Annotated in this window: 382 protein-coding genes, 1 tRNA gene and 2 riboswitches (2 of these 385 cut by a window edge); of the genes, 174 read left to right on the top strand and 209 right to left on the bottom strand. The window is 51.4% G+C overall.

What is annotated here, in order from left to right; genetic code table 11:
- Positions 1-233, top strand: partial view of a LacI family DNA-binding transcriptional regulator gene (locus EHT87_RS25665; RefSeq protein WP_124909590.1) — the final stretch only. It extends 796 nt beyond the left edge of the window; 233 of the gene's 1,029 nt are visible here — the last part of the coding sequence; its start codon lies off the left edge, out of view; it ends in the stop codon at positions 231-233.
- 24 nt (positions 234-257) lie between these two features.
- Here the strand turns inward: EHT87_RS25665 and EHT87_RS25660 are convergent, their stop codons facing one another.
- A complete protein-coding gene (locus EHT87_RS25660; RefSeq protein ID WP_124909588.1) occupies positions 258-2,063 on the bottom strand; it encodes an SGNH/GDSL hydrolase family protein in 1,806 nt (601 codons plus the stop codon).
- Between the two features lie 481 nt (positions 2,064-2,544).
- On the opposite strand from EHT87_RS25660, the gene EHT87_RS25655 reads away from it, so the two are divergent.
- Positions 2,545-2,868, top strand: coding sequence for a hypothetical protein (locus EHT87_RS25655; RefSeq protein WP_124909586.1), 324 nt, complete (start codon positions 2,545-2,547; stop codon positions 2,866-2,868).
- A 100-nt stretch (positions 2,869-2,968) separates the two neighbouring features.
- The gene (locus EHT87_RS25650; RefSeq protein ID WP_124909584.1) at positions 2,969-3,499 is read left to right on the top strand and encodes a hypothetical protein; all 531 of its coding nucleotides are present in this window, start codon (positions 2,969-2,971) and stop codon (positions 3,497-3,499) included.
- A gap of 168 nt (positions 3,500-3,667) precedes the next feature.
- Here the strand turns inward: EHT87_RS25650 and EHT87_RS25645 are convergent, their stop codons facing one another.
- Positions 3,668-3,976, bottom strand: a complete 309-nt coding sequence (locus EHT87_RS25645; protein ID WP_124909582.1) for a hypothetical protein — start codon at positions 3,974-3,976, stop codon at positions 3,668-3,670.
- 226 nt (positions 3,977-4,202) lie between these two features.
- Between EHT87_RS25645 and EHT87_RS25640 the strand changes: the two genes are divergently transcribed.
- Positions 4,203-4,613 (top strand): hypothetical protein, encoded by a 411-nt coding sequence (locus EHT87_RS25640; protein ID WP_124909580.1) that lies wholly within the window; start codon positions 4,203-4,205, stop codon positions 4,611-4,613.
- 89 nt (positions 4,614-4,702) lie between these two features.
- Here EHT87_RS25640 and EHT87_RS25635 read toward each other — a convergent pair whose 3' ends face one another.
- From EHT87_RS25635 to yidD, 3 genes are all read right to left on the bottom strand, one after another.
- Positions 4,703-5,089 (bottom strand): DUF4174 domain-containing protein, encoded by a 387-nt coding sequence (locus EHT87_RS25635; RefSeq protein ID WP_229321348.1) that lies wholly within the window; start codon positions 5,087-5,089, stop codon positions 4,703-4,705.
- A gap of 114 nt (positions 5,090-5,203) precedes the next feature.
- Complete coding sequence (locus tag EHT87_RS25630; protein WP_124909576.1) at positions 5,204-5,581, bottom strand: co-chaperone GroES; 378 nt, start codon at positions 5,579-5,581, stop codon at positions 5,204-5,206.
- A gap of 128 nt (positions 5,582-5,709) precedes the next feature.
- A complete protein-coding gene (gene yidD, locus EHT87_RS25625) occupies positions 5,710-5,919 on the bottom strand; it encodes a membrane protein insertion efficiency factor YidD (RefSeq protein ID WP_221622075.1) in 210 nt (69 codons plus the stop codon).
- 141 nt (positions 5,920-6,060) lie between these two features.
- On the opposite strand from yidD, the gene lgt reads away from it, so the two are divergent.
- On the top strand, positions 6,061-6,894 hold the full coding sequence (lgt, locus tag EHT87_RS25620) for a prolipoprotein diacylglyceryl transferase (RefSeq protein ID WP_124909572.1): 834 nt from the start codon (positions 6,061-6,063) through the stop codon (positions 6,892-6,894).
- A gap of 147 nt (positions 6,895-7,041) precedes the next feature.
- Complete coding sequence (locus EHT87_RS25615; RefSeq protein ID WP_124909570.1) at positions 7,042-7,674, top strand: transposase; 633 nt, start codon at positions 7,042-7,044, stop codon at positions 7,672-7,674.
- Between the two features lie 10 nt (positions 7,675-7,684).
- Here the strand turns inward: EHT87_RS25615 and EHT87_RS25610 are convergent, their stop codons facing one another.
- Together EHT87_RS25610 and EHT87_RS25605 are read right to left on the bottom strand one after the other, a co-directional pair.
- Positions 7,685-8,635, bottom strand: a complete 951-nt coding sequence (locus tag EHT87_RS25610; protein WP_124909568.1) for a carbohydrate kinase family protein — start codon at positions 8,633-8,635, stop codon at positions 7,685-7,687.
- 4 nt (positions 8,636-8,639) lie between these two features.
- Positions 8,640-9,992, bottom strand: coding sequence for an MFS transporter (locus EHT87_RS25605; protein ID WP_124909566.1), 1,353 nt, complete (start codon positions 9,990-9,992; stop codon positions 8,640-8,642).
- Between the two features lie 164 nt (positions 9,993-10,156).
- Between EHT87_RS25605 and EHT87_RS25600 the strand changes: the two genes are divergently transcribed.
- The 7 genes from EHT87_RS25600 to EHT87_RS25570 all read left to right on the top strand — a co-directional run bounded on the left by EHT87_RS25600 (position 10,157) and on the right by EHT87_RS25570 (position 20,334).
- Positions 10,157-11,563, top strand: coding sequence for a BamA/TamA family outer membrane protein (locus EHT87_RS25600; protein WP_124909564.1), 1,407 nt, complete (start codon positions 10,157-10,159; stop codon positions 11,561-11,563).
- Positions 11,564-11,726: 163 nt separating this feature from the next.
- On the top strand, positions 11,727-12,095 hold the full coding sequence (locus tag EHT87_RS25595) for a DUF8478 family putative metalloprotein (RefSeq protein WP_124909562.1): 369 nt from the start codon (positions 11,727-11,729) through the stop codon (positions 12,093-12,095).
- Positions 12,096-12,201: 106 nt separating this feature from the next.
- Positions 12,202-14,670, top strand: a complete 2,469-nt coding sequence (locus EHT87_RS25590) for a TonB-dependent receptor (protein WP_124909560.1) — start codon at positions 12,202-12,204, stop codon at positions 14,668-14,670.
- Positions 14,671-15,123: 453 nt separating this feature from the next.
- Positions 15,124-16,950 carry an ABC transporter ATP-binding protein gene (locus tag EHT87_RS25585; RefSeq protein WP_124909558.1) on the top strand — a complete coding sequence of 609 codons (1,827 nt, stop codon included), beginning with the start codon at positions 15,124-15,126 and terminating at the stop codon, positions 16,948-16,950.
- Between the two features lie 104 nt (positions 16,951-17,054).
- Positions 17,055-18,806: a fatty acyl-AMP ligase gene (locus tag EHT87_RS25580; RefSeq protein ID WP_124909556.1), complete on the top strand. Its 1,752-nt coding sequence runs from the start codon at positions 17,055-17,057 to the stop codon at positions 18,804-18,806.
- A gap of 8 nt (positions 18,807-18,814) precedes the next feature.
- Positions 18,815-19,090 carry an acyl carrier protein gene (locus EHT87_RS25575; protein WP_124909554.1) on the top strand — a complete coding sequence of 92 codons (276 nt, stop codon included), beginning with the start codon at positions 18,815-18,817 and terminating at the stop codon, positions 19,088-19,090.
- Positions 19,087-20,334, top strand: coding sequence for a cytochrome P450 (locus EHT87_RS25570; protein ID WP_185716346.1), 1,248 nt, complete (start codon positions 19,087-19,089; stop codon positions 20,332-20,334). The genes EHT87_RS25575 and EHT87_RS25570 overlap by 4 nt, the downstream gene beginning before the upstream one ends.
- Positions 20,335-20,381: 47 nt before the next feature.
- On the opposite strand, the gene EHT87_RS25565 is transcribed toward EHT87_RS25570, so the two are convergent.
- The 3 genes from EHT87_RS25565 to EHT87_RS25555 form a co-directional block, all read right to left on the bottom strand.
- The gene (locus tag EHT87_RS25565) at positions 20,382-22,916 is read right to left on the bottom strand and encodes a YfhO family protein (RefSeq protein WP_124909550.1); all 2,535 of its coding nucleotides are present in this window, start codon (positions 22,914-22,916) and stop codon (positions 20,382-20,384) included.
- Between the two features lie 88 nt (positions 22,917-23,004).
- The gene (locus tag EHT87_RS25560; RefSeq protein WP_124909548.1) at positions 23,005-23,913 is read right to left on the bottom strand and encodes an LEA/WHy family protein; all 909 of its coding nucleotides are present in this window, start codon (positions 23,911-23,913) and stop codon (positions 23,005-23,007) included.
- Between the two features lie 183 nt (positions 23,914-24,096).
- Positions 24,097-24,459 (bottom strand): hypothetical protein, encoded by a 363-nt coding sequence (locus EHT87_RS25555; protein WP_124909546.1) that lies wholly within the window; start codon positions 24,457-24,459, stop codon positions 24,097-24,099.
- A gap of 321 nt (positions 24,460-24,780) precedes the next feature.
- Between EHT87_RS25555 and EHT87_RS25550 the strand changes: the two genes are divergently transcribed.
- A complete protein-coding gene (locus EHT87_RS25550) occupies positions 24,781-25,203 on the top strand; it encodes an EamA family transporter (RefSeq protein ID WP_124909544.1) in 423 nt (140 codons plus the stop codon).
- A 16-nt stretch (positions 25,204-25,219) separates the two neighbouring features.
- On the opposite strand, the gene egtD is transcribed toward EHT87_RS25550, so the two are convergent.
- The 5 genes from egtD to EHT87_RS25525 all read right to left on the bottom strand — a co-directional run bounded on the left by egtD (position 25,220) and on the right by EHT87_RS25525 (position 32,353).
- On the bottom strand, positions 25,220-26,218 hold the full coding sequence (gene egtD, locus EHT87_RS25545) for an L-histidine N(alpha)-methyltransferase (protein WP_229321346.1): 999 nt from the start codon (positions 26,216-26,218) through the stop codon (positions 25,220-25,222).
- Positions 26,219-26,244: 26 nt separating this feature from the next.
- Complete coding sequence (gene egtB / locus EHT87_RS25540; RefSeq protein WP_124909540.1) at positions 26,245-27,447, bottom strand: ergothioneine biosynthesis protein EgtB; 1,203 nt, start codon at positions 27,445-27,447, stop codon at positions 26,245-26,247.
- Positions 27,448-27,452: 5 nt separating this feature from the next.
- Positions 27,453-28,850, bottom strand: coding sequence for a mercuric reductase (locus tag EHT87_RS25535; RefSeq protein WP_124909538.1), 1,398 nt, complete (start codon positions 28,848-28,850; stop codon positions 27,453-27,455).
- A gap of 250 nt (positions 28,851-29,100) precedes the next feature.
- Positions 29,101-31,665: an FdhF/YdeP family oxidoreductase gene (locus tag EHT87_RS25530; protein ID WP_124909536.1), complete on the bottom strand. Its 2,565-nt coding sequence runs from the start codon at positions 31,663-31,665 to the stop codon at positions 29,101-29,103.
- Positions 31,666-31,846: 181 nt separating this feature from the next.
- Positions 31,847-32,353: a GNAT family N-acetyltransferase gene (locus EHT87_RS25525; RefSeq protein WP_124909534.1), complete on the bottom strand. Its 507-nt coding sequence runs from the start codon at positions 32,351-32,353 to the stop codon at positions 31,847-31,849.
- A 198-nt stretch (positions 32,354-32,551) separates the two neighbouring features.
- Here EHT87_RS25525 and EHT87_RS25520 point away from each other — a divergent pair, with 198 nt between their 5' ends.
- Positions 32,552-33,604, top strand: a complete 1,053-nt coding sequence (locus EHT87_RS25520) for a sialidase family protein (protein ID WP_124909532.1) — start codon at positions 32,552-32,554, stop codon at positions 33,602-33,604.
- 28 nt (positions 33,605-33,632) lie between these two features.
- Here EHT87_RS25520 and EHT87_RS25515 read toward each other — a convergent pair whose 3' ends face one another.
- Both EHT87_RS25515 and EHT87_RS25510 read right to left on the bottom strand, forming a co-directional pair.
- Positions 33,633-34,115, bottom strand: coding sequence for a hypothetical protein (locus EHT87_RS25515; protein WP_124909530.1), 483 nt, complete (start codon positions 34,113-34,115; stop codon positions 33,633-33,635).
- Between the two features lie 12 nt (positions 34,116-34,127).
- A complete protein-coding gene (locus EHT87_RS25510) occupies positions 34,128-34,580 on the bottom strand; it encodes a hypothetical protein (RefSeq protein WP_124909528.1) in 453 nt (150 codons plus the stop codon).
- Between the two features lie 306 nt (positions 34,581-34,886).
- Between EHT87_RS25510 and ileS the strand changes: the two genes are divergently transcribed.
- Entirely contained in the window at positions 34,887-38,324 is a 3,438-nt protein-coding gene (gene ileS, locus EHT87_RS25505) for an isoleucine--tRNA ligase (protein WP_124909526.1), read from the top strand.
- Positions 38,325-38,394: 70 nt separating this feature from the next.
- Here ileS and EHT87_RS25500 read toward each other — a convergent pair whose 3' ends face one another.
- The 5 genes from EHT87_RS25500 to argS all read right to left on the bottom strand — a co-directional run bounded on the left by EHT87_RS25500 (position 38,395) and on the right by argS (position 45,812).
- Positions 38,395-41,529, bottom strand: a complete 3,135-nt coding sequence (locus tag EHT87_RS25500) for a glycoside hydrolase family 9 protein (RefSeq protein ID WP_124909524.1) — start codon at positions 41,527-41,529, stop codon at positions 38,395-38,397.
- Between the two features lie 184 nt (positions 41,530-41,713).
- Complete coding sequence (locus EHT87_RS25495) at positions 41,714-42,406, bottom strand: aspartate/glutamate racemase family protein (RefSeq protein ID WP_124909522.1); 693 nt, start codon at positions 42,404-42,406, stop codon at positions 41,714-41,716.
- An 18-nt stretch (positions 42,407-42,424) separates the two neighbouring features.
- Positions 42,425-43,321, bottom strand: coding sequence for a 1,4-dihydroxy-2-naphthoate polyprenyltransferase (locus EHT87_RS25490; protein WP_124909520.1), 897 nt, complete (start codon positions 43,319-43,321; stop codon positions 42,425-42,427).
- A gap of 78 nt (positions 43,322-43,399) precedes the next feature.
- Positions 43,400-44,017, bottom strand: a complete 618-nt coding sequence (locus tag EHT87_RS25485; protein WP_124909518.1) for a glutathione peroxidase — start codon at positions 44,015-44,017, stop codon at positions 43,400-43,402.
- Between the two features lie 16 nt (positions 44,018-44,033).
- Entirely contained in the window at positions 44,034-45,812 is a 1,779-nt protein-coding gene (gene argS, locus EHT87_RS25480) for an arginine--tRNA ligase (RefSeq protein ID WP_124909516.1), read from the bottom strand.
- Positions 45,813-46,337: 525 nt separating this feature from the next.
- Here argS and EHT87_RS25475 point away from each other — a divergent pair.
- Positions 46,338-47,906: a hypothetical protein gene (locus EHT87_RS25475; RefSeq protein ID WP_229321343.1), complete on the top strand. Its 1,569-nt coding sequence runs from the start codon at positions 46,338-46,340 to the stop codon at positions 47,904-47,906.
- On the opposite strand, the gene EHT87_RS25470 is transcribed toward EHT87_RS25475, so the two are convergent.
- Both EHT87_RS25470 and EHT87_RS25465 read right to left on the bottom strand, forming a co-directional pair.
- The gene (locus tag EHT87_RS25470) at positions 47,875-48,102 is read right to left on the bottom strand and encodes a DUF2905 domain-containing protein (RefSeq protein WP_124909512.1); all 228 of its coding nucleotides are present in this window, start codon (positions 48,100-48,102) and stop codon (positions 47,875-47,877) included. The two genes, EHT87_RS25475 and EHT87_RS25470, sit on opposite strands and share 32 nt — an antisense overlap.
- Before the next feature lie 176 nt (positions 48,103-48,278).
- Complete coding sequence (locus tag EHT87_RS25465) at positions 48,279-49,736, bottom strand: glycoside hydrolase family 140 protein (RefSeq protein ID WP_221622074.1); 1,458 nt, start codon at positions 49,734-49,736, stop codon at positions 48,279-48,281.
- Positions 49,737-49,849: 113 nt separating this feature from the next.
- Here EHT87_RS25465 and EHT87_RS25460 point away from each other — a divergent pair, with 113 nt between their 5' ends.
- The 4 genes from EHT87_RS25460 to EHT87_RS25445 all read left to right on the top strand — a co-directional run bounded on the left by EHT87_RS25460 (position 49,850) and on the right by EHT87_RS25445 (position 53,343).
- A complete protein-coding gene (locus EHT87_RS25460) occupies positions 49,850-50,368 on the top strand; it encodes an L-threonylcarbamoyladenylate synthase (protein WP_124909510.1) in 519 nt (172 codons plus the stop codon).
- Between the two features lie 56 nt (positions 50,369-50,424).
- On the top strand, positions 50,425-51,957 hold the full coding sequence (locus tag EHT87_RS25455; protein WP_124909508.1) for a CCA tRNA nucleotidyltransferase: 1,533 nt from the start codon (positions 50,425-50,427) through the stop codon (positions 51,955-51,957).
- Between the two features lie 39 nt (positions 51,958-51,996).
- Entirely contained in the window at positions 51,997-52,200 is a 204-nt protein-coding gene (locus EHT87_RS25450) for a hypothetical protein (RefSeq protein WP_124909506.1), read from the top strand.
- A 309-nt stretch (positions 52,201-52,509) separates the two neighbouring features.
- A complete protein-coding gene (locus tag EHT87_RS25445; protein WP_124909504.1) occupies positions 52,510-53,343 on the top strand; it encodes a YciE/YciF ferroxidase family protein in 834 nt (277 codons plus the stop codon).
- A gap of 72 nt (positions 53,344-53,415) precedes the next feature.
- On the opposite strand, the gene EHT87_RS25440 is transcribed toward EHT87_RS25445, so the two are convergent.
- Together EHT87_RS25440 and pyrF are read right to left on the bottom strand one after the other, a co-directional pair.
- Positions 53,416-54,693 carry a DUF2851 family protein gene (locus EHT87_RS25440; RefSeq protein ID WP_124909502.1) on the bottom strand — a complete coding sequence of 426 codons (1,278 nt, stop codon included), beginning with the start codon at positions 54,691-54,693 and terminating at the stop codon, positions 53,416-53,418.
- 198 nt (positions 54,694-54,891) lie between these two features.
- A complete protein-coding gene (gene pyrF / locus EHT87_RS25435) occupies positions 54,892-55,704 on the bottom strand; it encodes an orotidine-5'-phosphate decarboxylase (RefSeq protein WP_124909500.1) in 813 nt (270 codons plus the stop codon).
- A gap of 137 nt (positions 55,705-55,841) precedes the next feature.
- Here pyrF and rfbC point away from each other — a divergent pair, with 137 nt between their 5' ends.
- Complete coding sequence (rfbC, locus tag EHT87_RS25430; protein WP_124909498.1) at positions 55,842-56,387, top strand: dTDP-4-dehydrorhamnose 3,5-epimerase; 546 nt, start codon at positions 55,842-55,844, stop codon at positions 56,385-56,387.
- Positions 56,388-56,579: 192 nt separating this feature from the next.
- Complete coding sequence (locus EHT87_RS25425; protein ID WP_124909496.1) at positions 56,580-57,350, top strand: tyrosine-protein phosphatase; 771 nt, start codon at positions 56,580-56,582, stop codon at positions 57,348-57,350.
- A 15-nt stretch (positions 57,351-57,365) separates the two neighbouring features.
- On the opposite strand, the gene EHT87_RS25420 is transcribed toward EHT87_RS25425, so the two are convergent.
- A complete protein-coding gene (locus EHT87_RS25420) occupies positions 57,366-58,058 on the bottom strand; it encodes a type 1 glutamine amidotransferase domain-containing protein (RefSeq protein ID WP_124909494.1) in 693 nt (230 codons plus the stop codon).
- 184 nt (positions 58,059-58,242) lie between these two features.
- Here EHT87_RS25420 and EHT87_RS25415 point away from each other — a divergent pair, with 184 nt between their 5' ends.
- Entirely contained in the window at positions 58,243-58,644 is a 402-nt protein-coding gene (locus EHT87_RS25415; RefSeq protein ID WP_124909492.1) for a hypothetical protein, read from the top strand.
- A 14-nt stretch (positions 58,645-58,658) separates the two neighbouring features.
- Here the strand turns inward: EHT87_RS25415 and EHT87_RS25410 are convergent, their stop codons facing one another.
- The 10 genes from EHT87_RS25410 to EHT87_RS25365 form a co-directional block, all read right to left on the bottom strand.
- Positions 58,659-59,084 carry a hypothetical protein gene (locus EHT87_RS25410; RefSeq protein ID WP_124909490.1) on the bottom strand — a complete coding sequence of 142 codons (426 nt, stop codon included), beginning with the start codon at positions 59,082-59,084 and terminating at the stop codon, positions 58,659-58,661.
- Positions 59,085-59,312: 228 nt separating this feature from the next.
- A complete protein-coding gene (locus EHT87_RS25405; protein WP_124909489.1) occupies positions 59,313-60,341 on the bottom strand; it encodes a DUF6807 domain-containing protein in 1,029 nt (342 codons plus the stop codon).
- 110 nt (positions 60,342-60,451) lie between these two features.
- The gene (locus EHT87_RS25400; RefSeq protein WP_124909487.1) at positions 60,452-61,801 is read right to left on the bottom strand and encodes a Gfo/Idh/MocA family protein; all 1,350 of its coding nucleotides are present in this window, start codon (positions 61,799-61,801) and stop codon (positions 60,452-60,454) included.
- Positions 61,802-61,980: 179 nt separating this feature from the next.
- The gene (locus EHT87_RS25395; protein ID WP_124909486.1) at positions 61,981-62,724 is read right to left on the bottom strand and encodes a 3-keto-disaccharide hydrolase; all 744 of its coding nucleotides are present in this window, start codon (positions 62,722-62,724) and stop codon (positions 61,981-61,983) included.
- Between the two features lie 103 nt (positions 62,725-62,827).
- Positions 62,828-63,757, bottom strand: a complete 930-nt coding sequence (locus tag EHT87_RS25390; RefSeq protein ID WP_124909485.1) for a sugar phosphate isomerase/epimerase family protein — start codon at positions 63,755-63,757, stop codon at positions 62,828-62,830.
- 170 nt (positions 63,758-63,927) lie between these two features.
- Entirely contained in the window at positions 63,928-65,637 is a 1,710-nt protein-coding gene (locus EHT87_RS25385) for a RagB/SusD family nutrient uptake outer membrane protein (RefSeq protein WP_124909484.1), read from the bottom strand.
- Positions 65,638-65,726: 89 nt separating this feature from the next.
- Positions 65,727-68,966 carry a SusC/RagA family TonB-linked outer membrane protein gene (locus tag EHT87_RS25380; protein ID WP_229321341.1) on the bottom strand — a complete coding sequence of 1,080 codons (3,240 nt, stop codon included), beginning with the start codon at positions 68,964-68,966 and terminating at the stop codon, positions 65,727-65,729.
- Between the two features lie 62 nt (positions 68,967-69,028).
- Positions 69,029-69,865: a FecR family protein gene (locus EHT87_RS25375; protein ID WP_124909483.1), complete on the bottom strand. Its 837-nt coding sequence runs from the start codon at positions 69,863-69,865 to the stop codon at positions 69,029-69,031.
- A 236-nt stretch (positions 69,866-70,101) separates the two neighbouring features.
- Complete coding sequence (locus EHT87_RS25370) at positions 70,102-70,959, bottom strand: CAP domain-containing protein (protein WP_124909481.1); 858 nt, start codon at positions 70,957-70,959, stop codon at positions 70,102-70,104.
- A gap of 123 nt (positions 70,960-71,082) precedes the next feature.
- On the bottom strand, positions 71,083-72,519 hold the full coding sequence (locus tag EHT87_RS25365; RefSeq protein WP_124909479.1) for a T9SS type A sorting domain-containing protein: 1,437 nt from the start codon (positions 72,517-72,519) through the stop codon (positions 71,083-71,085).
- A 217-nt stretch (positions 72,520-72,736) separates the two neighbouring features.
- On the opposite strand from EHT87_RS25365, the gene EHT87_RS25360 reads away from it, so the two are divergent.
- Together EHT87_RS25360 and EHT87_RS25355 are read left to right on the top strand one after the other, a co-directional pair.
- On the top strand, positions 72,737-74,431 hold the full coding sequence (locus tag EHT87_RS25360; RefSeq protein ID WP_124909478.1) for an AMP-binding protein: 1,695 nt from the start codon (positions 72,737-72,739) through the stop codon (positions 74,429-74,431).
- A 75-nt stretch (positions 74,432-74,506) separates the two neighbouring features.
- Complete coding sequence (locus tag EHT87_RS25355; RefSeq protein ID WP_124909476.1) at positions 74,507-75,235, top strand: carbon-nitrogen hydrolase family protein; 729 nt, start codon at positions 74,507-74,509, stop codon at positions 75,233-75,235.
- Positions 75,236-75,288: 53 nt separating this feature from the next.
- On the opposite strand, the gene EHT87_RS25350 is transcribed toward EHT87_RS25355, so the two are convergent.
- Complete coding sequence (locus tag EHT87_RS25350; protein WP_229321339.1) at positions 75,289-76,278, bottom strand: App1 family protein phosphatidate phosphatase; 990 nt, start codon at positions 76,276-76,278, stop codon at positions 75,289-75,291.
- Positions 76,279-76,507: 229 nt separating this feature from the next.
- Between EHT87_RS25350 and EHT87_RS25345 the strand changes: the two genes are divergently transcribed.
- From EHT87_RS25345 to EHT87_RS25335, 3 genes are all read left to right on the top strand, one after another.
- The gene (locus EHT87_RS25345; RefSeq protein WP_124909474.1) at positions 76,508-77,392 is read left to right on the top strand and encodes a diacylglycerol/lipid kinase family protein; all 885 of its coding nucleotides are present in this window, start codon (positions 76,508-76,510) and stop codon (positions 77,390-77,392) included.
- A 70-nt stretch (positions 77,393-77,462) separates the two neighbouring features.
- Positions 77,463-78,497 (top strand): hypothetical protein, encoded by a 1,035-nt coding sequence (locus tag EHT87_RS25340; RefSeq protein WP_124909472.1) that lies wholly within the window; start codon positions 77,463-77,465, stop codon positions 78,495-78,497.
- Between the two features lie 101 nt (positions 78,498-78,598).
- Positions 78,599-78,961, top strand: a complete 363-nt coding sequence (locus EHT87_RS25335) for a hypothetical protein (protein ID WP_124909470.1) — start codon at positions 78,599-78,601, stop codon at positions 78,959-78,961.
- 111 nt (positions 78,962-79,072) lie between these two features.
- On the opposite strand, the gene EHT87_RS25330 is transcribed toward EHT87_RS25335, so the two are convergent.
- The 10 genes from EHT87_RS25330 to EHT87_RS25285 all read right to left on the bottom strand — a co-directional run bounded on the left by EHT87_RS25330 (position 79,073) and on the right by EHT87_RS25285 (position 87,467).
- Positions 79,073-79,522 carry a hypothetical protein gene (locus EHT87_RS25330; protein ID WP_124909469.1) on the bottom strand — a complete coding sequence of 150 codons (450 nt, stop codon included), beginning with the start codon at positions 79,520-79,522 and terminating at the stop codon, positions 79,073-79,075.
- A gap of 60 nt (positions 79,523-79,582) precedes the next feature.
- Complete coding sequence (locus EHT87_RS25325; RefSeq protein ID WP_124909468.1) at positions 79,583-80,251, bottom strand: SGNH/GDSL hydrolase family protein; 669 nt, start codon at positions 80,249-80,251, stop codon at positions 79,583-79,585.
- Between the two features lie 40 nt (positions 80,252-80,291).
- Entirely contained in the window at positions 80,292-81,401 is a 1,110-nt protein-coding gene (locus tag EHT87_RS25320) for a D-TA family PLP-dependent enzyme (RefSeq protein ID WP_124909467.1), read from the bottom strand.
- Positions 81,402-81,524: 123 nt separating this feature from the next.
- The gene (locus EHT87_RS25315) at positions 81,525-81,989 is read right to left on the bottom strand and encodes a RidA family protein (RefSeq protein ID WP_124909712.1); all 465 of its coding nucleotides are present in this window, start codon (positions 81,987-81,989) and stop codon (positions 81,525-81,527) included.
- Between the two features lie 118 nt (positions 81,990-82,107).
- Positions 82,108-83,427, bottom strand: coding sequence for a gluconate:H+ symporter (locus EHT87_RS25310; protein ID WP_124909465.1), 1,320 nt, complete (start codon positions 83,425-83,427; stop codon positions 82,108-82,110).
- A 100-nt stretch (positions 83,428-83,527) separates the two neighbouring features.
- Positions 83,528-84,790 carry an McrC family protein gene (locus tag EHT87_RS25305; protein ID WP_124909463.1) on the bottom strand — a complete coding sequence of 421 codons (1,263 nt, stop codon included), beginning with the start codon at positions 84,788-84,790 and terminating at the stop codon, positions 83,528-83,530.
- 54 nt (positions 84,791-84,844) lie between these two features.
- Positions 84,845-85,723 carry an META domain-containing protein gene (locus EHT87_RS25300; RefSeq protein WP_124909461.1) on the bottom strand — a complete coding sequence of 293 codons (879 nt, stop codon included), beginning with the start codon at positions 85,721-85,723 and terminating at the stop codon, positions 84,845-84,847.
- A gap of 55 nt (positions 85,724-85,778) precedes the next feature.
- Entirely contained in the window at positions 85,779-86,861 is a 1,083-nt protein-coding gene (locus tag EHT87_RS25295; protein WP_124909460.1) for a Gfo/Idh/MocA family protein, read from the bottom strand.
- A 1-nt stretch (position 86,862) separates the two neighbouring features.
- Positions 86,863-87,228, bottom strand: a complete 366-nt coding sequence (locus EHT87_RS25290) for a DUF5615 family PIN-like protein (protein ID WP_124909458.1) — start codon at positions 87,226-87,228, stop codon at positions 86,863-86,865.
- Complete coding sequence (locus tag EHT87_RS25285) at positions 87,228-87,467, bottom strand: DUF433 domain-containing protein (RefSeq protein ID WP_124909457.1); 240 nt, start codon at positions 87,465-87,467, stop codon at positions 87,228-87,230. The genes EHT87_RS25290 and EHT87_RS25285 overlap by 1 nt, the downstream gene beginning before the upstream one ends.
- Before the next feature lie 96 nt (positions 87,468-87,563).
- Here EHT87_RS25285 and EHT87_RS25280 point away from each other — a divergent pair, with 96 nt between their 5' ends.
- Together EHT87_RS25280 and EHT87_RS25275 are read left to right on the top strand one after the other, a co-directional pair.
- On the top strand, positions 87,564-87,986 hold the full coding sequence (locus EHT87_RS25280) for a hypothetical protein (protein ID WP_124909455.1): 423 nt from the start codon (positions 87,564-87,566) through the stop codon (positions 87,984-87,986).
- A 17-nt stretch (positions 87,987-88,003) separates the two neighbouring features.
- Positions 88,004-88,420 (top strand): hypothetical protein, encoded by a 417-nt coding sequence (locus EHT87_RS25275; RefSeq protein ID WP_124909453.1) that lies wholly within the window; start codon positions 88,004-88,006, stop codon positions 88,418-88,420.
- Between the two features lie 82 nt (positions 88,421-88,502).
- On the opposite strand, the gene EHT87_RS25270 is transcribed toward EHT87_RS25275, so the two are convergent.
- Positions 88,503-89,534 carry a galactitol-1-phosphate 5-dehydrogenase gene (locus tag EHT87_RS25270; RefSeq protein ID WP_124909452.1) on the bottom strand — a complete coding sequence of 344 codons (1,032 nt, stop codon included), beginning with the start codon at positions 89,532-89,534 and terminating at the stop codon, positions 88,503-88,505.
- Between the two features lie 84 nt (positions 89,535-89,618).
- Positions 89,619-91,205, bottom strand: coding sequence for an McrB family protein (locus tag EHT87_RS25265; RefSeq protein WP_124909451.1), 1,587 nt, complete (start codon positions 91,203-91,205; stop codon positions 89,619-89,621).
- A gap of 93 nt (positions 91,206-91,298) precedes the next feature.
- Here EHT87_RS25265 and EHT87_RS25260 point away from each other — a divergent pair, with 93 nt between their 5' ends.
- Positions 91,299-92,183 carry a hypothetical protein gene (locus tag EHT87_RS25260; RefSeq protein ID WP_124909449.1) on the top strand — a complete coding sequence of 295 codons (885 nt, stop codon included), beginning with the start codon at positions 91,299-91,301 and terminating at the stop codon, positions 92,181-92,183.
- Positions 92,184-92,206: 23 nt separating this feature from the next.
- Here EHT87_RS25260 and EHT87_RS25255 read toward each other — a convergent pair whose 3' ends face one another.
- Positions 92,207-95,221, bottom strand: a complete 3,015-nt coding sequence (locus EHT87_RS25255) for an FAD-binding and (Fe-S)-binding domain-containing protein (protein ID WP_124909448.1) — start codon at positions 95,219-95,221, stop codon at positions 92,207-92,209.
- Between the two features lie 168 nt (positions 95,222-95,389).
- On the opposite strand from EHT87_RS25255, the gene EHT87_RS25250 reads away from it, so the two are divergent.
- On the top strand, positions 95,390-95,572 hold the full coding sequence (locus EHT87_RS25250; protein WP_124909446.1) for a hypothetical protein: 183 nt from the start codon (positions 95,390-95,392) through the stop codon (positions 95,570-95,572).
- A gap of 8 nt (positions 95,573-95,580) precedes the next feature.
- Here the strand turns inward: EHT87_RS25250 and EHT87_RS25245 are convergent, their stop codons facing one another.
- Together EHT87_RS25245 and EHT87_RS25240 are read right to left on the bottom strand one after the other, a co-directional pair.
- Positions 95,581-96,078 (bottom strand): DUF1648 domain-containing protein, encoded by a 498-nt coding sequence (locus tag EHT87_RS25245; RefSeq protein ID WP_124909444.1) that lies wholly within the window; start codon positions 96,076-96,078, stop codon positions 95,581-95,583.
- 12 nt (positions 96,079-96,090) lie between these two features.
- On the bottom strand, positions 96,091-97,473 hold the full coding sequence (locus EHT87_RS25240; protein ID WP_124909443.1) for an MATE family efflux transporter: 1,383 nt from the start codon (positions 97,471-97,473) through the stop codon (positions 96,091-96,093).
- Between the two features lie 53 nt (positions 97,474-97,526).
- Between EHT87_RS25240 and EHT87_RS25235 the strand changes: the two genes are divergently transcribed.
- The 11 genes from EHT87_RS25235 (at position 97,527) to EHT87_RS25185 (ending at position 110,651) form a co-directional block, all read left to right on the top strand.
- On the top strand, positions 97,527-98,369 hold the full coding sequence (locus EHT87_RS25235; RefSeq protein ID WP_124909442.1) for a DUF4290 domain-containing protein: 843 nt from the start codon (positions 97,527-97,529) through the stop codon (positions 98,367-98,369).
- Between the two features lie 132 nt (positions 98,370-98,501).
- Positions 98,502-99,809, top strand: a complete 1,308-nt coding sequence (gene murA / locus EHT87_RS25230) for a UDP-N-acetylglucosamine 1-carboxyvinyltransferase (protein ID WP_124909441.1) — start codon at positions 98,502-98,504, stop codon at positions 99,807-99,809.
- 263 nt (positions 99,810-100,072) lie between these two features.
- On the top strand, positions 100,073-100,264 hold the full coding sequence (locus EHT87_RS25225; RefSeq protein ID WP_124909440.1) for a hypothetical protein: 192 nt from the start codon (positions 100,073-100,075) through the stop codon (positions 100,262-100,264).
- A gap of 619 nt (positions 100,265-100,883) precedes the next feature.
- Positions 100,884-101,516 (top strand): ribonuclease H1 domain-containing protein, encoded by a 633-nt coding sequence (locus EHT87_RS25220; RefSeq protein ID WP_124909439.1) that lies wholly within the window; start codon positions 100,884-100,886, stop codon positions 101,514-101,516.
- 91 nt (positions 101,517-101,607) lie between these two features.
- Positions 101,608-102,306, top strand: coding sequence for a tRNA1(Val) (adenine(37)-N6)-methyltransferase (locus EHT87_RS25215; protein ID WP_124909438.1), 699 nt, complete (start codon positions 101,608-101,610; stop codon positions 102,304-102,306).
- A gap of 106 nt (positions 102,307-102,412) precedes the next feature.
- A complete protein-coding gene (locus tag EHT87_RS25210; RefSeq protein ID WP_124909437.1) occupies positions 102,413-103,387 on the top strand; it encodes a glycosyltransferase family 2 protein in 975 nt (324 codons plus the stop codon).
- An 85-nt stretch (positions 103,388-103,472) separates the two neighbouring features.
- The gene (locus tag EHT87_RS25205) at positions 103,473-104,093 is read left to right on the top strand and encodes an inorganic pyrophosphatase (protein ID WP_124909436.1); all 621 of its coding nucleotides are present in this window, start codon (positions 103,473-103,475) and stop codon (positions 104,091-104,093) included.
- A 223-nt stretch (positions 104,094-104,316) separates the two neighbouring features.
- Positions 104,317-106,080, top strand: coding sequence for a signal peptide peptidase SppA (sppA, locus tag EHT87_RS25200; protein WP_124909435.1), 1,764 nt, complete (start codon positions 104,317-104,319; stop codon positions 106,078-106,080).
- 135 nt (positions 106,081-106,215) lie between these two features.
- The gene (locus EHT87_RS25195) at positions 106,216-107,403 is read left to right on the top strand and encodes a helix-turn-helix transcriptional regulator (protein ID WP_124909434.1); all 1,188 of its coding nucleotides are present in this window, start codon (positions 106,216-106,218) and stop codon (positions 107,401-107,403) included.
- A gap of 74 nt (positions 107,404-107,477) precedes the next feature.
- A complete protein-coding gene (locus EHT87_RS25190; protein WP_124909433.1) occupies positions 107,478-108,671 on the top strand; it encodes an acyltransferase family protein in 1,194 nt (397 codons plus the stop codon).
- A 27-nt stretch (positions 108,672-108,698) separates the two neighbouring features.
- Positions 108,699-110,651 (top strand): pyrroloquinoline quinone-dependent dehydrogenase, encoded by a 1,953-nt coding sequence (locus EHT87_RS25185; RefSeq protein WP_124909432.1) that lies wholly within the window; start codon positions 108,699-108,701, stop codon positions 110,649-110,651.
- Positions 110,652-110,872: 221 nt separating this feature from the next.
- Here EHT87_RS25185 and EHT87_RS25180 read toward each other — a convergent pair whose 3' ends face one another.
- From EHT87_RS25180 to metE, 3 genes are all read right to left on the bottom strand, one after another.
- On the bottom strand, positions 110,873-111,259 hold the full coding sequence (locus EHT87_RS25180) for an acyl-CoA thioesterase (RefSeq protein WP_124909431.1): 387 nt from the start codon (positions 111,257-111,259) through the stop codon (positions 110,873-110,875).
- Between the two features lie 25 nt (positions 111,260-111,284).
- Positions 111,285-111,530: a cysteine-rich CWC family protein gene (locus tag EHT87_RS25175; RefSeq protein ID WP_124909430.1), complete on the bottom strand. Its 246-nt coding sequence runs from the start codon at positions 111,528-111,530 to the stop codon at positions 111,285-111,287.
- A 168-nt stretch (positions 111,531-111,698) separates the two neighbouring features.
- Positions 111,699-114,026, bottom strand: a complete 2,328-nt coding sequence (gene metE / locus EHT87_RS25170; protein WP_124909429.1) for a 5-methyltetrahydropteroyltriglutamate--homocysteine S-methyltransferase — start codon at positions 114,024-114,026, stop codon at positions 111,699-111,701.
- 160 nt (positions 114,027-114,186) lie between these two features.
- Positions 114,187-114,389, bottom strand: a riboswitch (cobalamin riboswitch).
- Between the two features lie 147 nt (positions 114,390-114,536).
- On the opposite strand from metE, the gene EHT87_RS25165 reads away from it, so the two are divergent.
- Positions 114,537-114,986, top strand: coding sequence for a hypothetical protein (locus EHT87_RS25165; RefSeq protein WP_124909428.1), 450 nt, complete (start codon positions 114,537-114,539; stop codon positions 114,984-114,986).
- A 1-nt stretch (position 114,987) separates the two neighbouring features.
- Here EHT87_RS25165 and EHT87_RS25160 read toward each other — a convergent pair whose 3' ends face one another.
- Positions 114,988-115,623: a hypothetical protein gene (locus EHT87_RS25160; RefSeq protein ID WP_124909427.1), complete on the bottom strand. Its 636-nt coding sequence runs from the start codon at positions 115,621-115,623 to the stop codon at positions 114,988-114,990.
- A gap of 457 nt (positions 115,624-116,080) precedes the next feature.
- On the opposite strand from EHT87_RS25160, the gene EHT87_RS25155 reads away from it, so the two are divergent.
- The 3 genes from EHT87_RS25155 (at position 116,081) to bioB (ending at position 119,826) form a co-directional block, all read left to right on the top strand.
- Entirely contained in the window at positions 116,081-117,397 is a 1,317-nt protein-coding gene (locus EHT87_RS25155) for a hypothetical protein (protein ID WP_124909426.1), read from the top strand.
- Positions 117,398-117,427: 30 nt separating this feature from the next.
- On the top strand, positions 117,428-118,708 hold the full coding sequence (locus EHT87_RS25150; protein ID WP_124909425.1) for a hypothetical protein: 1,281 nt from the start codon (positions 117,428-117,430) through the stop codon (positions 118,706-118,708).
- 116 nt (positions 118,709-118,824) lie between these two features.
- Positions 118,825-119,826: a biotin synthase BioB gene (bioB, locus tag EHT87_RS25145; RefSeq protein ID WP_124909424.1), complete on the top strand. Its 1,002-nt coding sequence runs from the start codon at positions 118,825-118,827 to the stop codon at positions 119,824-119,826.
- Positions 119,827-119,939: 113 nt separating this feature from the next.
- On the opposite strand, the gene EHT87_RS25140 is transcribed toward bioB, so the two are convergent.
- The 6 genes from EHT87_RS25140 to EHT87_RS25115 all read right to left on the bottom strand — a co-directional run bounded on the left by EHT87_RS25140 (position 119,940) and on the right by EHT87_RS25115 (position 128,282).
- Entirely contained in the window at positions 119,940-121,196 is a 1,257-nt protein-coding gene (locus EHT87_RS25140; RefSeq protein ID WP_124909423.1) for a glycosyltransferase family 4 protein, read from the bottom strand.
- A gap of 59 nt (positions 121,197-121,255) precedes the next feature.
- Complete coding sequence (locus EHT87_RS25135) at positions 121,256-121,753, bottom strand: metallophosphoesterase family protein (protein WP_124909422.1); 498 nt, start codon at positions 121,751-121,753, stop codon at positions 121,256-121,258.
- Positions 121,754-121,856: 103 nt separating this feature from the next.
- On the bottom strand, positions 121,857-123,314 hold the full coding sequence (locus EHT87_RS25130; protein ID WP_124909421.1) for a TolC family protein: 1,458 nt from the start codon (positions 123,312-123,314) through the stop codon (positions 121,857-121,859).
- The gene (locus EHT87_RS25125) at positions 123,292-126,474 is read right to left on the bottom strand and encodes an efflux RND transporter permease subunit (protein ID WP_124909420.1); all 3,183 of its coding nucleotides are present in this window, start codon (positions 126,472-126,474) and stop codon (positions 123,292-123,294) included. The genes EHT87_RS25130 and EHT87_RS25125 overlap by 23 nt, the downstream gene beginning before the upstream one ends.
- 112 nt (positions 126,475-126,586) lie before the next feature.
- Positions 126,587-127,741, bottom strand: a complete 1,155-nt coding sequence (locus tag EHT87_RS25120) for an efflux RND transporter periplasmic adaptor subunit (protein WP_124909419.1) — start codon at positions 127,739-127,741, stop codon at positions 126,587-126,589.
- Positions 127,742-127,886: 145 nt separating this feature from the next.
- Positions 127,887-128,282 carry a hypothetical protein gene (locus EHT87_RS25115; RefSeq protein WP_124909418.1) on the bottom strand — a complete coding sequence of 132 codons (396 nt, stop codon included), beginning with the start codon at positions 128,280-128,282 and terminating at the stop codon, positions 127,887-127,889.
- A 378-nt stretch (positions 128,283-128,660) separates the two neighbouring features.
- Here EHT87_RS25115 and EHT87_RS25110 point away from each other — a divergent pair, with 378 nt between their 5' ends.
- Complete coding sequence (locus EHT87_RS25110) at positions 128,661-129,224, top strand: DUF1697 domain-containing protein (protein ID WP_124909417.1); 564 nt, start codon at positions 128,661-128,663, stop codon at positions 129,222-129,224.
- A gap of 118 nt (positions 129,225-129,342) precedes the next feature.
- Positions 129,343-129,915, top strand: coding sequence for a dihydrofolate reductase family protein (locus EHT87_RS25105; RefSeq protein ID WP_124909416.1), 573 nt, complete (start codon positions 129,343-129,345; stop codon positions 129,913-129,915).
- Between the two features lie 111 nt (positions 129,916-130,026).
- Here the strand turns inward: EHT87_RS25105 and EHT87_RS25100 are convergent, their stop codons facing one another.
- The gene (locus tag EHT87_RS25100) at positions 130,027-131,700 is read right to left on the bottom strand and encodes a fatty acid--CoA ligase (RefSeq protein ID WP_124909415.1); all 1,674 of its coding nucleotides are present in this window, start codon (positions 131,698-131,700) and stop codon (positions 130,027-130,029) included.
- Between the two features lie 105 nt (positions 131,701-131,805).
- Positions 131,806-133,047 carry a NupC/NupG family nucleoside CNT transporter gene (locus tag EHT87_RS25095; RefSeq protein WP_124909414.1) on the bottom strand — a complete coding sequence of 414 codons (1,242 nt, stop codon included), beginning with the start codon at positions 133,045-133,047 and terminating at the stop codon, positions 131,806-131,808.
- Positions 133,048-133,330: 283 nt separating this feature from the next.
- Here EHT87_RS25095 and EHT87_RS25090 point away from each other — a divergent pair, with 283 nt between their 5' ends.
- Positions 133,331-134,929 (top strand): hypothetical protein, encoded by a 1,599-nt coding sequence (locus tag EHT87_RS25090; protein WP_185716345.1) that lies wholly within the window; start codon positions 133,331-133,333, stop codon positions 134,927-134,929.
- Positions 134,930-134,961: 32 nt separating this feature from the next.
- On the opposite strand, the gene ppk1 is transcribed toward EHT87_RS25090, so the two are convergent.
- Both ppk1 and gyrB read right to left on the bottom strand, forming a co-directional pair.
- On the bottom strand, positions 134,962-137,157 hold the full coding sequence (ppk1, locus tag EHT87_RS25085; protein ID WP_229321333.1) for a polyphosphate kinase 1: 2,196 nt from the start codon (positions 137,155-137,157) through the stop codon (positions 134,962-134,964).
- 288 nt (positions 137,158-137,445) lie between these two features.
- A complete protein-coding gene (gene gyrB / locus EHT87_RS25080) occupies positions 137,446-139,446 on the bottom strand; it encodes a DNA topoisomerase (ATP-hydrolyzing) subunit B (RefSeq protein WP_124909411.1) in 2,001 nt (666 codons plus the stop codon).
- 363 nt (positions 139,447-139,809) lie between these two features.
- On the opposite strand from gyrB, the gene EHT87_RS25075 reads away from it, so the two are divergent.
- Positions 139,810-140,430 carry a hypothetical protein gene (locus EHT87_RS25075; protein WP_124909410.1) on the top strand — a complete coding sequence of 207 codons (621 nt, stop codon included), beginning with the start codon at positions 139,810-139,812 and terminating at the stop codon, positions 140,428-140,430.
- Positions 140,431-140,531: 101 nt separating this feature from the next.
- On the opposite strand, the gene EHT87_RS25070 is transcribed toward EHT87_RS25075, so the two are convergent.
- The 7 genes from EHT87_RS25070 to EHT87_RS25040 form a co-directional block, all read right to left on the bottom strand.
- Positions 140,532-141,314 (bottom strand): M23 family metallopeptidase, encoded by a 783-nt coding sequence (locus tag EHT87_RS25070; RefSeq protein ID WP_124909711.1) that lies wholly within the window; start codon positions 141,312-141,314, stop codon positions 140,532-140,534.
- A gap of 86 nt (positions 141,315-141,400) precedes the next feature.
- Entirely contained in the window at positions 141,401-142,162 is a 762-nt protein-coding gene (gene porG, locus EHT87_RS25065) for a type IX secretion system protein PorG (protein WP_124909409.1), read from the bottom strand.
- Positions 142,144-143,133, bottom strand: a complete 990-nt coding sequence (locus EHT87_RS25060; protein ID WP_124909408.1) for a DUF6089 family protein — start codon at positions 143,131-143,133, stop codon at positions 142,144-142,146. Before EHT87_RS25060 ends, porG begins: the two co-directional genes overlap by 19 nt.
- A gap of 188 nt (positions 143,134-143,321) precedes the next feature.
- Positions 143,322-144,206, bottom strand: coding sequence for an NAD kinase (locus tag EHT87_RS25055; RefSeq protein ID WP_124909407.1), 885 nt, complete (start codon positions 144,204-144,206; stop codon positions 143,322-143,324).
- A 92-nt stretch (positions 144,207-144,298) separates the two neighbouring features.
- Positions 144,299-144,967 (bottom strand): CBS domain-containing protein, encoded by a 669-nt coding sequence (locus EHT87_RS25050; RefSeq protein WP_124909406.1) that lies wholly within the window; start codon positions 144,965-144,967, stop codon positions 144,299-144,301.
- Positions 144,968-145,119: 152 nt separating this feature from the next.
- A complete protein-coding gene (locus tag EHT87_RS25045) occupies positions 145,120-145,917 on the bottom strand; it encodes an alpha/beta fold hydrolase (protein ID WP_124909405.1) in 798 nt (265 codons plus the stop codon).
- Between the two features lie 52 nt (positions 145,918-145,969).
- Positions 145,970-146,545 (bottom strand): anthranilate synthase component II, encoded by a 576-nt coding sequence (locus EHT87_RS25040; RefSeq protein ID WP_124909404.1) that lies wholly within the window; start codon positions 146,543-146,545, stop codon positions 145,970-145,972.
- A gap of 80 nt (positions 146,546-146,625) precedes the next feature.
- Between EHT87_RS25040 and EHT87_RS25035 the strand changes: the two genes are divergently transcribed.
- The 4 genes from EHT87_RS25035 (at position 146,626) to EHT87_RS25020 (ending at position 150,535) form a co-directional block, all read left to right on the top strand.
- The gene (locus EHT87_RS25035) at positions 146,626-147,903 is read left to right on the top strand and encodes an NAD(P)/FAD-dependent oxidoreductase (protein WP_124909403.1); all 1,278 of its coding nucleotides are present in this window, start codon (positions 146,626-146,628) and stop codon (positions 147,901-147,903) included.
- A 45-nt stretch (positions 147,904-147,948) separates the two neighbouring features.
- Positions 147,949-148,743, top strand: coding sequence for a hypothetical protein (locus tag EHT87_RS25030; RefSeq protein ID WP_124909402.1), 795 nt, complete (start codon positions 147,949-147,951; stop codon positions 148,741-148,743).
- Between the two features lie 40 nt (positions 148,744-148,783).
- Entirely contained in the window at positions 148,784-149,755 is a 972-nt protein-coding gene (locus EHT87_RS25025) for an esterase-like activity of phytase family protein (protein ID WP_124909401.1), read from the top strand.
- A 231-nt stretch (positions 149,756-149,986) separates the two neighbouring features.
- Positions 149,987-150,535, top strand: coding sequence for a C40 family peptidase (locus tag EHT87_RS25020; protein ID WP_124909400.1), 549 nt, complete (start codon positions 149,987-149,989; stop codon positions 150,533-150,535).
- Here the strand turns inward: EHT87_RS25020 and argB are convergent.
- The 9 genes from argB to EHT87_RS24975 all read right to left on the bottom strand — a co-directional run bounded on the left by argB (position 150,526) and on the right by EHT87_RS24975 (position 158,899).
- Positions 150,526-151,323 carry an acetylglutamate kinase gene (argB, locus tag EHT87_RS25015; protein WP_124909399.1) on the bottom strand — a complete coding sequence of 266 codons (798 nt, stop codon included), beginning with the start codon at positions 151,321-151,323 and terminating at the stop codon, positions 150,526-150,528. The two genes, EHT87_RS25020 and argB, sit on opposite strands and share 10 nt — an antisense overlap.
- A complete protein-coding gene (locus tag EHT87_RS25010) occupies positions 151,320-152,267 on the bottom strand; it encodes an N-acetylornithine carbamoyltransferase (RefSeq protein ID WP_124909398.1) in 948 nt (315 codons plus the stop codon). Before EHT87_RS25010 ends, argB begins: the two co-directional genes overlap by 4 nt.
- A 27-nt stretch (positions 152,268-152,294) precedes the next feature.
- Entirely contained in the window at positions 152,295-153,422 is a 1,128-nt protein-coding gene (locus tag EHT87_RS25005) for an aspartate aminotransferase family protein (RefSeq protein WP_124909397.1), read from the bottom strand.
- Between the two features lie 221 nt (positions 153,423-153,643).
- Positions 153,644-154,372: an alpha/beta fold hydrolase gene (locus EHT87_RS25000; RefSeq protein ID WP_124909396.1), complete on the bottom strand. Its 729-nt coding sequence runs from the start codon at positions 154,370-154,372 to the stop codon at positions 153,644-153,646.
- 152 nt (positions 154,373-154,524) lie between these two features.
- Entirely contained in the window at positions 154,525-155,169 is a 645-nt protein-coding gene (locus tag EHT87_RS24995) for a hypothetical protein (RefSeq protein WP_124909395.1), read from the bottom strand.
- Positions 155,170-155,392: 223 nt separating this feature from the next.
- Positions 155,393-156,007, bottom strand: a complete 615-nt coding sequence (locus EHT87_RS24990) for a hypothetical protein (protein WP_124909394.1) — start codon at positions 156,005-156,007, stop codon at positions 155,393-155,395.
- A gap of 136 nt (positions 156,008-156,143) precedes the next feature.
- Positions 156,144-157,379 carry an ATP-dependent Clp protease ATP-binding subunit ClpX gene (clpX, locus tag EHT87_RS24985; RefSeq protein WP_124909393.1) on the bottom strand — a complete coding sequence of 412 codons (1,236 nt, stop codon included), beginning with the start codon at positions 157,377-157,379 and terminating at the stop codon, positions 156,144-156,146.
- 275 nt (positions 157,380-157,654) lie between these two features.
- Positions 157,655-158,119 carry a heme-binding domain-containing protein gene (locus tag EHT87_RS24980; protein WP_124909392.1) on the bottom strand — a complete coding sequence of 155 codons (465 nt, stop codon included), beginning with the start codon at positions 158,117-158,119 and terminating at the stop codon, positions 157,655-157,657.
- 105 nt (positions 158,120-158,224) lie between these two features.
- Positions 158,225-158,899 (bottom strand): ClpP family protease, encoded by a 675-nt coding sequence (locus EHT87_RS24975; protein WP_124909391.1) that lies wholly within the window; start codon positions 158,897-158,899, stop codon positions 158,225-158,227.
- A 229-nt stretch (positions 158,900-159,128) separates the two neighbouring features.
- Between EHT87_RS24975 and EHT87_RS24970 the strand changes: the two genes are divergently transcribed.
- Positions 159,129-159,527, top strand: a complete 399-nt coding sequence (locus EHT87_RS24970) for a helix-turn-helix domain-containing protein (RefSeq protein WP_124909390.1) — start codon at positions 159,129-159,131, stop codon at positions 159,525-159,527.
- A 64-nt stretch (positions 159,528-159,591) separates the two neighbouring features.
- Here the strand turns inward: EHT87_RS24970 and tig are convergent, their stop codons facing one another.
- Together tig and EHT87_RS24960 are read right to left on the bottom strand one after the other, a co-directional pair.
- Positions 159,592-160,950, bottom strand: coding sequence for a trigger factor (gene tig, locus EHT87_RS24965; protein WP_124909389.1), 1,359 nt, complete (start codon positions 160,948-160,950; stop codon positions 159,592-159,594).
- Between the two features lie 100 nt (positions 160,951-161,050).
- Positions 161,051-161,132: transfer RNA gene (locus tag EHT87_RS24960), tRNA-Leu, on the bottom strand.
- 267 nt (positions 161,133-161,399) lie between these two features.
- Here EHT87_RS24960 and EHT87_RS24955 point away from each other — a divergent pair.
- The 4 genes from EHT87_RS24955 (at position 161,400) to EHT87_RS24940 (ending at position 167,028) form a co-directional block, all read left to right on the top strand.
- Positions 161,400-163,646, top strand: coding sequence for a RelA/SpoT family protein (locus tag EHT87_RS24955; protein WP_124909388.1), 2,247 nt, complete (start codon positions 161,400-161,402; stop codon positions 163,644-163,646).
- A 130-nt stretch (positions 163,647-163,776) separates the two neighbouring features.
- A complete protein-coding gene (locus tag EHT87_RS24950; RefSeq protein WP_124909387.1) occupies positions 163,777-164,295 on the top strand; it encodes a Fur family transcriptional regulator in 519 nt (172 codons plus the stop codon).
- A 92-nt stretch (positions 164,296-164,387) separates the two neighbouring features.
- A complete protein-coding gene (locus EHT87_RS24945; RefSeq protein ID WP_124909386.1) occupies positions 164,388-165,671 on the top strand; it encodes an adenylosuccinate synthase in 1,284 nt (427 codons plus the stop codon).
- A gap of 109 nt (positions 165,672-165,780) precedes the next feature.
- The gene (locus tag EHT87_RS24940; RefSeq protein WP_124909385.1) at positions 165,781-167,028 is read left to right on the top strand and encodes a sulfite oxidase; all 1,248 of its coding nucleotides are present in this window, start codon (positions 165,781-165,783) and stop codon (positions 167,026-167,028) included.
- Here the strand turns inward: EHT87_RS24940 and EHT87_RS24935 are convergent, their stop codons facing one another.
- The 5 genes from EHT87_RS24935 to EHT87_RS24915 all read right to left on the bottom strand — a co-directional run bounded on the left by EHT87_RS24935 (position 167,029) and on the right by EHT87_RS24915 (position 176,168).
- The gene (locus EHT87_RS24935) at positions 167,029-169,014 is read right to left on the bottom strand and encodes a KUP/HAK/KT family potassium transporter (protein ID WP_124909384.1); all 1,986 of its coding nucleotides are present in this window, start codon (positions 169,012-169,014) and stop codon (positions 167,029-167,031) included. It abuts the gene before it with no gap.
- A 39-nt stretch (positions 169,015-169,053) separates the two neighbouring features.
- Positions 169,054-170,334 carry a rod shape-determining protein RodA gene (gene rodA / locus EHT87_RS24930; RefSeq protein ID WP_262707760.1) on the bottom strand — a complete coding sequence of 427 codons (1,281 nt, stop codon included), beginning with the start codon at positions 170,332-170,334 and terminating at the stop codon, positions 169,054-169,056.
- Between the two features lie 33 nt (positions 170,335-170,367).
- Positions 170,368-172,344, bottom strand: a complete 1,977-nt coding sequence (gene mrdA, locus EHT87_RS24925) for a penicillin-binding protein 2 (RefSeq protein ID WP_124909382.1) — start codon at positions 172,342-172,344, stop codon at positions 170,368-170,370.
- Between the two features lie 195 nt (positions 172,345-172,539).
- A complete protein-coding gene (locus EHT87_RS24920; RefSeq protein WP_124909381.1) occupies positions 172,540-173,577 on the bottom strand; it encodes an SMP-30/gluconolactonase/LRE family protein in 1,038 nt (345 codons plus the stop codon).
- Positions 173,578-173,699: 122 nt separating this feature from the next.
- Positions 173,700-176,168 carry a TonB-dependent receptor plug domain-containing protein gene (locus tag EHT87_RS24915; RefSeq protein WP_124909380.1) on the bottom strand — a complete coding sequence of 823 codons (2,469 nt, stop codon included), beginning with the start codon at positions 176,166-176,168 and terminating at the stop codon, positions 173,700-173,702.
- A gap of 83 nt (positions 176,169-176,251) precedes the next feature.
- Here EHT87_RS24915 and EHT87_RS24910 point away from each other — a divergent pair, with 83 nt between their 5' ends.
- Positions 176,252-176,902: a Rossmann-fold NAD(P)-binding domain-containing protein gene (locus tag EHT87_RS24910; RefSeq protein WP_124909379.1), complete on the top strand. Its 651-nt coding sequence runs from the start codon at positions 176,252-176,254 to the stop codon at positions 176,900-176,902.
- A gap of 3 nt (positions 176,903-176,905) precedes the next feature.
- Entirely contained in the window at positions 176,906-178,837 is a 1,932-nt protein-coding gene (locus EHT87_RS24905) for a D-apionate lactonase family protein (RefSeq protein ID WP_124909378.1), read from the top strand.
- Between the two features lie 28 nt (positions 178,838-178,865).
- Here EHT87_RS24905 and EHT87_RS24900 read toward each other — a convergent pair whose 3' ends face one another.
- Positions 178,866-180,101: a DUF6786 family protein gene (locus EHT87_RS24900; protein ID WP_124909377.1), complete on the bottom strand. Its 1,236-nt coding sequence runs from the start codon at positions 180,099-180,101 to the stop codon at positions 178,866-178,868.
- A gap of 87 nt (positions 180,102-180,188) precedes the next feature.
- Here EHT87_RS24900 and EHT87_RS24895 point away from each other — a divergent pair, with 87 nt between their 5' ends.
- On the top strand, positions 180,189-180,629 hold the full coding sequence (locus EHT87_RS24895) for a GNAT family N-acetyltransferase (RefSeq protein WP_124909376.1): 441 nt from the start codon (positions 180,189-180,191) through the stop codon (positions 180,627-180,629).
- A 3-nt stretch (positions 180,630-180,632) separates the two neighbouring features.
- Here the strand turns inward: EHT87_RS24895 and EHT87_RS24890 are convergent, their stop codons facing one another.
- The 7 genes from EHT87_RS24890 to EHT87_RS24860 form a co-directional block, all read right to left on the bottom strand.
- On the bottom strand, positions 180,633-181,691 hold the full coding sequence (locus EHT87_RS24890; protein WP_124909375.1) for a CHC2 zinc finger domain-containing protein: 1,059 nt from the start codon (positions 181,689-181,691) through the stop codon (positions 180,633-180,635).
- A gap of 167 nt (positions 181,692-181,858) precedes the next feature.
- Complete coding sequence (gene atpH / locus EHT87_RS24885) at positions 181,859-182,395, bottom strand: ATP synthase F1 subunit delta (protein ID WP_124909374.1); 537 nt, start codon at positions 182,393-182,395, stop codon at positions 181,859-181,861.
- 85 nt (positions 182,396-182,480) lie between these two features.
- Positions 182,481-182,975, bottom strand: coding sequence for a F0F1 ATP synthase subunit B (gene atpF / locus EHT87_RS24880; protein ID WP_124909373.1), 495 nt, complete (start codon positions 182,973-182,975; stop codon positions 182,481-182,483).
- 155 nt (positions 182,976-183,130) lie between these two features.
- Positions 183,131-183,388, bottom strand: coding sequence for an ATP synthase F0 subunit C (gene atpE / locus EHT87_RS24875; RefSeq protein ID WP_114404108.1), 258 nt, complete (start codon positions 183,386-183,388; stop codon positions 183,131-183,133).
- Positions 183,389-183,449: 61 nt separating this feature from the next.
- Entirely contained in the window at positions 183,450-184,544 is a 1,095-nt protein-coding gene (gene atpB / locus EHT87_RS24870) for a F0F1 ATP synthase subunit A (protein ID WP_124909372.1), read from the bottom strand.
- 19 nt (positions 184,545-184,563) lie between these two features.
- Positions 184,564-184,926, bottom strand: coding sequence for a hypothetical protein (locus EHT87_RS24865; RefSeq protein WP_124909371.1), 363 nt, complete (start codon positions 184,924-184,926; stop codon positions 184,564-184,566).
- Position 184,927: 1 nt separating this feature from the next.
- On the bottom strand, positions 184,928-185,182 hold the full coding sequence (locus EHT87_RS24860) for an AtpZ/AtpI family protein (protein WP_124909370.1): 255 nt from the start codon (positions 185,180-185,182) through the stop codon (positions 184,928-184,930).
- Between the two features lie 246 nt (positions 185,183-185,428).
- Between EHT87_RS24860 and porW the strand changes: the two genes are divergently transcribed.
- The 4 genes from porW (at position 185,429) to uvrC (ending at position 192,989) form a co-directional block, all read left to right on the top strand.
- A complete protein-coding gene (porW, locus tag EHT87_RS24855) occupies positions 185,429-187,552 on the top strand; it encodes a type IX secretion system periplasmic lipoprotein PorW/SprE (RefSeq protein ID WP_229321331.1) in 2,124 nt (707 codons plus the stop codon).
- Positions 187,553-187,628: 76 nt separating this feature from the next.
- Positions 187,629-189,980 (top strand): penicillin-binding protein 1A, encoded by a 2,352-nt coding sequence (locus EHT87_RS24850; protein WP_124909368.1) that lies wholly within the window; start codon positions 187,629-187,631, stop codon positions 189,978-189,980.
- Complete coding sequence (locus EHT87_RS24845) at positions 189,980-191,107, top strand: glycerate kinase (protein WP_124909367.1); 1,128 nt, start codon at positions 189,980-189,982, stop codon at positions 191,105-191,107. The genes EHT87_RS24850 and EHT87_RS24845 overlap by 1 nt, the downstream gene beginning before the upstream one ends.
- A 70-nt stretch (positions 191,108-191,177) precedes the next feature.
- A complete protein-coding gene (gene uvrC, locus EHT87_RS24840; protein ID WP_124909366.1) occupies positions 191,178-192,989 on the top strand; it encodes an excinuclease ABC subunit UvrC in 1,812 nt (603 codons plus the stop codon).
- 85 nt (positions 192,990-193,074) lie between these two features.
- Here uvrC and porN read toward each other — a convergent pair whose 3' ends face one another.
- From porN to sucD, 8 genes are all read right to left on the bottom strand, one after another.
- On the bottom strand, positions 193,075-194,130 hold the full coding sequence (gene porN / locus EHT87_RS24835; RefSeq protein WP_124909365.1) for a type IX secretion system ring subunit PorN/GldN: 1,056 nt from the start codon (positions 194,128-194,130) through the stop codon (positions 193,075-193,077).
- 62 nt (positions 194,131-194,192) lie between these two features.
- Complete coding sequence (porM, locus tag EHT87_RS24830; protein WP_124909364.1) at positions 194,193-195,788, bottom strand: type IX secretion system motor protein PorM/GldM; 1,596 nt, start codon at positions 195,786-195,788, stop codon at positions 194,193-194,195.
- A gap of 119 nt (positions 195,789-195,907) precedes the next feature.
- Positions 195,908-196,738, bottom strand: a complete 831-nt coding sequence (gene porL / locus EHT87_RS24825; protein WP_124909363.1) for a type IX secretion system motor protein PorL/GldL — start codon at positions 196,736-196,738, stop codon at positions 195,908-195,910.
- 88 nt (positions 196,739-196,826) lie between these two features.
- Complete coding sequence (porK, locus tag EHT87_RS24820; RefSeq protein WP_374756041.1) at positions 196,827-197,876, bottom strand: T9SS ring complex lipoprotein PorK/GldK; 1,050 nt, start codon at positions 197,874-197,876, stop codon at positions 196,827-196,829.
- Positions 197,877-198,182: 306 nt separating this feature from the next.
- Positions 198,183-199,151 carry a PorP/SprF family type IX secretion system membrane protein gene (locus EHT87_RS24815; protein ID WP_124909361.1) on the bottom strand — a complete coding sequence of 323 codons (969 nt, stop codon included), beginning with the start codon at positions 199,149-199,151 and terminating at the stop codon, positions 198,183-198,185.
- A gap of 246 nt (positions 199,152-199,397) precedes the next feature.
- Entirely contained in the window at positions 199,398-200,183 is a 786-nt protein-coding gene (locus EHT87_RS24810) for a uroporphyrinogen-III synthase (protein WP_124909360.1), read from the bottom strand.
- A 39-nt stretch (positions 200,184-200,222) separates the two neighbouring features.
- The gene (locus EHT87_RS24805; protein WP_124909359.1) at positions 200,223-201,383 is read right to left on the bottom strand and encodes a DUF4271 domain-containing protein; all 1,161 of its coding nucleotides are present in this window, start codon (positions 201,381-201,383) and stop codon (positions 200,223-200,225) included.
- Between the two features lie 106 nt (positions 201,384-201,489).
- Positions 201,490-202,368, bottom strand: coding sequence for a succinate--CoA ligase subunit alpha (sucD, locus tag EHT87_RS24800; RefSeq protein WP_124909358.1), 879 nt, complete (start codon positions 202,366-202,368; stop codon positions 201,490-201,492).
- Positions 202,369-202,547: 179 nt separating this feature from the next.
- On the opposite strand from sucD, the gene EHT87_RS24795 reads away from it, so the two are divergent.
- Together EHT87_RS24795 and EHT87_RS24790 are read left to right on the top strand one after the other, a co-directional pair.
- Positions 202,548-203,159 carry a DUF6962 family protein gene (locus EHT87_RS24795; RefSeq protein ID WP_124909357.1) on the top strand — a complete coding sequence of 204 codons (612 nt, stop codon included), beginning with the start codon at positions 202,548-202,550 and terminating at the stop codon, positions 203,157-203,159.
- A gap of 60 nt (positions 203,160-203,219) precedes the next feature.
- Entirely contained in the window at positions 203,220-205,055 is a 1,836-nt protein-coding gene (locus tag EHT87_RS24790; protein WP_124909356.1) for a DNA polymerase III subunit gamma/tau, read from the top strand.
- Between the two features lie 60 nt (positions 205,056-205,115).
- Here the strand turns inward: EHT87_RS24790 and EHT87_RS24785 are convergent, their stop codons facing one another.
- Both EHT87_RS24785 and EHT87_RS24780 read right to left on the bottom strand, forming a co-directional pair.
- Positions 205,116-206,111 (bottom strand): phosphotriesterase family protein, encoded by a 996-nt coding sequence (locus EHT87_RS24785; protein WP_124909355.1) that lies wholly within the window; start codon positions 206,109-206,111, stop codon positions 205,116-205,118.
- 15 nt (positions 206,112-206,126) lie between these two features.
- Positions 206,127-207,236, bottom strand: a complete 1,110-nt coding sequence (locus EHT87_RS24780) for a tetratricopeptide repeat protein (protein ID WP_124909354.1) — start codon at positions 207,234-207,236, stop codon at positions 206,127-206,129.
- Positions 207,237-207,349: 113 nt separating this feature from the next.
- On the opposite strand from EHT87_RS24780, the gene EHT87_RS24775 reads away from it, so the two are divergent.
- The 6 genes from EHT87_RS24775 (at position 207,350) to EHT87_RS24750 (ending at position 214,924) form a co-directional block, all read left to right on the top strand.
- The gene (locus EHT87_RS24775; RefSeq protein ID WP_124909353.1) at positions 207,350-208,585 is read left to right on the top strand and encodes a M16 family metallopeptidase; all 1,236 of its coding nucleotides are present in this window, start codon (positions 207,350-207,352) and stop codon (positions 208,583-208,585) included.
- A 10-nt stretch (positions 208,586-208,595) separates the two neighbouring features.
- The gene (gene ispF / locus EHT87_RS24770) at positions 208,596-209,072 is read left to right on the top strand and encodes a 2-C-methyl-D-erythritol 2,4-cyclodiphosphate synthase (RefSeq protein WP_124909352.1); all 477 of its coding nucleotides are present in this window, start codon (positions 208,596-208,598) and stop codon (positions 209,070-209,072) included.
- A gap of 47 nt (positions 209,073-209,119) precedes the next feature.
- Positions 209,120-210,271: an amidohydrolase family protein gene (locus EHT87_RS24765; protein WP_124909351.1), complete on the top strand. Its 1,152-nt coding sequence runs from the start codon at positions 209,120-209,122 to the stop codon at positions 210,269-210,271.
- A gap of 6 nt (positions 210,272-210,277) precedes the next feature.
- Positions 210,278-211,375 carry a mandelate racemase/muconate lactonizing enzyme family protein gene (locus EHT87_RS24760; RefSeq protein ID WP_124909350.1) on the top strand — a complete coding sequence of 366 codons (1,098 nt, stop codon included), beginning with the start codon at positions 210,278-210,280 and terminating at the stop codon, positions 211,373-211,375.
- Between the two features lie 1,443 nt (positions 211,376-212,818).
- Complete coding sequence (locus EHT87_RS24755) at positions 212,819-213,568, top strand: ABC transporter ATP-binding protein (protein ID WP_124909349.1); 750 nt, start codon at positions 212,819-212,821, stop codon at positions 213,566-213,568.
- Between the two features lie 12 nt (positions 213,569-213,580).
- On the top strand, positions 213,581-214,924 hold the full coding sequence (locus EHT87_RS24750) for a hypothetical protein (protein WP_124909348.1): 1,344 nt from the start codon (positions 213,581-213,583) through the stop codon (positions 214,922-214,924).
- A 92-nt stretch (positions 214,925-215,016) separates the two neighbouring features.
- Here the strand turns inward: EHT87_RS24750 and EHT87_RS24745 are convergent, their stop codons facing one another.
- Entirely contained in the window at positions 215,017-216,798 is a 1,782-nt protein-coding gene (locus EHT87_RS24745) for an ABC transporter ATP-binding protein (protein ID WP_124909347.1), read from the bottom strand.
- Positions 216,799-217,065: 267 nt separating this feature from the next.
- On the opposite strand from EHT87_RS24745, the gene nusB reads away from it, so the two are divergent.
- The 7 genes from nusB (at position 217,066) to EHT87_RS24710 (ending at position 222,721) form a co-directional block, all read left to right on the top strand.
- Positions 217,066-218,235 (top strand): transcription antitermination factor NusB, encoded by a 1,170-nt coding sequence (gene nusB, locus EHT87_RS24740; RefSeq protein WP_229321327.1) that lies wholly within the window; start codon positions 217,066-217,068, stop codon positions 218,233-218,235.
- Between the two features lie 58 nt (positions 218,236-218,293).
- On the top strand, positions 218,294-218,596 hold the full coding sequence (locus EHT87_RS24735) for a YtxH domain-containing protein (protein WP_124909346.1): 303 nt from the start codon (positions 218,294-218,296) through the stop codon (positions 218,594-218,596).
- 60 nt (positions 218,597-218,656) lie between these two features.
- The gene (locus tag EHT87_RS24730) at positions 218,657-219,097 is read left to right on the top strand and encodes a DUF1573 domain-containing protein (RefSeq protein ID WP_124909345.1); all 441 of its coding nucleotides are present in this window, start codon (positions 218,657-218,659) and stop codon (positions 219,095-219,097) included.
- 67 nt (positions 219,098-219,164) lie between these two features.
- On the top strand, positions 219,165-219,482 hold the full coding sequence (yajC, locus tag EHT87_RS24725) for a preprotein translocase subunit YajC (protein ID WP_124909344.1): 318 nt from the start codon (positions 219,165-219,167) through the stop codon (positions 219,480-219,482).
- 68 nt (positions 219,483-219,550) lie between these two features.
- Positions 219,551-220,336 carry a YbbR-like domain-containing protein gene (locus tag EHT87_RS24720; protein ID WP_124909343.1) on the top strand — a complete coding sequence of 262 codons (786 nt, stop codon included), beginning with the start codon at positions 219,551-219,553 and terminating at the stop codon, positions 220,334-220,336.
- A complete protein-coding gene (coaE, locus tag EHT87_RS24715) occupies positions 220,333-220,953 on the top strand; it encodes a dephospho-CoA kinase (RefSeq protein ID WP_124909342.1) in 621 nt (206 codons plus the stop codon). Before EHT87_RS24720 ends, coaE begins: the two co-directional genes overlap by 4 nt.
- A 115-nt stretch (positions 220,954-221,068) precedes the next feature.
- Positions 221,069-222,721: an amidase gene (locus EHT87_RS24710; RefSeq protein WP_124909341.1), complete on the top strand. Its 1,653-nt coding sequence runs from the start codon at positions 221,069-221,071 to the stop codon at positions 222,719-222,721.
- Positions 222,722-222,768: 47 nt separating this feature from the next.
- Here the strand turns inward: EHT87_RS24710 and EHT87_RS24705 are convergent, their stop codons facing one another.
- From EHT87_RS24705 to EHT87_RS24680, 6 genes are all read right to left on the bottom strand, one after another.
- Positions 222,769-224,364: an arylsulfatase gene (locus EHT87_RS24705; RefSeq protein WP_124909340.1), complete on the bottom strand. Its 1,596-nt coding sequence runs from the start codon at positions 224,362-224,364 to the stop codon at positions 222,769-222,771.
- Between the two features lie 63 nt (positions 224,365-224,427).
- Complete coding sequence (locus EHT87_RS24700; RefSeq protein WP_124909339.1) at positions 224,428-225,909, bottom strand: sulfatase; 1,482 nt, start codon at positions 225,907-225,909, stop codon at positions 224,428-224,430.
- Between the two features lie 75 nt (positions 225,910-225,984).
- On the bottom strand, positions 225,985-227,628 hold the full coding sequence (locus EHT87_RS24695) for a RagB/SusD family nutrient uptake outer membrane protein (protein ID WP_124909338.1): 1,644 nt from the start codon (positions 227,626-227,628) through the stop codon (positions 225,985-225,987).
- Between the two features lie 16 nt (positions 227,629-227,644).
- The gene (locus EHT87_RS24690) at positions 227,645-230,992 is read right to left on the bottom strand and encodes a TonB-dependent receptor (protein WP_124909337.1); all 3,348 of its coding nucleotides are present in this window, start codon (positions 230,990-230,992) and stop codon (positions 227,645-227,647) included.
- Between the two features lie 170 nt (positions 230,993-231,162).
- Positions 231,163-232,230 (bottom strand): FecR family protein, encoded by a 1,068-nt coding sequence (locus EHT87_RS24685; protein WP_124909336.1) that lies wholly within the window; start codon positions 232,228-232,230, stop codon positions 231,163-231,165.
- Positions 232,231-232,301: 71 nt separating this feature from the next.
- Positions 232,302-232,904, bottom strand: a complete 603-nt coding sequence (locus tag EHT87_RS24680; RefSeq protein ID WP_124909335.1) for an RNA polymerase sigma factor — start codon at positions 232,902-232,904, stop codon at positions 232,302-232,304.
- 243 nt (positions 232,905-233,147) lie between these two features.
- Here EHT87_RS24680 and EHT87_RS24675 point away from each other — a divergent pair, with 243 nt between their 5' ends.
- On the top strand, positions 233,148-235,379 hold the full coding sequence (locus tag EHT87_RS24675; RefSeq protein WP_124909334.1) for a S9 family peptidase: 2,232 nt from the start codon (positions 233,148-233,150) through the stop codon (positions 235,377-235,379).
- A 70-nt stretch (positions 235,380-235,449) separates the two neighbouring features.
- On the opposite strand, the gene EHT87_RS24670 is transcribed toward EHT87_RS24675, so the two are convergent.
- Positions 235,450-236,196 (bottom strand): LytR/AlgR family response regulator transcription factor, encoded by a 747-nt coding sequence (locus tag EHT87_RS24670; RefSeq protein WP_124909333.1) that lies wholly within the window; start codon positions 236,194-236,196, stop codon positions 235,450-235,452.
- 27 nt (positions 236,197-236,223) lie between these two features.
- Positions 236,224-237,420 (bottom strand): sensor histidine kinase, encoded by a 1,197-nt coding sequence (locus tag EHT87_RS24665; protein ID WP_124909332.1) that lies wholly within the window; start codon positions 237,418-237,420, stop codon positions 236,224-236,226.
- A gap of 241 nt (positions 237,421-237,661) precedes the next feature.
- Between EHT87_RS24665 and EHT87_RS24660 the strand changes: the two genes are divergently transcribed.
- Together EHT87_RS24660 and EHT87_RS24655 are read left to right on the top strand one after the other, a co-directional pair.
- Complete coding sequence (locus EHT87_RS24660) at positions 237,662-238,048, top strand: hypothetical protein (protein WP_124909331.1); 387 nt, start codon at positions 237,662-237,664, stop codon at positions 238,046-238,048.
- A 230-nt stretch (positions 238,049-238,278) separates the two neighbouring features.
- Positions 238,279-239,595, top strand: coding sequence for an NCS2 family permease (locus tag EHT87_RS24655; protein WP_124909330.1), 1,317 nt, complete (start codon positions 238,279-238,281; stop codon positions 239,593-239,595).
- Positions 239,596-239,598: 3 nt separating this feature from the next.
- Here the strand turns inward: EHT87_RS24655 and EHT87_RS24650 are convergent, their stop codons facing one another.
- Positions 239,599-240,042, bottom strand: a complete 444-nt coding sequence (locus EHT87_RS24650; protein WP_124909329.1) for a RidA family protein — start codon at positions 240,040-240,042, stop codon at positions 239,599-239,601.
- Positions 240,043-240,070: 28 nt separating this feature from the next.
- On the opposite strand from EHT87_RS24650, the gene EHT87_RS24645 reads away from it, so the two are divergent.
- On the top strand, positions 240,071-240,928 hold the full coding sequence (locus tag EHT87_RS24645) for a 5'-methylthioadenosine/adenosylhomocysteine nucleosidase (protein WP_124909328.1): 858 nt from the start codon (positions 240,071-240,073) through the stop codon (positions 240,926-240,928).
- An 884-nt stretch (positions 240,929-241,812) separates the two neighbouring features.
- Here EHT87_RS24645 and tnpA read toward each other — a convergent pair.
- Positions 241,813-242,292, bottom strand: coding sequence for an IS200/IS605 family transposase (tnpA, locus tag EHT87_RS24640; RefSeq protein ID WP_124909327.1), 480 nt, complete (start codon positions 242,290-242,292; stop codon positions 241,813-241,815).
- 150 nt (positions 242,293-242,442) lie between these two features.
- Here tnpA and EHT87_RS24635 point away from each other — a divergent pair, with 150 nt between their 5' ends.
- From EHT87_RS24635 to EHT87_RS24615, 5 genes are all read left to right on the top strand, one after another.
- On the top strand, positions 242,443-243,996 hold the full coding sequence (locus EHT87_RS24635) for a hypothetical protein (RefSeq protein WP_124909326.1): 1,554 nt from the start codon (positions 242,443-242,445) through the stop codon (positions 243,994-243,996).
- A gap of 29 nt (positions 243,997-244,025) precedes the next feature.
- Positions 244,026-244,709: a response regulator transcription factor gene (locus EHT87_RS24630; protein ID WP_124909325.1), complete on the top strand. Its 684-nt coding sequence runs from the start codon at positions 244,026-244,028 to the stop codon at positions 244,707-244,709.
- Between the two features lie 3 nt (positions 244,710-244,712).
- Positions 244,713-246,083: a HAMP domain-containing sensor histidine kinase gene (locus tag EHT87_RS24625; RefSeq protein ID WP_124909324.1), complete on the top strand. Its 1,371-nt coding sequence runs from the start codon at positions 244,713-244,715 to the stop codon at positions 246,081-246,083.
- A gap of 112 nt (positions 246,084-246,195) precedes the next feature.
- Positions 246,196-246,456, top strand: coding sequence for a hypothetical protein (locus EHT87_RS24620; RefSeq protein WP_124909323.1), 261 nt, complete (start codon positions 246,196-246,198; stop codon positions 246,454-246,456).
- A 22-nt stretch (positions 246,457-246,478) separates the two neighbouring features.
- On the top strand, positions 246,479-248,107 hold the full coding sequence (locus tag EHT87_RS24615; protein WP_124909322.1) for a SulP family inorganic anion transporter: 1,629 nt from the start codon (positions 246,479-246,481) through the stop codon (positions 248,105-248,107).
- Positions 248,108-248,190: 83 nt separating this feature from the next.
- Here EHT87_RS24615 and EHT87_RS24610 read toward each other — a convergent pair whose 3' ends face one another.
- Together EHT87_RS24610 and EHT87_RS24605 are read right to left on the bottom strand one after the other, a co-directional pair.
- Positions 248,191-248,547 carry a porin family protein gene (locus EHT87_RS24610; RefSeq protein ID WP_124909321.1) on the bottom strand — a complete coding sequence of 119 codons (357 nt, stop codon included), beginning with the start codon at positions 248,545-248,547 and terminating at the stop codon, positions 248,191-248,193.
- Entirely contained in the window at positions 248,508-248,831 is a 324-nt protein-coding gene (locus tag EHT87_RS24605; protein ID WP_124909320.1) for a hypothetical protein, read from the bottom strand. Before EHT87_RS24605 ends, EHT87_RS24610 begins: the two co-directional genes overlap by 40 nt.
- Positions 248,832-248,962: 131 nt before the next feature.
- Between EHT87_RS24605 and EHT87_RS24600 the strand changes: the two genes are divergently transcribed.
- Positions 248,963-250,024, top strand: coding sequence for a DNA topoisomerase IB (locus EHT87_RS24600; protein WP_124909319.1), 1,062 nt, complete (start codon positions 248,963-248,965; stop codon positions 250,022-250,024).
- 47 nt (positions 250,025-250,071) lie between these two features.
- Here the strand turns inward: EHT87_RS24600 and EHT87_RS24595 are convergent, their stop codons facing one another.
- From EHT87_RS24595 to EHT87_RS24585, 3 genes are all read right to left on the bottom strand, one after another.
- Positions 250,072-250,767, bottom strand: a complete 696-nt coding sequence (locus tag EHT87_RS24595) for a DUF421 domain-containing protein (protein WP_124909318.1) — start codon at positions 250,765-250,767, stop codon at positions 250,072-250,074.
- A gap of 20 nt (positions 250,768-250,787) precedes the next feature.
- Positions 250,788-250,985 (bottom strand): DUF2188 domain-containing protein, encoded by a 198-nt coding sequence (locus EHT87_RS24590; RefSeq protein ID WP_124909317.1) that lies wholly within the window; start codon positions 250,983-250,985, stop codon positions 250,788-250,790.
- Positions 250,986-251,052: 67 nt separating this feature from the next.
- Positions 251,053-252,426, bottom strand: a complete 1,374-nt coding sequence (locus EHT87_RS24585) for a TolC family protein (protein ID WP_124909316.1) — start codon at positions 252,424-252,426, stop codon at positions 251,053-251,055.
- Between the two features lie 142 nt (positions 252,427-252,568).
- Between EHT87_RS24585 and EHT87_RS24580 the strand changes: the two genes are divergently transcribed.
- Positions 252,569-254,206, top strand: a complete 1,638-nt coding sequence (locus tag EHT87_RS24580; protein WP_124909315.1) for an amidohydrolase — start codon at positions 252,569-252,571, stop codon at positions 254,204-254,206.
- Positions 254,207-254,260: 54 nt separating this feature from the next.
- Positions 254,261-255,091, top strand: a complete 831-nt coding sequence (locus EHT87_RS24575) for an ion transporter (protein ID WP_124909314.1) — start codon at positions 254,261-254,263, stop codon at positions 255,089-255,091.
- Between the two features lie 17 nt (positions 255,092-255,108).
- Here the strand turns inward: EHT87_RS24575 and EHT87_RS24570 are convergent, their stop codons facing one another.
- Together EHT87_RS24570 and EHT87_RS24565 are read right to left on the bottom strand one after the other, a co-directional pair.
- On the bottom strand, positions 255,109-255,891 hold the full coding sequence (locus EHT87_RS24570) for a M48 family metallopeptidase (RefSeq protein ID WP_124909313.1): 783 nt from the start codon (positions 255,889-255,891) through the stop codon (positions 255,109-255,111).
- Positions 255,892-256,025: 134 nt separating this feature from the next.
- Positions 256,026-257,210, bottom strand: a complete 1,185-nt coding sequence (locus tag EHT87_RS24565; protein WP_124909312.1) for an acyltransferase family protein — start codon at positions 257,208-257,210, stop codon at positions 256,026-256,028.
- Between the two features lie 628 nt (positions 257,211-257,838).
- Here EHT87_RS24565 and EHT87_RS24560 point away from each other — a divergent pair.
- Complete coding sequence (locus tag EHT87_RS24560; protein WP_124909311.1) at positions 257,839-260,529, top strand: CotH kinase family protein; 2,691 nt, start codon at positions 257,839-257,841, stop codon at positions 260,527-260,529.
- 93 nt (positions 260,530-260,622) lie between these two features.
- Here EHT87_RS24560 and EHT87_RS24555 read toward each other — a convergent pair whose 3' ends face one another.
- From EHT87_RS24555 to EHT87_RS24520, 8 genes are all read right to left on the bottom strand, one after another.
- Positions 260,623-261,519, bottom strand: a complete 897-nt coding sequence (locus tag EHT87_RS24555) for an SAM hydrolase/SAM-dependent halogenase family protein (protein WP_124909310.1) — start codon at positions 261,517-261,519, stop codon at positions 260,623-260,625.
- A 150-nt stretch (positions 261,520-261,669) separates the two neighbouring features.
- Positions 261,670-263,244 (bottom strand): FG-GAP repeat domain-containing protein, encoded by a 1,575-nt coding sequence (locus EHT87_RS24550; protein ID WP_124909309.1) that lies wholly within the window; start codon positions 263,242-263,244, stop codon positions 261,670-261,672.
- A 186-nt stretch (positions 263,245-263,430) separates the two neighbouring features.
- On the bottom strand, positions 263,431-264,729 hold the full coding sequence (locus tag EHT87_RS24545) for an acetylxylan esterase (protein WP_124909308.1): 1,299 nt from the start codon (positions 264,727-264,729) through the stop codon (positions 263,431-263,433).
- Positions 264,730-264,939: 210 nt separating this feature from the next.
- Positions 264,940-266,604, bottom strand: a complete 1,665-nt coding sequence (locus tag EHT87_RS24540; protein ID WP_124909307.1) for a beta-N-acetylhexosaminidase — start codon at positions 266,602-266,604, stop codon at positions 264,940-264,942.
- 16 nt (positions 266,605-266,620) lie between these two features.
- Positions 266,621-267,760 carry an ROK family protein gene (locus EHT87_RS24535; RefSeq protein ID WP_229321325.1) on the bottom strand — a complete coding sequence of 380 codons (1,140 nt, stop codon included), beginning with the start codon at positions 267,758-267,760 and terminating at the stop codon, positions 266,621-266,623.
- A 294-nt stretch (positions 267,761-268,054) separates the two neighbouring features.
- Positions 268,055-269,092, bottom strand: a complete 1,038-nt coding sequence (locus tag EHT87_RS24530; RefSeq protein ID WP_124909305.1) for a homoserine O-acetyltransferase family protein — start codon at positions 269,090-269,092, stop codon at positions 268,055-268,057.
- 104 nt (positions 269,093-269,196) lie between these two features.
- Entirely contained in the window at positions 269,197-270,501 is a 1,305-nt protein-coding gene (locus EHT87_RS24525; RefSeq protein WP_124909304.1) for an O-acetylhomoserine aminocarboxypropyltransferase/cysteine synthase family protein, read from the bottom strand.
- Between the two features lie 225 nt (positions 270,502-270,726).
- A riboswitch (SAM riboswitch) is annotated at positions 270,727-270,843 on the bottom strand.
- A gap of 270 nt (positions 270,844-271,113) precedes the next feature.
- The gene (locus tag EHT87_RS24520; RefSeq protein WP_124909303.1) at positions 271,114-272,592 is read right to left on the bottom strand and encodes a Gfo/Idh/MocA family protein; all 1,479 of its coding nucleotides are present in this window, start codon (positions 272,590-272,592) and stop codon (positions 271,114-271,116) included.
- 377 nt (positions 272,593-272,969) lie between these two features.
- Here EHT87_RS24520 and EHT87_RS24515 point away from each other — a divergent pair, with 377 nt between their 5' ends.
- Entirely contained in the window at positions 272,970-273,296 is a 327-nt protein-coding gene (locus EHT87_RS24515; RefSeq protein WP_114404177.1) for a DciA family protein, read from the top strand.
- Here EHT87_RS24515 and EHT87_RS24510 read toward each other — a convergent pair.
- The 3 genes from EHT87_RS24510 to EHT87_RS24500 are packed head-to-tail and all read right to left on the bottom strand — an operon-like array spanning position 273,239 to position 276,176.
- A complete protein-coding gene (locus EHT87_RS24510) occupies positions 273,239-274,426 on the bottom strand; it encodes a glycosyltransferase family 87 protein (protein WP_124909302.1) in 1,188 nt (395 codons plus the stop codon). The genes EHT87_RS24515 and EHT87_RS24510 overlap by 58 nt on opposite strands.
- The gene (locus EHT87_RS24505) at positions 274,423-275,220 is read right to left on the bottom strand and encodes a polysaccharide deacetylase family protein (protein ID WP_124909301.1); all 798 of its coding nucleotides are present in this window, start codon (positions 275,218-275,220) and stop codon (positions 274,423-274,425) included. Before EHT87_RS24505 ends, EHT87_RS24510 begins: the two co-directional genes overlap by 4 nt.
- A complete protein-coding gene (locus EHT87_RS24500) occupies positions 275,208-276,176 on the bottom strand; it encodes a glycosyltransferase family 2 protein (protein WP_124909300.1) in 969 nt (322 codons plus the stop codon). The genes EHT87_RS24505 and EHT87_RS24500 overlap by 13 nt, the downstream gene beginning before the upstream one ends.
- A gap of 315 nt (positions 276,177-276,491) precedes the next feature.
- Here EHT87_RS24500 and EHT87_RS24495 point away from each other — a divergent pair, with 315 nt between their 5' ends.
- Positions 276,492-277,397 carry a S66 peptidase family protein gene (locus EHT87_RS24495; RefSeq protein WP_124909299.1) on the top strand — a complete coding sequence of 302 codons (906 nt, stop codon included), beginning with the start codon at positions 276,492-276,494 and terminating at the stop codon, positions 277,395-277,397.
- A 68-nt stretch (positions 277,398-277,465) separates the two neighbouring features.
- Here the strand turns inward: EHT87_RS24495 and EHT87_RS24490 are convergent, their stop codons facing one another.
- Positions 277,466-278,797 (bottom strand): amidohydrolase, encoded by a 1,332-nt coding sequence (locus EHT87_RS24490; protein WP_124909298.1) that lies wholly within the window; start codon positions 278,795-278,797, stop codon positions 277,466-277,468.
- 492 nt (positions 278,798-279,289) lie between these two features.
- Between EHT87_RS24490 and EHT87_RS24485 the strand changes: the two genes are divergently transcribed.
- Genes EHT87_RS24485 through EHT87_RS24475 form a run of 3 tightly spaced genes read left to right on the top strand, consistent with a single transcriptional unit; the run spans position 279,290 to position 284,476 of the window.
- On the top strand, positions 279,290-282,409 hold the full coding sequence (locus tag EHT87_RS24485; RefSeq protein ID WP_124909297.1) for a SusC/RagA family TonB-linked outer membrane protein: 3,120 nt from the start codon (positions 279,290-279,292) through the stop codon (positions 282,407-282,409).
- A gap of 23 nt (positions 282,410-282,432) precedes the next feature.
- Positions 282,433-283,944, top strand: a complete 1,512-nt coding sequence (locus tag EHT87_RS24480; protein ID WP_124909296.1) for a SusD/RagB family nutrient-binding outer membrane lipoprotein — start codon at positions 282,433-282,435, stop codon at positions 283,942-283,944.
- 28 nt (positions 283,945-283,972) lie between these two features.
- On the top strand, positions 283,973-284,476 hold the full coding sequence (locus EHT87_RS24475) for a hypothetical protein (protein ID WP_185716344.1): 504 nt from the start codon (positions 283,973-283,975) through the stop codon (positions 284,474-284,476).
- A 91-nt stretch (positions 284,477-284,567) separates the two neighbouring features.
- On the opposite strand, the gene EHT87_RS24470 is transcribed toward EHT87_RS24475, so the two are convergent.
- The 5 genes from EHT87_RS24470 to EHT87_RS24450 all read right to left on the bottom strand — a co-directional run bounded on the left by EHT87_RS24470 (position 284,568) and on the right by EHT87_RS24450 (position 289,649).
- Positions 284,568-285,491 carry an SMP-30/gluconolactonase/LRE family protein gene (locus EHT87_RS24470; RefSeq protein WP_124909295.1) on the bottom strand — a complete coding sequence of 308 codons (924 nt, stop codon included), beginning with the start codon at positions 285,489-285,491 and terminating at the stop codon, positions 284,568-284,570.
- A 47-nt stretch (positions 285,492-285,538) separates the two neighbouring features.
- The gene (locus EHT87_RS24465; protein WP_124909294.1) at positions 285,539-286,258 is read right to left on the bottom strand and encodes an SDR family NAD(P)-dependent oxidoreductase; all 720 of its coding nucleotides are present in this window, start codon (positions 286,256-286,258) and stop codon (positions 285,539-285,541) included.
- A gap of 175 nt (positions 286,259-286,433) precedes the next feature.
- Positions 286,434-286,877: a MarR family winged helix-turn-helix transcriptional regulator gene (locus EHT87_RS24460; RefSeq protein WP_124909293.1), complete on the bottom strand. Its 444-nt coding sequence runs from the start codon at positions 286,875-286,877 to the stop codon at positions 286,434-286,436.
- A 361-nt stretch (positions 286,878-287,238) separates the two neighbouring features.
- Positions 287,239-288,168, bottom strand: coding sequence for a citrulline utilization hydrolase CtlX (gene ctlX / locus EHT87_RS24455; protein WP_124909292.1), 930 nt, complete (start codon positions 288,166-288,168; stop codon positions 287,239-287,241).
- A gap of 17 nt (positions 288,169-288,185) precedes the next feature.
- On the bottom strand, positions 288,186-289,649 hold the full coding sequence (locus tag EHT87_RS24450) for an arginine deiminase family protein (protein ID WP_124909291.1): 1,464 nt from the start codon (positions 289,647-289,649) through the stop codon (positions 288,186-288,188).
- A gap of 188 nt (positions 289,650-289,837) precedes the next feature.
- Here EHT87_RS24450 and sufC point away from each other — a divergent pair, with 188 nt between their 5' ends.
- The 9 genes from sufC (at position 289,838) to EHT87_RS24405 (ending at position 296,870) form a co-directional block, all read left to right on the top strand.
- On the top strand, positions 289,838-290,593 hold the full coding sequence (gene sufC, locus EHT87_RS24445) for a Fe-S cluster assembly ATPase SufC (RefSeq protein ID WP_124909290.1): 756 nt from the start codon (positions 289,838-289,840) through the stop codon (positions 290,591-290,593).
- A 96-nt stretch (positions 290,594-290,689) separates the two neighbouring features.
- Positions 290,690-292,012 (top strand): Fe-S cluster assembly protein SufD, encoded by a 1,323-nt coding sequence (gene sufD, locus EHT87_RS24440; RefSeq protein WP_124909289.1) that lies wholly within the window; start codon positions 290,690-290,692, stop codon positions 292,010-292,012.
- 90 nt (positions 292,013-292,102) lie between these two features.
- Positions 292,103-293,341 carry a cysteine desulfurase gene (locus tag EHT87_RS24435; protein ID WP_124909288.1) on the top strand — a complete coding sequence of 413 codons (1,239 nt, stop codon included), beginning with the start codon at positions 292,103-292,105 and terminating at the stop codon, positions 293,339-293,341.
- A gap of 18 nt (positions 293,342-293,359) precedes the next feature.
- The gene (locus tag EHT87_RS24430) at positions 293,360-293,560 is read left to right on the top strand and encodes a hypothetical protein (protein WP_124909287.1); all 201 of its coding nucleotides are present in this window, start codon (positions 293,360-293,362) and stop codon (positions 293,558-293,560) included.
- Positions 293,557-293,772: a type II toxin-antitoxin system RelE/ParE family toxin gene (locus tag EHT87_RS24425; RefSeq protein ID WP_229321321.1), complete on the top strand. Its 216-nt coding sequence runs from the start codon at positions 293,557-293,559 to the stop codon at positions 293,770-293,772. Before EHT87_RS24430 ends, EHT87_RS24425 begins: the two co-directional genes overlap by 4 nt.
- A gap of 71 nt (positions 293,773-293,843) precedes the next feature.
- Positions 293,844-294,293 carry a SufE family protein gene (locus EHT87_RS24420; RefSeq protein WP_124909286.1) on the top strand — a complete coding sequence of 150 codons (450 nt, stop codon included), beginning with the start codon at positions 293,844-293,846 and terminating at the stop codon, positions 294,291-294,293.
- Between the two features lie 11 nt (positions 294,294-294,304).
- A complete protein-coding gene (locus EHT87_RS24415; RefSeq protein WP_124909285.1) occupies positions 294,305-294,616 on the top strand; it encodes an SUF system Fe-S cluster assembly protein in 312 nt (103 codons plus the stop codon).
- 144 nt (positions 294,617-294,760) lie between these two features.
- Positions 294,761-295,186, top strand: coding sequence for a BrxA/BrxB family bacilliredoxin (locus EHT87_RS24410; RefSeq protein WP_124909284.1), 426 nt, complete (start codon positions 294,761-294,763; stop codon positions 295,184-295,186).
- Between the two features lie 154 nt (positions 295,187-295,340).
- Positions 295,341-296,870, top strand: a complete 1,530-nt coding sequence (locus EHT87_RS24405; protein WP_124909283.1) for a capsule assembly Wzi family protein — start codon at positions 295,341-295,343, stop codon at positions 296,868-296,870.
- 1 nt (position 296,871) lies between these two features.
- Here EHT87_RS24405 and EHT87_RS24400 read toward each other — a convergent pair whose 3' ends face one another.
- On the bottom strand, positions 296,872-298,020 hold the full coding sequence (locus EHT87_RS24400; RefSeq protein ID WP_229321319.1) for a dipeptidase: 1,149 nt from the start codon (positions 298,018-298,020) through the stop codon (positions 296,872-296,874).
- Between the two features lie 194 nt (positions 298,021-298,214).
- Here EHT87_RS24400 and EHT87_RS24395 point away from each other — a divergent pair, with 194 nt between their 5' ends.
- Positions 298,215-298,967, top strand: coding sequence for an SDR family NAD(P)-dependent oxidoreductase (locus tag EHT87_RS24395; protein WP_124909281.1), 753 nt, complete (start codon positions 298,215-298,217; stop codon positions 298,965-298,967).
- 138 nt (positions 298,968-299,105) lie between these two features.
- On the opposite strand, the gene EHT87_RS24390 is transcribed toward EHT87_RS24395, so the two are convergent.
- The 4 genes from EHT87_RS24390 to EHT87_RS24375 all read right to left on the bottom strand — a co-directional run bounded on the left by EHT87_RS24390 (position 299,106) and on the right by EHT87_RS24375 (position 301,538).
- Entirely contained in the window at positions 299,106-299,597 is a 492-nt protein-coding gene (locus EHT87_RS24390; RefSeq protein ID WP_124909280.1) for a PaaI family thioesterase, read from the bottom strand.
- A gap of 116 nt (positions 299,598-299,713) precedes the next feature.
- Complete coding sequence (locus EHT87_RS24385) at positions 299,714-300,160, bottom strand: DinB family protein (protein WP_124909279.1); 447 nt, start codon at positions 300,158-300,160, stop codon at positions 299,714-299,716.
- Positions 300,161-300,169: 9 nt separating this feature from the next.
- Entirely contained in the window at positions 300,170-300,598 is a 429-nt protein-coding gene (locus tag EHT87_RS24380) for a MarR family winged helix-turn-helix transcriptional regulator (protein WP_229321318.1), read from the bottom strand.
- A complete protein-coding gene (locus EHT87_RS24375) occupies positions 300,591-301,538 on the bottom strand; it encodes a Ppx/GppA phosphatase family protein (protein WP_124909278.1) in 948 nt (315 codons plus the stop codon). The genes EHT87_RS24380 and EHT87_RS24375 overlap by 8 nt, the downstream gene beginning before the upstream one ends.
- 263 nt (positions 301,539-301,801) lie before the next feature.
- Here EHT87_RS24375 and rpsU point away from each other — a divergent pair, with 263 nt between their 5' ends.
- From rpsU to EHT87_RS24360, 3 genes are all read left to right on the top strand, one after another.
- The gene (rpsU, locus tag EHT87_RS24370) at positions 301,802-301,999 is read left to right on the top strand and encodes a 30S ribosomal protein S21 (protein ID WP_114404259.1); all 198 of its coding nucleotides are present in this window, start codon (positions 301,802-301,804) and stop codon (positions 301,997-301,999) included.
- A gap of 102 nt (positions 302,000-302,101) precedes the next feature.
- On the top strand, positions 302,102-302,989 hold the full coding sequence (locus tag EHT87_RS24365) for a tyrosine-type recombinase/integrase (RefSeq protein ID WP_124909277.1): 888 nt from the start codon (positions 302,102-302,104) through the stop codon (positions 302,987-302,989).
- Positions 302,990-303,025: 36 nt separating this feature from the next.
- Positions 303,026-303,763 (top strand): EboA domain-containing protein, encoded by a 738-nt coding sequence (locus EHT87_RS24360; RefSeq protein WP_185716343.1) that lies wholly within the window; start codon positions 303,026-303,028, stop codon positions 303,761-303,763.
- Positions 303,764-303,811: 48 nt separating this feature from the next.
- Here EHT87_RS24360 and EHT87_RS24355 read toward each other — a convergent pair whose 3' ends face one another.
- Both EHT87_RS24355 and EHT87_RS24350 read right to left on the bottom strand, forming a co-directional pair.
- Complete coding sequence (locus EHT87_RS24355) at positions 303,812-304,483, bottom strand: hypothetical protein (RefSeq protein WP_124909276.1); 672 nt, start codon at positions 304,481-304,483, stop codon at positions 303,812-303,814.
- An 81-nt stretch (positions 304,484-304,564) separates the two neighbouring features.
- Complete coding sequence (locus EHT87_RS24350; protein ID WP_124909275.1) at positions 304,565-305,218, bottom strand: DUF4136 domain-containing protein; 654 nt, start codon at positions 305,216-305,218, stop codon at positions 304,565-304,567.
- A gap of 211 nt (positions 305,219-305,429) precedes the next feature.
- On the opposite strand from EHT87_RS24350, the gene EHT87_RS24345 reads away from it, so the two are divergent.
- From EHT87_RS24345 to hpf, 8 genes are all read left to right on the top strand, one after another.
- Complete coding sequence (locus EHT87_RS24345) at positions 305,430-306,362, top strand: TatD family hydrolase (RefSeq protein WP_124909274.1); 933 nt, start codon at positions 305,430-305,432, stop codon at positions 306,360-306,362.
- Positions 306,363-306,446: 84 nt separating this feature from the next.
- Complete coding sequence (gene eboC, locus EHT87_RS24340; protein ID WP_124909273.1) at positions 306,447-307,322, top strand: UbiA-like protein EboC; 876 nt, start codon at positions 306,447-306,449, stop codon at positions 307,320-307,322.
- Between the two features lie 96 nt (positions 307,323-307,418).
- Positions 307,419-308,567 carry a 3-dehydroquinate synthase gene (locus EHT87_RS24335; protein ID WP_124909272.1) on the top strand — a complete coding sequence of 383 codons (1,149 nt, stop codon included), beginning with the start codon at positions 307,419-307,421 and terminating at the stop codon, positions 308,565-308,567.
- Positions 308,564-309,799, top strand: coding sequence for a metabolite traffic protein EboE (eboE, locus tag EHT87_RS24330; protein WP_124909271.1), 1,236 nt, complete (start codon positions 308,564-308,566; stop codon positions 309,797-309,799). The genes EHT87_RS24335 and eboE overlap by 4 nt, the downstream gene beginning before the upstream one ends.
- 80 nt (positions 309,800-309,879) lie before the next feature.
- A complete protein-coding gene (locus EHT87_RS24325; RefSeq protein WP_124909270.1) occupies positions 309,880-311,274 on the top strand; it encodes an alkaline phosphatase family protein in 1,395 nt (464 codons plus the stop codon).
- Positions 311,275-311,513: 239 nt separating this feature from the next.
- Positions 311,514-312,368, top strand: coding sequence for an SDR family oxidoreductase (locus EHT87_RS24320; RefSeq protein WP_124909269.1), 855 nt, complete (start codon positions 311,514-311,516; stop codon positions 312,366-312,368).
- Between the two features lie 18 nt (positions 312,369-312,386).
- Complete coding sequence (locus tag EHT87_RS24315; protein ID WP_124909268.1) at positions 312,387-313,247, top strand: SDR family oxidoreductase; 861 nt, start codon at positions 312,387-312,389, stop codon at positions 313,245-313,247.
- Positions 313,248-313,511: 264 nt separating this feature from the next.
- Positions 313,512-313,886, top strand: a complete 375-nt coding sequence (hpf, locus tag EHT87_RS24310; RefSeq protein WP_124909267.1) for a ribosome hibernation-promoting factor, HPF/YfiA family — start codon at positions 313,512-313,514, stop codon at positions 313,884-313,886.
- A gap of 74 nt (positions 313,887-313,960) precedes the next feature.
- On the opposite strand, the gene metK is transcribed toward hpf, so the two are convergent.
- The 16 genes from metK to EHT87_RS24230 form a co-directional block, all read right to left on the bottom strand.
- Complete coding sequence (gene metK / locus EHT87_RS24305; RefSeq protein ID WP_124909266.1) at positions 313,961-315,214, bottom strand: methionine adenosyltransferase; 1,254 nt, start codon at positions 315,212-315,214, stop codon at positions 313,961-313,963.
- Positions 315,215-315,271: 57 nt separating this feature from the next.
- On the bottom strand, positions 315,272-316,945 hold the full coding sequence (locus EHT87_RS24300; protein WP_124909265.1) for a hypothetical protein: 1,674 nt from the start codon (positions 316,943-316,945) through the stop codon (positions 315,272-315,274).
- Positions 316,942-319,212, bottom strand: a complete 2,271-nt coding sequence (locus EHT87_RS24295; RefSeq protein WP_124909264.1) for a hypothetical protein — start codon at positions 319,210-319,212, stop codon at positions 316,942-316,944. Before EHT87_RS24295 ends, EHT87_RS24300 begins: the two co-directional genes overlap by 4 nt.
- The gene (locus EHT87_RS24290) at positions 319,209-320,402 is read right to left on the bottom strand and encodes a BatA domain-containing protein (RefSeq protein ID WP_124909263.1); all 1,194 of its coding nucleotides are present in this window, start codon (positions 320,400-320,402) and stop codon (positions 319,209-319,211) included. Before EHT87_RS24290 ends, EHT87_RS24295 begins: the two co-directional genes overlap by 4 nt.
- Positions 320,402-321,262, bottom strand: coding sequence for a DUF58 domain-containing protein (locus EHT87_RS24285; RefSeq protein ID WP_124909262.1), 861 nt, complete (start codon positions 321,260-321,262; stop codon positions 320,402-320,404). The genes EHT87_RS24290 and EHT87_RS24285 overlap by 1 nt, the downstream gene beginning before the upstream one ends.
- 111 nt (positions 321,263-321,373) lie before the next feature.
- The gene (locus EHT87_RS24280) at positions 321,374-322,348 is read right to left on the bottom strand and encodes an AAA family ATPase (protein WP_124909261.1); all 975 of its coding nucleotides are present in this window, start codon (positions 322,346-322,348) and stop codon (positions 321,374-321,376) included.
- A gap of 3 nt (positions 322,349-322,351) precedes the next feature.
- Positions 322,352-322,969 carry a DUF4159 domain-containing protein gene (locus EHT87_RS24275; RefSeq protein ID WP_124909260.1) on the bottom strand — a complete coding sequence of 206 codons (618 nt, stop codon included), beginning with the start codon at positions 322,967-322,969 and terminating at the stop codon, positions 322,352-322,354.
- Between the two features lie 38 nt (positions 322,970-323,007).
- Positions 323,008-323,427 carry a type II toxin-antitoxin system VapC family toxin gene (locus EHT87_RS24270; protein ID WP_124909259.1) on the bottom strand — a complete coding sequence of 140 codons (420 nt, stop codon included), beginning with the start codon at positions 323,425-323,427 and terminating at the stop codon, positions 323,008-323,010.
- A complete protein-coding gene (locus EHT87_RS24265) occupies positions 323,414-323,620 on the bottom strand; it encodes a hypothetical protein (protein ID WP_124909258.1) in 207 nt (68 codons plus the stop codon). Before EHT87_RS24265 ends, EHT87_RS24270 begins: the two co-directional genes overlap by 14 nt.
- A 200-nt stretch (positions 323,621-323,820) precedes the next feature.
- A complete protein-coding gene (locus tag EHT87_RS24260) occupies positions 323,821-325,155 on the bottom strand; it encodes a TldD/PmbA family protein (protein ID WP_124909257.1) in 1,335 nt (444 codons plus the stop codon).
- A 113-nt stretch (positions 325,156-325,268) separates the two neighbouring features.
- Positions 325,269-326,909, bottom strand: coding sequence for a TldD/PmbA family protein (locus tag EHT87_RS24255; protein ID WP_124909256.1), 1,641 nt, complete (start codon positions 326,907-326,909; stop codon positions 325,269-325,271).
- 261 nt (positions 326,910-327,170) lie between these two features.
- Positions 327,171-328,520, bottom strand: coding sequence for a TldD/PmbA family protein (locus tag EHT87_RS24250; RefSeq protein ID WP_124909255.1), 1,350 nt, complete (start codon positions 328,518-328,520; stop codon positions 327,171-327,173).
- Between the two features lie 106 nt (positions 328,521-328,626).
- Complete coding sequence (locus tag EHT87_RS24245; protein ID WP_124909254.1) at positions 328,627-330,270, bottom strand: TldD/PmbA family protein; 1,644 nt, start codon at positions 330,268-330,270, stop codon at positions 328,627-328,629.
- Between the two features lie 325 nt (positions 330,271-330,595).
- Positions 330,596-331,864, bottom strand: a complete 1,269-nt coding sequence (locus EHT87_RS24240) for an SGNH/GDSL hydrolase family protein (protein ID WP_185716342.1) — start codon at positions 331,862-331,864, stop codon at positions 330,596-330,598.
- A gap of 52 nt (positions 331,865-331,916) precedes the next feature.
- A complete protein-coding gene (locus EHT87_RS24235; RefSeq protein WP_124909252.1) occupies positions 331,917-334,022 on the bottom strand; it encodes a right-handed parallel beta-helix repeat-containing protein in 2,106 nt (701 codons plus the stop codon).
- Between the two features lie 126 nt (positions 334,023-334,148).
- A complete protein-coding gene (locus EHT87_RS24230; RefSeq protein WP_229321316.1) occupies positions 334,149-335,450 on the bottom strand; it encodes an alpha/beta hydrolase family protein in 1,302 nt (433 codons plus the stop codon).
- Between the two features lie 223 nt (positions 335,451-335,673).
- Between EHT87_RS24230 and EHT87_RS24225 the strand changes: the two genes are divergently transcribed.
- Positions 335,674-337,017 (top strand): hypothetical protein, encoded by a 1,344-nt coding sequence (locus EHT87_RS24225; protein WP_124909251.1) that lies wholly within the window; start codon positions 335,674-335,676, stop codon positions 337,015-337,017.
- Between the two features lie 86 nt (positions 337,018-337,103).
- On the opposite strand, the gene EHT87_RS24220 is transcribed toward EHT87_RS24225, so the two are convergent.
- Complete coding sequence (locus EHT87_RS24220; protein ID WP_124909250.1) at positions 337,104-338,348, bottom strand: PepSY-associated TM helix domain-containing protein; 1,245 nt, start codon at positions 338,346-338,348, stop codon at positions 337,104-337,106.
- 69 nt (positions 338,349-338,417) lie between these two features.
- Positions 338,418-340,781: a TonB-dependent receptor gene (locus EHT87_RS24215; protein ID WP_124909249.1), complete on the bottom strand. Its 2,364-nt coding sequence runs from the start codon at positions 340,779-340,781 to the stop codon at positions 338,418-338,420.
- Between the two features lie 280 nt (positions 340,782-341,061).
- Here EHT87_RS24215 and EHT87_RS24210 point away from each other — a divergent pair, with 280 nt between their 5' ends.
- Both EHT87_RS24210 and EHT87_RS24205 read left to right on the top strand, forming a co-directional pair.
- Complete coding sequence (locus tag EHT87_RS24210) at positions 341,062-342,948, top strand: LamG-like jellyroll fold domain-containing protein (protein ID WP_124909248.1); 1,887 nt, start codon at positions 341,062-341,064, stop codon at positions 342,946-342,948.
- A 127-nt stretch (positions 342,949-343,075) separates the two neighbouring features.
- Positions 343,076-344,422, top strand: a complete 1,347-nt coding sequence (locus EHT87_RS24205) for a bile acid:sodium symporter family protein (protein ID WP_185716340.1) — start codon at positions 343,076-343,078, stop codon at positions 344,420-344,422.
- 263 nt (positions 344,423-344,685) lie between these two features.
- On the opposite strand, the gene EHT87_RS24200 is transcribed toward EHT87_RS24205, so the two are convergent.
- Positions 344,686-345,282, bottom strand: coding sequence for an RNA polymerase sigma-70 factor (locus EHT87_RS24200; RefSeq protein ID WP_124909246.1), 597 nt, complete (start codon positions 345,280-345,282; stop codon positions 344,686-344,688).
- 149 nt (positions 345,283-345,431) lie between these two features.
- Between EHT87_RS24200 and EHT87_RS24195 the strand changes: the two genes are divergently transcribed.
- The 6 genes from EHT87_RS24195 to EHT87_RS24170 all read left to right on the top strand — a co-directional run bounded on the left by EHT87_RS24195 (position 345,432) and on the right by EHT87_RS24170 (position 356,937).
- Entirely contained in the window at positions 345,432-346,448 is a 1,017-nt protein-coding gene (locus EHT87_RS24195) for a FecR domain-containing protein (protein WP_185716339.1), read from the top strand.
- Between the two features lie 199 nt (positions 346,449-346,647).
- Complete coding sequence (locus EHT87_RS24190; RefSeq protein WP_185716338.1) at positions 346,648-350,058, top strand: TonB-dependent receptor; 3,411 nt, start codon at positions 346,648-346,650, stop codon at positions 350,056-350,058.
- A gap of 20 nt (positions 350,059-350,078) precedes the next feature.
- Positions 350,079-351,587 carry a RagB/SusD family nutrient uptake outer membrane protein gene (locus tag EHT87_RS24185; RefSeq protein WP_124909244.1) on the top strand — a complete coding sequence of 503 codons (1,509 nt, stop codon included), beginning with the start codon at positions 350,079-350,081 and terminating at the stop codon, positions 351,585-351,587.
- Between the two features lie 34 nt (positions 351,588-351,621).
- The gene (locus tag EHT87_RS24180) at positions 351,622-353,214 is read left to right on the top strand and encodes a 3-keto-alpha-glucoside-1,2-lyase-like domain-containing protein (protein WP_124909243.1); all 1,593 of its coding nucleotides are present in this window, start codon (positions 351,622-351,624) and stop codon (positions 353,212-353,214) included.
- A gap of 207 nt (positions 353,215-353,421) precedes the next feature.
- Entirely contained in the window at positions 353,422-356,433 is a 3,012-nt protein-coding gene (locus EHT87_RS24175) for a PVC-type heme-binding CxxCH protein (RefSeq protein WP_124909242.1), read from the top strand.
- 66 nt (positions 356,434-356,499) lie between these two features.
- Entirely contained in the window at positions 356,500-356,937 is a 438-nt protein-coding gene (locus tag EHT87_RS24170) for an energy transducer TonB (protein ID WP_124909241.1), read from the top strand.
- A 65-nt stretch (positions 356,938-357,002) separates the two neighbouring features.
- Here EHT87_RS24170 and EHT87_RS24165 read toward each other — a convergent pair whose 3' ends face one another.
- The 9 genes from EHT87_RS24165 to EHT87_RS24125 form a co-directional block, all read right to left on the bottom strand.
- Positions 357,003-357,374, bottom strand: coding sequence for a hypothetical protein (locus EHT87_RS24165; protein ID WP_124909240.1), 372 nt, complete (start codon positions 357,372-357,374; stop codon positions 357,003-357,005).
- A 26-nt stretch (positions 357,375-357,400) separates the two neighbouring features.
- Complete coding sequence (locus EHT87_RS24160; RefSeq protein ID WP_124909239.1) at positions 357,401-358,645, bottom strand: sensor histidine kinase; 1,245 nt, start codon at positions 358,643-358,645, stop codon at positions 357,401-357,403.
- Between the two features lie 105 nt (positions 358,646-358,750).
- On the bottom strand, positions 358,751-360,043 hold the full coding sequence (locus tag EHT87_RS24155) for an MFS transporter (protein ID WP_124909238.1): 1,293 nt from the start codon (positions 360,041-360,043) through the stop codon (positions 358,751-358,753).
- 125 nt (positions 360,044-360,168) lie between these two features.
- Positions 360,169-360,954 carry an SDR family NAD(P)-dependent oxidoreductase gene (locus EHT87_RS24150; protein ID WP_124909237.1) on the bottom strand — a complete coding sequence of 262 codons (786 nt, stop codon included), beginning with the start codon at positions 360,952-360,954 and terminating at the stop codon, positions 360,169-360,171.
- Between the two features lie 178 nt (positions 360,955-361,132).
- On the bottom strand, positions 361,133-362,191 hold the full coding sequence (locus EHT87_RS24145) for a sugar phosphate isomerase/epimerase family protein (RefSeq protein ID WP_124909236.1): 1,059 nt from the start codon (positions 362,189-362,191) through the stop codon (positions 361,133-361,135).
- Between the two features lie 51 nt (positions 362,192-362,242).
- On the bottom strand, positions 362,243-364,777 hold the full coding sequence (locus tag EHT87_RS24140; protein ID WP_124909235.1) for a DUF7133 domain-containing protein: 2,535 nt from the start codon (positions 364,775-364,777) through the stop codon (positions 362,243-362,245).
- Positions 364,778-365,008: 231 nt separating this feature from the next.
- Entirely contained in the window at positions 365,009-366,169 is a 1,161-nt protein-coding gene (locus tag EHT87_RS24135; protein WP_124909234.1) for a lycopene cyclase family protein, read from the bottom strand.
- Between the two features lie 109 nt (positions 366,170-366,278).
- Positions 366,279-367,157, bottom strand: a complete 879-nt coding sequence (lipA, locus tag EHT87_RS24130) for a lipoyl synthase (RefSeq protein ID WP_124909233.1) — start codon at positions 367,155-367,157, stop codon at positions 366,279-366,281.
- Between the two features lie 161 nt (positions 367,158-367,318).
- Positions 367,319-368,062, bottom strand: a complete 744-nt coding sequence (locus EHT87_RS24125; protein ID WP_310587571.1) for a hypothetical protein — start codon at positions 368,060-368,062, stop codon at positions 367,319-367,321.
- A gap of 188 nt (positions 368,063-368,250) precedes the next feature.
- Between EHT87_RS24125 and EHT87_RS24120 the strand changes: the two genes are divergently transcribed.
- On the top strand, positions 368,251-368,685 hold the full coding sequence (locus tag EHT87_RS24120) for an OsmC family protein (protein WP_124909231.1): 435 nt from the start codon (positions 368,251-368,253) through the stop codon (positions 368,683-368,685).
- A 9-nt stretch (positions 368,686-368,694) separates the two neighbouring features.
- Here EHT87_RS24120 and EHT87_RS24115 read toward each other — a convergent pair whose 3' ends face one another.
- Positions 368,695-369,387, bottom strand: coding sequence for a LytR/AlgR family response regulator transcription factor (locus EHT87_RS24115; protein WP_124909230.1), 693 nt, complete (start codon positions 369,385-369,387; stop codon positions 368,695-368,697).
- Here EHT87_RS24115 and EHT87_RS31885 point away from each other — a divergent pair.
- Positions 369,328-369,825, top strand: a complete 498-nt coding sequence (locus EHT87_RS31885) for an SdpI family protein (RefSeq protein WP_124909229.1) — start codon at positions 369,328-369,330, stop codon at positions 369,823-369,825. The genes EHT87_RS24115 and EHT87_RS31885 overlap by 60 nt on opposite strands.
- A 44-nt stretch (positions 369,826-369,869) precedes the next feature.
- On the opposite strand, the gene EHT87_RS24105 is transcribed toward EHT87_RS31885, so the two are convergent.
- A complete protein-coding gene (locus tag EHT87_RS24105; RefSeq protein WP_124909228.1) occupies positions 369,870-371,405 on the bottom strand; it encodes a sensor histidine kinase in 1,536 nt (511 codons plus the stop codon).
- A 261-nt stretch (positions 371,406-371,666) separates the two neighbouring features.
- On the bottom strand, positions 371,667-372,983 hold the full coding sequence (locus tag EHT87_RS24100; protein WP_124909227.1) for an aminotransferase class V-fold PLP-dependent enzyme: 1,317 nt from the start codon (positions 372,981-372,983) through the stop codon (positions 371,667-371,669).
- Positions 372,984-373,288: 305 nt separating this feature from the next.
- Here EHT87_RS24100 and EHT87_RS24095 point away from each other — a divergent pair, with 305 nt between their 5' ends.
- Positions 373,289-373,636: a hypothetical protein gene (locus EHT87_RS24095; RefSeq protein ID WP_124909226.1), complete on the top strand. Its 348-nt coding sequence runs from the start codon at positions 373,289-373,291 to the stop codon at positions 373,634-373,636.
- Between the two features lie 263 nt (positions 373,637-373,899).
- The gene (locus EHT87_RS24090; protein WP_124909225.1) at positions 373,900-374,487 is read left to right on the top strand and encodes a c-type cytochrome; all 588 of its coding nucleotides are present in this window, start codon (positions 373,900-373,902) and stop codon (positions 374,485-374,487) included.
- Between the two features lie 179 nt (positions 374,488-374,666).
- On the opposite strand, the gene EHT87_RS24085 is transcribed toward EHT87_RS24090, so the two are convergent.
- A complete protein-coding gene (locus EHT87_RS24085; protein WP_124909224.1) occupies positions 374,667-376,748 on the bottom strand; it encodes a carboxy terminal-processing peptidase in 2,082 nt (693 codons plus the stop codon).
- Positions 376,749-376,897: 149 nt separating this feature from the next.
- Positions 376,898-377,635 (bottom strand): BamJ family beta-barrel-assembly machinery protein, encoded by a 738-nt coding sequence (gene bamJ / locus EHT87_RS24080; protein WP_124909223.1) that lies wholly within the window; start codon positions 377,633-377,635, stop codon positions 376,898-376,900.
- A 452-nt stretch (positions 377,636-378,087) separates the two neighbouring features.
- Between bamJ and atpA the strand changes: the two genes are divergently transcribed.
- The 6 genes from atpA (at position 378,088) to EHT87_RS24050 (ending at position 383,289) form a co-directional block, all read left to right on the top strand.
- The gene (gene atpA, locus EHT87_RS24075; RefSeq protein ID WP_124909222.1) at positions 378,088-379,665 is read left to right on the top strand and encodes a F0F1 ATP synthase subunit alpha; all 1,578 of its coding nucleotides are present in this window, start codon (positions 378,088-378,090) and stop codon (positions 379,663-379,665) included.
- A gap of 137 nt (positions 379,666-379,802) precedes the next feature.
- Positions 379,803-380,690: an ATP synthase F1 subunit gamma gene (gene atpG / locus EHT87_RS24070; protein WP_124909221.1), complete on the top strand. Its 888-nt coding sequence runs from the start codon at positions 379,803-379,805 to the stop codon at positions 380,688-380,690.
- 76 nt (positions 380,691-380,766) lie between these two features.
- Positions 380,767-381,459, top strand: a complete 693-nt coding sequence (locus tag EHT87_RS24065; RefSeq protein ID WP_124909220.1) for a hypothetical protein — start codon at positions 380,767-380,769, stop codon at positions 381,457-381,459.
- Positions 381,460-381,486: 27 nt separating this feature from the next.
- A complete protein-coding gene (locus EHT87_RS24060; RefSeq protein ID WP_124909219.1) occupies positions 381,487-381,723 on the top strand; it encodes a zinc ribbon domain-containing protein in 237 nt (78 codons plus the stop codon).
- 160 nt (positions 381,724-381,883) lie between these two features.
- Complete coding sequence (locus tag EHT87_RS24055; RefSeq protein WP_124909218.1) at positions 381,884-382,429, top strand: YceI family protein; 546 nt, start codon at positions 381,884-381,886, stop codon at positions 382,427-382,429.
- Between the two features lie 284 nt (positions 382,430-382,713).
- On the top strand, positions 382,714-383,289 hold the full coding sequence (locus tag EHT87_RS24050; RefSeq protein ID WP_124909217.1) for a DUF4136 domain-containing protein: 576 nt from the start codon (positions 382,714-382,716) through the stop codon (positions 383,287-383,289).
- Between the two features lie 85 nt (positions 383,290-383,374).
- On the opposite strand, the gene EHT87_RS24045 is transcribed toward EHT87_RS24050, so the two are convergent.
- The 3 genes from EHT87_RS24045 to EHT87_RS24035 all read right to left on the bottom strand — a co-directional run bounded on the left by EHT87_RS24045 (position 383,375) and on the right by EHT87_RS24035 (position 387,199).
- On the bottom strand, positions 383,375-384,712 hold the full coding sequence (locus tag EHT87_RS24045) for a M23 family metallopeptidase (protein ID WP_124909216.1): 1,338 nt from the start codon (positions 384,710-384,712) through the stop codon (positions 383,375-383,377).
- A gap of 102 nt (positions 384,713-384,814) precedes the next feature.
- Positions 384,815-385,597, bottom strand: a complete 783-nt coding sequence (locus tag EHT87_RS24040) for a LytR/AlgR family response regulator transcription factor (protein ID WP_124909215.1) — start codon at positions 385,595-385,597, stop codon at positions 384,815-384,817.
- A gap of 138 nt (positions 385,598-385,735) precedes the next feature.
- A complete protein-coding gene (locus EHT87_RS24035; RefSeq protein WP_124909214.1) occupies positions 385,736-387,199 on the bottom strand; it encodes an APC family permease in 1,464 nt (487 codons plus the stop codon).
- A 244-nt stretch (positions 387,200-387,443) separates the two neighbouring features.
- Between EHT87_RS24035 and EHT87_RS24030 the strand changes: the two genes are divergently transcribed.
- Complete coding sequence (locus EHT87_RS24030) at positions 387,444-388,418, top strand: c-type cytochrome (RefSeq protein ID WP_124909213.1); 975 nt, start codon at positions 387,444-387,446, stop codon at positions 388,416-388,418.
- Between the two features lie 8 nt (positions 388,419-388,426).
- On the opposite strand, the gene EHT87_RS24025 is transcribed toward EHT87_RS24030, so the two are convergent.
- The gene (locus EHT87_RS24025; RefSeq protein WP_124909212.1) at positions 388,427-390,781 is read right to left on the bottom strand and encodes a beta-N-acetylhexosaminidase; all 2,355 of its coding nucleotides are present in this window, start codon (positions 390,779-390,781) and stop codon (positions 388,427-388,429) included.
- Between the two features lie 580 nt (positions 390,782-391,361).
- On the opposite strand from EHT87_RS24025, the gene EHT87_RS24020 reads away from it, so the two are divergent.
- From EHT87_RS24020 to EHT87_RS24005, 4 genes are read left to right on the top strand one after another with little or no spacing between them, the layout of a single operon-like run.
- Positions 391,362-394,391, top strand: coding sequence for a SusC/RagA family TonB-linked outer membrane protein (locus EHT87_RS24020; RefSeq protein WP_124909211.1), 3,030 nt, complete (start codon positions 391,362-391,364; stop codon positions 394,389-394,391).
- A gap of 55 nt (positions 394,392-394,446) precedes the next feature.
- Entirely contained in the window at positions 394,447-395,829 is a 1,383-nt protein-coding gene (locus tag EHT87_RS24015; protein ID WP_124909210.1) for a RagB/SusD family nutrient uptake outer membrane protein, read from the top strand.
- 22 nt (positions 395,830-395,851) lie between these two features.
- On the top strand, positions 395,852-397,480 hold the full coding sequence (locus EHT87_RS24010) for an alpha/beta hydrolase-fold protein (RefSeq protein WP_124909209.1): 1,629 nt from the start codon (positions 395,852-395,854) through the stop codon (positions 397,478-397,480).
- A 17-nt stretch (positions 397,481-397,497) separates the two neighbouring features.
- Positions 397,498-399,396 (top strand): CocE/NonD family hydrolase, encoded by a 1,899-nt coding sequence (locus tag EHT87_RS24005; RefSeq protein ID WP_124909208.1) that lies wholly within the window; start codon positions 397,498-397,500, stop codon positions 399,394-399,396.
- A 106-nt stretch (positions 399,397-399,502) separates the two neighbouring features.
- Here the strand turns inward: EHT87_RS24005 and EHT87_RS24000 are convergent, their stop codons facing one another.
- Positions 399,503-401,398, bottom strand: a complete 1,896-nt coding sequence (locus tag EHT87_RS24000; protein ID WP_124909207.1) for a YgiQ family radical SAM protein — start codon at positions 401,396-401,398, stop codon at positions 399,503-399,505.
- A 332-nt stretch (positions 401,399-401,730) separates the two neighbouring features.
- Between EHT87_RS24000 and EHT87_RS31535 the strand changes: the two genes are divergently transcribed.
- From EHT87_RS31535 to EHT87_RS23985, 4 genes are all read left to right on the top strand, one after another.
- A complete protein-coding gene (locus EHT87_RS31535) occupies positions 401,731-401,895 on the top strand; it encodes a hypothetical protein (protein ID WP_221622073.1) in 165 nt (54 codons plus the stop codon).
- 13 nt (positions 401,896-401,908) lie between these two features.
- Positions 401,909-402,664: a leucine-rich repeat domain-containing protein gene (locus EHT87_RS23995; protein ID WP_124909206.1), complete on the top strand. Its 756-nt coding sequence runs from the start codon at positions 401,909-401,911 to the stop codon at positions 402,662-402,664.
- A gap of 508 nt (positions 402,665-403,172) precedes the next feature.
- Positions 403,173-403,796, top strand: coding sequence for a DUF421 domain-containing protein (locus EHT87_RS23990; protein ID WP_229321314.1), 624 nt, complete (start codon positions 403,173-403,175; stop codon positions 403,794-403,796).
- A 72-nt stretch (positions 403,797-403,868) separates the two neighbouring features.
- Complete coding sequence (locus EHT87_RS23985; RefSeq protein WP_124909205.1) at positions 403,869-405,389, top strand: GH3 family acyl-acid amido synthetase; 1,521 nt, start codon at positions 403,869-403,871, stop codon at positions 405,387-405,389.
- Here EHT87_RS23985 and EHT87_RS23980 read toward each other — a convergent pair.
- Positions 405,384-406,019 (bottom strand): hypothetical protein, encoded by a 636-nt coding sequence (locus EHT87_RS23980; protein ID WP_124909204.1) that lies wholly within the window; start codon positions 406,017-406,019, stop codon positions 405,384-405,386. The two genes, EHT87_RS23985 and EHT87_RS23980, sit on opposite strands and share 6 nt — an antisense overlap.
- Positions 406,020-406,199: 180 nt before the next feature.
- Here EHT87_RS23980 and EHT87_RS23975 point away from each other — a divergent pair, with 180 nt between their 5' ends.
- Together EHT87_RS23975 and EHT87_RS23970 are read left to right on the top strand one after the other, a co-directional pair.
- Positions 406,200-408,098, top strand: a complete 1,899-nt coding sequence (locus EHT87_RS23975; protein ID WP_124909203.1) for an AAA domain-containing protein — start codon at positions 406,200-406,202, stop codon at positions 408,096-408,098.
- Positions 408,099-408,121: 23 nt separating this feature from the next.
- Positions 408,122-408,682, top strand: a complete 561-nt coding sequence (locus tag EHT87_RS23970) for a GNAT family N-acetyltransferase (protein ID WP_124909202.1) — start codon at positions 408,122-408,124, stop codon at positions 408,680-408,682.
- A gap of 9 nt (positions 408,683-408,691) precedes the next feature.
- Here EHT87_RS23970 and EHT87_RS23965 read toward each other — a convergent pair whose 3' ends face one another.
- Positions 408,692-409,219, bottom strand: a complete 528-nt coding sequence (locus EHT87_RS23965) for a hypothetical protein (RefSeq protein ID WP_124909201.1) — start codon at positions 409,217-409,219, stop codon at positions 408,692-408,694.
- Positions 409,220-409,260: 41 nt separating this feature from the next.
- Positions 409,261-410,220 (bottom strand): MBL fold metallo-hydrolase, encoded by a 960-nt coding sequence (locus tag EHT87_RS23960; RefSeq protein ID WP_124909200.1) that lies wholly within the window; start codon positions 410,218-410,220, stop codon positions 409,261-409,263.
- A 228-nt stretch (positions 410,221-410,448) separates the two neighbouring features.
- Here EHT87_RS23960 and EHT87_RS23955 point away from each other — a divergent pair, with 228 nt between their 5' ends.
- Entirely contained in the window at positions 410,449-411,507 is a 1,059-nt protein-coding gene (locus EHT87_RS23955) for a 3-hydroxyacyl-CoA dehydrogenase family protein (protein WP_124909199.1), read from the top strand.
- Here the strand turns inward: EHT87_RS23955 and EHT87_RS23950 are convergent.
- The 3 genes from EHT87_RS23950 to EHT87_RS23940 form a co-directional block, all read right to left on the bottom strand.
- Positions 411,481-411,804, bottom strand: coding sequence for a hypothetical protein (locus EHT87_RS23950; protein WP_124909198.1), 324 nt, complete (start codon positions 411,802-411,804; stop codon positions 411,481-411,483). The genes EHT87_RS23955 and EHT87_RS23950 overlap by 27 nt on opposite strands.
- Before the next feature lie 100 nt (positions 411,805-411,904).
- Positions 411,905-412,840 carry a DUF4249 domain-containing protein gene (locus EHT87_RS23945; protein ID WP_124909197.1) on the bottom strand — a complete coding sequence of 312 codons (936 nt, stop codon included), beginning with the start codon at positions 412,838-412,840 and terminating at the stop codon, positions 411,905-411,907.
- A gap of 146 nt (positions 412,841-412,986) precedes the next feature.
- Complete coding sequence (locus EHT87_RS23940) at positions 412,987-415,320, bottom strand: TonB-dependent receptor (RefSeq protein ID WP_229321311.1); 2,334 nt, start codon at positions 415,318-415,320, stop codon at positions 412,987-412,989.
- An 818-nt stretch (positions 415,321-416,138) separates the two neighbouring features.
- Here EHT87_RS23940 and EHT87_RS23935 point away from each other — a divergent pair.
- The 3 genes from EHT87_RS23935 (at position 416,139) to EHT87_RS23925 (ending at position 419,600) form a co-directional block, all read left to right on the top strand.
- Positions 416,139-416,786, top strand: a complete 648-nt coding sequence (locus EHT87_RS23935; RefSeq protein ID WP_229321309.1) for a sugar transferase — start codon at positions 416,139-416,141, stop codon at positions 416,784-416,786.
- 122 nt (positions 416,787-416,908) lie between these two features.
- A complete protein-coding gene (locus tag EHT87_RS23930; protein WP_185716336.1) occupies positions 416,909-417,265 on the top strand; it encodes a LytR/AlgR family response regulator transcription factor in 357 nt (118 codons plus the stop codon).
- Between the two features lie 379 nt (positions 417,266-417,644).
- On the top strand, positions 417,645-419,600 hold the full coding sequence (locus tag EHT87_RS23925; protein ID WP_124909194.1) for an alginate lyase family protein: 1,956 nt from the start codon (positions 417,645-417,647) through the stop codon (positions 419,598-419,600).
- A gap of 663 nt (positions 419,601-420,263) precedes the next feature.
- Here EHT87_RS23925 and EHT87_RS23915 read toward each other — a convergent pair.
- Together EHT87_RS23915 and EHT87_RS23910 are read right to left on the bottom strand one after the other, a co-directional pair.
- A complete protein-coding gene (locus EHT87_RS23915) occupies positions 420,264-424,754 on the bottom strand; it encodes a putative Ig domain-containing protein (RefSeq protein WP_185716335.1) in 4,491 nt (1,496 codons plus the stop codon).
- An 831-nt stretch (positions 424,755-425,585) separates the two neighbouring features.
- Entirely contained in the window at positions 425,586-426,065 is a 480-nt protein-coding gene (locus EHT87_RS23910) for a group II truncated hemoglobin (protein ID WP_124909191.1), read from the bottom strand.
- Positions 426,066-426,319: 254 nt separating this feature from the next.
- On the opposite strand from EHT87_RS23910, the gene EHT87_RS23905 reads away from it, so the two are divergent.
- The gene (locus tag EHT87_RS23905) at positions 426,320-427,111 is read left to right on the top strand and encodes a slipin family protein (protein ID WP_124909190.1); all 792 of its coding nucleotides are present in this window, start codon (positions 426,320-426,322) and stop codon (positions 427,109-427,111) included.
- 53 nt (positions 427,112-427,164) lie between these two features.
- Here EHT87_RS23905 and EHT87_RS23900 read toward each other — a convergent pair whose 3' ends face one another.
- The gene (locus tag EHT87_RS23900; RefSeq protein WP_124909189.1) at positions 427,165-428,361 is read right to left on the bottom strand and encodes an acetate/propionate family kinase; all 1,197 of its coding nucleotides are present in this window, start codon (positions 428,359-428,361) and stop codon (positions 427,165-427,167) included.
- Between the two features lie 18 nt (positions 428,362-428,379).
- On the bottom strand, positions 428,380-430,476 hold the full coding sequence (gene pta / locus EHT87_RS23895) for a phosphate acetyltransferase (protein ID WP_124909188.1): 2,097 nt from the start codon (positions 430,474-430,476) through the stop codon (positions 428,380-428,382).
- Positions 430,477-430,897: 421 nt separating this feature from the next.
- On the opposite strand from pta, the gene EHT87_RS23890 reads away from it, so the two are divergent.
- Complete coding sequence (locus EHT87_RS23890) at positions 430,898-431,929, top strand: DUF2490 domain-containing protein (RefSeq protein ID WP_229321307.1); 1,032 nt, start codon at positions 430,898-430,900, stop codon at positions 431,927-431,929.
- Between the two features lie 122 nt (positions 431,930-432,051).
- Positions 432,052-432,837: an exodeoxyribonuclease III gene (gene xth, locus EHT87_RS23885; RefSeq protein WP_124909187.1), complete on the top strand. Its 786-nt coding sequence runs from the start codon at positions 432,052-432,054 to the stop codon at positions 432,835-432,837.
- Here xth and EHT87_RS23880 read toward each other — a convergent pair.
- A complete protein-coding gene (locus EHT87_RS23880; protein WP_229321305.1) occupies positions 432,810-433,337 on the bottom strand; it encodes a hypothetical protein in 528 nt (175 codons plus the stop codon). The genes xth and EHT87_RS23880 overlap by 28 nt on opposite strands.
- Positions 433,338-433,728: 391 nt before the next feature.
- Complete coding sequence (locus EHT87_RS23875) at positions 433,729-434,133, bottom strand: T9SS type A sorting domain-containing protein (protein ID WP_124909186.1); 405 nt, start codon at positions 434,131-434,133, stop codon at positions 433,729-433,731.
- A gap of 268 nt (positions 434,134-434,401) precedes the next feature.
- On the opposite strand from EHT87_RS23875, the gene EHT87_RS23870 reads away from it, so the two are divergent.
- Entirely contained in the window at positions 434,402-434,890 is a 489-nt protein-coding gene (locus tag EHT87_RS23870) for a DUF5675 family protein (protein ID WP_124909185.1), read from the top strand.
- Between the two features lie 479 nt (positions 434,891-435,369).
- Entirely contained in the window at positions 435,370-435,600 is a 231-nt protein-coding gene (locus EHT87_RS23865; RefSeq protein ID WP_124909184.1) for a hypothetical protein, read from the top strand.
- Between the two features lie 76 nt (positions 435,601-435,676).
- On the opposite strand, the gene EHT87_RS23860 is transcribed toward EHT87_RS23865, so the two are convergent.
- The 3 genes from EHT87_RS23860 to EHT87_RS23850 all read right to left on the bottom strand — a co-directional run bounded on the left by EHT87_RS23860 (position 435,677) and on the right by EHT87_RS23850 (position 440,181).
- Positions 435,677-438,073 carry an ABC transporter permease gene (locus EHT87_RS23860; protein WP_124909183.1) on the bottom strand — a complete coding sequence of 799 codons (2,397 nt, stop codon included), beginning with the start codon at positions 438,071-438,073 and terminating at the stop codon, positions 435,677-435,679.
- A 221-nt stretch (positions 438,074-438,294) separates the two neighbouring features.
- Positions 438,295-439,017, bottom strand: a complete 723-nt coding sequence (locus EHT87_RS23855) for a LytR/AlgR family response regulator transcription factor (RefSeq protein WP_124909182.1) — start codon at positions 439,015-439,017, stop codon at positions 438,295-438,297.
- A gap of 6 nt (positions 439,018-439,023) precedes the next feature.
- Positions 439,024-440,181: a sensor histidine kinase gene (locus tag EHT87_RS23850; RefSeq protein ID WP_124909181.1), complete on the bottom strand. Its 1,158-nt coding sequence runs from the start codon at positions 440,179-440,181 to the stop codon at positions 439,024-439,026.
- Positions 440,182-440,434: 253 nt separating this feature from the next.
- Between EHT87_RS23850 and EHT87_RS23845 the strand changes: the two genes are divergently transcribed.
- The gene (locus EHT87_RS23845; RefSeq protein ID WP_124909180.1) at positions 440,435-441,016 is read left to right on the top strand and encodes a hypothetical protein; all 582 of its coding nucleotides are present in this window, start codon (positions 440,435-440,437) and stop codon (positions 441,014-441,016) included.
- A 125-nt stretch (positions 441,017-441,141) separates the two neighbouring features.
- Here EHT87_RS23845 and EHT87_RS23840 read toward each other — a convergent pair whose 3' ends face one another.
- Both EHT87_RS23840 and pyrR read right to left on the bottom strand, forming a co-directional pair.
- Positions 441,142-441,513, bottom strand: coding sequence for a DUF1304 domain-containing protein (locus tag EHT87_RS23840; protein ID WP_124909697.1), 372 nt, complete (start codon positions 441,511-441,513; stop codon positions 441,142-441,144).
- Between the two features lie 44 nt (positions 441,514-441,557).
- The gene (gene pyrR, locus EHT87_RS23835; protein ID WP_124909179.1) at positions 441,558-442,097 is read right to left on the bottom strand and encodes a bifunctional pyr operon transcriptional regulator/uracil phosphoribosyltransferase PyrR; all 540 of its coding nucleotides are present in this window, start codon (positions 442,095-442,097) and stop codon (positions 441,558-441,560) included.
- A gap of 117 nt (positions 442,098-442,214) precedes the next feature.
- On the opposite strand from pyrR, the gene pth reads away from it, so the two are divergent.
- Positions 442,215-442,778: an aminoacyl-tRNA hydrolase gene (gene pth / locus EHT87_RS23830; protein WP_124909178.1), complete on the top strand. Its 564-nt coding sequence runs from the start codon at positions 442,215-442,217 to the stop codon at positions 442,776-442,778.
- A gap of 545 nt (positions 442,779-443,323) precedes the next feature.
- On the opposite strand, the gene metG is transcribed toward pth, so the two are convergent.
- The gene (gene metG, locus EHT87_RS23825) at positions 443,324-445,420 is read right to left on the bottom strand and encodes a methionine--tRNA ligase (protein WP_124909177.1); all 2,097 of its coding nucleotides are present in this window, start codon (positions 445,418-445,420) and stop codon (positions 443,324-443,326) included.
- A gap of 173 nt (positions 445,421-445,593) precedes the next feature.
- Between metG and EHT87_RS23820 the strand changes: the two genes are divergently transcribed.
- The 5 genes from EHT87_RS23820 to EHT87_RS23800 all read left to right on the top strand — a co-directional run bounded on the left by EHT87_RS23820 (position 445,594) and on the right by EHT87_RS23800 (position 450,666).
- Complete coding sequence (locus EHT87_RS23820) at positions 445,594-446,640, top strand: AAA family ATPase (RefSeq protein WP_124909176.1); 1,047 nt, start codon at positions 445,594-445,596, stop codon at positions 446,638-446,640.
- A gap of 91 nt (positions 446,641-446,731) precedes the next feature.
- Positions 446,732-447,118, top strand: a complete 387-nt coding sequence (locus EHT87_RS23815; protein ID WP_229321302.1) for a hypothetical protein — start codon at positions 446,732-446,734, stop codon at positions 447,116-447,118.
- Positions 447,099-448,142, top strand: coding sequence for an SDR family NAD(P)-dependent oxidoreductase (locus tag EHT87_RS23810; RefSeq protein WP_124909174.1), 1,044 nt, complete (start codon positions 447,099-447,101; stop codon positions 448,140-448,142). Before EHT87_RS23815 ends, EHT87_RS23810 begins: the two co-directional genes overlap by 20 nt.
- A 182-nt stretch (positions 448,143-448,324) precedes the next feature.
- Positions 448,325-449,728, top strand: a complete 1,404-nt coding sequence (locus tag EHT87_RS23805) for a tetratricopeptide repeat protein (RefSeq protein ID WP_124909173.1) — start codon at positions 448,325-448,327, stop codon at positions 449,726-449,728.
- A gap of 104 nt (positions 449,729-449,832) precedes the next feature.
- Positions 449,833-450,666, top strand: coding sequence for a hypothetical protein (locus EHT87_RS23800; protein ID WP_124909172.1), 834 nt, complete (start codon positions 449,833-449,835; stop codon positions 450,664-450,666).
- An 8-nt stretch (positions 450,667-450,674) separates the two neighbouring features.
- Here the strand turns inward: EHT87_RS23800 and EHT87_RS23795 are convergent, their stop codons facing one another.
- Complete coding sequence (locus tag EHT87_RS23795; RefSeq protein ID WP_124909171.1) at positions 450,675-451,541, bottom strand: mechanosensitive ion channel family protein; 867 nt, start codon at positions 451,539-451,541, stop codon at positions 450,675-450,677.
- Between the two features lie 63 nt (positions 451,542-451,604).
- Positions 451,605-452,603 (bottom strand): glycosyltransferase family 9 protein, encoded by a 999-nt coding sequence (locus tag EHT87_RS23790; protein ID WP_124909170.1) that lies wholly within the window; start codon positions 452,601-452,603, stop codon positions 451,605-451,607.
- A 308-nt stretch (positions 452,604-452,911) separates the two neighbouring features.
- Between EHT87_RS23790 and EHT87_RS23785 the strand changes: the two genes are divergently transcribed.
- Genes EHT87_RS23785 through EHT87_RS23775 form a run of 3 tightly spaced genes read left to right on the top strand, consistent with a single transcriptional unit; the run spans position 452,912 to position 456,318 of the window.
- Complete coding sequence (locus tag EHT87_RS23785) at positions 452,912-453,238, top strand: PadR family transcriptional regulator (protein ID WP_124909169.1); 327 nt, start codon at positions 452,912-452,914, stop codon at positions 453,236-453,238.
- Positions 453,238-455,955, top strand: a complete 2,718-nt coding sequence (locus tag EHT87_RS23780) for an ABC transporter permease (protein ID WP_221622072.1) — start codon at positions 453,238-453,240, stop codon at positions 455,953-455,955. Before EHT87_RS23785 ends, EHT87_RS23780 begins: the two co-directional genes overlap by 1 nt.
- Before the next feature lie 15 nt (positions 455,956-455,970).
- On the top strand, positions 455,971-456,318 hold the full coding sequence (locus EHT87_RS23775; RefSeq protein ID WP_124909168.1) for a hypothetical protein: 348 nt from the start codon (positions 455,971-455,973) through the stop codon (positions 456,316-456,318).
- A gap of 32 nt (positions 456,319-456,350) precedes the next feature.
- Here the strand turns inward: EHT87_RS23775 and EHT87_RS23770 are convergent, their stop codons facing one another.
- Positions 456,351-456,971, bottom strand: coding sequence for a hypothetical protein (locus tag EHT87_RS23770; RefSeq protein ID WP_124909167.1), 621 nt, complete (start codon positions 456,969-456,971; stop codon positions 456,351-456,353).
- A gap of 133 nt (positions 456,972-457,104) precedes the next feature.
- Here EHT87_RS23770 and EHT87_RS23765 point away from each other — a divergent pair, with 133 nt between their 5' ends.
- The 3 genes from EHT87_RS23765 to EHT87_RS23755 form a co-directional block, all read left to right on the top strand.
- Complete coding sequence (locus tag EHT87_RS23765) at positions 457,105-458,352, top strand: M16 family metallopeptidase (protein ID WP_124909166.1); 1,248 nt, start codon at positions 457,105-457,107, stop codon at positions 458,350-458,352.
- Positions 458,353-458,515: 163 nt separating this feature from the next.
- On the top strand, positions 458,516-459,181 hold the full coding sequence (locus EHT87_RS23760; protein WP_124909165.1) for an O-methyltransferase: 666 nt from the start codon (positions 458,516-458,518) through the stop codon (positions 459,179-459,181).
- A gap of 6 nt (positions 459,182-459,187) precedes the next feature.
- On the top strand, positions 459,188-461,373 hold the 5' portion of the coding sequence (locus EHT87_RS23755) for a LysM peptidoglycan-binding domain-containing protein (RefSeq protein WP_124909164.1). 103 nt of this gene lie beyond the right edge of the window; the window shows 2,186 of its 2,289 coding nt (coding positions 1-2,186); its start codon is at positions 459,188-459,190; its stop codon lies beyond the right edge, outside the window.

Genomic DNA, 461,373 nt, shown 5'->3' with positions numbered 1-461,373 from the left:
TGGTTGTCAACCAGGATATTTCGTTTGTCAGTTTTGCCAATTTGCCGCTCAATACCTACCTGGAACACCCGCCACTGGCTTCCGTTGAGCAGCATCCCTACAAAATCGGATTTATGGCGGCCGAAATTCTCCTCAACGTCATCAATGGAAAAATCGCTCCGGAGAACCTGCAAAAAGTAACCCTCGAACCGGAATTAGTGGTTCGGGATACGGATGCGCCTGAAGCAGGCTGACACAATCGTCTGATCGCCCAGGAATTACCGGCTGGCTTTTTTTGCTTTCAAAACCGGTTCCGGTGTTTTCAGAAAAGGCTGGAGTTTGGCGGCAAACTGTCGGTAACCTTCCGCATTGGGGTGTAATCCGTCGCCAAACAGCGTTTCGTCGATGGTACCATCCGGTTTCAGGAAAACCGTACCGGGTTGGGCAAAGCGAATATTGGCTTCTCCGGCCATCTGCGCCAGATCTTCGTTGAGCGTCGCCAGTCGTTTTTCTTCGTTCCGGCGCGGCAGGATGCCAATCAGCACAATCTCGGCAGTGGGTTGGCGGACTTTGATAGCCTGAATCAGAAACTTCAGTCCGGCGGTAATTTCCTCATTTGAATTGAGTTGCAGGTTATTGGTACCAATCATGAGCAAAACCTGAGCGGCCGAATAGCCATCGAGTTCACCGTGATAAACCCGCCACAGCACGTTTTCGATGCGGTCCCACCCGTAGCCCATATTCTGAACCCCCAGCGGCTCCATGACGGCCTTCCAGGAATCGGCACCAGCCGCGCGCGGTGCGACGGGCTCACCACCCCAGTAGTGCGTAATGGAATTGCCCATGTAAACGATTCGGGGCGGATTGGTTTTCAGCCGGGCCAGGATTTCGTGGTGGCGGGTTTGCCAGTCGTAAATCCGGGAATCGCGGGTTTGGGTACGTGGTTTTGTCGTTGAAAATGGTCCCAACGGTTCCTTCAAAATAGCGCGCAAACTCTGCTCATACGCTTCGGCATACTGCTGCATGCCCAAATCCGACGGGTGCGTCCCGTCCACCATCGCATCCTGATCCAGGTTGATTTGTGATTTCGGCAACAGATACAATTGATCAATTCCCTCCCCTTTCAACTGCGTGAATGCCCTGCGCATCACCTCATTGACGCCCGCGTAATAATTTCGCCGTACCGGACTGATGCCGCCATCGGTGTAGCCGGCGTGTTCCACGAGCAAAATCGGGGTGGTGGGTTGTTTCTGCCGGAGGTTTTTTACCGCTTCCAGAATGAGCCTGTTCACATCTTCCAGGGTTCGGTCGCCGTTGGCAATCAGGTTCGGCAGGCAATCCAGCACGTAAATTTTGGCATCGATTTGGGCCACCCGGTCCACCACTTCTTTTTCCAGCCGACCGTTGCCCGAGAAAGCCAGATTGATCAGCGGCCGGTCCATTTTCCGCCCCACGATGGAGGTCCAGGCCATACCGGCCCGCGACGCACAGGCACCCTGGGCGATGGAAGTTCCATAAACCACAATGGGTTTATCGTTCCGGACGGGCAAAGGGGTGAGCGTTACCCCTTTCGGAACGCCAATTTCGAGCCACTTCACGGTATTATAAAGCGGCAGGTACAGGCGAAACTCCCGTCCTCGCTCCGCAGCTTCCATGTTGGCAAACTGATACTGAATCGTGTCGCCAAACGTATATTTTCCGTTGCACCACAGCCAGTCGCCGTCGCTGGTTCCGGCATACAGATCGACGCCACTAACGCCCGTTGCGGACATGTGCGGCATGCTCTGTCTACCGCTGACGACGTACCGAACCGTTACTTTGTCGGTGCTGGCCCGGAAACGAATCATCAAACCGGTGGCGTTGCGCGACAAGTCCCAGACGGCTTTCCGGACGCTTTTTTCGGCTTCCGCGGGCAACCGGTCGTATGGATTCTGTAAATCTTTGCCCCGCCAGCCCTGACCTTCAATCACCGGAAATTCGGCTTCGGCGGGGTTCCACCACACCAGTTCGGTCGGTGTCTGGGCAAAACCCGTACGCCAGTTCAGAGAAATAAACAGACAAACGAAAAGAAGCGATTTTTTCATAAAGGGTTAGGGTCTTCGCAAAAGAGACACGGAAGGGTGAATTCCTCCAAAAATACGCAGGAAGTTTACAAAGTAAACACCCTGACCCAAGTTGACTCAACCTCCGCGTCGATATTTTACCGCTAAACGATCGGAGCACGGTGTTGACGAAAAAAGCTGAAGCTATCTACTTAGGCAAGGCTAAATTACTGAGTAGATCCAACACAACAGACACCTGCGGTTAGTGGGAACGTTAAGCCCGCAAAAAGGTCGAAAAACACCGAAAAAACAAAACCCGGCTTAATTAGCCGGGTTGTAACATTTTTCTCTGTCCTATTACACTACTTGAGTGTAATTACCTTCTTGGTAACCAGCAAAATATGAGCCAATGTTACTTTTATCTATAAAAAAGTAACAAAGTCGCATCAGAAAACTTTCACGGGCTTACTGTAGGGGTGCTTGTTGGCTATTTTACCGGTTTCGATAGGGCCGTTTCCGGAAAATGTTTTATCAGCAGGCCGATCATCGTGAGGGCATCTTGACGGATTACCGGGTTCAACCGGTTTTTGCGTTGATTTCGTCTTCTGTTGTCGGCAATTACGAATTCATGCAGCGTATGAAGCAGGCTTTGGGGAGATTCGAGGAGAACCATTTGATTATAGATCGAACTAACCAGGGTTACTTGACCCTATCAAAAAACAGGCCGGGCTGGTATGACCGGAAAAATAGTGAGAATTCGGCCCAAATCGATCCTTTCGACAGCTGGGGCTGTTTTAGTGAACCGGCATTGCATGACGATTGGTTGTCCGCTGCAAAAACGACCTGACTTTTCTCTAACTTTTTGCTGCCGGATTCAGGGTTTACCCAACAAATTGAACCTTCACGGTTTATATGCATCTAATTAAGATCTCAATGTGATTAGCTCCATGATTTTAATTCTAAACGGAACCCACGAAGGCACTAACTGGACGAACTTTATGCTCTCCGTTATTGACTATACCTCCGCTTTCGATCGGGTAGCCAGCTATGTCGCGAATGGTTTGGTACTGGAAAATGCTACGCTTATCGAAGGCGGAAATAGAATGGAACTGCCCATCGAAGCCTTCGACGGGCAATCGTTTAGCGGCCAGTTTGACAAAATCCAGCAACAGTGGGAAGCGATTTTTGATGATCGCCCGCTACCGCTGGCTACATTGGATAAACAGAGATTTGTAAACTGGAACCGCCGACTTATTGATTATTACGATCAACAAATCAACCACACCATTAAAAGCATATTGCGTCTGAGTAAAAAGCTGAAACGAATCTCTTCTCCGCCAGCGTCTGCGGCCAAGCAGGAAATGGCAAAACAGTATTCACAGCTTTTGAAGCGCCGGTATATCCGAATTGCTTCCCTGGAGGCATCCCGGCAAAACGCGATTGCGTATCTGAAAGAGATTGAGTCGAACACCACTTAATACCCACTTAGCAACGTCACCGGCAACCAGCAAGACCGGGGCCGGTTGCCGGGCAAAACCGGTTGACCAGCGTGCCGATAAAGAATCATTTTCCGATTACACCAAACCAATCTGAACGTTTCATTAAACAGCACCCTTCCGGAGACCAGGAACCGTTCAGATAACCAGTCAGTGCAGAAAATGGATGGCTACCATCACCAGGTGAATCAGGAGGTTAACGGCGAAAAGCCGCATGCAGAACCGCACAGACAACAGTCCAAGATTGGAAACCAATACCGCAAAGAAGCTAACCACGGCAATACCGGCGAAGATGTCACTGTACCCAAAATCGAAATATTGAAAAATCAGCAGTGACACCGGCGTGATGATGCAGCTTTGAATGATCAGCATGGCCACCATGACCGTAAATCGGTAATCGCCGGTTTCAAGCAGACTAATGCTGTTATTATAACGCGTGCGCCAATTTAAATCCAGCATTGGAGCATCGGTTGATTTTGCGGGAAAAGCGAGTTTCGTGTTCATCATTTTAAGAATTAATTGATGACACAAAGGTCGCTGCTGGAATGCGCCGGATGGATGAGCTTTGTTAGCTTGCCGGATGATCTGTACTTCACCAGATTTTGACGATCCTCAGGGCAAAAACTGACAAACGTCATGGCAAAGATCCCACCGAAGCAGCAGCTTTACAGGAAATTTGGAAACGATGGAAACCCTGAAGAATTCAATTGCCGATCAATACCAACTCGAAAACTGTCATGCTGAAAATAAGCGGTGGAGCGTCACCCTGACGGGCTATGAACAGGAAATTGATCAGCTAATGGTTTTGCTGGATGATGTGCTGGAACAATATAACCACCAGAACCTGCGCCAGCGGGCCATCGATTACCACCAGAACCTGAACCGGTTGAAGGTCTGGTTCAACCGCCTGCGTTCCGACCTGATTTGCAACCGGTCGACCTGCGACTCCGTCCATCAGCTTCCGTGCGGAGAGCCCCGGTTTGGGCTTTATGCTACGATTCCGGCCCAATTTGCGGGTTTGTCCGACGAATTTGCCCGAATCAAGGCGGGTTGCTACCAGTTTCTGTCGGTGGTCGTTCAGTTGAATTTATTTTGATCCCTTTGCCAAACCGAAGCCTAAGGGCTTGATTTACCGTTCTTTCAATCCGGTAGCGGGTCCATTACGTCCCCGCTACCGGATGCTTTTTAGTGTTTTTTGGCCTCAGCCTGCCGCATGGGCATGGAATCGATGATCCGGAACAGTTCTTTGGGCTCGACCGGTTTCCTGAATGTGTGTTTCACACCGCCATCCTTACCGATGAGCCAGCCGTGAAAACCATCCGAGGGCATCAATTTAAACGGGTCCTGCATCAGAAACTGGCGGTCCGGTTCCGGCAGGGTCGATGCGACCAGCACGATTACATCCAGATCACGTTCGGCGAGTTGTTTTTCTTCGGTATGCAGCGCGTCCTGTTGCTCCAGTAAAAAATGCTGCACATCATCGCGGCCATACAGGACCAGAACGCGCCGGTGGTCGCGCTTCTCTTCGAGCACGGCCTTCAGTGATTTCGTTATATTGGCGATACTTTCCATTCTTCCAAACAGGGTTAAACTGACCAGTATACCCATCAACCATCCCGTGTGCATAGTGTTTTTAAAAAGAAGTGTAAGGTCCCGCCATTGGGCGAACTCACTCTAAACCGCTTTTTAATCGAATAGGTTTTCCGACCGTTCCAGCAGCAGGATAGCCGACTGGGGAACAATGCAGTATTTCTCGCCTTCGTACTCCAGTTCAATCGCGTTTCGCTGGAGGTAGATCGCCAGGTCGCCTTCCTGAGCCTGCAGGGGCATGTATTTCACTTTCTCTTCGGTTTCTTTCCAGGGTTCGTCTTCCGCAGACACCGGAATCGGATAGCCCGGTCCTACTTTAATAACGTAACCGCTCTGAACCTGTTCTTTTTCCGTTACCGTGGGGGGTAAATACAACCCACTGTTGGTGCGTTCACTCGGATTTTTGGGTTTCACCAGTACCCGATCGCCCACAACGATCAATCGTCTTAGTCGATTATCTGCCGTTATTTCCATTTTTTTAAATCTAGAATCGTTTTTGCCCCCGCAAGAGCCGCCAGGCATACCGATCAACAATCAGGCTATCCCAGATTCTTTGATGCGGATACGACAAAATGTCAGCCCATTGCCTGCTTGCCCTCCCATTAGGGAACCGGATCGTAGCCGCTGCCGCCCCAGGGATGGCAGCGCGCAAGGCGTTTCAGACCCAGTTGTCCGCCTTTCAAAGCGCCGTATTTCTGAACCGCTTCAATCATGTACTGGGAGCAGGTTGGAGTGTATCGGCACGCATTGGGCAGGTAGGGCGAGAGCGCGCCCTGGTACAATCGCACGAAACCAATCAATACGGTTTTCATAGTGGGTGACAAATCCTTCATTAAATCTTTTCTATCTTTGCTTTCAATCCGACCCGGGCTCTTTCAACCGCCAGTCGGGCCAAACCATTCAAACCCTGTGCCGCCGATGCGGGTCTATTCTTTAACTCTTCACTAAATCGAATGCTCTCATACATCATCTGGGACGTCAATCCCGAATTATTTTCTATCGGTTCTTTCTCCGTTCGCTGGTATGGTCTTATGTTCGCCCTCGGTTTTTTATTGGGCCAGCAAATCATGCTTTACATCTTCAAACGCGAAGGCAAGCCCATCAGCGACATCGACGCTCTGACCCTTTACATGGTGATTGCCACCGTGTTGGGAGCCCGAATCGGCCATTTCCTCTTCTACGAACCCGAAGTTCTGTTCAAAAATCCGCTGGAAGTCATTCTTCCTCCTTACCGCGGACTGGCCAGCCACGGCGCCACCGTCGGTATTCTGACCGGTTTGTGGTTGTATTCCCGCCGGAAATCCAGCCTGGCTACCAATCAGACCTTTCTCTGGGTCACCGACCGCATTGTTATCGCCGTAGCCCTGGGCGGCTGTTTCATCCGGCTGGGCAATCTGATGAACTCCGAGATTGTCGGTCGGCCAACCGATGTTCCCTGGGGATTCGTATTTGTTAACAACACCGAGTACCTACAGATTCCCCGCCACCCGGCGCAATTGTACGAAGCCATTTCGTGCTTCTTTATCTGTCTCTTTCTTTTCTGGTTCTGGAACCGCTACAAGCAGAATACGCCCCGCGGCAGTTTGCTCGGCATCTTCCTGATCGGCGTATTCGGACTGCGGTTTTTGTATGAATTTCTGAAGGAAGATCAGGTCGAATTTGAAAAAACGCTGGCCTTGAATATGGGTCAGATTCTGAGTATTCCAGCCGTTCTGGCCGGTATTTACCTGTTGGTCGTCAGTTTTCGAAACCGCCCGGTCCCCATCGATTCCCGGAAAAATCGATAAAAAGCAGCGTTTCAACGGTTATTTGTTACCGATGACTCAAAAATAGGTATCTAACCGGAAAAATACTCCTTACCTTGTTTTGTTTCGCCCCCAATCGCGCAACGGTTGGGGGCGATTTTTTACCAAACTTAACCATCAAACCTACGAATGAAACTGATCAGATCAGTACCCGTTTTCCTGCTGGCGGCTACGCTGTTGATGAGCTGCGGTGGCAAGAAAGAAGAAGAAAAAGCCGAATCGTCGGACGATGACGGCACCTCGATTTCGGCCAGCGAAAGTGTCGACGCCCTGAAAAAAATGGCCGATCAGGCGGAAGAAATGTCAAAAAAAGGCCCGGTCGAAACCGTTGATTTCCGCAAATTGAAAGAACTGCTTCCCGCCGATGCCGATGGTCTGGCCCGCAAGGAAGCCAGTGGCGAAAAAAACGGCATGGCAGGTTTTAACATCTCAACCGCGAAAGGCGATTACCGCAACGACGACGGAAGCCAATCCATCGAAGTCGACATTGTCGATGCGGGCGGAACCGGCGCGTTGATGGGCCTGGCCGCCTGGTCGATCATCGAAGTGGACAAAGAAACCGAAAACGGCTACGAAAAAACCACAAAACTCGGCGATTATAAAGCCTACGAAAAGTACGATAACAGCAGCAAAAACGGTGAAGTGGCGGTTCTGATCAATAACCGCTTCATTGTTACGGCCAAAGGGAACGGCGTTGAAATGAGCAAAATCAAGGCAACGCTCGATGACATCGAGCTGAGTAAGCTGGCCGATTTGAAATAGTAGCTGCGGACTAAACCGGGTCGCCCGCCGGTCCGTAGGTGCGTGACAACCCGCCGGGCAGGGGCCCCTGGCGGGTTAATTTTTTTTCAGCCAAAGCCGCTCCTGAACGGGCGCAGGTTGCCGGGTCGTGGCCGTCGAGCCAGGCCGTCAGAAATCCCGCCCAATAGGCATCTCCCGCACCAGTCGCATCGATCACCTCAATTTTACGACCCGGAATCCGGACGTTCTGCCGCCCCTTTTGGAAGGACACAAAGCTTCCTTCGGCCCCCAGCGTCAGGCAAACCAGGGGCGCACCCATGGCATGAAAATGAGTCGCAATTTCCTCCGGTTCCTGCCGCATACCGAATAACCGGGCCGCATCGTCGTCGCTGAGTTTCACAAAGGCACTGGCCGAACAATACTGTTCCAAAACCCGCTGGGCCATCTCCCGGTCGGGCCAGATCGTGGGTGCATAGTTGGCGTCGATGCTCACCTGGCAACCGGCTTCGTGCGCCCGGTGGGCCGCAGCCACGATGGAATCCTGCGCGGGCTGGCGGCTGAGGGCAAAGCAGGTGGTGTGAAAAATGGCCGAGTTTTTTAGCAAGTCGTCCGGTACATGTTCCGGTTTGATCCAGCAATCGGCTTCGCGGTAGGCAATGAAATCGGGTGTTCCTTTGGTTCGGGAAACCATGACCAGGCTTGTGGGGGCGGTTGGGTCAGACGCAACAAATTGCGTTTCTACGCCCGCTTCGGCCAGGCGGTCGGTTAGGTAAACGCCCAGATTGTCGTTGCCCACGCAGGCCACCAGCGCGGCCCGGTTGCCCAGCCGGGCCATGTTGGCCGCCAGATTCGCCGGACTTCCGCCCTGATACCGGTGAAAATCACGCGTCTGCCGCAGGTCGTCGGCCAGGTCGTGACCGATTAAATCAACCAGCAATTCGCCAACGGCCAGCAGGTCGTACGTACGGTTTCGGGAATTCATAGGATCAATGGCCTCCGGCACCGATGGGAAACGCGACTTCTTCCGCCTTCGGCGACTCTTTCACCAGAAAACAGGCCCCGGCCGCCAGAATCAGACACACACCGCAGAGCGCCAGCGCGTTACGGGGGTCGTTATTCAATACGGTTTCATACAGAAAACCGATCGTCATGTTATTGATAATCTGCGGAACAACGATAAAGCCGTTGAACAAGCCCATGTAAACGCCCATTCGTTCTTTGGGAACCGAGGTGGACAGCATAACGTACGGCATCGACATGATGGAACCCCAGGCCAGTCCGACCAGCGTCATACCCGCCAGAAAAACGTATTTGTCGTGAGAAAACAACATGGAAAGGAAGCCCAGCCCGCCGATGGTCAGAAAAACCGCGTGCGTACTCCGGCGTCCCAGCCGGGCGGCAATCGGCGGCAGCAGGAACGAGATTCCGAAACAACCCACATTGAACAGCGCAAAACATAAGTTACTCCATTCCAGCCCTTTGGCAAATCCGACGGGATTGGTCGTGGCATCGGGGGCATTGAAGGCATGGCGGGCGATGGCCAGCGACAGGTATTGCCACATCAGCGGCAAACCGTACCACGTAAAAAACTTCACCCACCAGAGTTGCTTCATCGTGGCCGGCATATGGCGAAAGGCGTCGATTACGTCGGCAAAGGCGTGGAGAACGCCCGGTTTTTCTTTTTTCAACCGTTCAAACTCCTCCATGTTTTCGGGCGGATATTCGGTAGTCGTGTACATGGTCCAGAAAACCGACGCCAGAATGGCAACACCGCCGATGTAAAAGGAGTATTTGACAAAATCCGGGATGTGGTTGGTTCCGGAAGCCGCCACTGCAATGCCAAAAACCGGTAAAATGAACGGCATGAGATTGGCGAGCGTCTGACCAAAACCGACGAAGAAACTCTGGACGGCAAAACCGAGATTTCGCTGCTGCATATTTAATTTGTCACCGATGAAGGCCCGAAACGGTTCCATCGTGATGTTTAGACCGGCATCGAGCAGCCACATCAGGCTGGCGGCCATCCAGAGCGCCGACGAGTTGGGCATCATGATCAACGCGAAGCTGGTGACCAGGGCTCCTACCAGAAAATACGGTTTTCGGCGGCCCCAGCGTTTAGACCATGTCTTGTCGCTCAGGGCACCGATGATGGGTTGCACCAGTAAGCCGGTTACGGGACCAGCGAGCCAGAGAATGGGAATGGCGGATTCGTCGGCGTTGAGGTAGCGAAAAATCGGGCTCATGTTGGCCTGTTGCAACCCAAAGCCGTATTGAATGCCCAGAAATCCAAAACTCATGTTCCAGATTTGCCAGAAACGCAGTTGGGGTTTGTCTTTCATGACAAAAACGAAGTGGAAGAACGTTAGTTAGGTTAGCAATACAAGTCCTGTAATGACTCCATTCTGACAATAATAATGATTTTGTTGCAAGATTCTAAGATTGTTTTTACCTATTTTTTCATTACGGTACTTTTGAAGATACCTTCGTCAAGAGCGTTTATTTGATGCTACTATCCTTGCTTTTCTGGTCGTTGTCTTTTGCGGATTCAACGGCAAAATGGCCCGCCGTCGCCGATACCCTGCAGCCCGATTACTGGGTAGTCCGGTCGGTCGTACTCAGCGGAAACCACCGAACGCGGGACCGCATCATCCTGCGCGAACTGGAAGTAAAAGCCGGTGACACCGTTCAACGGCAGCAATTGACCGAAAAACTGGCCTGGGATCAGCGAAAAATCACCAACACCAACCTGTTTGTAACCGTCGATGTGCTGGCTAAAGAAGTGGGTCCGCATCAAATCGACATCCAGGTCAATCTGAAAGAGCGCTGGTACGTTTTCGTGATTCCGATTTTCGATCTGGCCGACCGAAATTTCAACGAGTGGTGGTATGAGCGGGGCCGCAGCTTCCGGCGAACGATTTACGGAGCGCGGTTGAGCTACAAAAACGTGACCGGCAATGCCGACAAAATCAACGCCATTTTCGAGTTTGGTTTCACGCGACGAACGCAGGTTTTATACACGCTGCCGTATATTGACAGGGCCCAGAAAACCGGCATCAGCGTGGGGGCCTCTTACCAGACCAACAAGGAAGTCGCCTACCGCTCGGCGCTCGACAAACTGGTTTATTTCCGGAGCGAAGACCTGATGCGCGACCGGTTTTATACCAACGTCATTCTGACCCGCCGGAATCAGTTCTACAATTTCCACCGGCTGGAACTCCGCTACGTGCGCAATTCGATTGCCGACACCATTGCCCGGCTCAATCCCGATTATTTCCTGAACGGCCAAACCCACCAGCGGTATTTTCTGCTGAGTTATCAATTTACACACGACCGCCGGGATGCCGTTGCTTACCCGCTGCGGGGTCATTATTTCAACCTGGCCGCCAACCAATATGGGGTGTTTGCCTCCGACAATGTGCGGCTTTTTGACGTATCGGCCAGCTACACCCGCTACTGGGCGCTTGGTGCCCGGTTCTACGCCAGCAACAGTGGCCGAGGGAAGCTTTCCTGGCCCGACCGACAACCGTACAGTAACCTCCGTGGTCTGGGTTACCTGACGGATTTCGTTCGTGGCTATGAACTCTATGTTATTGACGGTCAGCGGTATGGCTTATTACGAAATACGCTAAAGTACCAATTATTGAACGTCCGCAAACAACTCAGCTGGGTACCGATGAAGCAATTTAATACCGTGCCCGTGGCGGTATACCTCAGCTTGTTCGGCGATATGGGTTATGTCAACAGCACGCTCGCCCAGGAATACAACAGCCGTCTGGCCAACTCGTGGCTGTATGGCGGAGGAGTCGCACTGGACGTGGCTACCTTTTATAACATCGTCGGACGGGTCAGTTACTCGATTAACCGGCAGGGGCAGACCGGGATTTTTTTCAACTTCACCATCGATTTATAAGAATTCCTACCGATATTACTCTCCGGATGATTGGATAGATCCATACGCTCTGGTTGGATGACCCTTGTCAACCGACCCGTAACATCCAAACCGCATTCAGTAGCTTAATCGTTAAAATTGCGCTATGTTTGCAACCTTATTGCGTAAGCAACCTTGATACCTGATGCGTTCAATCACGAAACGACGACGAACAGCCCGCTTTCTGCTAGTGCTGTGGGGCCTGATCTGCCTCAGCAACATCGTGTTTCGCCATACCCACCGGCTGGCCGACGGTCGCATCATTAGCCACGCGCACCCCTACGCCGGTTTCTGGGCCAAATGCCCGTTTCCAAATCACCAGCACACCCGGGCCGAACTTGCCTGGCTGGATTGCATCGGCAACGCTCCCTTCGACACGCCTGCGCCGGAGGTTGTATGTCCATTACCCACCGTCTGGCTGGCTCCTACGCTGAGCTACAGCTACATCGAAACCGCGGGCGGGCAACGTTTCTTCGTCCATTTCCTGCGCGGACCGCCCACCGGGGCCGTCTAACTCTTCCCGTCTCCTTTTTTAGTATTCGGGCACAACGCTGTGCATCGACAGGCCAGATTACGCTGGGCTGCGTCGCTGTGTTTGCCCAGTCACAAGTCTTTCTTCTATGAAACTCTATACTTTTTTGCTGGCAGCTTTGCTGGCTACGTTTTCGTTTGCCCAGGCTCAAACCAGTTCGGTGGGTGGTTTTATCCATTCGGGCGCCAAACCCGTTGCGTATGCGACGGTGGTTCTGGCCAAATCCCGTTACGGTATTCAGGCGGATAGCGCAGGCCGTTTTACCCTCACAAACCTGCCCGTTGGCCGCTACCAGTTGCAGGTATCATCCGTTGGTTATCAGCGCAGTACGCGGACCGTCGAGCTCCGTGACGGACAGTCGCTCGATCTCGATGTGGAGTTGCAACCGCTCAACAATACCCTGAGTGAGGTGGTCGTTACGGGGGTTTCCCGCGCCACGGAATTGCGCAAGAGTCCGATTGCCATCAGCGTTATGAGTAAAAAAGAGATGGATATCAACGTCAACAACAACATTGTTGATGCCATCGTCAAAGGCGTTCCGGGCTTGAGCGCGGTAACCACCGGCCCCAACGTTTCCAAACCGTTTATTCGGGGACTCGGGTATAACCGGGTGCTGACGTTATTCAATGGCGTCCGGCAGGAAGGGCAGCAGTGGGGTGATGAACACGGGATTGAAATCGACCAGTACGGGATTGAGCGGGCCGAAGTGGTGAAAGGACCGGCCAGCCTGATCTACGGTTCGGATGCTGTGGCGGGGGTCATTAATTTTATTCCCTACATTCCCAAAGGGCCGGAAGGCAAACTGAAGGGCGACATCATCAGCGAATACCACACCAATAACGGCATGACTGGTTTGTCCGGTGGACTTGCCTACAACAAAAATGGCTGGAAAGGGGCCTTTCGCGTGTCCAACAAAACCGCAACCGCCTACAAGAACAAGATCGACGGCCGGGTGTACGGCACCGCGTTCAAGGAACTGAACCTGTCGGCCATGACGGGAACCGAAAAAAGCTGGGGTTCGTCGTATCTCTACGCCACGCTGTACAATAATTTACAGGAAATTCCGGATGGTAGCCGGGATTCGCTGACGCGCCGGTTCACGCGCCAGGTGCTGGAAAATGCTGATGATAATCTGAAAACCCGCCCCATCATTCCGGAAGATGATTTGCGGACGTACCGCATCAATCCGCTCCATCAGCGGATTCAGCATTACCGGTTATTCACCCGCAATCACTTCGTGTTCGGGAAGAGCGATCTGACCGCCATGGTTGGCTTTCAACAGAGCATTCGGCGGGAATATAACCACCCCACCGTACCGAAACAGCCGGGTCTGTATGTGCAGCTAAACACGTATAATTACGACATCAAGTACAATTTTCCGGACTGGAAGGGCCTCGAAGCCACGGTGGGTGTGAATGGGATGTACCAGACCAACAAAAACCTCGACGGAACCGATTATCCGATTCCCGACTACCGGTTGCTCGACATCGGCTCGTTCCTGTTCTTGAAAAAATCCATTGGCAAGCTGGACGTCAGCGGGGGCATTCGCTACGATACGCGGTCGTGGAACTGGGCCGATCAGTACGTACAGCATAACCCCGCTACGCGGTTCGATCAGCTCGTGAGGACGCCCACGAACGCCACGGCAACGCTGCAGTTTCCGGCCTACAAACGGTCCTTCAACGGTGTGTCGGGAAGCGTGGGAGCCACTTATAACCTCTCCGAACGGCTCCTGCTCAAAGCCAACCTATCGCGGGGCTACCGGGCGCCCAACATCACCGAAATTGGTTCGAACGGGCTCGATCCGGGTGCGCACATCGTTTACCTGGGAAACCGGGAATTCAAACCGGAATTCAGTCTGCAAACCGACATTGGCTTCATTGGTTACCTCAACGATCTGGATATCAGCGTCGAACTGTTCAATAACACCATCGACAATTATATTTACCAGGCTCGTCTGTACGATGACGCGGGCAAACCGGTGGTGATTGTACCGGGAAACTTCACCTACAAATACCAACAATCCAAGGCGCAGCTCTACGGTGCCGAGTTTACGGTGAATTTACACCCCCGGACCCTCAAATGGCTGGCTTTCAACAACAGCCTGGCGTTTATCCGCGGCCTCAACCGGAACGATAAACTGATTGCCCAGATGGGTGATGCCGCGCGCTACCTGCCCTTTATTCCACCCCTGCACGGGCGTTCCGAAATCCGGGCTTCATTCAACGAAGGCGTGGGTACAGTAACGGGGATATACGCCCGGCTTGAACTGGATTATTACGGGGCGCAGAACAAATTTTATGGCGTCGACAACACCGAAACCCCAACTCCCGGCTATGCACTGGTCAACATCGGGTGCGGAGCCACGATCAACAACCGGCGGGAGAAGCCCCTGTTTCAGCTGTTTTTCCAGCTCGATAATCTGTTTGATACCGCTTACCAGTCGAACCTGAACCGTCTGAAGTACTTCGAGTATTACACGGCCTCACCAACCGGTCATTTTGGCATCTTCAACATGGGCCGCAACGGAAGTATGAAGGTCATTATTCCGTTTTAAATCGTTCGGTAGGGGCTGGCGTGCTGACCAGCCCCTACCGGGCGACCTGACCACTTTTTATTTTTCGGTTCCTGATCGCAGGTAGACATTGAAACCCGTTGTTTTCGGAAGCCGGCCCCATACGAGCGCCGGTTAAGGCTGAAGTATTTTTTGTAAATAATCGAAGAAAATCCGGTTGCGGAAAAATTGAAATACGTATTTTTGGCACATAAATTGGAGCAATTTCCCCAGTGACTCCAAACGTATGAAAACCACCGAAAAACCCCATTCTTCTGGATAACCCTGGGAAACAAAACCTGACTGCCGACCGTACCGAATTGTCCTTCAAAGTCCGTCTGCTTCGTCCAGTTGCCAATCCGTGCCGATAGCGATTGCCAACGATAAGTCCACCAGCCGGGAACCACCGTATACACGTTAATAAGCACCTTCATTCAAGTATAACAATTGCCTTCCATGCAAAATCCCTACCTGGCTTTGCTCCGCACAGCCTGGCATTATGCCCGTCACGAAAAACGACGGTTCGTCTTGGTTTATGTCCTGTTTATTCTGGCCAACGTCATTGCCGCCCTGCATCCGCTCCTGTTTGGCTGGTTTATCGGGGCCATTCAGCAAAAAGATGCGACAGTTCCGACCATCGTATTCTGGTACGCGACCGGTTATCTGGGACTCAAACTGGGCGAATGGTGCTTTCACGGCCCCGCGCGCGTCATGGAGCGCGAACTGGCTTTTTCGCTCAGCCGTAACTTCCTGATGGAACTATACCACCAGACGCTCAATTTACCCGTTAGCTGGCACAAGGATCACCACAGCGGTTCCACCATCAACCGGATTCGGAAGGCCAACGATGCGCTGAAGAATTTCTTTCAGAGCGGTTTTGTCTACCTCCATACGATTTCAAAATGTTTGTTTTCGTTTGGTGCGATGCTCTATTTCTCGCCGGTTTTCGGCACAATCGGGATTTTGATGGGTGCCCTGACGATCTGGATTATTCTGAGATTCGACAAGCCGTTTATCAAAGCCATCGACGAATCCAACGAACGCGAACACGAGGTTTCTTCGACGCTTTTCGACAGCCTTTCCAACATCATTACCGTGATTACGCTGCGGCTCGAAAAACAGATGGAAACCAGTTTGCTGGGTAAAATCCTGGCTATTCTGCCTCCGTTCCGGCGTCATGTGCGCATCAACGAATGGAAGTGGTTTGTGGCCACCATGATGATCACCCTGATTTACGGCGTCATCACGGTGGGGTATGTCTACCAGCATTACGTACCGGGCCAGGTGTTTCTGATTGGCGGTCTGGTGACCTTACTGGGCTATATCAACCAGTTTAACAGCGTGTTTACTGACGTAGCGTTTCAATATACCGATATTGTTCAGCACAACACCGACGTGCAAACCGCCCGCAGTATTGGCCAGGCCTATGCGCAGCAACATCGCCCGGAAGCCAGCGAAACGCTGCCCGAAAACTGGCAAACCATTGCGATCGATCACCTCAATTTTAAACACGCGAATGACTTTGCCGATCCGAAAAAACCGGAAAGGTTCGCCAAATCGGGCCTGCACGACCTGAGCATTCGAATCAGTCGCGGACAACGCATCGCGCTCATTGGCGAAAGCGGCAGTGGGAAAAGCACCTTGCTGACGCTGCTACGGGGCCTTTATACGCCCGAGGCCGGTTTAGACCTGTGGGTTGACGGACAACGCTATACCGATTTGAGCCTGATTGCCGATTCGGTGACGCTGATGCCCCAGGAACCCGAAATTTTCGAGAACACTATTGCCTACAACATTACGCTGGGTTTGCCTTTCGACGAAGCGGACGTTCTGAAAGCCTGCGCCATGGCGCGGTTTACGGATGTGGTCAGTCAGCTGCCGCAGGGTCTGGAAACCAACATTCAGGAAAAAGGTGTCAATCTGTCGGGCGGGCAGAAACAGCGGCTGGCCCTGGCCCGGGGCGTTTTAGCCGCCCAAAGCAGTGACATCATTTTGCTCGACGAGCCCACCAGCAGCATCGATTCGAAAACCGAGTTTGAAATTTACCACGGCATGCTCGCCGGTTTTCAGGACAAGGCGGTTATTTCAACTATGCACCGGCTTCATCTGCTGACGATGTTCGACCACATTTACATCCTGCGCGACGGCAAGGTGATCGATGAAGGAACGTTTGTTGAATTACGGCAGAACAGCCCGGTTTTCCAGGAAATGTGGCACCACCAGAAAGCACAGAAAGTGAACGAACCCGAAATTGATCCGGCGGTCATACCCGCCGTGGTTTAATCCGGAATTATCGTACCTTAAATAAATATCATTGGGATTGTCGGGTAAAGTTTATTATTATGTAATCCAATTACAAACAGAAACTTTACCCGACCCTTCTGAATATGATTGGTACGTTCAATACCATCGTTGAAGCCGTTCGTTTTCGTGCCACGCAGACCCCCGACGACACCGCATTCGTTTATTTAACAGACGGCGAAGACAACGAAAATGTATTGACCTACCAGCAATTGCATGCCCGCGCCAGTTCCATCGCGAACCGCCTTGCTCCTGTTCCGAAACCCGCATCCGACCCCGAACTTTTGTTGCTGGTCTACCCGCAGGGACTCGAATTTATTGAAGCTTTCCTGGGCTGTTTATACAGCGGTACCGTGGCCGTTCCAATTGCCGTTCCCGGCAAAAACCGGGGAGCGCATAAAATTGACTACCTGATTCAGGATGCGGGCCTAAAAACCGGACTTACCACGGCCAAAACTTTCGAATTACTCCAGAAAACCTTCAGCCATGACGCGTGGTTTCAATCGCTAACCTGGCTTGTCACCGACACCATTCCCACGGCGGAACCCCGCGATTTTCCGCTGCCCCGTCCCGACGATCTGGCTCTTTTACAATACACCTCCGGCTCCACCAGCCAGCCCAAGGGCGTTATGGTGACGCACGCCAACATTCTGGCAAACTCGGCCTTTATCAGACACGCGTTTCAAAACGACTCCTCCAGTGTTTCGGTTTGCTGGCTGCCTTCGTTCCACGATATGGGCCTGATCGACGGTATTATCCAGCCCCTATACTGCGGTTTCAAAGCGGTATTACTCAATCCGGTACACGTCGTTCAACGGCCCCTGCGCTGGTTGAGAGCCTTTAGCAAGTATGGCGGCACCTACGGTGGAGCCCCCAATTTTATCTTTGATTTTTGCGTCGACCGGTCGACGCCCGACGAACGAGCCGGACTGGATTTAAGCCGGGTCAAACACATTTACAACGCAGCCGAACCCATTCGGGCGTCCACGATGCACCGGTTTGCGGAAGCCTTTGAAGTCAGCGGTTTTAGCCCGAAAAGTTTGTTTACCTGCTTTGGCCTGGCCGAATCGACGCTGGCCGTAACCATGTGCCGGGTCGATCGCCAGCCCGGTCTGGTTACGGTCGATGCCGAAGCACTCACCGGCGGCCAGCTAATCAACCGGCCTGCCGGAACGCCGGGCACCCGCGAGCTGGTCAGTTCCGGCTGGCCCATGACCGACAGTGTTCTTCGGATTGTTGATCCGGAAACCGGTCAGGAGTGCCCGGAAGGCGAAATTGGCGAAATCTGGACCCGGGGACCCAGCGTTACAAAAGGCTACTGGAACCAGCCGAACCTGACCGCCGAATGGTTTTCGGGATACACCAACACGGGCGAAGGACCTTTCCTGCGAACGGGCGATGCCGGTTTTTTTCGCGAAGACAAAGGCCTTTTTGTAACGGGTCGGCTGAAGGATCTGATCATCATCCGGGGAGCCAACCACTATCCGCAGGACATTGAACTGACCGTTGAACAAAGCCATGAAGCCCTGGCACGCAACGCCGGAGCGGCTTTTTCTGTCTACACGGAAGCAGGAGAACAACTGGTGGTTATTCACGAACTGAAACGGGTTGCTTTGCCAACCGCGCCCGTTCAGGATATTGCCTACGCGATTCTGCGGGAAATCAGCCTTCGCCACGCCCTGGCACCGGTTGCGGTGGTGTTGCTGCGTCCCAACGGAGTATTCAAAACCACCAGCGGCAAGGTTCAGCGATCGGCCTGTCAGCGGGCTTTTCTCGAAAACAGTCTGGCCGAACACTACCGCTGGGATTCTTTGCACATGAACGAGAAACAACCATAAAACAGAAAATGCCCCTCAACCCAATCACTGCAACGGCCATTCAGAGCTGGCTTACTCAACGCATTGCCACTGAACTTAAAATTTCTCCGGAGCGAATTGACGTCCACCAACCTTTTGCTTCGCTGCGACTCGATTCCGTTTTTGTCGTAACGCTGGCCGTCGATCTGGAAGAATGGCTTGGCACGGCCATCGACCCGTCGATTTTTTGGGAAATGCCCGACATTGCCAGCCTTTCCGACTGGTTAGTCGATGCGTATCTACCCTCCCAAACCCCATCCCGATGAATGCACCCGCCACCCAAGGCACCCTCATGGGCAAAGGTCTTTCGACACTCTGGGCCCCCTTTTCGCCCGCCAACCGGCTCAATCCGTACCCGATGTATCAGGCCCTGCGCGAACTGGACCCGGTGCATCAGCTCAAAACCGGCGACTGGGTTGTCAGCCGCTACGCCGATGTCTGTACGGTGTTGATGGACAAGCGGTTTGACGTCATCGACATGCCGTCTTATTTCCGCTATAAAACGCTGGAAATCAACGATACCGTTGTGGATTTATACGCAACCTATCAGGCATCGTACAACTGGCTGCTGTACCTGCGACGCCCGATGCACGGCCGCACGCGGGAAATGGTGATGAAGATCTGGCCCACGCTGAACTTTGCCGACTGCGTCCGGACGGTTTTGGCGGAACTCGCCGGTCAAATGGCCCAAAAAGCTGCCATCGACCTCATCGACGACTTTGCCAAACCGCTGCCCGTCATGGTCATTTCGCGGCTGATGGGATTTCCCGAAACGCACCTGGAAGAGCTGAAATACTGGGGAGAACGACTGGCAACGGTTTTTGAACCGATGTTGTCGCGGAACGAAATGGTGGAAATCAACCAGGCCGCAGCCGCTTTTCTGGCCTTCGTGGACGATTGCATTACGGCCCACGAGCAAAAACCGGCCGATACGATGATCGGGAAATTGATGGCGCAACGGACGGTAGACGGCGAGTCCATCGACCGCGCGGATTTGATTTCGCTGATTGCCAATCTGTTCGTAGCGGGCGAAGAAACCACGCGCAACCTGATCGGCAACGGTTTTGCGGCTTTGACGGCTTTTCCGGAGCAATACGAACGGCTCCGGCAACAACCGGAGCTTCTGAAACCGGCCGTCGAGGAAATGCTGCGGTATGACAGTCCCGTTCAGATTACCTCGCGCATGGCGCTGGAAGATGCGGAAGTGTCGGGCCAGTTAATTCGCGCCGGGGAGCAGATTTACGTCTGTTTAGGCTCGGCCGACCGCGACGAACGACAGTTCGATTCGCCGGACCAGTTGGATATTACCCGCCTGAAAAACAAGCACCTGGCGTTTGGCTACGGGTCTCATTTTTGCCTGGGTGCCAGTCTGGCCCGGATGCAGGGCATGATGGCGTTTCAACTCCTGCTCGATCAGTTTCCCACCCTGCGGGCCGACCTTCCGAACGCGGTTCAGCGCAAGAATCTGCTCCTGCGGGGATTTGGAACACTGCCGACGGTTCGGGTGTGATCCAAACCGTTTTTTTGGCGCAACGTATTGGTACGTGATTGCGTATTTTAAACGGTTTTCTTCCGGTTTTCGATAAAAACCGCCGTCCCGATAAACGCGACGATCAGTAGTGAACAGATCAGATCGACCACTTTTCCAACGCGGATGGAAACCGGATCGAATGTAAAGACAATGGTGTGTTTTCCCGCCGGAACGCGCATCGCCCGCAGCACGTAATCGGCGCGAAGATGCGGCACTTCCTTGCCGTCGATGGTCGCTTTCCACTCATTGCGAACGTTGTAATAGATTTCGGAGAAAACCGCCAGTTGTTCGCTTCTGGCGTTGCTTTCGTAGGTCAGTTCATTGGGTTTGTAACTGGTCAGCCGAATGGTGTTGGCCGCTGAATCCGGCTGGATGTTCAACCCGTTCAGTTGTTCGGCAAACCGCTGATCGACAACGGCGGTTTGCGCCGTATTCAGACTATCAAGGGCTTGCATTTCGGCGTTGGCATTCGGAACCAGCCGGTAGTTGTTCACAAACCAAGCATTTCCCAACGCACCCGGATTCGGTTGGGCCACCGGCGGACCCGGCGCCTGCTGGGGGTTCGCCGACTGCGGTTGCACGAGGAAATACCTTGTATTCAGCATGTTGATCACGTTGTTGTAATTCGGCGAACCGGGTGTTTGCCGCAGATTCCGATACAACTGAAACTCTGCCAACTCCTGATACCGGCGCATTTTAGCCGCGTGATAGCCCCCTAGCGACTTGTGAAAATAGGATGCCTTGGCGTCGCTCATGAAGCTGGTGGTCAAATCGAGCACGCGGAAATCGAGCGCTTTGTCGGCCAGAATCTGTTCGTCGGCGGCTGTCGGCGTAATGGTTTCCTGAATCGCCTGTTTGCTCACAAAGTCATCGTTATTGAAATACCGCTTATCGACATTGAAGAGGTCAAAAATTACCAGCGCCAGCAAAACCGGGTAGAAAATAACCGGTTTGATGCGGTTCCGAACGAATAGCCAGATCAATCCACCCACCAGAAAAATCAGGATAGCCGACCGGAATGCATCCGACCGGAACATGCTGATGCGGTCATCGACCATCGCTGAAAGGACCTGCTCAGCGAGGTTTTTATTTTGCAGCCCCTGTTCCAGCTGGCCCAAAAACATCTCATCGTTACCGCCCCGGAAACTTTGAAATACGGTTGGCACAAGCGCCATCAGCAAGCACAAACCGGCCGTCGCACCCAGACTGATCAGTAGAGGCCGGTTCAGCTGGGTTGCCGTCCATTTCTGGTCACTGATCTGTTTGAGGGCCAAAATTCCGAGCATCACCAGCGGCAGTTGCGCCAGTGTGAGTGTCATCGTAACGGCCCGAAACTTGTTGAAACCGGGAAAATAATCGAAAAACAGGTAATTGACGGCCGGGAAGTTTTTGCCCCACGCCCAGGCAATGTACAGAAAGGCGATACCGAGCGCCCACCATTTCAGACGTCCGGGAACGATGAGCAGACCAAGCACGAACAGGAAAATAACGATGGCACCCGCATAAGCCGGACCGCTCTGGCTATACAGATTGCCGTGATAGAGGGGCAATTGCTGCACAAACTGTTGAGCCATCGCCGGATCGACACCAATACCGGTCATCTTTTTGTACGTTTCCGAATCCGTCGTGAGCGAACTTACGGTGGGTCCACCGGCATAATTTGGGATGAGTAACGTGAAGGTTTCACCAATCCCGTAGCTGTATTGAAACGCATAGTCTTTATCCAAACCGCCCGCCGGATTGGGGGCCGTTGCCGCCGGAGCACCGGTTTCGGATTTCGGCGTTATGGTTAATTCGGATTTTCCACGGGTCGTAACCGTCACATAATCAGCGGCATTCCAGAGACGGGTGGTGTGCGTTCCGACGGCCAGCAGGGCGGCTACGGCCAGTGACGATAACGCCAGCAGAAGCTGACGAACACGGCCTTCCCGGATGGCTACGACGCTCTCGATCAGCACGTAAATCACGATACCGAAGGCCAGATAATAGGTAATCTGAACGTGGTTGGCATACAGTTCAAGACCCAGAAATAAAGCCGTTAGGGCGGCTCCGGCAAGGTAACGCCCCCGCAACGCCATGATGACGCCCCCCAGAATAGCCGGAGCATAGGCCAGGGCCAGTATTTTTGAAACGTGACCCGCTTCGAGACTCAACAAGTCATAAGACGCAAAACTATAGGCAATGGCACCCACGGCCGACAGCCAGACGTTAGCGCCCAACGCCAGCATCAGCACAAAAGCACCGACCATCATCAGCCAGATGTAATTGGCCGGGTCGGGAAGTAGTAAGTTGATGTATTGCCCCAGTTTGTGGGTCAGGCTGGTTGGGTAGTCACCGGAAATCATATAGGCGGGCATTCCGCCGAACATGCTGTTGGTCCACCAGGCCCATTCGCCGGTTTGCTTGTGGTAGTCGACCACCTCGCGGCCAGCCGCAACCGACTGGATTATATCGTGTTGGTTCAATCGTTTGCCCTTCAGAACGGGCGAGCAATACAGGACGGCCAATACCGCAAACCCAATGACGGCTATTAAATGAGGAAGAAAGCGTTTGAAATTCATACAATCGTTATGGATGCGAAGCTCAGGGCAGCTATTGAAATAACGAGTAAAGAAACGCTTTTTTCTAACACGGCGAAAACTACGCCCGTCACTTTTTCAGATCTTTGAGGTCAGCGAGTGTGCCTTTGATCCGGTTGACGATCTGGCTATCATCCAGCGCGCTGTTGCCGTCTTTGCTGATCATCTTGCTCCGGAATTCTATCAGATACTTGGTGTGTTTCTTGTCGAACAGAGCTTTTAAGGCCACATTATCGAATTTTCCGGGCTTGAGTGTTACCGGAAAAACCACCGGAGTAACCGATTGCTCTTTAATCAGAATGGGTTCCGGCTGGTCCCCTTCGGCCACTACATCGTCGTCGATGCTGACGGTGTAGTGCGTATCTTTAAAGTTAAACGGTATTTTGTTGCGGTTTCCGATGTCTACTTTCACGGCCAGTTCGGTCCGCTTCAAACCGATTTTGCCAAAATCAATGTCGGTAATCTTGACGGTTGGCAGGTAAAGGGTCGGCAGCTTCCTGTCGGTTTTTATCGAAAACGTCCGTTGCCCCAAAACCGGCACATCCAGATCAAACGTCGACCGAATGGAGTAAACCGTGCTATCGACATTTTGCTTATCCAGTTGCTTCAGGACGTAGTTCAGCCGTTTGTACAACAGTTTAGCGGGCAGCGTCACCATCGTGCTGTCACCGGCTTCCAGTTCGACGGTTTTGCGATAGCTGTCTTTCATCACCATCGCCGTGTCGATATAGAGCTCGTAATCAACTCGTTTTGCTTTAAAACCGACCGGCAAGGGATTGTCGATCAACAACTTCATATTCATGGTAACGTGGTCGTCGTCGATGTCGGTAATCAGAAACGAAGCCAGTTCCAGCCGCGGGGTCAATGCCGTACCGTGGGGTTCATCAGCCGCCCGTTTCTGCTGACGCTGGTACCAGATAAACGCGCCAGCAAAACCCAGCAACAGCAGGCCAAGCGCAATAAGCCATCCTTTTTTCATAACGTTGAGTAACAGTTGGGTACTAAACGCTCCCGGTGTGGGAGTGTTCAACTACAAGTCACTATTTTAGGGTATCCGGAAACGCCCCTTAGTTGTCCGGAGTACCCGGTTTGGATAGAAAAATCAAAAAAAAAGCCCTGACAGTTGCCAGGGCTCAGGACTCAAAACCGGGTGTTCGTATCCTCAGCTCGCCAGAAAATTAACGGCCTGTTTCAGGGTTCGCTCGTTGTGGTTTTCCGGATCGGTGTAAGACCGCTCGCCCACTTCAATCGTCAACTCCTTGCCAGTGAGTTGTTTAGTATCGAGTTCTTTTCCTTCCTGAGCTTTCACGCCCACCATTTCGAACAAACGGATAATGGCCGGCATGCCCGCCGAAGATTGATAAAATCGGTGCGATACGTAGCCCTCTTCATTCTCGAAGCGGACCGCAAAAAAAGGAATGCCCTTGTACTCACTCACGCCTTCCTCAATGTCAGTAATGGTAACCGTGTGCTGACCGTCGGCCAATACGGCTTTGTCCTGTCCTTTCTCTACCGCGATTTTCATACGTGAAGTTCTATATTTTATCTATATTATAAAACCGCTCAGTTCCGGATTTGTTTGCCAATCGATTCAAAAATAACACGAAAAATTTCAGTTCAGGGCCAAATGATCCAGTATCCAGCTGTCTGGTTGTATTTTAAGTATATCATAGCCAGGAATGTAACGCCTTTCCTTCGGAGGTCAATCGTCTCAATCCGGGGTGAAACCGACCGGTTTTCCTGCAGAGGCAACACGCTTTAGAATGATCGGAATCCTTTCAATCGGTTTTTAAATCATTTTAACCGCTTTGGCGCTTATTAACCTGTACTTTTCTCATTCAATCTAATGTGGGTTCTCTTTTCATTGCTGGCCGCCCTGTCATCCGCGGTGGTGGTCACTCTCTCCAAAGCGGGGATTAAACAGGTGGACTCCAGTTTGGCCTTTGCCATTCAGTCGGTTTGTATCCTGCTGGTTTCCTGGGGTGTCGTGATTGGCCAGGGTAATCTCCCGGAGGTTAGCCGCATCGACCGCCGGGTATGGATTTATCTGGTTCTGGCCGGTATTATCACCTGCATATCGTCGCTGCTTTCATTCCGGGCGTTAAAATTAGGAGATGCCGCCCGGACGTCACCGCTGGACAAGGTTTCGCTCGTATTCACCATTATTCTGGCCGTTATTTTTCTAAAGGAAAAAATAAACGTGCAGGTCATTGCCGGGGCACTTCTGATGGCCATCGGAGCGGTTCTGATTGCCCTGGCGCGGGAATGAAGCAAACACCACCCGTTTATTTCCTGAAAATCACATCGGCGAAATAGTGTTTGCAATCGGTCAGCCAGTGGCTGAGTTTAAATCCGGCTTGCTGGGCCAACTGCTCGATACCGGCTCTCGTAAATTTGCGGGAAATCTCGGTGTGAATGATTTCGCCGTAGTCAAAATGCACCCGCTGGTTCAGGTTGCCGATCAAAACCGTCTGCTCTTTCTGACTAACGATGTAGCTTCGAGCTTCACCGGTTTCGGGGTTATACGTCTCGTAGTGGTCGAAAGCCGACAGGTCAAAATTGGCCTCCAGCTCGCGATTGATGCGCCGGAGCAAGTTCAGATTGAAGGCTTTTGTCAGTCCCTGGCGGTCGTTATAGGCCGCATGAATGACGGCCGGATGTTTCTGCAAATCGAAGCCCGTCAGCACCAGATCCCCCGGTTGCAGCGACTGGCTGATCTTCCCAAAAAAGTCGGCCGCTTCGGCCGGGGAAAAATTACCGATGTTCGACCCCAGAAAAAGCACCACCAGCCGAGGGCGGTCCTGCCGGGTTGGCGAGCGGTTCGACAGCCGTTCAATGGCATTGAAATAATCGTCGTGCTGGGGTTGAATCTCCATCTGGGGCCATTTTTTCCGAATATCGTCGGCCAGTTTATCCACGGCGGCCCGGGAAATATCCACCGGTGCGTACGTAAAATTTGCCTTTTCTGACCAGAAATGACCCAACAATACTTTCGTCTTCAGTCCGTCGCCAGCTCCTAATTCAATCAACTCAAAAGGCCGGTCACCGGCCGAAAACACCCGGAGTAACTCGTCTTTATGGGTTTCCAGAATTTCATATTCCGAGCGCGTCAGATAATATTCGGGCAAATGCATGATTTCTTCAAACAGGCGACTGCCTTCATCGTCGTAAAAGAAACGCGATGATAGCCGTTTGGGCGTTTTTGCCAGACCATGCTTAACTTCAGTAGCCAGTTCACTCAGGATTTCCGGAAAGTGAGCCGAAACCGCGTTTGATTTCTCCATTTGATCGGGTCGATTCGGTTCGGTAGTCAGCTGACTGCCAACCGGATTCCGGTATATTGCCATCGTTTGTCGGGTTGAAAAAAATTCCGGTAAGTCGGTCGGCTGTGTCCTTCGGGCGTGGCCACGGAAGCACCCCGCAAAACCATCTGACCGCTCATAAATTTACCATTGTATTCCCCCACGGCTCCCTCGGCGGTGGTAAAACCGGGGTAGGGCAGATACGCCGAACCCGTCCATTCCCAACGCAGCCCCCACGCCAGGTGATGACCGCCCGCGTCGACGGCTGCGGCTTCCCATTCGGCTTCGGTGGGCAACCGCAGACCACGCCAGCGGGCGTAGGCATCAGCCTCGTAATAACTGACGTGGCAAACCGGCAAATCGGGATCGACCGGTTGAAGACCGGCAAAGGTATAGGCGTGCCACTGTCCGTCTAGCCGATGCCAATACAGCGGAGCTTCGATCTGATTGGCTTTAACCCAGGCCCAGCCATCCGATAACCAGTGCTGAAACTGTTGGTAACCACCGGCGTCAATAAATTCCAGGTAGTCCGCATTCGTTACCAGCTGTCCGCTGAGAGTGGCTCCGTTCAGATACACCTTGTGGGCCCCCAGTTCATTGTCGAAACAGAAACCGCCGGATTCGGTTTGATGACCAATCGTATAGACGCCTTCCGGTAGCTTCACCGGTAAAGTAGGCTGATCCATCCGGTGTTCGTTCACCGGCATTTCGATTTCAGGAAACAGAGGATTGTGCCCCAACATGTATTTTATGTCCGTAATCAACAATTCCTGATGCTGCTGTTCATGATTGAGACCCAATTCGATCAAGTTTCGGAGTTCCGGTGTCAGTTCCTGCGTGCTTAGAAACCGGGTCATCGCTTCGTCGACGTAAGCCCGATACCGGTATACCTCAGCCACCGTGGGGCGGCTCAGGTTGCCGCGCTGCGTACGCAACACCCGCCGGCCTACCGATTCATAATAGCTGTTAAAGACAAAACTAAAGTCGTCGTGAAAAATGCGGTATTGGGGCTGGTGGGGTACCAGCACGAAGGTTTCCCAAAACCAGGTGGTATGTCCTAAATGCCACTTGGGCGGGCTGATATCGGCTGCGGGCTGCACGACATAATCCTCGGTTTCCAGCGAAGCGCAAATCTGCCCCGTCCAGCTTCTCACCCGTTGATAAGCATCTGGAAGTGTATCGGTTACGGCTAAAACCGTGTGTTGTATCATTGTTTTCAGGTAATCTTGGTCAATAAATTATTGAGCGATTCCGCCAGCGTCGGGTGGGCGAAAATGGCGTCCCGAATCCGCTGAAACGGTAGTTGGCCCATCATGGCTATCTGCACAACGGTCATGATTTCACCACCTTCTGCGCCTAAAATGGCCGCGCCGAGAAGCTGGTCGGTTTGTGCATCGATTACCACTTTCATCAGCCCCCGGGTCTGGCCCATCTGCTGGGCGCGGGCCACCGAAGTCATGGGCAATGTGGCTATCTTAATGTTTTTTCCCTGCCGCCGGGCTTCCTGTTCGCTCAACCCGATGCGGCCCAGTTGCGGGTCGGTAAAAACGGTATAAGGAACCAGCCGGCCAGCCAGGCTTGCCTGACCATTTTCCAGCAGATTCTGCCTGACAATCCGGTAATCATCGTACGAAATATGCGTAAACTCCGGTCCGCCCTTGCAATCGCCGAGCGCATAAATACCGGGTTGGCTGGTTTCCAGACGATCATTGACTGTAATGTGTCCTTTTTCATCGGTTTCCACCCCGGTCGCGGTCAGATTGAGGGCTTCGGTATTGGGCACCCGACCAACGGCCACCAGCAAATGAGTTCCGGTTAGCCGGGTTGCTTTCAAACCGGTCGACAGTTGTAATTCAATCGTTCCGTCGCGGGCCTGACTCACCTGGTGCACCTCTGTATTTACGTAAACTTCAATGCCTTCATCGGTCAAAATTTTGGTCATTTCGTCCGCCACATCGCTGTCTTCCCGACTCAGAAGCTGATCGCCCTGCTCGATGATCGTGACGTTGCTGCCGAAACGCCGGAACATCTGGCCGAATTCCAGACTGATGTAACCGCCACCGAGAATCATCAGGTGCGCCGGAACATCCTCCAATTCCATGATCGACGTCGAGGTCAGCCACGGAACCCGGTCCAGCCCCGCCAGATCCGGCTGGCGAGGCCTACTTCCCGAATTGATAAAAATGGAATTTGCCGTCAAAGTCCGTTTTTGGCCGTCAGGCAGCGAAACTTCTACCTGCCTGGTGCCGATGAAACGGGCTTCGCCAAAAATAAGAGTCAGATTTTCCGTCTGCGCGAGGTTGTCTTCAATGTTCTCCCGCGAGGTTTCGACCATCTTATTTTTGCGTTCCATCACCTTTTTGAGGTCAACCCGTACCGCGCCGGTTTCGATACCAAACTCCGACGAACGGCGGGCCAGGTAGGCCACCTGGGCGGAAGCAATCAAGGTTTTGGTCGGTGTGCAGCCCACGTTGACACAAGTGCCGCCCACAAATTTTCGTTCAATAACGGCGGTTTTCCACCCTTTTCCGGCTAAGGCTGAAGCCAACGGATTACCGGCTTGTCCTACACCAATCAGGATGGCGTCGAAATGCTCAGACGTAGTTGAATCCATACAAAAAGTTAAGTGGCCTGGAAAAAGACCCGTTTGGAGTAGACCGGTTTTTTACGTCCCGTTCCCGGGAGGACAAATACCGTGAATACATAACAAGCCGGATATAGCCGATTGTTTTACCTTTTGTTGAAACCGGTTGTTTCTAAAAAAACAGCTAACTTATCGACGGTGTGGCAAAGAAGTAACTCGGCCTGCCGGGGCGGGCGCAGGGCGGTATTTCTGCCAATTTCATTCCTGCCTTCCCGCTCGACTACAGTTGCACCGCTTCCTTTTTCTCCGTCAGGGCAACCGCCTGGGTACTTCCTTCCGGTAGCAGTTCGGCCAGCGGGTCGACCGTCACCACCACGAATTTCGAGGTTGGCGTGTTGCTGATGTCGGCGACGCTGGTGAGGGGAACCAACGGATTGACTTCCGGGTAATAAGCCGCCGTGTTTCCCTTCGGAATGGTGTAGGGAATCGCGACAAACCGCTCCAACCTCCGTTGCTGCCCCTCAAAATGGCTGGTGATGGTTACGAGTTGCCGCTCCCGGATACCGCGGTCCTGCATATCCTGCGGATTCATGAAGATAACCCTGCGTTCGCCATAAACACCCCGGTAGCGGTCGTTGTAATCGTAGATGGTCGTGTTGAACTGATCATGGCTGCGGATGGACATCAGCACCAGTTGATCGGGTTCGATGGCGTGTTGTACCAGCTCCGTTGCGGTAAAATTAGCTTTGCCGTTTTCTGTGGTAAAATTCCGTTCACGCGGGCCATTGGGCAGGTAAAAACCACCCGGCTGGCGAATCTTTTCGTTGAATTTATCGAAACCCGGAATCACCCGGGCAATGGCATCCCGAATCCGGTCGTAGTTTTCTGTGTATCCTACCCAGTCAACCTTCGTGCGGTCGCCCAGTGTCGACAGCGCAAGGCCCGAAATGATGGCTACTTCGCTCAGCATTTCTCCTTCCAGCGGTTTTAATACGCCCTTATTCTGACTGACCACGCCCATCGAGTTTTCGCAGGAAGTAAACTGGTGCCCCGACCGTTGCCAGTCGATGTCGACGTGCGTCAGACACGGCAAGATCAGCGATGTCTGGCCGGTAACGAGGTGCCCCCGGTTGAGTTTGGTACTGACAAATACTGTAAGACGCTGTTTACGAAGCCCCTGAGCCACCAGTTCCGTATCGGGCGAAGCCGACAGAAAATTACCGCCCAAACTCATAAATACACCGGTTTTGCCCTCATACATGGCTTTAATCGCTTCCACGGTATCATAGCCATGCTCGCGGGGCGGCTCAAAACCGTATTCCTGCGCCAGCGCATCCAAAAACTCCTTGTGGGGCCGTTCCCAAATGCCCATCGTCCGGTCGCCCTGCACATTCGAGTGGCCGCGCACCGGGCACGTGCCGGCACCCGGCTTGCCAATGGCTCCTTTCATCAGGTGCAGGTTTACAATCTCCTGAATGCTCATCACGCCATTTTTCTGCTGCGTAAGTCCCATCGCCCAGCACGTGATGATCTTCTGTTTGGGCGCAATCAGATTGGCCGCTTCCAGCAGTTGTTCGCGCGACAGGCCGCTCATCTGCTCGATCGCTTCCCAACTGGTCGCGCGGAGGGTAGCCAGGAATTGATCGTAGTCGGCGGTGTAGGTCTTGATGAATTCGTGGTCGATAACCTGACCGGGATTCAGTTCCTCCGCGCGGAGCAAATGCTTCATAATGCCACGGAGCACCGCCATATCGCCGTTGATTCGAACCTGGAGATGGAGGTCGGCAATGGGCGTGCCGCGGCCAAGCAGGGTTCCCACCGCTTTGATCGGGTTCATGAAATCCTGCGGATTTTTGAAGTGACTCAGGCCCGCTTCGTGCAACGGATTGACGGCAATGATTTTGGCACCGTTGCGCTTGGCAATTTGCAACGCCGTGAGCATCCGCGGGTGGTTGGTGCCCGGATTCTGCCCCATAATCAGGATGACTTCCGCTTCGTGAATATCATTTAGCGTCACCGACCCCTTCCCTAAGCCCAGAGTGGGGCTGAGGGCCGAACCGCTGCTTTCGTGGCACATATTCGAACAGTCGGGCAGGTTATTGGTGCCCAACTGCCGGACAAAAAGCTGATACAGAAAAGCCGGTTCATTGGGCACTTTACCCGATGTGTAAAAAATGGCTTCGTTGGGGGATTTCAGCGCGTTGAGTTCATCGGCGACCAACTGAAAAGCGTCCGGCCAGGCAATCGGCGTATAGTGGGTCGCTCCCGGACGCAGCACCATCGGGTGCGTCAACCGGCCGGCGTTGTTCAGATCACGGTCGGTCATGTGCGACAGGTCGACCAAACTATGCGCAGCGAAAAACGACGGATCAGCCCGCCGGGAGTCGGCATCGGACGCCGTTGCTTTCGCCCCGTTTTCGCAGAATTCCGCCACCGACCGGTGGTCGTCCGGATCGGGCCAGGCGCAGGACGAACAATCAAAACCGTCTTTCTGGTTGAGCTTCAGCAACGCGTGCGTACCCCGACCGACGCCCGCTTCGCCCCACGAAAACGCCATGGATTTCAGTACGGCCTGCACCCCGGCCGCTACCGTTGCCGGAGCGCCAAGTTTGAGTCCGGTAAAGGCGTCGGGCGGTTGGGCCAAAACCGGGTTTTCATACTTGGCATTTGCCGTATCGGGAGCCGGAAAAGCGCGTTTGTCGGCATCCGGTTTGCCCTCAGGGTCGTAGTGGTCGTTCGTCATTTCGGTTCCCTGATCGGGACGTTCACCGCTTTTGGGTGTAGTATGAGTAGCCTGTTCAGCCGGGTTACTGGGTTTAGGCTCATTGTTCGGGGACTTTTCCATGCTAAAAAGCGACCATCAGGCCGAAGAAAAGGGCAGAGACGCAGTCGTTGAAAACCGCCGAAGCGATCCGCCGACGGGCAGTTCTGCCGGGTAAACTTAATCGATATAGCTGTAACAAAATAATGGGAACAGAGGCTGGTCAACCCGGCATCTTTTTTAGTAGCGCACGCCCAAAACCGGCTTAAAACCGCAGCACGTAATACTGGCAGGTAAAGGTTTGCCCAAACTCAGCAATATTTTTCTGATAGGTGGGCTGGAATCCGTACCGTTCGTAAAACCGCAGGAGCGACGGCCGGGTAGCGTCCGTCTCCAGCTGGATTTCACGAATACCCCGCCGAAGACATTCGAACTGACAGAAATCAAGCAGGGGCTGAAACAGATTTTGACCCGCAAACGCCCTTCGAATGGCGAGTTTGTGAATAAAGCCCGCCGTGTGATCGGGAACATCCGCAAAGTAAAGCGGGTCTTTCCATTGCAGGGTGAATGTGGCAGCCGGCACGTTCTCTCCGTCACCCCGGTCGACATACATCACGTAACTCGTGTCGCGGGTATACGCATTGAACAGGTTATCAGCCGTAAGGGTATCTACTTTCCACATCATATGGCCCTGATCGACAAGCCATTGTCCCACTTCGCGGAGGATGTTCAAGAAGGTATCGGGTTGGTCGTTACGAAATGTATACGTCATGAATTTAGTCGGTATCGATTGCACGGACAGGGCTGGCCGACAAAAATGCGAGCGCCTGGTGTGTTTCTGGCTGTAACCAATACTACGGTTTTATGGCCTTTATGTCAAGTTTGTCCCTTTCCCGGCGATCAATTCTAGGAGAAACCCATACCTTTGAGTCCGTATTCCTACCCGTTATCCTTTCATTTCCATTCTTCGATGAAAAAATCTTTTAAAATTCTCCTGTTCAGTCTGCTGCCCGGTTTTTTAATGGCTCAAACGACTGATGGCATTGTGAAATCCGAGTTTATTTACGAACAGGCTCCGTTTCCGTCCTGCCATGCCTCCACGCTGGCCGAAACACCGGACGGAATTGTGGCCGCCTGGTTTGGTGGAACCCGCGAACGGCATCCCGACGTTGGCATCTGGTTCAGCCGCCGGACGGCTTCGGGCTGGACGGCCCCCGTTGAACTGGCCAATGGGATTCAGGCTGAAGGGGCGCGTCAGCCGACCTGGAATCCCGTGTTGTTTCAGATGCCTAAAGGCCCGTTGCTTCTTTTTTATAAAGTAGGCCCGAGCCCTTCCACCTGGTGGGGCATGCAGATGAGCTCAGCCGACGGCGGCAAGACCTGGTCGAAGCCCACACGGCTTCCCGACGGTATAGTTGGCCCGATCAAAAACAAACCGGTTTTGCTGGCATCCGGCAAATTACTTTGCCCGTCGAGCAGCGAAGACAACGGCTGGCGGCTCCACATGGAAAGCAGTATGGACGGTGGGAAAACGTGGCAGAAAACCCCGGCGCTCAACGACGGCAAAGAGTTCAGGGCCATTCAGCCCAGCGTGTTGTTTCATCCCAAGGGGCGGTTGCAGTTGCTTTGCCGGAGCAAAAACGGCCGCATTCTGGAAGCCTGGTCGGACGATGGCGGTACGCAATGGACGGCTCTGAAAGCAACGGAATTGCCCAATCCAAACTCCGGGACGGATGCGGTTACGCTCCGCGATGGCCGGCAGTTGCTGGTTTATAACCACACCCCAAAAGGGCGCTCACCGCTCAATGTTGCCTTGTCGCCCGATGGTGAACACTGGCAGGCGGCTGCGGTACTCGAAAATGAACCTGGTGGCGAATTTTCGTATCCGGCCGTGATCCAGTCCCGCGACGGGCTGGTTCATATCACCTACACGCACCACCGGAAGAAGATCAGATACGTGGTAATTGATCCGGCCAAACTGAAATTGGCCGCTATAAAAGAAGGGCAATGGCCAAACCCGTAGCGGGTTTGGCCGGAACTGAAGAATGGTATCAGCGCGGTGTCTGCTGCTGAATCACCGTCTTGAGCCGCTCGATTTCCTGCTGCTGGCTATCGGCTTTGAAGTAATAATACAACCCGGCGATCAGGAAAATTTTCGATAAAATAAAGACCACCAAAAAAGCGACACGCCAGTATTTATGAACCCGGATGAACGAATCGCTTACTTCAACCTCAACGTAATCTGATTGATTGGTTTTTGGCTCCGGTTCTTTTTTATCGTTATTTTCCTGTTCCCGTTTTTTGATTTCCTGACCCGGAATCCGGGCCTGGATCAATTCCCAGGTGCCGGGTGGTGGCGGAACTGAATTTTCTAAACAATACGTTTCAATGACCCCTTCAAGCTGGTTCAAAGCCGAAGAAACTTCCGGATACAGCGCTTTCATCTGCTGAACTTCCTGCTGCTCCTCCTCGGAAGCTAACCCCAACAGATAAGCCTCTAAAATTCCGCTGTTTATGTACTTATGAATTTCCAATTTTCTGCGAAATTACGATCTGCGAAACACCTCCATAAACTCCCGAACGGCTTTTACCAATTCCGGTTTGGCAATACCGGATTGTTCAGAAATTACTTCCAGTGAATAGCCCTGACGAAATGACAAATCAAAAATAAACTCTGGTGAACAACTGCCGGAAAACGAAATTGGTTCGGCCTGCGCGGCATCCTTCTCTCCGATCTTCTGCCTGTATTCCAGCGCTTTTACGCGGGCCAATCGAATGAGTATGAGGGCCGGATTACCGGATTGTTTCGAAAAAGTGGCCAATTGGGGCGATGTAAATACATCCAGAAGTGCTTCCTGAGCAAGATGAGCCTGCGGTAGTATCTGTAAAATAATTCCATACACCATGGCACTAAATCGGTCATACAAGGCCCGTTGATCAGCAGAAGCACTGCGGTTTGCCGGGCTTGCATTTCCGGCCGATCGTTCCAATTCATTCATGCCCTACCCTGTTAGTCAAAACCTTTCATTCCGCATCAGATTCCGGTATTTTATTGTTACCAATTTTCCAATACAATAGACGACTCGTCTCAGGTTTCCGGTTAATGAGTAACAAAGTTAATGCCAATAGTTTCGTAAAAATATAGAAATAATACAATCTGCCGGCCTCAACCCGGCCGGGAAGTGCGATTTGAACACCGGTTGTCTGAACAAAAATGAGTCTGAAGCAGCGCCCTTTCCCGCACAGCCGTGCGTTCCGCCCAATTTTCCGTATCTTTGCGGTCGATTCCAAATCCATGTAATATCGTGAGTTACAAAGAATATAAGAACCTGAATTACGCGCAGGTTGGCGATGATATTTTAGCATTCTGGAAAGCCAATCGCGTTTTTGAGCAGTCCATCGAGACGCGCGAAGGGAAGCCTACGTTTACGTTTTACGAAGGCCCGCCGTCGGCCAATGGCAAACCGGGGATTCACCACGTCATGGCCCGGGCCATCAAGGATATTTTTTGCCGCTATAAAACCCTGCAGGGCTTTCAGGTCAAGCGCAAAGGCGGTTGGGATACGCACGGTTTGCCCATCGAGTTGCAGGTGGAAAAAGAACTGGGCATTACTAAAGACCACATTGGCAAACCCGAATCGGAAGGCGGTATCAGCATCGAGGATTACAACCAGAAATGCCGGGAAGCCGTCATGAAATTTACGGATCTCTGGAACGACCTGACCGAAAAAATGGGCTACTGGGTCGATCTCGACAACCCGTATGTAACCTACCAGAGTGAATATATCGAATCGGTCTGGCAGTTGCTGAAACGGCTGTATGACAAGAACTTGCTGTATAAAGGCTATACGATCCAGCCCTATTCGCCGAAAGCCGGAACCGGTCTGTCGTCGCATGAACTGAACATGCCCGGCACGTATAAAGACGTGAAAGACACCACGATTGTGGCGATGTTCAAGACCAAACCGTCGGATCAAACCTTACAGGTCTTTGGAGACCTGCAAGGTTCACAACCTTACATCCTGGCCTGGACAACCACGCCCTGGACGCTGCCCGCCAACTCGGCGCTGACCGTCGGGAAAGACATCGACTATGTGCTGGTGAAAACGTTCAATCCGTATACCTACGAGCCGGTCAGCGTGGTGCTGGCCAAAGCCCTCGTTGGTCGCTGGTTCAATGAAAAAGGAAAAGAGGGCGACTTTGAGGGATTTACGGCTTCGGACAAAAAACTGGTTCCCTGGACGATTCTGAACGAGTTTAAAGGCTCGGAACTGGCCGGTATTGAATACGAGCAACTGCTGCCCTACGTTCAGCCCGAAGCGCCCGCTTTCCGCGTTATTCTGGGCGATTTCGTCACGACCGAAGACGGTACGGGCGTCGTCCATACCTCACCGACGTTCGGGGCCGATGACTTCCGGGTTGCCCAGCAAAACGGCATTCCGCCCATCATGGTGAAGGACGAAAACGGCAAGGACGTGCCGATTGTGGATAAACAGGGCCGTTTTGTGAAAGAAATCGGCGAGTTTGGCGGTCGGTATGTGAAAGAGCAATATTATTCCGACGAAGAGCAGGAAGCGCCGGAGTTCAAACCGACGGACGTGCTGATTGCCATCAAGTTAAAGAGCGAAGGAAAGGCGTTTCACGTTGAAAAATACGAACACCCCTATCCGCACTGCTGGCGGACCGACAAACCGGTGTTGTATTACCCGCTCGACAGCTGGTTTATCAAAACGACGGCCGTCAAGGACAAACTGGTTGCGTTGAACAAAACCATCAACTGGAATCCGGAAAGCACCGGAACCGGGCGGTTTGGTAACTGGCTCGAAAATCTGGTGGACTGGAACCTGAGCCGCAGCCGGTTTTGGGGAACACCCCTGCCGATCTGGCGCAATGAAACCGGCCGCCGTGGAAACGGTGACGAAATTTGCATCGGTTCGGTTGCCGAGTTGAAAGCCGGTGTTGAAAAAGCCGTAGCCTCAGGCCAGTTGTCAGACGAACAAAAAGCGAAAAACGAAGCGTATCTGGAGAAACTGGCGTCGGGTGAGTATGACCTGCACCGGCCTTATGTCGATGAGCTTTACCTGGTTTCCGAATCAGGTAAAGTGTTGCAACGCGAGTCGGATTTGATCGACGTTTGGTTCGATTCCGGCGCGATGCCGTATGCGCAGTGGCATTATCCGTTCGAAAATAAAGACGTTTTCGAAAAAGCGTATCCCGCCGATTTTATTTCCGAAGGCGTCGATCAGACGCGTGGCTGGTTCTTTACGCTCCACGCCATTTCCGGGATGCTCGGCACGCTGGACGAAAAAGCCGACTCGTCGGTCGCGTTTAAAAACGTGGTTTCGACCGGTTTGGTGCTGGACAAAAACGGCAACAAAATGTCGAAGCGGCTCGGCAATGCCGTCGATCCGTTCACAACGCTGGCCACTTACGGAGCCGATGCCACGCGCTGGTACATGATCACCAACGCCGAACCCTGGGACAACCTGAAATTCAACATCGACGGGATTGCCGAGGTGCAGCGCCGGTTTTTCGGAACGCTCTACAATACGTACTCGTTCTTTGCCCTGTATGCCAACCTCGACCAGTTCGATTTCGACGGTGCACGGACGATTCCCGTTGACCAGCGCCCGGAACTGGACCGCTGGATTCTGTCGAAATTGCAGTCGCTGGTGCTGGAAGTGGAGCAGCAGTTTGAGAATTATAACCCGACGAAAGCAGGTAGGGCGGTTCAGGATTTTGTGAACGACCAGCTTTCAAACTGGTACGTGCGGCTTTCGCGCCGGCGTTTCTGGAATGCGCCTAAAACGGCGGATGGGGCGTTGAGCCCGGATACGCGGGCGGCTTACGAAACGCTGCACGAATGTCTGACGACGGTTTCCAAACTGATGTCGCCGATTGCGCCGTTCTTTGCCGACTGGCTGTATCGCAACCTGATCAAAGAAACCGAGTTGTCGGTTCACCTGACAGAGTTCCCAAAAGTAGATAACGCATTGATCGACAGCGACCTGGAAACGTCCATGCAACTGGGGCAGGATATTTGTTCACTGGTTCACTCGCTGCGGAAAGGGCATAAAATCAAGGTGCGTCAGCCGCTGACGAAGGTGCTGATTCCGGTATTGAACGAAACGACCCGGCGGCAAATCGAGCACGTTTCACCAATTATTCAGTCGGAGGTGAACGTAAAAGCCGTGGATTTTATCGACGATGCATCCGGTATTCTGAAGAAGAAAATCAAGCCGAATTTCAAAACGCTGGGGCCTAAATTTGGTCCGATGATGAAAGACGTGGCCACGACGATCAACACCATGACCGAAGAGGACATCCGCCGACTGGAAGCCGCCGGAAGCATGCAACTGGGCATTGGTGAGATTACGATGGCCGACGTTGAAATCCGGACGGAGGACGTTCCGGGCTGGATTGTAGCGAGTCAAAACGGATTAACGGTTGCGCTGGACGTGACGGTTACGCCCGCATTGCGTCAGGAAGGCATCGCCCGCGACTTCATCAACCGCATCCAGAACCTGCGGAAAGACCAGAATTTCGACGTAACCGATAAGATCCGGATCGAGCTGGAGAACAACCCGACCGACGTCCTGACCAGTGCCATCGAGACGCACAAAGAGTACATCTGCCAGGAGGTCCAGGCGCTGTCGCTGGAGCTGGTCAACGATCTGAACGGCAATGCTACGGAGATCGAAATGGATGAGTTTTTGCTGCGCGTCAAAGTGGCCGTCGCCTAACGTACCCACGGAGTTTAGTCCGTCAGATCTTCACTTATCAGGATCTGACGGACTAAACTCCGTGGGTACATCATTTTACCAGTATTTTTCGAACAAATTGCTGGTGTTCGCCCTTGACCTGAAGAAAATACGAACCCGTTGGTAGTTTCGGCAGTAAAAGCCGTTTTTCATTGCCGTTCAACTGGAAAACCTGCTCCTGAAGACTTCGGCCCTGCTGATCACTCAGTTTGGTTTGGACGGCTTCATTCATTCCAAATCCCACAAACCGCAGCGTTACTTCCGGTTTACTGGTTTCGATCGGATTGGGAAATAGCAGGACGTCGGACTCCATGCCATTTTCCACAAAAACGCCCTCCCGGGCCGTTGCCGAACTGGTCAGGTAAATTTTGTCCAGGTAGCACAGCGGTCGGGCGCTTCCGGTCGCTTCCTGAAAATAAATATCAGACAACGAGGTTGGGCTATTGAACGTTGAAAGCGGAATCGTTACCTGCTGCCATTGATTCGTGGTTGGGGTTACGGTAGAATACGGCCCTCCCCCATTCAGGATAATCCGGATTTGCTGCCCGGTATTCGTTCCGCCGTGAACCCAGAATTTCAGATGCGTCAATCCCGCCAGACTCACCGGCGTATTGGCGTGCAGATACAAACCGGCCCAACCCGCATCGTATTTCACCGACAGCGATTTTGTGCCACTCTGCACCGGTGCCGTGTTTCCGAAGTTTCGCGTAGTGCTCCACGACCAATCGGCCCAATTGCTGTTCAACGCATCTTCATAAATCAGATAGGTGGTTACTGCTGAGCCCGTTACCGTGACCGACGTTACTGCGGTTTTCGTGCAGGCATTAAGTCCGACGGTCAGCGTGTACGAGCCGGTAGCCGCCGTCGTTACGTTGGCAATTGAAGGATTTTGCGTGTTGGCGGTAAAATTAGTGGGACCGCGCCAGGAATAGGTTGCGCCCGTTCCGGCATTGGTAGCCCTCAGACTCAGGGTTTGTCCCGCTAAAACCGGGCTGTTGCTCCCCGCCACCGCCGTCGGTGTGGCATTGACCGTGACAGATGCCGTCGCGGTTTGCGAGGTTCCACCAGCGGGCGTAACCGTCAGGGTGTACGAGCCGGTGGCGGTGGTACTGACGTTGGCAATTGTCGGATTTTGCAGGGTCGATGTAAAGCTGTTGGGCCCACGCCAGGAATAGGTCGCCCCCGTTCCGCCGTTTGAAGCCAGCAAGTTCAGCGTTTGTCCGGCACAAACCGGGCTGTTGCTCGAAGCCGTAACCGCCGGAGGTGGTGTTGTGCCGCCATTCCCGGAAAAATAGGCCACCACGAAGGTGTAAGCCGCCTGATAATAAATGGCGGGTTCCGTTACTTCCCACGACGCATCGGGCCAGACGGTATTCCAGTCGCGGTAGGCTTTCATCGGAGGCTCGCCTTTCGGGGGCGTCGCCGTCCCGGAATAATACTGATTAGCGCCACCGGCCACAAAACCCGGTGCCGGACCAAATTGAGAGTTGGCACCGTCGTATTTTGCGGAGCCATCCCGATACCAACTGTGGTAAATTTCCATCACGCTGTTTTCGGCCCCCAGGTTCGCCCCTTTCACGCCCATGTTGCTTAAATACACCCACGACAGCGGATTCCGACCGTGCATGTAATGCAAATACTCTTCGGCGATTTCTTTATACAGCGCGGTTTTGGCCGAATTGACGCCCAACTCCGCCGATAAAATCGCCAACTGCGCCCACTTCATTTTCTGCTGATTCGAACCCCACGAATAATGCCCGCTCCACATGAACCCCAGATACGGATCATTTTTGCTGTTGTGATACGGTTCGATGATCGAATCCATCAGGTTCAGAAACCGGGTTTTTAATTCCGCCACAATCGTGGCCGTGGCATTGGGCGTCTGGCAATAAACGAAGTACGCCCGGTTCAGATCCCAGCACAACGAAGCATCCAGATTCCCGCTGGAGAACGGATGAAAACCGTTTTCGCTGGTGGCACTGACGTTTTTATAGTTGCTTTCAAAATAGGTTTTGTACTTGGCCGTGCCGGTTGTCCGGAACAGTTCGGCAGCCGCGTAAATCCGCAGACGCCGGTCCGCGTTGGCATTGGACCCGGCATCGGCAGCCGCCAGGGCCGCCCCGTCGGTTCCGGATGCCGGACTCATCGACGCGTTAGCTTCCAGAAACGTCCAGGCTTTTTCGGAAGCCGTTCGCAGCGTGGTGGCATAGCCGGGATTGACGGTTTGGTAGGTCCGGGCGGCATGGGCGGTCAAAGCCGCAAACGTCGCCGTAGCCCAGGTGGTTACGTTGGTATAATAGCGGGGTTGCGTATCGGTGGCGGGGTTATCGGTCCCATTTTCATAGCTGGTTACGGCCACGCGATTGTTGACTCCGCCGTTGCTTTGCTGCATTTTCAGCATCCAGTCCAGCTCCCACTTCAGCTCGTCGAGCACATCCGGAATGCCGTTGCCCGACTCGGGAATGCTCGTGTTGTCCGGAAAAGCCGCCGGACGGAGTTCATAAGCCACCAGCAAATCCCAGAGCGTTCCGGCCAGAAAAGGGATGTATTTATTGTAATCGCCCGCGTCATACCAGCCGCCGGTCACGTTCCGGGCCGTTCCGGTTTGGGCCGATGCGGTGTAGAGCAGTGCAGTGGCATCCTGCCCGTGGGCCACGGGATGGTTCCAGTTGCCGCCGTGGGTGGCCGAAATAGCCGTGCCACTGCGCTGGTAATAAAAGGTTTTCACCGACGTCTTCAAGACCGGCGAATAGACCTCATCTTTGATGTCAAAATCGTATGACCGAACATTTTTTGTGGGATCAACAATATAATACGTTCCCGGTGTTGTCAGGGCCGAAAAATCACCGTGCCAGATTTTGTCGCCGGAGTCACCGTGGGTACTGCCACCATTCCAAACCACCACATTCCCCGTAAAAACGACGCTGTTGTCGGCTGTTCTCCGTACCTGAAATTGCGTTCCCGGCGTGTAGCTGACGCTTCCGTTTTGTCCGGTAATAGGATCAGAAAAAACAGCGATCTTTTTAGAGTTGACTCGCCAACCAAATTGATCAACAATAATTTGTTTGTTGATCGTTTGGGCTTTAAGCAGGTGAAAATTAGCTGAATAGCCTACAAAAAAGATGAAAATAAAGAACCAGCGAAGCAGGGCGGCTGGTTTTGGCGGAGTAGTAAACCAGTTTGTCATCCATGTATTGTAGTAAAAGATGGAGGATTAATACTATACAATAATAGTATTAATGTCTGACAAATACCAGCATACCGGATGATATAGGTAAAAATTAGATGGTGAATGACTTCTGCACGTTCCGCTCTCCTCTTAATTCGCCATTCACCATCTCTTTAAGAAACCGCAAGCAGAGTGTATTGTTTTAAATAAGACTAAATTCGACAGCTGCCATCGCGTGTAATGTCGTCGTATCGAACAGCGGTACGTCCGTGTGTACCGCCTGAACCAGCATCGGAATTTCGGTGCAGCCTAAAATAACGCCTTCCGCGCCTTGTCCGGCCAGCTTCTCGATGATGGAGATAAACCGGTTTCGGGTACTTTCGCGGAAAATGCCTTTGCTGAATTCGTCGTAGATCTTCTGATGAACGTACGTCTGGTCTTCTGCATCGGGCAAAATTACGTCGATACCGAATCGATCCTTGAGTCGACCGCGAAAGAATTGACGCTCCATCGTAAAGCGGGTGCCCAGCAAACCCACGGTCCGAAAATCGGCTTTCTGAATGGCTTCGGCGGTTACGTCGGCAATGTGAATCAGCGGTACCGGCAAGCGTTCGGTCACGCCCCCGGCCACTTCGTGCTGGGTGTTGCAGGCAATGACGACGCAATCGGCTCCGGCGCGGACGAGGCCCTGGGCCATGTCGTCGACGGCGGTTTCGATGGCCTGCCAGTCGTCGGCTTTTTGCCATTGGCTAAACTCCTCGAAATTAGCACTCGACAACACGAGCTTCGCCGAGTAATGGCCACCCAATCGTCTACCAATCTCCTGATTGATAAGACGGTAGTAGACCGCCGAGCTTTCCCACGACATGCCGCCAATGATTCCGATGGTTTTCATTTTTCAGACCGATTACGGTTATTGGCCCACCAGTGCTACGCCCCAGAGCACAACGAACAACAGAGTCGACAGGGCCAGTTGACCCAGACGGGGATTCAATTCACCCGGTTTTTGGTGATTGGCTACCGCCCGCCCGTTCAAAACAAACAGCGGGAAAGCCAGCAGATACAACCAGCTAAACCAGTTGTGTCCAACAGCCAGCGTGTAGACAACCGCAAAAAGCATTCCGCCCACCAGCAGGAGCCAGTGGTACCGGATCGCCCGCTCCCGCCCTAACCGAACGGGAATGGAATATTTACCGGTTTTGGCATCGGTCTCGATGTCCCGGATGTTGTTGATATTCAGCACGCCCGTCGCCAGTAAACCAACGCTGGTAGCCGGTAAAAGAAGAATGGGATCGAATGATAAAGTGTGCAGAAAGTAAGTTCCCAGAACGCCCACCCAGCCGAAGAAGAGCAACACGGCAATGTCGCCAAAACCGCTGTAGCCGTAGGGCCGTTTGCCGTTGGTGTAGGCAATGGCGGCACCGATGCACAGAAAACCCAGGCCCAGAAAAATCCAGAAAACCTCCGTCGGTGCCTTTTTCAGCGACTCGATCAGCAGCCAGATTCCGGAAATCAACGCCAGTAGGGAAGTGACGATAATGCCCCGCAACATGGATTCTTTGGTAATCAGACCGGTGGCTACAGCCCGGCGGGGACCCACGCGCTCGGCGGTATCCTTGCCCGAAACCGCATCGCCGTAATCGTTGGCGAAATTGGAGAGAATTTGCAGGAAAATAGTGGTAAGGGATGCCAGAACGCAGATGGTCCAGCTAAACCGGCCCGCAGATGAGGCCAGAAAACTTCCCAGAATGATACTGGCCAGTGCCAGCGGTAAGGTGCGCGGCCGGGCAGCCGCAAGCCAACTTTTCATGATAATGATGAACGATGAATGATGAATGACAAAGCCCTTCTTATGGGCAATTCATCATTCATCATTCATCATTATTTATTAGATGCCAACGGCCGACTTGAATTCCGGATCGGTTGGGAGAACTTTGGAAGCGAAGAAGTGCGTCAGTTCGCCTTTTTCGTTGATGACGTACTTACAGAAATTCCAGGTAGGAACTTTATCGTTCCAGCCGTTCAAGGACTTGTCAGACAGCCACTTGTAAAGCGGTGATTGATTTTCGCCCAGAACTTCGGTTTTTTCAAACATCGGGAACGATACGCCATAATTCTTTTTGCAGAACTCGGCAATTTCGGAGTTGGTACCGGGATCCTGGCTTTTGAAGTTGTTGGATGGAAAACCCAGAACAACCACCTTGTCGCCGTGTTCTTTGTAGAAGGCTTCCCATTTCTCAAACTGCGGGGTAAAACCGCATTTGGAAGCCGTGTTCAGGATCACCACCTTTTTGCCCCGGTATTGCTTGAGCGGTACGGTTTTTCCTTCAATCGAATTGACCGTGAAATCGTACAATGATTTGGAAGGGGCAGCAGCCGACGCGGGCCGTACAGCCACTTCGCTTTTGTCGCTAATCAGAAAATTGAAAATTGTTTTTACGGACACAAAGCTGGATAAGGTTACAGCCAGGACACCAACAGACACCAGAAGAAGTAGCTTTTTCATTTGAGTTGGGAAAGGTTTACATTTTTGTAGGCACTTCAATTCCTAATAACTCCATTGTTTTACAGATAGTTTCGACAACGGCTTTCGAGAGGGCCACCCGAAATTTGAGTTTGTCCGCATCCGGTTCCGACAGGATCGATAGCTCACCATAAAACTGGTTGTAGGCCTTGGCTAATTCGAAGGCATACTGCGCCAGATAGGACGGAGCATAATCGGTACCGGCTTCGGCGATCCGCTGAACAAACTGCGTCAGCAAATATACCAATTGTTGCTCACTATCAGCCAGTTCAACCGGAATTAATGGATCTTTCAGATTAATTCCCAATTGCTCCGCTTTCCGCAAAACCGAGCAGATCCGGGCGTGGGTATACTGAATAAAAGGTCCGGTATGACCCTGAAAATCAATCGATTCTTCCGGGTTGAACGTCATCCTTTTTTTCGGATCGACTTTCAATAAATAATACTTCAGGGCGCCCATCGCCAGCATGTGGTACAATTTGGCGGCTTCCTCGCTTTCAAAATCGTCGATTTTCCCCAGCTCTCGGGTGCGGTTTCGGGCGGTTTCGATCATCTCTTCGATCAGATCATCGGCATCGACCACGGTTCCTTCCCGCGATTTCATTTTGCCACTCGGCAGATCGACCATCCCGTAGGAAAGGTGGAACAGACCGTCGGCATACGGCCGGCCCAACCGACGCAAAATCGCAAACAATACCGCAAAATGATAATCCTGCTCGTTGCCCACCACCCAGATACCGCGCTGAATCGGAAAATCCTGGAATTTCAGGTCGGTCGTGCCCAGATCCTGCGTTATATACACCGACGTGCCATCCGACCGCAACACCAGTTTCTGGTCGAGTCCTTCGTCGGCCAAGTCGATCCAGACGGAGCCGTCGCTTTTCCGGTAGAAAACGTTTTTCTGCAAACCGTCCTCAATCACGTCTTTCCCCAGCAGATACGTCTCCGATTCGTAATACGTTTTATCGAAGCTAACGCCAATTTCGTAGTAGGTTTCGGCAAAACCGGTATACACCCAGGCGTTCATCTGTTTCCAGAGCGCCACGATTTCGGGATCGCCCTGCTCCCACTGGCGCAACATTTCCTGCACTTTCAGCAGCAGGGGTGTTTTTTTCTCGGCTTCCTCGCGCGGCATTCCTTCCTCGACCAGCTCCTCAATTTGCTGCTTGTGGGCTTTGTCGAACCAGACGTAGTATTTGCCGATCAGGTGGTCGCCTTTCATTCCCGTCGATTCGGGCGTTTCGCCATTGCCGAACTCCTGATAGGCCAGCATCGACTTGCAGATGTGAATGCCCCGGTCGTTGACCAGACAGGCTTTCACGACCTCATACCCGTTGGCTTTCAGAATCCGGCTGACCGAATCGCCCAGAAAGTTGTTCCGCAGGTGACCCAGGTGCAGCGGTTTGTTGGTGTTGGGCGACGAAAATTCGACCATCACCGACTCGTTGCGGGCTGGCAACCGGCCCCAATCCGGGTCAGCAAGAATACCGCTTAGTTCATCGATCCAGACCGCATCCGAAATGCTGAGGTTCAGAAAGCCCTGAACGACGTTGAATTTGCTGACGATCTTGGTATTTTCTTTCAGGTACGACCCGATGGCCTGACCAATTTCGACCGGCGATTTTCGGGTCGTTTTGGTCAGCGGAAAGGTCACGAAGGTGTACAAGCCTTCGAATTCTTTTTTGGTAGGCTGTATTAAAACGGTTTCAACGGGTATACTGAACAGCGAACTGATCGCTTCGGCAATGGCTAGTTTGAGTTGTGCTTGAATGTCCATTCGACAAGGTAAGATTCAAAGCACAAAACTACGCCAAAAATTAGTTTCCATCCGTGTTGACGGGAAGGAACTGCATTAAAAACCGCTCATTCGGCCGGGGCCGTTCATCTGCCAGGCCGAATGGAGCGCGAGAAGCAATTTTAGCAATCGCTGCGTTCAAAATAGAGACCATCCGGAATCGATAATCATTTTGTAACACTGCCCCTTCTGTGTAGGTATCCGAGTTGATTCTTCTCCTTAAGTTTCGGGTACGCCGGAGGGCCAAGAGGTAATCGAACAGCTTTTTTTTCGCCGAAACCATAATCGGAGGGTTTGAACAGAAATTTCCCAGATTTGACGCACAAGCGGGCCGCAAGTCACTTTATTCTATTTAATAGCGATGAAGTACCATTTTCGTTTACATAAAAACCGAGTGGATGATTTGAGAAAATAGGCGGAATAGTTACCTTTAATCAGTATTTAATCAAAATGCGGATGATCAATCGTCTCACGATAGGGCTGTGGAGTTGGATGCTGGTACTATGTATGCCTGCACTTGCCCAATTTGAGCCTTCTGTCCGACTTGAATTGCCCATTAGTCAGAATTCAGAAGAATTTTTCGATGTAACAACGCTTGGTACGAAAGGGGTGCTGATCAACATCCGGCATGGCGATTATTATTCGTCTGCGCCGACCAAGTTTTCATTCAAGCGGTACGATACGGACCTCAAACTGCTGTGGGCAACCGATCATAAAATCGATCCCTTCTATGAGCCGGTTCGTTCCTGCCGGACGGAGCATTATCTCTACTGGCTGATGAAGGAAACCGCCAACGAGAAAATTGCGATCCTGCGGGTGAATCTGGACGACGGGTCAATGGAAACGTTTCGGGGGGGGCTGGTGACGCCGATGGATATTTTCCATTTCAAGGTGCTCGACAACATCGCTTACCTCGGGGGCTATTACCGCTCCCGCCCGGTGGTGGTTTCGTTCTCCTTCTTTGATCTGACTTCCAAGGTTTTACCGGGTCTGTATAGCAACCACATTCAGCTGAACGACATCGAAGTAGACGAGCAAAGACGGCTGGTTCATGTCATGACCGACGCAACGCACCAGCGCAACTGCGAGTTTACAGTCCGCACCTACTCGTATGAAGGAAAATTAATTCGGACGGTGAACCTCGACGGCAAGGAACACAGCCTCATTTCGGGCAAATTGCTTCCGCTCAACGACGAAGAATCCCTGCTGGTCGGCAACTACTCCAACGACTGTACGCCCTATTCGCAGGGCGTTTACATCACCCGGATTCGAAATTCGGCCGCCACTACGGGAGCGTCGGCTACCGGTGAAAATATGACGATCACCGCCCCGGAAGATACCCGCTACATCGACTTTTCGGAGCTTCGGAATTTTTTCAATTACATGAAGCCCAAGCGCCAGCAGAAAATGATCGAACGGCTGGCCCGGCGCAAAGACCAGGGCAAAGACACCAAGTTTCGCTACCGGCTTCTGGTGCACGACCTGGTGCCGACCGAGGAGGGACTTATGCTGATTGCGGAGGTCTATTACCCCCAATACCGGGGCAGCGCCTATCCTTATATGGGTTCCGGCCGATCGTTTGACCGGTATCAGGAAGGCTATCGGTATACGCACGCGTTTCTGTGCGGATTTGATAAAAAAGGGAAATTACTATGGGATAATTCGCTGCCGATTCCCGATCTGAGCAGCTATGACCTGCATCAGATGGTGCAGGTGTCGCGGCACGGCAACACGACCGTTCTGGCCTATCCACACGATGGCGAAATCAATGCGGAAGTCATTCAGGGTGCCAAGGTAGTGCGCGAACAGGAGAAATATTCACTCAAGAAACTGGGCGACAACGAAAAAGTGGTTTACTCCGAAAACGACCAGCTGGAGGCCTGGTATGACGGCCATTTTCTCGCCTGCGGATTTCAGAAAATTTCGACCGATCGCTCGCTGGCTCCTCCCCGCGAAGTTTTTTACATCAATAAAGTTACCCGCAGCCTGAAAGATCTGGATGCGCGCCCGTCGGACCGGTCGGCCAATCAGGACGAAACCGACACTACCCGAAAAACTTCCGGATCAAAACAATGATCAGGTTCAGCAGGACGCTGATGATTAGGCAGGTGACGATCGGGAAGTAAAAACCGCCGTTTTTGCCTTCAATGCGGATGTCGCCCGGCAATCGGCCGAGCCAGCTTAGCTTGTCGCCAAAGAAATAAACGACGACTCCGACCAGGACAATCACGGCCCCAATCCCGATTATGTATTTTCCAATACCAGCGTTCATAAACGTTGTTTTAGGAACACGGATTGGGCGGATTGAAACGGATCAAAACTGATTTTATCTGTGCAAATCCGTTCAATCCGCCCAATCCGTGTTCCCCTCTAAAATCTCCTCATTCATAACGTGCGGACCAACGAGCCTCGGGCAAAATGGACTGGTTTTTATTCAGCGGCCCTTCTCTATTTCTTCAGTCCGAAACCCGCGAAGGGCGCTTTCGCGTCATCCAGCACCAGCACCCAATCCGTCGTTGGCCCCGTAATGGTCGGCTTGAATTCCTGCGGACCGGTATTGGGGAATTCACCAATTTTCTGGCTTTTTCCGTCGCGTGGATTATACCAGTACGCCAGCACTTTCGGTGCTGCGGTCAGGCGGGCCAGATCAATTTTCAGCGGACTACCGTTGGGCGTATAGGCAAACAGAAAGTTATCATCTTCCGAAATGGCGGCCACCTGATGATTGCCGTCGTCGGGATTGGTATTCTGAATCAACCGCTCGTCGGGCATCAACCGCGTCCAGGGGTGCGACTCATACAACCGGCGCATAATTCCCATCTGAAACGCTCCGGCATGATCGAGGGCTCGTTTCCAGTGCGTGCGGGCCGCCGAGATTGGCGGGTTTCGGTCATTATCGAAGAATTGCCAGAGGTTATGATTGCCGTACGTATGTCCGCAACCACCGGATAAAATCGCCCACCAGGCCGCCTGCCGCACGTCAAAATCATCAAAATAGCCTTGTTCCGGTTTCCAGTTAACCGGATGGTCTTCGTAGCGCGGTTCGCCATCCAGCGTCGGTTTGGGAGGAAACATGGCGTAGTTCTGCCGTTGCATGACGTAATTCTTCTTGTTTTTTGTACCATGCCCCGACTGGAACATATTAATATTTAACCACTTATCACTATGAAAAAATCCCGCCGAATTGCTGTCGCCCTGCGGGTGATAGGTCATTAATTTGGTGCCGCCGTCGCCTTTCTTGATGCCTTCGGCCATCGCCCGAACCAGCGCCAGCCGTTGTTCACCTTCCGGGTTGCGGTCACCGCCCAAAATCCAGATAATCGGTTTGCCGCGGTACCGTTTCCCGATAAATTCACCATAGGTCCGGGCGTTGGCGGTATTGAAAATTTCGGGGCCTTTCCCCCATTTTTTGTTGAATTTATCACCCCAGGTCGGCAACAGCCCAACCACCAGCCCCAGTTCAGCCGCCCGGTTGATCACCCAGTCGACATGCTGGAAATACGCTTCATTCGGCTTGCCGGGATCGTTGTTGACCAGCGGCAATTGTCCATATTGATTGGGCTGGGTCAACCCGTCCAGTTCGGCCAGCACCACAGCCTGAATGACGGTAAATCCTTTGGCGGCCCGGTTTTTCAGGTAGAAATCGGCTTCTTCTTTCGTCAGACGGTGAAACAATTCCCAGGCGGTATCGCCCAGCCAGAAAAACGGCTTGCCATCCCCCCGCATGATGTAGCGCTTGTCGGGAATGATGTAAAGTTTAGAAAGCGCCGTGGCTTCTTTGGACACCACAGCGGTTTTTTGGGCATATCCGCAGGCGGACAGCATCAGGTACGCAATTGCAAAAGCAAAACTCTTCCTCACCCGGTTTCCCGAGCCTGCACGGAATGGATCTGTAACTACATTCATTTTAAGGGATAGACTACCGTAAAAACCGACATTTGAATGAAATCTAAGACGGTTTACTTATAATTCAAATACCTTTCCAAAAACTTGCCGTACTTTTGCGGCTTGTTACGACTATGACACCAACTCCGCGCGATATTGTTGCCGAGCTCCGGCAGGGAAGACTCATCAGGCTAGCCGACGAAACCGGGGTTTCACTGGCGTGCGATCCGGGCCATGCGGAAGCCGTCGAGCATTTGCTGGACGTCCGCAAAGACCTGGTTCCGGCCCCGTTACCCACCATTCTCATCACCGACAGTGGTCAGTTAAATCTTTATGTCCGGCCCGTTCCTGATGTGGCCTGGGATCTGATCGACTTCGCCGAGACACCACTGACGGTTTTGCTATCCAACGGCGTTAACTTGCCCGAAGCCTTTCGGGCCCAGGTTCCCGTGCGAAAAACGCTCAGCGAGCCGGTGCGAAAACTGATTGGTGCGTTTGGGCGCGGACTGCTTACGTTGCCCTTTGAAGATGCTGAATGGCCGGTTGGTTTGGCAAAACCACCCGTTTCCTGGGGAGAACTGCCCGCTAAAATCCAGCTTCCGCGCATTATGGAGTTAGGTCCAAAAGGAGAAGTGGCCTTTTTACGAAAATAATGAACCCTGTTGCGACCGTCGACCAGCCGCGGCCCGATTCATTATGCATGTGTTCTATGAACTTTACGGAAACCTTACATACCAATCCGATTTTTGAAGTAATTGCCCGGCAGGCAACTACGCTCGACGTTCGCGCGTACGTCATCGGCGGTTTTGTGCGGGATTTGATTTTGAAGCGACCGTCGAAAGACATCGATATTGTTTGCATTGGCAGTGGCATTGACCTGGCCGAAGCGGTGGGCCGGGAATTGAAAGTGCCGGTTATTGTTTTCAAGAATTTTGGCACGGCCATGCTGCCCGCCCAGGCCGATCAGCCGACCGAAACCGAAGCAACGGAAACCGTTTCCGGGAGTCGTTCGCTGGGCTGGGAAGTGGAATTTGTGGGCGCCCGCAAGGAGTCGTACCGGTCTGATTCCCGAAAACCGGTGGTTGAAAACGGTACGCTCGAAGACGACCAGAATCGCCGGGATTTTACCATCAACGCGATGGGAATCAGCCTGAACGAACGTGACTTCGGCCAGCTACTCGATCCGTTTGGCGGTTTGAACGATTTGCGCCGGAAAGTTATCAAAACCCCGCTGGAGCCCGCCATTACCTTTTCGGATGATCCGCTCCGCATGATGCGCGCCATCCGGTTTGCGTCGCAGCTGGGCTTCGACATCGAGCCGGACACGTTTGACGCCATTATCGCGATGAAAGACCGGCTCTCGATTGTGTCGCGGGAACGGATTACCGATGAGCTGAACAAAATCATTCTTTCGCCTAAACCATCGTACGGGTTCAAACTGCTGTATCACGCCGGTTTGCTCGAGCTGATTTTCCCGGAATTGCTGGCGTTGAAAGGCGTCGAAACCATCGAAGGAAAGGGCCACAAAGACAATTTTTACCACACCCTGCAAGTGCTGGACAACGTGGCCGAGCGTTCCGACGACCTGTGGCTGCGGTGGGCGGCTTTGTTGCACGACATTGCCAAACCCGCCACCAAACGCTTTGACCCCAAAGTGGGCTGGACTTTTCACGGCCACGAAGATCTGGGAGCCAAGCTGGTGCCGGGGATTTTTCGCCAGATGAAACTGCCGCTGAACGAAAAGATGCGGTTTGTCAAAAAGCTCGTTCGTCTGCACCTGCGACCCATCGCGCTCGTGAAGGAACAGATCACCGACTCGGCGCTCCGTCGCCTGCTGATTGAAGCCGGCGACGATCTGGAAGCCTTGATGAATCTTTGCCGCGCCGACATTACGTCGAAAAATTACGACCGTGTGAAGCGCCACATTGCTAATTTCGACAAAGTAGAACGGAAACTGCGTGAGCTTGACGAACGGGATAAACTGCGTAACTTTCAGCCGGTTATCACGGGCGAACTGATTATGGAAACCTTCGGCCTGAAACCGTCGAAAGAAGTCGGGCAGATCAAGATTGCCATTCGCGAGGCTATTCTGGAGGGAACCGTTGTCAATACGCTTGAAAACGCCGTTCCGTTTATGATCGAGGAAGGGCGGAAAATGGGCCTGGAACCGGTTACGGATCTGACCATTCGCTATGAAAACGCACCGGAAGTTCGCAAAGAGTCTTCTCCGGAAAACACGTAACTGACGAAAGTCTCAACTTGGTATTTCATTTAAATTCGTATGGATAAGAATAATTTCCGGCGCTTTTTTGGCGCAACGCTGACCATCCTGGGCATCATTGTCGTTTTGTTTGCCTGCGTGGCTTTCCTGTCGGACGCCAAACCGGTATTGGGTATGAGCATCACCAAATGGGAATCGCTGGCCCCTTTTGTAGTTGGTCTGGTATTTTTAGGTTCGGGAGTGAGTTTGATCAATAATTCGTAGCAGCTCGTCCGCTTCGCTCTTGAATCAGGGCTCAAAACCGCTAAAACAAGAGAAAATTGCGGTTTAATCCGTGGGCTGACTAAAACCGAGCGCGTGGATCCTGCCAGCATTGACTACGGTTTTTGACCTTATAAATACTACTTTTTATCTCCAATCCTGCTTCCACGAGGAACCGCATCCCCGAAGCGGGGCATTCCGTCTACAACCGGCCCACACCAATCAACTAATAGTCAAAGGTTTATATACTGGTATAACATTTGAACAAGAGGCAGTACAACTCAATGTTTAACCTGTTAATCTTTTACTAGTATGGCATCGTTCACCGATCAGTTAGCAAAATTTTTTGGCACCCAGGACACCGATACGTCACTGCGTGAATTATTCATCAGCGAATTAAAAGGCATGTACTATGCCGAAAAACAAATTGCCGACGCGCTGCCGAACATGGCCGAAGCAGCCACTACGGATGTAGTACGGAACGGTTTTGAACAACACCTTTCTGAAACGCAGAATCAAATCCGCCGACTCGAACAGATTTTCCAACATCTGGGCGTGGAAGCTGACGAAAAAACCTGTAATGCCGTTGATGGCCTAGTCGATGATGGCGACATGGTGATAGCCCAAACGGATTCCGGTACTTTGACCCGCGACGCCGGTCTGATCATTGCCGGACAAAAAGTTGAACACCACGAAATTGCGGCCTACGGCTCCTTGCATTCACTGGCCCGGTTGTTGGGCTATCACGAAGCCGCGCAACTCATTGAGGAGAGCTTGCAGGAAGAAAAAAATACGGACAAGAAACTGACCGAAATTGCGGAGTCGTTTATCAACGAACGCGCCAAAATGGAGTCGGACAACACGGATGATACCGATCGCGACAGCGTTCGGAGTCAGGTGAGAGATACCGTCAACGAAGGCGATTATGGCCGGACCAGCGGTTCTTTCCAGAGCGGAAGCAGCTATTCGGGCGTAGTAGGCTCGGGCACGGAGGAAGATGCCGCAGCTTTGCAAAACGATGAAACCCTGCGTTCTTCCCGCAATTGGGCGTCTGACGACGAAAACCGCTCCGATTCGGGCACGGGTACCAACGATTACCGTCGGGCCGGGCAGGATCCACTAACGGGCGGTCCCAGCGGATTTTAATCACTGAAAAGTACTGCATTCACAACAAAGCGGGGCACCTCGAATCTTCGGGCGTGCCCCGTTTTTGTACACCTATTTCAATAAGCTAATCCCAATCTGGCACGAGAGACACTTCTTGAGCTGACAATAATTTTTGTATACTTCAATGGAGGCCTGGGAGTCGAACGCCGTGCGGATTGGAATGCCCAGCTGTTCCCAGATCCGGGTAACGCGGTTATTTTCGGCCGGCACTTGTTCCAGCAACCGGATGGCCCGTTCCCGGTAGTCCGGCTGGTCTTTGTAATGAGAATAGGCCGTCAGCAGCGGTACGATCGCATTGATGAGCAGATTTTCGGCGGCTGTATGGCCCAGCGTCGCCAGCACTTTATCCGATGTTTTACCAAACCGGTAATGCGTCTGCCAGTAGCTTCCCGGCGTCACCTTCAGGTGCCGGAGCAAGACGGCGCTGTCGTCGGTTTGAATCAGCGCCGAAAACAAACTGTTTTTGAACGTTAGAAGCCGGGCGAATTGTGCCAGCCGAAGCGTGGGAAAATTGGCCGGGCGGAGTTTGGACCACTTCCAGGAGTAGGACGGCATTTTTTTGGTCAGTAACTGGTATTTGGTCGCCAGAAACCGGTATTCGCGTTGCAATTCGGCTTCGTATTCATCCGGTTTTTCGCTCCCCAGCAGCCCGGCCGTTCCAAACAGAATGGCTTCCATTTGCAACAGGTTATCCCGGTGTTTCTGCAAGATTTTTAACGGCACCTGACGGCTCAATTGCCCGAAAGGCTCCGTGTTTACCTGAAAACCAAAAGCCGCAGCCAGTAACTGGTAGGTGGTTTCTTCCCAATCCAGATCCGTGCTATGAAACAACGCCATCACCCCGGCCGCTTTTCGCTCCAGCCGTTGCAGCAGGGCCATATCGAACATCGCCGTCCGGCGTACAGGCTCTACATTGGTGACCTGCCCGGCACACGGTATGTCGCCTGACTCAGCCAACAGGGTCTGATACCGTTGCAGCAACGCCCGATCCGTCCGTTCGCTCAGGCACAAAGTCGGTATGGCCGAACCGTCTGACCGCTTTAACGCAATGGACTCTTTTTCCCAAACAATATGCAGAATCACATTGTCGTAAGCCCGGTCGTACTGGTGGCGGTGAAGCAGCCAGTCGGCGGCCCGAATGTGTGCTTCAACGGTTCCGACCCACTCAACGTCGCCAATGAATAAACGGGCGTGCGTAAAATCCGGCCCCGCATCGGGATTTCGATAGCCCGGATGAATCACCCGAAGGCTCTCCCCCTCTATCGTCCGCAGATCGGTGTTCCGGAAATATTGAAACTGCCAGAGGAAATAGATAAACTCTTCCGACATAAAGAGTTAAGAATTAAGAGTTAAGAATTAAAAACAGGTACAGGGCTGCACGGCTGTTTAGCATTGGAAGTTGAAAAAGGCAAAAAGTCACACTTTCCACCAAAATTCTTCCCGGAAAGGCCCCCCGTCACCTGTTTTAACTCTTTCACGCTTACATCTTAACTCATCACTCTGACCTTTAAATTCCTAACTCATCCTTCACAAATAGCCAGCCATTTCCCGTTGTAACGTCCGTGCTTCGTCGGCGGCCCGCAGCGCAAAGTCCGTACCGCCGGAAGCGTAAAGGATGCTCCGGGAGGCATTGACCAGCAGACCACACTGCCTGTTTAGACCAAAGCGTGACACGTCGGCCAGGCTACCACCCTGCGCACCGACGCCGGGAACGAGCAAAAAATGATCGGGAATGAGCGTTCGGATGTGCGCCAGTTCGTCGGCACGCGTAGCGCCGACGACGTACATCATCCGGTCGGCTCCGGCCCAGGTTTGCGACGTACGAATTACTTTTTCGTAAAGTTTTTCTCCCTGAACGGGTAGTTGCTGGAAGTCGGCACTGCCGGCATTGGAGGTCAGGGCCAGCAGAATGACCCATTTATTTGCAAATTCGAGGAAAGGCTCAACGGAATCCTGCCCCATGTAGGGCGCAACGGTTACGGCATCGAAATCCAGCCCCGACGAAGCCGGATCGAAAAACGTGCGGGCGTATAAACCGGACGTGTTACCAATATCACCCCGTTTGGCGTCGGCAATGGTAAAACAGTTTTTGGGAATATACTCCAGCGTACGCTGCAGGCTTTCCCATCCGCGGGGCCCCTGTGCTTCGTAGAACGCAATGTTGGGTTTGTAGGCCACCGCATAGTCGGCCGTCGCTTCGATAATTTGTCGGTTAAAGGCGGCAACCGGGTCCGGTTCACGCTGGAGATGCGCCGGTATGCGTCGGCTGTCGGTATCCAGCCCAACACACAAATAAGACTTTTTGGTTAAAATAGCATTATACAACTCCTGGGCCGTCATAGATTGGTCGAATACGGAAGTTAATAGTTGGGATTCTGCAAAAAGGTGAGGCTCAAAATTACTGGAAGTAGAGAGAGTTTCCTAAATTTGTCCACTGATGCCGGACAAACCGGTTATTTAGGCTCAATTAGTATTTCATGCAAGTCATCAAAACGTCGATTGAAGGGTTGATCGAACTACGCCCTCAGACATTTAAAGACTCCCGTGGTAGTTTTCTGGAGACGTATAATCAACCGGTTTTTAACGCATTGGGATTGCCCGCTCAGTTTGTGCAGGATAACCAATCCTTTTCAACGAAGGGCGTTTTGCGGGGTTTGCATTTTCAGAAGGAACCGTTTGCGCAGGGGAAGTTAGTTCGGGTCATTACAGGCAAGGTGATGGATATTGCCGTGGATCTGCGCGAAGACTCGCCAACCTTCGGGAAATACGAAGCCTTTATCCTCGATTCGGAAATTAGTAACATGGCTTACATCCCGGAGGGCTTCGCCCACGGTTTTGTAGCACTGGAAGATAGCATTTTTAGTTACAAATGCACCAATGTCTACAACAAAGCCTGCGAGTCGGGTATCATCTGGAATGATCCTGATCTGAATATCGACTGGGGTATCAGCAATCCGATCGTGTCTGATAAAGACCAGCAATTAGCCAGTTTTCGTGATTTATATCCGCAATCGGTAACTTAAAGTATACTTATCATCCCGTAATTATAGAACCGCTGCCAGGAGCGGTTTTTTTGTATCCGTTTAATAAACCAGCACTACCCATAAAGTTAGTTTTGGCACGATTCATGTCATTTAAAGATGGAGATTGAGGACGCCGTGCCAAACTTTTACAGCGTAGCCGGCCCTCTTACCATACTCGTAATCCATTCCACAATGGCGTTCGGTTTTCTGACTCGTGCCCGTACAAGAACTCCCCAGCCAGAATCGTCGGCTGTAAACACCGGACTCTGTGTCGATGTTCACGCCCAATTGTTACCGGGTAATCAGGACGGAACCGATTCGGTGGAACACAGCATCAGTCTGCTTCGCGAGCTTGCGGCACTGGGCTTTCGGAAGGTAATTACAACCCTTCACATCATGGATGGGTTTTATCAAAACACCACCGACAGCATCTTTGCAGCGGCCTCTTTGCTCAAGTACGAATTGCAAAAATTGAAGATTAACATTGAAGTAGAAGTGGCAGCCGAGTATTTTGTCGATATCAATTTGCTGCGAATTCTGTATTCCAAATCGGAATTGTTAACATTCGGCCAGGGCACCACCCAACGGTATATGCTTTTTGATACCAGCCTGGTCAAACGTCCCTATGAGCTGGACAAGGTCATCACGGCACTTCAGCAGCGTAACTTGGTACCGGTAATGGCGCACCCCGAGCAGTATATTTACCTCCAGAAAAATCCGGAATCACTTCGGGAGCTTCATTATCAAGGCGTTAAGTTCCAGCTAAATCTCCTTTCCCTATCGGGTCAGCCATCGCGCGAGGCCCGTAGCCTGGCGGAATGGATGATCGACCAACGGCTTGTTTCCTTCGTCGGAACCGACATTTACCACGAAACTCAGCTACCAGCCATCAAGCAGGCCCGTAAACTTCCTTATTATCAAAAGGTAATTGAAAGCGGCTTGTTAAATAATACGTTGCTATAAACGCCTTATTCGCGTTCATTTCTCAAACATTTCTTCCATTACCTTCTTGCCAACTTTGCGCGCAGACAGCGGATTCTGACCGGTTACCAACCGTTCGTCAACTTCAATGAAAGGCAAAAATGGAATTAAACTTTTCCGATAAAGCGCTTTTTTTTTCCGAAGCTCGTCTTCGAGCAGAAACGGTATTTCATCGGTTAGCCGTAACAGCTTTTCCTCGATTGTGGCGAAACCCGTAATCTGGCGGTTTTCAATTAGCAAACTTCCATCCGACAACCGCACGTTCAGTAAGGCACTAACACCGTGGCAAACGGCCGCCACCATTCCTCCGCTTTCGTAAATCTGCCGGGTGATCTGCTGAAGCCGCTCATTATTCGGAAAATCCCACAGGGTGCCATGGCCGCCCGTAAAGTAAATCAGCTGGTAAGTAGCCGGGACAATATCGTCCGGCTTGAGTGAATTCTCCAGCTTCGTTCTAAACGCCGGATTGTTGTACCATTTCTCGTTGGTATTATCCTTCCGCTGCAGACTGCGCTCGTCAATCGGTACATTTCCTCCGTTTGGACTGACCACATCGAACGGTATTTCTTTGTCTGATAATTCATCATAAAAATGCGTGATCTCACTTAACCACAGCCCCGTTTTCTCCGGTTTGGTTTTGAAAGCGGTATGATTGGTACAAACGATGAGCGCCCGAATGGAAGGATTCATAACCAAGTGCATGAAGTCGATTAGTTGACAAATATCCACAAAATCGCCGAAAAGAAATCCAGCGATTTTCTGTAAAATACCACCAACTAAAATTCTTTACAAATCACCAATCACCGCTATATTATTTGGATTATTTTACTATTTTTGGATCAACCGTACCGTAAACTTGCAAATTACCTATACTATGAAAACCGTATCCTACGAGTCGATCAAGGCTGATCAGGCTTGGATTACTGTGACCCAACATCTGCAACGTCGAAATCAACTCCTTGCCGACGGTATTGCTTATCTGCAAAAACACCCCACCGACCACGCTATGGCAAATCGGTTAGCCGTCATTCAATACCACTTAAGGGCAACAGTCCGGCGATTGATGGACGAAACCGCGGCCACTCGCTCGCCGACTCAAATGAAGCAACTCATCAAACGGCAATGGCTGATGATTCATCAATTGAATTTTCTGCTTCGGCAAATCGACGATGAAGTACGCAAAATGGGCATCACCAGCCCGGTTTTCCGTTCGTGGGTAAACCGGAAACAAAATCAATTTTCGTACAAGGCCCCGTCAGGCCTGTACCTGAATTAGTGCCCCGGCGATGATCAGACAGGGAAGCAATGAATCCGTCCGGACCTGACCTGTTGCAACCCTTTTTTCAATTTTTCAAGGTCCTCGACCGACCAGTCCAGCCGTTTGTTGGCTGACATACGACGCAGGTTCAACTGGCTAAACTGTTCCAGCAGCCGCCGTTTGGCAGACGGCATCAGTAACACCTGGCTCATAAACGGCACTAACTGCCTTTCCAAACGGATGCACGAACTGTCGGACAGGCCGAAATACCCTGCCAGCAACCGAACTTCACTAACCCGCCAAAGGCCCGGTTTTTGACGGCGCAAACGAAGCGTATTTTCGGCCAATTGCAGAGTTTTGCTCAGGTTCCGGTTGTCGACGTCGCTATCTTTCATACGCCACATCAGGGCCTGGTACGTATTCAAATAAGAGTCGAGCAGTTGTTGCAATGCTTCCATGTTTCAGATTTTTAATGTGATTGGGTTAACACGGAAGTAATGACAAAAAAAAAGCCATCTGAACGTTCAGATGGCATGAAGTGCTTTTCAGCACTTATTAGCTGTATCTATGAATCAAAGAGTAACCGTTTCCATGGACGCAAAAATCAGTTGTATTCTAATAAGGACTCTTTGGTCACAAAAGGATTTTCGCAGGCAAATACTATGCCTTGTTATCCCAATGATGGATTAATTCGCAAATTGATTTACTTTCTGGCTAAGGGCATCGTCGGAAACGGAGCCGGATGTAATCAGAACTTCATACCGAAACGTAACCGACTTGCCCGCAGGCAGCACATAATTCATCGGTTTATCTTTCCCTTCGCTCATAATACTGGGAGCCAGCGGATTAGCTGCGTATAAACCATATCCGCGCGAGTGCCAGTAGGTTGGATATCCGACATTTTTGGGGTTATCCAGAATCGCTACGGAAACGTTTTCTCCATTGATCACGCCCGTCAGGTTCATCCATTTGGCTCGGGTTCCCCACACTTTTTCACCTTCTACGCCCTCACTGCTTTTGTATTTTCCGGTTACGCCGGTATTATCCATTTGCGACACTTTGGTAGCTACCCCGCTGGCGTCGGTAAATACTTCCGGTTTGTTGGACGGATGTTCGAGCTGCCGGGCCAGGCGGATGGCCACCATGCCTTCCTTGTTATCCTTGAATGTAACGTCTTTATCGACGGCTTTCAGCGTTGTGGTGCGGTCGATGACGCGCTCTTTAGCCGTTCCCCGGAAAACAAACGTAGTTGTTTCCTGCAACATCGGTTTGCCATCTTTGTCGAGCCAGTCGGCCGTAACCACCAGTTCGCCCTGATCCTTGCCACTTTTCAACGACTTGATTCCGGTATGAACGATGGTGCCGAACGGTCCGCCGTGGCCCTTGACGTCGTTGGAATTGTTCCAGAAATCGTGGCCATTCACATCGCCGTAATTGAGCCACATGCCCACGTGGTGCGGGTGATCGACGCGCTCACCGGGTCGTGGCTCCATGGGCCAGCCCCGGGTAATGAAATTTCCACCGGCCGTCCGGATCGGGTACAGCACCGGCTTTTTCAGTACATCCGGGCCGGGATAGATATAAGAGGTAAACGGTTTACCGTCGATGGTGACATCAACGCGTTTCTTTGCTTCGTTATTGGTGAGTTGAACCGCTTGCTTCTGGGCCATTGCAACGGAAGCCAGCAGGCAAAAGGAAAGGATCAGTTTTTTCATGTTCAGGTAGCTATTTATAGGAACGCGGATTGAACAGATCAAGCGGATTAAAACAGATAAATCCGTTAAAACCCGTTACATCCGTCCAATCCGCGTTCCTATCTTATCAATTAGACTTTTACCACTTTGCCACTCGCCAGCACTTCCTGTTTGGTGTTGTCGTAGGTTACCCGTTCGCCGGTTTGGTAGGCGATGGTCGACATGATGCTGGCCACCGAGTGGTTGTAGCCGGCTCTGGCGGGAGCATTCGGTTCTTTCCGGCTGCGGACACATTCCATCCAGTTGCGCATGTGCCGGGAGGTCATCGGATCAGCACCGGTATTGGCCGATGTTGTCATTTTTTCACCCGTTGTTGCCAGCGTCTGTTCCGTGAGCAGATTGGCCTTCATGCCCATTTCCTGCGCGTATTTTGCTTCAAGACCACCTTCGGGACTAATTTTATTGGTATCCAGGTTGATCATACCGCCGTTGGAATAATACAACTCTTTGGTACCGCCCGCTTCGTTGGTCATGCGCGAACTATACATTACCTGGAAGCCTTTCGTCTTGTCATTGTCCGGACCGTAATCGAAAACCGCCGTAAACGTATCCGGGTTGATGCGGCCATCTTTCCAAACGTAAATACCGCCATTGGCCACCACACTGCGCGGATGGTCATAGCCACTGAACCAGTGTACGGTATCGATCTGGTGCGACATCCATTGGCCCGGAATACCGGATGAATAGGGATAGAACAGACGGAATTCCAAGTACTTACGCGGGTCCCAGGCCACTTCCGGGCGATTCATCAAATACCGTTTCCAGTCGGTATCTTCTTTCCGGATTTCAGCAACGAGTTTCGGACGGCGCCACCGCCCCGGCTGGTTGACATTCCAGGTCATTTCGACCATCGTAATATCCCCGAATTTACCGGATTTAATGTACTCATTGGCAGCCCAGTAGTTGGGTGTGCTCCGGCGTTGTGAGCCAACCTGCACAATCTTTTTGCTTCTTTCCACGGCTTTCAGGGCCTTGCGGGCATCTTCCAGCGATTCGGCAAACGGTTTTTCCACGTACACATCGCGTCCGGCGTCAACCGCTTCGGCACAATGCAAAGCGTGCTGAAAATCGGCGGTGCTGATAATCACGGCGTCAACGTCCTTGCGGTCGTAGAGTTCGTCATTGTTGCGGCATTTAATAAAGTTGTCTCCGCCGATAAAGCCTTTCTGTTTCAAAAAAGCTTCCGCTTCATCCCGCCGACGGCTCCAGATATCGGATACGGCCACAAACTCAAAATTGAGTTCTTTGGAATGGGAGGCAAAACTGGGGGCGAGAGCACCCCGAAACCGGTCCGAGAACCCAACAATTCCAACCCGAACGCGATCGGCGGAGCCGAGGATGCGGGCATAACTGGCGGCTGAGAAGCTCATTCCGAGCCCCGCCAAAGCAGATTTCTTTATAAAGTCGCGACGATTTTCCATGCGGCTGGTCGTTTAAATGTTAACTACAATACGTCTGAATGCTTCCAAAAGACTATGAATGAAAGACTTATTTAGTAAAAGTCTACTGATATCGGTATTCGGTTTACGGTTTTCGGTGGCTACCGCGTTTTTACAGTATGCGTCAGCCACCGAAAACTGTAAACCGAATACCGTAAACCCTACAAGGTTTTAATTTTCATGTTCCGGAAAGAAACCTTGTCGCCGTGATCCTGCAACAGAATGTGGCCTTTGGGTGCTTCGCCGAAACGACCGTGGGCATTATACGAAGCGGCTTTGTACTTGCTCTGAGCCACCAGGTTCCGGAAATCTTCGCTTCCCCGCTCGTATTCAAGCACTTTCTTGCCGTTCAGCCAGTGTTCAACGTGACTGCCTTTCGAAACCACCCGGCCGGTATTCCACTCGCCAATCGGATTGACTTTCTTGTCTTTGGCCGGAATCAGATCATAGAGTGAACCAACCGTCCGGTTTCCATTGCGACCCAGTTTGGCATCCGGATGTTTGTCATCGTCCAGCACCTGAAATTCCAGCCCGTAAGCCGATCCGGACGGTTTGGGATTTTCCTCAACTACAAAGTATTTCAATCCGCTGTTGGCGCCTTCGGTCAGTTTGAAGTCGAACATCAGGTCGAAGTCCTTGTATTCGCCTTCGGTCACAATGTCGCCATAATGCGTCGATTCCGACCCGTCGGTTTTCGAAATGGTCAGCAAACCGTCTTCGATCAGCCAGCCTTTCTCCGGAAACTTGTCCTTGTAAGCTCCCCGCCAGCCTTTGGTGGTTTTGCCGTCGAAAAGCAATTGCCAGCCTTCTTTTTTCTCCTTGGCCGTCAACGTATTGGGTGCCTGCGGTTTCTCAGCGGCAATCAAGCCCATGAATAGTACTGCCGAAATAAATAATGCTTTCATAATTTTCTTCTCCGCTAAACTCTGATTTTCTCTGGTCAACCCTGTGTAACAGTTAAATAATTATTACACAGGGTTGACCAGAGAAAATCAGAGTTTATCAGGGTTAAAGTGGGAAATTGAGTGTTTTGGTGATGTACTCTTTGTTGATTTGAGCGCACTGCAAAGGGGTTTTGTTCGGGTCCGGAACACCGTCGAGTTCGACCACACCCCAGCCTTTGAACTTGATTTTATCCAAAGCCGCAAATACCGCCGGAACATCCACATTGCCCTGCCCGAGTTCAACGAATTTATACGCTTTTGGATCGTCCGGTTTTTCGGGCAGTGGGCTTTTGGTGTCTTTCAGGTGAAGCGTATGCAACACGTCCTTGTATTGCACCACGGCTTTGGCCGGGTCGCCCCCGCCCTGCTTGTAATGCGCAATATCCAGCAGCAGTTTGACGTATTTCGGATTCATTTCATGAACCAGAATATCCACCTCTTCGGGCGTTTCGCCCCATTGTTTCATGTGGTTGTGATACGTCGCCTGAACGCCCATATCGGCGGTTTGCCTGCCGATTTCGTTCATCACGCTCGCCAGTTTCTTCAATTCTTCGGTGGTGGGTACCTCGCCGTTTTTCCGCAGGCTGTTGGTCATCTGAAACGCCGAACCGCCCAGTGCTTTTACGAAACTGGCGTGGGCCACGTGCATATCCACGGTACTTTGAAATTTTGCGGGATCGATTTCCACATTGCCGCTCGAGAACATCGCCAGTTTCAGTTTATGCTTATCGAGCATGGCTTTCAATTCGGACGGTTTTGCCTTGTACGGGCCGAAGGTATTCGCCCGAAGCTGAATGCCTTTATAACCAAGCGATGAAATATCCTCTATGGCCTTAACGGTTTGAGCATCAGCATTACCCCAGGTGATTCCGGAGTAGCCGATCATGAGTCCCGATTTTTTAGCGGTGTCGGCCAGCAGATCGGTTTTGGTGGCCAGAACGAGTGCCGATAAACCGGCGGAAGCAAGGAACTGGCGTCTATTAATAGCCTGCATAGTTGGTAAGTATGGTCCGCAACCACGGTTTTGGCTGCGTTTTTTGGGAAAAGAATTCTATAGCAAGGAAGGAATTTCGGCGTGTAATCTACTCAATGGGGCCAGAAACAAGTGGCCCAGAACCGGAATTCCGGTTCTGGGCCACAGATTCATTTGACGTAACGTATTTCTTAATACCCCGGATTCTGCGCAAAGCCCGGACTTCCGTCGGCTCCTTTTTCCGTCCGGTCGATTTGGGTTTGGGGAATCGGCCGCAGGTTATGAATCTCTTTCACGTTCGGGGCAGCCTGGGGGTTGTATTTCTTCACCCGATCAACCAGATTTCCCCAGCGTTTCAAATCCATCCAGCGCGTTTGCTCACCCAGAAGTTCGCGTCCACGCTCTTCCATGACCATATCCATGGTCATTTCGGCCGGCGTGATTTCCATAGCGGCTTCTTTTCCCGGCCAGGCGGCACGACGACGCACGGCGTTGATGGCGGCTGTCGCTTCGGCCGTTTTACCCAATTTCAACTGGGCTTCGGCCAATATCAGATACGTTTCCGCCAGTCGGAAGGCTAAATAATCACGGCTACCGGGTTCATAGGTCCGGTCCGGACGCAGGGGATCGAAGAATTTCTGCAATGTCGGAAAAAGAGCCTCATTGTAGGCGCTGGGCACCAGCACCTGGTACGGTTTAGCAGCCCGCTGCGCCAACGTCCATTCAACGCCCGGAATGTAAATGGCCGTGTCGCCGGCTTTAAACGTGACGGTCTTTTTGGAGTTGTCGAAGGCGGTATTATAGGTGCCGGGAGAGTTGCTCAGCCAGGTATCCCGGAACGTCTTTTTGTACCGGGAATCATTGACGCGGTCTTTAAAAACAGTTTCCAAGCAGTAAGCCGTGGGGCGAAGCCGCTTGAAAGGCCGGCCATAAAAGATATCGCGGACCATACCCGCCTGCACATCATACTGCATGCCGAAGAACAGGTGGAGGTTGTTACCACCGGTATTCCCACCAGAATTGGCAACCGGAGGGCTCGAAGCATTGGTCAGCGGATCAGACGTATACTGCACCGCAAAGATGACCTCATCGCTAATTTCACCGGCTCCCTGGGCAAATACGCTCGCAAAATCAGGCAACAGTTTAAAGCCATAATTGGCAATCACGTTCTGGGCATACGTTGCGGCTTTGGCATAATCATCAGCGGCTTTGGCCGACGAGGTCGCTTTGGTCAGATAGACCCGGGCCAACAGGTGTTCGGCAGCGGCTTTGGTTGCGCGGCCGTAGTCTGCCGACCGGATTTTGTTGTCCAAATCCGGCACGGCCGATTCGAGATCGGCCAGAATAGCCTTGTAGATGTCAGCTTCCGTGGCCCGGCTGGTTTTTTTGGTGGGAGTCAGCGTTTCCGTCAACCGCAAATCGACACCGCCCCATTGTTGAACCAGAATAAAGTAATAGTGTGCCCGCAGAAATTTCACTTCGGCCACCCGTAACTTTTTCACCGCATCCGTAACCGTAGCCGCCGGCGCACGCTCGATGACCGAATTACAGGTATTGATACCGCGATACAACTCTTCCCAAACGTTTTGCAGAAAATCCACAAAGCTATTCAGCTGGGTATCGTAGAAATGAAAGCCCTTGTAACCGCCATCGGCCCCCGTCGCATACAAGTCCGTGCCGAACTCCGTCATAGTCAGGCCCTGTTGTGTCGCATAGAAGCTTCGCAAGGGCGCATAGGATGCTTTGACGGCATCCTCAAATCCTTTTGGGGTATTCACGTAATCGTTCCCGATACTGGAGATTACTTTTTCATCCAGAACGTCCTTACACGCCTGTCCGCTGAGCAAGAGCGCTGCAAGGCCCAGGACACGGAATGATGCTGTTGAAAATATAGATTTCATGTTTTAAAATCGAAAGAGTGTTAAAAACTCAAAGAGCAAATGGCATCGCCGTTTCGGTTTTATGGCTAAAAGAGCGATGATTTACCGGATTAAAATTTCACGTTTAAACCAAAGGTCATGATCCGGGTCGCGGGCACCACATCATTGTTGATCGTGCCATCGGCCGTTTCAGGATCGACACCGTTGTATTTCGAGCGGTATTTCGAAAAGATGAACGGCTGCTGAATACTGGTAAACAGACGCAGCGACTGCAGACCCAGTTTCTGGGCAATACCGGACGTAAACGTGTATCCGAAATTGATGTTACGAACTTTCACAAACGTGCCATCGAAGTAAAAGAGCGACGAATTATACACCGGAAATTCCTGGTTCGACTTGGGTTGCGGGAATTCATTTGTGGGATTATTCGGCGTCCAGTAGTCTACTTTGATCTGCTGGTAACGACCGGCCAACTGGTTGTTATCCCGGTGGAAACCGCTCAGGATGGTCTGACCAAACCGGCCATAGACGAAGAACGATAAATCGAACCCTTTGTAATTGAATCGGTTGGTAATCCCGGCACTGAAATTGGGAATATCCGACCCCAGAAAAACCCGGTCATCCGACGTGGTTTTACCGTCGTTGTTGGTATCCTGAACTTTGATCTGGCCAACGGAGCTTTGGTACGATTTAGCCAGATCGGCTTCGCTGGTCTGCCAGATTCCCGCCTTCTTGTAATCATAGAAAGCCGTTAAGGGTTTGCCAATAAACCACTTGTTCCCGATGTCATCGATGGCACCGTTGTAAAGCGAAATAATGGCTTCATTATTTTTGGTAAAGGCAAAGTCCGTCGTCCACTTAAACCCACCTTTTGAATTAACGTTTACCGTCGACAGACTGATTTCGATCCCGCGGTTCCGGGTTTCGCCGACGTTCCGCGTCACCGCGTTGAAGCCGATGGAAGTTGGCAACTGATCAGACAGCAGCAGGTCGGTGGTATTGGTCTGATAGAGTTCGATCGAACCGGACACGCGGCCTCTCCAAAGGCTAAAATCTAACCCAAGGTTTGATGAGGTCGACGTTTCCCACTTCAAATCAGGATTTCCGATCGTGCTGGGGCGATAACCAAACGCACCGGTATTTCCGAAGGCATACACCGTGCGGCCCAGCAATCCCTGGGTCTGATACGGCACCACGCCCTGATTCCCGACCGACCCGTGGCTTACGCGTATTTTTAACTGATCGAGCCACGAAACGTTTTTCAGAAATTCTTCATTGCTGATGTTCCAGGCCAAAGCCAGACCCGGGAAGTTACCGTACTTCGTGTTTTTACCAAAACGGCTTGATCCATCCCGCCGAAGGGTAGCGGTTACCAGGTACTTATCCTTGTAGTCGTAGTTAATCCGACCCATAAACGAGTTGATCGTCCACTGGATCAAATTGCTGCCTACCCCCAACACCAAACTCGCATTACCCACATTGTTATATTGCTGGGTTTCGGCCGGAACACCCTGTACGGAAAGGTTACTGTACTCAAAATTATCCCGCTGAATGGATTGCAGAGCCGTTATGCCTAAATTATGGTCGCCGAACGTCTTGTTATACGTCACGATATTTTCCAGCGTGTAGTTAAACCCAACCTGGTTGTTGGTCGACGCCGTTGGGTCGCCACCTTTCCGGTCGTTGGTCAGCGAACCCACGAAACGTCCTGCGCGGGAAACGGAGAAATCCGGCCCGAAATTAATCCGGTATTTCAACCCGTCGATGATGTTGGCTTCGGCATAGACACTGTTGAAGATGCGGTATTTCTTGATTTCGTCCACCTGCGCACCCGGTACGATTTCTGCCAGCGGGTTGGTCAATAAAGCATCGTTGGTGGGTGCAAAAATGAGCTTGCCGTTGTCGTCATACGGTCTGCCGAGCGGATTTTGCTGGAGCGTAAACCGGTAGGGATTGATATTGGCCCCGTTTCGAACGCTGTACATCATATAGGCCGAAAGACCCACTTTGATAACCTTGTTGATTTGATGGTCGATGTTGGCCCGCAGTGAATACCGCGAATAATCCTGACCGGGAACAATGCCTTTATCCCGAAAAATGCCCGCTGAAATATAGAACTGCGTTTTTTCGTTACCGCCCTGAATGCCCAGCGAATGGTTTTGCTGAATGCCCTGCCGGAGAATCATCGACTGGTAATCGGTGTTCCGGTTGGCGGCAATCCCCGCAGCAACGGCCGGATCGCCCCCCAAAACCGCTACTTTTGAATCGGCAAAGGCATCGCCAACACCGGTCGGCACCGGCTTGCCATTCGCGTCATTGTAGAGATTGGTGGCCCGATACGCTTCCCGAACGTATTCCGTAAACTCGGGACCGGTGAATAAGTGAACTTTGTCCAGTGGATCGGTAACCCCAGCGTACGCATCGTAACTGATCGTTGTTTTTCCGTTGGCATTGCCTCGCTTGGTCGTTACCAGAACCACCCCGTTTGCACCTCTGGCACCATAAATGGCGGTTGCGGTGGCGTCTTTCAGAATTTCTACCGAACCCACATCATTCGGGTTTAAATCTTCGTATCCCCCGGAAGCAAAATCGAATGGACGAGTTCCCAAAAGTTCGTTCCGATCGCCGGTAAGGGGAATCCCATCGACCACATACAGGGGATTGTTTCCGGCATTAAACGAACGACGGCCGCGAATCCGGACCGTTGGTGTCGCACCCGGTCGGCTACCCGACTGCGCCACATCCACCCCCGCTACCCGGCCCTGCATCGCCTGGCTAATGTTGGTAATCGGCATTTCGGTAATTTGCTTGGCCGAAACCGACGAAATAGCGCCCGTCAACTGGCTTTTTTTCTGCGTACCATACCCCACGACAACCACTTCGTTCAGCGTCCGGTCGTCTGTTTTGAGCCGAATCTCAATGGTTGAGCGGGTTCCGGCGGTTACTTCCTGCGTAATAAACCCCACGGATGAGAAAACCAAGACAGCATTGTTGTCCGGAATCGCGAGTTTGTAATTGCCTTCGGCATCGCTGGTGGTTCCGCGCGTCGATCCTTTCACGGCGATGTTAACGCCCGGCAGTGCGCTGTTGTCTTCCGAACTCAAAACCCGGCCTGTCACCGTCCGTTCCTGCACGGCAGGGTCTTTTTTTTCAACCGCCTTCAGGGAATGCAGCGCCACCCCTTTGGGGTTTGCAACAGGCGTTTCGGTTGGTGGTCGATGCGACCCAATGGCGGCCTGAACCGGCAGACTCCCAGCCAGCAGACCCGCCAACCCACAAGCACCCAGACGAGCCACCAGCGTGGCGCGATTTGGTTTGGGAAAGTGGAATGAGGTAATTGTGTACTTCATAAAAATAGAGATTGGTTGATTTTAAACTATAAAAAGAGATTGAAATGCGGCAGTCAGGGAACTTAGGTAAAATAAATAAGCGGCAATTGCGGTAAATCGGTGTAGGCAGGGATGAATGACGTTTTATTTTGCACCGTGATCCGCGCCGGTATTTCAACAGATTCTCCGGGTTTCATCTCGATAATCTGCGGATCGTCGTTCAGCATCAGTTTTATTTTTCCGGCCGACAGCCCAACCCGCGTTCCTTCCTTTCGTTGCGATACGTTGAACCGGGTACCCTGAACCTCCACCGTGAGTGTGGTGGTATGAACCCGAAATTTACTGTCTTCGCCGGAGCCGGGGCGCTGGGCTACCGTAAAAGACGCTTCGCCTTCGAGCCACACCGCCCGGGGCACTTCTTCTGACCACACCCGGGCAAAACGGATCTGGCTGTTGCCAATCAGCTTCACCAGCGTTCCATCCGGCAGCTTTACGGTTTTGGCCACTCCGATCGGGGTTCGCACCGTTTCCATCGCGTGCGACCATTGCATCCAGAGCACCCAGCCGATAAATACCACGATACCGGCCGCGGCACTCACCCAGCGAAATATATACCAGTTTGTTACCCAACTTTGGACTTCGGGCTGCAACGGTTGCAACTCAGGCATTTCCTGAATCGACGACCGGATTCGCCCCCACAACGACATCACCTCCTCTCCTTCCATCGGCCGGGATGCCGGATTTGAAGCCATACGAACCAGTTCGCGGGCTAAATCGACTACTTGAGTTTTGTAAGGATGGTGGGCCAGCCAACCCTCCCAATACGCCGAAACCTCAGCATCATCAGGATGTTGAACCCACCGAATGAACAGTTCGTCAGCGGCTAACTCCTCGGCAGTATAGGCGGAGAAGTGTTTCATTTAGTATTTTTTGTAGATAAAGTTTACTAAGTCATAAAAGGAGGACTCCATAAACGTTCTACTTGTCCCGTTTATAAATTTGACGACAAGACTTTTTTACATCCTCGTTTTTAGACGAAAAAACCGTTTTATCCACCAAAATGGCTAAATAGGCGTATTTTCAGGAAACTACTTAAGTAATCTTCCGGAAGTTCTCAGAAGAAATTGACCAGTGAAGGAATTCGTTTTGCAGGAAATTACGGAATGGAATACCGGCAATCGGCCGCCGGATCAACGAGGTTCATGACCACCACATGCCCGACCCGCTGGTAACCCGGCATTTTGGCGCAGGGGCCGTAATCAGCCCGGGTGGCCAGGCCAACGCCCAGAAACCCTTCGCTTTCGGCCGGGCCGCGATTGTTGTGAAACCCGGAGCCGCCAGACGCATCCTTGTCCTGAATCAGCAACGTTTCGCGATGCCCCCAGGCCACGGACGCATCCTGATAAAGCCAGGAAAACAGGGCCTGTTCCACTATAAAAGGCGGTAGTTGCAGCACCGGTTTATCACTGCTGTAGTAGCAAAACATATAAATATTTTCGGCCCGGGACATAAATTCGTAGCATTTGCTCCCGAATACTGCCTGGGCCGTGATGCGGTCGAGGGCCGTGCGACCATCGTGGCTGGTGTGTCCAAAAAAATGATGGGCCGTCATGTCAGCAGCGTGAGCCTGGGCAACCTCGTTGAGGTGGGTTTCCAGGGCTTCGAGTGGCAGACCAGCGGCTTTGCCCCCTCCATAATTGACGCCAGCCCGGGCGGTTCGTTCCTGATTGGTGAGCAACAAGGCCCGCTCGGCGGGGGCAAGTTGGTTGTAGTTTTCCGGTAATGACAATACCCCGAGGCTATTGGCCGGAAGTTTCATCTGCTTTTCCTCCTGCCGACGCGCAAAATTAAAGGAGTTGACAACCTGGGCCGCTGTTTCAAAAACCGGGAACCCATTGGGGGCGCTGGTGTAAGCCGGATCTTTTGGCAGTTTGACATCGGCCTTCAGATTTTTCGGTGACTGGCCGAATACGAAGTAAGGAGTGAGCAGAAGCAAACTGAGGAATAGTCGCATCACAGCGGTGTTAGTGGCAAAACCGGGCGTTCTGCATAATTACTAATAAAACCGCAAAGAGCAACCATTCCTGCCACAGCCGAAATCAATTCCGTTATCCTTTGCGGTTTCGAGTCCGGTAATTTAATGCCCGATTAGCAGGCGCAGTACGTTCTGCACCCGGCCGTTGCCTTCCTGAACTTTCACCCAATACAGGCCCGGTGGTAGTGGTTGACCCGGTACGACGTCCATGGATGCGGTATTGGCACTGGTTCGAACGGATAGTTCCATTCCTGCGGTGTTGAGGAGTTTGACGGTTAGGTGATCGCTACCGGAAGCTACCAGCGTAAACCGCCCGTCGGCACTCGGATTCGGAAACAGATAGCGGTCCCGATTGGCGGATTCAATCTGAACGGCCACGATTTTCGAAAGCTCCGTTCGGCCGTTGACGTCGCTTTGTTGCAGGCGGTAATAATACGTTTCGCCCGGTGTCACCTCGTCGTCTGCCCAGCCGTAGGCCCTGGTTTCCGAAACAGTCCCATTTCCCTTTACAAACCCAATTTTTTCAAACGCTTGGGCATCCCGGCTTTTCAAAATGTCGAATCCCAGATTGTTATCTTCCCAGGTTGTCGACCAGCCCAGCACCGCCTTGCCTTCGCGGGAAACCCCGGAGAAATAAAGCAGATGCACCGGAAGCGCATCCGTAGCAGCAAACGTGCAGCCGGCATTCGCTGTCGGATCAGCAATGTTCATCACAACCACATGCCCGGCAAAACTGCCGGAACAGGACGCGGAATAAGCGCCAACCGGCGTCGACGCAATCCCGATGCCCAAAAACCCCTCACTCGAAGCGCTTCCGTGATCGTTGACATAGCCCCGCAGCGTATTCGGTGGGGGAGCCACATAAATATCATTATTCTGAATCAGCATGGCTTTTCGGTGTCCCCAACCGGTTGCCGAATCCCGGTAGAGCCAGTTGAATATAGCCTGTTCGACCAGAAAGGTCGGCGTCGTTGCGCTGCTGCTGCACGCAACATAAATATTTTCGGCATATCCCATACCGGTTTGACAACCAGCCGGATACGTGGCATTGACCCGATCAAACGAGGTCGATCCACCTGCTCCGGTATGGGAAAAAGTGTTGCTGGCCACCAGAAATGCCGCGTGGTTCTGAGCCGTTGTCACTAGAGCACTTTCAACCGCTTCCATGGGTAAACCCAAAACCGCCGTCGTTCCCGGATACGTAACCCCACTCCGGGCAATCCGCTCCTGATTGATCAGAAACAACGCCCGGTCGTTGGGCGAAAAGGTGGCATAATTCGCGGGCAAGGACAAATTACCCAAACTATTCGCCGGCAGGCCCAATTGCGTTTCCTCGGCCCTTCGTGCGGCATTGAAAGCGGCAACAATCTGGGAAGTACTCGAGAAAAAAGCGGAAGGAGCGAAATCAGTTTGTGCTGGTGCGATTAACGCAATATTAGATGTCAGATTGGTGGGAGATTGGGCATAGGTACTCGAAAAAACAGTCAGGAAAGCCAGCAATGCGCCGTAACGAAGCCGAACAAGTACAGTTTTAGTCATGGATAGGCGCGGTTTTGGGCAAAGCCCGGCAATTAAGTACGATTTCTACTTGAGACTGTTTTCAAGCAACTAAGTAACAGGAAGTTGCCAAAAAACTTCATTTTGAAACCTAAGGATCAGATTTCGGGGGTTACTAACTAATTATTTCCATTTTATCTACGATTAATTCAAAATAAATGCTATTTTACACTTTTAATATCCAGCCAATCTTTTTGCTATGAACACGTTACGCTCTGATTTCCAGAAAGGGCAGACGCTGCTTGACTATTTTTATTATTGGGAGAAACAACAACCCAATAAAGTCTATCTGCGCCAGCCCCAAGGTGGCCGCTACCGTGATTTTACGTGGTGCGAAGTCGGCCGGCAGGCCCGCACGCTGGCAACATATCTGAATTCGCTGGGTTTACCCGCGAAAAGCAACATTGGTCTCGTATCTAAAAATTGCGCACACTGGGTTATTGCCGATCTGGCCATTTTGCTAAGCGGCCACGTGTCGGTGCCTTTTTATCCAACCCTGACGGCCAGCCAGTTACAGCAGGTGCTCGACCACAGCCAGTGCCAGGCGTTGTTCGTCGGCAAACTGGACAAATGGCAGGAAATGAAATCCGGTGTTCCGAAAACCGTACCGTGCATCGACTTCCCGCCCCAACAACCGGTGCTGGGTTTGCCCGACGCGACCCATGCCCAATGGGAGGATATTCTGGCCCGCTATGAGCCCATGACGGATAATCCGCAGCCCCATTCCGAAGATTTATTTACCATTGTTTATACCTCCGGCACAACGGGCAACCCCAAGGGCGTGATGATGCCCTACAAAGCCATGATCAGTGCCATCGACTCGACCAAACCGCTGATGTGTGTCGATGTACCCGATCCGCGTTTTTTTTCGTATCTGCCGCTTTGCCACGTTGCCGAACGCAATCTGGTGGAAGCCCTCAGCCTGATCACGGGCGGCACGGTTTACTTTGTTGAATCGATGGCCACCTTTGCCAAAAATCTGGCGGCTGCCCGTCCGACGCATTTTCTGGGCGTTCCCCGCATCTGGCTGAAATTCCAGCAAACCATTCTGGCCAGAATGCCGCAGCGAAAACTCGACCAGTTGCTGAAAATTCCGCTGCTTTCCGGTATTGTCAAGCGCGAACTCCGGATGGCGCTCGGCCTGAATGATGCGCGGCTGATTCTGACCGGAGCGGCTCCCACCCCGGTGCCCCTCATCCGGTGGTTCCGGCAACTGGGTATCAACATCCAGGAAGCCTACGGGATGACCGAGAACCTGGGCGTTGTGTCGGTGATGCCCGCCAACACCATTAAAGACGGCACCGTCGGGATGTTGTATAGCGGTATTCAGGTGAAATTCGATGCGGTTACGGGTGAGCTTATGACCCGTTCCGACTGGACGATGCGCGGTTATTTTCGGGAACCCGAGATGACCGCAGCGGCTCTGGATTCGGAAGGATGGCTCCATACCGGCGACGTCGGCACGCTGGACGACGAGGGATTTTTAACCATTACGGGCCGGATGAAAGAAATCTATAAAACCACCAAAGGGGAATTTGTGGCACCGGCGCAGATTGAAAGCGGTTTTTCGGAGAATAATTTTGTGGATCAAATCTGCGTGGCCGTCCACCAGTTACCGCAGCCGATTGCCCTCATCATGTTGTCAGAAACCGGACTTAAAGCGGATAAAGTCGAGGTTTCGCAAAGCCTGGAAGAGACCCTTAATTCACTGAATCCCAACCTGCACACCTACCAGCGGGTAAAGAAAGCCGTAATCGTGAAAGATCCCTGGACGGTGGACAATGATATGATGACGCCATCGTTGAAAATAAAGCGAAAAATCATTGAGTCGCGGTACGAATCCCACCTCCAACCCTGGCTGGAACGGGAGGAAACGGTGATCTGGGAAGGGTGAACGGATTCCACTGCTCCCGGCCGCACCGGCTGGCCCGGTGGATACAACCGCGACGGATCACTTAACAACCCCGGCATGAAACTTTGTGTAGCCCAGGTCAGACCCATCAAAGGAGACATCGAGCAAACGATCACCAACCACCAGCGACTGATCGATCTGGCCGTTTCGAACGGGGCCGAAATCGTCATTTTTCCGGAACTCTCCCTTACCGGATACGAGCCGGAACTGGCCAGTGAACTAGCGACAACGCCGGATGACCGCCGGTTTGACATTTTCCAGCAGATCAGCGATACCCGCCAAATCACGATTGGGGTTGGCGTACCGATCAAAGGGGAAGCTGGGATCTGGATCAGCCTGGTTTTGTTTCAGCCTCAGCAGGCGAGACACCTGTATTCAAAAAAGTATTTACACGCGGATGAAGAACCGTTTTTTGTCAGCGGAAAAAGTACCGTCACGGCACTAGGTCCTGAAGCCCGCATTGCCCTGGCCATTTGCTACGAATTATCCGTTCCTGAACATTCCGAAAATGCGTTTAAAAATGGCGCAAAAGTCTATATTACCAGCGTAGCGAAGTCAGCCAGTGGCATGGAAAAAGCCGGCGAAACGCTGTCCGCTATCGCCCGAAATTATGCAATGACGGTTTTGATTGCCAACTCCGTTGGTTTCTGCGATACTTTTGAAAGTGCGGGAAAAACCGCCATTTGGAATAACCAAGGCCAGTTGGTGGGCCAACTGGATGATACGGAAGAAGGAATCGTGCTTATCGATACGGACACCCAGGAAGTAATTGAACGAACCCTATAAGCTGAATTTCCACTTTGTATGGACAGGTGAGGCCACCCCTCGCAACCGATATTTCAACCTAAACGCTGGTCCTCCACATTCTCCACAAGCCCAATCTGCTGCGAGTGTTGAATCGCGTCGGAGCTGTGTCTGAAGTAACAGCACGGAACACCGGTGGCCACAATCTGGTCGACAAACTCCTGTGTCCGGACCGCATTTTGCGGGTTCACCCGGCGCAAATACACACACCGGATCTGGTGCGGAAAGTGGGTAACCAAGGAGGTATAAATATTCGGATCTTCCTGAGTATCATCCCCAAGCAACACGAATTTCATGTCCGGAAAGGCTTCCAGGATCCGGACAATCCGGGTAAATTTGGTCACGTGTTTATTCTGTCCGGTTTTCAAAATCTCGCCAAAGCCTTTCAACTGGCTCAATAAATAAATGCCGTCGGGCATGTTGTTTTTTTCGCAAAACGTCAGGATGTAATCGTACAGATTCCATTCGCTGCTGGAAACATAGAAGAACGGATTCAGGGCGTTTGCGTTGGTTCCGGCGCGGGCCAGGAGTTGATAATGGGCGACAACATTTTCAAACGGATCCCGGCTGTGGGCATTTTCGGTCAGCAGCACGTGCAGTCGTTTGCGGAGGTTGGACGAATGCGAAATCAAAAACGTATCGTCGATGTCGGAGACGATGCCAATCGGCGTCGAATGCGGCCAGTACACTTCGCCCTGCCCCGTTGCAATCGGTTCTTCCGATTCGGGACCCGTCCGGATCAGATCGACTTTTACGGGATGCCAGCCGGGTGGAAAGGGTTCATCGGGCGTCCACTCCAGGCGAAAAAAACCGTCTTTTTCGGTGACAAACCGCACATCCTCCTCAATACCGCTTACCTTGACGGTTACGCCGGAAACGGGCTTCATCATAAAAAGCCGCAGCAACGCAAAGCTATTGATCCAGAAATTCTGCCGGTATTTTTGCCGCGGCATGGGGCTCCGGCGCAACACGTGACCAAACACAACGACTTTCTGCTGATGGACATAGCCCCGGTAAACTTTCACAGTGGACCCCTCAGTAAGCCGCAGCCAGGTTAAGATTTTATGTTTTATACCGCCACTTGCCTTCATTCTTGGTTACGTATAAATAGTTGATGGTTTACGGTAGTGTATATTCATCATTTGTCATTCAAAATTCCTCTTTCCACAGTGACTGTTGGCGTTGGAAACGAACGAATGGATGTCGATTAGCGAGTATCTAAACCTGTAAACCTATTCTCACTGATTCAGGAACATGTCGGAAGCTAAAAAGTTAAAATTTCTATTCGCCATCAACCCGATTTCTGGCGGACAGGATAAATCGGAGTGGGAAACGGGTATTCAGGCTTTTTTTGAGAAACAGCCGCATTCCGTCGAGTTGTTCCTGTTGGATGGTAAAACCGATGAACAGAAGCTGCCCAAACGCATCGAATCGTATAAGCCCGACCGGGTGGTAGCGGTGGGTGGCGACGGCACCATCAAATTCGTTGCCGAACACGCCATGAACGCCAAAATACCGCTGGGCATTCTCCCCGCCGGCTCGGCAAACGGAATGGCTAAAGAGCTCAATATACCGCCAACGCTGGAGGCCAGTCTGGAAGTGGTGGTCAACGGGGTTGAAAAAGCAATCGACCTGATCTGCATCAATGGCACCGAACACTGCCTGCACCTGAGCGACATCGGTATGAACGCCCAGCTAGTGAAATATTTTGACGAAGGCGGCACCCGCGGCAAACTCGGCTACGCGCGCGGGGTGTTGCGGGTACTGATGCGGAGACGGCTGCTGCGCCTGGCCATCAACACGGGTGATGAGGTGGTGCACCGGGCGGCTTTCATGGTGGTGCTGGCAAACGCCCGCATGTACGGAACGGGCGCCATCATCAACCCCGACGGCAACGTGGCCGACGGAAAATTCGAGGTCGTCGTGATCCGCAAGCTTTCTTTTCGGGCCATTTTTGGCATGTTTATCCACTTCCGGCCGTTCGATCCGAAGCACATCGAAATTTTTCCAGCCACGTCGGTGCACATTGTCACCAAGCGGAAAGCTTATTTTCAGATCGACGGCGAATACCGGGGAAAAATCCGGGAGATCACCGCGGAGATCTGGCCGGGAAAATTGCAAGTGGTTTTACCGGCTTAGGAACTGTTAAAAAATCCTAACAAGCCTGCAATCCCTTTCAAATCAGTTAAAAGAATACCTCTTTTGCTGAATGAGAAAAGTTCTGTTTCCGTTCTGTGCGTTTTTTTTGTGCCTGGTGTCGTACGCCCAAACCACCCGTCTGGAAGATATCTGCCAGGTTTTCCACCTGCCGGATGGTAAAGACACAACGACGTTCATCGTCTTCGGTTCGAAGGAGGATCTGAAAATCAAAAAGCCGCTTTTTCTGTTCCGTCAGGGTTCACAACCGACGCCGTTTATTCAGTTGGATGGCGGCAAGTATTACGTTACGGCTCCTTTTCATTTTCGGGATTATAAAGATGAATATCATTTTGTCATTATTCAAAAGCCGGGCGTTCGTTTGGTGGCAGATACGGTGTTTTTGAATGACTATTATAAAGCACTCCGCCAACCGGAGCCATCCGAAAAGTTTGTTAGCCAGAAGTACTTGGAAAACAATTATTTAGACAAATACACAACACAATGCAATCAGGTCATCAACTACCTGATTGAACAACCGTGGATCGACCGGCGAAAGGTGGTTTTTTGCGGGGGTTCTGAAGGCTTTTCGGTAGGCGCGAATCTGGTTGCCAATCATAACCGTTCGGTGACGCACACGATTCTTTTCTCCGGTCGCACCGGCCGCCGTTTTGAGGTTGAAATCTGGCAAGTCCGAAAACAGGTTGAACGGGGCGAGATAACACCTGAACAGGGTCAGCAGGAAATTGATAAATTGTATCTGATTTGGGAAGATATCTGCAAAAATCCGACATCAACCGATCACCGGTTTGGGGATACCTACCGGGCCTGGTTTTCCTTTTCAAAGGGCAATCTCACCAACCTGCTAAAAATCACCACGCCCCTTTACATCGCTTACGGAACCGCCGATGAGGAAATGGCCCGCGACCTGGATGATTTGCCGCTTGAGTTCATTGCCAATGGCAAGAAGAATCTGACTTTGAAACCGTATTATAACCACGATCACCAGTTTTTCGAAATTAAGAAAGATCAATCCGGTGCTGTCACTGACCGAGTCTACCGGGGCGATGAAGTTGCCCGCGACTGGATGGAATGGTTGCGTAAATGACACCAGTTATTACCTGATTCCCGCCAGTTGTTAAATCCGGGTAGCGCGCCCTCCTTCTTCGTCTTACTTTTGAGCCATCGTTTAACGCAACACACACACCAATGGCTAATGTAAAGACAGTGCTCGATGAATGGGCGGTCAAAGATCTCGAAGATGGTTCATCGCTGAAAATTGCCGTCGTCGGCTGCACGGAATTGGGCAACGAATCGCGGCCCGGTATTCAGGTTATTTACATGGGCCAGATCATCAACTACGAGCCCTTGTTTGTTGAACGGCTGGCCTATCAGGCTCACAAAGCGGGCGTCGATGAATATTTGCTGGAAAGCTACTCCTGGATGGTCCACGAAGATCAATACATAAAAAATTCACTGGTGCTGGGTTTTCCGCTCAAAGCCCGCGTTGAAGTCAAAACCCGGTCGTCGAAACCGGTCATTAAAGAATACGACCTGCCGTTTGAAGTGTAGAAACAATCCATTGAAACCGTACCCACACCATTTTAAAAAACAAACCCGGTTGATCAGCGTCTGCCGATCGACCGGGTCTTTTGTTACCATTCGAATCGTAGCGCCACTTTATTATTTTGCGCCCACGATCAGTTCGTGCCTTTCCTCGGCGGTTTGCTGAGTAAACGGTTTTTTCCGAAAGGTCACCTGACTCATGGCATCTTTTTCATACACCGCCAGGCAAGCCTGCTCATACTTTTTGTCAAAATTCGGCTTCTTCGGCGAAAGCTCCGTTGGGGCTGGCTGGCCCTCGGGAAAGAAATAAACCCGGGTGGTGCCGTATTTGGTATACAGCATAAAATCACCGTATTTCCGCATGTCTTCCCAACTCGTATCGGTTACCGCTACGGCATAAATCCGCACAATCGGGCCGGTATTGTTCTCGTTCCGGTACATCGCCACTTCCCGATACGCTCCCTTCAAGTCTTTAATACCGGGTTCGGAACCGGCATCATAAACCATGTAGCCGACGAGGAAAATCACCACTCCCAGCAGGATGTATTTCGTTCGCTTGTTTAGCATTGGAAGTATAAACCGGCTATCGTTATAAACCCGTCCGGTTTCGAAGACCGGACGGATTCGTTATTTCGCACTCACCATGAGCTTGTACATTTCGTCGGCCACCAACTGGTTTCCGACATCGTTCAGGTGAACCCGGTCGGTGGTCAGAATGCCTTTTTCGGCATTGTTGGGATTGTTTTTCAGGTTATACTCCAGAAAAGCTTTCCGCAAATCGCAGAGCGGCAGGTTATGCCGGGTCGCCAGATCGCGAATCAGCTTGGAATACTGTTGCAGATCACCGTCCTGGTCGTTGGAAAAATCGGTTTTTTCGCCAATCACGGCGGGTGTACAAAGGATCACCTTGCTACCGGCGGCCTGCAGTTTTTTGATTACCGCATCGTAAAACTTCACAAACTTATCCGGATCGGTGCCGGTGCCGTAGGTCCGCTTGTGCCAGACATCGTTGACGCCCACATACACAAACGTGATGTTCGGCTGTTTGGCCAGCACATCGTCTTCCATCCGCAGAAACAGGTCATAAATTTTGTTGCCACCGATTCCGGCACCGACCAGTTCGTACTCATTCGCCAGATTCTGTTTCTTGAGCATGTCGCCGATGCGGGTAATGTAACCGCCGGGCTGAACGCCAGCCTGCGTGATGGAATCACCAAAAAAGACGACACGAACCGGTTTGGAGGGAGTCAGGGCCAGCCACATAAAGGTGAGCAGGAGAATGGGAAACGTACGCATGGGAGATTAATTTCGGTTTAGGACATTCATTTTTAGGCACTTAATACGTAATCCGGCGCTTGCGGGCTTCAATGGCCCAGCGCCCGCTTGCTTCGCCATTCAGAATAATCTGGGCTTCGTCGTGGAGCGCAACGGTGGGGCAAATGTGATACGGAACCCCGTACAACACGTCACCAATCTGGACGTCATCCCAATTCTGCACCCGCAAAACCAGGTGTTCCTCGCTCTGGCCGACCACTTCATAGTCCGTCAGATTCAGGAATTTAACCCGTTTGGCCAACGGATTTTCGGCGGCAACGGCTTTGTGGCCCAGATCGGTCGTCACCATACCGGGGGCGGGTTTCGACACCACGCGGGTCAGCAACAACGCGGCCCACTCGAAGTGCTGTTCGGTTAACAGATCGCCGTAGCCCCAATCCCACAGCAGGCAGGTTCCGGGACTACACCAGACGTTTGGCCGGTGGGCGTGGTTGGAAAACGTCGGCGTTCCGCCCACAATAATCAGCGGTCGCGGCTCCCCTTCCTGCTCCAGTTTGTCGGCTAACTCTTCCAGTGGTTTCAGCGCGGCATCGGCGTTAATCTGGCGAAGGGCCACATCAGCATCGCGCAGATGACCGTCGTAGGCATGAAATCCGCGCAGGTCAAACCGCTCGTCGGCTTTCAATTGCCGGTATAAAGCTTCCAGTTCATCATTGACGACGTGGCCGGTTCGATCCATCCCCAGATTGACGTCGATGTAGATGACCGGTTTGTGAATCGTCTTGACAAACTCTTGCGCCAGTTCTTCCGCCGACGCCAGATTGTCTACCAGCGACGCCCATTCGACCCAGTTGTAGGCGTGGACCAGTTCGCAATACCGGCGCAGTTTGGGGCCGGTCAGCTGGTAGGAAATCAGGACGTGTCGCGCCCCGGTGTCGGCCAGCATTTCGGCTTCGGCAATGGTAGCGCATTTGAACTTGGTAATGCCCGCTTCGACCTGCATTTTGGCGACCTCCGCCATTTTGTGCGTTTTGACGTGCGGAACCAGCTTATCGGCATCACCATCCACCATATCCAGCATCGTCCTAATGTTGTGGGCAATGCGCTCGGGATAAATTAAAAGCGCCGGTGAATCGATTACTTGTACGTTTTGAACCAGGTATTCTTCCATGAAAATAGTTCTAACGCTGACCGGGCCGTCGATACGGTCGAAGGCCCGGTCAGCGTTTTTCGGGGATTTAACTGTATCAGTTTTCCGGTTTTGAATTAACGCAGTAAAACCGCGGTCCGGGTTTTAGTCGGCCAATTCAAACATCACTTCAATTTCTACCGGAATATTTTCCGGCAGAGTGCCCATGCCGACGGCGGAACGAACGCCCACGCCATTGTCTTCACCCCAGATCGCGACAAACAATTCGCTGCACCCATTGATCACGAACGGATGCCGCTCAAAGTCGGCGGTGGCATTGACCATGCCCAGCGTTTTGATGACGCGTTTGATTTTGTTCAACGTGCCGAACTTGGCTTTCAGGGTCGCCAGAATCGTAAGGCCAACTTGCTGAGCCGCCAGTTTTCCTTCGTCGATGTTCATGTCGGCGCCAATCCGGCCGATGATGCGGCTGCCATCGTTTTTAACCGGTCCGTGGCCGGACACATACACAAAGCGATCCACGATCAAACACGGTTTGTACACGCCCATCGGTTTCGGGGCAGGTGGCAGGGTCAGGCCCAGTTGGGCAAATTTTTCGTCAGGCGTCATAAGCGTCGTTTCGGGGATTTCGTCGGGCTGCGGCCCAACCGTTACTTTTTTATCGGGTTCAAACCCCAAATTCAGGTACATGTGTGAGGTGTATTCCATAGCGAATCGAAAACGAATTTTAAACCACCAAATTTAACGCTAAAACACCCAACAGACCCACAATGGAGACAATTGTTTCCATCACCGTCCAGGTTTGCAGCGTTTCTTTGATGCTCAAGTTAAAATATTCTTTGAATAACCAGAAACCGCCATCGTTCAGGTGCGACATCATCAGGCTGCCGGAGCCAATGGCCAGCACCATCAATTCGGGTTTCACATTGGTCTGATTTTGAATCAACGGCAAGATAATCCCGACGGTCGTCAAACCGGCCACGGTGGCCGAACCCACGCAAACCCGGATAACGGCAGCAATGGCCCAACCCAGCAACAAGGGAGAAATATCGACGCCCTGGAGCAAAAAACCGATGTACTTGCTCGTTCCGCTATCAATAAAGATCTGCTTCAACGCCCCGGCTCCGGCAATTACCAGCAATACCGGCGATGCGGCTTTGATGGCTTCTTCAAGGTCTTTCATGACGACTTTCATCGTTTGCCCCCGCTGAATGCCCAGCGCATAAACCGCCACCAATACCGAAAGTAACATGCCGATATACGGCTCGGCCAGCAGCGTAACCGCCTGATGGGCAAACGAACCCGCTGGCAAAACCGACTTCAGCGGCCCGGTCATCGTGAGCAGCAAAACCGGCAAAAGCGCCACGAAAAAGCTGATGCCTGCACCCGGCAGTTCATGTTCGGGAATCACCCGGACTTTGAAAAGCTGAGGGTCGGGTTTGGGTTGATACTTCGTCAGGGTTCGGCCAAAAATAGGTCCCGCGATGATGATGGCGGGGATCGAGACCAAGATGCCGTACACGAGCGTCCGCCCAATGTTGGCCCCCAACTGCCCGGCAATGGCCGCCGGCGACGGGTGCGGGGGCAGATAACCGTGGGCCACCGACAAAGCCGCCAGCATCGGAACGGCCACCGTCATCATCGGCAAACCCGACGACGCAGCAATCGTAATAATTAATGGAAAAACGATGATGAAACCGGCGTTATAAAACAGCGGAATACCGATAATGAAACCGGCCAGCGCCAGCCCCCAGCGGAGGTTTTTGACGCCAAACACCTTGATTAAAACGTTGGTAATGCGCATGGCCGCTCCGCTTTCAGCCACCAGCCGACCCAGCATGGCCCCAAAACCCACAATCAGAACCAGCTCGCCCAGCGTTCCGCCAATGCCGGTCTGAATGGATTTGCCGACAGCCGCAACGTCCATTCCCGACGCCAGCCCGATGGCGAGCGACACCAGAACAAACGAAATGAAGGTGTCGATCTTGACAAATGCGATCAAAAATACCAGGGCCAGAATGCCCAGAAAGGTGAGTAGAAGTGGCATTTAAGAGGATTGAGGGTTTAGTCGGGCGTAAGTTAAGTAAGATAATGATGAATGGTAAATGATGAACGATGAATTCTTTCACCGACCCGTTCACCGTTCCTCATTCATGATTCATCAGTATCCTTAAAACTGCCTCCCGCAACGGCAAATGGACGTCGAAGGGAACAACGCGCAGGTGCATCGTTTCGTCGTATCCAAAGAGGTCGAGCGGTTTTTGAAACTGTTCCGTAGCCGGATAAATCAGCAAAAGTTCGGAGGCACCGTATTTCTTTCCGTAGGCGTATAACTGGTATAAATCGGCCTGGTCGATGCCGTAATTTCCGGCGGTATTGGCGGCATCGATTCGTTTCCACTTGGTATCCAGAACCGTCGTCTTGCCATTTTGACGCAGAATCAGATCCGGGCGCAGTTTAAATTTCCGCAAACCGCTGTGGTTGTCGATCAGGTGCTGCGACGATTCCTGAATCACCACTTCACCATCCGTCACATACCGTTTAAAACCGGCAGCTACGTAGTCTTCAAACACCCGTTCCATCGGAAACAGCAAGGTCAGCGTCAGATGCCGCCCCGGCGACAAGCCATAGGCCCGGCCACTCAACAGGGCCCGGGCCCACCGCAAAGCCGGTTGATACGGTTCAAAAAGTCGGTTACTGGCAGTAACGGCCCGCCAATCGTCCTGAATCCGTTCGGAAGGCGGAATGTCTTCCATGGCGAACACCAGTTGCCGGATGCGGCTTTGATTGGCGACGGTTCGGGCACGGGTCTGCACAAACTGGAGGGCCGATTTCAACAAACGATTGGCCGGTAAATTTGCCGTATGGGTATCAAACGTGGCGACCATACGCTCGGCGTGAAGACTGTTTTGCCGGACCTGGGCAACCAGTTCCAGCTTTCCTTTCAAATACCGCTGATTAGCCGTTTGGGACACATACGACCGCTGCAAGCCCCTGGTGATCAGGGGTGTAACTTCATCCAGAAACAGGGCGATAAAAACTTCCCACAAGGGCAGACGATTCGTTCCCAGTCGCACGGACCTGGAGGATCGGAACGGGCTGTTGCGCAGGTGAAGCAGCATTCTGAGCAGTGCCGTGCGGGCCTGATCGGCCTCTGCGGCTTTGGGCAGGATTTCAAGCTGCGTTCCGTCCCGGGTTTCGAGCAGCCCGACATAATTCTTTACCCGGATGCATTCCCGGCCTTTTTGCAGGAAAAACGTCATGACCGCATCGTCCTCGTTTTCAGTCACGAAGTTTTTGAGCGCATCGAAGGTGCCATCCGGAAGATACAGTTCCGTCAGCGAATTGGGGAAATCCGGAAAATCCCGGGTGCGCCGGATGAGACCGTATTCGGCAATGGAATGCGTCATTGTGAACGGGATATACAGATCAGAACGGCAGCATTACGCATCCTGCATCAACGTCTATTGCCCGGGTTGGCCGACCGCACCGGTTTCTTTTTTAACCGTTTTCCGAAACGTCATGACGTACTTTCCGTCGGCCAGCAGCGTCAGCCGGTTGTTACTGATCCGGTAAAGCGTAACGCTTTGCAGGGCTGACAGAAAACCGCTTTCGAAGTTGTAAGGACACGCCCGGCGCGTGGTGGCAACGGTTTCAAACCGCACGTTATCGCCTTCGGCCTGCACCTGTCCCTGTAGGGTATTGCAACCCGTAAACCCCTGCAACTTTCTCTCTTTCAGGTTAATATTGAGCGACGGTATCTGCCGGTTGACAAACTGTTCGGCGTGGAGCCGCTGACCGCGGTAGGTTTCCAGCACCCACTGGCTGTTGAGCCGCCCCACGCCGTTGAGAAATGTCCCGCACCCGCTATACCGCTGGCCGTTGGTTTCAATCGTTACCCCGTACGCATACGCCTGGCCGCTCCGGTTGTCGCGGCACACCACCGGGCTGATGATCACTTTCAGGCGACCATCGCGCTGACTGGCCGTTCCCGCACGACCGGAAGGCCGGCGGCTCGATCCGGTGGGTTCCGCCATCAATTGGGCGTCGAACAGAATACCGTTCCCGCGCGGATCCCGCTGCGATTTAGGTACGGCTGCGGTGAGCAGGGGGCCGTTCGGGGTCTGAAAACGAATGGCTTTGGTAAAATCGATGTCCAGCGTCCAGGCCGGAGATGAACTGTGCGCCGTAAAATCGATGCCCAGCTTACGTTTGGTACCAAAATCCGATGCCGTTATGTCGCCCATTTCCGGCGATTGGGTGTTTCCGACAGGCGTTTTCCGGCAGCCGTCGGCCAGAACAAAAATTCCGATGAGGTAAAGAAGTTGAGTAAGTTTCTTCATAAGCCGATGAGTTACTTTCAAAACGTAGACACGCCGGAATTTGTTGAAACCAATTTCAGGAACCCAATCGTACGGGCTGTCGGGTGCGTGTCGACTCGTAGATTGCCTCAAACAGAGCAACCACTTTTCGACCTTCTTCGCCCGTCACCAGCGGCCGGCGTCCTTCGCGAATCGCCTGCCCAAAATCCGCCAGTTGCCGCGAAAAATAATGGCTGGACGAATCGACGCTATTGAAAACCGCGTCATCCTCCACTTTCCAGATGGGCTGCTGATCGGCTTCACCCGGTACCGACCACACATCGTTGTAGGGGGCGTCCTGAATGGACGTCATGCCGGCAATGAACATGGATCCGCCGTCGGTCTGGACGCCAATCGACGCGCCATTCTGTCCGTGAATGTGCACTTTTCCGTATAAACCCGGTTTTTGCGAATTGCTGACGATCACATTGCCGATACCGCCGTTTTTAAATCGGACAATAGCTACGGCCGTGTCGTCTACCTCGATTTCGGGGTGATTCAGGTTGGCCCAGACGCCGTACACTTCTTCCATTTCGCCCATGTACCAGAGCAGTAAATCCAGCTGGTGTGGTGCCTGGTTGACCAGAACGCCCCCGCCTTCGTGCTCCCACGAACCGCGCCACGGATCGCTGCGGTAATACTCTTCACTGCGCCACCCGAATAACTGGGCCATGCCGAGCACCGGTTTTCCAATTTTGCCGTCATCGATCGCCTGGCGCATTCGCAGGCAGGGTTCGTAAAACCGGCGCTGACTCACCACGGCGAGTTGCCGGTTGGCCTTGCGGGCCGCTTCGATCATGGCATCACAATCGGCCAGCGACGACGCCAGCGGTTTTTCGACCAGCACATTCGCCCCGGCTTCCAAAGCCGCCACGGTCACGACGCGGTGGGCGGGGTGCGGGGTGCAGACGATGCAGATGTCCACATTCTCGCGGTCGACCATGTCATAGATGTCGGAATAGGCTGTGATGCCATATTGATTGGCAAACTCGTCGGTTTTGGTGTGATTCCGGCCGTAGATGGCAACCAGCTTGGTGTCAGGTGTTTCTAAAGCAGCCCGGGCGTGGTTATGGGCCACTTTGCCCGGGCCAATGAGGGCGATGTTGAGGATTCGGGGCATATTAATAACTAATCATTTCTTTTAAATTGATTTCAATCATATCGGATCCGGCTTCAAAAAAAGATGCAATAAGCGGTAAAACACTATCCAACCAGTCTACTAAATCCCGATTACGAATATTGCCAACTGACAAATGAAGAATTTTCGGTGGTGACCCTTTCAAAAAATAATACTCTGAAAAATCACTGTCTTTTGTAATAATGATGCGATTTTGCGCGACAGCTAGTTGACTAATCTCTTCATCTCCCAATAAATAACCTTCAAAAAACGAGGTTGTATAGATAGCGTCAAATCCTTTACGAGACAGGAAAGAGGCCAGAACCGGAGGAAGTTGGGTATCTACAATAAATTTAAGATCACTTGCCATCAGGCGGCAGTAGGAAATACCGTAATTGATCCCGCATTTGCCATACGCGACGCATACAGCAAACACGCCTGAATATCAGCTTTTTCGATATAAGCATAATCTTGAAGAATTTCTTCCTCCGTCATGCCTGAGGCCAATAATTCCAGCATTTGAGCGACAGTAAACCGCATGTTACGAATCGTCGGTTTTCCCCGGCTGACCATCGGATTAATGGTAATCCTTTTCAATAAGTCTTCCATCCCAAATTAAGTTTGTCAATGTTCAACACGAAATGCTTATCAGGACTCCAACGATTGTCCTAAAAAATGGCTCCTACTTACAAATGTAGAAAAGTCATGAAACTACTGATTCTATTTATTCTGATTTTAACCCTTTCGATTTCCTGTGACCGATCAAAACAGGTCGCATCACCTTCCGATTTGCTCTACCGGAAATGGGAGTTGATCGAGACAAAAAGCGGGACCGAAAATTGGAAACCGGTATCGTACGCGTGGCAAATCGAGTTTCGCAGCGATGGCGGTATCGTATACCACAATACCACACCGCCCTGCTGCTCGCCGGTCCGGGTTGAACGCCAGAAACAGCGATTGAAAGTTACCGAACTCTACGGCGGTCCCGGTTGTGAGTACGTCGATTGCGCACCCCCGTCGGAATTGAGGCTGGTTGCGTTAACGGCTGACGAATTAATTGTGGAAAGTGTTTTTGGCCCCTCCTATCCGGCGGGTCAGTATCTTATGAAGTACAAACCGGCCCAATAATTCTTCTTTTTCACACGATGAAAACCGCTTCCTACCTTGTGCTTACCGTGTTTGTTGCCCTGGCGTGTGACCATGCAGATCGTGGCATTTCGCCTTCTGATCAACTTTCCAAACGCTGGAAATCCGTCGAAATCGGTAAAGATGGCAAGGACTGGCGGGAAATTACGACCCCGGAGATTATTGAATTTCGGACCGATGGCACGGTTTTGTACGAAAACCGGGCGCATTTATGCTGCTCGCCAACCAGAATAAGCCGGCAGCAGAGCGTTCTAAACGTGCTGACCACCGGAGATAGCGACCCATATTGTGCGACGGTAAACTGCATCGGGGTTTCTGAACTGCGTATTTTATCGCTCCGCAAAACGGATCTGGTCGTCGATTATCGAATGGGAAATAATTCGATGTATTCGATTCATTACGTGGCAGCCCACTAGTTTGCGGTATTCAGCTTACGGTTTTCGCCGGACCGTCGATACGGTGGCTGATGTCTGCCGTAAACTGAATACCGCCAATCGATCAGGGCTTTAAAACCACTTTTATCAGCCCTTTTTCTTTCTCATACAACCGCTGAAACCAGTTGGCGCCTTCCGTCAGGGGAACCTCCGCGCTCAGGATGGCTTCGACGTTGATTTTGCCGGATGAAATTAAATCCAGGGCCGCTTCGTATTCCCCGTTGATCGAGCAGGAACCCTGAAGCCGCAACTGCCGGGTAACAATGGCCTGCAACGAAACATCGACCGATTTCGAAAGATTGCCTACCAGCGTTACCGTTGCGCCTTTTCGGACACAGTCTATGGCGGTTTTGACGGAGGGTCCAATACCGACGACTTCAAACGAAACATCCGCTCCACGCCCGTGCGTCAGCGCCTGAACCTCCGCCGTAATGTCCTGCGTACCCGCATTGAGGGCAACCGTTGCGCCGAGTTTGAGGGCCAGAGCCAGCCGGTCGTCGTCCAGATCGACGGCGATGATGGAACCGCAACCAGCTAGTTTGAGCGCCTGAATGACGAACAAACCGATCATGCCCGCCCCCACGACAACAGCCGTATCGTTGATCTGAATGGGGGTCAGACTCAGCGCGTGCAACGCCACCGCTACCGGTTCAACCAAAGCCGCCTGCGTAAAACTGACGTTATCGGGAATCTGGTAAAGAATGTGCTGTGGCACCACGATAAACTCGGCAAAGGCACCCTGACGCCGGAAATCCGGGGTCGAAACACCCAGCACTTCACGACCGTCGCTGAGGTTATACATGCCCCGGCGACTGAACCAATCGTCTAAGGCATAGACTGTTGAATCGAAGGTAACCCGGTCGCCAATGTGCCAATTTTTGACATTTTCGCCGGTTTCCACCACAATGCCCGAAGCTTCGTGGCCCATGACGATCGGCGGAATCCGTCGCCCGCTGCTGCCGTCCATCCCGTGGACGTCGCTGCCGCAAATACCAACGGCTTGTACCTTTACCAACACATCGGACGGGCCGGGTTGTGGGCGGGGCAGGTCTTGTAGTTCAAAATGTTTGTACTCAGTTAGGACGAGAGCTTTCATGTGATTTGACGTACCCACGGACTTTAGTCGGTGAAATTTTAAGCCAGAATGACCCGATTTCGAGGACTTTATTCTGTGGGTACTTTACTGTTTATGATATATGGCACTAAATGCTTCTTTTGGTACCTGCTCATACGTTCGCCGGAGCAGATACGGATTGATTTCAAACGTGACAACCTCCGTCAGATCATCCGGTTCTTCGCCAAAGAGATCTTTGGTCAGGGCGGGGCGGTACTGTTTTTTTACCCAAATCAATTTCTGTTCGGGCGATTTGCCCCAGGCCGGATTATCGCCCAGAACAAACTGGATTTTCCGCCAGTCGTTGTAAAAATATTCCTGCAATAAAGGAATGATGCGGTCACAGAAGGCATCACAAAGTTCTTCGTGCGACTGAATGTTCATCAGATAGGCATGCCCAATCAGGTGATCGCGGTCGTAAAGATATTCAATTCGCTCGTTTAGTGCTCGCAATACTTCGCTCAACTCAACCCCATCGACCGGAGCCAGCAGGCCGGGATTGGGCAGCATCTCACGAAAATAAAACCGGCGACGTAACGCAATGTCTAATAAAGCGATGGAACGGTCGGCGGTATTCATGGTGCCCACGATGTAGAGATTGGCCGGAACCCCAAACCGTTCCTGAGAGTAAGGCAGAGTTAACCACAACTCATTGGGCGCACCCAGCCGTTTATCCGGCTCGATCAGGGTGATTAATTCACCAAAAACCTTGGAAATATTCGCGCGGTTGATTTCGTCAATAACCAGCAAATGGGCATTGGCCCGGGCGATTCGCTGCTGGCGACTTTCGGCCACATCGTTCAGGCAGTCGGCCATGGAGGCATAACCGGCTTTTTGGAGAGCCGCCAGACACGCCTTGTAAAAAATACCTTTGGCCACTTTGTAACTGATCTGCCCGCCCAGGGTTTCGGGTCGAATCCCTTCCATGAACTCTTCGTAGCCAAACGAGGGGTGAAACGTAACCCATTCGTTTTCAAAGGTTTTACTCAATTGATTTGCTTCGAACGACTTGCCGGTTCCGGGCGGACCGTAGAGGATGAAATTTGGCGGAATAGCGGGTCGTACAGGCTCGGTTTTTTCATACGTTTCCGGCTCCTCCTCCACCCGATCCCAGTCATCGGCAGCCCGATCGGAGCGGAAAATGGCCGTCATAATTTCTCCACGGATGGCTTCATCGTCGGCAGCCTGGTAAATAACCGGGTTGTGAGTGGCGGTATGCGGCCCCCGTTTGGTGGTCACCAGCAATTCCATCAGGCAATCTTCCCAGCAACTCCGCAACACGGGATGGTTCAGTAAATGATCCGACGATTGTCCGATAATGATGGAGATATAATCGGATTTCTCAGACAAGGGTACGGCGTCCACCACGGCGATGGATTCGATCCGCTCGCGGCATCCTTTCTTAACCGTGAGCCAGAATTCAATCTCGCCCTGCCGCGGTCGGTACAGCCGCAATGCCAGGAAAAAGTTAATGAAGGCCGACAGGCCTTTCCGATCACGGTCGACGACAAACGCCAGACGGGCATCGCCGTTTGGCAGATTGACCATGTCGATCAATTCCTTGAGCAACCCGAAATATTTACGGGTTGCTTCCGGCTGGTCGATGGTCCTTAATTTTTCAATTAACTGGTATCGCTGCTGGGTTTGGGTCATAAGGTTGTTTGGCATCCCGCCTATCGAATCTACTACATTTTGGCAAATAGTTCGTAATTTGGCAGTTCAGTTCTTGTTTTGGGTGTCTTACATATGAAAAAATGGTTTGGCTGCGGATGGATAGCCCTAATGCTGGTAGCTTGTACGCTCAATGACCCCACTCCTCTCGATCAGGTTTGTTTGATAACCGAAACGGTGCGGTATCAACTGCAAGATGCTGCTCAACAGGAAATTAGCCGACAATCATTCCGCTACGAAAATGGTCGTTTAGCGGCTTATAGTGACAAAACCCCCGATCGTTCCATCTCCTTTTCTTTTAAATATGTGGGCGGCAAGGTTGCTTCTGCATACACTTCAGATGAGGCCACCGTGCTCAGTTTCAATTACGACGAGTTCGAACGAATCAAAAGCGCTTCCTACATCGTCAACAACAAAGAGCAATCCGTGTTTTCACTTTTTTACGATTCCAACAGTCGTACGGTTCGTTTGGTGCGCCTGGTCGAAACGCGGGTTCTGCTACCAACCAACTCATTCATTGCCAGCCGTACGTTTCAGTTTTCGTATCGGGAAATTGCCGATAATACCGAAGATCTGGTTTCTCAAACCGTTCAGAATGGGTATAAAGATGGTTCGCGAACCGAAGAAGAGCTTGTATTCGAACAAAATTCTCAAAACCATTCTCCTTTCTACGATGCCTCCGGGCAGGCCATTGTTCTGGCTTTGCTGGCACTGACAAATCATACCGAATCAAATGCGGCCAGCTACCTGCAACGCTATGACACCCGGTCGTTTACCCGTCAGGTAACGGCTCCCAACGGCTCCGTCGTACTGAGTGAATCCAGCCAGTTTAGCACTAGTTTTGACGGCAGTTACAACCCGAGTCAGTCCACCCAGTTTTCCCACCTGTCAGTTCCCGCCGACACCTTTCCCGCCGACCGTCGTTATCAGCAAACGTACACCTACAATTGCATTGAGTAACGCCCGACGACTGGTTCCGGGGATTAGTTCAGGGCATCAAACAGAATTTCCGCCGGATGTTGGGCGATACGACCCGTGCCATCTTTGATCTGGTGTCGGCAACTCGTACCGGGAGCGGCAATTAGAACCTCCACCGGTTGCTGCCGAACCGTCGGAAACAACACCAGCTCGCCAACCTGCATCGACACCTCATAATGTTCTTTTTCGTACCCGAACGAACCCGCCATGCCGCAGCAACCCGACGGAATCAGCTGCACTTCGTAATTTTCGGGTAACGACAGCATCTTTTTCGTAGGCACCTGCGAAGCCAGCGCTTTCTGATGACAATGGCCGTGAAGTTTGATCAGTCGTTTTTCGGATGTAAAGGCGGTTTTGGAAATCCGCCCGTTATCGATTTCCTGCGCAATGAACTCATCGACCAGCAGGGCATTCTTGGCCAGTTGCTGTGCTGCGGCTTTCAATTCTTGCGGTACCAGATCGATATATTCGTCCCGAAAGCCTAAAATGGCGGAAGGTTCGATGCCAATCAACGGGGTTTCAGCCGTAATCAAATCCTTCAGACGCGTAACGTTCTCACGGGCAATCTTCTGCGCATCCCGCACCAGGCCTTTCGACAGATACGTTCGTCCACTTTCCAGGTGATCGGGAATCACCACGTCATAACCCAGCCGTTCGAGCAGTTGTACGGCTTTTATCCCAACTGCAACGTCATTGTAATTCGTGAATTCATCGCAGAAAAGGTACACTTTCCGCGTAGCAGAACCCGCTGAATAAGAGGCAGAAGAGACCTTGTCATCAGCCTTTTGCTTTCGCCCCTTGGCCCACGCCCGCAACGTCGTCTTTCCCAACTCCGGCATGGTTCGATCCGGGTGAAAACCGGCCATCCGGTTGGCCATCCGGCGGAGCACAGGCGTGTCATAAATGGCGTTATAAGCCCAGGGGGCCAGACTTGCCAGCGACATCAGCTTGGTAAAGTTACCGATCATTTGCGAGCGCAAAGGCGTTCCATTGGCGTCGTAATAATGCTGTAAAAACTCCGCTTTCATCCGGCTGATATCGACACTCGACGGACATTCGGACTTGCAGCCTTTGCAGGATAAGCACAAATCCATTACTTCCTTGATTTCTTCGTGGTCGAAATGATTGGGCTTGTCGGACTCAGTCAGAAACTGGCGGAGAATATTGGCCCGCGCCCGGGTGGTGTCGCGCTCGCGCCGGGTTGCCATGTAACTGGGACACATGGTTCCGCCGGTCACGGCGGTTTTGCGGCAATCGCCCGAACCGCTACATTTCTCGGCCAGATTCAGAATACCGTCTTCCGCCGAAAAATCAAAAATCGTGTCGATCGGCCTGTTTTTCTGATCCGGTTGATACCGCAGAAACTCGTTCATCGGCGGTGTATCGACAATCTTCCCCGGATTAAAAATACGCTGTGGATCCCACGCCCGTTTGATGGCCTGAACGAGCTGGAAATTAGCGTCACCAATCATGAACGGAATAAATTCGCCCCGCAGCCGCCCGTCGCCGTGTTCGCCCGAGAGTGAACCGCCGTATTTTTTCACCAAAGCGGCCGTATCCGCCAGTAAGGCCCGAAACTGCTGCCGTCCCTCGTTCGATTTAAGATTGATCAACGGCAAAACGTGCAACTCACCCGCTCCGGCATGGGCCGAATACTCCAGCGTCAGACCGTGTTTTTCGGCCGCCATCTGATCCAGTTCATCGATATAATCCGGCAGGTCGCGGACATCGACGGCACAGTCTTCGATGACATTGGCCGGTTTATGATCGCCCGGAATATTGTACATGATGCTCAATCCGGCCTTGCGCAAACTCCAGGCTTTGACGGCTTCCTGATCAAACAAAACCGGGAAGGCATACCCCAACGCCTTCTCTTTCAAGGCGGTAATAAGTCGGTTGGCTTTCCGGGTCACGGCCTCAACGGTGTCATCGAAAAACTCCACCATCAACACGGCCTTGGGATCGCCCTCGACAAAATCCCGGTTTTTAGCCTGCTCGATATTTCCTTTGGTCAATTGCAGAATGTAATCGTCGACCAGTTCAGACGCCGAGCAACCGTGTTCCAGCGCCACCAGATTCGCTTCCAGCGACTGCCGGATGGTGGCAAAATGGGCGCAAACCAGGGCGCTTTTTGTGGGCGGCAGTGGCAGCAAATTCAGTTTGGCTTCGGTAATAAAACAAAGGGTTCCTTCCGAACCGGCAATGAGTTTGCAGAAATTGAATTGCGGGTCGGGTTGGGATTTGCCATCCCAATCCGCTGTCAGTGGCTCAAAAAAGGGCAGCAATTCATCGAGCGCGTAGCCCGTATTCCGGCGGGTAATCGTCGGCTTGGGAAACCCTTCCCGAATCTGTTTCTGATTGTTCGGCCCATTGAGCAGATCCCGGATCTGTTGGTATAACCGCTGCTCCAGCGGGCTAACGACCTGAACACCCCGGCATTTGCCGTCAAATTCTTCGCGGCTCAAACTCCGGAACGTCACCTCAGCGCCATCGCTCAGGACGGCTTTGACTTCCAGCAGATGATGGCGCGTGCTGCCCCAGACAATCGAATGCAAACCGCAGGAATTGTTGCCGATCATGCCGCCGACCATGGCCCGGCTGGCCGTCGACGTTTCTGGCCCGAACATCAGACCGTGCGGTTTTAAAACGGCGTTTAGATCATCGCGGATCACTCCCGGCTGAACCCGAACCCAACTTTCTTCGGGATTAATTTCCAGAATACCCGAAAAGTATTTGGAACAATCGGCCACGATACCCGCCCCAACGACCTGCCCGGCCAGCGACGTTCCGGCGGCTCGGGGAATCAGCGACGTCTGGTTTTGCCGGGCAAACCGCACCAGCCGTTTGATGTCTTCCACCGTTTTGGGCAGGGCAACGGCCAGCGGTTTTTCCTGATACACCGACGCATCCGTGGCATACAGCAATCGCATGGCTTCGTGTTCGGGGGAGTCGTTGTGGTAGAGTTCGCCATCGAACGATTGGGCGAGCGAAGAGAAAGTGGGGGCAGGAATTTTAAACATAAAAGGATATATCCGATCTGGAAACCGGCGAAATTAGGAACGAATTTACCGAAAAAAAACAAAAGGGGAACCGCAGTTTAGCCGGGTCGGGAAAAGATACTCCATTCATTCGCAGACAATTTTCATTCTAAACAGTTTATAGCCTACAAACCACTTTCTTGAACAGCTATGAGCGTCAAAAGCATTTTCGGAATACTGTTAACCTTAGCCGGTCTGGTCGGACTGATTTATGGCGGAATGGATCTCACCAGCGGTGGCGTTGCGCGGGCGTCCTGGATTTACCTCATCATGGGCGGTATTTTCTTTTTTTCCGGTATTAGCCTGATCCGCAGTACGAAAGATGTGACGTAGGCAACCGATCACCTCAGGACGTAGGCCCGTCGGACGTAGTAAACGGTTGTCGCCAGCATGGACACTCCCATAAAAATGATCGGCGCTATTTTGCTCCTGACCAGCTCGGCATTGGCAGCAGAACGGGCCCAGTCCCAAAGCGTCCAGACCATAAAAATCATGGTTACCAACGTCAGCATAGCCAGCATTTCGTGCGTATTGCGGACCTGGCGCTCCCGGTTTTCGGGCGTGAGCGCTGTAGGCAGGTTATAAAAATCGGCCGGTATCTGGCGGACACCCCAAAATAGACTGCCTATAAAAGCGGAAATAATCGGAACGACCACTAAATTACCCCTTCCACCCCAGCGATCCGGTTTTCCTTCCAGCCCAAAATGAACCGGGATCGTTTCAGGCAACTGGGCATAATACCCGATGATCAGGGCAACCTGCCCAACCAGCAACAGCAAGGTAAGTCCGTTCAGCAGACGTTCTACGGGCGGAACCGTGTTGGATAAAAGGGATTTCATGTTGTTTTTCAATCAGGGGTGGTAGATCGTTTCTTCAATCGCGTCCGGTTTTAACTTCCGCAGCAGCTGGAAAAACCGGATTGGTAACAGAATGGCGGCCATGGTCAGGCCCGCCAGCAGACCGATCCAGATACCGGCGACATTCAGATGCAGCCAGAAACCGAGTATATAACTCATCGGTAATCCCACGATCCAGTAGGCAAATAAAGTAATTACGGTTGGCACGTTAACGTCGGACAGCCCGCGTAAAACCCCAATTCCGACCACCTGAACACCATCGGACAACTGAAAGAAACCGCCCATGATGACCAGTGATGCTGCAAGGGCGGCCACTTCCGGATTATCCCGGATATACCAGCTTACCAACCAGTCGTTGGCCGTCAGAAAAATGACGGCGGCCAGCCCCATGAATGCCGTGACAAGCCACAAAGCCGCCACACCCGCCCGACGCACCGCCGTTTGGCTGGATCTCCCCAGCGCATTGCCGACCCGGATGGCTCCCGCAGCCGAAATACCGGTTGCCATCATGTAGGTCGTGGAAGCCATATTGATAGCAATCTGGTGAGCCGCCAGTTGGTCGGCCCCGAGCCACCCGGCCATCATGGCCGCCAGCGAAAACGTTGCGACTTCAAAGAAGAAAGTAAAACCGCCCGGCAATCCTACTTTCAGAATTCGAACGACCTGATTGCGCACTCGCAACAGACGGAATGCCGGCTGAAAGTAGGGCTGGAATTTAGGCGAACGGCGAATATACAAAATAATGGCAGCCGCCATGAAGCCCCGTGACAGCAGCGTTGCCAGGGCCGAACCATAAACGCCCATTTCGGGAAAAGGCCCGGCTCCGGTAATCAGTAAATAATTAAATAAGGCATTGAGAACCAGGGCCGACAAGGTGATTGACATCGCCACCCGCGGATACGAAAGTCCGTCGCACAACTGCCGGGCCGCAATAAACAGAAAGAGCGGCAGGTTCGACAAACTGAGGATGAGCATGAAATTCCGGCCAATCTGCGTCACTTCCGGAACCTGGCCGAAAAGATCGAAAAAATAGGCAAATCCGGCCCCAACCAACCCCAGTACCAGACCCAACAACAGGGCAACCTGCAAACCCGCCCGAAACAACTGATTGATTTCGGCGGCATCCCGTCGTCCGCGGGCCTGGGACACGAGCGCGGCTGTTACCGCTAAACCGCCAACGCCAATGCTCGACACCAGAAAGGCCAGCGATACCGACAATCCGGCACCGGCCAGCGGCACGGCACCCAGCAACCGCCCCACAAACAAATTGTCGGTAACCCCCATCAACACAACCCCTAACTGGGCAATCACAATCGGAATACTCAGCCGGAGGGTCTCCCCCAGTTCCGGTTTATAAATTCGGTACCACTGCTTCATCCTTTTTTAACAGCAACTTTTTACTCCCCGTTCCGATCCGGCCCAGTCAATAAATGATTAATGAAAGGGCAAGACTTTTTTTCTTACTTTTGTCAAAACATACTTATAGACGCCCAAATCGATTGAAAGAGTACGGCAGCAATATCCAAAAATTAGTCGAACATCTACAGACTATCGAAGACCGCGAAAAGCGCACCCGCTACGCGCACATCCTGGTAGAGCTGATGCGGCAGATCCATCCCAACATGCGGGATAATCAGGACTATTACAATAAATTGTGGGACGACCTCTACATCATGTCGGGCTTTAAGCTGGATGTGGACAGCCCCTACCCGCCCCCCACGGCCGATGTGCTGGGCAAAAAACCGCAACCCGTTCCGTATAATACCCACGGTTTGCGTTACAAACATTATGGCCAGAACATTAACTTGCTGATTGCCAAAGCTATTTCGCTGGAAGATACCGAAGAACGTCTGGCGTTCGTGTCCTACATGGCCCGGCTGATGAAAACGTTCTATTCGACCTGGAATAAAGAGGCCGTCGAAGACGAAACCATTCTGACGAACCTGGACGAAATGGCCAACGGCAAACTCCACGCCGATATTATGTCGATCCGGACCAACGGTTTTGTCGATGCTACCCCGCGCGAACGGACGGGCGACCAACCGCCCCGGCGCAACCCCGGTGGCCCGTCGTATAGCCGGAATGACGGACCCGTTCAGCCATACAACCGGAACGAAACGTCCGGGAACCGCCAGAATCCTAATTTTTACCCCAATCAGGGACCACGCGGAAATCGTGAGGGTGGCGCCGGTGGTCGCGACAACCGCGAGGGCGGACACCGCAACGACCGCTTCAGAGGGGGTAATAATCCCAATAACCGCAAAAGACGCTAACCATTCCAGGGAGTTAAAAGTTAAGAGTTAAAAATTAAAAGTTATGACGGCACCGTTATAGACTCGGTTAGCAGTGCCATTTACTTTTGATTCTAACTTTTAATTTTTAACTCTTAACTTTTAACTTAATTTATGGCATCTTTCCGAATTGCCGGTGATCAGCATTTAAAAGGTGAAATCAGCCCGCAGGGCGCTAAAAATGAAGCGCTTCAGATTCTTTGTGCGGTTTTGCTGACAGACAAGCCGGTCACTATTCATAATATTCCTGACATTCGCGACGTCAATAAACTGATTGAATTACTGGGCGATCTGGGCGTTCAGGTCGAACAATTGTCCAACTCCTCCTACCGTTTTCAGGCTGATCAGGTTGATGTTTCCGTATTGGACACGGCCAACTACCGTGAAAAAGCATCGGCTTTGCGCGGATCGGTCATGTTGCTGGGTCCCATGCTGGGTCGCTTCAAAACGGGCCGGATTCCACGGCCGGGTGGCGACAAGATTGGCCGTCGGCGGCTGGACACCCACTTTCTGGGTTTTGAAAAACTGGGCGCGAAGTTCAATTTCGATTCTGAAGAAAGCGGAATGTTCAATGTCGATGCGAGTCACTTGAAAGGCACGTACATGCTATTGGACGAGGCATCGGTAACCGGCACCGCGAATGTGGTGATGGCCGCCGTTTTGGCCGAAGGAACCACCACCATCTACAATGCCGCCTGTGAGCCCTATTTACAGCAACTTTGTTCCATGCTGAACCGTATGGGCGCTAAAATCAGCGGTATTTCCTCCAATTTGCTGACCATCGAAGGCGTGGACAAACTGGGTGGAACCGATCATACGATGTTGCCCGACATGATCGAGATCGGTTCGTTCATTGGTCTGGCCGCCATGACGCAGTCAGAAATTACCATTAAAAATTGCCAGATACCGCAGTTGGGCATCATTCCGGACGTATTCAAACGGCTGGGCATCAAAATGGACTTTCGGGGCGATGACATTTTCGTACCCGCTCAGGAGCATTACCAGATCGAGAGTTTTCTGGATGGCGGTATGATGACGGTTTCCGATGCACCCTGGCCGGGTTTTACGCCGGATTTGCTCAGTATTGTGCTCGTAACGGCCATTCAGGCGCAGGGAACCTTGCTCGTGCACCAGAAAATGTTTGAAAGCCGGTTATTTTTTGTCGATAAACTGATCGAAATGGGGGCCCAAATGATCCTCTGTGATCCGCACCGGGCTACGGTTATTGGCCTCAACCGCCAGCAGCAACTGAAGGGAATCCGGATGTCGTCACCCGATATACGTGCCGGCGTTGCCCTGTTGATTGCCGCCCTTTCGGCCAGAGGAGAGAGCATCATCGACAATATCGAGCAAATTGATCGGGGGTATCAGAACATCGACGGACGTCTCAATGCCATTGGCGCAAAGATTGAGCGGTTATAAGCACGATACGCCAGAAGGTTGCAGGAAGCCGTTCGCCATGCGAGCGGCTTTTTTTATTTAGTACATCAACTTGCTTTTTAACACGGATAACCCCAATAGGATGCCTTTTATTCTTTATTTATATAATCCTATTAGCGAACGAGTATATGATAAACGTAAAATTTTTCTGATGAACGGTAAGCTATTTGGCACGAAACGAACGTTGTAGTTTACAAAGGATGCGCGGCAGATCCTTGATTAGTATTCCTAAGAACAACAGACCAATGAACCTTACCAGCGAACTTTACCAGCGGCTGAGCGCCCGCCGGAATGCCTTGTTACTCCACTACAGCCACAACGACACGCTCAAAAGCAACGATCCGGCCACCTACCAGAAATACCAGAGTGAACTTCGGGATTTAAACCGGAAACTGCGCCTTATCCGCGGGCAACTACAGGAAAATCCGACCCTGTAAAATCGAATGATCGAAAAAACGGTTTACTAATCTGCCGCCAGTTTCGGGCGGCAGATCACGGGAGTATGCTTTTCAGGTATAGGAAGTTTTGGGCTTGGGAGTCGTTTCCTTCATACTCTCCGGTTCCGAATCCGGGGTATTTTTGTGCAGATAGAAGGTACGATGACAGCGTCGGCAACGAAAATACTTGAGGGGAAGGTAATCATAAAGTCGTCTAACGTATAGTGGTCGGTTCGTTCTTTCCAGATGCATGGCTGTCCGACAATGGCTGCATTCGCAGACTTTTTGCGTCTTAAAAACGATTCCAAGCAGTAGAATGCCATAAACAACAAATAAACTAAGTAGTGAATAAACCAAGATTATCATCAATAGTTACGGGTGATGTGTGGACTTGATAGCTTACAAAATTGTGGTACTTACGACCTATAGACAATTTTAGTTGCGTCACCGTACAGAAAAATCCAATTTTCTTACTCAATGGCCCCAAAATCATTCGATAGGTAGGTCTCAATCCTGAACATTAAGGCATTAATCCGGTTGCTTTTCCGGGCAACGAAAATGCCTTTAGCGCACATGCGGCCTAATTCGTATCTTTGTTGCTTTATTGATACGACTCAAAATGGCGAAATCGCCCAAATACTACGTTGTCTGGAAAGGGCGACAGAAAGGAGTATACGACACCTGGGACGCTTGTCAGGAACAGATCCAGAATTTTCCCGGTGCGCTGTACAAATCCTTCGAAAGCCGTACGGTAGCTGAAAAAGCATTGGGCGAAAAACCGCATGTGCATTTGCAGGGCAAAGGGCCGGGCACCGACGGCAAAGCCGAGAAACTTTTTGTGGGTAAACCCATCGCGGATAGTATTTCCGTGGATGCCGCCTGGAACACGGCAACGGGCGACATGGAATACCAGGGCGTCCATACCACGACGAAACAATTGCTTTTCCACCAGGGCCCGCATCCCGATGGCACCAACAACATCGGGGAGTTTCTGGCCATTGTTCACGCTCTGGCGTGGCTAAAACAACGCGACAGCAATCTGCCCATTTACTCCGACTCGCGGACGGCCATAAGCTGGGTGTTAAAGAAGAAAGCCAATACAAAACTGGCGGAAACACCCCGGAATGCTCACCTGTTCGAACTGATCGACCGGGCCGAAAACTGGCTGAAAGCCAATGTATTTTTGAACCGAATCCTGAAATGGGAAACCGAGTACTGGGGCGAAAACCCCGCCGACTTTGGCCGAAAATAAATTAAATTTGAAAAGTTAGAAATAGGCTACTAACACGACAGACGGGCGCGTTCACTACTTTTAATTTTTAACTTTTCACTCTTCACTGACCTTGTTTCGCTTTAAACAATTTACCATCCACCAGAACCGGACCGCCATGAAAGTCTGCACGGATTCGTGCGTGCTGGGGGCTTATGCCGACCTGGGACTCGCGGGGCGATTGCTCGATATTGGAACGGGAACGGGCTTGCTGACGCTGATGGCAGCCCAACGAAATCCGACCGCCCGGATCGACGCCGTCGAAACTGACGAAGAGGCCGTTTTACAGGCGATTGAAAATGTGACTAACAGCCCCTACTCCGAGCGGGTGAGGGTAATCAAAGGGCGTATTCAAACCTTTTCCGCCGAACCCTATACCCGAATTGTCTCCAATCCGCCTTTTTACACCAACCATTTGCGGTCACCCAACCAAGCCGTCAACCGGGCTTTGCACAACGACGAACTGCCTTTTGAAGAGTTGATTGCCAGTGTAGTCCGCTTGTTAAACCCGGATGGGCAGTTCTGGGTTTTGCTGCCGCCTTTCGAAATGAACCGATTAAGTATCGTGGCCGAACAAGCCGGTTTGCGGCCTTTCCGACAACTGAATCTTCGGCATCATGCCTTGAAACCGGTTTTTCGGACCATTGTGGGTTTTGTTTTCGATGCTCCGGCTAACCCGGAAACCGACGAACTGGCCATTTTTGAAGCCGACGGAAAAACGTATACCGAATCATTCCATCACTTATTACAACCTTTTTATCTGAATTTCTAAAATCCTTCCGACCTTTGAAGCATCGATACTAAACAGCGGGCGTGGTTGGTTTCCATCCATAACGAATCGATCCATTACCAGCTCTCCCGGGTTTAGAATGTATTTTATGACTGATAAACTCCAACTTTCCGTCGTTATTCCGCTTTACAACGAAGATGAGTCGTTACCCGAACTGCACGACTGGATTGTGCGGGTGATGACGGAACAAGGGTATTTATACGAAATCCTGTTTATCGATGACGGCAGTACCGACCGCTCCTGGGAGGTCATTTCCCGGCTTTCGGAACGCAATCCGAACGTTCGGGGGATCCGGTTTACGCGCAATTATGGCAAAACAGCGGCCCTCCAAACCGGGTTCCAGGCTTCGCGGGGTCAGGTTGTCATTACGCTGGACGCCGATTTGCAGGATAGTCCCGACGAAATCCCGGAATTATACCGCATGATTACCGTCGAAGGGTACGACCTGGTTTCGGGCTGGAAACAGAAGCGCTACGACCCGTTGACCAAAACCATACCGACCAAATTTTTCAATGCCGTATCCCGCTGGGTTTCCGGCGTCCACCTGCATGATTTCAATTCCGGTATCAAAGCTTACCGTCAGGCCGTTGTCAAATCCATGAATTTGTACGGCGAGATGCACCGAAATCTGCCAATTGTGGCCAAATGGAACGGTTTTTCAAAAATTGGCGAGAAGGTCGTGCAACACCAGGCCCGCAAATACGGAACCACCAAATTCGGGCTCGATCGGTTCATCAACGGCTTCCTGGATTTGCTGGTGATTGCGTTTGTACAAAAATTCAGTCGGCGGCCCATGCACTTTTTTGGCACCTTCGGATCGCTTTCGTTTTTTGTCGGAACACTTATTACCATCTACCTCATCGGCGAAAAACTGTACAATATTGCGAAGCATTTGAAGTATCGCAACGTCACGGACAATCCGCTGTTTTTTCTGGCCTTAGTGGCAATTATTCTGGGCGTTCAGTTATTTTTGGCGGGTTTTTTGGGGGAAATGCTGGTACGGCAGTCCACTACCAAAACCGGTGATTATTTAATTGCTGAAAAAACTGGCGGGTTGAATTGAAAAGATGATTAAATAGCCATTCAACCATTTTTAACCATCCAGCCATTTAACCACCCAACCGCATTTAGTTACTCGACTATAAAACATGAACAACCAATTTAAAGCACATCCCTGGCATGGGATCCCAATCGGTGAAAACGCACCGGAACAAGTAACGGCTTTCATCGAAATTGTACCGACCGATACGGTGAAGTATGAAGTTGATAAAGAAACGGGGTATTTGAAAATCGACCGGCCGCAGAAATATTCCAACATCGTTCCGGCCTTATACGGATTCATTCCGATGACGTATTGCGACGAACAGGTGGCTTCGCTGGCCCGCGAACGCTCAGGACGCGAAATTGAAAAAGGCGACGGTGACCCGATCGACATCTGCGTGCTGAGTGAGCACGCCATTACGCACGGAAACATCATTCTGCAAGCCATTCCCATCGGCGGCTTCCGGTTGCTGGATAAAGGAGAAGCCGACGATAAAATCATTGCCATTCTGAAAGGCGATGGAATGTATAAAGGCTACGAAGATCTAAGCCAGCTCCCCGACAGCGTCGTGCAACGACTGAAGCATTACTTTCTGACGTACAAGAACTTACCCGGCGAACCGATGACCTGTGAAATTGTCAACGTCTATGGTCGGCAGGAAGCTCACGAAGTCATTCGCCGGTCCATTGAAGATTATTGGCTGCTGATCCGTAATCAGGCCCGGTAAGGAAAACCGGAAAAAAGAGACCGGAAAATGAGGGCTATTTTTTGGAGCTTTCCTCCCTTCCGCTCTTTTTTCCTTTCCTCCTCAAATATCTACATTCAACATAAAGTAAGGAGATGGGGAGCCGTCTCCTTTTTATTTTTGTTAACTAACCGGGTTTGAAATCAATATCTTTCACCTATCTTAAATTCATAACTCAGTAAACCGTTATTCGTCGATAGAAAATATGCGTCAGTTTTTTAAGTACGTTTTTGCAACCATCGTTGGCTTAATGCTCTTTTCCTTCGTGGCTTTCCTGATGTTGCTGGCCGTTGGTTCGGTCCTTTCGGCGGCATCCGGTGATGAAGTGGCCGTTAAGGAAAATTCGGTTTTGAAACTTAACCTGAACAGTCCCATTCGTGAAATTGGCGTCGAAAACCCGTTCGCCGGATTTGGTCCCCTCAATTCGTCGGGCGACGTTATTGGCCTGATTGATCTGAAACAGGCGTTGGCCAATGCCAAACTCGATCCGAACATCAAAGGCGTTTATGTTCAGACGGAATATCCGCAAACCGGCTGGGCCTCGCTCGAAGAAATCCGGAATGCGCTGATCGACTTCAAGAAATCGAAAAAATTCGTAGTGGCTTACGGCGAAGTGATGACCGAAAAAGGCTATTACATTGCGTCCGTTGCCGACAATATTTACCTGAATCCCGCCGGAGCCCTGGAGTGGAACGGTCTCGATGCCGAGTACACGTTCTTTAAAGGCACGTTCGACAAACTGAAAATTGAACCATTGATTTTCCGGGTTGGCGAATTCAAGAGTGCGGTTGAACCGTTCATCCGGGAGGATATGAGCGAGGCCAACAAAAAGCAAACCACTTCTTTCCTGAATTCCATCAACAATCACTTTCTGGTCAGTGTGGCCCAAAGCCGGGGTTTGCAGGTTCCGGAACTGAAAAAACTGGCCGACGACCTGTCTATCCAAACCGCTGGTGACGCTCTTCGGGCTAAACTGGTTACGAAAGTGGCATATTATGACGAGGTGGAAACCGACATGCGGAAGTCGTTGAAAATCGATGAAAAGAAGAAAATCGACTTCATCACGCTCGGCAAGTACGAAAACGCCAAGAAATACACCGAAGAAGGAAATATCAAAAACCGCATTGCCGTCATCGTAACGGATGGGGAGATTGTCAGCGGCAAAGACGACGACAACATCGCGTCCGATCGCGTGGCCGAGCAGATCCGCAAGGCCCGTCTGGACGAAAAAGTAAAAGCCATCGTGATCCGGGTCAATTCGCCGGGGGGCAGCGCCCTGGCGTCGGATGTAATGTGGCGTGAAGTGGTACTGGCCAACAAAGTTAAACCCGTCATTGCCTCCATGTCCGATTATGCGGCATCGGGTGGTTATTACCTGGCGATGGGTGCCCGGCAAATCGTGGCCGAACCCAATACCATCACCGGCTCGATCGGTATTTTCGGGATGCTCTTCAATACCGAAGGCTTCTTCAAAGACAAATTAGGCATTACCTACGACCGGGTCGTTACCAACACGTATTCCGATTTCCCGTCGTTTACCCGTGAAATGAGCCCGTTTGAGAAAAATGTGCTGCAACAAAGCGTCAACCGGGGCTACGAGATTTTTACGAGCAAAGCCGCACAAGGCCGCAAAATTCCGGTCGATAGCCTGAAAGCACTGGCTTCGGGGCGCGTTTGGTCGGGCGTTCAGGCCAAAGCGAACGGACTGGTCGATGAACTGGGCGGTTTGGATACCGCCATTAAACTGGCCGCAAAAGCCGCCAAGCTGCAGGAAGGCGATTACCGCGTCCGCTATACGCCCGAAAAGAAGAATGCATTTGAGCAACTGTTCAAATCATTCACCGGCGACGAAGAAGAACGCCTACAGGCCAACCTGGGCGAACTGGCGCCGTATGTCAAATACCTTAAATCGTTGAAGCGGATGGAAGGGGTTCAGGCCCGGATGCCGTTTGGACTGGATATTAAATAGTACCCACGGACTAAAGTCCGTGAGCGTTGTATATATACTATTCACGGACTAAAGTCCGTGGGTACGTGACCCGCACGGTTTTCGAAACCGTGCGGGTCTTACTTTTTTGTATCTTACAGTCGCATTGCTGCGCCTATGAAGACACTGCCGGTTCACCTCGATTTGTTTGCTCTGATTATTTTGCTGGGCGTTGCTCAGGGACTATTTCTCGGCATCTTTTTTTTGACGGGCGAACGGGGGCGGGTCGTTTCAAACCGGTGCATCGGCTGGTTTATGCTGGGTCTGGCGGCCATCATTGCCGAAATTTTCCTGTGCTACACCAATTACATGTTTCAGGTGCTCTGGCTGATCGACTTTTCAGAGCCCGTCAATTTTACACTAGGCCCGCTGTATTTTTTCTTTTTCTACGCCCGGCTCCACAAACGGCTGCCCAGGCGCTGGCTGTGGCACCTGATACCTACGGTTATCTGGACCCTCAACTCCATCACCTGGTTCTATCAACCCATCGAGTTCAAATACAACTCTTACCTTCATTCGTATCACCCCGAACTATCTTATATAGAAAGTGACGAATACCTGCCGGAAGATTTTACGAACCTGCGGGATTACGTCAGTGAAATAACGCTGCTGAGTTGCGCGATCTATGCGTTTCTGTCTTTTCTCGAAATTCGCAAAGCATTTCGCCGACGGGGGCTTTCGCTTTTGAAACCAGCCCCCAACCACCTGGGCCAACTCCGAAACCTGGTGCTGCTGAATTTATCTTTTCCCATTCTGGGGATCTTTATCAAACCCCAATTCTATGAGGATCTGGGCGATTACATTCTGGCCTGTTACCTCACCCTGCTGATTTATACCACGAGTTTTCTGGTGATGCGCAGTTCCGATTTCTTCGTTGAAGAACCGGAACCGGAGCCCGAACCTCCATCAGCCCGCAAAAAATACGAGAAATCAACGCTGTCGGAAGAAGTGGAAGAAGCGGTTCTGCAAAAACTTACCCGGCTAATGGAAGATGAAAAACCGTATCTCCAAAGCGATCTTTCTCTGCCCAAACTGGCGCAACTGCTCGGCACGTCTTCTCATCACCTTTCCCAACTGCTCAACGACCGGCTGGAGCAAAGCTTTTTCGATCTGCTGGCGACCTACCGCGTCCGTGAAGCCCGGCAGCTGTTGCAGGATACGGGAACCACCAACCTTAAAATCGACGAAATTGCGGAGCGCGTGGGCTACAATTCGACCTCGGCTTTTCATACGGCTTTCAAGCGGCTGACGGGGCAGACTCCGGCCCAATTTCGGGCCACGGCGACTTCGTCCCGGTCGGCGTGAACTTCTTGACGATCGGAAAATGGCGTTTTTGGGCCGGTTAGCGGTCATCTTTGTCCCAGCAAACGAAAAACGCCATGCAAGCCATTACCGCCCCCAGAACGACCCCGACTCAACGACCAACTGCCCCTACGCGACGCTATGACCTCGACTGGCTGCGCGTTTTTGCCATTCTGATTCTGGTATTTTACCATACCGGCATGATTTACGTCAGTTGGGGTTTTCACATTCAGAGTAAAGAAACGAGTCCGTTATTCGAAGACGTCATGCGCTGGCTGCACCGCTGGCGGATGCCCTTGCTCTTTTTTATCTCCGGTGCCGGAACCTACTATGCCCTCCGCCGGCGCACCTACGCAAACTACGCCGGTGAGCGTTTCAAGCGGCTTTTTATTCCGCTGTTGTTTGGCATGTTCGTCATCGTGCCGCCCCAGATTTACTACGAATGGCTGTTTCGGGGCCGGTTTTCCGGCAGTTACGCGGAATTTTACCCCAACGTGTTCGGCTTCCAACCGTATCAGGACGGGGGCAAAGGCGGAGCGTTCAGCTGGCACCACCTGTGGTTCGTGCTGTATCTGTTTTTGTACGCCCTGATCAGCATTCCACTTTTCCGGTACCTAAAATCGCCGGGTGGTCAGCGATTAACCGACCGGCTCGAACGGCTTTTTGTCAAACCGGGTGGTGCCATGAGCCTCGCCGGCCTGCTGATTATCAGCCAGTTTCTGTTACGACCGTTTTTTCCGGAAGATACTCACGCGTTGGTAAATGACTGGGCTTACTTTGTCTTTAATCTCCTTCTTTTCTGGTTTGGTTACGTGCTGGTCAGTCGGCCTCAATTTGCCGACATTCTCGCCGGACAACGGCGGATTTTCCTGTTCGGAACCCTGCTTTGTACGATCTACCTGTATGGTTCCAGTGCTTATCTCAATCGCCATCCGGAACTGGAGGAGCAACTCCGGTGGACGATTCTGTATCGCTTCAACGTCAATTGCCTAACCTGGTTTTCGGTATTGGCATCCGTTGCTTATGGCTACCGGTATTTAAACGTGAACCGCCCCATCCTGCCCCACCTGACGGAAGCCGTTTACCCGTTTTATATTCTGCACCAGACGGCGATTATTGCCATTGGCTATTATGTCCTGAAAACCAACCAGTTCGGAATTTACGACGGTTTTTTAGTCATCAGCCTGTCAGCCCTAGCCAGTTCCGTTGCCGTCTACTGGTTTCTCATCCGGCCTTTTAAAGTAACCCGATTGCTCTTTGGATTGAAATAAGTTTTTCCACCTCACTAGTTTACTACCATGAAATGGAACGTTCTAATTACCTTCATTCTGTTTTTCTACGCAGCGATTCCCACGATCGGCCAACCGACGCAACCCGCCAGAACGGGCGGTTCCGTTGAGTGGCCCGCTTACGGAAATGACGCGGGCGGCATGCGGTTTTCGCCTTTGAAGCAAATCAATACCGGAAATGTCAAGCAATTGACCGTCGCCTGGACGTTCCGAACCGGCGAACTGGAGCAATACAAAGACACGTATGCCGAAGAAAAAGCCGCTTTCGAAGCCACACCCATCATGGTGGACGGCACGCTTTTTTTCAGCACTCCATCGTCGCGGGTTTTTGCCATCGATGCCGCCACGGGCTTAAAGAAATGGTCTTACGATCCCGAAGTCTATTTACGACAGGACTTATCCGAAATCACATCGCGGGGCGTTTCAGTCTGGCCCGCTGCGAATGATAAAACCGCTCCGAAAGCCGCCAAACGGATTTTAATCCCTACGCTCGATGGCCGACTCATTGCGCTGGATGCCGCCACCGGCGAACCCGTTTCCACCTTCGGAAAAGGCGGAACCATCGATTTGCGGCAGGGCGTCGGTAACATCAGCGTGACGTCGCCCCCGGCCGTCATTGGCAATACCATTGTCGTGGGTTCCTCGATGGGCGACAACCAGCGGTTTAATTACGAGCGGGGCGTTGTTCGGGCGTATGACGCCGTGACCGGCCAGTTACGCTGGAGCTGGGACCCCATTCCGCGGTCCAAAACCGACCCCGGCTTCGAAACCTGGAAAGGCGCCAGTGCCGCGCAAACCGGCGCGGCCAACGCCTGGTCGATCATTTCGGCGGATCCGGACCGGGATCTGGTGTTCATTCCGACGACTTCGCCCAGCCCCGATTATTACGGTGGTGAGCGGCTGGGCAAAAACGCCAACGCCAGTTCCATCGTTGCCATTCGGGCTTCAACCGGAAAAGTGGTCTGGAGTTTTCAGACAGTTCACCACGACATCTGGGATTACGACAATGCCGCCCAGCCGCTGCTGTTTTCGTTCATCCAGGATGGCAAACCGGTTCCCGCCGTTGCCGTAGGCACCAAGATGGGGCATGTTTTTATTCTGCACCGCGAAACCGGTGTGCCCCTGCTGCCCGTGGAAGAACGACGCGTTCCGGCTTCCGACATTCCCGGTGAAGAAGCGCATCCAACCCAGCCTTTTCCGGCGACCTTGCCTTTGCTGGGTTTGCAAAAACCGGACGCATGGGGTTTCACTCCCGACGAAAAAGAAGCGGCCCAACGCCGGATTGCTGGTCTCCGCTACGAGGGTCCTTTCACACCCCCTTCGCTGAAAGGTTCACTCATCGCGCCGGGGAATGTGGGCGGAATCAACTGGAGTGGCATGTGTTATGACCCCGAATCCGGTTTGCTCATCACCAACGTCAATCGGCTGGCTGCCGTCATCACGTTGCTTCCGAGAGCGAAGTTGGCGCAGTCCGTCAAAAACGATCAGGAATTGATGCGGGCTGAAACCGGTATGCAGGCTGGCACGCCCTACGTGATGAAACGCAGTTACCTGTTTGGTAAAAGTGAAACCGGGTTGACCATGCAAACCGCTCCGCCCTGGGGAACGCTGGCGGCAATCAATCTCAAAAAAGGGTCGCTGGAATGGGAAGTCCCGCTGGGTTATATGCTCGATCCCGCCAAATACCCCGAAGCAAAACAATGGGGTTCGATCAATTTCGGCGGGGCCATTGCCACGGCGGGTGGCCTGGTTTTCATCGCGGCTTCGCTGGACGGTCACCTGCGGGCGTTCAAAACCAGCGACGGAAGTCTGCAATGGGAGGCTCCGTTACCGGCTGGCGGGCTGGCCACGCCGATGACGTATCAGCTCAACGGCAAACAATACGTTGTCATTGCCGCCGGAGGTCACGGAAAACTGGGAACGAAGCTGGGCGATTACGTGGTAGCCTATCAATTGCCCTGAAAAATACCGCCCGATGGCTGCTTTAAAATCTTTTTTTCATACCCACGCAACCATTTGAGCTTCTGGTTCGTATATCTGACACAGAAGCCTTTGGCTCGACCTACCTATGATAACGAAGCGCCAGGGGAACCGCTGATGTTACCGGCTCGCGTCATGAGGTTCTGCTGAACACCGCCCGGTCGTTCCGAATCGCTCGGAATGGCCGGGTGTTCTGTTTTAAGTCAGAGAATTTTGATCGGATTTTTGTGTTCATCGATGGCCACGAACGTAAACGAGCCGTGAACCGCCCGTTCCCGGTGATCACGGTACATTTCTTCAACGTAAATTTCGACGTCGATCCGCAGGCTGGTATGGCCCAGATGCGCCACCGTACCGATTAATTCGACAATGGTTCCGGCCGGAATGGGCTTATTAAAGTTGATTTTGTCCGACGAAACCGTCACGACGCGTTTGCGCGTAAACCGGGTGGCGGTGATGAACGCAATTTCGTCCATCATCTGCATGGCCGTGCCGCCAAAAAGGGTGTCGTAATGGTTGGTCGTATTGGGAAAAACCGCTTTGAAAACGCGGGTTTCCGCCCGTTTTATTCGTTCCTCAATGGATGTCATAGGCTGGTTGTTGCATTCCGAAATCTTAATGCGCATTTCGGAACTTCGCCATCATTTCCTCGTGCACTTTTTTGTTGTATTCTGTCCGGACTTCCTGCAAACAATTGGCACATAAACAGGTGGCAAACCGGGAACGGACGTAATTCCGCTGATCGTCCGATAGTTGAACCGCAACGCACTGGCAGAGATTGATGCTGCCAACCTTGCATTCAAAAGCCGCTCCGCAGCGCGGGCAACCGACGGTTTCGTGTTTGTTTGCTGGTGTTTCCATCGGTTTATCCAATCCATAGCATACAGGAAATAGATTTTTTAATGTTAATGCTGGAATTACCCCTAATCCCCTAAAGGGGACTTTAGCATCCGGACATCTGCGTCCAAGTCACCCTTAGGGGATTGAAGGGTAATTTTAGCCTTTCACATTTTAAATTAAAACCCGCGGTTATACATGCTCAACCACCAGATTACGCACCGTTTGGGCCGCCTGCACCATGTTTTTGAGCGCCTGTTCGGTTTCCGGCCACCGGCGGGTTTTCAAACCGCAGTCGGGATTGACCCACAAGTTCCGAACCGGCAACACATCGGCGGCTTTGTTCAGCAACGCAACCATTTCGTCCGTCGTCGGCACGCGCGGGCTGTGGATGTCGTAAACGCCGGGGCCAATTTCGTTCGGATAATTGAATTGAACAAAAGCATCCAGCAATTCCATCTGCGAACGTGACGTTTCGATCGTAATGACGTCGGCGTCCATGTCGGCAATTTGCTGGATGATGTCGTTAAATTCGGAATAACACATGTGGGTGTGAATCTGCGTTTCGTCGCCCACGCCCGAAGCCGATATGCGGAACGCCCTGACCGCCCAATCCAGATAAGCCGCCCAGTTTTCCCGGCGCAACGGCAAGCCTTCCCGAATGGCGGGTTCGTCGATTTGAATTAGCTGAATACCAGCACGTTCCAGATCCACTACTTCATCCCGAATGGCAAACGCAAGTTGCATGCAGGTATCCCGGCGCGGTTGATCGTCGCGCACGAACGACCATTGCAGAATCGTAACCGGTCCGGTCAGCATGCCTTTTACCGGTTTTGGGGTCAGCGATTGCGCGTATTCCGCCCAGCGAACGGTCATGGCTTCGGGTCGGTGAACGTCGCCATAAATGATGGGCGGTTTGACGCAGCGGGAACCGTAGCTCTGTACCCAGCCGTTCTGGCTGAAGGCAAACCCGTCGAGCAGTTCGCCAAAGTATTCGACCATGTCGTTGCGCTCAAATTCGCCGTGGACCAGCACATCCAGACCGATTTCTTCCTGCCAGCGAATGGCTTTTTGGGTTTCAGTCCGAATAAAATCCTCGTACTGTTCCCGCGTTTTTTCCCCTTTTTTGAACTTCGCCCGGTTGATCCGAACGTCTTCCGTTTGCGGGAAAGAACCAATGGTGGTCGTCGGAAAAAGCGGCAGATTCAACCGCTGATGCTGAAGCGTCTGGCGCTTTCCGAATGCGCTGGCTCGGTGCGTGTCCCGATCGGTTAACCGGCTCACGCGCTGCTGAACATCCGGGCGATTGATGAGCGGAGAGTTTCGCCGGGCGGCCAACACCGCTTCGTTTTCGGCCAGCCAGCGTTGGGTCTGTTCGCTGTCGGGCTGCGCCGAAAGGGTCGCCAGTTTAACCACTTCATCCAGCTTCTGTCTGGCAAAAGCCAGCCATTGTTTGATTTCCGGCGTTACTCCGCCCGCTTCCGTTTCCGAATCCAGATCGCAGGGGGTGTGCAACAACGAACACGAAGGGGCCACCAGCACGCGGTCGCTACCCAGCGCGTCGGTCGCTTTCCGGATCAGCTCCAGCGAACGGTTCAGGTCGTTGATCCAGATATTGCGGCCATCGACAACGCCCAGCGACACCCTGGTTTGGCTGGTAACAAAAGCGGTATTCAGCAGGTCGTCCAGTTGATTCGGGCAGCGAACCAGATCGATGTGTAGCGCATCGACCGGCAATTGCGTCGCCAGGCTGAGGTTTTCCCCGAAACATTCAAAATAGGAAGCCACCAGAAATTTCAGGTTCGGGAAGCGTTCCCGCAAAAACCGGTACGCCCTGGCATAAGCCGTCCGCTGTTGTTCGTCCGAATTCAGGACCAGACCCGGCTCGTCGAACTGAATCCATTCCGCGCCCTGTTCCTGCAAACGACTGAGAATCTGTTCGTAAACCGGCAGCAGTCGGTCGAGTAAATCCAGCCGGTGAAAACCGCCTTCTTTTTCTTTTCCCAGCAACAGATACGTTACCGGCCCGGGCACTACCGGTTTTGGAATACTGCCCAATACGGTTTTGGCTTCCTCAAAATCACTAAAGATTTTTTCAGAACGCAGCGAAAACGACTGGTTTTTGCTGAATTCCGGAACGATGTAGTGGTAGTTGGTATCGAACCACTTGGTCATTTCCATCGCGATCAGATCCAGGCCGTCTTTCTGATAGCCGCGGGCCATCGCAAAATACAGGTCCAGTTCGTTGACGCCCGGTTGGTTGGCAAGGGGCCGAAACCGCTCCGGAATGGCGTCGACGGTCAGCGACCAATCGAGGATCTGGTCGTAAAACGAGAAATCGTTGCACGGAATGAGGGTGATTCCGGCCTGTTGCTGGGTCAGCCAGTTGTCGCGTCGGATGCGCTGACCGGCTTCGACCAGCTGGTCGTGGGTACTTTTTCCGGCCCAGTACTGTTCACTGGCCTTTTTGAGTTCGCGGTGGCTACCGATTCGTGGATAGCCGAGGTTGTGTGCGACCATTTTTTGAGTGTTGGTTAATAATGGTACAGAATTCTTTGCCGAACTCCCTACACCCGCACGCTGCGGAACACCCAACACAATGACACACCTTACCCGGCCCTTGAAAGACAGGAAGATAAGAAGAAGTCAATACCTGATGGAAGCCCAGAAGCGTGTAGGCTGAATCAATTTGGCTAAGGCAAGTCTCCTGGCTTGTGACGGTATTTGCCGTCCTTCTCATCCCACCTCCCGTGGAACAATGGACATCGAGGGCAAACCCTTTTCTAGGGTCACTGACAGTAGCAACGTCTGCTCGTGATTTTCACACGATTCCTTTTTCATTCCCCGAATCTCCCGGGGAAACCATTAGCTTATTTGACGGAAAACAAAGAACAACGGCACAAACTAACGGCAATACAACGGGAAAACCAAACCGTCTTTTCAAGCGGTATGCCTACAAAATTGCCAATCGGCCAACTATCGTACGGTTTTGGAAGTTATACCGGTACTTATCTTCTCGTAGCAAAACCCATGCGTTACCTCCTGCCTTTTGGCGTTCTGATTTTTGTATTGAGCAGCTGCGGTGACAGTTCCCGCCGGTCTGAAACCACGGAGACAGCCTCCGATTCGACGCTTGCGTCTACGGATACCGTTTGCTTCCGGCAGGTGATGGGGCGCGACACAACGACGCTCCGGCTTGTCATCAACGGTCCGGTTGTTACCGGCGAACTGGCCATTTTACCGTATGAGAAAGACCGGGCGCGTGGTCTGATTAATGGAACCTTAACAAATAATCAAATCCGGGCCGACTGGCAACGTTCGGGCGAAGGCGTTACGCAACCGCATGAAATCGTCTTCACGCTCACCGGCGACACCGTGAGCTGGCGCGAAGGAGAGCGTGTTGAAAAACAGGGGCGCTGGGTACTGAAAGAACCGGAAAGCGGATTTGACTACAAGTTACTGAAAACGGAATGCTGGTAAATTATTCTAACCCTAAGTCGGTCAGCACTTTCTGCGTTTTGGCGTCGTAACTATCCACCGTTTTTAATTCAATGGCGAATGAATTATTCTTCCCGAACGAACCGGCGTCGATTATTTTTGAAACGCGGTAGTCCAGATTTTCCGGTTTATAACGGACATTAAATAAGGGCTTCGGCTTGTTGGGATATTGACTGTGGTACAGTAACTGTTTTAACGCAACGGCGCGCTTTTCCGGAGCAGCAGATTCCAGAATATCACCTAATTCAACTTTCATTTGCTCATACCATTCGGCCACAACTTCGGCGGGCAATTCAGCATCCCACTGCGAAATGTGTTGCCATTCCCGGAGCACACCTACCACGATTTTTTTGGCCGATCCTTTGCCATTTTCGGCAAACCGCAGGGTATATAACAGAATGGGAATTTCAAGATTTTGCTCCGGACCCAACCCTTCAATGTATGCATATTGATACCCTTCGTACAAATGCCGTTCGTTCCGAAACCATTCTTCGAATCCAAAGCCGTTAGTTGCTTCAAAAGCCGTCCTGCTTGAAGTGACATTATCAGACTTATAATTAGGGCCGGATGGTTCTTTGTATCCCCTATTATTATTCGTTAAACGAGCAAGATAAAACATACTGGTAGGTTTTGGTACTATTTAAATTTGTTATTACGTTTAAATCAAAAAAAACGACTGCACTTTACTATCCGGCCACATGAAGTACCGCACCGTTTATCAAAATCTCGAAAAAATGAATCGCAAAAAAGTCGGTAGTGAAAAACAGAATCACTGGAAACAGACTCATAAACGCTGCGGTTCAACAGAAGGGATCAGCTAGTAATCAGTAGATTAGTGAACGAATCATTCGCCAAAAACCGGTTTCGGTACACTTGCTGACTTTACGTTTTGTCTATCGGTTGTAAAGTCGGTTTGGCGGTGTTCACCTGTCAAGATCGTAGTTCTACAGCAAATGTCGCCAAATCTGACAATTTAGCCAAGAATTTTTACGCATAGCAGACTATCATTTTTTTTATTTGGCAGCTACAGCGTCATTACCGAACTTTACGCCAAATTAAAACCACCCATTATTTACATGATATTTTTTGAGGATACGGTTTCTGTCGTCAAAGTAGCCGTATCACTGCTACTCGCGCTGGCCAGTTGGCTCCTAATCCGGTTTCCCGCTCCTTTCCGGCACTACCTAAATCCGCGGCCTGCCCTGACCCTCTGGGTTTCCTTTATCGGGTTACGGGTCATTCCGTTCATCATCGTCTATCTGATCATGGACTTTGCGCCCCGCAGTGACACCGAATTTTTTTATAAAAAAGCAATTGCCGCTTTTGCGGGCAAAATGGTCTACCGCGATTTTCTGTCGTACCACGGACCGCTGTTTGGCTACCTCATCAGTCTGCCGCTCTACCTCTGGTACAATGCCAAAATCCTGATTCCGTTCATGGCCATCGTCGAGTTTGCCATTGTCTGGGCCACCTGGCGGTATTACCAATCCAGCCGGCCGGATGCGCTGCTGATGGCCGTTCTGTATTTTCTGCTGCCCATGCCGTTTGTCGCCATGATTCTGAGCAGCGAAGAAGACATCTGGTTCTGGGGCGTCGGCCTGATTACGCTCGCCTACGCCAGCCGCGCCCAGGGAAGTCTGTGGATCGGCATCATCTGGGGACTGTCGATGATTGTCATCAAAAGCATGATCATCGTATTGCTGGTGCCGCTGTTTTTCCTGGTCGATAACAAGTTTAAATACGTGCTGGGGCTGGCGATCGTCGGAATTCCGTCGATTGTCATTCTGTATCTGCTGATGGGCGATGCATTCCTGATGCCGCTGCAACACTCCGGCTACAACATGACGCCCAATATTGTCAGCATTACCCGACCGTTTCTCAGTGGCGTCTATAACCAGATCAGCCTGACCCGCCTGAACACGATCAGTCTTTGCATCACGATGGCCCTGTCTTCCTGGGCAGCAATCCGGTACCGGCATCTCGGTTATCGGCAGATTTTCCCTTCGCTCTACGTTTTAACATTCGGTATTTTTATGCTGGCGCAACCCAGCGCACCCGGTTTCTACCTGTTCATGTACATGATTGTGGTACTGTACGAGATGGTAAAAATCGAAGACCGTTCGTTTAACGTCCAGCTCATTCTGCTCAACTTCCTGATTGTGATCGAACCCATCATCTGGGTCATCTACGTGGGCATGCTCAACTACGACGACTGGCACACGGTTTTCTCTTCCGGCGTCAATACCGCCGACTACCTCATTCAGGTGGTTGAAGTTGGGTTGCTGCTGGCATTGGTTTGGCGTACCTTTGTTCATCTTCGATCGCTGGACCGGGCCGCGAGCCAATCGTTTGCGGCCTCGTCTCAGCGAACGGGCAGTTCCCCGGTATCGTGATGTTAGTCGTATAGCCACACCGTCCAGAATATGTTTATAGTTTACGCGAAGGTCATTACGTCCCTTCTGGTAAGTATTGTTTTGCTTGTTGCTGTCTTCAAACGTTCGCAAATTGAATCGTTTCTGGACCAGAAAAGCGTGCCGTGGCTGCTGATTTTCTGGATTATCCTTCGGTTGATCCCCTTTGTTGCCGTATACCTGATCTTCGACTTCTCGCCACAATCGGATGTCGCCCATTACTATTACCGCATTGGCTCATCGGCAAAATCGCTGGAAATTCCGTATCGTGACGTCAATAATCCGTACTCTCCCTTTTTTGGGTTCTGGATGGCCATTCCGCTGATGCTGTGGAACAATACCCGCTCCCTGGTTCTGTTTCTGACGCTCATCGAACTGCTGGCGGTCTGGCTGACGTACCAGACGTATCAGGATGTGATGCCGCGTCGCGAACGGCTGTTTCGGGTTTTGTTTTACCTGCTGCTTCCTGTCCCTTTCGTAATGTCCATCCTGAGCGGCCAGGAAGATGTTGCGCTCTGGATTTTTGCGTTGCTGGCCGTGGTGCTCCTCAAACGCGACGGCAATGAGTATCTCTGCGGTTTGGTGCTGGCACTGGGCATTCTATCGACCAAAGCCGTCTTTATTCTGATCATTCTGCCGTTTTTTCTCCTCAGCCGCCGGCTGGTTCCGTTCATGGCGGGTCTGGCAACGTTGGGCCTGCCCGTGCTTATTTTCTTGTACATTAAAACCGGTATGCTCTTCATTGAACAACCGCTGGAGGAAGGAAAATACCTGAAATCGCCCAACTGGGCTTCGGTTCTTCATCCCTGGACCTCCGGTTTTATCAATCCCGACTTATCGGTCTGGAATTATGCCGGTTTGGTACTCTGCCTGCTGGTGGGCGCCCAGATGCTGCGCCTGAGGGGGAAGCACGATTATCGAACGTATTTTCCGCTGTTCTACATCGCCACCTTCAGCATCATGACCGTGGTTCAAAAAAACGCCGTGGCAAACTATACCTATTTGTTCATGCTGCCTCTGGTGTTTCAAATGGTTGATTTTCGCAACCGGAGCGCCTTACTTTTTCTGGTTCTGTTCAACGTGGCGGCTGCCGTCCATCCTTCCTTCTGGTGGCGAATCGGTCAACCGTATTACCGAACGGTGGGCGAAATTTTTAATAATCCGGTTTATGCGCTGGACTATGCCATGGAAGTTTTCATTGTCAGCTATCTCCTTTATCTGGTCATTAAAGCCCGGAAACAGCTCAAACAAGCCCCCAACTCCGGACAAATTCACCGGGCTAAACCGCTTTAGCGGATTTCCGGTCCAGAAAACCTTTTTTATCGGGCGATTGAAGCGGATATGTGTTTGCGCGAATCTCTTTCACGCCCTATATTTGACTTTACTTACCTGACACGCTATTGACTGCTATGACTGACGTTCGTACTGACTGGACCCGCGACGAAATCGCCGATATTTATAATTCCCCCGTTCTTGACCTGATCTACCGTGCCGCAACCGTTCACCGTCAGCACCATGATCCGCAGGAAGTGCAGGTTTGTACCTTGCTGTCGGTAAAAACCGGTGGCTGTCCCGAAGATTGTGCCTATTGCCCCCAGGCTGCGCGCTATCACACCAGTGTGAAGGTGCACAAACTGATGGAAGTAGACGAAGTGCTGACGGCGGCTCACCAGGCAAAAGAAGCGGGGAGCACGCGGTTTTGCATGGGTGCCGCCTGGCGCGAAGTCCGCGACAACCGGGATTTCGATAAGGTGCTGGAAATGGTTCAGGGCGTCAACCGAATGGGCATGGAAGTTTGCTGCACGCTCGGTATGCTCACCGAAAGTCAGGCAGAAAAGCTGAAAGACGCCGGTTTGTATGCCTATAATCACAACCTCGACACGAGCGAAGAATACTACGGCGATATTATTTCGACCCGTACCTACGACGACCGGCTGGACACGCTCGGCAACGTTCGGCAAGCCGGTATTTCGGTTTGTTCGGGCGGCATCATCGGCATGGGCGAAAGCCACCAGGACCGCATCGGCATGTTGCTCACCCTCGCCAATTTGCCCGAACACCCCGAATCGGTACCGGTCAATGCGCTGGTGCCGGTGGAAGGAACACCCCTGGAAGATCAACCGCGCGTGTCGGTCTGGGAGATGCTCCGGATGATTGCCACCGCCCGGATCATCATGCCCAAAGCCATGGTTCGCCTGTCGGCCGGGCGGGTGCGGATGAATACCGAAGAGCAGGCCCTGTGTTTTCTGGCCGGTGCCAACTCCATTTTTGCCGGTGACAAACTGCTAACGACACCGAATCCGGAAGAAGATCAGGATCGGCAGTTGTTCCAAACCCTGAACATTCGCCCCCGCAAAGCTTTTAAGGATGCCCAAAAACCAGCCGTGGTATTTGAGCAAATCCCGTTGTAAACGGTTTTGGACAGAAGTTCAAAAAACAGGCAAGCCGATCGATCAGCTTGCCTGTTTTTGTAGTATAAATTGAGTAGATTCGTTTTTAGCCCAGCGATTGAACGGTGGGCTTGCTAGTTCACAAACACATCCTTAGCCTTTCCAATCGTATTAAGCAACGCGCTCTCGACGCGATCGATGGCTTTTTCAAACGTCCATTGTTCCTGAACCAGCCGCCGGGCATTGCGGGAAAGCCGGTCCGATAACGCAGAGTCCGTCAGAACCCGCTCGACAGCCCGGGCCATTTCCTCCGCTTTCCGATTGACTAACAATCCGTTGTAATTATCGATGACGGTTTCACGAACCCCGCCTTCTGCAACGGCAACCACCGGCAAACCGCAGGCATTGGCCTCCAGCGGAGCCAGTCCGAAAGGTTCCAGGGTCGATGTATAGAGCAGACAGGAAGCCGTGTTGAGCAACTGAACCAACTCCGGATGCGGTATTTTTTCCCGCGGCTCAAACTGAACCTTCAACTGCTTACTCAAGTCTTTTAGCTTATTCACGTACGCCGTATCGCCCATATCGCCCACCCAGACCAACTTGGGACGAATGGTTTCCGGAATGAGTGCCAGCGACTCGATGGCCAGATCCGGGCGTTTGTGCTGGAAAAAGGCACCAAGCCCCATTACAAACGGCTCACGGGGAAAATTATGAAAGGGAAACAGACTGGAATCGATGCCTAAGTAGCAGACTTCACCCGCTCCGCCGTAGGCCCGAAGCAGGTTTTCATTACTGAAATAGGAATTGACCAGTACTTTGTCGTAGCTGCGGTAGTTCTGAATTTCTTCGCGAACCCGTACCCGCGCCTGACGAATACGAAAAATATCATCCCAATACTGACTCCGGTAGTCGGCTTTTTTCCAATTCGCGTTGGCGGGTGGCAAGCCCTCCCAAATCAGATCGGGCGATGATTCAAACAGAAACCGGTTGGGTTCACCGAGGTAAAGTGCCTTTGGAATGGTGATAAACCGACCGATATACGGCATTGAAAAGAAAATGCAGGAGTTGGCAAACAGCACATCGAAACCGCCCGCGTTGATCTCATCCGCACACCGGCTGCAAAAGTCAAGCATCCGTCGAATGCGGGTTTCGGGTTCAAATCGCACCGCCCAGATTTTATCTCGGTATTCATCCCGAATGCGAATATCCATGAACAACGGCAAAACATGGGTTTTCGTAACGTACTGGTCGACATCCAGAAATTTACTATCCGCTTCCGACGACGTCCAGACTTCAATGGTATGACCGCGCTGCGCCAATCCTTTAATATGCTGGTGCAGAGCCCTGCTCCCCCCCCCGCTCCGCAGGTTATGCCAAACTGCAATTTTCATCAACTACCGATTAGTCAGTAAAACAGTTGCCAATATAGTACTTTAATTTGGCAACTGTTTTACCGCTTACCCAATTCTATCACTTCCATGTTCCTTACCCGACCCGCGTCGAGCGCAAAACGCAAACAGGTTCGCACGGGATGAAAACCGTGTTTGCCAGCCGCTCCGGGATTGATAAACAGCAAGTTATTGATTTTTGGATCCCGGACAACTTTCAAAATATGCGAGTGACCACAGACAAAAATAGCCGGTGGATTTAGCTGTAAATCAGGCCGAACAATAGGATTATACCGGGGTGGCGTCCCTCCAATATGCGTCATCCAGATGGTGAGCCCTTCTTGTTCAAACCGCTGGTGTTCGGGGCATTCGTAGGCAATATCTTTGGTGTCGATGTTGCCAAAAACGCCCCGGAACGGTTTAAACGCCTTTAAATCATCAATAATTTTGATCGATCCGATATCACCCGCGTGCCAGATTTCATCGCATTCGGCGAAGTGGGTAAAGATCTGCGGATCTAAAAAACCGTGGGTGTCCGAAAGCAGGCCAATGCGCGTCAAGGTGAAAGTTGTTACACAGGGTTTATCAAAGTTAATCAGAGATTAGCAGAGAGTCTTTGATTAACCCTGATTTTCTCTGATAAACGCTGTGTAATAACGATCTCTACTGCCAGCCGCCCCCCAACGCCCGGTACAGGTCGATGAGCGACAGAAACTGCGCCCGTTTTGTGTTAATGAGCGATAATTCAGCCGACAGGACGCTGCGTTGCGCCGTAATAACTTCCAGATAAGACGCGTAACCACTGGCGAACAATTCGTCGGAAACCGTGGCAGCCTGTCCCAAAACCGCCACTTCCTGCGCCTGCCAATCGGCCACTTTCCGGTAATTTTCAATGCCCCGTAAACTGGTCATAACCTCACTGAATCCCGTCAGTACGGTTTTTTGATACCCGTAAAAAGCTTCCCGGCTTTGCGCAACGGTCAGTGAATAATTCGATTTGAGATACCGGCGATTGAAAACCGGTGCCGACAAACCGCCCAACACGCCAAGTGCCAGCGAAGCAGGATCCAGCAGGACCGACGCCCGGAACGAATTCAGCCCCACGTAGGGCGTCAGATTTAACGAGGGCAAGAACTCCGCGCGCGCCACTTCCACATCGATATTAGCGGCTTCCATGGCCAGTTCGGCCTGCTGAATATCCGGTCGGCGACGCAGCATCTGACTCGGAATGCCGGCCGAAATCTGCGCCGGAAGTTCCTGATTGCTGATGGTTTTGTTGCGCACAATGGGCTGCGGAAACCGGCCCAGCAGCTGATTCAGCTGGTTTTCCGTCTCCACAATCTGCTGCTGCACCTGCCCTTCCAGACTCCGCGTGTTGAGCAGCTGGGCATTGAATTGCTGAACCGCCAGTTCGGTAACGCGCCCGGCGGCTTTCTGCACCACCACCAGTTCGGCGGCCCGCTGCTGCAACGCCCGGTTTTCCCGGATAATTTCCAGTTCACTGTCCAACGCCAGCAGGCTGTAATAATGCCGCGCCACTTCGGCAATGAGCGACGTAACGATCAGATGCCGCCCCTTTTCGGAAGCCAGAAACCGGACGTAAGCCGCGCGTTTTCGGTTGCGCAATTTGCCCCAGAGGTCGATTTCCCAGTTGCTCCGAAAACCCAGAAAGTAGTCCGGCGTCACATCCGGAATGCGTTTTTTATCATCGATGTTCGGGGACAGATTGGTATCGAAATTCCCGACGCCATTCAGCGTATACCGCCCAAACCGGTCGACTCCGGCGGCCGCTACGGCACTAACCGACGGTACCAGAGCACCCCGCGTGTACTCGAAATTTGCCCGCGCCATTTCAATTCGCTGCGTAGCCATCTGCAAATCCGGATTACGCGCCAGGGCGGTATCGATCAGGTTTTCCAGATCCGGGTCGGAAAAGAAAGCTTTCCAGTCCAAGTTTCCGACCGAAGTTGAATCCGTATTTCCCGCAAAAGACGTGGGCAACGTTCTGGCTTTTGGCAGTTGCAGGGGTTCGGAAACCCGGCAACTGCTTAACAGACAGAGGGGTAATAAATAAACAATGAGTTTTTTAACACTCGATTTATGAATGAACGGTTGTGCCATTTTCGTGAGGTTGAGTTAATACCGCCATCCGGTCGTCGTCCCGGGGCGGTTTGGATTGCAGCATTTTGGCTAATTTGGCAAACACGACGTAGAGGCCGGGAATCAGAAACAGCCCGAACAGAGTGCCGATCAACATGCCACCCGCAGCCGCTGTACCGATGGAGCGGTTGCCTAAAGCACCGGCACCCGACGCAATGCAGAGCGGAATGAGTCCGGCAATGAAGGCGAAAGATGTCATCAGAATCGGCCGTAAACGCGACATCGCGCCCTCCATGGCCGCTTTCAGAATTGACAGCCCTTCCTGCTGTTTCTGGTTGGCAAATTCCACAATCAGAATGGCGTTTTTACCCAGCAAACCGATCAGCATCACCAGCGAAACCTGGGCGTAAATGTTGTTTTGCAAACCGGCCAGTTGCAGACACAGAAACGACCCGAAAATCCCGGCGGGCAGCGAAAGCAAAACCGCCAGCGGCAAAAACAGACTTTCGTACTGTGCCACCAGCAGGAGATACACGAAGACCAGACAGATTACAAAAATCCAGATCGCCTGATCGCCCGACAGCACTTCTTCGCGCGTCATGCCCGACCAGTCGAACGTAAACCCGCGCGGCAGCTTTTCTTTGGCTACTTCCTGAATGGCTTTGATGGCGTCGCCACTGCTGTAACCGGGTGCCGACTCGCCATTGATCATGGCCGAGGTGAACATGTTGTAGCGGGTCAATTGCTCCGGCCCGTAGACACGTTCAAGGGTCACAAAGTTGGAATACGGTACCATTTCGCCCTGCTTGTTCTTCACCCGCATGTTCAGCACGTCCTCCGGTTTCGCCCGGTATTTGGGGGCGGCCTGAACCATCACCTTATACATCTGATTGAAGCGGATGAAATTGGACGCATAATAGCTTCCCATCAGGGTCTGGAGCGTACCCATGGCATTGTCGATAGAAACGCCTTTCTGAGCGGCTTTATCCTGATCGACATGAAGCACGTACTGCGGAAAACTGGGGTCGAAACTGGTGAACACGCGGCTGATTTCCGGCCGCTTTTCCAGTTCCGCAATAAAATCATCGGTTACTTTTTTCGTCTTTTGCAGGTCGTCGCTGCGCGTACGGTCCTGTAACCGGATTTCGAACCCGCTCGAATTCCCAAAACCGGGTACGGTCGGTGGAGAGAAAAACTGGATTTTAGCATCGTTAATGTTTCTGGTTTTTTCGGCCAGAACCGCAATCACATCATCGACCGACTCCTGGCGTTCATCCCAGTTCTTGAGATTGATCATGCCCATTCCGTAGGATGCCCCGGCACCGTCGGTCATCAGACTCAGCCCCGCCAGAGTGGAAACGTTTTCGACCGATTCGAGTTGGGAAGCCGCCTGCTGAACCAGATCCATGACCTCTTCCGTCCGTTCGACGGTGGCACCAACGGGCGTGGTGACGTTCACGTAAATCATTCCCTGATCTTCCGTTGGAATGAAACCGGCGGGCAGAATGGTATTGATTCCCCAGGTGGCCACAACAAAAAGCAGCAATACGCCCCAGGTGACGACACTCCGGGTGACAAACGGGCGCAAACCACGCCGGTATTTTCCGGCAACCGCTTCGTAGCCCCGGTTGAATTTGGCAAAAAACCGCCCCAACACTCCTTTCTGTTCGCCATGAACGGGACGGAGCAACAAAGCGCACAAAGCCGGGGTCAGCGTCACGGCATTGACGCCCGAAATCACAATCGAGATGGCCAGCGTCAGGGAAAATTGCCGGTAAAAAATACCGACCGGACCCGACAGAAAGGCAACCGGAATAAATACCGCCGACATCACCAGCGTAATGGCGACAATAGCCCCGCTAATCTCTTTCATGGCCGCAAACGTGGCCGCGCGGGGGGCCAGTTTTTCGTCGGTCATTTTGGCGTGAACGGCTTCCACGACCACAATCGCATTATCGACCACAATCCCGATGGCCAGCACCAAAGCAAAGAGTGTGAGCAGGTTAACCGAAAAACCGATCACATCCATGAAAGCAAACGTTCCCACCAGCGCCACCGGAACGGCCAGCGCACAAATCAGCGTTGAACGCCAGTCCTGAAGGAACAGGAAGACCACGATGAACACCAGAATGAACGCTTCGAACAGCGTGCGGACCACCTCGTGAATCGAGGCATCCAGGAACCGGGACACATCGTAGGCAAAGTTGTAGGTCATGCCCGGCGGAAAAGTCGTTTCCTTCAACTCGGCCATGCGTTTTTTAACATTCGCGATGACTTCCTGCGCGTTGGAACCCGGCCGCTGCTTGAGCATGATGGCCGCCGAGGGACGTCCGTCGTTTTTGGATAAAATACCGTAATCGAGTGAGCCAAATTCCACCTCCGCCACATCTTTCAGGCGAAGAATGGAGCCGTCATCCAGCGTACGAATCGCAATGTTTTCGTATTGCGCCGGTTCGATAAACTTCCCCGTATACCGCAACACGTACTGCAACACCTGCGCATCCCGGTCGGCACTTTCCCCGGCTTTTCCGGGGGCGGCTTCCACGTTCTGCTCCCGAATGGCCGCCGTGACTTCATCCGCCGAGACGTTGTAGACCGTCATGCGGTCGGGTTTGAGCCAGATCCGCATGGAATATTCCCGCGCCCCCAGAATATCGACAAAGCCCACACCGTCGATTCGCTTGAGTTCCGATAAGATGTTGATATCCGCGAAGTTATAAATAAACTTCTCGTCAGCCGTCGAATCCGAACTAATCAGATTCAGGTACAGCAGCATGCTGTTGATCTCTTTTTCGGTGGTCACCCCGGCCTTGATCACTTCTTCCGGAAGCTCGTCCAGAACCGTGGTCACCCGGTTTTGGACGTTGACAGCCGCCAGATCCGGATCGGTGCCGACTTTAAAAAATACCTGAATCAACGTCGAGCCATCATTCCCCGAAATGGCGGTCATGTAGGTCATGTTAGGCACCCCATTGATCGCCCGTTCCAGCGGCATGGCCACGGCTTTGGTGCTCACTTCGGCATTTGCGCCGGTATAACTGGCCGTTACGACCACCGACGGCGGAACAATGTCGGGGAACTGCGTAACGGGTAAATTCATCAGCGACAGAACGCCCAGCAGCGTAATCAAAACCGAGATTACGGCGGAGAGTAAAGGCCGTTTTATGAATAGATCAAACATGATTTCGCGATAAATTAAGCCTAAACAGTACGACCGTGCCGCTCATCGCTGGTGCGACTAAAGCGGGCTTCGCCCATTTAGAGTGGATGGAATTGCCGGGAATATCGGTCGGTCAGTTGGTGACGACCTGGCTTTCGCCGGATTTAGCGGGATTTAGCGTCAGCAAACTTTCCGCCGACAGGGCTTGCGGAACGATTTGCATCCCATCGCGGAGGTTCTGAATTCCCTCATAAACCACCTTATCCCCGGGTTGCAGTCCGGATTTTACCAGGTAAAACTGGGCGAGACGGCTCTGGGGCACAAAACTGCGCATTTTCACCTTGTTGGTCGCATCGACCACGTAAACGTAGTTCTTATCCTGAATCTCAAAAACCGCCTTCTGCGGCACCAGAATGGCATTATCGACCTCGTTTCTCAGGCGAATTTTTCCCGTGGCACCGTGTTTGAGCACACGGTCGGGATTGGGAAACCGCGCCCGGAAGGCAATTGTACCGGAGCCATCGTCGAAGACACTTTCCATGGTTTCGATTTTTCCCGGTTGTTTATACGGCGAATCATCGGCCAGCAACAAGGTTACTTCCTGACCGCTGCTGCTGTGTTTCCCTTTTTTGATGTACTCGAGGTATTCTTTTTCCGAAACATGGAAATAAGCGTAGACATCGTGGATGTCCGAAACGGTTGTCAGCAATGCGCCTTCTTCGATCAGGCTGCCCATTTTGGACGGAATCCGGTTGATCACACCGTCAAACGGTGCTCTGATGCTGGCGTGTGCCAGCCGCAGCGAAGCTTTTTCCTGAGCCGACTGGGCTTCCTCGATGGCGGCTTTGGCCGCATCCAGCTTCGATTTTGACAACTCCAGTTCGGAGGCCGAGATCACTTTCTTATCGACCAGCAAGCGCACCCGGCCGAGCTCTACTTCGGCGGTTTTGGCTTCGGCCATGGCGCTTTTCAGATTGGCTCTGGCTTTGGCCAGTTCAGACTGGTATTCGGCCTGATTGATCTGAAACAACAATTGTCCTTTCTTCACCTGCCGACCTTCATCGACCAGTATTTTATCCAAAAAGCCGCCAACGCGGGCCCGGATTTCCACGTTCCGGACGGCTTCAACATTCCCGGCGTATTCACGCTGCAACGTGGTGGATTGGCGGGAGATTTCATATATAGGTAAAGCGGGTTTTTCAACCGCGGTTTTTTCTTCGGTCGGGCTGCCGCAACCAGCTACTAAAACGCTGACCAGCAGAGAGATTGCAAGGGGATATGCTTTCATAATGATGTTATTTTCGAGTTAAGCGTATAGGTAAGTCAGGACATGGCTCATCCGAAGCGGATGCCCGTCCTTTTTTTTAGCAGGAAAACCTGGGTTTTGTCGTACGCAGCTACAAGAAACTATCCGGCGAAGTTGGCCGAAATCATTATGATTGAGGTGGAGGTGATGTAATCTCCTGGACGTGAGAAAATACGCGAATGAACGTCAGACCAAGGGGTCGGGAAACCAGATGCCAGCAAACCGGCTTTAACGAGAAAGAGAAGAGTGGAGTAGAAAAATAGTCATGTTCAATGGTGGCGACATCGGGCTCTTCCCGGGATTCATCCTGCTCCGGAACAGCATCGATAATACCCAGCCAGTGTTCCAGAACCAACTCACCAATACTTTCAATTTTATTAACGGACAAGTCTTCCTTTTGCGCACCGTGAATCATTCTGGGGGAGTAATGTTCGGGCACATCAACACTGATGTTAATGATGTGCAACGCCATTAGCCAACAGAATAACCGGTGCAGAAAGAAGCTTTTTCTCCGTTTACTCATTTGATGATCTATTCTTTACGTGTTCAAAATTAAGCACTTATATCGGAAATATGCAACTATTTCAACTAAAATAGGCCAAATTTGCAAATATTTACTTCTTTTTCCCCGATCATTACAATTTACAATCGGAAATAAAAAGACACCTGAAGGTATTTTCCAGACAGCTACGGCTTCAACAGGCTTGCGTTCAGAGGCACCACTGGCGACTGCTTGCCGGAATCGGATGGCCTTAAGATTACCCGATCGTTGTTTTAAAAAGAACGCACAAGACCAAAAAGAGTTCGGCAATTCAAAACCTTGCTTTGAATGCCGGTCTATTTTTCATAAAATACGATCCGATTGCTTCCCTATAAATTTACCTCTGATTGGGACTACTGTATGCAAACCTACATCGCGATTCTACGTGGTATAAACGTGAGCGGACAAAAAAGAATTGCTATGAATGAGTTGAAAAGCTTGTTTGAGGAGTTGAATTGCCGCGATGTCAAAACCTACATTCAAAGTGGTAATGTTATTTTTAATCATACGTCGGTTGACGATCAGCAACAAGCCAGGGAAATTGAACGGAAGCTTGTTCAGAAATACACATTCCAGGTACCGGTATTGGTTCGATCCCAGTCCGAATGGGCGCATATCGCTGCACATAACCCGTTTTTAAAAGAGACCGGTATTGAGATCGATAAATTGCACGTTACATTTTTATCAGAAGTGCCCAGCGCCGTGAATAGTGACAAAATAAAGGACTTGCAATTTGGCAAAGACCGGTTTATTCTCGCCGGAAAAGAAATTTATGTGAATTGCCCAAGTGGCTACGGAACGACAAAATTGAGCAATAGTTTTTTTGAAAATAAACTCAAAGTAACCGCAACAACCCGTAATTGGAAGACGGTGAATGAACTTTTAAAAATAGCTGAATCGGTTTCTGATGAGGCCGGAAAATAGCCCGAATCCCCCCTTGAATTGTCGTTTTTACCCCCCTAAAAATAGATCTTGCACCTGTATATTTGTTCTGTAAAGCGGATCGTACGGGCGATCCGTGCGTATGTTAAACAACAAAAAGATGAGAAAACTGAAATTACAAACGCAGGTGTCGCTGGACAGTTTTATGGGAGGGCCAAACGGAGAAATGGATTGGCTGGTGTGGAATTGGGACGATGAACTAAAAAACTACGTCATCCAGTTAACCGACCCGGTCGACTGCATTTTGCTGGGCCGAAATCTGGCAGAAGGGTTTATTCCGACCTGGGCAGCGCGCGCGGCCGATCCCGAAACCGCTGACGCCGGGGCGCACAAGTTTAACACGACACCCAAAGTCGTTTTTTCGAGAACGCTCCAGACCAGCCAATGGGAGAATACCCGACTGGCAACCGGGGATCTGGTAGAAGAAGTAATGCAATTAAAAAACCAGCCCGGTGGTGACTTGATTGCTTACGGCGGAAGCGATTTTGTTTCTGATTTAATTAAACACCGGTTAATTGATGACTATCATCTTTTTATAAATCCCGTCGTCCTTGGAAATGGCATGAGTCTGTTTCAAGAAGTAGAACAAAAGTTAAATTTGAAATTGGTGAAAGCCTCCCCTTTTAGCTGCGGGATTATTGTACTGCATTACCAGCCGGAAGACGGGAAATAAACTACGTATTAAATTTTTGGATGGGAACGCGGATTGAACGGATTGAACAGATCGCACGGATTTTTATCCGCGGAAATCCGTGCGATCTGTTCAATCCGCGTTCCTTATTTCCTACGTTAAAATCAGCTCTTTCATTTCGGACCGGATTTTTTTCTTATCAATTTTACCAACACTGGTTTTTGGGATTTCACTAACAATAACAATCCGGTCCGGCATATACCATTTATTGATTTCACCGGTCGAAACCTGAATTTGCAAAGCGGTTTTCAGGGTTTCGGACGTTACTTTTCCAGCATAATCCGGTTTTAACACGATCAGCGCGTGGGGGCGCTCCCCCCACTTTTCATCCGGGAAACCCACCACTGCCGATTCCGCTACGCCTTCGATCTGTGACAGTAAATTTTCAATCGCCAGCGACGACACCCACTCACCACCGGTTTTAATGACGTCTTTCGTTCGGTCGGCGATGATTACCCAATGGTCGGGTGTGATGGCGGCAACGTCACCCGTATGCAGCCAGCCGCTCCGCCAGAGCTCTTCACCCCGCTCGGTTTCCTTGTAATAGCCCTGCGTCAACCAGGAGCCCCGCGTCGTCAGCTCACCCAGCGCGTGGCCGTCGTGCGGAACCGGCCGTCCCTCATCATCCTGCAACTGGATATCGACAAAAGGTGCGATGCGTCCGGCCCGTGTCCGGAGTTCAATCTGCTCGTCGATGGGTAAACTGCGTTCAGCATCATTCAGGTAGGTCAATGCCAGGATTGGGGCGGTTTCTGACAGACCATAGCCCGCGTAAACCTGAATTCCCAGTTCCAGGGCGGCTTTGGCCAACCCTTTCGTCAGGGCCGACCCGCCGATGATCACCTTCCAGCGACTCAAATCCACCTGTTTCGCAACCGGACTGTTGACCAGCATGGCCAAAATAGTCGGGACGCAATGCGAAAACGTCACTTTTTCACGCAGCAATAACGTTAGCAGCATCTCCGGCTCGTATTTTCCGGGATACACCTGTCGCGCCGAAAGCATGGTCGCTACGAGCGGAAAACCCCAGGCGTGGACGTGAAAAAGGGGCGTAATGGGCATGTAGACATCGAGTGCGGAATGAAAGGGCACGGCTTCATACCCGCATACATAAGTCATCAGTCCCATCGTGTGCATGAACAACTGCCGGTGCGAAAAATACACGCCCTTGGGGTTGCCCGTTGTGCCGGTCGTATAGAAGGTGGTGGCCCAGGTGTTTTCGTCAAAATCCAGAAAATCGTAGTGGTCGGATGCGGTTTTTAACAGATTTTCGTATTCTCCGGCAAAACCATCCGGAACACTAACTTCCTGATTTTGATACACTTTATCACTCACCAGAATAATCTTTTCAACGGTCGTCAACTGGCTTTTGATGGCGTCGAGTAACGGCAAAAAATCCTCGTGAATCACCACGACCTTGTCCTCCGCGTGGTTCATGCAATACAGAATCTGAGTCGGCGATAACCGCACATTGATCGTGTGCAAAATCGCGCCCATGCAGGGAACGGCAAAAAAGCATTCCAGATACCGGTGACTATCCCAATCCAAAACCGCTACGGTATCGCCCGGCTGAACGCCTGCGGAAGTCAATACATTAGCCAGACGCCGAACGCGCTGGTTGAATTCCACGTAGTTCATCCGGTACAGATCTCGGTAGATAATCTCGCGTTGGGGTTCGTATTTAAGCGACTGCGCCAGGATCGTTTTTACCAGAAGCGGTTGCTCCTGAGACGAAGCCGTACGGGGAATCAGTTTCGTAGCAAGCATGATGGAAGCGTTTAAAAGGCTATTTCAGCCATTGAATAGGACAAAAAAATCTTGCTGAAAGTATAGATTTTCAGTCACATCCTTCCACAATGCAATGCTTTTATTTTAGAGGAGCAAACCCGCCAGTGTTGCCGACATATACGAGGCTAACGTCCCGCAGATCAGGGCTTTAAATCCCAATTTGGCCAGATCGCTCCGGCGTGAAGGTGCCAGTTCTCCAATACCGCCTACCTGAATGGCGATGGACGAGAAATTGGCAAATCCGCAAAGGGCAAAACTGGTAATAGCGATGGTTTTGGGATCGAGTGTGCTTTTGATTTTCACTAAATCCAGGTAAGCGACAAATTCATTGACGACCATTTTAGTGCCCATCAACGACCCTGCTGCCTGAATATCCTTCGACGGTACGCCCATTGCCCAGGCAAAAACGGAGAACACATTGCCCAGAACATAGTTGAGGCTCAGGTTCGGAAAACCAAAAATATAGAAGCCAATTCGGAACAAAATACTATCGACCAACGCCATCAGGGCGATGAAGCCAATCAGCATGGCAATGACGTTGAAACCCACTTTCAGCCCTTCAGCCGCTCCGGAAGCAATGGCATCGAGCAGGTTAGCGTGGCTTTTTTTGATTTCCAGCTTAACAATACCCTCGGTTTCAGACACTTCAGTTTCCGGAAAAACGATCTTGCTAATCACCAAAGCCCCCGGCGCGGCCATCAGACTGGCCGCCAGCAGATACGGAGCCGGAACACCCAATGAAATATAAACCGCCAGAACGCCCCCGGCAATGCAGGCAAAACTCCCCGTCATCGATGCCAGTAGTTCGGATTTGGTCATGGTTTTCAGATACGGCTTGATCATGATCTGCGCTTCCACCTGTCCGACAAACGTACTCGATACGTTCGACAAAGCTTCGGCACCGCTCACGCCCATGAGCCATTTCATGACCCGCGCCAACACCGCCACAACGCGCTGCATGATGCCCAGGTGGTAGAATATATTGACCAGAACGGCCACGAAAATGATGGTCGGAATGACCTGGAAAAAGAAAATAAAGCCATTTTCCGGACCGAATGCTTTACTGAGCAACGCCCGGTTTACCAGTGGCGAAAAGACAAATTCGGCCCCTTTAACGGACTTTTGCAAAAGCCGGTCGACAAACTGACCCAGCGTCTGGAAAATCTGCTGACCGATGTCTGTTTTCAAAATAAAAACCGCTAGTCCAAACTGAAGCAGCAGCCCAACGCCAACAGTTCGGTAATTAATTGCTTTGCGGTTGTTTGACATGGCATAAGCGATGCCCAGAATCAGGGCAATGCCGATCAGTCCGGTAAAACGGCTCATTCAATACGCTGGTTAGTTGAAGTGTACGGTAGTTTACAAAAAACTTGTGAAGATAAGAAGGAATGCTCGGTCCCGGATGAGAATTATACGGTTTTCTCACCTTCCAGTATTTTCTCTACCGATCGAAAAAGTTCTGGCACTGCGGCTGATCGGTTTACTACTTTCCGACTTTGCTACCCATTATTTTGTTAATTATAAGACATAACTCTGCATATATAGTTATACCAGTATCTCTGTCTATCAGTAGCTTGAAATCGATAATCAAACTAATTAATAGACGCATATGAATAAGACATTATTCGCATTTTCTCTAGCAATCGTGCTGATTTCAAGTAATGCTTGCCAGAATCCGGTGGATGATGTGCTGATTGGCTTTAAAGATCCGATTGAGAAAGGAATTGTTGAAATACGCTTCAAAAGTCTGAAAGGAGCAATTCCCAAAACGATTGAGCTGGTGGTTACCGGACCCGATGCGGACGAAGTGGTAACGACCCTCAATACGACCAGCTACAAAGTGAACGAGGATGGTGTATTGTTGCTGGCAGCCTCTCCCGAAGCCACGTATTCGAAGTCCGATCCGCTCACGTTCTCTGTAGCAGCCCAATCCGCCGGTTATCTGGATATTATACAAGGGATTCAACTGGCCGATACCGGGCGGTATACGGTATCACCAGCCTGGATCAAAATGAGTGATCCGCCAGCCCACCTGTCGGCAACGCAGGTAACTGAAATTCAGACACCTCTTGCCGCTGGTTTAACCGTTTCGACGCCGGTCATTAACCAAAAAAAGGACAACATAACGGTTTTGCTCGAGCCTGGTTCTGAATTCAAGGGAGCCGATGGAGCCGAACTGAACGGACCTATCACAGTGGCTTTGTGGCACGTTGAAAACCGCGGAAATTCGCCCGCCCAGTATTTACCCGATGGTCCGGTCCTGTCGGCCGTAACGGGATCTGGTGGTGAAAGCCTGGGCTCATTGCAACTCAGTCAGATTGCGGGCGCATTTTCGCTGGAACTCCACACTAAACAATTTGAAGTCGTCCAACAGATTTCAAAGCCGGTTTCCTGTGTTATGTCTCTGAATCCGGAAGTCAGTAACCCGGCACTGGGTCGGCCTATCCAGCCGGGCGACGCCATTCCGTTGTATCGCTACGATCGGACCCATTGGCAACAGGAAAAACCGACGCTTGTAACCCGAAATTCGTCAACGGGACAACTGGAATGCAAAGTAACGCTTTCACAGACGGGAATATGGGTCGCAGGCTGGACGCAGGCGGTTTGTGAAGAAGGACCGGTTTTCGCAGTTAGTAGTAACCTCAACCGGGTCGATATCAAGTATTTATGCAAAGTTGTGGATGCGACTACCCGGCAGGAATTGCGTTCTTTTTATACGTTTTTAAATAACGGCGATCGCATCACACTGACGCATCTGCTCCAGAATCAGGAAATCCGCTTTCAGGTATACAATTACAATGATGCCTACAGCAGTGGAAATCCGGGTCAGCCTTTGCTGGAAACCGCACCGCTGCAAACCTGCAACCGAACACCCCAGACGCTGGATTTGCAAAAGTTACCGACTCCGCCACCCATCGATGTGAGCTTCGATTTTGCGTGCCCCCCGCCCACGACCTTGAATGAATCGCTGCTTCCGGCCAGGATTCGGTTGCAATACAGCGAATCAGGAAAGCGGAACTGGCGCGACCTGGTCACTTTAGAACGAAAAAGTGTAAAAGCAATTTCCTACAAATTGCAGGTCAAAAAGCCGTATGACATTCGGGTCAGCACCGACGGAGGAGCAACGTGGCCTTTGGAAAGAAGCCGTTTTGTGCCGGATAACAACACGCTGAAGTTCGACTTGGCATCACCCGAGTTTTGCAAATAACGAGAAAGCCGCCTTTAAAGGCGGCTTTCTCGTTATTTATGAACTTCGGCTTCCGGTTGCACTTCCGGTTCCGGCGATTCCGGCTTAGCCGGTTTTTCATTTACGAATAGTTTCGCCTGCATCACTTCTTTCTGCGTAACTTCGAAGAATTTCTTCTGAATGTTGAACGGTTCACCCGTTGCTTCATCTACACTGCATTTGACGTATACACCGTCCTCCTGAAGTTCGTAGGCGTTGACATTATCGCGCAGGTTGTAATCCAGAAGATGAATAGCCTGCTGCTTAACGCGTTTATCCACCAGCAGGAATAAGGATTCGATGCGCCGGTCGAAACTACGCACCATCACATCGGCACTGCCGCCGTATATTTTCGGATCGTCGTTGTTGTGAAAATAAAACAGCCGCGTATGTTCCAGAAAATCGCCAACAATCGATCGCACGGTAATATTCTCACTCAGTCCCTGCCGGTGGGGCCGCAGGCAGCAAATACCGCGTACGATAAGCCGGATGGGAACGCCCGCCTGAGACGCCTTGTAGAGTTCATCGATGACTTCCTGATCTTCCAGGGAATTGATCTTGATGCAAATTCCGCTCGACAAGCCGTTTCGGGCATTTTCGGATTCGGTTCGGATGAGTTTGACGAGTTGCTTCCGCATGTCGCGCGGAGCGGTAATTAAATATTGATAATCGTTCGGCAACGAGTGGCCGGTAATGACGTTGAAAAACTCCGAAATATCGTGCGTATAAACCTCATCGGTGGTCAAAAGGCCAATATCGGTATACAGTTTTGACGTCTCTTCGTTATAATTTCCACTCGACAGGTGGGCGTAACGAACCACGCGAGAGCCTTCACTCCGGACAACCAGCAACAGTTTCGTATGGGTTTTATAGCTACTGATCCCGTAAATCACGAAACACCCGGCTTTTTGCAGCCGTTGTGCTTCCCGAATGTTATTTTCTTCGTCAAAACGCGCCTTGACTTCAAATAAAACGGAAACGTGTTTGCCATTTTCGGCGGCTTTCAATAAGGCTTCCGTTACCCGCGAACGTTTGGCCAACCGATAGATGGTCAACTTAATGGCGAGCACATTGGGGTCTTCGGCGGCCTGTTCCAGCAACGACATCACCGGCTCGAAGTTATTATACGGATGATGCAGCAGAATATCCCGCTCTTTCATCAGTTCAAAAATGTCCGTATTTTTTTCCCGACGCATTCCCAAAGCCGGTACGGGAGCCGGGGGTGTGGGCAGTTCGTCGCGAAATTCCGGATGCCGGACAACTTGCCACAGGCTCGTATAATCGATCAGCTCGCCATTTTCAAACAGGTTATAGTCGTCGATCTCCCACTTTTTTTTCAGCAGGTTAACCATCCATTCGGACGCATTGGGTTCAATTTCTACGCGAACCACGCGCCCGAGCCGGCGGTTTTTGATTTTCTGCTTGATTTCGTCGATAAAGTCGGTTTCGATGTCGTCACTTTCTTCCAGCGTAAAATCGCCGTTTCGGGTAATCCGCATCAGATTGACCGAATCAATCTCTACATTCCGGTATAACTTCTTGATTTCCTGACGGATAATCTCCTCGATTGGCAAAAAGCACGTCTCATCCTTACGCTCAAACGGCATGAAACGGGGCAGATTGGCCGGAATCTGGACGAACGATAACCGCTGGTTTTCGTCATCATCACCTGCTTTTACCGGGCGACTTGGGTCCTGGGTTACGACGCTGAAAATTAGAACCTTTGCCAGCAAGACCGGGAAAGTATGCGTATAGTCGTAGACCATCGGCGTCAGCATGGGATAAATCGTACGGTCGAAATAGTCGACCGCCTTCACCCGTTCATCGTCGGTGAGGTCATTGAGGCCCACAAACCGGAACTCAATGTCACCAAACGACGCTTTCAATTCATCAAAAACCGCCAGTTGGTCCCGGCTAAACTGCTGGGCTGCGGTCATGAGTGCCTTACGAAACGGTATTTCCCGCAAGCCCGAATAATCGACGCGTTCCTTCCCGTAGTCGAGGTAATTGTACAAACTACCGATACGGATGGTGAAAAATTCGTCTAAGTTAGACGCCGTTATAGCCAGAAATTTAAGGCGATCGAGCAGATGACGTTCCGGCGTTCGGGCCTGGTCGAGCACCCGCGCGTTGAATTTCAGCCAGCTCAGGTCACGGCTGATGTAATTGCTCTGGTCGATTACATTCGCCAGTTTTTCGTTTATTTTCATAGCCTTACCGTCTTCCAAATCGGATGGTAAAGTTACTTTACGGCCTGAGAAAAACGAGAAAAGATTCCCGAAAGAACCCTTCCGTTCCATATTATCTTTTTGTGAAGGACTTTTGCCGGTCATAGGTAGGGTGGACTTATTCAATTCAATAAACGTCCAGTTGGACAACTTCGTACGAAACTTTTAGTTTGCGGCCCAACCGGTACTTTATCGATTCAGATTCTGTATCAACGTGGCAGTATGCCTAAAAAATAGTTAAAAAAAAGCGGGCTATTCGCCCGCTCTGTCTTACACGTCTACTTTTGCATATTTAGCGTTTCGCTCGATGAACTCCCGGCGGGGGGCCACTTCATCGCCCATCAGGGTCGAAAAGACGTGGTCGGCTTCGGCGGCCGACTCGATCGTCACCCGCTTGAGACTGCGTTTCTCGGGGTCCATTGTGGTACTCCACAACTGTTCAGGATTCATTTCTCCCAACCCTTTATAACGCTGCACGTTCACGTTTTCCTCACGACCCGATCCGGCCAGTTCCCGAATAGCGGTTTCCCGTTGCTGCTCGGTCCAGCAATACCGCTCTTCTTTCCCTTTCTTGACCAGGTAAAACGGTGGCTGAGCAATATACAGAAACGCATTATCGATCAGCGACCGCATATGGCGGAAGAATAAAGTCAGAATCAGCGTCCGGATGTGGCTTCCATCGACGTCGGCATCGGTCATGATGATGACCTTGTGATAGCGCAATTTATCCAGATTCATGACGGTTTCCCCGTTGATGCGTTCGTAGCGAATGCCGAGTGCCGTAATGATATTCTTGATTTCTTCGTTTTCGTAAATCTTGTGCTCCAGGGCTTTCTCAACGTTCAGGATTTTACCCCGCAACGGCAGAATCGCCTGGAACGCCCGGTTACGGCCCTGTTTGGCAGACCCACCGGCCGAATCCCCTTCCACGAGGTAGATTTCGCAATTCTCCGGATTGGTATCCGAACAGTCGGCGAGTTTACCGGGCAAGCCCATACCGCTCATGAAGTCCTTGCGGTCCGTCATGATGCGTTTGTAAGCCAGATCAGCAGCAATCCGGGCCTGGGCCGAGATCAACACCTTCCGAACGATGGATGCGGCTTCCTTGGGGTGTTCTTCCAGCCACATCTCGAGCATTTCGGCCACCGTTGAACTAACAGCACCAACCACATCGCTATTACCCAGCTTGGTTTTGGTCTGGCCTTCAAACTGCGGCTCGGCCACTTTCACCGAAATAACGGCGGTCAGCCCCTTGCGGAAGTCACTGCCGTCGAAGGTCAATTTGCCGGAGTTTTTACCCAGCAAATGCGCATTGCGTTCGGCGTACCCTTTCAGAATCCGGGTCAAAGCCGTCCGGAATCCCTGAACGTGCGTACCACCCTCGATGGTATTGATGTTATTGACGTAGGAAGAGATATTTTCACCCGCTTCCATATTATAAACCATCGCCACCTGAACCGGCGTAACGCCGGTTTCGCGTTCCATGTAGATGGGCTCCATGCCTTCCAGCGAAGGACGGCTTTCGTCCACATACCGCACAAATTCAGTCAGACCACCTTCCGAATAAAACTCGGTGTTCAGGGGTTCACCCTGCTCGTTGACATCCCGCAGGTCGGTTAGCGTAATGCGAATGCGCTTATTGAGGAAAGCCAGCTCGCGCAAACGACCGGCCACGGTATCGTATTTGTATACGGTTTCGGTAAAAATCGAATCATCGGGCTTGAAACGCACGATCGTGCCGGTATCATTGGCCTCACCAATCTCCCGAACGGGATAAACCGGTTGGCCAATGTGGTATTCCTGCTCAAACACCTTCCCTTCGCGGTGTACTTCAACGTGCAGAAACGTCGACAGGGCGTTCACGCAGGAAACACCGACGCCGTGCAAACCACCGGATACTTTGTAGGTATCCTTGTCGAATTTACCACCGGCGTGAAGCACGGTCATTACCACTTCAAGGGCCGATTTACCCAACTTGGTCTGCATTCCGGTTGGAATACCGCGACCATTATCTTTAACCGTAATCGAGTTATCTTCGTTAATCGTAACCTGAATTGTATCACAATAACCGGCTAAAGCTTCGTCGATGGAGTTATCAACTACTTCCCAGATAAGGTGGTGTAACCCTTTGATGCCAACATCTCCGATGTACATGGCCGGTCTTTTTCGAACGGCTTCGAGACCTTCCAGTACCTGGATATTGTCTGCATCGTAGTTCCCTCTTGATCGTTCTTCGGGTGTGATGTCGGCTTCAATCAATTCGTTTGTCATAGAATGCAATCAGTATAGATCCGTTTTACGGAATTGTTATAAGAAATGCGGTTAAAAGGACGATTCCAGATAGTAAAAATACAAATTTTTCGAGTCTTTTCCTAACCCAATTCAGCTTAACGTATAAATATACCTACAAAACAATGGACAGCAAAATTTTGCCTTTACTAAAAGCACTTAAAATCAGGAATAATCCCGGTTTTACTCCATTGCAGCCACCATTTGATCTGAACGTATAACCGCCCGGAGTCCTGTTTGTTGAAGCAGATTAGAAAAACGGCGCGGTCCTTTTAAATTATTCCAAACTAAACCAATCTCTTTTTCGTCTATCTAAAGGGAACATTCATAAAGCCTGACAAGTAGATGAAAAAAGTATTGTTTTTCGTAACCATTTCCGCGTTCGTACTGGCTTTCAGCCAATGCAGCGTCAACCGCCAGATCACGCAGGCAAAAGCCCTGGGCGACTGCAAGTTCAATATCACGTCGGCCGACAGTGTTTATCTCTCGGGGATCGACGTCCGGAAGCTGAAAAATCTGGAAGATCTGAACCCTATGAAGTATCCGCAGCTGGCCACGGGCTTTATGACCAAAAGCATCCCAATCAGTGCCCGGCTCAACATCGACATTACAAACCCCACCAACAAGACGGCGGCAATCGATCAGTTGGAATACAAAATCATGCTGGCGGAACAGGAATTATTCAACGGTTTTGTCAATCAGCGCATCGAAGTTGCACCGGGTGGGGGCTCAACGCGCGTTCCGATCAAATTGAACGCCAATGCCTATAAGCTCATGACCGACGACAAAACGCGGGATGCGTTCACGGATCTGGTCCGGAATATGAGCGGTTCAAACAGCGCCAAACCCTCGACGCTGACGATCAAAATCAAGCCTACGCTGGCCTTGGGCAATAAAAAAATCAACTACCCCGGTTATATTACCATCAACCAGGAGATGACAAATAAGATCTTTTTGGGACAGTAAAGGGCATTAAGAGTTAAGAATCAAGAGTAGGCTGACGCACACGTCCGATGCCGCCCCACCGTAACTCTACATTCTTAACTCCTAACTCTTACTTCTTAACGCTATTGGTTCCGGGCGGTCAGAAGCCACTCGTACGGATTTTGGGGCTGAGGCAGTCCGTCGGCCTGAAGTTGCAGGTACATGAGGTGTAAATGGGTTGGAGAGCGGGCAGGATACGCATTAAAGCCCGTTCGGCCCACTTCGCTGATCTTCTGGCCCGACTGCACCCAGTCGCCCGGCCGGACCAGCACGGCGTTATTGTGGGCGTAATACCATAACCCGTCGAGCACCGGATCATAAATCCAGATCCAGTTGCCGCCCCGGTATTCCTGACCCGGCGTCCAGGCGGTTTCGATAGCCAGTACGACCCCGCTGGTCATGGCCAGCACATCGGCAGGTCGGTCGGTGTTGTCGTCGATGCAATCCTGGTTTCGATCCGTGATAAAAATATCCTGCGCGGGATGGCTCCCCCGAACGTTGTAATCAAATAAGTCAAAGCCTCTGGCGCGGTACCCTTCACCGTGCGAACCGCCGATGGCATCGGCTGAATAATTGCGGAGGGGAAAAGAGAAATAAGCGGTCCGCAGCAGGCTGTCCCGGCGAACGCTGTCGAGTCGGAATGGTTCGGCCGTGCGAAATTTACCGCGTAAGCCAAACATAATGCCACTAAACAACTTCCGGGCCGAATCCGGCAGCACGCTTTCTTCCCGAATCTGGGTGTATAATTGCTGGAATTGATAACACATGGAATCAACCCGGGGAAGATCTGCCCAGATCCTGGTCTGCGACGAAGCCGTATTAGACAATCCAATCCACAAAGCGCTTAGGATGCCGACCCACCGCATAGTTTCCCAAAATCCTGATTTCACGTTAACGTGTTGTATTGTATCCGTACGAAGACCGAAAAATAAGAAAAAAGTCTTGAATATGATTAGTCAGGACACGTAATCCGGTAGAATCGATAGGTCAATGTAACGCCAATGTAGGTGTAACTGTCTTTGGAATTGGGGTTACCATTCAATAATTTGTTGGTTCCTCCGAAGGTATTCGGGCCGAAGTTGTCCAGATAATCAGAACCGGAAAACCGGGTGCCGTATTCCAGACCCAGACTCCAGGGCCGCTTAAATTCATATTTAATTCCGACACCCAGCGGAAAATTAAACAACGATTTTCGCTGGTATCCCGGGTTTTGGGGGTTGGTTTTGAAGGTAAACAGGCCCAGGCCGCCAAACACATAAGGCGTCCAGTTCTTGACTTTCCGCAGGCTGGAATAGTTCAGAAAATTGTATTCCATCAACACATTCAACTCCCGAATGTTGGTTTTAAACGCCAGATTGCGAGCCTGTTGAAAAGGGTCATTAAACCGGCTGTCCTTTCCGGCAATCTGCCCTAAACCGGCATTGATCCGCACCGTAAAGGGCTGGCTGACATTATAGCGTACCAGGATGTTTCCGGCCGGACGGACGTTACCCGGCACCAGGCTCGGTGCCAGATCGCCCTTGTAAATCATTCCGCCTAACCCTGCGCCAACTTCCCAGGTCGACTGCGCCCGGACGGAAAAACCCAGCAAGACACAGAAAACCGTCAGGAACCCGTACGCTGTAAAAAACCGGTGGATGGATGAATTGCTCGACACTAAAAAATACGGGTAATAGCCAGCTGACAACGGGTCCTTTATTTTATCGGTGGGCATTTAATTCGTGGCGTCAGGACATAATGGACCTGAAAACTGATTGTCATGTAACCATCGTTGAAGACGCCATTGGCTCCCCGCGTTCCGTAGTTGGGGTCACTGGCAAGCACCGACAACGGGTCGCTCGTATTTAAATATTTCTGCAGTTCCGCCACGCGGTCTCCGCCTTTGCGGGCTGCCGTTGGCTCCAGACGACGGTCGGCCATCACCCGCGCCAGATCGTCCTTCAGGATCGTTGGATCCGGATACGCTCCGCCCACATCATCCAGGTAATCGGTAGACGTAAACCGATAATTGATTTCGCCAGACAGCCCAAACCGGTCGTTCAGTCTATACCGAACGCCGAAGCCGACCGGAATAGCGAGCGTCATCAGCGAATACGGTTTTACGCCGTTTTGCCCCTGTCCTTCCGTCCCCAGCGGTTGCAGTTTTACCCAGCGCTGCTCCGTATCGTCGGGCGTGGTTCCGAAACCCACCGGCGTACGGGCCTCCGGGCTGTGCGCAACGGCGGCCAAACCCACAAAAATATACGGAGTCAGCTTGGCGCGGTAGTTCGGATTGCGGCCATCTGGCACAAACTGATAAATCCCCGTTAGGGCAAATTCTTTCAGATCATTGCGAAAATGCAGGTTACGGGCATACTGCACGATGCCCGAGTTGAGATCCTTCCGGTTGTACGTATAGTCATCCCCCGCAATACGTGCCCAGGTAAACGAAGCACGAGCTGCCAGTTTCGGGGTAAAATGCCGGGTATACATAGCCGCGGCATTCCAGCGCATCATTATGAAAGTTGATTTAAGTGGTTTGCGATATCCGGCAATTTCGCCATAGTAACTAGCCGTTCCCAATCCCAAACCCACTTCCGAATAGGGGACAAAGGGGTTTCGCCCGTTTTGAGCCTGTCCATCAACTGGTTGCAGTGCCAGACAAACGGCTGCAATCAAACTGGTAATCAGTAGGTTATTCTTCATGTTTCTTTGCATACTACCGCGCCGGAAATCCGGAGCCTCTGATTCATCGACCTGAGTCCTGACCGGTTTGGTCAAGCTTCTCCTCTCAAACGCCCGTTTTTAGTATTTTATTGGGTCATTCGGTAAAACTGTTGTGTATTAGGAATTAAAATTAGGCGCTGGTGAGCCATACCAGCCCCCGATCGGCCCTAATTTCGAATGTCCCAGCCCCAGCTCAATTTATTTCGCAGGGTGTTCAAAAAGCTATCATCGCTCATTTTTACGAGTTTAGCCGCAAATTTTTCTTTCCGAACACTCAGACGCGTACCGGTTGTGATGGTGCGAAAGCGGGAATCGACCGATACCAAAAAGGTATTACTGCGGCTTTCCACTTCGAATGACAATTGAGCCGAATCCGGCACCACCATGGGCCGCACGTTCAGGTTGTGCGGACTGATCGGAGTAACAATAAAGTTGCTGGTATGCGGCAATAACAGAGGACCTCCGCAACTCAGCGAATAACCGGTCGATCCCGTAGCCGTTGAGATAATCAGCCCGTCGGCCCAGTACGAATTCAGGAATTCGCCGTTGAGATACGTGTGGACGGTAATCATCGACGACGTTTCGGTTTTGGTGATCGTTACATCATTCAATCCGAACGGGACGCCGTCGAACAGGTCTTCGTCCGACTGAAGGTTCACCAGGGTCCGTTCATCGAGCCGGTACTCGCCAATTGAAAGGGCCTGAAGCAATTGGGGCAGCGAATCCGGATTCTCGGGTGAAATCGTTGTCAAAAAACCGAGCCGGCCAATGTTTATACCGACAATCGGAATGCCGCGGGGTCCGGCATGGGTGAGCACTTCGAGCAACGTACCATCCCCACCGAGACTAAACGCGAAATCGGCATCAAAAATATTGAGGAAAGACGTATACGTTAACGTAGTGTGATGGGCAATACCGGCAGAATCCAAAAACGAACGGTAGATTTCAGATAGTTGCACTTCTATTTGCCGCCGGGCCAGTTCATCAAACATGGATTGAATGAACGGGGTAGCCAGGTCAACAAAATTGCGTCCATGAATAGCAATTTTCATAAAAATCGTCAGTCAGTTCGTCAGTCAGATGTGCAAAGATGAAAGAAAAGTCCCACATTCTGCTATTGACTGCCGACTGATTGGCTGATGAATCAGGAATCCAGGTAGCGGAGCAACATATCGAGTCGTCCCTGATCGATGGTTTCGATGGGTGTATTGGCAAAAGCCGCTTCGATGTTGTAGCCAAAGCGTTCGAGCGTGGCCACCACCGCGGTAATGTCTTTGCGGTTCAGTTTGAGTGTCAGCCGCGATTTGTCCGGCATTCCGTAAGCTGCTCCGGCAAAATAACTACTGATGATGCGAACGTTATTGGATTCGACTAACCGACTGATTTCGGCCATGGAATAATCGCGTTCGTTAATAGACAGAATCAGAATAGCACCGGCTTCCTGAACACCCAGCAATTGCGCGAATTGTTTCAGCAGTTCGATAGCGGATACGGTTCCTACAAACTCCTGCTCCTCGTTCACCACCGCAATCACCTGAAGGCGATGTTCGGTAATCAAGCTCAAAAGTTCGTAAAGATGTTGCGTTTCATAGACGGAAAGGTGCTCGAAAAGCCGCATTACCTCACTCAGCTGGTGGGTGTCGTCGGGAACATCCATCAACAGATCTTCATTAACCAGACCCTTATACTGGCCCTGATCCACAATCGCCAGTTGCCCAACGCGGTGTTCCTGCATCCAGTCGAGGGCCTGCCCAACGGTATCCGTCGGCTTCAGGGCCGGTATCATCGGGTCTATAAGTTCGGAGGCCAGCATCGAAGTGAGTTGTTTACTACTTATTTCTGTTTACCAAACCCCACAAGTCATATCTGATCGATTCGCTGTGCGGTATGAGCAATACAGTATAAGTGAAAACTAAGAAATTTCCGTTAGAGTTTCAAAATCTTTTCGCAAATTTCTTTATTGTCTCAGGCAACGGTCAGGTCACTCTGCCGGCTGGTCGTACTCAGGGATTGGCGCTCGAGCCAATCGGTCAACAGACTGTTGAAACGATCGGGGTGTTCCATCATTGGCGCGTGACAACATTTATCAACAAAGTGCAATTCTGAGTTCGGAATCAGGCGATTGAACTCGTGCGCTACTTCCGGAGGGGTAATGGTATCGTTCAGCCCCCAGATCAATAACGTCGGGATGGTAATGTGCTGGATTTCCTTCGCAACGTTATTCCGTTGAGCCGACTTGGCGATTGCCACAATCCGCAGACATTTGGGAATGCTGTTGGTGATATCAAAAACCTCATCGATCAATTCTTTCGTGGCTACTTTCGGGTCGTAGAACGTGTAGGCAACCCGTTCAGCGATGTAATCGTAACTACCCCGTTTGGGATATGACCCCCCCATGGAGTTTTCGAACAATCCGGAACTGCCGGTCAACACCAGCCGTTTGACCATATCCGGATGTTTCAGTGTATACAATAATCCGACGTGGCCACCCAGTGAATTCCCCAGCAGGGTCAGATTATCCAGCTCTTTAAAGGCCAGAAACTCTTCAATAAATTTAACCAAGCCTTCTAACCCAGCTTCTCTGATTGGCATTTCGTAAATGGGCATTACCGGAATTACGACCCGATACCGGTCGGCGAACGTGTTGATCACACCGTCCCAGTTGCTCAATGCACCGAATAATCCATGAAGTAAAAGCAGTACCTCGCCTTGTCCCTCATCAATGTAGCGGAAGTTGCCTTCTTTCCGAACACGGTAGTTCATAGCGGTCTTGGTTTTGTCGTAGAAAAATTGGAAAAATACAACGAAAAGGTCACTATTTAGTTGTTTTCACAAAGGTAATCCAATTTCTTAATATTTCTAATCCGCACTCGGTCAATGCCGCTTCGGGGTGAAACTGAATGCCCCAAAGTGGTAAATTACGATGTCGAAATGCCATATTTTCGCCCTCAATCGTTGCCGCCAGCGGGATCAATTCCGTAGGCAGATCAACCAGCACCAGCGAATGATACCGGGTAACCCTGAATTCGCGGGGCAGGTTCATTAATAAAGCATCATCGGTCTGTTTCCTAACCATCGACAATTTGCCGTGCATGGGTTTGATGGCCTTCACCAACTGCGCTCCGAAGTACTCGCCCAGGGCCTGATGCCCCAAACAAACACCCAGCATCGGAAGTTGGTCGTGGTAGTGTTCAATCACATTTAGCAGACAACCCGCCTGCCGGGGTGTTCCGGGGCCGGGCGACAAAACGACGCCGTCGTACGCTTCCGCCGTTAGTTCGTCCAGTGACGTCGTGTTGCGCACCACGCGGCACGTGGCCCCCGCCTGCTTCAGGTAATCGACGAGCATGTAAGTGAACGAATCGAGGTTGTCCAGTACCAGTAAATGCATGTTGACGATAAACTAAAAGAGCAAAAGTAATCATCCTATCCGGTAACCTGTATTTTTGTAAAAAATAGAACTGAAACCTGATGCAGTCCAAACCATCCGTAGTCATTGTGGGAGCAGGCATGGCCGGCCTGACCTGCGCCGTTTACCTCCGTCAAGCCGGTATTGAAGCCACCCTGCTGGAAGCATCCGATGGTGTCGGCGGGCGCATCCGCACGGATGTTGTCGACGGTTTTCGGCTCGACCGGGGGTTTCAGATCTTGCTGACGGCTTATCCCGAAACACGTAAACTACTGGATTACAGCGCGCTAAAGTTACAACGTTTTCGGTCGGGGGCCCTAATTCATCACCCAACCGACCGAAATTCGGCTCAGTGGATTCCGTTTATCAATCCGCTTCGCGAACCGTCGGGTCTATTCCAGACCCTGGCTTCTGATGTGGGAACGTTTGGTGATAAACTGCGGATCATCGAGTTGATAAGGCACGTGGCGGGGTTGTCGACCGACGAGTTTTTCAATCAGGAGGCCACTGATACAGCGACTTTTCTCGAAACATTCGGTTTTTCAAACCAAATCATCAACCGGTTTTTCCGGCCCTTTTTTGGCGGTATATTTCTGGAGGATGCGCTGGTGACCTCGAGTAATTTTTTCCAGTTCTGTTTCAGGAATTTCTACTCCGGCGATGCTGCGGTTCCGGCGGCTGGCATGGCAGCCATCCCGCAGCAACTGGCCGGGCGACTGAATCCGGCCCAGATCCGGCTGAATTCGCCGGTGCGGCAAATTCGGGATTCGACGCTGTATCTGGAAACCGGAGAAACCGTTCGGGCCGACGCCATTGTGCTGGCCGTCGATGCCTCGGCCGCCAGTCGTCTGCTGGGTACGGAAACGCCAAAACGATCGTTTACTTCCACCACCAACACCTATTTTGCCGCTGCCCAATCGCCAAAAATAAATCAATCCGGCACTAAAAAACTGCTTTTACTGAATGCAAACCGGCAATCGGCCATTCACAACCTCGCCATTCTGAACGACGTGGCCCCCTCCTACGCGCCCGACGGTCAGGCGTTGATTTCGGTCAGTACGCAGGGTCTTGAGGTGGTGAATGAGGGCGCGCTGGCCGAACGGATTCAGAAAGAACTGGTGGGGTGGTTTGGTGCGGAAGTGGCCCAGTGGCGCTGGCTGAAAACCTACCACCTTCCCGAAGCCCTGCCCGCCTACCTGCCGGGCACCAGGCATGCCCCCTTGCAACAGGCTGAACACATTTTTCAGTGCGGAGACCAAACCGCCTATCCATCGCTCAATGCCGCCATGCAAACCGGACGAAAAGTGGCGGAACTAATCATCAATCAGCAGCACGTGTGAAACCGGTATCTGCTTTCATAGGTGTTCACGATTGATTTCATACCAATGCGTTGGCTTATCCGCTTTTGTTTATTTCTGCTGATTTTACCGCTGGCCTACTTTGCGGCATTTCCGCAGATTTTTCGTTGTCAACTCATCGAGCACTCTTCTGAATTTCAGCAGGTTAACAGCCAGGTCTGGGTCGACAAAACTACTCCGAAACACCAGCGGGTGTATTTACTGTTTGAAATCAATGAGGCAAAAAAGCGGATCCAAACCCTGTGGAAAAGTCCGGCAAAAGGTCATGCAAGGGTGGTTTTCTGTCAAACGCCGGAACAATACGAACGGTATTGTCACGACGACGAAGGGGCCGGCTGCAGCCTGGGAACACCTTGGGGAGACTCCTGGATCATCATCAATCCGTATGGCCGGAATCCCGACGTGCTGGCCCACGAGATGTGCCACGACGAAATTTTTACCCGTTTGGGTTGGTTGACCACGCAGCGTCAGATTCCACAGTGGTTCAACGAAGGGTTGGCCTTGATGATTGATCAGCGGTTTACGACGGCAACTGACAGCCTGCGCCGTTACGAAGAATTCCACGATCAGTGGCAGCAACAGTCGCTCGGGCAGCAAATTGTTCTGCAACTGAACGAACTGGAATCGTTACAGGATTTTTTCTCCGGCAATACCAACCGGGTCATGCTGGCGTATATGACCGCCGGGCGGGAAGTGTCGCGCTGGTTGTCGGTGGTGGGGCGGCAGGGTTTGGTAACGCTGGTCGAAGCGATTCAGAAAGGCGAAGATTTTGAAGCCGTTTATCAGCAAATAGAGAGATCAGCCCATCAGAAAAAGGAATGAAATTTTCTATCTTGCGTCAGTATATACGGCTCCGATTCAATTGAAGACTTCTTCATACGGTTTTGTAAAACGGCTTCTGATCCCACTTGTTGGGTTGATTACGGTTTCCTTTGCCCAAAGTCAAACCGTCTCCTTCACATTCAAAGACTACCTCACGCTGCCCCGCAGCCGCAACCTGCACAATATCTCCGGGATGGACTACATTCGGGAACGACAGGAATGGCAATTGGCGGGCGATCGCGGTCAGTATTTCCTGTTTCGAAACATTCACCAACTGACCGATTGGGTCTGCGAGCCGGATTCGAGCTTTCAGACGGGTTTATTTTTGGAAGCCGTGCGGTATGATGCGGCATCGGATACGTATTTTTTCGCCGTAGAAAACGATACAGAGTCCTACGTCGGCTTTAAACAACACGCGATTCCACGGCCCGGTGAGTCATTTGAGCGGGTACCTCTGCCCCGCGCCATGCCCCTGCCCGCCACCAATAAAGGCATCGAAGCACTGGCCGTAACGTCTCAGTACCTGTGGGTGGCGCCCGAAGCCGGATCGAGGGACGAAGCCAGCGTGGACAGTGCCCTGATTCATTTTTACCGGTATAAAAAAGTAAACGGATCTGTGGTGTTCGACGCCGAATTCAGTTACGGCATCGACCGGAATATCTGCCCGGTTGATGCCAATGAAGCACTCGGCGGAGTGTCGGAAATGATTTCCATACCGGGTGACGAAAACCGCTTGCTCGTTCTGGAGCGCTGTTACGAGAAAACGACGAAAACCGTTACGGCGAAACTGTATGAAGCGCAGGTGGACGAAGCCAATCGGAAATTGATCAAACGGAAAGATAAACCGGCGTTCGACTTCAACGGGCGGAACGGTTTTCGACCTGACAATGTCGAAGCGATGGCGTGGGGTGAAGACGAAGATGGCAAAAAAATTCTGGTTGTTATTTCCGACGACAATACCGGCAAAAACCAGTGGACGCAAATTATTTTACTCGAAATGCAGCCAAACTGATTTTTAGGAAGCGGTTAAAATCCGGATAAAGTGATCCTCCATTTTTATAGACTTAACGAACCCTAAAACGCACTTGCCCTCAGCGAATTACAGGCCCTCTTACGCCCTTTCAATTCCAAATGCCTTCCATTTTTTATTTGTTACCAGGGTGTAAAAAACAGTAAATTGTTTGGACTTTTTAGTTAACGGTTCTATTTTTAGGAATCGAAACTTGACTTGACCTACTAATTTATGATTAGAAAAGTGCTCCTGACGGCGCTTTGCGTTGTCTCGTTTGGCATTGCTCAAGCCCATCGCCCGCTAAAACGAATCGTTAAAAAGCATCCGGCACCCCGCGCCATTCGGGCCGATACCACCGATCATGAAACGGCTTTTTATGATCGCATTCCGCTGGTTCACGACATCCTCGGTTACGCCAAAAAGTACATTTCTTCGCGGTATCGCTCCGGCGGTTCGTCTCCCCGCGGCTTCGATTGCTCCGGTTTTACCCGGTTTTGCTTCAGTAAATTCGGGATCACGCTGCCCCATTCGAGTGCCGCCCAGGGCAATGTCGGTGTCAAAATCGATCAGGAAGTAGCCCAGCCCGGCGACCTTATTTTCTTCAAAGGCCACAGTTCACGCAGCAGTCACATTGGCCACGTCGGCATGATTGTCGAAATTGTGGGCGACCGCATCAAATTTATCCATTCGGCCTGGAACGGCGGGGTGCGCTACGACTGGCTGCACGCGAGTTACTACCAACAGCGCTACGTCGGCATCCGGCGGGTGGTTCACTCCTGAGTACCCAAACTTAAAACCGTTCCGACACCACTCCCACTCACGGCTTCGGCTACCTGATTGGCGTGGCAGATAATGACTTTCCTGACGCCCTTTTCGAGTGCGCTGAACGCATTGTCCAGCTTTGGAATCATGCCTTTGCTGATAACACCCTGGCTTTTGTAATTGGCATAACTTTCGGGGGTCAACTCAGCAAGTACGCTGTCTTCATTGTTCGGGTCCGCCAGAACGCCTTTCTTCTCGAAACAGTAGACCAACGTTGTTTCGTTGCGAATGGCCATATCGACCGCAATGGCCGATGCCATCGTGTCGGCGTTGGTATTCAGCAAACTTCCCGAACGGTCGTAGGTTAACGGGGCAAAAACCGGGACCAGGTTCTGCCGGATAAAATACTGAATCTGGCCGGAATTTACTTCTTCAATATCACCAACAAAGCCGTAGTCGATGTTGCCAACGGCCCGTTTTTTCGACAGCACGGTATTTCCATCGGCTCCCGTGAGTCCGATGGCATCGACGCCAATAGCCTGTAACTGAGCGACAATCTGCTTGTTAACCAGACCGCCATACACCATCGTTACCACGTCGAGCATGGGCTGATCCGTAATCCGGCGACCATCGACCATCGTGGTCTGTATTCCCAGTTTTTCGGCCACCTGGGTCGCTATTTTTCCACCCCCGTGGATCAAAATTTTGTGACCGTAAATACCACGGAACGAAGTCAAAAACTGTTTCAGCGCGTCGGGATTATCGATGACGTTACCGCCTATTTTTATGATAATGAGGCTTTTCATAAACTCTGTAATACGCCTTTCAATACGGCCTGCGCCGACCATTCGCGGTTGGCGGCCTGTTCGATAACGAGCGACTGCGGGCTGTCCAGCACCTCGTCCGTTACTTTCATATTTCGCCGAACCGGCAAACAGTGCATGAATTTACCGTTGTCGGTCAGGCGCATTTTATCCATCGTCACCATCCACGACGGATCTTGTGTCAATACCTGCCCATAGTGCTGGTAGGATGACCAGTTTTTACCGTAAATAAAATCGGCTCCTTCAAAAGCTTCGTTTTGGTTGTAGGACACCCGGGCGTTACCGACAAATTCCGGAGCCAGATCGTACCCTTCGGGATGGGTTACCACAAACTCCGCATCCGTGTGGTTGATCCACTCACAAAACGAGTTGGCAACGGCCTGCGGCAGCGGTTTGAAATGCGGCAACCAGGTCAGCACGATTTTAGGACGTTTCCGCACTTTGAATTCTTCGATGGTGATGCAGTCGGCCAGCGATTGCAGAGGATGCCGGGTAGCCGATTCGAGATTGATAATGGGAACCCCGGCGTATTTTTTGAACTGATTCATCACCACTTCTCGGTAGTCCTGCTCCCGGTCTTTCAAGCCGGCAAAGGCCCGGACGGCAACGATATCACAGTATTTCCCAACAACGGCAGCCGCTTCCTTGACGTGTTCGGCTTTATCTCCGTTCATAACCGTGCCTTCTTCCATCTCCAGTCCCCAGCTATCCTGCCCCACGTTCATCATGATTACGTTCATTCCGAGGTTCTGAGCGGCTTTTTGGGTGCTCATTCGGGTACGCAAACTGGAATTGAAGAAGATCAGGCCAATGGTTTTGTTGTGGCCCAGGGCCTGATCGGCAAAAGGATTCTGTTTGGCATTCAGGCCCTCCTGAATGAGGGCATTCAAATCAGTTACGTCGTCGTACGCTAAAAAATTGGTCATTCTTGTAGCAAAGTCAGGTTAAAGCGGTTAAGAAATTACGCGCACTTCTTTGCTCAACGCTTCCAGAAACAGATCCACTTCCACCCGGCCCAACGCCAGCGAGGGCAACAACCGAATGGTATTTTTACCAGCTACGCCCGTAAAGATGCGGTGTTCGAACAGCAAAGAATTTCGCAGTGAGTCGACGGGGAAATCATATTCGATGCCGATCATCAAACCCCGGCCCCGCAGGTCTTTATAACCGCCAATCTGACGGACACCGTCCATAATATAATCGCCGATTTGGGCCGCATTTTCGATCAGTCCCTCTTCCTGCATGATGTCCAATACCGCAATCCCGGCCGTACAGGCCAGATGGTTTCCGCCGAAGGTGGTTCCGAGTAACCCGTACGTCGCTTTGAATTTGGGCGAAATCAGCACGCCACCAATCGGAAAACCGTTGCCCATGCCCTTCGCCATCGTAATCAGATCCGGTGTAATACCGCTGAACTGGTGGGAGAAAAATTTTCCCGAACGGCCATACCCGCACTGAACACCGTCTAAAATCAAGATCGTGCCCGTTTCGTCGCACTTCTGACGCAGGGCTTGCAGGAATTCATCGGTTGCCACCTGAATGCCGCCCACGCCCTGAATTCCTTCAATGATGACGGTACAGATTTCGTCGGTAATACCAGCCTGAGCGGCTGCGATGTCGTTGAAAGGCAGGAAGGAAACGTGGTCGTTGTAGTTGATGGGCGCCACGATGGCCGGATTGTCCGTAACCGCTACCGCACCGGCGGTGCGCCCGTGAAATGACTTGGTGAACGCCACCACTTTTTTGCGGCCTGTATGAAACGAAGCCAGTTTCAGCGCATTCTCGTTGGCTTCGGCCCCGGAATTACACAAAAACAGCGCGTAGTCCGGATAACCCGCCATGAGGCTCAGTTTTTCAGCCAGTTCTTCCTGCTGCCGAATCCGGACCGAATTGGAATAAAACGAAATCCGGTTCAACTGCTCCGTCAACGCCCTGACGTATTTTGGGTGGGTATGTCCTACCGAAATAACCGCGTGACCACCGTATAAATCAAGATAACGGTCACCTTTGGTGTCCCATAAATAACTGCCCTGCGCCCGAATGGGTTCGATGTCGTAGAGAGGATATACGTTGAAAAGCATTTTGAACCTGGATTATGCGAATTACTTACTTTAAGATGATTCCTAATTAGCCTGCAATTTTACGCATTCTGGCGGTAAATCTTTGCTAAAAATGTAAAAAACGGGTCTGATTACCTGCTTTTTATAAAATGGAGTGCCGAAGGGCCGGATTGTAGATCCGCTGATCGCTTGCCCACCATCAGGAGCGCAAGCCAACCGAAAGAAAAAAGACATCGATAGGCTTAACGAGGAGCCACAAAATTTTGAATGGCCCTTAAAACGTCGTCCGGGCTTTCAACCATACCCAAATGACCGGCACTTTCCAACGCAATGGTTTGTGCCGTGGAAACCGACTCAAACAACTCCTGGCTCTTTTCAAACGGTATGATTTGATCCTGTTTTCCGGCTATGATCAGTACCGGAAACGAAGCATTTTGCAGGATGTGGACGCGGTCCGGTCGCGAAGCCATGGCCTTTACGCCCGCAATGAGGGCGTTTGACGGCAGTTCTGAAAACCGCTCCACATAGCGTTTAATTTCATCGGGATGGCCTTTACTGAATGATTCCCCAAACATCTTGGGAACGGTTTGTTCGATAAAGGGCCGCGAACCATTCGCCTGCATCAGCGCAACGGCTTTCTGGCGGGCTTGTTTTTTATCTTCATTGTCGGCAAAAGCCGTCGAATTGAGCAGTATCAATCCGCCAACGAGTTCGGGATAGAGTTCAGCAAAAGCCAGCGCAATATACCCGCCCATCGAATGCCCGACCAGCACAACCGGCTGTTGATTAGCGGGTTGCACCCTACTAAACAACTCCTCCGCGTAGGCCTCAATCGTCTCGTGGCTAGATAGTTCAGAAAGGTCAGGTTTGACAATGCGGTATTCGGTAGTCAGACCGTCCTGCAAAGGGTTCCAGATGGAAGCATCCACGCCGTGACCATGAATCAGCACAAGGACCGGTTTATCGCTCATTTTTCAACTGATTTAAAAAGGTGTATAGTACTAACCCGAAAGTCACAAAAACAGTTTGGCGTAGTAACCAGCCCGAGGGCCGATCACTACGCCAACTATTTGAGCGACCAGGACCGTTTTACAATCCGGCCTTTGACTGCGTTTACGGGATGCTAGGCCTGAGCGAGCACATCGACCAGGATCAGAACCAGACCGGCAATGAGCATCAAAACACCAATCAGCGATAAAACACCGCCCAGAAGCGATAAGATTAACCCGATGATGGCGATGACGATACCCGCCCGGAGCGTCCGGCTCATTTCTTTTGCCGCGTCCGGTGCCAGTGAATTTTTAATTTTTTTGTCGACTTTCTTCATCATCATCCGCTCCGCCAAATTCATTTTGTGCGTAGAGGTCACGGCTGAAGAAGTTGTTTTATCGGTCGATGTTGCCGCCTTCGCACTCGCTTCGGCCAGCAGGCTCTGAACACGGGCCATCCGCTTCTCAAGCTTTTTGTTGCCAGCGAGTTTATTGTCGTTGCGAGCTACGGTTTCCTGTAATTTCTGTTCAACGTTTTTCAGTGCAGCAGCAGCTGTCAGAGGAGTTGCCTGCTCGGCGGGGGTCACAGCCGGGGTTTCTACCGCTGCCACCGCTACGTCTTCCTTCGTTGATACCGTTGACTGAACGGCCGGAACTTCCTGACGGCTGCCAAAACGTTCAACCGGCATTTTCTGGTAGGTTGCGTACGGACGGCTACAAGCACTGAACAACGCGGTAGAAAGCAGTGAATACACTGCCAGTTTGGAAAGTGTTCTCATGTAATTTGAAATGGAGATTAGATTAATACTGTGTATTCGTTGTAACTAATGGGCAAAAAAGCAGAATGATTATCAGCCTTGCAAAAGTTGAACCTGTTTTTTGTAAAAAAGTCGATAGGGAATCGACTTTTTTATCCAGCGCACAAAAAAAGCGTCATTTTACGCCAGAATAACTAAAAGGCCCGGTTTTTGAAAACCGGGCCTTTTCACAAAACGATTACCGTTATACAATCAAGCCGACCAGCAGCAGAACAAGACCGACTACCAGGAGCGTAAACCCAATGGCATTGGAGGTAGTGGCCAGGGCTATGATTAAACCGACCAGGGCCACAATCGCACCCACCGTCACAAACACATTAACGGCTTTGGGAGCGTTGGGATGGTTGGGTGCCAGGGCTCTTTTAATCTTCTTGTCGACATTTTTCAGCATCAGCCGCTCGGCCAGATTAGGCTTTTTGGCAACTTTCGCCTTCTCCGATGCAGTAGTAGACTGGCTCGCTTCCGAACTCAGCAACGACCGTACGTGGGCCATCCGGCGTTGCAACTTATTGGCAGCCACCTTATTAGTACTACTGGCAACGGCCTGATCAACAGCCTGCTGAACCTTGTCAATGTCCGCAAGTTGCGGAGCGGCTGCCAGGGGTTGTGGCTGAGGAGTAGTGACGGCCACATCCTGAGTGCTGACCACCGTGGGCGCTTCAACCGGGGCGGTTTTTACTTTTTGGCTCGAAAAATGCTCAACGGGCATTTTCTGATACGTGGCATAAGGGCGGCTACAGGCGCTGAATAAAACTGTGGCGATCAACGCGTAAAACACGTTTTGGGAAGAAGTTTTCATACGAATGCTATTGGTGTTTTGAAGAAGCATGAAGGTTGCTTCGTATCCAAAACTGCTCAAAGGCGTATTTGTTCTGTTTCCCAAAAAAAATCTGACGAATCGGGATCAGCAACGCGTCTGATCCCGATTCGTCAGGTCATGCCGCTGACCTCAATACGTGCAGCGACGACTTGCCAAATTTCTCCCGGGCGTAGTCGATGGTAATGGTTAATTCCTTGACTTCCTTGGTTGACGGGAGTTCATACATGGCATCGGTAATGATCGACTCGCAGATGGAACGAAGCCCCCGGGCACCCAGGTTGTAGACCATCGCCTGATCGACCACGTAGTCGAGCGCCAGATCATCCCAGTACAACTGAATGTCTTCCATCTGAAACAATTTGGCATACTGTTTCGTAATGGCGTTTTTCGGTTCGGTCAAAATTCGGCGTAACGCTTCGGAACTCAGTGGTTCGAGATACGTCAATACCGGTAGACGACCAATCAGCTCGGGAATCAAACCGAATGATTTCAGGTCCTGCGCCGAAACATGGCGCATCAAATGCGCCCGCTCGAGCGAATCGTTCAACCGACGCCCCCCCGAAAAGCCGATCGGCCGGGCGTTGACGCGTTTTCCGATGTGCCGGTCGATGCCGTCAAAAGCGCCCCCGCAAATGAACAGGATATTTTCAGTATTGAGCGCAATCATCCGCTGGTCGGGATGTTTACGTCCGCCCTGGGGCGGCACATTGACAATCGAGCCTTCGAGCAATTTCAGCATGGCCTGCTGCACGCCCTCGCCACTCACGTCACGGGTAATGGATGGATTGTCCGACTTGCGGGCAATTTTGTCGATCTCATCGATGTAGACAATACCGCGCTCGGCGTTTTCGACATTGTAGTCGGCGGCTTGCAACAAACGCGTCAGGATGGTTTCTACATCTTCACCCACGTAGCCCGCTTCGGTAATTACGGTTGCGTCGGCAATACAGAAAGGAACTTGCAAAATTTTAGCGATGGTACGGGCCAGATATGTTTTGCCGGTTCCGGTATCACCAACCATCACAATATTCGATTTTTCAATCTGGATTTCATCGGTTGAAGGCGGCTGCATCAATCGTTTATAGTGGTTATAAACGGCAACAGTCATCACTTTTTTAGCCTCGTCCTGGCCAATAATGTATTGGTCGAGGTAGCTCTTCATCTCCATCGGTTTGACGAGGTTGAAGTTCGGGCGGTCTTCCGGATTCGACCGTTTGGGCTTGGTCTCTTCCAGCACCACCTGATGGCCTTGCTCGATGCAGAAATTACAAATATGGGCATCAATACCCGACAGCAGGAGGGTCACCTCGTTTTTCCGTCGTCCGCAGAACGAACAGCTCACTTGTGGCATAAAAAATATTTGTAAACGATTTAGATCGCGTTTTGCTTAACGTTGTGTTTGAGCAACCGGGTTCCGGTTCAATGGATAAAAAGCAGGACCGGTTTGAGGAACAAAGTCGTACCAGAACAAATATACTATAAAAATCGGTTGCGTGCTTTTACGGATTGGCGGCCTTCGGAGCCAACGCGGTATTTTAGGATGCTTACAAATCAGTAAGCATCGATCGCAGCGCATCAGAAAGCGAAAGGTTCCATCTCCGGTTTCACCGGTTTTCCGTAAACTTTTTATTTTTCGGGTATAACGCCCAGTTTGGCCCGCTCCGTTTTAACCCATTCGATCAACTGCTGCTTCTGCGCTTCGCTCAGTTTGGCATCCTGGTGCACTAGGGTATACGCGGGTAAAGGCATATGGCTTTCCTCCACTTCTTCGGCTACTTCTTCCAGTTTATGATCCATCCGTTTTTTGTCGTACTGGGCAAAATTGGAAAAATTAAGTTCGTCTTTTCCCTCGTCAATGTGATGAGCCAGCCACAGACTCACCGGGCTGATGTTGGCATACCAGGGATAATCCGTATGGTTGGAATGGCAGTTGTAGCACGCCAGCTTTAGGGTTGTCGTCACGGAATCAGGCACTTGCACAAAATGGGTAATGTCCTGAGGGGTATCCGCAGGGCCGTCATTTTTGTCAGGCCGAATGAATTGAATCCCAACCAGGATGACGAGAATGCCGATGAGTACTTTTTTCTTCATAAGAGGATTAGTTAACTGCGATGCTAAAAATACTGACTTTCCGATTACAAAAAAACGGGAACCGTCGATGACCGTTCCCGTCTGCAGGAGGAAATTCCGCTGATTTTATTTTTCCCGACGCAATACCTCGTCGATCAGGCCGTATTCTTTCGCTTCTTCAGCCCGGAACCACTTATCACGATCGGAATCTTTTTCGATTTCTTCTTTCGTTTTTCCGGAATGCAGGGCGATGATTTCGTACAATTCATCGCGAAGTTTCACAATTTCGCGGGCGGTAATTTCGATGTCGACCGATTGGCCCTGGGCTCCACCCGATGGCTGGTGAATCATCACCCGGGCATGTGGCAGCGCCGAGCGTTTTCCGGCAGCGCCACCGCAAAGCAATACCGCACCCATCGATGCCGCCAGGCTCGTACAAACCGTTGCCACGTCGGGCCGTACATACTGCATGGTGTCATAAATTCCCAAACCGGCATAGACCGAACCGCCCGGGCTATTGATGTACATCAGGATATCCTTCTTCGGATCGGCGGATTCCAGGAAAAGCAATTGAGCCACAATGATGTTGGCGATATTATCATCAACACCCATGCCCATGAATATAATCCGGTCGGCCATCAGCCGGGAGAAAACGTCGACTTCACGGAAGTTCATCGGCCGTTCTTCAATGACGGAGCGGGTCATGTTTTCAACGGTATGGTTCATGTAACCATCGACCGTCAACCCGTTCAGACCCATGTGGTGAACGGCAAATTTGCGGAATTCATTTCCTTGATTCATACTGATTATTCTTTCTGTTTAGCGCAACGAAAATACAAACTTAACGGACTCTCTAGTATCCGGTTGTCAGCCTTCACTCTTTTTTTCAAAGACGATCGGGACCTGAGACTGAAAACCGGTTTTGAAACCAACTTCCCCTTCGTCTTTGTTACGATACAAAAATGGACAATCAAACCCGATTTTGATAGTCGGTTTGACTTATTATATTATCAGAATTTCTTGAGACGTCATGACCATAAGTTCCCAAATCCGTTTACTGCGCCAACAGAAAGGCTATTCGCAGGAAAATATGGCCGATATGCTGGGCCTTTCTACCACCGCTTTCGGTGACATCGAACGCGGAAAAACTGATTTAACGATCTCGCGTTTGCAGCAAATTGCCACGGCACTCGGCACCACCGCAGCCCAGTTGCTCTCGGGAGAACTCCCGCTCCAGCAGGAACTGTATCCGGCGGAAGTGGTCCATCAGGTGGAAACGCTAAAATCCGAGCGGGAACGCAAAGACCTGGAGATCGAAAAACTCAGAATGGAAGTGGCCTACTGGAAGCGAAAAGCCGAAGACATGGCGCTGGTGGAAGTTGTCCGCCAGCTGGTTCCACCGACCAACCGAAACCGCATCGGGTTTTAATTCCCACCGTTGATAGGGTAGAAATTAAAACCCGATTTGATACTCAACACCGCCGACGGGCTGGTTACGCCGGTTGGCGGGTACTTACCAATTCTTTAAATTCTTCCACGGAAACCGTTCTGGGCTCCAGTGTCAATTTGCTTTTGATCAATTCGATCACTTTATCATCGGAAATGCGGTTATACATTTTCATGTAGTTTTCGCCTTTCTCGTCCATCAGGTATTGCTGGGCGATTTTGTCGATGCTTTGATTCATCTGTTCGTCATCCCCGTAGAAACCAAACTGCTCGCGAACCATACCGCGCGTCACGTTCAGCACGTCCTCATAAGCTACGTTGATTTCGTTCTCGCTGGCAATCTTGTTTTTGATCAGCTGCAGTTTCACCGAACGGGCGAACGCATCGTATTGCTCGTTAACCTCGGTTTCGGTCACATTGCCTTCGTTGCTCGTCAACAACCATTGCTTCAGAAAATCGTCCGGCAACCCGATGGTGATGTTATCCAGCAAAGCCTGCTCAATATCAAGCCGTTCCAGTGTAGCCGACTCCCGTGCGTAGTTCCCTTTGATTACTTCCAGTACTTTCTCCCGAAACTGCTCTTCGGTTTCAACGACATCTTTACCCAGCACTTTATCGAAAAATTCCTGACCGATTTCGGCCGGTTCGTTCCGGGTAATATCCTCGACGGTAAACGTAAATTCGCCTTCCAGTTCGGCGGCTTCTTCACGCTTCAAACCGGTGGCCAGCGCGCGGGCTTTTTCGTCGACAAAGGTTTTCTGAATATCGAAGGTCACCGTATCGCCTTTTTTGAGGCCAACAAATTTCGGCAATTCTTCGGCCGCAATCTGCTTGCTCGGGAAGGCGGTTTTCGTAGCAAACGCTTCGCCGTCTTCTTTTCCCTCCTGTTTCAATTCCCCATAAATCATATCGCCTTCCGCCGATTCGTCAACGTGCGTCTGGCCACTGAACCGGGTTTTCAATTCCTCGATAGTCGAATTCAATTCCGTTTCACCCGCTTCAATCACATAAGACGGCACGGGCGGTAAAGCATCAAAGTCAACTTCAAAATCAGACGCTAAACCGAGGTGGTAATTGAATTCAAACTCATTCTGGCCGTCCCAGTCGATGGCGTCGGCTTGTTCGCGGTCGGGTAACGGGTCACCAACCACTTGTAATTTATTATCGCGGATGTAATTGCTGACCGTATTTTTCAACAATTCGTTGATTTCCTCAACCAGTACACTTTTACCGTACATCTTCTGAATCAACGACGTAGGCACTTTGCCGGGACGGAATCCCTTGATGCTGGCGCGACGGCCATAATCTTTCAATTTCTTGTCTACTTCCGGCTGATAATCGCTTTTGGACAGCTTTATTTTCAGCGAAGCGTTGGTTTCCGTCGATTTCTCTAATGCAATTTCCACAGTATACGTATTAAAAGAGTGAAAGAGCGAAAGAGTGGAAGAGTGTAATCCGTATCGAATCCGATTCGCTCTTTCACTCTTTCACTCTTTCATCATTTTGTACGGGCGGAGGGACTCGAACCCCCATGCCTTGCGGCACCAGATCCTAAGTCTGGCACGTCTACCAATTTCGCCACGCCCGCGAATAAAATTAGTTTGTGAAGGTAAACGTTACGGTTTTAAAGCTTCACCGGAATGGATGCACTTCAAATCGGTCTTCGTTGCCGCTCCTAAACTATTTTTTGGCCTGCAAAAGTACAAATGATTTCTGTACTGTACAACCTCTAACCGAAGGAGTATTATTTTTTACAACTATTCCTTTGATTTGCTGAGTCAGTTTTTTAATATTAATGTATATCGGGCAGGTGAAAGCGATAGAGTAGCGTATAAAAGAAGAAGAATACACCCTTATGGAAGTAACGGCTGAACCGGTCATTGACCTTGAGCAGGAGCGTAAAGAAATTTTAAAGTGCTACCGCCGGTTGTTGCGGGAAGCAAAACCCATGTTAAAGGATAATGACGCCAAATTGATCAAAAAGGCGTTCAATACCTCGTTGGAAGCTCATCAGAGCATGCGCAGGCGGTCGGGCGAACCGTATATTTATCACCCGCTGGCGGTCGCCCAGATCGCCGTTGAAGAAATCGGCCTGGGCACCACCTCCATTGTGGCGGCCCTGCTGCACGATGTGGTCGAAGATACCGACATGACGATTGCCGACATCGACCGGCTTTTCGGCCCGAAGGTGGCGCGGATCATCGACGGTTTGACCAAGATTTCGGGAAAGTTTGAGTACGGCACGTCGCAGCAAGCCGAGAACTTCCGCAAAATGTTGCTGACGTTGTCGGACGATGTGCGCGTAATTCTGATCAAACTGGCCGACCGGCTGCACAACATGCGGACGCTCGATTCGATGCCCCGCGACAAGCAACTCAAAATTGCCTCCGAAACGATTTACATCTACGCTCCGCTGGCCCACCGGCTGGGATTGAACGCGATTAAATCGGAACTGGAAGATCTGTATCTGAAATACGCCGAACCGGAAGCTTATAAAGACATTGCCCGCAAACTGCGGGAAACCAAAACCGCCCGTGACCGCTTCATCGCCCGCTTTATTGAGCCGATTGAGGAAGATCTGAAAGAAATGGGCTATGATTTCGTGGTAAAAGGGCGTCCCAAGTCCATTTATTCCATTTATAACAAGCTCAGTAAACAGAAAAAACCGTTTGAGGAAATCTTCGATCTGTTTGCCATCCGGATTATTCTGAACGTACCGCCCGAAAGCGAAAAAGCCGGCTGCTGGCAGGCGTATTCGGTCGTGACCGATCATTACAAGCCCAATCCCGACCGGTTGAAAGACTGGATCAGCACCCCCCGCGCCAACGGCTACGAGTCGCTGCACACGACGGTCATGAGTAAAGCCGGCCAGTGGGTTGAAGTACAGATCCGGACAGCCCGCATGAACGAAATTGCCGAAAAAGGGTACGCGGCTCACTGGAAATACAAGGGAAACGACACCCAAACCGGGCGCGGTATCGAAACCTGGATCAGTCAGGTGCGCGAAATGCTCGAATCGGCCAGCAACGAGAAAACCGGTGCGATCGAGTTCTTAGACGATTTCCGGAGTAATCTCTACAGTGAGGAGGTCTTTGTTTTTACGCCCAAAGGTGACCTGAAAGTTCTTCAGCGCGGTGCCACGGCGCTGGATTTCGCCTTCGACATTCACACCCAGATCGGGGCGCGGTGTATGGCGGCCAAGGTCAATACGACGCTGGTGCCGCTCAGCCACGTGCTGAACAATGGCGATCAGGTTGAAATTATTACGTCGAACAAGCAGAAACCAAATGAAGACTGGTTGCGGTTTGTGGTTACGTCGAAGGCCAAGACCAAGATCAAAGACCTCATCAAAGAGGAAAATAAACAGCACATCACGGACGGGCGCGAAGCGGTTGCGAGAAAGTTGAAAACGCTTCGTCTGGAAATGACGAACGAAGTGCTCAATCAGCTTCGGGCCTATTTTGGTTCGAAGACGTCCAATGATTTTTTCTACCGCGTTGGCAAGGGACACATTGACGTTCAGGAACTTAAAAAATTCAAGTCGGATAAGGAAGCGAAAGAAAACCGCCAGAACAAACTCAATACCGACACCCTCCAGGACGGGAAACAGTTTGAAAAAGAGCTGAAAAAGCTCCACGGTGAGCGGGCGGATGCCGATATGCTGCTGATCGGTGAAGACATGGACCGCATCGATTACACGCTGGCGAAGTGCTGCAATCCGATTTCGGGCGACGACGTTTTTGGGTTTGTGACGGTCAATGAAGGCATCAAAATTCACCGGACCACCTGCCCCAACGCCGTCGAGTTGATGTCGAACCACGGCAACCGGATCATTAAAGCGAAATGGACTTCACAGCGCGACCTGGCTTTTCTGGCCGGTTTGCGGATTACGGGCACCGATCGCGTGGGTCTGGTAAACGATGTGACCAAAATTATCAGCAACGAATTGCACATCAATATCCGGTCGATTACGATTGACTCGAAAGACGGAATTTTTGAAGGAACCCTGAAGTTATACGTTCACAACACGCGCCACCTCGAAGAGTTGATGAAAAAACTCGAAAAAGTGGATGGAGTCGTGAAAGTAGCCCGGTTTGATTAATTTTGTACTGCTTTAGCGAGTTCAGGAATTTATGCGTTGAAGAGTTTGGGCTCTAAACACCTCACAAAGAGGCTATTACCATTCTTTCAAACCTCACAAGCCGAACTCCTGAATTCATAAATGTGAAGTTATGCCTATAGCGAAACAAGCCAACCTCGATGCCGCGAAGAAAATTTTCACGGCTTATTTAGAAAGCAAAGCCCTGCGGAAAACACCGGAACGCTTCGCTATTCTGGAAGAGATTTATAACCGCGAAGATCATTTTGATGTAGATGAACTCTATATCTCGATGAAAAATAAAAAGTATCAGGTCAGCCGGGCAACGGTCTACAACACGCTCGATGTGCTGGTTGACTGCGATTTGGTAACCAAACACCAGTTCGGAAAAAATCTGGCGCAATACGAAAAATCGTACGGCTACAAACAGCACGACCACATCATCTGTACGGATTGCCACCAGGTGATGGAGTTCTGCGATCCGCGCGTGCAGAATATCCAGACGCTGGTGGGCGACATGCTGAAATTCAACGTGATGCACCACTCGCTGATTTTTTACGGAAGTTGCCAGCGCGACCATTGTGAAAATCGTTCCAAAAACGAGGAGGAAAAGGATCTGCAGGAACACGGCGGACAACCGCTGGTTTCGTAAATACTAACAATTACGGGGCAATTACGCCCGAACACTTCGTTTCAACGACTAAAAACCAACTCGATGAACGCAGTCATTTTTAAATTTTTATTATGGTAGATGTATTACTCGGCCTTCAATGGGGCGACGAAGGCAAGGGGAAAATTGTGGATGTACTGGCCCCACAGTACGAAGTGGTAGCCCGGTTTCAGGGAGGTCCCAATGCGGGACATACGCTGGAATTCGATGGGTATAAGCACGTGCTGCACCAGATTCCGTCGGGTATTTTCCGGACGGACATTAAAAATATCATCGGCAACGGCGTTGTTCTCGACCCGATCGTATTCCGGAAAGAAATTGACGGTTTAGCCAAATACAAGCTCGATCTGACTCGTAACTTGTTCATTTCCAAAAAAGCGTCGATTATTTTGCCGACCCACCGCCTGCTCGATGCCGCTTATGAGCAAGCCAAAGGCGAATCGAAAATTGGTTCTACCCTCCGCGGAATCGGACCAACGTATCAGGACAAAGTAGCCCGTCAGGGTCTGCGCGTTGGCGATGTCCTGTCGCCCAACTTCGGCACCAAATACGCAAAACTCGTTGCCATTCATAAGACGACACTCGATCACCATCAATTTGATTATCAGTCAGTTTTGCCACAGGCGGAAGCTGAATTCTTCGAAGCGGTGGAGTTCATGAAGCAGTTTCAACTGGTTGAAAGCGAATACGAAGTCAATCGTGCGCTCAATGCCGGACAGAAAGTGCTGGCGGAAGGTGCGCAGGGTTCACTGCTCGACATCGACTTTGGTTCGTATCCCTTCGTAACCAGCTCGAACACGATGACGGCGGGTGCCTGCACCGGTTTGGGAATTGCTCCCCGACAAATCGGTGAGGTATTCGGGATTTTCAAAGCCTACTGTACCCGCGTCGGCAGCGGCCCCTTCCCCACCGAACTGTCGGACGAAACCGGCGAGCGGATGCGGGCAGAAGGTCGTGAATTCGGTGCCACAACGGGCCGTCCGCGCCGGTGTGGCTGGCTCGATTTGCCCGCACTGAAATACGCCATCATGATCAACGGGGTGTCGCAACTCATTATGATGAAAGTCGATGTATTGAATATTTTCGACACGATTAACATCTGTACGCATTATCAATTACCGGACGGCACGGTGACGGAACAATTGCCTTACGATTTGTGTGATACCGCCGTGGTTCCGGTTTACAAAGAATTCAAAGGCTGGAAAACGTCGCTGACCGATTTCCATACCTATGAAGAAGTTCCGACCGAACTGGCGGCTTATATTGACTTTTTAGAAGCGGAACTGGGTTTACCCATCAGCTTCATCTCGACCGGTCCGGATCGGGGCGCAATCATTCACCGCGAGGCAGTCGTATAACACCCGGTTTGTCATACCCATTTTTGAAAGACCCCTAAGGATTTAAACCCTGTGTGGGTCTTTTTTTGTTACTTTTGGACTATTCAACCCAATCCTTTTCCTTGATTTAATGGATCGATCATCGCTCTTCAACCGTCGCGGTTTCCTGAAAAAAAGTACACTGGCAACGATGGCCGGTATGTTAGGTACTAAAATTGCCTTTGCCGACCACATGCCCGGCGGTTACCTGCCGCTTGCTTTTCGGGAAACGGGTCTGGCGGAACCCAATCCGATGCTGATCAAGCATAAAGATCTGATTGTGCTGAACGATAAGCCGTGGAACGTCGAGCCGCCCGCTTATTTGCTCGATGACGCCGTTACCCCCGCCGATAAAATGTTCATTCGCAACAACGGCCTGATTCCCGACAGCATCGACGTCGCAAAATGGGAACTTACCATTAACGGAGAATCTGTAAAAGCACCCAAAACGTATTCACTGAGCGATCTGAAGAAACGGTTTAAAACCTATACCTACCAGTTGGTACTCGAATGCGCCGGGAATGGGCGGTCGGGCTACGCCCCCCAAACGGCAGGCAATCAGTGGAGCGACGGTGCCGTAAGTTGTGCCGAATGGACCGGCGTCCGGCTGAAAGACATTCTGGCGGATGTGGGGTTGAAAGACGATGCGATTTACATTGGCTATTACGGCAAAGATCTGCACATCAGCCAGGACCCGGCCAAGCCGGTTATTTCGCGGGGCGTCCCGATCAAAAAAGCGCTGGAAGACGAAACGCTGGTGGCCTGGGCGATGAATGGCAAGGATATTCCGCTGACGCACGGCCACCCGCTGCGGCTGGTGGTGGGCGGCTGGCCGGCATCGGTTTCGGGCAAATGGCTGCACACGATCGCGGTGCGCAACAAAGTGCACGACGGCGCAAAGATGACCGGCAAAAGCTACAAAGTACCGATCAATCCCGTTCAGCCGGGCGTCGACCCGCCGGAAGATCAGTTCAAAATCATTGAATCCATGCCGGTTAAATCGCTGATTACCTTTCCCAAAACCGGGGCCACAGTGGATCTGGGGCAGCCGATCACCTTACGCGGCCATGCCTGGGCGGGCGACCGTGCGGTTAAAACCGTGCAGGTTTCATTCGATTTCGGGAGCACGTGGCAAAATACCAAACTCCAGGCTCCCAAAAACCGGCTGGCCTGGCAACACTGGACTGCGGACCTGAAGCTTCCCCAGAAAGGATACTACGAAATCTGGGCGCGGGCTGTCGACGATGCGGGTGTTTCGCAGCCGATGGTTATGCCCCAATGGAATCCGGAAGGCTACTGCAACAATGCCTGCCACCGGATTGCAGTGAAGGTGGTTTAATTACAACCCGTTATGCGTCCGTGAAATACCGGTCGCCGAAGGTTTGGTCAGTACCCGCCGAAGTCGCACGACCTCAGCCCGGCGCACAATCAGGGGCACGAATTCAGTTGTGACGTTTTGCGTATCGATCCCGTAAGCCCGCTCATCGGCTAAACTGATGCGTTTCAAACCGAAATAACCGTTCATAACCAATGTATCGAGTGTATTCAGTTCGTTCTCGTAGGATAAAAACCGGTTGATGATAATAAAACGAAAATCACCAATAAAGTTGGGATGCATACCCAGAGGCCGGTATTTAGGGTTCAGCTGAACTTCATGGTTGCGAACCATTTCCTCTACTACCTCCCGAAACAACAGGCTGATCCGCGGCTGCACCCGAAAGCCCAGCCGGAACGTAATCCGCACGACCTCTTCCGGTTCCAGAATATCGATTACGTATTCCGTTGTATACGGATCATCCATGAGTTCAACGTGGATGAGCCAGTAGACCTCTGCCCGCTTGGGCTGGCCCTCCAGAATGGAATCGATGATGTGTTCTTCCACCAGTTGTGGGTTGGCAGAAGAAGTCAGATAGACCAGGTTCGTAGCGTAGGGCGGTATGCTTGCGTCATTGCTCAATTGCTTCAAAACCGGCAGGTGATCGCGCAGGCTGACGTAGCTGGTTAACCGCCGTTTGATTCGGCTACCGAAATACCAGATCAGCATAATGCCGATAATCAGGAATCCCAGCAACAGGGATACCCAGCCGCCGTGGGCAAATTTACGAAGATTGGCAGCCAGAAAACTGCCTTCGATAAAAAGGTAAACGCTCACCAGCAATCCCACCAGCAGCAGATTGACATGCCGCACATGTAGATACATCGCCAGCAACAGGGTGGTCATCAGCATGGTCAGGTTGACGGACAGACCGAAGGCGGCTTCCATGTTTTTCGACTCTTTAAAATACAGCACAACCGCAAAACAGCTGATCATCAACAGCCAGTTGAAAGCCGGAATGTAGACCTGTCCGCGCATATCCGACGGAAAAACGATCCGCAATTTGGGCAACAACGTAAGCCGGAAGGCTTCCGACACCAGCGTGAAGGTTCCACTAATCAGCGCCTGACTGGCGATAATTGTTGCCAGCGTAGCAATTCCAATGCTTGGCAACAGAAACCAGGTGGGTACCAGCCCGAAAAAAGGGCTCTGATTACCCAATTTTGAACCCTGATGGCCCAGGAGCCACGCAGCCTGCCCCAGGTAACAAAGCATCAGACACAACTTGACCAAAATCCAGGAAACCTGAACATTTCGGCGACCTACATGCCCCATGTCGGAATAAAGCGCTTCGGCTCCGGTAGAACACAAAAAAACGCCCCCCAACAGCCAGAAACCCTCGGGATAACCGGCAATCATCTGGTAGGCGTAATAGGGATTCAGGGCCCGGAAAACGGCGGGGGTTTGCAGGATTTGCGCCAGGCCCAAAGCACCAATCATTGTGAACCAGACCGTCATGATGGGGCCGAAGGCGATACCAAGCCGCTTGGTACCGGCTTGTTGCACCACAAACAAAACAAACAGGATCAGCAATACGATGGGGATGACGGGCAAATCAGGATACCGGGGCAGGAGCCCTTCAATGGCCGACGATACGGAGATAGGCGGTGTGATAATGCTATCGGCAATTAAGAAGCTACCACCCGCAATGGCAGGGAACAAAAGCCATCGGGCATACCGCCGGATGAGCGCATACAGGGAGAAAATACCGCCTTCGCCGTTGTTATCGGCCCGGAGTGTTATCAGCACATATTTCAGGGTGGTCTGGAAGGTCAACGTCCAGAAAATAGCCGATGCCCCACCCAAAGCCAGTGTTTCGGTAACAACGCGGTCTTCAATAATGGCCCGATAGGTATACAGTGGCGATGTACCGATATCCCCGAAAACAATGCCAACGGCTACCAGGGAACCAGCTGTCGTTAATTTGTCCAGATTCGAATGTTTGCTCATAGGTATGTAGGCCCGAACGACCGGAACGTATCCTCACGCTTACCGCGTAAACATTCCAACCCGGCGGGAATCCAGTTTCAGGAAAATAAACAGCAGAATCGAAAATGACCACAACGACGAACCGCCGTAGCTGAAAAATGGCAGCGGAATTCCGATCACCGGCATCAGCCCGATTGTCATCCCGATGTTAATCATCAGGTGAAAAAAGATAATACCGGCCAGCGAATAACCGTATACGCGGGCAAAGCGCGTTCGTTGTTTTTCGGCCAGCAACACAAGGCGGCACAATAGAAAAACAAACAAACTTACCACGATCGCACTCCCCACAAAACCGTGTTCTTCGCCAATGGTACAGAAAATAAAATCCGTACTTTGCTCGGGAACGAAGTCCAGTTTAGTTTGCGTCCCCTCCAGAAACCCTTTTCCCTGCAGGCGACCGGAGCCAATGGCAATCTTGGCCTGCGTCACGTTCCAGCCCGCACCCAGCGGGTCGGCCGCCGGGTTGATCAGCACCTTGATCCGGTTTTGCTGGTGCTTCTGCAACACGCTGTTGACAAAGAAATCAACGCCGGCAACGATGGCAATCATCGAAACCGCCGTGATGCCAATGACCAGCACGTTCTGAACCGAACGCTGATAGCGTGGCGTCAGAAAGAAAACCAGCACGGCCAGCGCCAGAATAACCCCGAATAAAATCAGTTTCGGAACAATCAGCGTCAGGATGAACAGGGTCACGATGACAATGGCAATCAGGGGATAAATGCCCGGCAATCCTTCCCGGTACAACATGATGATGAAGGAGGCAAAAACCAGCATCGAGCCGGTTTCGTTCGACGCGATGATGAGCAGGGCCGGCAGGGCAATGATTCCGGCGCACCACAACTGGTCTTTCAGCTTGGTCAGGTTGACGTTCGGAAAGTCGATGTAGCGGGCCAGTGCCAAAGCCGTCCCGAGTTTAGCAAATTCGGCGGGCTGGAGCAAAAAACCCCCGATTTTAAACCACGACCGTGACCCCTTGATGTTCGAACCGGCCACCAGCACCAGCAACAGCATCAGAATGGTGATGCCATAAATGACAAACGCAAATGTATCCCAAAAGCGATAATTGATAACCAGAATGGCAATAATGAGCAATACGGTCGTACCGATCCACATCAACTGCTTTCCGGCGTTGGTGGACATATCGAACAGATTAGTTTGTGTTTCAGGGCTGTATACGGCTGCGTAAACATTCAGCCAGCCCATCAACACACACGCTATGTATAGCATGAGTGTTACCCAATCGATGTTCTGAGTAATTTGTGGTTCTCGGGAAACCAAGTGAATTATAAATTATGAATGATGAACTATGACTTAATTTCCGTTGGTGGTCACCGGCCGGGATGCCAGTGAAGGAGCTTCCGCCGGGACCGGTGGTACGGACCGCTGAAGAATCGTTTTTACGATCATCGGTTTGGCAACGCTGTCCTTTGGCGGTTCAATAAACTTTTTGGGAGCCGGTTTTTGGGGTGGAACGATTGCAGGCAGGTAATTCGCTTCTTTCACCTTCTTATCGAGGGCATGATTATCAACGCGCCGTTTGATATACTTCTCGATTACCAGCGAAGCCACCGAAGCCGCAGCAATACCGCCCCAACCGGCATTTTCGACAAAAACCGCAATGGCAATTTTGGGATTTTCGCGCGGAGCAAAGGCGACAAAAATAGAATGATCTTTTCCTTTCTTGTTTTGGGATGTTCCGGTTTTGCCGCAAATGGTGATGCCCGGAATGTTGGCCGCCATCGTCGTTGTTCCGTGTTCCACCGCGCCCTGCATCCCTTCGGCAACAACCTCAAAATGCTGGGGATCAATACCGACGTCGTGTTTTTCGAGGTACTTGGGGTCGATTCCCTGTCCCGGTTTCCCAATTCCACTGACAATGTGCGGAGTATAAAACCAGCCCCGGTTGGCGACAATAGCCGCTACATTGGCCATTTTCAACGGGCTGATCAGCAATTCGCCTTCACCAATACTCAACGAATAAACGGTTGAGAATTTCCAATGCCGTTCACCATAAAGTTTGTCGTATAATTCAGCGTCCGGCAAACTCCCTTTCAACTCGCTGGGCAGATCGATGCCCAACCGCTGTCCGATACCAAATTTCGCCACCATGTCGTGCCAGTGATGAAGCCCCATGGCCGACGCTTTGAAGGTATTGCGCTCCGCGTTGTTATACAGCAAACGGCGGAAAACGTGGTAAAAATAAGGATTGCAGGAATATTGAACCGCCCCGGAAAGATTCAGGCGCCCGGAACGGTTGCAGTGGCATTTCATCGGCGAACCCGCGTGGCTAAAGATGGATCCGGGCGAAACCGCTCCGTCCTGCAAAGCCACCAGGGCCTGAATCAATTTAAACGTAGAGCCGGGCCGGTAACTCGCCATAACCGGGCGGTTGATCAACGGCTTGTACGGATTTTTAGCCAGTTTCGAGTAGCTTTTTGAGAAAAACCGGCTCGATAACGAATTGGGATCATACGTTGGGGCCGAAACCATGCACAAAATCTGTCCGGTCGATGGCTCGATAGCCACCACACTCCCCACTTTATTCTGCATCAACGTATCGGCATACTGCTGAATTTCGGCATCGATACCCGTATACAGGTTCTTTCCGGCAATCGCCAGCGAATCGAAAGCCCCGTTTTTCCAGGAGCCTTTCACAACGCCGTGTACGTTCTGCATGACAAACTTGATTCCGCGCTGGCCGCGCAGTACCGATTCATATTGTTCCTCCAGACCGCTGCGACCAATGTAGTCACCCTGGCGGTAATAAGGCGTTTCCTGTTCTTCAAGTTGTTTTTTGCTGACCTCACTGACGTAGCCCAGCGCGTTGGCCATCGTATGGGCCGGATAGGTCCGCATCGAACTGGTGACATGCTCAAATCCACGGTAATCGACCAGGGCATCCTGAATCCGGGCAAAGTCTTCTTTTGACAGTTGCCGGAGAAACAAAGACGGTTTTTGGTACGAGTAGGCTTTCGCAGCCGCCATAATGCTGTCAAATTCCGTGCGCTCCAGATTCAACAAATGACAGAAGGCGGCCGTATCCGGAATTTGGACTTTTTTGGGCGTGACGTATAAATCGTAAACCGGGGTATTATAAACCATAAATTTACCGTTCCGATCATAAATCTGACCGCGGTGCGGAATCTCGATGACCCGCTTTATGGAATTACTCGACGATTCCAGCGAATAACTGTCATCCAGAATTTGCAGATAAAACAAACGCGAAAGATAGACCAGTCCAACCAGACAGAAAACGCCGATGACAATGTATTTTCTGTTCTCAATCATAATTAATTACCCCTAAATCCTCGCTACACATTTCGTACCAACGTAGTTACAAATATAACGAGATAAGGATTAGAGTTAAGAATTATGCGTGAAGAGTTACGAATAAAATAACCGGTTTGCCTCCTTGAATTTTATTCGGGTCTCCCCGGGTGGCTGAACGGTCCAAAACTGAAATGAACGCCTGATGGGCGTTTCTTAAAGGCCTTTTGCCAGCGTTTTCACCCGAATCAGGTACATATCGGCCGTGATGTACAGCGTAGAGCCGTCGTTGCCAAAGGCACAATTGGCGGTGGCGGCTCCGGTTCGGATGCGACCCAGTAGTTTACCCGGCCCATCGTTCCGGTCGGGCGCTATGATGACAATCCCGCCCGGGCCGCTCGTCCACACGTTGCCATTTTTGTCCACTTTCAGGCCGTCCGGCACGCCCTGCAAATTCTGTTTCATTCCCTCGGTGGCGTCGTAAAAAATCCGGCCTTTGCCCACGGTTCCGTCCGTCTGCACCGGATACGCCATAACGTACGGTTTTTGGGGGTCAGACTGTCCGATGTACAGCGTTTTTTCGTCGGGCGAAAATGCGATACCGTTCGGGCGGGTCAGGTCGTTGATAATAAGCGTAACTTTGTTGTCGGGCGTCACCCGGTATACCCCAAAAACGTCCAGTTCACGCGCTTTGGTGTCTTTTTCCCGATCCGGCAGGCCGTATGGCGGGTCCGTAAAATAGACACTCCCGTTCGAATGGGGTGCCACATCGTTGGGGCTGTTGAAGCGTTTGCCCATATAATTGTCAGCCAGCGTTTTTTTGCCACCTGATCCACCCGCCAGCACAAGCGCCGAGATGCGCCGGTCGCCGTGTTCGGCCGAAATGAGCCGGCCTTTTCCGTCCAGCGCCAGGCCATTGCTGCCCGGTTCGTCGCTGTAGTGAGCCACACCCGTGTAGCCCGATGGTTTTATAAACGGCACACAGCCTTCTTTTTCCGTCCATTTGTACACCGTGTTTTGGGGCACGTCCGAGAAAAGCAGATAGCCGCCCTCGCTGCCGGAATCTTTCACCCAAACCGGCCCTTCTGACCAGACAAAACCGGAAGCCAGGACTTCAATCCTGGCGTCTTTGGGAATCAGCGCGTCCAGTTTAGGATCAAGGCGCTCAATGGAGCCGATGGTCGGGTAATTGGTTTGGGCCACTGCAACACAACTGAGCGATGTCAACAGCACCGACAAGATACTTTTTTTCATACGTTTCGGTAAGGCTTTAGGATTCAGGGGCAAATTACGATTTTTTACGGTTTTCGATTTTCAGCGTTCGCATTCACCAGCCGTTGTGCTGTCGAAGAAAACCGCGACCCCGGACTGACGGATTACTTCACCTCCACGCTGGCATTTCCGACGCCCGGGTGTCCGTCGGTGGATGCGCCTTCGGCAACGATGCGGATGGTGGTGCGGGCGTCGGAAGCAAAGAAGCTGACCTGAGCTTTGCCATCGTCGCCGGTCTGAATCATCGGTGCCCAATGCAGGGTTGGCCGGTAGTCCGGGCGGACGTGTTCGGGTTTGTTTTCATCGTATCGCGGAGCATAAAACTCGCGAACGGTCTGAAAACCCGGTAGAGTTGCCACGAGTGTCCCGGGTGTTTTTTCCTTGCTGTAATCGTAATTGGGCGATCCCCGTTTGGTATATACGGCAATGACTCCGCCACTCGCCCGGCTCCCGAATATAGTGGCCGCAGCGCCTTTCAGCACATCGATATAGTCCACATCGTAGACCGAAACCGTTAGGATACTTTCTTTTGAAACCGGCATGCCATCAATCGTAAACAAGGGTTCAACAACGCCCGCAAAATTGGCCGACCCGCGAATCTGTACGGTCGGATTCATGGAACTACCGGACACGTTGACCCCAGCAACCCGGCCCCGCAGCAGATCCAGTACCGTCTGGGCACCCCCGGTCATGGTTTGGTCCACTTTGATCGTGTTGCTGGCCTGCCCATAGATTTTCCGTGAGTCCATGGGCACTTCCCGTTTTTTGCGAACGGTTACTTCCTTCAATAAAATTTCGCGGTTCCGGCGAATCTGGCGTTCGATTTCCTGGTATTCTTTGGCTCTTTTCAGGTAATCGGCCAGCTCATCACGCTGGAAAACGATCGGATTGTACGGAATCCGGGTCATTTTAACCGTCGGATTCACCAGATTATCGAGTTTGATCTCCACATTCCGGTTATTTTTCCCCATCACCGCCTGAATCATCACACGCGTAGAATCGTTGAATTTCAAACCGTATACGCCAAATCGCCCGTTCTCGTCCGCTTCGCCCGTCAACACATCACGGGAACTATCGGGGTGCATAATCAAAAACGTCAGCGTCACCTTCCCGGGCGTTTTCTGATTGGGCCGAACCACCTGCCCCGACAGCACCAGCCCGTTTTCGACCAGATGTTCGGGGACCGGATACGTATCCTGCAACACGTCTTTCCAGACAAACTGACGCCAGCCCTGCGTCATCATGAGCACATCCAGATCCGGCAAGCGTTCTTTATTGGCCGGATCGAAATAATAACCCGGTTCCTCGATCAAGCCCTTCAGGTCGGAGCCCAGCAGCAGATACGAAACCAGGTTGGCCGCGTACGGTTCTTTTTCCACTACCTGACTGGCGTCGGTAGCCGCCAGCGAAAGATTGGCCCGAACCGGAGCGCCCGACGCATCGGTCACGGCAACCTCCACCTGAACTTTTTCGCGCGCTCCAAAGGTCGGTTTAGACGGTTTTAAACGAATGTTCAGGCGGTCTTTTTTTTCAATAAAAGCAAGACGTTCGCAAACCGGCTGGTTGGTTTCATCGAACAGGGTAAATTGCGAAATGCCTTCCGGAAACAACTGGCGGGAAATTTGAAAGACAACCGCTTTTTTACTCATATCACCTTGAGCCACCTGAATTTCTTTGCCCCGCGACTGCGCAATGAGCGTAAAACGGCCCTGGGCACTGGCGGGTTTGTTGTTCCGGACGTAGACCCTGACATTTTCCCGATTGGTAATATTATCGACCAGCAGCACATAGCCTTCCGGCCGGGCTTCCGGGAGCGCGTATTGATAACGGCTCCCATCGCTCAAATTGACAAAAGCCGTATAGTGCTGGCCCGGTTCCGGTTTAATCGAAAAATAACCCATACCGCGATGTTTGGCCGAAAATCCGGTAACGGTATCGCCCGCCGAACTCAGCACAAAACCGCTTGATTCCAGCCCTTTTCCCGACGGACTAACGGTTTTGAAGGCCACCCGGCTCTCGATACCGTTGATCAGTTGGCCGCCTTCCGGAAAAAACTGTACATCGGGTTGCAGCACCGCGGGTGTACTGCCCGTCGTTAGAGCGGTTTCCGTATCGGTGTGCAATATCGTGAGCGGTTTTGTGAAGAAATAATCCTCCGGAAAATTCCGCATCCAGCCCGTATAAGCGCGGAGCACATACCCGCCCGCCGGTAACGAATCGCCCAGTACAATAGCGCCGGTGGCATAGCCGTTTTCAGCTTTTAAAATTCGGTGAACGACTATTTTCTGGCTCTCGATTTGCAACAAATCCACATACAGAACTTTGCTGACCGAGTCGGCCAGATGCAGCGGACCATCGAACAGATAACCTTTCATCCAGATCGTTTCGCCAACGGTGTAGTACGGTTTATCGGTCTGAACGTATACTTTTTCTTTTGGATAGGCCGTACTGAACGCCCGCAAACGCTCGACCAGCCGAACGGCGAAAGTGTCATCGGTAAAACGGAGAGCCAGCAAAACCGGTACGGCCAAAATCCAGCCATACTGCCGAAACAAAGCACTTAGTAGATTCATTTAGTAGTTTTTCAAATTATTATGGCAAAAAAACGAATACTCGCCTATAAATTAGCAATCTTAACGCCCAACAACCCTAAAAAATGGCCAATCTTACACCAAAAACTGCGCTCGTTGTTGGAGCGACCGGGCTGATCGGGAATCTGTTGACGCATCGCCTGGTGGATTCTCCGGTCTACGAAAAAGTAAAAGTGCTGGTTCGTCATTCCCTGGGCTGGCAGCACCCGCATTTACAGGAAATTCAGTACGATTTCGATCATCCAAACGGTTTGCTCGTCCAGGCCGACGATGTTTTCTGCTGCCTCGGCACAACGATGAAAATAGCGGGTTCAAAAGAAGCATTTCGAAAAGTCGATTATCAGTATCCATTAGACGTTGCCCAACGCGCTTTGGTCAACCAGGCCCGGCAATTTTTATTAGTTTCGGCGATGGGGGCCAATCCCCGCTCGTCCATTTTCTATAACCGCGTCAAGGGTGAACTGGAACGCGATATTTCCGCTTTACACTATCCGTCTTTTCTGATTTTTCGGCCTTCCCTCCTGCTGGGCGAACGCAAGGAACCGCGATTGGGCGAGCGAATCGGAGCTGGCCTTGCGAAGCTCTTCAATCCGTTGATTCCGGCCAAATACAAAGGTATCAAAGGCGAAAGTGTAGCAAACGCGATGTTTCAGAAAGCCCAGCAGAATCTGACGGGGAAACACGTCTTTGAATCGGATCAGCTACAGGACTTTTAAAGTATGTATTCACCTTCTCTGATTCGCTACGGTCGGCAGCGGCCGCTGGCAGAGCCCCGTACGCTGCGCGCCGGCCCGCTCACCATGCTGTATGAAAACGGTTTTCTGCGGTATATTCGCCTGGGTAACCACGAAGTGGTTCGCATGATTTACCACGCCGTACGCGATCACAACTGGGCCACGGCAACCTGTACCATCGAAAACGAAACGGTTGACCAGTGGGCGGATTCGTTCCGGATTCAGTATACCTGCCTGTGTCGAAATGCCACCGTCAATCTGCGCTGGACCTGCGAGATTGCTGGCGACCCGGACGGTACGATTCACTTTGCCATCGACGGCGAGGTTTTGAGCGAATTTAGCCGAAACCGGGCTGGCTTTTGCGTTCTGCATCCCATTCCTGAATGCGCCGGGCAACCCTGCACGCTGACGCATCCCGATGGCAGCCAGTCGGTGGCGGCTTTTCCCCGGGCCATCAGTCCGCACCAGCCTTTTCTCACGATCCGGGAAATGCAGTGGCCTACGGTCAACGGTGGTGCTGCGGTGTTGTGGTTTGTCGGGGATATTTTTGAAAGTGAAGACCAGCGAAATTGGGCCGATGCTTCCTACAAAACCTATTGTACGCCCTCGGCACGCCCCTTTCCGGTCACTCTTAAAACCGGTGAAACGATTCAGCAATCGGTTGAGTTGCGGCTGATCGGACCGGTTTCCGGACCCTTGGATTTTCAGGCGGATCCAGCCGAAATTACCATTGCATTCGGCTCGCCGAGCGCTTCGCTACCGGTTATCGGACTTGGTGCCAACCCGGAGGTCTTAACAGATCCGGTTATCCAGCTGCTCAAAGAAGCCCGCTTTCACCACCTGCGGGTCGAGGTCAATTTTCAGAAACCGGATTGGCCGGAAACGTACCAAAAAGCCATCGACGATGCCGTTCAGCTCGATTTAAAGCTGGAAATCGCCCTGATCTTCAATCAACTGGCCAATTATGAACTTTATAGTTTTCTGAAAGAACCGGTTGATCCGTCACTCGTTTACTCGGTATCCATTTTCAGTAATTTTGCCAAATCAACGCCAGCGTCGTTACTCGAGCAGGTCGTTTCGCCAATCCGTCAGGCTTTTCCCAATGCGCAGATCGGTGCCGGAACCGACGCTTTTTTCGTTGCGGTCAACCGGCAGACGCCACCGCTCGAAACCGTCGATTTTATCAGTTATGCGATCAGCCCGCAGGCCCATGCCATCGATACTTTGACGCTGATTGAAAATGTGTCGGCCCAAGCTGACACCGTTCGGGATGCCCGCCACTGGATTCCAAACGTGCACGTATCGCCCGTTACGTTACGACCGCGTTCCAATCCCGATGTGACCGGCAAAGCCCCGGATTCGGCGATGAATCAGATGCCCTTTTCCGTCGATCCACGGCAAATGTCTTTGTTTGGGGCCGCCTGGACGCTGGCAAGCCTGAAGGAACTGATTCAGGCAAAGGCCCGTTCGGTCACGTATTACGAAACGATTGGTGAACAGGGCATCATGCAGGGCGATTTTCCGTCGGCTTATCCCGACCAGTTTTTTTCAGAAACCGGTATGGTATTTCCGATGTACTGGGTTTTTCGGTTGGCAAACGGTTTTCGGGATGGTCAGGTTGTTCCAACCGTCAGCAGTCGGCCTCTTAACGCAGAAGCCCTGTGTCTTCAAAAGGGCCCGAAAGCGGTTTTGATGCTGGCGAATCTGACCAATGAGCCGCAAACGGTTGTCGTTCCGGTCAACCGAACGGTCGTCGTGCGCCTACTGGATGAAACCTCATTTTCCAAAGCCTGTTTTTCGCCAGCCTCCTTTTGGGAGGAATCGGCCCAAAGTCTCAGCCCCGAAAAGGCGAAACCGTTGCGGTTGCGCCTGGCGCCTTACGCAACGGTTTTCGCGGAATGGGAAACGAGTGATTAGCTGAAGTTACCAGGCGGTTTCAGGAATATCAAAACGCATTGACAATATCTTCCAGCGCAACCCCCAGCCACTGCCGGGCGATTTTATCCAATTGAGCGTCGTCGCCCTGAATGTGTAGCGTCGTGTGGGTGTGCGTCAGGCGACCGCCGGGTTGCAAGGCTGCTGCGGGCGACGAACTTTCCAGCTCGTAGAATTTCCCCATTTGCGGCTGGCCGGGTTTCATCGGTCCGTCGTTGTAGGAGTTGACGACATCGCCCGCATAGGGTTCTTTCTGAATTTCCCAGGCTGAATTGACGTATTCCCGATCAGCCGGATTGAACGTGAAGGTAACCAACGTCAGCGTTTGTGAACTGGGATCGTAGCTGCCGAGCCAGTTTTTGGCCCGCGCCGGCGGCACCCCAATCTTGCCGCGCGCCCTGGCATCCGCTTTGAAGAAACCCACACGGTCTGTCAGGACCAGCCGCGACGCCGGTACCTTTCCAAAATAACTGTCATTAATGGCCTGGCCCGGACCGGGTTGAAACGGCACCACAATCGTCGCTTCCGGCGAAGCATTGAACATCCCCAAAATCCAGACCGACAGCAATCCTTTCTCCTTCGCCCAGGCTTCTTTCCCCTTGTTAACCAACGTGTTGACGGACTCCACACCAACAATTTTCAGCGAATCGCTCAGAGGAACGCCCGATGCGCCCAGCGCCTGACTAATCTGTTCCGGACGCAGCAGGTGCACTTCGCGTTCAACGCCCACGCTGAACCGGGTCCCGGAATAATTGGTCAACTGAAAATCCCTCGTAAAACGGGCCGAATGCTCGTCTTTGGATGCGATCGTGAAGGGTTCGGAATCGATGGGCGCGGGCGTTTGCCATTCATCCCCATTGAATGGAGCGCCGGGTTTGAAATAAATGGCAAACTGCCCACCCTCCGGCCCCAGCCAGAAGCGGTCTTCTCCGCCGAACGCATTCATGTGCGGCATGAGTTTGCCCGATTGGATCAGTTCGCGGTTAATCCAGCCGTAGCTGGTTTGCCCATCGGCCGTGCTCGTCATCACCCGGCCCTGATACGCCGGACAAATCAATACCTGCGCTTTACCATCTTGTAGTGTCACTAAATCGGGGTGGTGTTTCTGGAGAAAAGCCGCGTCGGAGGCAAACATAGTGGTTTGGGTTGTGTCGTTTTGGGAAGTATTGTCGTCAGAAGAGGTAGATTGGCAGGCCACAGTGCCCGCCAGCAAGGGCAAAATGGCCAAATAGTTTATTTTTTTCATAAGTAGGCTTAGGATTCGTCAGAATTTCCCGAAATTTAACCAGTTCTTATCCACTTCCCGAAAACCTTACCTAATCTTTCTGCGACCATGAACTTCAATGCCCATATTCGTCCGGCTGATTCTCAGGATGTTGGAACCATTTACCGGTTTCTGTGTGAACTGGAAGAAACTCAATTAAACGCTGTGGCCTTCCGGGCGGTATTTCAGCGCAACCTTTCCGATTGTCGGGTGCATTATTTGGTCGCCGAAGTCAACGATGAAGTAGTTGGTTTCATCAGTTGTCACGTTCAATACCTGCTTCATCATACCGGCAAAGTCGGCGAAATTCAGGAGTTGTATGTTGTGCCGGAATACCGGAATCACCAGATTGGCCGACAACTCGTGGCGGCTTTGGAGCAATTGGCCGACGCACACGGTTTTGTCAATCTGGAAGTGACGGCCAACCAGAAACGGACCCACACACACCGGTTTTACCAGAACCTTACGTTCCGTCCGTCGCATTTCAAGTTTGTGAAGGAGTTTCAATAACCGCTAGTCGCGTTTCGAAAAGTAGTCATTCACGTCTTTGTAGCCCTCTTTAACCGTTTTTGTTCGGGTCGAAATGCGGTATTGGCTGAACAAGTCGCCGTATTCCCGGGCGGCTTTTTGCCCGGCGGCATCATTGTCGAAATAGAAGCAAATTTCAAAACGGCGGAAGAGTTTCATCCATTCCCGTTTGAACATCGTCGCACTTCCCAGACTAACGGCGGGCATTCCTTCCTGCATGAGTGTCATGCAATCCAGCGCGCCTTCGGTCACATACAGCGTTTGGCCGGTTTTAATGAGGTCTACCACGTCGGCATTGAACAACTCCACGGGAACACCGCTCAAAAACTGATACCGGGATGTTGAATCGGTGGGACGCCCGATGAGCCGGCCTTGCAAAAATACGATGCGGTTTTTCCGGTAATACGGAATGATGATCGGATGGCGGTAGAAAATCAGGTTTCCCTTCTCGTTGAATAAGCCGCATTCCTGCAAATCCAGGAGGTTATAGGTCTTCCGTAAAAAGGATTGTGCCGACTGGTAGTCGTTGACCGTAAAAAGGCGAAACTTCCGCAACGTCGACTCTGAAAAACCCCGGCCAGCCAAATACTGCCAGGCTTCTGCCCGCACATCCGTTGGGGGTTGTCCTTCACAAACCCGCTGAAAAGCTTCGTAGATATCGCTATGCAGTGGCTTGTAAACGTAAGCGTTTGTATCCGATGGCAAGGCGATTTTCTCCGGCTTGGCGACCACCGCCGACTGTATTTTTTTCAGATGCCCTTTTTTATACAATTCCGGATTATACTCCGGCAGGTAATTGAAGGCCAGCTCGTGCATGGCCGCCGTATAATCCAGATGAGCAATCCCGGCATAGAAGCTGATCACATCGCCGTGTTTGCCGCAACCGAAGCAGTGATACGAGTTAGTTTGCGGATAAATAACCAGCGAGGGCGTTTTCTCAACGTGAAATGGACACACGATTTTGCGGTTTTCGTGCAGCTCATACCCCAAATCCCTCACAACCCGGACTATGTCGATGGCTCGGGTTGGCGTTAGCAGATCCATGTAGTTACCATTTTACCCTGCATGTTAACATAAAAAACCGGACATCAAAGCAGGTGCTTCGATGTCCGGTTTTTTATGGAGTAAAGAAGTGAGACGTAAGAGAAAAGATTTAGACGTCAGTTGGCAATTGTCTCAAATCTCTTGTCTATGCTCTTTTGTCTCAAAAACTAATTCAGGAAGCTCAGGCGCAATTCGGCCAACTGGTTGCGGATCGAGGCATCGATCTGCCGGTCGCCGATGCGGAGAACATAACCGCCGATCAGTTTCGGATCAATTTGCTCTTCCAGTTCGATTTGCTTGCCGGTCGCTTTGCCAACGACACCGATGAATTCCTTGCGAATTTCTTCCGTCAGGGGCAGCGTTGTGATCACCCGAATCTTCTGGATTCCTTTCAAATCATTGTACTGCCGAACGAATTCGTCGGCAATGCTATCCATGATACCTTCCCGGTTTTTCTTCGTAATGATATTGAAGATCAGAAACGATAACGGATCGACGCGGCTTTCAAAGATAGCCCGTAAAACGGCCATTTTCTTTTCATGGCGCAAAATCGGACTTTTCAGCGCCAGCATCAAGTCGCGGTTTTTGCGAACCACGTCCAGGAAAAACAACATATCCTTGTACACTTCTTCGACTTTCTGCTTCTCCTTCGCCAGGTCGATCAGCGATTTAGCGTATCGGAATGCAACTGTAGATTCTGCCATCTTATGAGTGGTGAGTTCAGAAGTAAGAGTGAACGCGTCAGCTAACCGATCGGGCGGCAAACTCTTCACTCTTACTTCTGAACTCTTAATTTAACCGTGCTTCTGCAACGAGACTTTTAACAAGTTCTTCCTGTGATTTCTTATCGCTCAGTTCTCTCTTCAGTACTTTTTCAGCAATGTCGAGTGACAGTTCGATCACTTCGCGTTTCACTTCAGCCACCATCGCCTGACGCTCCGTCTGCAATTCTTCGCGGGCTTTCAGAATAATCCGATTGCCTTCTTCGGTTGCCCGGTCGCGCGATTCGGCAATGACCCGGTCGGCGGTTTCTTTAGCGCCCCGCAAAATGGCATCGCGTTCAGCGCGGGCCTCGGCCAGCAACTTCTGGTTGTCGGCTTGCAGTTTGGCCATTTCGATCCGGGTTTTTTCGGCCATATCCAGGGCTTTCTGAATATCGTCTTCCCGTTCTTTCAGACTTTCCGTAATCGGTGTCCAGGCAAATTTTGACAGGATAAAATACAGCAGTCCGAAAACGACTACCATCCAGAATAACAACCCAATATCAGGAATCAGCAGATCCATGGATTTTCGAAATTAGGATATATGAATAGGATAAATTCGCTTGTTGTTGAAATCAGCCCGTCGGCTGACTAGTTCATACCGACGGGCTTTTTCCAGTTTTTTGAGTCGTGTGCCGACGCCTAATGCAACCGGCGACTCGAGTGCTTATCGACTGGTTAACCCAGTGAAATCAGCAGACAGATAACGGCTGCGAACAGAGCCACGGCCTCGATCAACGCTGCGATGATCAACATCGCGGTTTGAATCCGACCAGCGGCTTCCGGTTGGCGGGCGATACCTTCCATCGCCGAACCACCAATACGACCAATACCCAGACCTGCACCGATAGCGGCCAGACCTGCGCCAATGGCGGCACCCATTACTGCGAAGCTACCTGTAGCTTCCAGAAGAATAGAGAGCAACATTGCAAACATGCTCGAAAAACAATTTATGGTTAAACAAAAAATACAACTGAATTAACGGCAATACCCAATCTTAATGCGCTTGCGGGCCTTCGTAGCCCACACCATGGTCGGCTTCGTGATGGTCTTCAATCGCACTGCCGATGTACATCGACGAAAGCAGGGTAAAAATGAATGCTTGCAGGAACGCAACCAGCAACTCGATCAGGTTCATGAACAGCGAGAACACGATGATGAGCGGGCTAACGCCCCACCCCATGCCGGAACCGCCCAGATCCTTGGCAATGAAAATCAAGCCCAGCAAGCTCAGAATAATGATGTGGCCCGCCGTGATGTTGGCAAACAACCGAACCATCAGGGAGAAGGGCTTCATGAACACACCCACGATTTCGACCGGAATCATGATGGGCAGCAGCGCCACCGGAACACCGGTAGGTTTGAAAAGGTGAGCCCAGTAATGCTTGTTGCCGCTCAGGTTAACAATCAGGAAGGTGATAACGGCCAGCGTCATCGTGATAGCGATGTTGCCGGTCAGGTTGGCACCGCCCGGCAGAAGTCCCAGCAGGTTGTTGAAAAGAATGAAGAAAAACAGCGTCAGCAGGAACGGCAGATACCGTCCGTATTTGGGACCGATGTTCGGTTTGGCAATCTCGTCGCGAACAAACAGAATAACCGGTTCCAGAAAAGACTGCAATCCTTTGGGTGCCTTGCCTTTGTTTTTCTCATAGCCGTTGCGAACGGAGAAAAATACAACTAAAAGCAAAACCGCACTCAACAGGAGAGACGCTACGTTTTTCGTGATGGAGAAATCGTATACTTTGATCGACTTATCGGCTTCGCCATTGGCTCCGGCACGGTATATTTTATTGTGTTCTTTTACGTAGCCGTTGTAGGTGGCTTCATGAGCGAAGTGCGAAGACGAAAACACGTCCAGCCCGCCATCCTGCGTATACAGAATGACCGGTAAAGGGAGCGTTAAGCCGTGCGCAAATTCCCAGCCATGATCGTCCTTGATGTGGTGCATGATCATGTCGCCCACATTAAATTTCTTCTTTCCTTCTGCCGCGTTGTGGTCAGCATGCTCCTCGTGTTGCGCATTGACCGACACCAACGTACTCAGAAACAATACAATACTTAAAAAAAACGTATGAATCCGGAAACGCATCATATGAAGTAAATGGTATGTGTTACAAACCGCGTCGCAAGTTACGACTCAAAATGTAGATTTCAAAGGCTGTATAAAATATATATAGTGCAAGAAAGTCCAGGATAAACAGTTTGACACCATGGACGCCATGCCACAAAAAGAACCCGACAAATACCAGGCACAAGATCAGCCGGGCCACGATGGTAGCCATGTAAAACGGAATGAATTTTTCGCGATTATTCTGAAAACCAACCTCCATGAGCCGGTGAATCAGGAATGAAATGCTCAGAAAAAAAATGAGCATAAATTTCCAGTACGGATGAAGCCAGGCAGCAGCTCCATACTGTTCGGCTATAAAAAATACAATTGCCAACAGGGCGGTGGCCCCAATGCTGTAGCGCATATCAGGGCTGTTTGGGTAAACTTCGAATAAAAAGATACAACGACGAACCAATGGCTACCAGCGATAATACGAGCGTCCAGATGGGCTTTTGGTTGCCCTGCCATTCGTCCAGTTTAATACCGCCCCAAACGCCCAGGCCAATTGTGGCCAGCATCTGAAAGCCGATCGCTGAATATTGTACAAAAGAACTGGTTTTGCGGGTGGCCTTCCTGAACGGCTTTTCCGGCTCATCAGAATTGAATTTATCGGGTTCCATACGGCAAGTCCTCGGTTTTGATGTCAGTTATTTCGTATTTTTGTCTGAGTGGCACGTTTTTCGATACGGTTTTTGCGTTGACGACGTTACTATTCAGTGTTGGTTCCGCGAAGGTAGAAAGCCTTCCGGCGGTTACCAAGAATATTACTCTTTTCCATGCAAGGCGGGTTTTTCAACCGATATTTCCCTACGTATTCTGTAGCTGACCAATTCCGGTCCTGCTTCCTATCGGTTGTTGTCCTGGTTTTGGTCAGCAGCTGTTCACAATACAGCCAGAAGAAGCTCCCGGTCGCCTATCATAACCTGAACGCCCGCTACAACGCCTACCTGATTGCCCGCGACCGGCTTCGGGAAGTGGAGCGCTATCAGCATAAAACGTACCAGGAAAATTACAACCAGCCCCTGCCCATTCTGCTGCCGCTCGATTCCACCAGGTTAGAACCTGTAAAAGCACAACTGGACGACGCCATCAAGAAGGCATCGCTGGTAGCGGAGCGCCACCAGAATAGCAAATGGCTGGATAATAGCTATATACTATTAGGCACCGCCCGCTTGTATCGCCAGGATTATGGCAATGCCATGGAGGTGTTTAAATATGTCAATACCAAGGGCGAAGGCGAGGATGAAAAACACGAAGCGTTGATTGGCCTCATGCGAACCTACGTGGAAACCGGTGCCTACACAAACGGTTTAAATGTGGCGGAATACCTTCGTGTTCAACCACTTAATAAGGCCAATACACGGGACTATTATTTAACGAAAGCGTATTTACACCAGCAGAAACAGGAATACGCGGTGTCGGCGGCTTTGCTGGATGCCACCTTTCCTTTCCTGAAAAAAGGTGAAACGACCGCCCGTTTGCATCTGATTGCCGGTCAACTGTATGATCTGACCGGAAAACCGGAACAGGCCATAGCCCACTATCGCCAGGTATTAAAAAACCGGCCCACCTACGAGCAGTCGTTTTATGCCACCATTTACTCCATTCAGGGCGGGCGCACCAGCAACGAACGGTTTACCCGCATGTTGAATGACCGGAAAAATACCGACCTGAAAGACAAGATTTACTACACGATGGGGCTGCTGGAAGCGCGGAATGGACGCTACCCGAAAGCCATCGAATACTGGAAGAAATCAATCCACGAAACCACTTCCAACACGAGCCAGATTCCGTATACCTACCAGGAAATGGGAAAGCTGTATTTCGAAAAATTACAGAATTTCCCAACCGCCAAAGCGTATTACGACAGCGCACTGGCTTTGTTGCCCCAACAATCCGCGGATTATAAAGCCCTGGCCAATCGGAAAGTGTTTCTGGATGAATTCGTTGAGCAGCAACAAACCATTCAGACCGAAGACAGCCTGCAAAAACTGGCCCAAATGAATCCGGCCGCCCTCGACCAGCATCTGAATGAAGCCATCGACCGCAAACAGAAACAGCAGCAGGCTCTGCTGGCCCGGGCTCAGGAAATTGCCACTCAGGCGGCCAATCGCCCGGCGACTTCGTCAGATATTCCGGCCGATCAACGGTGGCTTTTGTACAATCCCATCATGGTTACGCAGGGCCGGACGGAATTTATGCAGAAGTGGGGAACCCGCCAACTGGAAGACAACTGGCGTCGAAGCCAAAAAGAATCTTCGGCGCAAATTGGAGCGGTCGATTCTCCGCCCCAAACCGGAACCGCTCTCAATGCCAATGGGCCGGAAAGTTCCAGTTCGGGCGTTTTGTCGGCCGCCGAGCGAAAAGCTCAGAAAGACGCCCTATATGCGACCATTCCCTTTAGTCCGGAAGCGTTGAAACTGTCCAATCAGCGGTTGGAAAATGCGTATTATCACCTGGGCAAATTGTATAAATTTCAATTCAATCAGCCGGATCAAGCCATTCCAACTTTCGAAACCTTGCTGACCCGGTATCCGAATACCGGCGTCAAACCAGAGGTTTATTATTTGCTGATGGTTTCGAATGATCAGTTGAACCGCACCTCTACTTGGAAGGAAAAGCTGCTGGCGGAATTCCCAACCTCGTCCTATGCCCGGCAGGTCGGAAAAACCGGTACGACCGGGGCCCATACGGCAACCGGCGAGACCGAAGCGCAGCGCGTTTATACGGAAATCTACAATCTCTACAAAGCCAATAATTTGAGTGAAGCCCTGAGCCGGGCCGAAACCGCCATGAGTGCCCTAACCGGTAGTCTGATTGAAGATAAAATGGCCGTACTGCGTGTCATCCTGATTGGCAAAGTGCGGGGTGTTGAGCCCTACCGTCAGGCACTGATCGAATTCATCCGCGATTACCCAACCAGTTCTTTGTTGCCGAAAGTGCGAGAAATGCAGATAGCCGCCGAGCAGCCAACGGCTAAACGGAAGTAGCGGTTTTGGTTAAAATGTGTACATTTGACAAAAGCGGCAGCATAAACCAGTATCAAGTTTAATCCCTGATTCCCCTATGTTTGAGTTACAACCGGGTCTGTATCGACGCCTGATTGCAAGACTCTGGAAACTGACCCTGGCGGGTATTGTCCTGCTGGTTCTTTACATCGTTGCGGTTAGTTTCAATTTTCTGTGGCTGTTTGGTGGAATGCCCAGCCTGAAAGCACTCGAAAATCCGCAGAGCTATCTGGCTTCGGAAATTTATACGGAAGATGGCGTTCTGCTCAGTAAATATTACCTCGAAAACCGGACTCCAATTGAAATTTCCCAGGTTTCTCCGAATGTCATTTCAGCCCTGATGGCCACCGAAGATGCCCGGTTTGTGAAACATTCCGGCATCGACGCCCGCAGTATTTTTCGGGCCATCAATGGCGTGCTGACGGGCCGGAGCAGTTCGGGCGGGGGCAGCACGCTTACGCAGCAAGTTGCCAAAAACCTGTTTGAAACCCGAACTGAAAAATACCGGGGCGTCTTCGGCAGTATTCCCTACGTGCGTGTCATCATTGACAAGACCAAAGAGTGGATTCTGGCCGTGCGGCTGGAGCGAAACTACACCAAACAGGAAATTCTGATGATGTACCTGAACACGGTGTCGTTTGGCAATAACACCTTCGGGATCAAAACCGCGGCCAAAACGTACTTTAACAAAGAACCCTGGCAGTTGAACGTCGAAGAAGCGGCCCTGCTGGTGGGAATGCTTCAGAATCCGTCGCGGTTCAATCCGCGTCTGTACGAAGAGCGTTCACTCCTGCGCCGGAACGTGGTGCTGTTTCAGATGCGGAAATACGGTTTTCTGACCGACGACCAGTTTGCGCTGTATAAGTTGAAGCCGATCAAACTCGATTTCAACATCGAAAACCAGAATACCGGCCGGGCGGCTTACTTCCGTTCCGTCATCAAAAACGATATTCAAAAGTGGTTGGATGAGTACAATGAAGCCAATCCGGACGACGAGAAAGATCTGGAAACCAGTGGCTTAAAAATTTATACAACCATCGACTCCCGGCTTCAGAAAGCTGCGGAAGAGTCCGTGTATGAACACATGCGGGAGCAGCAGCGGAAATTCTACGAGCACTGGCGGGGCCGGAATCCGTGGACTCAGAAAATTGGAGGTGCTTACCGTGAAATACCGGGTTTTATCGAGCAGGTAGCCAAACGGACTCCGCGCTACATTGCCTTGAAAAAAGAATACGGCGATGATGAAAAAGCCATTTGGGCGGAAATGCGAAAACCGGTGAAGATGAAGGTATTCGTCTACGGAGGACGGCGCAATGAGAAAGATACTGTAATGAGTCCGCTCGATTCGATCCGGTATTACAAACGGTTTTTGAATGTCGGGTTTATGTCGATGGACCCGCGCAACGGCCACGTGAAGGCGTGGGTGGGCGGTATCAACTTCAAGTATTTCAAATTCGACCACGTCAAGCAGGCCAAACGCCAGCCGGGTTCGACGTTCAAGCCGTTTTTATACCTGACCGCCATCGATAAGAATTTTTTGACGCCCTGCGATCGAATCACCGACCAGCCCGTACGGTTTGAACCGTATGAGGATCATAACGGCCCCCGGGCCTGGGTCCCCAAAAACTCAAACGGCAAATACAGTTATCAGCAACTTTCCTTACGTCAGGCTTTGGGTCGTTCGATCAATTCGGTCAGTGCACATCTGATTAAACAGGCTAAATCCGCTTCCGTCGTCGAGTATGCGCACAAACTGGGTATTGAAAGTGACTTGACTGCAAACCCGACTTTGTGTCTGGGAACAAGTGATGTGTCGGTGTTTGAAATGGTGGCCGCCTATTGTACGTTCGCCAATGCCGGATACCGGGTTAAACCGCTGACGGTTTTGCGGATTGAAGATAAAAATGGCAACCTGCTGACCAGTTTTTTCCCCGAAAACAAACTGGTGATCAACGCCAATACCGCCTACCAGATGCTGTATCTGATGCGTGGCGCGGTGGAAGACCCCGATGGAACGTCACAACGGCTCCGCACGCAGTATAAACTGCTGGAAGGCGGTAATGAAATTGCGGCCAAAACCGGTACGACGTCCAGTTACTCCGATGGCTGGTTTATGGGAATGACGCAAAATCTGGTGTCGGGGTTATGGGTTGGCGGTGATGACCGGAGCATTCACTTTCGCGACATGGCTTTGGGACAGGGTGCCCGGGTTGCCATGCCCGCCTGGGGCATGTATATGCAGAAGGTGTATGCCGACCCCACGCTCAGACGTTCGTATCCCAAAGTACCTTTCCGAAAACCCGACGGTTTCAATCTTTCGCTGGATTGTGGGGGCGGTTCGATCGACTCCAGCCAGCGTTACATTCCGCCGAAAGTTGTAGAGTCGGAAGAAGAAGAAATTCTGAATTGATGAAAATCCTGCTCGCTCCGGATAAATTTAAAGGGTCGCTGACGGCCCGGCAGGTTTGCGATGCCATGACGGAGGGTGTTCGGCTAGCGCATCCTGACGCCGAAATTGTGGCGTTGCCAATGGCGGATGGTGGAGAGGGAACGGCCGAAATTTTGACGCTAACAACCGGCGGTGAATGGATTACGATTCCGGTTGCCGACGCACTCGGCCGAACGGTTCAGGCTTCGTACGGGATTTCATCCGATTGCCGGACGGCTTTCATTGATATGTCACAAGCTTCGGGCTTGCGACAGCTTCAACGCAGCGAGTATAATCCGCTGAAAGCAAGCACTTTTGGTACGGGCCAACTGATTCGTGATGCGATAAGCCGGGGCGTTACCCAGCTTATACTCGGTATTGGCGGCAGCGCCACCAACGATGCCGGCATTGGTATGGCGGCTGCTTTGGGGTGGCAGTTTTTAGATAAAAGCGGCCATCCGGTTCAACCCTGCGGTGAAGCATTGCGGCAAATTGACCAGCTTATTCCCCCCGCTTTGCCCCTGAATCTGACCGTCGATGTCGCCTGTGATGTGACGAATCCCTTGTATGGACCCAACGGTGCGGCCTTTATTTACGGTCCGCAGAAAGGCGCATCGGCCGGGGAAGTTGAAGAATTGGATCAGGGGCTGCGTCATCTGGCCCGTGTCATTCACCGCCATTTTGGTATCGATCTGGCCGACATACCGGGTGCCGGGGCGGCTGGGGGTCTGGGGGCCGGTGCGCTATTCTTTCTAAAAGCGACCCTGAAAGAAGGCGTAAACGTTGTTATGGAGCAAACCCATTTCGCAGCGCATTTACAAGGCACCAATCTGGTTTTGACCGGCGAAGGCAAAATGGACCACCAGACGTTACAGGGGAAATTGATCAGCGGTATTGCGCGGCAAGCCCAAAAAGCCGCTGTTCCAACGATTGCGCTCTGTGGGACGCTCGAGGCATCGCCGGACGATATCAAGGCGCTCGGCCTGACGGCTGCTTTCTCGGTTTTGACCCATCCCCAATCGCTCGACGAAGCCCTTTCTTCTGCTTATGAAGCGGTTAGTCACACAACTTTTAATGTACTCCGTTTGTTTATCAGGAACGCGGATTGAATAGCATTCTTTGCGTCGTATAAATCGGTTCAGTCCGTCCAATCCGCGTTCCCATTTCCCGCAAAAGAGTATGGCCGAATTTGATTATAAACAGGAACTGGCGAAGGTTCCGCATGAACCGGGCGTTTACCGGTATTTCGATGCGTCGGGGGAGGTGATTTATGTCGGAAAAGCGAAAGATCTTAAAAACCGGGTCAGTAGCTATTTCGTTAAATCCAACCAGCACGACCGCAAAACACAGCGACTGGTCAGCCAGATCCGAAAGATCGAGTTTACCATTGTTCATACGGAATTCGATGCGCTTTTACTGGAAAACCAGTTGATCAAGCGGTTTCAGCCCCGCTATAACATTCTGCTGCGCGACGACAAAACGTACCCCTTCATCTGCGTTACGAACGAGCATTTTCCGCGGGTGCAGACCACCCGTCGCATCGACCGTAAGCTGGGCACGTTTTATGGCCCATACGCCCAGTTGAGGCCCATGTACACCCTGCTGGAAATGTTCAGCCAGCTGTTTACGCTGCGTACCTGTAACCTCAACCTTTCGCCGGAGAATATCGAAGCCAAAAAATTCAAGGTTTGTCTGGAATACCACATCGGCAACTGCAAAGGACCCTGTGAAGGTTTGGTCAGTGAAAATGAGTATTTAAAAGATGTTGACCAGATACATTCCATTTTAAAGGGTAACGTTGCTCCGGCGCAGAATTACTTCAAAGACCGAATGCTGGAATCGGCCAATCAACTGGCGTTCGAGCAGGCTCAGCACTACAAGGAGAAGCTGAATGTATTGCAAAACTTTCAAAGTAAATCGACCGTTGTCAATCCCAAAATCTCGGATGCGGATGTCTTTACGATTGCTTCGGATGAAACGGCGGCTTATATCAATTTCATGAAAGTGGTGAACGGCACCATTACGCAGACCAATACCGTTGAAGTTAAAAAGAAGCTTGACGAAACGGATCTTGACCTGCTCACGATGCTGATCGTTGAATTCCGGACGCAGTACGGCAGTGAAGCCAAAGAGATCATCACCAATATTCCGTTGGAGGCCGATCTGAAAGCCGAAATCACAGTTCCGCAGATTGGCGACAAAAAGAAGCTGCTCGACATGTCGATGAAAAACGTGCTGTATTTCCGCCGGGAACGGGCCGAGCGTGCTGCTGCCGAAGCAACGGGTAATGCCAGTAAAAAAGACCGGGTTTTGATTCGTCTGAAGCAGGATTTACAACTCAAAACGTTGCCCAACCGCATCGAGTGTTTCGATAACTCCAATATTCAGGGGACGAACCCGGTATCAGCCATGGTTTGCTTTATTGATGGAAAACCGTCGCCGAAAAATTACCGCCATTTTTCCATTAAAACGGTAGTGGGTCCCAACGATTTTGCATCGATGCACGAAGTCGTCAGCCGCCGGTATATCCGCGTCCTGGACGAGCAAACCGGTTTGCCGGATTTGATCGTGATCGACGGGGGCAAAGGCCAATTGAGTGCAGCCTGTGAAGCCCTGAAGGAATTGAACTTATACGGCCAGGTACCCATCATCGGCATTGCCAAGCGGCTGGAGGAAATCTATTTTCCGGAAGACAGCCTTCCGCTGTATATTGATAAAAAATCGGAATCGTTGAAGCTGATCCAGCGCATCCGGGACGAAGCCCACCGGTTTGCCATTACCTATCACCGCGATAAACGCAGCCGGAATAGCCTCATCAGTGAACTGGAGAACATTGAAGGTATTGGCAAAAAGACGGCCGCTAAACTATTGAAGTATTTCAAGGGTGTCAAAAAGATTCGGGAGGCCCCAATCGATGATATTGCCACCGTTGTGGGCGCCGATAAAGCGCAGAAAGTCAAGCAATATTTTGAAACGATCGATCAGTCGTAAGGATTCAGGCGACCCAGATCGGAATAGAGCATGAAAAAAGGGAAGCGTTGGCTTCCCTTTTTCTATTTTGAAATCACGTTCGTGATTAATATTCCCACAAACCGTGCTCCTGTTCCATCAATTGTTGTTCGAGTTGGTAAGACTTCATTAAGCCCTCCCGTTCGCTGCCATACTGACCGATCAAGTCACGATCTTTCGGATTTGATACTTTGTAAATACGGCCCCAGAACAAGCGCAGATCGAAGGCATCGGCCAGGTTTTTATGTTGAGCCTGGTTTTGTGAGTTATACCAGATAAACTTCTTCGGATCGCTACGGAACAGTTTGTCCAGATCTTTGTATTTGAAATAAGCGACCTGGGTTTCCAGACCTGACGGGCTTTTATCCGCCGGAATAACGATGCCTACCGTTTGAATGTCATAATACAAACGGGACCGTTTCCGATCAAACACCCAGTCTTCTTTAATATCCAGTACACTGAATTCGTCACTCAAACGTTCGATTCCCGTAAAAGGATTGGCTTTTGCCATGGCGCTCGAGTCTACTTTCGGCACTTCCGGAACCACGGGCGCGGGTTTAACGCCTTTCTTTCCTTTGGTATTTTTGGCCGTAGCTTTTTTCTTCGGAGCGGGTGTTCCCCAGCCGTCGTCGACCGGTTTAGCCTTGGCAGCTGCTGGCGCGGGGGTTCCCCAACCATCGTCTACCGGCTTTTTCGCAGCGGCTTTTTTATCTTTTGCATCGCCCCAACCATCGTTTGTTTTTTCCTCGGTGCCAAAACCGGCGGCTTTTTCTTCAGCAGTCAGCGCGACGGTTTGTTCGGGAACGGCCAGCTTTTCGGCAAATTTCTCAACCTGCATGGGCGTGTTGACCGAATCGTTGGGATAGGCCACCAGCACGCCCGCTTTTACCGCATCGATCAGGTATTTGGTAATCTGGTTGTTTTTCGAGAACATCGCCTGGTTCTGCTTCTCATTCAGGTCCACCCGACGCCATAATGTTTTCTTCATCATGATGTCGTTTTCATTGATTTCCCGAACCGATAGCGGATTGGTTTTTGTATTATCCCGCTCCTGCGCCTGTGCCACCCCACCTGCCATCACTGCCAATACCGCAGCTAAAGCTACACTTCCCGCCTGTTTCATGACCTTGTGCTTTTTGCTTTTATCTTTCACAATAACGAATCAATTATCAGCTCTCGTACTAATTAGTACAAATTAATTGGGAAAAATTTCTGAGTAACAGGGACTTCACTAATTTCTCCCCGGAAGTTCTGGCGTTGTACACCTTCAACTTCAACCACATAGCGCATGCCCGGCTGAGCTTCGGCAGCCAAATTGCCGACACTGCCTCCGTTAGGTCCTAGTGATATTGGACCCGCAACGCGCCGACTTCCCTGAGCGAGTGATACGGTAAACCCAGTTACGCGGAATTTTGCATCGTCCGGCATAAAGTTTTTAAAGCTCTCATCCGGAATAGCCCGAACCTGTATGCTGCGAACAGCGGAAACAGCTGCACCACGACGTTCATCATACTCTGCTCCTCCGACGATAAGCCTCAAGGTTGGCCGGGGTACTCTGTTAACCTTGAATTGATTGGTCCCCAGTAAACTACCGCCGTTGTTGACATTCAGACTAACCTGCGCAGCGCTCGGAATAACCGTGATTTTGCCCCGTTCTCCGCTGGTTATAACGGTTGCTCCGTCGGCCGAAAACGAAGGGTTCCATAAGGCTCCCAACTGCGGGCTCTGAATGCTTAACTTATTGGCACAACCCAGATACAAAGGAGGCATGGACGCCGTTTCAATTTCGTAAGATGGTTTGGCGACAAAGTATTCCTGATTGAAATTAACGGTTTTCATTCCGTCGGGAGCCTGGTAGCTGATGGAACCCGTCAGGGCCCGTTTAGCTAACCCGTTTTTGTCATACGTTCCCCCCTGAGCGGTAAATTCAATTTTACCAACACCGTTCTCTACCCGAACCGAACCGCCATTCAGACTCATCCGGGGCGTAATACCGCTCGATGAAGCCGCCAGGAACATTTCTCCTTTAAACTTGGTACCGGCCACAACAACTTTTGACTCCATACTTACCATAGCAAGAATTTTGTCAAACTTAATGTCCTGAGCACCTACTTTGCTGGCCAGATAATCCAGTACTTCACCTTCCATCCGCCGAACGTCGGACTGACGCTGACTAAGCACGGCCAAAGCGGCCGGAACCGGAGTTTGTTCAAAATTCAACTCGGCAAAATCCTTGTTTTTTTGTTCTTTTGAACGGCTGGCAATGGGATCATCCTTGGCATCGAGGGCCAAAGGCGTAAACCTGGCCGAAGGATTATATTTTTGCAGTTGCTGCGTGTATTGGTTCAGCTTCTCTTTTAATTCGTATGCTTTTCCGTTTTTGCGGCCACCAACCATGATGATTCCGACTTTGTCTTCCTCATTGGGGTTTTTGAGCCTGCCCTGCTCATCAAGTCCGCCACCCGCTTCAGTAATTAACTGTTGCTTAATGACATCCAGTTCATTAATGATCGAAGCCGTGATGGTCCGAACCTCTTCAGCTTGTTTAACAACGGCTACGTCAGCGGCCCGGTTGCCTGATTTGTCAACCGTTGCCTTGATATTGTCTATGGTGGACTGATTGATCCGGTTTGCCGACCCCGTTGATGTTTCGAGGCTATTATTCAATAACATAAATTTCTCCAGTAAAGCCGAGCTGACTTGTAAAGCCAGCATTGCGGTCAATACCAGATACATCATCCCGATCATTTTCTGACGGGGTGTTTCTTTTGCGCCTGCCATTAGTTTATGGTAGAGTAACTTGTAATGTAGATAAAAAAGGTATCGTTTGAAGTCTGTGAGTTGACAGTTAACCGAACCTGCCGCTGGTTAACTGTCAACTCCCTTCAACGATTGATTACTTATTTGCCGTTGGTATTTCCCCGCATGGCCGTCAGCATACTTCCGTATACGTTGTTGAGAGAAGCCAAGTTATTAGTCAGTTTCGACAACTCACCTTTGAATTGCTGCGTATCGCGACTGGCTTCCGACATATTTTCCATAGCACTGGTCAGGTTGCCATAGAATGCATTCATGGCCTTCAGGTGCTTGTTGGTATCCTGTAACTCCAGTTCATAAACGGCGTTCAGCGCACCCATACTTTGCGTGATTTTCTGGAATTGCATCCGGTATTCTTTCGCATCCTGGGTAGCGTCGGCCATTGCGTTCATCGAGGTTACCGCTACTCCGTACGATTTGTTCATTTCGTTGATGGAACCCGCTGCCTGCCGAACGTTCTGCGTATACTCGTTGGTGGCAATGGTCGCTTCCGAAACATCACGCATTTTACCAACCGTATCGGTGAAACTGCGCAGACCCGTACCCAGTTTTTCGAAAATATCCGGCGAAACTTTCGCATCAGCCAGCATCTTATCCATATTGGCCGTCAGTCCGCTGCTTTGTAAAGCCGGGCGACGTTGTGGCAATTCACCATCATAGTCATCTGCCAACTCCGGGTATACCCGCGACCAATCAGGTTCTTTCTGCGTATTTTGGGCAAACGTTTGAAAAGCAAACAGAACAAAAATAGCAACTTCAGTTAGCAGACCAATGGTTAATATTGTTCCTCCACCTTCCCAGTGCTGGATTTTCCCCAGTGCGCCTAAAATAACGACGGCTGCACCAAGACTATACATTGTTGGAAGGATTTTGTCAAAGAAAACACTTGAACCGTTACCGTTCTTTTTAGCCATGATTAAAGCAATAATTAAATGGGTATTGTGTTGTTTTTGTTAGTACTTAATTGAAGTTGAGTCGGTTTAAACTCCGGAGCCAACCGGATTAACGACGGGCCGACGCCCGGGCCCCTTTGGAAGCGGTTCGTCCCTGGAGGTTGTCCATAACACACCGGAAGCCGATGTAGGAGCGCTTGTTGTTTTCGTACTCGTAATACCGCGTTCCCGTTTCCAGGTAATATGCGATGTCTTTCCATGAACCACCGCGCACTACTTTCCGGGGTTCATCGGCATTCTGATTATCCGGGTTCATATCCCAAACGATAGCGGCTGCATTTTCTGCGTACGCATCGCGGGTCCATTCCGCTACGTTACCGGACATGTTATACAGTCCATAGTCGTTCGGATTGTAGGCATTGGCCGGAGCCGTGTAGGGATACCCATCCGCATCAAAATTTCCACGTTGTGGCTTGAAGTTGGCCAGATAACAGCCTTTGCCATTGGCGACGTAGGGCCCACCCCAGGGATATTTGGCAGAATTACGTCCACCGCGGGCGGCCCATTCCCATTCTGCCTCCGAAGGCAGACGATAGCGGGGCGAAACAAACTGTCCTTCTTTCGTACGATAATCGTTGTACAGGTTCGTGCGCCAGTTACAGAAATACTGGGCTGCCTGCCAGCTTACGCCAACAACCGGATACGTATCAAAGGCCGGATGCGAAAAGTAATATTCCAGCATCGGATCGCCATTGTGGTACGTAAAGTCATTCTTCCAAACCGTTGTATCCGGATAATACTTGGTCATGATTTCCTCTTCACCCAAAACCGAAACGGAATCGGTGAGTAAAGCATTGACAAACTGCCGGTATTCATGGTTGGTAATTTCAGTATCATCCATGTAAAATGAGCTGATCGTTACCCGCCGGTTCATGTTGGTCTGGGATGCGGCCAGATCTTCGTCAGCCTGCCCCATCATAAAGGAACCCGACGGCACCAGCACCATACCATACGGTGTGGTTTGTTTCCAGCCTTTCCGTCCGTTGGCCGTAATTTCACCATTGACGACACCGACGTCCTCTCCTTTTCCTTTTCCGCCACCAAATTTTGATTTGATAAACCCGCAACCCTGCATCAGCAGAATCGTTGCCACCACCATCACCCCTCGGGCTGCGTTGCCGGTAAACCACTTAATACTCATAGTTGTATGATACGTTAAAATCTGTTTCGCGTGCAAACCAGTCTTAGAACGAAAATAAAGCATTTTATTGTATACGTACATTTGAATTGATTGAATGCATTTAGTATTCCAAAAAAAGTCAAACCAACATGCGATCAGTTTTACCACCTATCCAACTAATTTGTTCAAAATTATCACTTTGACGTTAAACAGCCTAACAATAATTACGCCAATATTAGGAGGGTAAACCAGGGGTGGAATGCTGTCAGTTTCGTAATGGTTCTTTCAATAACGGAATCGGGGCGTTCTGATGATTGGTTTACGGCCCGCGCGGGGTTCAGGCAAGGAATAAGATAACAGTATTTCGTGCGAAGTTGGACTTTTAGCATCGCGGTTACTGACCACAAAATCGAAAGCATACCCAAAGCGCAGCGCATTATTCCGCAACAAACTAATTCCGGCGGTGGCGGTGAAAGCATCCCCCTGACGGTAGCCAAATCCTACCCAGTGGCGCTTGTCATACATAGCCAGCGCACTGATTTCGACGGATGAATACGTCGCGTTGGTGTTGAATTTGTAAATGGCGGAAGGCATGATATCAATCAGTTCATTCCAGGCATACCGGTAACCAGCCGTCAGATAGGCCGTACGATAAAGCGGATTGAGCCCAACGTCGTTTCCTAATTTAAAATCAGGCTGCGTCAGGTGCTTCATGCTCGCGCCTATATAATACGTGTCCGAATTGTAATAAACGCCCGCGCCCAGATCAGGCTGCGTCTGATTAACACGGCCGTTCTGAATCAGCGGATCTCCGGGATCGTTGGGCCGAAACCGGTCGTAATTGATCGACCGGTTATGGATTCCTCCCTCGACACCAAAAGAGAGCATTCCTTTTTTCACAGGCAACCGGAAAGCATAGGCTGCCTGAATCTTTTGAAATCCCTGCGGACCAAATGTTTCATTGGCAGCGTATAAACCCACCCCACCGTGGATTTTACTTAAGGGCATATTAAATGAAAACAGCTGGGTGCTGGGGGAGCCTCCTTCGTCAAAAGTACCCTGATAACCAAGATATTGAGTGCGATGTACCAACTGAAACCGGGTAACTCCCTCCGAACCGGCTGCGGCCGGATTGTAGTAGACCGGATTGAACATATACAAGCTGAATTGCGGATCCTGATCTTGTGCCTCAACGCCCGAAGTCGTTATCACGTAGGCCACCAGCAGCAGGACAACGTAGAACTTACGATTCATAAAATATCAGAGCAATCACCAGATTAATTTTGAATGACCTGCCAAAGTGAGAAACGGTCCACTCCGTTGGTAATCACGCTTAAGCGCATGTTAGTTATTAAACGGAGATTTTCCAAAAATATTGGTATAAAAAAGGAGACTCTTTAAAACTAGATTGCGCCGATTGAGTGATCGGCCTGATTGCAAAACAATCAGGGTCCCGGCTCATTCAATCAGCGCAATTCCAGGGCAGAATCGCTCGGCCCGTCAATGATTATTGGCCTTTTTCATATACAGTTCCAAGGCCCCCGCCATCGACGGCGCATTGGGCAAAGGGGCTTCAATGTCCAGAATAAATCCGGCATCGGTAACAGCCCGCGCCGTAGTTGGTCCAAAAGCCGCCATCCGGATGCCATTTTGCGTAAATTCCGGAAAGTTATGCAGCAATGAATTGACCCCCGACGGGCTGAAAAAAGCAATAATATCGAACGAATGAATATCCAGATCCGACAGATCGGCGGGTACGGTTTCGTACATCACCGCTTCGGACAGGTGCAAACCGCTGGTATCCATAAAATCCGGAATATCGTTTCCGCGGATGTTGGAGCAGGGAAACAGAAATTTCTCGTTCTTATGCTTCCGAATGAGATCAAACAGATCGGCAGCGGTTTTATTTCCCGTAAAGATTTTTCGCTTCCGAATGACAATGTACTTCTGCAAATAGTTGGCAGTCTGCTCGGTTACGCAGAAATACTTCATATCGGCCGGCATTTCCAGTTTAGCTTCCTGACAAATTCGGAAGAAGTGATCGACCGCATTCCGGCTGGTAAAAATAATAGCCGTGTGGTCGAGGATGTTGATTTTCTGCTTTCGAAAGTCTTTGTAGGAAACGCCCTGAATCTGGATAAAAGGACGAAAATCAATCTGCAGATTATATTTACCTGCAATCTGGAAATAGGGCGAATTAGTGTCGGCAGGTCGGGCTTGAGTAACTAAGATGCTGGCTACTTTCGTCAGCCTTTCCTGGTCGTACTTAGCAGAAATCTCACTCATCGAATACCTCGCGTTTTGTGTTTAAAGCTTGCCCAATGGTTACAGTGCGAACCGAACCCCAATGGTTAGCGGTATCAATTCAACGATGCAAAGGTACGAAAATAAATACAGATTTTTGATAACCGCTTTGTTTGCAATGACAACATATAACAAGGCCAGCCGAATGATATAAAACCCCACGAAGGGAACAATCAGCCACATACTCGGCCAGGTGCCGGTCATGGACGAGTTAGCCGCAATGGTGGCCACGCTAATGGCACCAAACGTAAAGAAGAGTAAAGATGATTGTATGACCTTAAAGAAATGCAAGTTCACAACCTCCTCCAGCCGGTATAAACCGCCAATCGTCACGATAAAGAGATATTTTGCCAAAAGCAGCAAAAAGGCCAGAATACTGAGTTCGAAAAAGGTAATCGTCAGATCCAGCAGCCCCTGCCCCCGCAGCAGCAAGGCTCTTGACAGAAATAAATCGATGTTTTTGCTCTGGATAATCAGGTATAAATAAGCCGTAATAAAACCCAGATTCATTAAAAAAAGCAGATTGGTCCGGCTCAACGGGCGATTGACCAAAAACAATTCATCGCGAACTGTCACCGACAGCAGGTCGGCCAGATTGAAAAAACGGAGGAAGGCCCGGTGGTGAAAATTGAACAGGTACGCATTGATGGCGACGATGAACAGCAAACACAACGTGAAGAAATTGGTATACACCGACAATCGGCGCGGTAAAATACTTAACCGGGTGTCGGTTACCACCACGTCTTTCTGGGCGGCCGATTTCCGGTGGCCGATAAATACCATTTTATCGTCGACACCGGGACTGCCGTGGAGCGTTAGGAACAGTTCAGGTTTCCGATAGGCCCGGTACAGACTATCCAGATTCAGCACCAGCCACTCGTTGGCGATTAATTTGCGCTTGAGGGCCGCATCGATAAATAAATACCCATCCTGCCGGGTCGAAATCAGGAGATTATACCGGCGATTACTTTCAATATCCAGAAAAAAACTAACGGAAGAAACCAGAGCGTGCTGCTCATCGATGAAAGGCACGTACGATTTGTAGGACTGGTCGTAGACCAGCCAGTCGTTGCGGAAGTCGTGGACGGGAAAAAACTGCTGATTTGGCCCTACTCCCTGCGCACGACTTCCCACCGCCCACAGGGTCAGGGCCAATGAGAACAAAATAAAACGAATCCGCACGAGACAGGAATTATAAATTAAGAGTTAAAAGTTAAAAATAGCTGACGCATGAATCCCGAAAGCGCTCCATCCTATTTTTAACTTTTAACTCTTAATTCTTAACTGGTTAATTCTTTCCGAGTGCTTTCAGCATCGTTTCACCGATCAGTGCCGGTGATTCGACCACGTGAATACCGCATTCGGCCATAATACGCATCTTAGCGGCTGCGGTATCATCCGCACCACCGATGATGGCACCGGCGTGGCCCATCCGGCGGCCTTTTGGAGCCGTTTGACCGGCAATGAAACCCACCACCGGCTTTCTGTTTCCGTCGGCTTTGATCCAGTTAGCGGCTTCGGCTTCCATCCCCCCACCGATTTCACCAATCATTACGATGCCTTCCGTTTCGGGGTCGTTCATCAGCAATTCAACGGCTTCTTTGGTGGTTGTGCCGATAATCGGATCACCGCCGATACCGATGGCCGTGGTCTGGCCCAATCCTACTTTCGAAAGCTGATCAACGGCTTCGTAGGTCAAGGTACCGGATTTGGAAACGATGCCGATGGTCCCTTTTTTGAATATAAAACCGGGCATAATGCCCACTTTGCACTCTTCCGCCGTCATCACACCGGGGCAGTTCGGCCCGATCAGCCGTACGTCTTTCCCCGTCAGATATTCTTTCGCAATCATCATGTCTTTCGTCGGAATACCCTCTGTTATACAGATAATCACCTTGATACCGGCGTCGGCGGCTTCCATGATGGCATCGGCAGCAAAAGCCGGTGGCACAAAGATGATCGAGACATTAGCCCCGCCCTTTTCAACAGCTTCCTTCACGGTGTTGAAAACAGGTCGGTCGAGATGGGTCTGTCCGCCCTTGCCCGGGGTAACCCCGCCAATGACATTCGTACCATACTCGATCATCTGTTGAGCATGAAATGAACCTTCAGAGCCCGTAAAGCCCTGGACGATAACCTTGGAATTTTTGTTAACTAATACGCTCATGATGAATGAAAAGCTGTGCTATGCGTGTGAAGGTATAAGCTCTTGGAACCGCGCAAAAGTAGACGGAAATGGCTAAACAAAAAAGTGAAGAGTGCAGAGTTATGCGTGAAGGGCGGGTTGAGGTATCCTAACTCTTCACTCCTTTTTGCCTTTTTTCCTGAAAAATTGTTATTTCCCATATGAACTTATCAAATATGGTGTCAGATGCCGTGCTGGCGTTTACAGGTATCTGGGTTTTTTGGCGGTATTTTCAGGCATTGAGCTGGTACAATCGGGTGTTGTGGGGACTCTTTCTAATCACGATTTCGATGACGGCCCTGATCGGCATTCTCCTGTTCGCGGGCATCCAGGGCGTTGTGCCCTTACACCGTTCGCTGGAAACACTGGCGGGGAGTCTGGGGGTCGTGTGTGTGATTGTTGGCGTTTGGGGGTTAATTCAGAAACAGCAAATTACGAGACAGGGATTTATCATAACCGTTTCACTGGGAATCGGGTTGTTTCTTGTGCTCCTGCTGAATCCTACAGTGGGCGCTTTCACCCCCGTGATCCCCTCGATGGGCATGGTAATCGTTCTGCTGATCGCCTTTCTGGGCGTTGTGCGCCGGGACCCCCGAGCCTCCTGGGTTGTTTTAGCGGTTATGATTCTGGCGCTGGCGATCCGGCTGGGTCAGCTAAAAAATTTACCCATCCATCCGGTTGATTTCTATCACTATACCCTTTCATTATCACTGCTTTGCTTCGGAAAATCGGCCCAAAACATGAGTTGGGACAAGCGGTCGGGCGGAAAGTAATTTTGACCCGCGGGGCTTTGACCGCTACGGCAGACCGTTTTTTTTGGCTAACTTGCCGACATGGATAACTTCGTTGTCTCGGCCCGGAAATACCGTCCGGCTACCTTCGATACCGTCGTCGGACAGGCACACATTACGACCACTCTTAAAAACGCGATTTTAACCAATCACCTGGCGCAGGCATTTCTGTTTTGCGGACCACGGGGGGTTGGAAAAACGACTTGTGCCCGCATTCTGGCCAAGACCATCAACTGCCAGAATCTCGGCAAAAGCGATGCGGTTGAACCCTGTGATCAGTGTGAATCGTGTGTGAGTTTCAATCAGAACGCGTCGTTCAATATTCACGAACTGGATGCCGCTTCCAACAACTCGGTTGAAGACATCCGGAATCTGATCGATCAGGTCCGGTATCCGCCCCAGTCGGGTAATTATAAAATTTACATCATCGATGAGGTTCACATGCTGTCACAGGCCGCTTTCAACGCGTTTCTGAAAACACTGGAAGAACCTCCCTCCTACGCCATTTTTATTCTGGCCACCACGGAGAAGCATAAAATCCTGCCAACGATCCTTTCGCGTTGTCAGCTCTTCGACTTCAACCGGATTCAGCCGCGCGACATCAGCGACCATCTGGCCAGCATTGCCCAAAAGGAAGGCATTCAGACGGAATACGAAGCCCTGGAACTCATCGCCCAGAAAGCCGATGGCGGTTTGCGGGATGCCCTTTCGATGTTCGACCTGAATGTCACGTTTTCGGAAGACCGGATTCTGCGTTATAAAGAGGTTCTGGAAAATCTCCACATCCTCGACTACGACTATTATTTCCGACTGACGGACTTGGTACTGGCGGCTAATTTGCCGCAAAGCATGCTGTTGTTCGACGAAATTCTGCGGAAGGGCTTCGATGGCCATCAGTTCATCGTTGGCTTGAGCGAGCATTTCCGGAACCTGCTGGTTTGCAAGGATGCCGCCACCATTCAGCTGTTACAGGTGACCGAAAGCATCCAGCAGAAGTACCTCAAACAAGCCGCCGAAGCCCCCCTGAGCTTTCTTTTGTCGGCCCTGAGTGTCGGTGCGCAATGCGACCTGAATTACAAATCGGCTAAGAATCAGCGGCTTCACGTGGAGGTTTGCCTCATGAAACTGGCCAACCTGCCGAACGTGCTGGACTTAACGGCTTTGCCAGCGCCGACCGGCGATTCGGAGAAAAAAGAACCCCGGAGTGCGGACCGGGCCGAAAAAAAAAAGGACAGCTCAGCCGACAGTAGCCCTCTAACTTCTGACCCCGAACCCGTTGCGCTTCCCTCCCACACGAACGAGCCAACGAACGGCTATCATCCCCAGCCGAACGGCAACGGGACCGTAAAACCGCTGCCGGAACGCGCTCCGGTTGTTGCTGACATACCAAAACCGGTCAGCAGTAAGCTACGGACCACGAGCAATCTGGTGTCCATCGACCGGCCGGTTCCGGCCATTTCGAGTGTCGTGGCAACCGCTTTAGCGGAGGCTCCCGAACTGCCAAAAGTGGATAAACCGTTCATTTTTGAGCAATTGAAAGCCGTCTGGCAGGCGTATGCCCGCCTTCGGGATCAGCAGGACGGATCCCGAACGGAGCAGGTGATGCTGAATCGGGAATTTCTTCTGGAAGGGACCACCATTCACATCGCCCTCGACAACTCGCTGCAAGCCGACCTTCTGAATGATTTGCGCCAGGATTTGCTCACCTATCTCCGGCAGGAATTACAAAACTCCCAGATTCAACTGGTTCATACCATTGCGCTACAGGAAACCCGCAAAATGATTTACACGCCCCAGGATAAATTCAATTACCTGGCCGAAAAGAACCCCGCCCTGCTAGAGTTGAAACGAACGCTGGGCCTGGATGTTGATTATTAAAATGATGAATTATGAATGATGAACGATGAATGGTTGACACATACATTCATCGTTCATCATTCATAATTCATCATTAAAAAACGCTTTCACCGGATTCTCCACCAGAATTTGCTTCCAGTCCTTCTTCGTGAACCCTTTCCGGTTTAACTGCGGCATCAACTGGTTGAACAATACCGTATAATCCCGACCAATGGAGCCGCCGTCGGGTTGGGCCGGGTCGTACCAGCCGGCATCGTGCGAGAGTAGGGTCCGGTGCAAAAACCGGTTTTCCTTCATCAGCAGCAGGGTTTCGGCGTATTGACCGACGTTCTTGTCATCCAGTCCGTCCAGACTCACCCAGGCCCCTTCGCGAACGGCGCGGGCGTAGTGGGCCATATGCTGCCCCTGCGCATGGACCCACACAAAAGCCGACGGATCGACGCCTTCCTGTTTCAAAACATCGAGCTGTTCAAAAGCCGGAACGTACGGTCCGGTATGGGAGCAAATTGTGAGGCCGGTGCGTTTATGCGTTCGGGCGGCTGCCGTAACCAATTTGCGGTGCAGTTCGGACAAGGGACCGGGGTTGACGCCAATTTTCAGAAAAGCGGGCCGGATTCCGGTACCTTCGATCCCGTGCTCAAATTCGGCTACCCAGCGATCGGCCAGTTGGTCGGCGGTTTCGGTTCGGGCGTGGGCGGGCAGAAATTTATCGTTTGACGCCCCGTAATACCCGGTATTCGTCAGGATGTTAACGCCGGACTTTTCCGATAACTCCTTCAATACCAACGGATCCCGGCCCAGATAGGCGGGCGTACAGTCAATCAGCGTCTGAACCCCCAGGCGTCGTAACGTCTGTAAATACGGCAGCATTTTGGCCACCACCGCCTGTCGCAGCCATCGCTCGGGACTGATTTTATCAGCCCCAATAAAATCAACCAGAAGGTGTTCGTGAACAAGCGTCAAACCCAGTTTCGACGCCTGAATGGAACCGGTAACGGTATTGATCGTCGGCTTTTTTTGAAAAACCGGCCAAAGCCCGGCCGCCAGTAGCATTTTCGAAAAAAGCCGACGTTTCATCCTGCTGAACCGGTTTTATGATTTCAGGTAATTTTTGGCTTCCTGGATAGTTGACTTGTATTCGGCCAGACTTAAAACTTTTTTATACATCAGTTTAGCCCGGTTTCGGTCGCCGGACTGAGCCGCAATTCGGGCCAAACCACTGTAGGCATGGGCCGCAAATTCTTTTGTAAATACCTCATCCAAAGGCATTTTGATTGCGGTTTGGTAATTATCAGCGGCTAATTTGAGGTTACTGTTCATTTTTTCTTCCAGCATTCCTTCCAGTACTTTGACGGGCATGGCCAGAAATTTCTGCGGAAAATCGCGCAATCGATCGATGTACGGCTGCGCTTCACGATACCGCCCGGCCTGCACGAGGGCTTCGGCATACCGCAGGGTAAAAATAGGATTCTGGGTGTATTTGTCAGCCAACGGTTTCAGGCACGCAGCCCCTTTGGCGGGCTGGCTTTCGTGTTCCAGGTAAATCTGTCCCAAATAAAGCGCGGTTTCGGTCCGGGTGAAAACGCCCCGACGAATGGCGGTTTCCATCTGTCTCATTCCCAGCGCCATATCGCCATCCTGAAAAAACAACAGCAACGGTTTCGCCACCGGATGATCCATCGGATACCGTTCAATGTAATAGTTGTAAAGACCGGTCGAAAAGTAGAATTCCGGGTTTTTCTCCATCAGCTTAAATCCTTTTTTCAGGTAACCATACGCCTTTTGGGCCTCGCCAACGGCCTTCATCATCTCGCTATCATAATGGTATTTCATCGCCAGATATCCGTGCGACGCCAGCGAAAAAAAGACGCCTTCCGGGTCGTTTTCATTCCGGTCCAGCATTTTTCTCGACAAGGCAATTCCCTGATTCAGGTAGTTTATGTATTGTGTGGTGGCGGCCTTGTTTTCTTTAAGGGGCAGGTATTGCCAGTATAGCTGAATGGATTTCAGGACCGGCACAACCGGATGTTGGGGATATTTGACTTTGACCTGCCGGATAAACTCGTCGGCTTCATCGAACTCGTAATTATAAATCTTATCCGTTGCTTTTAAGATAATCTGCTGAATTTCAGCGTCATTCAACAGTTGAGACTTCGCATATAACGGCACCAGTAAGAAAAGCAGTAGCCAGAATTTTTTCATGAGATGGCGTGTTGACAAGTTACGGAAATGTTCTTTTTTGAAGAATACGATTTGACGCTTACTTTTGTTAGTTCTCAAAACGCCTAACGACACCCCCACCGAAAAAGTTTGCCATGATTCGATTCGAGCATTTTGTGTTAGATAACGGCTTAACGGTCTACGTTCACGAAGATCCAACCAGCCCGATGGCTACGGTCAATATTTTGTATAATGTCGGGTCGCGCGATGAAGATGCGGGAAAAACCGGTTTTGCTCACCTGTTTGAACACCTGATGTTCGGCGGTTCCCGAAACATTCCGAGTTACGACGAACCGCTGCAAAAAGTGGGGGGCGAAAACAACGCGTTTACGTCGCCCGATATTACCAATTATTACATCACCTTGCCCTCGGCCAATCTGGAAACGGCCTTTTGGCTCGAATCCGACCGGATGATGGGCCTGTCGTTCGACCCTACGGTATTGGACGTGCAGCAGAAAGTGGTGATCGAGGAATTTAAGCAACGCTACCTCAACCAGCCCTACGGCGATGTGTGGCTGAAGCTCCGTCCGCTGGCCTACAAGGTGCATCCGTACCAGTGGGCCACGATCGGCAAAGACATCAGCCACATCGAAAATGCTACGCTCGATGACGTCAAGGACTTTTTCTATACCCATTATCTGCCCAACAATGCGGTCATGGTGGTGGGCGGCAACGTCACACTCGAACAGGTCAAGCAATTATCCAGAAAGTGGTTCGAGCCCATTCCGGCGGGTAAAACCCACGTTCGCCATTTGCCGCAGGAACCCGTCCAGACGGAAGCGCGGTTTCTGGAAACCGTAGCCGACGTACCACTCAATGCGCTGTATAAAGTCTACCACATGCCGGGTCGTTTCTCGGATGATTACTACCGTGCCGATTTGTTGAGCGACGTGCTGGGCCGGGGCAAATCCTCCCGATTGTATCAGAAACTGCTAAAAGAACAGGCGCTTTTTACCGGTATTTCGGCGCATTCAACCTCATCGCTCGACCCCGGTTTGCTCGTGATCAGCGGCTCGTTGAATCAGGGCGTTTCGCTGGAAGAAGCCGACGCGGCTATCGAATCGGTTGTGGATGAAGTGATTAGCCAGACGATGGCGGAAGAAGAACTAACGAAAGTGAAGAACCAGGCGGAAGCAACACTGGTTTTTTCGGAGATTGAATTATTAAACCGCGCCATGAACCTGGCCTACGCGGCCAACGCCGGTAATGCCGATTGGGTAAACCAGGAAACGGAACGGATTCAGGCCATTACGCCGGACGATATTCAGTCAATCGCCCAAAAACTGCTTCGAAAAGAAAACAGTTCGACTCTGTATTATCGGGCCGCGTAGGTTCATATTTATGAAAATTCGCGTAGGACAAGGATACGACGTTCATCAGTTGGCCGAGGGCCGGGCGTTCTGGCTGGGCGGGATTTTGATTCCGCACACGCACGGCGCTTTGGGGCATTCGGACGCTGATGTGGTTTGCCACGTCATCTGCGATGCGTTGCTGGGTGCGGCCAATCTGCGGAACATCGGCTACCATTTTTCGGATAAAGACCCGCGCTGGAAAGGCGTCGATAGCAAGCTGCTACTGGCTGAAGTGATGACGATGATCCGCGAAAAAAAATACGAAGTTTCGAACGTCGATGTCACGATTGTGTTGCAGGAACCGAAGCTAAATCCGTACATTCCGGCCATGAAAACCTGCCTTTCAGGCGTCATGCAAATCCCGGAAGACGATATTTCCATTAAAGCCACAACGTCCGAACACCTGGGTTTTGTGGGCCGTAAAGAAGGCATTGCGGCTTTTTGTGTTGCCTTGATCCATTCCTGAATCACCCTGATAAACCGTTCTATTTTCATCGATTGACCCGACAAGCTATGCGTTTATCTGTCCGACAACTGCGCCTTTTCCCGGCCCTTACCGCCTTTTCTTTTTTTCTCGTTTCGGCCCATGCGCAGCCGAAAGTAGCAACGGCCAACGGTCCGATCGATTTTGAAGAGTACGAACCGGTTTCGACTCTGAAGACGCCGGAACATAAACTGACCCGCGCCAAATATCCGTTTATCGACGTCCACAACCATCAGTATGACATGGATAAAACCGATCTGCGGAAGCTGGTTACCCAGATGGACAGCCTGAATATGGGCATTATGGTCAACTTGAGCGGACGCGGTTTTACGTCGAATGTGGCCGAAAGCACCACGTTTATCGACAATGCGTTGTCGAACGTTCAGAAGTCGTATCCGAAACGACTGGCCATTTTTACCAACATCAACTTCGTGAATCTGGGGGAACCCGGCTGGACCGAAAAAGCCGTAAAATTGCTGGAAGAGGACATTAAGAAAGGGGCAAAAGGGCTGAAAATTTATAAAAGTCTGGGATTCAATGTCAAGGACACGGAGGGCAAACGCGTTCGGGTCGATGATCCGCGGCTTGACGCTATCTGGGCCAAATGTGGCCAGCTTGGCGTGCCGGTCTTGATTCATACCGCCGATCCGAAACCGTTCTGGGACCCGATGGACCGCTTTAACGAACGCTGGCTGGAGCTGAAAACCCATCCCGGTCGCAAACGGTCGGAAGACAACCCGGTTTCCTGGGAACAACTGATTGCCGAGCAACACAATGTGTTCCGTAAACATCCGAAAACCACGTTTATCAACGCCCACATGGGTTGGTATCCGAATGATCTGGTCAAACTGGATAGCCTGATGAAGGTTTTTCCGAATATGCTGGTCGAAATTGGTGCGGTGATTGCCGAACTCGGACGCCAGCCCCGCGCATCCCGGAAGTTTTTTGAAAAGCATCAGGACCGGATTCTGTTCGGGAAAGACAGCTGGATTCCGTCGGAATACGCGACCTATTTCCGCGTCCTGGAAACGGACGATGAATACTTTCCCTACCACAAAAAATACCACGCGTTCTGGCGGATGTACGGCATGGCGTTACCGGACGAAGTTTTGAAAAAAGTGTATTACAAAAACGCCCTGCGGATCATTCCGGGACTGGATAAATCGCAGTTTCCGAATTAAGTACCCATGAAAATCACTCAAATCGACGTTTTCAAGTATAATATTCCGCTCAAAGCCCCGATTGCGATCTCATTGGGGACGATTGAAAACGCCCGGAATTTGCTTGTCCGGATTCATGCCGACGGGCGGGTCGGCTGGGGTGAAGGTTCGCCGTTCTGGATGATCGTGGGTGAGACCCAGGAAACCGGTTTTGCCGCGGCTCGTGATTTTGCCAAACTTCTCATCGGTCAGAATGCGTTGGATCTGGAAGGAAATCTGAACCGACTGGACGCTTATCTGCCCAATAATCCGACGATAAAAAGTGCGTTCGACATGGCGCTGTACGACCTGGCCGCCCAGGCCGCCGGAATGCCTTTGTACGCTTTTCTGGGTGGAGATCGCTTTCCGCTCATTACCGACGAAACGATCTACCTCAATTCACCCGAGCGCATGGCCGAGGACGCCGTTCGGATCAAAGAAAAAGGCGGTTTGGCGATCAAAGTCAAGCTGGGAACGAACCAGCGCGACGATATCCGGCGTGTGGAAGTGATTCGGGAAGCGGTTGGCGACGGTATTCCCATCCGGACGGACGCCAACCAGGGCTGGAATTACGTAACGGCCGTCAACGTCCTGAAAACCATTCAGGGCTGGAATATTGAATATTGTGAACAACCGGTCAAATCCTGGAATATTGCCGATCTGAAGCGCATTCGCACCCAGACGACCGTTCCCATCATGGCCGACGAATCGCTGTTCAGCCCCCGGGATGCCCTGCGGCTGGTGCAGGAGGAAGCCGTCGATTACTTCAACATCAAATTATCCAAAAGCGGAGGCTTATTTAACGCTCAGAAAATCAATGCCATCGCTGAAGCCGCCGGAATCCCGTGCATGATCGGCTGCATGTCGGAATCCCGCCTGGCCATCACGGCCAAGGCGCACTTTGCGTCCGCGCGACGAAATGTCACATTCTACGATCTGGACGCGCCTTTTGAACACGCCGACGACCCGGTGGTGGGCGGTGTGACGTATAACGGATACGAAATTGAACTACCGGATGAACCGGGAATTGGAGCCACCTGCGACGAAACGTTTCTGGCGGGGATGGAGAAGCTGGAAATTCGGTAGTAGCGCCTGCTCATTTTGCCACCCCATTCCGGTGGTGGTTCCCAGGTAATGCCTGGACATCATACCCTAGTTTTTGTAGAAAGCAGGAACGTACCGGTTTAAGATCGGGCGGTCAGACGTGCCCATTTGCCGCCGAGGCATTTCTTTAAGCAGCACTTATTTATGTTTGGTAACTTCAGGAAACCATTCTGAGAATGGAGTGCCGCTAATCGACCGTTCGCTCAAACCGCGCTGATAATAAATTAATTCTTGCGTGACTTTTCAACGGGATCATCGTCTGACAACTAACCTTGAACGCGTTCCCCGACTATGATCACCAAACTTCACAACCGCTACGAAGCACTCGATTCTCTTATTCGGAAACGAGCTACGGGTTCTCCCAAAGAATTGGCCCAAAAATTAGGCATCGGCGAACTTATAGAGCTGGAAATTTCTTTGTCTATGGTACACAATTAAACTTGGAGCAATACCAATATTAGTATCGCTCTAGAAATATTATTAAGAGAAAAATGAGCAGTTTAATTAAAATCATACAGATCATCTATCTGGCTTACTATGCCTACTATCTGGTAAAAATGGGTTCCGATGAAGGTACAAAAAAAGAAGAGACCGAGTGGTTTTTAATTGCTTTTTTAATAATCTTAATTCTTAATGTGATTTATTTTTACCGTAAAAAGAAAGCAGGACATAACCCATGATTGTTTCAATGAATACTAACTATTTGATACTCATCCGTACTCTGTCTGGATTGTGTGCAGGCGGTCTGCTATTGCTTTTGTTAGTCAAATCTGACGTTGCTCTATTTACGAACGATATACTAAGCACGATAGCCGGTTTTATAACGGCAATTGTTTGCCTGGTGTTTTTTATCAAATTTTCTAAAAGAACCGGTAAATGATATGAAACAGATAATCAATAAGCCGACTGGCAGTAACATATCCGGTATTATTCTTCTCTTATTCCGTTTAAATAAAATTTTGTCTCATTGTCAGACTATGTAAAATAACTCGACTCTATCTGGCTGGTTATCGGATTTTTAACTGGATTTTTTACCGTCTACTTATCTTATCGTTTTGAGAATAAATCTCGAAAATAATTTATACCTTTTTTAGCAGCAAATGAAGAAAAGTAAAAACTTACTAAGGGCTAATTACCAATAATCATTACGATTTAATTGCCATTAATTTTCTACCCTATGTTTTGTTTGATCAAAAATAAATGATGGTATAGCGTACTGGTTTTTGCTGGCGCATGGCGTTACGCAGGCCTGGAAATACCGCTCTATAAAGCGTTCAGTCTGGTTTATCATCCTACAGCAGCGGCTTACTGCTCTGGATAACCGTGGTTGCTTTATCACCATCAGTGATGTCCCAGCGGATAAAGTGACTTTTTACCAGTCGCTACGTCTGATGACTAATCCCGGACGTTATCCAAACTCCTATCATGGAACTTGTCATCAAAGACCTTAGCAAGTCGTATTCCGGCAAACCGGTGCTTGCGTCTCTCAATCTATCCTTCCAGGGTGGCGACATCATTGGCCTGTTGGGTAAAAACGGTTCGGGAAAAACCACCCTGCTGAATTGCCTGATCGATTTAATTGCCCCGGATGCCGGCCAATTGTTTTTCAATGGCGAGGAGCTAACCGGCGACCGGCTGGTCTTTAAACAGACGCTGGGAATCTTGTCCGATGTCATCCCGCCGGTTCCCGAATTTACCGGAGCCGATTACCTCCGATTCATGGGTCTGATTCACCGGCTCGACGACGCCACCTGCAACCGGCGTTCGGCCGATTTGACCGACTTCTTTTTTGAAGACCCGGATGTGCTCAAAAAAAAGATTAGCCACTACTCCACCGGAATGATCAAGAAAATCAGCCTGTGCGGAGCATTGCTGCACACCCCGTCGGTATTGATTCTGGACGAACCCTTTGCCGGTCTTGATCCGATAGCCGTCCGGCAATTGCTCGCCTTTCTGCAAACCTACCTCCGGGCCGATCGCCTGATTCTGATTGCTTCTCACGACTTGAATTATGTCGAGGAACTGGCCAGCCGCATTCTGGTGCTGGACGAGACGCAGATCAAATTTGACGGAAAACTGGCGGACTTCACCGGGCAGGGCACCCGAATCATTAGCGAAGCGTTGTTCGACCTGCTGGTGCCGAAGGAAAAAAAGTCCACGTTCGACTGGCTTTAACCACCCAAAATCATGGCCTCTATCCTCTTTTTTGCGTTGCGTCGGCGATTTACGGATTACTTCAGAAATGCCGATTCGGTCATTGGGCTGGTGCTGCGGATTGCGTATATCGCGTTTCTGGCCCTGAACGCGGGTGTCGTGGGCTGGCTCATCGATCGTTCGGCCTCCTCTGATCAGTTAAAAATCGATCCTATCCAGATCATTTTTATAGTCAATGCAATTGTGTGTGGTCTTTGGGTATGGATGGAGTTTTTTCCCGCTTACAAACAACGGTCAAAACTGGTTTCAAAAGCCTTCCCGATTCCATTTCACTCCCGGTGGTTGGCAAACCTTTTCTATGATACCGCCACCTTATCCGTTGTTGGAACCGCGCTGCCTTTCTTCATCCTGAAAGCCGTTTCGAAAACATACACCAGCACCCACCTGCTTACCTCTCTTTTGCTGCTGGTCAATGCGGTTTTTTTCGTGCAACTGGTAAAGGCTTTTCTGGAAGCTACCCACCGCCGACAGGGTCTGTTTCTGTTCATCTGGGTTGCTCAAAGTGTAATGATCGTTCTTTCGATCCACTACTGGCTATTTGATCCGCTCCTGACTCTATGTATTGCCTTTGCCGGTCAGTTGCTTCTCCTCTTTTTACTGGATCGGGCCGCCAGCGAAATCACCAAAGCGACGGTTTTCCTGTTGACAACGACGCGCCTTTCACCGGTTTACCTGGCCTGCATCAACAATGCCAAATCCCGGAATGCGTTCGGTTTCGGTTTTATCTTTAAAATCGGCTTTCTGGTTGTCTTCAACTCCGCCATGACCAGCGAATTGAAAATGGGCAGCTATATGGTGATGCTCTATCTTTCGCCCGCGATTTTATTTACCTATGTTGCGAATAATTTGTGGGGGTATTTTCCGGCTTTGTGGATCACTAGTACGCTGGGAAAGCGATCGGACGTGTACCGCACCTACGGGCAGCTTATCCTGATTCCGGTGCTGATCGACCTGGCGATAACCCTGGCCCTGCTCGCTTTCAGAAAATCCCTGACAATCGAATTGGTCTGTTATTATGGCCTTGTGACCCTCTCACTGACCTTGAATGGGCTGGTATTCTCCCTCTACAAGGCGTTTTATGTGCATAACGGCCTGAACTTCGGCCAGATGAAAAGCAGTGTGAATAGCTGGAGTGTTCTGACGACCTTTCTCGTGGTTATGCTGGCCATCGGATCCGTAAAAATGGGTCTGATCACGGCTTTACTCTATAGCCTTGGACTGGTGGTTATCACGGTCTACTTGTTCCGGCGGAGGTTGCCCAACGATCCGAAAGGAATCCATCGGACGTATGAAAGCCTATTCCTGAACCGGGAATAACCGCCTAAAAACCGGCGATCGGCTATAACGCCTATAACCGTGCTGCTAGGGGTATGACGTAGGTTTTACAGGAAAGGAAATACCAGTGCGTTTTACACCTCCTCGGCCTGCAACTGCTTCTCGTACAATTCGCGATAGACCCCATTTGCCGCCAGCAGTTCTTCGTGGGTGCCGTGTTCGACCACTTCTCCTTCGTCCAGCACGAGGATTTTGTCAGCCAGCTTGGCGGACGAAACCCGGTGGGAAATTACCACCGACGTACGGTTTTCCATGATCCGGTGCAGGTTATTCAGGATGATGTTTTCGGTGTTGGTATCCACTGCCGACAGACAGTCGTCCAGAATCAGGATTTTCGGGTCGCGGGCAATGGCGCGGGCGATGGAAAGCCGCTGTTTCTGGCCACCCGACAGCGTAACGCCCCGCTCCCCGATCCGGGTGTCGAATTTTTCCGGAAATTCGATGATATTCTGGTAGAGATCAGCGTCTTTGACGGCTTGCTCGACTTTTTCCTGCGGCATTTCGGGCATCCCGAATTTGACGTTGTTGCTGATCGTTTCGGAGAACAGAAACACTTCCTGCGGCACATACCCCATTTGTCGACGAATGCTCGTCAGGCTGTACTCTTTCAGGGGAATCCCGTCGATCAGAATTACACCGTCGGTCGGGTCATACATCCGGGTGAGCAGATTGGCCAGCGAGCTCTTGCCCGAACCCGTTGTGCCGAGAATGGCCACAGTTTCGCCCGCTTTGACATTCAGGTTGAAGTTTTTCAGGGCAACAATGCCCGAATCCGGGTAAACAAACCGGACATTGCGGAATTCCACCTCACCCGCGATTTCGCGTTCCAGCGACTTTTCCGAAACCAGATCGGTTTTCACGGCCAGAAACTCGTTGATCCGTTGCTGGGAAGCGGCCGCGCGCTGGGTCTGGCTCGTGGTCCAGCCGAGGGCCATAACCGGCCACGTCAGCATGTTGACATACAGAATAAATTCCATGATGTTGCCCGGCGTCAGTCGCCCGGTCAGGATTTCCTGCCCACCGACATACACCACCAACACGTTGCTGAAACCGACGAGCAGCATAATCAACGGAAAGAATAACGAATCAACGCGCGTCAGCTGGAGTGACTTTTGCTTGTAAACGTCACTTTCAACCGTAAAATTAGTCGCCGAATTTTCTTCCCGCACGAATGCTTTCAACACCCGGATTCCCGAAAAGGCTTCCTGGACAAACGTGGAAAGCCGTGAAAGACTCCGCTGAATTTCTTCCGAACGTTTGATGATGATGGTATTGACCACGTAAATCGCGACCGACAATACCGGCAGCGGCAACAGAACGTACAGGCTCAATCGGGCGTTGATCGAAACCATGTAGCTGATAACCAGCACAAATAGCGTGATCAGGTTCAGGCCGTACATGATCGACGGACCGACATACATCCGCACTTTGCTGACGTCTTCGGAAATTCGCGCCATTAAATCACCGGTATTGTGCTGGCGGAAAAAACTGAGCGGTAGCGTCTGGTAATGCAGGTAGATTTCATTCTTCAGGTCGTATTCGATGTGCCGCGACATGACGATCAGCGTTTGCCGCACCAAAAACAGAAAGAAACCTTTCAGCAGGGCCATCGCCAGAATCAGCAATCCGTAAAACAGAATACTGAAGGCAAAAACATCATAGAGATTGCTTTGAAGACGGCTCCCGTTGTAGAGAAAATAAATGTCGAGAGTTTCCTTCACCAGGTCGAGCGAATACCGCACCAACTGCGCCGGAATGATGCCAAACAGGTTGGAAATGACCGTGAAAGTGGTTCCCCAAATGAGGTACCATTTGTATTTCAGCAGGTATTTATTAAGGTGGGAAAGTGCTTTCACAAATCAGAAGACGGCTTTCAATGGAACAAAAAAGGCTATTGGTTCGGTAACAGAAAATGGGCTGGAATAGTTTGTCATCCTGAACTGGGATTACGCGGATTAAGGGATTAACTAAGATTGACTGGCGGCTATTGAATCCTCTTAATCCCTTAATCCGTGTAATCCCAGTTCAAGACAAGTATAGTTCAAGACATTTTCCGTACTTTTGTACCCAATTACCAATCTTCGAAATATCGAACCGAGTTCTTTGTTTCTTGCCGGACCAGAATGCTAAACAGACGTTTATTGCGGATTAAAGTGATGCAGGCTTTTTATGCGCTGCGACAATCCGAATTATCGAATCGACAGTTGGCTGTCGACACCATTACCGAAACTTTTCAGCGCGACCTGAATTCCATGGAGGTCCAGAATCTCCAGCAATTGGAAGGATACCGCCGACTGGCTACGGTTTTGTTTGAAGAAGGATTGAAGGAAGGAAAGCCGTCGGACGAGGAAGAAATACCCCGCAAAGTGTTGATAGCGGCCAACCAGGCCCTGGTGGAGTACCGAAACAGCCTGACGAAAGAACGTCAGCGGGTGTTTCAGGCCCTGATCGACGACGTTCGGACGCTGGACAATTCGCTCATCCGGCTGTTGAGCCTGCTGCTCGAACTGGCGCATGTGGCCCAGATCGATCGGGAACGGACCTACAAAAATCTGGATACCCGACAGATTGCCAAAGAATCAGGGTTGGACAGTAACCGGATCATTAAGGCGCTGAAAGCCTACAAACCCCTTGAGGTTGAGCAGATTCGCCGAAAAATCGAATGGGGTGACGACCTTCAGATGGTTCGAACCATCTACAACGATGTGCTGAAAGAGGATGAACTCTACCGCACCTATTGCGAAAGTGAACAGCACACGGCCGATGAAGATCAGCAACTGGCGCAGCACGTTCTGCGCAACGTGTTATTAAAGCAGGAACCGGCAAAAAGCTTTTTTGAAGAAATCGACCTGAGCTGGTCCGAAAACAGCGAGATTGTCCGGAGTATGGCCATCAAAACGCTTAAATCCGTACAGGGTCCCGAAGGATTGAAACTCGTGGCGTTGACCGAAGACTGGGAGGAAGACCGGTCGTTTCTGGAAACCTTGTATAAAAAGGCGGTAGAAAACGACACCGAATACGAAGCATTGCTGGCCGAGCAGTTGACCAACTGGGATGTGGAACGGGTGGCGCAACTGGACAAAATAATTTTGAAACTGGCACTGGCCGAGTTGCTGAATTTTCCGAATATTCCGGTAAAAGTGACCATCAACGAATACATCGAGCTGGCAAAACTGTATAGTACGCCAAAAAGTGGCAAATTTGTCAACGGTATTCTGGATAGTTTGTCTGAGAAATTGAAAACCTCGGGGCTGCTCCGCAAAAGTGGCCGGGGGTTGCTGGATAATAAATAAGTTTACCCGTTTCCAGTTGTTTCTAGTTAATAGGAAAACTGATAATTAAGTTACGATTATGAGCAGAACAAGTCAAACCCTGATTGCCTTTGTTACGGGCTGTGTGACCGGAGCCGCATTGGGTCTACTCTATGCACCTGAAAAAGGGGCCGTTACCCGTGACCGGCTGACCTATCGTTTGTCAAAATACCGCGAACAACTTCGCTACCTGCTGGATGATGTTTTGAGAACGGATAAGCTGCCCGCCAGCCTGGCGAAAACCGAGGGCGAACGGGTAGTGAGTGATGCCCGCGAAAAGGCCGAAAAACTGCTGGAGGATGTTGACCGCCTGATGGCTCAAATCAAGCAGCAGGGCGCATAATAAGTAGTATAGTCCGGGCGGGAGTGGTCCCGTCCGGACTTTCATTTCGTTAAAAAAGTGATGAAAAACTTCATAATCGGGCTGTTCCTTCTTTCAGGAATGGTGGCCTGCAACCAGACTCAAAAAGACTCGACCAAAGAATTATCGGATAAAATGCCCAAAATTGTCTTCGCCGATACCGGTGTGTATGACTTTGGGGACATTACCGAAGGGGACACTGTTTCGCGAAATTTCAAGTTTAAAAACGAAGGCAAGTTTCCGCTGATCATCAACAACATCAACGCTTCCTGCGGGTGTACGACGCCGGAATGGCCTAAAAAACCGATTGAGCCCGGCCAGGAATCGTCGATCAAAGTGTTGTTCAACAGCCTGGGAAAACGGGGGGTTCAAAACAAAACCATAACCGTTTACGCCAATACCGACCCGGCTTACACCGAACTCGCCTTTCGGGTCATGGTGAATCCGCGCCCGGATTCGAGCCGGACAAGCACTGCACACTAAGCGCCAGTGAAGTACTGATCCACCCGATAAAACGTCAAAAACTCCTTTTAAACCACTATTTGTCCCTATGAATTTCCATTCTGTTTTGTTGCAAGCGCCGGCAGGTTCGTCCAATTCCATGGTTTGGAACATCGTGCTCTGGGTCGGTATTTTTGTTGTGTTCTACTTTTTTATGATTCGCCCTCAACAAAAAAAGCAGAAGGATCAGAAAAACTTTATCGAAAACCTGAAAAAGGGCGACGGTGTGGTGACCATTGGCGGATTGCATGGCAAAGTATACGCGGTTGAAGGCACCACAGTTATCGTTGAAGTGGACAAAGGCATCAAGCTCACGTTTGAAAAAACCGCCATCTCCCGCGAAGCCACGGTTAAATTACCAGCCTAATTAAATTTAATGATGAACGATGAATTGCGGATCAGCCCATTCATCGTTCATCGTTCCCTATTACACTTGTGCCGTTAACGACTTCTCAATCCCGCCCTGTCCAACTGCCGACGCTGATTCTGTGTCTGCTGGCAGCTGCCGTGATCTGGTTGCTGAATGCCCTCAACAAGAATAATTATACGGTAAGCGTCCAGTATCCGATCGAGTTTATCTACGATCAGAAATTGTACGTGCCAACGACGCCCTTACCGAAAACGATCTCGGTCAGCATAACCGGCAACGGCTGGAAGCTCTTCCGCAAGTCGTGGTTGCCGTTTCGGTCGCAACCCATCCGGTATTCAATCAGCCGTCCCCTCCAAACCAAATACATCAATACCGCTTCACTGGCCGCATCGTTAACGGATCACGCCAGCGATGTGCGGGTTAATTTTGTGGCAGGAGACACACTGGCGCTGAATTTTGACCGGCTGGCGGCTCAGGACGTTCCGGTAGTCGTTGATAGTGCGGGTATCGATCTGGCAGACCGGATGGTGGTTTCGAGTCTGATCAATGTTTCCCCGCGCACCATCCGTTTCGAAGGCCCCGCCCGTCTGCTGCGGGCCATGCCGGACACCATCAAAGTGACGATTCCGGCCCGGCGGCTGGCGCTTAGTTATGATGAAGAATTGCGGTTGCCCATTCCCCGTCATCCCCTGCTGCGGGCCAGTGCCGATCAGGTTTCGGTCAGTTTTGAAGTTGCCGAACTCCTGCAACCCCTGCCTCCTCCTCCACCCCAACCCGAAAAACCGGTAAAAACCGCCAAACCGGTGAAAGATCCTAAATCGACCAAAGCCAAATCGGCCCGCAAAAAATGAGCCTACCCTCAAAAAGGCCTTTACTCATTGGTGTTACCGGTGGCATCGGTTCCGGAAAAAGCACCGTTTGCCGCATCTTTGAAGCCCTCGGCATTCCGGTTTATTACGCCGACGAACGGGCTAAATGGCTGGTCGATCACGATGCCATTTTAAAATCGGATATTACCCGTTTACTGGGACCGGAAGCCTATGACATCGCCGGGCGCTATGCCCGAAGCTGGGTAGCCGCTCAGGTGTTTGGTAATCCCGAATTGCTGTTGCAACTCAATGCGTTGATTCATCCGCGGGTGTATGCCGACACGGACTTGTGGGCGCGCGATTATACCGGAAAACCGTATGTAATCAAGGAAGCGGCTTTGCTGCGGGCCGCCGGCGAAGGCGGGAACCGGCTCGATAAACTGATCGTGGTGCAGTCGCCCCTGGAACTCCGCATTCACCGCGTCCATAAACGCGACCCCCAACGCACCGAACAGGAGATTAAAAACATCATCAGCCGGCAACTCAGTGACGAAGAACGAATTGAAATGGCCGATTATGTGATTTATAATAACGAAACCCAACTGCTGATTCCGCAGGTTCTGCGGCTCCACGAAACCTTTCTGCGAACCGATTTGTAATCCACCTTTTTTACGTACCTACGGACGTTAGTCCGTATTTCCTTGAAGCTATTTTGTAATTTGGCGGTAAGAGATTACACTCAAAAACACGGACTAAAGTCCGTAGGTACGTCGTATGAAAAAACGTTACTTTCTTGCCGCCTGCGCGTTTAGCTTCCTGGCGGGTGCTTTCGTCACGGACGATGATCCTAAAAAACCGCTGACAGCCGAAATCGTCGATGCCGCTTCCCGGGTGTTCGGTCTTGAATTTACCCAATCTGAACGGGACTCCATGATGGGAAATCTTACTAATTACCGCAGCAATTACGAAGCGCTTCGGAAAATAGAGTTGACCAATGACGTTGCGCCGGCACTGTATTTCAACCCTTTACCCACCGGTTTTAAATTGCCACAGGGACCGGCTTCCTTCAAAGCCAGCCCGGTTGGAAAAATTGCGCTGCCCGCCAATCGCGACGATCTGGCTTTCTACACCGTGGCTCAGTTGGGCGAATTGCTGAAAACCCGTCAGATTACCTCCGAAGAACTGACCAGATTCTTCCTCAACCGGCTGAAAACGTACAACGCCAGGTTGTTCTGCGTCATTACGTTTACCGAAGAAACCGCCTTGCAACAGGCTCGTCGGGCCGATGCGGAAATCAAGGCGGGAAATTACCGGGGGCCGCTGCACGGTATTCCGTATGGCGCGAAAGATTTGTTTGCCAAAACGGGGTATAAAACCACCTGGGGTTCGGTTCCGTATCAAAACCAGACTCTGGATTACGACGCCACCATCATTCAGCGACTGGAAAAAGCCGGAGCGGTTTTGTGTGCCAAACTGACGATGGGCGAACTGGCGATGGGCGACGTCTGGTTTGGCGGAAAAACCCGGAATCCGTGGGACCCGACGACCGGTTCCAGCGGTTCCTCAGCCGGTTCCGGATCAAGCGTTTCGGCGGGCTTGCTGCCCTTTGCCATTGGCACCGAAACCCTGGGTTCCATTGTGTCACCGTCGAACGTCAACGGCGTAACCGGCCTTCGTCCCACCTACGGACGCGTTAGCCGCTACGGCGCTATGGCCTTGAGCTGGTCGATGGACAAAATTGGTCCGATGTGTCGCTCCGTCGAAGATTGCGCCCTGGTTTTCAATGCGATCTACGGCCCCGATGGGCATGATCCGACGGTGATCGCGGCTCCGTTCCGGTATGCTCCGCTGGCTTCGTTGAAGGGCCTTAAAATCGGGTATCTGAAAAAAGCGTTCGACGCTGAGTATCCCACCAAAGCCAATGATCAGGCCACACTGGAAACGCTCCGGAAACTGGGCGCGGACCTGGTTGCGTTTGAATTACCGGACATTCCGGTGGGCAAAATGTCGCACATTCTGAGTGCCGAAGCGGCCGCTTCCTTCGATGAATTGACGCGTTCGGGCAAAGACGATCAGCTGGTTCGTCAGGTCAAAAACGCCTGGCCGAATTCTTTCCGGTCCGCCCGGTTCATTCCGGCCGTCGAATACATTCAGGCCAACCGCATTCGGACCAAACTCATCAACGAAATGGCGCAAACCATGAAAGGCTTCGACCTGTACATTACCCCGACTTTCGGAAACTCCAACCTGACGCTGACCAACCTGACCGGCCATCCGTGCGTGGCCCTTCCTAACGGCTTTAATGCGAAGGGCTTACCCACGAGCATCACGTTCATGGGACACTTGTTCGACGAAGGCCGATTGCTGGCGGTTGCCAAAATGTATCAGGACGCGACGGCCTTTCATAAAAAACACCCGGCTCTCTGAACGTCCCGCGTTGACGGCAAGAAGTCCAGAGAACCGGGAACTGGTAGCTATTCGCCTTTGGCTTTGGCCAGTTCCGCGAACGGAATCACCCCGGCGCGTTTGGCCCAGGTGTCGTAGAGTGCGGCCATGGCTTTGACCCGTTGCGGTTCTTTCGCGCTCAAGTCCTGTAGTTCGGTCCGGTCGGTTTTCAGGTTGTAGAGTTCCCATTGGTTGGACGGAAATTCCGACACCAGTTTCCAGTCGCCCTGCCGAACGGCCCGGTTGCCTTCGTGTTCAAAATAGAGCGCATCGTGGCCTTTCCAGGCGGTCCCCCGAAATACCGGTACCAGACTCACACCCTCCGCCTGGGTGATGGCATTGCCTTTGTGCGTTTTCGGATAGGTGGCTCCTGCCAGATCCAGACAGGTCGTCATGACATCGACGATGTGGGCGGGGCGCTGGTCGACCTTGCCCGGTTTCACGATTGACGGGCCGTAGGCGACAAAGGGCGTGGCGGTTCCGCCTTCATACTCCCAGTGTTTGTAGAACCGAAAAGGCGTATTGCTCAGGTTTGCCCCTCGCTTTCCGTACGCCGTAAAAGACGTTGGATCGCTCGACGGCTTCTTGCTGCTTTCGTAAATCGCCGGCAGAAAATTGCCCGTTCCAATGTTTTCGTGGCTGGCTCCGTTGTCCGACAAAAAAAGAATGACCGTGTTCTGATCCTGCCCCATTTCTTTCAGTTTCTGCCGAACCCGGCCAATGTTCTGGTCCATCCGGTCGATCATGGCTGCGTAAACCGCCATCTTGTCTTCCCAATCTTTTTTCTCGGGTTCGCTGAGCGAATCCCAAGCCGGAATGGACGCGTCGCGGGGTGAAAGCGAACTGTTCTTCGCCAGAATGCCCATTTCTTTCATCCGCTGAAACCGCTCTTCCCGCAGTTTATCCCACCCTTTCTGGTAGGCTCCCCGGTATTTGGCAATGTCTTCGGGCAGGGCGTGCAACGGCCAGTGCGGAGCGGTAAAGGCCAGATAAAGGAAAAACGGCTGGTCTTTGGGGTTTTGATCCATAAACTCCAGCGCATGATCGGTGAACGCGTTGGTCGCGTAATAGCCTTTTTCCGGCGTATATTCCTGATCGTCCAGCGCGATGGTAAGCTTCTGGTTAGGCCGGTACGGGTCCTTGCCAAAATAGCTGCTGGCCCCGTCGATCAATCCAAAATACCGGTCGAAACCGCGTTTCACGGGCCAGCCTTCCGGTTTGGTGCCGACGTGCCATTTTCCGGCCATGTAGGTTTTGTATCCCGCCGGTTTTAACGCTTCCGCAATCGTGACGCAATGCTGGTTGAGGTAGCCCTGATAAGCGGGTTGTTGTCGGGTATTGACCATGTCGCCCACCCCCGCCTGATGCTGGAAAAGGCCCGTCAGCAGCGACGCCCGGGTGGGGCAGCAGCGCGACGCGTTGTAGAACTGCGGCATCCGAAGGCCGTTTTTGGCCATCTCGTTGAGGTTGGGCGTCTGGATTTCGGAGCCGTAGCAACCAATGTCGGAATAGCCCATGTCGTCGGCCAGAATCAGAATAATGTTCGGTTTTTTCACCGGCGGTTGCAGAGCGGGAGAAAAAACGAAGGTCAAAGCCAGAAGAGCCACCAAGAATTTAAGTACCATCTTTTCAGGTCGTTAAGGATTATTGATCAGAAAATTACTACCGGTTTTAAGCCCCGGCGGGATTCATTTAAACAGGCCGGTATTGCCTTTTTCCCAAACCGGCATCAGCCGTTTTACAACGTCCGGGTGCGCATCGGCCACGTTACGGTTTTCGTTCGGATCTTGTTGGTGATCATATAATTCCACCGTAGGTTCCTGCGCCCGAAAATACCGGGTCAACCGGTAGCGATCCGTGCGGACGGTGATGCCGCGCTTGAAATAACTGTAGGCGGCATGCTCACCCCAGTCGGCCGGTTTACCTTTTTTCAGAAGAACGCTGAAGCTTTTTCCGTCGAGCCGGGCCGGTGCTTGTAACCCGCATAACTCCATCAGAGTGGGATACAGATCAATCGAACTCACGATTTCGTTCCGAACCGCGCCGGTTTTCATACCGGGCGTTTTGACAAGCAGCACGCTACGGACGGCCTGCTCGAAAATCGTGTGTTTGCCCCAAACCCGGTAGTCGCCCAGGTGCCAGCCGTGATCGCTCCAGACCACCACAATCGTATTTTCAGCCATGCCCACCTGGTTCAGTGCCGCCAGAACCTTGCCCACCTGCGCATCCGTATAACTCACACTGGCGTAATAGGCATGGCGCAATTTGCGGGCGTAGGCATCCGAAACCGGTTTTTCCAGTGAAGCCTGTTCGTCGCCCAGCGCATACTGATTGAACTCGGCACTCTCGTGCAAACTGGCCGGGTTGACGTTTTCGGGAATGGTGGGCGACGGCGTCAGCGGAATCTTCGCTTCGTCATACAAATCCCAGTATTTTTGGGGTGCATTGAACGGCAGATGCGGTTTAAAAAAACCGATGCCCAGAAAAAACGGTTGCTTTCTGCCCGCCAGTTCCTTCAATTTTGCCACCGCCAGATTGGCCGTCAATCCGTCTGGATACTCCTCGTCGGCCACGTTCGCGGCTTCATACGGCTTGACTTTCGATTGCTGCCCCTGCCGGTTCGAACCGTCGGCATACCCAAAAAACGCATTCCAGCCCGTTTTCCATTTTCCCGCATCAAACAGCATTTCGTCCCAGCTATGCGGCAACTCCAACTGATTGCTTTTCGGGTCGTTGTAGCCATACACGTAGCCGTCAGGCGAGTGGCTGATTTTCCCCATGCCAACGGTGTAATAGCCATTCCGGCGCAACTGGTCGATGAACGTTTCCGGCTCGTCCGTCCGGGGTTTGCCGGACACCTGCTTTTCAAGGGCTTCGTTGGTAATATCCACCGGATTCCGCGGCAACCGCCCGGTGAGCAGGCTATACCGCGACGCCCCACAGGTCGGTTGCGTGACGTACTGCCGCGTAAAAAGCACGGATTGCCGCGCCAGCCGATCCAGATTCGGCGAATGAACCACCGGATTGCCGTAGCATTTCAGATCAGGACGCAGGTCGTCGATGCAGATAAACAGCACATTCGGACGCTGCGGCTGACTTTCCCGTTGTGGGATAAAAGCCAGGGTGACGAGCAAACCGAAAGCAAGCGAGCAAACCAAAATCCCTTTCATCCTTTACATGAATTACACCCATTTTTAACAGCCCACGGTTTGAATCGTGGGCTAACCAGAATCATTTTTCTTTTTTCAATAACCGGGATTCTGGGTAAACTCACCCGGATTCGTTACCCGGTCGATCTGGGTTTGGGGAATGGGCCGAACCAGGTGCATTTCCTTGATATTGGGGGCCGCATCGAGGTTGTATTTTTTGACCCGCGCCAGCAGTTGTCCGGTGCGTTTGAGATCATACCAGCGGTGCATTTCACCCGCCAGTTCGCGCCCCCGTTCGTCGAGAATAAAATCCAGGCTAAGGTCACTGGCCGTGATCTGCATCTCTTTTTCTTTTCCGGCCAGAGCCGCGCGGGTTCGCACCACGTTAAAATAAGCAGCCGCTTCGGTCAGTTTATTCTGACGCCAGGCCGCTTCCCCGGCAATGAGGTACATTTCGGCCAGCCGGATGACGATGAAATCCCGGCGACCATCGGTGGCGTTCACGCTCGTTCGCAGCGGATCGATGTATTTTTTGATCACCGGAAACCGCCGGCGCTGCCCCCCGCCAATCTCATTGTTGGTGATGGTCGACGCGCCTACCCACGTATCCTTGAAGTCGATGTACCAGTAAGGAGCCTGGTTCTGAACGGCATCCGGCACCGAATACGGGACAATTTTAATGGCGGTATCGCCCGGCATGACGGTTTTTCCGTTAATCGTGCCTTTGTTGTTGGCAAACCAGACGGTTTTGAACGACCCTTCCCAGCGGCTGTCTTTCGCCGGATCGAACAGCTTGATCAGGTAGTTGGTCGGCATAAACCGCTGATACGCCCGGCCATTGGGCAGATCGCGAATGATGGTCGGATTCTGGGTATAATCGAACAAAAAGAACAAATGGCTCTCATTACCGGCCCCGTTCGTCAACGGATCGGCGGTGTATTGGACCGACCACACCACCTCCGCATTCGCATCATTGTTAATATCCCACAAACTGGCGTACGACTTAAGCAACTGAAAATCATACCCTTTCGTCACCTGACTCGCCAAGCGTTCGGCCTCGGCCCAGTTGCCCAGCGTCAGCTGAACGCGGGCCAGCAGTGCCTCCGAAGCCGGTTTGGTAATCCGCCCGTACGCAGCCGCTTTGGCGGGCAGATGTTCAATCGCGTATTGCAGATCCGGCACAATGCCTTGTTCATAAATCGTTTTTACGGGCGTTTTTTTGGCCGTGGTCTGTACGCCGATGGTTTCTTCCAGCGAAAAATGGACGTCGCCAAACTGCTGAACCAGATGAAAATAATACAAGGCCCGCAGAAAACGAGCCTCGCCAATGATCCGCGTCCGGTTGGCTTCCGTGAGCCCCGCCACGCCCGGAGCCCGGTTGATGACGGCGTTGGCCTGGTTGATGCCCACGTAAAAGTTATCCCAAATCACCGTTACGAAGGCATTGGAACCCAGGAAGTTGGCGGAGTAATTGTTGATATCGGGATAATTGGTGACCCCGCCAAAACCGTTGGTGAACATATCGGTTCCGGGAACGGTCAGGAAGAAAGCCTCTTCGCGGCCATAAAACCGGCGCAGGGGCGTATAAACCGCTTTCAGGCCGTCTTCCAAACCGCCGGGCGTCGAATAGTAGCTGTCGGCGGTGGCCAGTCCAACGGGGGTTTCTTCCAGAACGCTCTGGCAGGAAAAGAGACCGACCAACAGCAGGGTCAGGCAGAAAATAGAGTTTATATTTTTCATGGCTGGAACAGGTCGCTTAGAATTTAAGATTCATGCCGAATACAAAAGTGGCCGAGGTCATCGGCGTGCTACCGCCCACAATGCCGGTCGCCGTTTCGGGATCGACCAGTTTATAGGGCGAAAAGATGAAGGCATTGTCGGCGGTGGCATACAGCCGCAGGCTCGAAATGTGCGCTTTGCTCAACAGGCTTTTCGGCAGCGAATACCCCAGCGTAATGTTGCGGATTTTGACAAACGAACCATCGAAGAATCGCACGGCATCGGCATACAACGGCGCTGATGCGGCATACGGCATCGGGATTTTGTTGGTCGGATTGTCGGGCGTCCAGTAATCGAAGTTCAGGCTGTTGTACCGTCCCTGCCACTGGTTTCCGCCCAGGTTATGAAAATCACTCCGCAGCATTTGCCCCTGGCGGGCGTAGACGAGGAACGAAAAGTCGATGCCTTTGAAGCTAAACCGGTTGGTAATCCCGCCACTCCATTTGGGCACGATGGAACCCAGTATGGTCCGGTCGTCGGCATTGATGACGCCGTCGGGCTGGTTGGTCAAATTTCCGGCAGCATCCCGGCCGTTGACGTCCGCAATCCTGATGTCACCGGGCCGTTGTTTGGCTTCGGCGGCTGCCTGAGCCGCTTCACCGGTTTGCCAGATGCCGAGCTGTTTGAAATTGTAGAAAACCGAGATGGGCTGCCCAATAAACCACTGATTTCCAACGTCGTCCCGGCCGTTGAACAAGTCGACAATCTGCTCTTTGTTCGCGAACAGATTCAGGCTGGCGTCCCACTTAAAACCGGAAGTGGCGTTGATTACATTGCCACTTAGGGTCAACTCCCAGCCCCGGTTGCGGGTGGCCCCGATGTTTTGCAGTACCGACGCATAGCCGGACGAAATTGGAATCAACCGACTCAGGAGCAAATCGCTGGTTTTGGTATCATAGCGTTCCAGCGAACCGGAAATCCGGTCGCGCAGGAAACTGAAATCGAACCCGACATTGAGCGTCCTGGAGATTTCCCATTTCAGATCGGGATTCGGAATGATGCTCAGGCCGTAGCCATACCCCGGTTCGGTCCCAAAGGCGTAAATCGAGCGGCTCAGCCCGCCGAGCGTTTGATACGGGGCAATGGACGTGTTGCCCACTTCGCCGTAGCCCACGCGCAGTTTCAGGAACGACAGCACGGTATTGCCCGCCAGAAAGGCTTCGTCCGAAATCACCCACCCCGCCGATACCGACGGAAAAAAAGCCCAGTTGTTGCCTTTCGACAAGCGTGACGAACCGTCGGCGCGTCCGGTCAGGGTGAGCAGATACCGGTCTTTAAAACCGTAATTGATCCGGCCCATATACGACAATAACCCCCACTGGGTCAGCGAACTGGTAATTCCGGTAACGGTTCCCGAACTGCCCAGATCGTAGAAGGACGAGGTGGCAATCGGAATATTCTGACCACCGGCACTCGACGATTCAAAGCGGTTTTTCTGCGTACTGAACAGCCCCACCACGTTGAGCGAATGCGGCCCGAATTTCTTGTTGTAGCTCAGGATGTTTTCGAGTGTGTAAGCAAAGTTTTGCTGATTTTCAACCGTCGCCCGGCTGGTGCCGCCCGCCAGCGTTCCGGAGTAAGTCCCCCGGCGGTAGGTGCTGAAATCCGGGCCGTAGTTCAGGCGGTACGTCAGCCCTTCGGCCAGCTTGTATTCCCCGAAAAGCGTCGCAAACACCCGGTATTTCTTGGTTTCATCGACGTACTGATTCGGCTGAAATTCGAGCAGCGGACTGGTCGTGTTGCCTTCGCGGGGGTTCGGATAGGCCACAAAAGCGCCTTCTGCATTGTAAGGTTCAATCAGGGGCGAAAAAAGCAGGGCATTGGTGTAGGGCGCGTTCGACATTGCATTTTGCAGGTCGGTCGACACCGTCGCGCTCACGCCGATCTTCAGCCGTTCGGTCAATTTGGTGTCGATGTTGGCCCGGAACGAATACCGGCGGTAATCGCTTTTTTGCAGTACGCCTTTTTCGTCGAAAAACGAACCGGACAAATAATACGTCGTATTTTCAGACCCTCCGCTGGCCGAAAGCTGGTGGCTTTGCTGAACGCCATCACGCAGAATCAGATCCAGCCAATTAGTCGAAATTCCCTTGCTCAGGTTGTCGATTTCCACGCTGCTCATCAAAGCCGCATCCTGGCTGGCATTGTCGGGCGCGAGTCCGCGTGAAATCCGCGCATACCGGGCAAACTCATTGCCATTCATCAGATTCAGGTCTTTTTTAGCCTTTTTGATCCCATAATAGCCATCGTAGCTCAACACCGCTTTCCCTTCCTTGCCGCGTTTGGTGGTGATCAGGATGACGCCGTTGGCACCCCGCGACCCGTAAATCGCCACGGCGCTGGCGTCCTTCAGCACTTCCATCGACTCGATGTCGTTCGGGTTGAAGTCGTTGATATTCACATCCGTCGGAATGCCGTCGATGACATACAGCGGGTTGTTACTGGCGTTGATCGACCGGTTTCCCCGAATCCGGATGGTGGGATTGGAACCGGGCGCGCCGTTGGCCCGGACAATATCGACCCCGGCGAGCCGGCCCTGGGCGTTCGACAGGAAATTGGCCGCCGGAGTTTCGGAAATGTCTTTGCTGGAAATGGAAGAAATAGCCCCCGTCAAATCCCGTTTTTTCTGGGTACCGTAGCCCACCACAATAATTTCGCTCAGGGTTTTTTCATCCGTTTTCAGAACGACGTTCAGCGTGGTTTTGGAGCCGACGGGGACTTCCTGCGTCAGATAACCGACAAAGCTGAAGACGAGCGTCACCGATTTATCCGGCACACTGATGCGAAACTGGCCGTTTCCGTCGGTGGTGGTGCCCCGCTGGGTGCCTTTCATCACAATGGAAACGCCGGGTAGCCCTCCGCCTTTTTCGTCCGAAACCGTACCCGAAATCACCTCTTCAACCGGCTGCGTCAGCAGGGACGTTTCCGGCGACGAATGGGGTTTAACCGCCGGAGTCACACCGGGCAAGCGGTTCAGAATGATCTGTTTACCGGCCACCTCGTAGCCCAGATTCAGCGGTTTCAGCATGTCTTCCAGCACCGTTCCCAGCTTTTCACGCTGCACATTGAGCGATATTTTCCGGTCGGCCTGAATCAAACTCGTGCTATACAGGAATTTGACTTTTGTCTGTTCTTCAATCAGCGCCAGAATCGTTTTCACGTCCTGATTTTGCATCTGAATCGTCACTCGGGTATCTAAAATAGCCTGCGCCCGAATGCCGGTCGCTAAAGCGATGCTGGTGACCAGTCCCGAAAGGAGCAGTTGCAGGCAACTCAACTTCAGGGCCATTCGCCAGGAGATCAGGATAGGGAGATTTTTTTTCATGTATTCAGCTAATTTGGGTTGTTGGGATAAGGGCAATGGGATGCCTCTGCCTTTTCAGGGGGCGAAAGTATGACGTTTTTTAGTAATCAGAATGGGTTTACTGAATTAAATCACTAGATTATCTATACAATCCATCTAAAACACAATTATTAAGCGGAAAACCGCTATCGCTATTGGCACCCTTTTGCCGTAATAACAATCTGCGCATCAACGACTTCGTAATGCCCTTCAATGCCTTTGCAAAGGAGTGTCAATTTGTCAAAAAGAGGTTCATCGGTTAAAGAGGCTGTTAACAGACAGTTGCCCAGCAGCTCTTCATCATAGACAATATCGATTCCGTAAGCCTCTTCGAGCGTCGAAAAAATCCGGGAAACCGGGGTATCTTTAAATGCAAAGCTTTGCGCCTGAATGGGTTCGGGTTCGGCAACCAGCGATTTTTTCATCCGAACTTCGTCGCGGGAGAATGCCAGTTGCTGGTTCGGGGTCAGTACCACGCCTTCGAGTTCCCGATTAGCCCGCATCGCGTTGGCGCGGCTGTCGGTTCGGGCAAAAACCGACACTTTTCCGGTTTTCACCTGCACCACGACCTGCTTTCCGGCTTCGACGGCTTTGATCCAGAAACTGGTGCCCAGCACTTTGGTAACCAGCTCGTCGGCATACACAAAAAACGGTTTGTCCGGATTCTTGGTCACCTGAAAAAAAGCTTCGCCAGTCAGATACACCTCCCGTTTTGATTGCTGACCAAAATGCCGGGCAAAGCTGATCCGGCTATTGGGTTGTAATAAAACCGTACTTCGATCAGGCAAGCGGACCGTCAGCGGCCGATCGGATGGATTACTTTTTTCCAGTAAAGCAGTAGCCGACTGATCGATTAACTGCTCATACTGCGTTGGAAGGCGGTTTTTCTGGTAGACCCAAAGTCCCAGACCAAGGAGTAGGGAGGCAGCCGCCAGCCAGCGCCAGTTGATCGGGATTCGACGGACGGGGGCGGGTTGAATCCGTTCCTGAATAGTCCTAAACATGCGCCCGACCTGCTCCTCATCCGGATAATCCTGCATGACGGCATCGTCGATCGAGCGCAACACCATTCGGGCATTGTCAACAAGCTGCTGTTTTTCGGGATATCGGTGCAGGAATTGCCGCCAGAACGCATCGGTTTCCGGGGTCGGTGCATACACCCAGTGTTTGAAGGACGCATCCTTTAAAAAGTCCTCCAAATCAAAATCCGCGTACTCCATCCTATTCCTTTTGGGCTACTTGAGTAGATGATGCCTTTAAAAAGAAAGAGGAAGCGCAACCGTGGTTTAACTCACTGGCGGAGAAAAAAAAGTATAAACAGCAGGATGGTACTGAGCAGGAAGGCAAACTGGCGGAGTTTATGAAGACCGCGATGCAGCAAATTCCGGACCGATTGTTCGTTGATCGCCAGGAGATCCGCAATCTGGGCGTAACTGAAATCCTGGTAATAGTAGAGCATCAAAACCTCGTACTGGCGAAGCGGTAATTTTTTCAGTTTAGCCTGCAAATCAGCCGTTTGTGTTTGCAGCCGTTCGGCCTTGATCACCTCCGCTTCCTGAGCCGGGCTGGTCGGCAGACGCCACTCGTCCGTCAGTTCCCAGCTTTCGGACGCCAGCTGATCGGGCCGGAGGGATTTGTGAATTTTCCGGCGCAGGGACCGAAATAAATAAAACCGGGCTGATTCCACCTCACTCAGGCGACTGCGGCTTTGCCATAGATCCACAAACAGATCCTGAACCGCATCTTCAACGGCCTGCTCATCGCGCGACAGCTTTTTACCGTAACTGAACAACACCCGCACATACCGCTGATAGAGCAATCCAAAGGCGGTTTCGTCGCCCAGCCGGAATGCCTGCCACAAGGTTTTATCGTCTGTATGTTCCGAAAAAGACATCAACGTACCCAAGTAAAAGTCGCCGGTTTTGATTCAAAAATCAGCCGGTTAGCTTTTAGCTGGGCCTAACCGGACCGCCAACCTGCAACCCAAAGGTACAATTACTTCTTAAAATGTGTCTACTTTATAGGCAGAAATGGGTAAACATCCGAAGCGGGGGCCCCTTCGAACCCGACCGCTTGAGTAAGCCATCGAATTCATTTTTTCACTACTTTTGAACACACTTCACACTGACTGACTTTTATGTTCCGTACCGTATTTTTAGTGCCCTTCCTGTTTGTTCTGAGTGTTCGGTTTCCCGCTTTTTCCCAACAGAAACAACGCTTTCAAAATCTTCAACAAGCGCTGGCCGCGTCTGGACAACTTGCTGGTTCACAAGGTCCTTCCAGCGTTAACTGGATCGACGGCGGAAACCGCTTTTCCTTTATTGGTCCGGGCAACAGCATCAAATCGTTTTCGCCCAAAGATCAGCGCGAAGACGTGATTTTCGATGGCAGCCAACTCAAATTTCCGGGAACCGACCAGCCGTTTACCTACGAATCGTTCCAGTGGTCGAAAGACTCGAAATACCTACTTTTTCAGACTAATTTCCGCCCCGTCTGGCGTCGGTCGGGCCTTTCTGATTTTTACGTGTATGCGGTGGCCGACCAGTCGCTGAAACTGGTGGCCAAAGACGCCCAGACCGCCGAACTGTCGCCCGACGGTTCCAAAACCGGCTACGAGCGGGACGGCAACCTTTTCATTTTTGACTTTTCGACGCAGAAAGAAACGCAGCTCACCAACGACGCGGCTCCGTCGCTCTACAACGGGCGGTTTGGCTGGGCGTATGAGGAAGAATTTGGTCTGGCGCAGGCCTGGGAATGGTCGCCCGATAGCAAATTTATCGCTTACTGGCAGATTGACGAGCGCCAGGTACCGATTTACGCCATGACCGACTACAAGGGATTTGACGAAAATTTTATCAAACTCCCCTACCCACGCGTAGGCGACAAAAACCCGACGGCCCGGATTGGTGTCATCGAAATTGCCAACGGCAAACAGCAGTGGATGAAGGTGGAACTGGGTGCATCCACGCCGGGCGACGGGTACATTCCGCGCATCTACTGGACGTCGCAGGAAGGACAACTGGCGCTGGTTCATCTAAACCGCAAGCAAAACGATCTGAAGTTGTTTCTGGCCAACGTCCGCACGGGTGATGCCCGGCAGATTATGGAAGAAAAGTCGAAAGGCTGGGTCGATATTTTCGATTTCTTCGCCGGTATCATGCATTATTTCTATTTTCCGGCCAATTCGCAGGAGTTTTTCTGGGTTTCGGAACGGGACGGCTGGGCGCATATTTACCGGTATGATTACACGGGCAAACTGATCAATCAGGTCACGAAAGGGAACTGGGAGGTGGTGTTTGTTCACAACATCGACGCCAAAAACAAAAAAATCTACTACACTTCCACAGAACAATCTCCGCTGGAACGGCAATTGTACGTGGTCGATTTCGACGGCAAGAACAGGCGCAAACTGACCCAGACGGCAGGTCGGCACAAGATCGATTTTGCGCCCAACAGCCAGTATTACATCGATCGGTATTCCAATGTCACCACGCCCACGAAAGTGGAACTTTGGGACACCAAGGGCAAGATGATCAAGACGTTGGAAGCCAACGCTACGGTTGCGAAATTTCTCGAAAGCTACGCGTATGTGCCCAAAGAGCTGACCCGTTTCACGACCGCCGATGGGCAGAAAATCGATATTTCGATCCTGAAACCGCTCGACTTCGACGCCACTAAAAAGTATCCGGTCGTGCTCGACATTTATGGCGGCCCCGGCGCACAATCGGTTTATAATGAATTCAATACGTCGGGCTGGCACCAGTTTCTGGCGCAACAGGGCTACGCCGTCGTGAGTGTCAACAACCGGGGCAGTGGCGGGTATGGGAATGCCTTCGAGAAAGTCGTTTACGAAAAACTGGGTCAGTACGAAAGCCTCGACTTTGCCGAAACCGCCCGGTATTTAGCCACATTGCCCTGGGTCGATGGCAATCGTATGGCGATCAGAGGGCACAGCTACGGCGGGTATATGAGCAGTTATACGATGCTAACGCACCCCGGTATTTTCAAAGTTGCGCTCGTGGGCGCACCCGTCACCGACTGGCGGCTCTACGACAGCATTTACACCGAACGCTACATGGGCTTATTACCCGAAAATGAGGCTCAATACCAGAAAAGTGCGGTTTCGCCGAACGCCAAAAACCTCCGGGGCAAAATGTTCATCGCCCACTCGACGATGGATGAGAATGTTCACGTCCGCAACACCATGCAGTTGATGAACGCGCTGGAAGACGCCGGGAAAGACGCCGATTTGCGCATTTATCCGCCGGGTGCCCACGGAGTGGCGTACAACAGCACCAGCACGCTGCTGTTGTACCAGCAGTATACGGAGTATCTGGAAAGGTATTTGAAGAGTGGTTCGGCAAACTGATGTAGATCGGTTTACAGAACCACCTTTAACGTCGGTTCAGTCATTTTTAGTTTATTCCGTTTTCCAACAACTAGACCTCCATCTTCAACACCCGCCCGACATCCTTCTGGTGCAGTCGCCCAATGGGCAGTTCCTGCCCGGCGACTTCGATGTGGCTGGGCGACCAGGCCGAAATCTTGTCGATGGACACGATAAAGGACCGGTGAATCCGGAGAAAATCCCGGCCCGGCAGCATGGATTCCACCGAACTGATGGCCTGTTTTACGATCAGCGGTTTGGCGGTGGTGGTGATGATTTTGATGTAGTCTTTCAGGCTCTCGACGTACAGAATGTCTTTCGTGTAGACCTTCACCATTTTGCGGTCGGCGCGGAAATACAGAAAAGCGTCGCGCTCCGACGGCACCAGTTCCTTCTCCACCGGCGGCTGTTCCGGTTCGCTCGCCGGAAGCGATCCGGCGGGGGGCTCGAGTCGCATGACTTTGGAAACCGCCCGTAAAAACCGCTCGAATGGAATAGGTTTCAGCAGGTAATCGACCACGTCCAGATCAAAACCGTCGAGCGCGTACTCCCGATAAGCCGTTGTAAAAATCACTTTGGGAGGATTTCGCAAACTCCGCAGGAAGTCGGTGCCGGAAAGTTTGGGCATTTTAATGTCCAGAAACAGCAGATCGACCGGCGTCGACTGGAGCAGGCTGAAGGCTTGAACGGCATTGTGGCATTTGCCAACGATTTCAAGCCCGTCGATCAGGTCGATATACGACTCGATAATTTCCACAGCGTGTGGTTCGTCATCAATTAGCAGACAACGTACGTTCATAGTTGGTGTGTATTTGTTGTTGTTAATTTATACCGGCATTTCGACAACCGGAAAGGCATTTTCTTTCAGAACCACGGACTCTTTCGGTAACCGCAAAGTCAGATCGACCAGAAACGTTTCTTCTTCCGGCTGAATTTTCAATTCATACCGCCCCGGATACAGCAGTTCCAGCCGCTTCCGAACGTTCTGCAAACCGATTCCCCCAACGGAGGTTGCCCCAACGGAAGTTGCCCCCGCCGGCGTTCCGGCAAACGCATCCGTATCGCGGCTGTTGACCAACTTGAATGTCAGCACCTGGTCATCGATGGCCAGATCCAGAAAAATCCAGGCCTGTTCCAGTTGTTCACTGGTGCCGTGTTTGAAGGCATTTTCCAGAAACGGGATCAGCAACAGGGGCGCCATCTGTATTCCCTGCAAATTGCCGTGGAAATTCATCGAAACATCCAGCCGCGAACCGTAGCGCAACTGCTCCAGTCCAATGTAGTTTTTCATGAACGCGATCTCTTTTTCCAGCAACACCTCCGACGCGTTGCAGTCGTAGAGCATATAGCTCAGCAATTGCGAGAGTTTTAATACGACCGCCGGCGACTGTTCCGATTTTTGTAACGTTAACGCATACAGGTTATTAAGGGTATTGAACAGAAAATGCGGATGAATTTGGGATTTAAGCAACTGCATCTCCGCATGAAATTTCTCCTTCTCAATCTGCCGGTAAGCCTGCTCTTTTAGATACCAGATCTTTACCAGTTTGATGGCGGCCACAAAACCGGCGACGGTGATACCGCCCCGGAAACCGGCCATCAGCAGGTATCTCAGACTGCCACCCCGAACCCGCGACGTACTCAACCAATTGTGCAACGGCGTAACCACCCAGGCCGACAGAGCGGAGGAAGCAAACGCACTCAATACCGAAAAAACAACGACACCGACAACGATCTTCCAGTACTGGCCCTGGTCCAGATACCGCGGAAATAACACGTAGATAATACCGTATGCCAGGATCATGTGGGCGGGCATAAAGATGATCGCATCAACGCCCGATGACAGAAAACCTATCAAAAACGCCATCGTTTCGCCATAGCCACGGTGCAGAAAATCCATTATTGGAAAAACGCCGTACAGCACCGTGAAATAAAGCCAGACGACGCCCCAGAAAAGTCCGTGACGGGCCAGCCGATACCGGAGGTGATTAGAAAAGATGAAGTTATTGTTAGACAGTTGCATACGATTGCCCGATTGCCGACCGAAGATAGATAAACGACGCCGAAACCGCCACGAATCCGGCGAATTGTAGACGAACGGTGGCGAATCGTCGCTCAATGGCGGCAGTTACCGTTGCGCGACACTCGTCGTCGGCTTCCTGTCGTATCAACCTCAAACCAGCACTTTAGACGAATAGTCAAGCAGGCGGTTTGAGCACGGTTTACTTTTGAATCAAAAAATACGACTAAAACAACAACTACTAATGAGCCGCTCCGGCGGCAGCACCATGAAAACTGATTCCAACTTCCGACTGGCTCTACTGGCCACCACTCTATTCCTGACTTTAACGGTTTCCTCCTTTGGGCAGGGCCGCCAAGCCCGACTATCAACCGCGCCAAGCGCAGGCTTTTGGGTAGTTGAATCGCAACCCAAACAAAAGTGCGTTGTATTCTTCTACAATGACGATAACCAGCTCATTTACAAAGAAATACTGGCCAAAAAAAGGCTCAATCTTAAACAAACTAAAACGAAAGAGAGCCTGAATGCTGTTCTCGAACAGGCCTTGCAGCAGTGGGCCATTTCGCAAAAACCGGGTGGCAGCCCGATCCAGTCCGATCAGCAGTGGCTGGCGACGGAGTTTAGAAAATAGACCAGAGAGGGAATATACTCCCCGCAGATTGCCAGCCTTTATTTCACGTCTCTTGTCTCAAATCTCTTGTCTAGAATATAATTTGGTTAAATTGGTTTGAGTCCCCCGGCTTGGGCAGTTGCTCCGGGCCGGGGGCTTTTGTGCTAAATTATCGCCGGATTGATGAATCGAAAGTTGAATTGGCGGTTGGAATCCGTATTTTCGGACTTCGATCCATTCCTCCGTCTTTCATGCAAACCGGTCGTACCACGCCCCAAACCCGCACCGAGATTCTGGCGGGTGTTTCTACGTTTCTGGCAACGATGTACATTATCGTGGTCAATCCGGCGATTCTCAGTCAGGCCGGTTTGCCGTTCAGTGGCGTACTGACGGCGACGGTTTTGCTCTCGTTCGGCTGCAGTCTGCTGATGGGATTGTATGCCCGCAATCCGATGGTGGTGGCACCGGGGATGGGATTGAACGCATTTTTCACCTTCACCGCCGTGAAAGGCATGGGAATCCGGCCCGAAGTGGCCCTGGGAGCGGTTTTCTGGGCGGGTGTTCTGTTCCTGATCCTGTCGGTTTTCAACATTCGCTCGGCCATTGTCAAAATTATTCCCAAACCGTTGCGGTATGCGGTTTCGGCCGGTATTGGTCTGTTTATTACGCTCATTGGCTTCGAGAATGCCCGGTTTATCGTGGCCAATCCGGCCACGCTGGTTGGTATCGCCAGCCTGAAAGATCCGATCATCCTGACGTTCATATTTGGTCTATTGCTCACCAGCGTTCTGGTTATCAGGCAAATACCGGGGGCCATTATCATCGGCATCGTGCTGACTACGCTGGTTGCCCTGCCCGTTGGCCGGTGGTGGGGTGACGCGTCGGCGGTTAATTTCGGGCAGAAAACACTGGTCAATTTTCAGGGCATTCTGGCCGCCCCCGACTTCAGTTTAATCGGCAAACTGGATCTCGTCAACTCGCTGCAATGGGCGTTGTGGCCGGTTATTTTCGCCTTTGTCTTCACGGATTTGTTCGATAGCCTGTCCACGTTTGTGGGTGTTGCCGAAGCCGCCGATCTGTACGATGCCGACGGAAATCCGCGCAATCTGAACCGTTCGCTGCTGACGGATGCCGTGGCAACGACCATGGCCGGTTTGTTGGGAACCAGTCCCGGAACGGCCTATATTGAGTCGGCGGTGGGCATTGCGCAGGGTGGCCGCACCGGTTTGACGGCCATCGTGGCCGGTACGTTGTTTCTGCCTTTTCTGTTTTTGTCGCCTTTGCTGTCGGTTATTCCCGCCATTGCCACCGCCCCGGCCCTGGTTCTGGTTGGTGCATTCATGATGAAACCCGTCACCAAAATCAACTGGGGTCAACTGGACGATGCCTTACCGGCTTTTCTGGCGCTGGTTCTGATTCCGTTTAGCTACTCGATTACGCAGGGCATTATCTGGGGATTCCTGACGTGGACGGTCGTCAAGCTGGCGGTAGGCAAATCAAACGAGGTGCCGGTCGGCTTATGGATCGTCGATTTATTCTGCATTCTGGCGCTCTTTTCCGGTCATTAATAGTCATGGAAGTACGGCCACCAGTTCCACTTCGACCACCGCCGTTTCTTCGTACAGTCGTTGAATCTGAACCCAGGTAGCGGCCGGAAAATCGTTGTTATAATACTTTTTCCGGACGTCGTTGTGCTTTTTTATCTCTTCAATTTGGGTCGTATATAAATTCTCTTTGACCACATTCTGGAAAGTCGCACCGTAAAAAGCCAGCGTTTTCTGAAGACCATTGTACACGTTCGTCAGCGCAGAAGCCGTTTCGCCCCCGCCCACGGTTCCCGAAATGTAAATGGTTTTGCCCACGCGAACGGCCTGAGCGTAGCCCGCTCCGTCTTCACCGGCTTTGCCAAAATGAAATTTCTGTTTTTCAATTGCATTCTGGCCGGATTGTGCATGAACTTCATTAAAAACAACCGTCAAAAGCAAGACAAGACTAGAAATAGCAAGTTTTTTCATCGTATTTTAGTTGTTTAACGCCTAATGTATGTCGCATAAACTATACAAAATAATTCGTTGGAACAAATTTCTAATTTTCGGCTGGATCGTAATTCAGTTCGGCATTGGCATCGACCCGGCTCAGGCTCAACGGTATCAACCCCAACCGGTTACGGCCCTGCTCGGTGCGTTCGATGAAGAAGTGAAGTTGGTGCAGAAATCACTTAAAAACCCCAAAAGCCAGACACTCAACGGCATCCACTTCATGACCGGCCAGATCAACGGGCGTACTGTCGTGGTAGCCGAAACCGGTATTGGGAAGGTCAATGCGGCCATGACGACGGCCTTTGTGCTGGCCTATTTCAAACCCGAACGCGTCCTTTTTACGGGCATCGCGGGCGCCATCAATCCCGACCTCCAACCCGGCGACATCGTGATTGCCCGCCAAACCGCCCACCATGATTACCACTCCATTACGTTCCAGCAACAGCAAACGAACCAGACCCGCAATGCCATTACGAAAGAAATGAACCCGACGTACTTTCTGGCGGATTCGGTCCTGCTGAAAACGGCGCAGGAAGCCGCCAAAACCGTCCCGTTCGAGAGCATTCCCTCCACTTCGCGGCCCCCGTCGATTGTCGTTGGCACGGTGGTGACGGGCGATGTGTTTGTTTCGTCCGACGAAAAAGTCGCCAGTTTATGGTCGGAGTTCAAAGCCGACGCGACCGAAATGGAGGGAGCAGCCGTGGCGCAGGTCTGTTACCAGCAGCAGGTTCCGTGTCTGGTTATCCGGAGTTTGAGCGACAAAGCCAATGCCAACGCCCGGCAGGATATGCTGACGTTTTTCAAGATTGCCGCCCGGAATTCAGCCAATCTGGTAATGACGATTGTGGGGCAGTTAAAATGACCTGGTTATGATTGAGCCAGTTAGGGCGCACCTCCGGAGCTTTGCCTGGTTCGATTCGATCAGCAGGAAATCCCTCCGGGATGAAGGACGCTCCTCCGGAGCTTTTGGTGATCGTGGTCCGATTTGGTTCTATTAACAGGGAATCCCTCCGGGATTGCAGGCGTAGGCGATTGCGATCCGGTTCTATTAACAGGAAATCCCTCCGGGATATAGGGCGCTTTTCTCGCTCCTGGTTCGATTCGGTTCTATTAACAGGGAATTCTCCGGGATATAGGACGCTCCTCCGGAGCTTGCTTCGATCGTGGTCCGGTTTGGTTCTATTAACAGGGAATTCCTCTGGGATTGCAGGCCTAGGCGATTGCGATCCGTTTCTATTAACAGGAAATCCCTCCGGGATTGTAGGCAATGCGATTGCGGTTTTATCCCCTGGGATTTTAAGGAGCAAACAGTCCATTTTTACCCCGGAGGGGTTTTCTGTTAATAGAACCAAACCGGACCACAACCGGGAAAGCTCCGGAGGAGCGCCTTATATCCCGGAGGGATTCCCTGTTAATAGAACCAAACCGGACCACAACCGGGAAAGCTCCGGAGGAGCGCCTTATATCCCGGAGGGATTCCCTGTTAATAGAACCAAATCGAACCAGGAGCGAGAAAAGCGCCCTATATCCCGGAGGGATTCCCTGTTGATAGAACCGAACCGGACCGCGATCACCAAAAGCTCCGGAGGAGCGTCCTATATCCCGGAGGGATTTCCTGTTAATAGAACCGGATCGCAATCGCCTACGCCTACAATCCCGGAGGGATTCCCTGTTGATAGAAACGAAGCGAAACACAACCGGGTAAGCTCCGGAGGAGCGCTCTATTCTGCAATACACTCCATCCAATCACGTCGACTCACGTCCGTCCTCAATCCATTCAAACAGGTATTTCGTATCAAACGGTACCGCAAACTTTTCCAGCAAATTCAGATACTCCTCCCGGAAGGTCCGCTTCCGGTGGTGTTCTTCCTGGTTCAAAATATACCGCACCACCGCGTCGACCTGGGAATGTGAATAGGTAAAAGCGCCGTAGCCTTCCTGCCAGTAAAACGGTATTCGGGTCCAGCGTTTTTCTTTTACAAAAATCGACGTGGCGGTTTTTACCTCCTTCACCAAACCGGCAAGCGCGAGTGCAGGAGAAAACCCAATGAACAAATGGGTATGATCGGGCATGCAATGGATGGCCAGTACTTTAGCACCCCGACTTTGCACAATTCCCGTGATATAGCGATGCAATTCCTCTTTATGTTGCCGTGGGATGAGGTTCTGGCGGCCTTTAACGGCAAACACAATCTGAACGTAAAGCTGGGTGTAGGTATCGGCCATAATCAAAATGCGCTTTCTGACTTCCGTTGGACTTTTTTTTGATCACGAAGTCACCCGATTAATGCGGTACACCTAAAAAAGTCGTTTCTTCGAAGGTTGAAAAAGCAAACGCTTTTTCTATTTCCAGTTTAGCTTCTAAACCCTTCCTCCGTGCGTAAATTTTTCATTGGCTTCCTGATTTTTATCGGTGCCGTGCTCCTGCTGGGGGCTGGCTATGGCTACTACAACAGCCGCGACCGCCATCCCGGTTATTCGCTAAACCTCAACATTGCGGCTCCTACCCAACCGCGACCGCTCCAGGTGGGGTTTGCGGCTCTGAAAATCACGCCGAATCTCCCCGACCGCTGGACGGACAAAAACAAGGATGCGGCCTATAAACCGGACGACGGCGATACGTATACCGACGGCAACAACAACGGCGAGTTCGATGCGTACTGGATGGCGGGATTCAGCCAAAAGCGCGCGGCCAACGGTGTTCACGATGATTTGTGGGCGCGGGTGGTGGTCATCGACGACGGCCAAACCCGGCTGGCCCTCGTGGCGGTTGACCTCCTCGGCTTTACTCACAAAAACGTCATCAACGTTCGTAAAGCCATCCCGGCGAGTGCCGGAATAACCTATTCCATCATCTGCAGCACGCACACGCACGAAGCCCCGGATTTTCTGGGCATGTGGGGCGGCAGTATTTTCAAAAGTGGCGTAAACAAAGCGTATGAACTGTTTGTTGAGCAACAGGTTACGCGGGCTATCGTGGAGGCTGCCGGAAAGCTGCGCCCGGCGCGGTTGCGGTTTGCGCAGGACCTGAACGGGGCCGATTCGCTGCTGATGGACACCCGGAAACCGCTGGTTCTGGATTCGGGGCTGTATGTCATGCAGGCGCTGGATGCCGTGAAAGACAGCACCTTGGGAACGCTGGTGGTTTGGGGCAATCACCCCGAAACCTTGTGGAGCAAGAACACGCTGCTGACTTCCGATTTCCCGCATTATGTTCGGGAGTACCTGGAAAAAGGCATCATGAAAGGTGATTCCGTGGTTCAGAAAGGGCTGGGTGGCACGGTGGTTTACGCATCCGGTTGCGTGGGTGGACTGATGACGACCTCCCCCAAAGTCACCATTCAGGACCCGCTAACGGGCGAACGGTTTAAAGAGCCGACGTTTGAAAAAGCCGATGCGCAGGGAAAAAGCCTGGCAATGCTGATTCACAAGGCCTTACAAGCGGATACGGCGACGGCAAAACCGGCCGATATTCGGCTCAGGGCCCAAACCATCGAAATACCGCTGGCCAATAAACTCTTCCGGCTGGCCGTCGGGCTGGGGGTTTTGGATGCCGGTTTTAGCAGTTGGGGGAACTTCCGGAGCGAAATTGCGGCTTTCCGATTAGGCGATGCCTCTTTTCTGTGCGTGCCGGGTGAGATTTATCCCGAAATTGTAAACGGCGGTGTTGAAAACCCCGTGGGTGCCGACTTCCGGATCAAGCCCCTGGAAACGCCCCCGCTCCGCAGTTTGATGCCGGGCCACTACAAATTTGTAATCGGTTTGGCAAACGACGAGCTGGGCTATATTATTCCGAAAAGTGAGTGGGATACCGAAACACCGCATATCTATAATCAGAAAGACAAACCCTATGGTGAAGTCAACTCCACGGGGCCGGAAACCGCTCCGAAATTATACCGGGCTATGGCGGAATTGTTACATGGTTTATAAACACGATTGACCCGAAAGTTTTGATTCCTATGCGGATTTTAATTGTTGAGGATGAACAGGAAGTAGCGTCATTTATAAAAAGCGGACTGGAAGATTATGGCTTCGAAGCCGACGTTGCCGGCGATGCTTTGCAGGCGCAGGTGATGCTCTCTACGACGGATTACCCCACGATTATTCTCGACGTTAATCTGCCGGTAATCAACGGTTTTGAACTCTGCAAACTCATCCGAAGCCGCTACGAAGATGTATCGATCCTGATGCTGACGGCCCTGGGAAGTACAGAAAGTAAGCTGAACGGTTTTGACGCCGGAGCCGATGATTACCTGATCAAACCCTTTGAGTTTCGGGAACTGGTGGCCCGGTTAAGAGCCCTCAACCGCCGTAGAACCGCCACGCCCGGCGATTCTGCGGTTCTTAAGATGGCCGATCTGGAACTGAATCAGCAGAGTAAAACCGTGAAGCGGGGAAATCAGAAAATCACCCTGACCGCCCGCGAACTGGCACTGCTGGAATTTTTTATGAAGAATCCCAACAAAGCACTTTCCCGCAATGAAATTACCGAAAAAGTATGGGATGTCAATTTTGATACCGGCACCAACGTTGTCGATGTCTATGTGAATTATCTGCGGAAGAAAATCGATAAAGATTTCTCGCCTAAACTGATTCATACCATTACCGGTATCGGGTATATCATGCAGGAATCTGAAGAGTAACGGATGAAAATAAGAGCGCGAATTTCGGTTACCTTCCTGATCATTGTTGCCGCTAACCTGGTGCTTTTCTCGCTGGCGATTTATTTTATTTCCGAATATTTCCGACAACGCGATTTCTATTACCGCCTGGCTGATAAAGCGCGCATAACGGCCCGATTACTGATCGAAGAAGACAAAATCGATCCGGCTATTCTTCGTTTAATTGAACGCAATAACCTGACTTCGTTACCGGAAGAACACATTGTTATTTACGATCAACAAAACAATCCGATTTACGCCAGTGCCGATACGACCCGCGACCTTGTGGGACAACGCGACCTGCTCGACCGCGTTCGTAAACAGAAGCAACTGTATTTACGTCGAAACGACAAGGAGATCGCCGGGCTAACGCACACGTACCGACAGCAGGAATTTGTCATTATTGCCACTGCCTACGACGAATCGGGCTTGACCGAAATTGCCCATCTACGGAATATTCTTGGTTTCGGACTGGTTTTCAGCCTGTCGCTGGTCGGTATTTCGGGCTGGATGTTTGCCGGTCGTTTCCTGCAACCGATTTCAAATGTCATCCGGCAGGTGGATAAAATTACGGCATCGAACCTGAATCTGCGGGTGGATGCCAGCGACAACAGCGACGAAATTGCGCAACTGGCCAACACCTTCAATTCCATGCTCGATCGGGTGCAGGAAGCATTTGAAGTCCAGCGAAACTTTGTAGCCAATGCCTCCCACGAACTGCGAACGCCACTCACGATCATTACCGGACAGATTGAAGTGACGCTGATCAAACCGCGTACCGTTGAGGAACACGAAGCCAAGTGGAAAGCGGTTCTGGACGTGATCAAACGACTGAATGTGCTGTCCAACAACTTGCTCGAACTCACGCAGGTCAGCCTCGACGATGCGCCGATCAAGTTTCAGGAGGTTGCGCTGGATGAAGCAATCTATCAGGCAACCAAGATGTTAACCACGCGCCGACCGGATTATCAGGTTATTTTTTCCTTTGAAACGGAGGCCATGTATTCATCACTGACGGTTCAGGGCAGCCTGGCACTGCTGATTTCGGCGTTTGTCAACCTGATGGAAAATGGCTGCAAGTTTTCACCCAAAAACCAGGTACAGGTGATTTTGGGAGCCGATGAGCGCTGGGCAACCATCCAGTTTAAAGACGAGGGCATTGGAATCGACCCGGCCGACATCAAGCACATTTATGAGCCTTTTTTTCGGGCCGAAAACGCCAAACGGATTCTCGGATACGGTATTGGACTGCCGTTAACCTACCGGATCATCCAGTTACACCGCGGCCAGATTATGGTTTCGTCCAGGCTCAACGAAGGCACTACGTTTACGCTGAAGCTCCCAAAAACGTTCTAATCGTTTCCTAATCGACTTCTAATCACTCTCTCATTGACTTCTAATTGACCCTTAATTACCCGCTTTACATCTGGTTATACCTTTGTTGCTTCACTTAACCAGCAGTTGTAAGATGGAAAATCGTGGCAATATTCAAAAGAAGTCGGGCAACTTTGTCAACTGGGGCACGGTCTGGGGACTCATTTTTGCCACCATCGCCCTCGACGTTTACATCAATTACCGGGAGGATACGCAGGATAAGGAAATTTATCGCTCAAAATACGAAATCAAGGCATCGGAAGCGGATTCGCTTCGCGCTGTAAAAAACGAGCTGGAAAAACGGCTGCTGGAGTTAAACCCGCAGGAAAAAACGGATTTATCCACTTCAAAATGACTTTCTAAAATTTGTATAACGCATGAAAACAACACAGATAAGCTTTCAAATCGTTGATTTGAGCAACGTGGAGGGGGACATTAAAGGAGGTGTTGTTTCATTTCTGGTGGCCGTTCCGCTTTGCCTCGGCATTGCTCTGGCTTCCGGTGCCCCCCTTTTTTCCGGAATCATTGCCGGTATTGTCGGCGGTTTGGTGGTTGGCTTATTCAGTCGCTCGGCGGTGAGCATTTCAGGCCCCGAAGCCGGACTCATCGTTGTTGTTCTGGCCGCTATCGAGACGCTGGGCTCTTTTCCGGCCTTTCTACTGGCCACCTTCCTGGCGGGTGTGCTTCAGATTGGGATGGGGTATATGCGGGCCGGAATAGTCAGCAACTTTTTTCCGTCGTCGGTCATCAAGGGAATGCTGGCCGGTATTGGTATTATTCTGATCATCAAGCAAATACCGCATCTGGTTGGTTACGATGCGGATTCGGCCGAGGAAATCTCCCTGTTTCAGCCCGAAGGTTTTACTATTTTCAGTCAGTTCCAGGCTGCCATCGGGCAACTAAACGGGGTGGCGATTCTGATTGCCCTTATTTCATTGACGATTCTGTTGCTTTGGGAACGTCCTTTTTTCAAACAAAATAAAATTCTGAAAAACATTCCGGCGGCTTTGGTCGTGGTGATTTCGGGCATCGCGATCAATGAACTGATTGGGCTTTTTCAGAACAACTGGGCGTTGAAGGGCAATCACCTGGTTCAACTGCCGGTGGCCGATAGCCCGGCGGCTTTCTTCAACCTGTTCACCCTGCCGGATTTTAGCCAGTGGATGAATCCTCAGGTATATACGGCTGCGATTTCCATTGCGCTGGTTGCCAGTCTGGAGGCTTTGCTGTCCATTGAAGCGACGGATGAATTGGACCCACTCAAGCGTAAAACGCCGACCAACACGGAACTCAAGGCGCAGGGAATTGGCAACATGGTCAGCGGGTTGATCGGCGGAATTCCGTTGACGTCCGTTATTGTCCGGAGTTCGGTCAGCATTAACGCCGGAGCCCGAACGAAGCTGGCGGCCCTGATCCACGGTTCGTTGCTGCTGATTTGTGTGATTGCGCTGCCGACCGTTCTCAACCGGATTCCCTGGGCTGCCCTGGCTTCGATCCTGCTGATTACCGGGTATAAATTAACCCGCATCCAGATTTTCAAACAGCTTTTTAATGAAGGGATCGCCAAATTTTTGCCGTTTGTTGCCACCGTCGCGGCCATTTTACTGACCGATTTGTTGACCGGAATCGGCGTGGGAATGATCGTCGCGCTGTTTTTTGTTCTGCGGGAAAACTACCTCAATGCCCACAAAACGGAGACGTTTCAAGATGGTGGTCAGGAACGCATCCGCATCAGCCTCGGCGATTACGTTTCGTTTCTGAGCAAAGCCAGCATGGTGAAATTGCTGACGAATGTACCCGAAAACGCCATTGTGGAAATCGACAGCACCAACTCGTCTTACATTGACAGCGATGTACTGACGACAATTCAGAATTTTAAAGAAACGGCTCACAAGCGGAATATCCGACTCGTTTTCCTGCGTGAACCGGCTGATTATAAACCGGTTCCGGAATCGATCATCGCCATGCGTAACCGTCACCTGCGGGAAATCGAAGAGATGAATTAAGTGTCCCGGCTTTCCTTTTTAGCCTAGTCCTATCTTTGTGTGATAGTTAATTCGGTGAGCCGGACCGGTATTTGCGGTCCGGCTCATTTTTTGGTTGGTAACCAGACGCCGACAGAAACTGTAAACCCTCGGGGAACTTCTCCTCCGTAAAATTTTGTGGCACTTAATCCAACCTGATAACGGGCATCTAAAAAAGCAGTTAGTGGTCCTATCGCAATCTCAACTCCTCCCCCACCCCAGATTCCGGTTTCAATTCGCCGTTCAAAGAGGAGCTTATCGCTAAAAATCTGTGAGCCTTCGTTGTCCATAGCCTTCAGTCTTCCTCCCAGGGCATAACCAACGCTGGGGCCGAATAAACCATAATAAGACAGCCGTTTATTCACTTTTTGTCGGTACGAAATTAACAATGGAAGTTCAGCCACTTCATACTGTTGCACCATTTACCGGTTCCGGCAGGTTGGCCCAGTGCTGTTGTATAATCTACTTTTGATTGCCATCCCTTCTGGATGACCGATGGGTCGAGCCGAATGTGCCAATGACCTGTGAGCGAAAGCTGAATGGGAATACCAACGACAAAACCGGGCCCTAAAGACCCGTCACGGACCGCACTCCGGCCACGGAGCGTCGACCAGTAAGTGCCACCCCGCACCCCAACCTGAATCTGCGCGTGCAGATTCAGCGAAAAGACAGTCAAAAGAAGCGCAGAAAAGAAGAGTTTTTTCATCGGATTCAGCTGCTGTTTGTCCGATAAACGACAGATCTGCTTTTATTCATATAACGGTCGATAAATATCCAATCAATGGCTTAACCATTTGCCGGTACAACGGGTTTATGGAGTGATTTTAACCGTACCCAATGAACCTAGCAACCCTGGCCAACGACCCCGTAAAAGCCGCTAAGGCCGTTAAATTAGTTTACGTCAACGATTCCATCCCCGGTATTCACCGCTTGCGGTCGGGCGATCAGTTCGTCTATGAAGATCCGAAGGGAAATCGTATTGAGGACGAAGAAACTTTGTCCCGTATCAAAAAAATGGCTTTGCCGCCAGCCTGGGAAAACGTCTGGATCTGCCCCAAACCCAACGGACACCTTCAGGCCACCGGAATCGACACCAAAGGACGCAAGCAATACCGCTACCACACCAACTGGAACGCCATCCGGAGCGAAACCAAGTTTTTCCGGATGATTGCCTTTGGCGAACAGTTGCCCAACCTCCGCGCCCGCATCGAGCAGGATTTGAAAAAACGAGACCTGGCTAAGGAAAAAGTGATTGCCATTGCCCTCAGTGTGATGGAGCAGACGCTGATCCGAATTGGTAACGCATCGTACGAGAAAGAATACGGCCACTATGGTCTGACGACTTTAAAGGATAAACACGTGAGCGTGGCAACCGCCCAACTCCAGTTTCGATTCAAAGGCAAAAAAGGCGTTTACCACGACATTACCGTCCGCGACCGGCGGCTGGCGCGACTGGTTAAAGCCTGCCGCGACATTCCCGGCAAGGAATTGTTTCAGTATTACGACGAAACCGGCGAACACCGCAGCATCGACTCCGGCATGGTAAACGCTTATTTACAGGAGGTTACGGGCGTGGAGTTTTCCGCCAAGGATTTTCGCACCTGGGCCGGAACCGTCAACGCCTTGCGGTTGCTAGCCGAACTGGAACCGTGTGAGACGGACAAGGAAGCGAAGAAAAACATCAATACCATTCTGGAGCAGGTGGCGCACCGGCTGGGAAATACGCGCACCGTCAGCCGGAAATATTACGTCCATCCCCAGATTCTGGAAGCGTATGAGTGTCAGGATTTGAACCCGTATCTGAAACGCAAAAGCAAATTCCGCCAGACATCACCGTATGGACTGGATCCGATTGAGAAGCTATTGCTGACGTTTTTGAAGGATAAAGTAAAAGGGTGATGAATAACCATGTAACACCTGACAGGTTTTGAAAACCTGTCAGGTGTTCACGGTACAGCCTTCACCCACTGATGATGGTCACAGCGCTGGCAGGCGGATACGATTTTTTTATCAAAGTCAACCACCTGACCGCATTGGCAACAGGCATACAAACCGGCTTCGGAAAGGGTATCAACGGGATTTTTTAGCTGGTGGGGAAGAATGGGCAAACCGGGTTTGACGTCGTCCGCCTTGAATTTGAAAATGCTGACCTCGCCGTTGTGTTCCAGGATGGCGGTTTGCACCTGGCCCAGATTCTCGATACCCGCCAGCCGGAGTTCGGCAAACAGTTCGTCCAGCCCCAGATCTTCCTCATCGAAATTCTGAACCAGAATGCAGCCATTTTCAATCACGTAGACCGGTTTTCCCTCGAGAAACTCCCGGACTTTTGTGTTCTTATCGCTCAAACGGGTGAAGAACTTGTAACAGCTCATCATGACCACAAAAACCACAGCGGCCGCCAGTAGTGGCACATCGTGGTAAAACATGGGATCTCCGGCGGCTGAACCCAGGCCAATTACCAGCACCAGCTCAAATACCGACAATTGCTTAACCTCCCGTTTGCCCGAAATTTTCAGGGAAACGAGCAGAATCAAAAACATAATAACCGTCCGCAAAGCCACCTCACCCAGGTAACTAAACGGAAAGTCATGAATAAACAGGCGTTGCCAGTCAAAAGCCTGAATCGGCTCTTTATCGTTCATCTACAGGGGTATCGATTTACTCAGGCGGCTTTATCTTTCCGAATTTTCAAATTGCGGTTTACCGCCCACTCTTCGGCTCGGGCTGTCGCAATTGGAATCGCCCGTTCTTCCGGCATCCCTTCTTTCAGGAGCGCATTCGCAATTGAAATGGCTTTATTCCGCACGGGTGCCATGAAATTTTTCAACGACACCGGATACGCTTGCTTCGTCCAGGGCATAGTTCATTAAGAGTTAAGAGTGATGAGTTGAAACAGATCCGACGCTTTTTAACTCATCACTCTTAACTCATTTGGTTTGTTGCAGGATCTGGCTGCTGAGCCGGAGGAGTTCAATCTCGGCGGTTTTGGTATTGAATTCAGCATTGATCAGGCGGGTTTCGGCAGCAACGGCATTGCGTTGCACATCACGAAACTCGACCGCCGTGGAGTTACCGACCCGGTAGCGTTCGAACGCAATTTCGACGTTCTGGTTGGCAATCCGGAAGCTTTCCAGTTCCAGATTGACCAGAATAATACTGTTGCGGTATTGCGAGTACGTCTGCTCTAGCGCCTGTTGCAGTTGCAGCCGCTGGTCGGATTCCTGATACTCCGAAACGAGCGCGTTCGTTTGAGCATTGGCAATCAATCGGCGCTGGTTGAAACCGGTAAAAATCGGAACACTGGCCTGAATACCGTAGACCAGCGCGTCGTTGCGGGCACTCCGAACCCCAAAACCGCCCTGATTATTGATGGCCGTAAAGTTATAGCCCCCCACCAGATTCACCGTTGGCAGGCGTCCGGCCTGCGCCAGCTTCACGTTCAGGTTGGCAACCCGACGGTTCAAAGCGGCCGCAATTAACAACGGGTTGTTGGTGGTTAACTGTTCTTTAAGCTGGTCGAGCGAGATGTCGGTTCGAATGATAATGGTATCCCGAACGGCAAACTCGGTGGACGGATCACGAACGATAAGGGTATTGAGCAACACTTTGGCATTGCGCACATTCTGTTGCTGCGTCACCAGGGCCGAACTGTCGGTGTTGTAATCGACCTGCGCACTCAGAAAATCGACCCGGGAACGGGTGCCGACTTCGTAATTGGCCCGGGCCAGTTCAAGGCGGTCGCGGGAGATGTCGAGCGCCTGCCGGAGCGAAACCAGTTGCTGCAACTGCCGGATCACGTCGTAATACCCCGTTGCCACATCGGCAACCGTCGCTTCGATGTTGGCCCGGGTGTTGACTTCGCTGATTTTGACGACTTCTCCCAGCCGGTCATAGGCAATAAAGTTACCAAAACCGTTGAATACCGTCCAGTTCAACTGCACACCAATCTGCGTATTCCGGTTGTTGACTCCGTACAGATACTGCGGAGGTTGCAGCGCATTCAAATATTCCTGACGAAGGTTCTGGAGGTTATTGTTGTTGGTCAGGTTACCGGTAAGAAACGGGAAAAAACCGGCTTTGGCCGTCTTAAAATCCGTACGGGCAATTTGTTCCTGCGACCGGAAGATGCGAATCTGGTAATTTTTTTCAAGAGCAGCGGAAATCGCATCCTGCAGCGTCAGGATTTCGCCCTGCTGGGTAATCGTTGAAGTGCGTCGATTGCGTAAGGAAAGCGGTTGAGCAGGCTGGGACCAGGCAGTATAAAACGAAATCAAAAAGGTTAAGCTTAGAATGAAGCGCATTCTGGTATTATTTTTAGGTAATTGACCTTCAAAATTAAACTATATTCTGTCATTGTTGGTATACCGGAATTAGATTTGGAATGTTTTCTTATCAGACGAACGATTTCAAACTCCTGTATAATCAAAAGATTACCTTTGCTTCATGATACAACGCTACCTGATTATTGGCCTTGCAATCGTATTGGTAACGGCTTGTTCCACCAAGAAAGACGCGAATCTGATTGTTCACAATGCCGCTGTTTATACCGCCGATTCGCTTTTTACCCATGCGCAGGCTTTTGCGGTAAAAGATGGGAAATTTGTGGCGGTCGGAACGTCGGAACGTATTCTGAACGCGTATCGGTCGGACAGCATCGTCGATTTGAAAGGGCAACCGGTTTACCCCGGTTTCTATGATCCGCATGCGCATTTTCTGGGGTTGGGCCAGGTGCTGAATCAGGCGGATCTGGTTGGCACCAAGTCGTTCGACGAGGTAGTGCAGCGACTCAAAACATTTTCGGAAAAACACCCGACCAACCTTTGGGTGATTGGCCGGGGCTGGGATCAGAACGACTGGCCCGACAAACGGTTTCCGACCAAAGAAAAACTGGATGCCGCTTTTCCCACGATTCCCGTTTGCCTTACCCGCGTCGATGGTCACGCCGTTCTGATCAATTCAAAGGCAATGCGGCTGGCGGGCCTTTCCAAAGGAGCCAAAATACCGGGTGGGGAAATTGTTCTGGCGAATAACGAACCAACGGGCGTTCTGGTCGACAATGCAATGGGCCTGGTTCGGCGCGTCATTCCGCAGCCCGACGCCAAGGACAAGGAACGCATGTTGCTGGCGGCCCAAAACGTGTGTCTGTCGCTGGGCCTGACCACGGTTTCCGACGCCGGACTGAACCGGAACGACATCGAGCTGGTCGACCAGTTACAAAAAGCGAATAAGCTAAAAATCCGTGATTATGTGATGATTAGCCTCGGTGAACCCAATCTGGACTATTACCTCAAGCGGGGCCCTTTCCAAACCGACCGGCTGACGGTTCGCGCCTTTAAACTTTATGCCGACGGAGCGCTGGGATCGCGGGGTGCCTGCCTCCGAAAACCGTATACTGACCGCCCCGAAACCGCCGGTTTTCTGCTGCTCAATCCCACTGAACTGAAGCGGGTTCTAACGCTGCTGGAAGCGAGTCAATTTCAGGCCAATACCCACTGCATCGGCGACTCCGCCAATCACCTGATTCTGGATTTGTACGGCAGCTTGCTGAAAAACCGGAACGCCCGCCGGTGGCGAATCGAACACGCGCAGGTGGTTTCGCCGGATGATTTCTGGAAATTTAACCGGTATTCAGTCATTCCGTCGGTGCAACCCACGCATGCTACCTCCGACATGTACTGGGCCGCCGACCGCCTGGGCACAACCCGGGTGAAGGGCGCTTATGCCTTCAGGGATCTGATGAAGCAGAACGGTTTGATTGCCTTCGGGAGCGATTTTCCGGTCGAAGCGCCCAATCCGCTGTACGGTTTTCATGCCGCCGTTGCCCGGGTCGACGCTCAAGGGTATCCCGCCGGTGGTTTTCAGATGGAAAACGCGGTCGATCGCGTTTCGGCTCTAAAAGCCATGACAAGCTGGGCGGCCTATGCCAATTTTGAAGACCACCTGCGGGGTAGCATCGAGGCCGGTAAACAAGCCGATTTCGTCGTTTTACAACAGGATATCATGAAAATCCCGGCAGCGCAGTTGCGCGACGTGAAAGTTGTACAGACCTGGGTAGGGGGCGAAAAGCTTTTTCAGCGATGAGCGAGCACCCGAATTGAAAGAAGTACCATCCTCCGCCATTCAATCTTAAACCGTATGCAACCTCCGCTTCGCATTGATCATCACCCCGCCAACTCGTTGCGCCGGACCATTTACCGGGTGCTGGAAACTACCACCGGACGAAAACGGGGCATGAGCCTGGTGTTTAATCTGATCCTGATCGCCTTGATTACGCTCAATGCCGCTGCCATTATCCTACACACGGTTCCGTCGTTCAAGCTGCGCTACGACCGGTTTTTCATCGATTTTGAGCTTTTCTCGGTTATTTTTTTTACCATTGAATACTTCGTACGGGTCTGGATTTGCGTCGAGAATGAGAAATACCGCCACCCGGTGACGGGTCGATTGCGCTATGTTCTATCGACGACGGCCATCGTCCACCTGCTGGCCATTCTTCCGTTTTACGTGACGCTATTCCACACCGATCTGGCTCTGATCCGTATTCTTCGGATTTTCCGGATTTTCCGCCTGTTTCGCATTACGCGCTACTCCCGTGCGTTCCGCGTCATTCAGGATGTCGTTGAGGATAAAAAGGAGGAGCTGGTCCTGAGCGTCTCATTCCTGATGTTCATGCTGGTCATCATTTCAAGCATTATGTACTACCTGGAACACACCACCCAGCCCGACAAATTTTCGAGCATTCCGGCAACCTTGTGGTGGGGAATAAACGCAATGGCCACCGTCGGATACGGCGATATTCACCCCATGACTCCTTTGGGAAAAGTGCTGGCGGGTATTACGACGGTGATGGGAATCGGCTTATTTGCCCTTCCGACCGGTATTCTGGCGTCGGGTTTTGCGGAACACATCCGCTCCCAAAAAAGTGGTCAAAAACACCACTGTCCCCACTGCGGCAAGGAATTGTAACGACCGTAAACCGGTCCTTATTTCGCTTTGTATTTCGCAATCGCTTCCTTGATTCGCTCGATGCGATTGTCAGGATCGGGGTGGCTGCTCATAAATTCGGAAGGACGGTTGGGACCACCGGCGGCTTTCAGAATTTCCATTACTTCAATCATCGCTTCGGGTTTGTAACCGCTTTCGATCATCCAGCGAACGCCCAGTTGATCGGACTCAATTTCATCGTCACGACCGTATTTTAGGCCGATCAGATTAGCGACATAAGCCGCAATGGCAGAATTTCGGCCGGGCGAATTGGGATCTTCGGTGGCGATTGCGGCTGCTCCTGCCAGGCCCTGGGTCAGTTGTTGCTGGGCAATTTGTTCGGCAGAATGCCGCCCGACTACGTGCGTAATCTCGTGGCCAAGTACGCCCGCCAGTTGGTCTTCGCTGGTCAGTTTGTCGAGCAAAGCCGCCGTAATAAAAATCTGCCCGCCAGGAACGGCAAAAGCATTGACCGTCTGGTTGTCGGCCAGAACGTGAAAATCAAATTTGTAGGGGCTGCTTTTCACATCGGTAGCGTTGACAATTTTTTGTCCGACGCGCTTGACCGACTGCTGCACTTTTTCGTCGGGATACAACCCGCCAAACTGCTGGGCCATCTGGGGGGCGCTTTCCAGGCCAAGCTGTATTTCCTGATCGGGCGTCATGCTGATGTGCTGTTTTTCGCCCGTCACCGGATTTTCCTGCGTGTTACTGAAATAGGTAAAAACGGCAATTAAGGCCGCAATCAAACCAAAAACTAATCGACCGGCTCGCGAGCGCATGATGTGTGGGAATTAAGAGGGTTCTAACTTTAGTCGTATACTTAACTAAAAAGTAACAAAAAGTTCTTCGCGCTTTTCAGGAGATCCTCCAAAAACCGGCTGATTGCCCGAATTTAGCCGGTTTTGAGTTTATTTCACCTTTTAACCGCGCCATCACCTGACAGCAACAGCCTCCTCAATTTCTTCTGAACTGGAATTTCGAAATACCGGTGCGACGCCAGGCTGAGCGTAATCAACACCGAGAAGAAAAGGACCAGTAAAACCGGCGATTCAAAAACCGTGCTGGAGATCTCCAGCTTAGTTACCAGCAAAACAAAAGCCAGCTGCAATGGAAAATGCAACAAATACGCTGAATAGCTGATATCGCCCATAAACGCCATTCGTTTGCCCAATGCTCCCCGTCTGGTTTCCAAAATAACCAATGTTAAAATAGTTAATGGAAATACTACAGCTCCGATAAAAAAAGGAATCATTCGTTCAAACAAAAAGATGTACCGGCTACGAATTGAAAATAAATCCAACAAAGCCAAAAATAGGCTTTCAGAAAAGTGATAATAAAGTTCCAGACTAGTCAAGGTCCAGGCAATCACAGCCAATGCAATAACTACATTTCCCCAGAAGCCGTTTACCAGTACAGCGAACCGATAATGAAACAGTTTATATACCAATCCGCCAACGAAAAAAGAAAATAGTCCTTGTGCTAATTGATATCCGGTATAGGAGAAAAGGACGTAACTGCTGATCGCCACTACGAACGCAACTAAGGCATGATCTTTTTTCAACCAGCATACGATAAAGAAAATACCGTATAACAGAATTTCAATGGAAACGGACCAAACCGGCCCATTGAATGAATACCCTTTCTGGAACCCCCAATTGGAGGCAAAAAACAAGTGCAAAACAAAATGATAAAGGTCATTATGGGTGTATATGAAATAACATTTAAAAATCAAATAATAGACGGTCTGCAAAACAAGAACCAGTAGAAGCGTAACGAAGTGCAATGGATATAAGCGTGACAAACGCCGGATAGAAAATGCGTAAAAGGAGATTTTATGAGCATTGATTTGTTTAGAGTATAGCCAGAAAAATATAAATCCGGATAAAGTAAAAAATAGTTCTACGGCTTTCTGGCCTGCTTCGTAGAAAAAATAAAGCACAGTATACAGCGGTTGTCTTTCGGCAACGAAACCGGTATACGCCGTGCAGGTATGGAATAAATGGCGCCAGTGAAACAAGACGATTGCCAGCGCGGCAAGCCCTCTTAAGATGTCTAGTGAATAGTAACGGTCTGAAGGTGAGTAGGTTTTGGTGTTCATTATTTTCCCAGTGTTCCTCTTATCAACTACTAAATCGAAAATAAGTTGCGCGAATCTACCGGTGACGTATCAACTGAATTGCTTTCATGCAACAAGGTCCATCAGGCGTACTTGATGTAACAACTAGTATCCTTACCGTGTGTAATTTCTTAAACCGTTCGCTAATTTTTTACTCTATTATTTAAGCTATCCGGACAAAACTTACCACTTCATCCGTGCCCGAATTGCTGCCGATACTACAATTAGCACCTTACTTACCACCTTACAGGAAGCTGTTACTCAGTTTTCAAACTCGTATTGAATCAAAAAAAATACCTAACTTTCTTGTCTGGCAATAGACTAAAAAAAGGCAATCAAATAACTGATTTACCGGCAGATAGGTATATCGCCAGTCAATAAGTTAAATCGTGCCTAATCTGTTAACTGATCTTTAACGCAGTACGATGGAAAGAACAATCGTAGTATAGTATCAGTAAGCTGATTAATGAAGCCTCCGAAAGTCTTCGGTTATACTAACTATTCATACCTGAAAACACCTTTTCAGCCGGGTAGTTTCTGGTTATAATCATTAAAAATATTCAAGAATTATTCAATAAATTGCTTAAAAAACCCTGACACCAATACTATAATGACAAAATTTACTTACCGACACCCTTTATTCACAAAGGGTATTTTACCGCTCATCCTGTTTTACCTTTCACTTACCGGTGCCTGGTCACAAGCGGTGGATGCTGATCATTTCCGGATCGATTCGCGTTTAAAACTGATTGTATGCAATCAAATGCCCGCAACACCGGGGGCTACCATTCAGTTGGATAAACTGTATTCATTTTCCGGAAGTGTAGGCAATGCCTTTCAGATTGGCAAAGCGTATTCCGTAACAAACAGCAATGTTACGTATACCTTGTTCTTTACCGATTTACCGCTTATTCACGTTAAAACGGATAAGAAAGCAGCCATTAGTCTGGACGACGATGTTCTCACCAGAGGCAACATATTCATTGCCGATGCCAGCGGGCAACCCTTCACGTCCAACATGGGCATTCGGGTGAGGGGAAATCTTTCAAAAGGGTATCCAAAAAAATCGTACAAGGTGGAGCTATCGACGGATGCCGCCGGGAACGAAGCAAAAGACGCTGCCCTACTCGGATTACGGGAAGACAGTGAATGGATATTGATGGCGATGTATAAGGAACCCGCCCGCAGCAACAACAAAGCCGGATGGGCTCTATGGCAACGTATGCATCACGTGCCGTATGCGGCCAAGGAACCACAGGCACGTTCGTATATCGGGATGCGGTATTGCGATGTGTTTGTGAATGATGATTATAAAGGCATTTACGCCTTCACGGAGCAGATTGACCGCAAACAGCTCAAATTGAAAAAGCAGGCTGATGACGGGACCGTCCGGGGGGAGCTCTACAAAGGAGATACCTGGTCGGGGGCCACCAAGTTCGATGGTTTGCCGGTTCTGCCCCCCAATACCGGACTCACCTGGGCCGGTTATGAAATAAAGCTGCCTAAACAGCCTTTCTGGGGAAATCTGTATGAGCTTGTGGAATTCGTCTATAAAGCCCAGGCCGATGAATTCAAGACGCAGATCGGCACCCGGATGGATCTTCCCAGTCTGATGGATTATTTCATTTTCCTGAATGTGATTCGGGGAACGGACAATTCCGGAAAAAACACCTACCTGGCGCGCTATAAAGAAGGTGATCCTTATTTTATCGTCCCCTGGGATCTGGACGGTACGTATGGCTATCTGTGGGACGGCTCAAAAACAAACCGGTATGTCGATATCATGACCAACGGCTTATTTACCCGCCTTTTATCGATCGACAGCTACCAGCGAAACCTGCGAAAACGGTGGTTTGCCCTGCGGCAAAATGAACTGTCCCTTGCCAATATAAAAAATGACCTGGCGGTTAATAACACGTTTCTGACTGCTCAGGGAGCGTATCAGCGCGAAGGCATGGTGTGGCCGGTGACGCTGGCCGTCAACGACCTGGAGTATATCTACTCGTGGCTCGATAAACGGATGGCTTATCTGGATCAGTATTTTGGAACGTTGCTCGATGAAAATTCGCCCCTGACGACGGTCGGTAATTTTGAAGGCTTTATGGGCAACGCCGATTGCAACACGATCAGCGGCTGGGTGTGGGATGCCAACCAGCCCCGGGCCGCCATCAGTTTTGAAATTCTGAATGGACAGACTCCGGTGGCCTCGGGACTGGCCAATGTGTATCGGGATGATTTGAAAGACAAAGGGAACGGCATGCACGGTTTCAGTATAGCGTTTCCGGAAAGCCTGAAAGATGGAAAACCGCATACGTTGAGTGTGCGGGTGGTCGGGAGTGCCTTTATTTTAAAACAGTCGAACCGGAATCTGACCTGCGCCGGTACGGCTACTCCCACCAATCAACCACCCGTGCCACCGGCGAACATTCCCGCTTTAACGGCCACGGTGAATACGCCGTATTCGCAAAGTCTGCCCCCGTTTACGGATCCGGAAAAGACGCCCCTGACTTACAACCTGACCGGTTTGCCGGCGGGTTTGAATTTCAACAAAACGACGTTGCTCATCAGCGGCACGCCACAGACGGCCGGTGTTTCTTCGCTTACCTACACAGCTACGGACCAGCCTGGGCTGAGCAAAACCGTGCTGGTATCGCTCACCGTCGGCACTACGCCTACCACGCCACCTCCCACCACGGTGAGTGGTAATTTCGATGGGTATCTCGACAAGGTGGAATGCGGCACGATTCGGGGTTGGGTTTGGGACCGTGACAAGGGCAACACGGCTTTTACCGTCGAATTTTATACAGAGAATCCGGCACGCGTCTGGGGCACAACGACAGCCAACATCTTCCGGCAGGATTTGAAAGATGCGGGAAAAGGAAATGGTGCCCACGCCTACAGTTTTACGGTACCAGCAGAGCTGAAAGACAATACCGAACGACTAATTTATGGCCGCGTTTTGGGCAGTACGTATGTTTTGAAAGGCTCGCCCAAAGCCTTGAAGTGCCCGCCGGCAAATGCCCGTTTAACCGCCGAACCAGTTGAAGAGTTGAGCGTTGTCATTCTGGGCAATCCGGTTAATGGCCGGGAAATCACTGTGGAGGTGCGCGGAGCGCAGGGCCAGCCGCTGCGGCTTGAGCTCACCGACGTGCTGGGTCGGCTGGTGACGGAGCAGCTTGTGAAAGAAGCCGGAGCCGTTGAGCAACAGAAGTTGTCCGTCGGCCCGTCGGCGTCGGGCCTACTGCTTTTGCGGGTGGTGAGCGGTCAGCGGTCGGTTACGCTGAAAGCGCTCCGAAACTGAGTCGTTCGACTTCGTCGAAACAAAAATGGCCCGAACGTAAATGTCGGGCCATTTTTGTTGTAGTAATTCTATTTTTGAACTCGTAGAAAGCCATCACTTCGAGACTTCAATTCGCCAGTCGGGTCCGCTGCTTACTTTATATTTTTCGGCAAAATTTCCCTTATTTACCGCTACTGAAAAATTCAGTAAGCTGTTGAAATAGGCCACATTTTCGCCTTCTTTCGACTCACCAAAGGTATTCACCAGCACCACACGGTCGTCGAACGTTTTCTCGTCTTTGTTGAAAATCTGTACCCGCACGCGTTCGCCGGTTTCGGCTCCCAACCGGGCAAAAAGCGATTTTGGCAGGTTGGTCCAGACGTTTCCGTACTGCACATCCAACACCGGAACGGTTCCGCTCAAAACGCCGTTTGCAAAAACCGGTTTTTGATACGGTATTTTTCGAATTTCAGCAGGCAGTTTTTTTCCAACCTGAGCAAACGTGATCACTCGGGCCGCCAGCCGGGCTCCCGTGTAGGCATACACGTCACGGCCGTGAAAGGTATACGACTCATTGGAATTGCGCAGGCGGTTTACGGCCTCATCAATTTCCCGCACCTCCTGAATACCCAGCTTTTCGGCAATCAGCGTGAGTGTTCCATTGTCGGGCGTTACAAAATAATGACCGGAGCGGGTGAGCAATACCACGGATTTCCGATCCGTACCAACACCCGGATCACAAACCGAAACGAAAACCGTACCTTTGGGGTAATAGGGAGCCGTTTGCAAAAGCCGGTAAGCGGCTTCCCAGATGTTATAAGCCGGAATTTCGTGGGTAAGGTCGAAGATCTTCAGCGCAGGCGAAACGCCAACCGAAACGCCTTTCATGGCCGAAACCGCCCCGTCTTTCAATCCGAAATCGGACTGAAAAACCAATATGCCGTTCTGGGCGAAAAGTGCGCTGGCCGTCAGCCAGCCGTGGATAAAAAACAGGATGGTTCTGCGTTTCATTGGGGTACGGTTTCGTGTTGCTCTTTTCAACAGCTGCGGGGGCCGACAGCCAGACTTAAACCAGGAATGAGACTGCAATTGTAAACTTTTCTGAATTCCGGATGCCTACTCAATGAAAAAGGGAATTGGAACCGGATTGAATCGTAAAAGCTACCGGATTGTGTTTTCCAAAACAATGACCGAGGGGCCGTCCGACAGCCATTTTTTACCGAGTCCAGTCATATCTCCTTGTGGTAAAAAATACACAAACGAACCCAAAACCAGGTCGATGTCGCCATCGGCATCCATATCGCCCGCATCCATGACCACCCATCTTCCCTTCTGGGCTTCCGGAAATGAATAATTGTCAAACTTTAAATTGCCCTTATTTTTCAAATAGATGAAGCTTTCCTCGGGGTAGCGAAGATAGTCGGGGAAAAACGAAATAGCCGCAATATCCAGGTCACCATCCAAATCATAATCGCGCACCATCGCTTTGTAGGCCCCATTTAACGGATAAAAATACGACTGTTTAAAGTTGGATTTTCCATCATTGAGAAAAATATAGATACCGTGATATTTTTTCAAAATCGGTGTTTTATCCGCATTATCGCCACAAACGTAGACGATATCATCAAAACCGTCTTTGTTAAAATCGGCCAGCTCTATATACTGGGAGCCATTGAGTGGCAGAAAGGTCAGCAAGCGTTTCTCCTGAAATACTCCTTCTCCTTGATTTTCATACAGAAAAACACCCTCATCACCCTGCGCCATGAGGACATAAATATCCATCAACCCATCGTGATTGGCATCCTTGATCACAGCCGTGATTGCACCCGGTTTTTCCCGCAAAATCCTTCGGTCATAGCCCCCTCGTCCGTTGCTGGCATACCAGGCCAGCTGGCCGGTCTGATTACCAAATTCACAGGCCACGACATCATCAAACCCATCTTTATTTAAATCGCCATAAGCCATAAAAACGGGTCGCCGTAGATTGGGAATGGCCACATTCCCCAGTTTGTAGACGGGTTCCGATCCACTTTTGACCAATCGCTGCATGGCTCCCTCCGAGGCATCCGTTGGAAAAACACCCCGGCCAACCGTGGTCAGGTAGAGCTCCGTTGACTTTTCATAAAACTGAATCGGTGTCGATTCCAGCGGAATACTGTACTTTTCCTGAAGATCAGGGGTCAGGAATGTTAAAATATTGCGTCTGTTTTTTCCATCACCGAATACGATGCCCCGGTTATCAGGAAGAATTTTGACCAGGGTGGTCAGGGAAGGTCGATGGGAAAAGGAAGTTTCCCGGTATTTGAAATGCGGCAGCCCGATCCGAACAGGCTTTTTGCGAAGGGGCGGCAAGATGGTGTCCGGTGCATTCTCGCGATAATAGCTCACTATTTTGGCCCAGTCTTCTTTGGCCAAAACCGGTTTTTCGGGATAAATATTGGCATTGCGCACCTGGGTGCCGCTTGCGCCCGCATCAAATAAACTGTCGGGGCGCGATCCGCCACTGTAAATACCCATCCGATGCCCCATGGCCGGAAGCACATCCTGCCAATTCGCTTTTGATAGGAATTCGGGACTCACGAAGGCGTGACAGCGGCTGCAATGCGCCATCGACAGCTCTTTCCCCGAGAGTCCCGAAACCGGTATATCGCTTAATTCAGTTTTGTCATTCTGTTTTTTAGCCGTACATGAACTCAGTAGGTATACTAAAATACAACAGGGAAATAATAGTCTCATATACAAAAACCGAATTCGAGCGATTGGCAGCTACCATAGTCAATAAGGCCGAATGACTCTTTGCAGAGTGTCCGCATCGCCGGCAATTTAGCAGCTTTACCGGATACTATTTCGGATGAAGAAAAGAATCTGCTGTGAATTAGGGTGATCCGAAGCCTTATTACGGTACTGGCCGAAAAAATCGACCTACTTGCCCGTTCCCTTCAACTGCTGCACCAGCCAGTTGGTCATCAGTTCATTTTGCTCGGGATAAGTCCAATGGCCGGTATCTTCGTATAATTTCAACTGTTTCGGGGCTGAAATTACGTTGTAAGAAGCATACATGGAAGTTGGCGGGCAGGTTTCGTCGTTGAATCCCCACGAATAATAGCCGGGCACTTTGATCATCCGGGCAAAATTGACGACGTCGTAATAGGCCACGGTTTTGATTTTGGCGGGCGTGTTATTGAATGCCAACGACTTGCCGTAAAACAAGTGCGGCCACCCGCCCGCCCGGCCTTTCAAATACCCCGTTACGTCGGACAGAGCCGGATAAAACGCCCCCAGCCACTTCACACGCTTGTCTAAACCGGCCGTGGTGATGGACAAGGCTCCGCCCTGACTCCCACCCGTTACGGCCAGATTACTTCCGTCATACTGTGGCAAACTCACCAGAAAATCGTTGGCCCGAACGCAGCCCAGATACACCCGCTTGTAGTAATACCGGTCGCGGTCGTCCAGATTGAAATTCTGGTAACCGCCCAAAGCACCGGCACTCAAATTGGTGTACACCACCGGGTCCATAATAACGGGAATGCCATGAATCCCGATTTCCAAGGTGATAATGCCCTTTTCTGCATCGGCGATGTTGCCTCCGTACGGACGGATTCCGGCCCCCGGCACCCGCAGCAAAGCCGGGTATTTCCCCTCCTGCTTCGGTACGCAAAGAATGCCGTAGAGCCGGGAGTTGGCATAATTCTGTATATTTACATGGTACACATTTACTTTTTCGGTACACCGTTCGGGCAGGAGTGTCATCCGGGCATCGAGCGGAATGCGGCTCAATTCGGCTCTGGCACTGTCCCAAAACACCTGAAAATCGGCGGGATTTTCGACGGTTGGCGCTACCTGCAACGGATTAAAACCCGCCGTCGCCAGGTTGCGGTAAGTTTTGCCGTTGATGTCGGCGGTGGCGACGCAGCGCAGAAAACCGGGTGTTTTCATCGTACCGCCATCGACCGTTGTGGTTCCATTGGCGAGCGTTACGGTTTCCTGTTTTGTTGGGTCCATTTTTTCCGGCCCAACCTCATACCGGATTTTGGCACCCTTGACGGGGTTGCCATTTTGCAAAACAGAAATGGTAAATTTAACGGGTTCGCCGGGGCGGTATTGCCAGTCGACATGATCGGGGGCCACAACAATTTTAATGGGACGTTCGGCGGGTTGGGCAAGTGCACAAACCGTAACAAGCAGGTACAAATGGACCAGCAGGAGGCATTTTTTCATAAGGAATCGGGCTTTGAAATCGTAATCAGTAGTTTTTATTGGTAAGTAAAAAAAGCGCGTTCTCTACCTGTCAAAGGAGACTAACTTATTTGATCCCGGAAAAAGGCCGCTGTGGGCTGCTAGTTTCTGAACAATGCATTCTTTCCCGCTATAAACAGCAAAGCCCGGACGACAAATCCGGGCTTTGCTGTTTATAGCCGATTGGGGGCGCTACAATTTCCCCGTCGAGCCATCCGGTTTTACGTACATAAAATTCGCGTTGATCGGCGCGCCGAAGTAATTGATTCCCAGTACATCGAGCCGTTTTTTGTGAACTTCCAGCCGCTGTTTAAAATTATCGATGTTCTTGCGTTCTTTGGGCGTCCAGCCAATTTCAGCCATCGCAATGGCCCGCGGGAACAGCATGTATTCAACATGTTCCGGGGTCTTGATGTATTCCGTCCAGAGGTTGGCCTGAACCCCGATGATGTGTTTCAGTTCCTCCGCCGATAAACTATCGGGAGCCGGTTCGTACGAATACGTTTTTTCCAGCGGCAGCAACCCGCCAATCGACACCGGTTGCGAAACCGTTTTGGGGTCAGCCTGGTAGTAGTCGAGGTAGAAAAACGTAGTCGGCGTCATAATCGCGTCGTGATTTTGGCGGGCCGCAGCAATACCGCCATTGACACCCCGCCAGCTCATTACGGTTGCATTTGGCGACAAACCACCTTCCAGAATTTCGTCCCAGCCAATCATTTTGCGACCCTTCGAGGTAATGAATTTGTCGATTCGTCCGATAAAATAACTTTGCAATTCATGCTCGTCTTTCAGCCCCAGTTTTTTGATCAGATCCTGACAAAACCGGCTTTCGATCCACTGTTTTTTAGGACATTCATCGCCCCCAATGTGAATGTACTGGCTCGGGAATAAGTCCATCACTTCGGTTAGTACATCCTGCAGAAACTGGAAGGTTTCCTCCCGCGGGAACAGCACATCCTCGTGCACGCCCCACCGGCCCGTTACGGGCACGATTTTATCCGGATTACTCCCCAATTGCGGATAAGCCGCCAGCACGGCCATCGAGTGTCCCGGCATCTCGATCTCCGGAATCACGTTGATAAACCGGTCCTGAGCGTATTTGATCACCTCCCGGATTTCGTCCTGGGTGTAAAAACCGCCGTAGGGTGTTTTGTCAAATTTATTGTTCCGGTAATGACCCAGCATGGTTTCTTTCCGGGTCGAGCCGATTTCAGTCAGTCTGGGGTATTTTTTGATTTCAATCCGCCAACCCTGGTCTTCGGTCAGGTGCCAGTGGAACATGTTGATTTTGTGAAGCGCAATTTCATCAATGAATTTTTTAACCGCCGGCACGGGGTAAAAATGCCGTCCCACATCCAGCATAACACCGCGATACCCGTAGCGCGGCTGGTCTTCGATGGCGCAACAGGGCACCGACCAGTCAACACCCGGAGCCACGGCAGCTCCAAACACCTCGGCGGGCATTAATTGCAGCAGGGACTGAACACCGTAGAAAAAACCGTTGGGCTGCTGTGCCGTCAGTGTGATGCGCTTGGGCGTTACATTCAAAAAATAACCTTCCCGGCCCAATTTCGGGCTTTGTTGCGTTACAAAAACAATCGTGCCGCCTTTCCCTGTCTTGATTTTGGGGGTTCGGCCGGTCGATCTGGCAAGTTGTCCGGCCAATAGTTCAGCCACTCGACGCACTTCCGCGTTGTCGGTTGCGATACTGATCACCAGGTCGTTCGGCAATTTAAAATTCCCCTTTTGTTCGTCCAGACGGACGGGTTGGGGCATGATGGCATAACGGGGCGTCTGCGCTTCGGACAGCCGAATTGTCAGACAAAAAATCACTGCACAGAGAAGCAAATTTTTCATTCAGTAAACGGATTAGTTAGGGAATTTCTTCGTGCTCCAGCAAACACTGCACGACATAAGCCTGCGTGCCGTAGAGTTTTGCCATTTCGCCCAGCCGGGAAACGTTGATAACCAATTTGTTTCGGAAATCGGCCAGGCAATACTTGTCGATAGCCTGCTCGATGGGCCTGGTAATGAGTCGTTCGGCTTTGGCCACTACGCCGTTGACGATGATCAGTTCGGGATTAAATAAATGAACGGCAATGGATAACCCTTTTCCCAGTTCACTGCCCACCTCATTCAACAAATCGATGGCCAGTTCATCACCCGCCCGGGCTTTGTCAATCACCAGCTGGACGTCAATATCTTCAAAGTTTTCTTCGGCCAGTTTGGAGACGCGTCCTTCCCGCAAACCGGCTTTTACCCGGCGAATCAGCGACGATGCCGAGGTCAGGGTATCGAGGCAGCCCACTTTTCCGCACGTGCACAATTCGCCATCGGCCTGAAGTTGAATGTGGCCCAATTCGCCCGCAAAACCGGCCAGCCCCTGCAAAATCTCGCCGTTGTTGATAACGCCCAGCCCCACGCCCCAGTCGATGTTGATAGACAGTACGTGGTTCTTGCCTTTGGCCAGGCCAAAGCGGTGTTCGCCCAGAATGGTGGCTTTGGTGTCGTTGATGAGGTAGACGGGAGCATCGAAACAGTAGGCCAGCAACTGCTGCAACGACTGCTCCGGGCGGTTTAGTTTTTTGTAGGTATAATTAATACCGGTTCGTGGGTCGACCAGACCGGGCAGGGCGCAACCGACGCCAATAACCGTTAACTGGTACTCCTGGATGCGCTGTGCAATTTCCTCCAGCGGCTCTTTCAACGCTTCCAGAAAAGCAACGGAGTCTTCTAAACGTAAGTTGACGTCAAGGCGATCGAGCACCCGGTTGGTTAAATCGAAGATAACAAGCTTGACGTCATGAACACTGATATCGACCACTACAACCGCCTGATTACCAGGTCGTAGCCCAAACAATGCCGGTTTACGTCCATACTGAGCCGCGCCGGTACCGATTTCCTGTACCCAGTGTTCAGCGGCCAATTCATCAATCAGCATGGTGACCGATGGCACGCTGGCATGCAGCGCTTTCGCTAACTGAGCCAGCGTTCGGGAACCAAGCCGATACATTTCTTTCAGTATACCGCGCTTTAAACGACTTTTTTTCTTGTCTACAATAGATACTGTATCATTTGCCTCCATAAAAATCAATACACGTGTAAGGGCTCCATGAGATGAAAATCGTTGAAATATAAGAAGTATATTTTAAAATAATTTATTAATAGCGCGATTCTATTAAATTATTTATAAAATAACGGTATTTGTTTTGCATTATCCTTATAGAATATATACAAAACGAACGCGAATGTATATAAAAACGGAAGAAAATGCGGAATTTACTTCTCTAGCTTCCAGACTATTTTGCTATACTTTCACCAGGGGCTTCCCTTCTTCCATCCAGGTGCGGATAATTTGAGTAAGCGGTTTGGTCTCGATCAGAAAACCGTCGTGGCCATACAGGGAGTCAATTTCTTCGTAGCGGGCATCCGGAATGTGCCGGGCCAGAATTTTTTGTTCGATAGGCGGAAAAAGAATATCGGATTTGATGCCAACCGATAGCGTTCGGGAAACGACCTGTTCGAGGGCCAAACTGATGCTGCCCCGGTTTCGGCCAACATTGTGCGAATCCATTACTTTTGACAGAATCCAATAGGTGTAGGCATTGAACCGGTTTGCCAGTTTTTCGCCCTGATACTGCTGGTAGCTCGACGCTTTGTACTGATCAAGCTGCTCGTTATTGTCGAGTGCCTGCGTAAAACCGTAGGTGTCGTAATTTCGGTAGGATAACAAAGCCACCGCCCGGGCCGCTTTCAGACCCGTTCGGCCGGCGTCGTCGCGGCTTTCGCTCCACGTTGGATCAGCACGAATGGCCATGCGTTGCGCTTCGTTGAAGGCAATTCCCCAGGGCGACATCACGGCGTTGGAAGCAATCAGGATCAGATTTTGAATGACTCCGGGTTGTTGAATGGCCCATTCCAGCGCTTGCTGACCGCCGAGCGAACCACCAATGCAGGTTTGAATCTGTTCGATGCCCAGTTCCTGCCGCAGCAGATCCAGTGCCTTCACAATGTCGTGAATGGTCACCAGCGGAAAGTCATGGTAATAGGGCTGGCCGGTTTGCGGATTAACCGACAACGGCCCGGTTGAGCCATAGCACGACCCCAACACGTTGGCACAGATGATAAACTGATGCGCCGGATCGTAGAATTTACCCGGCCCGATCATTCCCTCCCACCAATCGCCGGGATCGGCGCTGCCCGTCAAAGCATGACAGATCCAGACGACATTTGAGCGGTCACTGTTCAGCGTTCCACGGGTCGTATAAGCCAGCCGGAAGCCCGATAAAGCTGCGCCTGACTCTAAAGCGAAGGTGTATTTGTAATCAAAAAACCGGGTTTCCAATCGAAAAAAGAGTTGTTAGTTTACGGTTTCTACTTCTCCGTTCTAAAAGTGTTTGCACACTTTACAGACCTTTATAGCCAGAAACCGTAAACCAGGAACTAAAATTAGGCAGCGATGGCGGCAAACGCCAGTTCAAGATCAGCCTTAATATCGTCGAGGTGTTCAGTACCAACCGATAGGCGCAACTGACCCGGTGCAACACCCGCACCGGTTTGCTCGGCGGCACTCAGTTGCTGGTGCGTAGTAGCCGACGGGTGAATAATCAGCGTTTTTGAGTCTCCAACATTGGCTAAGTGGCTAATCATTTTCAGACTATCGATAAACCGGTCGGCGGCTGCCGCACCGGCTTTCAGTTTGAACGTCAATACGCCACCAAAACCCCGTTTGAGATATTTTTTGGCCAATTCATGATAGGGGCTACTTTCCAGTCCCGGGTAATAAACGGCTTCGACCTGCTCATGCTGCTCCAGCCACTGCGCAATGGCGAGCGCATTCTGAACGGTGCGGTCAACGCGCAACGACAGCGTTTCAATTCCCTGTAGAAACAAAAATGAGTTGAAAGGACTCAGCGCGGGGCCCCAATCGCGGAGTCCTTCGACCCGCGCCCGAATGATGAACTGGATGTTTCCAAACGGTCCGCCAATGCCAAATACGTCGTTGAACACCAGGCCGTGGTACCCTTCGGATGGTTCGGTAAACTGCGGGAATTTGCCATTTCCCCAGTTGTAATTCCCACTGTCGACAATCACGCCCCCGATGCTCGTTCCGTGTCCGCCAATCCACTTCGTTGCCGACTCCACCACCACAGCCGCGCCATGTTCGATGGGCCGGAATAAATAACCGCCTGCGCCAAAGGTATTATCAACAATCAGTGGCAAATCATATTTCTGGGCCAAAGCCGCAAAGGCCTCAAAATCCGGCACGTTAAATTGCGGATTACCAATGGTTTCCAAATAAATTGCTTTGGTCTTGTCGTCGATCAGCCGCTCAAAACTTTCGACCGTATCTCCGTCGGCAAAGCGGGCATCGATCCCGATTCGTTTGAACGAAACCTTAAACTGGTTGTAGGTTCCACCGTAGAGAAAGGACGTCGTTACAAAATTATCGCCGACACTGAGAATATTGTTCAGCGCAATGAACTGCGACGCCTGGCCGGAGGCAACGGCCAGGGCCGCCACTCCGCCTTCGAGAGCGGCAATGCGCTTTTCGAAAACGTCGGTAGTGGGGTTCATTATCCGCGTATAAATGTTGCCAAATTGCTGTAAGGCAAACAGTTTGGCGCCATGTTCAGCATTATCAAACACGAACGACGTGGTTTGATAGATCGGAACAGCCCGTGATTTGGTGGTGGGGTCGGCTTCCTGGCCTGCGTGAAGTTGAAGGGTTTCAAAATGCAATGGTGTTGACATAGTTGTCGACTAGTTAAATGGTTAATGATTAATAGAGTCAGGATTACAATTCAGCATCAGCCGGGTTACTACCCGGGAGCCGGTGAGATCGTGCCTAAGTACGCTGCATTCGGGTAGAATTCAGTCCGTTGCCGATAGCCTCTCCCGGTTGTCGGTGTCGTTGGAGTGTGTGATTAGTAGCCCGCAGGGGGCATACAGCATCGAATGTTGATCATGTGTATGTTCGATTTATATCTCCTATCGGTATGCCGGAGCAAACCGTAGGCGGGATGTAGCACCTTGCCGCGCGGCAGGTTGCCAGAGGTTCACCGAGCCCGGTCTCTTGCCTCTTCTTTATAAACCAAGCGCAACAGGAAGCCTGTCGCAAAGATTCGGGGTGATTCGAATCGTATGGGAACTTGATTTGAGCCGCAAGTATAGCGAACGAAGGCCGATGCTGCAAATTTTTTAAACTGAAACAGTCTCTACGCCCTCAAATGACACAAATGGATTAGTGTACGGTGGAACGTGTACACAAAAAAAGACCTTCTGTTTTCGGGCCTTACGGCCTTGAAACAGAAGGTCTTACTACAGTAGAGCTACCCACTTGCGGGCATCTCCGATTAATTTTGCTTACATCGAAAGCTTCCAGCCATCGCGGTATTGCCGCGAAACGAACTGATTTGCATCGTCGAAGTTGGTAATTTTCATATTTTTACCGTCCCACATCAGGCGTTGACGACCGGGGTAGTTGAAGCCTTTTCCGTCGGCTTTCGGCGTCCGGAGCATGTAACTCCGAATGGCCAGGTTACCCATCAGAACCGATTCGGTCAAGGGTCCGGCAAAGTCGAACGAAGAAGTCAATCCTTTGTGTTCCTTGCTGTTAAAGCCGGCTTTACAAGCTTCGGTCCACAGGATCTGGTGACCATTTTCCGGCCACGGTTTTGCTCCGTCGGCGGGTTTTGGCTTCGGTGCCGCTTCCAGTTTCTGTCCGTCTTTGGTATACAGTTTCGGATCATCGCCGTACATGCCGCAGGCAATCAGCCCTTTGTCACCGACCATGAACATACCGTTTTCGCCACCTTCGGGATACGCTTCCCCGGCCGGTAAAAAGTCGGGGCGGAACGGGCGAATACCGCCATCGGCCCAGATCAGTTTTACATCGGATTTATTTTTAGCCGAAGCCGGGAATTTCAGCTCCACGTGCGACGCTGGCGGACAGCCTTCCGGGTTGTATTCGGGCGTCCAGTCTTTCAAAAATACCGAGCTAATGCTGGTTTCTACTTCCGTGGGGTAGCCCAGTCCCAGCACCCGGAACGGAATATCCATGATGTGACAGCCGATATCACCCAGGGCACCCGCGCCGAAGTTCCACCAGCCGCGCCATTTGAACGGGTGATACGCGGGCGTATAACCCACTTTCTGGGCGGGTCCCAGCCACAGATCCCAATCCAGATCAACCGGCGTATTCTCAGCGGGTTGCGGTACCGGAATTCCTTGTGGCCACACGGGGCGGTTGGTCCAGATCTGAATTTCGTGCACTTTGCCGATCAATCCCTTGTCGAACCACTCCACCATTTGTTTCTGCTGCGGATTCGACGATCCCTGGTTTCCCATCTGCGTCACCACTTTGTATTTGCGGGCTGCTTCAGTCAGCATCCGGGCCTCATGGATGTTATGCGTCAACGGTTTTTGTACGTAAACGTGCTTGCCCCGTTGCATCGCTGCCATGGCCACTACCGCGTGCGTATGGTCGGCGGTCGAAACCGTAACGGCATCGATGGTTTTGCCTTCCTTCTCCAGCATTTCGCGGAAATCCTTATACCGCTTGGCGTTGGGGTGTTTCGTAAAGTTCTCTTTCACCCGGGGCAGGCCCCAGTCCACATCGCACAGGGCCACGATGTTGTTGGCACCGTTGTTATAGGAGTTATTGGTATCACTGAACCCTTTTCCGCCGAAGCCCACTCCGGCAATGTTCAGTTTATCACTCGGCGCAATAAATCCTCTACCCAGCACGTGGCGGGGTACGATAAAGAAACTACCAGCAGCCAATGCTCCGGCCTGAATAAATTTGCGACGCGAGGTCTGCGACGGTTTTTCAGAAGATTGCATAAATCAGTTAAGGACTATAGGTAAATCACTACAAATAAAGTCCAAATTAGGAAAGATTTACCAATAAAAGACGAAAAAATGGTTAAAACCGGTTGAGTGGTTCGACGGCTGAAACGGTTTGGATGCTTCGATGGGCAGGCGGACTGGTGGAAACCGGCTGGCAGGCTGGCGGCTTAACGGCCCGCCCGAATCCCGGAACAGGTAACGATCTCCTTGTGAACTGTTTACTGATGAAACCCATTTTAGCCCGCTGGTGATGCCGCCTTTTTACCCGGTGAGTCGTCCAGCCCTTCGTTTTGGGGCCGTAAAATTTTTCCCTAACCGGCTTGCCATTCCTTCGGGCCGTTCGTTACCTTTGTGTTAAGACACCGTTTCGTATGGCCCAATATTATCGCTTTGACAAAGATAACGCTTCCCGTCGCGCCGGAACGGTAGCCCTGAAAGATGCGATCGGGCAGATGCTCAAGTCCTATCAACTGCAAACCCGGTTCAACGAAACGTATCTCGAAGCTTTTTGGGAGAAAATGATGGGCAAAGCAATTGCTTCCCGCACCAACCGGCTTTATGTTAAAGACCGCAAGTTACACATCGAAATCAACTCCGCTCCGCTCCGTAGTGAACTGGTTATTGCCAAGCAGAAAATGATTCAGCTCATCAATCGCGAGATGGGCGCCGACGTACTGGAAGATGTTATTTTTATCTGACTATCAACCGGTTGCGTCCACAACTCCCATTGTAATTTCACCCAAACCAGCACACAACCAACGGCTTTGATCCGGTAGGGCACAAAAAACTCGTTGCGAATAAAGCGGGGGAAAATGTCCGTTGGCGAAAGTGACGTAAATACAATCACGGTCAGTAACAACGTCCAATCCAGGCGCGTGGGCGACTCGAGTGTCAGCCACCAGAGCGCCACACCGGTTACGGCCAGCACGTACGTGGGCGATTCGGCCATTTTGTTGAAAATAATGATAAATACCAGGAAGTACGCAATCATCCGGCGCTGAAACAATCCATCCTTCCAAAGCCGGAAACGCAGAAAAGGCAGCAGAAAAAGCACCATGCCGATTGCTTCCACGACCCGCAGATTGGCATCGGTTTTAGCCATTCCAAACCACACTTCCAGGAGACCCATGACCGAAACCAGTCGTCCTAACGTACTGACCATAACCACCCTGAACCACTCCTGGTATTCGCTCAGCAGATTGTCCAGCGGAATCAGGGTGGCTGGTGCCAGGGCAAATACGATTGTCCAGACGGTCATCGCCAGTAAAAACTGCGGTTTTTTGGGATAAAAAACGAAGAACAAAGCCGCTGCCATGCCATAGAACTTTACAAACCCGCACAGAACGAAGAAAAAGGCCGCCTGCCAGACCCGTTCACCACGCAGATGATACAATCCCAGAAGCATGGCCCCCACAATCAGGTTGTTGCTCTGCATGTTCTGCGCCGTAACCAGGGCCTCGGGAAAAATGATCAGCAGGGCAATCCACCGTTTTCGGGCCGCATCGTCTTCGCCCTCCAGGTAATACCAGATTCCGAAAGCAAGAACGACCGAATTGATCAGATTCCAGAAAAAAACGCCGACGCCGATCGGGGCGTAATAGAACGGCCCCATGAGCCACGCAAACGTGGGACTATACTTGTAGTTGTCGTTGTATAAATCGGGATGCAGCCCATAAATGCTCTTGTTGAGAAGCAGGTTATGAAACGGTTTCGAGAACATCAGGTAGTTGTTGATGCTGCCCATCAGGTATTTTTGAAACCCCGCCCCCGTCAGAATAAGAATAAACAAGGCCACCAGTCGAGGCAACGTCAGCCAGCGCAAGCTCATGCGTTTAAAGTTGGTATAAAGGTTTCCGAAAAGTGCTGCATGGTCTGGAATTCGCCGTGGGGAGCCAGGTAGCGTAACAGGGCTTCGACGCGGTCGAGCAATTGCTGATGAGAATAGCGCCGGACGTAGGCCGGGATTTTTGGATACGCCGACAAATCCGTGAATTCCCAGGGGTGAACATAAAGATTTAAAAAACCGTCCGTCTGCAGGGTGTTCAGACACAGGCGTTTGTAGATAGCAAACGGAAAATTTTTCAGGCTCAGCCAGAATAACGGCAACCGCAAGCGGGGCGTTACGGACGCCGGAATGTGCAGAATATCGCCACTGCGAAAAGGCGTTCTCGGCTCCCGAAGGTGGTTATACCGCCCCGGCAAAAAGGTGGGATGTAACGATGAATTGTAGCGATAACCCGCTTCAAGCAAATCCGTTTCGTCGACCTCACCCATCCGCGCCCGGCGAAAACCCACCACCGGACGGCCCGTGATCGCTTCCAGCGTCCGGCGCGATTTCAGCAAATCGGCGGGTTCAAACGTCGTATGAAAAAAACCGTGCGACGCAATCTCGTGCGTTTTGGCCAGGCTGCGGACCAGTTCCGGTTCGTGAAAGGCGTAATTGGCAGTGGTAAACAAGGTGGCCCGAATGTTCAGAGCCGCCAGTCGGTCGGCCAGCAGCCGCAGCCCCCGCGTCGAAACAACAAGCTGTTCGTTGAGCGATAGATTGTGACCATACTCAAGAGCCGTATCGAACTCCTCGACATCGACCGTGAACATAATCTGACGGGCTACCGGGTCCATGTTTCGACACTAACGACTTTATCCGCCAGATTCGATTCCTGAATCAGGTAGGATGGCCGGTTTTTTACTTCCTGAAACGCTTTCCCGAGGTAAATCCCGATGATGCCCATCATGATGAACTGAATGCCCCCGATCAGCACAATCAGCAGGACAATCGAGGTCCAGCCCGAAACCGTATTAGCGGTAAAATATTTTTCGTAGAGAACTTCCGCACCGAACAACAAGGCGAACAGAAACATCCCGAAACCCAGCACCACCGACAAATACAGCGGTTTGGTGGTGAACGAGGTGATGCCCATGGTAGCCAGATTAAACATCTTACGGAATGAGTATTTACTTTTTCCGGCGTAGCGCTGAGCGGGCTGGTATTCGACCCGGCTTTGGCGAAAACCCATCCAGGTAATCATACCCCGCAGAAACAAATCCGTTTCTTTATACTGTTTCAGACTTTCAATCACTTTGCGGTCGAGCAACCGGAAATCAGCCGCGCCTTCTTCCAGGTTCACATCGGAAACCGCCCGGATGAACCGGTAGAACCAGCGGGATGTTTTTCGTTTCATCAACGGCAAGGTCGGGTCGGTTTTCCGAATGGCACAAACCACGTCATAGCCTTCGTGCCACTGAGCAATCAGGGTTGGAATCAGTTCGGGGGGGTGTTGTAAATCGGCATCGAGGCATATCACGCAGTCACCGGTTGCGTGATCAAAACCCGCCCGTAAAGCGGCTTGATGACCAAAATTCCGGGAAAACGACAGGTAACGAACCGACTGATAGAGATGGCTCAACTGCTGCAAAACATAGAGCGTATTGTCCATGCTGCCATCGTCGACGATCAGGATTTCAAACTCCCGATAGGGCGCCAACACACTTTCCAGCCGGCTCACCAGAACCGGCAGGTTTTCTTCTTCATTGTGGGCCGGAACGACAATACTAATTTTGCCAGTATGTCGGTTCATAAATTCAGTCGGCATCTTATCTTTGCGTACCTAGAGATGGTAGTATATTCTTTTGAATATATAGAAACAATAATAAGTATTTTTGCAGCCAGTTCCAGTAAGTAGTTCCCGGCAAATTAAAAAATAGTAGCCAAGTTCGCTAATATCAGCTAGTTATCTAAAATTAAATTTTTATTAGAAATAAAAACAAAAGACTAACGAATTGGTTGCCTTTGCGCTGTAGAAACCCAAAATGGGCCTTTGACTATTGACTTACCAACCGGAAACCAGTTTGAAACAAGAGCGTTTTCGTTTCTTCCAAAAACTGAAATTAATTTGATACATCCCCCTTTTTTACAGCCCGGTCAACGGGTGGGCGTGCTGGCGATGGCCAGCCGTTTAGACTACGAGACCCTCGAGCCGGCTTTCCGGATTCTCCGCAATGAGTGGGCGCTGGAGGTGGTTGAAGGTGAATCGCTCCGAAGTAGTTATTTTCAATTTGCGGGAGATGACAACCTGCGTGCCCGCGACCTGCAACAGATGCTTGATGACCCGGCTATTCATGCCATTTTTTCGGCGCGCGGGGGCTACGGCAGTTACCGGATTCTCGATCAGCTTGATTTTACGCAGTTTCTAAAAAAGCCGAAGTGGATTGTGGGTTTTAGCGACATTACGGTTATGCACTGCCACCTGCACCACCTGGGCGTTCAGAGCCTGCACGCCATTATGCCCAAATTATTTGGGAGTGAGGGCGTCGAAGAAGCGATTGAAACCTTACGGCAATGCCTTTTTGGCGAAACCGTTGAGCCGTATACCAGCCCGTCGCATGTACTCAATCGCCCCGGAACTGCCACGGGGCAACTGGCAGGCGGTAATTTGACGCTGCTGATGCATAGTTTGGGGACGCCCTCTGACATTGACCTGACCGGCAAGCTCCTGTTCATTGAAGACATCGACGAAACGCTTTTCTCTGTGGATCGCATGATGATCCAACTCCGTCGCTCCGGTCGGCTGGCGGGTCTGGCCGGTTTGATGGTAGGTCAGTTTACGGAAATGCGGATCAATGAGTCGGCACCGTTCGGCAAAACCGCTCCTGAAATTATTGCGGAGCACCTAACCGGGTATGATTTTCCGGTTTGCTTCGATTTTCCGGTCGGCCATGTGGCCCGCAATTTAGCCATGCCGATTGGGCGGATGGCGGAATTGGAGGTGACGCATGAGGGAGGGAAACTGAGGTTTTAAACGAATACGGAATCTGCTGAAAGAACGGCTAATCGAAACGTGCCCCCAGCGAGGGCAGTTTCAAGCCCTCACTTCTTCTTTCCGCTCGCCATTCCGGCACCTTTCCACTGCTCCATATAATCGACCGTCAGATGGCATAACGATTTGACTCCCAGGCCAAAACCGCTTTCGTCAATGAAAAAATCCGGGGTATGATGCGGGGCGGCATCTTCCAGTTTTCGGCCTTTGGGCATTCCTCCTAGAAAGAAGAAAAAACCGGGTACTTTTTGCTGGAAAAAAGAGAAGTCTTCCGCACCGGTATCGAGCGGACGGATGAGCACGTTGTCTTTTCCGGCTACGGATTCGAGCGTGGGCACCATCTGATCCGTCAGAGCCGGATCGTTGTAGGTTACCGGATACATGACGTCAATTTTGACATCGGCTTTCGCGCCGGCACTTTCCGAAATGTTGGTGGCAATTTCGTTGATGCGCCGATGGATGGTTTTCTGCATTTCCGGCGTAAACGAACGGATGGTTCCAATCATGTTGACTTCTTCCGGAATGATATTCTGCCGGATACCGCCGTGCACGGCTCCGACGGTCACCACCGCCGGGTATTCCGTAATGGCCAGATTCCGGCTGACGATGGTTTGCAACCCCATCACAATTTGCGATGTCGTAACAATCGGATCGACGCCTGACCACGGAGCGGCTCCGTGTGTCTGTTTGCCTTTCACTTTCACGCTGAAAAAATCAACGGCGGCCATCGTGGCGCCAGGGCGGTATTTGATCGTTCCAACTTCCGTTTGGGAGTTGATGTGCAGACCAAATATGGCGTCGACTTTCGGATTTTCCAGAACGCCTTCTTTCACCATCAGTTGCGCCCCGCCTTCTTCGCCCGCCGGCGGGCCTTCCTCGGCGGGTTGAAAGATAAATTTGACGGTTCCTTTCAGATCGTTTTTGACACTCGCCAGAACTTCCGCAACGCCCATCATGATGGCCACGTGCGAATCATGACCACACGCATGCATGACGCCCGTTTTTTGCCCGTTATAGTCCGTCGTTACGGTTGATTTAAACGGCAGATCACCCCGTTCCGTCACCGGCAATCCATCCATGTCGGCCCGCAATGCCACCACCGGGCCCGGTTTTCCGCCCTTTAAAATACCGACAACACCGGTTTTCGCCACGTTGGTTTTCACTTCGATACCCAACGAATGGAGATGAGCGGCAATTTTGGCGGAAGTTTGGAGTTCGCGGTTGCCTAATTCCGGGTTCTGGTGAATCTCACGTCGCCATGTAATTACTTTTTTCTCCAATCCATCGGCCAGTTTATTCATCTGATTCTTCAGGGGCGACTGAGCCTGAAGCACAATCGGAAAAATGGCGTAAATAAGTGCGTAAACCGTCTTTTTACTCATACTCTATACGTCGTTATGAAAGTCCTTTGAACCAATTTTTGAAATGCAATTAACGAGTTTGATGCTGAATTATACGGAAATTATAACAAAAAGTTGTACTCAAACTTCCCAATCTAAAAGCGTCGTGACTTACCCCAATAAATATACTAGAAATACCATACGGTTCCAACCCTTATGATTTCTTCTCTCTGCTCGCTTCTGCCGAAAGCCAGTTCATAATCTGTTATCATTCAGCGATATACTGTTTTCTTTTTAAGATTGCATCGGCTTAAAAGCGGTTTGATTCGCTTCATGCCCCTTTGCTTTTTAGAGCCGAACCTGTTTTTGTATAATTTACCAGCAGCCTGATCTTCTTCCAAACCCGATTGAGAAGCCTGCAAATAGGTATGTCTGAAAAAAAATTTATTTAACGTCTTGTTTGGTTTATTTATTGCTCGTATAGAAGTACTTTTGCATCCATTTTTTTACGTTCATCCAAATAATAACCTATCTATGAGAAAACGTTTAGCCGGATTCTGGCTAATGTGCGTGCTTTTTGCTCTGCCCGCGCTAGCCCAGGATCGGACGGTGACCGGTAAAGTCACTTCATCCGACGACGGCTCCACTCTCCCGGGTGTGAGCATTCAATTGAAAGGTACCAGCCGTGGTACCACCACCGATTCAGACGGAAACTACAGTCTGACCAATGTTCCAGCCAACGCCCGTTTGGTTTTTAGCTTCATCGGAACCGCTACCCAGGAAATTGTAGTCGGTAATCAGTCTGTCGTCAACGTCCAACTCAAATCGGACGCCAGTCAATTATCCGAAGTTGTAGTAACGGCCCAGGGCATCGAGCGCGACCGGCGTTCGCTGGGCTATTCGACGCAGGATGTGCGGGGAGATGTGCTGGCCCAACGCTCGGAACCCAATGTTCTGAATGCGCTTCAGGGTAAACTGGCCGGAGTAAACATTACCACCGCCAGCGGAGCGCCGGGCGCTTCGACGAACATCAACATCCGGGGTGTCACGTCTTTTAACGGAAGCAACCAGCCTCTGATCGTGGTCGACGGCATCATTTTCAGCAACGACCTGAATCAGACCGAAAACACCCTTTTCGGATCACAACCGGCCAACCGTCTTTCCGACATCAACCCGGAAAGCATCGAGTCCATCAACGTGCTGAAGGGCCCGGCGGCTGCGGTTTTGTACGGTTCCAGAGCTTCGGCCGGCGCCATCGTGATTACGACCAAAACCGGTCGGAACATGAAAGGCAAAACCGAGGTTACCGTCAACTCGTCGTTCAACGTACAAAATGTGTACGGTTTGGCCGAATTTCAAAACGATTACGGCCAGGGAACCCAGAATAACTTCGTCAACTCGTCAGGTAACTCGTGGGGGCCGAAATTTGGGGGTGCGCTGACGCAGGTTGTGAACGCACAGGGCGAAACCGTTCCGTATCAGGCCTACCCCAATAACGTCAAGGATTTCTACCGTCAGGGCAGCATTCTTCAGAACTCATTCAACATCGCTTCCGGCGACGAGCGTCGGAATTTCATTCTGGCCGTAGGCAATACGCTACAGAAAGGGGTTATTCCCAACACCAAATTTAACCGGACGAACATTCAGCTTGGGGGTGAATCGAAACTGAGCAACGGTATTAAAGTGAACGGAACCGTAACCTACGTTCAAACTGTTCAGAATGGAATACCAGGTGGTAACGGCGGGAGTGCCTTCGGTCAATTAACCCGGATTCCCCGCAGCTATGACCTGATTGGCCGTCCTTATCAAAACGCGGTCGGTCGGAGCAATTACTACATAACTACCCAAAACCACCCGTTGTGGAGTGCATACAACGAGACGCTGCAAGGTCAGGTTGACCGGGTTTTTGGCAATATTCAGATTGGTTACGACGTCACCAAGTGGCTGAATGTTTCGTACCGGGCCACGGCCGACACGTACACGGATCGCCGGAAACTGGTGGCCGCTATCGGTTCGGCCCGGACGCCCGCGGGTGAACTTCGGGAGGATATTTTCTTCCGCTCGGAGCTAAACGGTGACCTGATCATTTCGGCTCAGAAAGACAATCTGTTTCTGGAAGGTCTGAATGCCAACCTGTTGCTGGGAAATAACATCAACCAGCGTAAAACGCAGAACCCTACTCTCATTAGCCAGCAGCTGTCCATTCCCGGTTTTGAGAACGTAAGCAACGGGGCGGTATTCTCGGCCAGTACGGAAGCAAATACGCTCCGCCGGTTGGTGGGGTATTACGGCCAGCTTTCACTGGGCTACCAGAACTATTTGTTTCTGGAATTAACGGGCCGGGTCGATCGGTCGTCGACGCTCCCCAAAGCCAGCAACACCTACTTCTATCCCTCCGCAGCACTTAGCTTTGTACCCACCGACGCTTTCAAACTCAATTCGAATGTGTTGTCATACGCTAAAGTGCGGGCCAGTATCGCCCGCGTAGGCCGGGATGCGGATCCGTATCTGTTAAGCTCGGTTTACGTACCGGCCGCCTACGGAAATAATGCGGCCAGCCTTACCTTCCCGATTTCTGTCGGTGCCAGCCTGCCGGGTTTTGGGATCAGCAGCCGGATCGGGAATCCTAATCTGACGCCGGAGTTTGTGCGTTCGTATGAAGTTGGTCTTAATTTAGGGCTGTTCCGCAACCGGGCCAGCATCGATTTTGCCTATTTCGACAGTCGCAGTACCAACCAGATTTTTAACGTATCGGTTTCTAACTCCAGTGGGTATGACACCCGCACCACCAACGTCGGCTCCATGCGGAACCGGGGGATCGAACTGGTTCTGAACACAACACCGGTTCGTACCGCCAGCGGATTCAAGTGGGATCTGGTTCTCAATTTTACCCGCATCCGCAATAAAGTGGAAGAGATTGCGCCCGGTGTCACCCAGTCACCCATTACCGGAAATGCTTTTACCGGCATCAACCCGTCTATTGTGCTGAATCAGCCCTACGGTGTGATTGTGGGAACTGCCAACGCCCGCAGCCCGCAGGGTGACTACCTGATCAACCCGAATACCGGTCAATTTACACCCGGTATTGCCGGTCAGGTCATTGCAAACCCCAATCCGAAATGGACCGCCGGTTTAACAAACACGTTCAGCTACAAAGGCTTATCGCTTTCGGTTTTGGTCGATACGCGCCAGGGTGGTCAACTGTACTCATTTGGTGCCGTCGATTTGCGGAGCCAGGGTCACCTGAAAGTAACGGGATTTGATCGGGACCAGCCCCGCATTTTGCCGGGTGTAATTGAAGTAACCAACGCCGACGGAACCAAGTCGTATACCCCGAACAACATTCAGGTAAGTGCCCAAACCTACTGGGCGGGTCTGGGTGGTCTGGCGTCGGAAGCAGCCGTGTTCGATGCAACGGTTTATCGTTTGCGTGAGGTAGCCCTGAGCTACAGCCTGCCCGCCAGTCTGATTGGAAAAACGCCTTTTGGCGGTATTTCGGTTGGGGTAAGCGGTCGGAATCTGTTCTTCTACGCACCAAACTACTACATGGATCCGGAGGTAAACACGCAGGGTGCGGGTAACATTCAGGGGCTCGATTTGAATGGCGCTCCGAACACCCGGAATTATGGGGTCAATCTGCGGTTTACGTTTTAATAAACCTTCATCATTTTCTGACAATGAACTTCTCAAGTTATAAAAAATACCTGATGGTGCCCATCCTGTTGTCGATGGGTGCCTGTGGCGGTTTCGTTGACGATATCAACGTATCGCCCAATAACTCGGCCACAGCCACTCCTTCTGTTCTCTTGCCAACCGTGCTGGCCGGTGCCGGTTTTGCCAACAATGGCGAACTGAACCGGTTTGGCTCCGTGGTTATGAACTACCTCGCCGGGGCCAACGGAAGTCCGGCAGCTTATGATATTTTCAATACCAACGGAGCTGATTTTGGGAATCAATGGCGCTTCGATTTATACGGAGGAACGCTGGTTAATGCCCAGAAACTCATTGAAGTGGCCAACCAGACCGATTCAAAGATGTATACCGGTATTGCCAAGATCATGAAAGCGTATGCCTTCAGCATGGCAACGGATATCTGGGGGGATGTTCCGTATTCACAGGCGCTGAAAGGCGAGGAATTTCTGCAACCCCGGCTCGACAAACAGGAAGATATCTACAAGGGAAACCAGGCTCAGGGTATTCAAAGTTTGTTCGACCTGGTGCGGGAAGGGCTGGCGGACCTGGAAGTGGCTTCGACCCTTACGCCGGTACAAGCGGCTTCGACCCTCAAGCCGACAACGGATGACATCGTTTACGGCGGAAACCTGGACAACTGGAAACGCGCGGGTAACACCATGCTGCTGAAACTGGCCAATACCATCAGCAAAAAAGAGCCGGCTCTGGCCAAACAGATCATCACGGAGGTGCTGACCAAGAATATGTACATCACCAGCAATGCGCAGGATCTGAACGTCAAATTTGGTAGCAGCGTCGGCAGTACCAGCGCCATCTGGAACCTGGCCATTTTCGGTTCATTCAGTAACGAACTGATTATGAGCACCCGGTTTTTGAACGTACTGCGTCCCAGTGCGACCGACCCAACGAAAACCGATCCGCGGCTACCGGTATTTTTCACGAAACCAGCCGCTGATTATGTAACCATTGACAACGGTTTCCGGGGTACCTTGCCCTCGCCCGCCACCACCTGGTCACGCTACGCTCCGTACGTTACCGGTGCTCAGGGTGAAGGACCGGTGCGGCTGGTTACTAACTTTCAGCGGGCGTTTATTCTGGCCGAATCGGCCCTGACGCTCGGCACGCCGGGTGATCCGCAGGCGCTTTATACCGAAGGCATTACGGCTTCGATGAAATTGGCGGGCATCACCGACGCGGCCATTACGGCGTACCTGGCGGCCAATCCGAATGTGGCTACGCTGACGGGAACCAACGAACAAAAACTGGAACAAATCATCACCCAAAAGTGGATTGCATGGACGGGCAATGGGCTGGAGTCCTGGAACGACTGGCGCAGAACCGGTTATCCCAAGCTGACCGCTTCACTGAATGCGGTCGGTATTGACGGAACGCGGCCGGTTCGGGCGGCTTACATCACGCAGGAAATCGAGCGAAATCCGGCTTTCCCGAATCCGGGTCCACAGTCCAACGTACGCGTGTGGTGGGATGTTGATTAATCAGTCATTCGTTAACAAAGATACTATCATGAAAAAAATAACTCAATTCCTTCTGCTTACCGTACTCGCGTTTGCCGGCGTTTCCTGCAAAGACGATTACGTTTACAGCGACCTGGTTCAGGACAACCGGCCGGCCGTTCCTGTAACTTACACAGGTGCAACGACCTATGGTTTCGACCCGTATTACGAAGTATCGCTGGCGGCTGGTGGTAACATCAAAATTACCCTTTCAATCCCGGCTTCGAGTGGGCGGACGATCAAGGAGATCACCAAAGTAGCGGCTGGCGCCACCAGCATCAACGCCGGAACGCTGACAACGGCGGGCAACTACAACACCGCTCCCATCGCCGGAAACGGAACGACGGCGGAGTTTACTACGACTGTCAAGGATTTTGCCGCGAAAAGACCCGCCGTTCCTACGACTCTGCTGGCTTTGCCCAATTTCCGGGAAATTGCGTTTGTTTTCCTGGTCACGCTGGACAACGGTTCTACAGTTGTAGCGACGCCCGTGCGGGTGCGCATTCTGGCCTGATTGGTATGCATTACAAGTAAAAAGGCGATCCCGGTGCCGGGATCGCCTTTTTACTTATAGTCTTTCGGATAAAGCGTGGTTGATGCCGCGTTTATTCCACCCCTTTTACCTGCATCTCTAAAGTGTAAACCGACTCCGATGCGGTAATGAAAAGCGTGCTGCGGTCCTTTCCGCCAAAACAAATATTGCCAACCCAGCGCGATGGAACCGGAATCACCTGAAGTTTTTCGCCGGTGGGGTTATAAACGGTTACACCCCGGCCACTGAGATACACATTGCCCTGCTTGTCGAGCGTCATCCCATCGGAACCCTGCGAAACAAAAAGCTGGCGGTTGGTCAGCGAACCATCGCCGTTGATCTGGTATTTATACGTTTTGTTGGCGCGAATATCGGCCACATACAGAAACTTACCATCAGGCGTTCCCACAATGCCGTTGGGTTGCATCAAATCGCCGTCGACGACAACCGGTTGTTTTTTCCCTTTGGGCAAATAATAGACTTTTTGACCGTCAAGATCCGGTTTTTTTCGTTCCCAATAATCCCGCTGGTAATAGGGATCGGTGAAATAAATACCGCCTTTCGAATCAATCCACAAATCATTGGGACCATTGAGTCGCTTGCCTTCAAAATCAGTTAACAAAACCGTCACTTTACCTTTTGGGCTGATCGACCACAGCTCGTCTTTTTCGTCGGCGCAGGAAATCAGATTCCCTTTTTTATCAAAAAAAAGTCCGTTGGAACGTCCGGTTTTGTCCATATACAAGGACAGCTTGCCGTCTGTATCGTACTTCCAGATTTTATCGTTGGGCTGATCGGTAAAATAAATATCCCCCTTTTTATTGACGGCGGGGCCTTCGGTAAATTTAAACTGGCTGGAAATCTGTTTCGGTACGGCCCCCGGTGCGGTTACTTTAACCGAATCGGCTCCGTTGACCGGCTTTTCGCGGCTCACGCTTTTCAATGAACACAGCAGCAGACTCACGAAAAGGAGGCTGCCTTTTCCAATACATTTCATAGGCATACGAGTAAGGTTCAGGAATATGCGAAGATAGCAAATTCCACTTACCAGGGCACTTCCCGTTTGTCTTTCCAGAACTTACCCGTGTCGTGAAGTGGAGCTTCTGTAGCCAGCCAGACGGCCGTCTCAGCTCCCTTTTCAACGGAGCGATTGGCGCCGGAGCCGCCCATACTGGTTTGTACCCAGCCCGGATTAGTGCAGTTTACGGCGATGTTTTTTCCCGCCAGAGCAGCCGCAAATTGCCGGGTCATCGCGTTCAGGGCGGTTTTTGAAAGACTGTAGGCCGGATAGTCGTCCTGCATGTGAGAAAGAGAACCCAGATCACTGGTCATATTGATGATTCGCCCACCAATTTCACTTTTTTCCAAAAACGGCAGAAAATCCTGAATCACCATGATTGGGCCGATAAGATTGGTTTTGAGCGTACGTTCCAGCGACTCCGCATTGAGTTTGCAAATGGATATATGCCGGTCACTATCTTCCAGAATGGCCGCATTATTAACCAGAACGTCTAAATGACTGGCTTTTTGGGAGAAGGCCCCATAAGCGTTTTTGATGCTGACCGGGTCGGTAACATCCATGTGAAGGAAGATGGCTTCATACCCTTGCTCACATAATTCACGAACGGCATCACGACCTTTTTCTACATCGCGCGAAGCCATGAAGACCGCATAGCCTTTCTTGCACAACTCGCCAGAAATCTCTTTTCCCAGTCCCCGGTTTGCACCGGTTACTAAAGCAACTCTTTCGTGATTGGTGTTCATGACTTCAATGATTGAATTGTAGATTTTAATCACGCCCGGCACTAATGCCCAGTCATAATTACATCAGTTCTACAATTCAATCATCAAAATTGTTTAAAAAGACGCCTTATTTGGGAGCATGTAAGTTACATATGATTGCACAATCAATAGCCTATTTCCGTTTTAACAGGCCCGATTATGAATCTTTACCCAATGCTTTCACGGCTCCATAAAGCATGTCAGTCATTTTGCGTGAACTTTCATCACCCAGGATATCGGCATAACGACGCATCAGGTTGTCCCATGCTTTTTTGATATCGGGCAACATCGTGATGCCTTTTTCAGTGGCATAAACCAGTGTGTGTTTTCCCTCGATCTTCCGCTCAACCAGTTTTTTCAATTCAAGTTTTTCAATCAGGCGGGTAATGGTCGACGGCGTCAAATGCAGCTCTCCACTCAATTCTTTAGGCTGAATACCGGGGTTCTCGATAGCTTCTTTCAATACAAAAGCGTGGGAAGCGGTTAGGCCCAACCGACCAAATTCATCGTCGGAAATGTTAGTCATTACTCTCGCTAATGCGTTTGCCGTAAAATTAAGGCAACTACTGTACTTTGAAATCCGTTTTTTTTCTGCGATCATGACTGCTAGGGTTTTAAAAATTCAAAGACTTTTATGTTACCGTTTCGTAAATATAACGAACTTAATTAAAATTAGTTTGTCAAAGCAATTGTTTTTTAAAGTAAGCCGGATTCTTTGTTACTAATTTATTAACACAAATGACAACAGTTTTTACAAAAATCAAAAAGTAATAATACTTGTCGATACATTTAAGTTATTAAACGGTACTAAAGATGCAAGAAAATAGAAGATATGTACAATTATTCAGATTTCCTTTTCTCAGCTTATTATAAAGAGAGAGCGCCGGTTTCTCTACGATACTTCGGGTAGTTACTAGCCTGCGTGTTACGCTGAACGCTGATTTTCTTATCGATAGTCGAAATCATTTAGAAGGCAGGTGAATTTCTGCCATCATACAACGTGCCGATCCTCCGCCATTGGCTTCGATGGTTGACAAATCGAAATGGAACAAAGTAGCAAAATCGTCCAATTCGTCCTGTTGCCGGGCCGACAGCGAATTATACGCCCGGGTCGACATAATGAGCAATTTTTGACCTTTTCGGGACGTGACCAAAAGCATATTTCCGGCAAAATGAGCCATCTGCTCCATCGTAATATCAATCACGTGTTTGCCGCTGTTCACCAGCGACTGCCGGATCATCAGCCGCTCGTCGGGGTCGGCAATGGCCGACAGACAAACGATAGCAAAAACGTCGCCGATACACATAACGACATTGGTATGATAAACCGGTATGCCGAGCTGATCGACCGCCGAAAAAGTCACGACACTATAGCCGGTCTGTTTGCTGAATTCGGCCAGAACGCTGGCGTCGGTTCGGGGTGACAAACAGGCGTAGGCAATTCGCTTCATTCGGTCCAAAACCATACTACCGGTTCCTTCGAGGTATTTCCCCTCCTGCTCAAAATGCGTCAGGTCAATAATTTTGGCAACGTGGTAATTTCTGGCGAGATCGTCGATAATATCCAGTCGCCGTTCGAGCCGCCGGTTTGGTGCCTGCATGGGATACAAAACCACCGTGCCACTGTAATGAAACGACACCCAGTTGTTGGGAAATATCGAATCAGGCGTATACGGTTCCGGCAAATCGTCATAAATAATGACATTGACTCCGGCGGAAATCAGTTGATGCGTCATTTCATCGAACTCCCGCAGCGCCTTTTGCTGGGCAACATCCCGGTTTTTAGCCGCCAGTTCGCGGTCCTGAAATGCATTGCTCCCGGCGGTTTCTTCATTAAACCCAAACCGTACGGGCCTGATCATTAATAGATTTGAAGTCGTCTGCGATTGCATAGGGTTAGGTAATTGGGTTATAACTCGGCACGTAACAAGGGCAAACTCATGCAGTGAGAACCGCCCCGTGCCCTCGACAGTTCAGCCGATGGTAGCATAATGAATGTATTTTCAATTGTTTCCGGATCGGCTTCTCCGCGTTCAAACCGTTCCAGCAAGTCGGCCGCCCGAACCGTTTCAAATCCAGCCTGGCGAAAGGCTTCCAGGGTTTTGTCGTTCCGGTCGTATCCAATCACCACACCGTCTTTCAGAGCCAGCAGATTACAAGAATCAGTCCATTGTTCACGGGCCCCGAACGGAAATTCGTTGTTGCCGGAATAAATAAACTGCACCGGTTCCGAACATCCCAGATCATCCCGGCTGATGGAGGTCAGCAGGTCCTCGAGGTTTTCGATTTCAACGGGTTTGTGTTCAGCCCCTTTGGTAAACTGAATGATCCGCAATGCTTCCGGAACATCTTTAGGGGCCAGGAAATGCAGCAGATCGCGTTTTTTGGCCTCATCGCCCACCCGTCCCAGCGAGCCCAACAGCACCCACATATTGCGTTTTACCTGCGTAAAAATGGTATCGATATGCATATAATCCCGCTTCTTGGGAATCTTGACAATCGTAACTTTATCGACCACATTCTTATCGAACAGCAAACGAATCACCTGTTGGGCGGCATAGAGGGTGGTTCGTTCGCTACACCCAATCAGCAGGTGGTTTTTAGCCACCATCATCACATCGCCCCCCTCGAGTGTCGTGCGGGAATAATCGTTACTTACCTCGTTGTCAGGCAATAAGAAATGATGTTCATTATCGGGGATTTCAATAATCTTATCCCGGTATTTACTAAATAACGGGTGGTAAAAAAAAATATACTGCGCCAGAAAAGCCTCCCGGGTGCGGGCCAGTTTGGCGGGTTTATTGAGCAAAATATGGCTATTAATAACTATGCCAATGTCACGCGTAAAGATAAGATTGGGCAGTGGCGCAAACAACATCGTCCGGTCGGGCAAGGATCCGGAGATGAGAATTTTGGACAATTCGACGGGATCGTATCCATACAACTGGTTCTGAATGTGGAAACGACACCGCTCAACGGCGCAAATGCCCGAAATTAACCGGGTACGAATCACCTCATCCTTCAAAATATCAGTCAGCAGGTACTGAAGATCGATAACGGCGTCGGACTGAAAATAATCCGGATGGTCCGGTTTGAAGAAATTGCGCTCCGGATCGGTACTGATCCAGGCAAGTTTGCCGCGAATTTTATCCGGATCGAGAAAATACAGTAAAATTTTTACGTAGAAGTCGTACTCATCTTTCCGCATCGTTTCCAGATGAACGATATCTTCGAAAAGCCAGTCCTGCGCTTTGGATGGCACTACTTTGCCCAGCCCACGGTCGGGGCTGTGAATCAACAGCCGTTTCAACGAACCGACTTCGGAGGCTACCCTGATTTCCTGTGTGCGGACCGGATGATTACCATTTTGCATAAAAAAGGGGAAACTGCTTCAGGTTGCAAGGTAAGGCTTTGGGTAGTGAAAAAAAAAGCCGGGTCCGTTCCGTTAACGAAATGCAGTGAGCGTCAACTTTTAACGGGTCTAAATTGTTACCTGATCGTGTAGCTATCGCTTCATCCATTACCTTTGCAGTTTAATTAAGTAGTAATTAACCTCCTGTTATGCTAACTATTAGCAATTTACAAGCATCTATTGGCAGTAAAGAGATATTGAAAGGTATTAACCTGGAAGTCAAAGCCGGTGAAGTACACGCGATTATGGGGCCCAACGGCTCCGGAAAAAGCACACTGGCATCGGTGCTGGCAGGTCGCGAAGATTATGACGTAACCGACGGCAGTGTCATTTTTGAAGGGAAAGACCTGTTGGAAATGGCCCCCGAAGAGCGGGCCGCCGAAGGTATTTTCCTGGCATTCCAGTATCCGGTTGAGATTCCGGGGGTCAGTACCACCAATTTTCTGAAAACGGCCATGAATGAGATCCGGAAATACCGCGGTCAGGAATCACTGGATGCCGTTCAGTTTCTGAAACTGATGAAGGAAAAGATGAAACTGGTCAATATTGACCAGTCGCTGCTGAGCCGCTCCCTGAACGAAGGATTTTCGGGCGGTGAAAAGAAACGGAATGAAATTTTCCAGATGGCCATGCTGGAGCCTAAATTAGCTATTCTGGACGAAACCGATTCCGGCCTGGACATCGATGCGCTGCGGATCGTGGCCGAGGGCGTCAACCAACTGCGTTCCCCCGAACGGGCTACCATCGTGGTTACCCACTACCAGCGCCTGCTCGACTATATTGTTCCTGATTATGTTCACGTTCTCTATAAAGGCCGCATTGTGAAATCCGGCCCGAAAGAACTGGCATTCGAACTCGAAGAAAAAGGCTACGACTGGATCAAAGCAGAAGTGGAAACGGTTTAAAATAAGTGATGGATGATGAACGATGGATGATGAATTGATTACGTCAGTTAATTCATTATTCATCGTTCATCATCCATCATTCATAACTCATTAAGAATGACTCCCAATCAGCCCAATAACGATCTCAAATCCAAGCTACTGGCAGATTTTCGGACCTCGGAAGAGCGGATGAACGGTGCCAGCAAGTCGGCTTTGCATCAAATCCGGCGCGAAGCCCTCAACCAGTTCGACCGTCTGGGCTTTCCAACCGTCAAGCACGAAGAGTGGAAATACACCAATGTCAATAGTTTAGTTAAAGAGGTATTCGAATTCAATGCCTCGTCCGAGATAACGCTGGAAGACCTGGCTCTGTTGGAATCCTCCCGTTTAGACGGCAATGTTCTCTACTTTGTCAATGGCCGCTATCAGCCCCAGCTGTCGAAAATTGTTAGCCCCACCAGCCAGCTTTCGATCACTACGCTGGCCGATGCGGTGAAAACCATGCCGGATTTACTAAACCAGTATTTTGCCAAATACGCAGACTATCAGGACAATGCTTTTACGGCACTGAATACGGCTTTTGCGCACGAAGGTGTGGTTATTAAAGTTCCGGCGAATACGGTTGTGGAAGCGCCGACCATTCTGCGTTTTGTGTCCGACGCCCGGCAGGTAAATGTGGCCTCCCAGCCACGGAACCTGTTTATTGTCGATAAAAACGCGGAAGTGAAGGTGGCCGAATCGTTCCGGACGCTGGGCGATCAGGCCAGTTTTACCAATGTGGTAACGGAGATTGTGATGGCAGAAGATGCCCGGATGGAGTATTACAAGATCCAGAACGAGTCGGACATGGCCTATCACATCGGCACCACCCAGGTGTATCAGCAGGACCGCAGCCACTTTTATTCGGCCACGGTAACGCTCGATGGCGGTTTCATCCGCAACAACCTGAACATTGCCCTCGACGGTTCCAACTGCGAAGCACACATGTACGGTTTGTATTTTCCGAACGGACGCCAGCACATCGACAACCACACGCTGGTGGATCACCGCAAGCCGAATTCCCACAGCAACGAATTGTATAAAGGCATTCTGGAAGACCGGGCGACCGGCGTCTTCAACGGCAAGATTTTCGTTCGTCAGGATGCCCAGAAAACCAACGCCTACCAATCGTGCAAGAATGTGGTGTTGTCGAACGATGCCACCATGAACACCAAACCGCAACTGGAAATTTTTGCCGACGACGTCAAATGTTCGCACGGTACGACAACCGGTAAACTGGACGAAGAGGCCTTGTTTTACCTCCGGTCACGCGGTATTCCGAAAGTGGAAGCCCAGTCGCTGCTGATGTTCGCTTTTGCGGAAGATGTCATTAAGAAAATTAAAATTGATCCGCTCCGCGAGCAAATCGAGCGCCGGATTCAGGCCAAACTCGCCCGATAATTAAGAAGTATGAGTTAAGAGTCATGAGTTAGTTAAATGCATAAGCCAACTCTTAACTCTTAACTTTTAACTCTTCATTCTTACTTCTTTATGGAAACTGCGACACACGAGATTCTTGATATAGAAGCCATTCGCCGGGATTTCCCGATTCTCGATCAGGTTGTGAACGGGCGGCAGCTGGTTTATTTTGATAACGCGGCCACGACGCAAAAACCGCTGCCCGTCCTCAACGCACTGACTCGGTATTATGAAGGCTACAACGCCAACATTCACCGGGGCATTCATACGCTGGCCGAGAAGGCCACGTCGGCGTTTGAAGCATCGCGCCGGGCCATCCAGCAATTCCTGAACGCAGCCCATGTCGAAGAAATTATTTTTACGTATGGCACCACGGACGGTATTAACCTGGTGGCCCAGACCTACGGACGGCGGTTTTTGAAAGAAGGGGATGAAATCATCATCAGCACGATGGAACACCATTCGAACATCGTTCCGTGGCAGATGCTGTGTGAAGAAAAAGGCTGCGTACTGAAGGTAATCCCCATTGATGATGAGGGCGATCTGATTCTGGAAGAATACGAAAAATTGCTTTCTGAACGGACCAAATTCGTCTCGGTGGTGCACGTTTCAAATGCCCTGGGAACGATCAACCCGGTCAAAATCCTCATCGAAAAAGCACACGCCGTTGGTGCGAAAGTGCTGATTGACGGGGCGCAGGCCAGTTCGCACATCGACATCGATGTTCAGGCGCTGGATGCTGATTTTTACGTCTTTTCGGCGCACAAACTGTATGGCCCGACCGGTATGGGCGTTCTATACGGCAAACGCAATCTGCTGGATGCGATGCCGCCCTGGCGGGGTGGTGGCGAAATGATCAAGGAGGTTACCTTCGAAAAAACCACCTACAACGATCTGCCCTATAAATTTGAAGCCGGTACGCCCAATATCGCCGATGTGATTGCGGTTTATGCGGCATTGGACTACATCGATACACTCGGCAAAAAAAACGTGGCGGCTTATGAACACAGCCTGCTCGAATACGCTACGGAAGCACTTGGAAGCATCGACGGTTTGCGAATAATTGGTCAAAGTGCCGAGAAAATCAGCGTTGTATCCTTTGTGCTGGATGGGATTCACCACCAGGATACGGGCGTCATTCTCGACCAGCAGGGCATTGCCGTCCGAACGGGCCACCACTGCACCCAGCCGCTGATGCGCCGGTTTAACCTGACGGGAACCACCCGGGCCTCCTTTGCGGTTTACAACACGAAAGAGGAGATCGACCGGCTGGTACAGGGTTTACTAAGGGTCAAAAAGATGATGCTCTAATCTTAACGTATTTCAATCATGATTACGGAAGTAACACTGAAAAAGAGTCAGGTAATCAACAGTTTTCAGGATTTACCCGAAGACGTTACGGCTAATGATCTAATTGAACGAATCTTATTTATACAGCGCGTCGAACGGGGTTTGCAGCAGATTGAAAGAGGTGAAGTAATTGCTCATGAGCAAGTTATGCAGGAACTTAGAGCACTGAAAAAGCAGTGATCATAGCTTGGAGTGCTGAAGCAAAAGAAGAAGTCAAGGATATTTATTCTTATTTACTTGATGAAGCTCCTGTTCTGGCAGATGACTGGGCAGACGAATTAGAAAATAAGTTAAAGCTAATTACGGACTTTCCGGAAATGGGAAGAAAGGTACCTGAGTTTTACATTTCATTCATCCGTGAAGTAGTTGTGGGCCGTTATAGACTGGTATAGACTTATCAGGATGAAGTCATTAAAATAGTTGCAATTCGTCCCATGGGCCGACCTTTGGGTAAGTTATAAATATGACCATCAACGAGAAACAGGACGAAATTATCGAAGACTTCGATCTCTTTGACGATCAGCTCGATAAGACGCAGTATATCATCGATATCGGGAAGAAATTACCGCCCATGCCGGCGCAATTCCAGACAGATGAGAATCTGATTCGGGGATGTCAGTCGAAGGTGTGGCTGCACGCCGAGATGCGGGGCGACACCGTCCATTTCGAAGCCGACAGCGAACCGACGGCCCAGATCAGCAAAGGGCTGGTGAGCTTGTTGATCCGGATTTTGTCGGACGAAAAAGCCGAAGACATTGCCAATGCCAATCTGTATTTTATCGACCGGATTGGGTTGAGTACTTTAGTAACCTCCCGACGTGCGGGCGGGCTGGCTTCGATGATTCAGCAAATGAAGCAGTTTTCCGCAGCCCACATCGGTACGAACCAGGCCGCCGAGCGGTCAACGATTTAATCGACAAGGTCATGAATGATGAAGAACTGAAAGAAGAAGTGGTAAAAGCCCTGAAAGACGTCTACGATCCGGAAATTCCCGTGGATGTGTACGAGTTGGGGTTAATCTACGAAATTAAAATATTCCCGGTCAATAACGTCTACATTTTGATGACGCTGACGTCGCCTTCCTGCCCCTCGGCCGGAACCATTCCGAGCGAGATCGAAGCCAAAGTGCGGGCCATTGAAGGCGTTAATGATGTAAGCGTCGAGCTAACGTTCGACCCACCCTATACCACCGAAATGATGTCGGAGGTAGCCAAGCTGGAATTAGGCTTTATGTAGAATGAACGGTTAAGGGGTGGTTGTGGTTAACCGGTTAATCAGGGGTTGAATGTCGGATCGCAATCTTAACCTTTTCAACCATCCAGCCCTTGAGCCCTTATTCATTAGGATAACGATTTACTATAAACTTTAAAACTCAATACAATGTATCCTCCACATTTAGTCGCCCCGATGAAGGACGACCTGCTTAGTGTCGGTTTTGAGGACCTGAATACCGCCGAGAAAGTCGACGAGGTAATGGAAAATGCCGAAGGCACTATGCTGGTCGTTGTCAACTCGGTTTGCGGATGCGCGGCCGGAGCGGCTCGTCCGGGTGTCAAAGCGGCTTTGAACCTGAGCGGTATCAAACCCGATAAACTGGTGACGGTTTTTGCCGGTGTCGATTTTGAAGCCACGGCCCGGATGCGCGAATACCTGCTGCCTTATCCTCCGTCATCACCGGCAATCGGTATTTTTAAAGACGGTGAGCTGGTGCATTTTATCGAACGGCACCATATCGAAGGGCGTTCAGCGCAAATGATCGCTCAGCACCTGGAAATGGCTTTCGAAGAGTTCTGCGAAAAGGCCTAATCGACTTTGTTTTGTATTAAAAAGACCACTAGCGTTTTTGCTAGTGGTCTTTTTAATACCCCAGAAAAACAGACCAATATTAAACTATACGAATATAGTCATTAAAGATATAATCAAAATTGCAAAATAGTAGATAGTTGTATTTTTTTGTGATATGAAACAACTCTACTGTCTAGCCATTCTCTGTCACCTTTTTTCAATTTCGGCTTTCGCTCAACATTCATCTCCTCACCAGGCTTTTGGCTTCGCGGAAATAGGGGCTTTCGGCTCAACCGCCGAACGAACACCGTTCTGGATGAGGTCCAATCAATATGGAATTATTCCTTTATCGGCTCCCGCCGGAACCTTGCGGCTCGGCATTCAGGGATCTCTGCTGCTGACCGATACAACCTCGGTCCGGTCTTTTACCCATCCCGGTCGGGAATGGACGCTATCCTATACCGCGGAGGGAGTTGGTAATGCCGGAAAAACCAATCAAATTCTGCTGCCGGAAGCGTATGTAAAACTAACCCACCGACGCATCGAACTGGTCATCGGACGCCGACGGGAATCCATCGGCCTGGTCGACTCCAGCCTTTCGTCGGGTTCACACAGCTGGTCCGGAAATTCCCTGCCGCTCCCCCGAATCCAGCTCGGCACCCGGGGCTTTGCGCCCCTCGGTCGCCGGGGTACGGTGGCCATCAGCAGCCTGTTTTCGCACGGATGGTTTGCCAACACCCCGTTTGTGCAGGGTTCCTACCTGCACCAGTTTCAGTTTATGCTGCGGATCGGCAAACCGTCGTGGCCGGTTCGCTTTTACGGTGGAGGACTCAAGAATGCCCAGTGGGGAGGCCGGTCGGATTTTCTTTCTCCCGCACTGGCGGTAAACGGCCAACTGCCCAGTCGACTGAGTGATTTTCCCAATGTAGCTTTTGCCATTCGGACCAACGGGGCCAATAATCCTCGCATCACGGCTTACGACTATGTCAATTTATACGGTAATCACGTAGGCCATTATGACTTTGGCACGGAGTTGCTGTTCAAGAGAATCAATCTGATGTTCTACCACCAGCATCCCTTCGAAGATTTGACGGGAATTGTCTTTCAGAACTTTCCGGATGGCTTATACGGTATCCGGCTCCGAACCAGCAAGCGGTCAAAAGCGGTATTCCACCTGAATACACTCGTCCTGGAGGTGCTGTCTTCAGTCTATCAAAGCGGCCCGCCTTCTAAAAAAAGCTTATCGTTTGGCATCGCCGGCGATAATTATTTTAACAACTCCCAATACAAGGAAGGCTGGATTTACCGCGACCGGGTGATTGGCACCCCCTTTATGACCCGTTTAGCAGACGCCAAGCCAGCGTATCAAATTGGCTATGTTGTTAACAATAACCGCGTGCAGGCAACGCACGTCGGGCTGAGTGCGACCATCGCCCAGCAGGTGGAACTGGTCGGTAAGTTCTCCTACAGCCGCAACCGGGGCACTTACCAGACACCGTTACCCGGTTCGCCAACGCAATTTTCGTCCATTGTACAACTCGGGTTGCCGGTACCGTGGCTGGGAGGTTGTTGGCTAACGGCTGCGGTTGCCGTTGATTCGGGGCAGCTCTATGAGAATGCCACGGGCGGTTTTATCAGTTTGCGCAAAACCATCTGGCAAACATCACACGCCCGAATTCCCAAAAAACCGGTCGGATTCCTTTGAGCTATTGCACCACTTTGGCCTGCCCCAGAACCCGCAGCAAATTACCGCCCCAGATCTTGGCAATAGCCTGTTCCGAGTAGCCTTTTCGAACCAGTTCAAGCGTCAAGGCTTCGATCTGGCTAACGTCTTCCAGACCGTTGACGCCCCCGCCCCCGTCGAAATCGCTGCCAATGCCGACGTGGTCGATGCCCACCAACCGGACAATGTAGTCGATGTGTTTGACAATGTCCGAAACGCTCGCCCGCTCGTAAGCATACCGCTTCTGGATCGAATCCTCCTTGGCATCGAGCCGTGTCCGCATCTCCGGCGTTACGACCCGCCCCACGCCCGACATCCGGACGGAATTTAAGGCCTGGCGGTGTTCATCGGACGGTTTCCGGAGGTAATCGCTCACAAAATTTACCTGGATCACTCCTCCTTTGGCCGCCAGTGCTTTAATCATTTCATCGGTCATGTTCCGCGGAAAATTGCAAAGCGCACGGACATTGGAATGGGAAGCAATTAAAGGCGCTTTCGATAACGCCAGCGCGTCGTAGAATGATTTATCGGAAACGTGAGAAATATCGATCAGAATACCCAGCCGGTTCATTTCCGGAACCACTTTCTTTCCAAAATCACTCAATCCGTTGTGAAGCGGCCCATCGGGGTCGGTAGCGGAGTCGCAAATGGCGTTATTGGCAAAGTGGGCCAGCGTAATGTAGCGGCACCCCAGGTCGTAGTAGGTTTTCAGCATCGCCAAATCTTCGCCCACCGGATAGCCGTTTTCCATCCCGATAAATACCGCCCGTTTACCGGCTTTCTTGATTCGGTAGGCATCGTCGGGTGTTGTGGCCAGTTCGGCCAGATCGGGGTGTTTTTTCAGAGCGGCATCGATACGTTTAAAAATCGCCAGTGCTTTCGCTTTTGCTTCCGCGTGGCCCTCCGGCGTGCGGGGTCCCTGCGCCAGATAAACCGCAAAAAACATGGCGTCCATACCGCCTTCTTTCATGCGGGGAAAGTCGATTTGCGATTTATCACGCACCCGGTCGTGGCGCTCGCCAACGTCAAAACCGTCTTTCACCATGTTGATCGGTGCGTCGGCGTGGGTATCGAGCGTAAGAATGCGCTGGTGAATTTTATGGGCTTTCCGGGTCAGGCGATCGGAAGGCATGAAAAAGATAGTAAGCAGCAGAACTAAAGAAAGAATGGGGTTCATCAACAATTGGTCTAAATCCCAAGTTAGAAAAGAATAGCGAAAATAGTGCTATTATCGCCACTGAAATCGGCTGAGAGACGGTTCGCGGATCTGTTTCTGCTGGCCTTCAGCGTCTTCAAAAATTGATTTTTTAACAAACCAGTAACCACATGACCCCAACTGCCCTCATCACCGGTGCCACTTCCGGCATTGGTCTTGCCATCGCCACTGCTTTTTCAAAATTGAACTACCGGCTGATTTTATGTGGACGCCGACAGGAGCGGCTGGACGAATTACAACAGTCGCTCGGCCAGAACTCGGCATGCTATACGCTCAATTTCGATGTCCGCGATCGGGCCGCTGTCGAAACCGCCATCGCTTCCCTGCCTGACGATTGGAAAACCGTCGACATTCTGATCAATAACGCCGGCAATGCCCACGGAATGGGGCCGATTCACGAGGGCGACGTTGACGACTGGGATGCCATGATCGACGGCAATGTAAAGGGATTGCTGTATGTTACCCGAGCGGTTTCGCCGGGAATGGTAGCAAACGGCCGCGGTCACATCGTCAACATCAGTTCCATTGCCGGAAAACAGACCTACGCCAACGGGGGCGTATACTGTGCCTCCAAAGCCGCTGTCGAAGCCCTGAGCACAGGCATGCGGCTGGATTTGACCCAGCACGGCATTAGAATAACCAACATTGCCCCCGGTGCCGTCGAAACCGAATTTTCGCTGGTTCGTTTCAAAGGGGACGAAGCCCGGGCCGCCAAGATTTACGAAGGCTTCTCGCCCTTAACCGCCACCGACATTGCCGACGCCGTCGTCTATGCCGTCACCGCTCCGCCCCACGTAACCATCGCCGACATGACGATTCTGGCTTCCGCCCAGGCCGCAGCCACGACGATCTACCGGAAATGAGGTGTTGATGGTTGAATGGCTAAGAACGGCTAAATGGCTGAACTGTGGTTGGGATGGCTAAGAATGGTTAAAGATGCCGTCAGCCATCCAACCATTTTTACCCATTCCAACCATCCTTCAATCATCAAAACCTAAAATTTACTTTAAAATCATGCACGTCGACGTCGCGTGGGCGTAGAGTTTGCCCTGTTCGTCTTCGACCCGTGCTTCGGCAGTGGCAACGCTGCGACCGACGTGAATGACGCTTCCGGTACAGATCAGCCGGCCGGTTTTCGAGGTCACCGGCCGGACCAGGTTCACTTTCAGTTCAAGCGTGGTGTAGCCCACGCCAGCCGCCAGTTTGGTGTGAATGGCACAGCCCATGGCGGAGTCGCAGAGGGTACTCAACAAACCGCCGTGTACGACGCCAATGGGATTATAGTGGAATTCGGACGGAATGACGCTAAAAACCGCTTTTCCATCTTCCATCGCCACCGGATCAAAGTCCAGGGTCTGGCAAATGGGCGGAAGCGGGTTGACACCATCCAGAATGCTTTGTAAATACTCCAGTCCAGACATGGTTTTGGCGGCCTGTGCGCCCTGCATGGGATCTTCCCAGTTATACGATCGTTCTCTTTCGTCTGCTGCCATTGGATAATTGTGTTGGGGATTTTTAAATGGGTATTCGGTTTACAGTTTACGGTGGCTGACGCGTTAGCTGGCATGCGTCAGCCACCGTAAACTGAATACCGTAAACCGTAAACTTATTAATTCGTCTTTCCTTTCTTCATGGCCTGCATCAGCTGGCCGATGTGGTAGGAATTGTGGTGCATCATAAACACCAGGCCCTGAAAACGGGTGACCTCGCCCCAGGGTAAATGAACCACCTCGTTCCATTGCACTTCGGAAGTTTCGCCGATGGCCGTTGTTACCGCTTCCTGCGCCTGCCCAAGCAAACTGCGAATGTACGGGATTCCGATTTCTTTCCCTTCATCCTCAGCGCGCAGTGTCTGCGGCTGAAAGTCAATTTTTGTCCCAAACAGCGGGCGGGAAAAGGTGAGCATAGTTTCGGCAATGTGGAGCGCAATAAAACCGGCGGAGGCCGTTTCGGGAGTGAGTCGATTCCGGCGGTTGTCGTCCGATAGTTTACTTAACGGCCCTGCCAGGGCCTGCTGGTGGGTTTTCCAAAGTTGGCGGATCAAGTCGGTTTGCATAACTAGCGGTCAGTTCCGGTCGATTTTTAACGTTAAAATCTGGTTTGAAATCTGCGCCAGTGCCTCTACGGCCTCCGGGCCCAATTGCCCGCCAACCTGTTCGTGCATCGCTTTCCAGCGAGTCTGACAGCGCCCGGCCACCTGCTTTCCCGTCTCGGTTAGAAACAAGCCCGCCCGAACCGCATCGGTGATCCAGCCGTGGCGCTGCAACAACTGCACATCCCGGCTCAAAGCCGATTTTTCGATCTGCAGTCGTTTGGATAACGTCATCTGCCGGATTCCCGGTTCCCCGAAAATCTGCATGAGCAGACTGGCCTGGGCAAACGTAACGCCCTCAGCGGCAAAGGCTTCGTTATACAGCGATGTGATCACGCGTGAAAGCATGCGCAACCGCCCGGCAATGCAAAAATCGTTGTGCCGGGAACAGGTTTCATCCATTTTCTCTGCCAAGATTTTCCGCTTTAGAATGAGAAAGATCGGCTAAAACGCCCTCTTTCAACGAAAACGTTGAAACCCGAATCTGTTGAATCCCGTAGGCCCGCAGTAAATAATCGATCAGACAAGCGCCCACAACAATCATATCGACCCGCAATTCAAGCATGCCCGGCAGTTGCATCCGCCCGGCGTGGTTTCGCGTTAAAAGTTGTTCATACGACCGATAAAATTCACGCACGGGCAACTCGAAAGCCGTCTGGCGCGCATCCGGCAATTGCCCTTTTTCGTGCATAAAGTACAGATCGACCAGCGTATCGAACGACCCCGACGAACCAACCAGAACACCGGGCGCATACTGATGAACGGCATTCGTGAGCGGCAATAACTGCTCCTGAAAATACCGGCTCAATCGACTCACCGCCGTCTGACTAATCGGGTCGGTTTCCATAAACCGCTCCAGCAGCCGCTGTCCGCCCATTTCGAAACTTTGTTTCCAGTAAATCCGTCGGTCGGTGCACAAAATAAATTCGACGCTGCCACCACCGATGTCGACCACCAGCGCCATTTGCTCATCGAGCGCCCCCGCAGCCCGGACGCCGGAATAAATGTAACCGGCTTCTTCATCGCCCGAAATCGTGCGGATGGCAATACCGGTTTCCTGCCGGATCCGTTCGATAAATTCAGCTTGATTCCCGGCATTTCGAATGGCGCTGGTTCCGATTGCAACGACCGCTTCGGGCCGGACGTGATGGTCATCGATGACCGACCGAAAATACCGCAAAACCGTTAAGGCCCGTTCCGTGGCTTCGTCGGTGATAACGCCCTGATTGATACCGGCTTTCCCGATTTTTGTCGGCCGGCTCTCCCGAAAAAGCGTCTGACCCGCGTCTGTAATCATTAAATGAAAGGTATTCGTTCCGAGGTCAATAACGGCCTGTTTCATGCAAGGAAGGGTATGGATGGTCTGAATGGTTTTGATAATTTAAATGGCTGAAAAGAGTTAAAGGGGCAAAATGGTTGAAAGGCTACCAGCAATTAAAACCATCCTTAAACCATGCAACCATTTTAACCATTCCAACCATCAAACCTATTCAACCAGCTACTCATTTCATTGTTAATCATTTCGTGCAAAACTATTGGTTTTTTCCTTCCGGAAACATACCTTTGCAATCCGTTTGGTATCAGAAAATTAACGAATTGCAGGATATGCTTATCATAAACGTCAAAGAAAACGAGTCAATTGACAAAGCCCTCAAGCGCTTTAAGAAGAAATTTGAAAAAACCGGCGTATTGCGCGCTTTACGTTCCCGGACTGCTTTCCAGAAACCGTCGATCAAACGTCGTCAGGAAATTCTGAAAGCCGTTTACCGCGAAAAAATGTACGGCAGCAATAGTGAAGTATAGTTTGTAGTCCAAATCTCGGCAACAGCATGGGTTGGCAGTAGGCATTCGCTTACTGCTTTTTTTATGGTATCTTGGTCCTGTATTCCTATTCTCAACGCTCCTATGGTTTCGCTTTTCCTTGAACACATTCGCTACGAGAAACGCCTGAGCCACCACACCCTGACGGCCTATCGCATTGACATCGACCAGTTTCAGACGTATTTAAAAAGTCAGTATGAGCTGGAAAAACCCGAGAATGCGACCTTTCAGATGATTCGCTCATGGATTGTCAGTCTGGTCGAAACCGGTTTGGATAAGACATCGGTCAATCGGAAAATTGCTACGTTGCGGAGTTTTTTTGATTTCATGCTGCGCCGGAAAGTGATTGACACCGATCCGATGCTGAAAGTTTCGGCGCTGAAAACCAGCAAAAAAATTCCGGTTTTTGTCGAAGAAAAACCCATGGAAACCTTGCTGGATGACGTCGACTTTCCGGACGACTTCAAGGGGTTGCGCGACAAACTGGTGCTCGAATTACTCTACGGAACCGGGATTCGTCTGGCCGAACTGGTGGGGCTCAAAATGACCGATGTGAATCTCTACGAAAAAACCATTACGGTTTTAGGCAAGCGCAATAAGCACCGGATCATTCCGGTACCGAATCCGCTGTTCGCCCTGATTCAGCATTACCAGCAAACGAAGGAAACGGAATTTGGCCCGAAAGCCGACCCGGTTTATCTGATTCTGAGCGACCAGGGCGTTAAAGCGTATCCGGTTCTGATTCAGCGGATTGTAAAGCGGTATCTGGGTCTGGTGACGACGCTGGAAAAGCGAAGTCCGCACGTTCTGCGGCATACTTATGCGACGCACCTGCTAAATCGGGGCGCCGATCTGAACGCCATCAAGGATTTGCTGGGCCACAGCAGTCTGGCCGCTACGCAAATCTACACGCACACCACCATCGATAAATTGAAGAAAGCGTATAATCAGGCCCATCCGAAGGCCGGGTAAGTTGGGTGGTTTCAATCTGCTTACTACTTTTACGGCATGAATTCTTCAGCACTTTCCGACACCCTGCTTGACCTGATCCGGCTGCAACCCAATGCCGAAAAAGCCGTTGCGTACCTGACTCAGCAGGCCGACGCCTACCAGCATCAACCCACGCAAGCGGTTTTTTACCGTGTTTTCACCGCCATTCCGCGTTTTGTCGGCAAACAGACGCTTACGGTATCGTCCGAAAAAGCGCAGGAAATAAAAGCATTACGCGACGGCTTTTCGGTTGAAGGCTGGACGCTCGACCGGCTGGCGCGGGTTTGGTGGCTCCTCCAGCTGTCGTCCGACGATCAGGCGGTTTATTTCAGCACCATCGAAAACCTGTTCAAAGCGGCCGAAATGAACGAACTGGCGGCTTTGTATTCGGCCCTGCCCGTCCTGCAATTTCCCGAACACTGGCGGTTTCAGGCCACCGAAGCTGTGCGGAGCAACATTGCCCCGGTTCAGGACGCCCTCATGCTGCACAATCCCTACCCGGCCGAACAACTGGACGAACCGGCCTGGAACCAGCTCGTCATGAAGGCATTTTTTAGTGACAAACCCGTCGACCAGATCATCGGTTTTCAGGAACGAGCCAACTCCAGCCTGGCGCGGATTGCCGTTGATTATGCGCAGGAACGGCGGGCGGCCGGACGCAGCATTCATCCCGAACTCTGGACGCTGGTAAAACCGTTCGTGACGGAAGCAAACCGGGCGGAATTGGAAACGTTATTCAGTACCCACGGACTTTAGTCCGTGTTCTTTGAGTTTAATAAACACGGACTAAAGTTCGTGGGTATGTTACAGCCAGCGATACGATAAACCGACGGAGAACAGCAGATTCGAGCTGTTTTTAAGCTCGTTATACTTAAAAAAGACGTGCTGATACTGCGCCTGGATTTCACCGCCGAGGTTATTATTCTTTCCAAACTGAAACTTGGCCCCCACGGCCGGTGCCAGCGCTCCCCGAACACCGGTTTTCTGATCGACCAGGGTTCCGTAGTACTTGGCATAATCGACATACGCACCACCGGCTCCGAGTTGGACATACGGCCGGACAACGGCCGTAATATCGTTCAGATACACCGATCCGATGGCCAGCAGGGGCACCACCGTTAGCGCCCGGGTTTGCACCGCCGAGACTTCCGACCCATCATCAAACGTATACGTCTGACGCGGCAACCGTTCACTGCTGTACTGCTGTCCGATGCGCCCGCCGACCGAAAACCGCCCCGGAAACATGGCTTCAATGGCCACCGCGAAGTTGCGCGTCCCGACCTTGTCCATATAGTTCTGCTGGCTGCCCATTGGCAAACCAACCCCGTAGAAAACCGTGGCCCGACCGGACACAAAACGTTCGTAGAGCGAATTCGTGAAGCTTTTGGATTGATCTTCCTGTTCGGCATCCGTCTGAGCCATCGCTCCCAACGCCCAGATCAGCCCGATTACGCTAAATAAGATTCTCTTTTTCATGACTGTTAGAAGATTAGAGCGTAAAGAGACAAGGACCGGTTTATCGGTTGTGTCTCGTCCCGGCTCCTTGCTCTTTATTCATCATTGATTGGTCCGCAGGTATGCCGACTGTTGAAACACGTTTGAAAGGATGGAATTGACGGAAGTTTCGTCAAAAATACCGCTGCCGCGAATCTGGGCTTGCCAGATCACGTTCAGCTTCTGGTCGGTTCGGTTCGGATTCCGCAAATCAACCAGCTGAATCATCCAATAGGTATCACTGACCTCGTAAAATGAATAATAGCTCGGATAACCGTATCCATAGCCATAACCGCCTAAACCACCTAAACCGCCGTAGCCCCAATAATCGAGGTAATAGGGCGAATACGGCATCGATGTCACGCCCAGATAACTGTTGTTGATCCGCAGAACGGCAACGCCCAGATCAGGATTGGCATTCCGGCTCACCCGCTGATAGCCCCGGCTGGTCAGTTCCTGCGCCAGACGATCCAGAAACTGCGGCTCCATGCCCGCCATCGATACACGCTGCTGGTCGTTGACCACTTCCACAACCGAATCCGGCAAACTGAACGTGCGGTAGTTGGCAAAGTTGACCGATCGGTCGTGATTGGTAATAAAAACCTGGCTTTCTTCGGGTGTCAGGTTATCGATTGGGTCGGGTCGGCAGGAACTGATTCCACCTCCAATTCCGCCACTTATGCTTGCCCACAGTAGGATCCGAAATACAGCTTTCATGATTACTGAATGAAATAGTACAACTTAGTTTTTACTTAAATAACGATAAAAGCACCGCGTCTAGTCAACGAAACGGCTGGTGTTACGGTTTTTAATAAAAATCTAATGGCCCTTTTTCCGTTATCCTGGTAATTGAACCGCAATCGTCCGGGATGCCGCTTGCAACTGGGTTGCTCCCCGACTAACTTTGCTTTTTAAAGCCGACACACTCATGAGTTTTTTAGATACCATTCGCGGGATGAAGTTTTTTGACATGCACGTTCACATGACGGCCCGCACCACGGATGATTACCAGGCGATGGCCGACGCCGGTGTTGTGGCCGTTATCGAACCGGCGTTCTGGCTCGGCCAGCCCCGCACGGGCGTCGATTCGTTCCGCGATTATTTTGCGAGCCTCGTCGGCTGGGAGCGGTTTCGGGCGTCGCAGTTCGGCATCCGGCACTACTGCACGATCGGCCTGAACTCCAAAGAATCCAACAACGAGGCCCTCGCCGAGCAGGTCATGGAGATTCTGCCTTTGTTTATTTACAAAGAGGGCGTCGTTGGCGTCGGTGAAATCGGGTTCGACGACCAGACTCCTGCCGAAGAAAAATACTACCGGGCGCAGTTGGAACTCGCCAAAGAAGCCGGGTTACCGGTTCAGATTCACACGCCCCACCGTGACAAAAAACAGGGCACCAGCCGCAGCATGGACATCGCGCTCGAACACGGTCTGGACCCCGGCATGGTGATTGTCGATCACAACAACGAAGAAACCGTTAAGGAAGTCCTGGATCGCGGCTTCTGGGCCGGTTTTACCATTTATCCCTTCACCAAAATGGGCAATGAGCGCATGGTTGAAGTGGTGAAACAGTATGGACCCGAGCGGATTATGATCAATTCGGCCGCCGACTGGGGCATCAGCGATCCGCTGGCCCTGCCCAAAACCGCAGCCTTGATGAAAGAACGCGGTATTTCCGACGAAACCATCCGGCTGGTTACCTTCGAAAACGCCGTAACGGCTTTTGCCCAGAGCGGCCAGATCAGCCTCGCCGACTTCGAACAGCCAATCGACATCGACCAGAGCCAGCGCTACAATGGCAGCTCGGTGTTGCGCGGAGGCCAGGCCCCGCGGGTGGATAAATCATCAACGATTATTAAATAATGATGAATGATGATCGCCGAACGATGAATGGGTACGCGTTAGCCCCATTCAACGTTCATCGCTCATCGTTCATCATTCAAAAACATGCTCCTTCCGCTTCTTCGCCTAACCCGCCCGGCCAACCTCATCACGTCCATTGCCGACGTAATGGCGGGAATGGCCATCGCCGGTTATTACCTGATTCCTGATGCTGATCCGGCACCGGTGGGCTGGCTTTGTCTGTCGACGGTCGGGTTGTATGGTGGTGGCGTGGTTTTCAACGACGTTTTTGATGCCGAACTGGACGCCGTCGAGCGGCCGGAACGACCCATTCCGAGCGGGCAGGTGAGTCTGGCAACAGCAACCTTACTGGCCAGTTTTTTATTGCTAATCGGCATGGCCGCGGCCTGGATGGTGAACCCGACGGCGGGATGGCTGGCGGTCGCCATTAGCGTTGCCTCGCTGGTTTACGATAAATTCGGGAAACACAATGCCATCATCGGTCCTCTGAATATGGGCTTGTGCCGGGGGCTGAATCTAATTCTGGGCATCAGTGTTTTGCCCGATCAGGTTCCTTTGTGGGCATCGCTGGGCGTCATTCCCATTGTCTACATTGCTGCTATTACGATGATCAGCCGGGGGGAAGTTCACGGCGGAAAACCGATGGTGCTGCGGGTTGCGGGTTTGTTATACGGACTCGTGATTGGCTGCATCGGTGCCATTGCCCAGCAGCAACACCAGTTAGGAACGGCCATTCCGTTCCTTTTACTCTTTGGCTTCTTTATTTTTCCGCCCCTTTGGCAAGCCATCCGGGAGCCAACCGGCCGAAACATCGGCATGGCGGTAAAATCGGGCGTATTATCGTTGATTGTGATGAATGCCGCCTGGGTAGCCGCTTTCGCTTCTTTTCCGCTGGCCATGCTCGTCGTTTGTCTGCTGCCCCTGTCGCGATTGCTGGCCAAAGTATTTGCGGTGACGTAACCGAACGGTTCCGGCCAAACTCTTGTTTTAAAAGACAAACCGGTGGTTTGTTTGTTTTACGTATTTATTTATTCTATTAACTCATTGTCCTAAGGAATGAATACCCTTCACCAGTCATTCAACGTTCACTTCACCTACGACGTATTCTTTTCCGACCGTCTGTTCGACCCTACCAATTCAACGTTAGTTGATTTCCTGAAAAACCGGCATTCGGAAGGATTTCGCAAAAAATTACTATTCATTCTGGATGAAGGGGTTACTACTAGCCATCCCGATTTATTAGAACAGATCAAAGCGTATTTTGCTCCGGTTTCCAGTGTTGATATGGTTCCTGATTTGATCGTGATTCCCGGTGGCGAAGGGTCTAAAAACGATCCGGCGCTGGTCGATCAACTCATCGACGCCATCGACCGCTACGGCATCGACCGCCATTCATACGTGGTGGCCATTGGTGGTGGTTCGGTCCTGGATCTGGTGGGCTATGTGGCCGCCATTTCGCACCGCGGCATCCGGCACATTCGGATTCCAACCACGGTTTTGTCGCAAAATGATTCGGGAATCGGCGTTAAAAACGGCGTCAATTACCGGGGAAAGAAAAACTTTCTCGGCTCGTTTGCGCCCCCCACCGCGGTTTTCAACGATTCGGAGTTTCTCAAAACACTCGACGACCGCGACTGGCGGGCCGGTATTTCCGAAGCCATCAAAGTGGCCCTCATTAAAGACCAACCCTTTTTTGAGTGGCTGGAAACCAACGCCGAAAAACTGGCCGCCCGCGATCTGGACGCCATGCAGTACCTGATTCACCGCTGCGCCGAGTTGCACCTGAACCACATTGCCAGTGGCGACCCGTTCGAAATGGGCTCGTCGCGACCACTGGATTTTGGCCACTGGAGCGCCCACAAGCTCGAACAACTCACTGATTTTGAGATTCGTCACGGCGAAGCCGTAGCCATCGGCATTGCCCTCGACAGTCTCTATTCCCAACGGCTGGGCTGGCTCAGCGAAGCCGATACTAACCGCATTCTGAATCTGGAACGAACCCTCGGTTTTTCGCTGTTTCATCCGGCGCTGGATGGCGATGGCGTGTTGAAAGGACTCAATGAGTTCCGTGAACATCTGGGTGGTCAACTGACCATCATGTTGCTGAAAGCCATCGGAAAGGGTGTGGAAGTACACGAAATGGACACGGAGCTGATTCGCGAAGTGATTGGAATCCTAAAAGAGAACGAAATACAGCCCGCATGAAAACCCCGCTGGGACATCTCGGTTATTGCACGAATATTCATGCCGGTGAACATTGGGCGGAGCACTTCATTGCGCTGCAACAGGCCATTCCCAGCATCAAACAAAAGCTTTCGCCCGATGCGCCCTTTGGTATCGGACTGCGGCTTTCCAACATTGCCAGCCTGGAGCTGGTCCAGCCGGAGCGCCTGCGGGAATTTCAGAACTGGCTGACGGAAAACGACTGCTACGTTTTTACAATGAACGGTTTTCCGTTTGGCGGTTTTCACCGGACACGCGTCAAAGGCCAGGTTCACGCCCCCGACTGGCGAACGCCCGAGCGCGTCGAGTATACCATCCGGTTGTTCCGGTTGCTGACGGCATTGCTGCCGATCAGTATGGCAGGCGGAATCACCGAAGCCGGTATTTCTACCTCACCCCTTTCCTACCGGTACTGGTTTCAGTGGAGCAACCGGGACGAACGCGATCTGGCTTTTGAAGCGACGACCCAGCGCCTGATGACTGTGGTGGAAGATCTCGTTCGGATCAAGCAGGAAGAAGGCATCAGCCTGCACCTCGACATTGAACCCGAACCCGACGGATTGCTGGAAACCGGCGACGAGTTTATCGAATGGTTCAACCTCTATTTGTTGCCCATCGGCCTGGAGCGGCTCAACGACGAGTTTGGGATGTCGGCGGGTGAAGCCGAAGCGGCTTTGCGCGAACACGTGCAGTTGTGCTACGATGTTTGCCATTTTGCGGTGGGTTACGAACGCCCGGAGGAAGTGCTGAAAAAACTGAAAGACAACGACTTGAAAGTCGGCAAAATTCAGATCAGCGCGGCTTTGAAGGCCACTTTTCCGGTGGAAGAAAACAGCCGGGCTGCGGTTCTGGACCAATTCCGGCAGTTCAACGAGCCGACGTATTTGCATCAGGTAGTGGCGCGGGATGTGAACGGTGAATTGCTCCGGTTTCCGGATTTGCCGGAGGCTCTGCTGGCATTTGATAAAAATCACGTCGAATGGCGGTCGCATTTTCACGTTCCGCTTTTCGTGGCCGACTACGGTCTGCTGCAATCGACGCAGGAAGACATTACGGAAGTGCTTCGTTTACAGAAAGAAAGTCCGTTTACGGAGCAACTGGAAGTCGAAACCTACACGTGGGAAGTGCTGCCCGAAGATCTGAAAATGCGACTCAATGATTCGATCGGGCGGGAATTAGATTGGGTCTTGAACGAAATTAATACCATCGGCTAATGGAACGAGACAAACACCTGACAGGTTTTCAAAATCTGTCAGGTGTCTGTCCTTTCATTAGCCGATAGCCCTCAATATATATGAAAAAAACCGTAGTAATCGACGTTGTGGGCTTATCAGCCTCCCTGATTGGTGAGCATACGCCCTTTCTGAAACAATGGGTAACGGGCAAGCAGCTTTCCAGCATCGAGCCGATGTTGCCCGCCGTCACAACTTCGGTTCAGTCGACGTATGTGACGGGAAAATGGCCAACCGAAACCGGTATTGTCGGCAACGGCTGGTACGACCGTACGGAATGCGAAGTCAAATTCTGGAAGCAGTCGAACAAACTGGTGGGTGGCGAAAAAATCTGGGAACGCGCCCGGCAACTCGATCCGTCGTTCACGGTTTCCAAGATGTTCTGGTGGTACAACATGTATTCCTCCGCCGACTTTTCGGTTACACCCCGCCCCCAATACCACGCCGACGGGGTGAAAGCGCCCGATTGTTACAGCCATCCCTCCGATCTGCGCGACCGGCTTCAGGAAGCACTCGGCACCTTTCCGCTGTTCAGTTTCTGGGGACCCAACGCCAACATCAAATCGACCCGCTGGATTGCCGACGCGTCGTTATTGGTCGACCGCTGGCACAACCCGACGCTGACGCTGATTTATTTGCCGCACCTGGATTACTGTCTGCAAAAATTCGGACCCGATTTCAGTAAGATTTCGAACGAACTGCACGAAATTGACGACGTATGCAAGGATTTAATTCAGCATTATGAACGGCAAAACGCCGAAATTATCATTCTGTCGGAATACGGAATCACGAACGTCAGCCAGCCCATTCACCTGAACCGCCTGTTCCGGGAAGCCGGTCTGATCAACGTTCGGGTCGAACAAGGGCTGGAATTGCTCGATGCGGGCGCGTCACGGGCTTTTGCGGTGGCTGACCATCAGATTGCCCACATCTACATCAACGACCCGGCCTGTGCCGCTCAGGTGCGCTCCATTCTCGAAAAAACGCCGGGGGTTGAACTGATTCTGGACGAAGCCGGGAAGAAAAAACACCACATCGACCACGACCGGGCGGGTGATCTGGTGGTAATGGCCGACGCCAAAAGCTGGTTTACCTATTATTACTGGACCGACGACGCGAAAGCGCCGGATTATGCCCGACTGGTCGATATTCACCGGAAACCGGGTTACGATCCGGTCGAAATGTTTATGGACCCGGCCAATTCGCTGATCAAACTAAAAGCCGGTTATAAACTGATTCGTAAAAAACTCGGCTTCCGGTATTTAATGAACGTCATTCCGCTGGACGCTACCCTGATCAAGGGTTCGCACGGCCGTGTGGGTACCAGCCCCGCCGATCACCCGGTTTTTGTGTCCTCAAGCCCGGGGTTGTCGAACGAAAAACCGCTGGCCGCTATTGAGGTCTACAACAAAATATGGGAAGCACTGACCGCTGACGTTCTTCAGAAGACTCCCTGATACTGACTACCTTAGCCTGCCAAAAAGCCGGATGTTTGTGAACATTCGGCTTTTTTTGTATCCCGTTCAGTAATAGAATCCCATCAAAATCCGGGCGATTGAGTTGTTATTGAATAGACAAAAGAGAGTAGACAAGAGACATGAGTAAAAGGTACAAGCAGCGGGTTGTTTTTTATCCTTCGTCTTACTTTTCTTGTCTATTCTAGCTTTCTGATTTACTCAACGACCGGAAAAACCGTATGGAAACTAAAATTCCGCCCCAGCATCAGGATGTGCAGCCTGGTCTGGAAAGCGAACTTGACCCGCAACCGAAAGTGATTCGGTATGCCTATGTCGGGTCTGGCAAATTGAAAGGAAAAGTGGCTTTGATTACCGGCGGAGACAGTGGCATTGGCCGGGCGGTAGCCGTGCATTTTGCCCGCGAAGGTGCCGATGTAGCGATTGCCTACACCCACCGCGAAGAAGGTGACGCCCGGAAAACCAGAGAGCTGGTGATCGCCGAAGGCCAGCAATGCCTGCTCCTGCCCGGCGACCTGCGCGACCCGGCCTATTGCGAAAGACTGGTGGAAGATACCGTCCGGCGGTTTGGCAAACTGAACATTCTGGTCAATAATGCCGGCTTGCAACTCCAGCACAAGCGGTTTGAAGACATGACCGACGACGATCTGGTGAACACCTTCGAAATCAACATCTATTCGTTTTTTCGGGTCACGCGGGCGGCTTTGAAACACCTGCACGAAGGCGACAGCATTATCAATACCACATCCGTGACAGCTTTTCAGGGCCGGGCCGATTTGCCGGAATATTCGGCCACCAAAGGGGCCATCATGAGCTTCACCCGCGCGTTGTCGTCCAATCTGGCCAAGAAGAAAATTCGCGTAAATGGCGTAGCCCCCGGCCCCATCTGGACACCCCTGAACCCGGCTTCCGTCGGTGCCAAAGAAGTGGCCCAGTTTGGGCAGGATGTTCCGATGAAGCGCCCCGGTCAGCCCAGCGAAGTGGCTCCGGCGTACGTCTATCTGGCCTCCAACGATGCCAGTTACGTTACCGGCCAAACCATCCACCCCAACGGCGGAACGATTGTAAATACCTGATCCAACCTTTCTACAGCGATGAATTTAGAACTTGAAACCCCGCCCCAGCACCAGAATCAGCAACCGGGTCTGGAACTAGAAATGCATCCACAGCCGATTTACATGCGGGATGATTACGTCGGCAGTGGCAAGTTGCAGGATAAAATAGCCCTGATTACGGGCGGAGACAGCGGCATTGGCCGGGCCGTTGCCGTCCATTTTGCCCGCGAAGGCGCCGACCTCGCCATCGTCCATCATCCCCGCGAAATCGAAGACGCGCAAAAGACCAAATCGCTGATTGAAGCCGAAGGACAACGCTGTTTGTTACTCGCCGGAGACCTGCGAAATCCGTCATTTATCAGACAAGTAGTCGACCACGTGGTCAGTGAATACCATCACATTAACATCCTGGTCAACAATGCCGCCAACCACGTTGAACAACAAGAGTTTACCGACATTTCGGATCAGCAGTTAATCGAAACGTTCGAGCTTAATATCCTGGCTATTTTCCGGCTTACCAAACTGGCACTGGCCCATATGAGTGCCTACGATTGCATCATCAACACGACCTCGGTCGTTTCCTACCGGGGCAGCAAGGCCCTGGTCGATTATGCCTCCACAAAAGGGGCCGTAACGGCTTTTACGCGCTCTTTGTCGCAACATTTGGTGGAACGCAACATCCGGGTCAATGCGGTAGCGCCCGGCCCGATCTGGACACCCCTGATCGTATCGACCAAAACGGAAGAAGAAGTGGCCGAATTCGGCAAGGAAACGCCCCTGGAGCGCGTCGGACAACCGGCAGAAGTGGCTCCGGCCTTTGTTTTTCTGGCTTCCGAAGATGCCTCTTACATCACGGGCCAGGTCATGCACGTGAACGGTGGCGAAGTGGTCAATTCCTGAAACAGACCCAATAAGCAGACGAAAACCGGTGAAAGGCGGCCGTTTTTCAAACGGTATAATTAGACAATAGAAAGAATCTTTCTATCACCCCGGATGGAGGTTGGTACGATAAGTGTTGGTTCTGAACGGTAAGGTAGCATTCGTATAAATCTGGACAATATACTAAGTTGGATATTTCGATCAGCCTATTGACTCTGTCAAATGGTTTTCCAAACTTAGATAGTCCGTGGGTTCTTTGTTTAACTTTAAAACCATGTGACACGTATGAGAATTCAAATTCATTGCGTCCATTTTACGGCAGACCAAAAGTTGCTGGACTTCATTCAGAAGAAGCTTGACAAATTAGAAACCTTTAACGACCGGATTATCAGCGGTGAGGTTTATTTGAGGTTAGAGGGGAGCGACACCAGCAAAGTCAAACAGAAAGTTTTCGAAGTTAAACTGTTTTTGCCGGGTGATTCCATTTTCGCCCGCCAGCAAGGCACCACGTTTGAAGAAGCTACCGACGTGGTGGTCGATATGCTCAAGAATAAGTTGAAACGTCATAAAGATAAACAGCGAAATATCTCCGCACAGCAAATCAATGAGTCGACGGATTTGGTTGAAGCGGACACGGTAAACGAAGACATCGAATATTAACCGACCTGTTTTCCAACAAAAAAAGCCGCCCTAAAAAGGCGGCTTTTTTTGTACCTACGGGCGGCCCGTGGGTACTATAATCCAAATGCTTCTTTGATCTTATCGACGTAGTCAAGTTTCTCCCACGTAAACAGCTCAACTTCAACCTCTTTCGTGGTACCATTCATACCAAATACTTTCTTCACAATCTGGTTCTGACGGCCCATGTGACCATATGCAGCGGTTTCGGAATAAATCGGATTCCGCAGTTTCAGGCGTTGTTCGATGGCGTACGGACGCATGTCGAATAGCTCCTCGATTTTGGTCGCAATCTCACCGTCGGTCATGTCTACTTTCGCCGAATTATACGTATTAACGTATAAACCGCACGGTTTGGCCACGCCGATGGCATAGGAAACCTGAACCAGAATCTGATCGCACAGACCGGCTGCCACCAGGTTTTTGGCAATGTGACGCGTTGCGTAAGCCGCCGAACGGTCTACTTTCGAAGGGTCTTTGCCCGAGAAGGCCCCCCCACCGTGAGCGCCTTTGCCGCCGTAGGTATCGACAATAATTTTACGACCCGTCAAGCCCGTATCACCGTGTGGTCCGCCAATGACAAACTTGCCCGTTGGGTTGATGTAATACGTAATGTTATCGGTAAACAACGCTTGCAGCTCCGGTTTGAGTTTGGCTTTTACGCGGGGAATAACAATGTTGATCACATCTTCCCGAATCCGCTCGAGCATGACCGCATCCGTGTCAAAATCATCGTGTTGCGTTGAAACAACGATCGTATCGATCCGGATGGGCTTGTCATCATCGCTGTATTCAATCGTCACCTGCGACTTGGCATCCGGCCGGAGGTACGTTAAAATATTCTTATCGTGATTGCGGATGTAGGACATTTCCTGGAGAATCTTGTGGGCCAGATCCAGCGGCAACGGCATGAAATTATCCGTTTCGTTGGTCGCATACCCAAACATCATTCCCTGGTCACCCGCGCCCTGATCTTCCGGATTGGTGCGTTCAACGCCCTGATTGATGTCGGCCGACTGGTCGTGAATGGCGGATAAAATGCCGCACGAATCGGCTTCAAACATGTATTCACTTTTGGTATAACCAATACGCCTGATAACCTCCCGGGCGATTTTCTGAACATCGAGGTACGTATTTGTTTTTACCTCCCCTGCCAATACCACCTGTCCGGTTGTAACCAGTGTTTCGCAGGCGACTTTGCTGGATGGATCGTATGCCAGAAAATGATCGATCAATGCATCGGAAATCTGATCCGCGACTTTGTCGGGATGGCCTTCAGAGACTGACTCCGAGGTAAATAGATAGGGCATTGTACGTAAGATTTAAGACTAAAAACAGCCGCAAAGCTACTGGAATTTTACGACAGGTCAAATGCTAAATTTAGGTTCGATCCAAAGCGCGGTCAAACTGCTGAGGAAGAGCAGAATCCAGATCCAGTCGGGCAATTTAACGGAGCGTTGGTTTTGAATACCGGCCTGCGTTTCTACCTCCCCGGATGAGCGGAATCGCAAATAATCACTCACCAGCCGATTCCCGAAAACCGCATTCTTATCGGGTTCGTCAACATAAACCGCCAGCGAATCCTGAAAAGGCAGCCAGCCCGTGCGGCCGAATACATACCGGGTTTGGGCAGACCAGGCATTGATGGGGGAATAATCGAGCCTGGCCGTATCGTTTCCGATCCGGATTTCGGCGGGTTTTCGGGATACATTATTGAAGTGAATGACGGATCGAATGCCCTTAAAAACGGGTGACTCCAGCTGAACATTGTCTTTTAACGCAGGTTGCAGTGGCGTCAGAATCGACGTCCAGATCCGGTCATACGTCACGCTGTCGCCACTCAGTTTCAATGGAAACGTTTCACTCACCAGACTGACCCCGATTTTGGCGGTCGTTTTCTGAATAGCCACCGGATAACCGGCCACGGGAAGCTGATTCAGGGCAACGGTTAACCGATACGGCAAAGCCTGAATTCCGTTTCCAATCGACACCGTCGTTTCGTTGGCGATTTTCTTTACGTTCCAGTCGGTACCCAACGCTTCGTTAATGGTTTTAAGATCGGCTTCGGCGTCCGACAGGTTCATAAACAGCACCGGTTTTCCCTGAATCACGGCTTTTTTGACAACAGGATTCGTCGCATTGGCCGGATCGGTAATAATCACATCGGCATCAGCGGCCCGGTTGATGTTCAGCCGATTGCTCCTGTTTTTCGAAATGGTGGAAGTAAGCTGAACGGAATACCCTTTTCTGCCCAGCCAGTCGGCCAGCGTTTTGCTTTCAAAATCCGGACTATCGAGAATAAACTGATACGCAAAGTCCGGGGCCTTTCGGGAAAAATAATGAAGTGTATCCAGCGGTTTCTGGTCCAGCACCAACTCGATTTCGGTGCGTCCTTGTGAAAAGGCAGGAAACTGAAATTTAAAATCCGCAGGGCCGGCTTTTAGTAGCAAACTATCGAGAATCTGCTTTCCAAAACGGAGCTTAAGCATCTGTTGCTGCGATGAGTAAAGAGTGCCGCTCACCACCTGCATTTCACCTTTTCGAAGAAAGGCTTTCCAGCGAATCAGCTGCAACTGATCGGGTTGATAATACGGAATCCATTGCACAGTTTGTCGGCTCAACTGACCCAGTATTTCCGGAGAAAAAGCGCTTCCAATCAACGTTACGGTATCGATGGAACCATCAGTAAGTTGCGAGCGGAAGGCCGAAGTTGCGACGGTATTGGTCCGAATGATTTCCCGGTTTCCCAGACTATCTTTCAGATGGTTGATATACGCAGCCGGCACCGTATTGTCGGCAAGTAAAACCAGCTTTGAGCCAACCGGTTTTCGCCATTCGAGTTGCAGAAAGTAGCCCGCTAAAACACTCCAGAACAAGAAATTTAAAACCGCCCGAACCCATTTCCGTCGAGCTGAAAGTGATTTATTTCTGATGATCAGCGCCAGTTGCAGGAGCAGCAATACCGCTAAAAGTAACAGGAGAACCCAGTTAATGGTATCAGCGGGATTAAAGGCACTTATAACCTGATCAACTACTTTCATTTCAAATGACGCCAAAACGATTGTTCCAGTTTACGTTCGCTGGAATACGATCCCATTTCTGACTGTTTTCTGCTTCTGGATGAAATTCCGGCCATGGAATATAATTTCGTTTTTAGTGCAGTTTTTTCTGCATTAGATAGCATTTTACCGCGTTCTAATTTCTGTAAACTACTGACAATCGGCCAATCCGATAAACGACTGTTCATGACCTGATTCATCAGAAAAGCACTCAATTGCTGTACGGTTCTTTTCTGGTTTTGACTTAAATTTTTCAGTTCCAGATACCCCAACACTTCGCCAGCCAGTCGTTCCAGTTGTGCTGGATTATACTGCCGTTCCTGCGTAAAATTGGCATTGACATTTTTCAATTCACCGGTCAGTCGGGTTTCCTTTTCTTTGATCGGCGGTGGATCGTAGCCACTTTTCTTCACAAACGTCCGGGCTTTATGCTGGGCCGCTTTCAGATAAATCAGAGCTTTATTTTCAAAAGGCAGCGCTTTTTCCGGTTCGTATAAACGCAGGTGTAATTCGGATTGCCACATTTGTTCGAGCGCCATTTTCAACAAACTACGGGTCGATTGTTCGTAAAATGTGTTGGCTTCTCCGTTATCGTGCGAGTGAATATATTGTTCCATCAAAGCCGCCACTGGGTCATCGCTTTCTGATTTTCCGGCTTCGTGTTCATGATCGTGCTGATCGGGAGCGGGCAACTCTTTCTTCTGCTGTTCTTCGGCCTTTTCCCCTACTTTGAAAGCAAACGGCTTTGGCGCATTTTTCTCTTCGTCCGTGTCGTGTTTATGGATGAATCCTTCCAGCACATTTCCCTCAGCAGCCAGATCATGCCCACCAATCGAATTCTCAAATTCTTCTCCCAAATACTGCCCATACCGCAACCGAAGCACTTTTTGATCAAAACCAATTTCATTGGACGTACGCTTAAAATCCTTGGCCGCCCGTTTTTTCCGTTGGGAAATCAGCTTTTCGGTATCGATAATAATCTGCCGCTGGCTGCGAAAATACTCCGGCATAATGTTCACGGCCATCGTAGCCAGTTCCGCTTCTTCCACGTTGGCCGTGTCTTTATACACCACAAAATAGGTGTCCGATTTGGCGAAATTTGCTTCCGGTTTTTTGTTATCAAGGGCCGCCCAATAGTAATAAAGTTCATCCCCCGGCGCAAAATTGAGTGCTTTAAGGTCAATGATTTTCGTTAGCCTGGCCTCTTTAAAATTAGTTTGCGGCAACGGAAATTTAACTTCCCGGAACTTAACACTTTCGCCGGAACCCCGCGCCAACGTGGCCACAATAAAAGCCTGCCGTACGTTAAAATCGTCCGAAATCCGGGCTGAAACGTGCAGATTTTTATCATCTTTCAGAAAATGAAATTGGTATAATTCTTTGGAATCGGGTTGAATTTTTGGAGCCAGATCGGGTTGTGCTTCCAGTCGGTAATAGTCAGTTTGGTAAATGAGGGAATCTTTGCCAGTCGGTTTTTTCCAATAAGCTTTGATCGCATAAAGGCCCGAATTAATCAATTGATCCTGGTACTCAAATCCGCTTGCTGTTTTTTTAAACGTCAGTTCTTCACCCCGGCTGTTGACTAACCGAACCGAAACAGCCTCATGCTGAGTAAATTTTAATCGCCAGGTTAGCAACGAACCCGTGATCGCTGCTGCGTTCAAATCCGTTGATTCTTTTCCAGGAAAACTTGTATAACCCGGCGGTTTAATTTGTAAAACCGCCGATTGAAAAGCAGGAACAACCGGCCTGGTATCTTTGGCAATGGCAGGAATATAGGTTGCCAATTGGTTGTGAACCGGCTGATTCGACGGCAACAGTAGAGAACCATAATAAACGGTTAGTGAAATCAAAACCAGTAAACCGTATAAGGCAGTTTTTGAAAATAGTACTAAGAATAAGTGACTAACCGGAATTTTAATCGCCCGAATTTGCTCATTCAACCGTGCCAGTTGGAGTTGTTCGGCTATGTTCAATTCTTCTTTATCCAGCAGCGGCAAGCTGTATTCAACATCACCAAATGTTTTATGAATAATGGCTATCGCCTGTTGTTTTTTGCTCCGAAAAAGACCGGTAAACCAGACACCAAATCCAAACCCAAAAATGCCAATACCGCTTGCTATTTCAACGGGAAAACCGGCAATCCGGGCAACATAGCCAGCCGCAATTGCCAGCAAAATACTCTTCAGCAACGCATTCGCAATGAGCTGATAGGTAATGGCCGACAAGGTACGTTTCAGTTCATTCATGCGTTCTGTTTCAAAGCCATCCAACGCTCAACGCCTACCAAACAAATGAACACGAATAAAATCCAGTTGCGGACACGTTCCGGTTGCTTTTTTTCCGACTGGGCAGTGGGAATAAACAAGGTGTTTAACTGTTGCCTGCTCAATGGAAATGCGCTCGGTTTAAGCTTAAAATGCCGGATTAGACATTCGCCCAGCCATTCCGGAAGCTGCCCGGTTCTTACCAGTTCGGCGGTTTGTGGCGTCAGTTTTTCTTCCGAATAAATCACATTGGCGCTGGTCGGCGTTTTGAGTTTTCCCGAAACCAGGTAAAGCGTTTTAGGTACCGGATTAACCACCTCCTGATCGGTTAAAATCCAGTCGTATCCGGTTTGCGGATTCCTTTTTATATCGACCCGGATGCCCAGCGAGTACACTTCCGACAGCGCATTCAACGCTGCCACAATGGTTTGTTGTTCGGTTTTATTTTTGAAATTTACCAAAGCCGTTAACGGCCCGGCATGCTCCGGAGTAGGTTGAAAACGGAGCGTCGGGTTTAAAACCGCGCCGTTTGTCAACTGATTTGACGGATTGACAAACAGCTTTTTGTTGGCCGGTAATTCCAGATAAGTACGGACGGGTTGGCGACCAGAATCAACGATCGCATGAAGTTTATAAGAAGCCGGAACCCGAATAAACGGCGCGTCCGCCAATTGGTGGTTATTGCGTAAGTACAGATGTAATTCCGAATTATTTTTCTGCAACACATTGATCGACGACTGTAACAGGTTCGCCGTAAAAGTCCGCTGATCAGGCAATTGCTCCGGATCGTTTAGCCGTTCCGTGGCTGCAGTACTCCAATAAATGGCTTCTCCTTTTTTGATGGCATCTTCGAGTTCAAACCGAAAATTATCGACCACCGATTTGTCCGGTTGCACGAGATGAATTTTCTGACTACCTGCCGGTTTTCCAAACCCGTTGAACGTCGGCTGACTCACTAAAACTGCCAGTAAAACCACGATAAAACACCGTAGAATCAGCAACAACAAATTGTCCAGTTTAACGCCCCGCTGCGGTTGCTGGTTCTTTTCCTGAAGCCAGCGGGTAGCCGCCCAGGCCAGAGTTTTGCCCCTTTTCTGGTGCCAGAAATGGATAATGACCGGGATTATCACGGCCCCAATTCCCCATAAAAATAACGGCTGGATAAATTGCATTAAATTCTCCTCCTGGTCAGAAAATCGGTTAACGCCCCGGCAATGGGATCACTCAGTTTTACGCGAATAAGATGAACGTGTGGCAGCAACAATTCTTCTGCCATTTTTTTGAAATAAACCGAAACCGCCTGCTGAAATGACTCTTTGATTGCCTCCGCCTGCACTTCAATTTCCCGGTCGGTTTCCAGATCTTTAAACCGGTAAAAACCGCTCAGGTTAAAATCCGTTTCCTGCTCCCCGAGCAGTTGAAATATAACAATTTCCCGGCGCGGACTAGCCACACTTTTAATCAGTTTCAACCATTCGTTATCCACTTGCAGAAAGTCAGAAACCATCACCAACAGCTCCTTTTGTTTCTGCTGGAATTCCGGAAACCGTGCCTGTTGTGGCAGCCATTGCCCGGAAGCCGTAGCGTTTTGTAAAGCAAATAAAATCCGTTGAAACGCTTGCTTCCCAGTCGGTACCAACGTTTGCAAAGCCCCATTTTGCAACCCGTATAAACTCATCTGGTCGCTTTGCCGATAGCCCAGATAGGCCAGTGAAGCCATCAGGATTTTGGCATACTCCAGGCGGCTAACGCCCTGCTCACTGTAATTCATCGACCCGGATAAATCCAGTAAAAAGCGGATTTGCAGGTTGCTTTCCGTCGCTGATTCCCGCACGAGATGCTTGTCGGTTCGGGCAAAAAGTTTCCAGTCGATGCGCCGGGGATCGTCGCCGGGCTCATAGTGGCGGTATTGTTCAAACTCCGTCCCCGACCCCGAGCGTTTGCTGGCGTGAATGCCCAACAGCAATTCGTCGCTGACGAGTTTGCCGGCGAGTTGCAGGTTGTTGAGTTTGATGAGATCGGTCGCTAGCATGATTTGGAGTTGTTTCGCGGAGTTGAGCGGAGGAAAAAGGAGTTAAACAGAGTTTTTTAGACTATCTCCGCTTAACTCATTTTCCTGCGCTCAACTCCGCGAAACAGCTCTTTACTTTAATAACTCGTTTATCACCTGATCCGTCGTAATATTCTCAGCCTCAGCCCGGAAATTGAGGGCGATGCGGTGGCGCAGGATCGGGTAGGCCAGCGTTTGAATGTCCTCCGGAATCACTGAAAACCGCTCGTTCAGAACCGCCCGCGCTTTGGAACACAGCACCAGCGCCTGCCCCGCGCGCGGCCCCGCGCCCCAGTCGCACCACTGTTTGACAAACGCCGATGAACTGCTCTCGGGGCGCGTCGACCGGACGAGTTTATTGATAAAATCGATTAACTCATCACTGATGTGAACCTGCCGCGTAAGATACTGTAAGTCAACGATCTCCTGATCCGTCAGGATGGTTTTCAATTCCGGACGAGCGGTTCCGGTGGTGCTTTTCAGCACGTTCAATTCTTCCAGTTCAGACGGATAACTGAGCTTGATGTACAGCAAAAACCGGTCTAGCTGGGCTTCGGGAAGCGGATAGGTTCCGGCCTGTTCGATCGGGTTCTGGGTGGCAATAATCAAAAAAGGCCGGGGCAATTCGTAATCCGTTCCGCCGTAGGTCACCTTGCCTTCCTGCATGGCTTCCAGCAAAGCCGCCTGCGTTTTGGGCGGTGTCCGGTTGATTTCGTCGGCCAGCACCACATGGGCGAAGATCGGCCCCCGGTTGAATTTGAAAAATTTCTTACCGGTATTGTGGTCTTCTTCCAGAATTTCCGTTCCGATAATATCGCCCGGCATCAGATCCGGCGTAAACTGAATCCGTTTAAAATTCATCTCCAGCGCTTCCGCCATTGTTTTCACCATCAGCGTTTTAGCCAGTCCCGGCACGCCTTCCAGCAAACAATGGCCACCCGCCAGCAGGGCAATCAGGATTTCATCAATAGCTTCCTGCTGTCCGACAATCACCTTCCCGATTTCTTTCTTCAGGCGCGGAAGCTTGGCGACTACGGTTTTGTAATGGGTCAGTTCCTTGGTTTCCACTGGTTATGCGGTTAATGCGTACGTAACAATGTTGACGCCAAATTTGGTATTATCCTCGGCCAGAAAACGTTTGTTGCGGAAGTCGTAATCCCACTCGCACCCGTAATCCTTGTTGCTATACAAAACGCCAATGCGTCCGTCGATCAGCACGGCTTTGAGGTAATCGTGCACCAGGTCATCGCCCCAGCCGTTCAGTTCGAACGTCGTGGTGGGCGGGCCTTCCTCAAATTTGAAAAAGCAGGTATAAATCGGGTGGGAATTGGGAATTTTCTGCAAGGCTTTCGGACCAAACGTACGGGTCATTTCCTGCTCGAATGATTTAGCAAAAAGGCCGTCGATGTCGTGGTTGCAGTCGTCGACAAACACAAAACCGCCGTTCTGGACATAGCGTTTGAAATGGTCGCGTTCCTGGGTCGAAAACTCCACCAGTTTGTGGCCACTGAGGTAGCAGAACGGGCTTTTGAAAATTTCGTTACCCGTTAATTGAACCACTTTTTCTTTTTCATCCACGGGAATGGTGGTATACTCGACCAGCGAATGCAGCAGGTTAGACGGCATTCGCTGGTCCGTATCCCAGTCGCCGGAGGTATACTGGATGCGGGTGAAAAAGAAGGGTTTCAAGTTGATGAAATGTAGTCTTATTGAATGGCATTCAGGACTTAAAGCTCCGCGATGACGACAACCTCGATTTCCTGAACACCCTTTAATTTTTTATCATTTGTTAGAAATTGATCACAATGGCTCTCAATTGCAGTTGAAATTTGTAAGGAATCCATTGCCTTTAAAAACGCATAGGTAGCCCGTAGTTTTGAAGCCATTTTGGCTATTGGCAAAGTTATCTCCACTAATCTGAAGTCAAGTTCTTTTAAAACGGCGTCGAAATCATTGATTAAATCAAACCGGCCTAGTTGTTCAGGTTTGACACAAAATTCACTAACCGTAAGAACACTGGTTTCAAATTCAGCATTGTTTTCAACGGCATGAAGCAGAAAATCAGCCACTTTCTGATAAAATTCAGGGTGATTTTCCAATAAATAAATCAGCGGAGCCGTATCAACAAATAGTTTAGAACCGGTCATTTTCCCGCAGTTGATTTACATACTCCTGAGCATCCTGAGACCACACCTTTTCACCTTTACCACGAACTTTCGCTAATGTATTCTTGATCCGGTCAATACGGTTTAGACGTTTCATAAGTTCATGATAAACCATCTCTAACTCTTCCGAATTCAGCGTGTTTATTTCCTGAATAATTACTTCAGCTCTGCTCATGGCCATGTTCCTTTTTTAACTAACAAACTGAGCCTTATTCCGTTTCTAACAGCCCTTATTTATTTCGAGAGAAAGGTTGTATCGCGCACGGGGCCGCCCTTTAGGTTGAGCGAAGAAAAAGGGGGTTAAGCGGAGATTTATTTACTATCCTTCGCTTAACTCTTTTTTCCTCCGCTTACCTCCGCGAAATAGCTCTTTCTCTAAACCGCGTCCGACAGCGAACTGAACGTAAACTCCCGGATTTTCATCGGCGGAATCAGGTAATTCGCGGTCGATTCCGTACTGACCACGCGCTCCGGTTTGCCCAGGGCTTCGAGGTTATTCAGCATAATAACCGGACTTTCGTTAAACCGGAAGTTCTTGACCGGGTGCTTGATCTTCCCGTTTTCGATGTAAAACGTCCCATCGCGCGTCAGGCCCGTCAGCAGCAACGTCTGCGGGTCGACCGAGCGGATGTACCAGAGTTTGGTCACCAGAATACCGCGCTGGGTGCTTTTGATCATGTCTTCCAGTGAAGCCGTGCCGCCCGCCATAATCACATTCGCCGGTGGAGGAACCGCTTTCACGCCCTTCTTCTGCGCCCAGAACCGGGAATAGGCCATGTTTTTCACGACACCTTTTTCAATCCAGTTGATTTTCTCCTGCGCCCGGCCGTCGCCCGACCACGGAGCCGCCGGCAATTCAGGATTGGTGGGGTCGGAATAAATCGTAACCCGCTCATCCACAATCTTCTCGCCGACCTTGGTTTTGCCGCCGGGTTTGCTCAGAAACGACCGGCCTTCGTCGGCGCTGCGGGCATCCAGATTGGAAAAAATACTTTCGAGTAAGACCACAGCCGCCGTCGGTTCCAGAATGACCGTGTATTTCCCCGGTTCCAGCGCCCGCGCGCCTACCGAACCCAGGCATTTCTGAACGGCAATTTTGGTCGCCGAAACCGTATCCAGTTTGGAAAAATCACTGTAGCCGCGCGTCACATACCCCGAACCCGTTCCGTCGTCGGTCCGAACCGTCAGCGAGAAATTCACGTTTGTGCTCGGGTAATACGCAAACAGCCCTTTGGAGTTCATCATGGCCGAATAGCCCCGAAAATCTTCGAGAAAACCGGCAGCCGCCAGCTTTTGCTTGCTCGATTCCTGCAAACTTTTCGCAACAGCTTCCGCCCGAATGGCGGGCGTGATTTTGGCTGTCGAGTCGAAATAACCGACGGATTTCAGGTACTGTTGCGGTTCCAGAACGCTCACATACTCCGGGTTTTCGGGGGCCAGTTGCGCCAGTTCTTCGGCCCGGCGAACCACTTTTTCCAACGACGCATCGTTCAATTCATCGATGGCGGCAACCCCGGATTTTTTTCCAAACGACGATCGCACCTGTACCGTCTGCGTACTCATCGCACCACTCGTTGAGACTTCGTTTCGGGCATACCGGATGTTTCCCCGCTCCCCGCCAACGAGGTTCACCTCGCACTCGTCCGCTTTCGAATAACTCAATACCTTCTGAAGCAGTGACTTCGCTTCAGCTTCGGTTAGTAAAGCCATATTTTTATCGTTTATGGTTCTCAGTTTACGGTTTTCGGTGGCTGACGCATTCCTGGCTAACGCATTAAAATCGTGCGTCAGCCAACCGTAAACCAAAAACCGTAACCTGTAAACTAGATTTTTCTTGCTGTATTGATCACATTGACGCCATTGAAACGGGTGGTGGAACTGCCGTGCGACACTGCGCTGACCTGCATCGGCTGGCCTTTCCCGTCGAAAAACGAGCCGCCCAGGCGGTAATCCCGGTCGTCGCAAATCTGAACGCAGGAGTTCCAGAATTCCTGGGTGTTCGACTGATAGGCCACATCTTTCAACATGCCCGCAATCTGTCCGTCCTTAATTTCGTAGAACAGCTGACCGCCAAACTGGAAGTTATACCGCTGTTGATCAATCGAAAACGAGCCGTCGCCGATGATATAAATGCCTTTTTTGACGTCTTTGATCATCTGTTCCACCGACAATGGTGTTTTGCCAGCCGCCAGCGACACGTTCGCCATCCGCTGAAACTGTACCGAGCTCCAGCTATCCGCGTAGCAGCAACCCTGCGATTCGTTCTCGCCAATGATGTGAACCTGGTCCCGAATAGCCTGGTAATTCACCAGCGTACCGTCTTTCACGAGGTCCCACTGTTTACAGGCCACGCCTTCGTCGTCCCAGCCCACGGCGCCGAGCGAACCGACCTGTGTTTTGTCGGCAAACAGGTTGACCTGCTTGCTGCCGTAGTTGAAGTTTTTGGATTTCCACTTATCGAGGGTGGCAAAGGACGTTCCGGCAAAATTGGCTTCGTAGCCCAGCACGCGATCCAGTTCCAGCGGGTGACCCACCGATTCGTGAATCGTTAACCAGAGGTGCGAAGGATCCAGCACCAGATCGTATTTTCCGGCTTCGACCGACTTGGCCGTCAGCTTTTGTTTGGCGTGTTTGGCGGCCGCCGTTACGTCTTCCAGCATGTCGTACCCCTTGTTGTAACGGGTCGTAATGCCGGTTATTTTATCACTCGGATTAACTTGTAAATAATCGTAGCCCATGCCCATCGGCGCACTCAGTTCACTCCGGGTCTCAAACTTTCCGGTTTTGGGATCAATGGCCGTCACCGTAAACGTGGGCCACATCCGGTGAATATCCTGATCGATGTACGAACCGTCCGACGAAGCAAAATACTTCTGCTCATTGACCATGAACAACACCGAATTGACGTAATTGGCCCCGTTTTTCAGGGCCGCATCGTTGACCGTCAGCAGCAAATCCACCTTTTCCTTGATGGGAACTTCGAAGGCGTTCTTCCGGATGGGCGCTTTCCAGCTTACTTCGCCGAAGCCTTTTTGCGGGGCCAGTTGCACGGGCTGTTTCAACAACCGGGCGTTGGCTTTGGCGATGGCCACGGCTTCTTCGGCGGCTTTGGCGGTTTGGTCTTCATTCTTGGCGTCGACCACAGCCGCAAATCCCCAGCAGCCATCGACAATCACGCGCACGCCCACGCCGTAGGATTCGGTGTTGACAATGTTCTGCACCTTGTCTTCGCGCGTAATCACAAATTGCCGCAAATACCGGCCGATCCGGACATCGGTATAACTGGCCCCTTTGGATTTGGCCGCATTCAGGGCGGCATCCGCCAGGCGTTTTTTAACGGCCACATCCACGCCCGGTTCCAGTAAGGCTTCCGGCGCGACCGATCGGCCAAAAACCGCACGGTCGGCCAACAGAAAGGCCCCGGTGCTTAACCCGGCTACTTGAAGAAAATCTCGACGGTTCAAAATTGGTTAATGATAAAGTGATACGGTAAAGCTATTTAAATTTTCGTCTTGATAGGGATGGGAACACGGATTTGGCGGATTAGACGGATTTTCGCAGATTAAAATCAGTTTTGATCCGTTCAATCCGCCGAATCCGTGTTCCCATCCAAAAGCGATGGTCTAATTTTAACGAAATCCGGTAGGCTTTCTGTGGTTTTTGACCGGAAAAATGCGAAATAAGCCGTCTTAAACAATCCCTCATTCTGAAGGATATTTTATCGATCACACCGCATCCGACAGCGAGCTGAACGTAAAATCCCGGATTTTCATCGGCGGAATCAGAACGCCACCGGCACGGACGGGTTTGCCCAGGGCCTCGACGTTGTTCAGCATAATGACCGGGCTTTCGTTGAACCGGAAGTTTTTGACCGGGTATTTGATCTGACCATTTTCAATCAAAAACGTCCCGTCGCGGGTCAAACCGGTATACAACAGCGTTTGCGGATCGACGGCGCGGATGTACCAGAACCGCGTTACCAGAATTCCTTTTTGGGTACTTTTAATTAAATCCAGCAGCGACTGATTCCCGCCCTGCATGATGAATCCACCGGAAGGCGGTACGGCTTTTACGTTATTTTTCTGTGCCCAATACCGCGAATAGCTCATGTTTTTGATGATACCGTTTTCGACCCAGAGCGTTTTTTCCTGCGGACGTCCGTCCACGCCACCGCCCCCAAACCGGCCTCCGCCCCCGCCCGTGAACGGAGAACCCGGTATTTCAACGTTGGCCGGATCGGAATAAATGGTGATCCGCTCGTCGAAGAATTTCTCGCCGAGCCGGGTTCCGCCCCCCTTCCGGCTCAGAAAACTCCGGCCTTCTTCGGCATTCCGCGCATCTAAGCTGTTCATCATCAAACCGATGAGATCGCTGGCCGCCGTTGGTTCCAGAATCACCGTGTATTTCCCCGGTTCCAGGGCTTTCGCATTCGTGGAAGCCAGCGCCTTGTTCATGGCCACTTCGGTGGCTTCTTTGGTACTCAATTTCGACACATCGTTAAAATCGCGGGAGGCATACCCCGAACCGGTTCCGTCGGCGGTGCGGGTGGTCACCGAAAAATCGACCGATGTGACCGGGTTGTACCCGAATAATCCTTTGTTGTTGGCAATGGCCGAAAAACCGGCGCGATCTTCCATGTAACCGGCAGCCGTCAGATTCTTTTTGCTGCACGGATCGATGCTGTCGAAAGCCGCCTGGGCGCGAAATTCCGGATTGATCTTCGCCGTACTTTCGGCGTAGGCACCGGTTTCGATGTATTTCTGTGGCCCCAGCATGGGTACGTATTCCGGATTTTCGGGCGCCAGCCGGGCGGTTTCCTCCGCCCTTCGGACGGTTTTTTCCAGCGACTGATCGTCAAATTCGTTGATGGTGGCCGAACCGACTTTCTTGCCAAATACGGCGGTAACGGCCAGTGACAGGTTATCGGTTTCGCCACTGGTCGAGACGTTGTTCCGGGCGTACCGAATGTTGCCGGTTCGGTTGCCATTCAGCGTTACGCTCATTTCATCGGCTTTGGAATAGCCCAAAACCTTATCCAGTAGTTTCTTTGCTTCGTCTTTCGTTAGGATAGCCATGACTCCGTTTGTTGGTTTTGGGTTTACGGTATTCGGTTTACGGTGGCTGACGCGCGCGTCCAACACTTGCGTCAGCCACCGTAAACCGAATACCGTAAACCGACTCTTATATCTTCCGACCGGTATTGATGACGTTCACGCCGTTGAAACGCGTTGTGGGGCAGCCGTGCGAGACGGCGCTGACCTGCGAAGGCTGGCCTTTCCCGTCAAAAAAGGAACCGAATGTCCGGTAATCGTCTTTGTCGCACAACTGGGCGCACGAATTCCAGAACTCCTGCGTGTTCGACTGGTAGGCGACATCATCCAGCATTCCGACGATCTGCCCGTTCTTGATTTCGTAAAACAACTGGCCGCCAAACTGGAAGTTATACCGCTGTTGATCAATGGAATACGAACCTCGCCCCATGATATAAATGCCTTTATCCACGCCTTTGATCATGTCGGACACCGAGCGTTTTTCGGTGCCGGGCTTCAGCGAAACATTCGGCATCCGCTGAAACTGGATCGAATCCCAGTTGTCGGCATAACTGCAACCGTTCGATTCGGTACCACCCAGAATTTTCACCTGATCGCGGGTTGCCTGATAATTCACCAGAATACCGTCTTTGATCAAATCCCATTCTTTCCCCGGCACCCCTTCGTCGTCGTAGGCCACCGTCCCCAGCGTCAGCGGCTGCGTTTTGTCGGCCACGATGTTGACCAGTTTGCTGCCGTAATTGAAGTTTTTCGATTTCCACTTGTCGAGCGTCGCAAAGGAAGTGCCAGCGTAATTGGCTTCGTAGCCCAGCACGCGATCCAGTTCTGTCGCGTGGCCGACCGATTCGTGGATGGTCAAACCAAGGTGGTTGGGGTCCAGCACGAGGTCGTATTTTCCGGATTGAATCGACTTGGCCGCGAGTTTCTCCTTCGCCTGCCGGGCGGCCACCGTCGCATCTTCCACCATGTCGTAGGAATTGCGGTAGCTGATTAGGCCGTTCGGGCCAGGAATTTTGTCGCTCGCCAAACCGTCCAGGTATTCGTAGCCCATGCCCATCGGCGAGCTGAGTGCATCCCGGGTTTTGAACTTACCGGCCTGACGATCAACGGCCGTAACGGTAAAGGTCGGCCAGATTCGGTGGATGTCCTGATCGATGTAGGAACCATCCGTCGAGGCAAAATATTTTTGTTCGTTGATAAAAAACAGGTTGGAAGTCACGAAACCGGCACCGTTTTTCATCGCCGAATCGTTCACTTTCATTAGCAGATCGATCTTTTCCTGAACCGGAACTTCGAAGGCGTTTTTTTTCAGGGGCGTTTGCCAGCTCACGTCGCCCACGCCCTTCTGCGGAGCCAGGTCGACGGGTTCTTTCTGGATTTTGGAATTGGCTTTGGCGATGGCGACGGCGGTTTCGGCGCATTTGGCAATGGCCTCGGGCCGAACGTCGCTGGTGGCCGAAAAGCCCCAGGTGCCGTTGGCAATCACCCGGATCCCAATCCCATACGATTCGGCATTGGTGATGTTTTGCACCTTCATTTCCCGCGTGAAGATAAACTGCTGCAAATACCGCCCGATCCGAACATCCGCGTAGGTAGCGCCTTTGCTTTTGGCCGCATTCAGCGCTACATCGGCCAGTTTTTTCTTTAAAGCAGCATCGGCGCGGGGTTCAAGCAGGTGATGCACCGAAACCGCGTTGCCCAGCACGGGAATCGAGCTACCCATCAGAGCGCTCATTCCCAAACCGGAGAGCTGGATAAAATCCCTTCTTCTCATTTCTTGTTGATGGAGTTATGGATAGTAAAGATTCGGAATAGCGCGAATTTGAAACCAACTTTCCGCAGAAAATAGAAAATCAGCCACTAAGCCGTGCGAAACTAACCTACGAAAATGGTTAAAAATAGCCAGAAGGGCAAAATAACCGCCTTTTTTAATCACGCAAAAACCGGCGTCAGTCGACGATACCGCTGGACAATGGGACGGATTGGGGCGAGGTAGACGGATTTCCGACCCGACTACGGACGGACGGGATGGATTCCCCGCACGATGTGCGGGGCTACTGATGCGAGCCTTTCAGGCTCATATGACTGTTGTGCTGGTTTTATTTTTCCAGCTTGCCGATGATCAGTAATTGGCCGGCGTAGCAGGCGTTTTCGGCGTATCGACGCGGGTCGGTGATGGTCTGGTTGCGGTTTTTGAGAATGGCGGCTTTGTCGAGTTGCTCCGGCGAAACCGTCAGCGTAATGGTGTGCGTTCCCGCGTCCAGCGTCGGCAGAAAGAAATAATGCGATCGGTAATACGTGGCATAACTGTCGAAGCGCGGAAAAAGCGGACCGGGCGCGCCATCGACGGTAACGGCATATTGACCACAACCGGGGCCGATGACATCGTAGAGTCCCGCCATCGTTCCTTTCAGTTTGAACTGAATCGATGCGCCCGGCTGGTTCGATTTCAGGAGATAGTCAAACCGGTTCCGGAGCTGGCGGGCCACGGTGTCGGTAGCCGGTGTCAGTTCCTGCCAGTCACCTTGCCGGGTCAGCGATTGCACCGGAATCATCTGGGCATCTTCCCAGTTATCAGACACAAACGGTTTCGGAACGGCATGGGATCCGGGCCGCCCCACGGCCGCAATTTGCTGCATGGCTTTGCTGAGTGCTTCCACATACAGCCGGTGGCCGGTATCCGAATAGGGATGGGTTTTGTCGGGAGCGAAAACCGTTTTATCCGGAAAGTCTTCTTTTTTACCCCCCCAAACCAGCTTCCCCTGCCGATCTAACCGAATCACTTCCAAGCCCATATGAACCGACGGAATGCCGTACTGGTTGGCAATTTCTTCCATCGCCCGGACAGAATTCGGCATCCGGTGTGCCAGCAGAGCCGGCGCCATCGGTGCGTTCAGCGTATAGACGAAACAAATGTCGGTGCGCCGGTTTTGCCGCCAGATTTGCCGGACAATCCCTTCCATCGCTTTATGAATTTTGGCCGGTTGCTGACCGCCATCGTTAACGGCAAACTCGACAAAAATCAGATCCGGTTTATGAACCAACACATGCTGGTTCAGTCGGAAAACGCCGAGGTCCGAGCCGGTTCCCCCAATGGCGGCATTGATGTGGGTCAGGTTCGCTTTGGGATACTGCTGCTGAAACCAGCGCAGCGATTGTTCCCGCCAGCCATTTCCAGCCTCCGTGATACTGCCACCGAAATAGGCAATGGAAACCGGTCCGCCTTTTTGTACTTTTTGAAAAAAATTAGGCAAACCGCCCCGCGCCAGAAACTCCCGGCTTTCCGACAAGGTGTCGGTTTGGGCCTGAACGAAACCGGAAAAACTGACCAGAATAGTCGAAAAAAGAACGAAGAAAAAGCGCTGCATAGATGAAGGTATTGAATTCTGGTGATGGCTGCTCGGTTTTGGCTTAAAAGTCCTACTTTTTCTCGTGTTGCGCCACCATCTGGTCGAACTCCTGGGCAACCGCCGAATCCAGCCGGGCCTTGTTTTTCCAGGCCATCGTTCCATACACCCCCGCCTGGCTGTAGTCGAACGGTTTGAAGCCAATCTGGTTAACCACGTCGGTATTTTTTAACCGGAAATCAAACGCTTCGGGATCGACAAAACCGGGATTAGCGACAATCGAGTGCTGATCTTTGCCCGCCAGTTGCCAGTCCTGCACGGATTGTTTGCCAAAAACCGGCTCTTTCGAGCGGGCGTCCCAGTAGCAGTTCTGGTCCGTTACCAGGTTAAATTTCGCCCAGTTACTGCTCAACAGCGTTCCGGTATTGTAGTAAACGATATTATTGGTAAAGGAAAACGAGCGGTGCGGTTCGACGCGGGTGCCCTGGAGCTGCGCCTTGATGTTGTCGGCAAAAATGTTGTTGCGGATGAGGTTATCCTTGCCATAATGCTGGTGAAAACCGGAGCTTTTGCAGGCATACACCAGGTTGTTTTCCAGAACGATACCGGTCGAACCTTCGTCGGTATACAGCCCCCAGCCGCCGTAATCGAAGGCGTAAATGTGGTGAATCACGTTGTTCGACACCACGGTTCCCTCCGACACGCCGAGCGTATACACCCCGCCCATGTCGCTCAGAACGCCCCAGCCCAGGTGATGAATGTGGTTGAATTCGACCCGGTTTCGCTTCGACGGACTGAAAGCGTAGCCCCACACCCAGCCCACGGAAACACCGGAGTAGCGAAAATCAGCGATTTCATTGTGAGACAGCACGTTATCCCGACCGTGGAAGATAATCAGGGCCACCGCGCAGGGGAAAACATAACCGCCCGAACGCAGGATGTTGTTGTCGACGGTGATGTGATGCGTCAGTTCCGACGAGTCGGGCCGGATGATGGTTTCGCCAATTTTGACGCCACTCGCGCCCAGATCGTGCAGATAACACCGCTCGACCCGCCCGTTGGCGCAGGCCCGGCGGAACCAGATGCCGCTGCCGCCGGTATGCGCAATTTCGCAAGTGATAAAGCGGATGTTGTCGGCAAAATCCAGTTGAACGGTGGCTTCTACGCGGGCGGCTGCCTGTTCCGGTTCCACACCAAACGGTGACATTCGGTACCCGGCGATCTGAAACGAAAGGTTTTCGAAGCGGATGTTTTTCACCCGTTTACCCCCGGTTTCATCGCCTTTGATGATCACGAACTTCTCGTTCACCGGCGCAAAAGCCGTGATTTTGTCGATGGTTTCGCCGGGTCGGGGGCGGTAATAGAGTGTGCCGGTTTTTTCGAGAAACCACTCGCCCGGCGCATCGAGTGCGGCTTTCAGATTTTCGAGGACGAACAGGGACTGGTTCGTAATTTTGTTCCACGGCTTCATGCCCTCACCGGTAATGTAGAGGGCGGTATCGGCTTTGCTAACGGCCAGAACCGGTTTTCGGGTATTGTCCCAGTTGTGATAAAACGTCACCACCGCCTGGTTCAAGTCCGCTTCGGGAAGCCCGGAAAGCCAGTTGAGACTTTCGAGTGGAACGGTAATTTTCTGGGCGGCAAAGTCAGCAAACGGCCCGGTTCCTTTGCTCAAAACCGTCTCCGTAACCGTTTTGGGTTGAAAAAAACCGTCGTTGGGCGTTTGGGCACGGATGGCCCGCTGCCCGTTGATGTACAACTGCTCGAACGACCAGTCATACCGGCGCACGTCCGGCACATCGGTTTTCCAGAGATCGTCGGACACTTTCTCAAACCGGTTCAGGCGCATACCGCCGTAAAAAACCGGGGTGCTGCCCGCTTCGCCTTTGAAAACGAGCGGGGCGGTTTCTGAACCGGAATCGTCGGTGGTCAACACCAACGGTTCGTTCAGTACATACTCGCCTTTCCGAACCACAATTTCGAGGGGCCGGGTGAGCGGTTTTTGCCGTCGCAGCAGCCGGGCGCGGTTGCGGGCCCCCGTGAGCGTCGCCAGCGGTTTCTGAAGCGTTCCGGGATTTTTGTCATTCCCCGAAGGGGCTACGTAAATGGGTTGGGCAACGGATTCAAGGGCCAGCAGAAAGAGGCTGGAAAGCAGAAAAAGAGGAACGGTTTTGCGCATGGTTCAGGAATGTACTGTCCTCAAAAGTCGTTCGCAGCCGTGTTTTACTAGTATACAAACGTCAAACACAAAAGTAGGTGCGAGAGTCAGGCTTCCCTGACCCGTTTTGCACACCCTCCTGGAAAGTTACTTTGCTTTTTTCAGCCACCGGTCAAACCAGTCAAACGCATCGATCTGCATGGTTTGGTCAAATTTGTGCTCGCCATCGTAAAACCGCCCCGTGTAGCGGTCCCCAGCCCCGGCCTTTTTAAAAACCTCACCCAGAATTTTATCGGCGGTTTTCATTTCGGGGAGCGTATACAGTTCATCCTGGTTGTTGCTTTGGATCATGGTGGGAAGCGGCACCCGCAGGCCCAGAATTTCCGGGAAATCCAGGTAGCGGGGCAACAAAGGCGTATACGTCATCCACGTATGCGTATACGCTTTGTGAAGTGCAAAGTCGTCCCAGGTTGTCATAAATCCGACGCAGACGCAGCATTTGATCCGGGGATCCAGGCCTGCCAGGTACACGGTTCGCAGCCCCCCGCCCGACAATCCTCCACACCCAACCCGCTGGGGATCAACGTCTTTTCGGGCGCATAAAATGGACAGCGCCACCTGATCTTCGCTTAGAAAAACGCCCGGCCACGTCGTACCGGCACAAAACAGGGACTTTGACATGACGTGTTCATGCTCGGACGACCATTGGTTATAGGCTTCGATGTGTTCCGTTTTCTCCGGATCCGCGTCGGTTTTCCCCCGCGTATCGAGTCCCTCGTATTTCAACCCGACCACATCCTCATACAACACCCGCCGGCTGCCGAACGCAAACGCATCGTGCACCAACACCACATACCCGCGCTTGGCTACATCATTGGCCCAGGCCCTGCCGCTGTAATCCTCCCGCTGGTGCTCGGCGAGCAACGGATGCTGATCATCCCCGGTTTTGACGATTTTCCGATACCCGAAATACTTCTTCCCGGCATGGTCATGCAGGGCCAGAATGGCAGGCAGCGGCTCTTTGGCACCCTTGGGTTTCAGAACAACCGCCCTGGTGGGTCGGCCGTAGGGCAGTTGCCAGCTGATTTCCTCGATCGTCAGTCCGTCATACTCGAAGGTCCGCTCGATGCGAACCTCGGGCGTGGCCGGTTGCGGAGGAGCCGCCACCAGTTCCCGGGTCTTTTCCAGGGCTTCCTTTTTCCAGCGGGTCAACTGCTCCGGCTTCCACCGGGCATTTCGAAAGGAAAGAGAAGGCTGCGTCTGAAGAGAAGCGGCCCAGGAGCCGTAGGCGCCGATAATACTCTTCGTTTCCGGTACCATTTCGGGTTGTATAGGATTGGTTTGGTTTTCACTGACTGCCGTAAAGTCAATGCCGGGCGGCAAAAAAGGAACAGTACCGGTCAGTACCGATGCCTTGATAAATGTTCTGCGGGTTGGGTTGAATTTCATATCGGCTGTAGCCATTTCGGATGCGTTGGCCAAAGATATTCTTCCCGGAACAGAAAGAAAGTGAAAACCCGGTAAATTTAGCCAATTGGCATCCGAATAGCTTAGTATCGGCAATGTGACACTTGACCGGGCCGTTTAGTTGCTCCACCGAACTCCTTCTAGTTTAGAAAGGGCTGTTTCCTCATTTTTGAATCATAAACAGCAACTACTAAACGATAAAGGAATGAACCTACGTTACTCCCTGCTGGTCAGTTGGGCTCTGTTGAGCGGATTGAGCGGCTGCAAACAAAATCAGAATGAAATCGACCCTACTTCAACTGTGGTCCACCCGACAGAAGTTGGTCACCCGACAGAAGTGGGGCAACCTCAGGGCCAGGCCACCAGTAAAACCATCGGTCCGGAAGGCGGAACGCTTGCTTCTGCCGATGGTAAAGTGCAGCTAATAGTACCGGCCGGGGCACTCAGCAAGGCTACCGACCTTACCATCCAGCCTATTTCCAACCATGCACCGAATGGGCTGGGACTGGCCTATCGCTTTTCACCCGATGGAACGCAGTTTGCCAAGCCCGCCCAACTAACCTTTCAATATGCGAAAGCAGACGTATCGCTTAACGACCTGGATGGATTTGGCGTGGCTGTTCAGGGGCGTGATAAAAGTTGGTCGGGGATGTCCCGTGTCAGCGTCGATACCGTGAGCCGGCAGATTACCGCGTCTATGCCGCACTTCAGCGACTGGAGTGCCTACGAAATTGCCCGGCTGGAAATGATTACTCTTGAGGGCGGTCCGGCAAAGGATAGCTATGTTGATTTAGGAGCCTCGACGAATCTGCAAGTCGATAACTGTTTGTTACCACCGGTACCGCTTTCGGGAAAACCGGGTTCTTCAAACGAAGTCAAAATAGGTCTGGATGTGAAAGACGTCAAATGGTCGGTAGTAGGTGGAGATGCAAACGGGAAGGTCAAGTCCACGGGGGTCAATGAAGAAGACTTTGAGATATTTTATAAAGCCACCTATACCGCACCAGGCAATTACCCACCCAGCAACCCGGTAACGATTGTAGCGGAGGTTACCTTCAAAAACAGTCCGAAAAAGGTTTATTTGCTACTGCGTATCCTGGTTGGGAAAGATTATTTCACCGGCAACTTCGGTGGAGTGCCCTTCAACTTTACCAATCTTGCCTTCACCCGGACGAGCACACTGATGCATATCGGTGGTTGGAATGAAAACCCCGCTCAATCGCTGAATATTTTGCTAAATGACCTGAATCCGGATAAGCTACAGCGACATTATGCCTACGGCAAGGCGGCCGATACAGGTGCCTGGGCCGAGTTTTCCCGCAGTTACGGGGGGGCTGATGGTTGGTTGTCGGCTAACTTTCCCTGCGGTGCCAAAGCCCCCAAGGTTTCAGGCGGTGGCGTTACCATTCTTCAGGTCGATGAAGTTCACGGGGTTGAATACATCCGGGGCCGCCTGACGGGAACATTCTATAACCTGATCGGGCCTTGTCCGGCGCCGTTTAACAGTGAGTCAATCGAAGGAGAATTCAGGATCAAATCGCTTAAATAAGGGCGAAACCGCAGTTGGAATCGTTCGGTCGTCTGAAAAGGGATAGCCCGCCCACACAAAGCGCGGGCTATCCTGCCGAATCACGGTTAGGCCTGCTTCTCCACACCGACTGCTTCCTGCGAATTGGCGTCGCTGGTCCGACGGACCGGAGTCAGGGATTTCTTCCCGCCTTTCTTTCCCCGAAACCACCAGATCAGAAAACCGGTTACGGGCAAACTGGCCCCGATCAGGCTGACAAAAAAGGCCAGGATTTTTGTGGGCAATCCCCCAATCTGTCCAACGTGAATGTCAAAATTCATGCGGTAAAGTTTCTCCCCAGCCGCTAATTCTTCATACTTTCGAGACTCTTCAGACGGTAATTCCCGCAACGTGTTCTGATCAAAAAACCGCTCGTAGGTTTTATAAATGGTTCCCTCTTTCGGATTGATGGCTATCTCAAACGGATCCTTCGCGGCCTTGGGAAACGATATGCTGAGTCGGGCCAGTTCGCCCGGCTGTTCCCGGCGCACCAACTGCCAGAGCCGGTCTTCCGGTTTCGAATACAAACGGGCGGTTTGGGTGGTATCGGATACCGGGTCGCCCTCCTCGCTTCCGTAAATGCCCGCATACGGTTTGCCGGTCAATACCCAGAAATACGCTTTGTCGAACCACCGAAAACTGTAGACGATCCCGGAAATCGTCAAGGCCAGGGCCACCAGCAGGGCGTAAAAGCCCAGCACATTGTGCAGATCCAGATTCACGCGCTTCCAGTTCGCCTTCCATTTAATGGCGAAACTCTTCCTGCGGGTCGCTGAGGTCCATTTTTTCGGATACCACCAGATCAGCCCCGTAATCATGGTAATTAGAAAAATAAGGCAGGCGGTTCCGACGATGGGGCTGCCGATTTTGGGAGGAAGAAAGAAAAACCGGTGCCCGCTTCGAACGAAAATAAAAAAAGCTTCGGCGGTCGAAGGGCCTTTTTTATGGTGAATGATCGCGCCCGTATACGGATTCATAAAAACCTGCTGGTACTTGCCTTCCGAAAGCTGGTAGGTGGTAAAAACGGATTTATTCGACGCGCCGTAGGTGATCGCCGTGAACGCAACGTGCTTTTTTTCCTGTTGAAAAACGAACCGGTCGGCTTTTTCCAACAGCACGGAGGGCGCTAGAAAAGGCTGATTTTGAGGCACAACGCGCTGGTAAGGTTCCGTAAAATACCAGACCTCATACCGAAACACCCAAAAACAGGCGGTTATACACACCACAAATACGACGATGCCCGAAAACAGGCCCAGCCATAAGTGGAGCCATTCGTTGACTCGTCGGAAAAGAGAGCGTTTTGATTTCTTCATGGTTGCCGGGCAATAGCGTAAAACAAAAGGAAAGAAACCGGGGGTTGGCTTTCAGCAACCCCCGGTCCATTAAAACCGGAAGGTCAGTGAACCCGTTACCTGCCGCAGCGGCTGGGGCAACCCCCAGTTGGAGAAATAAGCCACGTCGGCCAGGTTGTTGCCTTTGAGTGTGAACCGCCATTTCGGCTGGTCGAAAAATACCGACGCATTGAGGACGGTATACCCCGGAATGGTGATCAGATTGGCCGCGTCGAAATAGCAATCCGAAACGTAATTACCGCCAACGCCCAGACCCAGGTTTCGCAGCGTTTTCCCTACAAACTTGTACGTTACCCAGAGATTGGCAAAATCCGTGGGGGCCTGAGCGACGTAATTGCCGACAAAATCGACCGCTTTCACCACTTTATTTTCATTCTTTGCATACCCGGCAACGATATTCAGACCCGCTACCGGATTACCGATCAGCTCAATTTCGTAGCCTTTGCTTTTCTGGGAACCATCCTGCAGCGTGAAGCTATTTTCGACGCGGGTGGCGTTCCGAATGGCAATGTCGTAGTAGCTGACACTTCCGCTGAGTTTCCGGTTGAACGCGTCGGCCTTCACGCCCACCTCCCACTGGTTGGCATTCAGGGGTTTAAAGACCGAGGTTGTTCCGTCGGGCTGAACCACGGGGGCCACATTCTGGAAACCGTTCATGTAATTCCCAAATACCGACACCTGATCCGGTATGAGCTGGTAAACCAGCCCGAATTTGGGCGATACCGCCGTCTGCCCGTAATCATTTTTAGCGGCCACGCCATTGGTGATGGTCGGATTGTTCACAAAGCGATCCACCCGTACACTCAGCATGACGACCAGTTTCCGGGTCAGATTGATCACATCCGACGCGTAGGCGCTGTAGGTGCTCAGCTTTGTCTCGTTGTTCGAGTTGGTTTTGGTAGCCACCAGCGCATTTACTTTTTCCAGATTGATGCCGGGAATCGGCCGCTTCGTGTTGACAACATCGTAGGTGCCGACGTCCGTGAACCGGAGCTGACTCGTGAAGGTGTACAGATCCACCCCCACCAACAGCCGGTTTCGGAAGCTACCCAACTGAAAGCTGCCCACAAAATTCTGCTGGGCGTTGATGGAGGTAAAAATCCGGGGGCCGTAGTTCGAGATGTTGCGGTTAAAGGTGGTATCGCTGGTCCAGTTGGGATAAATCTGGTTGCTGTGTTCGATGCGGTTAGTGCCAATGGCCACGTTCGTTTGCGACGTCCACTGCGGATTGATCACGTACCGGGCGCCCGCCGAATAATTCAGTGCGGTAATACTGGCGTCGATGTTTTCTCCGCCCAGCGATGTTTTGACGGGAATGGGAATATCCTTAAAGCTACGATAGGACGTTTTGGGTAAGTTTTGATAATACGCCACCGTCGATCGATTCGTCGAATTAAGCTCCGCGTCGAATGAAAAAGACAACCGGTCATCCACTTTGTACGACAGACTGGGCGTAACCGTATAGCGACGGTTGTGACCGTAGTTCTGGAACGACCCTTCCGAGTGAGCAGCCGCATTGACCCGAAATAAAACCGTTCTGTCGGCGTTCAACGGCGTATTGATGTCGGCCGTAAAGCGGCTCAGTTCGTAGCTTCCCGCCGTGTAGGCAACCTCGCCTTTGAATGTTTCGAACGGTTTTTTCGTGACCTGGTTGATCAGTCCGCCGAAACCCACCAGGCTGGAACCAAACAACGTGCCGGAAGGGCCTTTGATAACCTCCACGCGTTCCAGGTTGATGACATCCGACTGGTAAATCTGCACCGCCATGCCGTTGCGGACGGTCGTGTTCGCCGTAAATCCCCGGACGGTGGCACCCGTTCCGCCCGCCGGATTATTGATCGGGGCAACGCCCGGTACGTTCCGCAGCGTCTCTTTGAAATCGGTAATGACCTGATCGCTGATTAACGCTTTGCTGACGGCGGTATAGACTTGCGGGTTTTCCAGATTTTTGAGGGGCAGGCGGGCTACATACTCCGATTCTTTAGTGGCAAATTTGTTTACATTACCCCGCACCCAAACGTCCTGCAGGGTGGTCGAATCTTCGTTGAGGCTAATGGCCGGAATCGTAGTCGTTTCGTTCGGCGCAACGGTCACATTCAGCTCAATCGGTGAATAGCCGAGTAATTGAACGACCACCGTTTGCGGACCTTCCGGCACGTTTTTGATCAGGTATTCCCCTTTTTCATTCGTAATTGACCCTTTGGCTAATCCTTTCAGAGAAACGTTTACGAATCCGGCGGGCTTGCCGTCAGCGGTTTGAACGAAGCCTTTGATGGTTCCTTTTCCGGATTCTACCGGTCGGTTTTCTGCGTAGGACGTGGAGGAGAAAATCTGGACAATGAGGCAGCAAATGCTTATCCTGACGATAAGCACCAGGTGTGTAAAATGTTTCATACTTTTGTTTACTCTGTTAATCGTTTTAGTGGATGATTTAACGGATACCCGGTGTAAGGTTTGGCGACAGTGCACCGGGTTTTTTATGCGTTTGCAATAAGTACAAGACCGATTCAATTCGTTCTGGCAATGTTTATACTTATTTAGACTTATTACAAACAATTAAGCAAACATACGATAGATCAGAAGCGCACGCAACTAATTTGGCAAAAAATCGTGCCTCTGGTTTGCTGGAGCGTGTTTTTGGCCGTACTTCCGACTTTGAAAAATCGTCGAAACTATGCTACCGAATCTGAAAACAACCGGCCTGTCGCTGGTTCTGTGCGTCGCGTTGACCGGAACGCTGATGGCCCAGGATGCGCGTGATATCAAAACCGGGATGGTGATTCCCGACGAAACGTACAGCGATCAGCCATATATCGTCAAAACCAACGACGGCGCATGGTTGTGCGTGTTGACCACCGGAACCGGCCACGAAGGGGCGTCGGGCCAGCACATTATTTCCCAACGAAGTCTCGATCAGGGCAAAACCTGGATCGACAAACGGGATGTCGAGCCGGGCGACGGGCCGGAAGCGTCGTATGCTGTGCTGTTAAAAGCCCCATCGGGCCGGATTTTCGTTTTTTACAACCACAATACCGACAACATCCGGGCGGTGAAAGGCGACAATCCGCCGTATCCCGATGGCCTGGTCAAGCGGGTGGACAGCCAGGGGTATTTTGTCTTTAAATATTCCGATGACAACGGCAAAACCTGGTCGGCCAACCGAATCACCCTACCCATCCGCAATTTTGAAATCGACAAAAAAAACCCGTATCAGGGGAAAATTCAATACTTCTGGAATGTCGGCCGGGCGTTTACGCACAACCAATCAGCTTACGTTCCGATCCATAAAGTCGGCGGTTTTGGCGAAGGTTTTTTTACCACCAGCGAAGGCGCCCTGTTGCAAAGTCCGGATTTATTGACGGCAAACGATCCGGCACAGGCCAGTTGGAACACGCTGCCCGACGGCGAAATCGGCCTGCGGACCCCGGCGAAGGACGGCGGCCCGATTGCCGAAGAGCAAAATGTTGTGGTGCTGAGCGACGGTTCTTTTTTCTGTGTTTACCGGACCATCGACGGCCATCCGGCCTATACCTACAGCCGGGATGCCGGCCATACGTGGGAACCGCCCCAGTACATGCGGTATGGCAACGGGCCGTTGATGAAGCATCCGCGAGCGGCTAATTTTGTCTGGAAATGCGAGAACGGAAAATACCTTTACTGGTTTCATAACCACGGCGGGCGGTTTATTCGGGAGCATCCCAAACGGCGCAACATGGCCTACGAAGACCGCAATCCGGCCTGGATTTCGGGCGGTGTAGAAGTCGATTCGCCCAAAGGGAAAATCATCCGGTGGAGCCAGCCCGAGATTTTACTGTACGACGAAGACCCGCTGATCCGAATGAGTTACCCCGATCTGATCGAAGACAAAGGGGCCTATTACATCACCGAAACGCAGAAAGACATCGCTCGCGTCCATCAGGTCGATACAAAACTGCTGACGAGTTTGTGGAACCAGTTCGACAATTCGAAAAAAACACAGGACGGTTTGGTAACCACCTGGTCGTATCAATCGGGAAAATTTCCGCAATCGGTTGCCGCTCCGTCCCTGCCCGATTGGTATGTCCGAAACACGAAAAAGCTGGAACAGCCGGGCATGAATGTGCCCAACGGGTTTACCATCGATCTCAGCTTCAACCTCACCAACCTGTCTGATAACCAGATTCTGCTCGACGCCCGTGACCCCACCGGAAAAGGCTGGTTTTTGCGAACGACGGACAAAAAAACGGTCGAGTTTGCCATGAACGACGGCCGCACCGAATCGGCCTGGGCCTGTGACGAAGGTCTGCTGAAACCCAATCAGAACCACCACCTCAGCGTCATCGTCGATGGCGGTCCGCACATCATCGCCTTCGTGGTCGATGGCAACCTCAACGACGGCGGCAACACCCGGCAGTTTGGCTGGGGCCGGTTCAATCCGTATCTGAAGTCGGCCGGTGGTGCTGCGCAGATCAGCATCGGAACACAGCTCAACGGACGGATCAGCCAGCTTTCCATTTACAACCGGGCATTGACGGTGTCGGAAGCCATCGGGAATTACAACGCGTTTTCTAAAACCCACTAAACCAAGTTTAAAAAATAGCAGGTATAAACTCCGGGGCATACGCCCTCCAATGTGTACTGAAGCGTCCGTCGAATGAGTATCCACAACGGAATTTAAGCTTATGAACCTATAAACCAACCCGATGACTATGCCGCGTCGCCTTTCGTTGATTCTGCTGACTTTGTCCGGTCTGGCCTTTGCGGGTTCAGCGTTTCTGTATGCATCGGATGATCTGGCAAAAACCGGCCCGGTTTTGATGCTGACGCTGGTTTTGCTGGCGCTGGCTTTTCGGGGTTTTGCCCAACTGAAAGGCTTTTCCTACACCGTCTGGATTCTGGCGGCCGTGACGCTGGCGATGTTTTACCCCACGTATTTCTTCACCGTTGGCGGTTTTCAACTCAAACGGCTCATCGTTCCCTTTGTGCAACTTACCATGTTTGGCATGGGTTCACACATGAGTTTCGACGATTTTAAGGGCGTCGTCAAAATGCCGAAAGGCGTCCTGATCGGGGTTTGCAGCCATTTTATGGTGATGCCGCTGGTCGGTTTTTCGCTTTCGCACCTGTTCGATTTTGAACCCGAAATTGCGGGGGGCGTTATCCTGATCGGCTGTGTTTCGAGCGCGATGGCGTCCAATGTGATGTCGTATTTGTCGGGGGCGAATCTGGCCCTGGCCGTTACTATCGGGGCCTGTTCGACCATTTTATCACCGTTTATTACGCCGTTTCTAATGAAATGGCTGGGTGGCCAGTACGTCGAAATCGACATTGCCCACATGATGATCGACATCACCAACATGATCGTCATCCCGATTGTAGCCGGGTTTATTTTCAACCTGTTTTATTTTGGCAAGGAAACCAAACGCACCCGAACCGTCCAGTTGCTGGCTTTTGCCGGTATCATTCTGGTGACGAATCTGGTCATGATGGTGGTTACGAAAGCCGACGGAATGGGTTTTCTGACCGCTCTCCTCACCTCGACCTTCTGGTTTTACCTATTGCCGATGATCAGCGCCATCATGCTGAAAAATGCGAAGTCCATCGACCGACCCAGGATCGAAAGCGGTTTGTCGTTTATCGCCATGCTCGGCATCGTAATCAATACCGTTATCATCACGGCTTCGGGGCGCGACAATCTGCTGCAAGTTGGTGGTCTGCTGATCATTACCTGTCTTTTGCACAACGTAATCGGGTTAAGTATCGGCTATTTTACGGCCTTGCTTTTCGGCCTGCCCGAGCGGGATCGCCGGACGATTGCGTTTGAGGTTGGGATGCAAAACGGCGGAGTGGCCACTGGATTAGCCCTGAAAATGGGCAAAGTGGCGACGTTGGGACTGGCCTCAGCTATTTTCGGTCCGTTGCAGAACGTGACGGGTTCCGCACTGGCCAACTGGTTTCGGAAACGACCAACGGGCGAAAATACCGCCAGCGGTTTGCCGGACCACCCTGAACTGGAAGTGCCCGCCAGCGCGTTTTCGGGCAGTCGATCGCAATAAGCTGGATTACCGGTAAGCGACTGTACAAATTTCGGCTGCTTGAACCCCGGAAAGGTTTTCTTACTAGCAAACGCATCGCACCAGTTTAGACCGCCCCGCCGGGGCTTCGTATGAACAGGGAATGTGTTGCTATTAACCGAAAACCCCTGCGGGGGGAACCACCATACCACGGCTAACTAAGTTCCTGTTCATTCACCACCTGTTGGCATTAATAGAAAACCCCTCCGTTGTAAACAACTCTACTCCAGGCAACTAAGCTCCTGTTAATTCACCAGTAGCAAGGTCGACAAAACCCCGACCACGTACAACAACCTGACCCGCAGCACCCGCAGGCATTTGCTGATGTGAAATTCGATGGTTTTTTCGGCCAGACCGAGTTGTTCGGCAATTTCCTTGTTAGCCAGACCGCTGCGGCTGAGTTCAAACACTTCCCGGCTTTTTTCGGGCAGATTTTTCAATTCCCGCAGATACACTTCCTGTACTTCCCGAACCTGAATCCAGTCCTGCACGACGTTGGCCGAATGCGAAACGAGCACTTCCGAATACACCTCATCCAGCGAAACCGATTTGTGAAGAATTTGCTTCCGCAGGTGGGAAATGATCCGGTTTTTCAGCGCCGAAAAGAGATAGACGTTGATGGTTTTGTCGATGGAAAGGGTTTCCCGCTGAACCCAGAGCGTTACGAATAGATCCTGGACCAGATCTTCAGCAACATCACTGTCACCGGTTTTTCGGTAGGCCAGTGCGTAGAGTTTTCCGGAAAATCGGGCGTGCAGTTCCGCAAAAGCCGCCGAATCGGCCTTCGTCTTCACCAACTGCCACAGCGTGTTGGCGTCACTATCGCGGTACAGGTTGTGCATCGAATCTTAAAAGCATGCCGGATGCAATAATACTAAGCTTTCGGATAGTATTTGTTATAAACTTTCTTCAAATCCCACCAGGGTTGCCGGGCTTTCGTGCGTCTTATCCCTAAAGACGCCAACGAATGGCCAGTTGCCCCGACGAACCTATGAGCCCAAAAGACATTTCACCCGACCTGCTGAAAAAGTATCTCGCCGGAACGTGCAACCCCGAAGAAGTTGAACAGGTGGAGCAATGGTATGCGGCCCTGAACGCGGAGAAAGCCGATAGGCGGGAATTTAACCAGCCCCGGCATTTGAAAAAGATTCAGGAAATCGTCAACCTCAAAACCGAGTCTGAAACCCCGCCGGAACGAGCCGACAACGTACGCCCGCTGGCCCCAGGTTTCTGGCGGTATGCTGCGGCTGCGGTGGTCATTCTGGTTGGAAGTCTGGGATTGTATTTTTACCTGAATACCGCCCAACCCGCATCGGAACCGACGGCCAGGGCTGTTTCCATTGTCAATACTGAGAAGCAGGTGGTTCGTCACCAATTGCCGGATGGCAGCAAAGTCTGGCTGAATCCCGACGCCAAAATTCAGTATGCGGCCGGTGCTTTTTCCGAAACGTCGCGCACGGTGAGCGTCGAAGGCGAAGCGTTTTTTGAGGTCACCAAAGATCCGGCCCGGCCTTTCTTCGTCAAGAGTAATGAATTGCTGGTGAAGGTGTTGGGCACGAGTTTTAACGTAAAATCCAACCCGGACCAATCGCGGTACGAAGTTTCGGTGGTAACCGGCAAGGTGTCGGTGTCGGTTCCTGACCGGAAAGGCCAGGCAAAATCGGTGCTGTTACTGCCCCGCCAACAGGCGGTTTTCGAAGTGGCATCGGGCTTGCTGACGTCTACGGAACTCTCGAAATTCCGGGAAAAAGTGGACACCTGGCAACCCATTTCGCTCACGTTTGAGGACGAAAAACTGTCGGAAATTGCGATGCGGCTCCAAAAGAAATACGGAATAAAAATCAGGCTCGCTAACCCCAATCTGGCCAATTGCCGCCTGAAAGCCACTTTTGACCACAACCGCCTGGCGGAAATCCTGGAAATAACAACCCAAATGGTAGAAGCTACCTACGAAATGCGGGGTGACAGTATTGTGATCGACGGGGAAGGTTGTGGCAATGCGGAGTAAAACAAAAGCCAAAAGACGCGTACCAATTACATTCTATAAACCCTCTTCTATGCCAAAACGACAGCACCTTTTCTTACCGGGCTTATAAAGGAAATCAGGAGTGATTGCGGCACTCCTGACTCTGAACAAGCGCTCCAGAATACCATCACCCGGAAGGTGATGATTGGCTTCTTGTTGTTCAATTTAACCACCCAAACCTATGCATTTTTTTCTAAATTACAAGACAGCATATGCCATTATGCGGTTATCGTTGCTCCAAATTCTGCTCATCGGATTGCTTACGGCCGTTGCCTACGCCCGGGAATCCGACGCGCAGGATCTTCTGAAAAGGAATATTAGCCTGAAGGCTGAAAATATACCGCTGCAAAAAGCGCTTTCCGAAATCGAAAGCCGGGCCAACGTCCGGTTTGCCTACAGCCGGAACATGATTCCGGTCGACGAAAAAGTGAGCATCACGGCGCTGAACGAGCCCCTTTCTACGGTCCTCGACCGGCTTCTGGCACCCCTGCAAATCGAATACAAATCCACCAATGAGCAGATTGTGCTCAAACGAAACCGAAAAAAGACGTCCTTTCTGAATACCGGCGAGGTTCTGCGGGAAATCAAACCCTTACCGGTCCAGCCCAAAGAGGACCTTTCGGTTTCGGGCAAAGTTACCGACGAAAAAAACGAAGGGCTTCCGGGCGTGAGCGTCGTCCTCAAGGGGTCGCAGCGCGGAACCTCCACCAACGCCGAAGGCCGCTATACGATTGCGGTACCGGATGAAAACGCGACGCTGGTTTTTTCGTTCGTGGGGTATTTGCCGCAGGAAGTGGTGGTCGGCAATCGATCGGCGGTTGATATTCTGCTAAAAACCGACACCAAGGCGCTGGCCGAAGTGGTGGTGGTCGGCTACGGAACGCAGCAAAAGGAAGACATTACCGGGGCCATTTCGACCATCTCCGAACGGCAGTTGAAAGACGCGCCCGTGGCCCAGGTGGGACAATTGTTGCAGGGAAAACTGAGCGGGGTGCGCATCGACCAGACTTCGGGACGGCCCGGCGAAGGCATGAACATCAAAATCCGGGGGGCGGTTTCGATCACCGCCGGGGCCGATCCGCTGTATGTGGTGGACGGTATGCCGATTTCCGGAAATATCAACACCATCAACCCCGCTGAAATTGAGAGCATTAGCATCCTGAAAGATGCCGCAGCGTCTTCGCTTTACGGGTCCCGGGCGGCCAACGGCGTGGTGCTGATCCAGACCAAAACCGCCGTTCCCGGAAAAACGCAGATCGATTTTAACGCCTATTACGGGTTTGAACAGATCCCGAAATCGCGCCGGCTAACGATGATGAACGCCCAGGAATACGCGCAGTTTCAGAAAGAGATCGCCGAACTGAACGGGCGCCCGGTGAATCCGGTTTTTCAAAATCCCGAACAATACGCCGGAAAAGGCACCGACTGGTACGACGCCATCACCCGAACCGCTCCCATTCAGAGTTACAACCTGACCGTCAACGCGGGCATGAAAAATTTCAGCACGTCGGTCACGGGCGGTTATTTCAGTCAGGAAGGCGTCGTTGTCGGAACGGGCTACCAGCGGCTTTCGCTGCGCGTCAACTCGGTTTTTACACCCAGCCCGAAGGTGAAAATCGGTTTTAATGTAGCCCCGAATTACGCCACCAACACCAATTTTGCCACCGACGGCGGACCGTATGGTTCCGAAAACATCGTTTCGGCGGCCCTGGCGACCACGCCTTTGGCGAGTCCGTACAATCCCGACGGCAGCCTGACGCTGACGGCTTCCGACCCGGCGACGTTTGGCAATCCGAACTGGTTGCGCGTTGCGAAGGAGAAAGTGTACGAAGGCAAAAACCTGCAACTGCTGTCGAATGCCTTTGTCGAATACAAAATCCTGAAAGGGCTGACGGCCAAGACGACGGTGAACGTTCAGATGAGCAATGCTAATGTGTTTCAGTTTAATCCGTCGACCATTGGCGTCATGTTCACGCCCCCGCCCCGCATTCCGAGCGGTTCGGACAACACGAGCCGGTCGTATAACTGGGTGAATGAAAACTCGTTGATGTACCAAACCGATTTCAACGGCCACTCCATCGACGCGCTGGTGGATTTTACGGCGCAACGCTACCGGGGTGAAAGCACCCTAGTGACCGCCACCAATTATGCCGACGACAAGATCCAGGCCGTCAGTGCCGCCGGGCGGGTGGTGGTCACCAGCGGGGTGCAGGAGTGGGCGCTCCTCTCCTACCTGGCGCGGTTGAACTACAATTACAAGAGCAAATACCTCTTCACGGCTTCGGTTCGGCGGGATGGTTCGTCGCGGTTTGGGCCGGACAATCGGTGGGGAAATTTCCCGTCGGCTTCCGTGGGCTGGATTGTGTCGAAGGAGAGTTTCTGGACTCTCAAACCGGTTTCATTCTTCAAACTCCGCGCCAGTTACGGCACCACCGGTAATTTTGACATCGGAAATTACACCTTTCGTTCCACTGTCAGTCCGGTTTATTACGCCTTCAACAACAGTCTGTTTCAGGGCCGGGCCACCACCAACCTGGGTGACAACAGTTTGGGCTGGGAACGCAAGAAACAGTTGAACCTGGGTGCCGACCTCTATTTCCTGAACGACCGCATCCAGCTGACCTATAATTACTATTCCACGAAATCCAGCGATCTGCTTTTTAACGTGGCCGTTCCCCAATCGTCCGGTTTCAATACCATCCAGACCAACATCGGCGAGTTGAAACTGTGGGGCCACGAAATCGGGATCAATACCTACAACATCAACACCAAACGGTTTTCGTGGAATACCAATTTCAACATTTCCTTCGACCGCAACAAAACCGTCAGCCTGTCGACCAAAGAAACGACGGCTTTGTTCCACGGTATCAGCAGCTACGGTTTTTACAGCCACCGGTCGCAGGTCGGCCGGCCCATCGGGTTGTTCTACGGAGCCGTTCAGGATGGCGTCTATAAAAACCAGCAGGATTTTGACAGCTCGCCCAAATACGCTGATTCACAGGTCGGAACCATCAAGTTTCGGGATTTGAACGGCGACGGCAAGATCACGTTTCCGGAAGACTATACCGACATTGGAAACCCCTGGCCGGATTTCATTTTCGGGATGACAAACACCTTTACGTACGGTAATTTTGACGGCTCCCTGACCCTCACCGGCACCTACGGCAACCAGATTCTGACGCAATACGAAAACTGGACAACTAATCTGGATGGCGTTTTCAACGTCCTGCGGGAAGTAAAAGACCGCTGGAAATCGCCGGAAGATCCGGGTTCGGGAAAATACGGCAGCGTGAAACAGGGAACGACTTACCTCGAGCGCGACCGCTGGCACACCCGCTACATCAAAGACGGCAGTTACCTCTCGTTCAAAAACATCACCCTCGGCTACGCCATTCCGGTAAAAGCCAGCGGACCGATTCGCCGGTTGCGGGTGTATGGCAGCGTTCAGAATGCGTTTGTGATCACCCACTATCCCGGTCCTAACCCCGAAGTGAACACCCGGAATTCGGCCAGCGGCAGTTCGCCGGGCATCGACGAAAATTCGTACCCGGTACCCCGCACGGTTAGTTTTGGCGTCAACGTCGGTTTCTAAAAACAGCAAATTCGATCACCATGAAAAATAGATTTTTACTCGCGGGACTTTTGCTGCTCACGGCAGGTGCCTGCAAGAATTTTTTGGATGTCGTTCCCGAAACCGTGCTGACACCGGCCAGTTTCTACCAGTCGAAGGAAGATTTTGAGCAGGCCGTCGGTGGAATTTATGCGCCCTTGCAGGGGCTGTATAATCAGGATTGGATCTTGAACGAAATGCGGTCTGACAACACCCATTTTGTGTTCAACATTGCCCAGCGCGGCCCGAAACCGGAAGAAGATCCGTCGACGTTTACGCTGGAAAACAACAACCGCAATACCGCCGGAAAGTGGACCAACGATTACCTGATCATCGCCCGGGCCAACCAGGTTTTGAGTACAATCGACCAGGTTGATTTCGACAAGGCGATTAAAGATAACCTGAAAGGTCAGACGTATTTCTTACGCGCTTTTGCCTACTTCGATCTGCTCAAAAACTTCGGGGGCGTCCCGATTTTCCTCGAACCCGCCGGTTCGTATAAGGATACGTTCAAGCCGCGCGCCGATAGCAGCGAAGTCTACAAACAGATCATTGCCGATGCCGAACTGGCCACCAGACTCCTGCCCGCCAAAGCCGCCCAAACCGCCGGGCGCGTTGCATCGGGAGCGGCTTATACGCTGCTGGCTGACGTGTATATCAACCAGAAACGCTGGCCCGAAGCCGAAGCGGCTTTAAAATCCGTGACAACCCAGGGTTACGCGCTACTGCCCGACTACGGCGATGTTTTCAAGCCGACCAATGAAGGAAATAGCGAAATCATCTTCGATGTTCAGTACGCAGAAGGCACTTCGCAGGCGGTCAGCAATTACATGCCGTATAAGTTTTTGCCGGTACTGGCTGATCCATCGGTCATTACGGGTGTAAAACCGTCTTCCTCAAACACAGATGGCTGTTACAATACGCCAACGCCGGACTTGCTGGCGGCTTATGAAGATACGCTCAAAGACAAGCGGTATAAAGCTTCCATCGGTTTCTATTCCGGCCCCTCGCCGTTGGTGGGGGTTACCTATAAGAATACGCCGTACATCAAAAAGTACCAGTTTCCGCACGCCCGCTACGGCGAAACCGGTGTAAACTGGCCGGTGTACCGGTATTCGGAAGTGCTGCTGCTGCTGGCCGAAGCCACCAACGAACAGGGGCGTTCGGCAGATGCGGTGGGTTTTCTGAATCAGGTGCGGACCCGGGCCGGGCTGCCCAACACAACGGCTACCAACCAGACGGCGTTGCGCGACGCGATCCTGCGCGAACGCCGGATCGAGCTGGCTTTTGAGAACAAACGCTGGCATGATCTGGTCCGCAGTGGCCTGGCTGTCAAGACTATGAGCGAGTACGGTGCGCGCATCAAGGCCAATCCGCAGAAATATTATTACCCGCTGGGTAGTGCGCCCGCAGCCGCGGCTTTTAACGTTACGGAGCGGGATTTGCTGTATCCGATTCCCATCGGCGAAATCATCATCAATCCGGATATGAAACAGAATCCGGGATATTGAATCCTGACCGATATTCCTAAACCAATAAATCCATATGTCTTCATCCAGAAGCTCCGGCAACGGTTTTTATTCAGCAGCCCGACAGGGGTTGCACTGTATAGTGCTATTTTTAGGAATTTCGTACTCCGTCAGTTGGGCCCAACCCCGCCTGGATAAAACGTTCTTCAACGGAAAGGATTTGTCCGGCTGGTCGGCAACGGACAGGAGCTACTGGTCGGTGAAAGACGGCGCCATCGTGGGCCGGGCCGACCAGCCGGTTGCCAAAAACCGGTTCCTGTGGTCGTCCGTCAAAGTGGCCAATTTTTACCTGAGCATCGATGTCAAACTCGAACCGGACGACCGCAATGCCGGGATTCAGTTTCGCTCCCAAAAAGCCGACGCCACCGGGCAGGCGCTGGGATATCAGGCCGATATGGGCCGGGACGTTTGGGGACGATTGTACCACGAACACGGTCGGCAGAAACTGGACTGGTCGGATCGGGGCGAAAAAGCCGTCAGGCGCGGGCAGTGGAATCACTACGAGATTCTGGCGGTGGGCGACCGGATCTGGACGGCCATCAATGGAAAACTGGCCGTTGCCATCAAAGACCCGGGCGGTGACGCGTCGGGATACATAGCGCTTCAGATACACAGCGGTGAGCCCCAAACCGTTACCTACAAAATCAACCGGCTGGTGCACAACCCGAACGTTGAACTGGCCGGTTTGACTGAATCGCAACTGGATCAGCAATTGAAATTACCGCTCGATAAACGCCAGAGCGGGTTACCGTTGAAGCTCCAATCGGACGACGTCATCGCTTTTGCAGGCGGAACCAACATCGCCACGATGCGGAAAGACGGTATTCTGGAATCGCTGATTCTGGCGGCCCACCCGACAACGAAACTCCGCATCTGGAATCTGGGGTGGGACGGCGATACGGTTTTTGAGCAATTCCGGGATGTCGGTTTCAAAAGCTGGAGCAAGAACCTGGACAGCCTGGGCACCGATGTGGCGTTTGTGCAGTTCGGGCAACTGGAATCATTGGGCGGTGTCAAAGCCCTTCCCCAGTTTGTCGCTTCGTATAAAAAACGGCTGGACGAAATCCGGAAAACCGACCGGCGCATCGTCCTGCTTTCGCCCATTCCGTTCGAACCCGCCCGTTCGTACCGGACTCCCGAAGCTCAGTCGGCGAATCCGCTGACCACCGCGCCCGTTGAGCAGTACGCGGAAGAAATCAGGAAGCTGGCGGAATCGGAAGGGTACGGTTTTATCGATCTGTTTCACCCGCTGCAGGCATCGCCGTCGTTCGGATCGCTGACGACCGACGGGATGCATCTCAACCCGGACGGGCAGCGACTGGTGGCCGCTTTGATCATGAAAGCGCTCCAGTCTCCGCGCGAGTTTTCTACGGAACTGGTTCCGCTTCAAAAAGAGGTGCTGACCAAGAATGTCCTGTGGTTCAATTACTGGCGTCCGAGCAACTGGGCGTTTTTGAACGGCGACCGGATTACGCAACCCTTCAGCCACGACTGGAAAGACAAGGACCGGCGGATTTTTCCCGAAGAAATGAAAGCCTTCGAACCGCTGATCCGGGAAGCCGAACAGCGGATCAGGGACGAACAAAGCAAGCTGGCTCCGGTCCGATAATGCTTTCCTGAACCGCCATTCCAGCCGGATTAAAACACCAGCCGACGGTTTCAACCGTGGGTAAATCAGGCAAAAAACACTGGCAGAGTAACCGTTTTAACGGTTTAAGGTCCCCAAACCGTTAAAACGGTTATTGATATCGAATGACCAACTGATTACCGTTATCCCCGGTTAAAACCGGGGGCTGTATGACCCGGCAAACGCCTTATGACTCCTGTTACTAAACCCATTATGCATAAAATACCGCTCCTGATTACCTTGGTTCTGAGCCTGTTAGGCCGAACAAATGTCTGCCGGGGGCAGATCAACCCGATGTCGGTTTCGCCGGCGGAAACGGATAATTCAGTAGCCGCCGAGCTCAAATCATTCCAGCTTGCCAACGGCTACAAAATCGAATTGTTTGCTTCCGAAGAACTCGGCATTGCCGACCCCTGCGCCATGCGATGGGACGAAAAAGGGCGGTTGTGGGTGCTGACCATTCCGTCGTATCCGCAACTGGAACCCGGCCAAAAACCGGTCGATAAACTCACCATTCTCGAAGACCGCAACGGCGACGGCAAGGCGGATACGTCCTGGGTTTTTGCCGACGGCCTGATGATGCCGCTCGGGTTCGAACTCGGCCACGGCGGGGTGTATCTGGGCGAACAAACCGAGCTGGTGTTTCTAAAAGATACCGATCACGACGGGAAAGCCGACACGCGCGAAGTCCTCCTGTCCGGTTTTGGCACACATGATTCGCACCAGACGATCAACTCATTCATTTGGAGCCCGGGCGGTGAGTTGTTTTTTTCGCAGGGGCACAGCATTTACAGCCGGGTCGAAACGGCCTGGGGCATCGAAAAAGCCGACCGGGCCGCCATCTGGCGGTATCGGCCGCTGCGCCGTCAGCTCGATCCTTTTCTGGATGGCTCTACGGCCAGCGTCAATCCGTGGGGGATGAATTTCGGCGAGTGGGGCGAAATGTTCCACAAAGCCAACGACCCCGAGCTGTTTTACACCGTTCCGGGTCTGGTCAAAACCGCCCAACGCGCCCTGCTCCCGCCCATCGGCAAGCTCGTCATCAAAGGCTCGATCATCGAAATCATTCGGACAAAACACTTACCGGACGATCTGAAGGGTGATTTTGTCATTGCCGGATACTACAACAACAAAATCGAGCGGATGCGGGTCACCAGCGATTCATCCGGCTATTCGGCCCGTTTGCTCGACCCGATTCTAAGTTCGGGTAGCCGCAGTTTCCGACCCATCGACGTCAAGGTGGGTCCCGACGGTGCTTTGTATGTGCTGGACTGGTACAACCCCATTATCGGCCACTACCAGGCGTCGATGCGGCACCCCGACCGCGACAAAACCCACGGACGAATCTGGCGGATTACGGCCACCGGCCGACCGCTGGTTCAGCCGCCGAAGCTGGCCGGGCAACCGGTTTCGGTTTTGCTGGATCAATTGAAATCCGATGAACACTGGGTGCGATACCAGGCAAAGCGGCTCCTGGCCGAAAAACCGTTGGCGGAAGTCAAACCGGCTTTGACCGACTGGATTGGCAAACTGGCCCCCCAGGATGCTAATTACGAACATTGCCTGATGGAAGTGCTCGGCGTTTTTGAAAGCCACGAACTCGTGAATGAAGCCCTGCTCCGCCAGCTCGCCCAGGGCAAAGAATCGGGGGCGCGGGCGTATGCGGCTCACGTGGCCGGTCGCTGGTCCGACCGGCTTGCCGATCCGCTGGCGCTGCTGGAACCGTTGATTACCGACGAAAATGCGCGGGTTCGGCTGGAGGCATTGGTGGCCGTCAGTTCCGTTCACCGCCCCGAAGCGATGGTTTTGGCGGCTCAGGTGCTGAATCAGCCGATGGACAAGTTTCTCCGGTATGCGCTGAACAAAACCGCGTATGCCTTGCAGGAAGCGTGGGAACCGGCGCTACAAACCGGAAAAATCGCGTTCAAAAAACCGGCTCATCTGGCCTGGCTCGTGAGCGTTATACCGCCTTCGTGGTATTCGGCGGATCAATACCGGAAAGTAATTGCCACCGAAAATCTTTCGCCCGACGTTCGGCGCAGTCTGCTGCTGAGCCTGGCGAAAACCGGAAAAGCCGCCGACATTGCGTTTATCCTGAACCAGCCAGCCGCCCAAACCGATGCGGCTTTGCTCGAAAATCTGAGTAAACTCGATGCCCAACCGGTTTCGCCCAAGGCCGCACTTTCGCTCAAAAACAGTCTGTTACCGTCGAAAACCGCCGAGGTCAACATGGCGGCCATTCACCTGGTGCGGGCGTGGAAAATCCGTTCGGCAGCGACTACGATCCGTTCACTGGCGACCAGCTACCCGATCGATCAGCGGGTGCGGGCCGAAGGATTGAAGGCATTGGTTGAATTGAACGGACGGGCGGCTCTGCCGTTGTTGCAGAAACTGGTCGGTTCGGCCGAAACGCCCCGCGTGATCCGGCTGGCGGCATTGAAAGGCATCAGTGAACTGGATGTGACCCTGGCGGCCGGGGCCACCGTGCGGGAAATGCAGCGGTCGGGCGGTTCTGCCGAGGCCATGCGCGAAGCCATCACGCCCCTGATCGATCAGCGTTCCGGCATCAAAGCGTTGCTGGCAGAACTGGCAAAAACCGCCCTGCCGAAACCGCAGGCCCGGCTGGCGCTGGAAGCTCTGGCCACCAAGGGAATCAACGCGCCCGAACTCAGCGCCCGCCTGAATGCGCTGGCCGAAGAACGGACGATTGTCGCCCGAAAATACAGTCCGGAGTACGTGGAAAAACTGGCCAAAGCCGTCGGGGAACAGGGCGACGCCAAACGGGGCGAATTGATTTATCGGGCGAATCCCAGTTGCCCGGCCTGCCACGCGCTGAACGGCCAGGGCGGCACCATCGGTCCGAACCTCTCCGCCATTGGCCGGGGGCTTTCGTCGCGGGAAATCATTACGGAAGTGCTTTGGCCCAACCAGAATATCAAAGAAGGGTACAATCGCGTGCAGGTGGAAACGAAAAAGGGGGAAATCATTCAGGGCATCAAGGTTTTCGAAACCGCCGACGTGATTCACATCAAAACAATGGCTTCTTCCAAAAGCCGGATTATCGACAAAAAAGAACTGGCGAGCCAGACGGAAAGCGGTTCGCTGATGCCAACGGGGCTGATGGATGCCTATTCGGAAGAGGACGTGCGGGACTTGATCCGGTATTTGAGCGAACTGGGGAGTCATGAACCCGTTAAATAAAAAAAGTTGAAGCTTCCGGGCGATAGTTTGTATTTTGAATGAGGACGAAACATTCGAAACCAACGCATGACCAGACTCAACTTTCTGATGGTAATGACATTGCTGGGATTTCTTTGGCTACCCGCCCAGGCCCAGCAAGGCGAGCGCCTGCACCTCGACACCACCGCAACGGCCAATCGGGAGGTGTTTACAATCGTTGAAGTGCCCCCTACATTTCCGGGTGGCATGAACAAACTGGGCGAGTATATCCGTACGAATCTGAAGTATCCCGAAGCCGCCCGGAAAGCCGGACAGGAGGGCAGGGTTTTCGTTTCGTTTATTGTGAACGAAGTGGGCGGGATTGAAGAGGTACAGGTGTTGAAAAGTCTTGGCCCGGAACTGGATGCGGAAGCCAAACGGCTTATCGAAAAGATGCCCACCTGGATACCGGGGAAGCAGGCGGGTCGGGCGGTGGCCTGCCGGTTCAATCTGCCGGTTAATTTCAGGATTAGAGGGAGCCGGTAACCGCTGGAAACCGCTCCAGATTGGTCCCGGAATGCGGTTTTCTGGTCATGCCCGCCGTTTACCGGTTACTCATGATTCACCCGGGCTTTGGAAACGACACCACGACGGGAAAAAATAACCATCAAAATCAGATAGCCTACTGACGTCAGCCCATAGACCCAGGGCAATCCCTGCTTGCCCTCCTGGTAGTACAGGTAGGCAATTAATCCCAATACCAGCGCTTCAATGGCGAAAACCAGGACATCAAAGTTTTTAATCCAGCGGCTCAACTGGTGATGCCACACCGATGCCGCAACCAGCAAAAGTCCTAACAACAGAAAGAAACTACCCAGCACGGCATGGTGGTCTTCCCACTTCGTAACGCCTTTCAAAATGATAACAACGCCCGCCAGCACATGCGCGATTATCCTGCCCTTTTCGCCTTTACTCATTGCCATTGCTACAGTTACGTTTAGCCGAACCATTAGATTGCCGGTAAAATAACGGTAAAAGTAGCTCCTTTTCCAAATTCAGACTGGGCTTTGATGAGTCCGGAGTGATTGCGAATAATTTTACGACAGTAGGCCAACCCCACCCCACCACCTGCCAGAGCTTTGTTATACGGCCCCTGGGAAAAAATGTCAAAGATCTTTTCAAGCTGGGATTTTTCAATTCCTACCCCATTGTCTTTAATCTGAATCTCAACAAACCCGGATTGTTTTCCAGCCCGTAACGCATCGTTTAGGGGAGAATGGGGCAACGTGCTGCAGGAAATTGTGACAACCGGTGTGGCATTTTTGTTTGAAAATGTAACCGCATTATTGACCAAATGATAGAAAAGTTGTTCCAGTTGGAGCGGTATGCCGTTGACCAGAGGCAGTTCGTCTACCTGGAGCGTTACATTTTTGGCCTTCAACTGAGGACTTAGCCGGGTGCATACGTCGGCGATGATCTTGTTCAGATTAACCTGTTCAAAGAAAGCTTCCTCATCATCTAACACTGAAAAACCGGACAGAGCCTTGATCATCATGGAAACTTTTTGCGCATTGGAATTAATCTTCAGCGCCAGATTCCTGGCCTGATCGATGTCCGTCTTCTCCGTCGCATCGATTAGCATTTCACTAAAAATCCTCAATTTCCGAAGCGGTTCCTGGAGATTATGGTTGGAAATAGGCTGATACTGCCGGTTTTCATCCTGCGAATTGGTCAATTGCTGGCTCAGATTTTGTACCGTATCGTGGCTCTGTTCCAGTAGTTCAACCTGTTGCAGATGAAAGGAAATCAGATCAGCGAAGAGGCTGAACATGCCGGTAATTTTCGAATTATTGAGTTGCGCGGGATTGGGATCGATGGCACAAAGCGTACCGAAGAACTCACCGTTTTTGAGGATGATGGGAAATGAAATATAACTTTGAAAACCGTATTGTAAAGGCGTATGGTGATTCGTATAAACATCACTTTCCTGTACATGGTCGATAATGACGGCCTGGTGATGGGCCCGGATTTCGTTACAAACGGTGGATTCTACCTGTAATTCGCCACCCGGAACCAGCCCAAACTGGATTTCATCCCGAACAATACAGGCAATCCAGCGTTCCTCTGTCACCCGGGCAACGGCGGCAAACCCCATCCCGGTTGTCTGACACACGACGTCCAGTAGGGTGGCTATGATGGGAATCTGTTTTACCCGCTCAATATCTCTCGATAAATCAACCTCTTTATGAATCATTCCGTCGGGCAGTGTTTCTTTTGAGTATAATCATTTACTGCCTTAAAGTGTTTATCCAGTCAAGCGATCGTTCTATTCGGAGTTTGTGGTAGGAGTCGTTTATGCCTATGCTCTGCGTTCAATTTTCCCCACCAGAAAGATGTAGGAACAGGCGCCCAGCAATCCCAGGGCCCCGATGAAGACCAGAGCCGGTTTGAAATCGCCGTCTTTTGCCAGATACCCGATAACAATCGGAACAATGATGGAAGCGAGATTGCCCATGAAATTGAAAACGCCACCCGTCAACCCAATCAGGTGTTTGGGTGACAACAGCGACACGAAGACCCAGGAAATCAGGGCCATACCGGCTCCAAAAAACGAAAGGGCCATAAAGAAAATAATAGCGGCCGTTTCGGTGCTGTAGTTGGCACCGACAATGCTGGTCGATAAAATGAGTCCGACGATGATCGGCGTTTTCCGGGCCGCACTGACCGACCAGCCCTTTCGGACTAACTTATCGGATAAAAAGCCCGACAAAAGCACCCCGGCGCAGGCCGCCAGAAAAGGGATGGACGCCAGGTAGCCGGATTTGATAAAATCCAGCCCCCGGTATTTCACTAAATAGGTCGGAAACCAGGTCAGGAAAAACCAGAGTGTGGCGTTCACCGCAAACTGCGCAATGTAGACACCCCACAGCGTCCGGCCTTTGAACACCAGCTTGATGTTTTCCCAACTCCACACACTGGTGTGCGTCGTCCCCGTTTTTTTTCCCCGGAACAAACCGCCCCCTTTTTCAATATACTCCAGTTCAGCTTGGTTTACGCCCAAATGATCCAGCGGATCACGGTAGGAAAGGTACCAGATGACGCCCCAGACTAAACCGACCAAACCGGTAATGACGAACAGGCCTTTCCAGCCCGCATACGCCTGAATGGTTACTAAAACCGGGGTCAGGGACGCCAGGCCGATGAATTGTCCCGAAACATACATGGCCGTAGCCGCTGCCCGCTCGTTGTCTGGAAACCAGCTGGTTACGATCCGGTTATTGATTGGATACGAAGGCGCTTCGAACATACCGGTGGCCAGACGCAGCGCAAAAAGACTCGCAAAACCCCGGGCAAAGCCCTGGCAGACGGTGGCCACCGACCAGGTAATCAAACAAAAAGCGTACAGAATCCGGGGGCCAAAGCGGTCGGCTACGAGCCCCCCCGGAATCTGCAAAACCGCGTAGGTCCAGCCGAAAGCCGAAAAAATATACCCCATTTCAACCGGAGACAATTCTAGATCCTTGCTCAGGCTGGATGCGGCCACGGACAGGTTACTGCGGTCCAGGTAATTGATAACGACATTGATAAATACGAGCGCCAGCATCCCGTACCGAACCCGGGTTTTTTGAGCCTTGCCAATGACTTGCTCCATCTTTTGTTTAGGGTTTAGAGTTTACCGGTTTGCAGTTTACGGTTTACGGTGGCTGACGCAGGCTGCTAGCCGCGTCCTTGTAGAATGCGTCAGCCACCGTAAACTGTATACCGAAAACCGAATCACTATTTCGCTGTCCAGCCGCCATCGACGGTGAGCATAGAGCCAACCATATACGTGGCGGCATCGCTGGCAAGAAAAATCGCGGCTCCCTGAATCTCCCGCAAATGACCCCAACGGCCCAGCGCGGTGGCTCCCACGACAAATTTCTTGCCTTCTTCCGTATCGGCAATCGGCACATTCATATCCGTCAGGAACGGCCCCGGACAAATGGCGTTGACGGTAATGTTGAACGACGCCAGCTCCAGAGCGAGTGCGCGGGTCATCTGAACAACCGCACCTTTGCTGGATGTATACGGCGTTCGGTTGGCCAATCCGACAATGCCCAGCGTGCTGGCCAGGTTGATGATGCTTCCCCTGCCGGCTTTTTTCATGAACGGCGTAACGGCCCGGCAACAAAGCCAGGTGCCCGTTACATTGGCCGTCATCACCTGGTTGAAATCTTCCAGCGTCAGTTCGTCGATGGGTCCCCGGATGTTGATTCCGGCGCTGTTGATCAGAATATCGATACGCCCGAAAGCGTCGATAGCCGCCTGAGCCATGGCTTCTGTTTGTGGCTGATTGGTAATATCAGCGCTAAAGGAACGGGCTTCGACCCCAAAATCCTGGCTAAGTTCCTCCGCAGCTTTCTTGCCTTCTTCCGCATTCCGGTTTACCAGCATCACATTGGCACCCGCCGAAGCGAGTCCGGCAGCCATTGCGAAACCCAGCCCTTTGGACCCGCCGGTGATGATGGCGGCTTTTCCGCTTAAATCAAATTGCTTAATTCCTGGTAGTATTTCGTTCGGCATGGTGGTGTTTTTCTATCGGCGAATCACAGGATATGGACCACCTGACCCCAGACGGGCCAGTGGTTGAATTTAAAATTGGCACCTGGCGGAGTCTTCAGGACGCCCCGCCGGGGCTTGGAAATCTTTGGCCTGGATTACCCCCTCCGGGGTAAAGGCCTGGCTTATAGGATACCAGAGGCTAGTTAAGCCCCAGCCTGGTAGTACTGTACGAAAGGCAGGAAAGGATATTATTCTCCTCAGCGGCCAGCCGGTCTTCGGGCGTCAGCTGGGCCACGGTTGGCAGACCGGCTTTGTACGAATGTTCCTTGACCATGCGGAGCGTCCGGGTCATATCCTCCCGCGGTATTCCGCCGAAAGTCGCCCAATACTCTTCTTTACGACACGGTATTTCCAGCGGATCGCGGGTGATCATTTCCAGATTGAACGTCACGGCCGGGTTGTGTTTTTTACAGAGTGCCACCATTTTGGGCAGGTCCAGAATGCCTTTGCCGAGCGGAACTTCCGACAGCAGAAACCCATCCGGATACGCGGCAACGCCCATGTCTTTCACGTGCGTCGTGAACACGTAAGGCGACAACGTCTGAACCACTTCCATCGGGTCTTCGAGCAGGGCAATGCTGTTGCCAAAATCCAGCGTCACACCGATCCACTCACTGTTCATCTGTTTCAGGATTTCGACCAGTTCGCCCGCCCGCCAGTCTTTGTGGTTCTCGACCGCCAGTTTGACTTTGTGTTTCCGAAGAACGGGCTCCGCCAACTGCAACGAAACCAGTGCATTTTTCTTCAGAGCCTGCCACTCGTCGTTGGAATGATAGGTTTCGTAGCGCCGTCCACTCGAACAGACTGTCCGCAGCACCGTAGCCCCGGCTTCCTTCGCGTTGATGACGTCCTGCTCAAAAGCCGCCACCTGGTCGGTTTTTTTGGGCAATCCAATGGACCCTTCCAGATACAGCCCCGTCTTTTCCCGCTCATCACGGACTTTTTTGGCAAAATCCGCCGACCAGTCCCGCACGACCGTCTGCACGCCCCCCGCGCCAATTTCCTTACAATGATCGATCAGATCGAGCGCATTGGCAAAACCGGGATACTTTTTACTTTCCGTTTTCGACTGATAGCGACTTCCGTACGAATGTACCACAATTCCCATCGGCACGCCTTTCAAAAATGCCGGTATTTTGGGCAACGAGAGCGCCAGAAAACCGGCACTCGATTTTTGTAAAAATTCTCGTCTGTCCATTCTGATTACGGGTTTGAAATCGTCTGAATCGGATATCGTTTTGGCAAAAATCTATTTCCCGCCCGATGCTTTGGCTTCCAGCATATAGCTGTTCAATTCTTTGGCCGTCCAGGGCACCACGCGCCCCTGCGACGTAACCCGGGTCATCCCGACGGTTCTGCGGCCAATCGGACCGGCATTATTGCCCCATTCGTTGCGGATATACATCAAAATGGAGGTGAGAGAAGCATCATCCATCGTCGAATGCGCGGGCATAACCGGCAAAATATCCGGCACATTATACACTTTGTTGGCGACTTCAACCGGCCCTTCCATCCCGTGTAAGAGAATGAGCGCCAGGCGTTTTTCATCACCTAACACCCAGTCTGAGCCAATCAGGGGCGGTCCGAACCGGTTCAAACCAGCGCCATCCGTGCCGTGGCAGCCCGAGCAGGTGCTCAGGTACAGCTGTCGGCCCGAAGCAAACAGTTTTTGCTCGTCGTCGCTCAACGGATTCTTCTTGGGCGTACTTCGAACGGCGGTATGTCCCGGCCATTCAAACAGCGAGGCTAACCCTTCCAGGCGCGAAGGTTCGATTTTTGCGTCGGAACGGGCCAGAATGGCGGGCGCGGAGGCCAGTTTAATCGGTTTTTTCGTCGTATTGCCCTGAATCGACAGACTGGTAAGTACGGCTTTTTCCTGCCAGCCCAACGCTTCTTTATCCAGCATCGTCAGCAAAGCCGCCAGTTCGGCCGGGTTTCTTTTCCGGACAATGGACGTCGTGAGCATTTCCAGAAAGATCTCCTTCGAAGGCTCATGTGTCTGCCATTGGGGCTCTTTCAGAACGGTTTGCAAAAAGGCGAATTCCTGATTGTACAAGCTGCTGAGTGCCGCATCCCGAATCAAAGCCGTGTTTCCATACCGGTTTACAATACCGGCCAGAAGTGGATGAGAAGCGCCCGGTTCGAGAATACCGGCCGTAAACGTCATCTGAAGGATCTGCTCGATGGGCGCTTTTTCCCAGGCTTTCAAAAGTTGCTGTTCCAGTTTTACCCGAATGGTTTTATCCGTTTTAGCTAGTGGTTCCAGCAACCGCAGGGCAGTGGTTTTAACGAGTGCATTGGGGTCGGTTACCAGACTAAAAAGCAGATCAGGATTGCTCAACTTTAGCCCATCCAGCGTCCATAAAGCATGAAACCGCCCCAACGGGTTATCGCCTTTCAGGGCCAGATCGGTCAGCGGCTGGCGCACCGTTTTATCATTCCGCTCCACCAGCAGCCGCTGCGCCATATCACGGTGCCAGCCGTCGGGGTTCGACAAGTCACGAATCAGTTCTTTGGAGGATGCTTTTGACAATTTAACCGGTTTTGCCGGCTTCCAGTTTTCGGGCACAATCCGCCAGATCCGGCCCCGGTTGATGGGCATGACCAGCCCCCGGTTGATCGTCTGTCCCCGCAAATACGGCGTCACGTAGGCCTTGTGCTGAATCAGTCCCCGGTACATATCCGCGATGTAGAGCGCACCGTCGGGACCGGTGGCCTGGTGAACCGGGCGGAATCGCTCGTCGGTCGAAGCCAGAAATTCTTTGCCGGGATGTGGGTCCTGCGCGTTCAGGATCAGCCCTTTATCTTCCACCCGGTTGCGCTTGATCAAATTACCGGCGGGTTCACAAACGAACACATTGCCGTAATAATCCGCCGGTAACGCCTTTCCGCGGTAGACCAGCGGTGAACAGGCCGCGGTAAATTCCAGCAAGTGTCCTTCTTTATCGAGCGTTCCGGGAATGTAGCCCCGGTTGACGGCCGGATTGGGCCGGATCGGATACACCCGGCGGTCGATGGTCAAACCATGGTCGATTCCGGTGGTGGGTGTGTGGTTTTTGTTCCGCGAAAGGTAATTGGGCGGCACCAGATCGGCGTGGAGCTGTGACCAGTTGTAGTTGTAATACAGGCGACCTTCATCGTCATGACTGATGCCCCACTGACCCCGGAATTCCGTGCTGTCGCGCTCCCATTTTCCGTCGTTCAGGCGATAGCGAAGGCGCGATTTGGCGTTGTAATACCAGTTATCCATGCTGCGCCAGAGTCCATTTCCGGCGTGTTCGGGCAGTCCGCTACCCGCATAGTTCGGATCAATCATGGTTTTTGTATCGGCCTTCAAATCGCCGTTGAGGTCTTTTGTCATCCACAAAGCGCCATTCTCAGCCACCAGCGCCCCGCCCGGAACCAGGGCAATGGCCCGGGGCATCACCAGGCTATCCAGGTAAATTTTGCTGACGTCCATCTGACCATCGCCGTTCGTATCTTCCAGCACCGAGATGCGACCAACCCGCTTATCTTCACCCGTGCCGTCCATGTTGGGCATGAATCCCCGCATTTCGACCACCCAGAGCCGACCGTCTTCATCGAAGGTGATTACAACCGGATCCTGAACCATCGGTTCAGCCGCAACCAGCTGGGCCTTCAAACCCGGCTCGATTTGAAATGTGGCCAATTCTTCGGCGGGCGTTCGGACGGGCGACGGGCCTTCCTCGCGCGTCGTTATAAAGCTAAGCAGGCCCAGCAGACCGGCACCAAGCAGATAAAGTAGGTAAATGCGCTTAACCATGAGACGCTATTTGTCATTATTACATAATAAAGAATTTTTTGTAGAATACTACTCATCAACGTCGTCGGAACCAACGATTATTGTAAGTTTTCAAGTGATTTCTGAAAGGAAATTAAGGTTCCTGATGTGACGCCAATCCGGACGTACTGGCCGCGCAACGAACGGATTCTGGTAGCAAAAAAGCCTCCCTGATCTCCTGAGCCGGGTTGGGTTCAACCGTTTACATCCGGATTACACGCGAAAAATTCGTTTCCGAAAAACGTCCAGAGCCGCAATGGTAAAGGCGCCCAGCGGCACCGTCGTCATGATTTTGAGGTCCTCGGCAAAGGTGGTGTCTTCGTCCAGAAATCGAAAAATCTGGGCTGGAGGGTTGTTTTGATACAATCTGGTAAAAATATCGTCGGCCGGGTGACGATGGTTTTGCAGCACATTCAGGAGCACACTGTCCAGAAACCGCTTGAAAACGCGCCGTAACCACGGTTTACGGCGTTTGGGTTTTCCGGTAATAACCAGATTCTGAACGATTTCGTACAAATACCGCTGCGTCCGCTGAAAGGTATAACCGGTCGATGGCTTCGTGTAGCCGCCGGCCGTCCCGATCCGGACCACATGCTTCCCCGGCCGTTCTTTGGTCAGTTCGTCCGACATCGGAATAATGCCAAACTCGGTTTCCTGAACCGTATACGTTCCGGTATCTAAAAACCGGTCGATATAGCTGCGCAGAGCGGTTTCGTAGTACTCGTCCGGTAAAAGCGCATCGTTGAAAACGGTATATTCTACCAAAGCCGTCCGCTCGTCGAACGGCAGGACGTATAAAAACCGGCAGTCGCCGTGCTGCTCAACCCGAAAATCCATCATGCAGGGTTTGCTAACATCGAAGCACGGCTTTTCGGCCACAATCGTCCAGCCTTTGAAATGCTGCAGCAGATTGTGATTTTCAGAGCGGTTCAGCTTCAGTAAATATGTGCTGTCAAATACATAGTTAGCGATGTAGGGCTCATCGTCGGCAATGACAAAACCGCCCTGTGGCGTGTCTTTCACCCGATTGATGGTAACCTGCCGGAACTCGATGGAAGGAAACTGGGCGAGGTGATTCTTCACGAAAGCATAGAAATCACTGCCCCGCAACATTTTATACTGGTAATCACCGATGTCGAGCAATCCGTTAAATGTGGTTCCGAAAAAACCGACGGTGTTCCATTTTCGAAATAAAATCGACTCAAAAGGCCCGTCTTTATCCTCCCAGAAGCACCACGTCCGATCATTCCGGTCTTTGGTTTCTTTATCGAGAATCAGGATGGAACGGTCGCGCAGCGGTGACAGGCTCAGGTAATACGCCAGGCTCAACCCAGCCATTCCTCCTCCCGCGATGATGAAGTCGTATTTTTTCATTCAGAACAAGAAAGCGAAAAAGCCGGAAAGGAAAAAGGGAGAAAGGGAAAAAGGCTCAAAAACCTCTTTTCCCTTTCTCCCTTCGTCCTGGTGTCTCTTTTCTTTCTAATTATACATTCACATGCCGCTCGGCGTGGTACGATGAACGAACCAGGGGGCCTGACTCGACGTATTTCAGCCCGCGTTTCAGCCCTTCTTCGCGATACATGGCAAAGGTTTCGGGATGAATCCACTCGATTACTTCGTGGTGCATTTTGGTCGGTTGCAGATACTGCCCCAGTGTCAGAATGTCCAACCCGTGCTCGACCAGGTCATCCATCGCCTTCAGCACTTCGTCGACGGTTTCGCCCAGCCCGAGCATAATGCCCGATTTGGTGCGCTGACCGTAGTCTTTGGTACGGCGAATTTGCTCCAGACTGCGTTCATACCGGGCCTGCGGCCGCACGCGACGATAGAGCCGTTCGACGGTTTCCATGTTGTGCGAAACCACTTCCTGTCCGGCTTCAATCATCCGGATCAACGCGTCCCAATTACCTTTCGTATCCGGAATCAGCGTTTCAATGGTGGTAGTGGGCGACACTTCCTTCACGGCCCGAACGGTCTGGTACCAGATTTCGGCACCCCGGTCTTTCAATTCATCGCGATTGACCGACGTAATAACGGCGTGTTTAACTTTCATCAGCAGGATGGCTTCCGCCACACGCCGGGGTTCGTCGGTATCGTATTCGTTGGGGCGGCCCGTTGCCACGGCACAAAACGTACAGCTACGCGTGCAGACGTTGCCCAGAATCATGAAGGTTGCCGTGCCGGCTCCCCAGCACTCGCCCATGTTGGGGCAATTGCCGCTTTCACAAATGGTATGTAATTTATGGGTATCGACTAATGTACGGACTTTAGCATATTCCGGGCCAATGGGCAGTTTCACCCGCAGCCAGTCGGGGCGTTTCTTTCGCTGATTTTCGGAGGGAATTACGGGAAGTTCAATCATAGCAAACCTCAATCCAGTTTTTTACACAATGGATTTTCGGGAAGTAAAGTTCGGGAATACGGAGGAAAGGAAAAAGGAATAGCCGACGGAATGGCGGAAGAGAAGCCTGGAAACAGGAGAAAAAGCAACGGTTTTTTGGTAACTTTTTCTCCTGCCTCTTTTTATTTCTTGTTTCCGAAAAACAGCGTTACGAAACCTGAAGTATAAACGCTGCGATTATTAGTATCATTCATAATAATAACCTGTTTGGAAAATGCTTCGGCCAGAAAGCCAATTTCCAAACCGGTCATGTTATTCCGGAAAGCACTCAGTTCGAAGGCAACGGCGGCTTTAAAATTCAGGCCAAGCGTTAGTTTCGATTTATCAAACCCCTGAAAAAAACTCCCGGCACCAACAATCAGCTCCGGCTGTAAACTGGGGTCGAACGGACGCGTATCCACCACACCCGGTCGGGTTGTATACTGCACGTAGTAGGGTTTTATAATTCCGAGGGACGGCCCAACGGCCAGAATGCCGTTGATCGCGATGCCCTCATCTGCCGTGCGGGTAAAAAGCGAAATTTCGCGACCGTATTGCGGACGAACGACAAACAGATAATTCTGCTTATTGTACACATACCGCGCGCCGGAATAGGGCGTCTGCGACTGCACTTCTTTGGGATGCTTCACATTGACCAGTTCGACGGCAAAATAACGAAACTGCCGTTTGCCCTGAAACAAGGTTGGTAAAGCCTTCGAATGCCGAAAAACAAAACCGCCTAAAATGCCGGAGTTGGTATTGGTCGTTACGCCATAGGTGGTAACGGTCGTATACTTATCTTCATCGGTGTCGGCGGTCTGAGCCTGCGCACTGCAAGCGGTCAGCAGCAAGCCCATGATGGATACTATCTGTAAAACTCGTGACACGGTCGTGATGGAAAACTTTTGTAACGATAAAAATAACAGTTTACTTTGACACTACGAAATTAGTGTTGGTGTCGGCCCTAACTCCTTCGCTCCCATGAGTAACGGTCTGAACCATGGGTTGGTTGCGTGAAGCAATTTATATTTTTCATTTGACAGTTTATACGAACCGGATTTTATCTTTTGGTACCATGCCCACGATACAAACTACTTATTTAGGCGATTTACGGACGGAAGCCATTCACCTGCAATCCGGTACCCGCATCATTACCGACGCCCCCACCGATAACATGGGAAAAGGCGAAGCGTTCTCACCCACTGATCTGGTGGCGGCTTCGTTGGGAAGTTGCATCATTACCACGATGGGAATTGTGGCCCGGCGCGAAGGTATTGAGCTGATAAACGGGGAACTGACGATCACCAAAGTGATGTCGAAAGACGCACCCCGGCGCATTGTCCGCATCGAAATCGATATTATGATGCCGCCGTCGGAAGCGTATTCAGACACATTTCGGGCTAAAATGGAGCATACCGCCCACACGTGTCCCGTGGCGCTTAGCCTGCACCCGGATCTGGAGCAGGTAATCCGGTTTGAATGGCAAGAATCAGTACAGGTTGGGGCTTAACGGCCTGGCTTAATTTTTCGAAAGCCGCGCCCGAATTTCCGTTAGTCTGTCTTCATAGGACGCGCCAACCGGAATTTTAAAATGGGCAATGGTGATTTCGTTCCGGGCAATTTTCTCAATTTTCCGGAACGAAATACTGTATGAACGGTGAATGCGGATAAACTGATTTTCGGGCAGCATCCGCAGACTGTCGGACATGGTTTGCCGGCTCAGTAGTTTTCGGTTTTTGAGAACAAACGTTACATAATTCCCATCCGATTCCAGGTATAAAATATCATCGAGCCACACTTTTTCTTCTTCGTAGCCGGTTTTTACAAAAATAAACTCCTCGCCACTACCATCCCGCAAATTCTTATGGTCCAGCGCTTTGTTACAGGATTTCAGAAAGCGGGCCAGCGGGAATGGTTTTAGCAGATAATCGATCGCATCGAGTTCAAATCCCTGAACGGCATAATCGGAATAAGCCGTTGTAAAGACGATCATCGGCACCGTTGGCAGGCATTTGACAAAGTCGATTCCCGATATATCCGGCATTTTTATATCCAGAAAAATCAGGTCGATTTTGTTCTGTTGCAGAAACGGAATGGCCTCGAAAGCATCCGTAAAACCGGCCTTCAGGTCGAGAAAAGGCACTTTGGCGGCATGCAGCCGTACGACTTCCAAAGCCTGCGGTTCGTCGTCGATAGCGATGGCAGTTACCATGTGCGGTACACTAATGGTGATCGGGATTTCAAATATCGGTTTTTAAATTGTATAAACATGAAGTGGTTAATTGTTTTCTATTTCCCACCATTAATTATGTTAATAGGGTCTTTGCTTTATTATTTTTACCCACCGAAAAAGATCAATCTATGGTATGGTTATCGAACCAGACTTTCTATGATTAATGGTGACACATGGACGACGGCCAATGGATTTGCTTCAAAATATATTTTAAATTTAATTAGTATCTATTCTATTATTTTATCCATAACCTTATTGGTTTTACGAAGAGACGGACTAATTCATGTATTTTATAATTTAAAGAATTTCTTCCTGATTACAATGTTTTTACTTTCGTTACTAATCTTACTCAGTATCATCCTGGCCGAATTAAAGTTAAATGCCATTTTTGACAGCTCAGGAAATAGAAAAAAGTAATCAGTAACGATACGAATAGATTACGGAAGGGATGCCGGTTACCTTCAAAATCGAATGGTTAGTGCAATAAAGTAATCCTGTTCCGACGCCTGAATCGCCAGCGTATACCGGCCGGGATAAATCAGCTCCAGCCGTTTTTTAACATTTTCCAGGCCAATACCGGAATGTTCTTTCTCCGGGTCGTTGGTCGGTCCCGGATGGAGTGAATTGTGTACTTTAAAGTAAATGGTTGAGTTATCCAGCGTCAAGGTAATGAAAATCCAGGACGGATTTCGCAAACTGATCCCGTGTTTGAAGGCATTTTCGACAAAAGGCAGCAGCATCATGGGCGCAATGGACACGTCGCGGTCGGGCTCCTGAATCGTCACCCGGATCTCAATACCGTGGGTTTCATCCAGCCGCATCCGCTGGAGATCGATGTAATTCCGCAGGTATTCCACTTCTTTGGGCAGCGAAATGCGGTCCCGGTTATTTTCCTGCAACATAAACCGCATCATGTCTCCCAGTTTCTGAATACCGTCGGCGGTTTTTTCGCTGTTTTCTTTTAAAGCCGTGGCATAGAGGCTGTTGAGGGCGTTGAACAAAAAGTGCGGATTGATCTGGGATTGCAGCCCCGCCAGTTCGGCGGATGTTTGGGAAACCTCGGTTTGCAACGCTACTTTCTCTTTCACCGAGGTCCGGCGCAGCAGGGCAATAATAACCGCCCCCAACAGGGTCAGCAACGCCAGCGCGTTGTTAAGCCCCGAATCAGGATACCGGAAATACGTTCGGGCACCCCAGACCATGGCACTGAGCAGGATCCAGAGTAGCAAACCGACCAGCCAACGGCCCAGAAAATCCGCCGTGCGGAAACTCCGGATGTACGGCAGTACTGCCGTATACACATAAGCCTGAAGAATGTAGACCTGGATCGGAATGGCCAGCATAAGCAGTATTTCGCGAAACGGGCTTTGCCAGAGCGTTTCGGGCAGGGTGGCTGCCAGGACAAAAATCACTAAAAAACCGTATAAAGGTACCCAAACCAGGTAGCTGATAAACCGGAAATCCTGGCGGGCTTTTCGGTGCAGGTAATAGCCTAACTGGCAAAGCAGTTCGTACGCAACCAGGAAAATACCCAGGCCGATGGCATCGGCCAGCACATTCCGTTTCCGGTATAACGAATAGACTTTCAACCCGATAATGGCCCTCGCATCGTCCTGCCGGAAATGAACCTGAAGTTTGGAAAAATAGTAAACGGTTACGCTGCTCACGACCAGTAAAACGCTCAATCCGGCATATAACCGTATTTTCTCATCGGTATCGTTGTTGTTCCAGTTCGGAAGGGTGAGGTAATGAAAAACGTACCAGGCTGCCAGAAAAAACAACACCCCGGCAATGAGCGGAAAATTGTTGTTGATCGTATGGTTATACCCGGCCAGATCCCGCCAGATGATAGCCGAAGGAACCCGGTTTTTTTCAGCCAGGTCGATCATTCGATCAATCCGGTGAACTTCTTCATTCAACCGCCGAACCACGTAAACGAAGGCCGCTCCCACGGCGAACCACAATTCAAAGCGTCGTATACCCGCTAAATCCCGCATAGTTGACTTGTTTTTGAACAAAGCTAGGCCGGGAAAGGCAGTATAGGGATGAAATGGGGTGAACCCGCAGAAAAAAGGGGTAAACGAAGGACTGATTCAAAAAACAGTAAATAGATGAATTTAGTGTAGGAACCGCTGTCCGTGTGAGTTGTCTGGAAGGAAACCACTTCCCAGCCGTTTTTTTCAACGTAATTGACGGCCTGCATCACCGTTTTGAAACGCTCGGTTATTTCCCTACTGAATCGATCCGGCGGGTCAGGACTAACTCTTCTTTTGTTTCGTCGCCAGATTCTGTTTTCCCGCCAGTTCCGTAATGGCCACCACCAGCCGATCCAGTTCTTTGGGCGTTGTGTAGACGTGGGGCGTCACCCGAACGCCGTCGATGGGGCCGAGTGTGATCGGTGTGGTGTGGATTTTGTACGTTCCCAACAGCTCGCTTTCCAGCTCGGGTCCCTTCATACCGGTGATGCCGACAACGGCCAGGGCACCGGCAAATTCGGGTTTTAGGGACGTGAATAAGTTGACACCGGAAATGTCCTTCACTTTTTCGGCCCAGTAGTTTTTCAGATAATGCAGTCGCGCAAATTTCCGGGCTGAGCCGATGCTCAGGTGAAAATCCACCGCCGTGCCGATGGCCATTTCCGCAGCAAAGGAGCGGGTGCCGAGCGACTCAAATTTGCGGATGTCGGCTCCGTCGGGCTCAGGACTGGATAACAAGGCCCAGATGTTCCTGATTTTATCTTTCCGGACATACATCATTCCGCTACCGAACGGCGCACAGAGCCATTTGTGCAGGCTGGTTGCGTAGTAATCGCATCCCAGATCCGGAATTTTATATTCCAGATGGGCAAAGCTGTGGGCTCCGTCGCAAATCACCTCAATTCCCTGCTTGTGAGCGGCATCCGCAATTTTACGAACCGGCATGATCTGACCGCTCCAGTTAACGACGTGGGTCGTATGAACGACTTTGGTTTTGCTGGTAAACGCACTGACGTAGTGCCGAACCAGTTCCTCTTCATTTTCGGAAGGCAGTTTCAGGTCGAGCCAGACGAGTTTGATGCCGTCCCGTTTTTCCCGCTGTTTCCAGGCATTTATCATGTTCGGATAATCCTGCTTGGCCAGAATCACTTCGTCGCCCGGTTTTAGGGTCAGCCCAAAAATAACCGTATTCAAACCTTCCGTCGCATTGCGGTTGATGGCCAGTTCGTCCGGCGAGCAGCCCGACAAATCCGCCAGTTTGGCGCGCAGCGACTCCCGGCCCTGATCCAGAATTCGCCACATGTAGTAGCTCGGGGCTTCGTTGCAATACTGGTAAAACCGGATGTGTGCATCCTGAACCAGTTTGGGCTGCGGGCTAACCCCGCCGTTGTTCAGATTCAGAATGTTCGGCGAAACCGTGTATTCGGCTTTGATCCATGACCAGAAATCTTCATCCTGTGCGATCTGCTGCGGGCTGCTGGCGGTGTGTTGAAGCCGCTGAAAAACCGACCGGTTAGCCTCGGTCAGAAAATCGGGCAAAACCAGTGGCGTAGTGGCGGCTGCGCCGAGTTGGCGGAAGAACGTGCGACGGGTAGACATGGCTCAGGAGGGACTATGGCGTTTATAGCACAAGATAGAAATAAAATTGCCATAACGCTATCAACGCCAAATAAAACCTACTAAAAATACCAGAATCTCTAAATTTTATTCTGCACAATTCCGCCAAACAGGGAATAGCTAATGTCTGGCGGTATCTGCGTACTTCCGGCAAGGGGTACGTGGAAACTACGCATTTTTCAAAAAGCGTACTTGTGCGCTAAAAGACCCGCCCCGACCGACCTAATTTTGCATTGTCAAATCTGACATATCCACACCATTGATACGATTCTAATAACAACAAACTAATGAAAACGGTCTTGATAATCAGTACACTCTGCCTGGCCCTGGCTATTACCCTGCGGGCGTCGAGTCAGAAAAAAATTACGCTAAAACAAACATTGGAGCAGCAGATTGCTTCGTACGTTTTGTATCCGGAGGTCTTGCAACAGATCGACAACGAAGATTTTGTCGTCATCAAATTCCGGGTTGATGGCGAACAACGCCTGGCCGACCTGCGTATTTCGAGCGGTGACAACAAAAGCCTGAACGCAACGCTGATTAAGCAACTAATGGGCAAAAAAGTATTTTTGACGGAGCCAAATTCAAACGAAAACCAGGAATACCTGGCCCGGGTGCGCTTCCGCCTGATTTAACCGTACTACCTATCCACCCACAAACGGCAACGGCCCCGGAGCAATTCGGGGCCGTCGCCGTTTTAGAGAACTCTCCAAAAGCGCTACGTAGCGCTTTTTGTTCAAAACGAGACAAAGATTGTCCATTTTGAGCTAACCTCTGTCCGTCTTAAATCCCCTACTTTGTTTCTTACGGTCCATCATGCCGTCTAATCATTCTCACCTTAAAAGAAGCCGTTTTAAAAATGAAAAAACGTTTTACAATTCTGCCAATCCATGTTTCTATGAAAAATTTTCAGTTGGCACTAGGGCCGATGGCCCTTCTCTTCGCGTGTGTTTTAACCGGTTTAAAAAGCAAAGAAACGCCCGGGAAAAACCAGCTTACCGCTCCCCAATCGGATGAGGCTACCATTAAACGCGGCAAATACCTGGTTGGCATTCTGGGCTGTCAGGATTGCCACTCTCCTAAAAGAATGGGGGCAAAAGGCCCGGAAGTTATTCCGGAATTGCACTTATCCGGTTACCCAGCCGACCGGCCCGTCGGAAAAATTGTACCCGAAGCCTTGAAAAACGGCTGGATGCTTTTTGGGTCTGATGGCACGCTGGCCGTTGGCCCCTGGGGAGTTAGTTTTGCGGCTAACCTCACTTCCGACGCTACCGGGATAGGCACCTGGTCGTATCAACAATTCAGGACGGCACTGACGCAGGGCAAATCCAAAGGGCTGGCAACGGCGCGGCCCCTGTTACCGCCCATGCCCTGGTTCAATTACACCGACATGGCGGAAGACGATATTCAAGCCGTTTTTCAGTACTTGAAGAGTACCAAACCGGTAAAAAACGCCGTGCCCGCCCCATTGCCCCCGGCAAATTGAATTAACGCAAAGGAAAACGAGAGACGTTTTTCTCCCTGAAGTCTGTCAGCTAACCGCAACGGGACCAATTTTCAACCGGCTTTCGAAACAGTTTTCAACTCCTTTATCCCGCTGTCTTCCAGCACAAAAAAAGCCGTACCGAGAGATCGGTACGGCTTTTTTATAGGACTGAAACAAGGTTACTGCGGATTCTTGGTAAAGGCAATGTAATCGGCCAGTACTTTACCGCACTCGTCCAGATAGAGATCCTTTTTCGGCGCCTTGCCATCTTTCGGATCTTTCGCCGGCGTAGTCGAATCGTTGGTCGCAACCGGCTCTCCGGCGGCAGCGCTAATTGATTTCCGGCGTTTCTCGGCTTCGTCGCGCTCTTTTTTGCGCTTCGATTCCTGGAGTGAGACGACGGTTTTCTCTTTCGCACGTTTCAATTCGGCAAAGTCAGCCATAAGCTGCTTCATTTCCGTATCCGACTTTAGCCGTTGTTCGTAGCGGTCACGAAGCTTGCTGATAATTTTGTCGTCCAGGCTCCGGGTTACTTCAAAACGCGCCGAAGCGATCTGATCCCAGGGCAACGCGCTCGGCTGCGAGCTTTCGCCGTATTCTTCCGCGCTGAAAGCCGACGGCAGCTCAATATCCGGCGTTACGCCTTTGTGCTGCGTACTGCTACCGTTGATCCGATAGAATTTGGCAATGGTCATTTTAACCTGTCCAACTTTATCAGCTTCTTTCAGCCACGTGTTCAAATCCACCATGGTTTGAACGGTTCCTTTTCCGTAGGTCTGGCTTCCAATGATGAGCCCGCGTTTGTAGTCCTGAATGGCTGCGGCAAAAATTTCCGACGCCGACGCACTAAACCGGTTCACCATTACCGCCAGAGGGCCATCATAAACGATCGACGGATCAGGATCGGTTTGCACTTCGATGTCGCCCTGGGCTTCTTTTACCTGAACAACCGGACCCCGCGAAATAAACAGACCGGTCAGCGTGATGGCTTCCGTCAGTGATCCTCCGCCATTGTCGCGCAAGTCGACGACAACACCGTCTACTTTCTCGGTTTTCAACTCATTCAGAAACCGCTGAACGTCGCCGGTTGTGCTGGCAAAACCTTCTTCGCGTTTCCGGGCCCCTTCAAAATCACGGTAAAAAACCGGGATCGTTATGACGCCTAATTTGTATTTCTTCTGATTCTGCGTGATTTCAATGACTTCTTTCTTGGCGCGTTGCTCTTCCAGTTTGATTTTTTCACGCACCAGTTTAATCTCTTTCGGAGGAGCACCGGCGATGGCGTCGTTCGACTGAATTTGCAGACGGACGGTGGTTCCTTTCGGGCCTTTGATCAGTTTTACGGCGTCATCGACCTGGTAACCAACAATGTTGACGATTTGGCCACCTTCGCCCTGGGCCACACCCACGATCTTATCGCCTTTCGACAACAGCTTGCTTTTGAAGGCCGGGCCACCGGGAATCACTTCAGAAATCTTGATGTAGTCACCATCTTCCTGCAAAAGAGCCCCGATTCCTTCCAGTGACGCACTCATTTCCTGATTGAAACGGTCGGCCGAACGAGGTGACATATAATTGGTGTGCGGATCGAGCGATTCGGCAAACGAGTTCATGTAGATCTGAAACACGTCTTCGGCTTTGATCCGGTTCATGTATCGGTCGAGGTTTTTATACCGCGCCTTCATGCTGTTGACCACGGATGTATCGGCCTTGCCGCTTAGCTTCAATTCCAGCGACTGATTTTTCAACAGCTTGCGCCACAGATCGTTTTGCTCGTCCAGGCTCTTCGGCCAGTTGGCTTTTTCGCGATCGGTATTGAACGTTTCATCGGTCGTAAAATCGAACGGTTTTACGAAGTTCTCCTGAACAAATTTATTCCGTTCCTGATAGCGTTTGCGGAAAACATTGTAGATGTCGTAAGCCGCCGTCAGTTCACCGTTTATCAACTGGTCGTCGATGTTGTTGCGGTATTTCTCGAACGAGTTAACGTCCGAAGCCAGAAAATAGGCTTTGTTACCGTCTAATTCTTTCAGATAATTGTCGAAAACAACGGAGGACAACGAGTCGTTTAACCGCACTTTGCGATAGTGATGAGTCGTCAGCAAGCGGGCGACCAGTTGTTCGACATGTTCCTGCGACACCGACGGTTTTAAATCATCGGCGCTTGGTGGTGGCAGCGGTACGGCTGACATCCCTGCTTGTGGACCCGGCTGAAGGCTCAGCATCAGCACCGGAACTAATGTAATGAGGTACTTTCTCATGTTCCCCTTTCTATGATTAATGTAGCACCACTCTCACTCTCAACTTACATGGTTAACAACGAACGGCGGATTAAATGGTTAAAATGGCTCGCTAATTTTAGCCGTTTAACAATTTTTAACCATTCAACCAGCCGTTGATAACCACTCACTTATTTTTTCACAATTTCCAGCAGTTCAATATCAAAAACGAGTGTTGAGTTCGGTCCGATCTGCGGGCCGGTTCCCTGCGGGCCATAGGCCAGCGTTGAGGGAATATACAGTTTCCACTTGGAACCGACCGGCATCAGTTGCAAAGCTTCGCTCCAGCCCTGAATCACCTGGTTGACCGGTATTTCAAGGGGTTGCCCCCGTTCAACGGAACTGTCAAAAACCGTTCCATCGAGCAATCGCCCGGTATAATGGGCTTTCACCGTGTCGGTGGTCATTGGTTTTGGCCCGGTTCCTGCCTTAACCACTTCATACTGCAACCCGCTGGCGGTTGTGGTGATGCCGGGTTTCTTTTTATTTTCTAATAAAAACTGTTCGCCAATCTTTTTGTTGGCATCGGCTTTGGCCGACCGTTCCCGCTGGAAAAATGCGCCGATGATCTGGTTGGCCTGTTCGGGAGCAATCTGCATATTCTGCGATTGAAGTGCATCCTGCAACGCTTTCGTAATGGCTTTGATGTTGGCATTGCCGAGGTTCTGCTGTTTCAGCCCTAGTCCGACATTTACCCCAATGCTATAACTAACGGAGTCGATGGCATTGTTTAATTTAAGTGGAGAAGAAGCTGAGGCAGCGGCCGGAGCTTTGGGTTTGGCAACCGGTTTTTTCGTTTGAGCCAGTACTTGACCCGATACCAGTACAGCCGACAGCAGGCCGGCTAAAGTCCATTGTTTAATCGTCATGTGTAAGAGACAAAAGTTGTATTCAAAATGTGCTTATGCTGAAAACGTAAAGATGCAGGTCAAAAGTTTGGTAATAGTAGGATTTAATAAAACAAATTATTGATGAATGGTAGTGAGCAAGGGCCGGTGGACCTCCCTGCGGGTACTTCTGCCGATGAAGGCGACCGGTTTTCGGGTATGAATTTCTCCGAACTCACTAAATTAAAGAACAAATGCGGAGATACTCAATAAGCGGAGATAAATAATCAGTATTTTTTTTGGCGCCCGGAAGGTACGGTTAAAATGCGATTAAAACCGCCCTGATCAGCCTGATCAAATTTCGCCGACTCAATTCTTAGAAAAGTATAAACTTCGGCGACGAATTTTCTTGATAACGTCTGTTTTAGTGAAATTTAGTGCGTAACTTTGCACCCGAATTCTTAGAACCATCATAAAACGATTTTTCCACTCATATGGTATCAGTTAGACCCGACGAGGTTTCGGCCATTCTCCGGGAACAGCTATCGAACTCCAGAACCACCGCCGAACTCGAGGAAATCGGTACGGTGTTGCAAATTGGTGACGGAGTAGCCCGCATTTACGGACTATCAAAGGTCCAGGCCGGTGAATTGCTGGTATTTGAAAACGGATTACAGGCATTAGCCCTGAACCTCGAAGAAGACAACGTCGGAACCGTATTGCTGGGTGACTACAGCGAAATTAAAGAAGGTGCTACGGTGAAGCGTACGAATCAGATTGCCTATGTCAACGTTGGCGAAGGTATTCTGGGTCGGGTTGTTAATACACTGGGTATTCCCATCGACGGTTTAGGTCCCATTGTTGGCGAAACGTTTGCCATGCCGCTGGAGCGTAAAGCACCGGGGGTTATTTTCCGCCAGCCGGTTACTGAACCGCTGCAAACCGGTATCAAATCCATCGACGCCATGATTCCCATCGGTCGGGGTCAGCGTGAGTTGATTATTGGTGACCGCCAGACGGGTAAAACCGCCGTGGCCATCGACGCCATTATCAACCAGAAAGAATTTTACGACAAAGGTCAGCCGGTATTCTGTATTTACGTGGCCTGCGGTCAGAAAGCGTCGACCGTTAAGCAGGTTGAAGCCACCCTGCGCCGGGCCGGAGCCATGGACTACACGGTTATCGTTGCCGCTCCCGCGGCCGATCCTTCACCGATGCAGTTCTTCGCGCCTTTTACCGGGGCCGCTATCGGCGAATATTTCCGGGATACGGGTCGTCCGGCGCTGGTTGTTTACGACGATTTGTCTAAACAGGCCGTTGCCTACCGCGAAGTATCACTGTTGCTGCGTCGCCCACCGGGCCGTGAAGCTTATCCGGGTGACGTATTCTACCTGCACAGCCGCCTGCTGGAACGGGCCGCCAAAATCATCAACAATGACGCCATTGCGGCAACGATGAACGACCTGCCGCCTTCCCTGATCGGTAAGGTCAAAGGGGGTGGTTCGCTGACGGCTCTGCCGATCATCGAAACACAGGCGGGTGACGTCTCGGCCTACATTCCGACGAACGTAATTTCAATTACCGACGGCCAGATCTTCCTGGAAACGAACCTGTTCAACTCTGGTATTCGTCCGGCAATCAACGTGGGTATTTCGGTATCCCGCGTGGGTGGTAACGCCCAGATCAAGTCGATGAAGAAAGTGGCTGGTACATTGAAACTGGATCAGGCGCAGTTCCGCGAACTGGAAGCGTTTGCCAAATTCGGTTCGGATCTCGATGCATCGACGAAACTGACCATCGAACGGGGTCGCCGGAATCAGGAAATTCTGAAACAGCCGCAGTATTCGCCGGTATTGGTGGAACACCAGGTTGCCATCATTCTGGCCTCAACCAACGGGTTTCTCGATAAAGTACCCGTAAACCGGGTCAAGGAATTCGAAACGGAATTCACGATGCTGTTGACCACGCAGCATCAGGATACGCTCGATCAACTCCGGGCCGGTAAACTGGACGACAGCATTATTGCCGTTATCAAGAAAGTTGCCACCGAATTAGCCGTTCGTTTCGCATAAGGTTTAGCGTTTGCAAATTCAGGAGTACAGGAATTGGAGGGTTGGAGAAGTGACGTGTCCGGGACCGCGGGTATAGAAACCGTCCTGGTCAGTGCCTTCTCCAACCTTCCAAAACCACATCTCTACAACTAAAAACAATGGCCTCACTAAAGGAAGTACGAAGCCGGATTACCTCTATTATCTCGACGCAGCAGATCACGAAAGCCATGAAAATGGTGGCTGCGGCCAAACTGCGCCGGGCTCAGGACAACATCATCCAAATGCGGCCCTACGCCCGTAAGCTGAGTGAATTGCTCAGTACGGTGGCGGCTGGCGCTGAACTCGCTGCCGATAGCCCCTACAATCAGGTCCGGCCGATCGAACGGGTGCTGCTGATCGTTGTAACGTCCGATCGGGGGTTAGCCGGCGCTTTTAATACCAACGTCGTCAAGGAGGCTCTTGTCCTGATCAATGAGCGCTATCCCGAGCAGAACCGCCGGGGTAACGTTGAAATTATGGCCATAGGCAAACGGGGTGCGGAAGCATTTCTCCGCCGGGGTTATAAAGTAAATACCACCTTTGTCGATACATTTTTGTCGCTAAGTTTTGCCAAAGTTCGGGCGGCTGCCGAAGACGTCATGAATGCTTTCACGGCTGGTCAGTACGATCAGGTAGAAATAGTCTTCAATGAGTTTAAAAACGTAGCGACGCAGATTATCCGCTCCGAGCAATTTCTGCCCATCGTTTCGGCACCAACGCACTCGGCCACCAAGACAACGAACGTCAACTACCTATTTGAGCCTTCGGAAGAAGAAATTATTACGGAACTGATTCCCAAGACGCTGAAAATCCAGTTGTACAAAGCCGTTCTGGAATCCAACGCATCGGAACACGGTGCGCGGATGACGGCCATGGACAAGGCCACTGAAAATGCCGGTGAACTTCTCAAAGAACTGAAGCTGGTGTATAACCGGACCCGTCAGGCCGCCATTACCAAAGAAATCCTCGAAATCGTGGGTGGAGCCGAAGCACTGGCGCAACAATAACGATTCTCCAGTTCATGACCGAAAACCCGTTGCCTGATTCGCAACGGGTTTTCTTTTTGGAATTCAACCCTACCGAATGGAACGTTTTCTGACCGTATTGGCTGCTGCGCTTTGTGCGGCCCCGCTGTTTTTCATAGTGGCTATTCGGTGGTTGATCCCCGCCATCAAACGGTGGTTTTTGCGGGGTGCTGACCTGGACTTTTCCGGGAGCCTTTCCCTGGGTGCTGGCATTGCCCTAGGTAGTTTTATCCTGATTGGCAGCCTGGCCTGGTTTTTTTCGGGACGAGGGTATCTGCGACCCACCCAGATGATTACGGGACTCATGATGGCAGGCTGGTGCCTGGCCTGGGTTGTATTTGCCTGGAATGAACCACACACGCTGGACTACCACGGAAAGCGGGCTGTTTTAGATGCCGAAATACGGATTGACAAATCGCTGCTGAACGGTCGTCCGCTGAAGGAAGCCGTTGCCCTTTCTTTTACCGGGGGTGATTTTGATCGCTTTCATTGGGACCAGGTTCGGCACGAAGGCGGTTTTGTGGTTCTACCGTGGGAAATAACGGTCCATACGGTCTACCACTGGGCCATCTGGTCGACGGTTGACTACAAGAAAAGTTACTTTGAGCTGGATTTGCCTTACCGTCCTTCTCACTCGACGGACTGGTCGGGGTGGGCCGCTCCTACAGCCCACGAGGGCGCCATTATTCCCCCCGGACTGACGCTCCGGTATCGGTTAAATTTGCTTGCTCAGTCAGAGACCAGCCCATAAGCGGCTTCGCTGTTTTCAACAGTTCCTATGGACCTTGAACACGAAATTGCCAGCCGGTATGCCTGTGCCAAATGCCGGAACCAGGAAGTATCTATCGAACGGATTGCTACCACCGGCACCGGGCTGTCCCGCATTTTCGACATTGAGCACAACGTATTTATAGCCTGTTCGTGTGCGAGCTGCCGTTATACCGAATTCTATAACCTGGAAATTCTTCAGGGAAAAGATAATCTGGGCGCGGTACTTGATCTAATTTTCGGCTGATAATCAGCCTTTTCCAGAAATTATAGCGTATTTTCAGGGATTGATTTTCGAAAATGTATTCTTTTTCAAAAAAAATCAGGGATCTTGAAACATTTTCCATAGATTAAATGTATTAACATTAAATGTCACTACATTATTAACCAAAAATAAAAAGACAATCATGGCAACTGCTGCTCCCGAAACCATCGTATGGACCATTGATCCATCTCACTCCGAAATTCAATTTAAAGTACGTCACCTGATGGTGTCGAACGTAACCGGCAAATTCAACTCGTTCGAAGGTAAAGTTGAAACCGTTGGCAACGACTTCGAAAACGCATCGGTTTCTTTCTCAGCCGACATCGACAGCATCACAACGGGCAACGAACAACGCGACGGTCACTTGAAATCAGCCGATTTCTTCGATGCTGAAAACCACCCGCAACTGACGTTCGTATCAACTTCCGTTAAAAAAACCGGCGATGATACGTACGAGATCATGGGTGATCTGACCATTCGCGGCACGACGAAACCCATCACGCTGAAAGCAGAACACGGCGGGCAAATGGGCGATTTCTACGGCAATACCAAAGCCGGGTTCGAAATTACCGGTACGATCAAGCGGAAAGAATATGGCTTATCCTGGGATGCCGTTACCGAAGCCGGTGGCGTTGTGGTCAGTGATGATGTGAAGCTGATTCTCGATGTTCAGGTAGCACACCAGTAACCGTTTTTTTTAACTATTTTTAACCATCCGTCTTCCTTGGGCGGATGGTTTTTTTTGGGGTTGGTTACCGGAACCAGCACATTCTATAACCAGCTTACTATAAAGAGGTTACGGTAGAACTACAGTAAGATTTCAGACTAAAAATTGGTGTAAAATAGACGAACTATCTTGGTTGAAAATTAGTTATTTATCTGACTAAATACTAATGAGAAATCAGTAAGCGTTAACAAGTAGTTCACTTAAATCTTGGACTCGTTACTATTAACCTTATTCGCAAACAACCTATGAATATCAAGAGCATAATTGCCAGTCTGTTCATGTTGGGTCTGTTGGCAAGTTGTTCGCCATCCGTGAATGTCAAATATGACTATGACCCAAAAGTAAATGTTCGCCAGTTCAGCACCTTCCGGGTTGAAGCCGACCAACGCCGTAATGCGGACCCCATTGCGGGCAGTAACCTGAACCAACGCCGGATTGCCGACGAAATCGAAAAGTCGATGCGGGCGAAGGGTTACAAACCGGTTGTGGGTGGAGAAGCCGACCTGGTGATCCGGTTTTTCTCCGACTCGAAAGACCGTCAGCAAGTTCAGTCCAACAACATGTGGTCGCCGTATGCGATGTGGTATAACCCCGGTTATAACAATGTATACACCCGCCAGTATGAAGAAAACCGCGTGGTTGTCAATGTCTATGATTCCCGTACCAACGACATCATCTGGCAGGGCTGGGCATCGGGTCAGTTGAACCAGAGCAAAAAAGAACGCAGTCGTGATGTGGCTTACCGGACCACGGTGGAAAGCATCATGAAACAGCTGCCCGAAAGCGCCGGTTCTGATTACAGCTCGGTAAAAGAGAAATAAGTTAATTTTAAAGCCGTCAGGTCCTGGAGACGCGACGACTTTATAGACAGCCGCTTGCTTCCAACGAAGTGAGCGGTTTTTGTTTTTAGGGCGTTTGTGACAACCATCCTGTTAGCCTGGCCGTATACCGCACGAGCTGATACGATCCGAATACGCCCAGAACCTCAACAACCGTTCCGGCCGGTAAGGTCTCGATTACAGCAGCCCGGCTGCTGGCGGCATCCAGCAAGTCCGTGCTGGCGGGCAAGGGAGCCCGGCGCAACGCCCGGCGCGCTGGTTCAACGCTACTGCTGGAAACATAACCCGTTAGGCCATCCGGCAATTCGATTCGCAGCCAGGTGGCCGTTCCGCCCGCAACGGTGAAGGCGGACGAACGCGGTAACGTGCGCAGAATAGGCGCGTCGCCAGTGGGAGACTGACGAACCAGCGTCCGGGCAGCCGAAATTCGGACAGAGTCGCCAAGCGTTTCGGATTCAATCAGGCTTTGGCGGGCCGGACCGGTTCCGCGCCGGACAAAAGGCAGGGGATCAACCGCTCCGGTGTTGAAACTGTAAATGCCGAAATGCAGATGCGGGCTGGTTGTCCGGGCGTTACCGGTGTTCCCGACAAAGCCTACCGTATCGCCCACCGAAACCCGTTGCCCCTGCTGAACCGCCTGCGAATCCAAATGCGCATAATACAAGGTTTGATTTCGGCGGGAATCCGACAGATAGACCACATTACCGCCCAGATTATTGGTTCCGACCCCGGAAATATAACCTTCGGAAGCAGCAACGGCGGGCGTGCCCCGGGGGGCAAAAATGTCGATCCCTTCGTGCCGACGACGACCCGCGTCGCGTGGGACGCCAAAATAACTGCTAATCTGGCGGCTGTCGCGTCCGGTAACCGGAAAGCTCAATACCGGCTCACGGGTAATGGAAACCGTATAACGGCCACTGCGCAGTAATTCGGGCTGAATTCTAACCAGGTGAGTTCGGGTCCGCCGAATTTCCACTTCCAGCTGATTGGTATCGGCCTTCGCCGAAATCAAGCGGTCGGGGTCCTGGTTCCGTTCGTTCAGTTCAAAAATATCGATAAATACCTGAACCGGCCGTTCGCCCTGCACATCGACTTTAATAATGAATTTATCACCCCGCTGCCCATTCAGGCGATACCCAATGGCAAAAGGGCGGTTGGATGAGAAGTAGCCGCTTTCCCGATACGGAACCGCAATGAGAACGGAATCTTTCAAGGCCCGGTTGGCCGTAGCCAGCCAGTCGGTACCCAGCGCCGTTTGTTCCAGCCGCGCGTCCCGCAGTGACTGGGCATATTGCTCATGCGGTGATACGGATCGAAATAATTTGCCCGGCCCCACGCTGGTGCAGGCACCCAGCAGAGTCGGTATGACAAAAATAAGAAGACGGTTGATGAAGGAGCAGTTCATTGGCAGGCAGTCGTTTGACTACTAAACCACGACCCAACCGGCAAGGTTTCGGGAAATAAGCCAGTGAAAAAGCAAGATTCGGCTTTTCACCAGGCATTCTGCTTATTTCCCCATCCAGACCTTGAAATCGCTCACTTTTTCCCGGCTTACGATGGCTTCTTTTTCGAATACCGGTTTGAGGGTCAGCGACAGGCGGTTTCCGAAATAGGGCTGAATTTGCTCGACGGTGCTGTGGGTAACAATAATGCCCCGGTTGATGCGGAAAAACAGGGCGGGGTCCAGCGCATCTTCCAGTTCATCGAGCGTATAGTCGATCAGGTATTTCTGATTGTTCCAGGTTTTGAAAAAGCTGAATCGTTCGTCGGTGAAGAAAAAGGCGATATCCTGCACTTCAATGGAAAGCAGCCGCTGGCCAAGCCGCACCAGAAACCGTCTGCGATACTCTTTCGGCTGTTGCAGTTGCAATTCACGAAGCAGTTTATCCAGATTAAATGCCTGGCTCGACTCCTTGTTTGCTTCGGTACGGCGGGCATTCAGATCCTTAAATTTTTTCAGACTGCGTTGTAAATCCTCCTTTTGAATGGGCTTCAGCAAGTAATCGATGCTATTTACCTTGAAAGCCTGCAAGGCATATTCGTCGTAGGACGTCGTAAAAATAACGGTACTGTTCACCTCCACCTGATCGAATATTTCAAAACTCTGCCCGTCGGCCAGTTCAATATCCATAAAAATCAGATCGGGCGACGCGTTGTTTTTGAGCCAGCCCACGGTATCTTCAATACTGGCCGTTACGCCCGCCACTTCGAGCGTCGGATCGACTTCCTGCACCAGTTTCCGCAACTTCCGTACGGCCAGGTCTTCGTCTTCAACAATCAATACATTCATCAGAATATCGTTTCAGGAAACGACAGCAAGTACTTGGATCACTTTCAATTTTCGAAAAGAATACCGACTGAAATGCGTTTTCTAAAGCCTGTGTTGTAGAAACCGGCGCCGGAACTGCACCGGTTTCTACAACACACTTCAATTTTTTCGTCCCTTTGAGGTCATAAAATAGATTGGGATGCCCAGGCCGGCAATTAACAAACCCATACCGGTATTGAAGGTTTTCTCTTTCAGCAGAATCAGGCAGATGACAACACCGGCGATGATGTATAAAGCCGGAACCAGTGGGTAACCGAACGCTTTGTAAGGCCGCTCGGCATTGGGTTCATTCCGCCGAAGCAGAAAAAGACCGCCGATGGTGATGATGTAAAAGACGAGCGAAGTGAACGTACAATAGTCCAGCAAATCACCGTACGTCCCTGATAAACAGAGCATTGAAGCCCAGGCACATTGCAGCCACAGCGCAACCCCAGGCACCGAATTCTTATTTAATCGGGATGCGGTTTTGAGGAACAATCCTTCTTTGGCCATCGCATAATAAAGCCGCGCACCCGACAGAATCAATCCGTTGTTACAACCGAAGGTAGAAACCATGATCAAAACCGCCATAATGGCAACGGCCACATCCCCGAAAATAAGCGAAACCGAAGCCGTTGCCACCCGATCGTAAGAAGCAAACTGAATGCCCCGGCCCACCACGTCGGTGGCGGTGGGTGAACCCTGCAACGGCAGCAGGGAAAGGTAGGCGATGTTGGCCAGTACGTAAATGGTCGTTACCAGCAGCGTTCCTACGAAGAGACTCAGCGGAATGTTCCGGCGCGGATTCCGGATTTCACCGGCAATGAACGTCACGTTGTTCCACGAATCGGCCGAGAAAAGCGAGCCGATCATCGAAACGCCGAGGGCCAGCAGCAACGCCATGCCACCAAGCGACACGACTGAGCCATCGGCTGCGGTTTGTGTGGCCGCCCAGGCATTCTGAAAGTTCGCCGAGAGGGTGCCGGTTTTCGACCCCACCCCAATGCCTACGACGATCAACCCCAGCAACGCCAGTAGTTTAGCCGACGTAAACACGTTCTGAATGAGTTTTCCGCTCTGGATTCCCTGACTGTTGATCCACGTCAGCAGCACCACACTGCCGCTGGCAAAGAGCGCCGATGCCTTGATTGGGAAGCTACCGACGCTGAAAAGGACATTTTCAGGATTTAAAACCGGGATAAAAACCGCCGTAAATTTGGTGAACGCCACCGCAACGGCGGCAATCGTTCCGGTTTGAATAACGGCAAAAACCGTCCAGCCATACACGAAACCCAGCAGCGAACCGTAGGCGCGCTGGATGTACACAAATTGTCCGCCCGCTTTGGGCATCATCCCCGCCAATTCGCCATAGCTGAGCGCGGCCGTAACGGTAATGACGCCCGTCAACACCCAGAGCAAAATCAACCAGCCCGCCGATCCAACATTGCGGGACATGTCGGCGCTGACAATAAAAATACCGGATCCAATCATAGAACCCGACACCAGCAGCGTTGCATCAATGAAGCCCAGCGAGCGTTTTAGTTCGGTTTTCTCTTCGGTTAACAGGTTGGAAGAATCAGACATGAGTGGGGTTTTAGGCTTGGAACGGATGGAAAGCGGAATATAAAGAAAAAATCTGCGCTTCGGTAAAACCGGTCCTAAAAACCGGTTTTCGGTATGCCATCCACCGCAGTGGGCTGCAGTTTTCTGGGATTGATTGAACGGTCGGTTCGTGGCGGGAAAAGTCGCTTTTTTGACGTATTCCGACATCGGCCAACGCGGCTCAACCTGCGTTCTTTGTACCCGTAAACACGAATGAACTCCATTTATGAAAAAAGTATTGCGTATTTTCCTGATCGGGATCGGCCTTGTGGTCGTTGCCTTGCTGGGTTTTCTCAGTTTTGTCGCTATTCGGGGCATTCCAACTTACGACCCGCCGGTTGTTCAGGACATCACCATTGAAGCCACACCGGCACGGCTGGAACGGGGCGCTAAAATTGCCCAGATGCATTGCATCGCCTGCCATTCCGACAAGAATAACCAATTGACTGGCAAACACATAAGTGACCTGCCCGGTGTGTTCGGAACCATTTACTCCATGAACATTACGCAGGATAAAGAAGTCGGTATTGGCAACTGGACCGATGGCGAACTGCTTTATTTTCTGAGAACGGGTCTGCGGAAAGATGGCTCCTTTGCCGGTATCATGCCGAAGTTTGCGACGATGGCCGATGAAGACCTGAAATCCGTCGTTGCCTGGTTGCGGTCGGATGCCTTTCCGGTTCAGGCATCAAAGAAAGAAGCGCCGAAATCTGACTTTTCGCTGTTTGCCAAATTACTGGCAAATACCGTCATCAAACCCCTGCCCTATCCGCAACAACCAATTGTCATCCCCGACAGCACGGATGAGGTGGCTTTCGGACGTTACGTTGCCGATGGTTTAGGAACCTGTTTTGTGTGCCACTCCGCCGATTTTACCAAGCAAGACCCGCTGAAACCCGAATTGACGGTGGGGTATTACGGGGGCGGTAATGAGATGAAAACGGCGGACAACAAGCCGATTTTTACGGCCAACCTGACCTTCGACGAAGAAACCGGTATCGGCAAAAAATACACGAAAGAGCAATTTATCAAAGCCGTTAAAGCCTGCGTCCGTCCGGACGGCAGCCTGATTCGCTCCCCGATGTTTCCCCACCAGATGACGGACTATGAGGTCGGAGCGATTTATGAATACCTCAAAACCGTGCCTAAAATCAGGAATGACGTTCCCGGCAAAGAGCGGGAAGCACTGGCCAGTAAGTAAATTCGGGTTTACTCAATCGTAATTTCATCGGCCGCGACCCAGGCTTCTTTTCCGGCATTGGGCATTCCGGCTGGTACTTTTCCAACGTTTCGGGCAATTATCCGCACATACCGCCCCACCACCGGTTCAAAGGTGAGGGTATGGCGGATAATTGCCTTTTCACCGCGTTCCGTGGGGTCCAGCGTTACGGTTTTGACGAGACGAAAATGCTGACCGTCGTCCGAAACCGCCACGTCAACCTGTTTGGGAAGCAGAATATTGCCAGCCGTCGCTTTCACCAAGCCAATCGTCACCAACTGAATCGACTGCGGTTCTGCCAGCTCGATCGTCGCATTCAGGTCAGCGGTTTTTACCCCAGCCACGCCCTGCATTTCTTCAATGTATCCAATGGTGGTGCCGTATCGACCGTCGATCAGAATCGACGGTTCCGCATTTTTTGGTTTTGTAGCCGCCGTTGCCAGGTGAATGGTTTGACCGGTTGCCTTTGAAACCGCAAAGTCCCAGGCCTGAACATCGCCCAGTACGCGGCTATTTTTCACCGTTACGGCTTTGACGGAAGTTGGCCGGGTCAGGGTAAAAGGCCGGTCATACCGCGGAGATTGCGCCGTTGGTGCCGAACCGTCGGTCGAATAATGAATTTCGGCCGTTGGCTCCTGGGTTTCAAGCCCGATCTGCAAACTGCCGTCCGGTCTGGCGACGGGTTCGGCCCGCACGTCGTAATAGGCCCGGGAATACGTCACCTGAAGTGCATCCAGACGCCTGAAAAGCATCGGAAGCCGGTGGGTAAAATCCGGCCAGTTTTTCTGTTCCGGAAGTGTCCAGACCACCTCGGCAACGGCGGCCGCCCGCGGCCAGACCATGTATTCTACCTGTTCGGCGGTTTTCAGGTACTCCGTCCAGACATTCGCCTGAACGCCAAGGATGTGTTTTTGACCGCTGGCGGGCAAATCCTCCGGCGTCGGATCATACGAATACGTTTTTTCCAGGGGCGTAAACCGCCCAAAAGCCAGCGGTTCCTGCGACCGGTCGGCCTGGTAATGATCCAGGTACATAAAGTCACCGGGGGTCATGATCACATCGTGGTTTTGCCGGGCGGCCTGAATGCCTTTCCCGATTCCGCGCCAGCTCATGACGGTGGCACCCGGCGACACGCGAATAGCCGGACTGTTCCCATCCAGTATTTCGTCCCAGCCAATGATTTTCCAGCCTTTCGAAGTCACCCATTTGTCGATCCGGGCCGTAAAATAGCTTTGCAACTGGTTCTCATTTTGCAGCTTCAGTTTCCTGATCAATGTCTGACAATAGGGACTTTTTTTCCAGGCGATTTTGGGACATTCGTCACCGCCGATGTGAATATAAGGTCCGGGAAACAAGGCCATCACTTCGGTCAGCACATCCTCCAAAAAGGTAAACGTCTTTTCGTACGGACATAAGACATCATTGAAAATTCCCCATTTAGTGGCAGTTTCGTAGGGTCCATCCGAACATCCGAACTCCGGATAAGCGGCCAAAATCGCCAGCGCGTGGCCCGGCGTTTCTATTTCAGGAATAATCGTTACGTAGTTGGCGGCCGCATACTGCACGACTTCGCGCACCTCTTCCTGCGTATAGAAGCCACCGTATGGTTGTCCGTCAAACTGGTGCGGATCCGATTCATAATAGTGCCCGATCAGGGTTTCCTTACGCCGGCTCCCCACCTGGGTTAGTTTCGGGTATTTTTTGATCTCGATCCGCCAGCCCTGGTCATCGGTCAGGTGCCAGTGAAAGACGTTGAACTTGTGAAGCGCCAGCAGATCGATGTATTTTTTGATGAACGAAACCGGAAAGAAATGCCGCGCAACATCGAGGTGTAAGCCACGATAGCCATAACGAGGCTGGTCCTCAATTCGGCAGGCCCGAATTGACCAGTCAACCGGTTCGGTTACCGGTGTTGGGCTAAAAATCCGGGGCGGCAGGAGCTGGTACAGGGACTGAACGGCGTAAAAAAAACCGGCTGGTTTGGCGGCTTCAATCGTGATGGAAGTCGGTTTTATGTCCATCCGGTAGCCTTCTGTGCCCAAACTGGCGTCTTCGATTACCACCAGTGAAAGTGAATTTCCGGCGGGTGCGGTTTTCGGTTCAGGTTGCAGTTGGAGCGTCAGGCCGCTGGCGGTATGGAGTTGCCGGATGAAGTTTCCGGCAATCGTTTTTAGTTCAGAATTGGCCGCCGGAGTCCGAACGACGGTCGAATTCGTGAAACTAAATCGACCGGCGCGGGCTTCGAGTTTGGCGGGCCTGGGAATAACCGCATACGCCGTATCCGCCTGACTGAAGCCGGAGATGGAAAGCAACAAACCCAGCCAGAGGCAGATGGTTCCGGTCATAAGCAAATTGAGTTTTGGAAGATCAAAAATACGGAAAACAAAATTGAACGTGTTCCTGCTATTTCGCCCATCGCCCTGATAAGTGGGTTCCGTGGACGATGGAAAGGCTAAAAGCCGTTGCCGCAGACGTAAACCGTCGAAGAGTACAAACGATCCCTCTTCGATGGTTTATACAATAGAATTCACTGAATAAATTCAGAAACACGCTAGTTTATTTTACCGCTTTAGCCAAATTCATAAACCTGCAAAACATCCTACTAAATTCCGGAAATTTCATATTGAAAATTTTACATTTTCATGAAAAATCTATATTATATTTCGATATTATAAATATTGTTAAAATTAAATTTGCAGTTATAGAATAAGTACCTATCATTGCAATGCCGGATCACACCGGCTTTCTACAAAACCTACAGGCGCAAACCATCTCTGGCAAACTTTCTAGCTTGCCCATCATACTCCCCACTTCTGAATCCGTTTGATGTCTCTCTGCGATGGAGAGCACCCGTTTTTCTAGTGCCTTACATCCACCCATTCATTGGCTATTATTTACATTTTACACAACCCAAACTATTCAGTAATGAAGCAAATCTATGCACTGCTGCTCGTCTGGACAGTCGTAAGCGGGCTTGGAAAAGCCTGGGCTCAGGACCGAACGATCTCCGGAAAAATCACCAGTTCAGCCGATGGCTCGCCCCTGCCCGGCGTAAACGTCGTAGCGAAAGGCTCCTCAAAAGGCAGCGTTTCGGATGCCAACGGTACGTATACGCTCCTGGCTCCTGCCGGCACGAAAGCCTTGATTTTCTCGTACATCGGCTTTTTAACGCAGGAAGCCCCCTTATCGGCCTCCTCCAATGTCGTCAACATCTCGATGACGGAAGCCGCCCAGAGCCTCGACGAAGTGATTGTGTCGGGTCTGGCAACGAGCGTCAAACGAAGCAACGCGGCCAACGCCGTCACCCGGATTTCTTCCGACGAGCTGGTTGGTAAAACCCGCCCGGTAACGCTCGATGCGGCCATGAGCGGGAAAATTGTCGGTGCCAACATCGTGCAGAACAGCGGAGCACCCGGCGGAGGGATTTCCGTGAAACTACGCGGCATTTCGTCCATCAACGGGAGTTCGGAACCGTTGTATGTCATCGATGGCGTGTTTGTCAACAACTCCCAGTTTGCCACCGGCGCGGGTTCCGGCTCGTTCAGCGGGGCGGGGACCAACCAGGACCAGGCTCCTAACCGCATTTCCGACATCAATCCCGCCGACATCGAGTCGATGGAAATTCTGAAAGGACCCAGTGCGGCCGCCATTTACGGAACACGCGCCAATGCCGGGGTTATCATCATCACCACCAAAAAAGGCAAAGCGGGCAAAACCAAAGTGAGTTTTGGCCAGGATGTCGGCTTTTCGTCTGCCATCCGGTTGCTGGGCTACGAAGGCTTTAGCCTCGACCCCATCGGCCCGGAAGGCCAGAACAAATTCGACTATGTTTTCGGCAACGGAACAGTCGGCAGCGGCAGCAAAACCGAAATTGACCTGTGGCAAAAAGCCACCGCCGAAGGCAAGCTGTACGATTACGAAAAATACATTTACGGAAATACCGGAAAAATCACCAACACGCGGCTGAGCGTTTCGGGCGGAAACGACAAGACCAAATTTTACATGGCAGCCGGTTTGAACGACGAAACGGGAATTCAGAAAGGCACCGGTTTTCAGCGTAAATCCATCCGCCTGAACGTGGATCACAAACTGGCGAAATGGATTGATTTCTCGATCGGATCCAATTTTATGCGGACGGGTGCCCAGCGGAGTTTCAGCGGAAACGACAACCGGGGCGTTTCAATTGGCTACACATTGGCTTACACACCGAATTACGCCCAGCTTTTCCCGGTCAACGGCGTTTATCCCGCTTCACGCTATACCGGCGACAGCCCGGTTGCCATTGCCGAACGAACCATCAACGACGAAATGACCAACCGGTTTATTCAGTCGTTCACCAGCAATATTTACTTTCTGCAAAAACCCAACAGTACCTTGAAACTGGCTTTTCAGGGCGGTTTGGATTACGTCAATACAGAAGCCGAAGTCTATTTTCCGGAAGATTTACAATCGCAGCTCACCCGCCCCACCCCCGGTGCTTCGCGGTATTCCAAAAACCGGAGTTTCAACACCAACCTGCAGGCCTTCCTGATTTACAACTGGCAGTTGCTGGGTGGAAAACTTGACCTTACTTCGCAGGTGGGAACGGTACGGCTCGGTACGGACAATGATTTTAGCTGGATTCAGGGCGACGGTTTACTGCCCAAACAGAAAAACCCCAATACCGGCAGCGTCAGAACCTTCAGTGAAACGTGGCAGACCTGGCAGGATGTGGGTTTGATTGCCCAGCAGGAAGCCAATTATCAGGATAAAATCATTGGTACAGTCGGTATTCGTTTTGACAAATCGAGCCTGAACGGCGACAACAAGAAATGGTACGGTTTTCCACGGGCCTCCTTAGCGGTCAACCTGGCCAAATTCGGTTTCTGGTCGTATGAGCCCATCAGTCAGTTGAAACTTCGCGGGGCTTTTGGCCGAACCGGGGGCGTACCGGCCTACGGTAACATCTTCACCTCGCTGGGAACGACCATTATCGACGGGCAACTGGGATCGGTGACGCCAACGAGCGTTGGAAACCCGACCATCGAGCCCGAAACGGCGCAGGAAATCGAGTGGGGTGTCGACCTGGGATTATTCAAAAACCGGGTTAATCTGGAGGCTACGTATTACGACAAAAAAGTATTTAATCTCCTGAATCCCTACACCTTATCATCCGGAACGGGCGTGACGCAGTTCAATGCCTATCCGGTTGGCGACCTGCAAAACCGGGGTGTTGAGTTGGGCTTAAACGTCGTGCCGGTCGAGATGTCCAATTTCACCTGGACGTCGTCGGTGCAATACTGGTTCAACCGCAGCAAGATCACTCGGCTGGAAATTCCGAACACGACGGTGGGTTCCGGCTTCAGCATCTACGGTCGCAACCAGTTGCGGCTGGGCGAATCGCCGACCCGCTGGTATGGATCGCCGAACGTTCCGGATGCCCAGGGCGTGGCGCAAGCCACCCGGTATGAAGATGCACAGCCCAAATACCAGATTTCGTTTTCCAACCAGTTTAAATTATTTCAGCACTTCGACTTTGGATTCCTGCTGCATACCAGCCAGGGGAACTTCAACTCCAACCTGACGACCAAGCAAAAAGATACCGGCGGAACGACGACCGACTGGAGCAAAGTGGACAATCTGTACGGAACGAACCTGCCCAACGGCCGGGCGCGTCTGCCATCGAACCCCAACGTAACGGCCCGGGAATTCATTCAGGACGCGAGTTATGTGCGTTTGCGGGAAGTGTCGTTGTACTACACCGTTCCGAAAACGATTCTGGGCAAGGCGTTCGCCAATGTGGTTTCCAACATTCGGATTGGTACCTCGGCGCAGAACCTCCTGACGTTCACCAAGTATGAAGGCTACGATCCGGAAGTTTCCAACTTTGGTAACCAGTCGGTGGGCGCCAGCGTCGACAATGCCGCTTTCCCAAACAGCAAACGGATTTTCTTCCATTTAGCTGTTGATTTTTAAGAATTACCCCAACCCCTCAAGGTCGGGCATTCATTCTTCCAAAAACTATGCATCTATGAAATTTTCTCTAAAACATACGATTTTACTCGCCGGGCTGGCCTTTGCCTTGCCGTCCTGCAGCTTTTTTGAGGTCGAAAATACCGTCGACCCCAACAACCCGCCCCTCGAATCGGTCCTGACCAATGCGTCTCGCATTCAGATCAATCAGTTAGGAATCGGTATTCAGTCGTCCATGCGCAACGGTCGTTCCAATTACGTCCTGGTGGCAGGGTCGATTGGCCGGGAAATCTACAATCTGGCTTCTACCGAGCTAACCTGGACCACCGAGCTATTGGGAACCACCAACGGCGGTTTTAGCGCAACGACCTTGTTCAACGGTTACTACAGCGATTTTGCCCAAACCCGGCGACGGGCGGAGTATTTCCGGATTGCGGCCGAAAACTCCGCTCCGGGCGCGCTGACGGATGCGGAAAAACAGGGCATTCGGGGTTTCGTCAACACGGTCGATGCCTACACCCTGCTCTGTATGCTCAACATGCAGTATAAAAACGGCGTGCGGATCAAATACACCGACTTGTATAGTCCGGGCGACATGCTGAAACCGGGGCCGTTTGTTTCCTACGAAGACGGGTTGAAAGAAATCCGGCGACTGCTGGACGAAGGGGCCACGCAACTGGCTGCGGGCGGAACCGCGTTTGGTTTTACGATGACCAGTGGCTATGCTGGATTCAACACGCCCACAACTTACCGGAAATTCAACCGCGCACTGGCGGCCCGGACGGCCATGTACCAACAGGACTGGACCGGTTTGCTCAGTTTATTGTCGGAATCGTTTTTTGACCTGAATGGCGCTTTGACAACCGGACCGAACTTTACGTATTCAACCACTTCGGGTGATTTAACCAATCCGCAATTCCAGCAGCTCAACACCACGGCTTCGCCCGTGGTGCCGCAGTCGCTGTACATTACCCAGGCCGAAGCCGGCGATACGCGGGTGACGAAAAAAGTGACCAAACGCACTTCGTCCCGCGCGCTGAATGGCTTGATCGGCGATTATGATGTATCGTTGTATGCCTCCAGTACGGCTCCGATTTCCATTATCCGCAATGAAGAACTGATCCTGATGTATGCCGAAGCGATGATTCAAACCGGCAAACTGGCGGATGCCGTAACGGCACTGGATAAAGTTCGGCTGGGGGCCGGGCTGAAAGACCTGGCGACCGCTAAACCGGCGATCGTGAACGACAAAAATGCGATGATTGATGAGCTGCTGAACCAGCGCCGGTATTCGCTGTTTTACGAAGGCCACCGCTGGTTCGACATGCGTCGCTACGGCCGGTTGGCGCAATTGCCCAACGATCAGCCAACCCACAAGGTATACGACCAGTTGATTCGCCCATTTGCCGAAGTACAGTGGGATGCCAAAAATCCACAATAAATAGCTAAACCCAACCCATTCTATGAATCGATTTCAATCCATGCAGGTCGTTCGGCGGTTTCTGGTCGTGCTGGCCTTCCTAAGCTCGTCGGCGGGTTTTGCCCAGACGAAGCTCAAGTTCGAGTTATCCTACCCGGCTGCCATCAGCTCGACTCCGCTCACAGGCCGGATGTTCCTGATCATTTCGCGCAAAGACAGCACCGAGCCCCGCTTGCAGGTGGGCCGGTATGGCACACAGTTCTGGGGCGCTGATTTTGAGAAACTGGCCGCGGGCAAAGCCGTCACCATCGACGGAACCACGCTGGGCTATCCGATCAATGCGCTGAAAGATGTTCCGAAAGGCGAGTATTTTGTGCAGGCGGTTTTGAATAAATACACCGAATTCAAGCGCTCAGACGGCCATACGGTCTGGATGCACATGGACCAGTGGGAAGGCCAGCAGTGGACGCGGTCGCCGGGAAATGTGTACAGTGCCGTTCAGAAAATCACCATCGATCCGGCCAAAAGCGAAACCATTAAGCTGGAAGTGACAAAAGTGATTCCGCCCATTTCGGTGCCTGCGGATACCAAATGGGTGAAACACATCAAAATCCAGAGCAAAAAACTGACAAAATTCTGGGGCCACCCGATTTTCATTGGTGCGACGATTTTGCTGCCAAAAGGATATGACGAAGAACCGGGTCGGCTTTATCCGACGGTGTATCAGCAGGGCCACTTTTCGACGGCCCCGCCGTTCCGGTTTAGCGAAAATCCCAACAACGAATTCTACAAAGACTGGACGGCCGACAACGGTCCCCGGTTTATTGCGATCACGTTGCAGCACCCGTCGCCCTATTTCGATGATTCGTACGCGGTCAACTCCGCCAACAACGGCCCGTTTGGCGATGCCATTCACGAGGAATTGATTCCGGAGATTGAAACGAAATTCCGTTGTATTCGGGAAGGATACGCCCGTTTGCTCACCGGCGGTTCGACCGGCGGCTGGGAATCGTTTGCACTACAGGTCTGGTACCCTGAGTTTTACGGCGGCACCTGGTCGTTTGCGCCCGATCCGCTCGATTTCTGGAACGTGGAAGGCATCGACATTTACAAGGACAAGAATGCGTTTTACAAAGAATACGAATGGTATAAAGTGCCCACCACGAACACCCGCATTCCGGCAACCGGCGAACCGCGGCTAACATCGGAGCAACGGAATATGATGGAACTCGTCAACGGAACCAAAGGCCGGTCGGGCGGGCAGCTCGACATCTGGAGTTCGGTCTTCGGGCCGGTCGGTGCCGACGGGTATTTCAAACCGCTGTTCGACAAAAAAACCGGGGTGATCGACCCAACCGTGGCCGCTTACTGGAAAGAACATTACGATCTGCGGCAGTATCTGGAGAAAAACTGGGCGACGGTTGGGCCGAAACTGGTGGGCAAACTGAACATCATCGTTGGTCGGATGGACGATTTCTTCCTTAACTTTGGGGTGTATAAAGTGGACGAGTTTCTGAGCAAAACCACCAATCCGGCCTACGGCGGTTCCATTACCTACGGCGACCGGGGTGGTCACAGCTGGCGGCCCTATTCCAACGGCGAGTTGCTCAGGATGATGGATGCCCACATTAAAAAAATGGCTCCGGCCAAAAGTGCGACGAAAGCCAATTAGTCAACCAACGCAATTCTATGAAAACCACGTATAAAATACCGCTCCTGCTGGTGATCGTCTGGACGGCTTTGCGGCAGCCTCTGTTTGCGCAGCCGGGCGTTAACAAAGCGGATTCGCTGTACATCGTCCAGAATTACACCAAGATGGAACGGATGGTGCCGATGCGCGACGGCGTGAAACTGTTCACGTCGATTTATGTACCGAAAAACACCTCGCAGAAGTACCCGATTCTGTTCGACCGCACGCCCTACAGCGTGGCGCCCTACGGTGAAGACAAGTACAAAACGTCGCTGGGGCCTTCGATGCTGTTCGCCAAAGACGGCTACATCTTTGTTTATCAGGATGTTCGCGGACGCTGGATGTCGGAAGGCAATTTTGTGGCGGTGAAGCCCCACAATCCCGATAAAAAGAAGAAAACGGATGTGGACGAAAGCTCGGACACCTATGATGCCATCGACTGGCTGATCAAAAACATTCCGAACAACAACGGTAAAGTGGGTACCTGGGGCATTTCGGCCCCCGGTTTTTACACCACCATGACGGCCATCGACGCCCACCCCGCCCTCAAGGCGGTTTCGCCCCAGGCTCCCGTAACGGACTGGTATATGGGCGACGACCGGCACCACAACGGGGCGTTTTTCCTGATGGGCACCTTCGCTTTTCTGTCATCGTATGGCCAGCCGCGCCCGGTTCCAACCACCAAGGGCGGACCGCGTTTGACGGGGTATTACACGCCGGATTCCTACAAGTTTTACATGAATGTCGGGCCGCTTTCGAAGGTGAACGAGAAGTATTTCAAAGGCGAAAACGCGCTCTGGCAGGAAATGATGGTACACGATGCGTACGACGAATACTGGCAAAGCCGGGCGGTCGTTCCCCACCTGAAAAACATCAAACCGGCGGTGATGACCGTTGGGGGCTGGTTCGATCAGGAAGATTTGTATGGTCCGCTCAAGACGTATGCCGGCATCGAAAGCAAGAATCCGAAAACGAAAAATATTCTGGTGATGGGGCCGTGGATTCACGGCGGCTGGGCACGCAGCAACGGCGAAGCCCTGGGCAACATTCGCTTTGGTGCCCAAACGGCCCCGTATTACCGGGAAAAAATCGAATTTCCGTTTTTCAATCATTACCTGAAAGATGGGCCCGATCCGCAACTGCCGGATGCGTCTATTTTTCTGACGGGTTCCAACGAATGGAAGCAGTACAGCCAATGGCCACCCAAAGAGTCGCAGGAGCGGAATATTTATCTGCACACGAGCGGCAAGCTGTCGTTTGAGCCGCCGAAAGAAACCGAACCGGTCTTCGACGAATACATAAACGACCCCAAAAAACCGGTTCCGTATACCAACAACGTCCAGATCATCCGGGGCAGTGATTTCATGTACGAAGACCAGCGGTTTGCGGCTGCCCGCCCCGATGTGATGGTGTATGAATCGGAACCGTTGACGGAAGACGTTACCATTACCGGCAATGTCATGGCGAATCTGTTTGTTTCCTCGACCGGCACCGACGCCGATTTTGTGGTCAAACTGATCGATGTCTATCCCGACACGACGACGGCCACCAGCCCGATTCCGACCACCAAAATGGCCGGTTTTCAGTTGATGGTTCGCGGAGAGGTGATGCGGGCCAAGTTCCGCAACAGCTTCTCAAAACCGGAACCCCTGAAACCGGGCGAGGTGGCCGAAGTGAAGTTCGACATGCAGGATGCGGCCCACACGTTCAAAAAAGGGCATAAAATGATGGTGCAGGTGCAGAGCTCGTGGTTTCCGCTGGTCGACCGCAATCCGGGGAAGTTCATGAACATCTACGACGCGACGGAGGCTGATTTTCAGAAAACTACCCAGCGGGTTTACTTCTCCACCAAAAACCCGTCGCACCTGAAAGTGCGGGTTTTGAATAAAAGTATCTGAGGATTTGATGAACAAAGCCGGGCCGTAAAGGAATGCTCCCTTACGGCCCGGCTTTGTTTTGGTTGAAGTGCAGGGCACTTCGGTGGAGGAAAGTAGCGAAAAGTGCTTATCGTTTTTTTCGGCCCGAATAATTGCCTGAATAGCTGGACTTACCGGTATTCTCCTTTTTGGGGTTCCCCAAAAGCCGCTCGATCAAATCCGGGCGATTGAGTTTGTTCAGGCGATCCCGTATCCAATTCTTGTATTCGGGTTTATACCAGAAGAAAAAGCGGTTCTGGGCCTGCTTTTCGTCCCGCGTCTTCGCCGTTTTGACCGGTTTCAGGGTATACGGATGAACGCCGGAATAGTAGATCACTTCGGCCACGGTCATGGGCGTGGGCGTAAAATCCTGCACCTGTTCGAGCTGAAAACCAAGGTCTTTGGTTTCGGCCGCCAGGTTGGCCATATCCTGCTCCTCACAGCCGGGATGCGACGAAATGAAGTACGGAATCAGCGGCTGCTTGAGGTTATACTTTTCCTGAATCCTGTCGTATTTTTGCTTGAAGAGCTTAAAATACTTAAACGACGGTTTGCGCATGACCCGCAGCGTATCGTCAGACGTATGCTCGGGAGCAACCTTCAGCCGGCCCGACACATGACGCGTGACGAGTTGCTCCATGTATTCGTCGTGGTTGCCGTCGGCGTTGTTTTTATTGAAGTCATCGACCAGCAAATCGTACCGGACGCCCGAGCCAACAAACGCCTTTTTGATGGCCGGATGAGCATCGACTTTGCGGTATAGCTCCGTCATCGGTTTGTGCGACGTATCGAGGTTCGAGCAGATCACCGGGTGAATGCAGCTTGGGCTCTGGCAACGGGCGCAGATCGATTCGTCTTTGCCCTTCATCTTGTACATGTTGGCCGACGGTCCGCCCAAATCCGAAATGTATCCTTTGAACTCCGGGTGTTTGGTAATTTCGTCCACTTCTTTCAGGACCGACTTCTCGCTCCGTGAGGCCACAAACTTACCCTGGTGTGCCGAAATGGTACAAAAACTACACCCGCCAAAACAGCCCCGGTGCATATTGACCGAAAACTTGATCATTTCGTAGGACGGAATCGGCCCGCGCTTTTTGTATTTCGGGTGCGGAAGACGGGTGTACGGCAAATCGAACGACTGATCGATTTCAGCCTCTTCCATTGTCTTGAACGGCGGATTGATTACCAGCAACTGGTCGCCCACCCGTTGAATGATCCGGTTGGCCTGCCACTTGTTCGACTCCACCTCAACAATTTTGAAGTTGGCCGCGTACTTGATTTTATCTTCCAGACACACCTCATGACTCGCCAGCTCGACCGAACTCCAGTCGTTGTAGTCGCGTAATTCGGTGTTGGCATCGTGCAGAAAAGCCACCTGATTGATATTCCGCATCGACGAAAACGGAACACCCTGCCGCGCCAGTTTCAGGATTTCGCGGAGGGGTTGCTCCCCCATGCCATACACCAGCATATCGGCCCCGGCATCGACCAGAATGGAAGGCATCAGTTTGTCCTTCCAATAGTCGTAATGCGTTACCCGGCGCAGGGAGGCCTCGATGCCACCGAGCAATACCGGCACATCGGGGTACAGCTCTTTCAGAATTTTGGTATAAACGATGGTGGCATAATCGGGACGGAAACCCGCTTCCCCACCGGGGGTATAGGAGTCATTGGAACGCAGGCGTTTGTTGGCGGTATAGTGGTTCACCATAGAGTCCATACACCCGGCCGTAACGCCAAAAAAGTATTTGGGTTTGCCAAATTTTCGAAAATCGCGCAGATCGTCTTTCCAGTTGGGCTGGGCAATAATGGCGACCCGAAACCCTTCACTTTCCATGATCCGGCCAATCACGGCGGTTCCAAAGGCCGGATGGTCTACGTAGGCATCCCCCGATACCAGCACAATATCAACTTCATCCCAGCCTCTTTTTTCGACTTCTTTCATCGTCAGAGGCAGCCAGTCGGTAAGGGGTCTTTCAATCATGAGCACGTAAATTAGTGTACTGAAAACCATCGAATTTACGAAATAATTCAATCTAATCGATAACAAATCGGATGGTCCCTCCGCTCATCCGGTTCCTACAGCAAGTCAATCCCGCCCGTTTCGGCCCGATTTCCTCCGTTTATCAACCCAACCAGGTGCGTCCGGATTTTGGATCCAATTTTAAAAATCAGGAACCGATCGACGCCCGATCTGGATTCCCCGGCCCTTCATACACTTCAAAACAACCGTTTTTAGAGTCGTTCCCACCATTTATAAAGTCAAAACCGCCCGGCGTAGTGTTGTTGTCCGGCGACCCGGCAAACGGTGTAGTTTTGATTCGTTCACCACTCTATTCCCAACCCGAAACCGCTTCCATGGAACCCCTGAAAAAAACCGCTCCCGCCAACGCCCGGGCAGCCCGGTACAATGAACCGTACAACCGCGTTCAAACCCTGATTCAAGGCTACGTCGAGTCCAGACGGGTCCAACTCAAATAGCAGGCTCCTTCCCATGGCTATCCGCAGTTTACTCCTTTCGCTTGCCGTTTCGGTTTTGCTGGGCTACTCCTTCACCGTTGGGTTAACCAACTCCCATTCGTTCCTGAAAAAACTACCGGACGCGCTGAGTCTTCCGCTGTTTTTGGGCTGCGGATTTCTGTATGTGCTGGCGGCCTGGTGGGCACTTAAAGGCTTTAGCGACCATAAATTCACCGCGCTGGTGTCGCTGGGATTTTGCGCCCTTGGTTTGGGCGTTTATGCCGTCGGATTTTCGATGGAAGCGGGCCGGGGCAAAGCCGCAGCGGGGCAATACGACTACGATTTTTCATCGCTCGAACCCACCGAAAAGGTGGTGGTCGCCCAAATTGCGCATGCCGCCGGGCTGGGTTTTCAGGATGCGGTTTTTACGGAACACTGGCACCTGGCCGATAGCACGAGCAGCTTCCGGATTTGCGTACAGAAAGGCCACGTAACCGCCCTCAACCTTTCGAATCATCCGATCCGGAACCTGACGTTCTTTTCGCAGCTTCCCAACCTGAGCGATTTATTGCTGAAAAACTGCGGTTTATCAGATCTGAGCGACCTGAAATCGGCCAAGCTCGACCGGCTCGACGTGTCCGACAATCAGATTGCGGATTTGAGAACCCTGCGGGGCTGCCCCAACGTCCGGTGGCTGTTTGCGTCGAATAACCACCTCAAATCCACGGAGGGTCTCGAGCAATTCAGCCAGTTGATTAGTAAAGATTTGACGGGAAACCCGCTCCCCTAGCTGCCAGCAAGGGTTCCATTTACGAATACGTCACCGACGAAAGCGGGAAAATCGTGCCCGACGATGCCCGAAACAGCACGACGAAATCCCTCCGGGCTACCCCCCTTTAGGTTCTTCCCGCTTTTTGAACGGTATTTTTTGCGGGTTCAGTCAACTGTAAAGTCCCGCTCCTGCTTTTACCCGGCGGTATACGGTTGCCATTCCGGCCTTGCCAGCGAGGTGTCGCAGGTCCTGTGATGCATTTGGCCGGGGCGTTGGCCGACCGTTTCCTCATTAGACAAGGCAGTAAAAAGCGGCCTGTCCCATACGGGGTTTGAAGGTTGTATAACATGATTGATTGAGTAGTACTAAACAGCCCGGTCTCATCTGAATCCGGGCTTTGTTTTTAACCGACCAGGGCCATTCCCTAACTAGTTTTGTCCCGTTGGTCCTCTTGTCAATTCTTCGGGTTTTGTCAATAAACAGCCTGAATAAGTACGGTGGGAATAGACGGAAACGACCTGGCTACTTGTCAGGTCGTTTTTTTACGGCTGCGTTCCATTTGAAAAGCCCGCATACGGCCATGCGGTTGATGGGAAAACGCATGGCCTCGCAATTAAGCCGGACGGAAATGGTGGCCATGGTGGCCCTGGCGGCTTCGATCGGTATTCCCATCATGGCACCCGACCGGGGTCTGCTGCCAGCGCTCATCTCTGCTTTTGTAATCGTGGCCGGTGAGCGAATTATTTCGAGACTGGCGAGCAAAAATGAAAAGGCCGAAGCCCTGTTTGAAGATGAACTCGACATCCTGGTGGAAAATTCGGTGATGAAGCTCGATACCATGCTGCACTGCCGGGTAACGCGGGAGCGGGTGCTGGCACAGCTCCGGTCAGAAGGTCTGTACCACCTGGGGTCGGTGAAGCGGCTTTATTTGGAAGCGAACGGCTCGTTCTCGCTCGTCGAAAATCCCGATCCAAGTCCGGGGCTGTCGGTACTCCCCGAATGGGACACCCAATTCCGGAGTCGGCAAAAAACCGTTCCCAATCGGCTGGTCTGTGCCAACTGCGGTAATCCCAATCCGGCGGCTCGTCAGGGAGCGATCTGCAGCAACTGTGGCAACAAGCACTGGACGGCCGCGGTAGAGAATGGATAAGCGAACGGTTTATTTCTGCGAACAAAGCCCGCCAAATCAGGTTAAGCTGATAGTTTAATCTTTAAAGATTCCATGGCAGTTATTGGCGAATTTATCAGAAAAGCGATTGATGTATATGGCTTTATCACGTCGGAACCCGATCCGGCAAAAGCGCAGCTCACCGTATTACAGAATCTGCTGGACAAAGCAAAACTGACTGCCTTTGGCAAAAAATACCGCTTTAGCGAAATCCTGAACAGCGCCGATTGCATCGACGCTTTCCAGCAGGCGGTTCCGGTGCATGATTATGACAAAATGTACGACGACTGGTGGCATTACTTGCTGGAAGGCCACCAGAATGTTACCTGGCCGGGAGGTCAGCAGTATTTTGCGTTGAGCAGTGGAACCACCAGCAACAGTAAATCGATACCGGTGACGGACGATATGCTCGATACGATCCGGAAGTCGGGAATGCAACAGGTTATGAGCCTTAAAAACTTCGACCTGCCTGCCGACTTTTTCGAGAAGCAGATTATGATGCTCGGCAGCAGCGTCAGTCTGATCGAAAAGGACGACCACCAGGAGGGCGAAATCAGCGGGATTAGTGCCGCGAATATTCCGGCCTGGTTCCGGGCATTTTATAAACCGGGGGTGGAAATTGCTTCGATTACGAACTGGGACGAAAAAGTGCGAAAAATTGCTCAGGAAGCACCGGGCTGGGACATCGGGAGTCTGAGCGGTATTCCGTCGTGGGTTGAAATGATGCTCAAAGAAGTCATTTCCTACAACCGGCTCAACACCATTCACGACATCTGGCCCAACCTGCAGGTCTACACAACGGGTGGTGTGGCTTTTGAACCCTACCGCAAAAGTTTCGAAAAGTTACTGGCCAGACCGCTGACCTACATCGACACGTACCTTACTTCGGAAGGCTACTTGGCAACGCAGAAAAGGCCCGACACGTCGTCGCTGGCGTTGATTCTGGACAATGGAATTTTCTTTGAGTTTGTCCCTTTTTCGGATGCCAACCTGGACGAAGACGGGCGGGTGAAACCGGACGCGGAAGTTCTGACGCTGGAAAAAGCAGAAGAGAACACCGAGTATGTGCTGCTGATTTCGACCGTTTCGGGAGCCTGGCGCTATATGATCGGCGACACGGTTATGCTGACGGACAAGCCGCGGTCAGAAATAAAAATTACCGGTCGGACGAAGCATTTCCTGAATGTGGTGGGCGAACAGCTGTCGGTTTTCCAGATGAACCAGGCGATGCAGAAAATGCAGAACCGGTTCGACATCGAGATCAAGGAATTTGTGGTTGCTGCCATCCGGAAAAACGGCGAATACATCAACAAATGGTTTATTGGTTCAAACCGCACCATCGATGATCAGGCGTTTGCCGCTTTGCTGGACAGCGAGTTGTGCGACGCCAACAAGAATTATAAAGTGGCCCGGAGTAAATCCTTAAAAGGCGTTGAAGCCGAGGTGATTCCGGTCGAAAAATTCTACCGCTGGAGCGAGGAGTATAAAAAACTAGGCGGCCAGACGAAGATTCCGAGGGTGATGAAGGAAGACGATTTTCTGGAGTTTGAACAGTACGTCAGCGGACTCTCATAATTCCTTTTTTTGCTTTTCCAGCTTCTCCTCTTCCTGCTTTTTCACCTGTTCCACAATTTCCGCCGGGGAAACGTATAAACGGGCAATTTTGTCTTTGTAGGCCTGCGGCAGCTCGGCGTGGTTGAGGATAAACTGCTTGGTTTCAACCAGGTAGCTACCGAGCCCGTGACTCACGGCGTAGGCGTCGGCAATTCGCTCTACTTTTTTTATGTACCCCGCCGACAGCACATAGGAAAGCCCAAAGCCTATCAGTCCCAAATTGCTTCGGTTTTCATAATCCATAATATGCCCCAGTTCGTGGCCGATCCACCCAATCATGATGGCATCAGGAATCTGGTGGATGGGAATGGCCGTATGCGTCAATTTAAACATGGCGCTGATGTAAATCCGGTAAGACCGGGCGCTCCGCCGGTTTATCAGAGACCGAAAAACCGGCTGGGCCTGCATCACCGACGACTTGATCCGCTGTTTAAAGACAAACCGGATGGCGGTATTTTTCAATTCCGGGTAGAACGACAAGGCGACAAGCACATTTTTTTCAATAACCGCAGGGATCGTTTTGTTCATTCTGAACTCGGCCAGTTCGGGCGTGATTTCCCGATTCTGCGCAGTGATTCCGGATGTCAGCATACTTCAGCGAATGAAAACCCATGGGTAAAACCGGGTGTATGAATAACGCGTTTGCCGGCGATTGGTTTTGACTTTTCAAGGAAGCCGCGAAGCGGTTTACGGCTGCCGATTCACCCCCGCCCCCGCACCGGACCGGGTTTGTCCGTTTTCAGGTCGATCGAATAACCGCTACCTTTGTGAATGGATTACTTCAAAAATCTTCTTGACGTCCTTACGATTGAACGCGAAGAAGACCGCAATCAATACCGCCGACTGACCGAAAGCACGTCCGTGGCCGAACGCCGGGCCAACGGCCTGACCTGGTATCCCATCGCCATCCGCGGTTCGGAAATGAGTCGGGGCGATTACCTAACGGTCGAAGTGGAACGGACCACGCACCAGGATATAGCCCATCAATTCCGGTCGGGCATGCCGGCCGTATTTTTCAGCAACCACGATCCGAAAAACGACCGGGTAGAAGGTACGGTTTCTTACCAGAGTGGCAACCGGCTCAAAATCACGCTGCTCGTCGATGAACTGCCCGACTGGTCGCGCGATGGAAAACTGGGCGTCGAACTGCTTTTTGACGACAAAAGCTACGATGAAATGCAGGACGCCCTCAAACTGGCCAACACGCTGAGCGGGAATCCGCAAAACCGCCTGGTAAGCATCCTGACCGGCCTGTCTTCGCCCACGTTTCACACCGGGCTCCCCCCGCTATCGATTCCGCAACTGAATGAAAGTCAGAACCGGGCGGTCGAAAAAATACGGGAGGCCAACGAACTGGCGATCGTCCACGGCCCGCCCGGAACCGGCAAAACCACCACGCTGGTGCAGGCCATCAAAGTTCTGCTGAAACAGGATAATCAGAAGATTCTGGTCGTTGCCCCCAGCAATACGGCGGTTGATTTATTGAGTGAAAAACTGCACGGGCAAGGGCTGAATGTGCTGCGGGTGGGCAATCCGGCTCGGGTATCGGATCGGTTGATGGCGCTCACGCTGGATCACAAAATGGCGGAGCACAGCCTGATGAAAGAAGCTAAAAAGTTAAAAAAGCAGGCGAATGAGTTCAAAAATATGGCTCATAAGTACAAGCGGAATTTTGGCAAAGCCGAGCGGGACCAACGGAAAGCGCTGTTTGACGAGGCCCACCGGATTATGAAAGACGTTGCGAATACGGAGCAGTACATCATCGACGATTTGATCAACAAAGCGCAGGTCGTCACGGCGACGCTGGTAGGTTCCAATCAGTACATGATTCGAAACCTCAGGTTTCATACCGTGGTTATCGACGAAGCCGGGCAGGCGCTGGAACCGGCCTGCTGGATTCCCATTCTGAAAGCCCAAAAGGTGGTTTTGGCCGGTGACCATTGCCAATTGTCGCCCACCGTCAAATCGAACGAAGCCGCCCGCAAGGGGCTGAATACCACCTTGCTGGAAAAATGCGTCGCCCTGCATCCCGAAGCCGTGAGCGTTCTGGAGGAGCAATACCGCATGCATGAGCACATCATGGGTTATTCGTCGCAGGTATTTTATGCCAATCTTCTCAAAGCCCACCCATCGGTGGCGGCCCATTCGCTGTTTCCGGGCGACAGGGCGGTGCAGTTTATCGATACGGCAGGATGCGGTTTTGATGAAAAGCTGGACGGAACCAGTTCCACCAACCCGGAAGAAGCCGCCTTGTTACTGAAGCATTTAACCCAATTTGTGAGCGGGTTAAGCCCATTTTATACCCCGCAAAACTTTCCGACCATTGCGATTATTTCACCGTATAAACAGCAACTGGCGGTTCTCAACGAGCAGTTGGCCCACATCCCGGATTTACAGCCTTATCTTCCTAAAATTGCGGTCAATACGATCGACAGTTTTCAGGGGCAGGAGCGTGATATTGTTTATATTTCCATGACCCGCAGCAATGCCGATGGTGAGATCGGTTTTTTGTCGGACATTCGCCGGATGAACGTCGCCATGACGCGGGCGCGGAAGAAATTAGTCATTGTGGGTGACAGTGCGACCCTGGCGAGTCTGCCTTTTTACGCCGACTTTATTACGTATTCCGAGAAGCTTGATGCGTATCAGAGCGCCTGGGAGTGGCTGTGATACTGACCAATTGACCTCAACCCATGGAACTCAAAACCGATCGTCTTGTACTTAAAGAACTAACCCGTTCCGATTTAGAAAAAATTCACGAACTTCATTCGCAACCGGAGGTCGACGAGTTCAATACGCTAGGTATTCCCGACAATATCGAAACCACCGAATCTTTATTAAATGGATGGCTTGCGGTAAAAAAAGTGGTTCCCCGAACGTCTTTTATTCTGGGTATTTATCGGCTCATAACCGGTGATTTTATCGGGCTGATCGCTCTAACTTTAGGCAAACCAAACTACAGCATTGCCGAAGTCTGGTACAAAACCCATCCGGCTTATTGGCGGCAAGGATACACCAGTGAAGCGTTGAATGAGCTGATAAGATACGGGTTTTTACACCTCCAACTGCACCGGATTGAAGCCGGTTGTGCCGTCGAAAATCGGGCGTCGATCAGGGTGTTGGAAAAAGCGGGTATGACGCGGGAAGGACGGAAACGAAAAATCCTGCCCCTACGGGGCACCTGGACCGACGCCTATTTTTATTCCATTCTCGAAACAGAATTCGACCCGATCAGCAAGAACAAGCTTCTATAAATCAAGTAGTTATTTCTTTATAACAGAAAGAAGAAACAACACCAGTCCACCAATAAAAAGAAACGCCGAAAACAGAACTGCAAAAATCATCAGGAAGCCCTTGGAACCGGTTTTCGGCATCACAATCAGCTTGTCATTCGCTTTAAATCGCTCCATAGCCGGATGGGTTATCCGGTAATTTCCGGGCTGCTCAATCGCAAATTCGGCAATTGGAACAATCCGGTTTCCCGACATATCTTTCCGCTGCGATAATAAGTTGACAAATGCACGAACCGGAACGGTTTTTCCACCTGATAAATCAGACAATTGAAATGGAATACCGGTCGGAATTATACCGGTACTGGAAGGACGTTTCACTGCAATCTCGTACGCGCCGGGATCTTTTAACGCGAAATCAAACTCAGGTAGTTGAGCCGACCATTCGATTCTGGTTCCGGTGTTATAAACTGCAATTAATTTGCCAATGCTTTTAATGAGCAATGTGGCCCCTAAAACTGCCAGAAATGCGAATAAAAAAATCGACCAGAGTGGAAACATGCGTTATAGCAGGAAATAGATGCGAGATGATACCGCGTTCGTTAAAATTCCAGCAGCGTTCCCTGTTCAGGGAAGATCAGTTTCAGTTTTAAGGTATTTACTTCACGAAGTTGTTGTTTAATGCGCTCTTCGTTTTTACCCGCCGGTTTTATATGCGTAATGACAACCGGAAATTCATTCAGTATATTTTCGCCGGTTAATTTACCCAGATTTGCCATTTCATGCATCAACCAGTTGGGTGTTAAATGCCCATAAAGCTGGTTATCAGGCTGTTCATTGGGATACGATACTTCGATCAGAATCCCTTTGAGTTTTTTCGATTGAATCAGCGGATAAACCGCCTGCCAGAGCTGGGATAAATACGTCGATTTTTCAATTAAATCCGGTCCGGTATCACCCAGATACAGCATATACGAATCTCCACTATTGATCAGAAAAGCGGCACTTTGGTAGGAATTTCCGTGACTTAACGGAAAGGTTCGCACCCGCATACCGGTTGCTTCAATCGGGGTTTCATTTCCCGGCGAAAGCACCGTATACCGGTATTTACCCAGAGCCGGTTGATCGCCCTCGTTGGCCAGATTCGGCCAGCTTTTCCAGTTAAAATAATTCTTTTTCAGCACGTCGATACAAGCCGTCATCCCGTAAATCGGCTTTCGCGCATCTTCCGTCGAATTGATAATTAACCCCGCCAGATGATCCAGATGGGCGTGACTGATCAGGTAGGCTTTGATGTAGTCTTTCAGAACCGTTTCGGAACTAACGCTGAATACGTGTTTCTGAACCGCTTTTTCGATCCCGGCGTGGAGTGTCCCCGCATCGAGGCAGATGTACTGATCCGTTCCCTGCGGAGCCAGCAGATACGCCGAAAGATTACTTTCGTCAATACCGCCTTTGACGCCCAACGGTAGGATCTTAAACGTTGACGTGGCCGGTTTCTGGGCGAAAGCACCGGACCACACGGGCAGAAAAAAGAAGAACAGTAGAATTCGGACCGACATGGAGCAGCGGGTTATCCGCTAAAACTACGGGTTTTCAACGACCAATTCAAGACTTCAGCCGCTCCAGGGCAGGCGCGGAAAAGCCGCTGGTTTGGCCGCTCCGGTTTAGTACTGCATGAGAATGAAGGATTTAAAACAGCCAAATTTGGTAAACCGCCCGCCTGACGCTAGTATAATCTAACCCGCTGTTTCCTTTCTGCTTCCAGACTAATCCGAATGAAATTAGCAATGGAAACTGAAAAAAACCGCCAGAATAGCGTTACTACCAACCCGGCCGAAGTCACGGTGGGGATTGTGGGTTTGGGACTCATGGGATGCAGCATTACCACCTGTCTGTTAATGGCGGGCCATCCGGTGGTGGCCGTGGCCCCGATTCCGTCCGACATGGAAACCGCCGAACCCCGCGTCCGTGAACACCTCCGAAAATCATTTGAAGAAGGGATATGTTCCGAAAAACCAGCCTTTTACCTTCAGAATCTGATCATTACCGAAAACTACGGAGAGTTAAAAGACGCCCGGCTGGTGATTGAATGTACGCTCGAAAACCTGGCCATCAAGAAAGACGTTTACCAGAAAATTGAGGGAGCTGTTGCCAACGACACGGTGATTACCAGCAACACGTCGGCCATTCCGATCAGCGTTCTGCAGCAGGAAACGAGCCGCCCGGACCGGTTTCTGGGTTTGCACTGGTCCGAACCGTCGCACACAACCCGGTTTCTGGAAATTATCTGCGGAGACGCCAGCGACCACCAGCAGGCCGAATGGCTCTATAACCTGGCGCACCACTGGGCCAAAGAGCCGACGCTGGTGCGCAAAGATATTCGGGGATTTATTACCAACCGGCTGATGTACGCGCTGTATCGGGAAGCTTTTTATCTGGTAGAAAATGGCTACGCTTCCATCGATGATGTGGATCGTGCCTGCCGCAACAATGCCGGATACTGGATGACCTTAGTCGGTATTTTCCGGTGGATGGACCTGACCGGCGTACCGGCTTATCATGCCGTTATGAAGGATTTATTTCCGACCCTGAGTACGGGCACCGAAGTGCCGAAATTGATCGATGATGTGGTCAAAAACGGCGGAAAAGGCGTTTTAAATGCGAATGGCTTTTATGACTATACACCGGAGGAAGCACGTTTATGGCGTGAAACGTTTGAAGAATTCAGCTACGATATTCGCCGTCTGGCGCTGAAATATCCGGTCGATGTAGTGAAAAAGAAACTGGCACTTCAGGCCAGCGAGGGCGACGAAACGCCCCTACCGACTACCGGACGCAACCCCTAAAGTGGTTAATTTTTTATACAGGTTTTTAAGTAATTCCTGGGCGGACCCGAACCAGAATTCACTCCAGCTAACCGAGGTTTGGGCATTTTTTCCCAACACGGTTTTGAGCGAGTTATTCCGGCGTTTGAAATAAACCAGGTAATCGTCACAAACCCGAACTATTGACAAAGTATCATTCTTACCTACTTGATTTGTAGTAATTAAGGCTGCCAGATAAGCGCGGGCATCTTGTTCACTATCGGTGTAAGTCAGGTTCGTACTGTTGCCGTCGTAGTGGACAACGATATAGTCTTTCATAGCTGATTACGGTGTCTTTGAAGAGGTAAGCAAAAGTAAGCAAATTTGAGTATTTGTACGGATAAAAATTTGATAAATTTTAGTAATTATTGTAAAATTGTTATTTAAAGGTTACTAAAACCGTCGATTGGTTATATCCGGCAAAACAACCCAGTCCTCCGTCAATGGTAGTGGGCAATAAAACCGGCTCGGCAAAGGGATTACCGTCCGATTTTTTTTGCAATTCAAGAGCCTGGTGGTATTTGTAATACGCTTCATCGACATTGAGTAAACTGGCTTTAACGGTTGCCTTGTCGTACAGATTTACAAAGCTCACTTTATCGGACACGGTCTGTGTCGCAGTATTTTGATTCAGAAAGCCGCGGTATGATTCCAGCATTTTACCATCGCTGGTCTGATCGGATAGCAAGGTAGTGAGCGTCCCCAGCGATTCGAAAAGAACCGGAGCGGTTTCGGGCTTGGGCCTGGTGCCTGCTTCGGCTTTGCAGGTAGGACAGGATTTGGCGTACGTAAACACACCGGTTGTCTGGTAATAGTTGGTCGTTACCGGGGCATCCTGCCAGTAATACCGGACAAAGTATTGTTTCTGCTGGTTTGAACCTTCGGCCGAATCGAGCCGGATGCGCTGCAAACGCGCCGACTGCGGTACGGTACAGACACCGGAAGCCTTCAGGCCGTCGGGCGTTTGCGCCGTCAATTGGTAGGTTTCTCCCGCCCGAATCGGGAATTTCTTCGGGTCGGCCTGATAATAATCATTTTTCCCGTTGTAGGTCAGCTGAATCGACCGGCTACCGGCTGCGAGCGTTACCTTCGCGTCTTTTACAATTCCAAAATTGGAAGTGTAATTGGGATCACCCACGGGACGAGTTATGTTAACTTTTACGGCTAAAACCGTGTCCTGGGGCGAAATAAAGCCGATGATAACCAGCTTTTTGGCAACTTGACTTAAACTGGCGGGTTCTATTTCCTGGCGCATATTCTGGCAACCGGTGGCCAATAGAGTAATCAGCAGAGATACAACGTATATCCGTTTCATGAGCGTACTATGTAGGTAAGACAGAGAGTTATTCACTAAAACCGCGCAGAGAGTACTCCATTGCACTCCATGCACTTCAGGGCATTCAAAACCGCACAAAAGATGCTCAATTACATCCCCTTGTACGTCACTTCAGGCAATCGAAATCAAAACTTAAATGTATAACTGACGGTGGGAACTACCGGGAAAAGAGAATAGCGATAGAGCACCGACTTAGACGGTTTTCCGTCCGTTTCAACTTTGCCTTCCAGCGAATAATAAAAAGGGTTCCGCCGGTTGTAGGCATTATAAACACTTAATTCCCAGATACTTTCGCGCGTTCTTTTCTTCGTATGAAATTGCAGGCTGATATCCAGCCGGTGAAAAGGTTCGGCCCGGAAACTATTCTTCTCACCGTAATCTTTAACGTTTCGGGTGTCGATAAACGGATTGACCGCCGGGTTTGAATGATCCGGATTGTTGGCACTCACGGCGTAACGCGACATCGGTACGGTTAGCGCCTGCCCGGTTCCATACACCCACGTTCCCGATAGCGTCCAGCGCTGACGGAGCTCGTATACGCCGACAATCGAAAAGTCGTGCCGACGGTCGTAGCGGGGAAAGAATTTCCGACCGCCGTTCAAGTCGGCAAACTGCCATTGGGTCCACGACCAGGTGTAGCCAATCCAGCCCGACAACCGACCGGTTTTCTTCTGCAACATCACTTCTCCTCCATACGACCAGCCTTTTCCGGCCGTCACGTTATCTTCCCAACGGGCGGGCTGGCCCGTCGTGGTGGTATTGGTCAACAGAAAACTAGCCCCTTCCTTGTAGCTGATGTTGTTGGTCATCGTTTTGTGGTACCCTTCAACCGTCAGCGCGAGGTCGGAATTAAAATCTTTTACCAGCCCCATCGCAAATTGCTCCGACTGCTGCGGCTTCACCCGGTCGGTGGTGGGCACCCACAGGTCGGTGGGCAAACCGACGCCCGTACTCGACAGCATGTGAACATACTGGTTCATCCGCGCATACGCCCCTTTGATGGTCCAGTCGGAAGGCAGTTTGTAAGCCACCGACAAGCGGGGTTCCGGCCGGACGTAGTGCGCATCTTTGTGATAAAAGTAGCTCAGGCGCAGTCCGGCATTGATGCGCCAGCGGCTTGTGGGTTGCCAGAAATCTTCGGCATACGCCCCCGATTCGACCGCATTGATGGCATGGCTGGTTTCAAGAGACGGGTTGCCGGTTTCGGATGTTGCCGACACAACGGCGCTGGGCGTAAACCGGTGGGGCGTTACCTGAAACCCGAAACGGAGCTGGTGTTTTGAACTGGCATAGACATCGAGGTCGTGCTTCAGCGTGAAATCCCGGATGCCCGACAGGTAATCGAGCCGAAAAACAGGGCCGGGTTTGTTGGCAATGGTGATGGCTTCTTCGTTGGAAACCTTCATGCGGTATTGACTCACGATCAGAGCCGTATGACCCGATACCTGATTGGAAAACCGGTGGCTCCAGCGCAGTGTACCCGTTGTATTGCCCCAGCCGAGTCCTGCTTCCAGGGTGCGGTCGTTAGCAACCCGTTGGCTTTTAAACTGGTCGGCGCCCGTATAGCCGCTTAGATAAACGCGATCGCGCGGACCCAGATCGAACGAAATTTTGGCGTTATAATCGTAAAAGCCCGAGCGGGACGGAATGCCGGATTCGGGTCCGGGCGACACCAGTTGGGTGAGCAAACCCAGATAACACTGCCGGGCCGAAACCAGAAAAGAGGCTTTTCCTTTCTGGAGAGGACCTTCGAGGGTCAACCGCGAGGCAATGAGACCGATGCTACCCGTACCGTGCAAATCGTTTTTATCGCCTTCCTTCATTCCCATCTCGATGACCGACGACAACCGGCCGCCGTATCGGGCCGGAAAACCGCCTTTTGTCAGCTCGACGCTCTTCAGGGCATCACCGTTAAAGACCGAAAAAAATCCGAGAAGGTGACTGGGGTTATAGACCACCGCTTCGTCGACCATAATCAGGTTCTGATCCGGGCCACCGCCCCGGACGTAGATTCCGGCGTTGCCTTCTGAGCCTTTTTGAACGCCAGGAAGCAGTTGAATGACTTTTAGCACATCTTTTTCGCCCAGCAAAGCCGGTATTTTAGTAAGCTGGGCGATGGGAATTTCAATGCGGCTGAGCTGAGGATTATCGCTGTCTTTTTGCCGGGACGACTGGCTTTTAACCGACACTTCGGTCAGCGTTTGTCCGGGTGTAAGCTCAATATCGAGTGTCTGCTGGTTAGCGGGGAAAATAGTGCGGGTAACGGTTTCATAGCCGACATACGAGAACGTTACAGTCAGACTATCCTTTGTGGAAACCGTCAGGGTGTAGAAACCCGATTCGTTGGAGACGGCACCCGTCTGCTGGCCTGGCAGATAAACATGAACGCCCGAAAGAGGTTTCCGATTGCCTGTTTCCCAGACAGACCCCGACAGTGTAGTCGAGGTCTGTGCTACCACGGGAATAACTGCTAACGCGAAAAATAGGCTCGCAAGAGTAGAAGTTGTTTTCAAAATATCAGACAGAGAGTAGTACTAAGTAATTATACTTATCACAAAGTAAATACATTATCAGACACATTAAGTAACCAATCAGAAAAAAAAGTATATTTATTTTTAGAAGCACTTGATTATATGAAAGTATTTTTTTGTATAAAACTTTAATTATCAGTTATTTAATTGTTATTTTACAAACAGCAAATTTTAGATTATTTTAAAATTTTAATCTAATTTTAATCTCTCTCTTTTCAACGGCCGCAAAAATAAATACGTTTTTTAGAGACAAAAAACTGGAACAACAGCATAAATATTTACTAAGTAGTATATAAGTACAACAGGAGGTGTGGGCCGTTGTTTTAGAACAGACGCCGGAGAAAGCCGTGCAAAACCGCCGGTTTTATCAGGTCATTCACCGGGGTCGGGCTAGGGGACGAATGAAAAAAAAGCACAAACCACTCAATCACTTTTCAAGGCAAGGAGTTGTCCGGGGAGGAAATGAAGGTTATTATTGTCTGATAAATAGGAATAGCGAGGTATCAATTAGATGAAGTTAGCAACTGAGTCTTTAGCTAAAAACCCACATATCTAGTATAATAAGCCTATTTTATATTTTATCTCTCTGCCTTCTTTATAAAATACCTGTCCTATACCACCTTTATTAATTAACTTTTTTGTTGGTTAAATCCAATCCTGCCGGACAAATTTCAGTCTGGTTGTTCTAAAGCTGATCCTAAACTTATACTGTATTTATTATTTGATTCCACTTATACTCAACGTGTATGATTAGTCTTGAATCCAGGGTGTATACCCTTCCCTCCCAGGCTGTACGTACGCCAAAGGACAATTCTACGGTGTATGCCCGGGTCGGCAAGCGGCTGTTTGATCTTTTAGTCCTGGTGCTCGTTACAGCACTCGTACTCATCTGGCTGGTACCGCTGATCGCGCTGGCGATTATTCTGGACTCGCCGGGCCCTGTTTTTTTCGCTCAACTGCGCACCGGACGGAACGGACGCCCCTTTCGCTGTCTGAAATTTCGCTCTACGACTTATCATCCAACGCCAGGATTTCGGTCGAATGAGCCAGAAGTGACTTCGGTGGGCCGGTTTCTACGGGCAACCGGTCTGGATGAGTTGCCGAACTTTTTCAATGTTCTGATTGGAGATATGAGCATTGTCGGACCTCGCCCTCACACCCTGCAATATGACGCTCAATACTGGACGACGCCGGGGTATCGCGACCGGCATTCCGTCCGTCCGGGAATTACCGGTCTGATTCAAACCCGCGTTTCTCCGGCGGCAACGCCGGGTTTGATCCAAATGCCGCACTTGCTACGCTACGACCGGTGGTATGTTCAGCGGTATTCGCTTGGGCTCGATTTCAAAATCTGCTGGTGGACCATTGCCGACCGATTAAAAGCCGTAAGGTAATGATGACAACCCTAAAGCGGCTAATTAACAGACAACAATTGTTACTAAAATATAAGAATAGTAACACAATGGCATAGTGTTTGCTTTCGTTAGAGAAAGCTATGCACTCAACGCTATTGCCCATGAATACAGCACGTACCAGCATTAAAGTCAGAGACCGCAGAGGAAGGGCTATTACAATTTCTGCCAAACAAATTCTCTTTTTTGAAGGCTGGAGCAATTATAGCCGCATTTTCCTCAACAAACAGAATGGTTTTGTTTCCAGTTATACCTTGAAGGAACAACAGGAATACCACCCCACATTCTGGCGGATTTCGCGCTCTCATCTGGTAAACCCGGAACACATTGTTCAGATGGATTTACACGATATGCACAATAGCTGGGTCGAATTATCAGACGAAACCCGTTTATCGGTTAGCCGCCGGAGGGTAAAATCAATCGTCACACTGGCTAAATATTTCAATTTGGTACTTTCCTGACTCTACCTCCCAATGAATCGCTGGTAATGGATCTTTTCCGTATCAATCAATGCCACTAGTACGATTTACTCAACGTTGAAAATGAAAAACAGGCACGGCCTGGTGTTCATCGCCTAATTGCCCGAGGGCAATACAGGCGATCGCCAGGCTAGTGGCAGCTTATTTCAGGCTTCAAACCGCATCGGCCAATCTGCTTCATTCGGCCTTTGCGGAGTTGGTATACAGCGCGTTTATCAAGTGCTCTCCCATCCGCAGTGAGTCCGGGTAACCGATTGTAATCGTACAACCGATCAGGACGTGATCGGTGAATGGCTGAAATTTCCAACCAGGTTGACAGATCTCTTTTAACTATCGGTTATTACTCAACGTGTAACGTAAAATGCTGAATCAGTATCACTGGTTTTATTACCGGCTGCGATCCTTATCAACGGCAGAAATTATCTTCCGGCTGAGACAGTATTTCCAGAAACAGGCGGATAAACAACAGGTGGGCTGGAAAGCAACGGCAACGCTGTCGTCCTGGCCCGACAGCGTGTTGGCCATCCATACCGACCATCTTTCGGCTTTTTCCTTTTCTTACCAGCATAAAATATTCGAACATACCCTCGACTACCGTTACCCGATTGACTGGCATCTCGATATTGGCACCAACAAACGTTTTCCACTGACTTATGCAAAAGAAATAAATATCCAGAATGACGCTTTTGGTAACGCCAATTATGTGTGGGAAGTCAATCGGTTTCTTTTTCTTCCGTCCCTGGCTTTGCGCTACCGACTCACTGCCGACCCGCGGGAATTAAGCCGGTTGATCACCATCGTATCGTCCTGGGTCAAGGCCAACCCCTACCTGCTTGGCATCAACTGGTACAGTAATCGGGAAGTGAATATCCGGCTGATCAACTGGTTCGTCTGCTGGAATATTCTGGATGCTTCCGTTCTGGCCAAGGCCGACCCGGTTTTTCAGCGGTTTGCCGAATCGGTCTGGGTCCCGGCCATTTACCAGCACTGTACCTATAGCCGAAACAATCTACCCTTTGCCTCGGCTGCCAATAACCAGCTCATTACCAGTTATGCGGGGCTGTTTGTGGCCAGTTCGTTCTGGAAATTCCCGGAATCGGCCGCCTGGTGCGCTTTTGCCAAAACCGGTCTTGAGCAGGAAATGCAGCGTCAGAACAGCCCCAATGGCGTCAACCGGGAAGAGGCTGCCGATTATGTACAGTTTATTGCCGATGTTTTTCTCATCAGCTACATCACCGGTATACGAACCGACAATCCCTTTTCGGCCCTGTATGCCAATCAGTTGGAAAATATTCTTTCATACGTTGTTCATGTACTCGACGACCAGGGCAACTTTCCGCCCTATGGTGACGAAGGAAGCGGACGATTGTGGAGCCTCGACGATCAGAGGCCTTTCTCTAATTTTCGGTCGTTACTTACCTCAGCGGCTGTTTTATACGGCGATCCCGTTTTTAAACAACGGTCGCACGGGTACGATCTCAAAAACCGGCTGCTTTTCGGCGACGAAGGATGCCAGAAATTCAACGCCATTTCCAGCAAGGAAACCACGCTGAGCAGTCAGTTTTATCCATCAGAAGGGCATTATATTCTCCGCAAGCAGGAAGATCAAAGTGAAATTTATGTCCATTTCAACGCAGCTCCGCTGGGCTATTTAGCGTCGGCAACCCACGGTCATGCCGATGCCCTGTCGTTCATCATGCATGTCGACGGACAGCCTTTCTTCGTTGATTCAGGCACGTATGTCGATGCGGGCCAGTCGGATTGGCGCCGGTATTTTGTCAGTACACGCGCCCACAATACGGTTTGTATCGACTACCAGAACCAGGCCTTTCAGGACCACGATCTGCGGTGGCTCAGTCAGTATGCCATCAGCATTCAGAAAGCCGAACTAAGCGACAATACCGACGAAATCAGTGCGGCCCACAACGGGTATGATCGAATCGGTTGTTCGCACCAGCGCCGGATGGAGTTCGATAAATTAAATAACCGCCTGGTAATCGACGATCAGGTCGACAGCAAACGCAACGGGAATCACACGGTTGAAGTCCTTTTTCATGTGCACCCGGCCGTTCGGTTCCGGGCCAAGGGCCGCAATCATTTTGTGCTTTCGCATCCGCAAACCAAGCGACTGGTGATTCTGCAAATCGATCCGGCGCTACAGGTCGAGGTTGTCAATGGTCAGATGCATCCTGCGCTGCTGGGCTGGTATTCGGCCGGGATGTATCAGAAACAGGCCACCTGCGTTTTCAGGGCCTATCTGACGCTGGGGGCAGAAAGCCGCGTAGAATTACAACACCAGATTAGCGTACAGTCGTGACGAAGCCAACCGGCACGCAAGTCAAAATCAGTTAGAAGTAATAGTAACATGGATAGAGTATTTAAGAAAAAAACCAGTCAATTGACTGGTTTTTTCTTTAGATAACCTGATATTCTCACTAAAAAACGAAATGTCAATGGCCATACAGCAACCGGAATCCTTTTGTAAACATCTGGCGGGCCGTTTCGGGAGAAACAACCAAAAATGAATTTTTATCTCTGGCAATTATCTGCACATTAAAGCCTTCCATGAAAAACTGGTTGGCACAACCAATAGCTTGTGGCAAACTCGTAAAACAGCAGGATGGCAATTGCTTCCGCGAAAAATTTGGTGTTGCTAAATTCGATGCGTTAGAGAATGCGTTCATTGAAGTACAGTTACGGTAAGACATTTCAAAGATACAAATCCGGAAATAAATTAAGTAATACTACTTAGCAATGTTATTATTCGGTAGTAGTTTTAGCTTCAAAAAAAGCCCTCAAAAGGGTTTAATACGCACTAAAAGCTGAATTCTCAGATATATTTTCCTATTTTATCAGACAACACCACATTCGTATGATCCCATTGTCTTTTTTAAGGCTGTCCAGGTTCATGCAAAAAGCCTGCCTCCAAAGGAAGCAGGCTTTTCAGTTAGTCCAGGTTATTGAATTGATTGATCGATGGCTACTGTTTCAAAATCTTCAGGGTTTTCGCCGGGCCTTCACCGCGTTGAATCCGCAGGAAATAGACTCCCCCCGGCAACCCATTCGCTGGAATCGTCAGGGTAGCTTTTCCGGCTTCACGATGGGTATCCTGATCCGAAACCGGCAGTTGCTGTCCCGTCGGGGAAACAATCGAGAACCGGTATGGTGCCAGCGGAACCAGCGGCTCGCCGGAGTCCGACGGCAAATTGACCGTCAGTTGATCCCGGAAAGGATTGGGATAAACACCCCATACCGCGGATTCGGGAGCAGGCAGGGAATTGGACACGGCCGTTTCGGCATTCTCCCGCTTGCCGGAGCTTCGGATATAAAACGTAATGAGTCGTGTAACGAGTTGATTGCCTGTCGCATTCGGATTTTTGAAACCGGTCACTTTCAGCATATAGATTCCAACCAGGGGCGGAATTCCTCCATTATCACCCAAAAGAGCCCAGGGCGCAAAATTTTCCTGAAAAGTGACATTTTTGGGTCCGGTCAGTTCAAATTTGACGCTCGACACCTTCGTCTCTATTTCGAAGAAAATGTTGATCATGGCCGGCAACGCATTGGCCATCAGCACCGTTTCCTGATTCAGCTCCTGGATGTAATTTTGCGGTTCCGGTCCCTTTCCGGCCTTGTACAGTTTGATGACAATATTTTCCTTTACCGTCATGTTGTACGTAATGGTCACGGAAGCGGCTTTGTTATCGACGGCTTTTACACTAACCGTAACCGTTTGGCTGGTTGTGGGCACACCACTAATGACGCCGGTCGTTTTGTTGTACGTAAGCCCTTTGGGTAAATTCGTTACGTCGACAGAAGTAATACTGCCATCCGGATCCGAAAAGTTTTGCTTACCGATGGTGTAGGAATAGGCGATGCTTACCGTTGCCGTCTGGCCGGGAATTTCCCGGATCAAAACCGGGGTCTGATTCGGGGCCTCAGAAACGGGAGCGGGATCGACCGTCAGTCGGAAAGTCGTCGTGACAGAACTGCCCTGATTGTCGGTTGCCTTCAGGGTTACAGTTGTCGCCGAGGGGGCCGTGGGCGTACCGCTGATGACCCGGTTCGCCGGCGTATACACCAGGCCGTTGGGCAAACCGCTCACCAGTTCGATGGTCGCTATGCTGCCATCCGGATCGGTAAAGACATCGGCTCCCAGGGTGTAGGTAAAGAGCTGCCCGGCGGTGGCCGTCTGATCCGGAATAAGACGGCTAACCTGGGGGGCCTGGTTCTGCGGGGCAGATGGAGCCGCCAGCACCACCAGCTGGAAAGTAGCCGTTACCGTTTCTCCGTCGTCATCCGTGGCGACAACCGCAATGGTTGCGGTTTCGGGCTGGGTCAATGTGCCGTTGATCGTGCGGTTGCCCGGTGTATAGATCAGGCCATTGGGCAAACCGCTAACGTCGATGCTGGCAATGGTACCGTCCACATCGGTAAAGGTTTCAAGCGGAATCTGAAAGTTGAAGGATTGCCCAACGATGGCCGTCTGGTTGGCGGGAGCCTGCGCGATGGTCGGTGCCACGTTCACATTCGGTATGGGAGCCGGTTTGGGAATTTCCTCGACCAGTGCATTGACCACTATTTTAAACGTAGTAGCCGCCGACGCACCCTGCGAATCCGTTGCCTTTACGGTAACGGTTGCCGTTCCGGCACTAACTGGCGTTCCGTTGATGCCGCGATTATCCGGATTGTACGCCAGTCCTTCGGGTAATCCACTCACCTGAATACCGGTCAGGTTGTTATCAGGATCGGTAAACAGACCGGCGGAGAGGGTAAGGGCAAACGGTTGTCCAATCAGGACGGTCTGATCAGGAATGGTTTGATTGACAACCGGCGGGCGGTTTGGCGGAGCCGCCGAAACCACCACCGTCACCAGGGCGGGCGTATAACCTCCCTGCCCATCCGAGACAATCAGACTGGCCGTAAACGTGCCGATCTGGGTGGGAGAACCGCTAAAGGTACGGCTTGCCTGGTCGTAGTTCAAGCCCACTACCCCGCCGGTCATGGCATAAATCAGCGTCTTGCCGTCGTCGTGCGTAAACTCCGGGATCGTATACGAAAATGGGCTGTTGACGTACGCGTACTGAACAGGAATTGGAACAGCTACCGGCGGTTTATTGGCTGGATCGGCTGGTTGAGCCGTACTGGACGGACACGTCAGGGTTGTGGGCGAACCTTTCAGATAATAATCCGAATTTTCGATCCGCATGGTAATGACGTGCGGCTTGTTATCCTTTATACTGGCCGGGATCAGGAACTGATAGCCGTGCATTCCATTGCCCTTTTTAGCAGCCACCAAATCCGGCCGGAGAACGTTGGCCGTAAAGGTGCCGATCACCGTAAGACCGTCGAGCACTTCCACGGGCATCGGCGTATTGGGTAGATTTCGATCCCAGACCCAGCCCCAGATGTCGCCCTCGCAGTTGTACTTATCCAGATAGCCCTCAAAATTGCCCGTTCGCTTCGTCGCTACAGGCGCTTCACGGATGGTCACCGGCAAAAGAGTCGTAGACACCACCGCTGACAAGTCAGTTGCCGAGTAGGTCAGCGAAAACACCCCGGCGGTGGTAGGCGTACCGCTGAGGGTACTGGTTTCCGCCGAGTAGGTCAATCCCGGCACCACGTCTCCTAATTTATGAACCAGTGGTTCGGCGTCCGGGTCCGTAAAGGGGGGCAATGTATACGAAAATGGCTTGCCGACCTCCCCGGTTTGCGCAGTCAGAATGGGGGCCACCGGCGGACGGTTGGTTCCAACCGGATCGTTAACCGTCAGCCGGAAACTCCCGGTAACGGATGCCCCGAGATTGTCGCGGGCGGTGAGTGTCACGATCGACGCTTCCGCACGCGTGGGTATACCGCTAAATTCTCCCCCTGCGCTTGCCCATTGAATGCCTTGCGGCAAACCGCTCGCTTCTACGCTCACAATTGAGCCATCCGGGTCGGTGAAGGCCTGGCCAATCGAATAACTGAATGGCTGGCCCACCACTGCCGACTGGTCGCTCAGCGGCTGATTCAATACGGGTACGGTATTGATCACCGGCGGTTCGTTCCGGAGCAAATCTTCGTCGAGGTCGATCCGTACGGGTTTGTTTCCGTTCTGCGCATACCGCTGGCTCCACCGCTCCTGAGCAATTGAATTTGACTTCAGTATATCGGATAATTTATACCCGACTGCGGCACCCGCGGTTTGTACCTGAGTAACCGGCTGATTCAACAAGCCCGCATTGACCACCATTTTAACCAGATCCGATAGCTTTTGCCGGGCATCCGGACTGCCGAAATTGGCCAGTGTAAGCATCTTTGCGCCATGTTCGTAGCACTGCGCAATCTGTTCATAATACTTTTCGACCGATACCGAATTGTAGAACATGCCGTCGACGGCATTGATCATAAATGCGCCCGGCTTGAGGTTGCTCCGCACCAGATCCATCGAAAACCGGTGATTATAATCCGGTCCGTCGTTGAATTTGAGACCATCGGCCGACTGGCCAAGATTTTTGAAGGCAAACGTGGCTCGCAGCCCCGACAGCCGATCCCAGACACAACCATGCTGATTGACAACCACAATTCCGGGGTCGATACCTTTAACGGTACTGTTGATTTTATCAATGAACCCCTTGAGCTGGCGGTGCCGAAAAACATACCAGTCATTTCCCCGAACACCGATTTGTGAAGCATACGGATTGGCTTTGTCATGAGCCGGTGGCATGACCCGGTTCCACCCACTAAAGTCCGTTCCCCAGCGTTGGTTAAGTTGCGACAACGTAAACCGGGTTTGTAGATATTGACGGAAAGCTGCGAGTTCGGACGCACTGTAATCGTAGGGAACGACGTATTTGCTGCCCGTGGGAGGATCGAAAACCGGCGAATACTCGGACTCCAGAGCGGGCGAGGAAACGACGGAAAAAAACAGAAGCTGCCCCTGTTCCTGAAGATAATGATAGCGGTTGGCGGCCTCCCGCACGAACGCGCTGGCGCGCTCGATGGTGGGTCCGTGAGAAAATGAAAATTGAACGATATTCCGCTGGGTGCTGGTACTTCGGGAGCTGTCGGCGGCCTGCATCGTTTCATGAACACCCCAGAAACCGCCCAACTTATCAGCTTCACGACCCACGTGAACCCGGAGTGCAATCTTAAGGCCGACCCGTTGCGCCGTCCGGACATGGGAATCGATGACATCCCAACCCGGGCTACTATTGACAGTGGGATACACCTTGTCCCAGTTAATAGTAATCTCTACGGCATTACAACCATAGAGGGCCGAACGCTCAATGTGGTCGTCATCGATACGGGCGTCTGTTTCAAAATTAAAAATGGTTAACCCGATGTAGCGCTGGTTGTCAATAACCAGTGGCGTCTGCTGGACCGTTTTCGCAACCTGCGCGGGTGGACCATCGGTTGGTCGAGCCGCGGCAAAGGCAAACGGCCTGGAAGCAATCAGAAGCAAAGCAATTTTAATGACCTGCTTCAAAGTTTGGGCAGCAGTTTTTAAACGCGAATTGCGGACAGGTAGATTGGTAATCATAATAACGTTGAGTGATTTTTACTGTAATTCAACAAAAGAGCTTTTCGAGCTAAATGCCCACTTTTCATTCCCCCTCCCTCAAATAACCCATGTAGTGCCACAAAACTAGGTTAGTAGTCGCATCTGTTCGTCTAGTTAAATGTCTGATAATATATTTAGCAACCGGTTGTAAAATGAAGTATGCAAAAGAGGTGCCAATGAACTTATTTGTGATTTATTGGTATAAATTTTTGATTTTCAAATATTTACAGTAAGAACAAAAATCTATAATACGGTTTCATGGAAGGAAAACTTATACCGTAATTCGGTAATTATGTCTGATAATTAAGCTTGCTGAATTTCGATAATGCGCATGCGGGTTCTCTGCCTGTTGCCGGTGCAACCGCGAATGCCCCCCTCCCGACTCCGCGGCAGGATCGGATTTCTGAAGAGAATAAACCGCCTTTTCAGGCTATAGCCGAGCGAGCGGTCAATACGCCCACATTTACGCCGGTTTGCCGATAAAGCGCGATCAAGATGCCATGCCAGTGGCTTTGGAAGGAAAATTAACGGGAACTCTGATCAAAATGTAGTGAAGGATGCCCGGGCGCAACCGGACGAAAATAGCAAGTTGATACGACCGTGAACGTCGGACGCATCGCTACGATTTTTTTGCAAACTATCTACACGCTATACCTATACGTCATAACCATTCCGGCCTGGGTTTACCAAAACCGCACTTACCCAATCGAAAGGGCAACAAGCAAAACCGATGACGTTGATGGGTCCGCCTGCCAATCAATCCGCCGTATACGGTCCGCCGGTTTCGCCCCAGCCCCAAACCGGCATGGGCGCATCGGCCTGGATGGGATTGTCGGCCGACGTTGAATTCAGAACGGCAATCCGGCTCCCCCATTCCAGATACCCCAACAGCGCCGAGCGGAATTCCGGATCGTCGGGCAGACCAATTTCATCCGCACTTTCGAGCAACAGGCTCATCCAGCGACGGCGTTTTGCCTCATCCAGGTGTTTGCCAAGGTGATGCGCGATCATGCTGGCGTGGCTCCCGCCATCGGTTTCGGTATACAGTTTGGGACCGCCAAACACTTCACCGATAAAGTGAGCAACATGGCTGGCATGTTCGGGTGACATATGCCGGAAGACGGGCTCGAGTAAGTCGTCTTTCAATACTTTCTGATAAAAAAGTGTGGTCAGTTGCTCCAGCCGGTTTGTTCCGCCCAGCCAGTCGTTCAAGGTAGGAATCGTGCGTTCGTTCATAAGATTGTAGTCGAATTTGCGGAGTAAATATTGTATGGTTTTCCCATAATCTCGTCAAAAAAGGTCAGTCAAATCGCCGGGCGGTTTGCCTGACCCTTCCATTTTGGAAAACCGGTTTTTCAAAATGGAAGGGTCAAAGCGGTGACGCCTTTGATCGACCCTGCTAACAAGTTGGTTATCAGCAGATTTAAATTCGTTTTGAAACTGGCATTCGTTTGGCATTCACCCCGGCATATCAAACCTGTCTGAATCGTATGACACTCCTTCCCTTTGCCGCCGTCTTGCTTGCCCTGCTGCTCAGTGGCTTTCGTATCGCCCAGGAATACCAGCGGGGCGTTGTTTTTAGGCTGGGACGTTTTCAATCCATCAAAGGCCCCGGTCTTTATTGGCTGATTCCCTTCGTGGATCGGCAACAACGGGTCGACATTCGAACCAAAACGGTGGACCTCGAGCAACAGGAAACCATCACCAAAGACAGTGTAACGATTAAAGTCAATGCCGTTCTGTGGTTTCGGATCATTACGCCCAAAAACGCCATTATTGAAGTGGCCGACTATTATAAAGCCGTCTATCAGTTTTCAGTTACGGCCTTGCGCAACATTATTGGCCAGCACTCGCTGGACGAAGTGTTGCGGGAGCGGGAACAGATCAACAGCCGACTTCAGAGTATTGTGGATGCAACCACCGAGCCCTGGGGGATTAAAATCGAAATGGTGGAGATGAAAGATGTAGAAATACCGTCGGCCATGCAACGCGCCATGGCCCGCGAAGCCGAAGCCATTCGGGAAAAAAGAGCCCGGATCGTGAAAGCGGAAGCGGAACTGGAAGCTTCGATCAAACTGACACAAGGGGCCACGGAAATGGAAAAAAGCCCCATTGCTCTGGAATTGAGACGGATGCAAATGTTATCCGAAATTGGCATTGACAACAATACGACTACCATCGTGCTGGTTCCGTCGGACTTTACAACCGCAGCAAGAAGCTTTACCGAACTGGTGACCAAAACGAAAACTGATGAAAGCAATACCGCTCCCGGTCCGCTTTAATCCACGCGCCAGTTCGTCCAATGGATGGGGTCACGCTGTCGTTGCCAGCGTATTCAATCCGTTTCCAGTAAGGCAAAACTCTGCCGGGCGATCTCCAGTTCTTCATTGGTCGGAACGACGAGGATTTTGACACCGGCCTGGGCGGGATTGATTTCCCTCAGACCGGAACCGGAGGTTTTATTTTTATCAGGGTCCAGATGAATACCCAGAAAATCCAGATTCCGGCAAATCCTTGCCCGCATGTCCGAATCGTTTTCGCCCACACCACCCGTGAATAGCACCGCATCCAACCCATTCAGGACGGCAGCAAACGCTCCGATGTACTTTTTAACCCGGTAGGCATACAGTTCACTGGCCAGCTCAGCCGCCGGATTGCCTTCGTCCCGTAGTTTCTTGATATCCCGCATGTCGCTAAAACCGGTCAGGCCCGCCATACCGGACTGTTTATTGAGCAGCGTGTAGACCTCATCCGGGCTGTAGCCATTGGCCATCAGATGGAAAACGACGGCAGGATCGATATCGCCCGAACGGGTGCCCATCACAAGTCCGGCCAGCGGACTAAATCCCATGCTCGTATCCAGTGATCTGCCGTTCTGAATCGCCGTTATGCTGCACCCGTTTCCCAGGTGAATGCTGATGAGTTTGGCTTCCGGTTTTCGGAGCCAGGCCGCTGCTTTCTCGCTCACATACTTATGACTGGTACCGTGGAAACCATACACCCGGATTCCTTCCTGCCGGTATAGCGCTTCGGGTATGGCATACCGGAAAGCGTATTCGGGCATAGTCTGGTGGAAGGCGGTATCGAAAACCGCTACCTGTTGAGCCTTGGGAAAGGTCATTTCGGCGATTTCAATGCACGTAAAATTGATGGTATGCAGGGGCGCTAACGGAAAGTAGGATCTGATTTTTTCTTTCACTTCCGGTGTAATCAGGGTCGCCTGCGTAAACCCTTCTCCCCCATGCACAACCCGGTGCCCGATGGCGACGATCTCATCCGGATGCCGGATAACGCCAAACCGCGAATCGGATAGCAGAGCGACCAGTTTTTCAAACCCCCGGGCGTGCGAGGCAATGGGCTCATTCTGCTCAAAGACCGGATTGCCCTGCCGACTCGGCACGGTATGACGGATCAACGAATGATCGGTTCCAATTCGCTCAATCAACCCCGTACAAAGCGGTTCCGGGGCAGGCATGTTGAAGAGCTGGTACTTTAATGAACTACTGCCCGCGTTGATAATGAGAATGTACATAGTGTATGGCCGTTTCGGTTAGGGATTGTCCTGACATTGAATGGCCGTGATGACAACCGTATTAAAGACATCGTCCACCGTGCAGCCACGGCTCAGGTCATTGATGGGTTTGTTGAGTCCCTGCAACATGGGGCCAATCGCCAGGGCGCCGGTTTCCCGCTGTACGGCTTTGTAGGTGTTGTTTCCGGTATTCAAATCCGGAAAGATCAGCACGCTGGCCCGACCCGCCACGGACGAATCGGGGAGTTTCTGACTCCCCACCAGCGGATCGACCGCAGCGTCGTATTGAATGGGACCTTCCACATTTAAGTCGGGTCGTTTTTGCCGCACGATGGCCGTCGCCTGCCGGACTTTATCGACATCTTCTCCTTCGCCCGAGGTGCCGGATGAATACGACAGCATGGCAATACGGGGTTCGATGCCGAACCGGGCGCTGCTTTCTGCCGACGAAATGGCAATGTCGGCCAGTTGCTCGGCCGTTGGATTGGGATTCACGGCGCAGTCGCCGAAGACGGAAACGCGGTCGGGCAGACACATAAAAAAGACCGACGAAACCAGCGAAACACCGGGCTTGGTTTTGATGAATTGCAGGGCGGGGCGAATGGTATGCTGCGTGGTGTGAACCGCTCCGGAAACCATGCCATCGGCGTGGCCTTTGTAGACCATCATGGTGCCAAAGTAGGAAACGTCCAGCATCAGATCCCGCGCCATGTCGATGGTTACATTTTTGGTTTTACGCAATTCATACAACGTTTCGACGTAGGAAGCGTAAAGCCCGGAGCTGGCCGGATTGATGATGGGCAGGCTAGCCGGGTCCACCTGAAGGCCCAACCGCTTGATGGACGCCATAATTTCGGATTCATCACCCAGCAGCGTTATCCGGACCACATTCTGGGCCACCAGCCGGGAGGCTGCAATCAGGATGCGATCGTCGTTTCCTTCGGGGAGAACAATGTGCTTTTTCACACTCCGGGCGGTTTTCACCAGCTGGTACTGAAACATGTGCGGGGTGATGCCTTCGACGTGGAAAGTAACAATTTTGTCCTCAAGTTCCTTCGTGTTCACGTTGGATTCAAACAGGGTCAGAGCCAATTCGATTTTGGTTTTGTTATCGGCCGTAATGCGCGAGTGAATGGCTCCGATGGCGGTAGTCGTACCAAAAGTCCCTTGTTTGACCGACAGAATGGGCAACACGGTTTGCAGTCCCGAAATAAGCCGGGTAACGGGCTCATCGGGTTCGGTATCAGCCGTCAGCACCAGGCCGGCCACTTTGGGATAATTCGCCGACAAATTGGCCTGAAGCGCTCCAATGATGATGTCTCCCCGATCGCCCGGCGTAACGATCAGGACGTTTTCCTTGATGTAATTCAAGAAGTTGGGCAGCATCATCGCGCCGGTAACAAAATTATCTACCCGGTTGGAAAGCAGACTTTCTCCCAGCAGAACCTTGGCACCCAGCGCTTCGCGGATTTCGTTCATGGTGGGGCTTTGCAAGTATTTTTCCCACGGAATGACCATGAGCAGGATGTCGGCCGGTAATTGCATGCGGAGTAGCTCCCGCACGTCATCGATCTGATCGGCTTTAACCCGGTTGGCCACCAGCCCCAGCACCTGCACTTCCCGGCTGTCGAACCCTTGCAGGGCGCTCAGGGCCGAGCTGACGATCTGGGCCGTTGTTTTCGCTTCGCCACTAATCACCATCAACACGGGCGCGCCGAGGTTTTTAGCAATGGCGGCATTCGATTCAAATTCGAAGGCAACACCTTCGCCCAGAAAATCACTGCCTTCAATGACGGTAAAATCACAGGTATCTTCGAGCTTTTTATACTTGCTGATGATGGTATTGAGCATATCGCTCCGCCCCGCCGTTTCCATGCGTTGCAGGGCTTCCTGCCGCGTGAAGGCATAGGTGTCTTCGTAGGCGATGGGCAGGGAGAAGTAGTCCAGAATGGCTTCGATGTGAATTTCTTTCTGGCCGGGCCGCTGCTCGCTGATAATGGGTTTAAAATACCCGACTTTCATGGTTTTACCCAGCAGCCAATTCACCAGCCCAAGGGACACTACTGATTTGCCGGTATACGGCTCCACTGACGCGATGAAAATGGCTTTAGACATAGCACTGTATTGATTTTGTTGATCCGGCCCGCCTGAGTCGCGATCCGATCCGGAGAGGTGATCAGGCAACCGGGTATAGATATAGTAAGCCAAAAGGCCGGAAAAATGTTCGGTATACGCTTCCCAAACGGATCGGCAGAAAAAAGGATCGCTCCGATTGAAAAACCACGGCCTTGCGGCAAACATCCAGCGAGACGAGGGTGGAAATTGCCTGACGGCTTCTGCTGGCCAAAGTCATTTTGCCTGCATTTTAAAAAGTATAGCGGTCATCACCCCACAGATTTTCGAAAAAGTTTGTCAAAAAAGGTAAAAAATCTACTAATGGTTAGTTCTGTTCTATTTTCAGCCCATCGAACGCCGTAGACTTGCCCCCAACTACCATCTCTGTCCTTTCTAAATTGCCAATTGTACTAACCCGGTTATGAAACGGAGACTGTTTATTCGAAATACGAACCTCATGGGCGCGCTGCCCTTTACTTCAGAGCTGGTAGCAGGAGATTCCTCCATTCTGGCGTGCCGTGAACAGGAAGTCAGGGCGGCTGCTTCGGCCCACACAACTCAAGCAACACAGGCTGCCGGAACAACCCCGAACGGTTTTCCGGCCTTATTCCGGGCGCGGTCCGGCCCCGGATCCGTGGCCAAAACGGGGCCGGAATCCCGACGGGATGCGGTATTGCCCCGCTACAGGCTACGTACCTTTCGTTTCCTGCTGCTAGTTGGCATAACCGTCCATTTTGAACTGACGGCGCAAACCGTGCCCACCAAGCAAGTCCGCACTCAGCAACAAGCCTGGCTGGGCTATTTTAACCAAACCCGGTTGAGCAATCGCTGGGGAATCTGGCTTGATCTTCATGCCCGCCGTACCGATCATTTTCTGGACCGCTGGAGTACGCTGATTGTTCGTCCGGGGATTACCTATTACGTGTCCGACCAGATTCGGCTCACCGCCGGTTACGCCTACGTCCGTCTTTATCCGGCGGTTGCGCCCATTGGGGATGCCGATCCGCTGGTTCGACCCGAACATCGTCTCTGGCAGCAGGTCAACTGGCAGAGTCATTATAAACGCCTGCACCTCAACCAGTGGATACGGCTTGAAGAACGCAATATTCACAAAACGCTCGGTACGGAGCTGGCCGATGGGTATACGTTCAATTTCCGCTTTCGGTATATGATTACCGTCCAGGTCCCGCTCAAGGGAGACACGCCGAAACCCGGCGTACCCAATTTCGTACTTCAGGATGAAATTCACATCAATGCCGGCAAGCAAATCACGTATAATTATTTTGACCAAAACCGCTTCTTTGTTGGTCTGGCTTACCCGTTCAGCAAAACGTTTACGGCGCAGTTGGGTTATATGAATCTGTATCAGCAGCAGGCGTCGGGGAATGCGTTTGTCAACAACCACGCAATCCGGCTGTTTTTATTTCATAACCTCAATTTGACCAAACCGTAAGTCGAATTTTGTTCCCTTATTAGTCAGCCGGGCAAACGGTCGAATTGCGGGAAGGCCAGTTCCGTTCAATGGTTACCAGTAGGAATACCTTTGGCAGTTGGACGGTTTACCAGCATTGGAACATGAAAATAGCTACTTACAATGTCAATGGAATTATCAGCCGCTTACCCGTTCTTCTGCGGTGGCTGGCCGAAACAGCGCCAGCTATCGTATGCCTGCAGGAGTTGAAAGCACCACAAGAGAAATTTCCCGAAAACGCGCTGCGGGATGCCGGTTATCACGCCCTCTGGCAGGGACAGAAGAGCTGGAATGGAGTCGCTATTCTCGCCCGCGGTGGTCCGATTCAGGAGGTTCACCGATCACTTCCCGGCGACCCGGAAGATACGCAAAGCCGGTACCTCGAAGCCATCGTCAGGGGTTTACGGGTTGGTTGTCTCTACCTGCCCAACGGAAATCCGGCACCAGGGCCCAAATTTGACTATAAACGCCAGTGGTTTGAGCGGTTAAAGGTGCATGCAGCCCAACTGCTAAACGACGCGGCACCGGTGGTCTTAGCCGGGGATTACAATGTTATTCCGACCGAAAAGGATGCTTACAAACCCGAACGATGGCTCGATGATGCCCTGTTCAGGCCCGAAACCCGGGCGGCTTTCAAAACGCTGATCGATCAGGGATGGACCGACGCGCTGCGAAAGCTCCACCCTGATGAGCAACTGTATACGTATTGGGATTATTTCCGGAATGCCTACGGTCGGAATGCCGGATTGCGGATCGACCACTTACTGCTCAACCCACGCCTGGCCCGTCATCTGGTCGCTGCCGGGGTCGACCACCAGGTTCGTGGCTGGGAGAAAACCAGTGATCACGCTCCCACCTGGATTCAGCTCGCTGACGGATGGGAGGAATGACTTTGAACGAACTGGTTCATGGTTGCCGTCCCCTGGTCGACTTTCTGCACGGACACTTCGAACTTCGGCAAGTCGATTTTTGCCAGAAGCTCTTCTTCCAGCAAAGCGGCCCATTCGGTCAGATACAGGATGACATCATCGCGGTGGTTGTGGCGCAGGAAGCGGTTTTCGATCGGCAGACGCGACAACACCCGCCGGTCAGCTAGTTTTTCAAGATTTTTCAGATCTTCCAGCGAAAGGCCAGCCTGCAACATTTCGCTGATAACCAGATCAATGGGCATCAAGCTGGTAGGACAGTAGTCGGCCACCTGCTCGTTCCAATCGCCGTAGCGCTCCATGGCGTAGGCATGAATCTGACCTTTCGAGAGTTTGGTGAGTTCCTGAGCGAGATTGCCGCAGTTGCAACCGCCCATGTGCCCCCATTCATACGGAGCGCCTTCACGCAGTTTCCGGGCTGTTCGCCGTAAGGCGTCGATAAGCGGGAGATTCGGTCGTGCCATAGTCGTATCTGATTTGTGGGATACCAACCCAACGGATTGTGATTCATTTTTGTTTCAGTCGAACAAGTCCATCCCGACAGAAAGAACGTTAGCTACTTTTTCGGCGATCAGGCTTTCCTGCGAACCCGCTCCACTGCCCAAACAGCCTACCCTTTTGGCACAAAGATGCCAACTTGCGTCAGGGTGTTTTTGACAAAGTTAGGCGATTGCCTTATCCGAATCAACCCCATACCCGGTCCATCTCACACCCGCCTTCTTTCAAATTAAGGCGGTATTTTGACCCCGTTCGCCTTTCAATACGCAGCGGCCAAACCCAGCAGGCGGCAGGGTTCGACACCCTGCAAAAGCCGACTCAGAGTGGAGTCGGCTTTTGCAGGGCATGAATTCCGGTTTAGTTAAAGGCAACCAGTCGGGAAACGGCGATGGTTTGCCGGGTGGTGGCCAGTGTTAACGCCTGCTTGGTCGTTTCTACCCCATTGGTGATAACCACCTGATAGAGGCCGTCGGGCAGCGCACTGATGTCTAAAAGTAGACGAGCCGTTTGCTGACGTTGGCCTACCTGTTCAACGAAAAGGTCGGTGCCCGCCTGATTGGTCAGCCGAATCACCACCGATCCGCCGGTTTGTTTGTCCAGCGCAATCCGGAGTTTGCCTTCGGCCGTGGTATACATGCCACTCTGAAAAGCCGCAACATTCTTGGGCCGGCCGATGGGTTTGTTGCTTTCAGCCCAAGAAGCCGAGCAGGTAACGACAGTCAATGTAAAGGCAACGAGCAGGGAGTTGAAGAGCGTTTTCATGGCGTATGAAGTTTAGTTTTTGTGTCCGTTTGAATGAATCAAAGGTCGGCTTCAACGCCCGAAAAGGGTGTCACAAATGAGTCAATCCCTGCTACTTTTGGGAACGTGCGGAAATAACCCAAACGGGACAAATCAGAAGGAAACCGGAGGAGCCCAAACCGCTGATTTTCCGGTGCGGACGGGGTCAGGTTGCCGGTCAGTAAAAACTTTGGGCATGATGCCGGAGGAATCGGTATCTTGTCTGCCAACCCTAAAACGCTCGAAACCAATGGAATTAACGGTCGTTCGGAAGTTTTTCACCGACATATCAACTATTTCGGAGTATTCAGTCAACGGAATCGTTACCGGTTTTTTTCTGGAAGATCGCGACCGTGGATTGAGTACCGAAACGCCATTGCTTCAAATCAAACAAATCAAGGTTTTTGGGAAAACCGCCATTCCGGTTGGTCGCTACGAGATCGCGGTAAATTTCAGCAATAAGTTCAAAAAATTTCTGCCGCTGCTGGTCAACGTACCCGGTTTTGATGGCATCCGAATTCATGTTGGCAATTTTGAAGCCGACACACTGGGCTGTTTGTTACCGGGCACGGATCGGCAGAAAGACATGGTGCTCAATTCGAAAAAGGCGTTCAATGCCTTGTTTTCCCAACTGATGGCCGTTATAAAAAAGGAGAAAATATTCATTACGATCATTCGGGACGAGGAAGCTTTCCTGGCATTTTCGGCAACAGAACCTCCTGTAAACCAACCGGTTTGAGCGAAACCATTCCGGTAACCAAAAATAAAAAAATCTAGGCAGGAGCACTAAACCGGCTCTGGTATTCAGTGGGCAACTGGCCGAACTGGTCCCTGAAACATTTGGCAAAATAAGAGAGGGAGTTGAACCCTGCTGCATATGCCGCACCTGGCGCGTCACGACGATGGCCCCAATGACGAAAAGCTGCGTAATGAAAAACTGCCCGACCACCAGCCCGCGCCGGACCGACACCCCGCCGACCTGCTGCTCAACGTGACGACTCCCGTCCGTGCCGGTACACAAATCGAAACCGATTATACCTACAGCCTTCACTCCCGGACTAGCTTACCAGCATGGCCGAGGCCCGATGAGGTTATCAGACGGGAAATGCGTAGGAAAAGGCTATTTTTTAGTTCAGGCTAAAACTGTCTTTCGCAACACCGGATCGAAATTAGCGTTGAAAGCATACGTACATTTTTACGCATCAAACCTAAAATCGTATGCAACAACATGTCACCAACGCCCTGCTAAAAACCATTTTGCCGATGGTTTGCCAGACGGCAGCCTCGCAGCAGGTTATCTTGTCCAACCAGGCTCGGCTGCTCTCGCTTTTAACCAATAGCGATTACAACGCGATTATGCAGGAACAACAGCAGCTTATTGAAAGGCACGGGCAAAATTTAATGGAAATGGCGCTGCGCGAAGTCAATAAATTAACCGATGAAATTTAAGCTCAGCCCCAGTTAGCCGGGGTGTTTTTCCGGATTGGCCTTCACCCACTGCTCATGCACACCGCCCCTGCTGCGGTTATTCACTTCGCAGGCTCTTGACCGGATTCATCAGGGCGGCTTTCAGGCTTTGGAAACTCACCGTACAGGCGGCCACGAAAAGGGTTGTCAGCATGGCAATTGCAAAAATACCGGGACCCAGTTCGATCTTGTACTGGAAATTTTGCAACCAGCGGCCCATCACCCACCAGGCCACGGGGGCCGCCACCACAAAGGCGACCAGAATCAATTTGGCGAACTCCTTGCCAAACAGCCATAAGATGCTACCCAGGCTGGCGCCCAGCACTTTCCGAACCCCAATCTCTTTGGTCTTTTGAGCGGCCATGAACAGGACTAATCCGTACAGACCCAGACAGCCGATGAACACGGCAATACCAGCGAAGAAATTGACCAGCTTCGACATGGTTTGTTCCTGCTGGTAGCTGCGTTCAATCTGGGCATCGACAAAGTGATGGGTGAAATAGCTGTCGGGATAAACCTGGTTATAGAACTTTTCCAATTGACTAATGGCCCGTTGGAAATTGGCCGTTTGCAGTTGCAAATTGGCCGCGTAATACCGGGCCGACCGGGTGGTCAGGAAGAGCGGAGCGATGGTACGCCGGAGGGCCTCCTGATTAAAATCTTTCACCACGCCCACAATTTCCAGGGTTTTTCCGTCTACCCCCAGCGGTTTGCCTAGTACCTCAGCCGGGTTTTTGGCCCCTATTTTGCGAACGAACGATTCATTGACCAGCGTTTCGCGGGAGGTATCCGACGGATACAGGTTTCGGCCAGCCGCGAGTTTTATGCCGTACAGATCCAGGTAATTGGCGTCGATGTATTTCCGCTGAATGCTAAAATCTTCCTGTTTCGGCCGGTTGTTGTAGGTCAGGCTGTTGGAACTTACCCACCCCGATTGCGGGGCTCCGCTCATCGAGTAGCTAAATTTCTCCACCTCCGCCATACCGCTCGCCAGATTCCGGAACGTATTGAGCTTGCTAATATCCTGATTGGGCACCGAGGGCAATTCGACCATCAGGATCGCATCCTGGCGGAATCCCAGGTCTTTATTCTGCACAAACTTCAGCTGAGTCGCCACGACGATCATGCCGATGAGCAGCATTTGGGAGATGGCAAACTGGGTGATTACCAGACCCCGGCGGACGGAGAAACCGCCGATCTGCTGCAGGTTGATTTTGCCCGTTAAGGCCGTAACGGGCCTGAATCCGGCCAGCACCAGGGCCGGATACACGCCCGACAATACGATGACACTCACCACCAGCGCGAGTAGATACCCGATCACGGACGCATCAAAGTAAAACGTGAACTTAAACGCCCCATTCAGATACTCCTGCACCAGCGTCTGGCCCGTCTGAAACAAGCCGATCGCGATCCCCGTTGCCGTTAACGTAATCAGTGCGGTTTCGCCCATGAACTGCCAGAATAATTGCCCCTGGGTGCTGCCCATCACTTTCCGGACGCCCACCTCCCGCGATCGCCGGAGGGCCTGCGCCGTCGCTAAATTGACGAAGTTGATGCTGGCCGTAATGATCAGAAAAATACCAATCAGGAACAACGAAAGAATCAGGCCTTTACTCACCCCGCCGTGGTCGGTCGAGAAGTGAATGTCGCGGAGGGGCTGCATCGGAAACCGGGTATCCTTGACGCCATCCGGCTTGTATTTCCTGATGAAAGCCATCATCTGCCGGTCCCAGTCGGCCTGGGTAAAGGCATCGTTGAGCAACACAAAACACTGCGTACTGCTGTTGGTATTGCCAAAATCTTCGTCCATCCCACCCTTGTATTCTTTCAAACTGGCCCAGGACGGCATGATTGAATACGGAAAATCGGTATTGTCCTTGTAATCGGCGAAAATACCGACAATCCGGGCGTTCAGACGACCACCAAACCGGATCGTTTTGCCCACTACGTTATCGGTGGTTCCAAAATATTTGCGGGCATTTTTTGCACTGATCACGACGGTGCCGGGTTGGCTGAGATCGGTGGGTCCACCCGCAATCCAATCGTAATCGAAAATGCGGAAGTAAGAGGGCTCCACAAACGCAGCCAGCCCTTCGGTTTCTTTAAACTTTTTGTCGGGGCCGTTCGCCACGGCCACCGCCACAATCGGATCCTCTTCCTGCTCGATCATGGCCAGTTGCTCAATATCCGGATGGTCGTTGCGCAGGGCTTTCCCAAGCGGATACGGCACTCCCGGCGTATGAAACTCGCCCTGGGGCGAAAGGAATTTCGACACCACCCGAAACGTACGATCGTAGTGCGTGTGGTGCTTGTCAACCCGGTAATGATAGCGCACAAGGGCGAAAATCAACATCGCGCAGGCCATACCCAACGCTAAACCGGCAATATTGATCAAGGTATAGGCCTGATTTTTAAGTAAATTCCGCCAGGCTATTTTGAGGTTGTTCAGAAACATAAACGTATGAAATTTGGGCCACTCAAACCGTTTGGAATTCAATGCTCAAATGACGTACCACAAAACACATCCTGAAGAGAATCAATGCATTACCGTTCCTTCTGACGGAATACGTGTCCGCAAATGGACGAGCTAACGTTCAGTTGCGGACACGCGGTTTGCCAGGTATACCAAGGTGTCAGGCTGTTCGTGTGCCCGGTTCCAACGACTGCAGGTTCAAATCACAACATCACATTGTTGCCATGGAAAGCCTTGAGTGCCTGTTGCTTATAATTCCGGCCTAAGGGAAGCGACTTTTCACCAACCTGCACGGAAAGGGGCGAAAAAGCCTTTACTTTTTCGATGGCGACCAGAAACGAACGGTGGATGCGAATGAATTTGTTTTCGGGCAATTTCTGCTCCAGGTAACTGATTTTCTGATACGTAATGATTTGCCGGTCGTGGGTTTTCACCCGAACGTAATCCCGCAGGCTTTCGATGTAAAGAATGTCTTTCAGATACACTTTAACCATCTCGCGGTCTTCGCGTAAAAAAATATACGCCCGGTCGAAGTCGTGCGTCAGCGGACTAGCCGCTACCTCGATACCGGGCGATTGATTTCCCTGATAAACCTTACTGATAGAGCGCAAAAACCGCTCGAATGTCACCGGTTTTAACAGGTAATCCACCACATCGAGGTCATAGGCATCGACGGCATAATCGCGGTAAGCGGTGGTCATGATCACCAGTGGACGGTTTCGGAGCGATTTGAGCAGTTCCAGTCCGGATATTTGCGGCAATTCGATGTCTAAAAACAGTAAATCAACGGATTTGGATTGCAGAAACGTGAAGGCTTCCACGGCGTTGGTATAACTCCTCACCAGGGTTAGCCCCTCCACCTGCCGGACGTACGATTCCAGCAGATTCAGCGCCAGCGGTTCGTCTTCAATGATGACACAGTTCATGGTCGGTTAGGCGTTGAAGGAATGTGTAACCACGGCATCCCTGTTTTTACCCTCTTCTTTGTAGATGGCAGAATTCGGCCGAGTCGATGTGTCGGGATCGCGTTCGATCTTCAATACCGCCAGATAGGTTTCGTCTTCGCTGAACAGTTGCAGGGAATACCGGGTGCCGTAAATGATGTCGAGCCGCTGGCGCACGTTCTGTAACCCAATCCCCGCATGAGCGTTCGAAGCTGACACCGGCGGATTGGGGGATTTACTATTCTCTATCTTGAAAATGAGAACGTTATCATTAGTCAACACATCGACCCGCACCCAAACAGACTCCAGTTGCTGGCTGACGCCGTGTTTAAAACTATTTTCAACAAAAGGTAAAATGATCAAAGGCGCGATCAGAATCCCGTCGAGGGGCGTATAAATATTGAGCGACACATCCAGCCGGTCGCCATACCGGATTTTTTCCAGCGTGATGTAATTCTCGATATACTGGATTTCTTTCTTCAACGGAACCTGCGGTAAGTTACTGTCGTACAGCATATAACTCATTAGCTCCGACAGCTTGAAAACAATTTCGGGGGATTTGGGCGACCCGTTTACGGTGAGCGCGTAGAGGTTGTTGAGCGTATTGAACAGAAAATGAGGGTGAATCTGCGACTTAAGCAATTTCAATTCGGCTTCCAGTTTCTCACTGGCCAGTTTTTGGGTTTTCTGCCGAAGTTCCTGGGTAAGTTGCTGGTCGATGTACCATTTTTTCATCAGGTGAACGGTCGCCGGAATAGCAACCATGGAATACACCACAAACGTGTAAATCAGTATTTTCGGCACAAAAAACACGGGTGCCGACAAAGCCGACGGAAAGTAAAGCGGGTAAATAAAGCAGTAGGCTACCAGTCTCTGAAGCATACCGACGACCAGCATCGAGAGGACTAAATACGCCAGAAAATACCCATACCGCTTGCGAGTCAGAAACTTGTCGATCAGCAGGTAAAGCGTCACGTAGGTTGCCAGCATTTTGACCGGTAGTTCGATCAGCGAGATGGCAAAGCGCTGGCGGTATTCGTCGTCGACACTGCCGCAGATCAGTACTTCATAGACCACCAGCAGCAGCCAGAAAAGACCGTGCCAGGCAATTCGATAGCGAAATAAGAGCTTATTGAGTGATTCCATCGGTCGAAGTCAGGCCGTCCCGGCAGTTAACTCCTTAAAGTTACCGTTTTGGGTGATGCTGCCAGCCCGAAACCGTTTTTTTTAGACAAACGACACCACGGCCCGACGAACGGCGATGCCGGCCTGCCAACGCTTTTTGTCCGGTCTGGCCAGCTTCTGTCCGGCGGGTTCCTACTTTGGGCTAAAAATCCGGTTTGGTACGAAAACAGGCCGTTTTTTAGCCGAAAAGTATCACCCTCATCAGTCCGATCAGATGAAACAACAAATCAGCTTCAGACAGGTAGCCGTTTGTGTAGGCGGCTTGTTAAGCGCCTGCTCAACATTCGCGCAAACCGATGTCTATTATCAATCGCATCACTGGCAACTCCACACGGATGCCATTTCGCAAAGCACAGTGGTGGCTTTCTACGACAACCATAACCAGCTGATTTACCAGGAAACCTTACCCGGCAAACACATCCGATTAACCAAAAAGAACATTCGCCGGCTGGATCAGACCTGTAGCCTCCTGGCCACCAACCAGTTGATCGCGTCGACGATTCAGCCGGATGTCCTGACGCCCAATCCATCTGCTTTTGGTTCAGAACCCCGGGAAGGACGCTGGTCTTTGCTGGGAACCTCGGTGCCCGATTCGGTTTTTGCCGGTTTCAGAGCCAATGTCATCCCGGCACCCCATCGTAAAATTGCGGTATATTACACCCAATCCAGTGCGGGTCCTGTTTCCATCCAGCTACTTGATCCGGCTCAAAGGACCGTTTATCAGGAGGTGAGTGAGCATGCCAGCTACAAACGGTACTTCGATCTGGAAGACCTGGGGTATGGCATCATCAGTTGATCCTCTCGAACGCCCGGTACCGGTATCAGTACCGCCTGGATGTTCACCATCCCAATGCGAAAAGCCGACCGGTTTTATGGTCGGCTTACGGCGAACCGATCACAAAAAAACGCCCGCCGGAGCCGCTACACGTACAGGTGAATCAGCAACAGCCCAATCGCAATCAGGGCCGGAAGCGCCTGCGGAAAGAAAATCTTTTTATCAGCGGTAACCGTTCCATACAGCCCGGCGATGGCCACGCAGGACAGAAAGAACAGGGCGACGTAGTTCTGCCAAACCGGATCCCGGATGAGCAATGACCACACCAGTCCCGCGGCCAGAAAACCGTTGTATAACCCCTGATTAGCCGCCAGCGATTTGGTAGCGGGAAATAAATCGGCGGGAAAGTTCTTGAAAATTTTCGGTCCCCGGGTCGTCCAGGCAAACATTTCAAACCAAAGAATGTAGCAATGGATCGCGGCAATCAGTCCAATCAGGAGTTTAACCAGCATCGGTATACGGTTTAGAATTTTAACGCAAGCAGCCCTTCGGCCGGCTTCCTTCACTCCATCAACCAGATCCGGTCGGTTTCCGCCCCCTGCTCTGTCCATTCGACCAGCACACGCTGCGATTCCAGGGTGTTGACGCGCTTGCCAATGTAGTCGGGTTTAATGGGCAGATCGCGGTTATAGCGCCGATCGATCAATACCACCAGTTCGACGGTTCGGGGCCGTCCGAAAGCCGTCATGGCATCGAGGGCAGCCCGCACCATCCGCCCCGTCGCAATCACGTCATCGACCAGAATCACCTTCTTATTTTCGATCAGAAACGGCACATTGGTCGTATTGGGTCGCAACGGCGATTCGCGTCGGCGGAAGTCATCGCGGTAAAAAGTAGCATCCAGATACCCCAGCGGTATATCTTTCTGCAACGTCCGGCTGAGTTCACGGGCAATCCGTTCGGCAAAATAAATGCCGCGCGGCTGCATGCCCAGCACCACCGTTTCGGCAAAATTCTGGTGGTTTTCAATCAGTTCCTGACACAACCGGCTGATAACAATCTCCAGCAACGGACTGGCTAGGATAAGGCGTTTTTGGTTCATGACTGAAAGATAGTAGTCGGTTTTCAGTTTTCAGTTTACAGGGAGTGTTTTTTGTTGAACGGTTTCTGCGAACTTTGCAACTGGTTACGCTTGACGGATCATTCAAAACGGTTTTCTATGAAATTTCTCATCGCCGGGCTCGGCAACATTGGCCCGGAATATATGCTGACTCGCCACAATGCCGGTTTTATGGTTCTGGATCGCCTGGCGGCTCAACACGGTTTTACGTTCACCATGAACCGTCTGGCTTATACGGCCGAATGGCGGCATAAAGGAAAAATCATCCACCTCATCAAGCCCACCACCTACATGAATTTGAGCGGCCGGGCCGTTGGCTCTTATCTGAAACAGTTCGATGTCCCAATTGAAAATCTGCTGGTTGTTACGGATGATAAAGACTTGCCGTTTGGTAAATTACGTCTCAAACCGAAAGGATCGGCGGGTGGCCACAACGGACTGCGCAGCATCGACGAAGTGTTGGGAACGCAGGAATATGCACGACTTCGATTCGGTATTGGCAATGATTTTTCGAAAGGCCGGCAAATTGATTTTGTTTTGGGCAAGTTTCCAGCGGAAGAAATGGACGTCTTACCCGACCATCTGGATCGTGCCGGTGAAGCGGTCCTCAGTTTTTGTACTTCGGGACTACAACACACGATGAATTTTTTCAACCAAAAATAGAACTATTTAAAGATTTTTTCATTTTTGCCGATAAAAATTTCCTTTGGCTAAATTGTGTAATTTATAGTATTTTATTTCAATATAACGTTTAAACAGCCTATAAACACGGTTATAACCTATTACAAATCAATACCATACCCATAGCACACGCTATTCGTATTAAAAAATATAATTTGTACTCTTAAAATTTATTGCGATATTTGCATTGTTCTTCAACGGGAGAGCAATTGAACAAAATCAGGAATTTCTAAGTTAATTTGAAAAATAAAGATTTTGTTTCGTTACTTCTGAATTATTGTTGCGTCTTAAGTGTAGTTAGGTTACAAAGCTGCCAGACGGTACAATTAACAGGTTAGCCGGAAGTAGCCAAGTCATTAAAGAAGAAAAGGTTAAGGGTTTAGGAATAGTCAGTATAAAGCCTCTCGCAATGATCGGGAGGCTTTATCTTTTTTAAGGGTAGCCCAATAGAGCCCGACTTGAACTTTCATTTCTGATCGGCGCACCTTGATCAAAAATAACGGTTCAATTCGGGCTCCGTTCGGACGTTAGCTCACTGCTCCACCATTCCAAACCGCCTTGTCCGGTCCCAGCAGCGACAGGCTGCCGTCACGGTCTTCGGCCATCAGAATCATTCCCTGCGATTCAAGCCCCATCATCTTTCGCGGAGCCAGATTGGCCAGAAAAGTTACCTGTTTCCCAATGAGGTCTTCGGGGGCGAAATGTTTCGCAATACCGCTCAGAATCTGGCGCACGCCGGTTCCATCGTCTACTTTCAGTTTCAGCAGTTTATCGCTTTTAGGAACGCGCTCCGCTTCCAGAATGGTGCCGATGCGGATGTCCATTTTGGCAAAATCGTCGTATTGAATCTCCGGTTTGGCTTCCGGAATGGTTTTCGTCGCCAGTTCGTTCATGCGTTTGGATGCGTGCAGTTTTTCGATTTGTTGGTTAATCACCTCGTCTTCTAACTTCTCGAACAGCAGCACCCCGTTGCCCAATGCGTGGCCGTGGGGCAGCAAATCAGCTTTGCCCGCGTTCAGCCAGTGGAAGGCCGACCCAACGGCGTCTTCCGGGGTAATCTGGTCCGTATTCAATACTTTCCGCAGCTTTTCCGATGTAAATGGCAGAAAAGGTTCGCAAACGATGCTGAGGTTGGCCGAAATCTGCAAGGCAATGTTCAGAATGGTATGAACGCGCGGCAGGTCGGTTTTGGCCACTTTCCACGGCTCAGTTTCGGCCAGGTATTTATTACCCAGCCGCGCCAGATCCATCAGATACGTCAGGGCTTCGCGGAAGCGGTATTGCTCAATGGCCTGCCCGATGCGATCCGGAAACTGGGCCAGCTCGTCCAGAACCGCCTGATCGGTGTCGTTCAGATCGCCCTTCGTCGGCACTTTCCCGTCACAGAATTTCTGGGTCAGCACCACCGCCCGGTTGACGAAATTGCCAAAAATCCCGACCAGCTCGCTATTGTTGCGGGTCTGAAAATCTTTCCAGGTAAACTCACTGTCTTTGGTTTCGGGGCCGTTGGCCGCCAGCACGTAGCGCAGCACGTCCTGCTTACCGGGCAGCTCGTCCAGGTATTCGTGCAGCCATACCGCCCAGTTTCGCGAAGTCGAAATCTTATCGCCTTCCAGGTTCATGAACTCGTTGGCGGGCACATTGTCGGCCAGAATATAGCGGGATGCCGAACCACTCGCTTCGTGCATCAACATCGCCGGAAAAATGATGCAGTGAAACACGATATTGTCCTTTCCGATGAAATGAACGAGTTTCGTGTCTTTATCGCGCCAGTACAATTCCCAATCGCGCCCCTGCTGTTCGGCCCATTCCTTGGTCATCGAAATATAGCCAATCGGCGCATCGAACCAGACGTAGAGCACCTTGCCCTCCGTGTCGGGCAGCGGCACCTTGATGCCCCAGTCGAGGTCGCGGGTCATGGCGCGGGGTCGCAGCCCTTCTTTCAGCCACGACTGGCATTGTCCCATCACGTTGGTTTTCCATTCCGGATGGCTGTTGACGTATTGCTCGATGCGCGGTTGCATCCGGTCCAGCGGCAAATACCAGTTTTTGGTCGCTTTCAAAACCGGTTTAGCGCCGGAAAGCATCGAACGCAGCGGTTCTTTCAGTTCGGTTGGGCTGAGGGTCGAGCCGCAGTTTTCGCACTGATCGCCGTACGCATTGGGATTTCCACAAACCGGACAAACGCCCACGATGTAGCGGTCGGCCAGAAATTGCTTCGCGGTTTCGTCGTAATACTGCTCGGTGACTTCTTCCGTAAAATTGCCCGAATGGTACAGATTCAGAAAAAACTCCTGCGAGGTTTCGTGGTGAATCGGTTTGGACGTTCGGGAGTAGAGATCGAATGAAATCCCAAATTCTTCAAACGACTGCTTGATCTGCCCGTAATATTTATCAACCACTTCCTGCGGGGTAATGCCCTCTTTCTGAGCCCGGATGGTAATCGGAACGCCGTGTTCGTCGGTGCCGCTGATAAAGGCCACGTCTTTGCCCGTTGCGCGGAGATAGCGCACGTAAATATCAGCAGGCAGATAACAACCGGCAATGTGTCCGATGTGAATCGGGCCGTTGGCGTAAATCAGGGCCGCCGTGACGGTATAGCGTTGCGGATTTTCTAATGACATGTTCGTCGGTTTACGGTTTTCGGTATTCGGTTCAACACAGAAACAATGGCGGGTTCCGTCTTCCGTCAAATCGTACCTTTCAAAACCTAATTTTGGCGCGAAATTAGCAAATCGGCGGCAAACGTTGTTATGTTTACAAAAATGCCCGTTACAGGCGGGATCTGAATAACACCATGGAAAGCACGAATAATTTCCTGAACTGGGTTGACATCAAAAACTTCAAGTCGATCAAAGACCTGCGGCTGGACTGCAAGCGGGTGAACGTCTTCATCGGCAAACCGAACGTGGGGAAGTCGAATATTCTGGAAGCGTTGGGATTGCTGGGAAGTAGCTACAATGACAATAAATATTTACAAGACACTATTCGATACGAAAAACTTGTTGACTTGTATTATGATCATGATATCTCACAAGACATTTCAATCAGTACAGACCAAACACAAGCCACGCTTTCGGAAACGGTTATTAGTAAAAACTCAGAAAGCGCATTCAATCTTAACTTAAAAGATGAAAGAAGTTTATACAAATTCATCAATTACCATCTTAGCGAGAAAGGTCAGCTTTTAGGTATCTTAAGTGATTTAAATAGGAAAGATTCTCGCTTAAGTCCAGTTCGAAAATACGATTTTAGTGGTCGAACCAAATTCGAAAATTTATTTCAAGATTTTCTTTTGCCCCCCGATGGTCGCAACTTATACGCTGTTTTGAACAGGCGTGATGACTTGATAGAAGAATTTGTAAAATTATTCAAATCACAGGGTCTTGAATTTGTCTTTTTAGAAAAAGACCAAACTTTTGGAATACAAAAAAGACAAGGGCCACGTGTAAAATTATATGAGTTTTTTACCATCGCCGACACCTTCCGCCGGTTCATGTTTTACATAACCGCAATTGAGTCTAATAAAGACTCCGTGATAATCTTTGAAGAACCAGAAGTACATTCATTTCCTCCTTACACTCTTGAATTAGCGTATCGAATCATCTACGATGAAGATGATCAGTACTTTATTTCAACCCACAGTCCCTATTTGCTGCATACGCTGATCGAAAATCTGAAAGACGATCAGCTTAATGTATTCATAACTTACTACGAAAACTATGAGACGAAAGTCAAAGCCATGACACCGGATGAACTCCGAGATGTGTTGGATTTTAGTACAGACATTTTTTTCAATCTCGACAAGTTTTTACCGAATGCCGGACGTACTGTTTCTGCCTGAGTGTTACGCTGATACTGCTTTGATCAACTTGTTAGCTCCTGCCAATACCCGGATTGATCACATTTTCGGTATACGCAATGTCGTTCAGGAAATGAAAAGTATAGCAGAAAACCGGCCCAATTTCACCGTTGTCGGCATCATCGACAACGATAAGCGGTCACCAGCTTATTTCGATGACTTTGTCCTTATTGATCAATTCGAGAAAATAACCTTCAAAAAGAAGAGTGATACGAACCAATACTTAATTACTCTCGATAAAGCCATTGAAACATTTCTTTTGTGGAATGCCGAAAAGATTAATCTTAACATCACACAATACGGTTTTCCAACAAACCTGAAGCAATTTTGCAAAGCCGTAAAACGAACTACTATCGGCTATGACCCCAATTACCTTCAACTCCTCGCCGAACTCAAAAACCGCCGGGCACCCGGTTTCATCACCCTCGAAAACATCCTGAATGACTTCCTCACAACCTGATATCACCCTCGTCACCGGCGCCAATGGCCTCATCGGCAGCCACATCATCCGGCGGTATCTCGACGCGGGCCGACCGGTGGCGGCTCTCCGGCGAGCCGGTAGTGATCTGGGTTTGCTCAACGACATCAAAGACCGCGTCACCTGGTTCGAAGGCGATATTCTGGATATTCCGTCGCTGGAAGACGCGCTCCAGACCGTGCAGACCCGGGGCACCGTGGACGTGATTCACGTGGCGGCCATGATTTCCTATTCGCCGAAAGACCGCGACCGCATGGATAAAGTCAATGTGGAAGGCACGGCCAATGTGGTCAATATCTGTCTGGCGAAAGGCGTCCGGAAGCTGGGGTACGTCAGTTCGGTGGCCGCCATCGGTCGCCCGACAATTAAGGGAGAGAACGACAACGCCCCCATTGTGATCGATGAAGACCAGCGCTGGGAAGAATCGCCCCAGAATTCATTTTACGGACAAACCAAATACCGGGCCGAACTGGAAGTGTGGCGTGGTGTGGCCGAGGGACTAAATGCGGTGATGGTCAATCCGTCGCTGGTGCTGGGCGAAGGCGACTGGACCCGGAGCAGCACGCAGCTTTTTAAGTACGCGTTCGATGAAAAACCGTTTTATCCCGCCGGGATCGTCAACCTGGTCGATGTGCGGGATGTGGCCGAAGCGGTTTTTCAGCTCATGCAAAGCGATATCACCGCGGAACGCTTTATTCTGAGTGCCAAAAGTCTTTCTTACAAGGACTTCCTGGATAAAATGGCGGATGCCATGGGTAAGAAACGACCAAAATACCGGGTCTCCCCGAAACTTACGCAGTTGCTGTGGCCCGTCGAAGCCGTCCGCGCCTGGATTACGGGCAAGGCGCCCCTGATTACCCGCGAAACCGCCCGGTCGGCTTCAGGCCATTACCAGTACCAGGGCCGGAAGATTGAACAAACACTGCCTTTTCATTACCGGAATATGGACGAAACGATTCAACGGATTTCTGTGTTTTTCAAGCGTACACACGACCAGACGGAATAGCCTTTGGCCGTGTATCTGCACTAAAATGCTGATGTACAATTCATGCAAAAAACGGCGTAAAAACACTGCCTCCTTTTTTTGCGAGAATAGTTGCGGAATAGATTATTAGTTGTATATTTCTACTACATTTCTACGCTGAATAGTGGTGTATAGTATATACGTAACCCCTGTACAAAGTGAATATGGAGCAAGAGTTTGAGGAAAGAGAAAGCGAAATAAAGGCCTCGATACAGCGATTTGAGAGTATGCTGGACGGCTCCGAAAACCAATTTTTCGATCTGGATGTCTACGAGCAGATGGTCGAACATTATATGGAAGAGGGCGACCTGGAAAAAGCCATGAAAGCCTGCGAAGCCGGACTCGGAAACTTCCCCTACTCGCTGGAGCTGATGTTGGATAAAGCCCAATTACTGGCTACCAACGGAAAGTATGAACAAGCTCTGAATCTTCTGGATAGAGCCGCCCTGTATAATCCTAGCGATCCGGATGTGCAATACATGCAGGGAACCATCAGCAATCTGGCCGGCAATTACGAGCAATCCATCGAAATTCTGACCGATTTGCTGGAAACCGCCGACGAGAAGGACGACATCTATTTTCAGATTGGGCAGACCTACCAGAATTGGGGAAAATACGAGCAGGCCATTGAGAACTACAAAACGTCGATCAATTATAATATTAACAACGAGAATTCACTGTATGAATTAGCGTTTTGTCTGGATTTGATCGGGGAACTGGAAAACAGCCTGGATTATTACCAGCAACTCATCGACCGCGACCCGTATTCGCACAACGCCTGGTATAACATTGGCATTGCCTACAGCAAACTGAGCCGCTACAAAGACGCTGCCGAAGCCTATGATTATGCGACGATTATCAAAGAAGATTTTGCGTCGGCGTATTTCAATCTGGGCAATACCTACATGAACCTGGGTGAGTTCGTGAAGGCCGAGGAAGCGTATCGCAGTACGTTGAAGTATGAAGAGGCCACGCCCGAAACGTATTGTTACCTGGGTGCCAGTCTGGAGAAACAAAACCGCTATGGTGAGGCCATCACCCGCTACCGTGACGCCGTCCACCTGGATAACCTGTGGGACGAAGGCTATTACGGGATTGGGGTCTGTCTGAGTGAATTGGGCAAATGGCACGAATCCATCCCGTTTTTGCGGAAAGCACTGAAACTGAACGAGAAAAATGCCGAATACTGGCTGGCGCTGGCCGAAACCGAATACAAGCTTGGCAACGGCGTATCGAGTCTCGAAGCGTTTGAGAAAGCCGTCGAGGCCGACCCGGCCAATGTCGATGTCTACCTGCAATGGTCGCTGGTGATGTTCGATCAGGGTGATTTTGCCAGGGCCCACGAAATTATCGAGATGGGTATCGAGGAACTGCCGCAGGAAGCCGATCTGTATTACCGCGCGGTGATTTACCTCATTCATGCCGGTCACTACCGCGAAGCACTTGTCAGTCTGGAAGCGGCTTTGACGCTCAATTACGACCAGCACGTGCTCCTGTTCGATTTTTTTCCGGAGTTGGAAAAGCAGAAAGCACTTTACAAGATTATAGAACAATACCGAAAAAAATGATTTTGGCGGATTCCGCCGGAAGAGCCGCCCTTTTTTAGAGCGGCTTTTTTTACGGGCATAGTTTTTGCAATCGACTCCAATAACCCAACATTCACGTCAGCGTTATGCAGAAAAAGTATCGTTTCTTCTTATTCTTCAGCTTATTAACCGGATTAGCAATTTCCCAACCGGTAGCGGCCCAAAACCGGCTCAAGAAAATCACCTATTCAGACGGAAGTGTCCGGCAGTTTTTTTACGATTCCAAAGGCAAGCTCGCCAAAGAAGAACTCACCCGCGAACAATCGCCACTCAGTCAAATTCAACACGACTACAGTACCAATGGTAAACTGGCTTCGTATTCCATGCGGTACCAAAACCCCGAAGCACCCTGGAACTACGGCTACTCGGAGAACTATAAGTACAGTCCGGAAGGGCGTTTAAGCTCGAAGGAACGCTATTTGCTCCGCAAGGGGATGTCGCCGGATAAACCCGATAAATCGCTCTTTTTCTCCGATTCACTGATCTACAATGCCGCCGGTCAGATTGTGGGACGTCAGCGCTATACCTACGCACCAAGGGGTGATTTGTCGGGGCAATCACCAATCACCATGACGACCAATCAATACCGGTATGATGAGCGGGGCAATCTGGTTGAAGAAACCGTTACGACCAATCCTTTGCAGCGAAACGCGGCTTCCACTACGCAGACCCGCCGGATTGTGTACGAATATGACGCGAAGCCCAATCCGTATTGCCTGGCCGATTGCCCGATTTTTGATCAGATGAGCTGGTCAAAAAATAATTGCATCCGGGCTTCTACCTACCAGATGGGAGTGGGTAGTCAGACAAAGCCATCAGTCAGTGAATACCGTTACGTGTACGATAACGACTTGCCGGTCAGACGAATACAGGCACAAAACTCAACGGTTCTGGAGCAATACGAGTACGAAACAAACTAAATGCGTTCTTACTTCAGGCTTTCACTGGCGCGCTTTTTCAGATCATAGGTGTGCGGTGGAAACAGCATCAGCACGTCGTTTTCGTCGAACGCTTTTTTAACGGCTTTAATGGCTTCACTCAGGGCTTTGGTGGAGTCAATTTTGGCCGGATCGATCCAGAACCAGACCAGAAACTGGATTAGTTCGAGCGAAACTCCTTTGTAATGCATTTCAACCGGTTTGTCGGTCCGGATAAACGGCAATGATTTGACGGCGCTAATGGCCACCCGCTGGGCTTTGCTCAAATCATCGAGGTGCGAAACTCCCGCCGTCAGTTCGATGCGCCGTTCTCCCGTGCGCGAATAGTTGATGATGGGCTTCTGAAAAACGTCTTTACTCGGAATTTCGATGGTTTGGCCTCCGCCGTTATCGAGCACGATGGAGCGAAGTTTGATGCGGACAACCCGGCCCATAAAACCGTTCGTATCCACCATATCACCCACTTCGACAGGCCGCTGCAAGGCAATAATGGTGCCCGAAATGAAATTGGCCGTCAAATCCTGAAACGCAAAACCGATGGCCAGGGCCAGCACACCGGCACCAGCCAGCAGGGAAGCCACGGTTTTTTCGAGGCCCAGCACATCCAGCGCGATGAATAAACCCAGCGTCATCACCACCAGTTGGGCAACGGTTCCGGTCAAATTGATCAGCGACAGATTGTCACTAAACCGGTCGAAACCCCGCACGACCAGCCGCCGAAAATACCGGGAAACAAAATTAAACAGCAAAATAACCAGCAGCGCCACCGCCAGATTCGGCAAGTATAGAATGGCGGTTTTGACCCAGCCTTCCAGGCGATCGAAAATGAGTCGGGCGACGTCTCCTAGGTTTAGCATAGACACAAAGATAGGGTAAAGACCGATGCCGGATGGCCGGACCTCAAAAGTCAGCGGCATCCGTTACGGTCCTATTCGTTCCAGTAACTGCGCCGTCCGGATTCCGTAGGCACACTGAAAATGCCCCAGCGGACACCTTGTACGCCCGTGCAGCCCGCACGGTTTGCAATCGAGAAGTTCTTGAATTTCAACCACCTGCGAATCATCGGCCAACGGTCCGAAACCAAACTGGGGCACCGTGGAGCAGAAAATTGCCGTTGTCGGCGCATTCATCGCCGATGCCAGGTGCAGCGGAGCGGAGTCGTTGACAAAATTCATCTGTGCGCCTTTCATCAAAGCCGCCGACTCCAGAAAGGATAATTTTCCCGCAAGATTCACCACCCGGTTGCTGCCGGCCTCCCGGCTAATTCGTTCAGCGACTTCAACATCCGACGGTGCACCCAGCAGGTAAACGGTCAGGGAGTCCGGTAGCTGTCGCAAAAAATCAATCCATTTTTCTTCCGGATATTGTTTCGTAAACCAGACCGACGTGGGCGCCAGGCAGACATACGGTTTGGTTTGGTACGGTTCTATCCGGTCAAAATCGCTGGTTGATGGATACAGCCGGGGTTTAAAGGCGGTCCGGTTGGTAAACCAGCTGATCAGTTCCGTGTTCCGGTCAATTTCGTGAACATCAGGCGCGATCCGGTGTTCGACCCGGTAGGAGAAAAAGCGGGAAAACGGATTTTTACCAAAACCGATGGTTTCTGAAGGGCCCGCCAGCGCCGTTAGCAAGCCCGTTGCGCCGAAGCGCTGCAGATTGATGACCTTGTCGTACTGTCGCTGACGAACGATGCGGATCAGACGAAGCAAATCATTGTATTTGCCATTTTTTTTATCCCAAATCAGTACGTCGTTCAGATAAGGGTGGTTCATTAACAGGCCTTCGTTCCCCTTTCGGAGTAAAAAGTCAATGGATGCGTCCGGAAAGTGAAAATGAAGTTTTTCCACCAACGAAGTAGCCAGAATGACATCGCCGATGAAAGCGGTTTGGACAATGAGAAACCGTTGAGATTGGTTCATTTAGCAAGTTTCAGGATCTCTTTACATCTCAGCAATTTAATCAATTCAATATTAGGTTAAAAACGCCTGATTCCAAAAGTACGAACTCGTATTCCCCCATCTTTTTAGGCTTGGATCAAAAAACCGGTCGTGCTTCCCTTACTCAGTTCTTCCGGAGAAGCTGTCCATTAGTGTACAATTCCTGTCCAGAAACGGACAAATTACCCGCTGCATATCTTCGCAAACCGGCCTTATTTGACTGTAAAGGCCTTATTTAGTACTTTGGCAAGGCATTTGTTTAGCAAATAACAAGAAAATAGAAAACGACAATGGGCAGACCGTATCTGGGCGAGTTCGAGGAGCTGGTTTTACTCACGGTGGCGGTGCTGGACGGAGGTGCGTATGGCGTTACGATAGCGGCCGAACTCAAGCAGCGCACCGACCGGACCATCAGCCTGAGTGGCGTTCACATCGCCTTATACCGGCTGGAAGAAAAGGGATTTGTCCGTTCTGAACTTGGGGGAGCGACCACTGCCCGCGGAGGGCGTCGAAAGCGGTTATTTGCCATTACCGCAGCCGGTAAACAGACCCTCGGCGAAATGCGGCAGGTGCGCAACGAACTCTGGGATTCCATTCCTAACCCCTCCTGGTCGTAATGAAGAACACTCCGCAACCTCCCGCTTGGGCCGACCGCCTGCTGAAAGCCCTGTGTCCGCCCTACTTGCTGGAAGAGCTTTTGGGCGATCTGCACGAGCAGTTCGCCGAGCAGGTGGCTGAAGTGGGCGCGCCTGAAGCCCGGCGGTTTTACGTGCTGGAAGTCATCCGGTTCTGCCGGCCCTATTTTCTGAAACGACGGGCCGCCTATCTGGCCAAACCGGTTTCAAAAGCCGGTATCCCGAATTATTCAAGTGCTTATCCTCAACCTCATTCTCTGCATCCCGATATGCTCCGTAATTACCTGAAAATCGCCTTTCGCAACCTCTGGAAAAGCAAGGGCTACGCTGCCATCAATGTTGTGGGCCTTTCGGTGGCGTTCTGCATCTGCGTGTTTCTGTTTCTGACCGCTTATTTACAGCTAACTTACGATTCCTTTCACAAAGACGGCAACCGTATTTTTCAGACCTATTTCTTCGCAAATGATCCGGAAAAAGCCACCCGCAGCGGTACGATGCCGTTGCCGCTGGCCCCCGCTTTAAAGGCCGACTATCCCGAGCTGGAAGCGGTAACCCGCGTGGTGGCGGGCCGAAAAAGTCTGGTGGAGGTAAACGGAAAATATTTCGATAAAATGGTTTTGCAAACCGATCAGGATTTCCTGAAAATCTTCTCGTTTCCGTTGATCAAAGGAAGTCGGGAAACCGCCCTCCGGGATTTGAGCAGTATTGTTCTCAGCGAGAACATGGCTGCTGTGCTCTTTGGCAGCCAAAATCCAATCGGAAAAACCGTGCAGATCGGCAGTGACGCCAATAAGCGGCAATACGTTGTAACCGGTATTGCGGGCGATGCGCCGAACAATTCAACCATTCAGTACGATGCATTAATCCGGGTCGAGAGTTCGCCCGGCTATCAGGCAGGAAAAGACAATTGGAGCTCCAATTCCCATACGGTTTATGTCAAATTACCGGCCCGGATCGGCAAGGCAGCTTTCGAAGACCGGCTCAAATCATTTGTCCAGAAATACCTTCAGAATTCGCTGGACGGACTTAAAAAGAAAGGCGCCAAACCGGATCAACGGGGCGATTTATTCGCCCTGCGGCTGCAGAACCTTTCCGATGTTCATTTTGACCGGGAAATAGCGGGAGGCAGAGGAACGCCAATTGCGCTGGTGTATACGATTCTGGCCATTGCCTTTTTTATCCTGTTAATTGCCAGTATTAACTTCATCAACCTGAGCATTGCCCGGTCGTTCAGTCGGGCGCGCGAAGTGGGCGTCCGTAAATCGTTAGGGGCGCTAAAAACCCAGCTTTTTGTCCAGATCTGGGGCGAATCGACGGTACTTTGTCTGGCGGGATTTTTGGTCGGACTCCTACTCGCCTATTTCCTTTTGCCCCAATTCAATGCCGCTTTCGACGCCAGGCTCACGTTTGATCACCTGCTCCAACCCGGTTTTATAGGTCTGATTTTGGGCGTGTTTGCGCTGGTTACGCTCGTAGCCGGTGGCTATCCGGCCTGGCAAATGGCCCGGTTCAACGCGGTGGAAGTGCTGAAGGGCAAGCTCTCCCTGAAACGCCCCGGCGTTTTACGCAACTCACTGATTGTTACCCAATTCGCTCTGTCTTGTTTGCTGGCATGCTGCACCATCATTGCCGCCCAGCAAGTGGATTATCTCCGGACCAGACCGCTCGGTTTTCAAAAAGAACAGGTCATCAGCATTCCGGTGGGCAATCAGGTCAATGGTCGGCAGGTACTCGGGCGGTTGCGGAATAAACTGGCGACGGATCCGTCGGTGGTGGCCATAACCGGCACGAATGTCAACATTGGCCGGGGTATGGACCGGGTCAGTTCCCGGTCGACCAGTGGCTACACCTATAAAGGAAAAGATGTTTCTTCCGACTGGCTGCTAGTCGATTACGATTACCTCAAAACGCTCCACATCAAGCCCTTACAGGGCCGTGATTTTGACCGGGCTTATTCAACCGACTCGACGAAAAGTGTGGTTATTACCGAAAGTATGGCGAAAATGATAGGCGAAAAAAATCCGGTTGGAATGTTGCTCGGTGACGATGCTGATTCGACGGATGCCAAATCCCGGATCATCGGCGTCATTCCTGATTTCCACCTGTATTCATTGGCCGATGAAAACCGCCCCATTACCCTGCATATTTCCAATTCGGAAACCATCCACTACATCTTTATCCGCGTTACTCCGCAAAGTCTGGCGGGTTCGATGGAGAAGCTGAAAAAAGTGTGGCAGGAAGTGGCTCCGCAGTCGGAATTCATCGGTACGTTCATGGACGAAAACGTTAATGCGTGGTACCAGAACGAGGAGCGAATGGCCCAGATCTGTAGCCTGGCGTCCGGCATCGCCATTCTGCTGTCGTGCCTGGGATTATTTGCCATCGCCATGATGGTGATCGAGCAGCGAACGAAAGAAATCGGCATCCGCAAAGTGATGGGTGCCAGCATTCCGAACATCATCGTGGTGCTGTCGCGCGACTTTGTCAAACTGGTGCTGATTGCGCTGCTGATTGCCATTCCCATTGCCTGGTTTTTGATGAATACGTGGCTGGACAACTACCTGGAGCGCATTCACATCAGCTTCTGGGTGTTCGCCGGCGTCGGTCTGTCGGCCATCCTGATTGCGCTGGCTACAGTCAGTTTTCAGACCGTCAAAGCCGCTCTGGTGAATCCAGTGAAGAGTTTACGTAGTGAATAACCAACCAATAAAACCATGAAAATCGGCTTATTTATCCTCCTGCTCAGTATCGGCCCGGTTGCAATGGCGCGCTCCGTGGTGCAAACCCGGCTTGTCGATAACGGCAAAACGCTGACGATCCAGATTAGCGGACACCGGGACGGCCGCAAAATCCATTTCGACCAAACGTTCGATGTGTCCAATCAGAACATCCTGCAAAAAGAACGGATCAAATACCGCGCCTTTCGTTCAGTCGGATTGGTGCCTCCAGTCGCCGAATTTCCGGGCTTGATTACAGCCGCTGTGGGGCTGGTTGCTCTCGCCGGTACGGCTTTGGCCGTGTGGTCTCAAAACGTGAAAATAGCAGCACCGCGTCCCATATAGCGGTTTTTAATCCACGGGTTAAAAAAACGCCCTCATCGTCCTTTCAGGGTGTATTGCACCGACGCCACCCCCTGAATCGGTTTTCGGCCGTAGCCCGGAATGTAAACAGCCTGATTGTATAATTCCGGTTTTTCGAAGATAAACCGGTTGGCCAGTACGCCCAGATCCAGCGTTAAACGCGGCATAATGTCGACTCTCACTCCGCCGGAAATACCGGCACTCAGCAAAAACGACTCTTTTGCCGCCTTACTTTTGATAGGATAACAGGGGGCAACAATGCATTCTAAAATAGAGACATCCTCTCCTGATTGGTTGAGATAGCTATTGGTCAAGTGCGCTCCAAAGAACGGCCGAAACCTCCCGGTTTTATTCAAATATGCCCTGCCACCTACCCGCAAATACGCTCCGCTAACGGTCCCTTCCCAATACCGCCATAAGAACTCATTGTTATTTTGCGGATAATGACTGGGGAGTGTATAGCCCCCGTGAACAAAGAAATCATAGCCCGGACTTTTCGTCCAGGTCGCGTTCAGTTCTACGGTTTTATCGAAGAACGGCACCGCATTCAGTCCGATTTGAAAGGAAGTCGGTTGCGCAAACAATACACTGTTCAGCACGAGCAACCCAATCGACAGCAGGGAGATTGTCTTCATACTTGTATTGTGATGAAATTTTCTTTGACTAAATTTAGTTCTTAATTCTATACCTGCAACTGCGAACGCAGAAAACCACCTGCCGGTATCGTTTGTCATGAGACCCTGTGCATCCCGATAGGGTTGGAAAAGAATGGAAGATTACGAAGTATATACCTTACCGAACGGAATCCGGATTGTTCACAAACAAGTACCGCATACCCAAATTGCCCACTGCGGCATTATGCTCGACATTGGCAGCCGCGATGAACTGCCCCAACAGGAAGGTCTGGCCCATTTCTGGGAACATATGGCTTTCAAAGGCACCAAAAAGCGCAAATCCTTTCACATCATCAACCGGCTCGAAACCGTGGGTGGCGAGTTGAATGCCTACACCACCAAGGAGAAAGTCTGCTTTCACGCGTCGGTTTTAGGGCTGCATTTCGAAAAAGCCACCGAACTCCTGGCCGACATTGCCTTTCACTCGGTGTTTCCCGAAAAACAGATCGAGAAAGAACGCAGTGTTATTCTGGAAGAAATGGCGATGTATTACGACTCGCCCGAAGACGCTTTGCAGGACGATTTCGATCAGGTAGTTTTCAAAAACCATCCGCTGGGCGGCAATATTCTGGGCACACCCGAAACCGTGAAGTCCTTCACACGGGAACAACTTCAGTCATTTATCGGCGAAAATCTGGATACCGAACGGGTTGTATTTTCGTCGGTCAGCAACATGCCGTTCAGCAGAGTAAAGAAGATCGCTTCAAAATACCTGAGCGACATTCCGCACCGGACCTCAGAACGGCAACGGCTCGCTCCTGTAAACTATGAACCACAACGGGTGACGGTCGAGCGGCCCATTACGCAGGCGCAGTGCGCCATCGGCCGGCCGTCCTATGCCCTGGCCGATTCGCGTCGGCTACCTTTTTTCATGTTGGTCAACCTGCTCGGCGGACCGGGCATGAACTCCCGGTTGAACATGAATCTGCGCGAGAAATACGGGCTGGTTTATTCCATTGAAGCCAGCTATACGCCCTTTCTGGATACCGGTTTTCTGGGAATTTATTTTGGCACCGACCAAAAGCACCTGGACCGCAGCAGTGCACTCATCAGCCGGGAACTGAAAGCGTTGCGGGAAAAACCGCTCACAAAATTGCAATTGCACAATACGAAAGAGCAATTGATGGGACAGCTGGCGATGTCGGAAGAAAGCAACCAGAGTTTTATGCTCACCATGGGAAAAAGTATTCTGGACACGGGTAAACTGGATTCGCTGGAAGAAATTTTCAGTGAAATCCGGCAGGTCGATGCGGGTTTGATGCAGGATATGGCCAACGAAATGTTCGACGAAAGCCAGCTGAGCTATTTGACGTTTGTGCCGGAACCGGATGAGGATGAGTAATCGGTGCCCGGTCGGTACCGTTCGATGCTTGAAATCGTCCGGCGATTATAAAATAGTACCGGCTCATTCCCGTTAACAGAATAGTTGTATTTTTACGTCACCACCGGTTTCGTTTTCACTGGCCTAAAGTAAACCGGGCCGCACAGGCTCACCGTCAACAGGCATGGATTTTCTGCCACCCGAAATTTCAGCGTATTCCGAAGCGCACACTTCGCCCGAAAGTGAGTTACTGCGCCAGCTTAATCGAAACACCCGCGCCCGGATGCTGTATCCCCGCATGCTGTCGGGCCACTTGCAGGGACGGTTTCTGTCGATGATTTCCCGGATGCTTCGCCCCCGCCGGATGCTCGAAATAGGCACCTTTACCGGTTATTCCGCCCTGTGTCTGGCCGAAGGTCTGGCCGACGACGGCGTGTTGATTACCATCGAAAAAGACGATGAACTGGAAACTTTCATTCGCTCCTACTGGAATCAGTCGCCCGTTGGTCATTTGATCGACCTCCGGCTGGGAAACGCCACGGAAATAATCCCGGAACTCGAAGGACCGTTCGATCTGGTGTTTATCGACGCCGACAAAGAAAATTATAGTTTGTATTATGACCTGGTTTTCGACAAAGTCCGACCGGGTGGCATCATTTTAGCTGATAATGTGCTGTGGAGCGGGAAAGTTGTGCAGCCGGTTGGCAACGGGCGGACGGCGGCCGAACGGCGGGCCGACAAAGACACGCAGGCTGTGCTTGATTTTAACCGCAAAGTGAAGGAAGATTCGCGCGTCGAGCAGATTTTACTGCCCGTTCGGGATGGATTAATGATGATTTACAAACACTAACAGCGTATGAAAAAGAGACTATCGACTCTCTCTCTAATTCTTTTCTTTACCCATTCTTTTCTCTTTTCCGGTCAGGCGCAGGTTCCTGCCGAAGTTCCCGAATCCATCCGTTTTGCCGATCTGAACGTTCGCTTCGATGAGGGCGCCCGGCGAATTATCCGACAAGACATCACGTCCCTGGTCCAATCCAACAAGAAGTATTGGGAAGCCAAACTTGACCGTGTCGTCCTTTATTTCCCGTTGATCGAAGCAATTTTGGCGGAGGAAGAAGTTCCGGTCGATTTAAAATATCTGGCGGTTCAGGAAAGCTCGCTGGTTCCCGACGCGGTTTCAGCATCGACCGCCGTTGGCTACTGGCAATTTAAAAAGGAAACCGCCACCGATCATGGGATGCGCGTGGACGACGAAGTAGACGAGCGCAAGAGCATCGTTGCCTCCACCCGCGGAGCCGCCCGGTATTTCAAGCGAAACAATGCCGTTTACAACAACTGGGTGTCGTCCCTGTTTTCGTATTACCTCGGCACTACCGGTATTAGTAAACTCGTTCCGGCAGAATGGTCGTACGCCAGGGAAGTCACGCTGGACGACAAAACCGACCGGTATATCCTCCGGTTTTTTGCCCACAAAATAGCCTTCGAAAACGTCCTGCCAGCCTACCGAACCACGAATTCGATGGCCCTGGTGGCTTACCCGTACGGCAGTGGAAAAACGGTTTCCCAGGTCTCCGAAGATCTCAAAATAAACGAAATCGAACTTCGCAAATACAATCGCTGGATTCTGGGAGACGAGATTCCCGCCGATAAAGAATACGTTCTGGCGATTCCGGCAACGGGTGATCAGGTGGCGGCTTTACGGCGTCAGGCCCTGAAAGCTCAGGCGGTAAGCCAGACCAAAGCGCCGGAATCGGCTAAGGTCGATACCGGTTTTCCGGTGTTGAGAAAGGTTAATTACTCGAAAGGCAAACCCGACGTTGTTTTATACGAGATCAACGGATTGCCCGGCATTCAGGCCTTGGCGGGCGACAACGCGTCTACGCTGGCCCGCAAAGCCCGGGTAAGCGTGTCGAGTTTCCTGCGCTACAACGACATGAGTGACCGCGATCCGGTTACGGAAAATGAGGTCTATTATCTGGCGAAGAAAATGCGGAAAGCCGTTGTTCCGCACCACACCGTTCAGGTTGGGGAAACCGCCCGGAGTATTTCACAGATGTACGGAATCCGGCTGAAAAAACTCCTGCGCTACAACCGTATCGACCGTTCGGATCGCTTGCAGGTCGGGCGGGTTATGTGGCTGCGCGAACGCCGTCCGGGCAATCAGCCGGTCGAGATCATCAAAACCCCGGCCACCCCGGCTCCTTCATCCAGACCGATTGCGTCTCAGCCTACGGCCAGCCCGAGCGAACCCCGCCTGAGCCAGTCTTCGACAACCGATCGTCCGGCTAATTCGATTCCGAAGAATGCGTCTGAGCGAAAAATGTATTCGCCCAAACTAGTTGAACCGAAAGAATCACCGGCAACGACAAGCCCGACGACTCCGGATTCGCGGGTGTCGACGACCAACACCGGCAGCGCTCCCGTCAGCAGTCAACCCGTCGATAGCCCGGCCAGTACAATGACGAAACCGCCGGTTGCGGCTCCAACCACCAGCAGCCCGAGCACGACCGTGCAGAATTCTGGCTCAACACAACGGGTCGTTATTGTGCGTCCCGAGAATTCAACCAAATCGGACTGGGATGCCACGCCTGTACGGACCACCACCCCGGCACCCGCTCCGGTGAGTCGCCCAACCGAGCGCAAGCCCGCAGAGCCAGCACCGGTAACGGCCAGCGTGAAGCGCCCAACTACCGAAACAACGGACGAAGTTCCAACCCGGGAAACAACGAGCTCCAAACCAGCACCGGTCACGGTGGCTAAAACAACGGGAAGTTCACGGTCTACGACGCATAAAGTGGAGGCTGGGCAGACGTATTACAGCATATCCCGGCTTTATCATGTTTCGGTCGATGACCTCCTGCAGTGGAACAAACTGACCCAGAATGACAAACTGGCGGTAGGCCAGTCGCTGGTTATCAAGGGCGAAGGAGACGCTGTCAGAAGTCAGCCGGTGTCGGCTGCCAGCCCAACTGCCGATCCGCTGGTGACGGAAGAAATCGTTTATCATACCGTACAGAAAGGCGAAACCATGTTCCGCAT

This window comes from Larkinella knui (assembly GCF_003858645.1).
GTDB lineage: Bacteria > Bacteroidota > Bacteroidia > Cytophagales > Spirosomataceae > Larkinella > Larkinella knui.
This window is presented reverse-complemented; position numbering and strand designations above follow the sequence as displayed.

Excerpts from the sequence above, each read along its gene's own strand:
- EHT87_RS25070 (WP_124909711.1), bottom strand. The coding sequence starts at position 141,314 with ATGCGGTGGGTCGGCATCCTAAGCGCTTTGTGGATTGGATTGTCTAAT.
- EHT87_RS25455 (WP_124909508.1), top strand. The coding sequence starts at position 50,425 with ATGAACTTTACGGAAACCTTACATACCAATCCGATTTTTGAAGTAATT.
- EHT87_RS25485 (WP_124909518.1), bottom strand. The coding sequence starts at position 44,017 with ATGAAAAAGCTACTTCTTCTGGTGTCTGTTGGTGTCCTGGCTGTAACC.
- EHT87_RS24385 (WP_124909279.1), bottom strand. The coding sequence starts at position 300,160 with ATGCAAACCGACTTGATCCGCCAACTTTGGAAAACCCACCAGCAGGCC.
- EHT87_RS25130 (WP_124909421.1), bottom strand. The coding sequence starts at position 123,314 with ATGGCACAACCGTTCATTCATAAATCGAGTGTTAAAAAACTCATTGTT.
- EHT87_RS25580 (WP_124909556.1), top strand. The coding sequence starts at position 17,055 with ATGATTGGTACGTTCAATACCATCGTTGAAGCCGTTCGTTTTCGTGCC.
- EHT87_RS25525 (WP_124909534.1), bottom strand. The coding sequence starts at position 32,353 with ATGACGTATACATTTCGTAACGACCAACCCGATACCTTCTTGAACATC.
- EHT87_RS25305 (WP_124909463.1), bottom strand. The coding sequence starts at position 84,790 with ATGACGCATTCCATTGCCGAATACGGTCTCATCCGGCGCACCCGGGAT.
- EHT87_RS24095 (WP_124909226.1), top strand. The coding sequence starts at position 373,289 with ATGAAAACGGTCTTGATAATCAGTACACTCTGCCTGGCCCTGGCTATT.
- EHT87_RS23865 (WP_124909184.1), top strand. The coding sequence starts at position 435,370 with ATGCAACAACATGTCACCAACGCCCTGCTAAAAACCATTTTGCCGATG.
- EHT87_RS25590 (WP_124909560.1), top strand. The coding sequence starts at position 12,202 with ATGAAACTCTATACTTTTTTGCTGGCAGCTTTGCTGGCTACGTTTTCG.
- EHT87_RS24220 (WP_124909250.1), bottom strand. The coding sequence starts at position 338,348 with ATGAAGAAATCAAAACGCTCTCTTTTCCGACGAGTCAACGAATGGCTC.
- EHT87_RS25600 (WP_124909564.1), top strand. The coding sequence starts at position 10,157 with ATGCTACTATCCTTGCTTTTCTGGTCGTTGTCTTTTGCGGATTCAACG.
- argS (WP_124909516.1), bottom strand. The coding sequence starts at position 45,812 with ATGGACATTCAAGCACAACTCAAACTAGCCATTGCCGAAGCGATCAGT.
- EHT87_RS25290 (WP_124909458.1), bottom strand. The coding sequence starts at position 87,228 with ATGGCAAGTGATCTTAAATTTATTGTAGATACCCAACTTCCTCCGGTT.
- EHT87_RS25250 (WP_124909446.1), top strand. The coding sequence starts at position 95,390 with ATGAGCGTCAAAAGCATTTTCGGAATACTGTTAACCTTAGCCGGTCTG.
- EHT87_RS24205 (WP_185716340.1), top strand. The coding sequence starts at position 343,076 with ATGCCGCGTCGCCTTTCGTTGATTCTGCTGACTTTGTCCGGTCTGGCC.
- EHT87_RS24170 (WP_124909241.1), top strand. The coding sequence starts at position 356,500 with ATGACCAGACTCAACTTTCTGATGGTAATGACATTGCTGGGATTTCTT.
- rpsU (WP_114404259.1), top strand. The coding sequence starts at position 301,802 with ATGCTTATCATAAACGTCAAAGAAAACGAGTCAATTGACAAAGCCCTC.
- argB (WP_124909399.1), bottom strand. The coding sequence starts at position 151,323 with ATGAAAAGCCTCATTATCATAAAAATAGGCGGTAACGTCATCGATAAT.
- EHT87_RS24540 (WP_124909307.1), bottom strand. The coding sequence starts at position 266,604 with ATGAAAAATTTGCTTCTCTGTGCAGTGATTTTTTGTCTGACAATTCGG.
- EHT87_RS24395 (WP_124909281.1), top strand. The coding sequence starts at position 298,215 with ATGACCCCAACTGCCCTCATCACCGGTGCCACTTCCGGCATTGGTCTT.
- EHT87_RS23860 (WP_124909183.1), bottom strand. The coding sequence starts at position 438,073 with ATGTTTCTGAACAACCTCAAAATAGCCTGGCGGAATTTACTTAAAAAT.
- EHT87_RS25295 (WP_124909460.1), bottom strand. The coding sequence starts at position 86,861 with ATGCCCCGAATCCTCAACATCGCCCTCATTGGCCCGGGCAAAGTGGCC.
- EHT87_RS24690 (WP_124909337.1), bottom strand. The coding sequence starts at position 230,992 with ATGAAAAAAAATCTCCCTATCCTGATCTCCTGGCGAATGGCCCTGAAG.
- EHT87_RS25155 (WP_124909426.1), top strand. The coding sequence starts at position 116,081 with ATGATATTTTTTGAGGATACGGTTTCTGTCGTCAAAGTAGCCGTATCA.
- EHT87_RS25050 (WP_124909406.1), bottom strand. The coding sequence starts at position 144,967 with ATGCTGGCCTCCGAACTTATAGACCCGATGATACCGGCCCTGAAGCCG.
- EHT87_RS25315 (WP_124909712.1), bottom strand. The coding sequence starts at position 81,989 with ATGACGCCTGACGAAAAATTTGCCCAACTGGGCCTGACCCTGCCACCT.
- EHT87_RS25605 (WP_124909566.1), bottom strand. The coding sequence starts at position 9,992 with ATGAAAGACAAACCCCAACTGCGTTTCTGGCAAATCTGGAACATGAGT.
- EHT87_RS24360 (WP_185716343.1), top strand. The coding sequence starts at position 303,026 with ATGAATTCTTCAGCACTTTCCGACACCCTGCTTGACCTGATCCGGCTG.
- EHT87_RS24560 (WP_124909311.1), top strand. The coding sequence starts at position 257,839 with ATGACAAAATTTACTTACCGACACCCTTTATTCACAAAGGGTATTTTA.
- EHT87_RS25095 (WP_124909414.1), bottom strand. The coding sequence starts at position 133,047 with ATGAGCCGTTTTACCGGACTGATCGGCATTGCCCTGATTCTGGGCATC.
- EHT87_RS24490 (WP_124909298.1), bottom strand. The coding sequence starts at position 278,797 with ATGAGTAAAAAGACGGTTTACGCACTTATTTACGCCATTTTTCCGATT.
- rfbC (WP_124909498.1), top strand. The coding sequence starts at position 55,842 with ATGCAAGTCATCAAAACGTCGATTGAAGGGTTGATCGAACTACGCCCT.
- EHT87_RS25195 (WP_124909434.1), top strand. The coding sequence starts at position 106,216 with ATGAAGACACTGCCGGTTCACCTCGATTTGTTTGCTCTGATTATTTTG.
- EHT87_RS24860 (WP_124909370.1), bottom strand. The coding sequence starts at position 185,182 with ATGGAACCCGATAAATTCAATTCTGATGAGCCGGAAAAGCCGTTCAGG.
- EHT87_RS24265 (WP_124909258.1), bottom strand. The coding sequence starts at position 323,620 with ATGAGCAGAGCTGAAGTAATTATTCAGGAAATAAACACGCTGAATTCG.
- EHT87_RS25655 (WP_124909586.1), top strand. The coding sequence starts at position 2,545 with ATGTTTTATCAGCAGGCCGATCATCGTGAGGGCATCTTGACGGATTAC.
- EHT87_RS24845 (WP_124909367.1), top strand. The coding sequence starts at position 189,980 with ATGAAAATCCTGCTCGCTCCGGATAAATTTAAAGGGTCGCTGACGGCC.
- EHT87_RS25335 (WP_124909470.1), top strand. The coding sequence starts at position 78,599 with ATGGCTAATGTAAAGACAGTGCTCGATGAATGGGCGGTCAAAGATCTC.
- EHT87_RS23905 (WP_124909190.1), top strand. The coding sequence starts at position 426,320 with ATGACACTCCTTCCCTTTGCCGCCGTCTTGCTTGCCCTGCTGCTCAGT.
- xth (WP_124909187.1), top strand. The coding sequence starts at position 432,052 with ATGAAAATAGCTACTTACAATGTCAATGGAATTATCAGCCGCTTACCC.
- EHT87_RS23970 (WP_124909202.1), top strand. The coding sequence starts at position 408,122 with ATGGAACTCAAAACCGATCGTCTTGTACTTAAAGAACTAACCCGTTCC.
- EHT87_RS23845 (WP_124909180.1), top strand. The coding sequence starts at position 440,435 with ATGAAACAACAAATCAGCTTCAGACAGGTAGCCGTTTGTGTAGGCGGC.
- EHT87_RS24710 (WP_124909341.1), top strand. The coding sequence starts at position 221,069 with ATGAAAAAACGTTACTTTCTTGCCGCCTGCGCGTTTAGCTTCCTGGCG.
- EHT87_RS25040 (WP_124909404.1), bottom strand. The coding sequence starts at position 146,545 with ATGCATTTACTGGTACTGGACAACCTCGATTCGTTCACTTACATGCTC.
- EHT87_RS25285 (WP_124909457.1), bottom strand. The coding sequence starts at position 87,467 with ATGGAAGACTTATTGAAAAGGATTACCATTAATCCGATGGTCAGCCGG.
- EHT87_RS24290 (WP_124909263.1), bottom strand. The coding sequence starts at position 320,402 with ATGCAATTTATCCAGCCGTTATTTTTATGGGGAATTGGGGCCGTGATA.
- EHT87_RS25325 (WP_124909468.1), bottom strand. The coding sequence starts at position 80,251 with ATGCGTACGTTTCCCATTCTCCTGCTCACCTTTATGTGGCTGGCCCTG.
- EHT87_RS24450 (WP_124909291.1), bottom strand. The coding sequence starts at position 289,649 with ATGCAAAATGGTAATCATCCGGTCCGCACACAGGAAATCAGGGTAGCC.
- EHT87_RS24795 (WP_124909357.1), top strand. The coding sequence starts at position 202,548 with ATGAACTTATCAAATATGGTGTCAGATGCCGTGCTGGCGTTTACAGGT.
- EHT87_RS24660 (WP_124909331.1), top strand. The coding sequence starts at position 237,662 with ATGAGCCGCTCCGGCGGCAGCACCATGAAAACTGATTCCAACTTCCGA.
- EHT87_RS25410 (WP_124909490.1), bottom strand. The coding sequence starts at position 59,084 with ATGGAAGCATTGCAACAACTGCTCGACTCTTATTTGAATACGTACCAG.
- ppk1 (WP_229321333.1), bottom strand. The coding sequence starts at position 137,157 with ATGAAAATAAACGAAAAACTGGCGAATGTAATCGACCAGAGCAATTAC.
- EHT87_RS25385 (WP_124909484.1), bottom strand. The coding sequence starts at position 65,637 with ATGAAATCTATATTTTCAACAGCATCATTCCGTGTCCTGGGCCTTGCA.
- EHT87_RS23910 (WP_124909191.1), bottom strand. The coding sequence starts at position 426,065 with ATGAACGAACGCACGATTCCTACCTTGAACGACTGGCTGGGCGGAACA.
- EHT87_RS25190 (WP_124909433.1), top strand. The coding sequence starts at position 107,478 with ATGCAAGCCATTACCGCCCCCAGAACGACCCCGACTCAACGACCAACT.
- EHT87_RS24500 (WP_124909300.1), bottom strand. The coding sequence starts at position 276,176 with ATGAACCGACATACTGGCAAAATTAGTATTGTCGTTCCGGCCCACAAT.
- EHT87_RS24325 (WP_124909270.1), top strand. The coding sequence starts at position 309,880 with ATGAAAAAAACCGTAGTAATCGACGTTGTGGGCTTATCAGCCTCCCTG.
- EHT87_RS25160 (WP_124909427.1), bottom strand. The coding sequence starts at position 115,623 with ATGTTTTATCTTGCTCGTTTAACGAATAATAATAGGGGATACAAAGAA.
- EHT87_RS23765 (WP_124909166.1), top strand. The coding sequence starts at position 457,105 with ATGGAAGATTACGAAGTATATACCTTACCGAACGGAATCCGGATTGTT.
- EHT87_RS23955 (WP_124909199.1), top strand. The coding sequence starts at position 410,449 with ATGGAAACTGAAAAAAACCGCCAGAATAGCGTTACTACCAACCCGGCC.
- EHT87_RS25120 (WP_124909419.1), bottom strand. The coding sequence starts at position 127,741 with ATGAAAGCATATCCCCTTGCAATCTCTCTGCTGGTCAGCGTTTTAGTA.
- EHT87_RS23890 (WP_229321307.1), top strand. The coding sequence starts at position 430,898 with ATGAAACGGAGACTGTTTATTCGAAATACGAACCTCATGGGCGCGCTG.
- EHT87_RS24065 (WP_124909220.1), top strand. The coding sequence starts at position 380,767 with ATGGAACGTTTTCTGACCGTATTGGCTGCTGCGCTTTGTGCGGCCCCG.
- EHT87_RS25300 (WP_124909461.1), bottom strand. The coding sequence starts at position 85,723 with ATGAAGAAACTTACTCAACTTCTTTACCTCATCGGAATTTTTGTTCTG.
- EHT87_RS24045 (WP_124909216.1), bottom strand. The coding sequence starts at position 384,712 with ATGAACTGCTCCTTCATCAACCGTCTTCTTATTTTTGTCATACCGACT.
- EHT87_RS24645 (WP_124909328.1), top strand. The coding sequence starts at position 240,071 with ATGTCGCATAAACTATACAAAATAATTCGTTGGAACAAATTTCTAATT.
- EHT87_RS24285 (WP_124909262.1), bottom strand. The coding sequence starts at position 321,262 with ATGCTAGCGACCGATCTCATCAAACTCAACAACCTGCAACTCGCCGGC.
- EHT87_RS24525 (WP_124909304.1), bottom strand. The coding sequence starts at position 270,501 with ATGTCAACACCATTGCATTTTGAAACCCTTCAACTTCACGCAGGCCAG.
- EHT87_RS24895 (WP_124909376.1), top strand. The coding sequence starts at position 180,189 with ATGAACTTCAATGCCCATATTCGTCCGGCTGATTCTCAGGATGTTGGA.
- EHT87_RS24975 (WP_124909391.1), bottom strand. The coding sequence starts at position 158,899 with ATGAATCAAGGAAATGAATTCCGCAAATTTGCCGTTCACCACATGGGT.
- EHT87_RS25265 (WP_124909451.1), bottom strand. The coding sequence starts at position 91,205 with ATGACCCAAACCCAGCAGCGATACCAGTTAATTGAAAAATTAAGGACC.
- EHT87_RS23945 (WP_124909197.1), bottom strand. The coding sequence starts at position 412,840 with ATGAAACGGATATACGTTGTATCTCTGCTGATTACTCTATTGGCCACC.
- EHT87_RS24735 (WP_124909346.1), top strand. The coding sequence starts at position 218,294 with ATGAGCAGAACAAGTCAAACCCTGATTGCCTTTGTTACGGGCTGTGTG.
- EHT87_RS25020 (WP_124909400.1), top strand. The coding sequence starts at position 149,987 with ATGATTAGAAAAGTGCTCCTGACGGCGCTTTGCGTTGTCTCGTTTGGC.
- EHT87_RS25330 (WP_124909469.1), bottom strand. The coding sequence starts at position 79,522 with ATGCTAAACAAGCGAACGAAATACATCCTGCTGGGAGTGGTGATTTTC.
- EHT87_RS24625 (WP_124909324.1), top strand. The coding sequence starts at position 244,713 with ATGAAAATAAGAGCGCGAATTTCGGTTACCTTCCTGATCATTGTTGCC.
- EHT87_RS23975 (WP_124909203.1), top strand. The coding sequence starts at position 406,200 with ATGGATTACTTCAAAAATCTTCTTGACGTCCTTACGATTGAACGCGAA.
- EHT87_RS24335 (WP_124909272.1), top strand. The coding sequence starts at position 307,419 with ATGAATACCCTTCACCAGTCATTCAACGTTCACTTCACCTACGACGTA.
- EHT87_RS24780 (WP_124909354.1), bottom strand. The coding sequence starts at position 207,236 with ATGAAAAAATTCTGGCTACTGCTTTTCTTACTGGTGCCGTTATATGCG.
- EHT87_RS24815 (WP_124909361.1), bottom strand. The coding sequence starts at position 199,151 with ATGAATCGTAAGTTCTACGTTGTCCTGCTGCTGGTGGCCTACGTGATA.
- EHT87_RS24615 (WP_124909322.1), top strand. The coding sequence starts at position 246,479 with ATGAAAACAACACAGATAAGCTTTCAAATCGTTGATTTGAGCAACGTG.
- EHT87_RS24250 (WP_124909255.1), bottom strand. The coding sequence starts at position 328,520 with ATGGCTATCCTAACGAAAGACGAAGCAAAGAAACTACTGGATAAGGTT.
- EHT87_RS25225 (WP_124909440.1), top strand. The coding sequence starts at position 100,073 with ATGAACCTTACCAGCGAACTTTACCAGCGGCTGAGCGCCCGCCGGAAT.
- EHT87_RS24515 (WP_114404177.1), top strand. The coding sequence starts at position 272,970 with ATGGCCCAATATTATCGCTTTGACAAAGATAACGCTTCCCGTCGCGCC.
- EHT87_RS25550 (WP_124909544.1), top strand. The coding sequence starts at position 24,781 with ATGTGGGTTCTCTTTTCATTGCTGGCCGCCCTGTCATCCGCGGTGGTG.
- EHT87_RS25635 (WP_229321348.1), bottom strand. The coding sequence starts at position 5,089 with ATGGAAAGTATCGCCAATATAACGAAATCACTGAAGGCCGTGCTCGAA.
- EHT87_RS25115 (WP_124909418.1), bottom strand. The coding sequence starts at position 128,282 with ATGAGTAAACGGAGAAAAAGCTTCTTTCTGCACCGGTTATTCTGTTGG.
- EHT87_RS23800 (WP_124909172.1), top strand. The coding sequence starts at position 449,833 with ATGCAGAAAAAGTATCGTTTCTTCTTATTCTTCAGCTTATTAACCGGA.
- EHT87_RS24905 (WP_124909378.1), top strand. The coding sequence starts at position 176,906 with ATGTATTCACCTTCTCTGATTCGCTACGGTCGGCAGCGGCCGCTGGCA.
- EHT87_RS24475 (WP_185716344.1), top strand. The coding sequence starts at position 283,973 with ATGAAAAAAATAACTCAATTCCTTCTGCTTACCGTACTCGCGTTTGCC.
- EHT87_RS23780 (WP_221622072.1), top strand. The coding sequence starts at position 453,238 with ATGAAGAACACTCCGCAACCTCCCGCTTGGGCCGACCGCCTGCTGAAA.
- EHT87_RS25055 (WP_124909407.1), bottom strand. The coding sequence starts at position 144,206 with ATGAAAATTGCTATTCATGGACGCAATTTTGTTGACCTGGCTACCCCG.
- EHT87_RS23925 (WP_124909194.1), top strand. The coding sequence starts at position 417,645 with ATGCTGAATCAGTATCACTGGTTTTATTACCGGCTGCGATCCTTATCA.
- EHT87_RS24200 (WP_124909246.1), bottom strand. The coding sequence starts at position 345,282 with ATGCACAACCTGTACCGCGATAGTGACGCCAACACGCTGTGGCAGTTG.
- EHT87_RS24025 (WP_124909212.1), bottom strand. The coding sequence starts at position 390,781 with ATGACCGGAACCATCTGCCTCTGGCTGGGTTTGTTGCTTTCCATCTCC.
- EHT87_RS23810 (WP_124909174.1), top strand. The coding sequence starts at position 447,099 with ATGACTTCCTCACAACCTGATATCACCCTCGTCACCGGCGCCAATGGC.
- pyrF (WP_124909500.1), bottom strand. The coding sequence starts at position 55,704 with ATGACGGCCCAGGAGTTGTATAATGCTATTTTAACCAAAAAGTCTTAT.
- EHT87_RS24035 (WP_124909214.1), bottom strand. The coding sequence starts at position 387,199 with ATGTCTGATTCTTCCAACCTGTTAACCGAAGAGAAAACCGAACTAAAA.
- EHT87_RS24215 (WP_124909249.1), bottom strand. The coding sequence starts at position 340,781 with ATGAAACATTTTACACACCTGGTGCTTATCGTCAGGATAAGCATTTGC.
- EHT87_RS24405 (WP_124909283.1), top strand. The coding sequence starts at position 295,341 with ATGAAACAACTCTACTGTCTAGCCATTCTCTGTCACCTTTTTTCAATT.
- EHT87_RS23855 (WP_124909182.1), bottom strand. The coding sequence starts at position 439,017 with ATGAACTGTGTCATCATTGAAGACGAACCGCTGGCGCTGAATCTGCTG.
- EHT87_RS24195 (WP_185716339.1), top strand. The coding sequence starts at position 345,432 with ATGAGCCCAAAAGACATTTCACCCGACCTGCTGAAAAAGTATCTCGCC.
- EHT87_RS24950 (WP_124909387.1), top strand. The coding sequence starts at position 163,777 with ATGCCTATAGCGAAACAAGCCAACCTCGATGCCGCGAAGAAAATTTTC.
- EHT87_RS24375 (WP_124909278.1), bottom strand. The coding sequence starts at position 301,538 with ATGAAACAGGCCGTTATTGACCTCGGAACGAATACCTTTCATTTAATG.
- EHT87_RS24570 (WP_124909313.1), bottom strand. The coding sequence starts at position 255,891 with ATGCGCTCGCGAGCCGGTCGATTAGTTTTTGGTTTGATTGCGGCCTTA.
- EHT87_RS25255 (WP_124909448.1), bottom strand. The coding sequence starts at position 95,221 with ATGTTTAAAATTCCTGCCCCCACTTTCTCTTCGCTCGCCCAATCGTTC.
- EHT87_RS25210 (WP_124909437.1), top strand. The coding sequence starts at position 102,413 with ATGACTGATAAACTCCAACTTTCCGTCGTTATTCCGCTTTACAACGAA.
- EHT87_RS24150 (WP_124909237.1), bottom strand. The coding sequence starts at position 360,954 with ATGCCGAACGAAATACTACCAGGAATTAAGCAATTTGATTTAAGCGGA.
- EHT87_RS25270 (WP_124909452.1), bottom strand. The coding sequence starts at position 89,534 with ATGAAAGCTCTCGTCCTAACTGAGTACAAACATTTTGAACTACAAGAC.
- EHT87_RS25060 (WP_124909408.1), bottom strand. The coding sequence starts at position 143,133 with ATGAAGAATAACCTACTGATTACCAGTTTGATTGCAGCCGTTTGTCTG.
- EHT87_RS24190 (WP_185716338.1), top strand. The coding sequence starts at position 346,648 with ATGCATTTTTTTCTAAATTACAAGACAGCATATGCCATTATGCGGTTA.
- EHT87_RS24105 (WP_124909228.1), bottom strand. The coding sequence starts at position 371,405 with ATGCGGGATTTAGCGGGTATACGACGCTTTGAATTGTGGTTCGCCGTG.
- EHT87_RS25465 (WP_221622074.1), bottom strand. The coding sequence starts at position 49,736 with ATGAATGTAGTTACAGATCCATTCCGTGCAGGCTCGGGAAACCGGGTG.
- EHT87_RS25495 (WP_124909522.1), bottom strand. The coding sequence starts at position 42,406 with ATGAAAACCATCGGAATCATTGGCGGCATGTCGTGGGAAAGCTCGGCG.
- EHT87_RS23875 (WP_124909186.1), bottom strand. The coding sequence starts at position 434,133 with ATGAAAACGCTCTTCAACTCCCTGCTCGTTGCCTTTACATTGACTGTC.
- EHT87_RS24605 (WP_124909320.1), bottom strand. The coding sequence starts at position 248,831 with ATGAAAAAACTCTTCTTTTCTGCGCTTCTTTTGACTGTCTTTTCGCTG.
- EHT87_RS24295 (WP_124909264.1), bottom strand. The coding sequence starts at position 319,212 with ATGAATGAACTGAAACGTACCTTGTCGGCCATTACCTATCAGCTCATT.
- EHT87_RS24945 (WP_124909386.1), top strand. The coding sequence starts at position 164,388 with ATGGTAGATGTATTACTCGGCCTTCAATGGGGCGACGAAGGCAAGGGG.
- ispF (WP_124909352.1), top strand. The coding sequence starts at position 208,596 with ATGAAAATTCGCGTAGGACAAGGATACGACGTTCATCAGTTGGCCGAG.
- EHT87_RS24955 (WP_124909388.1), top strand. The coding sequence starts at position 161,400 with ATGGAAGTAACGGCTGAACCGGTCATTGACCTTGAGCAGGAGCGTAAA.
- EHT87_RS23900 (WP_124909189.1), bottom strand. The coding sequence starts at position 428,361 with ATGTACATTCTCATTATCAACGCGGGCAGTAGTTCATTAAAGTACCAG.
- EHT87_RS24995 (WP_124909395.1), bottom strand. The coding sequence starts at position 155,169 with ATGAGAACACTTTCCAAACTGGCAGTGTATTCACTGCTTTCTACCGCG.
- EHT87_RS24155 (WP_124909238.1), bottom strand. The coding sequence starts at position 360,043 with ATGGAGCAAGTCATTGGCAAGGCTCAAAAAACCCGGGTTCGGTACGGG.
- EHT87_RS23775 (WP_124909168.1), top strand. The coding sequence starts at position 455,971 with ATGAAAATCGGCTTATTTATCCTCCTGCTCAGTATCGGCCCGGTTGCA.
- EHT87_RS25125 (WP_124909420.1), bottom strand. The coding sequence starts at position 126,474 with ATGTTTGATCTATTCATAAAACGGCCTTTACTCTCCGCCGTAATCTCG.
- EHT87_RS25470 (WP_124909512.1), bottom strand. The coding sequence starts at position 48,102 with ATGAACGCTGGTATTGGAAAATACATAATCGGGATTGGGGCCGTGATT.
- EHT87_RS24040 (WP_124909215.1), bottom strand. The coding sequence starts at position 385,597 with ATGAATGTATTGATTGTTGAAGACGAAGACCTGGCCGTACGGAAGTTG.
- EHT87_RS24695 (WP_124909338.1), bottom strand. The coding sequence starts at position 227,628 with ATGAAAAATATAAACTCTATTTTCTGCCTGACCCTGCTGTTGGTCGGT.
- EHT87_RS25390 (WP_124909485.1), bottom strand. The coding sequence starts at position 63,757 with ATGCAGGCTATTAATAGACGCCAGTTCCTTGCTTCCGCCGGTTTATCG.
- porM (WP_124909364.1), bottom strand. The coding sequence starts at position 195,788 with ATGGCAGGCGCAAAAGAAACACCCCGTCAGAAAATGATCGGGATGATG.
- porL (WP_124909363.1), bottom strand. The coding sequence starts at position 196,738 with ATGGCTAAAAAGAACGGTAACGGTTCAAGTGTTTTCTTTGACAAAATC.
- EHT87_RS23785 (WP_124909169.1), top strand. The coding sequence starts at position 452,912 with ATGGGCAGACCGTATCTGGGCGAGTTCGAGGAGCTGGTTTTACTCACG.
- EHT87_RS25150 (WP_124909425.1), top strand. The coding sequence starts at position 117,428 with ATGTTTATAGTTTACGCGAAGGTCATTACGTCCCTTCTGGTAAGTATT.
- EHT87_RS25370 (WP_124909481.1), bottom strand. The coding sequence starts at position 70,959 with ATGCGACTATTCCTCAGTTTGCTTCTGCTCACTCCTTACTTCGTATTC.
- EHT87_RS25275 (WP_124909453.1), top strand. The coding sequence starts at position 88,004 with ATGAAAACCGCTTCCTACCTTGTGCTTACCGTGTTTGTTGCCCTGGCG.
- EHT87_RS24600 (WP_124909319.1), top strand. The coding sequence starts at position 248,963 with ATGAACCTAGCAACCCTGGCCAACGACCCCGTAAAAGCCGCTAAGGCC.
- EHT87_RS25205 (WP_124909436.1), top strand. The coding sequence starts at position 103,473 with ATGAACAACCAATTTAAAGCACATCCCTGGCATGGGATCCCAATCGGT.
- EHT87_RS23815 (WP_229321302.1), top strand. The coding sequence starts at position 446,732 with ATGAAAAGTATAGCAGAAAACCGGCCCAATTTCACCGTTGTCGGCATC.
- EHT87_RS25630 (WP_124909576.1), bottom strand. The coding sequence starts at position 5,581 with ATGGAAATAACGGCAGATAATCGACTAAGACGATTGATCGTTGTGGGC.
- EHT87_RS24550 (WP_124909309.1), bottom strand. The coding sequence starts at position 263,244 with ATGAGACTATTATTTCCCTGTTGTATTTTAGTATACCTACTGAGTTCA.
- egtB (WP_124909540.1), bottom strand. The coding sequence starts at position 27,447 with ATGATACAACACACGGTTTTAGCCGTAACCGATACACTTCCAGATGCT.
- EHT87_RS24785 (WP_124909355.1), bottom strand. The coding sequence starts at position 206,111 with ATGAAACGTCGGCTTTTTTCGAAAATGCTACTGGCGGCCGGGCTTTGG.
- EHT87_RS25345 (WP_124909474.1), top strand. The coding sequence starts at position 76,508 with ATGTCGGAAGCTAAAAAGTTAAAATTTCTATTCGCCATCAACCCGATT.
- EHT87_RS25010 (WP_124909398.1), bottom strand. The coding sequence starts at position 152,267 with ATGACCAATTTTTTAGCGTACGACGACGTAACTGATTTGAATGCCCTC.
- EHT87_RS23850 (WP_124909181.1), bottom strand. The coding sequence starts at position 440,181 with ATGGAATCACTCAATAAGCTCTTATTTCGCTATCGAATTGCCTGGCAC.
- EHT87_RS24400 (WP_229321319.1), bottom strand. The coding sequence starts at position 298,020 with ATGCCTTCCGATCGCCTGACCCGGAAAGCCCATAAAATTCACCAGCGC.
- EHT87_RS25440 (WP_124909502.1), bottom strand. The coding sequence starts at position 54,693 with ATGTCGGAAGAGTTTATCTATTTCCTCTGGCAGTTTCAATATTTCCGG.
- EHT87_RS25100 (WP_124909415.1), bottom strand. The coding sequence starts at position 131,700 with ATGCTTGCTACGAAACTGATTCCCCGTACGGCTTCGTCTCAGGAGCAA.
- EHT87_RS25105 (WP_124909416.1), top strand. The coding sequence starts at position 129,343 with ATGAGAAAACTGAAATTACAAACGCAGGTGTCGCTGGACAGTTTTATG.
- EHT87_RS24060 (WP_124909219.1), top strand. The coding sequence starts at position 381,487 with ATGGACCTTGAACACGAAATTGCCAGCCGGTATGCCTGTGCCAAATGC.
- EHT87_RS24755 (WP_124909349.1), top strand. The coding sequence starts at position 212,819 with ATGGAACTTGTCATCAAAGACCTTAGCAAGTCGTATTCCGGCAAACCG.
- EHT87_RS24100 (WP_124909227.1), bottom strand. The coding sequence starts at position 372,983 with ATGTCTACCCGTCGCACGTTCTTCCGCCAACTCGGCGCAGCCGCCACT.
- atpG (WP_124909221.1), top strand. The coding sequence starts at position 379,803 with ATGGCCTCACTAAAGGAAGTACGAAGCCGGATTACCTCTATTATCTCG.
- EHT87_RS25355 (WP_124909476.1), top strand. The coding sequence starts at position 74,507 with ATGAAACTTTGTGTAGCCCAGGTCAGACCCATCAAAGGAGACATCGAG.
- EHT87_RS24650 (WP_124909329.1), bottom strand. The coding sequence starts at position 240,042 with ATGAAAAAACTTGCTATTTCTAGTCTTGTCTTGCTTTTGACGGTTGTT.
- EHT87_RS25090 (WP_185716345.1), top strand. The coding sequence starts at position 133,331 with ATGAATAAGACATTATTCGCATTTTCTCTAGCAATCGTGCTGATTTCA.
- EHT87_RS24575 (WP_124909314.1), top strand. The coding sequence starts at position 254,261 with ATGCAACCTCCGCTTCGCATTGATCATCACCCCGCCAACTCGTTGCGC.
- EHT87_RS25660 (WP_124909588.1), bottom strand. The coding sequence starts at position 2,063 with ATGAAAAAATCGCTTCTTTTCGTTTGTCTGTTTATTTCTCTGAACTGG.
- EHT87_RS25375 (WP_124909483.1), bottom strand. The coding sequence starts at position 69,865 with ATGAAACACTTCTCCGCCTATACTGCCGAGGAGTTAGCCGCTGACGAA.
- EHT87_RS23790 (WP_124909170.1), bottom strand. The coding sequence starts at position 452,603 with ATGAACCAATCTCAACGGTTTCTCATTGTCCAAACCGCTTTCATCGGC.
- EHT87_RS24610 (WP_124909321.1), bottom strand. The coding sequence starts at position 248,547 with ATGGTGCAACAGTATGAAGTGGCTGAACTTCCATTGTTAATTTCGTAC.
- EHT87_RS24410 (WP_124909284.1), top strand. The coding sequence starts at position 294,761 with ATGTATCCTCCACATTTAGTCGCCCCGATGAAGGACGACCTGCTTAGT.
- EHT87_RS24430 (WP_124909287.1), top strand. The coding sequence starts at position 293,360 with ATGATTACGGAAGTAACACTGAAAAAGAGTCAGGTAATCAACAGTTTT.
- yidD (WP_221622075.1), bottom strand. The coding sequence starts at position 5,919 with ATGAAAACCGTATTGATTGGTTTCGTGCGATTGTACCAGGGCGCGCTC.
- bamJ (WP_124909223.1), bottom strand. The coding sequence starts at position 377,635 with ATGACGATTAAACAATGGACTTTAGCCGGCCTGCTGTCGGCTGTACTG.
- sufC (WP_124909290.1), top strand. The coding sequence starts at position 289,838 with ATGCTAACTATTAGCAATTTACAAGCATCTATTGGCAGTAAAGAGATA.
- EHT87_RS24030 (WP_124909213.1), top strand. The coding sequence starts at position 387,444 with ATGAAAAAAGTATTGCGTATTTTCCTGATCGGGATCGGCCTTGTGGTC.
- metG (WP_124909177.1), bottom strand. The coding sequence starts at position 445,420 with ATGTCATTAGAAAATCCGCAACGCTATACCGTCACGGCGGCCCTGATT.
- hpf (WP_124909267.1), top strand. The coding sequence starts at position 313,512 with ATGAGAATTCAAATTCATTGCGTCCATTTTACGGCAGACCAAAAGTTG.
- EHT87_RS24115 (WP_124909230.1), bottom strand. The coding sequence starts at position 369,387 with ATGGTAACTGCCATCGCTATCGACGACGAACCGCAGGCTTTGGAAGTC.
- EHT87_RS24240 (WP_185716342.1), bottom strand. The coding sequence starts at position 331,864 with ATGCAGCGCTTTTTCTTCGTTCTTTTTTCGACTATTCTGGTCAGTTTT.
- EHT87_RS24435 (WP_124909288.1), top strand. The coding sequence starts at position 292,103 with ATGGAAACTGCGACACACGAGATTCTTGATATAGAAGCCATTCGCCGG.
- EHT87_RS25380 (WP_229321341.1), bottom strand. The coding sequence starts at position 68,966 with ATGAAGTACACAATTACCTCATTCCACTTTCCCAAACCAAATCGCGCC.
- EHT87_RS24705 (WP_124909340.1), bottom strand. The coding sequence starts at position 224,364 with ATGGTACTTAAATTCTTGGTGGCTCTTCTGGCTTTGACCTTCGTTTTT.
- EHT87_RS24300 (WP_124909265.1), bottom strand. The coding sequence starts at position 316,945 with ATGAAAGTAGTTGATCAGGTTATAAGTGCCTTTAATCCCGCTGATACC.
- EHT87_RS24865 (WP_124909371.1), bottom strand. The coding sequence starts at position 184,926 with ATGCGCTACAGCATTGGGGCCACCGCCCTGTTGGCAATTGTATTTTTT.
- EHT87_RS25610 (WP_124909568.1), bottom strand. The coding sequence starts at position 8,635 with ATGAATTCCCGAAACCGTACGTACGACCTGCTGGCCGTTGGCGAATTG.
- EHT87_RS24680 (WP_124909335.1), bottom strand. The coding sequence starts at position 232,904 with ATGTCTTTTTCGGAACATACAGACGATAAAACCTTGTGGCAGGCATTC.
- EHT87_RS23760 (WP_124909165.1), top strand. The coding sequence starts at position 458,516 with ATGGATTTTCTGCCACCCGAAATTTCAGCGTATTCCGAAGCGCACACT.
- EHT87_RS25425 (WP_124909496.1), top strand. The coding sequence starts at position 56,580 with ATGGCGTTCGGTTTTCTGACTCGTGCCCGTACAAGAACTCCCCAGCCA.
- EHT87_RS24790 (WP_124909356.1), top strand. The coding sequence starts at position 203,220 with ATGGATAACTTCGTTGTCTCGGCCCGGAAATACCGTCCGGCTACCTTC.
- EHT87_RS25110 (WP_124909417.1), top strand. The coding sequence starts at position 128,661 with ATGCAAACCTACATCGCGATTCTACGTGGTATAAACGTGAGCGGACAA.
- EHT87_RS23870 (WP_124909185.1), top strand. The coding sequence starts at position 434,402 with ATGGAATTAACGGTCGTTCGGAAGTTTTTCACCGACATATCAACTATT.
- EHT87_RS24465 (WP_124909294.1), bottom strand. The coding sequence starts at position 286,258 with ATGAACACCAATCACGAAAGAGTTGCTTTAGTAACCGGTGCAAACCGG.
- EHT87_RS25245 (WP_124909444.1), bottom strand. The coding sequence starts at position 96,078 with ATGAAATCCCTTTTATCCAACACGGTTCCGCCCGTAGAACGTCTGCTG.
- EHT87_RS24810 (WP_124909360.1), bottom strand. The coding sequence starts at position 200,183 with ATGAGTGAGATTTCTGCTAAGTACGACCAGGAAAGGCTGACGAAAGTA.
- EHT87_RS24980 (WP_124909392.1), bottom strand. The coding sequence starts at position 158,119 with ATGAAGAAAAAAGTACTCATCGGCATTCTCGTCATCCTGGTTGGGATT.
- porN (WP_124909365.1), bottom strand. The coding sequence starts at position 194,130 with ATGAAACAGGCGGGAAGTGTAGCTTTAGCTGCGGTATTGGCAGTGATG.
- pta (WP_124909188.1), bottom strand. The coding sequence starts at position 430,476 with ATGTCTAAAGCCATTTTCATCGCGTCAGTGGAGCCGTATACCGGCAAA.
- EHT87_RS24050 (WP_124909217.1), top strand. The coding sequence starts at position 382,714 with ATGAATATCAAGAGCATAATTGCCAGTCTGTTCATGTTGGGTCTGTTG.
- EHT87_RS24730 (WP_124909345.1), top strand. The coding sequence starts at position 218,657 with ATGAAAAACTTCATAATCGGGCTGTTCCTTCTTTCAGGAATGGTGGCC.
- EHT87_RS24760 (WP_124909350.1), top strand. The coding sequence starts at position 210,278 with ATGAAAATCACTCAAATCGACGTTTTCAAGTATAATATTCCGCTCAAA.
- EHT87_RS25565 (WP_124909550.1), bottom strand. The coding sequence starts at position 22,916 with ATGAATTTCAAACGCTTTCTTCCTCATTTAATAGCCGTCATTGGGTTT.
- EHT87_RS24460 (WP_124909293.1), bottom strand. The coding sequence starts at position 286,877 with ATGATCGCAGAAAAAAAACGGATTTCAAAGTACAGTAGTTGCCTTAAT.
- EHT87_RS24485 (WP_124909297.1), top strand. The coding sequence starts at position 279,290 with ATGAGAAAACGTTTAGCCGGATTCTGGCTAATGTGCGTGCTTTTTGCT.
- eboE (WP_124909271.1), top strand. The coding sequence starts at position 308,564 with ATGAAAACCCCGCTGGGACATCTCGGTTATTGCACGAATATTCATGCC.
- EHT87_RS24850 (WP_124909368.1), top strand. The coding sequence starts at position 187,629 with ATGTTTGAGTTACAACCGGGTCTGTATCGACGCCTGATTGCAAGACTC.
- nusB (WP_229321327.1), top strand. The coding sequence starts at position 217,066 with ATGCTAAACAGACGTTTATTGCGGATTAAAGTGATGCAGGCTTTTTAT.
- EHT87_RS24505 (WP_124909301.1), bottom strand. The coding sequence starts at position 275,220 with ATGGACCCGGTAGCCCGTCAGATTATGTTCACGGTCGATGTCGAGGAG.
- EHT87_RS25240 (WP_124909443.1), bottom strand. The coding sequence starts at position 97,473 with ATGAAGCAGTGGTACCGAATTTATAAACCGGAACTGGGGGAGACCCTC.
- EHT87_RS23980 (WP_124909204.1), bottom strand. The coding sequence starts at position 406,019 with ATGCTGACATCCGGAATCACTGCGCAGAATCGGGAAATCACGCCCGAA.
- EHT87_RS24180 (WP_124909243.1), top strand. The coding sequence starts at position 351,622 with ATGTCTTCATCCAGAAGCTCCGGCAACGGTTTTTATTCAGCAGCCCGA.
- EHT87_RS24990 (WP_124909394.1), bottom strand. The coding sequence starts at position 156,007 with ATGAAAACTTCTTCCCAAAACGTGTTTTACGCGTTGATCGCCACAGTT.
- atpB (WP_124909372.1), bottom strand. The coding sequence starts at position 184,544 with ATGATGCGTTTCCGGATTCATACGTTTTTTTTAAGTATTGTATTGTTT.
- EHT87_RS24700 (WP_124909339.1), bottom strand. The coding sequence starts at position 225,909 with ATGAAAGGGATTTTGGTTTGCTCGCTTGCTTTCGGTTTGCTCGTCACC.
- EHT87_RS25075 (WP_124909410.1), top strand. The coding sequence starts at position 139,810 with ATGAAAAAAGTATTGTTTTTCGTAACCATTTCCGCGTTCGTACTGGCT.
- EHT87_RS24210 (WP_124909248.1), top strand. The coding sequence starts at position 341,062 with ATGCTACCGAATCTGAAAACAACCGGCCTGTCGCTGGTTCTGTGCGTC.
- EHT87_RS25460 (WP_124909510.1), top strand. The coding sequence starts at position 49,850 with ATGACACCAACTCCGCGCGATATTGTTGCCGAGCTCCGGCAGGGAAGA.
- EHT87_RS24765 (WP_124909351.1), top strand. The coding sequence starts at position 209,120 with ATGCGTTTATCTGTCCGACAACTGCGCCTTTTCCCGGCCCTTACCGCC.
- EHT87_RS25185 (WP_124909432.1), top strand. The coding sequence starts at position 108,699 with ATGAAATGGAACGTTCTAATTACCTTCATTCTGTTTTTCTACGCAGCG.
- EHT87_RS24055 (WP_124909218.1), top strand. The coding sequence starts at position 381,884 with ATGGCAACTGCTGCTCCCGAAACCATCGTATGGACCATTGATCCATCT.
- EHT87_RS25530 (WP_124909536.1), bottom strand. The coding sequence starts at position 31,665 with ATGGAAAAGTCCCCGAACAATGAGCCTAAACCCAGTAACCCGGCTGAA.
- EHT87_RS24585 (WP_124909316.1), bottom strand. The coding sequence starts at position 252,426 with ATGCGCTTCATTCTAAGCTTAACCTTTTTGATTTCGTTTTATACTGCC.
- EHT87_RS24260 (WP_124909257.1), bottom strand. The coding sequence starts at position 325,155 with ATGGCTTTACTAACCGAAGCTGAAGCGAAGTCACTGCTTCAGAAGGTA.
- EHT87_RS24555 (WP_124909310.1), bottom strand. The coding sequence starts at position 261,519 with ATGAAACGCAGAACCATCCTGTTTTTTATCCACGGCTGGCTGACGGCC.
- EHT87_RS25030 (WP_124909402.1), top strand. The coding sequence starts at position 147,949 with ATGCGTTGGCTTATCCGCTTTTGTTTATTTCTGCTGATTTTACCGCTG.
- EHT87_RS24015 (WP_124909210.1), top strand. The coding sequence starts at position 394,447 with ATGAAATTTTCTCTAAAACATACGATTTTACTCGCCGGGCTGGCCTTT.
- pth (WP_124909178.1), top strand. The coding sequence starts at position 442,215 with ATGAAATTTCTCATCGCCGGGCTCGGCAACATTGGCCCGGAATATATG.
- gyrB (WP_124909411.1), bottom strand. The coding sequence starts at position 139,446 with ATGACAAACGAATTGATTGAAGCCGACATCACACCCGAAGAACGATCA.
- EHT87_RS24140 (WP_124909235.1), bottom strand. The coding sequence starts at position 364,777 with ATGGTTAAGCGCATTTACCTACTTTATCTGCTTGGTGCCGGTCTGCTG.
- EHT87_RS25035 (WP_124909403.1), top strand. The coding sequence starts at position 146,626 with ATGCAGTCCAAACCATCCGTAGTCATTGTGGGAGCAGGCATGGCCGGC.
- EHT87_RS24970 (WP_124909390.1), top strand. The coding sequence starts at position 159,129 with ATGACCATAAGTTCCCAAATCCGTTTACTGCGCCAACAGAAAGGCTAT.
- EHT87_RS24365 (WP_124909277.1), top strand. The coding sequence starts at position 302,102 with ATGGTTTCGCTTTTCCTTGAACACATTCGCTACGAGAAACGCCTGAGC.
- EHT87_RS23805 (WP_124909173.1), top strand. The coding sequence starts at position 448,325 with ATGGAGCAAGAGTTTGAGGAAAGAGAAAGCGAAATAAAGGCCTCGATA.
- EHT87_RS24630 (WP_124909325.1), top strand. The coding sequence starts at position 244,026 with ATGCGGATTTTAATTGTTGAGGATGAACAGGAAGTAGCGTCATTTATA.
- EHT87_RS24230 (WP_229321316.1), bottom strand. The coding sequence starts at position 335,450 with ATGAAATTCAACCCAACCCGCAGAACATTTATCAAGGCATCGGTACTG.
- EHT87_RS24345 (WP_124909274.1), top strand. The coding sequence starts at position 305,430 with ATGAGTTTTTTAGATACCATTCGCGGGATGAAGTTTTTTGACATGCAC.
- EHT87_RS24175 (WP_124909242.1), top strand. The coding sequence starts at position 353,422 with ATGACTCCTGTTACTAAACCCATTATGCATAAAATACCGCTCCTGATT.
- EHT87_RS24915 (WP_124909380.1), bottom strand. The coding sequence starts at position 176,168 with ATGAATCTACTAAGTGCTTTGTTTCGGCAGTATGGCTGGATTTTGGCC.
- EHT87_RS24595 (WP_124909318.1), bottom strand. The coding sequence starts at position 250,767 with ATGAACGATAAAGAGCCGATTCAGGCTTTTGACTGGCAACGCCTGTTT.
- EHT87_RS24920 (WP_124909381.1), bottom strand. The coding sequence starts at position 173,577 with ATGAAAAAAAGTATCTTGTCGGTGCTGTTGACATCGCTCAGTTGTGTT.
- EHT87_RS25000 (WP_124909396.1), bottom strand. The coding sequence starts at position 154,372 with ATGAGCGATAAACCGGTCCTTGTGCTGATTCATGGTCACGGCGTGGAT.
- EHT87_RS23795 (WP_124909171.1), bottom strand. The coding sequence starts at position 451,541 with ATGCTAAACCTAGGAGACGTCGCCCGACTCATTTTCGATCGCCTGGAA.
- EHT87_RS24355 (WP_124909276.1), bottom strand. The coding sequence starts at position 304,483 with ATGAAAAAGAGAATCTTATTTAGCGTAATCGGGCTGATCTGGGCGTTG.
- EHT87_RS24010 (WP_124909209.1), top strand. The coding sequence starts at position 395,852 with ATGAATCGATTTCAATCCATGCAGGTCGTTCGGCGGTTTCTGGTCGTG.
- EHT87_RS25570 (WP_185716346.1), top strand. The coding sequence starts at position 19,087 with ATGAATGCACCCGCCACCCAAGGCACCCTCATGGGCAAAGGTCTTTCG.
- eboC (WP_124909273.1), top strand. The coding sequence starts at position 306,447 with ATGCTCCTTCCGCTTCTTCGCCTAACCCGCCCGGCCAACCTCATCACG.
- EHT87_RS24620 (WP_124909323.1), top strand. The coding sequence starts at position 246,196 with ATGGAAAATCGTGGCAATATTCAAAAGAAGTCGGGCAACTTTGTCAAC.
- EHT87_RS25260 (WP_124909449.1), top strand. The coding sequence starts at position 91,299 with ATGAAAAAATGGTTTGGCTGCGGATGGATAGCCCTAATGCTGGTAGCT.
- EHT87_RS25645 (WP_124909582.1), bottom strand. The coding sequence starts at position 3,976 with ATGCTGGATTTAAATTGGCGCACGCGTTATAATAACAGCATTAGTCTG.
- bioB (WP_124909424.1), top strand. The coding sequence starts at position 118,825 with ATGACTGACGTTCGTACTGACTGGACCCGCGACGAAATCGCCGATATT.
- EHT87_RS25365 (WP_124909479.1), bottom strand. The coding sequence starts at position 72,519 with ATGACTAAAACTGTACTTGTTCGGCTTCGTTACGGCGCATTGCTGGCT.
- EHT87_RS24510 (WP_124909302.1), bottom strand. The coding sequence starts at position 274,426 with ATGAGCTTGCGCTGGCTGACGTTGCCTCGACTGGTGGCCTTGTTTATT.
- EHT87_RS25585 (WP_124909558.1), top strand. The coding sequence starts at position 15,124 with ATGCAAAATCCCTACCTGGCTTTGCTCCGCACAGCCTGGCATTATGCC.
- EHT87_RS25555 (WP_124909546.1), bottom strand. The coding sequence starts at position 24,459 with ATGAAAATCGCGGTAGAGAAAGGACAGGACAAAGCCGTATTGGCCGAC.
- EHT87_RS25360 (WP_124909478.1), top strand. The coding sequence starts at position 72,737 with ATGAACACGTTACGCTCTGATTTCCAGAAAGGGCAGACGCTGCTTGAC.
- EHT87_RS24320 (WP_124909269.1), top strand. The coding sequence starts at position 311,514 with ATGGAAACTAAAATTCCGCCCCAGCATCAGGATGTGCAGCCTGGTCTG.
- EHT87_RS24910 (WP_124909379.1), top strand. The coding sequence starts at position 176,252 with ATGGCCAATCTTACACCAAAAACTGCGCTCGTTGTTGGAGCGACCGGG.
- clpX (WP_124909393.1), bottom strand. The coding sequence starts at position 157,379 with ATGCCACAAGTGAGCTGTTCGTTCTGCGGACGACGGAAAAACGAGGTG.
- EHT87_RS23965 (WP_124909201.1), bottom strand. The coding sequence starts at position 409,219 with ATGTTTCCACTCTGGTCGATTTTTTTATTCGCATTTCTGGCAGTTTTA.
- EHT87_RS24470 (WP_124909295.1), bottom strand. The coding sequence starts at position 285,491 with ATGAAATGTATTGGAAAAGGCAGCCTCCTTTTCGTGAGTCTGCTGCTG.
- EHT87_RS25400 (WP_124909487.1), bottom strand. The coding sequence starts at position 61,801 with ATGGAAAATCGTCGCGACTTTATAAAGAAATCTGCTTTGGCGGGGCTC.
- EHT87_RS24135 (WP_124909234.1), bottom strand. The coding sequence starts at position 366,169 with ATGAAAAAATACGACTTCATCATCGCGGGAGGAGGAATGGCTGGGTTG.
- EHT87_RS25420 (WP_124909494.1), bottom strand. The coding sequence starts at position 58,058 with ATGAATCCTTCCATTCGGGCGCTCATCGTTTGTACCAATCATACCGCT.
- EHT87_RS24350 (WP_124909275.1), bottom strand. The coding sequence starts at position 305,218 with ATGAAAGCTGTATTTCGGATCCTACTGTGGGCAAGCATAAGTGGCGGA.
- EHT87_RS23880 (WP_229321305.1), bottom strand. The coding sequence starts at position 433,337 with ATGGCACGACCGAATCTCCCGCTTATCGACGCCTTACGGCGAACAGCC.
- EHT87_RS25180 (WP_124909431.1), bottom strand. The coding sequence starts at position 111,259 with ATGACATCCATTGAGGAACGAATAAAACGGGCGGAAACCCGCGTTTTC.
- EHT87_RS24520 (WP_124909303.1), bottom strand. The coding sequence starts at position 272,592 with ATGCAATCTTCTGAAAAACCGTCGCAGACCTCGCGTCGCAAATTTATT.
- EHT87_RS23960 (WP_124909200.1), bottom strand. The coding sequence starts at position 410,220 with ATGTCGGTCCGAATTCTACTGTTCTTCTTTTTTCTGCCCGTGTGGTCC.
- EHT87_RS24000 (WP_124909207.1), bottom strand. The coding sequence starts at position 401,398 with ATGATTGAAAGACCCCTTACCGACTGGCTGCCTCTGACGATGAAAGAA.
- coaE (WP_124909342.1), top strand. The coding sequence starts at position 220,333 with ATGAGCCTACCCTCAAAAAGGCCTTTACTCATTGGTGTTACCGGTGGC.
- EHT87_RS25575 (WP_124909554.1), top strand. The coding sequence starts at position 18,815 with ATGCCCCTCAACCCAATCACTGCAACGGCCATTCAGAGCTGGCTTACT.
- murA (WP_124909441.1), top strand. The coding sequence starts at position 98,502 with ATGGCATCTTTCCGAATTGCCGGTGATCAGCATTTAAAAGGTGAAATC.
- EHT87_RS24590 (WP_124909317.1), bottom strand. The coding sequence starts at position 250,985 with ATGCCCTGGACGAAGCAAGCGTATCCGGTGTCGTTGAAAAATTTCATG.
- EHT87_RS25340 (WP_124909472.1), top strand. The coding sequence starts at position 77,463 with ATGAGAAAAGTTCTGTTTCCGTTCTGTGCGTTTTTTTTGTGCCTGGTG.
- EHT87_RS25560 (WP_124909548.1), bottom strand. The coding sequence starts at position 23,913 with ATGAAAAAAGGATGGCTTATTGCGCTTGGCCTGCTGTTGCTGGGTTTT.
- EHT87_RS24415 (WP_124909285.1), top strand. The coding sequence starts at position 294,305 with ATGAATGATGAAGAACTGAAAGAAGAAGTGGTAAAAGCCCTGAAAGAC.
- atpA (WP_124909222.1), top strand. The coding sequence starts at position 378,088 with ATGGTATCAGTTAGACCCGACGAGGTTTCGGCCATTCTCCGGGAACAG.
- atpF (WP_124909373.1), bottom strand. The coding sequence starts at position 182,975 with ATGGATCTGCTGATTCCTGATATTGGGTTGTTATTCTGGATGGTAGTC.
- sucD (WP_124909358.1), bottom strand. The coding sequence starts at position 202,368 with ATGAGCGTATTAGTTAACAAAAATTCCAAGGTTATCGTCCAGGGCTTT.
- EHT87_RS24390 (WP_124909280.1), bottom strand. The coding sequence starts at position 299,597 with ATGGCAGCAGACGAAAGAGAACGATCGTATAACTGGGAAGATCCCATG.
- EHT87_RS25280 (WP_124909455.1), top strand. The coding sequence starts at position 87,564 with ATGAAACTACTGATTCTATTTATTCTGATTTTAACCCTTTCGATTTCC.
- EHT87_RS24380 (WP_229321318.1), bottom strand. The coding sequence starts at position 300,598 with ATGGATGAAACCTGTTCCCGGCACAACGATTTTTGCATTGCCGGGCGG.
- EHT87_RS24165 (WP_124909240.1), bottom strand. The coding sequence starts at position 357,374 with ATGGCAATGAGTAAAGGCGAAAAGGGCAGGATAATCGCGCATGTGCTG.
- EHT87_RS25650 (WP_124909584.1), top strand. The coding sequence starts at position 2,969 with ATGATTTTAATTCTAAACGGAACCCACGAAGGCACTAACTGGACGAAC.
- ctlX (WP_124909292.1), bottom strand. The coding sequence starts at position 288,168 with ATGCAATCGCAGACGACTTCAAATCTATTAATGATCAGGCCCGTACGG.
- EHT87_RS23950 (WP_124909198.1), bottom strand. The coding sequence starts at position 411,804 with ATGAAAGACTATATCGTTGTCCACTACGACGGCAACAGTACGAACCTG.
- EHT87_RS25595 (WP_124909562.1), top strand. The coding sequence starts at position 11,727 with ATGCGTTCAATCACGAAACGACGACGAACAGCCCGCTTTCTGCTAGTG.
- EHT87_RS23985 (WP_124909205.1), top strand. The coding sequence starts at position 403,869 with ATGGCAGTTATTGGCGAATTTATCAGAAAAGCGATTGATGTATATGGC.
- EHT87_RS24940 (WP_124909385.1), top strand. The coding sequence starts at position 165,781 with ATGGATCGATCATCGCTCTTCAACCGTCGCGGTTTCCTGAAAAAAAGT.
- tnpA (WP_124909327.1), bottom strand. The coding sequence starts at position 242,292 with ATGGCCGATACCTACACCCAGCTTTACGTTCAGATTGTGTTTGCCGTT.
- lgt (WP_124909572.1), top strand. The coding sequence starts at position 6,061 with ATGCTCTCATACATCATCTGGGACGTCAATCCCGAATTATTTTCTATC.
- EHT87_RS24935 (WP_124909384.1), bottom strand. The coding sequence starts at position 169,014 with ATGAGCAAACATTCGAATCTGGACAAATTAACGACAGCTGGTTCCCTG.
- EHT87_RS25220 (WP_124909439.1), top strand. The coding sequence starts at position 100,884 with ATGGCGAAATCGCCCAAATACTACGTTGTCTGGAAAGGGCGACAGAAA.
- EHT87_RS25165 (WP_124909428.1), top strand. The coding sequence starts at position 114,537 with ATGCGTTACCTCCTGCCTTTTGGCGTTCTGATTTTTGTATTGAGCAGC.
- EHT87_RS24480 (WP_124909296.1), top strand. The coding sequence starts at position 282,433 with ATGAACTTCTCAAGTTATAAAAAATACCTGATGGTGCCCATCCTGTTG.
- sufD (WP_124909289.1), top strand. The coding sequence starts at position 290,690 with ATGACTCCCAATCAGCCCAATAACGATCTCAAATCCAAGCTACTGGCA.
- EHT87_RS31885 (WP_124909229.1), top strand. The coding sequence starts at position 369,328 with ATGCAGCCGTACGACTTCCAAAGCCTGCGGTTCGTCGTCGATAGCGAT.
- pyrR (WP_124909179.1), bottom strand. The coding sequence starts at position 442,097 with ATGAACCAAAAACGCCTTATCCTAGCCAGTCCGTTGCTGGAGATTGTT.
- EHT87_RS25045 (WP_124909405.1), bottom strand. The coding sequence starts at position 145,917 with ATGAACTACCGTGTTCGGAAAGAAGGCAACTTCCGCTACATTGATGAG.
- EHT87_RS24225 (WP_124909251.1), top strand. The coding sequence starts at position 335,674 with ATGAACCTACGTTACTCCCTGCTGGTCAGTTGGGCTCTGTTGAGCGGA.
- EHT87_RS24685 (WP_124909336.1), bottom strand. The coding sequence starts at position 232,230 with ATGGAGTACGCGGATTTTGATTTGGAGGACTTTTTAAAGGATGCGTCC.
- EHT87_RS25320 (WP_124909467.1), bottom strand. The coding sequence starts at position 81,401 with ATGGAAGAATACCTGGTTCAAAACGTACAAGTAATCGATTCACCGGCG.
- EHT87_RS24580 (WP_124909315.1), top strand. The coding sequence starts at position 252,569 with ATGATACAACGCTACCTGATTATTGGCCTTGCAATCGTATTGGTAACG.
- porG (WP_124909409.1), bottom strand. The coding sequence starts at position 142,162 with ATGCCCACCGATAAAATAAAGGACCCGTTGTCAGCTGGCTATTACCCG.
- EHT87_RS25500 (WP_124909524.1), bottom strand. The coding sequence starts at position 41,529 with ATGACAAACTGGTTTACTACTCCGCCAAAACCAGCCGCCCTGCTTCGC.
- atpH (WP_124909374.1), bottom strand. The coding sequence starts at position 182,395 with ATGGCAGAATCTACAGTTGCATTCCGATACGCTAAATCGCTGATCGAC.
- EHT87_RS25415 (WP_124909492.1), top strand. The coding sequence starts at position 58,243 with ATGAAAACCGTATCCTACGAGTCGATCAAGGCTGATCAGGCTTGGATT.
- EHT87_RS24270 (WP_124909259.1), bottom strand. The coding sequence starts at position 323,427 with ATGACCGGTTCTAAACTATTTGTTGATACGGCTCCGCTGATTTATTTA.
- EHT87_RS25445 (WP_124909504.1), top strand. The coding sequence starts at position 52,510 with ATGGCATCGTTCACCGATCAGTTAGCAAAATTTTTTGGCACCCAGGAC.
- EHT87_RS25395 (WP_124909486.1), bottom strand. The coding sequence starts at position 62,724 with ATGAAAGCATTATTTATTTCGGCAGTACTATTCATGGGCTTGATTGCC.
- EHT87_RS25175 (WP_124909430.1), bottom strand. The coding sequence starts at position 111,530 with ATGGAAACACCAGCAAACAAACACGAAACCGTCGGTTGCCCGCGCTGC.
- EHT87_RS23820 (WP_124909176.1), top strand. The coding sequence starts at position 445,594 with ATGGAAAGCACGAATAATTTCCTGAACTGGGTTGACATCAAAAACTTC.
- EHT87_RS24120 (WP_124909231.1), top strand. The coding sequence starts at position 368,251 with ATGCCCACGATACAAACTACTTATTTAGGCGATTTACGGACGGAAGCC.
- egtD (WP_229321346.1), bottom strand. The coding sequence starts at position 26,218 with ATGGAGAAATCAAACGCGGTTTCGGCTCACTTTCCGGAAATCCTGAGT.
- EHT87_RS24670 (WP_124909333.1), bottom strand. The coding sequence starts at position 236,196 with ATGAACGTACGTTGTCTGCTAATTGATGACGAACCACACGCTGTGGAA.
- uvrC (WP_124909366.1), top strand. The coding sequence starts at position 191,178 with ATGGCCGAATTTGATTATAAACAGGAACTGGCGAAGGTTCCGCATGAA.
- EHT87_RS24535 (WP_229321325.1), bottom strand. The coding sequence starts at position 267,760 with ATGTATCGGCTTGGTTCCCGAACGCTGGCTCAGTTAGCGAAAGCGCTG.
- EHT87_RS24775 (WP_124909353.1), top strand. The coding sequence starts at position 207,350 with ATGATTCGATTCGAGCATTTTGTGTTAGATAACGGCTTAACGGTCTAC.
- EHT87_RS24145 (WP_124909236.1), bottom strand. The coding sequence starts at position 362,191 with ATGGACAGACGAGAATTTTTACAAAAATCGAGTGCCGGTTTTCTGGCG.
- EHT87_RS23770 (WP_124909167.1), bottom strand. The coding sequence starts at position 456,971 with ATGAAGACAATCTCCCTGCTGTCGATTGGGTTGCTCGTGCTGAACAGT.
- EHT87_RS25475 (WP_229321343.1), top strand. The coding sequence starts at position 46,338 with ATGCCTGCACTTGCCCAATTTGAGCCTTCTGTCCGACTTGAATTGCCC.
- lipA (WP_124909233.1), bottom strand. The coding sequence starts at position 367,157 with ATGATTGAACTTCCCGTAATTCCCTCCGAAAATCAGCGAAAGAAACGC.
- EHT87_RS24665 (WP_124909332.1), bottom strand. The coding sequence starts at position 237,420 with ATGCAACTGTCTAACAATAACTTCATCTTTTCTAATCACCTCCGGTAT.
- EHT87_RS24890 (WP_124909375.1), bottom strand. The coding sequence starts at position 181,691 with ATGGATCTGCTAACGCCAACCCGAGCCATCGACATAGTCCGGGTTGTG.
- EHT87_RS24235 (WP_124909252.1), bottom strand. The coding sequence starts at position 334,022 with ATGCGCAAAACCGTTCCTCTTTTTCTGCTTTCCAGCCTCTTTCTGCTG.
- EHT87_RS24675 (WP_124909334.1), top strand. The coding sequence starts at position 233,148 with ATGTTCCGTACCGTATTTTTAGTGCCCTTCCTGTTTGTTCTGAGTGTT.
- EHT87_RS24085 (WP_124909224.1), bottom strand. The coding sequence starts at position 376,748 with ATGAGAAAGTACCTCATTACATTAGTTCCGGTGCTGATGCTGAGCCTT.
- EHT87_RS24420 (WP_124909286.1), top strand. The coding sequence starts at position 293,844 with ATGACCATCAACGAGAAACAGGACGAAATTATCGAAGACTTCGATCTC.
- EHT87_RS24020 (WP_124909211.1), top strand. The coding sequence starts at position 391,362 with ATGAAGCAAATCTATGCACTGCTGCTCGTCTGGACAGTCGTAAGCGGG.
- EHT87_RS23995 (WP_124909206.1), top strand. The coding sequence starts at position 401,909 with ATGGCTATCCGCAGTTTACTCCTTTCGCTTGCCGTTTCGGTTTTGCTG.
- EHT87_RS24565 (WP_124909312.1), bottom strand. The coding sequence starts at position 257,210 with ATGAACACCAAAACCTACTCACCTTCAGACCGTTACTATTCACTAGAC.
- EHT87_RS25310 (WP_124909465.1), bottom strand. The coding sequence starts at position 83,427 with ATGCCACTTCTACTCACCTTTCTGGGCATTCTGGCCCTGGTATTTTTG.
- EHT87_RS24900 (WP_124909377.1), bottom strand. The coding sequence starts at position 180,101 with ATGAAAAAAATAAACTATTTGGCCATTTTGCCCTTGCTGGCGGGCACT.
- EHT87_RS23930 (WP_185716336.1), top strand. The coding sequence starts at position 416,909 with ATGAATACAGCACGTACCAGCATTAAAGTCAGAGACCGCAGAGGAAGG.
- EHT87_RS24185 (WP_124909244.1), top strand. The coding sequence starts at position 350,079 with ATGAAAAATAGATTTTTACTCGCGGGACTTTTGCTGCTCACGGCAGGT.
- EHT87_RS25235 (WP_124909442.1), top strand. The coding sequence starts at position 97,527 with ATGATTAATGAAAGGGCAAGACTTTTTTTCTTACTTTTGTCAAAACAT.
- EHT87_RS24315 (WP_124909268.1), top strand. The coding sequence starts at position 312,387 with ATGAATTTAGAACTTGAAACCCCGCCCCAGCACCAGAATCAGCAACCG.
- mrdA (WP_124909382.1), bottom strand. The coding sequence starts at position 172,344 with ATGATTGAGAACAGAAAATACATTGTCATCGGCGTTTTCTGTCTGGTT.
- yajC (WP_124909344.1), top strand. The coding sequence starts at position 219,165 with ATGAATTTCCATTCTGTTTTGTTGCAAGCGCCGGCAGGTTCGTCCAAT.
- EHT87_RS25535 (WP_124909538.1), bottom strand. The coding sequence starts at position 28,850 with ATGGATTCAACTACGTCTGAGCATTTCGACGCCATCCTGATTGGTGTA.
- EHT87_RS24160 (WP_124909239.1), bottom strand. The coding sequence starts at position 358,645 with ATGATTCATAAAGAGGTTGATTTATCGAGAGATATTGAGCGGGTAAAA.
- EHT87_RS25405 (WP_124909489.1), bottom strand. The coding sequence starts at position 60,341 with ATGAAAAAACTGATCCTTTCCTTTTGCCTGCTGGCTTCCGTTGCAATG.
- metE (WP_124909429.1), bottom strand. The coding sequence starts at position 114,026 with ATGGTCGCACACAACCTCGGCTATCCACGAATCGGTAGCCACCGCGAA.
- EHT87_RS25640 (WP_124909580.1), top strand. The coding sequence starts at position 4,203 with ATGGAAACCCTGAAGAATTCAATTGCCGATCAATACCAACTCGAAAAC.
- EHT87_RS24750 (WP_124909348.1), top strand. The coding sequence starts at position 213,581 with ATGGCCTCTATCCTCTTTTTTGCGTTGCGTCGGCGATTTACGGATTAC.
- EHT87_RS25490 (WP_124909520.1), bottom strand. The coding sequence starts at position 43,321 with ATGAAAAGTTGGCTTGCGGCTGCCCGGCCGCGCACCTTACCGCTGGCA.
- EHT87_RS25615 (WP_124909570.1), top strand. The coding sequence starts at position 7,042 with ATGAAACTGATCAGATCAGTACCCGTTTTCCTGCTGGCGGCTACGCTG.
- EHT87_RS25510 (WP_124909528.1), bottom strand. The coding sequence starts at position 34,580 with ATGAATGAATTGGAACGATCGGCCGGAAATGCAAGCCCGGCAAACCGC.
- EHT87_RS24005 (WP_124909208.1), top strand. The coding sequence starts at position 397,498 with ATGAAAACCACGTATAAAATACCGCTCCTGCTGGTGATCGTCTGGACG.
- EHT87_RS25005 (WP_124909397.1), bottom strand. The coding sequence starts at position 153,422 with ATGCTTTTCAACGTATATCCTCTCTACGACATCGAACCCATTCGGGCG.
- porK (WP_374756041.1), bottom strand. The coding sequence starts at position 197,876 with ATGGTGGTGGCAACGATTCTGCTGATGCAGGGTTGCGGGTTTATCAAA.
- EHT87_RS25140 (WP_124909423.1), bottom strand. The coding sequence starts at position 121,196 with ATGAAAATTGCAGTTTGGCATAACCTGCGGAGCGGGGGGGGGAGCAGG.
- EHT87_RS24245 (WP_124909254.1), bottom strand. The coding sequence starts at position 330,270 with ATGAGAAGAAGGGATTTTATCCAGCTCTCCGGTTTGGGAATGAGCGCT.
- EHT87_RS25520 (WP_124909532.1), top strand. The coding sequence starts at position 32,552 with ATGAAAAAATCTTTTAAAATTCTCCTGTTCAGTCTGCTGCCCGGTTTT.
- atpE (WP_114404108.1), bottom strand. The coding sequence starts at position 183,388 with ATGTTTGCAATGTTGCTCTCTATTCTTCTGGAAGCTACAGGTAGCTTC.
- EHT87_RS24090 (WP_124909225.1), top strand. The coding sequence starts at position 373,900 with ATGAAAAATTTTCAGTTGGCACTAGGGCCGATGGCCCTTCTCTTCGCG.
- sppA (WP_124909435.1), top strand. The coding sequence starts at position 104,317 with ATGCGTCAGTTTTTTAAGTACGTTTTTGCAACCATCGTTGGCTTAATG.
- EHT87_RS23935 (WP_229321309.1), top strand. The coding sequence starts at position 416,139 with ATGATTAGTCTTGAATCCAGGGTGTATACCCTTCCCTCCCAGGCTGTA.
- EHT87_RS24655 (WP_124909330.1), top strand. The coding sequence starts at position 238,279 with ATGCAAACCGGTCGTACCACGCCCCAAACCCGCACCGAGATTCTGGCG.
- EHT87_RS24545 (WP_124909308.1), bottom strand. The coding sequence starts at position 264,729 with ATGAAAAAATGCCTCCTGCTGGTCCATTTGTACCTGCTTGTTACGGTT.
- EHT87_RS25450 (WP_124909506.1), top strand. The coding sequence starts at position 51,997 with ATGGATAAGAATAATTTCCGGCGCTTTTTTGGCGCAACGCTGACCATC.
- metK (WP_124909266.1), bottom strand. The coding sequence starts at position 315,214 with ATGCCCTATCTATTTACCTCGGAGTCAGTCTCTGAAGGCCATCCCGAC.